This window comes from Streptomyces sp. NBC_00341, assembly GCF_041435055.1.
In the GTDB taxonomy this organism is placed as follows: Bacteria; Actinomycetota; Actinomycetes; order Streptomycetales; family Streptomycetaceae; genus Streptomyces.
The window spans coordinates 1,770,576-2,229,624 of record NZ_CP108002.1; the positions used below are offsets into that span (position 1 = coordinate 1,770,576).

The window sequence follows — 459,049 nt, forward strand, 5'->3', positions numbered from 1 at the left end:
CGGTCCGATGAGCGCCGCGGCGCCGAATCCGAGCGCGATCGTCATCAGGTAGAAGGCACCGATGATGCCGATGGCCCAGTTGACCGACTTACGGGCGGCCTTGGCGGTCGGCACCGTGTAGAAGCGGATCAGGATGTGCGGCAGGCCCGCGGTGCCCAGCACGAGGGCGATACCGAGGGAGAGGAAGTCCAGCTTCGAGGTGCCGGTGGCGCCGTACTTGAGTCCGGGCTCCAGGAACGACGCGCCGTGGCCGCTCTTCTCGGCGGCGGTGCCCAGCAGGTCCGAGACGTTGAAGTCGAACTTCCAGAGCACCATGAAGGTCATCAGGATGGCGCCCGCGATGAGCAGCACGGCCTTGACCATCTGCACCCAGGTGGTGCCCTTCATGCCGCCGATGGTGACGTAGACGATCATCAGTACGCCGACCAGCGCAACGATGAGGATCTTTCCGGCGTCGCTGGTGATGCCGAGGAGCAGGGAGACCAGCACACCGGCGCCGGCCATCTGCGCCAGCAGGTAGAAGATCGAGACGATGATGGTGGAGACGCCCGCCGCGGTGCGTACGGGGCGCTGCCGCATCCGGTAGGCGAGGACGTCGCCCATGGTGTAGCGGCCCGAGTTTCGCAGCGGTTCCGCCACCAGCAGCAGGGCGACCAGCCAGGCGACGAGGAAGCCGATCGAGTAGAGGAAGCCGTCGTATCCGAAGAGGGCGATGGCTCCGGCGATGCCGAGGAACGAGGCGGCGGACATGTAGTCGCCGGAGACCGCGAGTCCGTTCTGGAAGGCGGTGAACTGCCGTCCTCCGGCGTAGAAGTCGGAGGCGCTCTTGGTCTGCCGGCCGGCCCAGACGGTGATGCCGAGCGTCGCCGCGACGAAGACCGCGAAGAGCGTGATGATCAGCGGCCGGTGCTCGGTGGTGGAGGAGGCGGCGAGTACGGCGGTGTGGGAGTGGTACGCGGCGCTCATACGTCGGCCTCCATACGGGACTTGATGGCCTCGGCCTTCGGGTCCAGCTTCGCGTTGGCGTGCCGCGAGTAGAACCAGGCGATGAGGAAGGTGGTGAGGAACTGGGCGAGGCCGAAGACGAAGGCCACGTTGAAGTTGCTGTACACCTTGGTGCCCATGAAGTCGCCGGCGTAGTTGGACAGCAGTACGTACAGCAGGTACCAGAGGACGAAGGCGATGGTCAGCGGGAAGGCGAACGAGCGGTGCGAGCGGCGCAGTTCGCCGAATTCCGCGCTCTCCTGCTCCGCGACGAAGGCCTCGGTCGTGGGCTGGGCCGGCCCTTTCTCCGTACTGCCCTCGGGCGGCGGTGCATCGGTAGCCACGGAATCTCCTCGCGACGCGGGTGCGGTGGTGGTGGGGACGGTGGTTTTCACTGGGGACCTCGGTATCGGGGGGTGATGGTGCGCCTCCCCTGACAACGGCACGCGGCCCGCGGCGAACCGGTTCAACGCACATGCGCACTCTTCCGCCGGTCTCCAAGTCACCCCTTCGGACGCCGTGGTGGAGACGGGTTCTCCCGAACTCATTGATGAGCCGGGATGATCAGCGATAGCTTCACTGGTCATGTACGCGACTGGACACGCCCGTGTCCGGTCGACCGGCACGGATGATGTGGAGACCCCATGGCTCATCTGAGATCCGGGCGGACGCGCGCACTGGCGCTGCCCGTCGGACTGGCCCTCACCGTCTCGCTCGGCTTTCTGCCGACGGGTTCCGCGTCCGCTTCCGCGGTGGACGGCCGGACCGCTGCGGCGGTGCCGGCGGACGGACCGAAACTGTCGTACGTGGTGAACACGCGGGGCGGCCCCGGCACCGTCAAGCAGGTGCGCAAGGCGGTGGAGCGGGCTGGCGGCACGGTGGTGATCGCCTACGACCGGATCGGCGTCCTCGTCGTCCACTCGCAGAACCCGGACTTCGCGCAGTCCGTCCGCAGGGTCAGGGGCGTGGATTCGGCGGGCGCCACCCGCACCAACCCGATCGTCCCGCAGGCCACCAAGGACATCGGGGTCCAGCAGCCGCTCACCGCCGAGCAGGAGCGGACCGCCGCGGCGCGGGCGACGGCGGACCAGGATCCGATGGAGCCGCTGCAGTGGGACCTGCCGGCCATCAAGGCGGACAAGGCGCACCAGAAGTCACTGGGCAGCCGGAAGGTCACGGTCGCGGTCATCGACACGGGCGTCGACGACACGCATCCGGACCTCGCGCCCAACTTCGACCGGTCCGCCTCGGCGAACTGTGTGACCGGCGCACCGGACACCACCCCCGGCTCCTGGCGCCCGAACGCCGGTGAGAGCCCGCACGGCACCCATGTCGCGGGCACCATAGCCGCGGCGAAGAACGGCATCGGGGTGACGGGCGTCGCTCCGGGGGTGAAGGTCGCCGGTATCAAGGTGGCGAACCCGGACGGATACTTCTACACCGAGTCCGTCGTGTGCGGCTTCATGTGGGCGGCGGACCACGGTGTCGACGTCACCAACAACAGCTATTACACCGACCCGTGGATGTACAACTGCAAGGACGACCCGGACCAGGGCGCACTGGTCGACGCGGTCGCCCGTGCCACCCGGTACGCGGAGAGCAGGGGCACGGTCAACGTCGCCGCGTCGGGCAACTCCGCCGAGGACCTGGCGGCCGACACGATCGAGGACTCGGGCAGCCCGAACGACGGCGACACCACCACGCGGACCATCGACCCGAAGAAGTGCTTCGACATCCCGACCATGCTGCCGGGTGTCGTGACGGTCTCGGCGACGGGCGCGAAGGGCCTGAAGGCCTCGTACTCGAACTACGGGAACGGCGTCATCGACGTGGCGGCCCCGGGCGGCGACTCGACGGCCTACCAGCCGCCCGAGCTGCCCGCAACGAACGGTCTGATCCTGTCCACGCTGCCGGGCGGCGAGTACGGCTACATGGCCGGTACGTCGATGGCCTCCCCGCACGTGGCGGGCGTGGTGGCCCTGATCAAGTCGAGGCACCCGTACGCGTCCGCGTTCGCGGTGAAGGCGCTGCTGACGGCGGAGGCGGACGCCACGGCGTGCGGCGCCCCGTACGACATCGACGGTGACGGCACCGTCGACGCGGTCTGCGAGGGCGGCAAGAACCGCAACGGCTTCTACGGGGCCGGTGTGGTGGACGCCCTGGACGCGGTCCGCTGGTAGCGGGTCCGGGGCGGGGGCCGGTGATCGCACCGGCCCCCGCCCCGGCCTCAGAGGCTCACGGCTTGATGAGGACCTTCAGCGCCGTGCGCTCGTCCATCGCCTTGTAGCCGGCCGGTACGTCGTCGAGCCCGATAGCGAGGTCGAAGACGGGCGACGGGTCGATGGCACCGGACAGCACGTCGGGGAGCAGCTCCGGTATGTAGCTGCGCACGGGGGCGACCCCGCCGCGCAGCGCGATGTTCCGGTCGAACATGACGCCGAGGTCCAGTCCGGTGCCGCTGCCGTGCGGTACGCCGACGTAGCCGATCGAGCCGCCGTCGCGGGTGATCTCCACGGCCGTGCGCATCGACTGCTCGGTGCCGACGGCCTCGATGACCGCCTGGGCGCCCTCGCCGCCGAGCAGTTCGCGTACGGCGGCGACGGCGGCCTCGCCGCGCTCCGCGACGACGTCGGTGGCGCCGAAGATGCGGGCGATGTCGGTGCGGGCGGTGTGGCGGCCGAGCGCGATGATCCGCTCGGCGCCGAGCCGCTTGGCGGCCATGACCCCGCACAGGCCGACGGCTCCGTCGCCGACGACGGCGACCGTGGAGCCGGGCTTCACCCCGGCGCCAACCGCCGCGTGGTGGCCGGTGCCGAGGACGTCGGAGAGGGCCAGCAGCGCGGTGAGCAGGCGGTCGTCGGAGGCCGCGGCGGCGGGGAGCTTGACCAGGGTGCCGTCGGCGAACGGGACGCGGACGGCCTCGCCCTGCCCGCCGTCGGAGCCGACCGAACCCCAGAACCCGCCCTGCGGGCAGGAGGTGGTCAGGCCCTCCGCGCAGTAGGCGCAGGTGCCGTCGGACCAGACGAAGGGGGCGACGACCAGGTCGCCGACGGCGAAGCCGTTGACGCCGGAGCCGGCCTCCTCGACGATCCCGAGGAACTCGTGGCCGATGCGCTGGCCGGGCTTGCGGGCGGACTCGCCTCGGTAGGCCCACAGGTCGCTGCCGCAGATGCAGGCCCGCAGGACCCGCAGCACCACGTCGGTGGGCTGCTGGATCGCCGGGTCCGGGACCTCCTGCACGCGGATGTCGTGGGGGGCGTGGATGACGGTGGCGCGCATGCGTGGGGGTCCTTGGTGATCTCAGATGCTGGTACGCCGTTCACGGTACGCCTCGCGGGCCGTGGGAGCTCCGAGCGCCCCCACGGTCAGCAGGAGCTGCGCCGCGACGTAGGTGAGCATGACCCAGAAGTCGGGGGCGGGCAGCTGCGGCCGGTCCGCGATGCCGGTGGCGATCAGGGCGTCGGAGAGCAGGAAGAGCGCGCCGCCGGCCGCCGCGCACCGGCCGAGGACGCGGGACCGGTAGGCCATGGCCGTGAGCAGCAGGCTGTAGCCGGCCAGCGGCAACCGCAGACCGGCCGGCAGCCCGCCCCAGATCAGGGCGAGGAACGCGGCCAGGACGACCGCGTACGGGATCGCGGGCAGCAGCGCGCCGCGGGCCCGTCCGAAGAGCCTCAGGTAGCAGAGGTGTCCGGCCGCGAAGCCGCCCATCCCGATGAGGAAGGCGGCATCGGCGTCGGCCAGCAGGAACGTGTCGCCCACCCAGCCGCAGAGCAGTGCGGCGATCAGCGGCCGGGGCCCGCGCCGGGCGGCGGCGTACCCGGCCAGCAGCGGCATCAGCAGCGGCTTGGCGACGAGGTGCGCGAGGCCGCTGCCGGCGAGGACCGCGACGAGATCGACGGCGCAGACCACGAGGAAGGCGATGAGCAGGGGGCGGACGAACCGCTCACGCCGGTCCGGGAACGGCGCGTCGTTCGTCAGCGGCTCTGCGGGGCTCATCCGGTGCGCTCGCGCGCGGGAGCGGCGGCAGGGGTGGCGGGGATGACGGGGGTGGCAGTGGCAGGCCTGGCGGGGGCGGGTGTCCGGCCGGCGGGCTGCCAGCCGGGCCCTCGGAAGACCCGTCCGGCCCGCTCGCCCCAGCTGCCCGCGGCACGCACGTCGCGGGCGATGGCGGCGTACTCGTGGGTGGCGACCCGCAGCGGGTTGAACGTGTCGATGTTCTTGGTGAGCCCGAACACCGGCCGTTCCGTCTCCGCCGTGAAGGAGCCGAACCAGCGGTCCCACACGATCAGGATGCCGCCGAAGTTCCGGTCGAGGTAGCCGCCCTGGGAGGCGTGGTGCACGCGGTGGTGGGAGGGCGTGTTCAGCACGTACTCGAAGGGCCTGGGCAGCTTGTCGACACGTTCGGTGTGCACCCAGAACTGGTAGACGAGGTTGGCCGAGGAGCAGAAGGCGAGCGCCGCCGGGTGCACACCGCAGGCGATGAGCGGGAGGTAGAACGGCCAGACGGTCAGCGAGGTCCAGGGCTGGCGCAGCGCGGTGGAGAGGTTGAACTTCCGGCTGGAGTGGTGGACCACGTGGCAGGCCCAGAGGATCCGGATGACGTGGTGGCCCCGGTGCGACCAGTAGTAGAGGAAGTCCTGCCCGAGCAGCATCAGCGGGACGGTCCACCACAGGACGGGCACGCGCAGCGGCGTCAGCTCGTACACCGCCGTGTAGACGGCGACGATGGGCACCTTCCACAGCAGGTCGAAGACCAGGCTGCCCAGTCCCATGGTGATGCTGGTGGCGGCGTCCTTTGCCTCGTACCCGGCGGCCTCCTCGTCGGGGTGGAAGTGGTGGAGCGCCATTTCCAGGACGGTGAGCAGGACGAAGGCCGGTATGGACCAGAGCACTACATCGGGCAGGTTCGTCGGCATGTCAGCACCGTAGAGCCGCAGGTCGGCCCGCGAACAGACGTTGTTACCAACAAGTATGCGAGACATGGCGTCAGCAATCTTTGGTGACTTCTGACAGCACGGCCGTCGTACGATCCCTCCACCAGGGTCCGACAGGGGGAGGAACTGCGGTGGCGGGTATGGAAGTTGCGCTGGTCCGGCTGGCGACGACGGTGCTCGGCACGGTGGCCAAGTCACTGCTCGCGCCGAAGCCCGGCGCGGGACTGGTTCCGGACCCGGTGCGCCCGCTCCCCCGCCCGGCGAAGCCGGACCGGCTGGCGAAGGTGCTCGGCGGCCGGCTGGAGGCCTCGTACGCCGGCCTCCCGGAGCACGAGCGACTGGCGGCCGTCGAAGCGGTAAAGGACGCCTTCGCGGCGGCGGGCGCGCTGACGGCGGACCGGCTGTTCGCCGTGAACCTCGACCCCGAGCGGCTGGCGGCCGGGTTCCCGGCGCCCCCGGCGGGACTCTCGGAGCGCGCGGCCGGGCTGTACCGGGAGCTGCTTGAGCGGTGCTGCGCGCACGTCGTGGAGCAGCTGACCGCAGAGCCGTCGTTCACGGCGCGGGCGGAGGTGGAGCAGGTGCGCGAGGCCGGACGGACCCGCGCGCTGGTGGAGGACGTACGGGACCGGCTCGGCCCGCGCCCGGACGCGGCGGCACTGGACTTCGAGCGGCGGTACACGGAGTTCGTGGCCACGACGCACAGCCGGATGGGGCTGTTCGGGCTGACGCTGGGACGGTCAGCGGGCGAGTGGCCGCTGGAGACGGCCTACATCAGCCTGACGGTGAGCAGCGAGACCGTCCGGCAGGACGCGGTGGAGCACCCGGCCGCGGTGACGGTCTCCGTCGAGCAGGCGCTGTCCGGGACGAGACGACTACTGCTGCGCGGTCCGGCCGGCTCCGGCAAGAGCACCCTGGTGCAGTGGCTCGCGGTGAACACCGCCCGGCGGACGTTCGGCAGCGAGCTGGCGGACTGGAACCGCTGTGTGCCGTTCGTCCTTCGGCTGCGCGCGTTCACCTCGGACGAGCGGCTGCCGGGCCCGGAGGACTTCCTGCGCGCGGCGGGCGTTCCGCTGCACGGCGCGGCGCCCTCGGGCTGGGCGGACCGGCTGCTGTCGGAGGGGCGCGGCCTGGTGCTGGTGGACGGGGTCGACGAGGTCCCGATGCGGCTGCGCCGGCGTACCGAGAAGTGGCTGAAGGACCTGATCGCGGTCTACCCGAAATCCCGGTACGTGGTGACGACCCGGCCGTCCGCCGTCCCGGAGAGCTGGCTGTCCGGGTCCGGATTCGAGGCGCACTCCCTGCTGGCGATGGGGAAGAAGGACATCCGCGCCTTCATCGAGCACTGGCACTCGGCCGCGCACTCCGAGTGCGTCTCCGACGAGGAGCGCGAGCAGCTCGACGGGTACGAGGCCTCCCTGTGGCGCGCCGTGGGGACGCGGCGCGATCTGGGCCGGCTCGCGACGAACCCGCTGATGTGCGCACTCCTGTGCGCGCTGAACCGGGACCGGCGTACGCAACTGCCGCGCGCCCGGAAGGAGTTGTACGACGCGGCGCTGGACATGCTGCTCGTACGACGCGACACGGAACGCGACATCGTCGGGGTCGAGGGCGTCGACCTGACCCGGGACGAGCAGACGGCGCTGCTCCAACGGCTGGCGTACTGGCTGATCCGCAACGGGCAGGCGGAGGCCGACCGCGACGAGGCCCTGGCGATGGTGACCGAGTGGCTGACGGCGATGTCCCAGGTCCGGGGCAGCCCGGAGGACGTGTTCGCGCACCTCCTGATCAGGAGCGGGCTGCTGCGGGAACCCGCTCCGGGGGCGGTCGGGTTCGTGCACCGGACGTTCCAGGACTACCTGGGGGCCAAGGCGGCGGTGGAGGCCCGGGACTTCGGGGTGCTGGTCAAGCACGCGCACGACGACCAGTGGCACGACGTGGTGCAGATGGCGGTGGGCCACGCTCGCGCCGAGGAACGGGCCCGGTTGCTGCGGCAGTTGCTGAAGCGGGCGGCCCAGACCCGCAAGCACCACAACCGCCTGGTGCTGCTGGCGGCGGCGAGCCTGGAGCACGCCCCGGAGCTGGATCCCGCCGTCCGGGCCGAGGTCCAGCGGCAGACGGCGGACCTGCTGCCGCCGCGCAGCCGCGAGGAGGCGGAGGGGCTGGCCGCCCTCGGGGAAGTGGTCCTTGAGCTGCTGCCGGGGCCGGGGGAGGTGTCGCATGAGTGGGCTGTGGGCTATGTGGTACTGGCGGCGGCCCTGGTGGGCGGCGATGCGGCGTACGAGGTGGTGAAGGGGTACCGGGACGACGAGCGGATCTCGGTGGCCTCGCACCTGTGCGAGGCCTGGAGTTGTTTCGACACCGACACCTTCGCCCGGGAAGTACTCGCGGCGAGGGCCTGGGACACCGTTCACGTGTCGGTAGCGACTGCCGAGCAGCTGGCGGCACTGCGATACGTGCCCGAGGCCCGCGCGATCCGCTTGCTCGGCGCCCACGAGGACCTCTCCCCGCTGACCCTCCGCCGTGGGATGGAGAAGCTCTTCGTCTTCAACAACAAGGACCTGACCGACATCACCCCGATGGCCTCGATGCACTCACTCACCGAGGTGGGACTCAGCCTGTGCCGGAAGGTCCGTGATCTAAGCCCACTGGCCGGACTTCCACTGACCTCACTCACCCTGAACCGGCTGCATCCCGACGTGGCGGCCGAACAATTGGAGCCGTTCACGGGCGTACACACACTGACCCTCGGCCACCAATTCCGGGCCGTCAGCATCGGCGAACTGCCGCTGGGCCGCGGCATCAAGTCGCTGACCCTTCATGGGGAGGCCGAAAACCTGAGCCTGGAGGGCCTCGAACAGTGCGGTGAGCTGGAAGAGCTCTCCTTGCACAGCCTGAACCAACTTCAGGAACTCTCCCGGTCAGCAGATTTGCTCCGGCTCCACTGGCTCACCCTCGTCTGGCTGGACGATCTGGACCTGACGGTGCTCGCCGGGCTCTCCGCCCTGAGCAGGCTCACCCTCCGCCGCTGTCGACTGTCTCAGGGGCTGGCTCCGCTGCGGGAGCTGCCCGAGCTGACACAGCTCACCCTGTACGCCCAGCCCGAGTCGGACCCGTACGACCTGACCCCCCTGGCAGATCTCGACGCCCTCACGATCACCCTAGGCAGCGACACTCCGACCATCGGGGACGACCTCTTCCCGCCCGAGCGGATCATCCGCCTCCGCTAGAGGCTCACACCCCCGCCGCCCCCAGCAACTCCCCCGCCGCATAAGTCACCGCCATCGCCAGCGCGCCCCCACCCATGTTCCGCAGAACCGCAGGGCCCACCGACGCCTCGCCCAGCCGGGCGCTCCACCAGCCCGTCAGGGCCAGGGCCGCGAGCACCGACGCGACGGTCACCAGCAGCCGCAGCGAGGTCGGGGGCAGCACGATGGCCAGCAGCGGCAGCAGCGCGCCCACCGTGAAGGCCAGGAAGCTGGCGCCCGCCGCGTGCCAGGGGTTCGTGAGGTCGTCCGGGTCGATGCCCAGCTCCACCTCCGCGTGGGCGCGCAGCGCGTCGCGTTCGGTGAGCTGGACGGCGGCCTCGCGGGCGACCTCGCGGCTCAGGCCCTTGCCCTCCAGCAGTCCGGTGAGCTCGGCGAGTTCCGCCTCCGGCGTCTCCTGGAGCTCGCGCTTCTCCGTGGCGAGTGCGGCCTTCTCCGAGTCGCGCTGGGTGGAGACCGACACGTACTCGCCCGCGGCCATCGACATGGACCCGGCCAGCAGCCCCGCCAGGCCGGCGGTCAGCAGGGTGCTGCGGTCGTCGGTGGCCCCGGCGACGCCGACGACGAGACCGGCGGTGGAGACCACACCGTCGTTGGCCCCGAGCACGGCGGCGCGCAGCCAGTTCAGCCGCGCGCCCATACCCGTGCTGTGCGGTTCGTGGTGCGCCTGGGGATCGCTCATCCGGGGATGGTCTCACCTCATGGCGTCACCAGACGCGTACCGACCCACCCGGCGCGAACGCGGGGCTGGTCGCGCCTGCGGGAACCTCCTTCAGGGGTTCGGCGATCTCCTCGACCGTCGGGCCGACGGTGGCGGCGATCCGGTCCAGGGCGGGCAGGTCGAATCCGTAGACGCGGGCCGCGTTGCCGCCCGTCATCGCCGCGACCTCGGCGGGCGGCAGCCCGGCGTAGGCGATGCGCAGGCCCTCCCGCGAGTAGGGGGCGGTGCCCTCGTCGTGCGGGTAGTCGCTGCCCCACATGATCTTGTCGAGGCCGATCCGGTCGCGCAGCGGCACCTCGTGCGGGCGCATGAAGCTCGCGCCCACGTAGCAGTTCTCGCGCCATACCTCGCTGGGGCTCGCGCCCATCGAACCGGCCAGCCCCGCACCGAACTTGGACTCCGCGGTGGCCGCCCGGGAGGCCGACGCGACCAGTCGGCCGTGGTAGTAGTCGAGCATGTCCATGATGCCCGGGATCCAGCCCGAGCCCTGTTCGGTGAGGACGAGCCTCAGCCCGGGGTGACGGCGGAACGCCCCGCCGAAGATCAGGTGCCACAGCGCTCGGTGCGAGAACCAGGTGGTCTCCACCATGAAGACGGCGCGGGCCGCGGGTTCGTCGCCCAGCGGCGGCGAGGCCGAGCCGCCGTGGTGGTTGACCGGGACGTCCAGCTCCGCGCAGGCCGCCCAGAGCGGGTCGTACGCCGGGGAGTGCAGCTCCGGGACGCCGGAGCCCGGTGGGGCGCCGGGCAGCAGGATGCCGCCGGTGAGTCCGGCCTCCTTGGTGCGGCGGACCTCGCGGGCCGCCTCCTCCGGGTCGTTGAGGAGGATCTGCGCGACGCCCGCGCGCCGGCCGGGCGCGGCCGCGCAGAAGTCGGCGAGCCAGCGGTTGTGGGCGCGCAGCCCGGCCCAGCGCTGCTCGTACTCCGCCCGGGAGGGGGCGGGTGCCATCAGCGAGGCGGAGGGGAAGAAGGGCGGGATGGTGTTGGGGAAGACGACCTCGGCGACGATGCCGTCCGCCTCCAGGTCCGCGAGGCGGCGCTCCGAGTTCCAGTTGCGGTCGGCGGTGTCGGCCACCAGGTCCTCGTACGGGTTGACGTAGGTGGCGGCCCAGGCGTCGAAGTCGTCGTGGTACGCCGACTCCAGGTACGGCTTGTAGTCGAGGAGGTCGGCGCCGGCGTGGCAGTCGGCGGAGATGACGGTGTAGCGGTCCGTCATGACGCCCCCAGGACCGGGAAGTCGTGGTCGGTCAGCCAGTGCCGGCCGACCTCGCGCGAGCGGGCCCAGGATGCCTCCACCGCCGCCTGGTCGGTGCTCTGGCCCAGCTCCGCGGGGGTGGGGCCGATGCGCGCGGCCACGGGCGCCAGCCTGTCCGTGTCGAAGCCGAAGACCTCTGCGGCGGCCAGGCCGAGCATCCGGCGGGTCTCGGTGACGGGGATGTCGTGGAAGGTGTCGCGCAGCCAGTTCGCGGTGTTCGGCCAGGTGCCCTCGGGGTGCGGGAAGTCGCTCCCCCAGAGGATGTTGTCGACGCCGATCTCGTAGCGCTGGGCGAGCTCGCGGCGTTTGGTGTTGGTGGCGCAGATGAACACCTGGCGGTCGAGGTACTCGTGCGGCGGGCGCTTCAGCTCCGCGAACGGGGAGAGCTTCTTGCCGCCGTGGGCGCCGAGGTAGAGCCGGTCCATGAACCAGAGCAGGTTCGGCAGCCACCAGCAGCCGGACTCGGCCACGCCGAACTTCAGCCCGGGGTGGCGTTCGAAGGCGCCCGACCAGAGGAGGAACCAGAGCGGGCGCGAGGGCCACCAGGTGACCTCGGAGACGTAGATGCCGAGGTGGTCGCCGTACTCGTGGCGCGGGGCGGCGCCGGAGTGGGTGACGATCGGCATCCCGGTCTCTGCGGCGGCCGCCCAGACGGGGTCGTAGCGGCGGTCGTGGTACGGGGCCTTGTCCACCCACATGGAGGGGATCATCAGGGCGCCGAGGCCGGACTCCTTGGCCCGGTGGATCTCCGCGACGACCCGGCCGGTCTCGCCGGTGACGGGCAGCAGGGCGACCCCGCAGTGGCGTTCGGGGTGCTGGGAGACGAATTCCGCGAGCCAGCGGTTGTGGGCCTGTGCTCCGGCCATGCCCAGCTCGGGGTCCTGGTCGCCGGAGAGGCCGAGGCCGACGCCGAAGGGGGCGGCGGTGCGGCTGTCCACGGCGTCCGCGTCGGGGAAGACGACCTCGGCCGCCACCCCGTCGCCGTCCAGCTCCTTGAGCCGCTGCGTGGAGTCCCAGCCGCCCTTGAGCCCTTCCTCGTTGTCCTGGAACCACTTGTCGGCGAAGGCCTCGTTGCGGACCCCGAGGCGGGTCATCTCCTCGCGGCGGCGGTCGCGGCCGGCGAGGAACTCGTCGAACTCGCGGTGGAAGCGGCTGTCGAGGTAGGGGCGGTACTCCTCGGTGGGCAGTCCGGCGTGGCAGTCGGAGGAGATGATCAGGTACGGGTCGTCATCGGTCATGGCTCACTCCTCAGTCGAGTATGAAGTTCTCCAGGTACGACGGGTTGGACCGGTCGAGCATCGACTGCGACCTGGCCCGGATCTGACTGTCGCTGCGCTCGCTGTCGGGGAGCATCCAGAAGCGGTCGGCGCGGATGCCGTCCACGACGGTCGCCGCGACGTCCTCCACGGGGGTGAACTCCACCTCCTGGCCCGCCGCCTTCATCGCGCTCTCCCACTGGTCGAGGCTGCGGTACGGGGTGCGGCGCGGGCGCTCCTTGGCGTACCGCTCCGGGCGGTTGCGGTGCGACTCCCACAGTCCGGTGCGGAGCATGTGCGGGCCGGGGAAGAGTACGGAGGCGCCGACCGCCGCGCCCTCCGCCCGCAGGTGCGCGTACAGCGATTCGGTCATGGTGACGACGGCGGACTTGGTGACCGCGTACACGGAGGCGGTGGGCAGCGGGGCGATCCCGCCGTCGCCGGAGGAGGTGTTGACGACGTGGCCGGGGGCGCCGTCCGCGAGCATGCGCGGTACGAAGGCCTGGATGCCGTGGAAGACGCCCCAGACGTTGACCGCGAAGGCCCACTTCCAGTCGTTCGGCTCGTGGTCCCACATCCGGCCCTCCGCGCCGGAGCCGACCCCCGCGTTGTTGCACAGCACGTGCACGGCGCCGAAGGTGTCGTAGGCGGCCTCGGCCAGCGCCCGCACGGAGTCGCGTTCGCTGACGTCGACCGGCCGGGCCAGCACCCGTGCCCCGTCCTCGCGCAGTTCACCGGCGGCCTTGTCGAGCGCGCCCTCCTCCACGTCGGCGAGTACGACGTTCAGTCCCTCGGCCGCGAACCGGCGGGCCATGGCGAGACCGATACCGCTCGCGGCCCCGGTGACGACGGCCGTCTGGCCCTCCTCCAGCCTCATCGGACGCTCCCCTCCGGCGGTCCGTCGTGGATCTGCTGCGGATCGTCGTAGCGCTGGTGGACGTACGGCAGCAGCGCGTCGGCGCTGACCCGCTCCACGGCCCTGCCCTGCTGGTCGCTGGTCTTCTCCCCGATGGTGAGGTCGAGGAGCCTGCGGACGGGCAGGTCCGCGACCGGGTCGAACACCGACTCGCGCAGCACCACGTCGCCGGTGATCCGCTCCAGCTTGCGGACCTTCTCGTGCCGGGTGCAGTGGATGAGCACGGGTCCGGAGTCGAAGCCGTCGCCGTCCACGGCGGGCAGGAACTTGAAGTAGAAGTCGAGCTTGGTGCTCGGCTCCGGCAGCGGGAGCGGTCCTTCGACGGCGCCGCGGACCTCGACGAAGGCGATGCCGTGGCGGACGAGAGCGGCCCGGACGACGAGGCCCTCGCGCTCGACGCTCACCTCACCCAGCTTCTTCGGTTCGCCGAACACCTCGCGGCCACCGATCAGCGCCCGCTCGTGGGTCATCGGCATGACCAGCGGGTACCAGCCCTCGTGCCCGTCGTGCACGGCGGCGACGGCGACGGAGCCCGCGCCGAGCGGATAGCCGGGCAGGTCGACCTTGCTGATGCTGGCGCGGACCAGCGGGCGCCCGGCGGGTTTCAGGGGCGGCGGCAGGACGGCCGCCACCGCCTCTGCGTCGCTCTCCCAGACGGCGGTGACGCCGGTCGACCAGATGTCGGGGAGCTTGGAGCGGGCCTCGCGGGATGCCGCGATCTCGGCCTCGGTGCGCGCGCCGTACCGTACCCGTGCCATGCGGTGCCACCCTTCTGCGTCGTCCGTGTCCCGGCTCTCCGCCGGGCTCTGTAACACAGTTACACCGGAGACGATGAAGGGTAAATAGCCGTGCGTGTAACGGAGTTCTGTACCTGGAGGAGCTGTGGCGCGATCGGCGCTGACCCGCGAGGAGGTCCTCGTGGCCGCTGCCGGACTGGTGCGGCAGCACGGTCCGCAGACCCTCACCATGCGCAAGCTGGCCGCCGAGCTGGGGACCGCCGTCACCTCGATCTACTGGCACGTCGGCAACCGCGAGTCGCTGCTGGACGCCCTCGTCGAGCGCACCGTCCAGGAGATGGGCACCCTGCGTCCGACCGGCCGGGCCCCGGCCGCCCGGATCGTCTCGGTGGCCCGCGGACTGCGCCGCGAACTGCGTGCCCGGCCGCATCTGATCGCGATGGTCCACGAACGGGGACTGACGGAACGGATGTTCCTGCCGGCGCAGCGGGCGCTCGTCCACGAGGTGCACGCCGCCGGGCTGCGCGGTGCGCGCGCGGCGGACGCGGTCCGGGCGGTGCAGTTCCACACCGTCGGCTTCCTGCTGGTGGAGCGGAACCGGGAGCGGTCCCCCGTCCAGTCACCGGGCGAGGGCGATCTGTGGGGCGAGTCGACGGCCGGCGACGATCCGGCACTGGCCCGCTCGCTGGCCCGGCCGGCCGACCCGGACCGGCTGTTCACCACCTCGCTGCGAGCACTGGTGGACGGGCTGCTGGCGGGCTCCGGACCGTCGGAAGGAGGCCGGGGGTGACGGCCGAATAGGGGACTGTCGGTCGCGGCCCGTATTCTCTGTGACCATGCTCGACGACCGCCAGACCGCAGCACCGTGGCCGACCGCCTACCCGCAGGGGTACGCGGTCGTCGACGTGGAGACCACCGGCCTCGCACGGGACGACCGGATAATCTCCGCCGCCGTCTACCGCCTGGACGCGCAGGGCAACGTCGAGGACCACTGGTACACCCTGGTCAACCCGGAGCGGGACCCGGGCCCCGTCTGGATCCACGGCCTGACCAGTGACGTGCTCGAAGGCGCCCCGCTCTTCCCGGAGATCGCCGCCCAGCTCTCCGAACGGCTCACCGGCCGGGTCCTGGTCGCGCACAACGCCGCCTTCGACTGGTCGATGCTCGCCCGGGAGTACGCGCGTGCCTCGGTGATCGCCCCGGTCCAGCAGCGGCTGTGCACCATCGCGCTCTCCAAGGAGCTGCGGCTGCCGCTGCCCAACCACAAGCTGGAGTCGCTGGCCGCGCACTTCGGTGTCGTGCAGCAGCGCGCGCACCACGCGCTGGACGACGCCCGGGTGCTGGCCGAGGCGTTCCGCCCGAGTCTGCACGCGGCGGCGGGCGGCGGGCTCAGGCTGCCGCTGCTGGAGTGCCGGCCGCTGACCGAGTGGTCGGACTCCCCCGTCACCCCTCGGATCGGCCACCAGGCCCCGTACGGCGGCGGCCAGGCCAGCTGGCGCCCCGCGCGTAAGCGTCCGGCCTGCCCGTACCCCAACCCGGGACGTTACGAGAAGGACAAACCTCTCATGCAGGGCATGCGGGTGGCGTTCTCCGGGGACACCTCCATCGACCGCGAGCTGCTGGAGGACCGCGCGGTGGAGGCCGGGCTGCATGTGGCGACCAGCGTCTCCCGGCTGACCAGTCTGCTCGTCACCAATGATCCGGACGCGGCGACGTCGAAGACGGTGAAGGCCAAGTCGTTCGGCACCCCGATCCTGGAGGAGAGCGCGTTCACCCATCTCCTGCGGGACGTGGCCGAGGCGTCGAAGGGCCCGTCGGCCACGCCGTCATCGGAGTGAACCGGGGGCGACTCGCCCGCCCGCCGCTCGCCGCCGCCGCCCTGCCGTCCCACCCTGTGGCGCATGGCACGTTGCGAGGTATGCGGAAACGACTACGGGATGTCCTTCGAGGTGCACGCGCAGGGCGCGATTCATGTCTTCGACTGCTTCTCCTGCGCCATTCACCGGATGGCACCGATCTGTGAGCACTGCCGGGTCCAGGTCATCGGCCAGGGCGTGGAGGTCGACGGGCACTGGTTCTGCGGCGGTCACTGCGCCCGCGCGGAGGGGAAGGTGGGCATCATCGACAAAGTCTGAGCACCGGACAGCCGACCCCCTCCGCGATGCACCCCATGACGCAGTTGTACCGTCATGGGGTGTACCGCTTCCTGTTGACCCGGCAGTGGCTGATCCTCGCCCTCCTCGCCCTCGTCATGATCCCCACGATGATCGAGCTCGGCTTCTGGCAGCTGCACCGGCATGAGCACAAGGTCGCGCAGAACGCCCTGATCTCGCACAACCTCAAGGCGAAACCGGTTCCGGTCGCCGCGCTCACCTCGCCCGGCCACGTCGTTCCGCGCTCCGACTACTGGCGTGCGGTGAAGGCCACCGGGACGTACGACGAGAAGCACGAGGTCGTGGTGCGGCGCAGGACGTCCACCGACGGCAGCATCGGCTTCCACGTGCTCGTCCCGTTCGACCTCAAGGGCGGCGGCACGGTCATGATCAACCGGGGCTGGATCGCCACCGCCGACGACCAGCGCGCCTTCCCCGATGTACCGGCCGCGCCGAAGGGCGAGGTGACGGTCACCGGCCGGCTCAAGGCCGACGAGACGACGGGCAGCAGCGGCATCAAGGACCTCTCGGACCTGCCGGACCGCCAGGTGATGCTGATCAACAGCGCCCAGCAGGCCAAGCTGCTCTCCCGGCCGGTGCTCGGCGGCTACCTGGAACAGACCGGACCGGTGCCGTCCGGTGGCAAGCCCGAGCTGATCGAGGCCCCCGACGACAGCTCCATCGGCCCGCACATGGCGTACGCCGTGCAGTGGTGGCTGTTCGCCGCCGGGGTCCCGGTCGGCTACGTGGTGCTGGCCCGCCGGGAGAAGCGCGACCTGGTGACGGCCGCGGCCGAGGCCGCCGAGGCGCAGGACGACGCCCCGGCGGAGCCCGGGAAGCCCGAGCCCGCGAAGGCCTGACGGCGTGTCGGGGCCGTGCGGGGCCGGGCGGCGCCGTCGTCCGGCGGGGTGACTCCCACCTCAGGTCGGACAACGGCTGCTTAGCCGGGGCGATGTTCGGGAACACGCCAGAACGTGACACCACTCATCGAGGACTACGCCCTCATCGGCGATCTCCAGACAGCCGCCCTGGTCGGAAAAAACGGTTCTGTCGACTGGCTCTGCCTGCCCCGCTTCGACTCGGGCGCCTGCTTCGCCGCCCTGCTCGGTGACGAGGACAACGGCCACTGGCGCATCGCACCGCAGGGCGCGGACACCTGTACCCGGCGCACCTACGCCGGTGACTCCCTCGTCCTGGAGACCTTCTGGGAGACCCGTACCGGCACGGTCAAGGTCATCGACTTCATGCCGCAGCGCGACGCCACACCCGACGTGATGCGGATCATCGAGGGGGTCAGCGGCACCGTCGACATGACCTCCGTGCTCCGGCTGCGCTTCGACTTCGGCTCCGTCGTGCCCTGGGTGCGCCGCTCGCAGGGCCACCGGGTGGCGGTCGCCGGGCCGGACTCCGCCTGGCTGCGCAGCGAACCGCCGGTCAAGACCTGGGGTCAGCAGTTCTCCACCTGCTCCTCGTTCACCGTCTCCGCCGGGGAAAAAGTGGCCTTCGTGCTGACCTGGCACCCCTCGCACTCGCCCCGGCCCGAGCTGGTCGATCCCTTCGAGGCGCTGGAGAACACCCTGGCCGACTGGGCCGAGTGGTCCGCGCGCTGCAAGTACCAGGGGCCCTACCGGGAAGCCGTGATCCGCTCCCTGATCACCCTGAAGGCCCTCACCTTCGGCCCGACCGGCGGCATCGTGGCGGCCCCCACCACCTCGCTGCCGGAGGAGATCGGCGGCGTACGGAACTGGGACTACCGCTTCTGCTGGCTGCGGGACTCCACACTCACCCTCGGCGCCCTGATCTCGGCCGGCTATCTGGAGGAGGCCGGCGCCTGGCGGGACTGGCTGCTGCGCGCCGTCGCCGGGGACCCGGCCGATCTGCAGATCATGTACGGGCTCGCGGGCGAGCGCAGACTGCCCGAATCGGAACTGCCGTGGCTGAGCGGTTACGAGAACTCCGCCCCGGTCCGGATCGGCAACGCCGCGGTCCGCCAGCGTCAGCTCGATGTGTACGGGGAGGTCATCGACTCGCTCCGGCTGGCCCGCGACGCGGGTCTGGGCGACAAGCCGCACGCCTGGAACCTCCAGCTCAGCCTGCTCGGCTTCCTGGAGTCCACCTGGCGCGAGCCGGACGAGGGGCTGTGGGAGATCCGCGGCCAGCGCCGCCACTTCGTGCACTCCAAGGTGATGGCCTGGGTGGCGGCCGACCGGGCCGTGCGCAGTCTGGAGGAGGACCCGTCACTGACCGGCGACGCCGACCGCTGGCGGGCGATGCGGGACGCCGTGCACCGGGAGGTCTGCGAGAAGGGGTACGACCCGGTGCGCAACACCTTCACCCAGTCGTACGGATCACGGGACCTGGACGCCGCGACCCTGCTGATCGCCAGGACCGGCTTCCTGCCGCCCGACGACCCGCGGCTCATCGGGACGGTGGACGCGGTCCGCGCCGAGCTCGGCAGTGACGGGCTGGTGCGCCGCTACAGCACCGACGGCCCCTCGATCGACGGCCTGCCGGGCGGCGAGGGCGCCTTCCTGGCCTGCTCGTTCTGGCTGGCCGACGCACTGCGGATGACGGGGCGCACCGAGGAGGCCACCGAGCTGTTCGAGCGGCTGCTGGCCCTCCGCAACGACGTGGGGCTGCTGGCCGAGGAGTACGACACGGCCGGACAGCGTCAGCTGGGCAACTTCCCGCAGGCCTTCAGCCACGTCGGACTGGTGGGGACGGCCGTCGCGCTGGCCGAGGCACGGACCCCCGAGGAGACGGCGCTGTAGGTTCCCAGGACGCGCTGCGGTCGGTGAGGTCGTCGCCGTGTCCGACGCCGGTGCCGGAGCCGGCAGCGGACGGCGGACGGCGGACACGGCAAGGCCGACGCGTCGGGGTGATCAGTGATGTGAGGCGCGCGCCACCGCGACGGCCTTCTCCTTCAGGGCGCGGACCTCCGCCTCGCTCAGAACGGAAGACGAACCATGTGAGGCACGCGCCACCGCGACAGCCTTCTCCTTCAGGGCGCGGACCTCCGCCTCGCTCAGAACGGAAGACGAACCATGTGAGGCACGCGCCACCGCGACAGCCTTCTCCTTCTCGGCGCGGACGGAGTCGTTCTGCGCGGTGGAGTGGGAGGTCTCCGTGGCGGCGTGGGCCTGCGACTCCACCGTCAGGACCAGACTGCCGAGAGCGAAGGCGCTGACAGCGGTGGCCTTGATCGTTGTGCCGGCCCTGCCTGGCTTACGGCGTGCGGCGTGGCGCATGAGTGTTTCCTTTGCTGTTGTTCGAGACGGACGTGAGGGATACGTAGGAAGGAATCCCCGCCGCGACACCTGGATGGCGTGACACACATCACGTGCATGGGCTGTAGCGCGTAGAGGTCTCCCGCGCGTCATCCCTTCGCAGGGGACCCCATAGCCATTCTGTGGATCGATACGAATGGCGGGAAGCGTGGCAATGGGTTCGGTGGAAGAGGAGTTCGACGATTTCTACGCGACGGCGTATCCCAGGCTTGTCCGTCAGCTTTACGCGATGACCGGTGATCTGGCCGAGGCGCAGGACGTCGTCCAGGAGGCGTTCATCAAAGCCTGGGACCGGCGCGGAAGATTCTCGGGCGCCCCTTCCCAGGAGGCGTGGATCCGCACTACCGCCTGGCGGCTCGCCGTCTCGCGTTTCCGTCGTCTTCGGCGCGGGATGCAGCTCATGCAGCATCACCATGAACAGACGCACGTCGAAGAGCCGTCCCCGGAGCATGTCGTGATCGTGGACGCTCTTCGGAAACTCCCGAAGAACCACAGGAGTGTCGTCGCCCTCTACTACCTGTGCGATCTGAGTGTCGAGCAGATCAGTGCCGAGACAGGCTGGCCGGCCGGCAGCGTCAGAACCTGGCTGGCCCGCGGGCGGAGATCGCTCGCCGTGCAGCTGTCCGCGTCGGCTGAGGATGCGACGGAAGAATCGCAGAATTCGGCGGGCAGGGCGGGCAAGGAGGCGGACCATGTCGGATGAGGACGGGGTGAGGGAGTGGATCGACAGAAATACGCCCCAGTTCGACAGCATCCCGGTCGAACGGCGGATGTCCGGCCGGGCGGTCCGGCAGCGGGCCTCCCGCAGGAGCCGGCGCAGACGAACCTTCACCGCGGGATCGGCCGCGATTGCCGCTGCGGCGTTCGCCGCGGTTCTCCTGTGGAATTCGACGGACGCAGGGCAGCCGACGTCGGCTGCCGCTCAACCGGCGGAGACCCGCGGGCAGCAGAAGGCCCGAGAAAAACTGGGCGCGTACTATTCCGCACTGCCCGAAGCCCTCAGCGCCGGGGATTCGGCCACTCAACTGTCGAAACTCCTGGCCATGTACTTCACGGCCTCCGCGCTCAAAGAGGCACAAGTCCATGTAATCGCGCAGGACGATGGACGGGCAGCCATCTGCGGCTACGTCGGTCCCGATACGACGTTCTCCGTAGGCGTCCCACGCAGCGTGGACGTCGACACCGTCCGGGCGCGTGTCACCAGCAGTGCCGACTCGAAGCCCATCGATGTCGACGTCGACATCCGCACCATGAGAATCGCGCACTGGACCTGTCCGGATGGCGCCGCCTGATCCGAGTCGCCGACTCCGCTGCGACCGGGATCCAAAGGGTGCCACAGAAGGATTGATTCTGGGCATTTCTCCCGTATGGGTGGGGTGTTGAGGGCTGAACGGGTGCTGCTGGTGGCGGTGTACTACCGCACCATCAGCGAGTACGTCGACGGCCACGGCATGAGCCAGTACCGCTGGCGAAGCAGCGAACGACTGCCCGGAGGAAAATGACGCCAGCATGGGAAAACCGTGGCCAAGCCCTGGGGAGCAGATCTGAACCCGCAGGTCACGGCACAGCCAGTGGCCAACAGCCAAGGGAACTTACAGCCAGGGGAACCTACCGCGCCGGACAAGGCGGCAGGATAGAGCCATGGATCTTGGACTGAAGGACCGCGTGTACATCGTCACCGGGGCGACCCGGGGACTGGGCAACGCCACGGCGCAGGCGCTGGTGGACGACGGCGCGAAGGTGATCATCACCGGCCGGGACGAGAAGAGCGTCCGGGCCGCCGCCGACGACCTGGGCCCGGACGCCGTCGGGCTCGCCGCCGACAACGCCGACCCGTCCGTGGCGCAGCGGCTGGTGGACACCGCGTTGGAAGGGTGCGGCCGGCTCGACGGCATCCTCATCAGCGTCGGCGGTCCGGCGCCCGGTTCCGCCGCGGACAACACCGACGAGCAGTGGGAGTCGGCCTTCGAATCGGTCTTCCTGGGCGCGGTACGGCTCGCCCGGGTGGCCGCCGCAGCGCTCGGCGACGGCGGGGTCATCGGCTTCGTGCTCTCCGGCTCCGTCCACGAGCCGATCGGCGGACTGACCATCTCCAACGGTCTGCGCCCCGGACTGGCCGGGTTCGCCAAGTCGCTGGCCAATGAGCTGGGCCCGCGCGGCATCCGGGTGGTGGGCGTGCTGCCGGCCCGGATCGACACGGACCGGGTCCGTGAACTGGATGCGCTCTCGGGCGACGCGGAGGCCTCGCGCACGGCCAACGAGGCGCGCATCCCGCTGCGCCGCTACGGCACCCCGCAGGAGTTCGGCCGGACGGCGGCCTTCCTGCTCTCGCCCGCCGCCTCGTATCTGACCGGGATCATGGTCCCGGTCGACGGCGGCTCCCGGCACGGCTTCTGACCGGTCCGGCCCGACGGCTGGTACGGACGCGGCGGCTGGTACGGACGCGGCGGGCGGGCCGGATGATGACCCCTCCGGCCCGCCCGCCGTCGTGTCCCGTACCGCCCGTATCGCGCGTCGTCGTGTCCCGTACCGCCCGTCAGCTCACCCGCTCCGCGCGGTGCTTGACCGCCCTGAGCCGTACCTCGGCGGGCAGCCGGTCCAGCCCCGCGGAATCCCTGGCATGGGCCAGCGCCTCGTCGGTCAGCCGGCCCAGCGCCTCGTCCGGCGCCGCGTGCGGCTCCACCAGCAGCCGGATCCTGGCCCGCGGTGCGCTGCGCTTCCCGGTCAGTACGACCTGAGCCCGGGACACCCCGTCCAGGCCGCCCGCCTCCGCGGCGAGCGCGCCCTCCAGGGCCCGGCCGCGCAGCAGTGCGCCCTCACCGTCCCCGCTGTCCACCAGCACCTCGGAGAGCCGGGCCCGGCGCAGCTGGGCCAGCAGCCACCACAGGGCGAGCACGACGAGGACGGCGAGGACCGCGATCACCGTCGGCCACCACCAGCCGTCCGCACGCCAGCGGGTGCGGTCGGCCTCGCTGAGCAGTACGTCGTTCTTCCCCGACCACGGCCACCAGGACGGGACGGAGAGCCCGGTGGCGGCGGCCAGCACTCCACCGCCGACGCAGACCAGCACCAGCCCGGCGAGGCCCAGCAGTACCCGGTTGACGGTCCTGCGCACGCCGCTCACCCCTTCTTCGCCGGACGGCGGACATGGACGGACAGACCGGGCGGCCTCGACAGGCCGAGTTCCGCGATGCCCGTCGAGAGCGCGGTGTCCAGGTCTGCCCGTACGTCGTCGAGTTCACGGAAGTGCGAGACGGCCCGCACCTTCGCCTTGCTCCGGCGCATCCGGACCCGGACCGACTGCACGCCGGACACCTCGACAGCCCGGTCGCGCAGGACCATCGCCGCCGCTGTCCGGTCGAGCGCGGCCCGGACGTCCGGGCGGTCGCGGCGCATCGGCAGCAGATCGCGGAGTCCGGGCGTGAGCGCGAGGAGGATCAGCCAGAGGCCGATCGCCGCCGCGACCGCCGCGCCGGTCAGTACCCAGACGTCGTTCACGGGCCGCCGCGCCAGCTCGTCGGCCAGCGTGCGGCGCCACTGCATCGCCGGATGGCCGGCCCGGACCGCCGCCACGTCGTACAGCAGGAGTCCGGCGCCGCCGAGTACCACCAGCGCGAGGATGCCGGCCGGCACCCGGCGGGCGGACCAGAAGCGGCCGCCGCCGCCCTCGCCCCGGTCCTTGGCGGGCACCGGCTCGTAGGACGCGCCCGAGGCGGACTGGTCCAGTTCGAGCACGTCCCCGCGCTCCACCGGCTGGACCGTGGGCAGACGCTGCGTGCTGTGTTCCGGGTTCTGGGGCTCGGTCATCGGATCCTCCCCTGCACCGCGAGGCTCGCTCCTGAGGGGTGCAGGCGTTCGACCTGTACGGCCACTTCGGGCACCTCCATCCCCGCCAACGCCTTTACCCGCATCGCGACCCGCTGACGCACCGCGCCGCACTGGCGGCCGATGTCGCTGGGATATCCGAGCTCGAGGCTCACCCGTACCCGGGCGGTGTCACGGTGCACCGTGACCGTGGCGCGCGGCGACGCGCCCTCCTCGGCCGGCTCGTCGACGGCCTCCTTCGCCGCCTGGGCGGCGATCTTCGCGACCACCCGGTCGGCGATCCGGGTCTCCCCCCGCTCCGCGGCGGCGACCCGGTCGCCCGCCCCCGACACGGCCGTCACCGCCGTCGGTCGCCGCGATCGCGACTCCGGAAGAAGTCGCCGGGCTCCAGATCACCGTCGAGGAAGCGGCCGGCGATGAAGCCGACCGCCCCCAACGCGGCCACCAGCAGGAAGGCCCCGAACCCGCCGAAATATCCGGCGAATCCGAGCGCCATGCCCGCCACCATGCCGACCACAGCCATGCTCATCGTGCGCTCCTCAACTACCTCGGACCGGAGGACTACTGGAGACGTGGCTCGGGCTGATCGTCGTCGTCATCCTCGTCGGGCAGCTTCACATCGCTCACCGCGATGTTGACCTCGACGACTTCGAGACCCGTCATCCGCTCGACGGCCGCGACCACGTTCTCCCGTACGTCACGGGCGACATCGGCGATCGACACGCCGTAGTCGACGACGATCTCCAGATCGAGGGCCGTCTGCGACTCACCGACCTCGGCCTTCACGCCCCGGGTGACGGACTTGCCGCCGCCGGGCACCCGGTCGCGCACCGCGCCGAAGGTGCGGGAGAGGCCGCTGCCCATCGCGTGCACGCCGACCACATCGCGTGCCGCCATTCCGGCGATCTTCTCGACCACCCCGTCCGCGATCGTCGTACGGCCGCGGGTGCCGGGGTCTCCCCCACCACGCTTGGTCAGTGACGAGCTCGCGTCCTTGTCGGGGTTCTCGGGCCGGTTCCGCTGTGGGGTCTCGGTCATCGCCGCTCTTCCCTTCGGGGGCAGGAATGGACTTCATTGCCCACATTAGGTGCGCTTGCCCCGTCTCGCGCCGTGGATGCGGCAGGCTGAGGGAATGACGACGGCTGACAGCCCGAACAGGGCCGACGGATGGACGGCTGCGGTTCGGCAACGACTCGGCCTGGGCCGGCTGCTCCCGCTCGGCGGTCCGGCGGACGGGGCCTGGATCTCGGAACGGGCCGCGGTCGCGGTGCTGCGACGGGCGGTACGCGGCCGGGGGCCTGGGCCGGTGCTCGGTGAGCTGAGGATCGCGGTGGCCGATCCGGGCACGGCCCCCGGCGCTCGGGTGCCGGCTCCCCCGAGTGCGCTGCCGCCGGGCCCGCTGCGGATCGAGGCGACCATGGCGGCGACGGCCGACCAGCCGTTGCCGGCCGCCGCGGCGGCGCTGCGCTCCGCGCTGCTGGCGGCGGCCTCGCTCCGGCTCGGCCTGGAGGTCTGCGAGGTGGATCTCCAGGTGACGGAGCTGCTGGACACCGAGCCGGAGCGGCCGGCGCCGGAGCCGGACGGGGTGCGCGCGGCGCATCCCGAGGGCACGGCGGGCCTGGCGGCTGCCGGGGTGGCCGGTGTCTCGACGCTGACCCGGGTGCTGGGCCCGGCGGTACACACGGGCGCGGATCACGTACGGGTCGAGCTGGCCACGGACGACGGCCACCGCGCGCTCGACGTGGCACGCGCGGTGCGGGCGGCGGTGACGGAAGCGGTGGACGGGCATCCGCCGGTCGCGGTGCTGGTCACGGCGGTGACGGGGCCCACGGCCGGGCCGGGTACGCCGGGCGCTGCCCCGGGCACGTCGGAGGGCTGAGCCGGGCGCACCAGGGCTGGGGCCGGTGCGCCGAAAAGCCGGAGGCGGGATGCCCCCGGCCGGGTGACGGGTCAGTCGGAGGCGCCCGCCAGATCGCGCAGCCGACGGCCCTGCGCGGCCCGTTCAGCGGTGCGCTGCTCCTCGTACGTACGCGAGAGGGCGCCGCTCAGCAGGGCCTTGGTCTCGACGAGGGCGTCGCGCGGGGCGGCCAGCAGGGCGCCGGCCAGGTCGCGGGCGGCTCCGTCGAGCTCCGCCGCGGGCACCACGAGGTTGGCCAGTCCGGTGCGCTCGGCCTCCTCGGCGTGCACGAAGCGGCCGGTGGCGCAGATTTCGAGCGCGCGTGCGTACCCCACCAGGTGCACCAGGGGGTGCGTGCCGGTGAGGTCGGGCACCAGACCGAGGCTGGTCTCGCGCATGGCGAACTGCACGTCCTCGGCGACGATCCGCAGATCGCAGGCGAGGGCGAGCTGGAAGCCCGCACCGATGGCGTGCCCCTGGACGGCCGCGATCGACACGAGGTCGTTGCGGCGCCACCAGGTGAACGCGGACTGGTACTCGGCGATGACCGCGTCGAGCTCGGCCTCCGGGCCGCGCCCCATGTCGAGGAAGGACGGCTCGCCGTCGAAGCCCTCGGGGGTGAACGCCTGGCGGTCGAGGCCGGCGGAGAAGGACACACCTTCGCCGCGCAGCACGACGACCCGCACACTGCCGGGCAGGGCCCGTCCGGCCTCTGTCAACGCCCGCCACAGAGCGGGGGACTGAGCGTTGCGCTTGGCCGGATTGGTGAGGGTCACCGTGGCAACCGCGTCATCGACGGTGAGTCGTACGCCGTCCTTGTCGAGCACAGTGTCGAGCGAGGTCATGAAGCGCCTCCGGATCGGGTGCAGTCAGCACAGAGCTAAGTGACTGAACAGTAACCACCCGATCGACCATACGATCGACCGGGTGGCCACCACCGAACCGGTGGGCCACGGAGGGGATCGGACGATCCGCCCCGGCCCGCCGACGGCTGTCAGGCCGTCGCGGCCTTCTTTCCTCGTGTCGCGCCGCCGCGTCCTCGCAGCGTCACTCCGGACTCACTGAGCATCCGGTGGACGAATCCGTAGGAGCGGCCGGTTTCCTCGGCCAGCGCCCGGATGCTCGCACCGGAGTCGTACTTCTTCTTCAGGTCTGCCGCGAGCTTGTCGCGCGCGGCGCCGGTTACCCGGCTGCCCTTCTTCAGAGTCTCGGCCACCCGTGCCTCCTCGTGGGAAGTGCGCTCTGGACTCTCATGATCACCCCTCCGGCGCTTCCTGGCCACCCATTCGGCAAGGTCCGTGCAACCGGATTCACGCCCCGGGAGTGCGCCGGACTGATCGGAATTCCGCATTCCGCGGGGCCCCGGAGGGCCTCTGGGGAGCCCTTCGGGAAAAACGTCCAGGTCAGGGCCGCGCGGGTTTTGCACCCGGAAATGGGTGCGCCCGGCAGGTATCTGCCGGGCGCCGCGCCGAGGTACGAGACGTACTCACGCAGATGATGGATCACGCGTAGGCCGAATGATCCAGTGGGAGTGGATCAATGGACGGCCGTACCGGGTCAGGCCAGCGAGACCAGGTCCCGGTAGTCCGCACCCCACAGGTCCTCGACCCCGTCGGGCAGCAGGATGATGCGCTCGGGCTGGAGCGCCTCGACCGCGCCCTCGTCGTGCGTGACGAGGACGACGGCGCCCTTGTACGTGCGCAGCGCGCCGAGGATCTCCTCGCGGCTGGCCGGGTCGAGGTTGTTGGTGGGCTCGTCGAGCAGGAGCACGTTGGCGGAGGAGACCACCAGCGTCGCCAGGGCGAGCCGGGTCTTCTCGCCGCCGGAGAGCACGCCCGCCGGCTTGTCGACGTCGTCACCGGAGAAGAGGAACGAGCCGAGCGTCTTGCGGACCGCGACGAGGTCGAGGTCGGGCGCGGCGGAGCGCATGTTCTCCAGGACGGTGCGGTCCGGGTCGAGGGTCTCGTGCTCCTGGGCGTAGTAGCCGAGCTTGAGTCCGTGGCCCTCGATGATCTCGCCGGTGTCGGGCTTCTCCGCACCGCCGAGGAGCCGCAGCAGCGTGGTCTTGCCCGCGCCGTTGAGGCCGAGGATGACGACCCGGGAGCCCTTGTCGATGGCGAGGCCGACGTCGGTGAAGATCTCCAGCGATCCGTAGGACTTGGAGAGGCCCTCCGCCATCAGCGGGGTCTTGCCGCACGGGGAGGGGTCGGGGAAGCGCAGCTTGGCGACCTTGTCGGAGACCCGCACGGCCTCCAGGCCGGAGAGCAGCCGGTCGGCGCGCTTGGCCATGTTCTGCGCGGCCACGGTCTTGGTGGCCTTGGCGCGCATCTTGTCGGCCTGGGCGTTGAGGGTGGCGGCCTTCTTCTCGGCGTTCTGGCGCTCGCGCTTGCGGCGCTTCTCGTCGGCCTCGCGCTGCTGCTGGTAGAGCTTCCAGCCCATGTTGTAGACGTCGATCTGGGAGCGGTTGGCGTCGAGGTAGAAGACCTTGTTGACGACGGTCTGGACCAGGTCCTCGTCGTGGGAGATCACGACGAAGCCGCCTCGGTAGCTCCGGAGGTAGTCGCGCAGCCAGACGATGGAGTCGGCGTCGAGGTGGTTGGTGGGCTCGTCGAGGAGCAGGGTGTCGGCGTCCGAGAAGAGGATCCTGGCGAGCTCGACACGGCGGCGCTGACCGCCGGAGAGGGTGTGGAGCGGCTGGGCGAGCACCCGGTCGGGCAGGCTGAGGGCCGCGGCGATGGTGGCGGCCTCGGCCTCTGCGGCGTATCCGCCCTTGGTGAGGAACTCCGTCTCCAGGCGCTCGTACTTCTTCATCGCCTTCTCGCGGGTGGCGCCCTTGCCGTTCGCCATCCGCTCCTCGTTCTCGCGCATCCTGCGGAGGGTCTCGTCGAGGCCGCGGGCGGAGAGGACGCGGTCGCGGGCGAGCACGTCGAGGTCGCCGGTGCGCGGGTCCTGCGGGAGGTAGCCGACCTCGCCGGAGCGGGTGATGGTGCCGGCGGCGGGGGTGCCCTCGCCCGCGAGGCACTTGGTGAGGGTGGTCTTGCCCGCTCCGTTGCGGCCGACGAGGCCGATGCGGTCGCCCTTGGCGATGCGGAAGGAGGCGGATTCGATAAGCATGCGGGCGCCGGCGCGCAGCTCGATGCCGGAAGCGGTGATCACGGGAAAAACTCCAGGGCGGAATGGACGGCGGAGGAACGGCTAGCGATTCACGACTCGAACGCCGCTACTCACGCATACGCACAAGGAGAGTTGCCATGAGGACCAGTCTACTGGCGGTGTCCAATCGCTTTTCCGCCTGCTCCCGCTCCCCGGCGCCCGGCTCCACCCTCGGCCCGATAAGGGGCATGGCGGTATGAACTATCCGATACTCGGCGCAGGGCGGTGCGCGGCCGCGCGGAGCAGAGGGTGGTGCCATGCGGTTCGACGACGACGCCGGTCTGGACACGTCCGAGGTCCGGGATGTGCGCGGCAGTCGCGTCCCGGGCGGCAGGGCCACCGTGGGCGGCGGCATCGCGGCGGTCATCGCGCTGATCCTCGGGCTGCTCTTCGGAGTAGGCCCCGAGGAGCTCGGCCTCTCCTCCGGTGGCTCGGGCACGACCGCGACCGCGTCGTCGGCCGCCCAGGTCGAGCGGTCCTGCCGGACCGGCCGGGACGCGAACACCAAGGACGACTGCCGGACGGTCGCGGTGGTCAACAGCGTCCAGGACTACTGGAAGCAGGAATTCGCCCGGCGCGGAGCCACGTACGGGAACGCTCGCACGGTGCTGTTCACCGACCGGATCAGCACCGCCTGCGGCTCCGCGACCTCGGCCGTGGGGCCGTTCTACTGCCCCGGGGACCGGCAGGTCTATCTGGACCTGGGGTTCTTCGACGAGCTGCGGACCACGTTCGGGGCGAGCGGCGGACCGTTCGCCCAGGCGTACGTCGTGGCGCACGAGTACGGGCACCACGTGCAGAACCAGCTGGGGACTCTGGGCCGGGCGCAGGACGGGCGGACCGGCGAGAACAGCGACGCGGTGAAGGTGGAGCTCCAGGCGGACTGTTACGCCGGGGTCTGGGCGCACCACGCGACGACGACGCCCGACGGGGCGACGGGGCGGCCGTTGATCACCGAGCTGACCGGGGCGGACATCCGGGACGGCCTCGACGCGGCGGCGGCGGTCGGGGACGACCGGATCCAGGAGAGGTTCCAGGGCCGGGTCACCCCGGAGTCCTGGACGCACGGCTCGGCGGCGCAGCGGCAGCAGTGGTTCACCACGGGATTTCGCAGCGGCGATCCGGCCGGCTGCGACACACTCCGCTGACCTGCGGGAACCGCTTCCGCGCCGGTGCCCGGCAGGGCGTTGTCAGTGCCCGGTGGGAGACTGAGACGCAGATCACACACGAGTCGGGCGCGGGGTCCTGACGACGCGAGAAGGGGTGAGCGCGATGGCGGGCTCGACGGCAGGTGCGGCGTCGGTGTTTCCGACGCTTCTCTACGACGACGCGAAGGCCGCGATCAAGCTGTTGACGGAGGCCCTCGGTTTCACCGCGGAAGCGGTGTACGAGGGCGAGGACGGCACCGTGATGCACGCGGAGCTGTCCTGCGGGAACGGCAGGGTGATGCTGGGCTCCAAGGGCCGAGAGGGGATCTTCGCGAAGGCGATGCGGGGATCCGGGCCGGTCGGTGTCTACGTGGTGGTCGACGACACCGATGCGCACCACGCGCGGGCGGTGGAGCACGGGGTGGAGATCCTGATGCCGCCCACCGACCAGGACTACGGCTCGCGCGACTACATGGCGCGGGACGCGGAGGGCAACGTGTGGAGCTTCGGGACGTACGCCCCCGGGGCGGCGGGCTGACGGCGGCGCCGGGACCGGCGGGCCGGCGACGGGCTGACGGCGGTCCGGCCGGCGGTGGTCTCCCCCCGGCCGGCCGGACCGGCCGCTCAGGCTCCGCCGGTGTGCACCTGGAACGCCGCCTTGCGGACCGCTTTGGCGAGTGCGGGGTCGGGGTGCGCGGCGGCCAGCGCCACCAGGACCTGGACGGTGCGCGGATGGCCCACCGCCCTCACCTCGTCGAGGAGAGCCGGGACGCTGCCCTGCACGGCCGAGTCGAGGTGGCGGACCAGCAGCGCCGTCTCGCCGTGGTCGGCCACGGCCGCCGCGGTGTCGACCCAGAGCCAGGTGGCCTCCTCCCGGCTGAGGGCCTCCTGCGCGTCCTCGGGATCGGCCCCGTCGTACTCCGCGAGCCAGAGCAGCGCGTAGGGGCGCAGCGAAGGGTCGGTCACGACGGAGCGCACCTCGGGCTCCGCGGGTGCGCCGACCACCCGGAGCGCCTCGAAGGCGAGCCCGCGCAGCAGCGCGTCCTCGCCCCGTGCCACCCCGAGCAGTTCGGCGACGGCGCTGCCGACGGGGCGGGCGGCCAGCCAGGCGCGGTATTCGGCCCGGGCCGGTCCGGGGGTGAGCCGGGCGCAGCCGAGCAGCATGTCGGCGGCGGGCTGCTCGATGTTGCCGGCCGGGCTCTGGGCGGCGACGCAGATCTGCTCCAGCTTGACCCAGACCGCCCAGTTGCCGAGCGGGGTGAGGGTGGCGTGCCCGGAGCCGAGGGTGAGCGCGCCGACGGCGGCGAGCCCCTCCAGGGCCCAGTCCAGCAGGAGGGCGACCAGCGCCTCCGGGTGGGCGGTGGGAGCCGCCTCCGCGGGGACGGGCAGCGGCTGCGGCCCGTACGGCACCTCGCAGCGCTCCTCGTGGAGTTCCGCGACGCGCTGGCCCAGCAGGTCGAGCAGGGCGGGCACGGTGACCGGGCCCGCCGAGAGCTGGAGGAGGGAGAGCACCTGGGGCACGGCCTCGACGGCCTCCGCGACCGCGGTGGACTCGATGTCCTCGGGCGCGGGGTGGACGAGGGACCAGGCGTCGAAGAGCGCCACCCAGCCGCGGAGCACGGCGGAGTCGTCGCGGTCCCAGGCGCGCAGCCGCCAGCCGGGCCGTGCGGTGTCGCCGTGCAGTTCGACGAGCCCGGCCAGCCGGGCCCGGTCCCAGCCGGACCGCACCTGGCCCGGGGACAGCTCGAGTTCGGAGGAGGCCCGTTCGAGTGCCGTGGCGGCCAGCGGCGGGGTGCCTGGGCGGGAGCCGCCGGCCGCCCAGCGGGCGATCCGCACGGCGTCGGCGAGCGCGGCCCTGGCCTGCCGGGCCAGTTCCGCCCGGGGCGGGGTGCCCTCGGGCGGGCGGGGTGCCGGCCTGGTGCGCCGGGTGATCACGGCCTTGCGAGCGGTGGCGAGGGGTCGCGGGCGGACAAGTCGCAGCCTGGAGTCGCGCGGGGTACGGGACGTCACGGGGAGCAGTCTTGCCTCTGACAGCCCGAAAGCCCAAACGGAACCCGGATCACCGGTGTTCCGGGGCGTCCGCACCGTCCGGGACCAACCGGCAGAAGCGGCGCATCAGCTCACATCAGGGGCGTGAGGAAGCGGCGCAGCGTCTCCTCGTAGTACACCGGGTCGGCATTCCACATCGCCGCATGCGGAGCCTGCGCCACGGGGTGCAGGGCGACCAGGTCGGGGCGGTGGGCGGCGAGCGCGCGGGACGGCTGCCAGGGTGCCAGGGTGTCGTCGGGCCCGTGGAAGATCAGGGTGGGGACGTGCAGGGTCAGGGGCAGTGAGGTGTCCAGGAGCCGGGTGCCGCGCAGTCCGGTCTGTCCCTGGGCGGCGCGGACGGCGAGGGGCAGCAGGGCGGTCGGCACCCCGCGGGCGGCGGCCAGGGCGCGCAGGGTGGTGGCCCAGTCCAGCACCGGGGAGTCGAGGACGAGGCCGCAGATCCGGTCCCGGAGCGCGGAGTTGGCGGACGCGTGGAGCGCCATGGAGGCGCCGGTCGACCAGCCGTGCAGCACGACCTTCTCGGCGCCGTAGCGCACCGCGAAGCGGATGGCCGCGTCCAGGTCGCGCCATTCGGACTCCCCGAGGTGGCTGAGGCCGTCCGGCGAGCGCGGTGCTCCGGCGTCGCCCCGGTAGGCGATGTCGAGCACCGGCAGCTGCTGCCCGTTCAGGAAGCCGAGCAGGTTCAGGGGGTGTTCCCTGGTGGTGCCGATGCCGTGCGCGGTGATGACCCAGGTGTCCCGGGGGCCGGGCACGAACCAGGCGGGCAGGGCGCCGAGTTCGCCGGTGATCTCGACCTCGCGGTGTTCGAGGCCGAGGGCGGTGGTGGGGTCGCCGCTGTGCAGCTCGGGCGTGATGCGGACCTTGGCCCCGGGGCGCAGGGTGCCGCGGTTGACGCGCTCCAGCCGGCGCACGACGGTGTCGGCGGCCTGGTGGGCCTGGTCGATCACCGGGCCGACGACGGCGTGGACGTCGTCACCGACCAGCCCGTAGGTGCCGGGCCGCAGCGCGGCGAAGGAGCGGGTCAGGGTGACCTGCCCGGCCGCCGTCGCGTGCACGGTGACTCTGCGGTCGGCGGGGAACGGACGTCCGGACGGCGCCTTGAGGGCGACGTCGCCGGCGTACCGGCCGGCCGCGACCGCTGCCGCACCGGCGCCGAGGAGTGAGGTGACGACTGCTGCCGTCGCTTTTGCCGGGTGCACGGCTTCAGTCTCATGGGCGCTCGCGCACTCGGCCAGCGGGCGGGGGCCGTCCGGTGACGACCCCCGCCCCCGGCGGGCTCAGTCCGGCTGCCCGTACCCCTTCAGCGCCTCCCCGACGTCGCTCAGCTGGTCCGGGGTGAGCAGGGCCGGGGAGCGGCCGGGGACGGCGCTCGCGGCGAGCCAGAGGCGGCACAGCCATTCGAGCTGGGCGGTGCGGTCGTACGCCTCGTCGAGGGTGGCTCCGTAGGTGACGGTTCCGTGGTTGCCGAGCAGGCAGCCGGTGCGGTCCCGCAGGGCGGTCAGCATGTTCGCGGCCAGCTCGTCGGTGCCGTACCGGGCGTAGGCGGCGACCCGGACGGGGCCGCCCAGCAGCGCGGCCGCGTAGTGGATCGGCGGGACCTCGGCGACGAGCGTGGAGACGGCTGTGGCGTGCACCGCGTGGGTGTGCACGACGGCGGCCGCCGCCGTGTTCCGGTAGACCGCGAGATGGAGCGGAAGTTCGCTGGTCGGGGCCAGCTCACCGAGGACCTGGTTGCCCTCCAGATCGACGCCGACCGCGTCCTCTGGGCGGAGCCGGTCGTACGGCACACCGCTCGGGGTGACCAGGACGGTGCCGCCCACCCGCGCGGAGACGTTGCCCGAGGTGCCGACGACCAGTCCGTCGGCCGCCGTCCTGCGGGCGGTGGCGACGACCGCGCCCCAGGCCCGTTCGATGTCTCCGGCGTGGTCGGTGGCACCGGTGTGTTCGATGTGCCCGGCGTGTTCGACCGGATCCTGCCGCTGATCGCTCATACGAAGATCCTTTCAACTGATGAGCGGTCCATGATTCCGTCTCCCGCCGGAGACCGGCCGGCCCCGGATTCGGGGCCCACACCGCCCCCTGCCCGCCCCGACCTGTCGGACCACGGCCAAACAGAGCGACGCCCCTCCGATTGGGGTCACCGCAACGCCCTGTTCAGTTCATCTTCCGTTCACCCAGGTTGCCTACGTTCCTCGTGCCACTGACGTCGAACGATTGCCTGGGTAAATGGAACACATCACGCTGCTGCTCGCGATTGTGATCGTGACAGCTCTAGTGTTCGATTTCACGAACGGTTTCCACGACACCGCCAACGCGATGGCGACCACCATCTCGACCGGCGCACTCAAACCCAAGACAGCGGTGGCGATGTCCGCCGTTCTCAACCTCGTCGGCGCGTTCCTGTCGGTGGAGGTCGCCAAGACGATCTCCGGCGGGATCATCAATGAGAACGGCCTCAGAACCGAGGTCATCTTCGCGGCGCTCGTCGGCGCCATCCTGTGGAATCTGCTGACCTGGCTGGTCGGGCTCCCGTCCAGCTCCTCGCACGCCCTCTTCGGCGGTCTGATCGGCGCCGCGGTGATGTCCGCGGGCTGGTCGTCGGTCGACGGCGGCACCGTCGTCACCAAGGTGCTGCTCCCCGCGGTCGCCGCCCCGATCGTCGCCGGACTGGCCGCGCTGCTGGCCACCAAGCTGACCTACCGGATCGGCGGGAAGGTCCAGGGCGGCGCCCAGGAGAAGGCGACCGCCAAGGGCTACCGCGCCGGACAGATCGCCTCCGCCGGGCTGGTCTCCCTCGCCCACGGCACCAACGACGCACAGAAGACGATGGGCATCATCACCCTGGCCCTGGTCACCGGCGGAGTCCTGTCCCCCGGTTCGAACCCGCCGGTCTGGGTCATCGTCAGCGCCGGAATGGCCATCGCGCTCGGCACCTACCTCGGCGGCTGGCGCATCATCCGCACCATGGGCAGCGGCCTCACCGAGCTCAAGCCGCCGCAGGGCTTCGCCGCCCAGACCAGTGCGGCCACGGTCATCCTGGCCTCCTCGCACCTCGGCTTCTCCCTCTCCACCACCCAGTCCTGCTCCGGCGCCGTGATGGGCGCCGGACTCGGCCGCCGGGGCGGTGTGGTCCGCTGGTCCACCGCCACCCGGATGTTCATCGCGTGGGGTCTGACGCTGCCGGCCGCCGGTCTGGTCGGCGCGGGGGCGGAGTTCCTCACCAAGCAGGGCACCTGGGGTGTCGTACTCGTCGCCGTACTGCTGATCGCGGGCTCCGGAGCGATCTGGGTCCTGTCCCGCCGCAAGCCGGTCGGCCAGGACGATGTCGCACCCGGCGCCCAGGACGGCGCTCCGGTCACCGGGGACGCCGAACCCGCGGGCGTCATCACCACCGCCATCGCGGCCGTCAGCCCGCCGCCCACCGCGGCCGCCCAGGCCCACGACCTCACCGCCACCATCCCGGCCCCGTCCGTAGCCGACCCGGCACGACCCGCCACGGTGTAAGGAAGATCCTCCATGAACATCGACTGGGCAGCCCTCGGCACCGTCTTCGGCGTCTCTCTCGTCGCCACCGTCGCACTGGTGGGCCTCTTCACCCTGGGCATCGCCGGCCTCTCCAGGCAGCCGGAACCGGCCGAGCAGGGCGGGCAGTCCGGCGGGTCCCTGATGCTCGCCCGCGCGGGCGCGTACGTCTGCTTCGGACTGTGCGCGGCGGCGGTGGCCTACGGGATCTACCTGATCGTCGCCTGATCCACAGCCCCTGATCCGTCCGCCGCGTCGGGCCGGCCGCACCTCGGGTGCGGCCGGCCCGATGTGCGTCTCAGCACACTGCACCGTCGCAGGTCAACGGTAGGTTGACTGGCGTTCGCGGAGCGTGGTGGACTGCCGGAGCCATTACGGCGACAGCAGAGGAAGCCGGTGCGAATCCGGCGCGGTCCCGCCACTGTCACCGGGGAGCAGTCCCCCACCACCGGAAGTCACGGTCCACGCCGAGTGGGCTGGAAGACCGGGGGAACTGCGGATCCGGGAGCCAGGAGACTCTCGTCGCCGGTCACGTCGAACCAGGGCGCGGACCCTGAGTGAGGACATATCGCCATGCCCGGCCGCCGTGCGCCCGTCTCCGTGTCTCCCCTTCGACCAGCACCAGCCGCCCGCGCGAAGGCCCTTCGAGGCGCGACGGCCGGCTGAACCGTGCGTGCCGATCGCATTTTCGCGTACGGCGCCACGGCCGGTCTGATCGGTGATCTGCTGCTCGGTGATCCCCGCCGGGGACATCCGGTCGCCGCCTTCGGGCGCGCCGCGGCAGGCGTCGAACACCGTCTGTGGCGCGACCACCGCGGGTGGGGCGCCCTGCACACCCTGGTCTGCGCCGGAGGCGCCGCCGGCGGTGCCGCACTGGCCTCCCGAGCCCTGCGCCGCCGTCCCGCCGCCTCCGTCGCGCTGACCGCCGCCGCCACCTGGTCCGTCGTCGGCGGTACGTCGCTGGGGCGCGAGGCCCGGTCCATCGGCGGCGCGCTGGCCGCCGGGGACCTCGGCCTGGCGCGGGAGCGGCTGCCCCATCTGTGCGGCCGCGACCCGCAGTCCCTGGACGGACCGCAGATCGCCCGCGCGGTGGTGGAGTCCGTCGCGGAGAACACCTCCGACGCCGTGGTCGGCGCCCTGGTGTGGGGTGCGCTGGGCGGGGTCCCCGGACTCGTCGGCTTCCGGGCCGCCAACACCCTGGACGCGATGGTCGGCCACCGGTCGCCCCGCTACCTGCGCTACGGCTGGGCCTCCGCCCGCCTCGACGACCTCGTGGGCTGGCCGGGCGCCCGGCTCACGGCCCTGCTCGCCGTCGCCGCCGGCGGCCGGCCCCGGGGCGCGCTGCGGGCCTGGCAGGCGGATGCCGCCAAGCACCCGAGCCCCAACGCGGGCCCTGTGGAGGCCTCGTTCGCGGGCGCGCTCGGCGTACGGCTCGGCGGCACCCTCGCCTACGGCGGCCGGGTCGAGCACCGCCCCGTGCTCAACGGCGAGGCGGGCCGGGCCGTGGAGACCGAGGACATCGAACGCGCCGTACGGCTGTCGCGCCGGATCGGGGTGCTGGCCCTCGGCGTCAGCGTGGCGGCCCGGCTGGGCGTGGGCGCCGCCGCACGACGGATCACCTCGACGCGCGGCCCGGGGACTCCTGCCCCGGGTGCGCGCACCTCAGGACGGAGACCGACATGAGCGGCGGACTGCTGGTCGCCGGTACCACCTCCGACGCGGGCAAGAGCGTCGTCACGGCGGGCATCTGCCGCTGGCTGGTGCGCCGGGGGGTGAAGGTCGCGCCGTTCAAGGCGCAGAACATGTCCCTCAACTCCTTCGTCACCCGCGAGGGCGCCGAGATCGGCCGGGCCCAGGCCATGCAGGCCCAGGCCGCCCGGGTGGAGCCGACCGCGCTGATGAACCCGGTGCTGCTCAAGCCCGGCAGCGACCGCTCCAGCCAGGTCGTCCTGATGGGGCGCGCGATCGGCGAGATGAGCGCCCGCGGCTACCACGGCGGCAGGCAGGAGCAGTTGCTGTCCACCGTCGTGGACTGCCTGGAGCAGCTGCGGTCCACGTATGACGCGGTGATCTGCGAGGGCGCGGGCAGTCCGGCCGAGATCAACCTCCGGCGCACGGACATCGTGAACATGGGCATCGCACGGGCGGCGCGCTTCCCGGTGGTGGTCGTCGGGGACATCGACCGGGGCGGGGTCTTCGCGTCGTTCTTCGGTACGACGGCGCTGCTGGCCGCGGCGGACCAGGAGCTGATCGCCGGCTACCTGGTCAACAAGTTCCGCGGTGACGTGTCACTGCTGGAGCCGGGCCTGGACATGCTGCTCGGTCTCACCGGGCGTCCCACGTACGGGGTGCTGCCGTTCGCCCACGGCCTCGGCATCGACGAGGAGGACGGGCTGCGGGTCTCGCTGCGCGGCACCGTACGCGAGTCGGTCGTCGCACCGCCGCACGGCGAGGACATCCTGCGCGTCGCCGTGTGCGCCGTCCCGCTGATGTCCAACTTCACCGACGTGGACGCGCTCGCCGCGGAACCCGGCGTCGTCGTGCGGTTCGTGGACCGCCCGGAGGAGCTGACCGACGCCGACCTCGTCATCGTGCCCGGCACCCGGGGCACCGTGAAGGCGCTGGCCTGGCTGCGCGAGCGCGGGCTCGCCGACGCGCTGCGGCGGCGCGCCGCGGAGGGCCGCCCGGTGCTCGGCATCTGCGGCGGCTACCAGATCCTCGGCGAACACATCGAGGACGAGGTGGAGTCGCGCGCCGGGCAGGTCGACGCGCTCGGGCTGCTGCCCGTCCGCGTCCGGTTCGACCGCGAGAAGACGCTCGCCCGGCCGGTCGGTGAGGCGCTCGGCGCCCCCGTGGAGGGGTACGAGATCCACCACGGCGTCGCGGACGTACGCGGCGGCGAGCCGTTCCTCACCGACGGGCAGGGACAGCGGCTCGACGGCTGCCGGTCAGGCGCGGTGTGGGGCACCCACTGGCACGGCTCGCTGGAGAGCGACGCGTTCCGCCGCCGTTTCCTGACCGAGATCGCGCGGGCCGCGGGGCGCCGCTTCGTCCCCGCCCCCGACACCTGCTTCGCCGCACTGCGCGAGGAGCAGCTCGACCTCCTCGGCGACCTCATCGAGGAACACGCGGACACCGACGCGCTGTGGCGGCTCATCGAGTCGGGCGCGCCCGCGGGACTCCCTTTCATCCCGCCGGGGGCGCCCACGGTGCCCGCATGAACGTTCTGCGAGCGAGGCTCCGGATGGGCCCTTGGCGATCCCCGCTAGGGCGGGGATCAAAGCAGCAGTTCCACTAAGTGGTCGTGCAGGAGCGGAACATCCCCGTGCCGACGGGGAACAGGCCCAAATTCTAGGGGTGCGAAGGAGTCGCGCCTCTCCATGCGAACCTCAGCCACTCGAAGGAGTGATGTGGTATGACCAGGCCATACCCGTTCACCGCAGTCGTCGGGCAGGACAGTCTTCGACTCGCTCTGCTACTCAACGCGATTAGCCCAGCCGTGGGCGGGGTGCTCGTGCGCGGCGAAAAGGGGACAGCGAAGTCAACCGCCGTCCGAGCACTCACAGCCCTTCTGCCAGAGATCGACGTCGTCCCCGGCTGCCGCTTTTCGTGCGCTCCGGATAAGCCGGGCTCCGCCTGCCCTGACGGCCCGCATCAGGATGCCTCGTCGGCATCGCGTCCGGCACGTCTCATCGAGCTGCCCATCGGCGCGTCCGAAGACCGGCTCGTCGGGGCGCTCGACATCGAACGGGTGCTTTCGGAGGGCGTGAGAGCCTTCGAGCCGGGGCTCCTGGCCGCCGCGAATCGCGGCATTCTGTACGTAGACGAAGTCAACTTGCTGCAGGACCATCTGGTCGACGTCCTGCTCGACGCGGCGGCCATGGGCGCCTCCCATGTCGAACGCGAGGGCGTCTCCGTACGGCACGCGGCGCGGTTCCTGCTCGTCGGGACCATGAATCCCGAAGAGGGCGAGCTGCGCCCCCAACTGCTCGACCGGTTCGGGCTGACCGTCGAGGTCGCCGCCTCCCGGGACACGGACCAGCGGGTGGAGGTGGTGCGGCGGCGGCTCGCCTACGACGACGACCCGGCCGCCTTCGCCGCCCGATGGGCCGAGGAGGAGGTTGCGCTGCGGGACCGGATCGCGGCCGCGCGGGCACTGCTGCCCGAAGTAAGCCTCGGTGACGGGCCGCTGCGGCAGATCGCGGCGACCTGCGCGGCCTTCGAGGTCGACGGGATGCGGGCCGACATCGTGATGGCCAGGACCGCCACGGCGCTGGCCGCGTGGGACGGGCGTACCGACGTGCAGTCCGAGGACGTACGGCAGGCAGCGCTGCTCGCGCTCCCCCACAGGCGCCGGCGCAATCCGTTCGACGCGCCGGGGCTCGACGAGGACAAGCTCGACGACACGCTGGAGCAGAACAGCGCGGAGGACGACGATCCGGACCCGGACGGCCCCGGTGGCGGCGGCCCGCCGCCGCAGGGCGACGGGCCCGACACACCGCCGCGGCCCGAGGGCGGCGCCGACGACACGCCCGAGGGGTCCGGGCCGGAGCAGTCCGTGCCGGAGCAGGGCAAGGAGCGGGAACCGGGGCAGGGGCAGCCGGCCGGGGGCGGCGAACAGCAGCCCGTACGGGCCGGCGAGCCGTTCCGTACGAAGATGCTGAGCGTGCCCGGCCTGGGCGAGGGTGCGGCGGGGCGGCGCTCCCGGGCGCGCACCGAGCACGGGCGGACCACCGGCGCGCGGCGTCCGCAGGGCGCGCTCACCAAGCTGCACCTGGCCGCCACCGTGCAGGCCGCCGCCCCGCACCAGCGGGCGCGGGGCCGGTCCGGGCGGGGCCTGGTGGTGCGGCGGGACGATCTGCGGCAGGCCACGCGGGAGGGGCGCGAGGGGAACCTCGTGCTGTTCGTCGTGGACGCGTCCGGGTCGATGGCGGCCCGGCAGCGGATGACCGCCGTGAAGGGCGCGGTCCTCTCCCTGCTGATGGATGCCTATCAGCGGCGGGACAAGGTCGGGCTGATCACCTTCCGGGGCAAGGAGGCCGCCGTGGTGCTGCCGCCGACCTCCTCGGTGGACGCCGCCGCCGCGCGGCTGGAGACACTGCCCACCGGAGGCCGTACCCCGGTGGCCGCCGGGCTGCTGAAGGCCCATGACGTGCTGCGGGTGGAGCGGCTGCGCGATCCGTCGCGCCGGCCGCTGCTGGTCGTGGTGACCGACGGGCGGGCGACCGGCGGGCCGGAGCCGGTGGCCCTGGCCGCGCGGGCGGCCCGGCTGCACGAGGCCGAGGGCACCGCGTCCGTGGTCGTGGACTGCGAGTCGGGTCCGGTGCGGCTCGGCCTCGCGGCGAGTCTCGCGGCCGAGCTGGGCGGCACCGCCGTCACGCTCGACGAGCTGCGGGCCGACTCGATCGCCGGGCTGGTCAAGGACGTTCAGGGTGACAACAGGAGGGCTGCTTGATGCCGCAGGGACAGCCGGTCAGTGTGCCGGACGACGGACTCACCACCCGGCAGCGCCGCAACCGGCCGCTGCTGATGGTGCACACCGGTATCGGCAAGGGGAAGTCGACGGCGGCCTTCGGGCTGGCGTTGCGCGCCTGGAATCAGGGGTGGCCGGTCGGGGTCTTCCAGTTCGTGAAGTCCGCGAAGTGGAAGGTCGGCGAGGAGAACGCGCTGAAGGTCCTCGGCGCGAGCGGTGAGGGCGGGCCCGTCGTCTGGCACAAGATGGGCGAGGGCTGGTCCTGGGTCCAGCGCGACCAGCAGCTGGACAACGAGGCGGCGGCCCGCGAGGGCTGGGAGCAGGTCAAGCGCGACCTCGCCGCGGAGACGCACCGGCTCTACGTGCTCGACGAGTTCGCCTACCCGATGCACTGGGGCTGGGTCGACACCGAAGAGGTGGTCCAGGTGCTGCGCGACCGGCCCGGTTCGCAGCACGTGGTGATCACCGGGCGCAACGCACCCGCCGCGCTGCTGGACGCTGCGGACCTGGTGACCGACATGTCGAAGGTCAAGCACCCGATGGACGCCGGGCAGAAGGGCCAGAGGGGCATCGAGTGGTGACGATTCCGCGCCTGGTCATCGCCGCGCCGTCGTCCGGCAGTGGCAAGACCACCGTCGCGACGGGCCTGATGGCCGCCTTCGCCGGACGCGGACTCGCCGTGTCCGGGCACAAGGTGGGGCCCGACTACATCGACCCCGGCTACCACACCCTGGCCACGGGGCGCCCCGGGCGCAATCTCGACGCGTACATGTGCGGCCCCGAGCTGATCGCCCCGCTGTTCGCGCACGGGGCGCGCGGCTGTGACCTGGCGGTCGTCGAGGGCGTGATGGGGCTGTACGACGGGGCCTCCGGGCTCGGTGAGCTGGCGTCCACCGCGCATGTCGCGAAGCTGCTGCGGGCGCCGGTGGTACTGGTCGTGGACGCGTCGTCGCAGTCGCGCTCCGTGGCGGCGCTGGTGCACGGTTTCGCCTCGTGGGATCCGGAGGTGCGGATCGGCGGGGTGATCCTGAACAAGGTCGGCTCCGACCGGCACGAGGCGCTGCTCCGCGAGGCCCTGGAGGAGTCCGGGGTGCCGGTGCTGGGGGCGCTGCGGCGGGCCGGTCAGCTGGCGGTGCCGTCGCGGCATCTGGGCCTGGTGCCGGTGGCGGAGCGCCGGGGCGACGCGGTGGACGCGGTCGCGGCGATGGCCGGGCAGGTGCTGGCCGGGTGCGACCTGGAGGGGCTGCTGGCGCTGGCCCGGTCCGCGCCGCCGGTGACGGGTGAGGTGTGGGACGCGGTGGGGGCGGTCGGCGCGCCGACGGGGCTGGACGGGGCATCGGCGGGGGTGCGGATCGCTGTTGCCTCCGGAGCCGCGTTCACCTTCTCCTACGCCGAGCACAGCGAGCTGCTCACCGCCGCGGGGGCCGAGGTCGTGCCGTTCGATCCGTTGCGGGACGAGTCGTTGCCCGAAGGGACCCGGGGGCTGGTCATCGGGGGCGGGTTTCCCGAGGTGTACGGGCCCGAGCTGTCCGCCAACGAGCCGTTGCGCGAGGCCGTCGCGGAGCTGGCGGCGTCCGGGGCACCGCTGGCCGCCGAGTGCGCGGGGCTGCTCTATCTGGCGCGGTCGCTCGACGGGCTGCCGATGTGCGGGGTGCTGAACGCCGAGGGGCGGATGTCCCAGCGGCTGACGCTCGGCTACCGGGACGCCGTGGCGCTCTCCGACAGCGTCCTCGCGGCGGCCGGCACCCGGATGCGCGGGCACGAGTTCCACCGCACCGTGCTGGAGCCGGGCGCCGGGGACGAGCCGGCCTGGGGCATGCACCGGCCGGAGCGGCGCGTGGAGGGGTTCGTGCGGCGGGGCGTCCACGCGAGCTACCTGCACACCCACTGGGCCGCCGCGCCCGGCACCGCCCGCCGGTTCGTCGAGAAGTGCGCGGGATGAACCACGGGCAGGGCAGCGGGCGGCACACGGTGAGCCGGTCAGTCCGCGATGCCCACGACCAGCCAGATGAAGCCCACTCCGGCGATCGTGCAGAGCAGCGTGGAGCGTGCCGGGTGGTCGTGGTGCGCCTCGGGGAGGATCTCGGCGGCGGCGAGGTAGAGCAGCGCTCCGCCGAAGAAGCCGAGATAGCAGCCGAGGAGTTCCGCCGGAAGGGTGAACAGGAGCGTCGTCGCCGCGCCGACGACGGGCGCCGCCGCGTCCGCGTAGAGCATCGTGAGGGCCTTGCGGCGGGCGTTCCCGTACAGGCTGGTGATCGTGTACGTGTTGAAGCCGTCCGCGAAGTCGTGGGTGATGACGGCGAGGGCCACGGCCGCGCCCATGCCGCCGCCGACCTGGAAGGCCGCGCCGAGCGCCACGCCGTCCATCAGGCTGTGGCCGACCATCGCCGCCGCCGCCGTCAGCCCGACCTGGGGCACCCGTTCCTCGCCCGCCCCGTGCGCCGCCTGGCGTACCGCGAGCAGCCGCTCCACCAGGTGCGCGACCAGGAAGCCGCCGACGAACAGCAGCAGGGCCGCCGGTACGCCGAAGACCAGTCCGCCGGCGGCCTCGATCGCCTCCGGCAGCAGGTCCAGGCCGACCACGCCGAGCATCAGTCCGCCGGCGAAGCCGAGTACGAGGTGGCGGCGGTCGGTGACGCGCTGGGCGACCCAGCCGCCGGCCAGGGTCATCAGGAACGCGCCGAGCGCGACGAACACCGCCATGGGCTCTTGCTAGCCGATTGACCCCGGTGCGCGCATCTCAGGGCGTGCGCCGTCAGTGCAGTCAGTGCCGTCATCAGTCCGGAAGGAGTGCTCCATGGCCGAGAACGCCGACGTTCACCTGCCCGGCCGTCGGGAGGCCGGTCCGCCGGCCGCCTCGCTCACCGTCGGGGTCGGCGCGTCCAGGGGCGCGCCGCAGGACGAGGTGCTCGGGCTGATCCGGGACACCCTGGCCGGGGCCGGGCTCTCTCCGCTGGACGTCGCGGAGTTGGCGACCGTCGATGCCAGGTCCGGGGAGCCGGGGATCGTGGCCGCCGCCGCACGGCTCGGGGTGCCGCTGCTGACGTACCCGGCCGAGGTGCTGGCCCGCGTCGAGGTGCCGCATCCGTCCGGCGCGCCGCTCGCCGCCGTCGGCACGCCCTCGGTGGCGGAGGCCGCGGCGCTCGCCGGGGGCGGCGAACTCCTCGTACCGAAGCGGAAGTCGCACCCGGAGGGGCGCGCGGCGATGGTCACCTGCGCGGTCGTCCGCCGGGCCCCGCGCCGCGGCCTCCCCGTCGACGAGGCCGTGCCGGCGCACGTCGCACCGTCCGCGCCCTTCGCGTCGTCAGGTCCGGACCGTTGCGTGAAGCCCGTCGCGGGGCGCATAGTCGTATCGCCGCACTTCCACCCTCACGACGACGGCCATTCCCCCCACTCCCACCCCCACCATGGCGGTCATGCACACTCCCACTGAGAGCCCCGACGCCACCGGCGCGGGCGCCCACGACCTGCGGCATCACGGTGACGCGGAGGTACGGGGACGGGGCCGGGATCTGACCGATCTCGCCGTCAACGTACGGGCCGGTACCCCACCGGCCTGGCTGAAGGAGCGGATAGCCGCGTCGCTGGGCGCGCTCTCCGCCTATCCGGACGGGCGTCCGGCGCTCGCGGCGGTCGCCGCACGGCACGGGCTGCCGCCCGAGCGGGTCCTGCTGACCTCGGGTGCGGCGGAGGCGTTCGTGCTGATCGCCCGCGCGCTGCCGGCCCGGCGGCCGGTCGTGGTCCACCCCCAGTTCACCGAGCCGGAGGCCGCCCTGCGCGCGGCCGGGCACGAGGTGGGACGGGTGCTGCTGCGGGCCGAGGACGGCTTCCGGCTGGATCCGGCCGCCGTTCCGGCGGACGCGGATCTGGTGGTGGTCGGCAATCCGACCAACCCGACGTCCGTGCTGCACCCCTCGGCCGTCCTGGAGCGGCTGGCCCGTCCCGGGCGGACGCTCGTGGTCGACGAGGCGTTCATGGACGCGGTGCCCGGTGAGCGCGAGGCGCTGTGCGGGCGTACGGATGTCCCCGGACTGGTGGTCCTGCGCAGCCTCACCAAGACCTGGGGACTCGCCGGGCTGCGGATCGGCTACGTCACGGCGGCGCCGGAGACCGTGCGCCTGCTGGCGGAGGCGCAGCCGTTGTGGCCGGTGTCCTCGCCCGCGCTGGCGGCGGCCGAGGCGTGTATGGAGCCGAGGGCGCTGGCCGAGGCCGAGGCCGCCGCGGAGCGCATCGCGGTGGACCGGTGCCATCTGGTCGCGGGGCTGCGGGAGTTCACCGAGATCGAGGTGGTGGAGCCGGCCGAGGGATCGTTCGTCCTGATCCGGCTGGAGCGGGCCTCCGAGATACGGGAACGGCTGCGGATGCTGGGCTTCGCTGCCCGGCGCGGCGATACGTTTCCGGGGCTCGGCACCGACTGGCTGCGGCTGGCCGTGCGCGACCGTACGACGACCAACCGCTTTCTGCAGGTGCTCGACCAGGCGCTCCAGGCGCTGACCGCCGTGAGCCGTTGAGCATGCGACGGCCTTGCTCGGCCGGTGTCGCACCGGGGGCGGAGAGCGGTGCTCCGTAGCCGGAACACCGCTCCCCGCCCCCTTCCTTCTTTCCTACGGCCCCCCGGCCGCCCCCTCGGGCCCTGACTCACTCACCCCCGCGTCAGTTCTGCGCACGCCGCCTGGCCACGACCATCGCGCCCGCGCCCGCCGCCAGCAGCAGTGCCGCGCCGCCCGCGATGTACGGCGTGGTGGAGCTGGAGCCCGTCTCCGCGAGGTCGCCGTCGGTGGCGGCGGGTGCGCTGCCGGTGCCGGTCTGCGTCTTCACACCGCCGCCGGAGTCACCGGCGGTCGATCCCCCGTTGCCGGAGCCGCCGGAACCGCCCGAGCCGTTGGAGCCGTGGGTGCTGGAGCCGCCGTCGGTCGAGCCACCGTTGCCGGAACCACCGTCGGTCGAACCGCCGTTGCCGGAACCACCGTCACTGGAGCCGCCGTCGGACGAACCGCCGTCCGATGAACCGCCGTCCGACGAACCGCCGGTGGAGCCGCCCGGCTTGGGCGCCTTCGGGGTCTCGCAGGTGGCCTCCGCGAGCGTCACCTCGCCCTGCACATCGGCGACGTTCAGCTTGAGCGGGTTCACCGAGACCTTCAGCTGGAGCGCCGTGGCCGCCGCGGTGCGCGAGGTGGTGTGCGTCTTCGCCAGGTCGAGGGTCACGTCACCGACACCCGGCACATTGACCCGGGTGGTACCTCCGGTGGTGAGGGTGACGCGCTGGCCGAGGACCTTCACATGCCCCAGCACGTTCGCCTCCGCCACCGGCCGGTGGCCCACTTCGCAGACCGCCTTGGTGGTGATCTGCTCCACCTCGATCAGCGAGAGCAGCGGCAGACCGGGCAGGTGGAGCCGGGCCTTGGCGATGTTGGTGTAGCCCTCGGCGCGGTGCTTGTCGACGGTCGCGTTCGCCGTGGCGACATCGGCGCGCAGCACGTTGAAGGGCTGCCCCCGGTCCACGCCGTCGAGCCGCACGCTGAGCGCGGTCTCCTTCGCGGTGGCCGGCGCGTGCACCTCGTTGAGCGTGGTCCTGAGCGGCACATCGATCGTCTTGTTCAGGAGCGAGACGTCAAGTGCGGTACGGAGCACTACCGCGCCGGCCTTCCCCTCGCCGGTGGTCGTGGCGGTGGTCGCGGTGGCGGCCTGCGCCGGGACGGCGACCAGCAGTGCGACGGGAGCGGCGGCGATCGCCAGGGCGGCGAGGCGGAAGGTGTTGCTGTTCAAGATGGTGGAACCCCCACAAGAGACTTTGGAGCCACCGGCGCCGTCCAATGGGGGACATCGCGGGCACCGGTGGCCTCGACTCCGTGAATCTTTACGCACGGAGGGTGAACTGGCGGATACCTGACGTGAGTTCACCCCAAAGGGGGGTTTCCGTGCCTGTATTCGATTATTCCGGCACGTGCGTTCCCTCGGCATCACTGATTTCACCCGCTTCACCCGTTTCCCCGAACGCGAGCGACTCAAGGACGGCCGCGCCGGGGCGCACGCGGAAGTGGTTCAACGAGCGGCCCGCGCTCCGGTAACTGCCGGTCAACACGGCACACCGAGGGGCGGGCCTCCGGGGCCGGCCCGCCCCGGGGCCCGCCCGTCAGCCGATCACGTGTCCGTTCAGCACGACCCTGCGGGGCGCGGCCAGCACGCGCACGTCCGCCCTCGGGTCCTCGTCGTACACCACCAGGTCGGCCGGAGCCCCCTCGTCGAGCCCCGGCCTGCCGAGCCACGCGCGGGCGCCCCAGGCCGCCGCCGACAGCGCCTCCAGGGCCGGGATGCCCGCCTTCACCAGTTCCGCGACCTCCCCGGCCACCAGCCCGTGGGCCAGCACCCCGCCCGCGTCGGTGCCGACGAAGACGGGGACACCGGCGTCGTACGCGGCGCCCACCGTCTCGTAACGCCGCTCGTGCAGCCGGCGCATATGGGCCGACCAGCGCGGGTACTTGGCGTCTCCGCCGCGCGCCAGCGAGGGGAAGGTGGCGATGTTGACCAGCGTCGGGACGATCGCGACCCCGCGCTCCGCGAAGAGCGGGATCGTCTCCTCGGTCAGCCCGGTCGCGTGCTCGACGCAGTCGATGCCGGCCTCGACGAGATCGCGCAGCGAGTCCTCGGCGAAGCAGTGCGCGGTGACCCGGGCGCCCAGCCGGTGCGCCTCGGCGATGGCGGCCCCGACCGCCTCGCGCGGCCAGCAGGCGGTCAGATCGCCCACCTCCCGGTCGATCCAGTCCCCGACCAGCTTCACCCAGCCGTCACCGCGGCGCGCCTCCTGCGCCACGTACGCCACCAGCTCGTCCGGCTCGATCTCGTACGCGAAGTTCCTCTGGTAGCGCCGGGTCCTGGCGATGTGCCGGCCGGCCCTGATGATCTTCGGCAGGTCCTCGCGGTCGTCGATCCACCGGGTGTCGGCGGGCGAACCCGCGTCCCGCAGGAGCAGCGCACCGGCCTCCCGGTCCTGGACGGCCTGCTTCTCCGTGGTCGCCGTGTCGACGGCCCCGTGGTGGTCGAGCCCGACGTGGCAGTGGGCGTCGACCAGTCCCGGCAGCGCCCAGCCGGTGAGGACCGCCGCCCCGTCCGCACCGGCGGGCCGCTCGTACGTGACGCGCCCGTCGACCGCCCAGAGTTCGTCCCTGACCTCTTCGGGTCCGACGAGCACCCGCCCCTTCACGTGCAGCACCCGCGGCGCCTTGTGATCACTCATGGACAGCACTGTACGAGGGAGCCTCCGGCGGGTCGCGAGGTGCTGGGTACGCTCGGTGCGGGCCCGGTCCGCAGGCCCGCACACCGCCACGAACCCGAAGAGAGCACCAACCGTGACGCACCCCTTCCTCGACCTCACCCCGCTCACCGCAGAGCATTTCGCGGCGATCGAGCGGCGGGTGGCCCGTCTCCTCGCCACCGAGCAGGATGTCGTCATCACGCAGGGCGAGGCCCTGCTCCCGCTCGAAGGCTGCATCCGGGGCGGCGCCCGGCCCGGTTCGACCGCGCTGAACGTGGTGACGGGTCCGTACGGGCAGACCTTCGGCAACTGGCTGCGGGACTGCGGCGCCGAGGTCGTCGACCTCGCGGTGCCCTTCCACACGGCCGTCACCGCGGAGCAGGTCGCGCAGGCGCTGGCCGCGCACCCGGAGATCGACTTCGTCTCGCTGGTCCACGCCGAGGCGGCGACCGGCAACACCAACCCGGTCGCGGAGATCGGTGAGGTCGTACGCGCGCACGGGGCGCTGTTCATGCTGGACGCCGTCGCCTCCGTGGGTGCGGAGCCGCTGCTGCCGGACGCCTGGGGCGTCGACCTGTGCGTGATCGGCGCGCAGAAGGCGATGGGCGGTCCGGCCGGGGTGTCCGCGGTGTCGGTGAGCGCCCGCGCCTGGGAGCGGCTCGCCGCCAACCCGCAGGCCCCGCGCCGTTCCTACCTCTCCCTGCTGGACTGGAAGGAGCGCTGGATCGACGGTGGGCGCAAGGCCCTGCCGCACGCTCCGGCCCAGCTGGAGATGCTGGCCCTGGAGGCCTGCACGGAGCGGATCGAGGCGGAGGGCCTGGACGTCGTCATGACCCGTCACGCCGCGGCGGCCGCCGCGACCCGGGCCGGTGCGCTCGCACTGGGCGGCGGCCTGGCCCCGTATGTGCGCGAGGCGAAGGACGCGGCGCCGGTGGCGACCACGCTGCGTGCTCCGGAGGGCGTGGACGCCGCGGGCCTGGTGGCGCGGGCGCTCGCCGCCGACCCGTCGCTGCCGCTGATCGCGGGCGGTGGGGCGCTGTCGGGGGAGATGATCAGGGTGAATCACTACGGGGTGGATGCGACGCGGGGCGCGGTGCTCTCCTCGCTCGCGGCTCTGGGGGCGGCGCTGGCCGACGCCGGCCGGCAGGTCAATTTCGAAGCTGCCCGGAAGACGGTTTCGGAAACCTGGCTCAGCGAATAAATTGCGGCGCAATTCAACAATGCGGGGAGCCGGCTCATCGAGAGCAGCTCCCCGCATTCTTCTTCCCGCTCAACCGCAGACTAAACACCCCAGTTTCAGCGAGCCCTTGTCACCCATTTCGGTTGCGTCTCCATAGAGTTATCACGTTGTGACCGACTCCACACGGGAGGCGTTTTGTCCGATAAATCCGGGCCAATTCGGAAGGAATCGCCTCCGATTCGCGCTGGAGCGCGCACCCGCGTGATAGCACAGAAGGCGCCTTCACCCAACCCTTTTCCTCGATGCAATTTCGAAATTTGCTGGGTAAATTCAAATCCCATGACCGCCGCACCAGCAGATTTTGCACGTGCCCGAAGCGAATTCATCACCATCGACACCCCACGAGTGGAGGACGGAGCCGCGATCTGGCGCATAGCCCGCGACTCCAAGGTCCTGGACCTCAACTCCTCGTACAGCTACCTGCTGTGGTGCCGTGACTTCGCGGCGACCTCCGTGGTCGCCCGCGATGAGACCGGCAGCCCGGTCGCCTTCGTGACGGGGTACATCAGGCCAGACCGCCCCGAGACGCTCGTCGTCTGGCAGGTGGCCGTCGACCACGGCCACCGCGGCACCGGTCTGGCGGCGAAGCTGCTGGACGACCTGACCTCACGGGTCGCCGCGAACCAGGGCCTGGCCTCGGTCGAGACGACCATCACGCCGGACAACACCGCGTCGGACCGCCTGTTCACGTCCTACGCCCAGCGCCACGACGTGGCACTGGAGCGCGAGGTGCTCTTCGACGGCGGCCTGTTCCCGGAGGGCACTCATCTGCCGGAAGTGCTCTACCGCATAGGCCCGTTCCACGCCTGAGCGCGCACTTCCGCCGACGGGCCCCGGTGCCCGCCGCGATCCCCTTCACCGCCGCACGTCACACCCCCCTCACGCAGGAGACCCGCTGTGACCATCACCCCGCCCGCCCTCAGTGTCTTCGAGACCCTGGAGTCCGAGGTACGTAGCTACTGCCGCAGCTGGCCCGCCGTGTTCGACCGCGCGCAGGGCGCCCGGCTGACGGACGAGGACGGCCACTCGTACCTCGACTTCTTCGCCGGAGCCGGATCCCTCAACTACGGCCACAACAACCCGGTGCTGAAACGCGCGCTGATCGACTACATCGAGCGCGACGGCATCACGCACGGCCTCGACATGGCGACCACCGCCAAGCGGGCCTTCCTGGAGACCTTCCAGAACGTGATCCTGCGGCCGCGCGACCTGCCGTACAAGGTGATGTTCCCCGGCCCGACGGGCACCAACGCCGTCGAGTCGGCGCTGAAGCTCGCCCGCAAGGTCAAGGGCCGCGAGTCCGTGGTGTCGTTCACCAACGCCTTCCACGGCATGTCGCTCGGCTCGCTGGCCGTCACCGGCAACGCCTTCAAACGGGCCGGCGCCGGTATCCCGCTGGTGCACGGCACCCCGATGCCGTTCGACAACTACTTCGAAGGCACCGTCCCGGACTTCCTCTGGTTCGAGCGGCTGCTGGAGGACCAGGGCTCCGGGCTCAACAAGCCCGCCGCCGTGATCGTGGAGACGGTCCAGGGCGAGGGCGGCATCAACGTCGCCCGCGCCGAGTGGCTCCGTGCGCTCCAGGAGCTGTGCCACCGCCAGGACATGCTGCTGATCGTCGACGACATCCAGATGGGCTGCGGCCGCACCGGCGGCTTCTTCTCCTTCGAGGAGGCCGGCATCACGCCGGACATCGTGACGCTGTCGAAGTCCATCAGCGGCTACGGACTGCCCATGTCGCTCTGCCTGTTCAAGCCCGAGCTGGACATCTGGGAGCCGGGCGAGCACAACGGCACCTTCCGGGGCAACAACCCGGCGTTCGTCACCGCCGCCGCCGTGCTCGACGCCTACTGGGCGGACGGCCAGATGGAGAAGCAGACGCTGGCCCGCGGCGAGCAGGTCGAGCAGGCGCTCCTCGCCATCTGCGCCGAGCACGACAGCGCGCAGTTCCGCGGCCGCGGACTGGTGTGGGGCATGGAGTTCAACGACCCGGCGCGTGCGTCGGCCGTCTGTGCCCGCGCCTTCGAGCTGGGGCTGCTGCTGGAGACGTCCGGTCCGCAGAGCGAGGTCGTCAAGCTGCTGCCGCCGCTGACCATCACCGCCGAGGAGCTGGACGAGGGCCTGCGCACGCTGGCCCGCTGCGTCCGCGAGACCGCCTGACCCGGGGCCGCCCCGGGCGGGCCCGATGAGAAACACCGTAGAGAGAAAGGCACCGACCCACCGTGATCGTCCGATCGTTCAGTGACATCGAGAACACCGACCGGCATGTGAAGGCCGCCTCCGGCACCTGGGAGAGCAAGCGCATCCTGCTCGCGCAGGAGAAGGTGGGCTTCTCGCTCCACGAGACCACGATGTACGCCGGTACCGAGACGTCGATGTGGTACGCCAACCACATCGAGGCGGTCCTGTGCGTCGAGGGCGAGGCCGAGCTCACCAACGACGAGACCGGCGAGAAGCACTGGATCACTCCCGGCACGATGTACCTGCTCAACGGCCATGAGCACCACACCATGCGCCCGAAGACGGACTTCCGCTGCGTCTGTGTCTTCAACCCGCCCGTCACCGGACGGGAGGAGCATGACGAGAACGGTGTCTACCCGCTGCTGACCGAGGAGGTCTGAACCACCATGACCACTGATGCACGCGCCGACCTGTACCCATCGCGCGGCGCCGCCGAGATGACCACTCCCCGCCAGGACCCGGTCATCTGGTCCGCGCCCGGCGCACCGGGTCCGGTCGCCGCGAAGGACCTCCAGGGGTTCGAGCGCGACGGCTTCCTCACCGTCCCCCAGCTGATCGAGCCGGACGAGGTGTCCGTCTACCACGCAGAGCTGGAACGGCTGATCGCAGACCCGGCGGTACGCGCCGACGAGCGCTCGATCATCGAGCCGAAGTCGCAGGACGTCCGCTCCGTCTTCGAGGTCCACCGGCTCAGCGAGGTCTTCGCCCGGCTGGTCAGCGACGAGCGCGTGGTGGGCCGGGCCCGGCAGATCCTCGGCTCCGACGTCTACGTCCACCAGTCCCGGATCAACGTCAAGCCGGGCTTCGGCGCCTCCGGGTTCTACTGGCACTCGGACTTCGAGACCTGGCACGCCGAGGACGGCCTGCCGAACATGCGGGCGGTCTCCGTCTCGATCGCGCTGACCGAGAACTACGACACCAACGGCGGGCTGATGATCATGCCCGGCTCGCACAAGTCGTTCCTCGGGTGTGCCGGCGAGACGCCGAAGGACAACTACAAGAAGTCGCTCCAGATGCAGGACGCGGGCACCCCGTCGGACGAAGCGCTGACGAAGATGGCCGACCGGCACGGCATCAGGCTCTTCACGGGGCAGGCCGGTTCGGCCACCTGGTTCGACTGCAACGCCATGCACGGCTCCGGGGACAACATCACCCCGTACCCGCGCAGCAATGTCTTCATCGTGTTCAACAGCGTGGAGAACGAGGCGCAGGAGCCCTTCGCGGCTCCGATCCGCCGCCCGGAGTTCATCGGGGCGCGGGACTTCACCCCGGTGAAGTAGGACCGCTCGGCACGGCGGAGGGGGTGGGACGGTATACCGTCCCACCCCCTCCGCCGTCGCGCGCGTTCACTCCTTCGTCGCTCCCGCGAGCATCCCGGAGACCAGGGTGCGCTGGGAGAAGAGGAAGAGGACGAGAACCGGCAGGATCGCCACGACGATCGCGAGCGCCAGCTCGGGGATCGTGATGTTGAGGCCCGCGCCCGCGACGGGGTTGAAGCTCGGCGTCGAGGTGAGGAGCTGGTTGAGGCCCACCTGGACCGGGAACTGGTCGCTGTCAGGCAGCACCAGGTAGGGCAGGAAGAAGTTGTTCCAGTTGCCCACGAAGCTGAAGAAGGCGACGAGCCCGACGACCGGCTTGGCGAGCGGCAGCGCGATCTTGGTGAAGAGCTGCCACTCGTTGCAGCCGTCCATGCGCGCCGCCGAGAGCAGGTCGCGCGGCAGGCTGCTGCCGAAGTAGATGTACACCAGGTACACGCCGAAGGGGTAGAACGAGAACGGCAGGATCACCGACCAGACCGTGCCGATGAGGTGGAACTTGTTCAGCTCCAGGAAGAGGGGCAGGACCAGCGTCGCCTGCGGCATGATCATCGTCACGAGGGTGACGGTGAGCAGCGTCTTGCGGCCCTTGAACTTGGTGAGCGCGAGCGCGTAGCCGGCCGTGATGCTGACGGCGAGCGTCAGGATCAGTGAACCGCCGCTGTAGATCGCGGAGTTCAGCAGCCAGTGCGCCATGACGCCGTCCTGGAAGTCGAACAGGTGGTTCCAGGCGGTGCCGATCTGGCCGAGGGAGCCGAAGGAGAGCGGGTTGTCGTGCGTGATCTGCCCGGCGGTCTTGCTGGGCGCGAGCAGCAGCCAGATGACCGGCAGCACGAAGAAGACCAGCAGCACCGCGAGGAGTGCGCCGACCACCGCGAACGAGAGGAGTTTGGAGGGGCGTGCCAGCCGGCCGGTGCGGGCTGCGAGGGGGATGTCGGTCATTTGTCGTCCAGGGAGAACAGGTTGGAGCGAGCGACCAGCAGACCTGCGGCGACGAGGCCGAGACTCAGCAGGAAGACCGAGATGGCTGCCGCGCCGTTGAAGTCGCCCTGCTGGAAGGCGAAGACGAAGGCGAGCTGATTGGGCGACCAGGTGGGGCTCACCCGGCCGAGGCTCGCGGTCTGGAGCAGCTGGGGCTCGACGAAGAGCTGGGTGCCGGTGGCGAAGGCCATGATCGCCATGTAGACGATCCACTGGCGGATCATGGGGATCTGAATGTGCCAGACGGTGCGCCAGGGCCCGGCACCGTCCATCCGGGCGGCTTCCAGGACCTCGTCGGGGATGTTGTTGAGCGCCCCGTACATGACGACCATCCAGCCGCCCGCGCCGGTCCAGAAGGCGATGAGCATGAGGATGAGCGGCAGGTGTCCGGGCGCGAGCACGGCCGCGAAGGAGTGCAAGCCCATGGCTTCGAGGAGCCAGGAGACCGGGCTCACGTCCGGGTCGAGCATGAAGAGCCAGACGAGGACGCTCGCCACCCCGGCGAGGGCACCGGGGATGTAGTAGAGGAAGCGCAGCACGGCGGAGGTACCGGGTCGGATGCGGCCGCGCAGGACGACGGCGACGAGGACCACGAGCACGACCAGGACCACGAGCCACAGCACGAGGTAGACCAGCATGTGCTCGAAGGCGGGCAGGAACCGGTAGTCCTTGGCGACCTTCGTGAACTGGTTGAAGCCGGTGAACTGGCCCCGCTCGTTGGTGAAGGCGAGGTAGAAGGAGTAGGCGGTCGGGAAGACGCCGAAGGCGAGCAGGAGCACCGTGTATCCGGCGACGAAGAGGTAGCCCGCGTTGAGCCGGCGGCCCCGCGGCCGCGACGGCGCGGAGCCGTCGCGGCGCGGAGTACCGGTGGAGACGCGGGGGGTCTCCAGGACGGTCATTCGTTGGTCACCTGGTATCCGTCGGCCTTGGCCTCGTTGCTGATCTCCTTCTGCCAGTCGGGCAGCACCGAGGTGAGGCTCTTGCCCTCGGTCAGCTTGGGCAGCACCGCGCTGGACCAGGCGGTGGCGTCCGGGAACTTCGTGTTCGACCAGCCGGTCCACACCGCGTCGGCGGCGCTCTGGAAGACCTCGCTCACGTCACCGGCGAAGTAGGAGCTGTTCGCCGGGTTCTTCAGCCACGCCTGGGCGGCCTTGGTGTACGCGGGGTAGGTCGGCGCGGCTGTCTGGTTCTCGTCCGAGGTGGTGAGCCAGGTGGCGAGCTCGGTGGACGCCTTGAGGTTGTTGCTGTGCGAGGAGACCATCCACACGCCGCCGCCGACGTTCCCGGTGCTGGCGGTGGACTCGCCCGCCCACTTGAGCGGGGGCGCGACGGCCATCGTCTTCGCGGGGACCTTGAAGGCGGTCTTGAAGAGGTACTGGCCGTACCAGGACGGGCCGTAGGCCATCAGGACCTTGTCGCCGCTGTCCTTGGCGAAGCCCTGCGAGAAGAAGCCCTTGGTGGTGACGGCCTTCGCGTCGATCAGGTTGTCGAGGAGCTTCGCGGTGCGCGTGCAGTTCTTGTCGGAGAGGTTGCTGCGCAGCTTGTCGGGCTCGGTGAGCTGGTACGCGGGGCACTTCGTGGACCAGAAGTACGACTCGTGCGAGTTGGTGTCACCGACCGAGCCGACGAGGTAGCCGGGGTGCTCCTTGCCGATCTTCTTGCCGAGCGCCTCGTACTCCTCCCACGTCGTGGGGACCTGGTAGCCCCACTTGTCCATGAGCGGCTTGTTGTACCAGAGGACGACCTGGGCGATGTCGTTGCGCAGGCAGTACGTGTGGTCGTTGAACTCGCAGGGGCTCAGCGAGCCCTTGGCGAAGCCGTCCAGGGTCTCCTGGGGGACGAGCTTGTCGTCGAGCGGCGCGGCGAAGGGCTGCGCGCCCGGCTTCGTCGGCTGCGAGGCCCAGGTGACGTCGGTGGGGGAACCGAAGACGACGTCCGGCCAGCCCTTGCCGGTGCGGTCGAAGAGCTGCACCTTCGACTGGAGGTAGGTGGAGCCGTCGGCCCCGCCGTCGTAGGTGACGATCTTCATCTTCGTGTCCGGGTGCGCCTTCTGGTACGCCTGGACGGAGGGCAGCCGGGTGGAGTCGGCCCACACGGTGATCTGCGAGCCCTCCTTCTGCTCGGCCTGCTTGAAGTCCTTCGCGGCGGCCGGGGAGCCGCCGGAGTCGGAGTCCGGGTCCGCGCTGGCGCAGCCCGCGAGGAGGGCCGCGGTGGCCAGGGAGAGCACGGCGGCGGCGGTGCGGGTGGCACGGGCCCGGCCGGCTCCGGGAGATCGGAGAGACCTCATTGTCCTGCCTTTCGTTGTACGGGGAGTTCAGCGCGGGGTTTCGACGAAGGGTTCCAGCGTCTTTCCGTAACCCAGGCCGAGCGGGAGGGAGATGCCGGGTGCGGTGGGTGCGTGCACCAGGCCGTCGGCGTCCACGTGGCGCTCGCGCACGACGTGCGCGGAGGTCACGAGGGACTCGTAGTAGGTCGTGTTGGAGATGGCCATGCACAGGTGGTGGTTGGGCAGGTCGGAGCCGTGCACCTCGGCGCGGAGCTGGAAGGAGTCCGCGAGGTGCGCGATGCGCATGGCCCCGGTGACTCCGCCGCGCAGGTTGGTGCTGGCCCGTACCCCGAAGGTCGCTGCGCCTGCCTTGATGAAGTCGGCGGCGTTCATGTGGGCGCCGTCGGAGGTCTCGGCGACGAGCAGCGGGATGTCCACGCACTCCGCGAGCCGCCGGTAGGAGCTGATGCTGAACTCCCGCATCGGCTCCTCGTACCAGAGGTAGTCCGCCTCCGAGAGTGCCCGGCCCAGGTGGATGGCGTCCGGGAGGTCGAAGCCGGCCGAGCCGTCGTACATGAGCGGGACGTCGGGGCCGACGTGCTCGCGCAGCGCGAGGCACAGTGCCGCGTCGCGGCGGGCGTCTCCCCAGGCGTGGAGCTTGATGCCCCGGTAGCCGAGCGCCAGGCTCTGGTCCGCGACGTCGAGGAACTCCTCGGTGTTCGCGAAGGTCGAGGTAGAGGCGTAGGCGGGTATCGATTCGCGGTAGCCGCCGAGCAGTCGCCACACGGGCTCGTTGTAGTAACGGCCCGCGAGGTCCCACAGGGCGGTGTCGATGAGGCCCAGGGCGGGGAGCGGGAGTTCGTGGATGCGGTCCAGCTCCCAGACCCGGTGCCACAGCCACTCGCGCTGGAAGGGGTCCGCGCCGAGCAGTTCCTCGCGGAAGACCACGTCCACGAGGCTCGTCAGCATGGCGTGCGCGCCCGGCCGGGCGAACAGCGCGACGCCTTCCGCACCCTCGTCGGTCCCGAGGTGCAGGACCGCGCCGTCGCCCACCCGGGCGCTCCCGGCGAGCCCTTCCCGCCACAGGAAGGGTGGGTCGGCGGGCGGTACTTCGACCCGGTGCACTTCGACACTGGTGATCTTCATGAGTGGCTTTCGTCTCGTCTTTCCTTGTTGCGTCCGCGCTCGCGGCGGCTCCCCCGGAAGCCGCCGTGCACGCGGTTTTCCTAGCTGGTCGGCGCCTTGGTGCCGTAGACCTGGAGGTCGTAGATGCTGCCGCCGTTGCCGTTGGTGCCGGTCACGGTGAGCCGGACGTAGCGGCCGGTGGCGGGGGTGGTGGCGTGGGCGTAGTCGGTCGCCTCCGTGGTGTCGGCGCCGGTGCGGTCCACGAGCGGCTTCCAGTCCGTGCCGTCGGGTGAGACCTCGACGCGGTAGCGGTAGCCCTTGCTCTTCTCGAAGGTGGTGATGACGCCGTTGACGTCGTACGTGGCGCCGAGGTCGACCTGGATCCAGGACGGGTCGGGCAGGCCGAGGCCCTGGGCCCAGCGGGTGCCCGGGTCGCCGTCCACGGCCTTCGCGGGCACGTTGCCCTCGGAGTCGGAGGAGGCGGTGGCCGGGTGCTTCAACGCCAGGTCCTCGCCCCGCGGGGTGCGCACGACGGTGGTGGCGCTGTACGGGGACTCGTTGCCGGCCGCGTCACGGGCCCGGACCTGGAAGCGGTAGGTGGTGTCCGGCTTCAGGCCGGCGATGCGGACGCCGGTGGAGCCGGAGGCGCTGACGAGCTTGCCGTCACGGTAGACGGCGTAGCCGGTGACGCCCTTGTCGTCCGTGGAGGCGGCCCAGCTCAGCTCTGCGACGGTCGGGAAGTCCGCCGCGGCCTTCGGCGCGCCGGGCCTGGTGGGCGGGGTCCGGTGGGTGACGGCGGGGCCCGGGTCCAGGTGCTGGTAGGCGGGCTCCAGTCCGGCCTTCTTCACGATCGGGGCGGGCAGTTGGTCGCAGCCGCCGACCTTGACGTTGTTCTGGACGGTGTTGCCGTAGCTGCCGCCCTGGACCGAGTAGCCCTGGTTGTCGGTGAAGTTGCCGGAGGCGTTGTTCTCGATGCCGTGGTTCATCAGCATCCACTGGTACGCAACGCCGCAGAACGCGTTGTTCGTGTTCGTCCAGCCACGGCTCATCTCGTCGTGGTAGACGGCGCCGTAGGCGGGCTCGGGCACGCCGTGGATGTAGTTGTCGCTGACCCGGCCGCCGGGGTTGACGCCGAGCGTGTAGACCGCGCCGCCGTCCGCCTGGTGCTTCATGATGTCGCCGATCTCGTTGTACGAGATGACGGTGTTCCGGCTGGTGGTCGGCGTCGTGGCGACGGGGACCTTGCCGTTGTTGGCGTACGAGGGGTTGCCGCCCTGGTCGGTGAGGCCCCAGCCCCAGCCCGCCGAGATACCGCTGTAGGGCAGGTCGTACACCTTGTTGTGGGTGATCGTGGTGTGGTCGGTGTAGCCGGCGAGGATGCCGAGCGAGCCCCGGTACTGGTCGGCGGCCCTGGTCACGACGTTGTCGCTGACGGTCGTGTCCTCGACGACGTTGCGCTTGTCGGTCGGGTGGGCGTCGTCGTAGTAGTCGACGCCGCCGATCTGGACGCCGGTCGCGGATATCTGCCGGAAGACGTTTCCGATGATCTCGGTGGACCGGCTGCCGGTGTTGAGGTTGAGTCCGGCCGCGCCGAGGTGCGTGAAGGTGTTCCCGGTGAAGGAGACGTTACGGGTGAAGCCGGTGTTGACGGCGCCCGGCGTCTTCTTCCAGTCGAGCCTGGTGGAGTCGAAGTCGGGGTTGTCCGCGCCGACCATCCGGAATCCGGCCTGGCCCTCGATGTGGCCCTCGTCGGAGCTGGGCTCCAGCCACGTCGAGTACGAGAAGGTGAGGCCGTCGAAGGAGACGTCCCGGACGGGGGCGGAGGCGGTGCCGTCGAGGTCCACCAGGTCCTGCACGGTGGGCACGGTGACCTCGGCGCGGCTGAGGTCCTGGCCCTGCTCCGGGTAGTAGTAGACCTCCCCGGCCGCGTGGTCGATGTACCACTCACCGGGGGTGTCGATCAGCTCGCGGGCGTTCTCCAGCCAGGTCGGAGTGGTGATCTCCTGGCCTTCCTGGAGGTTCGCGTTGTTCCAGCACGGCTGACGCATGGTCATGGTGTGGCCGTTGACCGACTCCACCGGGCAGCGCATCAGCTTCCAGCCCCAGCTGCTCACGACCTCCAGGTCGGAGGGGTGCTTGAGGTGGGTGAGGCTGTCGTCCGTGAAGGTGTAGCCGGTCTTCGTCTTCTGCCAGCCGCCGGGCCACTCGTTCTCGGTGCGGGCGCGGGTCTGCGGTTCGCCGTCCACGTAGAGCTGGCGGGCCTGGAGGTCACCGATGGGGGCCTTGAAGACCTTGCCGTCGCCGTCGGCGGGCTGCCAGCCGGTGATCTGCCTGCCGCCGCTGATCACGGGGTGGGCGCCCCGGGCGGCGGCCCAGGTGACGGTGGAGCCGTTCGCGCCGGAGTCACGGGAGTCGAGGGCGAGCGTGCGGTCGAGGCGGTACGTGCCGTCGGCCAGCTCGATCCGGATGTCGCCGTGCACGCGCTTCTTGACCGAGCGCACGTAGTCACGGGCGTGTTCGAGCGTCTTGAAGGGGCGCGCGGCGGTGCCGCTCCCGGAGTCCTTGCCGTGCGGGGAGACGTGCACGGTCAGGGCCGGGCGCGGCGCCTTGGCGGGCGCCGCCGAGGCGGCGGGGGCGAGCGGCAGCACGAGGGCGGCCGGGGTGATCAGGGCGGCGGCGAGTGCGGCTCTGCGCAACCTGGTGGGCAGGGCGTTGTTCTCAGGGCGTGTGGACACGGGTATCCCATCGCGTAAGGACAAGCTGTCCGGACCCCGGAGCGGCTGACTCCGGGTCTGAGGGTCCTGAGCCGGCCGCTCCGGGGCCGCGGGGGCGGCGACGGGGGCGTGGGGGCTCGGGGAAGGTGGCCGGAGCGATGCTCCGGGCCGAGGGCCGGTGTCCTGTCCGTCCCGGAAGGGGACACCGGCGTGCGGGGAGGGGCTGTACGGCCGCCGGCGGCGCGGATCAGGTCACGCGCGGGACCGGGAGGGCCGGGGGCCCGGTTGCGGGCCGCCCCACGGGGGGTGCTGGTGGGCGGTGCGGAGCTGTGGCTTCGGTGCTGCCTTTCGTGGTGCGGTCTCCCGGGTCGGGAGGCGCGCGGGGTACGTGCCGTGCGGGGGCGCCCCGTCGAGTCGGGGTGCCCCGCGCGGCCCGCGGTGGCTCGTGCTGTCCCGCGGGTGGCCGGTGGGGTCCTCGCGGGTGGTCGTGGTGTCCCGCGGGTGGCCGGTGGGGCCCTCGCGGGTGGTCGTGGTGTCTCAGGAGGCCGAGGCGGCGGGCGGGTCGGCCTGCTGCCCGGGGGCTTCCTGGGGCTGCGTCCGTCCGTCCATGTGGAAGAGCCGGTCGCGGATCTTGCGTTCGAACTGCCGCCGGGTCGTGGCGATGTGCTCGGCCATGAGCACGGCGGCGCGTTCCGCCTCACCGGCGGCGACCGCCTCGGCGATGGCGAGGTGCTGCTCCGCCGCCACCTCCAGCGAACCCGGCGCGTCCCCGTGGAAGAGCAGGACGTCGGACTGGGAGGCCAGGCGGCGGATGTTGCCGATGCTCGACCGCAGGAAGAGGTTGTGCGCCGCCGTGCCGACCGCGTGGTGGAAGGCCGCGTCGGCCTCCGCGAAGCCGTAGTGGTCGGCGGCCTTCGCGGTGCTGGCCGAGGTGGTGGCGCTGTTCCTGATCTCCCGTACCTCCAGCGGGGTGGCGAGCGAGGCCGCGCGACGCGCGGTCTCGGTCTCGATCACCGTGCGGTAGTCGAGCAGCATCAGCACGTGGTCCATGCTGGTCGGCCGGAAGTGCAGGGTCTGGTCGTCGTCCACCAGCCCTCCCGCCGACTCGGCCACGAAGATGCCCGCGCCGCGCCGCACGCTCAGCCGCCCGATCCCCGCGAGGGTCTTGACTGCCTCGCGCGTCACGTTGCGGGAGGCGCCGAGGAGTTCGGCGAGCCGCTGCTCGGTCGGGAGCCGGTCCCCGGGGCTGAGCCGCTGCTCGGCGATGTGGTTGAGCAGCAGTTCCGCGACCCGTTCGTACCCGGGCCGGTAAGGGCCCGGGGCGTGATCCGGTTCGTGGCTCCCGTCCGGTGTCTGCCTCGGCACTCCCACGACGCTCCCCCTCCAGCGGTAACGGATTAATCAGGTTCATCGGCCGCCGCAACTATGACATCTGCGTTACGCGTTCGGAAGATGTGGCTGAAAGAAACTTCAAACCGCCTGAGCAAACCGGAACATAGACCCACCAAGAGGGCTTTTAATCGGCTGCATTGCGCCGAATGGATCTGACTCTTATGGTCCTGGCGTACCGAAGTACGCCGGATGACGCCGCTCGACGCCGCCCGGCCACGCCTGTTGGGCGCGTCTTTGGTCCACCCTCCGGCAACGCCTCCGGTCGCCTTCCCCGCCGACCGCGCGTCCCCCTCGTTCACCCCACTCGCTCCTCCCTGCGAAAGGACCGCGATGAAACTCGCACGCATCGGCGCCCCCGGCGCGGAACGGCCGGTCGTCTCCGGCACGGACGGCATCTGGCGCGAACTGGCGCCTCTGCTGGACGGCGCCGACCTCACCCCGGCGACGCTCGCCACCGCCCTCGCCGCCCGCGACCTCGGCTCGCTGCCCGAGGTGACCGGGGGCCCCGAGCGCTTCGGTCCGCCGCTCGCCGCCATCGGCAAGATCGTCTGCATCGGCCTCAACTACCGTCAGCACGCGGCCGAGACCGGCGCGGAGGTGCCGGCCGAGCCGATCGTCTTCCTCAAGACGCCGGACACCGTCGTCGGCCCCGACGACGAGGTGCTGATCCCGCGCGCCTCCGTCAAGACGGACTACGAGGTCGAACTCGCCGTCGTCATCGGCCGCGAGGCCCGCTACCTCCCTGACGCAGAGTCAGCCGCCGCCTGTGTCGCCGGATACGCCATCAGCAACGACGTCTCCGAGCGGGAGTTCCAGCTGGAGCGCGGCGGCCAGTGGGACAAGGGCAAGAACTGCGAGACCTTCAACCCGCTCGGCCCCTGGCTCCTGAGCGCCGACGAGGTCCCGGACCCGCACTCCCTCGGCCTGCGCCTCTGGGTCAACGGCGAACTCCGCCAGGACGGCGGCACGCACGACATGATCTTCGGCGTCCACGAAATCGTGCGCTACCTCAGCCACTTCATGACCCTGCGCCCCGGCGACATCATCAACACCGGTACCCCGGCCGGTGTCGCGCTCGGCCGCCCCGAGACGCCCTACCTGCGCCCCGGTGACGTCATGGAGGTCGAGATCGACGGCCTCGGCCGCCAGCGCCAGACCCTTGGGAAGGCATGAGATGACCACCACCCCCGCAACCACCGCCGTCCCAGTCCCCGGCCCCCTCGCCGGGCTGCGCGCCCTGGTCACCGGCGGCGCCTCCGGCCTCGGCCGCGCGACCGCCCAGCGGCTCACCGCGCAGGGCGCCCGCGTCGTCGTCCTCGACCGCGCGGGCGAGGCCCCGGAAGGCACGGCCGGGCTCGTCCGCGCCGACCTGGCCGACGACGCCTCGGTCCGCGCGGCCGTCACAGAGGCGCTCGACGTGCTCGGCGGCCTCGACATCCTCGTCAACAACGCGGGGATCGGCGCCCAGGGCTCCGTGGAGGACAACGACGACGCCGAGTGGCACCGCGTCCTGGACGTCAACGTCGTCGGGCTCGTCCGCGTCACCCGCGCCGCCCTGCCCGCGCTCCGCGCCTCCGCGCACGGCGCCGTCGTCAACATCGGCTCCATCGCCGCGACCGCCGGGCTCCCGCAGCGCGCCCTCTACACCGCGAGCAAGGGCGCGATCCTCTCGCTGACCCGCGCGATGGCCGCCGACCTGCTCCCCGAGGGCATCCGCGTCAACGCCGTCAACCCCGGTACGGCCGATACGCCGTGGGTCGGCCGGCTCCTCGCGAGCGCCGAGGACCCCGCCGCCGAACAGGCCGCCCTCGCCGCACGGCAGCCGCACGGCCGCCTCGTGAGCGGAGAAGAGGTCGCGGAGGCGGTCTCCTATCTCGTATCGCCCGCCGCCGCCTCCACGACCGGCACCACCCTCGCCGTAGACGGCGGCATGGACGGGCTTCGCCTGCGCGGGGAAGGATGAGCACCGTGCCGGAACAGCCCTCCTCCCCCGCTACCGGGGACGCGTCGCCCGGGGCGGACACCCCGCGTACCGTGCGCCGGTTCGCCTCCGTCATCCGGCTGCGCCCGGAGAAGGAGGCCGAGTACCGCGCCCTGCACGCCGACGCCTGGCCGCAGGTCCTCGCCACTCTCAAGCGGGCCCGGATCGGGAACTACTCGATCTTCCTGCGCGACGGACTCCTCTTCTCCTACCTGGAGTACGACGGCGAGGACTACGACGCCGACCAGGCGCTCATCGCCGCCGACCCCACCACGCGCCGCTGGTGGGAGCTGACCGACCCGTGCCAGCAGCCCGTGGAGAGCGCCGCCGCCGGCGAGAGCTGGGCGCCCGCGGAAGAGGTCTTCCACCTCGACTGAGGCGGGGGCCCACGATCCGGACCCCGGTCCTACGCTCCGGACCCCGGTCCCAGACCCCGGGGCCCGGCCCCGCACCCGGGGGCCCGGCCCCGCACCACCCCGCACACCCCCGTGCCGTACGCGCCCGCACCGCCGTACGGCACGGGCCGGCCCGAAGGATGACCGTGCGCATCGACGCCCACTTCCACCTCTGGGACCTGGACCGGCACGAACACGCCTGGACCCGGGAGAGCCCCGTACTGCACCGCAGTTACCGCCCCGCAGACCTGCGCCCCGCGCTCGCGGCGGCCGGTGTGGGGCGCGCGGTGCTCGTACAGACCGTGCCCGAGCCCTGGGAGACGCCCGAACTCCTCGCCCTCGCGGAGCAGGAGGAGTTCATCGGCGCCGTCGTCGGCTGGAGCGACCTCACGGACCCGGAGCTGCCCGACGCGCTCGACCGGCTGCGCGCCCTGCCCGGCGGCCGCTTCCTGACCGGGCTGCGCCACAACGTCCAGGACGAACCCGGCACCGCGTGGTTCGCCCGCCCCGAGGTACGGCACGGGCTGCGCGCGCTCGGCGCGGCGGGGCTCACGTACGACCTTCTCGTGCGCCCCGATCAGCTCACCGCCGCCGTCGCGCTCGTCCGGGGGCTGCCACAGGTGCGCTTCGTCCTCGATCACGCGGGCAACCCGGTCGTCGGGCCGCGCCCCGCCCCCGAGTGGACCGCCGCGATGACGGCGCTCGGCCAACTGTCCAACGTCGCCGTCAAGTTCTCCGGCCTCCTTACCCGCACCGGCGAGACCGACCCGGTCACCGCACTCGCCGCCTACGCGGCAACGCTGCTCGGGACGTTCGGCCCCCGCCGCGTCCTCTTCGGCTCGGACTGGCCGGTGTGCCGCCTCACCGCCGAGTACGAAGAGGTCCTCGCCGTCACGGAGACCCTGCTCGCCCCGCTCGCCCCCGCCGACCGCGCCGCCGTCCTCGGCACCAACGCGGCCGACTGGTACGCGGTACGCACCTGAACCCCGCCCCGGCACGAGTACGGAGTCCGCCATGACCAGCCCCAATCCAAGCCCGAGCCCCAGTCCAGGCCCCCGCCGCACCCTCGGGCGCAGCCAGGTCGCCGTCAGCCCGCTGGGCTTCGGCGCCGCCCCGCTCGGCAACCTCTACGCACCCCTGGACGAGGAGACCGCCCGCGCCGCCGTGGACGCCGCCTGGGACGCGGGCGTCCGCTACTTCGACACGGCACCGCACTACGGCCTCGGGCTCTCCGAACGCCGCCTCGGCGCGGCCCTGAAAGCGCGCCCGCGCGACGCGTTCACCGTCTCCACGAAGGTCGGCCGCCTCCTCGAACCGCACCCGTCACCGAGCGGCTCCGACCTCGCCGCCGGGGGCTTCGCCGTCCCCGACACGTTGCGCCGCCGCCCCGACTACAGCCGCGACGGCGTCCTGCGCAGCCTGGAGGCGAGCCTCGAACGCCTCGGCCTCGACCGCATCGACGTGGCGCTCGTCCACGACCCGGACGAGCACATGGACACCGCCCTCACCGAGGCGCTGCCCGCCCTCGCGGAGCTGCGCGCGCAGGGAGTCGTCGGCGCGATCGGAATCGGCATGAACACCGTGGACCCGCTGCGCCGCTTCGTCGCGGAGGGCGACCCGGACGTGGTGATGGTCGCCGGGCGCTGGACCCTCCTCGACCGCGCCGCCGCCCCGCTCCTCGCGGAGTGCGCCGCGCGCCACGTCTCCGTCATCGCGGCGGCCCCCTTCAACTCCGGCCTGCTGAGCACCGATCACCCAGAGGCGGGCGGGCGCTACGACTACGGCACGGTGCCCGCCACCGTCCTGGACCGGGCCCGCGCACTCGCCACCCGCTGCTCGGCGCACGGTGTCCCGCTCCCCCGCGCGGCCCTCTGCTTCCCGCTGCGCGAACCGGTCGTGTCGAGCGTCCTGGCCGGCTTCCGCACCCCGGCGGAGGTCACCTCGGCCGCCGCCCACCTCGCCCACGGGGTCCCGGAGCGGCTCTGGGCCGAACTGGACGCACCGGAGCAGATGAAGACGGCGTTCGCACCGTGAGGGAGGAGATCATGGCGCGGGGACGCCGCCGAGGTAGGCGCGGACAGCCCCTGAGGTCTCGTCGTACCGGCCGAGGACCAGCAGGTCAGGTCCCGGCGGCGCTCCGTGCAGGGGCCGGTAGGTGAGGCCCGGCAGGGCGATGCGCTCCGTGGCGGTGGGGACGAGGGCCACGCCGGTGCCGGCCAGGGCGAGAGCGAGGGCGCCCAGGGTGCTGCCGACCAGGCGGACCCGGGAGCGGTCCTCCTCTGTGGCGGGCCAGAGCCGGGAGAGGACGGTCTCGTCCTCCTCGCTGCTCGCGTAGACGATCAGGTCGTGGGCGCTCAGGGTGGCTGTGGTCACCGCGGACGCGCAAGCCAGTTCGTGGTCGGAGCTCAGGGCGACGGAGAGCGGCGTGGGCGCGCGGCGTGTGACGCGCAGGCCGTCGGTGTCGCCGAGCCCCAGGTCGGGGCAGTAGCCGAGGTCGAGCGCGCCGTCGCGTACCGCCTGGATCTGGGCGGCCGGCGGAAGCTCCGTCAGGGCGAGGCCGACCCGTGGGTGCGCCCGGCGGAAGTCGCGCAGGTCGTCGGAGAGGACGCCCTGGAGGACGGCGACGCCGGCGAAGCCGATCCGGACCGTTCCCGTCTCACCCTGCACCGACTCCCGGGCCACCTGCAGGGCGCGGTCGGCCTGTGCCAGGGCCCTGCGGGCCTCGGGCAGCAGCAGTTCACCGGCCTCGGTCAGCTCGACGCGTCGGCTGGTACGGGAGAACAGGCGACCGCCCACCTCCCGCTCCAGGGCCTGGACCTGGGCGCTGAGGGTGGACTGGGTGACGTGCAGCAGGGCGGAGGCCCGCCCGAAGTGCCGCTCGTCGGCGACGGCGACGAAATAGCGCAGGTGCCGCAGCTCCACCGTCCACCCCTGTCATCCATCGTTCCAGCCGATTGGTTGATCGTATCTTTCGGTTGGACCTATCGCTGCGCCGGACGCACGCTGGACGCATGAACGTGACATTGCAGGACCGACAGGACATCGCAGATCTCATGACCGGGTGGATCCACCGGGACCTCGGCGAGTGGGACCGGCTGAAGGGCCTCTTCCATCCCGACGGCCGGATCGAGATCACCTGGTTCGAGGGACGGGCGTACGAGTTCGTGGACGCCTCCGCCCGGATGGGGGCCTCCTCCTTCCGGACCAAGCACCTGATCACCGCGCCTGTGGTGACCTTCTCCGCCGACGGTGACCGCGCTGTCAGCGAGACCAATGCCGTCATCATCGGCGAGAACGTCGACCTGCGCCTCGGCTGCAACGGCCACAACCGGTTCATCGACCGTCTGGAGAAGCGGGACGGGGTGTGGCGCATCAGCGACCGCAAGAGCGTCTACGACTTCGGCACCTTCACCTTCCCCGCCGGGATCGTCGAAATCGACGCGGAGATCGTCGCCCGGTACCCGCGGGAGTACGCCGCCCTCGCCTACCTGCTGGAGGCCAGCGGATTCCCGGTGAGCCGGGTCTTCGCGACCAAGGGCAGCGACCTGGAGCGCGACATCAAGGAGTCCGCCTCCGCCTGGCTGGGCGAACAGGCGGACAAGTGACGGCCACCGCGGCGAACGAGAAGTACAGAGGACCACGATGAAACTGATCACGATCGAGGAACACACGCTGCACACCGGTGTGGCCAAGGCGTCCGCCGCCCGGACGGCCGAGGTCAGCCCTGGCTTCGGAGCGTCCTACGCCCCGGCAAGCGGTCTCCCCTACAGCCCGTCGGCCGAGGTGCTGGAAGACCTGGACGAGGGCCGGATCGCAGCCATGGACGCCGACGGCATCGACATGCAGGTGCTCTCCAACCTCACCACCCAGTACCTGCCCGCCGACGTGGCGCCGGAGCTGGTCCGCGACGTCAACGACCGCCTCGCCGCCGCCTGTGTACGCCACCCCGACCGGTTCGCCGCCTTCGCGTCACTGCCCACCACCGCACCCGGGCACGCCCCGGACGAGCTCCGACGCGCGGTGGAGGAACTGGGCTTCGTCGGCACCCTCATCCACGGCCGCACCGACGACGAGTTCCTCTCTGCCGAGCGGTTCGACCCGATCCTGCGCACCGCCGCCGAACTGGGCGTTCCCGTCTACCTCCACCCCGCACCGCCGACCCGCGTCACCGCTGCCGACAACTACGAGGCGGGCCTGAAAGAGGTCGTCGCCACCCGGTTCGCGACCGCGGCGTGGGGCTGGCACAACGAGTCCGGCGTCCACTTCATCCACCTGGTGCTCAGCGGCGTCTTCGACCGCTACCCCGAGCTGCAGTTCATCCTCGGCCACTGGGGCGAGGCCGTCCCCTGGTACCTGGACCGTCTCGACGAGGCCCTGCCACGCGAGGCCACCGGCCTGGACCGCACCATCGGCGAGTACGTCCGACAGAACACCTACTACACCCCGAGCGGCATGTTCACCGCCCCCCACCTGCGTTTCTGCACCGACCTCCTCGGCACCGACCGCATGATCCACTCGGTCGATTACCCCTTCGTCGGCAATGCCGGATCCCGCGCCTTCCTGACCGGCTCCGGACTCTCCGAGGACGCCCAGCACGACATCGCCCACCGCAACGCCGAACGCCTCCTGCGCCTCTGACCACCCCGCACGTCGAGTCGTCCTCGGGCGGGCGCGCGGTCCAGGCCCGTCACGCACCGCGTGGCGGGCCTACGCGTGTCCCGGCATATCTCGCTGGACCCGGCGGCGCCCACGGGCGACAGTGTGGCCCATGACTTCACACGTACACCACGTCACCGTCGACTGCGCCAACGCCTATGAACTCGCCACGTTCTGGGCCCAGGTGCTCGGCTCCCCCGTCTCCGACGACGATGCCCCCGGCGACCCCGAGGCCCTCGTCGAGACCCCCGGTACCGCGCTGCTGTTCATCACCGTGCCCGAACCGAAGAGCACCAAGAACCGCATCCACTTCGACGTCCAGCCGGACGACCGCACCCGGGACGAGGAGGTCGAGCGGCTGCTCGCCCTCGGTGCCACGCTGGTGGCGGATCACCGCAGGCCGAACGGGCGGGGGTGGGCGACCCTGGCCGATCCGGAGGGCAACGAGTTCTGCGTGGAGTGCGGTGCGCGGGAGCGGGCGCTGCTGACGGGGACGCGGCTGCCGGTCACCGCGGACGACGTGACCTCGGCGGTACGGCTCGCGGTCGCCGCGCTCAAGGAGTCCCCGGCGGAGGACTGGCACATCCCGGCGGGGACGCTCACCTGGGACTGCTGGGAGACCGTGGAGCACCTGAGCGACGACCTCTTCGCCTATGCCGCCCAACTGGGGCCGCAGTCAACTCCGTTGGACCGCGATGTGCCGTTCCACTGGACCAGGCGGCACGAGGGCGGACCGGCCAACGCGATCTTCACCGACCCGGCGGCCGGTACGGCAGGGCTGCTGCAGATCCTGGAGGCCGGCGGGGCGATGCTCGCGGCGATGGTCAGGACGACCTCGCCGGATGTCCGCGCGTACCACAGCTACGGGATCTCCGACGCGGAGGGATTCGCCGCGATGGGCATCGTGGAGACCCTGGTCCACACCCACGACCTGGCCGAGGGACTGGGCATCGGCTGGACTCCGCCCGCAGACCTCTGCGACCGGGTGCTGGCCCGGCTCTTCCCCGACGCCCCGGACGACAGCGACCGGTGGACCGTACTGCTGTGGTCCACCGGCCGCGCCGAACTGCCCGGCCGCGCAAGGGTGTCGTCATGGAAGTGGCAGGGCGCTCCGGCGGCGGACACCACGCAGGCGTAGCGAACGGGCTCAGCCGGTGAGCACGTCCAGCGCCCGGTCCACATCGGCCTCGGTGTTGTACAGGTGGAAGGCGGCCCGCAGGTTGCCGGCCCGGTTGGAGACCATCACCCCGGCCCGCCCCAGCTCCACCGCCCGCTCCCCGAGTCCGGGCACCGCGACCACGGCCGAATCCCCCGCCACCGCCTCGCGCCCGGCCCCGGCCAGCCCGTCCCTGAAGCGGGCCGCCAGGCCGGTGGCGTGGCCGTGGAGGGCGTCGATGCCGATCTCGTTCAGCAGGGCGAGGGAGTGCTCCGCGCCGTGGTACGAGAGGAACGCGGGCGGTTCGTCGTAGCGGCGGGCGTCCGGCGCGAACGCGGCGACCGGCCCGTAGGTACTGCCCCACCGGTCGGCGGCGCTGACCCACCCGGCGAAAACCGGCGGCAGCGACTCCTGCGCCTCCTCCGTGACGGTGAGGAACGACGCGCCGCGCGGGCAGAGCAGGAACTTGTACCCGCCCGCGACCGTGTAGTCGTACGCCCCGGCGTCGAGCGGCAGCCAGCCCGCGGACTGGGTGGCGTCCAGCAGCGTACGGGCCCCGTGGGCGGCGGCCGCGGCCCGTACCGCGTCCAGATCCGCGGTACGGCCGTCGGCGGACTGCACGGACGAGAAGGCGACGAGCGCGGTCTCCGGACGCACCGCGTCGGCCAGCCCCTCCAGCGGGACGTACCGCATCCGGAGGTCGCCGCGGGCCGCGAACGGAGTGACGACCGAGCTGAACTCCCCCTCCGGCGCGAGCACTTCGGCCCCGGCGGGCAGCGAGCAGGCGACCAGTCCGACATGGACGGAGACCGAGCTGCCGACCGCGACCCGGTCGGCCCCGACCCCGGCGAGCCGCGCGAAGCCCTCCCGCGCGCTGTCGGCGGCCTCGAAGTCACCGGCTCCGTCCCGGCGGCCGGTGGCGTTCTCCTCGGCGAGGACTTTCACCGCGTCCACGGTACGGCGGGGCAGCAGCCCGCAGGTGGAGGTGTTGAGGTAGGCGGTCTCCGGCGCGAACTCGGCGTCGACCGCACGGCTGAGCGAAGAGATCATCATGCGCCCAGCCTGGAGGCCCCTTAACCCATAGTCAATCACCAATAGTTAAGGGGTATCCCCAAGCAACGCTTATGCGTGCAGGTGGCTGGCGGCCGGCCGCACTCCATACGGGTACAGGAACCGGAGGCCGCAGGTCAGCCGATGCCGGCGCCCGAGGCCGGAACCTCGCACGCGCCGTCGGTGTCGCAGGCCGCGGCGTCCCCTCCGATGGCGGTCAGCGGCCGGTCCTGCCAGGCCTGCTCCAGGGCCTGGGCGAAGACCTCGGCGGGCTGGCCGCCGGAGATGCCGTACCGCCGGTCCAGCACGAAGAACGGCACCCCGTTGGCCCCCAGCTCGGACGCCTCCCGCTCATCGGCCCGCACCTCGGCCGCGTACGCCTCGGGGTCGGCGAGCACCGCACGCGCCTCGTCGGCGTCGAGCCCGGCCTCGACGGCGAGCTCGACCAGCACCTCACCGTCGAAGACGGACCGCTCCTCGGCGAAGTTCGCCCGGTAGGCGAGGTCCAGCAGCGCGTCCTGACGGCCGCGGGCCTTGGCCAGGTGCAACAGCCGGTGGATGTCGAAGGTGCTGCCGTGGTCCCGCCCCTCGCTGCGGTAGCCGAGCCCTTCGGCGTGCGCGTTGGCGGCGACACCCGCCTCCATGGACCGCGCCTCCTCCGGGCTGCGCCCGTACTTCCGCGCCAGCATGTCGAGCACCTGCACGGTGTCGCCCTTGGCCCGCCCCGGGTCGAGCTCGAAGGAGCGGTGCACCACCTCGACCTCGTCGCGGTGGGCGAACCCGGCCAGGCCCTTCTCGAAACGGGCCTTGCCGATGTAGCACCACGGGCAGGCGATGTCGCTCCAGATCTCGACGCGCATGACTCTTCTACTCTCCGGGCTCTCGGGGGCTGCTCACGCAGCACGGGGGAACTGAGAAACCCTCCGCCCTCCGGGAACGCGTGTCCGGGCCCGTGTCATTCCCGCCCGCCGTTCCCGCCCGTCGTTCCGGCCTTCCTCAGGCGCGTACCCCGGCCGGCACCGCCAGGCGCAGCATGAGGTGGCTGCCCGAGCGGGGGTGTTCCGGGTCGGGGGTCCAGCCGCGGGCCGTGTAGAAGGACTGGGCGCGGGTGTTGTGTACGAACACCTCCAGCCGGGCTTCGGCAACTCCGTCCAGCTGCCAGGCCGCCACGCACGCCTCGTGCAGTTCGGTGCCGATGCCCTCGCGCCAGCGGTCCGGTGCCACGTGGAGCTGGGTCAGGTGCATGCCGCCGTCGCGCACGGCGTGGGCCGCGATCCCGGCGAGGACGCCGTCCCGCTCGGCGCACAGGACGGTCGCGTCGGCGCGGTCGATGGCGCGGGCCCAGCCGCCCCGGCTGCGGCCTACCTCCTCCGCGCCCAGGTACTCCTCCTCCGGGAGGTGGCCGCGGTAGTAGGTGGCACGCGCTTCGGTGTGCAGGCGGACTATCTCGTCGAGATCGGCGGGCGTGGCTATTCGGATCATGTTGAAGGGGACGCTCCCGGACGACCACAGGTTGCGGCCGTCCGGGAGCGTCATGCGCCCTGGACCTGCGCCCAGGACCTGCGCCCTGGACCTGCGCCCAGGACCTGCGCCCTGGACCTGCGCTCTGGCCCTGCGGCCTAGAGGTGGCCGGCGCCCGCTCCGCCGGTCACGGAGGAGACGACGGACGAGGCCGGCTCGGCGGTGTACGAGTACGGCGCCTGGGTCAACGTGCCGACCTGGGAGATCTCGGTGGCCGCGCCGCCGAGGTCGTTGCCGCGTTCCACGACGTAGCCGTCCTCGTCGCTGTCGCGGATGGTGGTGATGGCGACACCGGTGCTGCGGAAGACGTTGTTCTCCACCAGCATCTGCGCGCCCATCCGCGAGTGCACCGCCGTCGAGGCGCCCACGACGTAGTTGTCGTAGAAGTGTCCTGTGCCGAACCTGAGGCTGGGGATGCGGGAGTTGACGTTGTCGAAGTAGTTGTGGTGGTAGGTCACGTGGAGGTGACCGGTGTCCTCGCTCGCGTTGCTGTCGCTGTGGCCGACCAGGCTGCCCTTGTAGTGGTCCTTGAAGGTGTTCCAGGAGACGGTGACCTGGTCGGAGGCGTGCGTGATGTCGAGCAGACCGTCGTAGTAGTCCTTGTCGTGGTCGCGGTCGGCGGAGAACGTGTTGTGGTCGATCCACACCTTGGTGGACTTCTGGACGGTGATCCCGTCGGCGGGGGCGACCGGCTTGCTGATGTTGAGGTTGCGGATCACGATGTTCGTCGAGTTCTTCAGCCGCAGCCCGCCGCCGGTGAATCCGGAGGACGAACCGACGCCGAGCACGGTGGTGTTGGACCCGATGTCGACCTGGCCGCTCAGCGAGATGATCCCGCTGACCTTGACGGTCTTGGCGGCGGTCCCGGTGACGGCCGTCTTGAACGCGGCGAGGCTGGTGACGGTCACGGCGGCGGAGCTGCCGCCACCGGTCGTGCCGGCCCCGTAGCCCACGGGAGAGGTTTCGGCGGCCCCGGCGGAGCCCGGAAGCAGGGCGACGGCGACGACGGCGACTGTCGCGGCGGCGAGGGCCGTGAGACTGCGGCTACGGGTGCGGAGGTGGGTGCGCATGATGTCCCTTCGGTACGACGACGTGCGGGGAGGGTGCTGTGCTCGGCGGCTCGTGCGCGGCGCGATGCGTCCGTATACGAGCCGCTGTCCCTCAGTTGTCGCCACCGGGGGGCGGGGGGTTGCCGGGTCGGACAGGTATTTTCCGTTCAGCGGACCGGAGTTGACGGCTCTGCCCCGCCCGAGGTCCCCCGCAGGTGCGCGTGGCAGGTCGCTCTGTGCACCGAACCTCGGCTGTTCGCCATTGAGGACTGATGTCCGTATGCAGGATCAGGATGTAGCCATGGAGAACGAAGTACCTCTGTCCGGAGGACGCATCACCTCGGGCGTGGTCAGGATCGGCAACACCGTTCGGAGGCCGGCCACCGGGTCGTCCCCGTTCGTCGCCGAGCTGCTCGGCTCTGGACTGACGGTCCCGAGCTCTGGCGATGTTCCGGGCTGCGCGGTACGGCCGGGCATACCGATGCGCCGCCCTCCGTGTCCGGAGGACGGCGCATCGCGGTGCGTGGGTGCCGCCGTTCGGTCAGCTCCCGTCGCGGAGGTCCACGAGGCCCGTCGGGCGGAACGCGATCCGGTCGAAGGCGGCCTCGCAGCCGTCACCCGTGGGCGACTGGACCAGGAAGCCGATGGACGCGGCGGCGGCCTGCTCCGGGGTGCCCAGGGCGAAGACTCGGACGAAGGTCCACTTCTCGCCGTCGGCGGAGGCGTGGCAGGCGAAGGCGCCGCCGGTACGGCTCAGCCGCAGCCAGTGGGTGTCGCCCTCCACGACGGCGGAGTTGACGTCGTCGGAGTGGCCACGGGTGACGACCGTGCAGACCGTGGGGCGGTCCGGGGACAGCTCCAGGCAGATCTTGGCCCACTCGCGGTCACCGACGTGGAGGTAGAGGACGCCCGCGTCGAAGGCGGCGGCGAAGCCGACCCGCACCCGGGCGATCAGCTGGAAGTCGCCCTCCGGGGCGGGACCCAGCAGCCGGGGCGCGTCGCTCGCCGGTTCGAGGGCGGCGCCGCCCGGCGGGACGAAGCGGTCCTGCCGGGCGCCCGCGCGGCCGGTCAGTACGCCGCCCTCGTAGGCCCATTCCGTCGTCGGGCCGAACGGTTCGAGGCCGAAGGGGAGTTCGGGAAGTCGCAGGGTCATGCGCGGCGTCCGTCCACCCGGCGCGGCAGCCCCTGCGGGTTGTCCTCGCGCAGCTCCGGCGGGAGCAGGGCCTCGGGGGTCGTCTGGTAGCTGACCGGGCGCAGCCAGCGCTCGATCGCGGTGGCGCCGACCGAGGTGGAGGTGGAGGTGGTGGCCGGGTAGGGGCCGCCGTGGTGCTGGGCGGGGGCGACGGCGACGCCGGTCGGCCAGCCGTTGACCAGGACGCGGCCGGCCAGCGGGGTGAGCGCCGCGAGGAGTGCGGCGGCGCTGTCGTCGGCCTGCTCCGTGGCGATCTGGAGGGTGGCGGTGAGGTTGCCGGGCAGCCGGGAGAGGACCGCGGCGACCTCGTCCTGCGAGGTGTAGCGGGCCACGACGGTGACCGGCCCGAAGCACTCCTCCAGGAGGGCGTCGTGCGGGCCCTCGGTGGTGAGGAGGTGCGCCGGTACGGTCAGGAAGCCGGCTGCGACGGTGTGCTCGCCGCCCGCGCCGGGGGTGACCGGGGCGTCCACCTCCGGGAGGGCGGCGCGCTCGCCGACTCCGGCGAGGAAGGCGTCACGCATCCGGTGGTCGAGCAGGACTCCGGCCTCGGAGTCGCTGACCGCCTCCGTGAGGGACTTCAGGAGGCGGTCGCCGGTCTCGCCCGCCGGGGCGAGGACGAATCCGGGCTTGGTGCAGAACTGGCCCGCGCCCATGGTCATCGAGCCCGCGAGCCCGGCGCCGATCTGCTCGGCGCGCTCTGCGGCGGCGGCCTCTGTGACGACGACGGGGTTGAGGGAGCCCAGCTCGCCGTGGAACGGGATGGGGGCGGGCCTGGCCGCCGCCGCGTCGAAGAGGGCGCGGCCACCGCGCACCGATCCGGTGAAGCCGGCGGCGCTGACGAGCGGGTGCTTGACCAGCTCGACGCCCGCCTCGAAGCCGTGGACGACGGTGATGACGTCCTCGGGGAGACCGTGCTGCGCGGCGGCCCTGCGCAGCACGGAGGCGCAGAGTTCGGAGGTCGCCGGGTGGTCGGGGTGCGCCTTGACGACGACCGGGCAGCCGGCCGCGAGGGCGCTGGCGGTGTCGCCGCCGGGGACGGAGAACGCGAGCGGGAAGTTGCTGGCCGCGTAGACGGCGACGACCCCGAGCGGGATCTTGTAGCGGCGCAGGTCGGGCCACGGCGGGGTGCGGGTGGCGTCCTCGTGGTCGATGTGGATGTCGAGGAACGCGCCCTCGTCCACGACCTCCGCGAAGGCTCGCAACTGCGCTGCGGTGCGGGCGAGTTCACCGGTGAGCCGGGCCGGGCCGAGTGCCGTCTCCGCGTCGGCGGCCTCGATGACGTGCTCACCGGCCTCGGCGAGCAGATCGGCCGCGGTGCGCAGGAAGGCGGCGCGCACGGTGCGGTCCGCGAGCGAGGCACGTGCGGCGTGGGCGGCCCGGACCGCCCGGTCGACCTCCTCCGCTGTAGCCTCCACCGCAACCTGCTCACGCGGGTTCCCGGTGCGGGGGTCGACGCTCCAGACTGGTGCTGCTGCCACCGTTTTTTCCTTCCGCTCCACTGCCACACATCAGAAGTTGTTCGGTATTCTGAACAAAGTTCCTGATCGTGAATATGAAGCGACTCTATTTCCGGGCGTTCGGTGTTGGCAAGAAGTCGCAGGTTTCGTAAGTGGGCTGGAAGGGGCGTAGGGCGATGTCGGTTGCCGAGTCTGGTGGGGCACAGGTCAAGTCCGCGGTACGGACGGTGGAGCTGCTGGAGTACTTCGCCGGGCGGCCCGGCATGCACTCGCTCGCCGCGGTGCAGGAGGCCGTCGGATACCCCAAGTCCAGCCTCTACATGCTGCTGCGCACCCTGGTCGAGCTGGGCTGGGTCGAGACGGACGCGACCGGGACGCGGTACGGGATCGGCGTACGGGCGCTGCTGGTCGGCACCTCGTACATCGACGGCGACGAGGTCGTCGCCGCCTCACGCCCCACCCTGGACCGGCTCTCCGACGACACCACGGAGACCATCCACCTGGCCCGTCTCGACGGGACGAACGTGGTGTACCTCGCCACCCGCCAGTCCCAGCACTATCTGCGCCCCTTCACCCGGGTCGGCCGCAGGCTGCCCGCGCACTCCACCTCGCTCGGCAAGGCGCTGCTGGCCACCCACAGCGACGAGCAGGTCCGCAAGATGCTGCCCGAGACGCTGCCCGCGCTGACCGAGCACACCCTGACCGACCGGGAGAAGCTCATCGAGGAGCTGCGCCTGATCCGCGAGCAGGGGTACGCGGTGGACCGCGAGGAGAACACCCTGGGGCTGCGCTGCTTCGGTGTCGCGATCCCGTACCGCACCCCGGCGCGCGACGCGATCAGCTGCTCGGTGCCGGTCGCCCGGCTCACGCCCGCGCACGAACAGACGGTCAAGGACGCACTGTTCGACGCGCGCGACCGGCTGACCCTCGCGACCCGGAGGCTCTGACCCGTGGAGCTCTCCCTGCGCCCGGTGCGGGACGGCGATCTGCCGCTGTTCTTCGACTGGATGTCCGACCCGGTGGCGGTCCATGCCGCCGCCTTCACCAGCGAGGACCCCACGGACCGGCACGCGTTCGACGCGCACTGGGCGCGCGTCCTGGCCGACCCTTCGGTCGTGATGCGCAGCGTTCTCGCCGACGGGGTGGTGGTCGGCAACGCCGGGGTCTACGGGCCGCCGGACGACCGCGAGGTCACCTACTGGATCGACCGGTCGCGCTGGGGCCGGGGCGTGGCGACCGCCGCACTGGCCGCCCTGCTCGTCGCCGTACCGGAGCGTCCGCTGTACGCGCGTGCCGCGGCCGACAACGCGGGGTCGCGGCGGGTGCTGGAGAAGTGCGGGTTCACCGTGACGGGCAAGGACCGCGGCTATGCGAACGCCCGCGGCGAGGAGACGGCCGAGCTGCTGTTCACCCTGACCGGATGAGGACACGGCCGAGCGGCTGTCCATCCTGACCGGATGAGGGCTGGGCGGCCTGCCTCCCCCGCGTGGGGGAGGCGGATCACCATCCGGTATGAGGTGCGCGTGCCGCCCGCGCGGGAGCGTGGACGGTATGACACAGACACCGCTCGCGTCGGCTCCCTCATCGACCCCCGCACCGGCTCCCGCCGCCCCGGTCACCACCCGGGCGCGCACCGCGCTGCGCGCCCTGGCGATCGTCGCCTGCCTGCCCTACATCGTGCTCAAGGCCGCCTGGGTCTCGGGCAGCCACCTCGGCATCCCCGACGGCAGCTCGCTGCTCGACCACCGCACCACGATGATCGTCGCCAACAGCGGTTCGGTCCTGATGGACGGCGCGGTCGTCGTCATCGCCCTGCTGCTCACCCAGGCCTGGGGCCGGCGCGTGCCCGCCTGGCTGCTCGTCCTGCCGATGTGGGTGGCGACCGGTCTGTTACTGCCGATCATGGCCGGCTATCCGCTCCAACTGCTGGTCCAGGTCCTCGGCGGCGAGATCACCAGCAGCGCCGACTCCACCCGGCCCTTCCTCGACCAGTGGGTCTTCGCCGTCGTCTACACCGGCTTCATCATCCAGGGCCTGGCCCTGGGCACCCTCTTCGCGCTGTACGCGAAGGACCGCTGGGGCCACCTCTGGCGAGGCGCCCTGCGTGATCTGCCCGCCAGTCCCACGGCTCCCGCCCTGCGCGCCTGCGCCGTCGCCGCCTCGCTGACCGCCCTGATCCCCGGCACCATGCATCTGCTCTGGGCCACCGGGTCGACCGCCGGGCTCAACGCGGCACTGATCGCGGAGAGCAACGGCGGCTCCCACGTCGTCGACGCCGTCGATGTCCTCTTCGCCGCCGCCGCGGTCGCCGGGGTACTGCTCCTCGCCTTCCGCCGGAACTCCGCGCTGCCGCTGCGGATACCGCTCGCGCTGGCCTGGGGCGGCTCCGGCGCGGTGGGCTGCTGGGGCGGCTGGATGGGCCTCGCCGCACTGAGCAGCGTCGACGACCTCGCCCATCGGCCCACCGCCGCAGTGGTGCTGACCTACGCTGTGCAGATGCTGGTCGGAACGCTGGTGTTGGCCCTGGGCGCGTACTTCCTGGCCGAGCGCGCGGCCGGTACGCGACCGCCGTCCGGCCTCCGGGCGTGACGCCGCTGCTCGGGCGGCGGGCCCGGCTGCGCTGGCTCCATCTGATCATCGGCGGGGCCCTGTTGATGCCGTACTTCCTGGTGGGCACGGTGATCGTCGGCTCGTTCCGGGCGGGCGCCAATGTGTTCAGCTCGCCGGTCGACCAGCTGATCGCGTTCGCCTTCGCCCTGCCGATGGCCTCGGTCACCGCGCTCTTCCCGCTCGCCCGGCCGCTGTCGGTGTCCGCCGCCCGCGCCCTGTGCGGTCTGCCGCCGGACCGGCCGCTGGCGGACGGGCCGGCCAGGACCCGGCAGGCCAGGTTCCGCGCGGCGCTCTGGTACACCCTGCACGTGGCGCTCGGCGGTGTCGTCAGCGGCATGACGCTGGCCCTGACCCCGTTCGCGGTGGGGGTGACGGTGCTGCCGTTCTTCGCCGCCGTGCGCGAGTCCCCGGTGCTCGATGTGCCGGAGGCGCTGGACGGTCGGTGGCTCCCGGTCCTGGCGCCGTTCGCCGGGATCGCGATGCTGGCGGCGATGGCCGGCTGCGCGGCGGCGGCCGGGGCGCTGCTGGCCAACCGGGCGCCGGTCCTGCTGGGCCCGACCCCCGACGACCGGCTGGCCGCCGCAGAACGCCGGGCGGCCGGCCTCGCGGTACGCAACCGGCTGGCCCGGGAACTGCACGACTCGGTCGGCCACGCGCTCAGCGCCGTCACCCTCCAGGCGGGCGCGGCCCGCAGGGTGCTGGACAGCGACCCGGAGTTCGTCCGCGAGGCGCTGACCGCGATCGAGGAGACGACCCGGCGCACGGTCGACGAGCTCGACTCTGTGCTCGGGCTGCTGCGGCGGACCGCCGACACCGCGGAGGGCGCCGAAGCGGCCGGGTACGCGCAGGACACGACCGGCCCCGGGCTCGACGCGCTGGACGGGCTGCTGGCGCGTTGCGGGGTGCCCGTCTCGTACACCGCCGAAGGCGACCGGGGCGCGGTGCCCGGCGCCGTGGCGCGCGAGGCCTACCGGATCGTGCAGGAGGGGCTGAGCAACGCGCTGCGGCACGGCGGGCACGGTGCGCCGGTGCGGCTGCGGATCACGGTGCGCGCGGAGGAACTGGAGATCGTCGTGGACAGCCCGCTGCCCGCGCGGCCGTCCCCGGTGCGCCCCGGCGGCGGCCGGGGGCTGCGCGGCGTCTCCGAGCGCGCCGTACTGCTCGGCGGCCGGGCCGGGGCCGGACCTCACGAGGGCGGGTGGCGGCTGACCGCCCGCCTCCCCCTGCGCCCCGGCGCGCGGGAGCGGCCATGAGTACCCCGGTCCGGATCGTCGTCGCCGACGACGAGCGCATGGTCCGTACCGCCCTGCGGGTCATCCTGGACGCCGAGCCCGGGCTGGAGGTCGTCGGCGAGGCCTCGACCGGCGCGGAGGCGGTCTCCGTGGTGCGCGAGCTGCGCCCCGACGTGGTGCTGATGGACGTGCGGATGCCGAAGACCGACGGCATCAGGGCAACCGAGCTGATCCTGGCCGTGCTCGACCCGGCGCCGCGCGTCATCGTCGTCACCACCTTCGAGCACGACTCCTACGTGTACGAGGCGCTGCGCGCCGGAGCCGCCGGATTCCTCCTCAAGCGGGCGGCGGCCGAGGAGCTGGTGCAGGCGGTGCGGCTGGTGGCCCGCAGCGACTCGCTGCTCTTCCCCGCCGCCGTACGGGGCCTGGCGGCCGAGTACGGGAGGCGGCGGCCGGCCGCCGCTCCCGCCGCCTGGGCGGCCCGGCTCACCGAGCGGGAGGCGGACGTCCTGCGGCTGATGGCGGCCGGGCTCAGCAACGCGGAGATCGCCGCCCGGCTGCGGGTGGGCGCGGCGACGGCGAAGACCCATGTGGCGGGCGTCCTGGCGAAGACCGGCGCCCGGGACCGTACCCAGGCGGTCATCGCCGCGTACGAGTCGGGGTTCATCGCACCGGGCCGGGCCGGCGGCGCCGGGTGACAGGACAATGAACAAGACGATGAGTAATGGGTGAGAAGCGGCACAACCGGGAACGGCGTACCGCGCCCCGCACGTCCCTTGTACGGGATGAACAAGACCATAAGGCGAGCCTCGGTCTTCTGCCTGCTGCTGGTCCTCGCCCTGCTGGGGCGGGCGACCTGGGTGCAGGCGTACCAGGCACGGGCGCTCGCAGACGACGACCACAACCGGCGGAACACCATCGCGCAGTACGCGCAGCCGCTCGGGGACATCATCGTGGCCGGCTCGCCGGTCACCGGATCGAAGAGGACGGAGGGCAGCGATCTCGCGTACAAGCGCACCTATGACAAGGGCGACCTCTACGCCGCCGTCACCGGATACAGCTCGCAGGCCTACGGCTCCACGCAGCTCGAAGGGATCTACAGCCATGTGCTGGACGGCACCGACGACCGGCTGAAGAACCCGCTGAACGTGGTGACCGGCGAGAAGACCGATCCGGGCAGTGTGCTGACCACGATCGACCCGGACGTGCAGAAGGCGGCGTACGACGCCCTCGGTGACGACAAGGGCGCGGCCGTGGCGATCGACCCGAAGAGCGGGCAGATCCTGGGGATGGTCTCCACGCCGTCCTACAACCCGTCCGACATCAGCGGGACGACCGACGGCGACACCTGGAAGAAGCTGCTCGCGGACCCGGACAAGCCGCTGGTCAACCGCGCGATACGGCAACCGCTCGCGCCCGGTTCGACGTTCAAGCTGGTGGTGGCCTCCGCCGCGCTGGAGAACGGGCTGTACAGCTCGGTCGACGAGGCCACGAAGAGCCCGCTGCCGTACACGCTGCCCGGCACCAGCACCCCCCTGAAGAACGAGAGCGCCTCCGCGCCCTGCGAGAACGCGACGCTGCGCGTGGCGCTCCAGTACTCGTGCAACAACGTCTTCGGCAAGGTCGCCGCCGACCTCGGCCAGGACAAGGTGCGGGCGATGGCCGAGAAGTTCGGCTTCAACACGGAGGACCTCGATGTGCCGGTCAGGGCGTACAAGAGCGTCTACCCGGAGAAGATGGACGACGCGCAGACGGCGCTGACGGGCATCGGCCAGTTCGAGGTCACCGCGACCCCGCTCCAGATGGCGATGGTCTCCGCCGCCCTCGCCAACGGCGGTGAGCTGGCCGCACCGCACATGGTCTCCAAGGTGACGGACTCCAAGGGCGGCACGCTGGAGGACTTCGCGGACGGCGACATGAAGCGCGTCGTCTCCGCGTCCACCGCCAAGCAGCTGCGCAGCGCGATGGTGACCGTCGTGGAGCAGGGCACCGGTACCAACGCCCGGATCGGCGGCGCGGAGGTGGGCGGCAAGACGGGCACGGCGGAGAACGGTGTGGGCAACAGCAACACCCCGTACGCCTGGTTCACCTCGTACGCGAAGGACAGGTCGAGCGGCCGGGAGGTCGCGGTCGCCGTGATCGTGGAGGACTCCGGTTCCTCGGCCTCCGAGGTCAGCGGCAACGGCCTCGCGGCCCCGATCGCGCAGAAGATGATGAAGGCCGCGCTCCAGCGCTGACCGCGCGAACGTGACGCCCCGGTAACCCGGTTCGGGTACTGGGGCGTTCGGCGCGTCCCGGCCCCTTCAGGTTTTCGCCTTGTTACGCCTTACTTGGTTACGCACCCGCGTCGAAGCGCTTCCGGGGTGCGCCGGTACGCTCGCCCTCGCGACGCGGGCACCGGCATCCGAGCGAAGGGACGGGGTAGCTGTGGGCACATCCATCGACGCCGACGGTGCCGCCGCCGAGTTCCACGAGTTCTTCGAGGCCCACTACGCCGAACTCGCCCGGCTCGCCCACCTGCTGACCGGTGAGGCCGATGCCGCCGACGATCTGGCCGCCGATGCCCTGCTGGCGCTCTGGCACCGCTGGGACCGGGTCCGGAGCGCCGACCACCCGGTGGCGTACGCGCGCGGGGTGGTCGCCAACCTGGCCAGGACCCGGATCCGCAGCGCGGTGCGCGAGCGCCGCCGGATCGCGCTGTTCTGGGCGCCGCGCGGCGGCGGGGACGGATACGCGGTCGAGGACCCGGACGTGTCGGCGATGGTCGACGTCCAGGGGGCGCTGCGCAGGCTGCCGTTCCGCAAGCGCGCCTGCGTGGTACTGCGGCACGCCTTCGATCTCTCGGAGCGGGACACCTCGCTGGTGCTCGGGATCTCGGTGGGTACGGTGAAGAGCCAGACCTCGCGCGCCGTCGCGGAACTGCAGCGGCTGCTCGGCCCCGATACGCCCGCCGCGCACGTGCACGTGGCCGTCGCGGCGCAGCGCACCGGAGGAGGCCAGTGATGGACGAGGAGTTGCCCCGGCGGCTGCGGGGTGCCGCCCAGGCGCACCGGCCGGACCGGGAGCGGATGCGGGCCCGGGTCGAGCGCGGTATGGCCGAGGGCCGCCCGTCGGCGCGGGTCGTGCGCCCGCCGCGTGGAGCGACGCCGTGGCTACGGGTCGCGGGGGCGACGGCGGCGGTCTGCGGGGTGCTGGCGGCCGGGGCGTTCGCCGTCACCTCCGCGGGCCGGGACGGGCCGTCCGGGGGGCGGGCGGCGGCCCCTCAGTCCGCCGTCACCACGCCGTCCGCGCCCGGTGGCGGTGCGCCGGGCGCCGAGGACGGCCCGCTGTGGACGGACGGCGCCGTCGACCCGCACAGCAACGCGTACTGGGCGCAGAGCAACGTGACGCTGCGGACGGCGGAACCGCTCTCCTCGCTCACCGTCGAACTGCGGATCGCGCTCACCGGCGGGGTGACCAGCACCGGCTCCTGGCGCTCGCTGCCCGATCGGGACTTCACCGTGTCCGCGACCGAGACCGGCGGTTTCCTCGTCTACCGGTGGGCCCTGAAGCCGGGGCGCACGGTCCCGGCCGGCACACACACGTTCGCCGGTCAGTACAACCACGCGGAGGGCGCCCGGGACGCCTCCGGCGACTACCTGACCGCGCACGCCGTCCGCGCCTCCGGTCAACGGGCCTCGGTGCGCGACTCCTTCGGCCGGGACCGCTGAGGTCGGGAGCGCTGAGACCGGGAGCGCTGAGACCGGGACCACCCACGCCGGAACCGCTCACGCCTGAACCACTCGGGCCGGAACCGCTCAGGCCGGGGCGTGAGCCCGGTGCGGACTCTCACCGGTACGGTCGCCAGTCGCCCAGCCAGGCGGCCGGGGTGTGCAGGCGGGCCTCCGCGGCGCTCAGCCGGGGGCGGTTGGCGGGTTCGGTGACGCGCGCGCCGGGGCCCGTGTTGCGGTACTCGGCGAAGCGCTGCTGCTGCCAGGGGAAGCCCGCGGACATGGTTCCGTAGGGCTCGTCCGCGTCGATCCCGGCGCCGAGCCGGCATTCGCGGACGGTCAGCATCGGGTGCGCGGTGAGGTCGGAGGAGGGCACCCAGGGGCGGGCCAGCTTGAAGTAGCCGTCGGGCGCGGTACCGGTGACGCGGGAGCGCAGCACCAGGTAGCCGTGCGGGTTGGCTCCGGCGGTGCTGGGCGCGAAGACGAAGCCGTAGGGCGGGGCCGCCAGGTCGGTGCGGGTCAGGGTGCGGAAGTGGCAGCGGTCCAGGACGGCGGTGGCGCGGCCGAAGACGAAGTCGACGTCTCCTTCGACGTAGCAGTCCCGGTAGTACTGGCGGGCGAAGTCGGTGAGGGCGGCGGAGTCGGCGTAGAGGGTGTCCTGGTGGCCCAGGAAGCGGCAGCCGTGGAACGCCGAACGGTCGCCCTGCACCTTGATGGCGACGGCCTGGGTGCCGGTGTACTCGGGGTGCTCTGCGCGCAGCCAGTCGTTGGCGAAGGTCAGGGCGTACGCGGTGAGTCCTGCGGGGCGGGCGGTGACGGTGGCGGAGCCGCTGGTGCCGTAGGTGCCCGAACCGTCGGGCAGGGGGGTCCCGTTGGCGTTGCCGTACACGATGACGGTGTCGTGCGGGTCGTCGCTCGCCCCGATGAGGGTGAGGCCCGTCCGGTCTGCCGGGATGTCGACCGTCTCGCGGTAGGTGCCCGGGGCGATCACCAGGGTGCGGCCGGGGCCGGTCGCGGCGTCCACGGCGGCCTGGAGGCCGGTGTGGTCACCCCGGCCGCGGGCGTCGACGTACAGCGTCCCGGCGTCGAGCCGGCGGGACGGTGAACCGTAGCGTCCGAAGGGGCGGGGTGCGTGGGCGTGCGCGGCCGGGGCCGCCCCCAGGGCGAGGGCGGCGCTGCCGCCCGCGAGCAGGGTCAGGGCGCTGCGTCTGCTGGTCATGGGCGGTCTTCCTTACTTCCTCGGGCGGAGGACTTCCTTGGGCGGAGGGCGCGACGGGTCCCCGCCGGTGCCGGAGGGGCACCGGCGGGGAGGACGCACGGTCAGGCGCCGGGGATCCGGCCGGCGCCCGCGCCGAGGCCGACGAGCAGCGGCACGAGCAGCGGGTGGTCGACCCGGTTGCGCAGGGCCGGGGTCCAGCCGGCGCCCGTGGTGAGCTGCTCCTCGGGGACGCCCGCGTTGTGGACGGCGACCAGGTCGGTGCGGCGGCCGTTGACGTAGTTGTCGGCGGCCGTGAGCGAGGACTCGGACCACTTCTTGAGGATCTTCGCCCGGTCGTACTCGCCGGCCAGGGTGAACGCGTTGTGCTCGGCGACGAGGTGCGACTCCGCGCCGATGCCGTACGAGTAGCCGTAGACGCTGCCCCTGGCGGCGACGAAGTGGTTGTTGTAGGAGTCGACCTGTCCGAAGCGGACCCGGGGCGCGCGCTCGTTCAGGTCCTTGAAGAGGTTGTGGTGCAGCGTGACCCGGAGCTTGCCGCGGTCGGTGGCCCCGGCACCGTCGCTGTTGCCGATGAGCATCGTCTTGTCGTGGTCCTTCAGGACGTTCCAGGAGGCGGTGACCAGGTCGGCGCCCTTGACGATGTCGAAGAGCCCGTCGTGCTGCTGGTACAGCTCGTCGAAGTAGCGGGGCTGGTCCGCGTCGGAGTGGTCCCCGTCGCTGAAGGTGTTGTGGTCGACCCAGACGTGGTCGGAGCCGTAGACGACGAGGTTGTCGTACTCGGAGTTCCAGTGCCCGGTCTCGCCGTCGGTGGGGTCCCACTGGGGGAAGCAGTCGTAGGTGTCCTCGAACGAGATATTGCGGACGATGACGTTCGAGACGTTCTGGATCTGGAGGCTGGCGCCGATGACCGTGGCGTCCTTGCCGACGCCGATCAGTGTGGTGTTGGAGGGGACGTAGACGTTCACCGCGGCCTTCTGGAGCTTGGCGGAGGCGAGCCGGGCGTCCTCCATGGGGCCGGACGGGACCTCCTCGCGGCCCCAGGTCGCCGGGTCGTAGGCGGCGAGGTACTTGTCCAGGGTGTAGCCGTCGCTCTCGTACTCCTCGCAGCCGATCGGGGTGCCCTCGGCGTCGGAGTTCCCGTGGACGGTGCCGTCGATCCTGACGATCTTCGGGGCGTCGCCCGCGTCCGCGAAGGCGGCGACGAGTTCGGCCCGGTTGCTCACGGTGTAGACGTGTTCGGGGGTGGCGGCGGCGCCTCCGGTGGTGGAGCCCTCCGCGGCGGCCCAGCCGTCACCTGCGGGAAGCACCGAGCGCTCGGCGCCGTTGGCACCGTGGTGCGCGGAGGCCTGGGCGGGCACGCTCAGGGCCAGGGCCAACGAGGCGCAGCCCATCGCGACGGCGATGGCGCGGGTGCGGGATCTGCGTGCGGGCATGACGAATCCTCAGCTCTCGTTCGAATGTGCGGGGAGAGGGGGCCGGCGGCGGTACGGACCTGCCGCCGGCCGCCGGGGCGCCGGTCTCGCGAGCGGCGGGATCAGCCGTTGCCGATCTCCTTCCACTCCGCCTGGGCCTTGTTCAGCTCTTCGGCGATCTTGTCCAGGAAGGCCTTGGCCGTGATCTTGCCGAGCAGCAGCTTCTGGAACTCCGGCTCGTTGTCCGCCTTGCTGATGTTGTTCCAGTCGGGCAGGTAATACGGCAGCTGCACGATCTTGGTGGAACCGTCGGTGAGGGCCTTCGCGGCCAGCTCGGTCGGCTCCGTGGCGCTGATCCAGGGGTCCTTGGCGGCCTCGGTGTTGGCCGGGATGGCGCCGGCGGACTCGTTCCACTTGCTGTTGGACGCGTGCGAGGCGGCGAACTCGATGAACTTCCAGGCGGCCGTCTTGTTCTTGCTCGACCGGAACAGGCCGAGGCCGTCGACGGGGTTGGAGACCTGGACCCGGGTGCCGCCGTCGCTGATGGGGTTCGGTATTCCGGCGAACTTCTCCTTGCCCAGCGCCTTCAGGTGGTCCTGGTAGGAGCCGAGGTTGTGGCTGAGCATCCCGATGGTGCCGGTGTCCCACTGGGCGACCATCTTGGTGAAGTCGTTGTTGACGTCGGCGGCGGGCGTCGACTTCTTGTAGAGCGCGGCGTACTTCTCCAGCGCGGCGACGTTCTTCGGGTCGTTGAGGGTGGTCTTGTCGCCCTTCCAGAACTCCGTGATGCCGGACTGGCCGTACGCGGCGTCCATGGCCTGGGCGATGGAGCCCGCGCCGCCTCGGATGGTGTAGCCGAACTTGTTCTTCTTGCCGTCGGTCAGCCTGTCGGCCGCCTTGTAGAAGTCGGCCCAGGTGGCGGGGGCCTTCAGGCCCGCGGACTTGAACAGGTCGGTGCGGTACCAGAGCGCGCCGTTGTTCGCGGAGGTCGGCACCGCGAACATGTCGTCGCCCCGGCCGCCCGCGTCCTTGACGCTCTCGACCATGCCCTCGACGAGCTTGCCCTGGAGGGCGGAGTCCTTGATCCGGTCTGTGAGCGGGTCAAGGGCCTCCTGCGAGACCATGTTGGCCAGGTAGGCGGTGCCGACGCCGCCCACGTCCGGCAGTCCGCCGCCCGCGATGGCCGTGTCGTACTTGGACTGCACGTCGGCGATCGGGATCGGCACGTACTTGACCTTGATGTCCGGGTTCGCCTTCTCGAAATCCTTGATGATCTCGGTCCAGACGGCGGTGCGCGGACCGCCGTTGTTGTCCCAGAAGGTGATCTCGCCCTTGCCGTTGCCCTCGGTTCCGCTGTCGCTGCCGTCGTCACCGCAGGCGGTGGCGGTCAGCGCGAGCACTGCCGCGACGGACACCGCAGCCGCGGCACGCCTCCGCTGCGTCTTCGAGATCTTCATGGTCGGCTCTTCTCTGTGGGTGATCCGTGTGAGGGTTGCTGCGTGGGGGGCTTCGTACGGTCAGGCGGTTCGTACGGTCAGGCGGTGGTGCGGAAGCCGGTGAAGCAGGCCGTCCCGGCCGGCCCCGTCCCGGTGGGTGCGGTGGCGAACAGTCCGAGCAGGGCGCCGACCCAGCGCCACGGCGTCGCGGCGAAGACCTGGCCGGAGGGCCGGAATCCCGCCCCGTCCCCGGTGTCGGCGTGGAAGCGGCAGCGGGCCCCCGGACCAACCTCGATCCGCAGCCGGGCCCGCCCTTCCGGGGCCGGCCTGCTGTGCTCGGCGTCCCGTTCGTGTACGGCGACGGTCTCCGCGTACCGGTGCACGAGCCGCACGCCTCCGTCCCCGCCCGCCGACCGCTCCAGGCCGATCCAGCTGAACGCGTCCCCCAGCACGGCGAGCCCCGCCTTGGCGCCCGGCGCCTCGCTGTCCAGGGAGACGTCCACCTCCGCGGTGAACGTGTCGGCGGGCAGCCGCTGGACCAGCACGTTGGGCAGGACCCGCAGGTCGTGCGCGTGCGCGGTCCGTACGCAGCTGAGCCGCAGCCCGTCCCCGCCGTGCTCGACGGTCCAGCCGGGGCGCGGGTTGGCGGTCCACTGCCACTGCCTGCCGTACCGGCCGCCGGGGAAGCCATCGCTGCTCGCCGGGGCCTCCGCGGGCTGCGGGGGCGCGACCGGCTTCGGGTGCACCGCCACGGGTTCGCCCGCGTCGCCGATGACCGGCCAGCCGCCGTCCTCGGCGTCCCAGCGCATCGGCTGGAGGTGGACCACCCGCCCGTACGCGCCGCGCTGCTGGAAGTGCAGGAACCAGTCCTCGCCCGCCGCCGTGCGGACCCAGCCGCCCTGGTGCGGTCCGTTGACCCCGGTACCGCCCTGGGCGAGGACGACTCGTTCCTCGTACGGTCCGAAGAAGTCGTGGGAGCGGAAGGCGCCCTGCCAGCCCGTCCCGACCCCGCCGGCCGGGGCGAGGATCCAGAACTCGCCGTTGTGCCGGTAGAGCTTGGGGCCCTCCAGGGTGAACCAGCCGGGGATCGTGTCGGCGTCGACCAGGGTCTTGCCCTCGTCGAGCAGCTCCCGGCCGTCCGCGCTCATCCGGTAGCCGGTGAGCCGGTTCTTGATGCCGGAACGGGACTTGGCCCAGGCGTGCACGAGATACGCCTCGCCGGTCCCCTCGTCCCACAGCGGGCAGGCGTCGATCAGCCCCTTGCCCGCCTTCAGCAGGTGGGGCGCGGTCCACGGACCCCGGATGTTCTCGGCGCTGACCTGCTGGATGCCGTGGTCGGGGTCGCCCCAGAAGATCCAGAACCGTCCGGCGTGATGCCGCAGCGACGGCGCCCACACCCCCCGGTCGTGGCGCGGCACGGCGAAGTCCGCCGCGGGTTCGAGGCGGTCCAGGGCGTGGCCGACGATCGACCAGTTGACCAGGTCGCGCGAGTGCAGCAGCGGCAGTCCGGGGACCCGCCCGAAGCTGGAGGCGGTGAGGTAGAAGTCCTCGCCCACCCGCACCACGTCGGGGTCGGACCAGTCGGCGTTGAGCACCGGGTTGCGGTAGGTGCCGTCCCCGGCGTCGGCGGTCCAGGGCCGGTCGTCCTGTACGGCGCTCACGCGGTCACCGCCCGGCGGACGTGGGCGGCGGCCGTGGCCCGGTCGAGCCGGCCGTCCGCGATGACGGTGACGACGCGGCGCACGACGGTGGCTCCGGCCGGGACGGACAGCCGGTGGGCGGCGGCGAGGGACGAGCCGACGCCCGGGTACTCGGTGCTCCGCACGAACCACGGGTCGCGGCGGGTCTCCTCCGTCGCCCCCGCGAACACCAGGGTCCAGCCGTCGCCGCTCATCGCGACCCAGTCGGCGACGCGTCCGTGCACCGCGTCCTCGCCGTCCCCGTGGCCGCTGAACACGGCGGGCGCCGAGGGTTCCTTGGGCGCGCGCCAGAAGAAGCCGCCGTATCCGGCGCCCGGTCTGCCATTGGTGGCGGGGCTGCCGATCGACAGGTCCGTGCCGCCCCGGTTGGTGAGCGAGAAGGAGAAGTCCAGCGCCCAGGCGGTGTCGGAGAGTTCGGCGGTGGCGACCGTGCGGTGCTCCCGCAGCAGCTCGGTGTCGTCGGCCTCCCAGCTGAGCTCCTCGACGAAGCCGTCCGGGTCGCGGAGCTTCCAGCCCAGGTGGCGCTGGACCCCGTGGTTGTCGAGCGCGGTGGGGCCCTGGTCGCGGACGAAGGTGCGGCCGCCCCAGAAGTTGTGCCCCGCGACATCGGGCACGGCGACGGAGGTGCCCAGGTGGTGGAGGTGGTCGGCCGGATGCTCCTCGGTGACCGGGATGCCGCCGAGGGTGGTGACGGGGTGCAGGTAGGGGCGGCCTCCGGGCGTCGGGAGGTAGGTGTAGCGGCCGACGGGGCGGCCGGCGCAGCTCAGGAGTGCGGTGGTCACGGTGAACTCACCTCTGTCGGGAGCGCCCAGGGGACGCCGAGTTCGGAGAAGAGCCTGAGGGTGTCGGCCGCCGCCGCGACGGCCGCGTCGATGCCGCGCACCACCCGGCGGGTGCCGTCGCCGGTGAGGGCGGGGGCGGTGTGCCAGGCGCCGGACGGCAGGGCGGCGGGTTCGGGGGCGTTCCGTACGGCTTCGACGACCCGCATGAACGCGCCGGTGCGGTGCGGCGGCGCCAGGAGCGCGGTGCCGTGCGTCAGGTGGGCGACGAGGTTCTCCAGGAGGTCGGTCCGGCCGTGCACCGTCTCCTCGGGTCCGTGTCCCGCGCGCTGGACGAGGACCCTGTCCTGCTTGTACCAGAAGGTGATCCGGCCCCGGTCGCCGTGGACGGTCACATAGGGTTCCCCGGCCTGCTCCGCGCAGAGGGTGACGGCGGCGGTGACCGGCAGTCCGGACGTCGTGGTGAGGCGTACGCAGGAGGTGTCGTCGGCCTCGATGTCGTGGGCGCGGAAGAGTTCGGTCTCGATCGACGCGATGTCGTGGGCCGCACCGCTGCCGGCGAGTTCGAGGGCGGTGGCGACGGCGTGGGCGAGCGGGTTGGTCAGTACCCCGTCCACCACGTCGGTGTCACCGATCCGCCGCCGCCCCGCCCAGGGCGCGCGCCGGTAGTAGGCGTCGTCCCTGACCCAGGCGCCCGCGGCCCCGTAGCCCCGCACGGTGCCGATGGCGCCGGTCCGGACGAGTGCGCGGACGGCGGGCACCGCGTGCGAACCGAAGGACTGGAAACCCACCTGGCAGGCGATTCCCGCGTCCCGTACCCCGGTCAGGATCCGTTCGAAGTCGGTGAGGGTCGCGGCGGGTGGCTTCTCCAGGAGGAGGTGGACGCCGCGGGCGGCGGCGGTGAGGGCCAGTTCGGCGTGGGTCTGGATGGGGGTGCAGATGACGGCGGCGCGGGCGCCGGTGGAGTCCAGTAGCGACCCGAAGTCGGCCGACTGCTCCGGGAGTTCGGCGGCGAAGGCAGCGAGTTCGGTCTCGTCGAGCGGATGGAGTTCGCAGACCCCGGCGAGCCGGACGACGCCCTGGTCCTGGAGGCGGCGGATATTGGCGAGGTGCCAGCTCCCGTGGCCCCGGGCGCCCGCGAGGACGACCGGCAGCGGGGTGGTGTGTGTGGTGTCCGTCGGGCCCATGCGCGTCAGCCCTTCACGGCGCCGGCGCTGAAGCCGGTGATCAGCCACTTCTGGATGAAGGCGAAGACGATCACCACGGGGACCGCGGCGATCACCCCGCCCGCTGCGAGCGCGCCCAGGTCGACGCTGTCCGCGCCGATGAGGGTGTTCAGGCCGACCGGGATCGTCTGCTTGTCCTGCTCGCTGAGGAACATCAGGGCGAACAGGAAGTGGTTCCAGCTGTGCACGAAGGCGAACGAGCCGACCGCGATCAGCCCCGGCCGCAGCAGCGGCAGCACCACCGCGCAGAAGGCGCGGAAGCGCGAACAGCCGTCCACCCAGGCGGCCTCCTCCAGCGAGACGGGCACGTTCTTGATGAATCCGCTGATCAGGATGATGGAGAGCGGCAGCTGGAAGACCGTCTCCGCGATGACCACACTGCCCAGCGAGTTGATCATCTGGAGGTTCTTGAAGATCTCGAAGAGCGGTACGAGCATCAGCGCGCCCGGGATGAACTGCGAGCAGAGCAAAGCCAGCATGAAGGCGTTCTTGATCCTGAAGTCGAACCGGGCGAGCGCGTAGCCGCCGGCCAGGGCGACGAGCGTGGTGGCGACCAGGGTGCAGACCCCGACGATCATGCTGTTCTGGAAGAAGAGGGCGAAGCTGCGCTCGTTCCAGACCTTGTCGAAGTGCTCCCCGGTCATCGGCCAGGGCACCAGCGAGGTGGACCCTGCGGGGCGCACGGCGAACAGCAGCATCCAGTAGAACGGGATGAGGGTGAAGACCAGGTAGATGCCGAGCGGTACGTAGATCTGCCAGCGCGGCACCTCGTCGAAGGCACGCTCGCGTCCGGGCCTGCGGCGCCGGTGCGCGGCGGGCGGGCGGGTGCTCTGCGCGGGCGGGTGTGCGGAGTGGGTGCCGTTCTTCTCGGCCAGTGCGGCAGTCACTTGTGGTCGCCTCCGAACTTGCTCAGGCGCAGATAGACGATCGAGCAGAAGAGGAGGATCACGAACGCGACGGTGGTGAGCGCGGAGGCGTAGCCGAAGTCATGGCCCTCGATGCCGGTGTTGGCGACGTAGAGCGGCAGTGTGGTGGTCTCGCCCGCCGGTCCGCCTCCGGTGAGGGTGTAGAGCAGGTCGACGTTGTTGAACTCCCAGACGCCACGCAGCAGGGTGGCGAGGATGATCGCGTCCCGCAGGTGCGGCAGGGTGATGTGGAAGAACTGGCGCAGCCGCCCCGCCCCGTCGACGGACGCCGCCTCGTACAGCTCCTTGGAGACGGACTGGAGGTCGGCGAGGATGAGGATGGCGAAGAAGGGGACCCCGCGCCAGAGTTCGGCGACGGTCGCGGCCCAGAAGACGGTGCCGGTGTCGGAGAGCACGGAGGTGCCGTAGTCCCCGATGCCGGCGTCCGCGAGGTAGCGGCTGAAGCCGGTCGAGGAGTTGTAGAGCAGGATCCAGATGGTGCTGGTCAGCACGCCGGAGACGGCCCAGGGCGAGAAGACCATGGCGCGGGAGATGCCCCGGCCGATGAAGCTCTGGTTGACGATCAGGGCGAGGGCGAGCCCGAGGGTGAGCTGGAGCGCGACCTGGGTGACCACCCACTGGGCGCTGAAGCCCAGCGTGGTCCAGAACTGGTCGTCCTCGGTGAAGATCCGGGTGAAGTTGTCGAGGCCCGCGAAGCCGTTCCGCCACGGCTTGGTGACGTTGTAGTTCTGCAGGCTGTAGTAGAAGACGCTGATCACCGGGTAGGCGATGAAGCCGAGCATCAGCAGCCCCGCGGGGGCGATCAGCAGGTACGGCAGTCGGCGGGGGCTCGCGGAGCGGCGCCTGGGCACCTTGGGCGGTGTGGCCACAGCGGCGGCTTGGGCCATGACACGTCTCCGTTCTCTCTGGAGGTACGGGGTGCGGCGTACGGGCGGTGCGTGTAGTGCGCAAGCGCTTGCCGCATGGTGTTCGACCTGTCGAACAGGGCGGTGCGCGGAATTCCGGTGGGGCCGTTCAGCCGGCGTACGGGTCGGGCACTTCTCCCGGCCGGGCCAGGAAGGCGAAGTCGCAGCCGGTGTCAGCCTGGGTGATCTGGTCCTGGTAGAGCGCCGCGTATCCGCGCTCGTAGCGGTTGACCGGCGGGGTCCACTGGGCCCTGCGCCGCGACAACTCCTCCTCGCTCACGTCGAGATGGAGGAGGCGGGCCTCGACGTCCAGGGTGATCAGGTCGCCGGTGCGGACAAGAGCGAGGGGGCCGCCGACATAGGACTCGGGCGCGATGTGCAGCACGCAGGCCCCGTAACTGGTGCCGCTCATCCGGGCGTCGGAGAGCCGCACCATGTCCCGTACGCCCTGCTTCAGCAGGTAGTCGGGGATCGGCAGCATGCCGTACTCGGGCATTCCGGGGCCGCCCTTGGGCCCTGCGTTGCGGAGCACCAGCACATGGTCGGGGGTGAGCGCCAGGGCCGGGTCGTTGATGGTGCGCTGCATCTCCTTGTAGTCGTCGAAGACGACCGCGGGACCGGTGTGGCGCAGCAGACGGGGCTCGGCGGCGATGGGCTTGATGACCGCGCCGTCCGGGCAGAGGTTGCCGCGCAGCACCGCGACGCCGCCCTCGTCCGCGAGCGGGTTGTCGCGCTCCCGGATGACATCGCTGTTGTGCACGAGCGCCCCGTCGAGCTGCGCGCGCAGGGTGTCGTGCGTGACCGTGGGCCGGTCCAGGTGGAGTACGTCGGTGAGCCGGGCCAGGAAGCCGGGCAGCCCGCCCGCGAAGTGGAAGTCCTCCATGAGGTACTTCCCGCCGGGCCGCAGATTGGCCAGCACCGGGACGGTACGGGCGACGCGGTCGAAGTCGTCCAGGGTGAGCTTGATGCCGGAGCGGCCCGCCATCGCGATGAGGTGGATGACGGCGTTGGTGGAGCCGCCGAGCGCGAGGACGGTGGCGACGGCGTCCTGGTACGCCTCCGCCGTCAGGATGTGGGACAACTTGCGCTGCTGCCAAACCAGTTCGACGATCGCGAGCCCCGACCGCGCGGCCATCCGGTCGTGGCCGGAGTCGACGGCCGGGATGGAGGAGGCGCCCGGGACGGTGACGCCGAGCGCCTCCGCGGCGGCGGTCAGGGTGGAGGCGGTGCCCATCGTCATGCAGTGCCCCGGCGAGCGGGCGAGCCCGTTCTCCAGTTCGGCCATCTCGCAGTCACCGATGAGCCCGGCCCGCTTGTCGTCCCAGTACTTCCACATGTCGGTGCCGGAGCCGAGGACTTCGTTGCGCCAGTGCCCCGGCAGCATCGGGCCGGCCGGTACGAACACAGTCGGTATGTCCACCGACGCGGCCCCCATCAGCAGCGCGGGCGTCGACTTGTCGCAGCCGCCCAGGAGCACCGCGCCGTCGACGGGGTAGGAGCGCAGCAGCTCCTCGGTCTCCATCGCCAGCATGTTGCGGTAGAGCATCGGGGTCGGCTTCTGGAACGTCTCCGAGAGGGTGGAGACCGGGAATTCGAGCGGGAAGCCGCCCGCCTGCCAGACGCCCCGCTTGACCGCCTGGGCGCGGTCGCGCAGATGGACGTGGCAGGGGTTGATGTCGGACCAGGTGTTGAGGATCGCGACGACCGGCTTGCCGAGGTGCTCTGCGGGGAGGTAGCCGAGCTGGCGGGTGCGGGCGCGGTGGCTGAAGGAGCGCAGCCCGTCGGTGCCGTACCACTGGTGGCTGCGCAGTTCCTCCGGGGCGATGCGGCCGGTCATATGGACCACCCGGCGACCTGGTCCGCGACCTCGGCGCGCTGCGCCTCGGGCAGCACCCGGCTGGGCGGGCGGACGTCGCGGCCGCAGAGCCCGAGCGAGGCCAGGGCCTCCTTGACGACCGTCACGTTGTTGGCGGACTGCTGGTCTGCGCGCAGTTCCTCGAAACGGCGGATCCGCTCCCAGACCTTCATGGCGGCCGGGTGGTCACCGGCCCGCAGCGCCTCCAGCATGGCCAGCGAGACACCGGGGGCGACGTTGACGAGCCCAGAGGTGAATCCGGTGGCGCCCGCGGAGAAGTACGAGGGGGCGTACAGCTCGGCGAGACCGGCGATCCAGACGAACCGTTCCAGGCCCGCGTCCCGGGCGAAGGCGGCGAAGCGGGCGGCGTCCGGGACGGCGTACTTGACGCCGATGACGTTGGGGCAGTGGTCCGCGAGCGTGGCGAGGCGCTCCCCGTCCAGCTGCGGATTGCGGATGTAGGGCACCACGCCGAGTCCGGGAACGGCCTCCGCGATGGCCCGGTGGTAGTCGATCCAGCCGTCCTGCGAGACGTACGGGTGGACGGGCTGGTGCACCATCACCATCTCGGCGCCGGCGTCCCTGGCGTGCTCGGCGGCGGCGACCGCGGTCGGCACGTCGTGGCCGACCCCGACCAGGATCGTGGCGCGGCCGCCCGCCTCCTCGATGGTCAGCTCGGTGACGGAGCGCCGCTCGTCGGGGGTGAGCGCGTAGAACTCGCCGGTGTTGCCGTTCGGGGTGAGGATGCGCACGCCGCCGTCGAGCAGCCTTCGCAGCAGGGCGCGGTGCGCCGCCGTGTCGATGGTGCCGTCCGCGGCGAACGGGGTCACCGGGATCGCCACGACATCGGCGAGGGCCGCCTTCAGCGGGGTGAGGTCCATGCGGACTGGCCTTTCTTCGGTGTGCCGGTGGTTCACGCCGCGCCGCCCCCGTCCGCGTCGTCGGGGAACGCGCGGCGGACGAACGACGCGATGTGGTCGTGCAGGGCGCCGGCCGCCGCGTCCGCGTCGTCGGCCAGCGCGAGCCGCAGGATCTCCCGGTGCTCGGCCGCCTCCCGCTCCCAGGACGGGATGGTCGCCCAGGCCACGGTCGAGACGAGGGCCGCCTGGTCGCGGACCTCGTCGAGCATCCGCGACAGCAGCGGGTTGCCGCAGGGCAGGTAGAGCGCCCGGTGGAAGTCCCTGTTGGCAAGCGACCTGTCCGCCTTGTCACCGGCCGAGTCGGCCCGCTCCAGGGCCTCCTGGGCCGCGTCGAGCGAGGCCTTGCGGGTGATCGAGCGGCGCAGCGCCTCCGGTTCGAGCAGCAGCCGCACGTCGTACACCTCCCTGGCCATGGTCGCGTCGACCAGGCGCACGGTCACGCCCTTGTACTGGCTCATGACGACGAGTCCGGTACCGGCCAGGGTCTTGAGCGCCTCACGGACAGGGGTCTTGGAGACCCCGAACTGCGCGGCCAGCTCGGTCTCCACGAGCGCCTGCCCTGGTCTCAGCTGCGCCGTGAGGATCGCGTGCTTGATCGCCTCCAGCACGTACTGGGTGCGGGACGGAATCGGGGTGGGCGCAAAGGTCATGGGTGAAGGGCTCTCGCATCTCGCGTATCGCGTCTCATATATGACGTACGAAGTACGACGCGATGAAGCTAGAGGCGCCAGGAATGTTTCGTCAACGCTTCCGACAGAAGAACTTCACCCGAGTACGACGTGTGCCCTACACCGATCCCGGCGGCGGGCCGCCCCGCCGGACGGCCTACGGCATCCTCCCGATGCCCCGTACCGGCCTCAGTCGCCAGTCTGAGCGCACAACACACGTGCAGGTCAGGGAGGTTCGGTGGGCACGATGGCGGGTTCCGCGGCTGGGCGGGTACTGGACGACCGGACGGCGGGGCTGTTCCTGGCCGCGGTCGTCGTCTCCGGATTCGGCAGCTCCGCGATGTCGCTCGCCGCCGGGATCTGGGTCAAGTCGCTGACGGGCTCGGACAGTCTGGCCGCGCTCGCCCTGTTCACCGTCTGGCTGCCGGTGCTCTTCGGCCCGGTCCTGGGCGCGGTGGCCGACCGGCTTCCCAGGAAGCCCCTGCTGGTCTGGTCGAACATCGTCATGGCCCTGCTCCTGACCACCCTGATCGCGGTGGACTCGGCGGGGCGGCTCTGGATCCTGTTCATGGCGCTCATGGCCTACGGAGCGAGCTCCGTGCTGATGGACTCGGCGGAGTCGGCACTCGTCGCGGAGGCCGTGGGCGCCCGGCTGCTGGGCGACTTCAACGGACTGCGGATGACGGCGAACGAGGGCATGAAGCTGGCGGCCCCGCTCACCGGCGCGGCGCTCTACACTCGGTTCGGCGGCGTCTCCGTGGCCCTGCTGGACGCGGCCTCCTTCGCGCTGGCCGCCGGACTCTACGGACTGCTGCCGGTGCGCGGAGCGAACCCTGCGGCGGCCGGGGACGACGCGGGCGGCTGGACCGCCGGGGTGCGGCAGGTGTGGGGTTCGCCGGTGCTGCGGCCGCTGGTGTTCGCCGGATCGGTCACCATGCTGTGCGCCGGGCTCAACGGGGCGACGCTGTACGCCGTCGTGGACCGGCTCGGCCACTCCCCCGCGTACGCGGGTGTGCTCTCCGCCGTACAGGGCGTCGGGTCCGTCGCGGTCGGGCTGCTGGCCGGACCGCTGCTGCGGCGGCTGCCGGAACGGGTGTTCAGCGCGGCGGGCATCGCCCTGTTCGGGATGGCGGTGGGGCTGCGCGCCGTGCCGTACGACGCGGTGGCGCTACTGGCGTGCGGGCTGATCGGGGCCGGGCTGCCCTGTGTGCTGATCGCCGCGATGACAGCGGTGCAGCGGGAGACGCCGGACGCGCTGCTGGGCCGCACGGCGGCGACCGCCGGCACGCTGATGTTCGCGCCCAACGCGGTGGCGCTGGCGCTGGGCGCGGGGCTGGTCGCGGTGGTGGACGTGCGGGTGCTGCTGCCGCTGGTGGGCGCGGTGGCGCTGGCGGCGGCGGTCCTGGTCACGGGCCGGCGGACACGACCTGGGCCCGCCGGCCCGCTCCCGTCATCGGCCGAGGCGTGAGAGCGCTCCGGCGACGGCCGCCAGGTCCGGGTCGGAGGCCAGCCCCGCGTGGTACAGCCGCAGTTGGTTCGCCCCGAGCGAGAGCGCGTGCCGCGCGTCGCGCTCCAGGGTGTCCGGGCTGCCGCCCATCCCCCGCACCACGGTGAGGTTGGCCGCGAGCACACCCGCACGCCCGCCGAACGGGCCGAGCACGGCCTCGCGCGCCTCGTCGGCCCCGGTGCACGGCAGCACCACGCCGTCCGCCACGGACAGGATGTGCTCCGGGTCCACGCCCACGTTCGCACCCGAGCGGTACGGCGCGGGGTCGGCGTGCAACAGCACCTGGAAGCCGGGTGCGGCCGCCGCCCGTACCGCGCCGACCACCGACTCCTGGAGCCCGCGGGCCACCTCGGTGCGCCACCGGAGGGTGGCCGCCGCGAGGTCGGCGCCGAGGAGCTTCTCGACGCCGGACAAGCCGGTTTCCGGCGAGCCTGCGCCGGACCAGGCCGGCTCCAGCGCCCTGCGCACCGCCCGGCCCAGCTCGTCGGCGTCCAGCCCGTGGTCCGCGTACCCGGTCCGGCAGTCGGGGCAGAAGCAGAGCGACATCAGGTACTGCGCCGCGTCACCGAGGCCGACGCCCGCGATCTTGTCGTGCGCGTGCAGATGCGCGAAGCCGTACCAGCCGCAGGACTCCAGCTCGACCCCTTGCGTACCGCCGCGCACCGCGGCCTCCGCCGCCAGCTCCACCAGGTAGTCGCGGACAGCGGGCTGTGCGATGCACGGGGCCCACGGGTAGCGGTCGCCGTAGGCGTTGACCACGCAGGTGTCCGGGTGCTCCGCGCCCAGCCGGGAGTTGTGCGCCAGCACCACCCAGCTGTGCACCTGGAGCCCCGCACCGGCCAGCGCCTCCGCGGCCTCGGCGTAGGGATCGTCGCAGGCCATCCAGGACTGTGCGTGGGGCCGAAGCCGGCGCCCCTCCCACCGTCCGGGGCCCGGCGGGTAGAGCACCGCCGCGTGCTCGGCCGTGACGATGCGGTGGCCGGGGTGACGCGGGGTCAGCGCCCGGGTGGAGTGGTAGGCGGCGGCGAGCGTCACCTGCTGGACACCGAGGTCCGCGACGCGGGCGGCCGCGTCCGGGTCCCCGACGACGTCCCAGGGGTACAGGAAGGCGGAGGTCCTCACCCGCGCTCCCCGGTCCCGCCGGCGGCGCTCCGCTCCAGCAGCGCGCGGCCGCTCGCGATGATCCCGGTCAGCTCCTCGACGTGCGCGGCCGACGGCTCGGTGAGCGGGCTGCGCACCTGCCCGACCTCCAGGCCCTGGAGCCGGACGGCGGCCTTGACCAGCGACACCGCGTAACCGCGGCCCTTGGACCGCAGTTCGACGAGCGGCCGGTAGAAGTGGTCGAGCAGCGCGTTGACGAGGTCGTCGTCGCCCGCTTCGAGGGCCCGGTAGAAGGCCAGCGCGATATCGGGCGCGAAGGCGAAGACGGCGGAGGAGTAGAGCGTGACGCCGATGCCCCGGTAGGCGAGACCGGTGAGCTCGGCGGTGGGCAGCCCGTTGAAGTACAGGAAGTCCTGACCGGGCAGTCCGGTGCGGACGGCGCTGACGATGCGCTGCATCAGGTCGAGGTCGCCGTAGCCGTCCTTGAGGCCGATGATGCCCGGTGTCTGCGCCAGGGCGAGAACGGTCTGCGGGGTGAAGACGGCGTTGTCGCGCTGGTAGACGATCGTCTCCAGGCCGGTGGCGGCGGCGAGCGCGGTGTAGTGGGCCAGCAGGCCCTCCTGGTCGGCCACGACCAGGTACGGCGGCATGGCGAGGAGCCCGTCCGCGCCCGCCTCCTCCGCGAGCTTCGCGAACTGGACCGCGAGCGCGGTGCCGTATCCGGCGCCCGCCACGACGGGCACCTGGCCGGCCGTCTCCTTGACGGCCGCGGCGACGACGAGGTGGAACTCCTCGGGCGTCAGGGCGTGGAACTCACCGGTCCCGCAGCAGGCGAAGACGGCGGCAGCACCGGCGTCGATCCCCTTGCGCACGTGTGCGCGGAACACATCGAGGTCTACGGAACCGTCGGGTCCGTAAGGGGTGACGGGGAAGAAGAGCGGCCCGGCGACGGCGGTGAGTCGGGCGGCAAGAGGGGCTGAGGTCACGGGCGCTCCCTGAGCAGGTTCAGGCGTGCACAATTCTGATCGGCGTCCATATTTATGAACGCCCCTACGCTAAGGCAGCGGCTCGGCGCCGGTCAAGATGAGTTGCCCGGGTCCGGGATGCGGGTGCGCCCTGCCCCGGTGGGTGGGGGGCGGTGCCCCTCCGGGGCGTCTCCTCAAAAATGGCGTGTCCACCCGGGACCGCAAGGGACCCGGGTCGTACGCCATTTCCTGCGGGGACTCCCCCGCACGTCCCCACCCCTGTCGCAGCCGCGCGACGGCCGGGTTCGGGGGCGTGCAGGGGAGTCCCCGCAGAACGACGAACACAGACCCGGGCACGCAATACGGACCCCCGCACGTTCGTCGTTCGAGGAGACGCCCCGGAGGGACCCCGAACCCCCACCCACCGGGAATGGCGCACCCGCACAGGCGGAGCACCCGCACAACCAAGCCCGTCCGGCGATTGAGGACGGAACCCCGCACCAAGGAACCCCGCACCAAGGACCCGGGCACCCCTTGACGCACCCCCACCCCGCTCCATAACTTGTCCACGGATGTGAACCCAGCTCAAGGACCCGGCGAGCGAAGCCGCCCCCGTACCGAGGAGATCCGCGTATGCCCGCTCCCCGCACCGTCCTGCTCACCGGCGCCGCAGGCGGACTCGGCACCCTGATGCGCGGACTGCTGCCCGCCCACGGCTACCGGCTCCGCCTGCTCGACATGGTCCCCATCGAGGGCGAGCCGGACGCCATCACCGCCGACCTGGGCGACACGGAGGCGCTGCGCGAGGCGGTGCGGGGCGTCGACGCGATCATCCACCTCGCGGGCATCTCGCTGGAAGCCTCGTTCGACAAGATTCTCCGGGCGAACATCGAAGGCACCTACAACCTCTACGAGGCCGCGCTCGCGGAGGGCGTGCGGCGGGTGGTCTTCGCCTCGTCCAACCACGCCGTCGGTTTCACCCCCCGCCCGCTGCCGGGCGACCCGCTGATCCCGATCGGGACCCCGCGCCGCCCGGACACGTTCTACGGACTCTCCAAGTCCTTCGGCGAGGACCTCGCCCAGCTCTACTGGGACCGGCACGGCCTGGAGACCGTCTCCGTGCGCATCGGCTCCTGCTTCCCGGAGCCGACCTCCGTACGGATGCTCTCGGTCTGGATGAGCCCCGGCGACGGGGCCCGGCTCTTCGACGCCGCGCTCACCGCGGAGAACGTCGGGCACACCGTCATCCACGGCTCGTCCGACAACACCCGGCTCTGGTGGGACCTCACCTCGGCGCGCTCGATCGGCTACGAGCCGAGGGACGACTCGGAGCCGTACGCGGCGAAGCTCATCGCGGAGCAGGGTGAACTCGACCCGGACAACCCGGACCACGCCCACCTCGGCGGCCACTTCTGCACCAACCCGCCGATCTGGCCGCACTGAGCGCGACCGGCACTGCCGCCGTACGGGCGAAGCCGCCCAAAGGTAAGGGAACGGCAAAGCCGGGTCATTCGTTACCTCGTGCATGACCGCTATGACACCCGGCTCGAACATCCCTCTCTCCGCCCCCCGCGTGGCGGTGGACGTCGCCGCTCCGGTGCGGCTCGACGTATCGGGCCTGCTGCTCACCGCCGACGGCAAGGTGCGCTCCGACGACGACTTCATCTTCTACAACCAGCCCGCGGGTCCCGGTGTGGCCTACCGCTCCGGCGGCGGCACCGCGCCCGACGCGATCGTGGTCGACACCGCTGCCGTGCCGTCCGGCATCGAGAAGATCGTCATCACCGCGAGCCCGGACGGGGCGGGCCAGACCTTCCAGGGCGTCGAGCCCACCGCCACCGTGCGCAACGCGGACGACGGCAGTGTGCTCGCCACCTTCACCCCGCCCCAGCTGGGTGCGGAGACCGCGCTCGTGGTCATCGAGGTCTACCGGCGGGGCGGCGCCTGGAAGGCCCGTGCGGTCGGTCAGGGCTATGCCGACGGGCTGGCCGGCATCGCCACCGACTTCGGCGTCTCCGTCGAGGACGAGCCCGCCACCGCGCCCGCGCCTGTGGCGGCCCCGGTGCCCGCCGCCGCCCCAGTGGACCCGCGGCTGGCCGCCCCGCCGGTGCCCGCCGCCCCGTCGGCCCCGCCCGCCGCTCCTCCGGCGCCCCCGGCCACCGGCCGGATCAACCTGGACAAGGGCCGGGTCAACCTGCAGAAGAACCAGACGGTGTCGCTGGTCAAGGGCGGCAAGCCGCTGCTCTCGCAGGTCAAGATGGGCCTCGGCTGGGAGCCCGCGTTCCGGGGCAAGGACATCGACCTGGACGCGTCGGTGATCGCCTACGGGCCGGACCGCAACCACCTGGACAGCTGCTACTTCGGCAAGCTCTCCATCCTGAACGGCGCCATCAAGCACTCGGGCGACAACCTCACGGGCGAGGGCGCCGGGGACGACGAGGTGATCGTCGTCGATCTGGGCCGGATCCCGGCGGAGGCGACCGGTCTTGTCTTCACGGTCAACTCGTTCACCGGCCAGAAGTTCACCGAGGTGGCCAAGGCCTACTGCCGGCTGATCGACGCGGCCACCGGCGACGAGCTGGTCCGCTTCGACCTGACGGGCGCGGAGCCGCAGACCGGCGTGATCATGGCCAAGCTGATCAAGCAGTTCTCCGGCGAGTGGGAGATGACCGCGGTGGGCGACTTCGTGAAGTCACGCACCGTCCGGGGCATGGTCAAGCCCGCCGCCCAGTCGCTCTGAGCGCGTCCGAGGGGGAACGGCTTCAGGGGCACCCGGCTGGTGCGGGTGCCCCTGAAGGCCGTCTGCGAGAGAAACGTGGAGGAGTACGGCGGACGCGGCGCGTGCTCGTCGCTTCTCTCAGAGCTTGGTCAGCTTGGAGTACGGGCTCAGGATCCTCCCCTGTCGCCCCGAGAAGTCGATGAGCACTGCGTCGTTGTCGCCCTCGACAGCAAGGACTCGGCCGAGTCCGAACTGGTCGTGCGACACCCTGTCGCCCACATCGAACAATTCGACCGGTGGGGCCGCCTGGGCCGGGCGGTTGAAGGGACTGGAAGGCAGGTGACGCCGGGATCCGGCTGACTGTTTCATTACCTTGAGTATGCGCCCTGGAAACGCCGGACGCCATGCCCGACCGCTCCTGGGGCCCCACTGATGCCGGATTCGTAATCAGCGATTCCGCGCCCGGCCGGCCTCCTGTCCCGCTCCCGGCAAGGGCACCGCGCCGAAGCACGCCCCCCGCGCAGCCTCCGGGGATGTGGCGCTTATCCCTTTCCGACATGGGGCGCCGGCGCCGGTGCACGGGCCGCGAGGCCCGCACGCACCCGGCGGCTTCGCCCGGCCGGTGCCACGCCGTGATGTCCCTCTCCCGGAGGACACCGGCACGGCCCGGCACGGACCACTCGTAAGGGTTACCGCTGCTCTCGCGGCTGACGCTTCCACGGGCCGGTGATGGCCACCATGATCCCGGGCGTCTGGATGTTGGCGAACAGCGTCTTCCCGTCGGGCGAGAACGTGACGCCGGTGAACTCGCTGTACTCCGGGTCCTCCTCGGTCCCGGCGTTCAGCTCGTTGCGCGCGATGGGGTAGGTCCGGCCGCTCTCGGTGGCCCCGAAGAGGTGCTGCACGCCCTCGCCGTCCTCGGCGATCACCAGACCGCCGTACGGCGAGACGGTGATGTTGTCCGGGCCGTCGAAGGCGCCGTCCTTCGAGGGGTCGGCGTTGACGCCGAGCAGCACCTTCAGCGTCAGCGTGCGGCGCTTCGGGTCGTAGAACCAGACCTGGCCGTCGTGCTGGACCGGGCTCTCGTCACGGGCGAACGAGGAGACGATGTAGGTGCCGCCGTCGCCCCACCACATGCCTTCGAGCTTGCGGGCGCGGGTGACGTCCTTGTCGCCGAACTGCTTGCGCACCGAGACGGTCTTCGCGTCGCGGTCGGGGACGTCGACCCAGTCCACGCCGTACACGGTGCCGATCTTCGTGGCGCGCGAGAGGTCGTCGACGAACCTGCCGCTGCGGTCGAAGCACTTGGTGGCCTGGAGGACCCCGGCGTCGGCAGCGAGCGTGCGCAGCTTGCCCCGGCCGTGCCGGAAGCCGTGCGGCGGGACCCAGCGGTAGAGCAGTCCGTTGGGGCCGGACGCGTCCTCGGTCAGGTAGGCGTGGCCCTGCTTGGGGTCGATGACGACGGCCTCGTGGGCGTACCGGCCGAACGCCTTGATGGGGCGGGGGTCGCGGTTGGCGCGCTTGTCGGACGGGTCGACCTCGAAGACGTAGCCGTGGTCCTTGAGCAGGCCGTTCTTCCCGGCCTTGTCCTCGGTCTCCTCGCAGGTGAGCCAGGTGCCCCACGGGGTGGCGCCACCGGCGCAGTTGGTGGAGGTGCCGGCGATGCCGACCCACTCGGCGGTGCGGCCGTCGCGGCGGGTCTCCACGACGGTGCAGCCGCCGCCCGCGACCGCGTCGTAGACGAGACCCTCGGTGAGCGGGACCGGGTGCTCCCAGTCGGTGCGGACGCCGGCCAGCTCGTGGTTGTTCACCAGCAGGGTGACGCCGCGCGCGCCTTCGAAGGCGGCCGTGCCGTCGTGGTTGGAGGGGGTGTACTCACCGGTCTCCAGCTTGGTGACGCCGCTGTGGGTGATGATCCTGTACGAGAATCCGGCGGGCAGCGCGAGTATGCCCTTCGGGTCGGGGACCAGCGCCCCGTAACCGGGCTCGTGGCCGTGGCCGTGGTCGTGCCCATGGCCGTGTCCGTCGTGGTCATGACCGTGGCCGTGGTCGTCGTGGCCGTGCTTCGAGTCCCCGGCGGCGAGGGCGCCGGGCGCGGTGGCCAGCGCGGCTACGGTGCCGGTGAGGGCGATGCCGGCACCGGTGAGGGCGGACTGTCTGGTGAATTCCCTGCGCGTGAAGGCCATCACGTACTCCTGGTGCAGCTGGGGCGGTAGTGGGCGGGTTCACCGTCCCGCGCTGTCGCCAACACCAGTTGAACTGCGGGCGGCTTCCAGGGATCGCGTTCCGTGAACTTCCCCGGTGGCGGGGCCGCCCGCCCCGCCACCCACCGTCTCCCGCTCAGTTGCCGGAGCCGCCCCGGGACCGGGCCTTGAAGGCGGCCTTGCGGGCGTCCTTCGCCAGCTTCTTGTCGCTGTGCAGCCGGCCCATCGCCTCCAGGACGTCCGCCGTGGCCGGGTGGTCCACCCGCCACACCTCGTCGAAGAATCCGCTGTGCTGGCCGGAGAGCCCCTCGACCAGGCCCTGGAGCTCGTCGAGATCGCCGTCTGCCTCCAGCTGCGCCGCGATCGTGTCGACGGCGAGCCAGAAGATCATCGGCTCCGGCGGCGCGGGCACGTCGGCGGCGCCCAGCTCCGCGAGCCAGACCCGGGCGAGGCCGCCCAGCTCCCCGTCGTCGAGCACGGCGCGCACGGCGGGCTCCGCCTCCGCGCCGACCAGCGCGAGCGCCTGCTGGCAGTGCAGCCGGCGCAGCGGTGCCTGCGGGTCCTCGCCGCGTGCGGCGTCCAGGAGCTCGGCGGCGGCCCCGCCCGCGCCGCGCCGGGCGAGCCAGAGCTGGACCTCGGCGCGGGCCGCGTCCTCCGGGTAGTACGCGATGCCGCCGAGGAGCGCGTCGGCGTCCTTGTCGACGAGATCCCCGATGGCCGGGGCCTCCACGCCCGCGTCCAGCATCCTGGCCCGGATGCCGTACAGGCCGAGCGGGGTCAGCTTCACCATCCCGTACCGGGTGACGTCGTCGTCGTCGGCGGGCGGGGTGGCGTCCTCGCCCTCCTCGGCCAGCAGCGCCTCGTCCACCGGCTGGTACTCGACGATGCCGATGGGCTCCAGCACCCGGAACTGGTCGTCGAGGCGCATCATCGCGTCCGAGACCTGCTCCAGGATGTCGTCGGTGGGCTCGCCCATGTCGTCGGGCACGATCATCGACGCGGCGAGCGCGGGCAGCGGTACCGGCTCGTCGCCCGCGGCGCTGTCGGAGACGGTGAGCAGGTAGAGGTTGCCGAGCACTCCGTCGAGGAATTCGGCCTCGGACTCCGGGTCCCAGTCCAGGGCGTCGAAGTCGATGGAGCCGTCCTCGCCGACGAGGTCCGCGAAGTCGTCGAAGAAGGGGGCGGTGGCATCGGCGTGCGCGGCCTCCAGGCCGTCGAGCCAGATCGCCAGGACGTCCTGCGGTGATCCGCCGGTCAGCAGCGCGAGGTTCTCGCCCGCGGTGACAGTGCCCTCCGCGTCGGAACCCTCCTCGTCGGAGCCGTCCTCCACCGCCTGGTCCGCACCGGGCTCCGTCTCCGGGTCCTCGACCTCGACGAGTCCGGTGTCGACCGCGAGGCGCCAGGCCTCGCTGGCCTCCGCCGCACCGTCCTCGTCCGCGCCGAGGCCGAGGTGCTCGGCCGCCGCGGGCAGCTGCGCGTCGACGAGCTCGCCGCCGGCGCCCACCCTGGTGCCGGGCCCGGCCCAGCGGGCGAGCCGGACGGCGCGGGCGAGCAGCGGCGCGGCAAGCGCGTCCCGTGCCAGCTCGGCCTCGGTGTGCAGCCGTACCGGCGGCAGGGTGGGGCGCTCTGCGGACATCAGGGGGTTCTCCTAGGAACGTTCGGGTCGCACGCGCCGCCGGGCGATGGCTCCGGTCGCGTACGGGGACAGGCGGCCCAAGCGTAGACGTATTTCGCCCCCCGCCGCCCGGTACCCGGGCAGGTCCGCCGCAGCCCGCCCGCGAAGCCCCCGCAACCGGCGTGCGCGCCCGCGCGGTTACCGCGCGGGGACCGTCGGCCGCAGACTGAGCGCGGGGGTGTAGCGGTGCACGCCGCCGCCGGTGACGCCGGGGTAGGACCGCACCCGCTCCCACTGCGGTGTCGGCGACCCGACCCCGTTCCCGGAGGCGGCCAGCGCGTCGATGTGGGCCTGTGCGCTCACCCATTCCGCGTAGTTGAGCACCCGGGTTCCGTCGGTGCTCACGTGGAAGTGCCCGGCGATACCGCCGGGCGCGGGCGCGGGGTCCGTCCCGAGCGCCTCGAACACACTGTCCACCCAGTCGCGTTGGCGGGCCCTGTCCGCCCCTTCGAACTCGACGTCGACGGTCACGACGCACCCCGGCTCCCGGGTGTCGGACCCGCCGAGTGACGAGGAGCGGTACAGCTCGTACGTGTGCGGCCCGAGCCGCTCGATGCCCGGCACGGCCGCGTCGATGTCGGCGTTGCGGTCGTCCCGGCCGGTCCGGACGAAGTCCTGGTAGCTCTGCTCGTCCGACCACTGCGAGTAGTGGAGGAGGGTCCTGCCGTCCTCCCCCGCGCCGACCGAGTAGGAGAGCAGCCCGGGATGCGGCCACTCCCGGCTCGCCCAGGCCTCCCGGATGGCCTCGACGGCCTGCCGCTGCCGCTCCGGTGTGCCGGCGTCCCAGGTGCTCACCTTGACGATCCCCGCGTCCGCTCGGGTGAAATCGGGCCGGGTCACGAATTCCCCGCTCATGGCTGCTCCCCTCGCGGGCGCTCCCCTGCGGCTCGCCCGTGACAGCCACCCTGTTACGTCAAGTCCGCTTGAGGTCAACTACGGCCCGCGTTGTCGTCGTTAGGCTGACGAATCGGACAGAACCGGACAACGAACGGAGTACCGCATGTCGCTGCGGGTCGAGAGCATCACGCGCGAACAGCATCTGGCGTTCGTCACGGGACGGGGTTCCGCGAGCCATATGCAGGTCCCGTCGTGGGGCGAGGTGAAGCCGGACTGGCGCGCGGAGAGCATCGGCTGGCTCGACGCCGGGGAGCTGGTCGGCGCCGGGCTGGTCCTGTACCGGCCGATCCCCCGGGTGAAGCGCTATCTGGCCTATCTGCCGGAGGGGCCGGTCATCCCGTGGCACGAGGGCGATCTGCGCCCCTGGCTGGATCCGCTGGTGGCGCACGTCAAGGCACGCGGCGCGTTCACCGTACGGATGGGCCCCCCGGTGGTCGCCCGGCGCTGGGAGGCGCAGACCGTCAAGGACGCCATCCCCGATCCGGCCGCGCGCAGGCTGCGTGACGTCGAGCCGGACGTGTGCGAGCCGGGCGCCGCCGAGCTGGTGGACCAGCTGCGCCGGCTGGGCTGGCAGCAGGGCGAGGACGGGGAGTCGGACGGCTTCAGCGCCGGGCAGCCCCGGTACGTCTTCCAGGTGCCGTTCGCCGGACGGTCGCTGGAGGAGGTTCGCGACGGGCTGAACCAGCAGTGGCGGCGCAACATCAAGAAGGCGGAGAAGGCGGGCGTCAAGGTGGTCGAGGGCGACCACGACGACCTTCCGGCCTTCTACGAGCTGTACCGCGAGACGGCCGAGCGCGACCGTTTCATCCCCCGCCCGCTCGACTACTTCCAGCGCATGTGGACCGCACTGCGCGCCGAGGACCCCGGGCGGATGCGGCTGTACCTCGCGCACCACGACGGGGAGGTCCTCTCCGCGGCGACGATGCTGACGGTCGGCACGCACGTCTGGTACTCCTACGGCGCCTCCACCGGCCGCCGGCGCGAGGTGCAGCCCAACAACGCGATCCAGTGGCGGATGATGAGCGACGCGCACGAGCGGGGCGCGGCCGTCTACGACCTGCGCGGCATCACCGACACCCTCGACGAGAGCAACCACCTGATGGGCCTGCTGCGCTTCAAGGCGGGCACCGGCGGCCGGGCGGCCGAGTACGTCGGTGAGTGGGACTACCCGGTCAACCGGCTGCTGCACAAGGCGTTCGGCCTGTACATGGCCAGGCGTTAGGCCGTGTCCCACAGGGGGGGGTGCGCGCGAGGGTGCCGGCGACCGTGTGACGGGCGCCCGGTACGGGGCAGGCTGTCGGGATGACCGTCTCCGTGGCCCACCTCAGCGATCCGCATCTCACCGCCGGCGCCCTCGCCGCCGAACCCGCGGCCGGCCTCGACCGTGCGCTGCGCCGGGTGCTCGCCCTCGACCCGCTGCCCGCCTGTGTGGTGATCACCGGCGACCTGACGGACCGGGGCACGCCAGAGGAGTACGCGCTGCTGCGCGAGGTGATCGGCCGCTTCCCGCTGCCGCTGCACCTGGTGACGGGCAATCACGACGATCCGGCGGCGCTGCTGGGTGCCTTCGGCGGGACGGCCTTCCTGGGCGGGGGCGAGGAGACGTACTACGCCGTGGAGCACCCGGGGGTCACGGTCGCCGTCCTGGACTCCAAGGTCGCCGGGTCCCCCGGAGGGCTGCTGGGGGACGAGCAGTTGGCGTGGCTGGACGGTGTGCTGTCCCGCAGGCCGGGTGTGCCGGCGTTCGTGTGCCTGCACCATCCGCCGGTGCCGGTGGGCATCCCGTTCCTGGACCGGATGCGGCTGGCGGACGGTGACGCGCTGGCCGAGGTGGTCGCCGCGCACCCCGGAGTCGTACGCGTGCTGGCCGGTCATGTCCACCGCCCGGTCACCGCCGCCTTCGCGGGCAGCGTGCTGGCCGTGGCGCCCAGCACCTACCGGCAGAGCGGGCTGGCCCTGCGCGACGCGGTCCCCGGATATCTGCCCGAGCCGACGTCGTTCCTGCTGCATCTGCTCGCCGGCGACGCGTGGGTGACCCACACCGTGCCGGTCAGTCATGCGGCCGGGGCGCTGTCCGGATACTGACGTTCCGGGCCGCCCCGGACCGGCGGGCGGCGGGCTCGGGCGGGAGCTGACGGAGCGGACCGTCGAGCGGGCCGGGCACCGAACGGCCCGCCGCGGCGGTCACTCGGGCGTCGAGGTGCGCCAGCCCGTCATGTTGAACTCGTCGAGCATCCGTACGTCGCCCTCCAGCGGGAAGGTGCGCGCCTCCAGACCCGGCGCCGGGGCGATCTCCAGCGCGTCGCCCTCGACCAGGTCGCCGCCGGTCGGGGTGGAGACCCAGGCCAGGAGCGACCGCATGGTCTTCCCGGGGGCCAGCACGACCTCTTCCGGTCCCTTGTCCTGGCCCATGTAGGACGAGCCCGGGTTCACCTTCACCGGCAGCGCGTCGCCGTTCTCGCCGAGGGCCTGGACCGAGGGGTAGCCGTCGACCCGGACGGGCTTGCCGCCGCAGTTGGTGAGGGTCAGTCCGACGGCCCGGTGCATCATCGCGGCCTCCACGGGGCCCATGTCCACGACGAGACCGGAGTCCGGGCAGCCGCCGGTGGCGGAGGGCGTGGGGCTCGGGCGGACGGACTGCCCGGGAAGCGCGGCGGGCGGGGACACGACGTCCAGGGGGGACGGCGGGCTCACGCGCACCCCCGCGGATGCCGTGCGCGACGGGCTCGGTCCCGCCTCGCCCTCCCCCGCCGGTACGAGGAATCCCGCGCACCCGGACAGGGCGAGTGTTCCGGCCATGATCAGTGCCGCGGCGGCAGCTCCGCGTATCCCTGTCCCCGTCAGTCCCCGCACGCCCGTGTCCCCGCCCCCAGGTCGGCCCGCCCCGTGTGCGGCCGATATGTGCGGCCGATCATGCCAGAGCGCCGGATCGTTGAGCGTTCCTTCAGCTTCACCCGGAGAAGAACTAAGTAGACCTTCACTGTCTGCTGGGCGGACACTTCGGACATGACGTCTCCCGCAGCATCCCGGCCGCGCCCTTTCGGCAGCGCCCTCTGCGCCATGATCACTCCGTTCACCGCCGACGGGGCCCTCGATCCGGACGCGGCTGCCCGGCACGCCTCGGCCCTCGTCGCGGACGGCTGCGACGGGCTGGTGCTCAGCGGCACCACCGGCGAGTCCCCGACCACCTCGGACGCCGAGAAGGTGACGCTGGTGCGCGCGGTGCGCGAGGCGGTCGGTCCGGGCGTGCCGGTGATCGCGGGCATCGGCACCTCTGACACCCGGCACACCGTGGAGCTGGCCCGGCAGGCGGAACGGGCGGGCGCCGACGGCCTGCTGGTCGTGACCCCGTACTACAGCCGGCCGCCGCAGGCCGCCGTCGAGGCGCATTTCAGGCGGGTCGCGGACGCGGCCGGCCTTCCGCTGATGCTGTACGACATCCCCGGCCGCACCGGCACCCGCATCGAACCGGAGACGGTGCTGCGGCTGGCGGAGCACCCGCGCGTCGTGGCGGTGAAGGACTGCTCGCAGGACCTGCTGGGCGCGACGAAGGTGATCGCGGCCACCTCGCTCGCGTACTACTCGGGCTGCGAGGAGCTGAATCTGCCGCTGTACGCGGTGGGCGGCGCGGGGTACGTCAGCACGGTGGCCAACGTGGCGCCACGGGCGCTGCGGGCCGTCCTGGACGCGTTCGACGCCGGGGACACGGCGGGGGCGGCCCGGCTGAACGGCCTGCTGGCCCCGCTCGTCGAGCTGATGATGGCGTCCGGGCTGCCCGGCACGGTGACCGCGAAGGCGCTGCTGGACGCGGGGCCGGTCCGGGAACCGCTGCAGCCCGCCGGGCGCGAGGCGTCCGACGGGCTGCGGAGGGCGTACGGGGAGCTCCTCGCCGTCGCTGCTTAGTCGTTGCTGTGCAGGACGTCGTTGAGGCCGTCCCAGACCGCGTTGTTCGGGCGGGCCTCCACGGTGCCGGTCACCGAGTTGCGGCGGAAGAGGATGTTCGAGGCGCCGGAGAGCTCGCGCGCCTTGACGACCTGGCCGTCCGGCAGCGTGACCCGGGTGCCGGCGGTGACGTACAGGCCGGCCTCGACGACGCACTCGTCGCCCAGCGCGATCCCGACCCCGGCCTCCGCGCCGACCAGGCAGCGCTCACCGATCACGATGCGCTCCTTGCCACCGCCGGAGAGCGTGCCCATCGTGGAGGCGCCGCCGCCGATGTCGGAGCCGTTGCCGACGACGACGCCCGCGGAGATCCGGCCCTCGACCATGGAGGTGCCGAGGGTGCCGGCGTTGAAGTTGACGAAGCCCTCGTGCATGACGGTGGTGCCGGAGGCGAGGTGCGCGCCGAGCCGCACCCGGTCGGCGTCGGCGATCCGGACGCCCTTGGGCGCGACGTAGTCCGTCATGCGCGGGAACTTGTCGACCGAGGTGACCTGGAGGTGCAGGCCCTCGGCGCGGGCGTTGAGCCGCACCTTCTCCAGGTCGTCGACGGCGACCGGGCCGAGCGAGGTCCAGGCCACGTTGGTGAGGAGGCCGAAGAGGCCGTCCAGGTTCTGGCCGTGCGGCTGGACGAGGCGGTGCGAGAGCAGGTGCAGGCGCAGGTACGCGTCGTGGGCGTCGAGCGGCTTGTCGTCGAGCGAGGCGATGACCGTACGCACGGCGACGACCTCGACCCCGCGGCGGGCGTCCACGCCGATGGCCTTGGCGGCACCCTCCCCGAGCAGGTTGACGGCGCGGTCGGGGGTGAGCCGCTCGGTTCCGGCCGGGCCGGGCTCCGCGGTGAGCTCGGGCGCGGGGAACCAGGTGTCGAGAACGGAACCGTCGCCGGCGATGGTGGCGAGGCCGGCGGCGACGGCGCCGGTGGTGCGGGTGGAAGTCGTGTCGGTCATGACCAGAACCTAACCGGCCGGGGCCCGCCCCGGCCAACCGGTCCCATCCTCCGGGCGTCGTACCGGCCGCCGTACGGGAGCACCCCTGTGGCCCCCGTACGGCGGTCGGGTCCTTGGGGGTTCACGCAGCCGCCGGGCCGCGAGCACGGCCACCCCCGCGCCGCAGGCCAGCACCGCGCAGGCGGGCCACAGGAGCGCGGGCGCGGTGGTGTAGAGCGCGCCGCCCAGCGGGGGTGCGAGCACCTGTCCGCTGATGGAGGCGCCCGCGTACAGGCTCTGGAACCGGCCCTGGGCGTGGGCGGGTGCCTGGTCCGCGACGTAGGCCGTGGCGGGGGTCTTGTAGAGGATCTCGCCCAGGGTCAGCGAGACCATCATCAGGACGGCGAACAGCGCCCCCGCGCCGGGGATCAGTACCGCGTAGCCGGTCCCGACCAGCAGCAGTCCGGTGCCCACGACGGCGAGCGGCGCCCGGTCGCGCAGCGCGTGGGCGGCGGGGAGTTCGAGGCAGAGGATGACGCCGCCGTTGACGGCGATGAGCCAGCCGTAGAACTGGGTGCCGTGGCCGTGGTCGGCGAGGAAGACGGGCAGGGTGGAGTACTGCTGGCGGTAGACCAGGTCGACGCAGACGATCGCGGCGAGGAGCACCGGTACCGCGGGCCTGGCCCGCAGTTCGCTCCACAGCCCGGGGGCGTCGGGGCGGTGCACGGGCCGGGAGTGCGCGGTGCCCCGGGCGGGCAGGATCCGTGCCGCGTAGGCGGCGTACAGCAGGGTGCCGATGCCGTCGATGACGAAGAGCCAGTCGTACGAGAAGCGGGCGGCGATCAGCGCACCGAGCGGCGGTCCGACGGCGAAGCCGCCGTTGCCGGCGAACCGGGTGAGTGCGAAGCTCTGGCGCCGGCGGCCTTCGGGGACGGAGACCGCGACGAGCGCGGCGTTCGCGGCGCGCACCACCCCGGTCGCGTACTCGGCGAGCGGGAGCACGCAGTACAGGGCGGGGAGCGGCAGCAGCGGGAGGCTAAGGAGCACGATCCCGCTCACGCAGGCGCCGGTCAGCAGCGCCCGGCGGTGCCCGTAGCGGTCGCCGAACCCGCCGCCGGTGAAGTTGCCCGCGACGATTCCGAGGCCGCCGATGCCGCTGAGCACTCCGGCCTGGGCGACGGAGAGTCCGCGCGGCCCGGTCAGGTAGACGAAGAGATAGACGAAGGTGAAGCTCACCACGCCGTTGAAGAACGAGCCGAGGGCCAGCAGCCGCACCGTGCGCGGCACCCCCCGCACCATCCCCGTTCCGGTACCCGTCCCCATGCCGATCCCCGCCCCGTCCCCGTCTCCGCAGGCACTCACCCTGTGAGTTCCTTTTGGGAACGGACTATGGCAGCATGCTTTCCGCAGGTCAATCCAGTTGAATGGCCGTCCGACGTGACGGAGGAACCCCATGCCCCAGCGAACCAGCCTGGCCGACGCCGACTGCGCGATCGCCCAGGCGCTCGACGTGGTCGGGGACTGGTGGACCCTGCTGATCGTGCGGGACGCGGCGCGCGGGGTGCACCGTTTCGACGCGCTCCAGCACGAGCTGGGTGTGTCCCGCAAGGTCCTGACGGAGCGGCTGCGGCTGCTGGTCGACGCGGACGTGCTGTCCCGGGAGCCGTACCAGGAGCGGCCCACCCGTTACGAGTACCGGCTGACCCCGCGTGGCCGCGCCCTGCTGCCGGTACTGATCGCGCTCCAGGACTGGGGCGACGCGTGGGTGACGGGAGACGGAACGACCATGGCCACCGCACAGGAGTCCTCGCACGAGGCGGCACGGGTGCACGCGCTGGTGGGCACCCGGGTGCCGGAGCTGAGCCTGCCGTTCCACACCGGGGGCGAGCACGACCCGGTCGCCTCGGCCACCCCGTACACCGTCCTGTACTTCTTCCCCGGCGCCTACGCCCGTCCGGAGTCCTATCCGCCGGGCTGGGCGGGCATCCCCGGCGCGCGGGGCTGCACCCTCGAATCGTGCACATACCGCGACCAGTTGGCCGAGTTCACGGAGGCGGGCGCGACGGTGCACGGCGTCTCCACCCAACGCCCCGACGAGCAGCGGGCGTTCGCGGAGGCGGAGGGGCTGCGCTTCCCGCTCCTGTCCGACGCGGAGCTGACGCTGACGGCGGCCCTGCGACTGCCCACCTTCCGGGCGGCGGGGATCAGCCGGCTGAAGCGGCTGACGCTGGTGGTGGACCGGGACCGCACGGTGCGCGAGGCGCTGTATCCGATCACCGACATCGAAGCGAGCGTGCGGGCGGCGCTGGCGGCGGTCCGCAGCGCGGGCTGAGCGCCGCACCGGCCCCTCGGCGCGGTACCGGCGACGCCTGACGCGAGGCGCACGCGCCCCACCCCCGCCCCGGCCGCGCCGGGTCAGCCCGCGATCCGCCCCAGCATCTCCCGGGCGTACGCCTCGTCGTAGTCGCCGCCGGTGAGCAGCACCTGGAGACAGATCCCGTCCATCAGCGCGACCAGTGCCCGTGCGGTGGCCGGGTCGGTGCGGGCGGCGAGGAGTCCGGCCGTGTCGTCGGTCCACTCGGCGGCGACCGGCCGCAGCGCGGGCCTGCGCAGGGCGGCGAGGTACAGCTCGTACTCCAGCTCCGCCCGGCCCCGGCCGCCGCCGAAGAACTCCCCGAGCAGCCGGGCGAGTTCGGCCGCGAGGTCGGCGGCCGGATCGGCGAGGGCGGCGCTGTCCCGCATGAGCCCGGCGAAGTTCTCGTTCGACCGGCGGAGCGCGGCGATCAGCAGTTCGTCCAGCGAGGCGAAGTGGTACGTCGTCGAGCCGAGCGGCACATCGGCCTCGGCCGCGACGGAGCGGTGGCTGAGCCCGGCGATGCCCTTGGCGCCGACCACCCGGATCGCCGCGTCGATGATCCGGGCGCGCCGCTCGGGGTCGTACCGCCGCACCATCAGTGCGCACCGCCCAGGTTGAGCACCACCACACCGGCGATGACCAGCGCTATGCCCGCCACCTTGACCGGATTGCCGGACTCCCCCATGAACAGGATTCCGATGACGGCGACGGCGGCGGTGCCGATGCCGGCCCAGATCGCGTACGCCGTGCCCATCGACAGGGTCTTGAGGGTCTGGGCGAGCAGCGAGAAGGCCAGCAGATAGCCGACGACGGTGATCAGCGAAGGCCACAGCCGGGTGAAACCCTCGCTGTACTTCATGGCGGTCGTCCCGGCCACCTCCGCCGCGATGGCCGCGGCCAGCAGTCCATATCCCATGTGTACGAGTGTACGCATCGACGGTCGCGAAATGCCCGGGGTTACCCGGACTCACTGGGCGCTACCGTGGTCCGTCCATGTACATGACCGAGGGACAGGCGGAGCGGCAGTGGCGCAGGACGCAGGGTGGGGCGGCGGGCCGCAGGGCACGCCGAACGGGGGCGCGCCGTACGGGGGGCCGCCCGGCTGGGGCGGCTGGGGCGGCGGCTGGATGCCGCCCAAACCCGGGGTGATACCCCTGGGGCCGCTGAGGCTCGGGGACATATTGAACGGCGCGTTCGCCACCGTGGGCCGCCACGGCAAGCAGCTCTACGGCGTCGGTGCGGCCGCCTACGGAGGGGCGCTGGCCGTGGTCGTGGCGACGATCGCGATCGCCTACTCCGCCACGGCGGGCCATCTGGACCGGCTGGTCTCGCTCAGCGCCGACGAGGACGCCAGAACCGGGGACTGGGTACCGGTCCTGGTCGCCTTCTGCGTGATCGCCCTGGTGTGCCTGATCGTGGGCGTCCTCTCCACGGCCCTGATGTACGCGGCCGTGCCCTCGGTCCTCCAGGAAGCGGTGCTGGGCCGGCGGACCACCTTCTCCGTCGTCTGGCGCCGGGCCTGGGCACGGGTCCCCGCCGTGATCGGAACCGTCTTCCTGACCTCGCTGATCGCGATGATCCCCATCCTGCTCGTCTGGGCCGGAGTCGTCGCCCTCATCGTCGGCCTGGCCGGCTCGGGCGGCGGCGGCGGTGCCTCGGTCGCGCTGATCATCATCGGCGTCCTCGGCGCACTGGCGACGGGGCCACTGGCGCTCTGGCTCTGGGTGAAGTTCAGCCTGGCGCCCTCGGCCGCGGTCTTCGAGAACCAGGGCCCCATCGCAGCGATGCGCCGCTCGTCCGTGCTGGTGCGCGGGGACTGGTGGCGGATCTTCGGCATCACCCTGCTGGCGGGCGCCATGGCGGGGGTCGCGAGCTATGTGATCCAGCTGCCGTTCACGTTCCTCGGCATGTTCTCGGGCATGCTCGGCTCGGCCAACCTCAGCGACGACCCGAACGCGGCGTCGATCGTCGTCGCCATGAGCGGCTACCTGCTGGCCGTGCTGGTCGGCCAGCTCGTCAGCCAGCTGATCGTGGCCACGTTCCCGCCGCTGGTGACGGGCCTGCTGTACGTGGACCGCCGCATCCGCACCGAGGACCTGGGCCCGGTCCTCGCCGAGGCCGCCGCCGTACCGCCGCAGTACACGGGCTGAGGCGGCCCGCGTGTTTGACCTTGACACGGTGACAAGGTCTTGACTGCCTGCCAAGGAGGTGGCCCCCATGGCGATCACAGGGCAGGGCACGAACACGGGCACGGGTACGGGCACGAGTACGGGTGGGGAGACGGACACGGCACGGGCGCTGCGGGGCTTGGCGGACGACCGTTCGTCGGTACGGCTGCGGGCGGCGCTCGCGGCCGGCACGGCTCCCGACCCGTGCTTCGTCGACGGGCTCATCGAGCGATGCGCGGTCGAGCCCGAGTTCCTCGTTCGCGACATGCTGACCTGGGCGCTCACCCGCCACCCGACGCCCCTGACGCTTCCCGGTCTGCTCCGCGAACTCCGCGCGGAGCGCGCGCAGGCACGGAGCCAGGCGCTGCACACGCTGTCCAAGATCGGGGACCCTCAGGCGTGGCCGGCCATCACCCGCACGCTCCTGTGCGACGCCGACGACGAAGTGGCGCGGACCGCCTGGCGGACGGCGGTCGCGCTCGTACCGGACGGCGAGGAATCCGCACTGGCCACGGTGCTGGCGACACAGCTCGGGCGCGGTGGGCGGGAGACGCAGCTGAGCCTGAGCCGGTCCCTGGTCGCACTGGGGGAAGCGGTCGCGCCCGCTCTGCTCGCCGCGACAACCGCCCCCGAGCCCGGTGTGCGTGCGCACGCGATCGCCACCCAGCGGCTGTTGCGCGATCCGGACGCCGGATTCGAGTACGCGATCGAGGAGGCGAAGCGCGTCGTGGCCCTGGGCGGGTCCGTCCAGGAGGGATGATGGGACGTGTTGATCGGTGAGGTCGCCCGGCGGTCCGGGGTCAGTGCCCGCATGCTCCGGCACTACGAGTCGCTCGGCCTGGTGAGCCCTTCGGGACGCACCGGCTCCGGCTACCGGGAGTACTCCGGGCAGGACATCCGGCGGATCTTCCACATCGAGAGCCTGCGGTCGCTGGGGCTGTCGCTGCGGGAGATCGGACGCGCACTCGACGACCCCGGCTTCACACCCTCACTGCTCGTCGACGACCTCGTCCGCCAGACGCGCGAACGCATCGCGGCGGAGACCGAACTGCTCACGGTGCTGCGCCGGGTCGATGCCACGGACCCGGCCGGCTGGGACGACGTCCTCCAGGTCGTGGCACTCCTGCGGGCGCTGGGCTCGAAGAGCGCCGACACCCGCCAGCGCGCGGCCCTGTCCTCGGGCGACGAGGTGCCGGTACCGGTGGAGGCCCTGGTGGAAGCGGCGCTGAGCGAGACAGAACCGAACGTCGCCGGAGCCATTCGCTGGGCGCTGGCACGCTCCGGCGACCGGGGCCCGGCACTCCTGGCGGCGGGCCTCGACTCCCCGGAGGCCGCCGTACGGGAACGCGCCGTTCAGTCCCTCGCGGAGCTGCCTGGCGGTGAGGCCGCCGCGCGACTGCGGGACGCCCTCGCGCACCCCGACACCGTGGTGCGCGGGCACGCGGCGCTGGCGCTCGGTGAACGTGGTGTGGCCGAGGCGGTTCCGACCCTCATCGGCATGGTCGTGGAGGGCCGGAACGACACCGGCGCGGCCGACGCGCTCGGCGTGCTCGCGGGCGACACCGCTGCGGCGGACCGGATCGCCGCCGCTCTCGTCGACCGCCTCGCCGAGGACACCACTCAGCCGCCCGCCCGCGGCCGGCTGACCCAGGCACTGGCGGGCGTCCCCGGGACGAGGGCCTCACGTGCCCTGGTGGAGCTGTCGCGGGACGGGGACCGAGCCGTGGCCCTGACCGCGACGTACCTGCTTCAGCTGCGCGGCGAAGGGTGACCGGTCGGCTGCTCGGGGCGACAGTTCTGACGTACGGCCCGGACGTACGGCAGGGTCCCGAAGGGAAATCGGCCTTCCCAGCCGACGGACGGCAGGCGACAATGCGTATCAGCGGCGAACCGAAACAGAGTTCCGGTTCCGCCGGACACACGGGGGGTCACATGATCGTTGTCGTTGCCATAGTGGTCGTGCTCGCTGCGGCTGTCGGCGGATGCCTGATCGCGCTTCGTCGCAGAGGCGGCTCGGGCGAACGCGGCGCGGTGGAGCGCGGGGCTGCGGACCAGGGACTCGCGAAGGGCCTGGGAACGGGGAACGCCCAGCGGCAGAACATGGGCCCCTTCTGAGTCGACTTCCCCACCGCCCGGAGGAGTGGGGCGCCCGTGCCCGGCGCGACGCGGGGGCCTTCGGCCCGGAGCGGACGCGGGACCGGCACCGGCGCCCGGGACGTGCGTGACTCGGCCCCGTACCCGGTGCGGGTACGGGGCCGAGAGGATGGTGCTCAGCGGGTGGTGCGTCAGCCGTCGGCCGTGGTGCGGCGGCGCTTCCACCAGACCAGGGCCGCGCCCGCTGCCGCGAGTGCGGCGGCGATACCCGCGATCAGCCCGACAGGTGTGTCGGAGCCCGTGTCGGCGAGGCCGCCGTCAGGGGAATGCGCGGGCGGGGTCTGGCCGCCGCTCCCGTTGCCGGTGCCCGGCGTCGACGGGCTCGGCGCCGGGGTCGACGGCGGGTGGGTCGGCGTGGGGTCGCCCGGGTCGGACGGGGTGGGCGTCGGCGTCGGGTCGGTACCGTCTGAGACCTTGCCGGTGTTGTTGCCGCCGAGGAAGGCCGTGTCGGTGTCGCCGTAGGCGGTGGTCGACTTCACGGCCGCCTTCACCGTGTCGGGCATCTCCGGGTTCTCCGCCTGGAAGCGGTCCTTCGAGATGTTCTTCTTGGGCTGCTTGGAGAAGTCCACGCCGCCCAGGAAGAACGAGAACTCCAGGACGGAGCCGTCCTGCGGGTACGTCCGCTTGAAGTGGAAGTCACCCTCGCGGAACGACTTCATGTAGTCCGCGTAGACCTTGTCGCGGTCCCACTTCGTGCGCGAGGGCCAGGCGGTCGCGTCGTCGGAGCCGATGATCTTGTGGAATTCACCGGGCTTCACCGCGTCACGCTGCTTGATCCACTCGGCGGCGATCCGGGAGGTGTAGACGCTGCGCAGCTCGGAGTACTGAGGTGCGCTGTTGACGAGCTTCTCGACCTCGGGGATCGCGATCTGCTGGATCTGCCGGAAGTTGTGCTCCTGGACGGCCTCCGGCTGCTCGCACTTGTTGCCCTCGCTGAAGTCGATCTTCGCGGCCTTGACGTCCATGGGCGCGTCGAGGATGTAGAGCTTGCCGTCCTCCTCGCGGACCTGGGCCGGAGCGGGCTCGATGTAGTACCGGTACGTCTTCCAGCAGGGTGCGCCGTTGACGTGCTGGAACGAGTCCCACAGCCGGTTGCCGACCGGGTTGTCCGGGACCATCACCCGGGCCAGGTCGTGCTTCATCGCCAGGTCGGCCTCCAGGAGGACGCGGCCTGCGTCGGTCTTCGCGAGCTTGTCGTCCGTGACCTGGTCCGGCTGGTCGGGGTTGAGGTTCACCCAGAACCGGTTGGGGTGCAGTGACAGCCAGGTGAACATCGCGTCGGACGAGAGGTCGATCTTCGCCCCGCCGCCCCATGAGGGGTTGGCGTCCTCGTCGTCGTTCATCCGGGCCTTGAAGCCGTAGTCCATGCCCTTGCCCTTGACGGGTTCGGTGACGTACCGCAGCTCCATGGTGGTGAAGTCGATGCCACCCGGGCCCCGCATCCGGTACGGCGCGCCGGGAGCCTGCCGGGTGACCGCCTGCCGGCGCTGGGCCTCTTCCTTCGTGCGGCCGGAGTTGCGGGCGAAGTCGTTGGCCGCGCCCCGGGAGCTGCCGCAGCCGGCCGCCTTGGCCGAGGCCAGGGTGGCGGCGGGAGGGCAGGCCCGGCCGCTGAAGGCCGGGTCCTGGCGGGTGTACCGGGGGTCCGGGGTGAACTTGGCGTCCGGCACGGCCCGGTGCTGGTACCAGGAGACGCCGTGCGCTCGCAGCCGCGCCTGGACTGCGTTGCTGGGCGGCTCGCCCAAGACGTACACGACCTTGTAGCCGCGCTTGGCCAGGGCTTTGTCCACGAGCAGCTGCTTGCTGTCGATCTGCTTGGTCCCGGACTTGAACTCGTAGATGATCTTGTCGCGACCGGTGGTCTTGATCGCGTCGAAGCGGCGGTCCTTCTTGACGTTGTCCTCGCCCAGCTCGTCGACGAGTTCCTGGAAGAGCTCCGGCATCTCCTCGGCCATCGAGTACTGGCAGTACCAGTTCTTGCCGCCGAGCTTGAAGTACTGGGCGACCTCCTGCTCGTAGGCGTTGCCGCCGCGGCTGTTGGCCTCGCCGTTGACGTAGTAGCTGTTCACGTACTCGTTGAAGGTGCCCGTGTACGGCTTGGCCCCGCTGCTCTGGTTCTGCTTCCAGTACGCCCAGGCGTGCTCCGGCGAGGCGTTGGGGTACTTCTTCGGGTCGGCCACGATCTTGTCCAGCACCTCGTCGCTGGGGAGTTCGAGGCCGGAGAGCGCCTTGCGGGGGTTGTCGTAGGAGTAGGTGCGCCTGGTGTCCCCCAGGGTGCGCCACTGGTACTTCCCGCCGGGCTTGAAGCCCGGCAGGCTTCCGAGGCGGGGTGCCTTGTTGGGTGTCTGGTACTTGCCGGTGCAGCTCTGGGGAGCGGCCTCGGCCTCCTGGACGTTGCCCAGGAGCGGCAGGCTGCCGGAGAGAATCCCGACGCTCAGCGCGAGGACGGCCGCGCGGCCGAACCAGCTGGAGAGCCGTGGTATGGCGGTGGTCAAGGTGATGGTCCCATGGTCAGGGGGCCACGGGTTCACGGTGCGGGTGTGCGAGTCAGGTCACGGCCCCCGTGGAAGTGACCTGTTGGGGTCCACGATAGGAGGAACACGCGAAGGGGATGGCGGGGACACGCCAAGTTGCCGGATCGTAACTCGCCTTCGCAGTAGGCCAGTTCGGGGCGAGAAGCTCACGCGTGTCTAGAGTGGCGGGCATGTCTGACAACACGAACGGCGCGGCGGACAACACCGTGGGCGAGCAGTTGGCCGCGTGGATCGACGATGTCCCGGCGCGGGTGATGCGGCTGAACACCTGGTACACCCCGGAGGAGTTCGAACCGGACATGTCGGCGGATTCGCTCGCGCTCCTGGAGGACGCCATCGTGTTCACCTACCGGCCCGAAGGGACGCCCGACTCCGAGGACTTCCTCCAAGGGGCGATGGCCTACCTCGGCGAGGCCCTGATGACCGTCGGCGGCGGCCGCTGGGCGTGGAGCACCACCGGGCGGCCGGTCGTGCTGTCCGACCCCGCACTGGGCCTCGCGCCGGTCGACCCCCTGGAGCTGATCATCGCCGCGCAGGAGCGCGCCGAGCCCGGCGCGTTCACCGAGGCCGCCGACCGGCTGCGCGCCGCGGTCGCCGTCCACCGCGAGCGGGAGCCCGGGTGGAAGCCCGCCAAGGAGCCGACACCCGGCCTCGACCCCGCGGCAGCCGCCGCTCCGCATCCCTGGCTGGCGGGCTGGCTCTCTGAGCGCCTGGACGGTTTCCCCGCCTGGGCGGCCGGGACCGGTGTCGCGGCGGAGGAGTGGGACTTCTCGCCCGGGTCGCTGGAGACGCTCGGACGGCTCACGGTAGAACGGTTCGGCACGAAGGAGGCGTACCGGGCAGCCGAGGACACGCCCTTCGTCCAGGGCGCCCTCTGGTACGTCGGCGAGGTCGCCGTCCGCCACTGCCACGGAGCCTGGACCTACCGCGAGGCCGCCGCCCGTATCCCACGGGAAGAGGTGGCGAAGAACATCTACCTGGAGCGGCCTTTCGTCAACCAGCCCACCGTCCGGGACGGAGTCGGCGAGGTGCCGTTCTACGCCCTTCTGGCCGCCGTCGGTGACAAGGACCCGGCCGTACTCCTGGAGCGCCTCGCCCGCTACCGGGACACCGACCCGGACGACGGGCCGGTGGTGTACCGGGGCGAAGAGGCGTAGGAGGACCCGGCTACCGCACCCCGCGCGGCCGGAACTGGACGCTGATACGCCCTCCGGCCGTCCGGGCGGACTTGGGGATGGCGTGCTCCCACGTCCGCTGGCACGAGCCGCCCATCACGATCAGGTCGCCGTGACCCAGCGGGTGGCGGACGGTCCGCCCACCGCCCACCGGGCGCAGCAGCAGGTCGCGAGGGGTGCCGACGGAGAGGATGGCGACCATCGTGTCCTCGCGGGCCCCCCGGCCGATGCGGTCGCCGTGCCAGGCCACACTGTCGCGCCCGTCGCGGTAGTGGCACAGCCCGGCGGTCGTGAACTCCTCGCCGAGTTCGTCGGAGTAGTACGTGCTCAGAGCCCGCCGCGCCTCGTCGAGAACGGGGTGCGGCAGCGGTTCGCCGACCCCGTAGAAAGCGAGCAGCCGGGGCACGTCCACGACCCTCTCGTACATCTCCCGGCGCTCCGCCTTCCACGGGACGTCCTCGGCCAGCCGCTCGAACAGCACCCCGGCACCACTGAGCCACCCGGGCAGCAGGTCGATCCAGGCCCCGTCCCCGAGGACCGTCCGACGGATCCCACCCAGCGGACCCAGGCGCACGTCCTCGCTCTGGTCGAAGAGCGATCCCTGAAGCTGGTGCGTTGCCATGCTTCCAGCGTACTCGAATCGAACTGATGAGCTAATCAATGATCCCGCCCGTCCGCCCGGAGTATCGCGCACCAGAGCGACCGTCTCGGCAAACGCAGAGGGTTGGCTGCCGGGAGCGTGCAGGGCGGCTCTCTCGCACAGGGCCGTCCGGACGGCCGCCCCCATCCCTTCGTCCTGCACATCCGTGCCGCTGGGGTCGACATCGCCCATCACGGCGACCTGCCTGCCGTCGGCGGTGACGCCGGACCTCGACACGATCCGCCAGCCGGGTCGCACCCGGCAGGCCGGCCCTGCGCAGCGGCCGGTACGCCCGCCATCGAGTCCCGCCGAAGGGCTCTCAGCGGCGGGCAGAACGGGCTAGGTTTTATGTGATCTTTCACCTGTTATGACTAGGGAGCCTGATGCCCGAGCACGCCCCAGACCCATCCATCACCCACTTCGGCCGAGGCGGCATGCGTCGGATCGCCCTACCCAGCTGGTACGGAGCAGGGCTGTCGGGCAGGACACGCGGCATGCTGCACGACGTAGGTGTCCCATTGCACGTGGCACCGTACTTCACGGCAGCCGGCGAGACGGACGGCCTGACTCTCGGTGTGTTCACCGCCCGTGGAGGCCCCGCCCTGCGGGATGAGCGCGCGGACTGGGTGCGCGTCGGCACCGACCGCTTGGCACACCTGTGTGTCCGGCCCGACGGAGGCGTGCAGGGCGTGTTTGTCACACAACCGGAGTCAGACGTCTTCGTGAGTACGGATCTCAGCACCTTCAACGCGTCGCTGGCCGCCCTCGACCGCCGCCTGCCGGTGATCGCGGCCTCCACAAGCCTCCCCGTGGCAGCGGCCGCGTTCCGGGAGCTGAACGCGGAATTGCGGCAGATCGACGCGGCTGCATTCGAGGACCATGAGGGCTGGTGGCCACGCGTGTTGGACGACGTCCGTCACACCCTCAACTTCCCGTTCTCGTCGGCCTTCGAGTATGTCGATGACACGGGGCAGAAACAGATCTCCACGGCCGAGGCAGAGCCCGGGAGGCCACACCCAGAAGAGCTCCTGTGGCAGCAGCTTTCCGCAGCCGGGGTCACCGCCGCACAGGTGCGCCGAGTGTATTGCGAGCTGGAACCCTGCATGATGCCGGGCCATTACTGCGCTGTCTGGATGCAAGCGCTCTTCCCTCAGGCGGAGTTCACTCACAGCTTCGACTACGGAGACACCGCGGGTTCCCGCGAAGAAGGCCTGAAGAGGCTGATGGCCCATGCCGCGCAACAGGAGAGGCAACAGTGAGCGAACAGATATGGGGCCGACCGGACTCGGGGCGTGAGCCTGCCGGAGCGGCGCTGCTGTCCTGGCTGGCAGACCCAGACGCTCCACGGCTCTGCCTCTTGACCGGGAAAGAAGGCTGTGGAAAGTCTGCCCTGCTGGCCTGGCTGGTTGCCCACGGTTCCGCGGCCGGAGCTCACCCACAACGCCGTGTGCACGGATTCGCCCCGCTCGCCGGCCAAACCGTGGCGACCGCCGCCTGGGCGCTGGCGCAGCAGTTGTCCTTACCCACACGCACTCCCGGGGAGTTCGTTCGCACGCTGAGCCTCGACACACGGCGCACGGTTCTCGTCCTGCCCGACTTACATGCGGCCGAAGACCCGAAAGCCATCGGCGAACTGGTGCTCCACCTCGCGCGGCACGACCACATACGGCTAGTGGTGGAAGTCCGTGCCGGTTCACCGGAGATCCCGTCCCTCATGGCGTTGGGCCCGGCCGTGATGGACCTGGACCACGAGCAGTGGACAGATGACGCGCGCAAGGCGGCAGGGAGTGAGACCGCATCCGGTACACCCGGAGTGAACAGCCGTGACACAACGCTGGAGGGCTGGGACGGCGACCTTGCCGACGCCGCCGCCGTGTGCGCGGCAGAACCGTGGCAGATATCCCGGCACTATGACCTGTCGGAGGAAGGCCATGGCGGTCTGCGTGCGGCCTGGCTACGCGCCGGGGGGTCGCTGACGCGTGACCAAAGCGCCTCCGACCGGGCATTGACGCTCCTCGCCGCACTGGGTGACGAGGCCGATCCCAGGCTGAGTGAGCAACTCGCCTCGCTTGCCTCCGGAGCGGCGTGGCGTCTGATCTGGCGCCGTGTCCGTAATGACATCAGTCCTCCGTGGCCGGGGCCGGTCCGAGCCATGGCAGCACGCCATTCAGCTCGCGTGAATTCCCTGGTAGCCGCTGATCACCAAGGAACCGTCCGCGTGCTTGATGTACGCGATGGTGCGCCGCAGTGCCGACTCCCCGCTCCGATCGACGGAGCGTGTTCCGTCAGCGCGCGCCCCGACGGAACGGTGCTTGTACTGGATGGGCACGGGCACCTACACGCACAGCACACACCGGGTGAGCCCAGACAGAACAGGATCAGGGCATTGTTCGACGATGCCCAGGGCCCTCTGGAGCGCCTCGTGGAGGCTGTGAACAAGCGTCGAAGCGGCAGCCGTAACACTGCGGTTGCTTCATCCGAGACCGTCCTGGCTGTGGCGGACGGCTTCGGCTCAGGGCACGCCTACGCGCTTGAGGACGAACGGGAGTGGCATCGCACCGTTCAGCTCCACAGCGGGGCCATAACCGCTCTGACCATACTGGAACCGCCCATCGGTCACAGCAACGAACGTGCCCCTCTCATCTACAGCGGTGGCATCGACGGGCGCGTCCGCGTCTGGCAGCCCGCGACAGCGCCACTCTCCACCCCTGTCGCCATGCGGCGATGCCCGGTGACGGCACTGGATGCCGCACACATCACGGACTTCGGCCCCGTACTGGCGATCGGCTGGGCAGACGGACTGGTCGAGTACGTGGTCCTGGACACGGAGACGGTCCATGCGTTCCGCCCCGGGCCCGCAGTCCGGGGCGTGGCACTCCTTCATGACGGCAAGTTGGCAGTCGGCACGGACGAGACACTCGTGTGTCTGCAGCCCCTGTGACACGGGCTCCCATGACCGGTTCTGACCACCCTTGGTTGACTTCTCGTCAATTCACTTTGACGCTAAGGGAGTTGTAGACGTACGGGGGAGGTGACGAACGTGGGTAAGAAACTGCCCGACGACCTTGTCGAGGTACTGGACCTGGTGGGGGTGAACTGGCCCAACATCGACGAGGACGAGGTTCGCGGCTCGGCCAAGGACTATCGCAGTCTCGCGGAGGGCCTTCGTGACGTAATCACCGAGGGCAACAGGGCGTGTTCCCACATCGTCGGCGGCAAGAGCAAGGGCAAGACAGTCCAGGCCATCGACCGTCGCTGGGGAAAGCTGACCACGAAGGACCTCACCACCTTCATCGGCGCCCTCGACGACCTGGCCGGCGCCCTCGACGACTGCGCCGGCCTCATTGAGGGATGCAAGATTGCTTGCATCGCTGAACTGAGCTCAACTGCGGCGGCCGCCACTGCCGGCGTCATCGGCATGTTCTTCACCGCAGGCCTCAGCGGCCTGCTCAGCGCAGCCGCTATCGGCCTCTGCCGCATCGCACTGCACGAGGCCATCGACTATGCGGTCGGCGAGATCACCTCGGTCGTCACGGACAAGATAGAGACGACGATCCTCGGGAAGATCGAAGACCTGTTCACCGATCAGCTCGACGCCCACGATGACGGCAACATCGACCAATACACCGCCGGATCGGGCGACATGGCCCAAGACCTGGTCATAGAGTTCGACGAATTCGACAAGGCATCCGGAGGCTACGACGAGACCAGGCGCAACTTCGACAAGAAGAAGAACGAGCACAAGACCGGCGGCACCAAGCGCCGCAGCTCCGTCAAGAAGGACAGCCGATTCCACAAGCTGGCCACGGTCATGGACAAGGCAGAGGACGCCGTAGAGAAAAAGGCCGACGAGACTGTTGACGTCCTGGAGAAGCACGGCGGCAAAATCGATGCCAGCAAGAAGGGGCACGAAGAGAACGAAAAGAAAACCAAGACGGATCTCGACGGCTGCGACACCGGAAATCCAATGTACATGGTCAATCTAGATGGCTCCGTCGTTCAGCTGAACGCAAACGGCACAACCTCGCCTGTGAGCAAAGCTGATTCATCGGGCATAAATATGCTGCTCACGGAGAACGGGGGCACCCGAACCTGGCGTCCCCGCGCCGGAGAAAACAACCCGTACAGCGTGGCGGGGGCGGACACCGACCGCGTCACGTCCAAACCCATCAAACCCGGCTCCACTGAGCTGGCACGGGCGACACAGACGGCCCGCTACGCACGTAAGGACTGGACCGGAAACAACTACGCTGCCGGTTCGTTCAACGACGGCAAAGGACACCAGTTCACACTGGTCGGCTACAGCAAGAGCGTCCACTCCGAACGCTCCGTCGGGTACCCCCTGTTAAAAGCAGATCAACAGGCTGGGCTCAAGAGTCTGTACACCGAGCGCGAGCCCTGCCAGAAGGCCCCCTCCTTCTGCGATCGCTGGACCGCCAAGTACTTCGGCAAAGACCTGCCCGTCAGCCACTCCCAGTCGTATGATCAATCTTTACCGCGGCAACCCGGCGAGACAGACTGGAAGTACGGCAGAAGAGTTGACGCAGAGCATATTCAATACCGCAAAGACCTCAAAGACTGGTACAAGACTCACACACCACTCACGCCATACCAGAGCTAAGCGGAACACGGCAGGACAGTTGAGATGATCTTCGAACTTTCTCGCGATGAGCTTATTCGTACCTTTGGCGAGGAGCGAGTCCATCAAGCACCTTCGAATACGGCACGGGCGGCCGGCTTCAGCGGTGATGCCCTAGAATTCCTCACGACCATCGGACTACCGGACAGCGAATTCATCTCTTTTCCCCGGCTTGACGCAGAGGGCTTCGGATTCCACCCCGTCCCGGTCGACGAACTCGGCAGTACGTGGAACCTACCCGCCGCCGCTGCCAACTGGGTCTTCCTCGGGAACTTCGAGATCAGTGCCGTCGTAGCCGACACGCGAACAGGTGAGCTACACCAACTGGCCGAAGGCATCATGCGCCCAATCCCGCTTCACCGCGACCTCTCCTCGCTGGCCCACACCATTACAGGGCTGACAAGAATCGTCGGAAGCCTCCCAGAGGACTACGAGGAGGACGAAGAGCTCATCGAAGCCTTGACGGAGTCCCTGGACACCTTCAGAAACGAGATCAAGAACAAGGATCCACGCCCCTTCGGTGACGAGCACTCCGAGTGGGTTGAAATCATCACCAGCATCGGAGCCGGCATCTGGGGGCCGGGACAATAGAGAATCTCACGGCATTGAGCACAGAATCCTCCTCCCCGGCCCATGCGCCATGCTCCCACTCCCATCTCGTCCAGGACACAGCGGACGCCGTGCGGCCGACGCCCACGCCCTCCGAAGAGCCACAGGGGCCAGCACGGAACGGGGCAACCGCCGAGCGGTCAGGCAGCGCCGAACTCTCCGGCCTCGACGCCCGCCACGAACGAGGTGAACGAACCGGCGGCGACGTTCAGTACAGGGCCGGCCGGGCTCTTGGAGTCACGGACGGGGACCACTCCGCGCGAGGCAATCAGGTTGGTGGCGACCTCGACGCACTGGCCACCGTTCTCGCTGTACGAGGACTAGAACCAGCAGGGGGATTCGATCGTCACGGAGTGCCCTCTCGTAACTGGTCAATCGTGCCCACGGACGCCGCCCGGGGCCGCGCCTCGGCCGGTAGTCGATGGTAGTCCGGCATCGTGACAGCGTCACCGGGACGGCGTTCATGTCAGCGACACCTATGACGGGCGCCCGCCGAAATGCCAGCTGTGCACCTCGATGGCCGCGTACCGGTCCGGGGTCAGGATGGCGCGCGCCGCGTCCGGGTCCGGCGCCCGGACAAGCGCTGCCGTGCCCAGCCAGACGGCCCCGTCGTCGGACAGCAGCGGGCCGTAGGCGATCAGCTCGTCCCGGTCGGGCGGCAGCGCGAGGTCTGCGGCCTGCCCCGTACCGAGGCCGAGGCCGAGGACCAGATACCGATCGTCGCCGGTCCGGCCGCCGGGGAAGTCCCACATGGTGCGTCCGAGCGCGTTGCGCCACCGCCGCAACAGCACGTCCCGGTAGGCGCCCGCCTGGTAGTTCGGCTCATCGAAGGCGAACGCGCGGGCAGCGGCGGGATCGGGCAGATCGAGGATGTGCACGCTTCCGGTGAGGGTTTCACCATCGTCGGAGAAGGTGGGACCCCGGGCGATCATCTCTTTCGCATACTGGTCCATGTAGGACCAATGCTCTTCCGACAGCTCTTCGCGCAGCGCCAGGGAGCCGGGCCGGTCGCGGTGGTAGCAGAGAAATTCCATACCTGAGGATCTCTTCAACGACGCGGTCAGGTCGAGCGGGTTTACCCGCCGAGGAGGAACCCGCCGTTACCGCCCCACCCGGCTCAGTTCCCCCTCGGCACCTCGATGTCGCAGACCAGACCAGACTCCGGGAGGTCAGACGGCGCCGAACTCGCCGGCCGTGACGCCTGCGACGAAGGAGGCGAACGAACCGGCGGCGACGTTCAGGACCGGACCGGCCGGGCTCTTGGAGTCACGGACGGGGACCACGCCGCGCGAGGCAACGAGGTTGGTGGCGACCTCGACGCACTGGCCGCCGTTGCCACTGTACGAGGACTTGAACCAACGGGGGGATTCGGTCGTCACAGGGTGCCCTTTCGTAACTGCTCGATCATGTCCACGGATGCTGCCTGGGATGGCGCTTCGGCCTGCAGTTGATGGTAGGCCGTCAGCATGGGCAGCACTAAGCCGGTTTCCCGTTCGAGGTGCCCGCGCTGAGCGGACTCGGCGTAGGACATGAGAGAGCGGTCCGGCATCGTGAGCACGGTGATGGGCAGGCTGAACGGCCGCCGTGCCCCCATGGAGAACGGCGCTACTTGCAGCACTGTGTTCGGCCGCTCGGCAAACCTCAACAGGTGTTCGAGCTGGGCATCCATGATCGCGGGATCACCCATCGGTCGACGAATACACCCCTCGTCGAGCACAACAAAGATCAAGGGTGAGGGGATACGGGCAAGCGCGGCCTGCCTCCGCAGCACCAACTCCACTCTTTCGTCAGCCTGTTCAGGAGTGATCGCCTCGCGCCTCACCGCATCGGCTTCCAGCGCTGCCGCGTACTCCCGCGTCTGGAGCAGACCAGGCACGACGCCCACTTCGTACAGCCGGATCTCCGCCGCTCGCGCCTCATGCGCGACATAGTCCGGAAACCCTTCAAGCAATGCCGTATACCTCGCCGCCCGACTCAAGCGTTCGAATCGCTCCCCAGTACCAAACACCCTGTCAGCATTCCTCGCAAACTGGGGAGTTGGAGGACGACGGCCAGTTTCAACGGCCGAAATGTGCGTGCCCGAGCACCCCATGCGCTCCGCCAGCTCGTCCTGCGTCCAGCCTCGCTCATCCCGCAGCCTGCGGAGAAGCTGACCGAAGCGCGCACTGGGCGACTTCTCCGGGTCCAACTCTTTGCGGTTCACCATCCGAAAATTCAACTCCCCACTCATTTGCTGCAAGTTGAATGCGCTCCGACCCTACGCCACGCTGAACGCCCTTGGTAGTGGAATGACTACAGAGAGGTGCGGCGATGCCTGAGCAGAAGCGCGTCCAACTCCCGCCCGCCGGGGCACTCCTGGTGGACCGGGGCCGTAACGACCGCGTCGGGGAGTTCCGAGGGGTCTCCGGCCCCTACTGGTCGCTGCGGCCGATCGGCGGGGGTCCCGAGTGGGAAGCCCTCCCCGAGTACGTCCGGCCCGCCACCCGCGACGAGCGGCTCCGCGCCCGTACCGCGTACGAGAACGCCAGGAGCCGGGGGGAAGTGGCATGAACTCCAGCAGTGACGCCGAGTGCCGTGAGTGCCAGGAGCTCGATGCGGCCGAGGCCGAGGCCCGGCGCGTGAGGGACGAGAGCCGGGCGACCGACTGCCGAGTGCTGCGCAAACGGCATCTCGCGGCCGAGCACGGGGAGCGGCCGTGAAGCCGCAGCCGGGCCGGGAGCGTGCCGCGTGACCGGTGCGGGATACGAGGTGGAAGTCACCGCGACGACCGGGCAGCGTGCCGTGTCGCTCGGCGGGGCCGTGGTGAGGAATCGCCGGCTCGCCCTGCGGTGGCTGCGGCGGCAGGCGCTCCGTCTCGGGGACGGGTGTGACGCCGTGTGGGGCTCCGCGTGGGCCGGCGGCGGAAGGGACGTACGGACCGCCATCCTCCAGAGCTCCGGTGTGCGCGACGCGCTCCGGGCCTGGGGCGACGACTTCGGCCAGCAGGATCACGCCATGGCTCGGCTGGAGTCCGGGTGCCCCGACGTGTTCACCGTGGTGGACCCTGTCCTCGGCCTGCTGGTGACGTTCGCCGGGCGGCGCGTGCGGCCGGGGCGCGACGATGAAGGCAGACGAGACGGCCGTGCTCGCCGGGCGGACCGGCGGGCACGGCCGTGCGGAGGACGGACCGTGGGGTTCGCCGCTCCGGGTCAGCCGTTGACGGTGAACCAGGTGGCGCGGGACTTCTTCCACTCGTCGTGGTCGAGGTCCTTGGCCTCCGTGCCGTCGCCGTACAGGTCGGCCGAGCCCGCGTCCGTGATCAGCTGGGCGCGTGCGCCGGGCGTGTTCAGGTCGGGGACGGCGACGACGGCCTCCCAGCCGCCCGGGTCGGCGGTCGGCAGGTCGAGGCGCTTGACCGGTGCGTGGCCCGCGATGCCGTCCCAGGAGTAGAGGGCGTACGGGTCGGAGTTGTCGTCCGCCGCCCAGGAACCGGCCACGATCAGGTACTGGTCGGCGGAGTTCTTGCGGATGTCGCGGATGCTGAGCCCGCCGAGATCCAGCTCGATCGGGGTACCGATCGTCGCCTTCGCTCCTGAGCCGGCCACCTTGTCGAAGTTGGTGACGGGCACGATCAGCGCCTTGCCGCCGCCCTTCGGCGGGACGAGCGGGGCGCGGAATCCGATGTAGGCGGTGGTCGTGGAGCCGGGGGCGAACTCCAGGCCCTCGACGTTGAACCCGTCGATCTGCTTGGGGACTTCGCCGTCCTCCGTACCCGCCGCGAAGCCGTAGCGGTTGCCGTTCGACTTGTCCCAGGCGACCAGGTCGTCGCGGAGCTTCTTGTACTTTCCGCCGACCGTCAGCTGGGTGGCGGCGCCGGAGCCGCTCACCGTGGTGGTGAAGACGGTGTTGCGGTCGGACTTGTACTCGCCGTCCTTGTTGTTGCCCAGCGAACCGGTCCAGTAGATCGTGTTCCCGACCCGGGCCGCGCCCTCGATGTCGACCTCCTTGGAGACGCCCAGCTTCGAGGCGACGTCCCAGGTGCGAACGGGCGCTCCGGATGCCGAACTGTCGTAGAGCCGAAGGGTGTTGGTCTCGTCGTCGGCCACCACCAGGTACCCACCGCCCACGTCGACGGCGGCCGAGGCGTCCGAGGAGCCGGTGAGGTAGCGGGTGTCGGCCGCGTTCTGGACGGCGGCGGACGCCGCGTAGTGCAGGGACTTGGTGGCGGTCTTGCCGCCGAGGCCGGTGACCTTGATCGTGAGGTCGGTGTAGCCGCGGGCGTGGGCGGCGACCCGGAGCTGCCGGGTGGCGCCCGTGCCGGTCACCGTCACATCGCCGGTAGCGGCGACGGACGACTTGGAGCTGGCGGACGCCGCCACACCGAGGGCGGACACATCGGCTCCGCTCTGCCCGACGGTGACCGTGACCACGGGGTCGGCGGTCGCGCCGACGGCCCCGGAGAGGTAGCCGGACGACAGCGTGATCGTCGGCGTCCCGTAGCTCGCGGCGTGCGCGGGTGCGCCGAGCCCCAGGGCGGCCAGCGCCAGCGCACCTCCCGCGGCGGCGACGGTCCGGCGGTGAGGGAGGACAAGCTGATGCAGCACGGTGTGCCTCTCGTCGGCGTGGTGTCGAGAAGTAGGTTCCGATCCCCCCGCCAACGCACGGTACACACCAGGGGTACAACGAGCGAACAACGCCGAACGGCCCCTGGCTCGTAGTGGCGCGTGTCGTGGCGCTGCGCGTCGTGGTCGTGGTCGTGCTGCGCCATGTCGCGCTCCTTCCAGGGGAGTTGGCGAGCGCAGATGAGCCCGTTCAAAGCGGACACGTGTTTGATTGCGCTCGCCGATCCGGGAATGATGACGCTCGTTGGGCCCTCGGGCAGCCCGAACGCGGGGACGGTCCCAAGGGGTAAGGGGATACGGGGACACGGGGAGGACGCAGTGACGACACGGGCGGAGTGGGAGCAGCTCAAGGCCGGCGGGACAACACCGCCGACGCACATGCAGTTGAACCATCTTCAGGACGGCGTCGGGGGCGGTACGCCCGGAGCCAATACGTCGGCGGACCTGAAGTCGGACAAGCGGGCATGGGCCCAGGCGGGCGACGGCACCAAGGGCCTCGCTGCGCCGATCGGGTCCGCGCTGACGAAACTTCAGGATGGGCAGGCGGGGCTGGGCGACGCGACCGGCTGCCTGAGTGCGGCGGCACAGAGGGAGCTGTACACGTCCTGGCACAAGTACGTAGCGGATGTGCGGAAGCGCTGCACGTCGCTGGGTGAGCTTCTCGCGTCTTCAGGCCGTGACCTGTCGAAGACCGACGAGTCGCTGAAGACCGAACTCGACGCGCTCAAGAGCAAGTACACGGACACCGCGGCCGTCGGCGGTCAGCCGAAGGGCAGGTGATCCGGGCGCATGGACTTTGCGACGCTGAAGGCGCTCAAGCCGTCGGAGTTCGAGGATGCCGCGGACGCGTACCGGGCGACGGACGAGATGGCCAACGCGGCCAAGGACACCGTCGACAACCAGATCTCCGCGGGGATACGTAACCAACTCGCGGGCGCGACGGCGAAGGCAGCCCTGCAAGAACTGGCCGGGCTGTCGAAGAACTTCCAGTACGTACAGACCGAGTGCGGGTTGGTGAGCACCGCGCTGAACGGCTTCGCGTTCGACATGGCTTCGGCCAAGCGGAAGCTGGAAGCGGCGATCGAGGACGCACAGGCTGACCACTGCACGGTGCACGCGGACGGTTCGGTCGGCTTTCCGGCAGGCAGGAAGCCGGGCGAGGAGAAGGACGCCGCGGGCGGCACCGTGACCGGTAGCGCGGGAGGCAATCCGACATCCGACGCCCTGGACCGCCAGGCAGCGAGCATTCACCCGAACCCGCACTACGGTGCGGCCATTGGCTATGCCGACCGGATAGCGGATGCCTTACAGGAGGCCACTGACGCGGACGCGAAGTGGGCACCGAAGCTCCGCTCCCTCCAGGCCGACGACGACCTGGTGGTCTCGAACCGGGACTGGACGGACGTGACGTCCGACCGGGGTGGGGTGCTCAAGGCCGCCGATCCTTACCTGGACAGCATCAAGGGCCCGCCGAAGGAGGCCACCCCCGAGGAGAACGCGGAGTGGTGGAAGAACCTCACCCCGGAGCAGCAGGCCGACTATCTGGCCGTCCATCCGAATGCCATCGGGTCGATGAACGGCCTCCCGTCCGACATTCGCGACGACGCGAACAGAATGGTTCTGGACGAGACGACGGCGAAATACCAGCTGGATCTGAACGCCATTCCGAAGGAGCCGGCCAAGTACACCCCCAATACCAGCGGAGGCTACCCCGCTGTCCTCATCAGCCCGGAATGGCAGCGCTGGCACGACAAGTACGGAGCCAAGAAGGCCAGGATGGAGGGCGTGCTGAAGGGATCGAAGGCCATCCAGGACCGCTTCGACCGCACAGGCGAAGGCGGGCTTCCCGAGGCATACCTGCTCGGCTTCGACCCCACCGGCCTCGGGGACGGAAAAGTCATCCTCGCCAACGGGAATCCGGACACAGCCGACCACGTGGGCGTCTGGGTCCCCGGTACGAAAGCGAGCCTGGAATCCGTCGAAGGGGACCTCGGTCGTGTCGAACGGCTCTGGGCCCAGAGTCACCGCCTCAATCCTGACCAGAACGTCTCCACCGTCTTGTGGCTCGACTACAACGTGCCGGACAACGTCTTTCCGCAGGCGACACGCGGGGAGTACGCGGCAGAGGGCGGCCCACGACTCCACGACTTCTTGCAGGGGAACGGCGTCGCGCAACAGGCTGACGACGGCAGTCGCGCGCACACCACTGTCGTCGGGCACAGCTACGGCAGCACGGTGGTCGGCGTCTCGGCGCAGTCGGGAAGCTGGGACGACCCCCAGGCCGCCGACGACTACGTCTTCGCGGGCAGTCCCGGTGTCCAGGCGGATCGCGCGGCGGACCTGGGTGCCGGAGCCGACCACGTGTGGGCCATGGGCGCCCCCTGGGACGATCAGATAGTCCGGCAGGGCGGCCGATTCATGGGACTCGGTGACAACGGGATCATTCCCACCGACGAATCCTTCGGCGGGAAGATCATGACAAGCGACGCCGGCGGGCACACCGGATTCTACGACGACAACTCCCTCAGCCTGCGTAATCAGGCAGCCGTCATCGCCGGTAAATATGACAAGGTGATACTTGAATAGGCGAATTTCGAAACTTGGATTCATTGTCACCATATGCGCCCTGGCGATGGCGTGTTCGAACGGAAAGGAGGCGGCGGTGAAGACGCGGGACAGCGATATCGTGAAGGCGGACACCGAGAGAACATCCAGCCGGATTCTTGAGATGCTCGACGTCAAGGGGAAGGTCACGGAGACGGGTGCGATGACGTCACCTTGCTCGGACTACGACTCCGCGGAAGAGGTCTACCGCGAAAGTCACCCCTGGAGCATTTACAAGGCCTCCTTTGCCGATATGCAAAAGGGCGTGGAACGTCTGCGGGCTGAGCTCCCGAAAGACGGCTGGAAGATCGTGAAGGACGGCAGGGACGGATCTCAGCTCAACAGTCCGCAGATCATCGCGGAGTCCAAGGGTCGGGAATTCGCAGTCGACGTACGACTGCACAAAGCGAGCAAAGTCGGCAACTCCCCGCCCCTGTTGGAGGTCACCGTCGAATCAGCTTGCTATCGGCCAAAATAGGTGACCGCCCAGGGCAGGCGAGGTGCGAAAGGCCCTGCTGGGCCGATCGGCTCCGCGCCATGGACAGCAAAGCCCCCTCGGCCTGCGCAGCCAGGCTGCCGTCATCGCTGGCGCATACGACAAGGTGAAACTTGAATAGGCGATTTGCCACACTGGGTTTCAGTATCGCGCTATGTGCACTGGCGGTGGCGTGTTCAGGAAAGGAGGCGGTAGTGGAAACACGGGACAGGGATACCGCGATGGCGGATGTCGAGCAGGCGTCCAGCCGGATTCTGGAGATGATCGACGTCAAGGGGACGGCCACGGAGCCGGGGGCGATGACGATGCCCTGCTCGGATGACGACCACCAGAAAGAGCCCTACTATGCATGGCACCCCTGGAGCCTCTACAAGGCGCCCTTCGCTGAGCTGCAAAAAGGCATGAACCGGCTGCGGGCCGAACTCCCGAAGGACGGCTGGACGATCACGAAGGACGGCAGAGACGGCACTATCGGCAACAGTCCGCAGATCGTCGCGGAGTCCAAGGGGCGTGGAGTCATGGTCGACGTAAGACTGCACAAAGAGGTCAAGTCCCAAAAGACCCCGGCCATGCTGGAGGTCACCGTCCAATCGCGTTGCTACCGATTGCCGGCCACCCGGACGGCAACACGGGACAACCCGCCGGCTTGGCCGTAACGCCGAACGGCCCCCGACAAATTCGCGCCGGGGGCCGTTCAGGTCGTACGGGTGGGACTCAGACGTTGAAGCCCAGCGCGCGCAGCTGCTCGCGGCCGTCGTCGGTGATCTTGTCCGGGCCCCACGGCGGCATCCAGACCCAGTTGATCCGGAGCTCGTTGACGATGCCGTCGGTGGCGGACTTCGCCTGGTCCTCGATGACGTCGGTCAGCGGGCAGGCCGCGGACGTCAGGGTCATGTCGAGGGTGGCGATGTTGGCGTCGTCCACGTGGATGCCGTAGATCAGGCCCAGGTTGACGACGTCGATGCCCAGCTCGGGGTCGACGACGTCGTACAGCGCCTCGCGGACCTCCTCCTCGGAGGCCGGCTTGGTGGTCAGGGTCTCGTTGTCGCTCATGCCGTCTTCCCTTCGGACAGCGCCTTCGCCGTCGCGTCTTTCCACGCCATCCAGCTCAGCAGCGCGCATTTGACCCGGGCCGGGTACTTGGAGACGCCGGCGAACGCGACCGCGTCCTCCAGCACCTCCTCCATCGCGTCGTCCGGCTCCAGCTGTCCCTTGGACTGCATCAGCTCCAGGAACGCGGCCTGGATCTTCTGGGCCTCGCCCAGTTCCTTGCCGACCAGCAACTCGTTCAGCACGGAGGCGCTGGCCTGGCTGATGGAGCAGCCCTGGCCCTCGTAACTCACATCGGCGATGGTCTCGCCGTCGTACCGCACGCGCAGCGTGATCTCGTCACCGCACGTCGGATTGACGTGATGCACCTCGGCGTCGCCGTCCCGCAGGCCGCGCCCGTGGGGGTGCTTGTAGTGGTCCAGGATCACTTCCTGGTACATGGAATCAAGCTTCACCAGTCAACCCTCGCCGCTGTCTAACCGAAAAAGTTCCGGACGTGTTCCAGGCCGTCCACCAGGGCGTCGACCTCGGCGGGCGTGGAGTACAGATAGAACGACGCTCGCGTCGTCGCAGGAATTCCGTACCGCAGGCAGACCGGCCGCGCGCAGTGGTGTCCGACCCGGACGGCGATGCCCTGCTCGTCGAGTACCTGGCCCACGTCGTGCGGGTGGATGTCACCCAGCGTGAAGGAGATCGTGGCCCCGCGGTCCTCCGCGGTGGCCGGACCGATGATCCTGAGGTCCGGGACCTCCAGGAGCCGCTTCACCGCGTACTCGGTGATCGCCTGCTCGTGGCGGTGGATGTTCTCCATGCCGATCGCCGAGAGGTAGTCCACGGCCGCGCCGAGGCCGACGGCCTGGGCGATCGGGGGCGTACCGGCCTCGAACTTGTGCGGCGCGGGGGCGTAGGTCGACGAGTGCATCGACACGGTCTCGATCATCTCGCCACCGCCCAGGAACGGCGGCAGGTCCTCCAGGAGCTCCTGCCGGCCCCAGAGCACGCCGATGCCGGTCGGGCCGACCATCTTGTGGCCGGTGAAGGCCACGAAGTCGGCCTGCAGCGCCTGCACGTCGAGCACCATGTGCGGGGCGGCCTGCGAGGCGTCGATGCAGACGAGCGCGCCGACTTCCTGGGCGCGCCGGACGATCTGCTCGACCGGGTTGATCGTGCCCATGATGTTCGAGACCAGCGTGAAGGAGACGATCTTCGTCTTCTCGGTGATGATCTCGTTGATGTTGGACAGGTCGAGCCGGCCGTCGTCGGTGATGCCGAACCACTTCAGCTTCGCGCCGGTGCGCTGCGAGAGCAGCTGCCACGGCACGATGTTGGAGTGGTGCTCCATCTCGGTGGTGACGATCTCGGTCTCGTGGTCGACCCGGTAGGGCTCGTCGGCCCAGCCGAGCATGTTCGCCACGAGGTTGAGCGACTCCGAGGCGTTCTTGGTGAAGATCACCTCGTTGCGGCTGGGCGCGTTGATGAACGCGGCGACCTTGTCACGGGCGCCTTCGTACAGCGCCGTGGCCTCTTCCGCGATCGTGTACACGCCGCGGTGCACATTGGCGTTGTGCCGCTCGTAGTACTCGTTGAGGGCATCGAGCACCTGGCGCGGCTTCTGCGAGGTCGCCGCGCTGTCCAGGTACACGATCTTCTTGCCGTCGTGGACCGTGCGGTCCAGGATCGGGAAGTCCTTGCGGATCGCCTCGGTGTCGAGGAGGCCGGAGAGCCCCTGTCGGGCGTCAGTCACGCGGAAGCGCCACCCTTCGTGTAGGCCTCGTAGCCCTCGTTCTCCAGCTTGTCGGCCAGCTCGGCGCCGCCGGACGCGGCGATGCGGCCGTTGGCGAAGACGTGCACGAAGTCGGGCTTGATGTACTTGAGGATGCGCGTGTAGTGCGTGATCAGCAGCGTGCCGACCTCACCGGACTCGCGGACCCGGTTGACGCCCTCGGAGACGGTCTTCAGCGCGTCGACGTCCAGACCGGAGTCCGTCTCGTCGAGGATCGCCATCTTCGGCTTGAGCAGCTCCAGCTGAAGGATCTCGTGGCGCTTCTTCTCGCCGCCGGAGAAGCCCTCGTTGACGTTGCGCTCGGCGAAGGCGGGGTCCATCTGGAGCTCGGACATCGCCTCCTTGACCTCCTTCACCCAGGTACGCAGCTTGGGCGCCTCGCCGCGGACGGCGGTGGCGGAGGTGCGCAGGAAGTTGGAGACCGAGACACCGGGGATCTCGACCGGGTACTGCATGGCGAGGAACAGACCGGCGCGGGCGCGCTCGTCGACGGTCATCGCCAGGACGTCCTCGCCGTCCAGGGTCACCGTGCCGCTGGTGACCGTGTACTTGGGGTGGCCTGCGAGGGAGTAGGCGAGGGTGGACTTGCCGGACCCGTTGGGGCCCATGATGGCGTGGGTCTCGCCCTGCTTCACGGTCAGGTCGACGCCCTTGAGGATCTCCTTCGTGGCGTTGTCGGCCTCGACGGTGACGTGCAGGTCGCGGATTTCAAGCGTTGCCATGGGTGACTCAGGTCTCCTGGGTGACGGAGACGAGCACATCGTCCCCTTGGATCTTGACGGGGTATACGGGGACGGGGCGCGTCGCGGGAAGGCCGGACGGCTTGCCGGTGCGCAGGTCGAAGCTCGATCCGTGCAGCCAGCACTCGATCATGCAGTCCTCGACCTCTCCCTCGGACAGGGATACGTTCGCGTGCGAGCAGATGTCGTTGATCGCGAACACCTCGCCCTCGGTGCGGACGACGGACACCGGCGTGCCGTCGAGCTCCACCCGCTTGGGGGTGTCGTCCTCCAGCTCGCTCAGCGCACAGGCTTTGACGAAGGCCATCAGACCGAAGCCTTCAGCTCGGTCTCGATCTTGTCGAGGAGACGGGCTTCGACGTCCGGCAGGCCGATCTGCTGCACCAGCTCCGCGAAGAAGCCGCGCACGACGAGGCGGCGGGCCTCCTCCGCGGGGATGCCGCGGGACTGCAGGTAGAAGAGCTGCTCGTCGTCGAAGCGGCCGGTCGCGGAGGCGTGGCCGGCGCCGACGATCTCGCCGGTCTCGATCTCCAGGTTCGGCACCGAGTCGACCCGGGCACCGTCGGTGAGAACCAGGTTGCGGTTCATCTCGTAGGTGTCGGTGCCCTCGGCGGCGGCCTGGATCAGGACGTCACCGATCCACACGGCGTGCGCGCCCTCGCCCTGCAGCGCGCCCTTGTAGGCCACGTTGGACTTGCAGTGCGGGGTGTTGTGGTCGACCAGGAGGCGGTGCTCCTGGTGCTGGCCCTTGTCGGTGAAGTACAGGCCGAAGAGCTCGGCCTCGCCGCCGGGGCCCGCGTAGGCGATCCGCGGGTGGATGCGGACGACGTCGCCGCCGAAGGTGACGACGATGGACTTGAAGGAGGCGTCCCGGCCGACCAGCGCGTTGTGCTGGCCGACGTGGACGGCGCTCGCGTCCCAGTCCTGGACGGAGACGACGGTCAGCTTCGAGCCGTCGCCCAGGACGTAGTCGACGTTGGCGGCGAGCACCGCGTCACCGGTGTGGTCGATGACGACGACGGCCTCGGCGAAGGCGCCCAGCTGGATGACCTGGTGTCCGTAGGCCACCCCGCCCTCGCCGTGCACCGAGATCCGGATCGGCTCGGTGAGCACGGCTTCCTTGTCGACGGTGACGACGGAGGCCTGCTCGAAGGAGGAGTAGGCCTGTGCGGCCACCCGGTCCACCGGCGTGCCGGCCTTGCCGAGGCGGGCGTCGTCGCGGCCGACGGTCTCGACCGTGACGCCCGCGGGGGCCTCGATGGCGACCTTCACAGCGCTGCCGGTGGCGACGGCCGTGCCGTCGTGCAGGCCGCGCAGCCGCTCCAGCGGCGTGAACCGCCATTCCTCCTCGCGGCCGTGCGGGACCGGGAAGTCCGCGACGTCGAAGGACGGGGGCGCGCTCATGCGCGTGGCGACGGTCGACTCGGCGGCCACCGCGATAGAGCCGGTGGTGGTGGAGCCCACCGGGATGTTCTGAGCCTCAGCCATGGCTGTCGTAGTGCTCGCTTTCTCAGGTCGGACAGATGTCGGGGGTTCGGTTGCCGGCGTACTAGCCGACCGAACCCTCCATCTGCAGCTCGATCAGCCGGTTGAGCTCAAGGGCGTACTCCATCGGGAGCTCCTTCGCGATCGGCTCCACGAAGCCGCGCACGATCATCGCCATTGCCTCGAACTCGGTCATGCCGCGGCTCATCAGGTAGAAGAGCTGGTCCTCGGAGACCTTGGAGACGGTCGCCTCGTGCCCCATCGACACGTCGTCCTCGCGGACGTCGACGTAGGGGTAGGTGTCGGAGCGGGAGATGGTGTCGACCAGCAGCGCGTCACAGAGGACGTTGGACTTCGCGCCCGGCGCGCCCTCACCGATCTCGATGAGACCTCGGTAGGAGGTGCGGCCGCCGCCTCGTGCCACCGACTTGGAGACGATGTTGGACGAGGTGTTCGGGGCCATGTGGACCATCTTGGCGCCGGCGTCCTGGTGCTGGCCCTCGCCCGCGAAGGCGATGGACAGGGTCTCGCCCTTGGCGTGCTCGCCCATCAGGTAGATGGCCGGGTACTTCATGGTGACCTTGGAGCCGATGTTGCCGTCGACCCACTCCATGGTCGCGCCCTCGTAGGCGACGGCGCGCTTGGTCACCAGGTTGTAGACGTTGTTCGACCAGTTCTGGATCGTCGTGTAGCGGCAGCGGCCGCCCTTCTTCACGATGATCTCGACGACCGCGGAGTGCAGCGAGTCCGAGGAGTAGATCGGCGCGGTGCAGCCCTCGACGTAATGGACGTAGGCGTCCTCGTCGACGATGATCAGCGTCCGCTCGAACTGGCCCATGTTCTCCGTGTTGATACGGAAGTAGGCCTGGAGCGGGATCTCGACGTGCACGCCCTTCGGCACGTAGATGAACGAGCCGCCGGACCACACGGCCGAGTTCAGCGAGGCGAACTTGTTGTCACCGACGGGGATGACGGTGCCGAAGTACTCCTTGAAGAGCTCCGGGTGCTCCTTCAGCGCGGTGTCGGTGTCCATGAAGATGACACCCTGCGCCTCCAGCTCCTCGTTGATCTGGTGGTAGACGACCTCGGACTCGTACTGAGCGGCGACACCGGCGACCAGGCGCTGCTTCTCCGCCTCCGGGATGCCGAGCTTGTCGTACGTGTTCTTGATGTCCTCGGGCAGGTCCTCCCAGGACTCCGCCTGCTTCTCCGTGGAACGCACGAAGTACTTGATGTTGTCGAAGTCGATGCCCGACAGGTCGGAGCCCCAGTTCGGCATGGGCTTCTTGCCGAAGAGCTTGAGGCCCTTGAGCCGCAGCTTCAGCATCCACTCGGGCTCGTTCTTCTTGTCCGAGATGTCGCGGACGACAGCCTCGGAGAGGCCGCGCTTGGCCGCCGCGCCTGCCGCGTCGGAGTCGGCCCAGCCGAATTCGTACGTGCCCAGGCCATCGAGCTCAGGGTGGGCAGTCTCCGTAGGGAGCGTCATGCGGGGTTCCTCCCGGACTTGCTGGTGGATGCTGAATCAGTTGCTGAATCAGTGGTTTGCGTCGTGGGGTGACCGCTGCGCGGGATGTAGGTCGTACACACCCCGTCGCCGTGGGCGATCGTGGCGAGACGCTGTACATGGGTCCCCAGGAGACTGGAGAAGATCTCCGTCTCCGCCTCGCACAGCTGCGGGTACTGCTCGGCGACGTGTGCGACCGGGCAGTGGTGCTGGCACAACTGCTCACCCTGCTGGGGGTCCGGCGCGCTGCGCGCCGTAGCAGCGTACCCGTCGGCGGACAAGGCCTTGGCCAGCGCATCCGTACGGGTGCCGGGCTCCGCGGCCTCGATCGCCGCGCGGTAGGCCGCGGACTGGCCGGCCACCCTGGCACGGGCGAACGCCATGACCGCTTCCTCGCCCGCGCTCTCGGCGATCCAGCGCAGGGCGTCCGCGGCCAGCTCGTCGTAGGACTGGTCGAAGGCGTCCCGGCCGCAGTCGGTCAGGGCGAACACCTTGGCCGGGCGGCCACGGGTCCGCGTGCCGTACACCCGCTGCTCGCGCGCCTCGACGACATTGTCGGAGACGAGGGCGTCGAGCTGACGGCGGACGGCGGCCTGGGTGAGCCCCAGGCGCTTCGCGAGATCGGCGGCGGTGGACGGGCCGTGGTCCAGGACGGAGCGCGCGATCCGGTTGCGCGTCGAGCGCTCACCGGTCGCGAGTTCCTCCTGCGGAGCCTCGCCAACGTATTTCACAACGCCATTGTTGCGTAATTCATCCGGCCCTGACAACCACGGTCCGGAACGATCTACCGTGGAATCGATCACTTAGGGTTACCTAATCAAGCCCCGTTCGAGCCGCCGGGACGGCCTGCGGGACGGTTGGCCATCGCCCCGGGCACCGCCAATGACCTGCGCATATGTCGGTGGGCCCGCCCCCGGCCGGATGCCGGGTGGGCGGGCCCGCGAGGGGCGTGGCGGCGGTTTCAGATCAGATCGGGCCGTTGCGTCACCCGGATGGAATTGATCAGGGTGTCGCCCCTGATCGCGGACAGTCCCACCTCCAGCCCGCCGTCGGTGACCTTGACCGTGAAGGTCTTGGCCAGCGCCGTGCGGACGCCCCCGGACTCCAGCCGGACGTCGATGTCGGAGACCTTCTCGGCGCCCTCCGCCGTCACGTCGAAGACCCGCTGTCCGGGCTTCATCGCGGCGGGCTCCGCGAAGCCCAGCTCTACCTCGTAGGTGCCGTTCGGAACGGCGTCGAAGCGGTACTCCGTCACGCCCTGGCGGCCCGAGCGCAGCAGCTGCTGCTGCCGGGAGCCGGCGGCGCCCGCGATGTCCTTGCGGGTGTACGTCGGCGTGGTGGCCCTGCCGACGTAGCCGTAGGAGCCGTCCGCGTACCCGAGGTCCGGCGACCAGGTGTCACCGGCCCCGTCCACGGAGGCGGTGTCCGCCCCGACGTCGATCCCCGTCCGGTAGGCGGGCACGACAACCTCGATCGGCAGCGAGAGGGACGGCGCGCGGCCGCTCTCCGAGGCGATCACGAGAGTGCCGGTGAGCACCGTGCCGGGCGTGGCGGCGGTGGTGTCGAAGGTGAGCGTGACCGCCTTGCCGGCGCCGGTGGCGAGGCTGCCGGAGGCCGGGGACACCTTCAGCCAGGCCGCGCCGTTCTTCTCCGCGACCGTGTAGGCGGCCGGGGCTCCGCTGTTCGTGAGGGTGAGCGTGCGGGTGCGCCGCTCCCCCGCGGTCATGATCAGCTGCTGGTCCGCGTCGGTCTCGTACGACACCGCTCCGGTGCGCAGGGCCGTCGCGGTGCCCACCGCGGAGAGGCTCTGGAGCGTGAAGGTGCTGTTCCCGGTCATGTAGTGCGGCGCCGTGACGGAGATCCGGTGGCTCACCGCCGTGGTCGCCGGGATCTGCGTCAGGTAGCTGCCGTCGGCGCGCGTGCTGACGGTGTCGACCGCCGTGCCGCTCCGGGTGACCGCGACGGTGGCGCCGGACACCGGCTTGCCGTCGTTGGCGTCGGTGACCGTGCCGGAGACGACGGCGTGGCCCTCGGGCCGGAAGCGGATCGCCGTGCCGTCGCGCAGCGAGCGCTCGTTGAGGGAGTACAGGAACGCGTCGGTGCCGTCGTGGTTCTCTGCGCCGATCGTGGCGCCGCCGCCGTGCTCGAAGGCGCCGTCCCCGATGTCCTTGTAGTGGAAGGTGTACGTGCCGTCCTCGCTGATCGTGGCGGCGAAGCCGATGCGCTGCGAGGGGTCCCGGGCGAGCAGCATGTCGCGCCACTCCACGACGTACTCGCGGTGCGGCGCGGAGCCCCGCACGGACGTGTAGACGCCGGAGGAGGCGTCCGTGGCGAGCTGGTCCCAGAACGGGGAGAGCGCGCCGTTGGCCCCCGAGGTGCTGGGCAGGCCGCCGTTGTCACCCATGTACAGCGAGCCGAAGACCAGCTGCCCGTCGCGGGTCACCCAGCCCTTGTCGTAGGTGTGCCCGTACAGGGCGACCGGGAAGGGGAGGGTGACGGGGGCGTAGGAGCCGGTCGGCGGGTTGAGGGTGAGCCGCGTGTCCCCGGCCGGGTACGCCTCCGTGGTCTGCCGGCAGGTGGTGCCGAAGACGTCTGCTCGGGAGGCGAGCGCGACGTTCCTGCTGTTGGCGCCCTTGGCCACGGCGACAGCGACGCCGACGGCGGCCGCGCAGTGGTTGAGCGGGGTCACGCCGAACCGGTAGCTGCCGACGGGCACGGTGAGTGTGTACCTGCCGTCGGCGCCGGTCTCGACGCGTACGGGCGTGCCCTGCACCTTGACCGTCACCTCGGCCTCGGGGCCGGACGCGCTGGTCACGGTGCCCGTCACCGTACCGGTGGGAGCGGTGGTGAGCGCCGCGTCGTGGGTGACGGTCGTGTCCTCCGCTACGGTGACGTCGGCCGTCACGGTGACGTAGCCGAACTTGCTCACGGTCACCCGGTAGTCGCCGGCCACCAGGCGCGGGAGCGAGTACGTCCCGTCCGTCTTCGTGTGCACGCTCGCGTGCATCGGCCCGTCGACGTCGACCTGGATCTCGGCGGCCGGTTCGCCATCGGCGGTGACGGTGCCGGTGAGGGCGCCGACGTTCGTGCGCGGGGCGGCGGAGACCGCGGCGTACGCGTCGAGGCGGCCGTGACCGTAGATGTTGTTGAACTCCGCGGTGCCGCCGCAGGACGTCGCGTCCACATCGGTCGCCGCGTCGTTCAGGAGCGCCTCTGTCGCCGCGACGTCGCCGCGCAGCGAGGGCGCCGCCGACCAGATCAGGGCCACCGTGGCGGCGGTGTGCGGCGAGGCCATCGACGTACCGGACTTCGCGACGTAGCCGCCGCCGGGCGCCGCCGAGCGGATGTTGACCCCGGGTGCGGCGATGTCCGGCTTGACCCTGCCGTCGACGCCGGGGCCGCGGGCGGAGAAGTCCGCGATCCTGTCGCTGCTGTCGAGGGCGCCGGAGGAGTAGGTGTTGTTGTACGCGCCCGGGGAGCCCGCGGTGTCGCAGGAGGGGCCGGAGTTGCCGTTGGAGAACGCGGGGAAGATGCCCGCGTCGCGCCAGCCCTGGACCATGGCCTGGTACCAGGTGTCGAGGGAGTCGGCGCCCCAGGAGTTGTTGATCACGTCGGGGGCGAGGTCCGGGCGCGGGTTCTCGCCGTCGGCGTCGGTGGGCGCGAGCATCCACTGACCGGCCGCGAGCAGCGCCGACTGGGGGCAGCTCTCGGTTCCGCAGCCCTTGGCGGCGATCCAGCTCGCGCCGGGTGCGACGCCGATGGCGTTGCCGTTGCCGTCGTCGCCGACCATGCTGCCCACCGTGTGGGTGCCGTGGCCGTAGTCGTCGCAGGGCGCGTCTCCGGCGCAGGTGCCGACGGCGTCGAACCAGTTGTAGGAGTGGTCGTAGGAGCCGTCGGCCTTCAGTCCCCGGTAGCTCGCCGCGAGCGCGGGGTGCCGGTAGTCGACGCCGGTGTCGATGCTGCCGATGACGACGCCCTCGCCGCGTACCCCGAACTCGTTCCAGACCTTGGGCGCGTTGATCCGGTCGATGTTCCACTCGACGCCGTTGACCTTGGGCTCCGTCGTGGCGTTGAGGGGCACGGGGAGCTTGACGGCCTCGTCGGCGCGGATCGAGGCGACCTCGGGGCGGGCGGCGATCTTCTCGGCGAGCGCCTTGTCGCCGGTGACCTCGATCGTGTTGCTGATCCAGTACGGCGTGTAGTGCGCGCCCGCGTTCTTCAGCAGCGCGCGCAGCGCCTTCTGGCTCCTGTCCGCGTGGGCGGTCTTCGCCTCGATGACGGCGCGGTCCTTGTCGGCCTTCTTCTTCGCCTTGCGGGCCGCCGAGGTGTCGGCCTGCGAGTCGAGCTGGACCCAGAACGAGACGCGGTCCTTGCTGCCGAGGGCCTTGAGCACCTGCCCGTCGGCCTTCCGGAGCAGCGCGGCGGGCTTCGGTCCGGGGTCGGCCGCCGCCGCGGGCAGCGCGCCCAGGAAGGGCGCCCCCACGGCGGTGGCCAGTGCGGCGGCGAACAGTCCTTGCCACCGGGGTCTGCGTCGGTTCACGTCGGGTTCCTCCTCTGGCCGGGCGGCGGCGGGTGAGCCCGACGCCGCCCGGATACGCACGTGGGCAGGGGTGGTGGCGGGTGTCAGCCGGCCGGGGTGAGGTCGGGCCGCTGGGTGATCCGTACGGCGTTGACGAGGGTCTCCTCGTCGGCGACGGCCACCAGGCGCAGGTTCAGCTGCCCGTCGGTGACCTTGACCGTGAGGGCCTTGGTGAGCGCGCGGTAGCTGCCGCCGGTCTCCTTGGCGATGTCCAGGTCGGGCACCTGGAGGACGCCCTCGGCCAGCACGTCCGTGACGCGGCTGCCCGCACCGGCCCTGCCGAGTTCGGCGAAGTCCAGGTCGATCCGGTAGACGCCGTCGGGCACCTGGTCGAAGCGGTATTCGAGGGCGCCCTCACGGGCGGTGCGCAGCAGCTTCTGGTCGGCGGTGTCCTCGATGGCGTTGGTGGTGCTCACCTTCGTGGAGGCGCCGACGAAGCCGTAGGAGCCGGCCGTGTACTTCCGGTCCGGTCCCCAGGTGTCCCCGTCGTGGTCGGTGAACGCCTGGCCGGCGCCGGCGTCGAGCGCGGCCTGGTAGGCGGGCACGACCAGGGTCACCGGCACCCTGGTCTCGGGTGCGCGGCCGCTGTCGGAGGCGATGACGACGGCGCCCTTCAGGACGGTGCCGGGTGTGAGACCGGTGGTGTCGAAGGTCAGCACGGCCTTCCGCTGCTCGCCCTTGCCGAGGCGTCCGGCGGCCGGGGCGGCGCTGAACCAGCCCGCGCCGCCGGCCTCCTTCACCGTGTAGTCGGCGGCGGAGGCGGAGTTGGCCAGGGTGAGGGTGCGCTGCCGTGACTCTCCGACGGGCACGACCAGGGTCATCGCCGCCTTCGGGGTGACGGTGACCAGGCCCGTGTCCAGCGCGGTGGCGGCGCGTTCGGTGCTGTGGGCGGCGAGGGAGACGGTGCGGGTGCCGGTCGTGTAGTGGGCGGCGGACACGGTGACCGTGTAGTCGGCCTTGTCGGTCGCCGGGACCTGTACAAGGTAGGCGCCGTCGCTCGCGGTGGTGCCGGCGGCGACCTGCTTGCCGTCGCGGGAGACGGTGACGGCGGCGCCGGAGACCGCCTTGCCGTCGTTGGCGTCGGTCACGGTGCCGGAGAGCGCCGCACTGCGGTCGGGCCGGAAGTCGATGGCCAGTCCGTCGGTGACGGCGTCCTCGTCGTACGCGTAGAGCAGGGAGTCGGTTCCGTCCGCGTTCTCGGCACCGATGGTGGCTCCGGTGCCCCGCGCGGCCGCGCCGCCGGAGGGGTCCTTGTAGTGGAAGGAGTACGTGCCGTCCTCACCGATCACCACGGAGAAGCTGAGCTTCTGCGTGCGGTCGCTGCTCGGCACCATGTTCCGCCACTCGACGACGACCTCGCGGTGCGGGGCCGCCCCCCGGGTCGCCCAGTACAGACCGCCGTTGTCACTGGCGATCTGCAGGTTGTCCCAGAAGGGGTAGAGCGAGCCGTTCGGCAGACCGGCGGTGGGCAGCGTCCCGTTCGTCGAGAGGTTGACGGACTGCTCGAAGGACAGGAAGCCCTCGACGTTCGCGGAGGCGCTGCGGTACGTCTTGCCGTACAGGGCGACCGGGAAGGGAAGCGCGATGCCGGCCGAACCGTCGTACTCGCTGCTGGTGTTCAGCTTCGTGGTGCCCGACGGGAAGGCCGCGTCCTGGGTGACCTGGCAGGTGGTGCCGAAGTTGTCGGTGCGGCTGGGCAGCGTGAGGTCCTTGGTGTTGGCACCCTCCGCGGCCTCGACGGCGAACGTGCCGACGGCGGCGCAGCGAGAGGTCGGAGTGACCTTCAACTGGTAGCTGCCCGACGGGAGTTCGAGCGTGTAGCGGCCATCGTCCGCGGTGGTGGCGGTGACCGGGGCCCCGGTCACCTCGATCGTCGCCCCGGCCTCCGGGCCGCCCTGGGTGCGGACGGCGCCGGTGAGGGTGGCACGCGGTGCGACACGGAGATCGGCGTCGCGGGTCGTGGTGGCGCCCTCGGTGACGGTGGCGGTGGAGGTGGCGGTCACGTACCCGAACTTGGAGACCTTGACGGCGTAGTCGCCCACCATCACCTTCGGCAGTGCGTATGTGCCGTCCTCGCCGGTTGTCGCGGTCGCGTACATCGGTCCGTCGAGTTCGACGGTGGCGCCGGCCAGCGGCGAGCCGTCGGTGGTGACCGTGCCGCTCACCGCGCCGAGGGGACCGCGCGGTGTGGCGTTGACCGCGGCGTACGCGTCGAGGCGGCCCTCCCCGTAGACGTTGTTTTCGGCCGCGGTGCCGCCACAGGTGGTGTCGTCGGCGTCGGTCGCGGTCTGGTCGAGGAGGCGTTCGGTGGCCGCGATGTCGCCTCGGATCGCCGGGGACACCGACCACATCAGGGCGACCGTGGCCGCGGTGTGCGGGGAGGCCATCGACGTACCGGACTCGACGGCGTAGCCGCCGCCGGGCGCGGCGGAGCGGACGTCCACGCCGGGGGCGGCGATGTCCGGCTTGATCGCGCCGCCCTCGCCGGAGCCGCGCGAGGAGAACCCGGCGATCTTCCCGTCGCTGCCGAAGGCGCCGGAGGCGTAGGTGTTGGTGTACGCGCCGGGTGCTCCGGCAGTCGCGCAGTCCGGGCCCGCGTTGCCGTTGGAGAACGCCGGGAAGATCCCCGCGTCCACCCATGCCTGGACCATCGCCTTGTACCAGGTGTCGACGACGTCGCCGCCCCACGAGTTGTTCACCACGTCGGGGGCGAGGTCCGGGCGCGGGTGCTGCCCGATCGCGTCGGTGGGCGCGAGGATCCACTGGCCGGCCGAGAGCAGCGCGTCCTGCGGACAGCCCGTCGTGGTGCACCCCTTGGCGGCGATCCACTGGGCGCCCGGCGCGACGCCGATGGCGTTGCCGTCGCCGTCGCCGTCGTCACCGACCATGGTGCCCATGGTGTGGGTGCCGTGGCCGTAGTCGTCGCAGGGCGCGTTGCCCGGACAACTGGCCGTCGCGTCGAACCAGTTGTAGGCGTGGTCGTAGGAACCGTCTGTCTTCAGACCTCGGTAGCCGCCCTGGAGGGTGGGGTGCTGGTAGTCGACGCCGGTGTCGATGCCGGCGATGACGACCCCCTCCCCGCGCGTCCCCACCTCGTCCCACACCTTGGGCGCCTTGATGGCGTCGATGTTCCACTCGACGCCGTCGACCCCGGGCTCCGCCTTGCCCTTCATGGTGTCGGGCAGCCGCAGCACGGTGTCGGCCTCGATCGAGGCCACCTCGGGCCGGGCGGCGATTTTCTCGGCCAGGGCCTTGTCGCCGGTGACCTCGACGGTGTTGGTGATCCAGTACGAGGTGTAGTGCGCGCCCGCCTTCTTCAGGAGGGCCCGCAGCGCCTTCTGGCTCTGGTCCGCGTGCGCGGTCTTGGCCTCGATGACCGCGCGGTCCTTGTCCGTCTTCTTCTTCGTCCTGCGGGCCGCCGAGGTGTCCGCCTCCGAGTCGAGCCGCACCCAGAAGGTCGTGGTGTCCTGTTTGTCGAGTTGCCGGACGACCTTGCTCTGCGCCTTGTCGTGGAGCACGCCCGCCGCCGACGGCGTGGGGTCGGCGGCGGCGGTGACCGCGCCGAGCAGCGAGGCTCCCATCGCTGCGGTGAGCGCGAACGCGGGCGCCAGGAGCGGGAACCGTCTGGATCCGGGCATGCGGAACTCCTTGTCACAACCGGGGAAGCGCGAAGAGATGCCCGGATCCTGACGTACGTCAGCGCACCGCAACAAGGAGTACCGCTGGCGAGTGTGCGACACCCGTCACGTTGTCGTGGACTTGCCACACGCCGGACCAATCGCCCGAACGGCGTCCGGGCCCGTCAGTACAGGGCCGTACGGCCGTGGCGGCCGAACCCCGGGTCGTCGGATCCACCGCGCCCCGGCCGGGCCGGCCCCGACGGCGTCCGCCCTGCCGGACGGGCAGCTCCGGACGGTCCCTAGACTTGCCCACCATGACAAGCGAGCCCGTCGTCCACATCACCTCCCTGGTGAAGCGGTACGGAAACAAGACCGCGGTCGCCGGCCTCGACCTCTGCATGGGCGCCGGCGCGGTCACCGCGGTCCTCGGCCCCAACGGCGCCGGCAAGACCACCACCATCGAGACCTGCGAGGGGTACCGCCGTCCGGACGGGGGGACGGTACGGGTCCTCGGACTCGACCCCGTCACCGACTCGGCGCGCCTGCGCCCCCGGATCGGCGTGATGCTCCAGTCCGGCGGCGTCTACTCCGGCGCCCGCGCCGACGAGATGCTCCGCCACATGGCGAAACTCCACGCCCACCCGCTCGACGTGGACGCCCTGATCGAGCGCCTGGGGCTCGGCGGCTGCGGCCGCACCACCTACCGCCGGCTCTCCGGCGGCCAGCAGCAGCGGCTCGCCCTCGCGATGGCCGTCGTCGGCCGCCCCGAACTGGTCTTCCTCGACGAGCCGACCGCCGGCCTCGACCCGCAGGCCCGCCGCTCCACCTGGGACCTCGTCCGGGAACTGCGCACCGACGGCGTGTCCACCGTGCTCACCACCCACTTCATGGACGAGGCGGAGGAGCTCGCCGACGACGTCGCGATCATCGACGCGGGCCGGATCGTCGCCCAGGGCAGCCCGGAGACGCTCTGCCGCGGCGGCGCCGAGAACACCCTGCGCTTCACCGGCCGCCCCGGCCTCGACCTCGGCTCCCTGCTGAAGGCGCTGCCCGACGGCTCGGAGGCGGCCGAGCTCAGCACGGGCACGTACCGCATCACCGGCGACGTCGATCCTCAGCTGCTCGCCACCGTCACCTCCTGGTGCGCGCAGAACGGCGTGATGCCCTCCGGCATCTCCGTCGAGCGCCACACCCTGGAGGACGTCTTCCTGGAACTGACCGGCAAGGAGCTGCGCGCATGAGCGCCGGTACGTACACCCCCCGGCCGGGCGCCGCCCCGCTGCCCCGGATGATCGCCGCGCAGACCGCGCTGGAGACCCGGATGCTGCTGCGCAACGGCGAGCAGCTGCTGCTGACGGTGGTCATCCCGACCCTGCTGCTCGTGCTGTTCAGCGCGGTCGACATCGTGGACACCGGCTCGGGCGAACCGGTCGACTTCCTGACCCCCGGCATCCTCGCGCTCGCCGTGATGTCCACCGCCTTCACCGGCCAGGCCATCGCCACCGGCTTCGAGCGGCGGTACGGGGTACTGAAGCGGCTCGGCGCGTCCCCGCTCCCCCGCTGGGCGCTGATGACCGCCAAGACGCTGGCGGTACTGGTCACGGAGGTGCTCCAAGTGGTGCTGCTGACGGTGATCGCCTTCGCGCTGGGCTGGTCGCCGCACGGCAACCCGTTCGCCGTGCTGCTGCTGCTCGTGCTCGGCACCGCCGCGTTCTCCGGTCTCGGGCTGCTGATGGCCGGGACGCTGAAGGCGGAGGCGACCCTCGCCGCGGCCAACCTGGTCTTCCTGCTGCTGCTGGTCGGCGGCGGGGTCATCGTGCCGCTCGACAAGTTCCCGGACGCGGTCCAGTCGGTGCTGGGGCTGCTGCCGATCGCGGCCCTGTCGGACGGGCTGCGCGACGTGCTCCAGCACGGTGCGGCGATGCCGTGGGGCGACCTCGGGATCCTGGCCGTCTGGGCGGTGCTGGGCCTGGGCGCGGCGGCGCGGTTCTTCCGCTGGGAGTGACCCGGGACCGCCGGAGTGGCCCCGGACCGCCGGGAGTGACGCCGGACACTCGCGGGCACGATTCGTCCCCCTCGTGAAAGCTTGCACAAGCGGCCGCCTACGATGGTGCGCGTGCCCAAGCTGACCCGAGCCGAAGTCGCTCAAGCCGTGCGGAACCCGCTTCAGTACATCGCCGAACGCTGGACGCCGTCCCCCCGGACCGTCAGGCGCGCCGCCATGACGTCCGTCGTGCTGGCCGTGGTGATCATCGTGGCCGGCGGCGCGGTCCGGCTGACCGGTTCCGGCCTCGGCTGCCCGACCTGGCCCAAGTGCTCCGACGATTCGCTGACAGCGACGAGCGAGATGGGCCTGCACGGCGCCATCGAGTTCGGCAACCGCATGCTCACCTACGTCCTGTGCGCCGTGGTCGGCTGGGCGATCATCGCCGCCCGCTCCGCGAAGCCCTGGCGCCGCAGCGTCACCCGGCTCGGCTGGGCGCAGTTCTGGGTGGTGATGGGCAACGCCGTCCTCGGTGGCGTCGTCGTGCTGGTCGGCCTGAACCCGTACACCGTCGCGGCGCACTTCCTGCTGGCCACGGCCCTGCTCACGATCGCCCTGCTGACCTGGCAGCGGATCCGGGAGGGCGACACCGCGCCACGCCCGCTGGTCGGCAAGGCCGTCTCGCAGCTGACCTGGCTGCTGGTCGTCGCGGCCGGGCTGCTGATCGCCGTCGGCACCGTCGTCACCGGGGCCGGCCGGCACGCCGGGGACTCCAGCGACGTCCACCGCATCCCGATCGACTGGAAGACGATCGCGCAGCTGCACGCCGATCTCGCCTGGGTCGTGGTGGCGCTGACCGTCGCGCTCTGGTTCGTCCTGAAGGCCGTCGACGCGCCCGTCGGGCCGCTGCACCGGGCCCGGGACCTCTTCCTGATCCTGATGGCGCAGGGCGTGATCGGGTACGTCCAGTACTTCACCGACACCCCGGAGATCCTGGTCGGGCTGCACATGTTCGGCTCGTGCCTGGTCTGGATCGGCGTGGTGCGCGTCCTGCTGTCGCAGCGCGAGCGGCCGGTGGACACCCCGCAGGTGCCCGGTCCTGCGGCCGAGCAGCCGGAGCCCGCCACGGCCTGAGGCCCGCCGCACGGAACAACGCGAACGGCCCGGTCCGCACCCCCGCTCGGGGTGCGGACCGGGCCGTTCTCCGGTCCCGCCGTCGGCGCCGGCCGGCCCGGGTGGGGCCGGCGGCTGCCGGACGACGAAGCTGATTTACGGCGATCCGCGGGTGGGACGGGGGCCTGAGGGACCGTCCGGTTCCAGCTGCGCCGTGTGGCCTGTCATTTCGCCCGCGGCCCACGCCTCCTCCCCCGCGTCCAGCAGCGCGGCCAGCCGGTCGGGGTCCGGCAGCGGCCCGTGGTCGCCGGTGACCCGCAGCGCGGCGCCTGCGGTGAGGTGCCCGAGCCGCAGCGCCCGTACGGTGCCCTCGCCGCGCAGCAGCCCCGCGAGGAACCCGGCGGCGAAGGCGTCGCCCGCGCCCACCGGTTCGACGACCGCGACCCTGGGCGCCGGGACGGTGTGCGCCCGGTCGCCGTCGAAGGCGGTGGCGGCCCGTCCGCCGTCCTTGACCACCAGGACGCGCGGCTGGGGCAGCAGTGCGCGCACGGCGGCCGCGTCGGTCAGCCCGGCGCCCCACAGGGCCTGCGCCTCGTCCAGGCCGACGAAGGTGATGTCCGCCTGCCGGGCGAAGCCGAGCAGCACCTCGGCCGCCCTGCCCTCCGGCCACAGGGCGGGCCGGTGGTTGACGTCGAAGCTGACCGGGCGGGGCCGTTCCGCGGCGGGGACCCCCAGCAGGGCCGCGACCAGGTCGTGGCAGTCCGCGGAGAGCGCCGGGGTGATGCCGCTGAGGTGGACCAGCCCGGCGGTGCGTACCGCGTCCTCCTCCAGCACGTCCGCGGTCAGGGCGGAGGCCGCCGAGCCGCGGCGGTAGTAGTGGACCCGGGTGGACTCGGTGCCGGGGTCCTTGACCAGCAGCCCGGTCGGGCGGTGCGGGTCGGTGCGCACCCCGGTGACGTCGACCCCGGCGGCGGCCACCTCGCCGAGGATCCGGCGGCCGAAGGGGTCGTCGCCCAGGGCGGAGACCCAGCGGGCGGGCACCCCGTGGTCCGCGAGGTACACGGCCACGTTGGACTCGGCCCCCGCGATCCGGACGCCGAGCCGCGCCGCATCCTCCAGCGGGGCGACGGGGTCCGGGACCAGCGCGGCCATCGTCTCCCCGACGCAGGCCACCGGGGGGCGTGCGGGCTCTTTGGCCCGGGCGGCGGACGCGGCGGTCACGCGGGGCTCTCCTGCCGGTAGGCGGCGGTGGGCAGACCGGGGACGTCGACGCGCACGGAGAACACCGCACCGTCCAGCGGACCGGGCGCGGCGAGCCCGTGCCGGGCGCTGGTGACATACAGGGTGTCGCCGTCCAGGCAGAGCCCGGCGGGCTGGGCGGCGGGGAGCCGGATCTGCCGGTCCGGGGCGCCGTCGGGGCGGAGGCGGTGGACGGTTCCGGTGCCCCAGACAGCGGTCCACAGGCCGCCCTCCGCGTCGACCGCCATGCCGTCCGGGCTGCCCCCGTCGAACACGGCGAAGGTCTCCGGCGCACGCGGCAGCCCGCTGTCCGGGTCCACCGGGTAGCGGCGGATGACACCCTTCGCGCTGTCCGCGAGGTACATCGCGGAGCCGTCCGCCGTGAACGCCGGGCCGTTGGGCACGGTCAGCCCGTCCAGCACCCGGTCCACGGTGCCGTCGTGGCCGACCCGGTAGAGGGAGCCGGCGCCCTCCACCGCGTCGTACGCCATGCTCCCCGCCCAGAACCGGCCACTCGGATCGGCGGCGGCGTCGTTCATCCGCGTCGGGTGCGCCGCCCCCTCCTCGGGACGGGCCAGCCACTCGGCGGCGCCGTCCGGGGCGATCAGGCAGATGCCGGTGCCGGCGGCGGCGATCCAGTGCCCCGGGCGCCCGTGGACGGGGGCGACCGCGCCCAGCGGTTCGTCGAGCCGGGCCAGCTGGGTCAGCGGTGCGGTGCGGTCCGCGGGGCCGGTCAGCAGCCGGCCGGTCAGGATGTCGACGAGGACGATGCGGCCGTCGACCGCCCGGATGCCCTCACCGAGCCCGAGCCGGTCGGCCCACTGGACAGCCGGTGCGCCGGCGCTCATCGCCCGGCGTCCGGGGAAGTGCGGACGGCGTCCGACGGGAGGCGTACCGCGTCCAGGAAGGCGCGGGTGCGTTCGCGCAGCGCGTCGGTGCTGCCGCCGTCGGCCGCGTCGCCGATCAGCGGGGAGCCGACGCCCACGGCGGTGGCGCCCCGGGCCAGGTATTCGCGGGCCGCTTCGGCGTCCACGCCGCCGACCGGGACGAACGGCAGGCCGGGGAACGGTCCGCGCAGCGCCTTCAGGTAGCCGGGGCCGCCGGCCTGCGCGGCGGGGAAGAGCTTGTAGGCGTCGGCGCCGAGCCGCTGGGCGGCGACGACGTCGCTCGGGGTCATGACTCCGGTCAGCACCGGCAGTCCGAGGCGCTTGGCCTCGGTGACGCCCTCGCAGACGGCCGGGGTGACGACGAAGTCGGCCCCCGCGTCACGGACCGCCTGCGCGTCCTGGGCGGTCAGGACGGTGCCGGCGCCGAGCGGTGCCTCGGGGCCGAGGGCGGCGCGGGCCCGGCGGATGACGCCGAGCGCGTCCTGTCCGCTGAGGGAGACCTCGATGAGCGGGAGTCCCTCCTCTGCCAGGGCGATGACGGTCCTGAGTGCGGCATCCGCGTCGGCGCCGCGCACGATGGCGACGATCCGGTGGGTGCGCAGCGCGGTCAGCAGCTCCACGTGCGGGTTCCCTTCTGGTTGCTCTGTACGTCTGGGCTGTACGTCTTAGTTCTGTACGACGCTGTCCTCTACAACTACAACGTCTTGCTGTACGTCCGGCGTCGTGTGCGCCGTCACGGTGAGGCGCCAGCGGGCCTCGCCAGAGGCCGGGACGACGGCGGCGTCGCCCTCCCCCGCGGCGGCCAGCCCGAAGACCCGGCCGAGCATCGGTTCGACGCCGACCGAGCGGTACGGGTCCTGCTCGGGGAACCCGCCGAGGTTGCGCCACAGCGCGACGGACACCGGCTGGCCCGCCGCCTCGACGGCCAGCCGCAGCACGGCCGTCCCGTCGTGGACGGACACCTGCCCGGTGTCGACGACCGCGCCGGTGGCCGTCCCGTCGTCCGGGCCGATCCGGTCCAGGCCCGAGGGCCAGGCGCCCGGGACGTACCCGTCGCCGCCGTCCGGGTAGTGGCGGACCGGGGTGCCGTCCGCGATCCCGATGCGGGCGCCCGGCGCCAGGTCGAGCAGGGCGTGGGCGGCCCACAGGAAACGGTAACCGGGCTCGGCGGTGAGCCGGTACTCGGCCACCGCCCGGTCCCCGTCGGCGCGGATCAGCCGGCTGATCCGGAAGTCGGTGCAGTCGGCGGACTCGGTGCCGTCGGCCGCGCGGTGCCAGGGCCGGGCCCAGGCGTCGCCGTGGTCGGGGGTGCCGCGTACCGTCGGCACACACTCCTCAAGGCCGCCGGCGTCGGCGAAGGCGTCGCCGGGCCGGGCTCCGGGGCGGCGCGGTTCCGGCCGGTGCCAGAGCCATTCGCGGCCGGCTGCCCGCAGCGAGGTCCACCGGCCGCCGTGCGCCGGGTCCGTCTCGATCCGCACCGGGACCGGGGCGCTCACCACTCCGCGAACGATCCGTCGTCGTGCCGCCACACCGGGTTGCGCCAGGCGTGGCCGGAACGGTCGGCCGCGCGGACCGCGCTCTCGTCGACGGTGACGCCGAGCCCCGGCAGGGCGGTGCGCCGGGCGTGGCCGGCGTCGAAGCGGAACGGCTCGGTGTCCACGACGTAACTCAGCAGGTCGGCGTCCTTGTTGTAGTGGATGCCCCGGCTCTGCTCCTGGATGAGGAAGTTCGGGGTGGCGAAGGCGATCTGCAGGCTGGCCGCCAGCGCGATGGGGCCGAGCGGGCAGTGCGGGGCGAGCTGCACGCCGAAGGTCTCGGCGAGGGAGCCGATGCGGTGGACCTCCGAGATGCCCCCGGCGTGCGAGAGGTCCGGCTGGGCGACCGCGATCCCGGCCGTCAGTACGGGCAGGAAGTCGGCCCGCCCGTAGAGCCGTTCGCCGGTGGCGATGGGGATGCAGGTGGCGGCGGTGAGGGCGGGCAGCAGATGCCCCTGCTCGGGCAGCAGGGGTTCCTCCACGAACAGCGGGTGCAGCGGTTCGATGGCGTGCAGCACCCGGCGGGCGCCGGCCGGTCCGAACCGGCCGTGCATGTCGATGGCGACGTCGCGGCCGGGGCCGAGCACGTCGCGGACGGCGGCGACCCGTTCCACCACGGCGGCGGTCTCGGCGGGGCTGGCCAGCGGTGAGGTGCGTCCGGCCGCGTTCATCTTGACGGCGGTGAAGCCGGCCTCGACCTGGGCGGTGACCTCCTCCGCGAGGCGGGCGGGTTCGTCGCCGCCGACCCAGGCGTAGACCCGGACCCGGTCGCGCACGGGGCCGCCGAGCAGGGCATGGACGGGGGCGCCGTACGCCTTCCCCGCGATGTCCCACAGGGCCTGGTCGATTCCGGCGACGGCACTGGAGAGCACCGGGCCGCCCCGGTAGAAGCCGCCCTTGCTGAGCACCTGCCAGTGGTCCTGGACGCGCAACGGGTCCTGGCCGATCAGGTATTCGGCCAGGACGTCGACGGCGGACCGGACGACCTCGGCGCGGCCCTCGACGACGGGTTCGCCCCAGCCGACGACGCCCTCGTCGGTCTCGATCCGGCAGAAGAGCCAGCGCGGCGGTACGAGGAAGGTCTCGATACGGGTGATCTTCATCGGTTCACGGTCCCCTCGCCGGTGCCGGGCGCGTCCTCTGTGCCCGGGACGGTGCCGTGCACCCGGTCGAGGTCGCGGACGGCCTGGTCCAGCAGTGCGCGCATGGCGTGTTCCGCGGCGGCCGGGTCCCGGTCGCGGACGGCGTCCAGGACGGCCCGGTGGCTCGGGACCGGGTCCTCGCCGGCTTGCGAGCTGTGCACGATCTCGTCCCGGTGGGCGAGGCCGGACTCGATGACCATCTCCAGGCGTTCCAGCAGTTCGTTGTGGGTGGCCGCGAGGAGGGCGCGGTGGAAGGCGAGGTCCGCCTCGACCGCGTGGGCGGGCCCGCCCTCCTGCTCACCCATCGCGGTGATCGCGGCTTCGAGGGTGGCCAGGTCCGCCTCGGTGCGGCGCTCCGCGGCCAGCCGGACGGCGGCCGGTTCGATGATGCCGCGGACCTCCCCGAGGTTGCGCAGGAGTGCCAGGTCGGCGCCCGATTCGGTGCCGTCGGCGAACTGCCAGCGCAGCACGTCCGCGTCGAGCAGATTCCAGTCCGCGCGGGCTCTGACGAAGGTGCCGCGCTTCTGGCGGGCATCGACGATCCCCTTGGCCGCGAGGACCTTGAGGGATTCGCGCAGGGCGGTCAGGCTGACGTCAAGCTCGCCCTGGAGCGCCACGAGGTCGAGTGTCGCCCCTTCGGGGATCTCGCCGCTCAGGACCCGGCGCGCGAGAGTCTCCACGGTCTGGCCGTGCACTCCGCGGCGCGCGTATGGCGTCATGTCTGTGTGCCTTTCTGCTGTGCTGTGCGACGGGGGCGGGCGAGGGTCAGGCCGAGGCCTTGACGACGGACCAGCCGCCGTCCACGAGCAGGCTCGATCCGGTGATGTAGGACGCTTCGTCGGCGGCGAGGAACGCGATGGCGGCGGCCGCCTCCCCGGGGGTGCCGAACCGGCCCGCGGCGGTCTCCGCGACGCTCTTGCGGCGGTCCTCCTCGCCCACCCGGTCCCAGGCCCCGGTGAGGATGGGTCCCGGCAGTACGGCGTTGACCCGCACCTCGGGCCCGTACTCCACCGCGAGCTGTCCGCACAGCGACAGCAGCGCGCCCTTGGACGCGGCGTAGGCGGGGTGTCCGGGGATGCCCTTGTGGGCGTGGACCGAGGAGGTGAGCACCACGGCGCCGCGCTGGGCGCGCAGGTCGGGCAGGACCGCCCGGAAGCCGAGGAAGGCTCCGGTGAGGTTGACCGACAGTTGGCGCTCCCAGGAGGCGACGGTCATCTCGTGGGCGGGGGTGACGTCGACCGTGTAGGCGTTGCTCACCAGGACGCCGACGGGTCCGAAGGTGTGCGCGGCGTCCACGGCGCGCTGCCAGTCGCCCTCGTCGGAGACGTCCGTGCGCACGAAGCGGGCCCGGCCGCCGGCGGCGCGGATGGATGCGGCGACGCTCTCGCCGGGGCCTTCCGAGATGTCCGCGAGGATCACCGCGGCGCCCTCCGCGGCCAGCCTCTCCGCGGTGGCCGCGCCGATGCCGGAGGCGGCTCCGGTGACCACGGCCACCTTGTCTGCGAAGCGGGGGATTCCGTTCATGGTGCGGGTCGACTCCTCGGGTTCAGCGGTGCTGTCGTGACGGTGGGTCGAGCGCCGAGGCCGGGTTCGGCTGCTACAGAGTGACGGTACGAGTGATCCACCGTCAAGATTAATTACTAATTAAGTGAAAATCGGTTCAGCGGTGGCCGGGCACGGAAACGGCGGAGGCCGGTCGGACAGGTGTCCGACCGGCCTCCGCCGCTCTGTCGTTCCGGCCGCCTCAGGCCTTGTTGGCCGGGCCGCCGATCTGCATGCCGGCCATCCGCGTCCACTCGTACGGACCGGTGCGCACCTTCGCGGCGAACTCGCCGTCGAAGGACTCGTGCATGGTGATCCCGGACTTCTGCGCCGCGCTCTCCGCGACCGCGTACGACGGGGCGACCAGATCGCCCCAGCCGCCGTCCTCGCCGACCAGGACGATGCGGGTGCCCATCTGCCCGATGTAGGCGAGCTGCCCCTCGGCGCCGCCGTGGGCCTTCGCGAACGCGCCGATCTGCTTGGCCAGCCGCGCCGCCCTGCGCTCCGCGCGCGCCGCCTGCCTGCCGTCCACCTGCTTGCCGTCCACCTGCTGGGTCTGCGCCGTCTCTGCCATGGACAGGATGCTACCGACGGGTAAACCAACTGGCGACGGGCGGGGCGCGTGGCGTGGGCCACGTACCCCGCCCGTCGGCGGAAGTCGAGGGGCGGACTACCTCAGGAAGGGGTCCACCGCGACGGCGACGAACAGCAGCGACACATAGGTGATCGACCAGTGGAACAGCCGCATCTCCTTGAGCTTGGCTCCCGCCGCCCCGGCCTTGGCACGGTTCTGCAGTCCGTGCGCCTCCCAGAGCCAGAAGCCACCGGTGAGCAGGGCCACCGCCGTGTAGAACCAGCCGGTGTAACCCAGCGGGGTCAGCAGCAGCGAGACGACGACCATGACCCAGCTGTAGAGCACGATCTGGCGGGCGACCACCCGGTTGGTCGCGACGACCGGAAGCATCGGGACACCGACCCGCGCGTAGTCGTCCTTCACCTTCATGGAGAGCGGCCAGTAGTGCGGCGGCGTCCAGAAGAAGATGACGGCGAACAGGATCACCGCGGCCCAGGACATCGAGTTCGTCACGGCCGACCAGCCGATGAGGACCGGCATGCAGCCCGCGATGCCGCCCCAGACGATGTTCTGCGAGGTGCGGCGCTTCAGCAGCATCGTGTACACGACGACGTAGAAGAGCAGGGCCCCGAGCGACAGCGCCGCCGAGAGCCAGTTCACCAGCAGCCCGAACCAGACCGTCGAGATCACCGCGAGGGCGATACCGAAGGCCAGGCACTCGCGCGGGCTCACCATGCCGGTGACCAGCGGTCGCTGCGACGTACGGTCCATCAACGCGTCGATATCGCGGTCGATGTACATGTTCAGTGCATTGGCACCGCCGGCGGACAGGTACCCGCCGATGGTGGTAGTGAGCACGAGCCACAGGTCGGGTACACCCTGAGCGGCCAGGAACATCACCGGAACAGTGGTGATCAGCAACAGCTCGATGATCCGAGGCTTGGTCAGTGCCACGAATGCCTTGACACGGGCCCCGAATGGGCGATGGCCCCCTGGGCTCGGAGTCAAGGCGACCCCTGCGGGTCGGGACTCGACGGCCGTCACGCACACCCCTGACAGAGAAATCCCAGCAAGCTCCGGGCGTGAGGGCCCGGTGAAGACTTGCGCGAACCAGTCCACTGTAGACGTTGGGGACATGCCGTTCTTCGCGGGGGTGGGGTCGTGTTGATGTGGCGCGGGGAGCCGTTGCGGCGGCTACCCGAAGGGGCTCGCTCATCCGGGTGACGCGCCGGGTTTTCCGGCCGCTCCCCGCACTCGCTCAGGGGTGTTCCGGCACGCTCTTCGGAGTGCCTCAGGAGTGGGTCCCCGCGCTCATCGGAGAGGCGCATCGGTGAGCCCGCGCGCTCATACGGGAGGCGAATCCGGCGGGCCGCCCGCACCCTGGGATTAGCCGGAAACAGCGGGTGGCGACGGGGGTAGGCTCGACAACGCCCGGTGCGGTCACAGCCACCGGTTTACAACAGTGGAGAGGAGCCCTGACTCAGGGTGAGCACCAAGCCGACCACCACAGACCTCCAGTGGACCGAATTGGACCAGCGGGCCGTGGACACCGTCCGCGTCCTCGCCGCGGACGCCGTACAGAAGGTCGGAAACGGCCACCCGGGTACGGCCATGAGCCTGGCTCCCGCCGCGTACACCCTCTTCCAGAAGGTGATGCGGCACGACCCCGCCGACGCGGAGTGGACCGGCCGCGACCGGTTCGTGCTCTCGGTGGGCCACAGCAGCCTGACCCTCTACATCCAGCTCTACCTGGCCGGCTACGGCCTGGAGCTGGAGGATCTCGAAGCCTTCCGCACCTGGGGCTCGAAGACCCCGGGGCACCCGGAGTACGGCCACACCACCGGCGTCGAGACGACCACCGGCCCGCTGGGACAGGGTGTCGCCAACGCCGTGGGCATGGCCATGGCCGCCCGCTACGAGCGCGGACTGTTCGACCCGGACGCGGCCCCCGGCACCTCGCCGTTCGACCACATGATCTGGGCCGTCGCCGGTGACGGCTGCCTCCAGGAGGGCATCTCCGCGGAGGCGTCCTCGCTGGCCGGGCACCAGAAGCTGGGCAACCTGGTCCTCCTGTGGGACGACAACCACATCTCCATCGAGGGCGACACGGAGACCGCGGTCTCCGAGGACACCCTCAAGCGCTACGAGGCGTACGGCTGGCACGTCCAGCGTGTCGCGCAGCTGCCCAGCGGCGACCTGGACCCCGCGGGTCTGTACAAGGCGCTCCAGGCCGCCAAGGCCGAGACCACGCGCCCGTCGTTCATCGCGGCCCGCTCGATCATCGCCTGGCCCGCCCCGAACGCCCAGAACACCGAGGCCGCGCACGGCTCGGCGCTCGGCGCCGACGAGGTCGCCGCGACCAAGACGGTCCTCGGATTCGACCCGGAGAAGTCCTTCCAGGTCGCCGCCGAGGTCATCGCGCACACCCGTGAGGCGCTGGACCGCGGCCGTGAGACCAGGACCGCGTGGGAGAAGACCTTCGCCGCGTGGCGCACCGCCAACCCGGAGCGCGCCGCCGAGTTCGACCGCATCCGCGCGGGCGAGCTGCCCAAGGGCTGGGAGGACAAGCTCCCGGTCTTCGAGCCCGGCAACGGCGTCGCCACCCGCGCGGCCTCCGGCAAGGTGCTCCAGGCGCTCGGCGAGATCGTGCCCGAGCTGTGGGGCGGCTCCGCCGACCTCGCGGGCTCGAACAACACCACGATCGACAAGACGTCGTCGTTCCTCCCGGCGGGCAACCCGCTGCCGGGCGCGGACCCGTACGGCCGCACGGTCCACTTCGGCATCCGCGAGCACGCCATGGCGGCCGCCATGAACGGCATCGCGCTGCACGGCAACACCCGCATCTACGGCGGCACCTTCCTGGTGTTCTCCGACTACATGCGCAACGCCGTACGGCTCTCCGCGCTGATGCACGCGCCGGTGACCTACGTGTGGACGCACGACTCGATCGGTCTCGGCGAGGACGGCCCGACCCACCAGCCGGTGGAGCACCTGGCCTCCCTGCGCGCGATCCCGGGCCTGAACGTCGTCCGCCCGGCGGACGCCAACGAGACCTCCATCGCCTGGCGCGAGGTCCTGCGCCGCTACACCAAGGTGTTCGGCAAGGGCGCACCGCACGGTCTGGCGCTGACCCGCCAGGGCGTGCCGACGTACGAGGCGAACGAGAACGCGGCCAAGGGCGGCTACGTCCTGTTCGAGGCCGAGGGAGGCGACGCGGAGGTCCTCCTCATCGGCACCGGTTCCGAGGTCCAGCTCGCCGTCGGGGCGCGCGAGGAGCTGCAGGCGGCCGGCATTCCGACCCGGGTGGTCTCGATGCCGTGTGTCGAGTGGTTCGAGGAGCAGGACCAGGCGTACAAGGACAGCGTCCTGCCGCCGTCCGTGAAGGCGCGTGTCGCCGTCGAGGCGGGCATCGCACTGACCTGGTACCGGTACGTCGGGGACGCGGGCCGGATCGTCTCGCTGGAGCACTTCGGTGCCTCGGCCGACGCGAAGGTCCTGTTCCGCGAGTTCGGCTTCACCGCCGAGCACGTCGCCGCCGCCGCCCGGGAATCTCTCGCGGCCGCCGCGCGCTGACGCCGTTATACGACTAGTAGGAGATGCAATTCTCATGACAGACGCACTCAAGCGCCTCTCCGACGAGGGCGTGGCGATCTGGCTCGACGACCTCTCGCGCAAGCGGATCACCTCGGGCAACCTGGCCGAGCTGATCGACCAGAGCCACGTCGTGGGTGTCACGACCAACCCGTCGATCTTCCAGAAGGCGATCTCCTCGGGCGACGGTTACGAGCAGCAGCTCACCGACCTCGCGGCCCGCAAGGTGACCGTCGAGGAAGCCCTCCGCATGATCACGACGGCCGACGTCCGCGACGCCGCCGACATCCTGCGCCCGGTCTTCGACGCGACGGGCGGCCAGGACGGCCGGGTCTCCATCGAGGTCGACCCGCGACTGGCGCACAACACCCTGGCGACGGTCGCGGAGGCCAAGCAGCTCGCCTGGCTGGTGGACCGGCCGAACACGCTCATCAAGATCCCGGCGACCAAGGCCGGTCTGCCCGCGATCACCGAGACCATCGGCCGCGGCATCAGCGTCAACGTCACGCTGATCTTCTCGCTGGAGCGCTACCGCGAGGTCATGGACGCCTACCTGGCGGGCCTGGAGAAGGCGAAGGCCGCGGGCCTGGACCTCTCCAAGATCCACTCGGTGGCCTCCTTCTTCGTGTCCCGGGTGGACACCGAGATCGACAAGCGGCTCGACGCGATCGGCGGCGACGCGGCGAAGGCCGCCAAGGGCAAGTCCGCCCTGGCCAACGCGCGCCTGGCCTACGAGGCGTACGAGGAGGTCTTCGGCGGCGAGCGCTGGGCCGCCCTCGACAAGGCGCAGGCCAATAAGCAGCGTCCGCTGTGGGCCTCCACCGGCGTCAAGGACCCGTCCCTCAAGGACACCCTGTACGTCGACGACCTCGTCGCGCCGAACACCGTCAACACCATGCCGGAGGCGACTCTGGACGCGGTGGCCGATCATGGCGAGATCACCGGCGACACCGTCTCCGGTGGCTACGGCCAGGCCCGTGCCGACCTCGACGCGATCAAGGAGCTCGGGGTCAGCTACGACGACGTCGTCCAGGTCCTTGAGGACGAGGGCGTCGACAAGTTCGAGACGGCCTGGAACGACCTGCTCAACTCGACAGAGGCGGAACTCAAGCGCCTCGCCCCTTCGGAGGGCTGACCACTTTGTCTGGTGTTCCCGGAGCCAACCCGCTCCGTGACGCCCAGGACCGACGGCTCCCGCGCATCGCGGGGCCGTCGGGCCTGGTCATCTTTGGCGTCACGGGCGATTTGTCCCGTAAAAAGCTGATGCCCGCCATCTACGACCTGGCCAACCGCGGCCTGCTGCCACCGGGCTTCTCGCTCATCGGTTTCGCGCGCCGCGACTGGGAGGACGAGGACTTCGCCCAGGTCGTCCACGACGCAGTCAAGGAGCATTCCCGCACGCCCTTCCGCGAAGAGGTCTGGCAGCAGCTCAGCCAGGGCATGCGCTTCGTCCAGGGCAACTTCGACGACGACGTCGCCTTCGAGACCCTCAGGGCCACGATCGAGGAGCTCGACAAGGCACAGGGAACGGGCGGCAACTTCGCCTTCTACCTGTCCGTGCCGCCGAAGTTCTTCCCCAAGGTCGTCCAGCAGCTCAAGAAGCACGGGCTCGCCGACCAGAGCGAGGGTTCCTGGCGCCGGGCCGTCATCGAGAAGCCCTTCGGCCACGACCTGAAGAGCGCGCAGGAGCTCAACCAGCTCGTGCACGACGTCTTCCCGCCGAACGAGGTCTTCCGGATCGACCACTACCTCGGCAAGGAGACGGTCCAGAACATCCTGGCGCTGCGCTTCGCCAACACCATGTGGGAGCCGATCTGGAACAGGTCGTACGTCGACCACGTCCAGATCACGATGGCCGAGGACATCGGCATCGGCGGCCGGGCCGGCTACTACGACGGCATCGGCGCCGCCCGTGACGTCATCCAGAACCACCTGCTCCAGCTGCTGGCCCTGACCGCGATGGAGGAGCCCGGCTCCTTCCACCCCAAGGCCCTGGTCGCGGAGAAGCTCAAGGTGCTCACGGCGGTGGAGCTGCCGGAGGACCTCGGCAAGCACACGGTGCGCGGCCAGTACACGCACGCGTGGCAGGGCGGCCAGGAGGTGCCCGGCTACCTGGAGGAAGAGGGAATCGACCCCAAGTCGAAGACCGACACCTTCGCCGCGGTGAAGCTGACGATCAACAACCGCCGCTGGGCGGGCGTGCCGTTCTATCTCCGTACCGGAAAGCGGCTCGGCCGCCGCGTCACGGAGATCGCGATCGTCTTCAAGCGCGCCCCGTACCTGCCCTTCGAGTCCGGGGCCACCGAGGAGCTGGGCAGCAACGCCCTGGTCATCCGGGTGCAGCCGGACGAGGGCGTCACCGTGCGGTTCGGCTCCAAGGTGCCCGGCACCTCGATGGAGGTACGGGACGTCACGATGGACTTCGCCTACGGCGAGTCCTTCACAGAGTCCAGCCCGGAGGCGTACGAGCGGCTCATCCTCGATGTCCTGCTCGGCGACGCCAACCTCTTCCCGCGCCACCAGGAGGTCGAGCTCTCCTGGAACATCCTGGATCCGATCGAGGAGTACTGGGACAAGCACGGCAAGCCGGCGCAGTACCCGGCCGGAACCTGGGGCCCGTCCGAGGCGGACGACATGCTCGCACGAGACGGACGGAGCTGGCGGCGGCCATGAAGATCGATCTCACGGAAACCACGTCCAGCAAGATCAATCAGGCCCTGGTGTCGGCTCGCCGCGCGGTCGGCGCCCCGGCCATCGGGATGGTGCTCACCCTCGTCATCGTCACCGACGAGGAGAACGCCTACGACGCGCTGAAGGCGGCGAGCGACTCCTCGCGGGAGCACCCCTCGCGGATCATCGCCGTGATCAAGCGGGTCAGCCGTTCGCCGCGCGCCCGCCGTGACGCGCGGCTCGACGCCGAGGTCCGGGTCGGTTCCGACTCGGGCTCCGGCGAGACCGTCGTGCTGCGTCTGCACGGTGAGCTGGCCAACCACGCCCAGTCGGTCGTCCTGCCGCTGCTGCTGCCGGACGCCCCGGTGGTGCTGTGGTGGCCCCAGGACGCCCCCGCGGACCCGGCCAAGGACGCGCTGGGCGCCCTCGCCCAGCGGCGTATCACCGACACCTACTCGGCCGAGCACCCGATCGACGGGCTGGCGGTGCGCGCGGCGACGTATCAGCCCGGTGACACGGACCTGGCCTGGACCCGCATCACGCCTTGGCGCTCGATGCTGGCGGCGGCGCTCGACCAGCAGCCGGCGGAGGTCATCTCCGCCACGGTCGAGGGCGAGTCCGACAACCCGAGCTGTGAACTGCTGGCCATGTGGCTGGCGGACCGGCTCGGGGTGCCGGTGCAGCGCACCACGTCCGACGGCCCCGGCCTGACGGCCGTCCGGATGACGACGAAGAGCGGCGACATCGTCCTGGACCGGGCCGACGGCTCGCTCGCCACGCTCTGCATGGTGGGCCAGCCCGACCGCGCGGTGGCGCTGAAGCGCCGGGAGACGGCGGAACTCCTCGCGGAGGAGCTGCGGCGCCTGGACCCGGACAACATCTACGAGTCCACGGTGAAGTTCGGCGTGGAGCGTCTCGAAAAGGTGGCGGAGTCGGTGACGGCGAAGAAGGCCGCCCCGTCCGAGGCACCCGCCGCCGCGAAGAAGGCCGCACCGGCGAAGAAGGCGGCGGCCAAGTGACCGTCGTCCCCCAGCTCGTCGTGCACCGCGACAAGGAGCTGATGGCACAGGCCGCGGCGGCCCGGCTGATCACGAAGATCGTGGACGCCCAGGCCGCACGCGGTCACGCCTCCGTGGTGCTCACCGGCGGGCGCAACGGCAACGGCCTGCTGGCCGCGCTCGCCGGGGCGCCCGCCCGGGACGCGGTCGACTGGTCGCGGCTCGACCTGTGGTGGGGCGACGAGCGGTTCCTGCCGGAGGGCGATCCGGAGCGCAATGTCACGCAGGCCCGCGAGGCCCTGCTGGACTCGGTGGAGCTGGACCCGTCCCGGGTGCACGCGATGCCCGCGTCCGACGGTCCGCACGGCGGGGACGTCGAGGCCGCGGCGGCGGCGTACGCCGCCGAGCTGGCGGCGGCGGCCGGTCCGGAGGACCACGGTCCGGTGCCGGTGTTCGACGTGCTGATGCTGGGCGTCGGCCCGGACACGCACGTCGCCTCGCTGTTCCCGGAGCTGCCCGCGGTACGGGAGACCGAGCGCACCGTCGTCGGTGTGCACGGGGCGCCCAAGCCGCCGCCCGTGCGGGTCACGCTCACGCTGCCCGCCATCCGGGCGGCCCGCGAGGTGTGGCTGCTCGCGGCGGGCGAGGACAAGGCGGAGGCCGCGGCCATCGCCCTGTCCGGCGCCGGTGAGATCCAGGCCCCGGCGGCGGGCGCCTACGGGCGCGGCCGCACCCTGTGGCTGCTGGACGCGGCGGCGGCATCCCAGCTGCCGCGCGCCCTCTACCCGCCGGCCTCCGCCTGACCGGTGACTCCTGGCATGACGCACAGGCCCGGCCCGCTCCTCGGAGCGGGCCGGGCCTGTGTCGTGCGGGGCCGTGATCGCGCCGCCGGGCTCACTCCCCCGCCGGGACCCGCTCCAGGAAGGGCTCCAGCAGTCCCTGGACCGCCTGGGACGCGAACTCCAGGCCCTCGGCCCCGTCCGCGTCGTACACCGTGTACGCGCCCGCTCCGGCGGCCGTCGTGGCGGTGATGTTCAGCAGCCGGGACCGCCGCTGGAAGTAGGACTGGCGCACCGTCCAGCCGATCACCCCGGTCCGTTCCAGCGCCGCGGTGGAGCGGCGCAGGGCGCCGGAGCGGGTGACCAGGTACCCGCCGCTGAGCGCGTGCCCCAGACTCCGGTAGGCGTCCCGGGCCAGCAGCACCCCGACGGGCAGTCCGACGGCCGCGCAGCCGAGCGCGGTCCAGAGCAGGACGGGTGTCAGCAGGACGCCGAGGAGCGCGAGGAGGAGGACCGGGGCCAGGACCGCCCACAGCGCCCGGCGCAGCCGCCGGCCGCGGGCGGCGGCGGGGTGCGCGATCAGCGCGGCCCCGGTGGGGGACGTGGTCTCGCGGAGCACGGCGGCGGCGACGAGGTCCGCGACCGGGCGGGGCGCGGGGGGCAGCAGCGTACTGAGGTCGCCCTGCTCCTCCTCGTCGTCCGTGGCCAGTCCGGTGGTGATGGCGTCGACCCGGGCGGCGCCCATCAGCCGGACGCCGAGCGGCTCGACGAGGTCGATGCCCCGCAGCCTGCGCTCCTCGATGGAGACGGACCGGGTGGTGAGGAGTCCGCGCCGGACGCGCAGGGTGCCGCCCGGTTCGCGCTCCAGGCTGTAGTTCCACCACATCTTGACCCAGCGGCCCAGCGCGCCGACGCCCCCGACGAGTACCCCGGCGACGACGAGCAGCACGATCACCGAGAGCAGGGAGCTGTCCCGGTAGCGGTCGCCGACCCAGTCGATCACCCGGCCCTGCTCCCCGAACCAGTCGCTGACCTGCAACACGGCCCCGGCCGCCGCGCAGCCGAGCGCGGGTGCGACGAAGGAGACCGGTGCGTAACGGATCCAGCGCGGGTCGAGGGAGACCAGCTCGCCCTCGCGGTGGGCGCCCGGGGTGGCGGTGAGGCCCCGTTCCAGCAGTGCGCGGCGCAGCCGTTCGCCCTCGGCGCGCGGGACCGGGTCGAGCTCCAGGGTGGATTCCCCGCCGGTGTGCTCGCCGGTGCCGATCCGGACGGTGACGAGCCCGAGGAGGCGCTGGAGGAGATGGGCGCTGAGGTCGACGCTCCGGATGCGTGTCCGGGCCAGGGAGCGCTTCTTGACCAGCAGCAGGCCGGTGTGGAGTTCGACTCGGTCGGCGCCGACGCGGTACCGGGTGCGGCGCCACCTGATGTAGTCGGTGCCCGCGCCGAAGGCGGTCAGGAGGGCGACGCCCGTCAACACCCAGGCGATGGCGGGGCCGGCCCCGAGGCGCCCGGAGAGCCCGAGGGCGGTCGGCACGGCGGCACCGGCCGCCACGCCCGCGGTGACGAGAGCGGCGAGCAGGACCGTACGCCGGTCGAGCCGCCGCCACTCGGCGGGCGCGGGGCCTGTCTCTGCTCTGTCCGCCGTGCCTGCCGTGTCCGCCGTGTCCGCCGTGTCCGCCGTGGTCATGTGGCGTCCCCGGGGGTGTCCTGGGTGATCCGGGTCAGCCGTTCCGCGAGTTCGGCGGCCAGCTCGTGGTCGAGGCCCTCGATCCGGAGCGCGCCCTTGGCGGAGGCGGTGGTGACGGTGACCGTGGCGAGCCGGTAGAGCTGTTCGAGCGGCCCGCGCACCGTGTCCACGGTCTGGATCCGGGACATCGGCGCGATCCGCCACTCCTGCCACAGCGCCCCCGTACGGACGTACACCGCCTCGTCGGTGACCTCCCAGCGGTGGGTGCGGAACCACCAGAGGGGGAGCAGGACGGCGCAGCCGGCGCCGAGGACCGCCAGGACCGCGGCGCAGAGCAGCAGCCAGAACCGGGCGGACGTCAGGAACACGCCCAGCACGGCCAGGACCACCACCGGACCGGCGGTCAGCAGCAGCCACCGGGTCCGCCACCAGCCCACCACCCTCGGGTCCAGCGTGTTGACCGGCGGCCTCAGCCGTACCGTCCCCTCCCCCCTGGGCACGGGCTCAGCGCCCCCTGCGCTCGCGGTAGGCGGCGACGAGCGCGGCGGTCGAGCTGTCCAGCTGCTCGGCGTCCTCGCCCCCGGCCGCCTTGTCACGGGTGAGCACCGGCTCGATCTTCTTGGCGAGGACCTTGCCGAGCTCGACGCCCCACTGGTCGAAGGAGTCGATGTTCCAGACGGCGCCCTGGACGAAGACCTTGTGCTCGTACAGCGCGATCAGCTGGCCGAGCACCGACGGCGTCAGCCGGTCGGCGAGGATCGTCGTCGTCGGGTGGTTGCCCCGGAACGTCTTGTGCGGCACCAGCTCCTCGGGGACTCCCTCGGCGCGCACCTCGTCCGGTGTCTTGCCGAAGGCCAGCGCCTGGGTCTGGGCGAAGAAGTTGGCCATCAGCAGGTCGTGCTGGGCCACCAGTCCCGGCAGCAGTCCGTCGACCGGTTCGGCGAAGCCGATGAAGTCGGCCGGGATGACCTTGGTGCCCTGGTGGATCAGCTGGTAGTAGGCGTGCTGACCGTTGGTGCCGGGGGTGCCCCAGACGACCGGTCCGGTCTGCCAGTCCACCGGATTGCCGTCCCGGTCCACCGACTTGCCGTTGGACTCCATGTCGAGCTGCTGGAGGTACGCGGTGAACTTGGACAGGTAGTGGCTGTAGGGCAGGACCGCGTGCGACTGGGCGTCGAAGAACGCGCCGTACCAGACGCCGAGCAGGCCCAGCAGCAGCGGGGCGTTCTCCTCGGCCGGGGCGGTGCGGAAGTGCTCGTCGACGAGGTGGAAACCGTCGAGCATCTCGCGGAACCGGTCCGGGCCGATGGCGATCATCAGCGAGAGGCCGATGGCGGAGTCGTACGAGTAGCGGCCGCCGACCCAGTCCCAGAACTCGAACATGTTCGCGGTGTCGATACCGAAGTCCGCGACCTTCTCGCCGTTGGTCGACAGCGCCACGAAGTGCTTGGCCACCGCGTCCTGACCGGCCCTCAGGCCGGTCAGCAGCCAGTCGCGGGCGGAGGTGGCGTTGGTGATCGTCTCGATCGTGGTGAAGGTCTTCGACGCGATGACGAACAGCGTCTCGGCCGGGTCCAGGCCGTGCACGGCCTCGTGCAGGTCGGCGCCGTCGACGTTGGAGACGAAGCGGAAGGTGAGCGAGCGGTCCGTGAAGGAGCGCAGCGCCTCGTACGCCATCGCGGGACCGAGGTCGGAGCCGCCGATGCCGATGTTGACGATGTTCTTGATCGGCTTGCCGGTGTGACCGGTCCACTCGCCCGACCTGACGCGCTCCGAGAAGGCGGCCATCTTGTCGAGCACCGCGTGTACCGCGGGCACCACGTTCTCGCCGTCGACCTCGATCACGGCGTCGCGCGGGGCGCGCAGCGCGGTGTGCAGGACGGCGCGGTCCTCGGTGGTGTTGATCTTGTCGCCGCGGAACATGGCGTCCCGCAGGGCGGCCACCCCGGTGGCTCCGGCGAGCTCGCGCAGCAGCCGGAGCGTCTCGTCGGTGACGAGCTGCTTCGAGTAGTCGATGTACAGGTCACCGACGCGCAGGGTGCATCCGGTGCCGCGCTCCGGATCGTCCGCGAACAGTTCGCGCAGGTGGGTCGCCCCGAGCTGCTCACGGTGCTTTCCCAGCGCGGTCCATTCCGGCGTCTGGTTGAGCCTGGTTCGACTTTGTGCGTTCATCCCGGACATCAGCCCATCTCTCCTCGTCACCGCAGTTCCCCGCTGCCCCTCCAACCTAATTGATCAGCGGGGAGGACGGGACGGCGGCGGGCTGCGGCACGACGGAAGCATTCCGGCCGGACACCCGTGGGGTGTCCGGCCGGTGAACCATCAGATCTCGCCGCGGAGTTTCGCGAGGGCCTCGGCGAGAATCGCCTCGCCGTCCTCGTCGCTGCGCCGCTCGCGCACGTACGCGAGGTGCGTCTTGTACGGCTCGGTGCGCGGCGGGTCCGGCGGGCTGTCACGGTCCTGGCCGGCCGGGAAACCGCAGCGCGGGCAGTCCCAGGTGTCCGGTACCTGCGCGTCATGGGCGAAGCTCGGCTGCGTCTCGTGCCCGTTGGAGCACCAGAAGGAGATGCGGGCCCGTGGCGCGGACTCGCCGCGCTCGGCCTCCCCCATCGGCCCCGCTCCGACCCGGCTTCCCCGGATCGCGTTGCCACTTGCCACGGTCGTAACTCCCTGCGTGATGGTGCTCGAAGATGCCCCAGTCTACGTAAGGCCCAACGCGCGTCCAGTGAAAGGAGTTACACCCTCACAGGAATCACGTACGACGGGTCAGCTGTCCAGCTTGATGAGCAGACCAAGCACCACAATGCATGCGAACCAGCCGAGACCGACCACGACGGTGATCCGGTCGAGGTTGCGCTCGGCGACCGAGGAGCCACCGACGGACGACTGCATGCCGCCACCGAACATGTCGGAGAGGCCGCCGCCCTTTCCCTTGTGCATCAGCACCAGCAGCATCATCAGCAGGCTGAAGACGATCAGGGCGATCTCGAACGCCAAAATCACGGCTGGTCCCTACTTTCCGGAAATTCCTGGACTGCTATACGAACAACGGGGGCCGGGAGGCTCAGCCTCCTCGGCCCCCGCAAGGGTACGACGGATCCGCGCTACCGCATACTCACTGATCGCGGAAGCGGACGATCTTGACGAACTCGTCGGCGTCCAGTGCGGCGCCGCCGATCAGCGCGCCGTCCACATCGGGCTGCGCCATGATCGCGGCGACGTTGCCGGACTTGACCGAGCCGCCGTACTGGATGCGGACCGCGTCGGCCAGCTCCTGCGAGTACAGCTCGGCGAGGCGGCCGCGGATCGCACCGCAGACCTCCTGCGCATCGTCCGGGGTGGCGACCTCGCCGGTGCCGATGGCCCAGACCGGCTCGTAGGCGATCACGATGGACTCGGCCTGCTCGGCCGGGACGTCCTTCAGGGCGCCGTCCAGCTGGGCGAGCGTGTAGGAGACCTGCTCGCCGGCCTTCCGGATGTCCAGGCCCTCGCCGACGCAGAGGATCGGGGTCAGGCCGTGCTTGTACGCGGCCTTCACCTTGGCGTTGCAGACCTCGTCGGTCTCGTCGTGGTACTGGCGGCGCTCGCTGTGGCCGACGGCGACGTAGGTGCACTTCAGCTTGGCGAGCATGGGACCGGAGATCTCACCGGTGTACGCGCCGGAGTCGTGCGCCGAGATGTCCTGGGCGCCGTACTTGATCTTCAGCTTGTCGCCGTCGACCAGCGTCTGCACGGAGCGCAGGTCGGTGAAGGGCGGCAGGACGGCGACCTCGACGGCGTCGTAGTCCTTGTCGGCCAGGGCGAAGGAGAGCTTCTGGACGTGCGCGATGGCCTCGAGGTGGTTGAGGTTCATCTTCCAGTTGCCCGCCATCAGCGGGGTCCGGCCTTGGGCGGTAACAGTCATGAAAGGTCAGTCCTCCAGTGCGGCGAGGCCGGGAAGCGTCTTGCCCTCGAGGTATTCGAGGCTGGCGCCGCCACCGGTCGAGATGTGTCCGAACGCGTTCTCGTCGAAGCCCAGGATGCGGACCGCGGCGGCGGAGTCGCCACCGCCGACCACGCTGAAGCCGGACGAGTCGACGAGGGCCTGGGCGACCGCCCGGGTGCCCTCGGCGAAGTCGGGGTGCTCGAAGACGCCCATGGGGCCGTTCCAGAAGACGGTGGCCGCGTCGGCGAGCTTCGATGCGTAGAGCTTGTTGGTCTCCGGACCGTTGTCCAGACCCATCTGACCGGCCGGCATGGCGTCGGCGGCGACGGTGGTGGGGTTGGCCGGGGCCTTGGTCTTGAGGTCGGGGAACGCCGGGGCGACCACGACGTCGACGGGGAGCACGAACTCCACGCCCTTCTCCTCGGCGCGCTTGAGGTACTCCAGCACCACCGGGATCTGGTCCTCCTGCAGCAGCGAGCTGCCGACCTCGTGGCCCTGGGCCTTGAGGAAGGTGTACGCCATGCCGCCGCCGATGAGGATGCGGTCGGCGCGCTCCAGCAGGTGGTCGATGACGCCGAGCTTGTCGGAGACCTTGGCGCCGCCGAGGACGACCGCGTAGGGCCGCTTCACATCGGTGGTGAGCTTCTTCAGGACGCCGACCTCGGTGGCGATCAGGTCGCCCGCCGCGTGCGGCAGCCGGGCCGGGAGGTCGAAGACCGAGGCGTGCTTGCGGTGCACGGCGCCGAAGCCGTCACCCACGTACACGTCGGCGAGCTCGGCCAGCTGGTCGGCGAACGCGCCGCGCTCGGCGTCGTCCTTCGACGTCTCGCCGGGGTTGAAGCGGAGGTTCTCGATGACGGCGACCTTGCCGTCGGTGAGGGCGGCGACCGTGGCGCGGGCGGACTCCCCGACCGTGTCGGTCGCGAACGCCACGTCGGTGCCGAGCAGCTCACCGAGCCGGGTGGCCGCGGGCGCCAGCGAGAACGCCGGGTCCGGGGCGCCCTTGGGGCGGCCCAGGTGCGAGGCGACGACGACCCGGGCACCGGCCGCGGCCAGCTTCTCCACGGTCGGCTGGACGGCGCGGATGCGGCCGTCGTCGGTGATGGTGGTGCCGCTGAGCGGCACGTTGAGGTCGGCGCGGACGAATACGCGCTTGCCGGTGACCCCTTCGGCGAGAAGTTCGTCGATCGTCTTCATCTTCTGCACTCCTTGGAAGGACGAGAGAGCATGCAACGGGGCTCGAACGGCGCTTCGTTGCGCTGTTCGAGCCCCGTGCTCACATCGAGGTGCCTGCCGATTCGAGGGTCAGAGCTGGCTGCCGACGAAGACGGTCAGGTCGACGAGGCGGTTGGAGTAGCCCCACTCGTTGTCGTACCAGCCGAGGATCTTCACCGTGCTGCCTTCCTGGACCATGGTCAGGGAGGAGTCGAAGGTGCAGGACGACGGGTCGCCGACGATGTCGGAGGACACGATCGGGTCCTCGGTGTACGTCAGGAAGCCCTTGAGGTCGCCGTCGTCGGACGCCTTCTTGAACGCGGCGTTGACCTCGTCCTTGGTGACCTCGCGCTGCAGGGTCACGACGAGGTCGGTGGCGGAACCGGTCGGGACCGGGACACGCATCGCGATGCCGTCGAGCTTGCCCTTGAGCTGCGGGAGGACCAGAGCGGTCGCCTTGGCGGCGCCGGTCGTGGTGGGGATGATGTTCTCGGCGGCGGCGCGGGCGCGACGCAGGTCCGAGTGCGGGAAGTCCAGGATCCGCTGGTCGTTCGTGTACGCGTGGACCGTCGTCATCAGGCCCTTGACGATGCCGAAGTTCTCGTCGAGAACCTTGGCCATCGGCGCCACACAGTTGGTGGTGCAGGAGGCGTTGGAGATGACGTGGTGGTTGGCCGCCTCGTACTTGTCCTGGTTGACGCCCATCACGATGGTGATGTCCTCGTCCTTGGCCGGAGCCGAGATGAGGACCTTCTTCGCGCCGCCCGCGATGTGCTTGGCGGCGTCGGCCTTCTTGGTGAAGATGCCGGTCGACTCGATGACGATGTCGACGCCCAGCTCACCCCAGGGGATGTCCGCCGGGTTGCGCTCCGAGAGCACCTTGATGGTGTGACCGTCGACGGTGATGGTGTCGGCGGTGTGGCTGACCTCTGCCTTGAGACGACCCAGAATGGTGTCGTACTTCAGCAGGTGAGCCGTGGTCGCAGTGTCACCCAGGTCGTTGACAGCCACGATCTCGATGTCCGCACCCTGCTCCAGCAGCGCGCGGAAGTAGTTACGACCGATGCGGCCAAAGCCGTTGATGCCTACGCGGATCGTCACGAACCGATCTCCTCGTTAGGGACGCCGGTTTTAGACGCCGGCGAGTTTGTATGGGATGTCCCCGACCGCCTACGACCCTACCTCTCCGAGGCGGCCGGGGTGACATCGAGCAGGGCCGGAAGAACGACGGAGGCCCGTACTCCTCGGTAGGAGTACGGGCCTCCGGTTGTCCGGCCCCGTCCGCCGCCACGATTACGCAGCGTCAACGCCCCCGGGGCCGTGGCGCGTTCCCGCGCCGCCCGACGGCAGGAGTGCGAATCAGCCGACCAGGCCGTCGGCCAGCTCTTCGCTGAGGGTGGACTCCGTGCTCGGGATACCCAGGTCCTGGGCCCGCTTGTCGGCCATCGCGAGGAGCCGGCGGATACGGCCCGCGACGGCGTCCTTGGTCAGCGGCGGATCGGCCAGGGCGCCCAGCTCCTCCAGGGAGGCCTGCTTGTGCTCCATGCGCAGCCGCCCGGCCGCCGCGAGGTGCTCGGGCACCTCCTCGCCCAGGATCTCCAGCGCGCGCCCCACCCGGGCACCCGCGGCCACGGCGGCCCTGGCGGACCGGCGCAGGTTCGCGTCGTCGAAGTTGGCGAGGCGGTTGGCGGTGGCACGGACCTCGCGCCGCATCCGCCGCTCCTCCCAGGCCAGCACCGACTCATGGGCGCCGAGCCGGGTGAGCAGGGCGCCGATCGCGTCGCCGTCGCGGACGACGACCCGGTCCACGCCGCGCACCTCGCGGGCCTTGGCCGCGATGGAGAGCCGACGGGCGGCGCCGACCAGCGCGAGGGCCGCCTCCGGTCCCGGGCAGGTCACCTCCAGCGAGGAGGAGCGGCCGGGCTCGGTGAGCGAGCCGTGTGCCAGGAACGCCCCGCGCCAGGCGGCCTCCGCATCGCAGGTGGCCCCCGAGACCACCTGCGGGGGAAGCCCGCGGATGGGACGGCCGCGGCCGTCCACCAGACCCGTCTGACGGGCCAGCTGGTCGCCGCCCGCCACCACTCGTACGACGTAGCGGGAGCCGCGCCGCAGCCCGCCGGGGGCCATCACGATCAGCTCCGAGCTGTGCCCGAAGATCTCGAGGATGTCCCGCTTCAGCCGGCGCGCCGCCATCGCGGTGTCCAGCTCCGCCTCGATCACAATCCGGCCGCTCACCAGGTGCAGCCCACCCGCGAACCGAAGAATCGCCGAGACTTCTGCCTTCCTGCAGCAGGTCCGGGTTACGGGAAGCCGAGAGATTTCGTCCTTCACCGCTGGCGTCATCGCCATGGGCCGATCCTTCCATGCATCCGAAAAATACGGTCGTACGCGGCGGCCAACAGCTCCGGATCATGAATCGGAACGCCGTCGGGTGAGGCCACGGGCGCCAGCTCGACCGCGGCACCGAGCCGTTTTGCGGCATCGGCGAGGGACTCGCGGTCGGGCACGGCGGCCTCGTCGGCCAGCACCACGTCCAAGGCGAGTTTAGGGGCGTGTCGTCCCAAAACCTCCAAATGACGCTGCGGAGAGAAGCCATCTGTTTCACCGGGTTGCGGCGCGAGGTTCAGCGAGAGGACCTTCCGGGCCTTCGTTTCGATCAGCGCGTCCAGCAGATCGGGGACGAGCAGATGGGGGATGACCGAGGAGAACCAGGACCCGGGACCGAGCACCACCCAGTCCGCGTCCAGGACCGCCGCGACCGCTTCCGGGACGGCCGGCGGGTCGGCCGGGACGACGTGCACGGACTGCACCTCGCCCGGGGTGAGCGCCACGGTGGCCTGGCCCCGGACCGTGTCCACCTCGTCCGGGCGCTCCGGGTCGTGCCCGCGTACGAGCGCCTGGAGCTCCAGCGGCACGGCGGACATCGGGAGCACCCGGCCGTGCGCCCCGAGGAGCTTGCCGACCAGGTCCAGGGCCTGGACGTGGTCACCGAGCTGCTCCCACAGGGCGACGATCAGCAGATTGCCGACGGCGTGCTCGTGCAGATCGCCCTTGGACTGGAAGCGGTGCTGGATGACCTGGGCCCAGGTCTGGCCCCAGTCGTCGTCGCCGCACAGGGCGGCCAGCGCCTTGCGCAGGTCGCCGGGCGGCAGGACGCCCAGCTCCTCGCGGAGCCGTCCGCTGGAGCCGCCGTCGTCCGCGACGGTTACCACGGCGGTCAGATCACCGGTGATCCGCCGCAGCGCGGCCAGCGAGGCGGACAGCCCCATGCCGCCGCCGAGCGCGACGACCTTGGGCTGCGCGCCCCGCTTGCGGCCGGACAGTGCGGAGGTGGCCCTGCTCAGCCGGCGCAGACGCAGATTGCGACTGGTCACTCGCGCCCCATGTCCCGGTGTACGAGCACGGTCTCGATCCCCTCGGTGGCGAGCCGGGCCGCCAGCTTCTCCGACATGGCCACCGAGCGGTGCTTGCCGCCCGTGCAGCCCACGGCGATGGTCACGTACCGCTTGCCCTCGCGGCGGTATCCCGCGGCGATGAGCTGGAGCAGCTCCGTGTACTGGTTGAGGAACTCCTTGGCGCCCGGCTGGTCGAAGACATACGCGGAGACCTCCTCGTTGAGCCCGGTGAAGGGGCGCAGCTCGGGGACCCAGTGCGGGTTGGGCAGGAACCGGCAGTCCACCACGAGGTCGGCGTCGACCGGGAGCCCGTACTTGTAGCCGAAGGACATCACCGTGGCCCGGAGCTCCGGCTCCTCGTCACCGGCGAACTGGGCGTCCATCTTGGCGCGCAGCTCGTGCACGTTGAGGCTGGAGGTGTCGATCACCAGGTCGGCGTCGCCGCGCAGCTCGCGCAGCAGGTCGCGCTCGGCGGCGATGCCGTCGACGATGCGGCCGTCGCCCTGGAGGGGGTGCGGGCGGCGGACCGACTCGAAGCGGCGGACCAGGGCGTCGTCGGAGGACTCCAGGAAGACGATCCGCCGGGTGACGCCCTTGGCCTCCAGGTCCGCGAGGGACTCCCGGAGGTTGTCGAAGAAGCGGCGGCCTCGTACGTCCACGACCACGGCGATCCGGGCGACGTTGCCCTGGGACCTGGCGCCGAGCTCCACCATGGTGGGGATCAGCGCGGGCGGCAGGTTGTCCACGACGAACCAGCCGAGGTCCTCCAGGCACTTGGCCGCGGTGCTGCGGCCGGCGCCCGACATGCCGGAGATGATCACCAGCTCGGGGATGGCGGCGGCGCTGTCGGCCGTCTCGGCCGGGGTGCCGGTACTCACGTGTGCTGCTCCGTCTGTTCCGTCTGCTCGGTCTGTGCGGTCGTGCCCTTGTTCATGTTCGCGCTCAGTCATGTCGTACTGCCCCCGTCGTCCTCTTCAATGATCTCTCCTGTGGCCGTGTTCACGGCGGGCGCGGCCGGGGTGGTCGAGGCGAGCGCGACGGCCACTGATTCCGCCGTTCTGCGGCCTATCCCCGGGACCTCGCAGATCTCGTCGATTGTCGCCTGCCGCAGCTTCTTCACGGAGCCGAAATGCTTGATCAGCGCCTGCTTCCGGGTATCGCCGAGACCGGCCACGTCGTCCAGGGGGCTGGAGCGGACCCGCTTGGCCCGTTTGGCGCGCTGGTAGGTGATGGCGAAGCGGTGCGCCTCGTCGCGGATGCGCTGGAGGAGGTAGAGGCCCTCGCTGGAGCGGGGCAGGACCACCGGGTCGTCGTCATCGGGCAGCCAGACCTCTTCGAGGCGCTTGGCCAGGCCGCAGACCGCGATGTCGTCGATGCCCAGCTCGTCGAGCGCCCGCTTGGCCGCGGCGACCTGGGGCTGGCCGCCGTCGACCACGAGGAGCTGCGGCGGGTAGGCGAACCGCTTGGGCCGGCCGTCGTCCTCGCGGGGCTCGGCCGCCGAATCCGGGGCGGGGCCGGTGGGCGCGGGGACCGGGCCGGTGGGCGCGGGGCCGGTGGGAACGGGGCCGGTGGGAACGGGGGCGGGCCCGGCGGTCTGCTCAGGCGTCTGCGAGGTCTGTTCAGGCGTCTGCGCGGGGTTCTCCTCCCACTCCCCCGTGTGCTCCTTCTCGTGCAGGTAGCGGCGGAAGCGGCGGCCGATCACCTCGTGCATCGAGCGGACGTCGTCCTGTCCCTCGAAGGTCTTGATCTGGAAGCGGCGGTACTCCCCCTTGCGGGCCAGCCCGTCCTCGAAGACCACCATCGACGCCACCACGTCGTCGCCCTGGAGGTGGGAGATGTCGAAGCACTCGATGCGCAGCGGGGCCGTGTCCAGGCCGAGGGCCTCGGAGATCTCCTCCAGGGCCCGGGAGCGGGTGGTCAGGTCGGAGGCGCGTTTGGTCTTGTGCAGCCCCAGGGCCTGCTGGGCGTTGCGCTGGACCGTGGCCATCAGGTCCTTCTTGTCACCGCGCTGCGGGATGCGCAGGCTGACCTGGGAGCCCCGGCGCTCCGCCAGCCACTGGGAGACCGCGTCCGGGTCCTCGGGGAGGGCCGGGACGAGGACCTCCTTGGGGACCGCGTCCCCGGCCTCCTCGCCGTACAGCTGCTGGAGCGCGTGCTCGACGAGCCCGGAGGTGTCGACGTTCTCCACCTTGTCGGTGACCCAGCCGCGCTGGCCGCGCACCCGGCCGCCCCGGACGTGGAAGATCTGGACGGCGGCCTCCAGCTCGTCCTCCGCGACCGCGATGAGGTCGGCGTCGGTGGCGTCGGCGAGCACGACGGCGCTCTTCTCCATCGCGCGCTTGAGCGCCTCCGCGTCGTCCCGGAGGCGGGCCGCCCGCTCGTACTCCATCTCCTCGGCCGCCGCCGTCATGTCCTTCTCCAGGCGGCGGATGTAGGCGCCGGTGCGGCCGGCCATGAAGTCGCAGAAGTCGTCGGCCAGTTCGCGGTGCTCCTCGGGGGTGACCCGGCCCACGCAGGGGGCCGAGCACTTGCCGATGTAGCCGAGGAGGCAGGGGCGGCCGGTCCTGGCCGCGTTCTTGAAGACACCGGCGGAGCAGGTGCGGACGGGGAAGACCCGCAGCATCAGGTCGACCGTCTCGCGGATCGCCCAGGCGTGGCCGTACGGACCGAAGTAGCGCACGCCCTTCTTCTTCGCCCCGCGCATCACCTGCACGCGCGGGAACTCCTCGTTGAGCGTGACGGCGAGGTACGGATAGCTCTTGTCGTCCCGGTACTTGACGTTGAACCTGGGGTCGTACTCCTTGATCCAGGAGTACTCCAGCTGGAGCGCCTCCACCTCCGTGGAGACGACGGTCCACTCCACGGACGCGGCGGTGGTCACCATCGTGCGCGTACGCGGATGGAGGCCCGCCAGGTCCTGGAAGTAGTTGGCCAGGCGCTGGCGCAGGTTCTTCGCCTTCCCGACGTAGATCACCCGGCGGTGTTCGTCGCGGAATTTGTAGACCCCCGGGGAGTCGGGGATCTGTCCCGGCTTGGGGCGGTAGCTGGAGGGGTCTGCCATGTCTCCCACCCTACTTGCGGGCGGTGACAGCGCGGGGTGCGCACGGGTGGCGCCGGGCCCCGGGACACGGATTGGGGGCACGTGTCCCGGAGCCCGGGGTCTTCGGGGGCGGGCGGGATCCGCCGTCACCCCCGACCGCGGCGGCGTCCGCGGTTGCGCAGGGCGGCGACCGCGAACAGGGCGAGTACGGCGGCGCCCGCGGCCGCCGCCCCCGAGGTGGCGGTCAGGGCGGTGGCCTGGCCGGTGTCGGCCGCGATGGCGGGTCCGGAGCGCACCGCCGGGGCCTTCTCTGCGGACGGCCCGTAGCCGCCGGCCCGGCCCGAGCGGGCGTACCCGGAGCCGGGGAGCTTGTCCGCGTACGCGGACCGTACCCGGGTGCGGTAGGCGGCCAGGGTGGTGCCGTCCTTGCCGACCGCGCCCACCGCGTCCCGGTCCAGCGGGAGCACCCGGCTGCCCTTCTGGACGTACCAGGCGTCGATCTGCGGCTCCCGGAAGACGATGCCGCCGGGCAGCTCGCGGGCGCCCGCGGCGGCGTAGCGGGTCTCGTCGTCGCCGGTGGCGATGTTCACCACCTGCCAGCTCCCGTCCTTGCCCGGCTCGGGCAGCGTCCACAGGGACGCCTTCTGGCCGTCGGAGGAGACGGCGGTGCTGGCCAGGTAGTCGAGCGCGGCGACGGGCGCCCCCGGTTCACCGGCGACGAAACCGGCGGACAGGGTGCGGACCGGCACGGCCGCGCCCTCGATCCGTGGGGCGGCGGCCGCCCTGGTGACGGCGCCCTCCCGGGCGAAGAACCGGGACAGGGTGTCCAGGGTGGCGGCGTCGGTGGCCGCCTCATGGGCCGCCGCCAGGGATGCCGGGGTGGCCGAGGGGCCGGTGTCGGCCGCGGCCTGCGGGGCGACGGTGAGCAGGGCGGCGCCCGCCAGCACCCCGCTCGCGGCGAGGGCGGCGGCGAAGGGACGCGCACCGCGTGCGGTACGGGTGGAGGTCATGCCGTCACGCCCCGATCCGGTAGAGCGAGTGGGTCCAGGAGAACTCGCTGTTGTTCACGTACCAGGCGTGCGAGGCCCAGTTGTAGCGGTTGTTGGAGGGCCAGGGATCGCCCCAGTAGACCCAGCTGTTCGCGTCGTCGTAGCCGTACAGGACGTGCATGTGGCCGCCGCCGGAGGACCACTGGATGCGGGTCTCCACCGGCCGCCCGGCGCTGATCTCGGCCTGCACGGTGGGGTAGCGCAGCCAGCCGGTGACGTACGAGCCGGGGTTGATGCCCGCCCAGTACAGACCGTCCTGGACGTTGCCGAGCGAGGCCTGCGAGTTGGGGCACTCGTAGCCCTGGGCCCGGCCGAACGCGGCGTTGCAGAACTCGTTCTGGGTGTGGTTGCGGCCGAACCACGCGGCGACGGTGTTGCCTGCGGCGGCCCAGCACCAGTTGGTCTTCTGCTGGGCCTGCATGGTGATGTTCAGCCGCTGGGCGGCGGCGAGGGTGGCGGTGGGTGCGGAGCGGCTCTGATCCGACGCGGTGGCGGTCGCCGCGGGTACGGCGAGCAGGACAGCGGCGAGCAGGGCTGTGACCGACAGCCTTCTGGGCCTGACTCTTCGGTTGCGCATGGTGGTCCTCCCGGGGCGGGGGGTGGGGTTCCAAGGAGCGCGTCCGGACGCTGTCGAGGAGCATCAACCGTTGTCGGGAACGGGTCAACACGCTTCAATGCGGGGGAACATCGCGGTGTGAACGCCAGGGGCGGCTGCGTGAACGCCTCCCCCCGGCCACCTGCGGACCGGCATCCACCGGCGCGGCCCCGCCCCCGCGCGACGTGAACGTTCACCTGGAGGACCCATGCAGCACACCGAGGCCGAACTGGCGCAGGTGCTGCACACCGGCCCGTTCCATCTGGCTCTGCGCACCGCGCTCTCGGTGCGCGGGCTGCCGCTCCAGCGGGTGCAGCACCATCTGGCGCACCGCGGGGTGAAGGTCGGCGTGACCAGCCTGAGTTACTGGCAGCAGGGCGCCAGACGTCCGCAGCGCCCGGAGTCCCTGCGGGCCGTGAAGGCGCTGGAGGAGGTGCTGGAGCTGCCGGGGAACTCGCTGCTCGGGCTGCTGGGGCCCGGGGAGTCCCGCCAGGAGGCCGACCGCCCGCAGGGCCGCTCGTACCGCTCCCTGGTGGACGCGTCCGGCGCGGTCGAGCGGCTGCTCACCGCGATGGAGTCACCCGCGGACGGCGGGCTGCACACGGTGGGGCACCAGGAGCGGGTACGGATCGGGCCCGGCCGCCGGATGCAGCGGCGCAGCTCCCAGCACGTGGTGCGCGCCCACCGCGACGGCATCGACCGCTATCTCGCCGTGTACCGCGGCGATCCGGGCTGCGATCCGGCCCGGGTCGGGGTGAGCGCGCGGGAGAACTGCCGGACGGGGCGGGTCCGCTGGGACGCGGCGGCGGGGGTGCTGGTCGCGGAGCTGCTCTTCGACACCCGGCTGCGGGCGGGCGACACGTACCTCTTCGGTTACGGCTTCGAGGACGGTACGGGCGGGCCCTGCGGCGAGTACGTGCGCGGTTTCAGCTTCGGCGGCGGGCAGTACGTGCTCCAGGTCCGGTTCGACGAGGAGGCGCTGCCGGTCCGGTGCCGGCGCTTCGTCCAGGTGTCCGCGGGGGCGCCGCGCGGCGCCCGGACGGACCTCACACTCACCGGCCGCCACCGGACGGTCCACCTGGTGGAGCAGGGGGTGCGGCCCGGCCTGGTCGGCATCGACTGGGACTGGGAGTGAGCGGGGGCACGGCCTGAGCCGGCCGGGGCGGCTTCAGACCTCGGGCCGGTTCAGGCGTCGGGGCCCGCGACCAGCCGGCCGCCCTCGACCCTGACCGGGACGGAGGGCAGCGGCACGGTCGCCGGACCGTGCACGGCCTTGCCGGTGGTGGTGTCGAAGCGGCTGCCGTGACAGGGGCAGTGCCCCTCGTTCTCCTCGACCTTGTCCAGCAGGCAGCCCGCGTGGGTGCACTGGGCGCTGAACGCCTTGTACTGGCCCTTGGCCGGGCAGCTGACGATGACGCGCTGCTCGCGGAAGAGCTTGGACTCGCCCACCGCCACCTCGTCCGGGGCGCCGAGCTCGACGGGTGCGGTGGGGGTCGGCGTCTGGGCGTGCCCGAGCTTCGAGTCGGTCGAGCAGGCGGCCGTTCCCAGCCCGGCGACGCCCACGAGAGCGGCGCCCTTCAGCACGGTACGGCGGGCGGCGGGCTGGCCGGGCATGCGGTCTCCACTGGTTCTGAGGGATTCGGTGCGGTGCCAGAGGTGCCTGGGACAGCAGCGGCAGCGGAGGCATCGGTGACGTAACCGACGATACCGGCGGAGACGGATGCCCCGGCGCCCGGGGCCGGTGCGGCAAGGCAGGTCGCGCGGGACGGCTGCGGTACAGCACGGTGCGGTGCGGTGCGGCACTGCGGCTGCGGAACATGCCGCGAGGCGGCGGCTCCCGGACCGGGAACCGCCGCCTCGCCCGATGTCAGGCCCTGCGCGCAAGGCCTGAGGTCAGGCCTTGCGCGCGCGGGCCGCCTTCTTGGCGGCGGGCTTCTTCGCCGCGGGCTTCTTGGCCGCTGCCGTGCCGGTGGCCTTCGCCGTCGCCGTCTTCCTGGCGGGGGCGGACTTCGCGGCGACCGCCTTCTTCGCGGCCGTCTTCCGGACCGGCTTACGGGCTGCGGGAACCGCCGCCTCGCTGACCCGGTCCGCGTCCAGGATGCCCTGGAGGAACTTGCCGGTGTGGCTGGCGGGGACTCCGGCCACGTACTCCGGGGTGCCCTCTGCGATGACCAGACCGCCGCCGTTGCCCCCCTCGGGGCCCATGTCGATGACCCAGTCGGCGGTCTTGACGACATCGAGGTTGTGCTCGATGACGATCACCGTGTTGCCCTTGTCGACCAGGCCGGAGAGCACCTTGATGAGCTTGGAGATGTCCTCGAAGTGCAGACCGGTGGTCGGCTCGTCCAGCACGTAGACCGTGCGGCCGGTCGAGCGCTTCTGCAGCTCGCTGGCCAGCTTCACGCGCTGCGCCTCACCGCCGGAGAGCGTCGGCGCGGACTGGCCGAGCCTGACGTATCCGAGACCGACCTCGTTGAGCGTGCGCAGGTGGCGCGCGATGGTCGGCACGGCCTCGAAGAACTCCAGGCCCTCCTCGATGGGCATGTCCAGCACCTCTGCGATGGACTTGCCCTTGTAGTGGACCTCCAGCGTCTCCCGGTTGTAGCGCGCTCCGTGGCAGACCTCGCACGGGACGTACACGTCCGGAAGGAAGTTCATCTCGATCTTGATGGTGCCGTCGCCGGAGCAGTTCTCGCAGCGGCCGCCCTTGACGTTGAAGGAGAACCGGCCCGGCAGGTAGCCGCGGACCTTGGCCTCCATCGTCTCCGCGAACAGCCTGCGGACGTGGTCGAAGACGCCGGTGTAGGTCGCCGGGTTGGAACGGGGTGTACGGCCGATGGGCGACTGGTCGACGTGCACGACCTTGTCGACGAGATCGTCCCCGTCGACCCGGGTGTGCCGGCCGGGCACCGACTTGGCGCCGTTCAGCTCGCGCGCCAGGTGGGTGTAGAGGATGTCGTTGACCAGGGTCGACTTGCCCGAGCCGGAGACACCGGTCACGGCGGTCAGCACACCGAGCGGGAAGGAGACGTCGATGTCCTGGAGGTTGTTCTCCCGGGCGCCGTGCACCGTGAGCAGCCGCGAGGGGTCGACGGGACGCCGGACGTCGGGCATCGCGATCGACCTCTTGCCGGTCAGGTACTGACCGGTGATCGACTTCTCGTTGGCCAGCAGCTCCTTGAGCGAACCGGAGTGGACCACCTTGCCGCCGTGCTCACCGGCGCCGGGGCCGATGTCGACGACCCAGTCCGCGACCTTGATGGTGTCCTCGTCGTGCTCGACGACGATGAGGGTGTTGCCCATGTCGCGGAGCCGGACCAGGGTCTCGATCAGCCGGTGGTTGTCACGCTGGTGCAGGCCGATGGAGGGCTCGTCCAGCACGTAGAGCACGCCGACCAGGCCGGAGCCGATCTGGGTGGCGAGCCGGATGCGCTGGGCCTCGCCGCCGGACAGGGTGCCGGCCGCGCGGTTCAGCGAGAGGTAGTCCAGGCCCACGTCGACCAGGAACTTCAGCCGCTCGTTGACCTCCTTGAGCACCCGCTCCGCGATCTTCTTGTCACGGGCGTTCAGCTTCATCCGGCCGAGGAACTCGGCGCACTCGCTGATCGACATCGCGGAGACCTCGGCGATGGACTTCTCCATCACCGTCACCGCCAGGACGATCGGCTTGAGGCGGGTGCCCTCGCAGGTCGGGCAGGGCACCTCGCGCATGTAGCCCTCGAAGCGCTCCCGGCTGGAGTCGCTCTCCGCCTCGGAGTGCCGCCTCTTGACGAACTGGACGGCGCCTTCGAAGGAGGGCGTGGTGTAGGCGCGCTCGCGCCCGTAACGGTTGCGGTAGCGGACCTCGGTCTGGATCTTGTGGCCGTGCAGCAGGGCCTTCTTGGCGCGCTGCGGCAGCCCGGCCCAGGGGATGTCCGTACGGAAGCCGAGGGCTTCGGCCAGCGCGTTGATCTGGCGGCCGAAGTACTCCTTGGTGTGGCCGTGCGACCAGGGGTGGATCGCGCCCTCTTCGAGGGACTTCTCCTCGTCGGGGACGATCAGCTCCGGGTCGACCTCCATGCGGGTCCCGATGCCCGTGCAGTCGGGGCAGGCGCCGAAGGGCGAGTTGAAGGAGAAGGAGCGCGGCTCCAGCTCCTCGAAGGAGAGGTCGTCGTACGGGCAGTAGAGGTGCTCGGAGTACATCCGCTCGCGCTCGGGGTCGTCCTCGGGGAGGTCGACGAAGTCGAGCACGACCATGCCGCCGGAGAGGCCCAGCGCGGTCTCGACCGAGTCGGTCAGCCGGCGCTTGGCGCTGTCCTTGACGGTGAGGCGGTCGATGACCACCTCGATGGTGTGCTTCTCCTGCTTCTTGAGCGTGGGCGGCTCGGAGAGCTGGATGGTCTCGCCGTCGACCCTGGCCCTGCTGTAGCCCTTGGTCTGGAGGTCGGCGAAGAGGTCGACGAACTCGCCCTTGCGCTCGCGCACCAGCGGCGAGAGGACCTGGAAACGGCTGCCCTCCGGCAGGCCGAGCACCTTGTCCACGATGGCCTGCGGCGACTGGCGCGAGATGGGCCGGTGGCACTCGGGACAGTGCGGCTTGCCGATCCTGGCGAAGAGCAGCCGGAGGTAGTCGTAGACCTCGGTGATGGTGCCGACCGTCGAGCGCGGGTTGCGCGAGGTCGACTTCTGGTCGATGGAGACGGCGGGCGACAGGCCCTCGATGAAGTCGACGTCCGGCTTGTCCATCTGGCCGAGGAACTGCCGGGCGTACGAGGAGAGCGACTCCACGTAACGGCGCTGCCCCTCGGCGAAGATCGTGTCGAACGCGAGCGACGACTTGCCCGACCCGGAGAGCCCGGTGAAGACGATGAGGGAGTCGCGGGGAAGGTCGAGCGAGACGTTCTTGAGGTTGTGCTCGCGAGCGCCACGGACGATGAGACGGTCGGCCACGCCGGTCCGCACCTTTCTAGAGAGAAGCGGGGGAACTGAGCCCCTGCCCCAGGGTATGGGGGGTGCCACAGCGATGTACGGAGCTTTCGACTCCGAGCGTATAGCACGCGCATTCGATTTACGGACGGCTGATGACTCCTTCACCCGATCGAGTGGCGGGACTACTCTCGGCCCCATGACTGAACACGTGCATGACCTGGACGCACTGCGGGAAGCGACCGCCCGGCTGCTCAGCGCCACGGCGAAATTGGACGACTCCGAGCTCGCCCGGCCGTCGCGGCTGCCCGGCTGGAGCCGGGGCCATGTCGTCGCGCACCTTTCACGTAACGCCGACGCGCTGGTAAATGTTCTCCAGGGTCGGCCGATGTACGCAGACAGCGAAACCCGCGACCTCGAAATCGAGCGCGACGCCCCCCGGCCGCAGGCCGAACAGCTGGCCGACCTGGCGGAGAGCGCGGCCCGTTTCGTGGCGGCGGCCGCCGCCCCGGCCGACTGGTCACGCACGGTCGCGATGCGCAACGGTGTGACGGACTCGGCCTCCCGGATCCCCTTCCGCCGCCGCAACGAGGTCGAGCTGCACCACGTCGACCTGGGGGTCGGGTACGAGCTGGAGGATCTGCCGGACGAGTTCACCGCCCGGGTGATCGGCTTCCTGGCCGAGCGGTTCACCGGTCACCCGGAGGTCGTGTCCACGAGCGTGGCCGACGACACGGGCCGCACCTGGACGACGGGGGGCGGGAAGGAAGGCGGCCCGGTAGCGGTCCGCGGGACGGCGCCCGAGCTGCTCGGCTGGCTCAGCGGGCGCCGCGACGGGTCCGCGCTGACCGTCGAGGGCGGGCACTCCCTGCCCGCACTGCCCCCGCTATAGGCTGAGACGCATGACGTACAGCGGAGTGGTCAAGGTCGGCGGGCGGGCGGACGTACACGAGCTGACGGACCTGATGATCTCCAAGGTCGCCGTCGGCCCGATGAACAACAACGCCTATCTGCTGCGCTGCCGGGCCACCGGCGAGCAGCTCCTGATCGACGCGGCGAACGAGGCCGGGACCCTGCTGCGGCTGATCGGTGACGACTCGATCGCCTCGGTCGTCACGACCCACCGGCACGGCGACCACTGGCAGGCGCTGGGCGAGGTCGTGGCGGCCACCGGCGCCCGTACGTACGCCGGGCGCTACGACGCCGAGGGGATCGAGGTCCCCACCGATGTGCTCGTCGAGGACGACGACACGATCCGGGTCGGCCAGGTCGCCCTGACCGCCCGCCACCTGACCGGGCACACACCGGGGTCGATCGCGCTCCTCTACGACGACCCGCACGGCGCCCCGCACCTGTTCACCGGGGACTGCCTCTTCCCGGGCGGGGTCGGCAACACCTTCGGGGACGCCGAGGCGTTCGTGAGCCTGCTGGACGATGTGGAGACCAAGCTCTTCGCCCCGCTGCCGGACGAGACCTGGGTCTACCCGGGCCACGGCGACGACACCACCCTGGGCGACGAGCGCCCGCGACTGCCCGAGTGGCGGGCCCGAGGCTGGTGAAACGGCCCCGGTGCCCCCCGTACAGCGGGAGGGCACCGGGGCCGCGCCGCGGGCGTCACCGCCTCGCGGGCCCGGTCAGGCGTCGATTCCGGCGCCCTTGTCCGCACCGTCGTCCGCACCGTCCTCGGCCTTCGCGCTCTCCGCGGCGGCCTGCTTCCTGGTGGCCAGGAGGCTGGTGATCGTGGTGATCACCAGCACGCCGCAGATGACGCCGAGCGAGACCGGGATCGAGATCTCCGGAACGTGCACCCCGGACTCGTGCAGGGCGTGCAGCACCAGCTTGACGCCGATGAAGCCGAGGATCACCGAGAGCCCGTAGCTGAGGTGGACCAGCTTCTTCAGCAGACCGCCGATCAGGAAGTACAGCTGCCGCAGGCCCATCAGGGCGAAGGCGTTGGCGGTGAAGACGATGTACGGGTCCTGGGTCAGCCCGAAGATCGCCGGGATCGAGTCCAGCGCGAACAGCACATCGGTGGTGCCGATGGCGAGCATGACGACCATCAGGGGCGTCAGGACGCGCTTGCCGTTGTTCCGGATGAAGAGCTTCGTGCCGTGATACCTGTCGGCGACACCGAAGCGGCGCTCGATCGTCTTCAGGAGGCGGTTCTCCTCGAACTCCTCTTCCTCCTCGTCGGCCCGCGCCTCCTGGATGAGCTTCCAGGCGGTGAAGATCAGGAACGCGCCGAAGATGTAGAAGACCCACGAGAAGTTGGCGATGACCGCGGCGCCCGCGGCGATGAAGATCGCCCGCAGCACCAGCGCTATCAGCACACCGAAGAGCAGCACCCGCTGCTGGAGGTGCGAGGGCACCGAGAACTTCGCCATGATCAGCACGAAGACGAAGAGATTGTCGACGCTCAGCGACTTCTCGGTGATGAAACCGGCGAAGAACTCGCCGGAGGCCTGGGTCTCACCGAAGACGAGCAGTCCGAGCCCGAAGAGGGCGGCCAGGGCGATCCAGACGACCGTCCAGATTCCGGCTTCCTTGGTCGACACGTCATGGGGCTTGCGCCCGATGAAGAAGTCGACGGCGATGAGGGCGCTGAGACCAAGGATGGTCAGCGCCCAGAGGGTCCATGAAACGTCCACTGCGCCTCCGGCAGTTCGCTACGGCTACTGATCAGCGTCGTCGCTGCCGGAGGTCTCTTCCACCTGGGCGCGCGGGCTGCGCGCCTGGCCGGCGCCCCGGGACCGGTCACAGTCCGTACTGACGGGAACGCCGCGATCGGGAGTACTCCCCTCCGCCCAAAGAACAGTACAGGAATTACCAAGGAAAGGTAAAGAGAAAGCTAAAGGGGAACCAAAGGCCCAGGTCAGGGGGGTAGTGAGTGGGCGGCGGCGGAGCAGGTCAGCGGGGTCCGCCGCGGCGGGCGGCCGCCACCCGGTCGAGCACCAGCTCAAGCACGCGGCTGCCCGGAGGCGTCGCCAGCGGCTCGTACGTCCAGGCGTGGCCGACCCAGGGGTCGGCCAGATGGTCGTCGGCAACCGGAGTGATCCGGAGCAGCGACCGCCACAGCGGATCGAGTACCGGCCCGAACGCGGAGGCGTCCTCCCGGTCCGCGACCATCAGCAGGTGCACGCCGACGGACGGCCCCTCGTCGGCGAGGTAGCGCAGCTGGTTGACGGCCCGGTCGTCGAAGCCGTGCGGGAAGTCGTTGACGATCAGCAGCTGCTCGGCCGGGTCCAGGTCGGGCGGCAGTGAGTCCGCGGCGCCGGCCCGGATCGCCATCTGCACCAGGTCCACCCGCCGGGTGAGCTGGGCGAGGACCGAGGACACTCCCCCGGCACCGGACGCGGGCGGACCCGCGAGCACCCCGGAGCGGACCAGCGGGGCGAGCGCGGCCGAGGCGGATCCGGCCGGGTCGATGACGTGGACCGAGAACTCGCCCGCCGGGTAGACGGCGAGCAGCCGGGCGGCGTGCAGCACCGCGCTCTCCATGGCCAGCCGGTGCAACTGGTCGCTGTCCGTCAGGGCGGCGGCCTCCGAGGCCGTGCGCCCGCTGTCGATCCAGATCCCGCGCTCCAGCGGCAGCCGTACGAGCAGCGGGATGCGCAGGGCGGCGCTCTCCGGCAGGTGCAGGTCACCGATGCGCAGCGCCATCGGGATCTCCATCGGCACCCGGTAGGCGTGCCAGACGGGGTTGTCCCAGCCCGCGTAAGGGGCGGGCAGCGCGGGTTCCACCACGGCGGACTCCGCGGCCAGCTGGGCGAGGTCGCGGTCCAGCGCCTCGCGGGCCCGGCCGGTCAGCTCGTCGCGTTTGGCGCGGGCCTGCTCACGGGCGAGGTCGCCCGCACCGCCGATCCGGCTGCGCGGGTCGGACAGGGTCCGCTCCAGCTCCTGGTCCATCCGGGACTCCGCGAAGTCGACCGCGCTGCGGTAGGCGGCGGTGGCCCTGGCCAGGTCCTCGAACATCCCCCAGATCTGGTTGTAGAGGCGCTCGTCCATGGACCAGCCGGTCGCGTCCCCGGCGACGGGCTGCGCCGGCTGTCCGGGCCCGGCGGGCGGCGCGGCGGGCGGGGGCGGCGGAGGCGCGGCGGACTGGCGGCGCGGGTGCGCGTAGTCGATGGGGCCGGACGGGACGGCGGCCGGTGGCTCGGGTTGCCGGGCGGCCGGCGGCCCGACGGTGGGCTGCCCGGCTCGGGGGTGTCCCCCTGCTGGGGGCTGTCCGGCTGGGGGCTGTCCGGCCGGAGGCTGTCCGCCGCCCTGGGCGGGTGCCGGTCGCGCCGGGTGCCGGACCCGGTCGCCCTCCGGGGTGCGGGGCGGCGGCGGTGACACCGAGCGGGCCAGGCCGCGGGCGACGGCCTCCTGGATCGAACCGGCCAGTTCGACGGCCCGGTCCACGCCCTGGTCGGCGAGCATCGCGGCGAGACCGCCCGCATAGCCCTGGCCGACCGCGCGGACCTTCCAGGCGCCGTGCCTGCGGTAGAGCTCCAGGGCGGCGACCGCGGACTCACTGTCCAGGCCGGTCAGGGTGAAGGTGGCGATCTCGGTGCCTTCGAGTCCGGTGACGGCGACGAAGGGCGCGGCCACGGCTCCGAACCGGGCCGGACCGCCCGCCTCCAGCGGCAGGGCGAGCAGCACGGTGACCCGGTGCACGCCTTCGGGCAGGGCGTCGAGGTCGACGGCTAGCCGGTGCTCCGCCGCCGCCTGCCTGGAGACCTCGAGCCCCGGCAGCTGCGGTGAGCCGGGGTGGGCTATCCGCTCCACGCCGTGCACGGTGCCGTGCTCGTCCCCGAGCGTGGCTCCGGCGACGACCGGCGCGCCTGCCGAAATCCGGATCTCCAGACGGGTCTGGGGCAAGGTGTGGTTCTGCCCCCGGACCAGCTCGGCCGTCATTGCCCTGTCCCCTCGACGAGTCTGCTGCCGCGCGGCGCCGTGCCGCGGTGGTGATGCGGTGGTGGTGATGCGGTGGTGGTGATGCGGTGCAGCTCCCGGCGGCCGATGCCTCCGGGAGCTGCGCGTTACCGATACGGACCGGCTGGCCCGGCTCCGCCTACAGGTGCGGCAGGATCGCCGGCATGAGGTCCTGGAAGGTGCGGCCGTTGGCCGGGTTGCCGATGGCGGTCATCTGCCAGCCGTTGCCCGAGCGGTGCACCTTCGCCATGATCTGGGCGGTGTACTGCCCGCCGCCGTCCAGGGTGTAGCGGGCGAGCTCCTGGCCGTTGGTCTCGTCGACGATGCGGCAGAAGGCGTTCTGCACCTCCTGGAACGTCTGTCCGGTGAAGGAGTTCACCGTGAAGACGATCTGGTCGATGTGGACCGGCACCCGCTGGAGGTCGACCAGGATCGCCTCGTCGTCGCCGCCGGAACCGGCGCCGCCGACCAGGTTGTCCCCGGTGTGCTTGACCGAGCCGTCGTCGCTGACGAGGTGCCGGAAGAAGACGACGTCGACCGGCTGCTTGTCGGCGAACAGGACCGCCGAGGCGTCCAGGTCGATCTCCCGGGTGCGCGAACCGAACAGGCCGCGGCGCGGCGCCGCCTGCCAGCCGAGCCCCATCCGTACCGCGGTCAGGGTCCCCCCGTCGCTCTTCTGCAGGCTGATGGCCTGGCCCTTGGTCATATTGACCGTCACGCGCTGTCCCCTCTCCGCTTCCCCGCAAACCGTCCTTGCGCGGTTTCCAGCACCCTACGCATTCGCTCCACCAGCGCATCGGGTCCGGGCCGTTTTGTGTCGTTCCTGCAACACACCCCGCAGCGCGGGGTCAGGCCAGGCCCGCCTCCCGCATCTGGCGCAACTCCTTCTTCAACTCCCCCACCTCGTCGCGCAGTCGGGCGGCCACCTCGAACTGCAGGTCCGCGGCGGCCGCGCGCATCCGGTCGGTCATCTCCTCGATGATCCCGGCGAGCTCGGTGGCCGGGCGGTCGGTGACCACCGCCCCGTCCCCCTTGGTCTTCGCGGAACCGGCCTTGATGCCCAGCGTGGGCACGGGCGCCTTGGCACCCTTCGCCTGGCGGTAGCCGGTGCCGAGCAGCTGCTCGGTGTCGACCTCCTCGCGGGCGATGGACGCCACGATGTCGTTGATCTTCTTGCGCAGCGGCTGCGGGTCGACTCCCCGCTCGGTGTTGTAGGCGATCTGCTTCTCGCGGCGCCGGTTGGTCTCGTCGATCGCCTGCGCCATCGCCGGGGTGATCTTGTCCGCGTACATATGGACCTGCCCGGACACGTTACGAGCGGCACGGCCGATGGTCTGGATCAGTGAAGTACCCGACCGCAGGAAGCCCTGTTTGTCGGCGTCGAGGATCGCCACGAGCGACACCTCGGGCAGGTCGAGGCCCTCACGCAGGAGGTTGATGCCGACCAGGACGTCGTACTCGCCCGAGCGCAGTTCGCGCAGCAGCTCGATGCGGCGCAGGGTGTCGACGTCGCTGTGCAGGTAGCGGACCTGGATACCCAGCTCCAGGAAGTAGTCGGTGAGGTCCTCCGACATCTTCTTGGTGAGGGTGGTGACCAGGACCCGCTCGTCCTTCTCGGTGCGCTTGCGGATCTCGTGCACCAGGTCGTCGATCTGGCCCTCGGTGGGCTTGACGACGATCTCCGGGTCGACGAGACCGGTGGGCCGGATGATCTGCTCCACGAAGCCGTCGCCCCGGGAGAGCTCGTACTTGCCGGGGGTGGCGGAGAGGTAGACCGTCTGGTTGATCCGTCCGAGGAACTCCTCCCACTTCAGCGGGCGGTTGTCCAGCGCGGACGGCAGCCGGAAGCCGTGGTCGACGAGGGTCCGCTTGCGGGAGGCGTCGCCCTCGTACATCGCGCCGATCTGCGGCACGGTGACGTGCGATTCGTCGAGGACGAGCAGGAAGTCCTCGGGGAAGTAGTCCAGGAGGGTGTTGGGCGCGCTGCCGGGGGTGCGGCCGTCGAAGTGCATCGAGTAGTTCTCGACACCCGAACAGGTGCCGATCTGGCGGAGCATCTCGATGTCGTACGTGGTGCGCATCCGCAGCCGCTGGGCCTCCAGCATCTTGCCCTGCTTCTCCAGCTCGGCAAGCCGCTGCTCCAGCTCCTGTTCGATGCCGCCGACGGCCTTCTCCAGGCGCTCAGGACCCGCCACGTAGTGGCTGGCGGGGAAGACGTGGAGGGACTCGTCCTCGCTGATGACCTCGCCGGTGAGCGGGTGGAGGGTGGAGAGCGCCTCGATCTCGTCACCGAACATCTCGATGCGGACGGCGAGCTCCTCGTAGACCGGGAAGATCTCGATGGTGTCGCCCCGCACCCGGAAACTGCCCCGGGTGAACGCCAGGTCGTTGCGGCTGTACTGGATCTCGACGAAGCGGCGCAGCAGCTGGTCGCGGTCGATCTCGTCGCCCACCTTGAGCTGGACCATGCGGTCCACGTACTCCTGCGGTGTGCCGAGGCCGTAGATGCAGGAGACGGAGGCGACCACGACGACGTCACGCCGGGTGAGCAGGGAGTTCGTCGCGGAGTGGCGCAGCCGCTCGACCTCCTCGTTGATCGAGGAGTCCTTCTCGATGTAGGTGTCCGACTGCGGGACGTACGCCTCGGGCTGGTAGTAGTCGTAGTACGAGACGAAGTACTCGACGGCGTTGTTGGGCAGGAGCTCGCGGAACTCGTTGGCGAGCTGGGCGGCGAGGGTCTTGTTCGGCGCCATCACCAGGGTGGGGCGCTGCAGCTTCTCGATCATCCAGGCGGTGGTCGCCGACTTTCCGGTGCCGGTCGCGCCGAGCAGCACGACATCCTTCTCACCTGCCCTGACACGCCGCTCCAGCTCGGCGATGGCCGTCGGCTGGTCGCCGCTGGGCTGGTAGGGACTGACGACCTCGAAAGGCGCCACCGAACGTTCGATCTTCGAAACGGGCCGCATGCAACCACCGTACGACCCCCCACTGACAACGGGGCGGGTCAGCGGTCGTGGTGCTCCACGGGGTTGCGCCGCTGCGAGTGGAAGGAAGCCGGGTCGGCGTGCGTGCCGAACCGGGGAACCTGGCGCTGGGCGGGGATGCCGAGGGCCCGTCCGGCAGCGGCGTCCTCCCAGTCCGGGGTGCCCATGACCACCAGTGGGTCGAACATCACGACGACCCCGGCGACCAGCAGGAAGCAGGCCGGGCCGATCAGCATGGGCACGAGGAGGCCGGTCGGGGTGTCACCCCCGGTGGTGCCGGTGGAGGCGGCCGCGTGCAGGTGGACCCGGAGCGCCGCCATGCCCGTGTAGTGCATTCCGCTGACCGCGACGCCCATGACGACGGCGGCGCCGAGGCTGGGCAGGAAGCCGTGGATCGAGACGGCGGCCCAGAGCGCGGCGGTCGAGGCCGACACGGCGATGACCACCGAGAGCGTCACGGTGATCGTGTCGTACTCGAACTGCCCATCAAGTCGCATCCCGGCCATGCCGAGGTAATGCATGGTGGCCACGCCGAGTCCGGTGATCGTGCCGCCCGTCACCAGCGCCATCGGGGTGGCGCCCCGGTACCCGACCAGGAAGATCCCGACACCGACCACGACGATCGCGACGGCGAGGCTGGCGAAGGTGATCGCCTTGTCGTAGCCGATCGGCGCCTCCTCGACGGAGAAACCCATCATCGCTATGAAGTGCATCGTCCAGATCCCGGAGCCTATGGAAGTCGCGCCGAGAGCCAGCCAGCCGGCCTTGAAGGAACGTTCCGTGCGCAGAGACCGGGTGGTGCAGCGCAGGCCGAGTGCCGCGCCGAGGCAGGCCATGAGGAACGCCGCGACGGGGGTCACCGCCCCATAACTGAAACCGTCGATTGTGCCCTGCATACACACGTCCTTCGCAGAAGCCCGGGTGCGGACGACCCTAGGGCCTGTCCTGAGGCGCGAGGCCCGGCAAACAAACAGAAGAACTGCACTTTATCGACAGGGGCACCGGTCCATGACGCGGTCCCCGGCGGCCGTTCACATGGTGGCCACCCTTCGCCTCTCCCCCGTTCGGCGGCGGCTGCGACGCTCAGGCCGTCCGCAACTCCGACGCTCCGCACCCCACGCAAGGAGTCCACGTGCACGCAGGCACCGCTACCGCTACCGCCTCCGTCGCTGCCGCCGCCCTGCTGGCCGCCGGCACGTTCCTGCTGTCGAACACCGACGTACCCGTCCCGGACACCTCCACCGCTGCCGCCGGACCCGCCGTGCCGGTGACCCGCGCCACCGCCGCTCCGAGCGGCGCCCCGCTCGTCATCGCCCACCGGGGCGCGTCGGCCTACGCCCCCGAGAACACCCTCGCGGCCGTGGACAGGGCCCACGCGCTCGGCTTCGACTGGGTGGAGAACGACATCCAGTTCACCAAGGACGGCGTTCTCGTCGTCATCCACGACACCGATCTGAAGCGGACCACCGACGCCGAGGAGGTCTTCCCGGACCGCGCGCCGTGGGCGGTCAAGGACTTCACGGCCGCCGAGATCGCCAGGCTGGACGCGGGGAGCTGGTTCGGTGTGCGGTACGCCGGTACCCGGGTGCCCACGCTCCGGCAGTACCTGGAACGCATCGAGCACAACCACCAGAGCCTGCTCATGGAGATCAAGAGCCCCGAGACCTACCCCGGGATCGAGCGGGCGGCCCTTCAGGTGCTGGACCAGGAGGGGTGGCTGGACGCCGGTCACGTCCGGGACCGCCTCGTGATCCAGAGCTTCGGCGCGGACAGCGTGCGCACGGTGCACAAGCAGCGTCCGGACGTCATCACGGGCTTCCTGGGCACCCCGGCCGTCGCCGAGCTGCCCGCGTACGCCGAGTTCACCGACCGGATCAACCCGACGTACACCTCGGTCTCCGGCGAGTACGTCGCGGCGGTGCACGCGCTGAAGGGACCGCACCACAAGAAGCTCCAGGTCGACACCTGGACGGTCAACGACGCGGCGCACGCGCTCCGGGTGACCGGCTACGGCGTGGACGGCATCATCACCAACGCACCGGACGTGGTCCGCGCGGCCACCGGGGCGCGTGTGACCGCCGGGGGTGCGTGAGGCCTTGCGTCACAAGGCCGCCGGGGGCGCGTGAGGTGGTGCGCGAGGCGGTCGGCTGACCGGTCCGGGGCCGTTGGCCCGTACGGCCGGCCACCGACCGTTGTCAGTGGCCGGCCGTACGGTGGGTGGCATGAACAACAACGGGGTTGTCGAGTGGACCGTCGTGGAGAGCGATATCGGTCCGCTGCTGCTGGCCGCGACCGGTGCCGGGCTGGTGAGCGTGGTCTTCCACGCGCGTCCGGCGGTACGGGACAGGGCGCTGGACCAGTTGCGGAGCCGGCTCGGCGCGGAGCCGGTCGAAGCACCGGACTCCGCCCGGCTGGCCGAGCCGATACGCCAGTTCGCGGCGTATTTCGCGGGCACCCTGCGGGATTTCTCGCTCGATCTCGACTGGTCGCTGACGGGCGGTTTCAACCGCCAGGTGCTCCGTGAGCTGGCGGCCGGCGTGCCCTACGGCGCCGTGGCCGGTTACGGGGAGCTGGCAGACCGGGTCGGACAGCCCGGGGCGGCCCAGGCGGTCGGGGCGGCCATGGGGTCCAATCCCCTGCCGGTCGTGGTGCCCTGCCACCGGGTGGTGGAGCGCGACGGCGGGATCGGCGGCTTCGGCGGTGGTCTCGAGACGAAGCGGCAACTGCTGGCGCTGGAGGGCGTGCTGCCGCAGCCGTTGTTCTGAAGCCGCTGTTCCGAGCCACCGCGGCGACCGGTCCCCCCTTCTCGTTTTCGTACGTACGTTCGGGCTGGCACACTGCCTCGGTGACCAACACCCCCGACGCATCCGACACCCCCGGCGGACCCGCTCCCACCGGAGGTGTCACCGCGGCCGACCTGCCGGGGCTCCGGCGCCGGACGACCGCCGTCCTGATCGCAGGCCAGATACTCGGCGGCCTCGGCGTGCCCGTCGGCATCGCCCTGGCCCCCGTGCTGGCGACGCAGGTCAGCGGCTCGGAGGCGCTGTCGGGCCTCGCGCCCACCGCGTCGGTGACCGGCACGGCCCTGCTGTCGCTGCCACTCGCCGCGCTGATGACCTCGCGCGGCCGCCGCCCCGGTCTCGTACTCGCGTATCTGATCGGGGCGCTCGGAGCCGGCCTGGTGGTGCTGGCCACCCTGGTGGAGAGCTTCCCGCTGCTGCTCCTCGGCATGGCCGCGTTCGGCGCGGGCTCCTCCGCCAATCTGCAGGCGCGGTTCGCCGCGGCGGATCTGGCCGAGCCCGAGCGGCGCGGCCGGGCGATCTCGACCGTCATCTGGGCCACCACCATCGGCTCGGTCGCGGGGCCCAACATCGCGGCTCCGGCCGGCCGGGTCTTCCGCGGCACCGCCGTGTCCGAGACGGCCGGGCCCTTCGTCTGGGCGGCCGGCATCTTGCTCCTCGCCGCCCTCGTGATCGCGGTTCTGCTGCGGCCCGACCCGCTGCTCACGGCACGCGCGCTGGACCCCCAGGAGAGCAAGTCGGCCGGGAACCGTTCGCTGCGTGCGGGCGTCGCGGCCGTGCGGGCCTCACCGATGGCCCGGCTGGCCCTGGTGACCGTCGCCGTCACGCACACCGCGATGGTGTCGATCATGGTGATGACCCCGGTCGACCTCGGCCACCACGGCGCGGACCTCCAGCTGGTCGGCCTGGTGATCAGCGGCCACATCGCGGGGATGTACGCGTTCTCGCCGGTGATGGGCTGGCTGTCGGACCGCTTCGGCCGGCTCGCCGTCATCGGCCTGGCCGTCGGACTGCTCTCGCTGGCCTCGCTGCTGGCGGGCACCGCGGGCGCCGCTCACGGCAGGACCGCGGCCGGTCTCTTCGTGCTCGGACTCGGCTGGTCCGCAGGGCTGGTCGCCGGTTCCGCGCTGCTCACCGACTCCGTACCGCAGCCCGCCCGCGCCGCCGTGCAGGGCCTGTCGGACCTGACCATGAACGCCTCCGCGGGCATCGGCGGCGCGGTCGCCGGGGTCATCGTCTCCCGGGCGAGCTACGGGTGGCTGAACCTCACCGGCGCCTGCCTGCTGCTGCCGATGGCCGCGCTGGCCCTGCGCCGTTCCCTCACCCGCCCCGCCGAGGCCACCAAGGCCCCCGAGGCCTCCGAGGCCTGACCCCACCGCCCGAACGCGCGAGATCCTCAGGGCCTCAGAGCCTCAGAGGGTGATGTGGTAGGCCTTGCGCAGCGTCTCGTGCACGGTCCACGTCGTACGGTCGCCCTCGCGCAGCACGCAGGCGTCGCCCGGTCCGAGCTCCAGGGTCGCGCCGCCCTCGACCGCCACGGTCGCGCGCCCGCTGACCACCACGAACAGCTCGTTGGCCTCGGTGTCCGTGACCACGCCGGGGGTGATCTGCCAGATCCCGCGCAGCTGCTTGCCGTCGGCCGACTCCCACAGCACCTTGCCGGTGACCTGCGGATCGCCGGACACGATCTGCGCGGGATCGAGCGGTTCCGGTTCGAGCACGGCGTCCGGAATGTGCACGGCAAAAGAGGCGGGAGCTTGATCAATTGTGGTCATGGGCGGTCACTCTAGCGACCGCCCATGAGCGTCCCGTGCGACCCCCTACCCCTGCGGACCGGCGGCGGGGTCGACCACGTCCAGCCATGCGTCGGCGATCAGCCGGTGCCCGAGCGGGGTCGGGTGGACGCCGTCCCTGGCCAGCTCCGCCGGCTTCCGGTCCCGTACCGCGCGGGCCATGACGTGGTCGGCGCGGACCACCTGGGCCCCGTTGTTGGCGGCTGCCCGCAGGACGGCCTCGGTGCGCGGAGCCAGGTCCTCGAACCAGCTCTCCTGCTCCGGCCCGACCGGGAGCAGGAACGGGGTGATGACGACCAGCCGCGCGGGCAGCCCGCGCGCGGTGTCCGCGAGCAGTCCGTCGAGGCAGGCCTCGAACACGTCGACCGGGCTGGCCAGTCCGCTGTCGTAGTGCCGCCAGGTGTCGTTGATGCCGATCTTGACGGTGACCACGGTGGGCCGGTGATCGATGACGTCGGTGGTCCAGCGGGTTTCGAGGTCGTAGACGCGATTGCCGTTGATCCCCCGGTTGATGACACGGGGTCCGGGTCCCTCGGCCGCCCGGTCGCGCAGGGTCCGCGCGATCTCGTGGACATAGCCCGCACCGAGCGATGCGGCGTCCGCGCGGTCGCGGCCCGCGTCGGTGATGGAGTCTCCGATGAACAGGAGCGTGTCGTCGTGTCTGATGCGCATGTCTGCCATTCTGACGTCGGGGGCGCCTGAACGCCCCTCGCGGCCTTCGGGGTTCAGCCGACCATGATCGGCTATGTCCGGCCGTACGCGGTCCGGCCCGCGCATCCCCTCAGTGTCGCGGCCTCCCGCGCGAGCACCTCGGGATCGTCGCCGGGCACGAACTCCAGGAGCGCCTGGACGTCCCGGCCGTCCAGCAGGCCGAGTACTTCGGCCCACAGCCGCGTACGGTCCGCCAGCGGCAGCCGGTTGTTGCCCGGCCACCACGAGAAGGCGTGCACGGCGCAGACCCGGTCCGCCAGCTCCGCGAGCCCCGCCAGCGCCTCCTCGTCCGAGGCGTCGAGCGGCGGCTGCCAGTACGTGCGGACGTTGTCCGCGCCCACCTCGTCCAGCAGCCGGGCGGTCGAGGCGACGGTGTCGGTGAGCGTTCCCCCGTGGAACTCGGGCGCGAGCAGCAGTCCGTGGTCCGCGGCGATCCGCGCCGCCTCCCGCAGACAGCGCACCGTCTCCTGCCGCTCACCGGGCAGCGCGGACCGCGATCCGGCCGCGCCCGCCCACACCCGTATCCGGGGTGCCCCGAGAAGCACCGCCGCGCGGGCGACGGCGGGGAATCCCGACAGTTCGTCCAGGGTGGCGCGGAAGTACGAGCCGTACGAGCAACAGGCCATCCCGTACCGCTCGGTGGCCTCGCGGACCGCGCGGACGGTGTCGGGCCGTGCCGCCGGAGCGTGTACGTCGGCGCCCCACTCGATCACCTCCAGGCCCGCCTCCGCCGCGCGGCGCGCGACCTCGGCGGCGGGCAGCCGGCGGAAGGTGACAGAACACAGCCCGAGCCCGACTCCCCCCGCCGCCTTCCGGCTGCTCTCGTCGGTCATGTCACTGCCTCCCGCGATGCGTGTGCTCTTCGTGCGGTCCGCCCGGACGGGGCGGACCGCACGAACTGGACTGGGCCGGGCTGGGCGGTTCCCGTCACCGCTTTCGTTCAGGCGGCGTTCGGGCCCACGTCGGCGGCCGTGAGCGGGTGCCGGAGCGCGGGCGCCGTCGCGTACTCGTCGGCGCCGATGTCCCGTACGCTGCCGCGCTGGTCCCCGTCGATGTCGTCGGCGACGGCGGCCCCCGCCAGTGTGGCGGCGCCGATCGCCGGGCTGCCCGACGACAGCCGCAGGACGCCGTCCGCGCCCTGGCTGAGCAGCGGGTCGGCCCGGGTGAACCCCCCGGCGGGGATGTTGCCGTCTCCGGCCGCGCCCCACAGCAGGTTGCTCTGCCAGGTGAAGCCGGTGGTGGCCCCCATCGCGACGAGACTGCCCACGTCGCCGACCAGCAGGTTGTCGGCCACGGTCACGTCCTGCGGCTCGTACGCCCGGGTCTCGCCGGAGAGCGAGCCGGTGTTGTTGATCAGGGAGTTGTGCACGATCACCGCACGGTCGCAGGCGTCGTTCCCCGTCCGCTCGTCCGGTGTCTCGCCGGAGTTGTGGTCGCGGGTGGTGCCGCTGCCGACCACCAGGGCCCGGCCGGACAGCCCGCTCAGGTAGTTGTTGACGATCCGGTGGTCGTTGCCGTAGATCCGTACCCCGTCGATGCCGTCGATCAGGTGGTTGCCCTCCACCACGGAACGGTTGCCGTGGCGCAGCACGATGCCGCCGCGGCTGTCGCGGATGGTGTTGTACCTGATGGTGTTCTTCGACGACTTCACCGAGATGGCCTCGGGGTCGCCGTCGCAGCGCTCGAACAGGTTGTACTCCACGATCGCGTTGGCGTCGGACAGCGCCCGGCCGCTGACGCCGAGGCGGATCGGCTCGCCGCCGTTGGCGCCGGTGAAGCTGTGGTCGGAGAAGTGGTTGCGGAAGATGTGCAGGTTCTGGGCCATGGCGGTCTTGCCCGTGCCGTCCACGACGATGAAGATGCCCGCGGTGGTCTTGTTGTGGAAGTGGTTCCGGTCGATCTTCGAGTCGTCCGCCCGCACGACGAGCCAGTACGGATCGCCGGCGTCCGCGAGCTGGAAGTCGTTGCGGGTCAGCCGGATCGCCGAGCAGTCCGCCGGGATCTCCATCGTGGTGCTCTGCCGGAAGGCGAAGCCGCTGATGGTGATGTTGCTCGAATCGCTGAGCACGAAGCCGCGTTCGCCGCGCAGCACGGCGCCGCCGCGGGTCTTCGAGACGATGGTGATCTGTGCAACGGCGGTGCCGTTCTTGCCGGTGATGTTGATCGCGCTGCCCGACGGGACCGTGTAGGTGCCGTCGGCGACGACGATCCGGTCCCCGGGTGCGGCGCTGTTGATGGCGCTCTGGAGCTGGGCGAGGGTGGCGACGGGGACGTCGGCGGCCGACGCGCTGCCCGACAGTGAGGTGGTCAGCGGTACGGCGGCGAGGGCTGCCACGGCGGTGCTTCTGAGGAATGTGCGGCGTTGCATGGTGCCTCCTGTGTCGATGCGGACGGGTTCGCTCAGCCGGCGTGCGGGCCGACGTCGGCCGGGGTCAGGGGGGCGCGCCCGGAGGCCCGCCGGGAGTATTCGTCGGCGCCCACGTCGCGGGTCCGGCCGCGCGGCTGCCCGTCGATGTCGTGGGTGACGGGCGGCCATCGGAGCGTGCCCGCGCCGATCGCCGGGCTGTCGGCGGCCGGCCGCGCGATGCCGTACGGGTCGGGCACCAGGCGGGGGTCGACGCGGGTGCCGCCACCGGCCGGGATGTTGCCGTCGGCGGCGGCGCCCCACAGGAGGTTGCCCGACCAGGTGAAGCGCACGGTGTTCGCCATCTCGACGAGGCTGCCGGTGTCACCGACCAGCAGGTTGTCCGCGACAGTGACGTCCCTCGGCTCGTGCGGGCGCTGGCTCTCGCCGGAGAGCGTGCCGTGGTTGCCGACCAGGGTGTTGTACGCGATGAGGACCCGGTCCGGGGCGTCGTTGCCGGTGCGCGATTCGGGCGGCTCGCCGGGCAGGTGGTCGCGCTCGGAACCGCTGCCGATCACCAGGGCGCGCCCGGACAGGCCGGCCAGGTAGTTGTTGACGATCACGTGGTCGTTGCCGTAGATCCGTACCCCTTCCTGGCCGTCGACGAGGTGGTTGGCCTCCACCCGGTTGCGGTTGCCGTGCCGCAGGACGATGCCGCCCAGGCTGTCGCGGATGGTGTTGTACCGGATGGTGTTGTCGGAGCTCTTCACCGAGATCGCCTCGGGGTCCCCGTTCGCCCGCTCGAACAGGTTGTACTCCACGACCGCGTGGGCGCCGGACAGGGCGCGGGGGCTGACGCCGAGCCGGATGGGTTCGCCGCCGTTGGAGCCGGCGAAGGTGTGGTCGGAGAAGTAGTTGCGGTACACGTGGACGCGCTGGGCCATCTCGTCCGTGCCGGCGCCCTCGATGCCGAGGTAGATGCCGAGCGTGCTCTTGCCGTGGAAGTGGTTGTGGTCGACGGTGCTGTCGTCCGCGCGCACCATCACCCAGTGCAGGCCCTCGATGTCGGCCAGTTGGAGGTCGTTGCGGGTGAGCCTGATGTGCGAGCAGTCCGGGGGGACGTCCAGGGTGCTGCTCTGGCGGAACGAGAAGCCGCTGAGGGTGATGTGGTGGGACGCCTGGAAGACGAAGCTGTGCTCGCCCTCCAGGATGACGCCGCCCCGGCTCTGCGCGGCGATGGTCACGGGCGCGCGGCCGGTGCCCCGCTTGTCGCGGATGGTGAGGGGGCTGTCCGGCGGGACGGTGTAGGTGCCGTCGGCCACGACGATCCGGGCGCCGGGCCGGGCCCGGTCGATCGCGGACTGGAGCTCGCCCAGGGTGCGGACGGTCGCCGGGGCCGGAGCCGCGCTCGCGGTCAGCGCTCCGCCGACGGGGGCGGCGGCCAGGGCCACCCCCGCCGCGGTGCTCATGAGGAACGTGCGGCGTTGCATGGTGCCTCCGTGAGTGAGTGGTGGATCGGGGCCCGGGTCTCGGCCTCGGGGCCTCTCGTTCGGATCAGGCCGGGGTGTCCAGGAACAGTTCGATGACGGGGACGGGGGTGTCGGGGCGGCGCACCGGGATCTGGAGCGTGAGCGTTCCGGCGGGCTGTCCGCCCATCTCGGTGTTGACGGCGGGCCGGTCGGGGTCGATGTGGACCGGGACGATCTCGGACGCGTCGTTCAGCAGCTGGGCGTACCGCACCCGGCCCGCGAGGCCCGGCAGGTGCAGGTGGCGCGGCGGCCAGGCGAACAGGTGGACGTAGAGCCGGTCGCCGCGCTGGGTGTAGCGGCATTCGGCGGGGGCGGTGTACGGGGACGGGCCGCAGCCGCGGACCGAGCGCTCGTGCAGCTCCGTCCAGCGGCCGATCTCGCCGAGGATCGCCGCGTCGCGCGGGTCGAGTTCGCCGCGGCCGTTCGGCCCCACGTTGAGCAGCAGGTTGCCGCCCTTGGACACCCCGTCGACGAGCATCCGGATCAGCAGGTCGGCGCTCTTGTGGTCGAGGTTGTCGCGGTCGTAGCCCCAGCTCCCGTTGAGGGTCTGGCAGGCCTCCCAGAGCACCGGGCGCCCGTCCTGCGTCATCGGCCCCGAGGGCTGGTACTGCTCGGGGGTCACGAAGTCCCCGGGCAGTCCGGTCCGGTCGTTGACCAGGACGTGCGGCTGGAGTTCCCGGATCGTCTCCAGGAGCTTCGGGGAGTCCCAGTCGTCGGGCCCCTTGCCGCCCCACCAGGTGCGCCCGGCGTAGGAGAAGTCGAAGAAGAGGTAGTCGACGCGGCCGAACGACGTCAGCAGTTCACGGACCTGGCCGTGCAGGTAGCGCTGGTAGTCGCGGATGTCCCGGTCGGCGTGGGCGGCCTTGAACTCCTCGTCGTCGCGCTGCGGGTGGGTGCCGTCCACCGGGAAGGACGGGTGGTGCCAGTCGATCAGCGAGTGGTAGAGGCCGACCTTGAGCCCTTCGTCGCGGCACGCCCGGACGAACGGGCCGACGAGGTCGCGGCCGTGCGGGGTGTTGGTGACCTTGTACTCGGTGAGGGCGCTGTCCCAGAGGCAGAAGCCGTCGTGGTGCTTGGTGGTCAGGACGACGTAGCGCATGCCGGCCGCCTTGGCGGCCCTGGCCCACTGGACCGGGTCGTAGCGGTCGGGGTCGAAGTGGTCGAAGTAGACCTGGTACTGCTCGTCGGTCAGCTTCTCCCGGTTCTTGACCCACTCGTGCCGCGCGGCCAGGGAGTACAGGCCCCAGTGGACGAACATGCCGAACCGGGCTTCGGTGAACCAGGTCGTCTCCGGGGCTCCTGCGGGAGCCGGGGTCACGGACGGGGTCATGGCGGTGTGCTCCTTGCGGGGACGGGGGTGGGGCGGCGGGGGCCGGGCGGAGGAGGGCGGCGGGGGTCAGCCCTTCAGCGCGCCGGAGGACAGACCGCTGACGAAGGACCGCTGGAAGAACAGGAAGACGATCACGGAGGGCAGCAGGGCCAGCAGCGAGGCGGCCATCACCACTCCGGGGGTGACCGACGGGTCGATCCGCAGGGTCCGCAGCGCCAGCGGGAGCGTGTAGGAGGAGGAGTCGGTGGAGACCAGGAGGGGCAGCAGGTACTGGTCCCAGATCATGGTGAAGCCGAAGACCCCGATGACGCCGAGCGCGGGCTTGCACATCGGCAGGATGATCTGGGCGAAGATCCGCAGGTCTCCGGCCCCGTCGATGCGGGCGGCCTCTTCGAGTTCGCGCGGCACGTCCTTCATGAACTCCGTCATCACCAGGATGGAGAACCCCCAGGCACCGAGCGGGACGATCATTCCGGCCAGGGTGCCGATGAGGTTGAAGTGGACGACCGGCAGGTCGGAGAGGATCAGGGACAGCGGGAGGGCCAGGATCTCCTCGGGCAGCATCAGCGTCGCCAGGACGGCGACGAGCACCAGCGTCATCCCGGGGAAGACCTTCCTGGCCAGCGCGTACCCGGCCAGCACGGAGACGGCGACCTGGAGCAGCAGCCCGCCGCCGACCACGAAGAACGAGTTCAGCAGGTACGTGAGCACCCCCTGGTCGAAGGCGATCCGGAAGTTGTCCAGGGTGACGCCGGAGGGGATGACGCTCAGCTGCGTCGGGTCCTTGACGTGTCCGAAGGCGCTGACGAGCAGGGCGAGCAGGGGCCCCGCGAAGACGATCAGGACCAGCAGGTGGACGACGTTCCGCAGGATCCGGCCGCCGACGCTCCGGCTCTCGGTCAGGCCGAGCGCGGTCTCGGTGTGCTCACTCACTTGCTTTCCCTCCGCCGCAGCAGTTGGACGACGACGGTCAGGATCAGCGTCGCGACGAACAGCAGGACCGCTCCCGCCGCTCCGACACCGAGCCGGTTCTGTTCGAGGCCGAGCTTGTAGATGAGGGTCATGACGACCTCGGTGGAACCGTCGGGCCCGCCGTTGGTCAGCAGGAACACCTCGGTGAACACCCGCAGTCCGCGGATCGCGGCGAGGATGAACAGGATCGAGAACACCGACCGCAGTCCGGGCACGGCCACGTGCCACACCCGCTGCCACCTGGACGCGCCGTCGACCTTCGCGGCCTCGTACAGGCCGCGGTCCACGCTCGTCAGACCGGCGAGGATGATCATCATGTCGTAGGGGGCGCCCCGCCAGATGCCGGTGAGCATGATGGAGGCCATCGACGTGTCGGGGTCGTTGATGAACCCGGAGGGCCCCACCCCCACCATCCCGAGCAGCGAGTTGAGCATGCCGTCGCCGGTCGGGTGGTACATGATCCGCCACAGTTCGGCGACGACCGCGAGCGGCACCACCACCGGGAGGAACGCCGCGGAGCGCACGATCTTCAGCCGGCGGCTCTGCCCCTCCATCAGCAGGGCGAGGGCGAGACCGAGTGCCATGGAGCCGGCGGTCTGCCCGGCGGCGAGTACGACGGTGTGCCACGCGGCCTCGCGGAATCCGTGGGACTGGAGCACCGTGGCGTAGTTGTCGGTGCCGACCCACTTGTTCCCCAGGTAGGGCTGAACCTCCTGGAAGGACATGGTCAGCGCGTTGGCCATGGGGATGAACTTGAAGTACAGGAAGAGAATCAGCGCGGGCGCGAGGAACAGCCAGGGCGTCCACCACCGGCCCGATCTGCGGCTGCGCCCCAGGAGGCCGGTGGCCCCGCCGTCCCGGCGGCCCGGTTTCCGCGGGGAGGGGCCGGCCGCCGGAGGGGCGGCCGGTTCCGCCTGGTCGAGGCTCATGACGCGGCGATCCCCTGCTCCTTGAGGATCTCGGCGAGCTGCTTGTCGAGCTCACGGAGCTTGGCCCCGGTGTCGAGGCCGCAGTCCGCCATGAGCGCGTTCACGGTGTCCGCCGTCGCCTGCCGGACCGGGGTCCAGTTCGGGATGGACGGCGCGTACCGGCCGGAGTCCTGGTACGCCTGGGCGTAGGTCTTCCAGCGGGGGTCGGGCCGCACCTGGGTGATGTCCACCGTCTTGTTGACGGGGAGCTGCACGGTGTAGCCGGTCTCGCCCTCCATGCCGGTCTTCTGGCCCTCGGCGGAGACGGCGAAGCCGGCGAAGGCGTCCTGGCCGGCCTGGTTGGCGGAGCCGGCCATCAGATAGACGGAGCCGCCCTCCGCGAGAACGGTGGCGTCCTTCGGGCCCTTGGGCATCGGCACGACCTCGTACTTGTCCTTGCCGAGGGTCTCGTCGAAGCGCGGCAGCAGGTACGGGCCGACGACGAACATGCCGGTCCGGCCCGCCTCGAACGTCTCGTTCGTCGGCGGGGTGTCCATGGTCACGGCGCCGGGCTGGATGGCCTTGGCCTTGCAGCCCAGGTCGCGGAACCACTGCATGGCCTCGACCGATGCCTTCGTGGTCGAGGCCGGCTTGTACGTGCCCGAGCCCTTGCCGGTCTCGGTGATGAAGTCGCCGCCCGCGGCCCACAGGAAGTTGGAGAAGTACCAGGAGGCGTAGCCGCGTTTGGTGGACAGCGGGGCGGCGAGCCCGGCGGTGTTGTTCTTGCCGTCGCCGTCCGGGTCCCGGGTGGTGAAGGCCTTGGCCATCGCGGCGAAGTCGTCCCAGTTCCGCGGGGTGTCGAGCTTCAGCTTCTGCCGCCAGTCCTTGCGGATGAGCAGCGCGGACGCCTGCGCCGAGTACGGCAGTCCGTACTGCTTGCCGTCCACGGCCTTTCCGGAGTCCAGCCCCTGGCCGATGATCTGCCCGCTGTTCTTGATCTTGTCCAGGTCGATCTCCCGGAGCAGGCCCTGGCTGTGCATGGCCCCGAGCTGGGTCACGTCGTTCATGACGATGTCGGGGAGGTTCTTCTGGGCGGCCCGCTGCTGGAGCTTGGTCTCGAAGTCGTCGAAGATCGCGGTGACCTTGACCTTGTAGCCCGTCTTCTTCTCGAAGGCGGTGGCGAGCTTGAGCGCGCCCTGCTCCCCCGGTCCGCCCGGTGTCGTCCTGGTCCAGAGCTCCAGCGGCGCCTTGGGGTCCTGCTTGGCATCCACTCCCGCAGGCCCGGACGAACAGCTGGTGAGGACCAGTGTCGAGGCGAGGACACCCGCACCGATCCATCGCGATCTCTGCATCACAACTCCTGTTTTCGCCGCATCACAGTTGGCCTGGAAAGCGCTTTCTGGGACGTTAACGGGGTGAGATTCAGCGGTCAATACTCCGATGAATACAAAAAGTTTCCACGGACCAACACAGCCTCCGCCGGTCGGCCCCCTGGGCGCACTTCCGGCAATCCGGAACGCGCGAGGGGGATATCACCTTCCGAAACCGCCCGATAACCGACCAGTTCAGCGATCCAAGCGAACGACTGTCCCGATCCGGGGCAAGCACAGGCCGCGACAACAACTGCCGGACAACAGGGTCTGGACATCCGACCTGTACGCGAGGACATTCCAGTGATCCGATGTATCGTCCCTGCGAGCCATCCGACCTGAGAACCAAACACGCCACACCAACGCACGACATCCAGTCAGACGTTCACCCACAGATCCGAGCAGGGGCAGGCGGCCGCCTGCCCGGCACCGGACAGGCCGAGGAGCCAGACCCGACATGAACGAACCGGCCACCGCACCGACAGCCCTGTTGGTCATGGAGGAAGAACGCCGGGCGGACGTCTACCCGCCCGAGGTGCTGGCCGGGATCGGCCGGCTCGCGCACTGGCAGGGACCGCCCCGCACCCGGCAGCAGCTCGACGCGGACCCCGAGGCCCTCAGGGACGTCGACATCCTGCTCACGGGCTGGGGCGCGCCCGTCCTCGATACCGCCTTCCTGTCCCGGGCCCCCCGGCTGCGGGCCGTTCTCGTCGCGGCGGGGTCCGTCCGGCACCTGACCACGCCCGCCTTCTGGGAGCGCGGCATCCCGATCGTCTCCGCCGCCTCGGCCAACGCGGTCCCGGTCGCGGAGTTCACCCTCGCCCAGGTCCTCCTCGGCCTGAAGCAGGCACACCGCATCGCGCGGGAGGTCGCGAGCAGCCGCCGCTTCCCGCACAACCCCGATGTCCCGGGCGCCTACCGGTCACGGGTGGGCCTGCTGGGGCTCGGTCACATCGGCCGGCTCGTCGCCGCCCACCTCAGCCGTTTCGACGTCGAGGTCCTGGCCACCGACCCCGTCGCCTCCCCGGAAGCCGCCCGGCAGGCGGGCGTGCGACTGGTCCCCGTCGAGGAACTCTTCGCCACCTGCCACGTCGTCAGCCTCCACGCACCGCTCCTGCCCGAGACCCGAGGCACGATCGGGGCGCGGCTGCTGGACTCGATGAGGCCCGGCGCGACGCTGATCAACACCGCACGGGGCGCGCTGATCGACGAGCCGGCCGCCGCTCGGACCCTGCTGGCCAGGCCCGATCTCACCGCCGTGCTCGACGTAACGCATCCCGAGCCCCCGGCTCCTGACTCGCCACTCTTCACCCTTCCCAACGTCGTCCTGACACCGCACCTCGGCGGCGCCCTGGGTGCCGAACGCCGGCGCCTCGGACAGCTCGTGCTCGACGAGCTCCACCGGTTCACACAGGACCGGCCGCTCCGCCATGCCATCGATCCCGCGCACGCCGCTTCACTGGCCTGACGGCCGGTACCGAACAGCCGGACGCGAGGCGGCCATGCTGTACCGAATTCCCGGGACCGGGCAAGCCCGGCCGGCACCCGATTCCGTGAATCCGCAGCCCAGGGGCGTCACGTCAGCGAAAGGTTAGTGAGACGTTAGTGAGACGTAAGCGGCAGGAGCGATAGTTCAGGGCAGGCAGAAGTGCCGGCCCCGGACTGTCGCGCCGCCTATTCGTCAGGGCCGAATTCCTCGCGGATATCGGCACCTTCATGCGCGGCCGGATACTCATACCCGGATCCCCGTACGGATCTTCGTGCCCGCACGGAATCGGCACGGCGAATTACGGGCATTCGCTTTTCGCTCCCGCCGGAACCGCCCCCGCCGAAAGACGTTGCCCGGCGGGCACGTCCGGCCCGGCGTTCCCATTGCCGTTCTCGTTCCCCGTGGGCAATGGCGAGTAATCGCGCGCGGCCGGGCCCGGAACCCGTACGGCCGCCGCCGGGGAACGTTTGAGCCCATCCCTGCCGCGACAGGGATGTGGACATGTCACAGACTGCGCCGACCGGCGCCGCTCCCCAGCCGCCCGCTCCGCACGCGCCCGTCCTCTCCGCCGAGGTGCGGGCCGCCCTGGCCGCGCACCGGCCCGTCGTCGCGCTGGAGTCGACGATCATCGCCCACGGCCTGCCCCGCCCCCGCAATCTGCGGGTGGCCGAGGAGCTGGAGGGGCTCGTACGGTCCGGCGGCGCCGTGCCCGCCACCATCGCCGTACTGGACGGGAGGGCCCGGATCGGCCTGGACAAGGACCAGTTGGAGCGGGTCGCCCAGGACCCGGCGATGCGCAAGTTCGGCCACCGGGACCTCGCCCCGGCGCTGGCGGCGGGCGCGAGCGGGGCGACGACGGTCTCCGCGACCGCGTTCCTGGCCGCACGCGCGGGCCTGCGCGTCTTCGCGACCGGTGGGCTCGGCGGGGTGCACCGGGGCTGGACCGAGACCCAGGACGAGTCGGCGGACCTGCGGCTGCTGGCGGGGACCGGGATCACCGTGGTCTGCGCGGGCGTGAAGTCGATCCTGGACGTGCCCGCCACGCTCCAGCGGCTGGAGACGCTCGGCGTCGGGGTGCTCGGTTACGGCACCGACCGGTTCCCCGGGTTCTACCTCAGCAGTTCGGGCGAGCCGGTCGACTGGACCGTGCACAGCCCGGAGGACGTCGCCGGGGTGATGCGGGCCCAGGACGCGCTCGGCGGCCCCGGGGCGGCGCTGATCGTCGCCAATCCCGTACCGCCGCAGGAGCAGTTGGATCCCGCCCTGCACGACCGGGTGCTGGCCGAGGCGCTGGACGCGTGCCGGGAGCTCGGCATCGTGGGGCAGGCCGTCACGCCGTATCTGCTCGACCAGCTGACGCGGCGGACCGGCGGTGCCTCGCTGGAGGCCAACCTCGCGGCGGTCCGCGGCAATGTGGCGCTGGCCGCCCGGATCGCCACGGCCTGGACCGCCCGGTGACCGGTGGTCTCCTCGTTGTCGGGGACGTGGTCACGGACGTGGTGGCCCGGCACGCGACGGCGCTGGTCCACGGTACGGACACGAAGGCCGGCATCCGGACCCTGCCGGGCGGGGCCGGTGCCAACGTGGCCTGCTGGGCGGTGCGTTCCGGCTGCCCAGAGGTGCGGCTGCTGGCCCGGGTCGGCGCCGACTCCGCCGGCTGGCACCGGGACCGGCTGCGCCGGGCGGGCGTCCGCGATCTGCTGGCCGTGGACGACGGGGCGCCGACCGCGACGGTCGTCGCCCTGGTCGACTCCGCCGCCGAACGCACCTTCCTCACGGACAGCGGCGCGGCCCTGCGCCTCGCGCCGGAGGACTGGTCGCCGTCGATGCTCGACGGAATCGGCCGGCTCCACCTCTCCGGCTACCTGCTCTTCGCCGAGAGGAGCCGCGCGACGGCTCTGCTCGCGCTGCGGGAGGCCGGGCGGCGGAACATCCCGGTGAGCGTCGACCCGGCCTCCGCGGGGTTCCTGGCCGAGCTGGGCGTCGACCGCTTCCTGGAACTCGTCGGAGAGGTGGATCTGCTGCTGCCCAACGCGGACGAGGCGCGGCTGCTCACCGCCCTCCCCGGACCGGCCGACGCCGCGGCCGAGCTGAGCCTGCTGGTCCGCCAGGTGGTCGTCACCCTGGGCCGGGACGGCGCCCTGCTCGCCACCGGGGGCGCGGTGACCGGCCGGGTCCCGGCCGACCCGGTGCGGGACCCGGTGGACTCCACGGGGGCGGGCGACGCCTTCACCGGCGGCTTCCTCGCGGCGCTGCTGGCGGGCGAGGACCCCGCGACGGCCGCCGCGGCGGGATGCCTCGCGGGAGCACGGGCCGTCATGGCGGTGGGCGGACGGCCGCCGCTGCCGGAGGAGCGGTAGGGCCGCTACCCGTCCGCGTCCCGCCGCAGGCCCGTCCAGGCGGGATGGCGCGGATCGTCGGCCCGGACGACCGCGTCCGCGCTCCCGGCGGGCGCCACCTCGTCCTCGTACCGTTCGAAGGCGGGCAGCGTCCACTGCTCGGCCTCCTCCGTGCGCCGCCGCAGCGCGCCCGGCGAGAGCCGCAGGTGGACGCTCAGGTCGAACGGGAACCAGTGCCCCAGCAGCAACGGGCCGTGCACCACGAGCACCCCGCCCTCCGGCAGGAGCCGGTAGGGGCTCCGGGTGGCCCGGTCCGTCGCCGGGTCCCAGAGATCGGGCAGCACCCGCCCGTTGCCGCCCGCCTCCAACGGCCCGAACACCTCACGCCACAGCGCTCCGGTGTCGAACCAGCTGCCGTAGTACGAGTCGGGGTCCCGTTTGCCGTACTCGTACCGCAGACTGGCGGGCCGCAGGAACCCCGCCGTGGACACGGGAAGCACGGCCCGGCCGCGCAGCCGCAGCGCCTGTCCGAGCGACTCGGCCAGCTCGCCGGTCCGGGCGGCCGGGGCCCCGTCGACGGCGACCTTGAGCCAGGGCCCGCCGTCGGACGGCTCCAGGGCGTCGGCGTGCGCGGCGAGGGCGTCCGCCAGTCGTTCCCAGGTGATCGCTTCGAATCGCACGTCACCATCATGGCCCCGGCCGGCCGAGGTCCGGCCGGTGGTCCGCCGCCAGCCGCACGACGCGTTCGGCGAGCGGGCCACGGGCGGGCTCGATCGCGGCGGCGGCAGCGGCGAGGCGGGTGATGTCGGTGAACCAGTCGCCGGAGAGCGTCTCCGCCACCCTGATACGGGCGAAGCCGCGCTCCAGCAGGCCCCTGGCGGTCTCCGGCCGGCCGCGCAGCAGCGCCTTCACGGCGGCGACGGCGTTGGCGAGCGCGCTGGCCGGCCTCGACCAGTCGTCGCTGCGCGCCGCCGGGTTGTCCTGGTCGTAGCCGGGCCGGTCCGCGACGGACAGCGCCACGATCTCCAGATCCAGCCGCCAGAAGAGGGGCAGCCCGTCGAAGTCAACGAAGAGCAGCCGCCTGCCTCGGGAGTTCCCCAGCTCGGGGTCGACCCGCAGGGAGGCGACGTGCCTGACCGCGCCGAGCAGCTCCGGGACGGCAGCGACGCAGTCCGCGAACCGGCCGTCGGGCACGGTCCAGCGGAGGTCGATATCGCTGTACGCGTCGGCGGTCCCCCGCGCGAGCGACCCCCTCGGTTCCGCCTTCGATCCGGCGCAGTGGGAGCGGAGCGCGCCCAGGAGCCGCTGCGCCAGCGCGGCCCGGCGCGCCGGGTCGAGGTCCCCGGGGCCCACTTCACTCACTGCCCGCCCCCTTTCGCCGCCGCCTCGTACGATCTCCCCCATGGACCTCGAATTCGCCCGCACGTTCGCCTCGCGGTGGCAGGACGACTGGAACTCCCATGACCTGGAACGCATCCTGACGCACTATCACCAGGACGTGACGTTCAGCTCTCCCATGATCGCCCGGTTCACCGGCGACCCCTCCGGCACCGTGCGCGGCAAGGACCAGCTGCGTGCGTACTGGGCGCGCGGTCTTGAGCTCATCCCCGACCTGGAGTTCGAGGTGATGGACGTCCGGGTGAGCGTCGACACCCTGGTGATCGACTACCGCAACCAGATCGGCGGCCGGGTGTACGAGGTGCTGACGTTCCGGGACGGGCTGGTGACCGGCGGCCTCGGCGCGTACGGGGAGACGCTCGCCCGCTGACGGCGGGGCGAGCCTCAGCCCCGCCTCACTTCTTCCCGCCGGTCTCCCCCTCGCCCTTTCCGCCGCAGTCCACGGCGTCGGCGTCGTCGGAGAGTTCGCTGCCCTCGGGCAGCAGGTAGGTCACCCAGAGGACGACGGGCTCGGTCCCCAGGTTGCGCCCGATGTGGCGGTGCTTGGCCCCGGACGGCTCGATGAAGGACGTTCCGGCGGGCGTCACCTCGACCGAGCAGTCGTCCAGGGTGCGGGTCAGCGTCCCCTTCTTGACGACCGCGATCAGCTGACCGCGGTGGGTGTGCCAGCCGGTGGAACCGCCGGGCTCGACGGTGATCTTCCGGAAGGTGACGTCGGTACGGCCCTTCGGCGTCTTCACCTTCAGCTTGCCCGGCGATGTGCCCTCCGCGACGACGGTGCCGCTCACACCGCTGCCCGGAGTGGCGACGGCCGCCGACGGCACGAAGCAGAGCGCTGCCACACAGCCCCCGATGACAAGCGCCTTGACCGGCCGCCCCTGCTGTCCGCCACGTCTCATGGGCCACTCCTCCGCGTCAGTGCCCCGGGCATCACCTGGTGCCCCTGGCATCCCAAATGCCCCGACGCTACCCAGGAGTCGGCCGGGCGAACCGTCCCGCCACCGCCGTCATCAGTCCTTCGTCATTCGCCCCGCAGCCCTGCGGCCAGCGGCCCTTCGCCGGACACCTCGATCCGCCCGTCCCCGACCGCCTCTGCGAAGGTCGCCTCGCCGCGCCCGAGCGCGAGGCAGAGCTCTGCGTCGAGCACGATGCGCGCGTCGGCCCGGTCCGCAGGACCGTCCCCGTAGACCGCGCTGCCGGGCTCCCGTACCCCCGTACGGATGTGGAACTCGCCCTCGTCCAGCTGTACGTCGAGCACGCCGTCACCGGCCGGTCCGCCGGGCCCGTCCAGTGCGCGCAGCAGCGGCAGCGCGAACCAGTGCGCCCGGACCGCGTCCGTGGGCCGGCGCTCGGCGAGGGCGGGCGCTCCCCATTCGGCGAGTGCGGCGAGGACGGGCAGCAGGCCGTGGCCGCGTTCGGTGAGTTCGTACACCGCGGCGGCGGCGGGTGGCGGCAGCCGGCGGCGGGTGGCCAGTCCACCCTGCTCCATGTCCTTGAGCCGGGAGGCCAGGACGTCCGTGCTGACGCCGGGCAGGTCGGCGTGCAGATCGGTGTACCGGCGCGGGCCGGCCAGCAGTTCACGGACGATCAGCAGGGTCCACCGGTCACCGACGGCGTCCAGGGCGCGTGCGCCGGCGCAGAACTGGTCGTAACTCCGGCGGCGGGCCGGGCGGGCTGCGGGCTGTTGCTCACGTGGCATGCGACGCAGTCTAGACATGTTGTTGGACTTTCCAAGCTCAAGCTTGGTAAAACCAAGTATCACAGTCGGGTCGGGGAGGCACCGCATGGAATTCCGCCAGTCCAGCAAGCTCAACGAGGTCTGCTACGAGATCCGGGGCCCGGTCATCGAACAGGCCAACGCCCTGGAGGAGGCGGGCCACAGCGTGCTCCGGCTCAACACGGGCAACCCGGCGCAGTTCGGTTTCGAGGCGCCGGAGGAGATCGTCCAGGACATGATCCGGATGCTCCCGCAGGCCCACGGCTACACCGATTCGCGCGGCATCCTCTCGGCCCGCCGGGCCGTCGCGCAGCGCTACCAGGCGATGGGGCTCACCGAGGTCGGCGTGGACGACATCTTCCTCGGCAACGGGGTCTCGGAGCTGATCTCGATGGCCGTGCAGGGCCTGTTGGAGGACGGTGACGAGGTGCTGATCCCGTCACCGGACTACCCGCTGTGGACCGCGGTGACGACGCTGGCCGGCGGCAGGGCCGTGCACTACATGTGCGACGAGGCCTCGGACTGGAACCCCGACCTGGCCGACATGGCATCGAAGATCACCGACCGGACCCGGGCCGTCGTGATCATCAACCCGAACAATCCGACCGGCGCCGTGTACCCGCGCGAGGTCCTCGAAGCCATCCTCGATCTGGCCCGCAGGCACGGCCTCATGGTGTTCGCCGACGAGATCTACGACCAGATCCTGTACGACGACGCCGAGCACCACAGCGTGGCGGTCCTCGCCCCCGACCTGGTCTGCCTCACCTTCAGCGGACTGTCCAAGACGTACCGGGTGGCCGGCTTCCGTTCGGGCTGGATGGTGGTGTCCGGTCCCAAGCAGCACGCGCGCAGCTATCTGGAGGGGCTGACCATGCTCGCCTCCATGCGGCTGTGCCCCAACGCCCCGGCGCAGTACGCCATCCAGGCCGCGCTCGGCGGCCGGCAGTCGATCCGGGAGCTGGTGGTGCCGGGCGGCAGGCTGTACGAGCAGCGCAACCGTGCCTGGGAGAAGCTGAACGAGATCCCCGGGGTGTCGTGCGTGAAGCCGAAGGGCGCGCTGTACGCCTTCCCGCGCATCGACCCGAAGGTGCACCCCCTCGTCGACGACGAGAAGTTCGTCCTGGACCTGCTGCTGAGGGAGAAGATCCAGGTCGTGCAGGGCACCGGCTTCAACTGGCCGCGGCCCGACCACTTCCGGATCCTGACCCTCCCGTACGCTGACGATCTCGACGCGGCCATCAGCCGGATCGGCCGCTTCCTGACCGGATACCGGCAGTGACACTGGCCGGATACCGGCAGTGACCCTGACCGGACACGGCAGTGACACTGGCCGGATACGGCGGTGACCGGGCGCCGGAAGTGACCGGACCGGACGCCGGAGATGAACGGATACCGATCGTGAGCCGCTCCACCTGCGCCGCCTGCCGGGTCCCCGTGCACACCCAGTTCGCCTCGTTCGAGCTGGTCGGGCCGATCGTCGAGGGCGGGCTGGACCCGGCCTCCGACCCCGCGTGGGCGGAGTCGGGTGCGAAGTCGCCCGCGGAGTACGCGCGCTGGGCGGGGCACCTGTGCGGCATGACCTGTCTGCGGATGGCACTCGGCGCCGACGCCCCGCCCCTCTTCGCGCTGCGCGACGGAGCGCTCGGGTACGGCGCGTACACCGAGGACCCGGACGGCGCGATCCACGGCCTGGTCTACGCCCCCTTCGCCGACTACGTACGCGAGAGCCACGGCCTCGACGCCACCGTCCACCGGCACCTCTCGCCGGAGGAGATCCCGGCCCTGCTGGACGCGGGCCGGTCCGTCATGGCGTCGGTGCACTACGCGATCCGTCATCCCGGGCGGCCCGCGCCGGGGCGCGGCGGCCATCTGGTGCTCCTGACCTCGCGTACGGCCGACGGCAGGGGCGTGCACTTCCACAATCCGTCGGGCACCAGCGCGGACACCCGGGCGGTGGAGCTTCCGCTGGCCGAGTTCGCGCGGTTCTTCGCCGGGCGCGGAGTGTCGCTGGCCGCGCGGGCGTGACGCGCCGGGCCCGGAACAGGAGCGGGCCCGGGGGTGTAGCCGACCCCCGAGCCCTGTGATGCCGCCTGTGTTGCACGCCGACACGTTTAAGGTCCCGTATCAGTTTTATGTCGTCGCGTCCTGCCTTTAGACAACCGCGGACCGAAGCTCCGCGGGCCGGAGTCGAACCGGCATCTCGACGCACACGGGCACGGGCCCGGTCGATCCGGCGATAGGCGGCGCATGCTGAGTCTGGAGCAAGAGTCTGAGATTGATCGCGGTCTGCCTCTGCCAGTTGGGCCACCCCGGCCCGCATCCGCAGGAGCTGCGGAAGTGCCGGGGGGAGGACTCGAACCTCCACCGTAACCGCGTCGTCACGACAAACTTCAGTTTCAGCTTTGCGCTCCTCGCGCACCCCAGCGGCTTCGACCGCCGCCGGGGATTCCTTGGTCGGTCACCCGAAGAGGTAACCGAATACCGCATCACCCACCCGCTGGTCCGTGACGTCCACGCCGTTGGCCTCCTCGCGGGCGAACTTGACGGCCTGCTGGAGCTTCTCGATCCGGTCGGTCAGCTCGTTGATCCGCCGCGCGGGCAGCGCCCCGGAGAACTTCACGGTCGTCCAGTAGCCGACCGGGACGTCCTCGTAGTACACCTCGACCTGCGCCGGGTGCTTCTCGGTGGCCTCCGCCTTCACATGGTTGCGGGGCACCTTCTTGGTCCGCAGGGTCCGCACCGGCTCGGTCTTCCAGGAGTCGGTGGACGGGTCCTGGGCCCAGGCCTCCGAGGCTTCGAGCACCGGCAGCTTGCGGATGAAGGTGGTGATGTCGGTGAGCTGCTTCTCCAGGAAGAGCAGATACGAGACCGGCACACCGGGCACCAGCACCCGGCCGTCGACCGAGATGTCGGCGCGGGCGGCGCAGTTCGCCCAGTCCTTGGTGGCGGTCACGTCGAACAGCCGGGTGAGGGTCGTCGCCGTCTGGCGCAGCACGTCCTCGGCCTTGATCTGCACCGGCGTCGACTCGGGCGGCAGTTGCTCGCCCTCCTCGTCCTTCGGCTGGTACGTCCGGGAGATCCCGGCCAGCAGACCGGCCTTCTGGAGGCCGTGATGCGCCGCCGTCAGGTCCTGGTGAGCCTTGGACTTGACGCCCTTCTCCACTGCGATGATCTGATTGAGTTTCGCCACACCCAGGAAGCTAGCAACATCAACACCCGCCACACCAACGCTTTTTGGGCAGGGCACCGGATACCGATCTCAGCAGGGGGCAGGCCGCATGGGCGCCGCGATACGTCATTTCACCGCCACGACCGGGCAGGGGCAGGTCTTCACGGTCAACATCGAGCGGGACTTCCGGTACGACCCGTACCGCGACTTCCTGGTGTGCGCCCACTGCGACTGGCGTCCGTCGCTCCTGACCACGGAGCGGATCATCGACATGGCCGGGGAGCACCTGGCCACCGCGCACGGCGCGGACCGCGGACTGGCGCAGCAGGAGGACGAGTCGTTCCGCAAGGCGCGGATGGTCGTGCTGCCGGTCGTCGCCCTGGTGCTGATCGGTCTGCTGTTCCTCCTGAAGGGCTGATGTTCCTCCTGACGTGCTGATGCTCCTGCTGACGTGCTGATGCTCCTCCTGACGGGGCTGAGCGGTCAGCCGCCGCTGAGCTCCAGGAGCGCGCCCACCGGGTCGGTGTCCGGTGCGGCGCGCGGCCACCACTCGTCCTGTCCCGGGTCCGACTCGTAGCCGTACCAGCGGCCGTCGTGGCCGAAGCGGAGCTGGAGCGTGCCGCCGGGGTGGGTGAGGTGGTTGCGCCAGGGCTGGAAGCGCGGGAAACCGGCGGCGGCGAGAGCCGGGCGGGCCCGGTCGAACGGGCCCGCCGGGGGGTCCCACTGCGATTCCAGGACGTCCAGCCCCTCGGCCCCGCCCTGGCGCCAGGCGGCGACGGCGCGGGCCAGGTCGGTGATGTTGCGGCCGGTCGCGGAGGCCAGCTCGCGGTAGAGGGCCCGGGTGGTGGCGGTCAGCCCCGCGGTGGGGCGGGCGGCGGCCAGCCGGACGGCGTCCTGCCAGGGGGTGAGCCCGGCGAGCGGGTCGCGGCCGGTGGTGAGCAGGGCGTGGGCGCGGGCGGCCGCGTCCGTGGCGAGCTGGTCGAGGGCGAGCGGGTCCCGGCTGCCCGGCAGGCTCGGGTACGAGGGCGGCTGCCCGGGGTGCGGCGCCACCGGGAACGGGGCGGGCAGCGGCGGCAGGAAGCGGTCCGCCAGCGCGTCCTTCGCCGGTACGGAGGGCATGGCGGGGGCCTCGGGGCGCTCCCGTGCGGAGTGCGCGGCGTTGCGGTGGCCCAGGTCCTCCAGGAGTTCGCGCTCGCCCCGGCCTCGCAGCAGCAGGAGGACGAACGGGTCGGCGTCCAGCAGCCGGGCCATCTGGTAGCAGAGCGCGGAGACGTGTTTGCAGGGCCAGCCGTGGTCGGGGCAGGAGCAGCTGGGATCCAGGTCGTTCGCCGCGGGGAGCAGCGCGACCCCGGAAGCGGCCGCCGTGTCCACCAGGGAGTGCGGCATCTCCTTGGTAAGGAGCGCGGCCAGGTGGTCCGGGCGGGCGGCGACCGCGTCGAGGAAGGTGTCCCAGTCGGCGTCGGTGAAGGTGCGCAGCCGCAGTTCGGCACGGTAGGGCCGGGGCCGGCTGCCGTGCACGTAGGCGACGACACGGCCGGGGGTGACGGTGACCGCGGCGACATGCCCGCCGTCCGCGTACGCACGGCCCCTGGCGAGTCTCGCCGCGTCCATCGACAGGGCTTCGAGCGCCGCCACCCAGGCCCGGCCCCACCAGCTGTCCGCGAACGGCTCGTCGTCTCCGGACGTCCGCGCGGGTACCGCTTCGAAGGTCCGCCGCAGGTCGTCGGGGCCCGGCCGGGACCGGGCGCCGGGCCTCGCCCCGCGGGCCGGCGGAAGGGAGCCGGGGCGGGGGCTCATGACGGCCTCCGGAGGGAGACGAGGTCGGCGAGATCGCGGTCGCTGAGCTCGGTCAGCGCGGTCTCCCCGGCGCCGAGCACGGCGTCGGCCAGGGCCCGCTTGGCCAGCAGCATCTCACCGATCCGGTCCTCGACCGTGCCCTCCGCGATCAGCCGGTGCACCTGGACCGGCTGGGTCTGCCCGATGCGGTAGGCGCGGTCCGTGGCCTGCTCCTCGACGGCCGGGTTCCACCAGCGGTCGTAGTGGATGACGTGGGCGGCCCTGGTGAGGTTCAGCCCGGTGCCGGCCGCCTTCAGCGAGAGCAGGAACACCGGCACCTCGCCGGACTGGAAGCGGTCCACCATCCGTTCCCGCTCGGCCACCGGGGTGCCGCCGTGCAGGAGTTGGGAGGGGATCGCCCGCGAGGTGAGGTGTGCGGAGAGCAGCCGGGCCATCGTCACGTACTGGGTGAAGACGAGGACGGAGCCGTCCTCCGCGAGGATCGTGTCGAGGAGCTCGTCGAGCAGGGCGAGCTTTCCGGAGCGGCCGGTGAGCCGGGTCGGCTCCTCCTTCAGATACTGCGCGGGGTGGTTGCAGATCTGCTTGAGCGAGGCCAGCAGCTTCATGATGAGGCCGCGCCGGGCGATGCCCTCCGACGCCTCGATGTACGCCATGGTCTCGCGCACCGTCGCCTCGTAGAGCGTGGCCTGTTCGCGGGTGAGGAAGACGGGGTGGTCGGTCTCCGTCTTGGGCGGCAGCTCGGGCGCGATGCCCGGGTCCGACTTCTTGCGGCGCAGCAGGAACGGGCGGACCAGCCGGGAGAGCCGCTCGACCGCCTCGTCGTTGCCGATCCCGGCGGCCGTGCCGGTGTTCTCCACGATCCGGGCGTGCCGGGCCCGGAACGCCTTGAGGGGGCCCAGCAGTCCGGGCGTCGTCCAGTCGAGCAGCGCCCACAGCTCGGAGAGGTTGTTCTCGACGGGGGTGCCGGTCAGGGCGACCCGGGCCGGGGACGGGATGGTGCGCAGCGCCTTCGCCGTGGAGGAGTGCGGGTTCTTCACGTGCTGCGCCTCGTCGGCCACGACCAGTCCCCAGCTGTGCGCGGCCAGTTCGGCGGCGCTGGAGCGCATCGTGCCGTACGTGGTGAGGACGAAGCCGCCGTCGGGGTCGGCGAGGCTGCGGTCCGTGCCGTGGAACCGGCGCACGGGCACGCCGGGGGCGAAGCGGTTGATCTCCCGGTGCCAGTTGCCCAGCAGCGAGGCGGGGCAGACCACCAGGGTGGGCGCGGGGTGGGCGCGGTGCAGGTGGAGGGCGATGAGGGTGATCGTCTTGCCGAGGCCCATGTCGTCGGCCAGGCAGCCACCGAGGCCCAGCGCGGTCATCCGGTCGAGCCAGGCGAGACCGCGCAGCTGGTAGTCGCGGAGCGTCGCGTCGAGGCCGGGCGGCGGTGCGATCGTGGTGTCGTCGTCGACGATGCGGCTGCGGAGCGCTGCGAGCGCGCCGACCGGCACGGCGTCGACCTGCTCGCCGTCCACCTCGGCGCTACCGGTCAGGGCGACGGCGAGGGCGTCCACCGGGTCGAGCAGGCCGAGCTCCCGCTTGCGCGCCTTGCGCACGAGCGCGGGGTCGACGACGACCCATTGGTCGCGCAGCCGCACGACGGGCCGGTGTGCCTCTGCCAGCACATCCATCTCGGCCTCGGTGAGCTGCTGGTCGCCCAGCGAGAGCTGCCAGTTGAAGGCGAAGAGCTGTTCGGCGTCGAAGAACGCCGTGCCGTCGGTGGCGGTGCCCGGCGCGGGGCGCACCACGGCGGCCGCGGTGAGCGAGCGGGCCAGCTCCCGGGGCCAGTGCACGCTCACCCCGGCGGCCGAGAGCCGGGCCCCGGCGTCGCTCAGCAGCTCGTACAGCTCGTCCTCCGTGAGGGCCAGTACGTCGGGGACGGGCTGGTCGAGGAGCCGTTCCAGCGGGGCCCAGACGCGGGCGGCGCGGCGCAGCGCGAGCACGGCGTCGATCCGGGCGCGCGGGCCGAAGGGCTCGCCCGCCCCGCCGTTCCAGAGGGCGGCGGCGTCGACGACGTAGGTCGGGTCCGCGAGGCTGTGCACCTGGGTGACGGCCGCGGCGGCATGCCGTGCGGCGGTGTCGGGGCGGCCGGGACCGGCCGTGCCGTCGGCCGCATCCGGCGGGCCGTCGAACTCCGCCACACCGTCGGAGTTCGTCACACCGTCGGCATCCGGGGCGCCGTCGGAGTCCGGGGCGCCGTCGGAGTAGGTCGTGTCGAAGAGTTCGTACGCGGAGAGGTCCAGGCGCAGCGACACCCGTACGCCCGCGTCGAGCCCGGCCGCGACCGCCACCGCCCATTCCCGGGCGCCGGGCAGGTGCTGGGCCTCCGTGGCGGCAAAGGGCGCCCCCATGGCGAACGCCGCCGCCGGGGTGCGGGGCAGGGTGTCGGCCACCGCGTCGAGGAAGGAGGCGATGAGCGGCTCGGGCTCGGGGACCTGGAGGGGCGTGCGGTCGGGGAACGGCACCGCGTACCCCTCGGGCGGCATGGCCGCGGCGACCGCGCGCAGATGTGCGACGTCCTCTGCGGCGCGCGGTCCGGCCCGCCAGGCGTCGTGGTCGTCGGGCGTCAGCCCGGGGAGCATCCGGCCGCCGGCCACCAGATGGAGCGCGTGCAGCGCGGCGGCGCCCCAGCACCGGGTGGCGGGGTGGGCGGACTGCTGGTGCCGGGCACGGGCCAGCAGGGGTACGGCGTCGGCCAGGGGCAGCACGAGGGCCGGCACGGTCTGCCGGCGGACGGCACCCTGATCGCCGTGCCGTCGCACGACGGTGAGCTCGGAGACCCGGTCGTCCGCGCCGGAGCCGAGGCCCGCGCCCGAGGCGGTGACCAGGCCGGGGAGCGGGGCCCCCTCCGGGTCCCAGAACGCGACGCGTCCCTCCCTCGGCAGCGGTGCGGGAAGGAAGACGGCCGCGCAGCGCAGCAGACGGCCGACAGCCGCGTCCTGCGGCGGCGATACGACGGACACCGGCCCCTCCCCTCACGTCCGAGCCCCTGGTCAGGGCTTCGTCTCCCGGTCCCCGGCGCCCTCCGGCACCGGATCCCTCTGACTCGCGAGTCTAGGCGGGGGGTCTGACAGCGGACCACGGCCCCGCCGCCGCCCCCGCTGTCCGGGCGGGGTACGGCGGCGGGCCGGTGGGCGGTGTCGTCAGTGCCTGGCGAACGGCTTCGAGCCCTTGGGCGCGGGCTTCGAACCATTGGGTGCGGGCTTCGAGCCGGTGGGTGCGGGCTTCGAGCCGGTGGGTGCGGGCTTCGAGCCGGTGGGTGCGGGCTTCGAGCCGGTGGGTGCGGGACGGGGCCGGGGCCGGGGGCTCGCGGCGGCCGGGGCCTGCTTCGGCGCGGGGGCCGTCCGCGCCGGGCCGGGCGCCGGAGACGGAGGCGCGGGCGAGGGTGTGGCCGGAGCCGAGGACGAAGGCACTGCCTCCGCCGACTCCACGGCCTCCGCGACCTCCGCCGACTCCACAGGCTCCACGGCCTCCGCGACCTCCGCCGACTCCACAGGCTCCACGGGCTTCACGGGCTCCGCCGACTCCACCGGCGGCGCCGTGCCGGCCGGGGCCTTCGGCACCTGCGGCGGGGAGCCCACGGCCTCCGGCGCTGTCGGCTGCTGGGCCCGTTCCAGGAAGCGGAGCAGCTCCACCGGGAACGGCAGCACCAGGGTGGAGTTCTTCTCCGCGGCCACCGCCACCACGGTCTGGAGCAGCCTCAGCTGCAGCGCCGCGGGCTGGGAGGACATCTCGGCTGCCGCCTGGGACAGCTTCTTCGACGCCTGGAGCTCCGCATCGGCGTTGATGACCCGGGCGCGCCTCTCACGGTCCGCCTCCGCCTGACGCGCCATGGAGCGTTTCATCGTCTCCGGAAGCGAGACGTCCTTGATTTCCACCCGGTCGATCTGTACGCCCCAGCCGACCGCGGGGCTGTCGATCATCAGCTCCAGGCCCTGGTTCAGCTTCTCCCGGTTGGACAGCAGATCGTCCAGATCGCTCTTGCCGATGATCGAACGCAGGGACGTCTGCGCCATCTGCGAGACGGCGAACCGGTAGTCCTCCACCTCGACGACCGCGCTCGACGCGTCGACCACCTTGAAGTAGATGACCGCGTCCACCCGCACGGTGACGTTGTCCCGGGTGATCCCGTCCTGGGCCGGCACGGGCATCGTCACGATCTGCATGTTGACCTTGCGCAGCCGGTCCACGCCGGGGAGCACCATGGTGAACCCGGGGCCTCGTACGTCGTTGCGGAGCCGGCCGAATCTGAGCACCACACCCCGCTCGTACTGCTTGACGACCCGGGCGGCGGCCACCGTGTAGGCGACACCCGCCAGGACCACCACAACCAAAGCGGTCAAGAGCACCTGGACCATGACGGCCCCCTGCCAGCCGGAAACACCGAACACTCACTCCGCGCCAATTAAGACGCTAATACCACGGTATGCCCTGATTCGACAGCAGGCGAACCTCCGCCCCGCCGTTCTCGTGCAGCGCGTTCCGCGCGCCGGTAGCCCGCTCGGCGGTCTCCCGGATGCCGGGCGGGCGGCGAGCGGGCAAGGTGACCAGCGTGAGCACGTACCCCCGTGGCGTACGGGGGCACGTGACGGAGCGCGTACGGATGAGCCGGACGAGACAGACGAGGACCTGCCATGCCCGTGATCGACAACCGACGACGCCGCCTCGGCGCCGCAGCCGGGACCGCCCTCCTGACCCTCGCCGTCGCGGGCTGTTCGGGCCTCGGCCGGACCGCGGTCGGTCCGGTCACCTACACGACCGAGCGGCAGGCCGTGATCCAGGTGAACAGCCCCTCGGTACGGGGCTGCCACCTGCTGGCCCCCGCAGGCGCCAGGGAAGTGCAGAACGGCACCCTGATCGACATCATCCTGTACCGCACCCGCGACTGCACCGGGCCCGGTACGACCTATCTGCCCACCACGTTCACCGACCAGAAGGCGCCCGACTCGCTGCCCTGGCGCAGCTTCAGCACGGTGCACTGACCCGGTCTCCCGCACCGGTCCCCGGATCCGGTGCGGGCCCGCGGTCCGTGGTCCGCAGTCCCGGCTGCGGTCCGTGGTCCCCGCTACTCGGGCAGGGCCCGCACCCATGCCCCGTCGTCGGTGAGGTAGCGGTCCACGCGCAGACCGGCCGCGGCCAGATATCCCTCGAACCGCTCCTTCGACAGTGGCCGCGACAGGAACGTCTGCGTCCAGCGCGCGTCGTCGAAGTCGTACTGGGCGTGCACCGAATGCACCCCGTCGCCGACCGGCTCCGAGGAGACGATGCGGACCGTGTACCCGGCCGGGTCGACCCGCTCATGAGGCAGGTCGGTGTGGCGGCCCTCCCCTTCGCGCTGAATGAGCACCACCCCGCCGTCGCGCACATACCTCCGGCAGGTCCGCAGCATCCCGTCCCGCACCTGGTGGTCACCCGAGTGCACCAGGAACGAGGCCAGCATCACCACGTCGAACGTCTCGTCACCCAGGTCCAGGGACTCGATGGGGCTCCGCACCGTACGCGCGCCCCGCACCTGCTCCAGCATCTGCGCCGACTCGTCCACCGCGGTGACCGCGAAGCCGCGCCGGAGCAGCGGGTGCGTCACCCGGCCCGCCCCGCAGCCCAGTTCCAGAATGCTCGATCCGGCGGGGACCGCCCCGGCGATCACGTCGGGTTCGCCACCGACCGACAGCCGGGTGTACAGCTCGACCGCACAGCCGTCCGGGGTGATATCGCCGGGTCCCGTCCCTGAATATCCCTCACGTACCAGTCGTCCACTCATATCTCCCCGAACGAACTGTCCGCATCCCCGGTTCCCCTCATACCGACCGGCGCGCGACCAGCGCGGCGCTGAGGTACTGGAGGTCGGCGGGGCGGGCCGGGGAGAGACCGGTCAGCCGGTCGATGCGGCGGATGCGGTAGTCGACGGTGTTGGGGTGGACGTGCAGCGCCGCCGCGGCGGCCCGGCGGTCCAGGCCGTGTCCGAGGTAGGTCTCCAGCGTGCGCAGCAGCTCCGGCTTGGCCTCCAGCGGGCCCAGCAGCCGGGCGAGTTCGTGCAGCGCCTCGCTGGGTCTGCTCAGCTGGTACTCCAGCAGCACGTCGGCCAGCCGGTACAGCCCGGCGGGCCGGCCGGTGCGGGCGACCAGGTCGACGATCTCGGCGTTACGGGCCACGGCGGCCGGGACCGCCGCCGGTTCGGCGGTCTCGGCCGCAGCCGTGACGGGCACCCCGGCCGCCGAAGTCGCCTCGGCGATCAGCTCGCGCAGCCCGCCGGGCCCGTCCCACGGCGGCGGCTCCGCGACGGGCAGCAGGACGGTGCCGCCGGAGGCGTCGAGCGCGGTCAGCGCGGGCGTGCCGGCGAACCGGTCCAGGGCCGTGCGGATGCGGCGGATCTTGCGGCGGGCGGCGACTCCGGTGCCGGGTCCGGGCGCCTGGCCCACCTCGTCGGGGTGCGGGGCGAGCGCGAGCGTCATCGTCAGATAGCCGGCCGCCGGACGCAGCCCGGTGCGCTGAGTGAGGAGCTCCAGGGACTCACCGGTCAGCAGGGCGGCCATCAGGGCGTGCCGGCCGCCGTGTTCCTGGCTGTCCAGGATCTGCCGGGCCTCCAGATAGGCGCCGCTGACCGCCGAGGTCAGCTGCTGCTGGAGGACCATGATGCGGTCCATGATCTCCAGCACGGCCGGCAGGTCGGCGGGGCCCGCGTCCCGGGCGGTCTCCTGCCAGCACATCGCGATGCCGACCTGGTACGCGGTGAGGATGGCGTCGAGCGGTACGCCCTCCTCCGCGCGCTGGGCCGCCGAGTCGCGCTGCTGGGCCAGTTCGGCGTCGGTGGCGGGGCGGCGGTGCTCGACGACGTCGGCGAAGAGGCGCAGGTTGTGCTGGACGATGTCCGCGATGTCGCCCGCGATCTCCTCGTGGGGCAGTTCCGCGTAGACCGGCAGATCGCTGAGCAGCCGGTCGACGACGCGGCTGGTCAGGGCGGGTGCGCGGGCGCGCAGCTGGGCGGCGACCGGCCGTCCGGCGATGCACAGCGGCGGCGGCCCGCAGTCCCGCGGTCCCGCGCTCGCGCCCCTCACGACGGTCCGCTCTTTGTCACGCGTCACAAAAGCCCCCGCGGAAGTCTGCGTTACCCACCAGTTAAACGACGGCGTTCGAGTCTGCATGATGACCGGCGACACCCGCCATGCCCCCACCATCGGAGGTCGCCGTGAACTCGTCCCGGAACAAGGCATTCTGCCGGACCGTCAGATCAACGCTCTGCGCACTCGCGCTGGCCGGACTGGCCGTCGGCACCGGCGCGTCCGGCGCCTGGGCGGCCGCCGACGACACCACTTCGTACGTCGCACTCGGGGACTCGATGGCCTCCGGACCGCTCATCCCGGACATCACGGGCCCCTTGGCCTGCGGACGCTCCACGCACAACTACCCGCACGAGCTGGCGGCGAGCCTCGGCGCCTCACTGACCGACGTCACCTGCAGCGGCGCCGCGTCCAAGCACATGACGGAGAAGCAGTCGCTCTCCCTGCTCGACGTCCCCATGGGCTCGGCGCCGCCCCAGTTCGACGCGCTGCGCGCGGACACCGATCTGGTGACCCTGACCATCGGCGGCAACGACACCGGCCTGGTCGGCATCGCGCAGGACTGCACCAACCTCGACCCGTCCGCCACCCCCTGCAAGGACAAGTACAACGAGGGCGGGGTGGACCAGGTGGGGCAGCGGATCGCGGAGTTCGTCCCCCGGATGGCCGCCGTACTGGACGGGATCCACCAGCGTTCGCCGCAGGCCAGGGTGATCGTCACGGGCTACGGGCTGTACATCAGGCCCGGCGGCTGCTGGCCGCTCCAGCCCGTGCTGCCGGTGGACGCCGACTTCCTCCAGGGCAGCGTCGACCGGATGAACACGGTGATCGCGGAGCAGAGCGCCGCGCACGGCGCCGAGTACATCGACCTCGCCACGCCCAGCAAGGGCCACGACTCCTGCCAGGCCCCCTCAGAGAAGTGGGTCGAGGGGTACGTGCCGACGGCCGCCGCCGCGCCCCTGCACCCCAACCGGCAGGGCGAGTCGAACTACGCCCGCATCATCGGCGCCCACCTCCAGGGGAGCTGACGCGTGCGGCAGCGGCTGCTCAACGGCCTGCTCGCGGCGGCGCTCGGCGCCGCCGCCCTGCTCGCCCCGCCCGCCCACGCGGCTGGGGCGGGCCACGCCCCGGGAGGAGGCTGCGACCCGCTGGCACCCGCCGAATGCCTGCTGCCGTTCCCCAACGACTGGTACACCCGGCCGGACCCGGGCAGCGGCACGGGCCGCCGGGTGGCCTTCGACACCGCGGTGCTCCCCCGCCCCGCGTCCGGCCTCCCGGTCGACCCGTCCGCCTGGAACCGGTCCGACGGCTTCTCCCCCGGCTCCGCCCTGATCGCCCAGATACCGGGGCTCGACCTGGCCGCGACCGGCGCGGCCCCGCTCACCGACATCGGCCGCTCCCTCGACCGGGACGCCCCCGTGGTCCTCCTGGACACCACGACGGGTGAGCGGTGGCCGTACTGGGCAGAGCTCGACGCCAACGCCACAGAGCCCGACCGGCAGGCGCTGCTGATCCACCCCGCCCGCAACTTCCACGACGGCCACCACTACGCCGTGGCCCTGCGCCGCCTCAAGGAGGCCACGGGCCGTACGATCCCGGCGGCCGCCCCGTTCGCCGCCGTCGCCGGCCGACGGCTTCCCGCCCACGATCCGCTGCGCGCCCGCCAGGACCGGCTCCGCCCCGCGCTCACGGCCCTGCGCAGGGCCGGGGTCGCGGCCGAAGGGCTCAATCTGGCCTGGGACTTCACCGTCGCGTCCACCCGTAGTCTCAGCGGCGACCTCTTCACCATCCGCGACGACGCGTTCCGCCGGCTCGGTGACCGCTCGCCCGGCTTCGCCGTCACCGGGGTCACCGACCTCACCCCCGCCCAGGACGCCCGGATCGCCCGCGAGGTCACCGGGCGGATCACCGTACCCAGCTATCTGAACCTGCCGGGCGGACCACCCGGTTCCGTGCTGAACCGGGGCCGGGACGGCACCCCGCGCGCCCTGCCCGGCAACACGCAGACCGCGGAGTTCCGCTGCGAGATCCCGCGCGCGGCCTTCCGTGCCCCGTCCCGCCCGTCCCTCTACGGGCACGGGCTGCTGGGCCGCCGCTCGGAGGTGGGCGCGGGCAACGTCAAGGACATGGCGGCCGAGCACGACTTCACGTTCTGCGCGACGGACTGGATCGGGATGGCGGAGGAGGACATCCCCACCGTGCTGGGCGGACTCGCGGACCCGAGCCTCTTCCCGGCCGTCCCGGAACGCAGCGAACAGGGCATGCTGAACGCCCTGTTCCTCGGCCGCGCACTGATCCACGCCAAGGGGCTGACCAGCGACCCCGCCTTCCGCACGGCCGGCGGCCGCCCGCTGCTCGACACCCGGCACGGCCTCGCGTACGACGGGAACAGCCAGGGCGGCATCCTCGGCGGCGCACTAGTCGCCGCCTCGCCCGACATCCGGCGCGGGGTACTGGGCGTCACCGCCATGAACTACGGACTGCTCCTGAACCGGAGCGCCGACTTCGCACCGTTCCAGCAGGTACTGGACGCGTCCTACCCGGACAAGCTGCACCAGCAGCTCGTCCTCCAGCTGTTCCAGATGGTGTGGGACCGGGGCGAGACGAACGGGTACGCGAACCACCTCACCGACCACCACGAGGTACTGCTGCACATCGCCTACGGCGACCACCAGGTCGCGAACGCGGCGGCCGAGGTGGAGGCGCGCACGATCGGCGCCCGCGTCCTGTCCCCCGCGCTCGCCGCGGGACGGAGCCCGGACACCGTCCCGTACTGGGGCATCCGCCGGATCGGACCGGGCCACCTGCCCTACCGGGGAACGGCGATGACCGTGTGGGACAGCGGCACACCGACGCCGCCGCTCACCAACACCCCGCCCGCCGGGCCCGAGTACGGCCACGACCCGCACGAGGATCCCCGCAACTCGCCCGCCGCACGTCAGCAGAAGGCCACCTTCCTGACCACCGGCCGTGTCATCAATGTCTGCGGCACCACCCCGTGCACCGCCACCCCCACCTCCTGACACCTCCCCCGCACCGGCGGGCCAGGACGCCCGCCGGGCACAGACAAGGAGCACCCATGCGCACGCACCGCATAGCCGGAGCCGCCGTCGCGGCCGCCCTCCTCGCCGGTACGGCACTGGCCCCGTCCGCGCTCGCGGCCCCACCCGCCACGACGGCTACGGCTACGGCTACGGCTACGGCTACGGCTACGGCTACGGCGCAGTCCGCCGTACCGTTCACCTCCGCCACCGCCGCACGCACGGCCGACGGCGGCCACACCCTCTCCTGGGCCTCCCCCGCCATGTCGGTGACCGTCACCGCCGTCACGTCCCCCGACGCCACCACCGGCATCCCCGTCGGGACGGCCCCGGGCACCGGCTCGCTGACCGTGCCCGCCGGGACGCTCCCGGAGTCCGGGCGCTGGTACTTCCGGCTGGTCCCGGACGGCGGAAGCCCGCTGGTCGTCGCGGACCGGTCCCTCGGCCTGGAGTCCGCCCGCAACTTCCGTGACATCGGCGGCTACCGGACCACCGACGGGCGGTGGGTCCGCTCCGGCCTGGTCTACCGCTCCGGGAAGCTGAACAGCCTCACCGCCGCCGAGCAGCAGCGGCTGGTCTCCCAGCACCTCACGCTCGACGTGGACCTGCGCAACGCCATGGAGCGCCACGACGACCCGGACCGGCTGCCGGCCGGTGTCGCCTACCAGGTCGCGGACGTCGTCTCGCTCAGCCACGGCGTCCGCTTCCACGACTCGGCTCTGATGACCCTGGCCCAGGCCGTCGCCGCCGGGCTCTTCTCCGGCTCGTCCGACCTGGGCCAGTCCATCGGCTACCCGTTCATGGTCAACTTCGTGGGCGGCGACTACGCGTTCCACGACCTGGTCACGGCCGTCGCCACGAACACCTCGGGTGCCACGGTGTTCCACTGCAGCGCCGGCAAGGACCGGACCGGCTGGGGCACCGCCGTCCTGCTCACCCTCCTCGGCGTCCCGCGCGCCACGGTCGAGGCGGACTTCCTCGCCAGCAACCAGTACACCGGCAACCCGGAGGCCGTCGAACTGAGCTGGCTGCGCGCCGCGTTCGACGAGGCGGACCACCTGTACGGCGACTTCGACACCTACGTGCGCGAGGGGCTGAAGCTCGACGCGGCGACCGTGGAGGCCCTGCGCGCCAAGCTGCTGACCGGCTGACGCGCGGCCGGCGTCACATCAGCACCCGGGGTAGCGGCCGGACGGCCACTCGACCGCGTGCTCGAACTCCAGGGACAGGTCGTCGGCCACCTCTGCGATCACCGCCCGCCCCTCGGTGCGCACCAGCCAGGACGGCGGAAGGTGTACGTCGCCGTGGTGGGCGCCGAGCAGGTTGCCGCAGACGGCGCCGGTGGAGTCGCTGTCGCCCGAGTGGTTGACCGAGAGCAGCAGGGCCTCGCCCACCTGGTCCGCGCGCGGCAGGACCAGCGCGCAGTACACGGCGATGGCGAGCGCCTCCTCCGCCACCCAGCCCGCGCCGAGCGACTCCACCTTCTCCGCGCTCGGCGCTCCCCGGCCGGCCAGCTCGAAGGCCGCCCGGAGCGCGGCGGACGTCTCCTGGTGGCCGGGGTGGCGGGCCAGCAGCTCCATGGCCCGCAGCACGGCGCCGGGCAGCGAGTCGCCCTCCATGAGGTGGGCGACGACCGCCGCGAGCGCACCGGCCGCGTAGGCGCCGGTGAGGTGGCCGTGGGTGATCTGCGCGCACCGGGCGGCCAGCCCGAAGCTCTCGTCCACGGGCCCGCCGGTCAGCCCGAAGGGGGCGGAGCGCATCACCGTGCCGCAGCCCTTGGAGTCGGTGTTGACCGGCCCTGGACTGCCGAGCGGGGCCCTCGGGTCCGGGGTGTGACCGGCCGTGAGCCCGGTCAGGCACGCGTTGCCGGGGGCCCGCCGCGCGTACAGCCAGGGCTGCTCCCTGAGCCAGCCGGTACGGACCAGGTCGTCGCCGCCGCGGGCGGGGGGTGCGGGGTGGTTCTGGGTGTCGAGCCAGCGCAGGTAGGCGTGCCTGATGACCGCGGTCTCGGCGCCGCCGATGCCCTTGGCCATGGCCCGGGAGTGGGCCCTGATCAGGCCCTCCGCGGTGAAGAGCGTCATCTGGGTGTCGTCCGTGACGCGCCCGGTGACCCCGTCCTCGTCGGCCGTCAGTCCGCGTACGCCCTGCTCGCCGTGGGCCCGCCGGATCCCCGCGAGCGACAGGAACTCCACCGGATTGCCCAGCGCGTCGCCTATCGCCCCGCCCAGCAGACATCCCCGGACCCGGGCCCTTCGGACGGAACCGTTCCCCCACGCCGCACCGCTCATCGCCGGCACCCCACACTCTCTCGTCGGTTCGCCGCGTTCCGCCGTCGCGGGTCCATGCTGGTAGGAGAGGCGATGCCATGCGTACCGGTAGTGAACCGACGACCGCGCGCAGTTCGCTGCGACTGCGGCTCCGGCTGAGTCTATGGGGCCTGGTCTGGACCGTTTCCGGCCCGGCGACGGCCTGACGGCATTCACGCGTCAGCCGTCGAAGCGAGCGGCCCTCAGATACTCCGGGTTGGGGTCGAGAGCCGCCGCGAGCCTGAAGTGGCGGGTGGCCCGTTCCGGATGGCCGGCCCGCTCGAAGGTGCGCGCCAGTGCGAAGTGCGCGAAGGCGTTGTCCGGCTCGCGTTCCAGGACGAGTTCGAATTCGAGCTCGGCGGGGCGCAGTTGGGCCGCCGCGAAGAAGGCGCGGGCGCGCAGCAGCCGGGCCGCCGTGTTCTCCGGGTGCGAGGCGATCACCGAGTCGAGCAGCTTCACGGCACCCCGGGGATCGCGCGCTGCCAGCAGCTGCTCGGCCGCGCGGAAGTCTATGACGTGGGTTTCCGGGTTCCTCTCGGGCACAGTCGCATCCTTCCCTCGGCCACCTCGGTGTGAACGTCGCTCCGGGGCCGGGTATTCCGGTCCGTCAGCCCGCCTCGGCCCGCCGCACCAGCTCCGACCAGACCTCGCGGACCTGCGGGGCCAGTGCCTCGACCGGTCCGTCGTTGTCGATGACCAGGTCCGCGACGGCGAGCCGCTCCTCGCGGGTGGCCTGCGCGGCCATCCGGGCCCGCGCGTCCGCCTCCGTCATCCCGCGCAGCCGCACGAGCCGGTCGAGCTGGGTCGCGGGAGCTGCGTCCACGACAATGACCAGGTCGTACAGGGGTGCGAGGCCGTTCTCCGTGAGGAGGGGCACGTCGTGGACGACCACGGAGCCGGTGCCCGCGGCCCGCTCCAGCTCTGCGGAGCGGGCGCCGACCAGCGGGTGGACGATCGCGTTGAGGGCGGCCAGCCGTGCGGTGTCGGAGAAGACGATCGAGCCGAGCTTCGGCCGGTCCAGGGTGCCGTCCGGGGCGAGGATCCCGGTGCCGAACTCCTCGACGAGAGCGGCGAGCCCGGGGGTGCCGGGTTCGACGACCTCGCGGGCGATCCGGTCGGCGTCGACGAGGACGGCTCCGTGGCCGACGAGCAGCGCGGACACTTCGCTCTTGCCGGCGCCGATTCCACCGGTCAGGCCCACTTTCAGCATGGCGGCAGCCTAAGGCCTGGCGTCAGACCGCCGTCTGCCGGGCCCGCGGGGACGGAGCGGCCGTCCCGCGTCGCCGCGGTGGAGCGGCGGCCGGACGCGGGACGGCCGTGGGACCGGTGGTCAGCTGTCGCCCTCCCGCTCGGCCAGGAAGCGTTCGAATTCGAGGCCGATCTCGTCGGCGGACGGCAGGTCCACCGGTTCCGCGACCAGATTGCCCCGGGTCTCGGCACCCGCCACCGCGTCGTACTGGTGCTCCAGGCCCTCGACCAGCGAGACGAGTTCTTCGTCGCCCTGCCCGATCTGGCGGTCGATCTCCGTCTGGGTGCGGTGCGCCTCTGTGCGCAGTGCGTGGGCGATGGCCGGCAGGACCAGTCCGGTCGCGGCGGTGATCGACTCCAGCGCGGTGAGCGCGGCGTCGGGGTAGGCGGAGCGGGCGACGTAGTGCGGCACGTGGGTGGCGACACCCAGCACGTCGTGTCCGGCCTCCATCAGCCGGTACTCGACCAGGGCCTCCGCGGAACCGGGCACCTGCGCCTCGTCGAACGGGCTGCGGTGGCCGGGCATGAGGTCGGTGCGGTTGCCGTGCGGGGTGATGCCGACGGGGCGGGTGTGCGGGACGCCCATCGGGATGCCGTGGAAGTTGACCGCGAGGCGGACACCGAGCCGTTCGACGATCTGCTCGACGGCGGCGGCGAACCTCTCCCACTCCACGTCGGGCTCCGGCCCGGACAGCAGCAGGAACGGCGCCCCGGTGGCGTCCTGGACCACCCGGACGTCCAGCGTCGGGGTCTCGTACGACGTCCAGCGGTCGCGCCGGAAGGTCAGCAGGGGACGCCGTGCGCGGTAGTCGACGAGGCGGTCGTGGTCGAATCGGGCCACCACCTGGTGCGGCAGCGATTCGAGCAGGCCGTCGACGATCTGCTCACCGGTCTCACCCGCGTCGATGTACCCCTCGAGGTGGTAGAGCATGACCAGGCCGGCCGACTCCTGGGCCAGCGCCATGTCGACGACGGCCAGGCCCTTCGGGTCCCATTCGTACAAACTCTGCGGATCAGCCACGGTTACCGCTCCTCCTTGTGTTCCTGAAGAAGAACGCCCCGAGGGGCACGGGCATTCCCTCCCGTGCCCCTTCACATGGTGTTTACCCAAGTACCCGCGCGTGCAGTGCGGTGACCGCCTTCCGTGCGGAGGTGAACGCCCCGTGCTGCCAGGCGTCCGCGTAGCTCAGGTAGTCACCGGCGAAGTAGACCCGCCCGGCCGCCCGGTTGAGCGGTGCGAAGACCGGGGCGTCGGGGCCGCCCGCCAGTGAGTGCCAGGACGCCTCCAGGTGCGGGGTCTGCCGCCAGTGGTGGGAGAACGAGGTGGCGAGTTCGGTCCGGTACTTGTCGCCGTGGATCTTCACGCCCTGGGCCACGGCCCGCGCCTCCCGCCGGGCCGGGGTGAGGGCGGCGTACGCGTCGGCGTCGGCGCCGGTGTTGTAGTACCCGATGATGGTGCCGCGCCTGCCCTGGTGGCCGTAGGAGGGGTACCAGATGTGGGCGAGGTCCATGTCCGTCTCGGTGATGCCGCCGTAGATCCGGTGGTCGCTCTCCCACCAGCGGCTGCGGTACTCGAGACCGATCTTCCCGGCCGAGGACGGCTTGCAGGCCTCCAGCGCGCTCTGGACGGCCGGGCCCAGGTTGTGGGCGGTCCCGGCCAGGATGTTGGGCGGCAGCGCGGCGACGCAGTAGTCCGCCTCGATGCTGCGGGTGCGCCCCGCCCGGTTGTAGGTGACGGTGACGCCGTGCGGGGTGTCGGTGATCTTCGTGACGGCCGCGCCGGTACGGATCCTGCGCTCCCCTATCGCCCGGGTGAGCGCGGCGGGTATCCGGTCCATGCCGCCGACCGGCTGGAACATCAGCATCGCCTGGTCGTACTCGAACTCGAAGGCGAAGTAACGCCCGACGCCACTGGCGAAGACCTCGGACGCGGAGGGTACGGACCCCAGCTCCTCGCCCGGGGTCCCGGCGGCGGCGGGGTCGACGCGGTAGCCGCGCCGGGGGCTTCCGGTGTAGTCGAGCGTGTCTCCGATGTCGCCGAAGTCCTTCAGGAACTCCATGAGCCGTTCCTGGTCGTCGGCGGTGATCTGCCGGTCGAGCGCTCCCTTGTCGGTGGCCTTGGAGAGGAGTTCGGCGACATAGCCGTACACGTCGGCCTTGGCGGTGCGGTAGCGCACCGGGGCCTTCATGCCTGCCTTCTCGTTGTAGATATAGGCGTTGGCGTTCACGTTGGTGAACATCTCGATGGGTACGCCGAGTTCGCGACAGTAGTCGAGGGTGACCATCCACTGCGGGATCCGGCCGGGCCCGCAGTTCATGTACTGGCCGTCGCTGAACCGGGCCGTCTGCCGGACGCCGTGGATGTCGGTGGTGGAATCCCCGCCGCGCACGGTGAAGTTCCGGCCGCCCGTGCGATCGCGGGCCTCCAGGACCGTCACGTCGTAGCCCGCCTTGCCCAGCTCGTAGGCGGTGGCGAGACCGGCGATACCGCCGCCCACGACGACCACCTTGGCCGCGGCCCTGCCGGTCAGCGAGAAGTCCCCCTGGCTGGGGGCCCGGAAGGCGGGTTCACGGCCTGCGGCCTGGGCGGTGGGGGCGAGGCCGAGGGCCCCCATGGTGGCGAACATGGCGCCCGCACCGCCGGTGATGCCGACATTGCGCAGAAAGGTGCGGCGGCTGTCGCCGGGCGTCACCGAGGAGTGGTGCGAAGTCTGGTTCATGGGGCGGCTCCTGTCCGGATCCTGAGGTTGCCGGGATCCTGGCAAGGGCGTGTTACGTGCCGTCAGTTACTCGTGTATCCCGCACGTTTCTCTCTGTTCACCCCGCTCACGCCTCCCGCGGCCCCCACACCTCCGCGCCGCAATGGTCCAGACCTTGACACGGCATCACCCCGTCCCTACCGTCACTGGGCAGCACGTTCAGAAACTCGCCCCACATTCATGTACGAGAACCCTGAACCCCTGACGGGAAGGCACCCCCATGCGCACCCGCACCTTGCTCCCCGCCCTGCTCTCCACCGTCCTGGCCACCGGCGGCCTGATCCTCGCCTCGGCCGCCACCGCCGGAGCGGCGACGGTCATCCAGGTGAGCACCGCGGCCCAGCTCAAGTCGGCCCTCACCGCGGCGGGCCCCGGCGACACGATCCAGCTCGCGGACGGCACGTACACCGGCAACTTCAAGGCGACCGTCCCCGGCACCGCCGCCGCACGGATCACCCTGACCGGCTCCGCCGGGGCCGTCCTCACGGCGGGCGGCGGCTACGGGCTGCACCTCAACGGCGCCTCGTACTGGACCGTGAAGGGCATAACCGTCTCCGGCGGCCAGAAGGGCATCATGGCCGACAGCGCCGACGGCGTCGTCATCGACTCGGTCACCGTGCACGACCTCGACATGGAGGGCGTCCACTTCCGCAAGTCCAGCAGCGACGGCGTCATCAAGAACTCACGGATCTACGACACCGGGCACGACGGACGCGGCATGGGCGAGGGCGTCTACGTGGGCACGGCGGGCGACCTCTCCGACAACAGCGACCGGGTGCAGATCCTGGACAACACGATCGGCCCGGATGTCGGCGGCGAGAACATCGACATCAAGGAGGGCACCACGGGCACCCGGATCACCGGCAACACCTTCGACGGAAGCGGGCTGACCGGCGCCAACTACGACGACTCCTGGGTCGACGTGAAGGGCAACGACGTGCTGGTCGAGGGCAACCGGGGCTCCCGCACGACCAACAACGGCTACGAGACGCACACCCAGCAGAGCGGCTGGGGCTGCGGAACCGTTTTCCGGGACAACACCTCGGACCTGTCCGGTTCGACGGGCGACAAGCGGATCGCGTTCAACGTGACCAACTACAGCGCGAGTTGCCCGACGAAGGTCTACGCGAGCAACACCGTGACGGGCGGCAACGGCCTGACCAACATCGCCGTCACCCCGTAGAAAACCGACTGCTGGAACGACGAATGAGGCCCGCCCCCCGAAGGGGACGGGCCTCACCGTCATCTACTGCAGCCGATGACCGGCCGGAAGGTCAGAGCGTCAGCTCTGGCCGCCCGCCAGCTTCTCGCGCAGGGCAGCCAGGGCCTCGTCCGACGCCAGGGCGCCGGAGTTGTCCGCGGACTCCGAGGAGTACGAACCGCCACCGCCGCCACCGCTGCCGCCGGAGGCAGCCGGAGCCGCGCCGGCCGGGGCGGCAGCGCCCTCGGCAGCAGCGGCCTCGTCGGCCTCGCGGGACTTGATGACCTGGGCCTGGTGCTGCTCGAAGCGCGTCTGCGCCTCGGCGTACTGGGTCTCCCAGACCTCGCGCTGAGCCTCGAAGCCCTCGAGCCAGTCGTTGGTCTCGGGGTCGAAGCCCTCGGGGTAGATGTAGTTGCCCTGGTCGTCGTACGACGCGGCCATGCCGTACAGCGTCGGGTCGAACTCGACCGAGGCCGGGTCGCCACCGAAGGACTCGTTGGCCTGCTTCAGCGAGAGGCTGATCCGACGACGCTCAAGGTCGATGTCGATGACCTTGACGAAGATCTCGTCGTTGACCTGGACGACCTGCTCCGGGATCTCCACGTGGCGCTCGGCCAGCTCGGAGATGTGGACCAGGCCCTCGATGCCCTCGTCGACGCGCACGAACGCACCGAACGGAACGAGCTTGGTGACCTTGCCGGGCACGACCTGCCCGATCTGGTGCGTCCGGGCGAACTGCTGCCACGGGTCTTCCTGCGTCGCCTTGAGCGACAGGGAGACACGCTCGCGGTCCATGTCCACGTCGAGAACCTCGACGGTGACCTCCTGGCCGACCTCGACAACCTCGGAGGGGTGGTCGATGTGCTTCCAGGACAGCTCGGAGACGTGCACGAGACCGTCGACGCCACCCAGGTCCACGAAGGCACCGAAGTTGACGATCGAGGAGACGACGCCGGAGCGGACCTGACCCTTCTGCAGGGTCGTGAGGAACGTCTGGCGAACCTCGGACTGGGTCTGCTCGAGCCAGGCACGGCGGGACAGGACCACGTTGTTGCGGTTCTTGTCCAGCTCGATGATCTTGGCTTCGAGCTCCTTGCCCACGTACGGCTGGAGGTCGCGGACGCGGCGCATCTCGACCAGCGACGCCGGCAGGAAGCCCCGGAGGCCGATGTCGAGGATGAGACCACCCTTGACGACCTCGATGACGGTACCGGTGACGATGCCGTCTTCTTCCTTGATCTTCTCGATGGTGCCCCAGGCACGCTCGTACTGAGCGCGCTTCTTCGAGAGGATCAGGCGGCCTTCCTTGTCCTCCTTCTGGAGAACCAGGGCCTCGATCTCGTCGCCGACCTTGACGACCTCATTGGGGTCGACGTCGTGCTTGATCGAGAGCTCGCGGCTCGGGATGACACCTTCGGTCTTGTAACCGATGTCGAGGAGAACCTCGTCGCGGTCAACCTTGACGATGACACCATCAACGATGTCGCCGTCGTTGAAGTACTTGATCGTCTCGTCGATGGCCGCGAGGAACGCGTCCGCGTCGCCGATGTCGTTGACCGCAACCTGCGGAGTGGTGGCGGTGGTCTCGGTGCTGCTCGTCATGTGGGAAAGGGCTCCGGTACGGACAGTGAGTCGAAGTTACTGCTACGCCGTGAGCCCGTATCGCCTCTGCGGAAGCCGGACAGCCCAGGAGGCGCCGAATCCCGCGAGCGGGAGGCGCCTCGTGAACCGAGGGGACATACAGCAGATGCGAGCGCGGCCTGCTAGGTCTGAGGCGCGCAGGCTCGCAGCGCAACTTGTAGCATACGGGGGCAGCAGGGCAGGGTCAATGCGCGAAGGCGCACACCAGGGGCGGAACGCCCCATACCCGGCACAACTCGTGTTCACCGAGGCCACATCGGTCCCGATGACGTCCCGGACACACGGGTTGCCCACCCACAAATGCCCCCTTGGTACGTACCGCGTACGACGGGGTGAAGGCAAACTACAGCGACGGGCACGATGAGCCAAGAGATTCCCCCTGCCGAACCCTCCGCACGCTCCCGGACCCCGGAGCTGCCCGAACTCTCCGAGCCCGAGGTGACCCGCCGCGGCGCGGATGTGGCCGAGAGCAGCCGGGCCAGCCGGGGCTGGTGGGACCGCAACGCCGACGAGTACCAGAACGAGCACGGGACCTTCCTCGGCGACGACAGGTTCGTCTGGGGCCCGGAGGGCCTCGACGAGACGGAGGCCGGGCTGCTCGGCCCCCTGGACGACCTGGCGGGCCTGGACATCCTGGAGATCGGGGCGGGCGCGGCGCAGTGCTCCCGCTGGCTGGCCGCCCAGGGCGCCCGCCCGGTCGCGCTCGACCTCTCGCACCGCCAGCTCCAGCACGGGCTGCGGATCGGCGGCGTCCCGCTGGTCCAGGCCGACGCCGGGGTGCTGCCCTTCCGCGACGGCAGCTTCGACCTGGCCTGCTCCGCCTACGGCGCCGTGCCGTTCGTCGCCGACCCGGTCCAGGTGTTCCGCGAGGTGCGCCGGGTGCTGCGCCCCGGCGGCCGCTGGGTCTTCTCCGTCACGCACCCGGTCCGCTGGGCCTTCCCGGACGAGCCGGGGCCAGAGGGGCTGTCCGTCGCCGCCTCGTACTTCGACCGCACCCCCTACGTCGAGCAGGACGAGAACGGCGACGCGGTGTACGTGGAACACCACCGCACGCTCGGTGACCGGGTACGGGACGTGATCGCGGGCGGATTCCGCCTGGTCGACCTCGTGGAACCGGAGTGGCCGGAGTGGAACAGCCAGGAGTGGGGCGGCTGGTCGCCGCTGCGCGGCAACCTGATCCCCGGAACCGCCATCTTCGTCTGCGAGCGCGACTGAGACACCGGCCGGTGCGGGGCACGGCGGCGCAGCGTACGAGACTGGGGCCGTGATCCGCACCGACGCCCTGGACCAGCTGCCCGTCCGCACCGCCGTGCCCGCGCTGCGGCGGGCCCTCGACGACCGGGGTGTCGCCGTCCTGTGCGCGCCCCCCGGCACCGGCAAGACCACCCTCGTCCCGCTGGTCCTGGCCGGGCTGACCGGCGACGGACCGCCGCGCCGGGTCGTGGTCGCAGAGCCCCGGCGGATCGCGGCCCGCGCGGCGGCCCGGCGGATGGCCTGGCTGCTGGGCGAGCAGACCGGCGAGCGCGTCGGGTTCACCGTGCGCGGGGAGCGGGTGGTGGGCGCCGACACCGTGGTGGAGGTGGTCACCACCGGGGTGCTGCTCCAGCGCCTCCAACGCGACCAGGAGCTGTCCGGCGTCGACGCGGTGATCATCGACGAGTGCCACGAGCGCCATCTGGACGCGGACACGGTGGCCGCGTTCCTCCTGGACGTACGGGCGGCGATCCGGCCCGATCTGCGGCTGGTCGCCGCGTCCGCGACGACGGACGCGCAGGGCTGGGCCCGACTGCTCGGGGACGCCCCGGTGGTCGAGGCGCAGGGCATCTCCCACCCGGTGGAGGTGGTGTGGGCACCGCCGGTCCGGCCGGTGCGGCCGCCGCACGGGATGCGGGTCGATCCCGCGCTGCTGACCCATGTCGCCGCCGTGGTGCGGCGGGCACTGGCCGAGCGGGACGGCGACGTCCTGTGCTTCCTGCCCGGGGTCGGCGAGATCGGCCGGGTGGCGGGACAGCTGTCCGGGGTCGCGGCCCAGGTGCTCCAGGTGCACGGGCGGGCCCCGGCGGCGGTGCAGGACGCGGTGCTGGCCGGTTCGTCCGAGGGCCGCCGGGTGGTGCTGGCGACCTCGGTGGCGGAGTCCTCGCTGACCGTGCCGGGGGTGCGGACCGTCGTCGACTCGGGGCTGGCCAGGGAGCCGCGCACCGATCACGCCCGGGGCCTGAGCGCGCTGACGACGGTACGGGCCTCGCAGGCGGCGGGCCGTCAGCGCGCGGGCCGGGCCGGCCGCGAGGCGCCCGGGGCGGTCTACCGCTGCTGGGAGCAGGCGGAGGACGGGCGGCTCGCCCGGTTCCCCTCCCCCGAGATCAAGGTGGCCGACCTCGCGGCGTTCGCCCTCCAGGCCGCCTGCTGGGGCGATCCGGAGGCGACCGGGCTCGCGCTGCTCGACGCGCCTCCGGCCGGTGCGATGGGCGCCGCCCACGAGGTCCTGACGGCGGTCGGCGCGATCGGCCCGGACGGGCGGGTGACCGAGCGAGGCGTACGGATGTCCCGGCTGGGGCTGCACCCGCGGCTGGCCAGAGCCCTGCTGGACGGGGCGGCCTCGGTCGGCGGACGCCGGGCGGCGGAGGTGGTGGCGCTGCTGAGCGAGGAACCGCCGAGGGAGTACGGGGACGACCTGGCGGCCGCGTTGCGCACCGCGCGCCAGGGCAAGGACGCCTACGCGGCCCGCTGGCGCCAGGAGGTGCGGCGGCTGTCCTCGTCGTCCAAGGGCTCCGGTGGCGGCGGTTCCGGTCCGGACGACGCAGCGGTGGGCCTGGTGGCGGCCCTGGCCTTCCCGGAGCGGGTGGCGCGGGCCCGGGGCGAGGGGACGTTCCTGATGGCGTCCGGCACGGGCGCGGAGCTGCGGGACGGCTCACGGCTGCGCAGCGCGGGGTGGCTCGCGGTCGCGGTCGCGGACCGTCCGGCGCACGCCGCGTCCGCACGGGTCCGGCTCGCCGCCGTCATCGACGAGGACACGGCACGCCTGGCGGCCGGACACCTGCGGTTCGCGGGCGAGGAGGTCCGCTGGGACGGCCACGACGTGGTGGCCCGCCGGGTGGAACGCCTCGGCGCCGTCGAACTCTCCGCGCGCCCCCTGAAACAGCCCGACCCCGCCCTCGTCCGCGAGGCCCTGGTGGAGGGGCTGCGGCGGGAGGGGCTCGGCCTGCTGCGCTGGACCCGGGACACCGGACAGCTTCGGGAGCGGCTGGCCTTCCTGCACCGGGAGCTGGGCGAGCCCTGGCCGGACGTGTCGGACGAGGCGCTGCTGAGCCGTACCGAGGAGTGGCTGGAGCCCGAGCTGTCGCGGGCCCGGCGCCGCTCGGCGCTGGCCGGGATCGACGCCGGGCAGGCGCTGCGCCGGCTGCTGCCCTGGGCGACCGGCGAGGGGGCCCGGCTGGACGAGCTGGCCCCGGAGCGGATCGAGGTGCCGAGCGGCTCGCGGATCAGAGTGGAGTACGGCGGGCCGCAGCCGGTGCTCGCGGTGAAGCTCCAGGAGCTGTTCGGGCTCCAGGAGACCCCGAGGGTGGCCGGCGTACCGGTGCTGGTGCACCTGCTCTCCCCGGCCGGCCGGCCCGCCGCGGTGACGGCGGACCTGGCGTCGTTCTGGCGGGAGGGCTACAGGGCGGTGCGCGCGGAGCTGCGCGGCCGTTACCCGAAGCACCCGTGGCCGGAGGACCCGACGACGGTGGAGGCGACCCGGTTCACGAAGGCCCGGCTCAAGCGGGAGTAGGTTCCGGGTCCGGGACGGGTTCGGGCACGGCGTGCGGCCTCGGTGTGCCGGGCCGCCGCGAGCGGGCCTCCAGCCAGAGCGACAGGGCCAGGAGCGCGGCGCCGAGGAAGAGGAAGCCCCAGGGCAGGTACGAGGTCAGCAGCAGGACCAGCACCCGCTGGGACTTGACCTGGTCGACGATCGAGGCGATGTAGTCCTCGCGCATCTTCACGTCCCCGGCGAACACGGTGACGGTGTCCTTGGGCATGCCCATCGCCTTCGCGTTCCGCATCTCCTCCTTGTGGATCTCCTCGCCGTTGACCGGCGCCCCGGTGACGGGATCGACCCAGAACATCCGCTTGGTGGTGTACCAGCGGGTCATCCCGGTCTTGGCGATCTGCGCCGGGGTGATCCCCTTGATGGGCATCGTCTTCGGCATCGGGACCTTGGTCCACGGGACGGTCTGCTCGAAGTAGTAGACCTTCAGGCCGCGGAAGGTCTGGGTGCCCTTGTAGTGGATGGGCGAGCTGGTGCGGGTCTGGGCGTCGAAGTACTCGTAGTCCCGCTTCTCGGTGAGGAAGGGCCACTTGTACTCGATGCCCTCGCGGCTGACCTGGTCGCCGTCGACCATTTCACCCGTGGCGTGGACCGGGGCCTGGCTGTGCGCGTCGAAGATGTAGCGCTCGGGGATCTTGGAGACCATCTTGCCGTCCGGGCCCTGGACATAGGAGAGGGCGTCCCAGACGACGACGTCGCGGCCGGCGCTGCGCTCGATCTTCTCCGACTCCTCCACGTTGCCCTTGAGGGTCTGCACGATGGTGAGCTTGTCGACCTTCTTGGCCGTGAGGGTGCTGTAGTCGAGCAGGGTCGCGGGCTTCGCCTCCAGCACCGTCTCCTGGTACTGGTTCGGCGGGATCTTCGCCAGCCGCGGGAAGGCGTACCAGCGCAGCAGCGGCGACATGGCTGCGAAGAAGACGGCGAAGGCCAGGAGTACGAGGCTGGCTCGGCGGCGCATGGGGTGTCCTCCCTCTGCATTCCGTGGTGCGAACAGGCTCTGTGCGGTGCGGACGGCTAGTTCTTGGGGCCCGGGACGGTGGTCAGCAGGGGTTTGGGCGAGGTCTCGCCGGGTGGTGCGCCCACCGCGCTGATGGTGAGCACGAGGGCGAGGGCGGCGGCCAGTCCGATGGCGGCGGCGACTAGGGCACGCATGCTCGGCCTCCCGGGGCGCGGAAACTGATGGGGCGTCAGGGCTGGGGCACCGTAGCAACCGGGGCGCGAGATGAGAACACCTGGTGTGCTCCGCGCCCATGTTCGCCGTCGCGGCGGCCCGCCGCCGGGCGGTCCCGGCCGGGCTGCTGAGCACCTGACCCGGCACCACAGCGAACAGCCCCTCCGCCGGATTCCGGCGGAGGGGCTGCTGTGGTCGTGGAACGTCCGGGTCAGGCGCCCGCTTCGGTCCCGGCCTCGGTTCCGGCGTCGGTACCGGTCCCTGTTCCGGTCTCCGATCCGGCTTCCGCCGCCGCTTCGACCGTCAGCTCGATGTCGACGGTGGCGCCGCCCGCGGTGGTGAGGCGCAGCTTGTACGTGCCCGCGGTGTCACCGGCGTGGATCTTCGAGAGGACGAGCTTGCCGTCGGCGTCGGTGCTCAGGTCCGTCAGGGTGCGGACCTGCTTGCCGTCCTTCTCCTCGAAGTACGGGCCCTTGTCGTTCTCGACCGGCTTCTCGTCGTCGGTGATCATGGTGGCGGTGACGGCGACGCCGTGGGCGGCCGCCTTCTTGTACATCGCCTTGAACGCGATGTCGTCGAAGGTGGCGCCGGCCTCTGCGGTCAGCTTCTCGGTGCCGGTCCTGGCGATCGTGTCGGCCTGCCGGGCGGTGACCTTCGCGGAGTAGCTCACGGCGGGCAGCGAGGTGCCGGTGGCCGTCGCGCGCACGGCGAAGTCGCCTGTCTTCTCGCCCGCCTTGAGCACCGGTGCGGTGACCGTGCCGTCGGCGCCGGTGGTGAGGATGACGGTGCGCTTCCCGCCGGTGAACGCGGCGTCCGTGTCACCGGTGATCGCGAAGGTCACGGAGACCTTGGCGAGCGGGCCGCCGAGGCCGTTCCGCGCCCGCACCTTGATCCGCTCGGTGAAGGCGTCGCCCGCCATGGCGGTCAGCGGGCCGGTGCCCGCGTTCTTCACCCCGGCGAGGGTCTGGGACGGCGTGGGGTCCGGCGTCGGCGGCGGGTTGGACGGCTTGTCGGCCGGGCCGCCCGGGTCGGACGGGCTGGGGCTCGGCTTCGACGGAGGCTTCGGAGTCGCCGAGCCGTGCGGCGACGGTGACGGCGTGGGTGACGTCGAGGCACCGGGGTGCCTGGAGGACGGGTTCCGGTCCGTGCCGCTGCCGAGGCCGGAGGGCAGGACGCCGCTGCCGTCCGGTACCTCGTGGGTGCCGCGCTTGTAGTACTCGAACCAGGAGCGGACGGTACGCAGGTACTCGTCCGAGTGGTTGTAACTCAGGACCGCCTGGTCCAGGTTGGTCGCGAGCGACAGATCGCGGGAGCCGGCGCAGAGGTAGCGCCCGGCGGCGAGGGCCGCGTCGTAGATGTTGTTGGGGTCCTTGCGGCCGTCGCCGTTGCCGTCCTGGCCCCAGGTCTCCCAGGTCGACGGGATGAACTGCATCGGGCCGACCGCGCGGTCGTGCGTCGAGTCCCCGTCGTAGGCACCGTTGTCGGTGTCCTTGATCAGGGCGAAGCCCTGGCCGTTGAGGGCCGGGCCGAGGATCGGGGAGAGCGTGGTGCCCTGCGCGTCGACGCGGCCGCCGCGGGCCTGGCCGGACTCGACCTTGCCGATCGCGGCGAGGAGCTGCCACGGCAGCCGGCAGGCGGCGTCCGTGCCCGCGACGGTCTGCTGGGTCTTCTTGTACGCCGCCAGGATCGACGCCGGTATGCCCGATTCCGCACTGCCCGTCACCGGCAGGTCGACGGAAGTGCCGGGCTTGTCCGGGGTGTTCAGCGGCGGCAGGTCCGTGAAGTAGGGCGAGTTGCCGGAGGCCGCGCTGTCGTCCGACGGAGTCGCGCCGGCTGCGGGCTGGTCGTCCTCGGACGCCACCAGGGGCGAACCGGGGCCCTGCGAGGCGGAAAGTGCGGCGACGGCGGCGGCGGCCACAGCAGTGGTGGTCGCCCCTCTGCGCAGTCGGCGACCGAATTGCACTGCCATAACGTGTGGGCCCTCCCCGTCGTCGGCGTCCGCGCTCCCCTGCGCCTGGACTCAGGCGACCCTACGGCAACTTGTGCCGCCCGAACACAGTGGCCTTACCGCTTCTCACCGGTTTCTCACGTTCCGGATCACAAGGTGTACAGGGGGCGGCGCTCCGGTGACGGCGGCTCACCCATACTTCCACCATGCCGTTCACCCTCAGCCATGCCGCAGCCGTCCTGCCGGGACTCCGCCGCGACGGAACGGGGCGCGGGCCACTCGTCGCCTCCGCCCTCGTCGCCGGTTCGTTCGCCCCCGACATCACGTACTACGCGGACACCGCCGTTCCCGGCGCCATGGAGTTCGGGGAAGTCACCCACGCGGTGTGGGGGGTGTTCACGGTGGACGTCCTGATCACCGCGGCGACCGTCGCACTGTGGCTGCTGCTGCGCGAACCACTGGTCGCGCTGCTGCCGAAGAGGCATCAGGGCCGGGTGTACGCACTGGTACGGGGAGCCCAGCGGGGGCCCGGACAGGGGCCGTGGGGGGTCCGGGACGGTGCTTGGTTCGTCGCGTCGGCGGTCATCGGCGCCGCTACGCATGTGGTCTGGGACGCGTTCACCCACCACGACCGGTGGGGGGTGCGGCTGGTGCCGGTGCTCAGCCGGGACGCGGGCGGATACCCGGTGTTCCAGCTGGTGCAGTACGGCACTTCGGCAGTGGCGCTGACCGTGCTCGCCCGGTTCACGGTCGCCGCGCTGCGGCGCAACGGCGGACAGCCCGCGCCCGCGTCCGTACCGGTGCTGGGCCGCCGGGCGCGGTGGTACGCGGCCGGCTTCATCGGCCTGTGCGTGGTGCTGGGCACCGTTCACCGGTGCGCGCGCTGGTACGCGTACTTCGGGCACATCGACACCCCGCTCGACATCATCCCGACCGCGTGCTTCGGCGCCGGCGCCGGACTCGCGGTGGGGCTGGTGCTCTACGGGGTGTGGATGCGGCTCCCGGGGCGCGGCGGCCCCGGCGCCCCGACGCTCCCCGCCACCGGACGGGCCCGCAGAAGGAGCCCGTCCGACAGCTGAGGGCGTTGCCCGCCGGGGCCCCCGGAGCCGTCCGGGCCCCCGGAGCCGTCTGGCCCCACCCGGTCCGGGCCCCGGGAGCCCTCCGCGGACCGGGAGCCCCTCGCGGCGGCCCCGGCCGTCAGTGCGCCGCGGACTCCCAGTCCGTGCCGACACCGACCGACACATCGAGCGGCGCCCGCAGCTGCACCGCGGTCGACATCTCGTGGCGCAGGATGCCCTCCACCTGTTCCCGCTCACCCGCGGCGATCTCCAGCACGATTTCGTCATGCACCTGGAGGAGCATCCGGGAGGTCAGCTCCGCCTCGGTGAGCGCCCGGTCGACCTGGAGCATCGCGACCTTGACGATGTCCGCCGCCGTGCCCTGGATCGGGGCGTTGAGCGCCATCCGCTCGGCCGTCTCCCTGCGCTGGCGGTTGTCGCTGTTCAGGTCCGGCAGGTAGCGGCGGCGGCCGAAGACCGTCTCCGTGTAACCGGTGGCGCGGGCCTCCTCCACCACCCGGCGCAGATAGTCGCGGACCCCGCCGAACCGCTCGAAGTAGGTGTCCATCAGGCCCCGGGCCTCGCCCGCCTCGATGTTCAGCTGCTGGGAGAGGCCGAACGCGGAGAGGCCGTAGGCCAGCCCGTAGCTCATGGCCTTGATCTTGCGCCGCATCTCCGGATCGACCGCGGTCTTCTCGACCCCGAAGACCTGCGAGGCGACCGTGGTGTGCAGGTCCTCACCAGAGGTGAACGCCTCGATCAGGCCCGCGTCCTCGGAGAGGTGGGCCATCACCCGCAGTTCGATCTGGCTGTAGTCCGCCGTCATCAGCGTCTCGAAGCCCTCGCCGACGACGAAGCCGCGACGGATGGCCCGGCCCTCGTCCGTACGGACGGGGATGTTCTGCAGATTCGGGTCGGTCGAGGACAGCCGGCCGGTCGCCGCCACCGTCTGGTTGAACGTGGTGTGGATCCGGCCGTCCGCCCCGATCGTCTTGACCAGGCCCTCGACCGTCACCCGGAGCTTCGCCTGCTCGCGGTGGCGCAGCATGATGACGGGCAGCTCGTGCTCCGTCTGCGCGGCCAGCCACGCCAGCGCGTCGGCGTCCGTGGTGAAACCGGTCTTCGTCTTCTTCGTCTTCGGCAGGCCCAGCTCACCGAACAGCACTTCCTGGAGCTGCTTGGGCGAGCCGAGGTTGAACTCCCGGCCCACCGCCGCGTGCGCCTCCTTCACCGCCTGCTGCACGGCGCCCGCGAACTGCTGCTCCATGCCCTCCAGATGGGCCCGGTCGGCCGCGATGCCGTGCCGCTCCAGGCGGGCCAGCAGGATGGACGTCGGCAGCTCCATGTCGTGGAGCAGCTCGGCCGCGCCCACCTCCCCCAGCCGGGTGGTGAACGCGTCCCCGAGATCCAGGACCGCACGGGCCTGCGCCATCAGCGCGTCGGCCTCCGCCCGGTCGTCCGCGCCGAAGGCCAGCTGACCGTCGGAGGCGGCCGCCGGGGCCAGCTCCCGCCCCAGGTACTCCACCGCGAGGGCGTCCAGCGCGAAGGACCGCCGGCCGGGCTTGACCAGGTAGGCGGCGAGCGCGGTGTCCATCGACACGCCCTCGATCCGCCAGCCGTGCTCCGGGAAGACCCGCATGGCGCTCTTCGCGTTGTGCATGACCTTCGGCCGGCCGGCGTCCGCGATCCAGGCCGCGAACGCCTGCTCGTCGGCCTCGTCCAGCTGCGTGGGGTCGAACCAGGCGGCGGCCCCGCCCGCCGCGGCGAGCGCGATCTCGGTGACCGTGCCGCTGCCGAGCGCCCAGGTGTCGACCGTCGCGACGCCGAGCGGCTGCCCGCCGTGCTCGGCCAGCCACGGGGCGACCTCGCCCGCGCCCAGCACCGCGCCGTCCAGCTCGACGCCCGCGGCGGGCGCCGGCGCCTCGTCCTCCGTCTTGCCCGGGTCCACCGCGAGCAGCCGCTCACGCAGGCTCGGATTGCGGATCTCCAGCACATCCAGCACCCCGGTGACCGCGGTGCGGTCGTAGGGGGCGCGCTCCAGGTCACCGGGGGTCTTCGGCAGCGCGACGTCCCGGACCATCTCGGTCAGCCGCCGGTTCAGCCGCACCGCGTCCAGATGGTCGCGGAAATTCTGCCCGGCCTTGCCCTTGACCTCCTCGGCCCGCTCCACCAGCTCGTCGAACGAACCGAACTGGTTGATCCACTTCGCGGCCGTCTTCTCACCGACCCCGGGAATGCCCGGAAGGTTGTCCGACGGGTCACCGCGCAGCGCCGCGAAATCCGGGTACTGCCGCGGGGTGAGCCCGTACTTCTCCTCGACCTTCGCCGGGGTGAAGCGGGTCAGCTCCGAGACGCCCTTCGTCGGGTACAGCACCGTGACGTTGTCCGTGATCAGCTGGAACGAATCCCGGTCACCGGTGACGATCAGCACTTCGAAACCGGCCGCCTCCGCCTGGGTGGCCAGCGTCGCGATCACATCGTCCGCCTCGAAGCCGTCGACCGCGAAACGGTCGGCGTGCATCGCGTCGAGCAGCTCCCCGATCAGCTCGACCTGCCCCTTGAACTCGTCCGGCGTCTTCGACCGGTTCGCCTTGTACTCGGGGAACTCCTGCGCGCGCCACGTCTTGCGGGACACGTCGAACGCCACCGCGAAATGCGTCGGCGCCTCGTCACGCAACGTGTTCGCCAGCATCGACGCGAAGCCGTACACCGCGTTCGTCGGCTGTCCCGCCCCGGTCGTGAAATTCTCCGCAGGCAGCGCAAAGAACGCCCGGTACGCCAGGGAGTGCCCGTCCATCAGGAGCAGGCGCGGTCGGTTGTCTGCCGTCTTCTTCGATGCCGTCTCAGCCACACCCCGATCCTGCCACGTACCACTGACAATCCGGACCGGCGACCGCCCCGGGCCGTCCGCGAGGCCGCTCGCAGGTCCGCCCGCCGGGCCGCTCACCGGGCCGCTCACCGGGCCGCCCTACCGTGCCGCGTGCCAGGATCGGTGGAGAAGGAAACACGCACAGCGGACCCCACCCGGTCCGCAGCCGGCTCAAAGGGGAAAGACGATGGCCACCAAGCCGCCCGCAGGTGATCCGGTCCAGGACGCGCCACAGGTCGAACCGGCCAAACACGCCGCCGCCGGGCTGCCCGCCGTCGCCCACAGCCTGCGCATCGCCCAGCAGCAGATGGGGGTCCGCCGCACCGCGCAGACCCTCCTCAAGGTCAACCAGAAGGACGGCTTCGACTGCCCCGGCTGCGCCTGGCCGGAGGGCGACAAACGGCACACCGCCGAATTCTGCGAGAACGGCGCCAAGGCCGTCGCGGAGGAGGCGACGCTGCGCCGCGTCACCCCGGACTTCTTCGCCGCCCACTCCGTCCCGGACCTCGCCACCCGCAGCGGCTACTGGCTCGGCCAGCAGGGACGCATCACCCAGCCCGTCTACCTGCCGGAAGGCGCCGACCACTACCAGGCCGTGACCTGGGAGCGCGCCTTCGCCATCATCGCCGAGGAACTCACCGCCCTCGACTCCCCCGACGAAGCCCTCTTCTACACCTCCGGACGCACCAGCAACGAGGCCGCGTTCCTCCTCCAGCTGTTCGCCCGCGAATTCGGCACCAACAACCTGCCCGACTGCTCCAACATGTGCCACGAGTCGTCCGGCTCCGCGCTCACGGAGACCATCGGCGTCGGCAAGGGCTCCGTCTCCCTGGAGGACCTGCACCACGCCGACCTGATCATCGTCGCCGGACAGAACCCAGGCACCAACCACCCCCGGATGCTCTCCGCCCTGGAGAAGGCCAAATCCGCCGGCGCGAAGATCATCTCGGTGAACCCGCTGCCCGAGGCCGGCCTCGAACGGTTCAAGAACCCCCAGACCCCCCTCGGCATGGTCAAGGGCGCCGCCCTCAACGACCTCTTCCTCCAGATCCGCATCGGCGGCGACCAGGCCCTCTTCCGACTGCTCAACAAACTGATCCTGCAGACGGAGGGCGCCGTCGACGAGACCTTCGTCGCGGAACACACCCACGGCTACCAGGCGTTCGCCGAAGCCGCCGCAGAAGCCGACTGGGACGAGACCCTCACCGCCACCGGCCTCGACCGCGCCGCCATCGAAGAGGCCCTCGCGATGGTCCTCGCCTCCAAACGCACCATCGTGTGCTGGGCCATGGGACTCACCCAGCACAAGCACTCCGTGCCGACCATCCGCGAAGTCGTCAACTTCCTTCTCCTGCGCGGCAACATCGGCCGCACCGGCGCCGGAGTCTGCCCCGTGCGCGGCCACTCCAACGTCCAGGGCGACCGCACCATGGGCATCTTCGAACGGCCCGCCCCCGCCTTCCTCGACGCCCTCGACAAGGAATTCGGCATCACCTCACCACGCCACCACGGCTACGACGTGGTCCGCTCCATCCAGGCCCTGCGCGACGGCGACGCCAAGGTCTTCTTCGCCATGGGCGGCAACTTCGTCGCCGCCACCCCCGACACCCACGTCACAGAGGCCGCCATGCGCAGCGCCCGCCTCACCGTGCACGTCTCCACCAAGGTCAACCGCTCCCACGCCGTCACCGGCACCCGCGCCCTGATCCTGCCCACCCTGGGCCGCACCGACAAGGACGTCCAGGCCGGCGGCAAGCAGTTCGTCACCGTCGAGGACTCCATGAGCATGGTGCACGCCTCCCGCGGCAACCTCACCCCCGCCAGCCCCCACCTGCTCTCCGAACCCGCCATCGTCGCCCGCCTCGCCCGCGCCGTCCTCGGACCCGCCTCCACCACCCCCTGGGAGGAGTTCGAGAAGGACTACGCCACGATCCGCGACCGCATCTCCCGCGTCGTCCCCGGCTTCGAGAACTTCAACGCACGCGTCGCCCACCCCGGCGGATTCACCCTCCCGCACGGCCCCCGCGACTCCCGCCGCTTCCCCACCGCCACCGGCAGGGCCAACTTCACCGCCGCCCCCGTCGAGTTCCCCGAACTCCCCGAAGGACGACTGCTGTTGCAGACCCTGCGCTCCCACGACCAGTACAACACCACCATCTACGGCCTCGACGACCGCTACCGAGGCATCAAGGGCGGCCGACGCGTCGTCCTCGTCAACCCCTACGACGCCACCGCCCTCGGCCTCACCGACGGCGCCTACGCCGACCTCGTCAGCGAGTGGAAGGACGGAACCGAACGGCGCGCCCCCGGCTTCCGCGTCGTCCACTACCCCACCGCCCGGGGCTGCGCCGCCGCCTACTACCCCGAGACCAACGTCCTGGTCCCCCTCGGCTCCACCGCCGACACCAGCAACACCCCCGCCAGCAAATCCGTCGTGATCCGCTTCGAGAACGTCCACTGACACCCCGGGCCCGCCCTCACCGCACAGGCACAGGCACAGGCACAGGCGCACTAAGCGTCCGCTCAGCCGTCTGATAAGAACAACGGACACCACACGCAGCAGCGCACCACCGCAGAGAGACGGAGCCGGACCCATGGGCGAGCACACCACACCCAAGTTCCCCCAGGAGATCATCGACGAGTACGCCGCCCTCGGCGTCGACCTCCCCGCCCTGTTCTCCGCCGGACACCTCGGCGAACGCATGGGCGTCCGGATCGTCGAGGCCGCCGCGGACCGCGTCGTCGGCACCATGCCCGTCGAGGGCAACACCCAGCCCTACGGACTCCTACACGGCGGCGCCTCCGCCGTCCTCGCCGAGACCCTCGGCTCCGTCGGCGCCATGCTCCACGGCGGCGCCACCAAACTCGCCGTCGGCGTCGACCTGAACTGCACCCACCACCGAGGGGCCCGCAGCGGCCTCGTCACCGGCGTCGCCACCCCCGTACACCGCGGCCGCACCACCGCCACGTACGAGATCGTCATCACCGACGAGCACGACAAGCGCGTCTGCACCGCCCGACTCACCTGCCTCCTGCGTGACGCACCGAAGAACGCACCGGAGGTCACACCCAAGGGCGAAACCGCCTGACCGCCCCACACCCCCACCCCCGCACCCCGCTGCCCGGCCGGACCACAAACCGGCCGGGCAGCGCCATATCCCCCCACAACCACCGCCCCACGCACCGCAATTGACCGCCCACACCGACCAACACCCTTGACCGCACACCCCGTTCTGTGGCCCACTCAGCAGCCACGCCCGCCCGCGCACCCGCCACCCCGCGTCGACCACACCACCCCCGACGTAACACTGCGTAACATCCGCGCAATGTTCACCCGCCCCGACGCAGCCCGAAGAACCCGGCCCCGCAGGCACCGGGCACTTTCGCGCGCACCGACGCGCCCTCCCGCACCCCCACCACGCGACAGCAGCAAGATCGGTTCAAGCCCCTTAGCAGAGCTGCGCGTTCTCAGAATGCGGTCACTTCACGGTCCAGTAAAAAGCCGTACATGTCAGCACAGCCACCTCAAGCCTTCCTCAAAGGCATAACAAGACAGTCACATCATTCGGCTGACCCATCCCCGACCCCCGCCCCTGCCCTTAGAGTCACCGCCAGTCACCGCGCCGCCGGGCGCGTCTACGGCACGGCCCTGTACCAACCAGTACGGCCCGGCGAACGACACGGCACCTCAAGCAGAGGAGGCCGCGCCAGGGAAAGGACTTTTCGTGCGACACCGTTCTTTGCTCATCCTCACCACAGTGCTCACCACAGGAGCACTGACACTCACCGCCTGCGGGTCGCGCGACGACGACAAGAAGAGCAGCGACAGCGGCGGCACCCAGACCGTCGTCATCGGCGTCGACGCACCCATCACCGGTGACCTCTCCGCGCTCGGCCTCGGCATCAAGAACTCCGCCGACCTCGCCGCCAAAACGGCGAACAAGGCCAAGACCGTCCCCGGCATCAACTTCGTCGTCAAGCCCCTCGACGACCAGGCCCAGCCCTCCGTCGGCCAGCAGAACGCCCAGAAGTTCATCGACGACGACACCGTCCTCGGCGTCGTCGGCCCCCTGAACTCCGGCGTCTCCCAGTCGATGCAGAAGCCGCTCAACGACGCCAGCCTCACCCAGGTCTCCCCCGCCAACACGGGCACCGAACTGACCCAGGGCGAGAACTGGAAGACCGGCGACAAGAAGCGCCCCTTCAAGACCTTCTTCCGTACCGCCACCACGGACCAGATCCAGGGCGCCTTCGCGGCGAAGTACCTCTACAACAACGCGAAGATCAAGCAGGTCTACCTCATCGACGACCAGAAGCCCTACGGCGCCGGTCTCGCAGCCTCCTTCAAGGCGACCTTCACCAAGCTCGGCGGCAAGATCTCCGGCGCGGACCACATCAACCCCGACGACCGCGACTTCAACGCCGTCGTCACCAAGGTCAAGAAGTCCGGCGCCAAGGCCGTCTACTACGGCGGCGAGTACCCCGCCGGCGCACCCCTGAGCCAGCAGCTCAAGGACAGCGTCAAGATCCCCCTCATGGGCGGCGACGGCATGTACAGCGCCGACTTCATCAAGCTCAACAAGAAGGCCCAGGGCGACATCGCCACCTCCGTCGGCAAGCCCGTCGAGGAACTCGACTCCGCCAAGGACTTCATCGCGAACTACAAGACGGCCGGATACAAGGACGCCTACGAGGCCTACGGCGGCGGCACCTACGACGCCACCTGGTCCATCATCGAGGCCGTCAAGATCGCCGTCGCCGACAACGACGGCAAGCTCCCCGACGACGCCCGCGAAAAGGTCCTCGCCGCCATGGACAAGGTCAAGTTCGACGGCGTCACCGGCCCCGTCTCCTTCGACGAGTTCGGCGACACCACCAACACCATGATGACCGCCTACCAGGTCGACGGCGGAAAGTGGGCCTCCAAGCTCAGCGAGGTCTACAAGCCGTAACCAGCTCCCCGGTCACCACTGACTGACACCAGACCGCGCGGGAGCGCCAAGAGCGCTCCCGCGCGGTGCCATATCCGAACCACTCCACGGAGGCCCTGCGGTGCACGAACTGCCGCAACAGCTGGCCAATGGACTCATCCTCGGCGCGATGTACGGTCTCATCGCGATCGGTTACACGATGGTCTACGGAATCATCCAGCTCATCAACTTCGCCCACGGCGAGATCTTCATGATCGGAGGCTTCGGAGCCCTCACCGTCTACCTCTGGATGCCGGCCGGCGCCAACCTCCTCGCAATCATCCCCCTCATGATCATCGGCGGCGTCATCTGCTCCGTCGCCATCAGCGCAGCCGCCGAACGCTTCGCCTACCGGCCCCTGCGCAACGCACCACGACTCGCCCCCCTCATCACCGCCATCGGCCTCTCCCTCGCCCTCCAGCAAGCCATCTGGAAGTGGTACCCGGACGCCAAGAAGGACCGCTCCTTCCCCCAGTTCAAGGGCGACGCCCTCGACATCTTCGGCGCCCACATCCAGCGCGGCGACCTCTTCGTCCTCATCAGCGCACCCATCTGCATGATCGCCCTCGGCCTCTTCGTCTCCAAGACCCGCGCCGGCCGCGGCATGCAGGCCACCAGCCAGGACCCCGACACCGCCAAGCTCATGGGCATCAACACCGACCGCATCATCGTCATGGCCTTCGCCATCGGTGCCGCGTTCGCAGCCGTCGCCGCCGTCGCCTACGGGCTCAAAAACGGCCAGATCGGCTTCAAAATGGGCTTCATCATGGGCCTCAAAGCCTTCACCGCAGCCGTACTCGGCGGAATCGGCAACATCTACGGCGCCATGCTCGGCGGCGTCGTACTCGGCATCGCCGAATCACTCGCCACCGGCTACATGAGCGACGTTCCCGGCATGGAACTCTTCGGCGGCGGCGCCTGGAAGGACGTATGGGCCTTCGTCCTCCTCATCATCGTCCTGCTGCTCCGCCCCCAGGGCCTGCTCGGCGAACGCGTCGCGGATCGGGCGTGATACGGATGACCACCAACACCACCACCGAGATCACGCCCGTACTCCCCGTGCCCACGTCGGCCGCCCGTGCGGCCACCACAGCCGGATCCGCGCTGACCCTCGCCTCGACGTTCCTCGCCTGGACCTGGACCGACGCATTCCCCGGAGACCTCACCGTCACCGGCTACCCCGGCGGCCTCCAGGTCCTCACCCTCATCAGCGCCGCACTCACCCTGCTCCTCGCACTCTCCGGGTACGGCATCCGAGGCCTCGGCTGGCTCAACCCCTCCGGCAGCAACAACGCCGTCCTCTTCCTGGCCCTCGGCACCTTCGCCACCACCTGGTTCGCCGTCATCGCCATCACGGTCGACCTCGGTGGCCTCGCCAACCTCGAACCCGGCGCATACGCCGCCGCGATAGCCAGCCTCATCGCCCTCCTCGCCACCCTCGGGCTCCCGCTGGACCGCAAAACCCAGGCGTCCCTCCCCAAGCTCCAGATGAAGCTGCCCCTGCGCATCTTCCTCATCCTGGTGCTCGGCGTGGGCACCGTCGCGCTCCTCTTCCGGATCTACCGCGTCATCCGGATCGGCAAGATCGACCGCAACCTCCCCCGCGTAAAGCCCCTGCCCGCCTGGGCCGAAATCCTCACCATCGTCATAGCCTTCGGCGTCGGCCTCTTCATCTTCGCCTACGGCATCGACACCGACTACACCGAACTCTTCATCGGCTTCCTCATCACCGCCGCCTTCGCCTTCACCGCACTGAACCGCGCCGGACTCATCTCCCGCATCACCGCGCTGACCTCGAAGCACCGCAACATCACCCTCACCGCCGCCCTCGTCGCAGCAGTCTGCTTCCCCTTCACGCAGCAGAAAGAGGAATACGCGCTCATCGGCGCCAACATCCTCATCTTCGCGACCGTGGCACTCGGCCTGAACGTCGTCGTCGGCCTCGCCGGCCTCCTCGACCTCGGCTACGTCGCCTTCCTCGGCGTCGGCGCCTACGCCGCCGCCCTGGTCTCCGGCTCCACCATGTCGGCCATCGGCGTCGAATTCCCCTTCTGGGCAGCCATCCTCACCGGCGCCGGAGCCTCACTCATCTTCGGCGTCCTCATCGGCGCCCCCACCCTGCGACTACGCGGCGACTACCTCGCCATCGTCACGCTCGGCTTCGGTGAAATCTTCCGCCTCACCGTGAACAACCTCAACGGCAACAGCGGACCCGACCTCACCAACGGCTCCCAGGGCATCCCGAGCATCCCCGACCTCAACCTCTTCGGGATCGACTTCGGACTCAAGCACGACATCGGCGGCTTCACCCTCGGCAGGTCCGCCAACTACTACCTGCTCATGCTCGTCTTCACCGCCGTCGTCGTCCTCGTCTTCCGCCGCTCCGGAGAATCCCGCATCGGCCGCGCCTGGGTCGCCATCCGCGAGGACGAGACCGCCGCCACCGCCATGGGCATCAACGCCTTCCGGCTCAAGCTCCTCGCCTTCGCCCTCGGCGCCACCCTCGCCGGACTCGCCGGAACCGTGCAGTCACACGTCAACTACACGGTGACACCCGAGCAGTACCAGTTCGCCGGCCCCGTACCCCCGAACTCCGCGTTCCTCCTCGCCGCCGTCATCCTCGGCGGCATGGGAACCCTCAGCGGACCCCTCGTCGGCGCCGCACTGCTCTACCTCATCCCGGCCAAGCTCCAGTTCATGCAGGACTACCAGCTCTTCCTCTTCGGCATCGCACTCATCCTCCTGATGCGCCTGCGCCCCGAAGGACTGGTCGCCGACCGCAGGAAGCAGCTCGAATTCCACGAGACCGACCAGCTCGACGTACCGGAACCGCGGAAGTCCGACGACGTCGACGCCGGCATCGCCAAGGCGGGGGCGTGACCACCATGACCACCACCACGAAAACCGGCACCCCCGTGCTCGACGCCAGCGGCGTCACCATGCGGTTCGGCGGCCTCACCGCCGTCCACAACGTCGACCTCACCGTCAACGCAGGTGAGATCGTCGGCCTCATCGGCCCCAACGGCGCCGGAAAGACCACCTTCTTCAACTGCCTCACCGGCCTCTACGTCCCCACCGAGGGCAAGGTCCGCTACAAGGGCACCGTCCTGCCGCCCAAGCCCCACCTCGTCACCCAGGCAGGCATCGCCCGCACCTTCCAGAACATCCGGCTCTTCGCCAACATGACCGTCCTGGAGAACGTCCTCGTCGGACGCCACACCAGGACCAAGGAAGGCCTCTGGTCCGCCCTCCTGCGCCTCCCCGGCTTCACCAAGGCCGAGAACGCCAGCCGGGAACGCGCCATGGAACTCCTGGAGTTCATCGGCCTCCAGGACAAGGCCGACCACCTCGCGCGCAACCTCCCCTACGGAGACCAGCGCAAGCTGGAAATCGCCCGCGCACTCGCCAGCGACCCCGGCCTCCTCCTCCTGGACGAGCCCACCGCCGGCATGAACCCGCAGGAAACCCGGGTCACGGAAGAGCTCATCTTCGCCATCCGCGACCAGGGCATCGCCGTACTCGTCATCGAGCACGACATGCGCTTCATCTTCAACCTCTGCGACCGCGTCACCGTGCTCGTCCAGGGCGAGAAGCTCGTCGAAGGCACCTCCGACGTCGTCCAGAGCGACGAACGCGTCGTCGCCGCCTACCTCGGCACCCCCTTCGAAGGCGCCCCCGGCGCCGAGGAGATCGCCGAGGTCGAAGCCGCCGAGGCCGTCGCCACCAAGAGCACCACAACCACCACCGACACCACCAGCACCGAGGAGGAGGACACCCGATGACCGCACTGCTAGAGGTCGAGGACCTCCGCGTCGCCTACGGCAAGATCGAAGCCGTCAAGGGCATCTCCTTCAGCGTCGAGGCCGGCCAGGTCGTCACCCTGATCGGCACCAACGGTGCGGGCAAGACCACCACCCTGCGCACCCTCTCCGGACTGCTCAAGCCCCTCGACGGCCGCGTCCTGTTCGAGGGCAAGCCGCTGACCGGCATCCCCGCCCACAAGATCGTCGCTCTGGGCCTCGCCCACTCCCCCGAGGGCCGGCACATCTTCCCCCGGCTGACGATCACCGAGAACCTCCAGCTCGGCGCCTACCTCCGCAACGACAGAGCAGGCATCGAGAAGGACATCCAGCGCGCCTACGACCTCTTCCCCATCCTCGGGGAACGCCGAAAGCAGGCCGCCGGCACCCTCTCGGGCGGCGAACAGCAGATGCTCGCCATGGGCAGGGCCCTGATGTGCCAGCCCAAGCTCCTGATGCTCGACGAACCCTCCATGGGCCTCTCCCCGATCATGATGCAGAAGATCATGGAGACCATCGTCGAGCTCAAGTCCCAGGGCACCACGATCCTGCTCGTCGAGCAGAACGCCCAGGCCGCGCTCTCCCTGGCCGACCAGGGCCACGTCATGGAGGTCGGCAAGATCGTCCTCTCCGGCACCGGCGCGGACCTCCTCCACGACGAATCAGTCCGCAAGGCCTACCTCGGCGAGGACTGAACCCGTACGCGCATGGAGAAGGCCCGCCCCCTGGACTGCATCCGGGGCGCGGGCCTTCGCCATGTCCTGGTCCTACGGAACTACTCCGCGGCCTTCTTCTTCTCCTCGGCGTCCTCGATCAACGCCTCGGCCAGCTGCTGCATCGACAGCCGCCGGTCCATCGACGTCTTCTGGATCCAGCGGAACGCCGCGGGCTCGGAGAGCCCGTAGTCCGTCTGCAGGATGCTCTTCGCCCGGTCCACCAGCTTCCGGGTCTCCAGCCGCTGCGACAGGTCCGCGACCTCGCCCTCCAGCGCCTTCAGCTCCGCGAACCGCGACACCGCCATCTCGATGGCCGGCACCACGTCGCTCTTGCTGAACGGCTTCACCAGGTACGCCATCGCCCCGGCGTCCCGGGCCCGCTCCACGAGGTCGCGCTGCGAGAACGCGGTGAGCATCAGGACCGGCGCGATGGACTCCTCGGCGATCTTCTCGGCGGCGGAGATCCCGTCGAGGACCGGCATCTTCACATCGAGGATGACCAGGTCCGGCTTGTGCTCCCGGGCCAGCTCGACAGCCTGCTGCCCGTCCCCGGCCTCACCGACGACCGAGTACCCCTCTTCCTCCAGCATCTCTTTGAGGTCGAGGCGGATGAGTGCCTCGTCCTCAGCGATGACGACGCGGGTCGTCAGCGGCGGGACGTGCGACTTGTCGTCGTCGGACGCGTCTACGGGCTGGGGCGACTCGGGGGTGGTCACGGGGCTCCTTGGCTCAGGGCAGGTACTGCTCCCTTGAGCCTACCTAGCTGCGGTATGGTGGTCGCGCAGCGGGTCGGAGGAAACCTTCGATTCCACTAGCCCCGGTAGCCCAATTTGGCAGCAGGCAATGGATTCAAAACCCATACAGTGTCGGTTCGAGTCCGACTCGGGGCACTTTTCCTTAGATTCCAAGGTCGCAGGGAAACGCCACAGATTCACATGATCGTGTGACTGCAATGCCGTTTCTCCCTCAGAGCGTCCCGCCCCGAGCAAGCTCGGCCGGGTGTACGACCTTCAAACACGCAAGCACGCGCTGGCCCTCCTCGATCAGGGCTTCAGCCAGAACTCCGTAAGCAAGCAAACCGGTATTTCACGAGCGGCCATCCGTTCCTGGATCGTGCGAATCGAGCCCCTCGAATACGCGCGCGGCCGCGAATGCCCTCGATGCGATGACACGCCCGGACACCCCGACGACCCGGCCGCGTACGCGTATCTCCTCGGCCTCTACCTCGGCGACGGCTGTGTCAGCGCGAGCAGGCGAGGTGTCTACTCCCTCCGCATCGCCTGTGCCGACGCCTGGCCGGGCCTCATTTCCGCCTGCGTCGAGGCCATACAGATCACGCGACCGGCCAACAAGGTGTGCCTGGTGCAAAGTCCGGGCTGCCAGTACGTCACATGTTTCAGCAAACACTGGCCCTGCCTCTTTCCCCAGCACGGCCCCGGCAAGAAGCACGAACGCGAAATCTCTCTCGTTGCCTGGCAGCAGGACATCGTCGCCGCCCACCCGTGGGAGTTCATCCGAGGCCTGATCCACTCCGACGGCTGCCGGATCACCAATTGGACAAGTCGACTCGTCAGGGGTCAGACAAAACGCTACGAATACCCCCGCTACTTCTTCACCAACCTGTCGGCCGACATCCTGAGTCTCTTCACGAGCACGCTGGACCAGGTGGGAGTGGAGTGGAAGCAGCCGAACAGCAAGAACATCTCCGTCGCCCGACGGGCATCCGTGGCGCTCATGGATGCACACGTCGGGCCGAAATACTGAGCTGCCCTACTTCGGGCTGTCGTCCTCGCCGATGTGGTGCACCCGCACCAGGTTCGTCGAGCCCGCGACTCCGGGCGGGGAGCCGGCCGTGATGACCACGACGTCGCCCTTTTGGCAGCGGCCGATCTTCAGCAGTTCCTCGTCGACCTGGGCGACCATCGCGTCCGTCGAGTCCACGTGCGGGCCCAGGAACGTCTCCACGCCCCAGGTGAGGTTCAGCTGGGAGCGGGTGGCCGGGTCCGGGGTGAAGGCCAGGAGCGGGATGGGCGAGCGGTAGCGGGAGAGGCGCTTGACCGTGTCGCCGCTCTGGGTGAAGGCGACCAGGAACTTCGCGCCGAGGAAGTCGCCCATCTCCGCCGCCGCGCGGGCGACCGCGCCGCCCTGGGTGCGGGGCTTGTTGCGGTCGGTGAGCGGCGGGAGGCCCTTGGCGAGGATGTCCTCCTCGGCGGCCTCGACGATGCGGGACATCGTGCGGACCGTCTCGATGGGGTATTTGCCGACGCTGGTCTCGCCGGAGAGCATGACCGCGTCCGTGCCGTCGATGACGGCGTTGGCGACGTCGGAGGCCTCGGCGCGGGTGGGGCGGGAGTTGTCGATCATCGAGTCGAGCATCTGGGTGGCGACGATGACCGGCTTGGCGTTGCGCTTGGCGAGCTTGATGGCGCGCTTCTGGACGATCGGCACCTGCTCCAGGGGCATTTCGACGCCGAGGTCGCCGCGGGCGACCATGATGCCGTCGAAGGCGGCGACGATGTCGTCGATGTTCTCGACGGCCTGGGGCTTCTCGATCTTGGCGATGACGGGGAGGCGGCGGCCTTCCTCGTCCATGACGCGGTGGACGGGTTCGATGTCGCGTCCGCTGCGTACGAAGGAGAGGGCGATGATGTCCGCGCCGGTGCGCAGGGCCCAGCGGAGGTCGTCGATGTCCTTCTCGGAGAGGGCGGGGACGGAGACCGCGACGCCGGGGAGGTTGAGTCCCTTGTGGTCGGAGACCATGCCGCCCTCGATGACGGTGGTGTGGACGCGGGGTCCGTCGACTTCGGTGACTTCGAGGGTGACGCGGCCGTCGTCGATGAGGATGCGTTCGCCGGGGGTGACGTCGGCGTTGAGGCCTTCGTAGGTGGTGCCGCAGGCGTGGCGGTCACCTTCCATGGGTTCGACGGTGATGGTGAAGTCGTCGCCGCGTTCAAGGAGTACGGGTCCTTCGCGGAAGCGTCCGAGGCGGATCTTCGGGCCTTGAAGGTCTGCGAGGATTCCGACGCTGCGTCCGGCTTCGTCGGATGCTTTGCGTACTCGGTGGTAGCGCTCTTCGTGTTCGGCGTAGGTGCCGTGGCTGAGGTTGAGGCGGGCGATGTCCATACCCGCCTCGACCAGGGCCTTGATCTGGTCATATGTGTCGGTGGCGGGTCCTAGGGTGCAAACGATTTTTGCTCGGCGCATGGTTTGAGCCTAAACCTTACCTACGGGTAGCGAATTGGCTCCGGATGACTCCTCAACATCCTTTGGGTGAAGGCTTTTTGACAAGTGTTGAATTGTGCGGCGGGGTGCTCGGATGAGCATTCCGTTCATAGGCTCGGTGGGGTCATGATGAAGCGGGCGTTCACCTGGGCGCGGACCGTTTGGCGTTGTGGTTCGAGGTCGAGTGCGGGGGCGGCTTCGGCCGGCGCGCCGGCGAATCCGCGGGTGGCGCCGTAGCCGCCGGGGGCCGGGGGCATGGCGGGGGCGGTGTTCTCGGCGCCGAGGTCGGCCAGTTCGACGAGGGCGGCCAACTGGGCGCCGACGGCGTCGGCGTATTCGCGGGCGCGCTGGACTGCTTCGCGTACGGCTTGGCGGCGGGCTTCGCCGTGGGCGGGCGAGTTGGGGCGCAGGGCCCACCAGGGGCCGTCGATGCGGGTCATGTCGAGGTCCGCGACGCGGGTGGTGAATTCACCGAGTGCGGTGAAGTCGCCGAGTACGGCGGTGATGTGGACGCGTCCGTGGTAGGCGCGGATCTTCTCGTCGCGGCCGCGTTGGGTGAGTTCTGGGGTGATGGAGAAGGCGCCGGTTTCGAGTTTCTCGACGGCTTCTCCGTAGGTGCGGGCGAGTTCGAGGACGGTGGTGTTGCGTCGGGTGAGGTCTTCGAGGGCGGCGCGGCGGTCTTTGCCCCGGGCGCTGACGGTGATGCCGACGCGGGCGATCTCGGGGTCGATCTCCAGGTGGGCTTCGCCGCGGACGGCGAGGCGGGGGTGGTCGGGGGTGCCGTAGGGGTACGGGGTGTCGGTCATGGGTCCACTGTGGCATTCGGTTGCGACAGCCGGTGGTCATCGAAACGAAACCTGCTGGGGGTGTTGCCGGGTGTGGTGCGTGGGTGATTATCTACGCGCGTTGTTCACGCGTGTGCGAGGTCTACGCGCGTTGTGCGGCGAGAGCACTGGGTACGGACGAGAACTGAGATGTGGGAGACGAGATGCCGCTGAACCGAAGGACGTTCCTGGGCACATCGGCCGCGGCGGGTGCCGGTGTCGCGATCGTGGGCGGTGGAGCGGTTCCTGCCGAGGCGCACGGTCACGGGCATGGGCACGGACACGGTCATGGGCGTCCGCAGAAGCGGTACTCGTTCACCGTGATGGGTACGACGGATCTGCACGGCAACGTCTTCAACTGGGACTACTTCACGGACAAGGAGTTCGACGACAAGGATCACAACGACGTCGGCCTGGCGAAGATCTCGACGCTGGTGGAGCAGGTGCGGCGGGAGAAGGGCCGTCACAACACCCTGATGATCGATGCGGGTGACACGATCCAGGGCACGCAGTTGTCGTACTACTACGCGAAGATCGATCCGATCACCGCGAAGCGTGGTCCGGTGCATCCGATGGCGCAGGCGATGAACGTGATCGGTTATGACGCGGCGGCGCTGGGCAACCACGAGTTCAACTACGGCATTCCGGTGCTGCGCAAGTTCGAGGAGCAGTGTGACTTCCCGCTGCTGGGTGCGAACGCGCTGGACGCGAAGACGCTGAAGCCGGCGTTCGCGCCGTATGTGATCAAGAAGTTGCGTACGCCGCACGGCCGGGATGTGAAGGTGGCGATCCTGGGGCTGACGAATCCGGGTATCGCCATCTGGGACAAGGTGAACGTCGGCGGGAAGATGGTGTTCCCGGGCCTTGAGGAGCAGGCGGCGAAGTTCGTGCCCCGGCTGCGTTCCATGGGTGCGGATGTGGTGATCGTGTCGGCGCATTCGGGGAACAGCGGGACGTCGTCGTACGGGGATCAGATTCCGTACGTGGAGAATGCCGCGGGTCTGGTGGCGGAGCAGGTGCCGGGGATCGACGCGATTCTGGTGGGTCACGCGCATCTGGAGATCCCCGAGTACTTCGTGGAGAACAAGGAGACCGGTAAGAAGGTCGTGCTCTCCGAGCCGTTGAAGTGGGGGCAGCGGCTGACGCTGTTCGACTTCGATCTGGTGTGGGAGAAGGGCCGCTGGGTGGTCGAGAAGGCCGGTTCGCAGGTGCTGAACTCCAACACGGCGGCTGAGGACAAGCGGATCACGCGGCTGCTGGCGGACGAGCACAAGAAGGTCGTGGCGTACGTCAACCAGGTGATCGGTACGTCGACGGCGGCGATGACGACGGCCGAGGCGGCGTGGAAGGACGAACCGATCATCGACCTGATCAACGTGGTTCAGGCGGAGACGGTGAAGGAGGCGCTGGCGGGTGGTGAGTACGCGTCGCTTCCGGTGCTGTCGCAGGCGTCCTGCTTCTCGCGGACGGCGCAGATTCCGGCCGGTGATGTGACGATCAAGGATGCGGCGGGTCTGTATCCGTTCGAGAACACTCTTGAGGCCCGGTTGGTGACGGGGGCGCAGGTCAAGGATTATCTGGAGTTCTCTGCGCGGTATTACGTGCAGACGGCGGCCGGTGCTCCGGTGGATACGGCGAAGCTGACGAACGCGGACAACACGCCGGATTACAACTATGACGCGGTGTCGGGTCTGACGTATGAGATCGACATCGCGAAGCCGAACGGTTCGCGGATTGTCGGTCTCTCCTTCGAGGGCAAGGCGATTGATCCGGCGGCGCAGTTCGTGCTGGCGGTGAACAACTACCGGGCGAGTGGTGGGGGCAACTTCCCGCATGTGCCGGGTGCGAAGCAGTTGTGGGCGAATTCGGAGGAGATCCGGAACACCATTATCGCCTGGGTGCAGGCGAAGGGTTCGGTGGACGGATCGCAGTTCGCTTCGGTGGACTGGCGGCTGACGCGGGACGGTACGCCGGTGTTCTAGGGCTCGGGCCTCTTCGGGTCTGCAGTTCTTCTGGGTCTGCGGTTCTTCTGGGCTTCGGTTCTTCTGGGCTTGCGGTTCTTCTGGTTCTGCGGTGGGCGGCCGTCTCCTTTCCTTGTGGGGGGAGCGGCCGCTTTTGTGTGTGCCGGGGTGGGGCGGGGGTGTCAGTTGCTCTGGACGAGAGGGGTGAGGGTGGGGGTCTGGGTGGGGATGTTCGGGGTGTGGGGGGTGAGGCCGAAGGTGGTGAAGGCGGTGCGTTGCGGCAGGTGGTAGGCGGTGGTGCCGGTGAGGTTGTTGAGGATGGTGGCGCTGCGCCAGGCGGCGAGGCCGAGGTCGGGGGCGCCGACGCCGTGGGTGTGGCGTTCGGCGTTCTGTACGTAGATGTTGCCGGTGATGGCGGGGTCGAGGTCGAGGCGGAACTGCTCGTCGATGCGGGGGCGGCCGGAGCTGTCGCGGCGCAGGCGGGTGCGGAGTCCGTCGAGCATCTGGTCGAGGGGGCGTTCGCGGTAGCCGGTGGCGAGGACGACGGCGTCGGTGGTGAGGCGGGAGCGGGTGCCCTGCTGGGTGTGTTCGAGGTGGAGTTCGACGCGGGTGGTGGCGACGCGGCCCGCGGTGCGTACGCAGACGCCGGGGGTGAGGGTGGCGTCGGGCCAGCCGCCGTGGAGGGTGCGGCGGTAGAGCTCTTCGTGGATGGCGGTGATGGTGTCGTGGTCGATGCCCTTGTGGAGTTGCCATTGGTCGGGGACGAGTTCGTCGCGTACGGGTTCGGGGAGGGCGTGGAAGTAGCGGGTGTAGTCGGGGGTGAAGTGTTCGAGGCCGAGTTTGGAGTACTCCATGGGTGCGAAGGCGGGGGTGCGGGCGAGCCAGTGGAGTTTTTCGTGTCCGGCGGGGCGGGCGCGCAGTAGGTCGAGGAAGATTTCGGCGCCGGACTGGCCGGAGCCGATGACGGTGATGTGTTCGGCGTTGAGGAGTTGTTCGCGGTGGTGGAGGTAGTCGGCGGAGTGGATGACGGGGACTGATCCGGCTTCGGCGAGGGGTTTGAGGGGTTCGGGGATGTGGGGTTCGGTGCCGACGCCGAGGGCGATGTGGCGGGTGTGGGCGCGGCCGAGGGCTTCGGCTTCGCCGTGGTCGTCGAGTTGGGTGAAGTCGACTTCGAAGAGGGCGCGTTCGGCGTTCCAGCGGATGGCGTCGACCTGGTGGCCGAAGTGGAGGCCGGGGAGTTGTTCGGTGACCCAGCGGCAGTAGGCGTCGTATTCGGCGCGTTGGATGTGGAAGCGCTCGGCGAAGTAGAAGGGGAAGAGCCGGTCGCGGGTGCGTAGGTAGTTGAGGAAGGTCCAGGGGCTGGTGGGGTCGGCGAGGGTGACGAGGTCTGCGAGGAAGGGGACTTGGAGGCTGGCGCCGTCGATGAGGAGGCCGGGGTGCCAGTGGAAGGCGGGGCGTTGTTCGTAGAAGGTGGCGGCGAGGGGGTGGGGGGTGCCGGGGATGCCGTGGGCGAGGGCGGCGAGGGAGAGGTTGAAGGGGCCGATGCCGATGCCGACGAGGTCGTGGGGCTGGTCGGTCTCGGGCGCGGGCCGGTCGGGCCGGGGTGGCCGGGCTGTCATCGGGGGGTGCTGCCTTCCGTGATCTCTGTGGCGAGGTGGGTGACGAGGTCGAGCAGTTTGCTGAGGTCGTGGGGGGTGGTGTGGGGGTTGAGGAGGGTGGCTTTGAGCCAGAGGCGACCGTGGGCGTGGGTGCGGCCGAGTACGGCGTGGCCGCGGGTGAGGAGGGTGCGGCGGATGGTGGCGACGGTGTGGTCGGTGGCGTCGGTGGGGCGGAAGAGGACGGTGGAGATGGTGGGGTGGTCGTAGAGGTCGAGGGTGGGGGTTTTGGTGATGAGGTCGGCGAGGTCGTGGGCGGCGGCGCAGGTGCGGTCGATGAGGTCGGCCAGTCCGGTGCGGCCGAGTGCCTGGAGGGTGACGGCGATCTTGAGTGCGTCGGGGCGGCGGGTGGTGCGCAGGGAGCGGCCGAGGAGGTCGGGGAGGCCGGCTTCGGTGTCGTCGTCGGCGTTGAGGTAGGGGGCGTGGTGGTGGAGGGCGTCGAGGTGGTGGTGGTCGGGGACGGCGAGGATGCCTGCGGAGGCGGGTTGCCAGCCGAGTTTGTGCAGGTCGAGGGTGACGCTGTGGGCGCGGTCGAGGCCGTGGACCTTGTTGCGGTGGGTGGGGCTGAAGAGGAGGGGGCCGCCGTAGGCGGCGTCGATGTGGAGTTCGGCGCCGTGGGTGGTGCAGAGGTCCGCGATTTCGGCGAGGGGGTCGATCTGGCCGGTGTCGGTGGTGCCTGCGGTGGCGGTGACGAGGATGGGGTTGCCGGGCTGCTGGTGGAGGCGGGTGAGGGTGTCGTCGAGGGCGGTGAGGTCGATGACGCCGGTGGGGGCGGGGATGGTGAGGGGTGCGGGGAGGCCGAGGAGCCAGGCGGCGCGGGTGATGCTGTGGTGGGCGTTGGCGCCGCTGATGGTCTGGACGGTGCCGTGGCGTTCGCGGGCGAGGAGGAGCGCGAGTTGGTTGGCTTCGGTGCCGCCGGTGGTGACGAGGGCGTCGGGTGCGGTGCGGTGGGGGTAGACCTCAGCGGCGAGTGCGGTGGTGAGGTCGGCTTCGAGGGCGGAGGCGGCGGGGGCCTGGTCCCAGGAGTCCATGGAGGGGTTGAGGGCCGAGGCGGCGAGGTCGGCTGCTGCGGCGAGGGCGAGGGGCGGGGTGTGGAGGTGTGCCGCGCAGAGTGGGTCTGCGGGGTCCGCCGCGCCTTCGGTGAGTGCGGTGATGAGGGTGGCGAGTGCGTGGTGGGCGCCGGTGCCCTGGTCGGGGATGACGGGGTGCAGGGCGGTGCGCAGTTGGGGGGTGACGGTGTCGGGGCCGCCTGCGGGGAGGGGGCCGTCGCGTCGGCGGGCGCCGTCGTGGAGTGCGGTGAGCACGGTGTCGATGAGGGGGCGCAGGGCGGCGGGGCCGGTGGTGCCTCCGGCGAGGGGCGGGGTGGGCATGGAGGTGGTGGCCCTTCGGAGCGCATGGGTGGACATCCCAGCTTGTCCGGTTTTTGGGTGGCGTGGCCGGTGAGTGCGGTGATCTGAACTCGAAAGGGGGATGGGTGTGCGAGGGGGGCGGGGTGGTGGTGGTTGGGGTGGTATGGGTGCGTGCGTGCGGCTGTGGGTCCGGCTGTTCGTGGGGTGCTGGAGGCGGTCCGGCGAAGGCGGCCGGAGTTGGTGGCCGGGGTTGGTGGCCTCGGTTAGCGGCCTCGGTTAGCGGCCTCGGTTGGGTGCGTGGGCCGGAACGCCGACGATCGGGCGCCCGGTGGCGTTCGCCGGGGCCCGATCGTGTCTGCGGGGCGGGTGTGTTCCGCCGGTTGGGTCAGCCGTACATCGCCAGGCGGGAGAAGGCAGCGAGTGCGGCGTCGATGGGGTGGGGCTGCGGTTTGCCGGAGGGGTCGAGGGTGTTCCATCGCTGGAGGTTGACCGCGACGGACATCTGCCGGTTGCCGTCGGCGCGGGTCATGGTGAGGGCTCCGGCGCCCCAGGCCGAGCCGCCGTGGCCCCAGAAGGTGGCCTGTCCCGGGGCTTCCGTGGGGTACAGGCCGAGGCCGTATTCGATGGTCTTTCCGTCCTGGGAGACGACCGGGACGGTGCGTCGCATCTGGGCCAGTGACGCCGGGCTGACGATCTCGCCGGCCAGCAGCAGGCCGTAGAAGCGGTTGAGGTCGGTGACGGTCGATATCAGCCCGGCAGCCGGTCCCACCCATGACATGTCGAAGACGCTGTAGTCGCGCGGCGGGTCGATCATGCCGAACCACGCCTCGTAGAGCTGTGAGTGCGGTCCCTCGACGTGCGGTCCGGTGGGGAGTTCGGTGTTGCGGAGTCCGGCGCGTTCGATGACGTTCCGGGTGATGCACTGCTGCGCCGTGGTGCCGGTGATGTGTTCCAGGAGTTCGCCGAGGAGCAGGTAGTTGGTGTTGGAGTAGATGCCCGGGGTGCTGCCGGGGGCGCCGGTGGCGGGTGCGCCGACTCCCATCGTGATGAGTTCGGCGGCGTGGAACCGGGTGAACCTGTTGTCGTCGAGGCTCTCCGGCCGGGTGTCCGCGGCGTTGGGGAACCCCTTGAGGGAGGGGTAGGCGTAGGGGAGGTACTCGGCGAGGCCGCTGGTGTGGTTGATCAGCATGCGGACGGTGATCGTTTCGCCGCGTTCGCCGGGAACCAGTGCCGGGAGGTACTGGCCGATCGGTGTGTCGAGGCCGATCCGGCCGCTGTCGACCTGTTGCAGCACGGCGGCGGCGGTGAAGGTCTTGGTGATGCTGCCGACGCGGTGGCGCATGTCGGCGGTGACGGGGCGGCCGGTGGTGGTGTCGGCGACCCCGGCGGCGCCGCGCCAGACCTGGTCGCCGTCGCGTACTTCGGCGAACAGGCCCGGGATTCCCGCGCGGTGGACGTCTCCGATGGCGGTTTCCAGCTGTGCGGGATCCAGTGCGTTCCTCACGGCTTGCGTCCTTTCGTAGTCCCGGGGTGACCGTCCGCATCGGTCGTCCGGCCCGGGTAACGGGGCACGAGGGCAGGCCACCGGTCCGCTTGCCGACGGCCCGGCATGCCCATGTACCCATTATGCACGCGGTGCGTGCAACACCAAGTGCGTACGTTAGGCTGGGAGCCGACGAGAGGAACGGGATGGCAGGGAGAAGGCGCTGGTCGACCGAGGAGATCCTGGACGCGGCGGCGGAGTTGCTGCGCACGGGCGATGCCGAGTCGTTCAGCGTGCGCAAGCTGGCCGCGGTCCTCGGGACCGATTCCTCCAGCCTCTACCGGCATTTCCGCAGCAAGACCGAACTGCTGCGCGCGGTCGCCGACCGGATCCTGCTGGCCGCCATGGACGGCTACCGCCCCGAGGGTGACTGGAAGCAGCGCATCACCGCCCTGGGTCTGCGGCTGCGGGAGGCCTTCGGCCGGCAGCCCCAGCTCGCCGCGGTCTGGGGGCGCTACGCGTCGAGCGGCGCCGGTTCCCGGCTGGTGATGGAAGCGGTGCTTCAGGACCTGCGGGCGTCGGGCCTGCCCGACGAGGAGATCCCGGCGCACTACCACCGGATCGCGGTCCTCATCTCCGCACTGGTCGCCTCGGAGGCGGGGGTCAGCACGATCACCCCTCAGGAGTACGACCAGGGCATGGAGCTGTTCCGTGTCGCGGTGCTCGGCGCGGACCCCGAGCGCTTCCCCGCCCTGGCGCACTTCGCCCGTGACGTCCGCCCCCTCGGGGTGGACCGCCGCGAAGCGTTCGTGGAGCTGCTGGCCGCCCAGCTCGCCCAGGTGGAGGCCTCGGCGGCCCGTACCCGCTGAAGGGCCGTCCCGCAGGGCGCACGGGACGGCCGTGACCGGGCTGTGCGGCCTCAGTCCAGGTAGGCGTCGTACTGCTCGACGTCACCGGGTTCGAGGCGCATCTTCGGGTCGGTCCTGATGCTGGAGAGCTCGGTGCCCAGGATGCGGCCGGTGTGCTCGTCGAGGATGACCGTCCAGCGCACCGTCCCCTTGAAGTCCGCGGCGTATGCCTGGCCCTGGCGTCCGGCACGGTCCCTGACCGGGCCGATGGCACGCAGGCCGGGCTGCTCGGCGAGCAGTCCGTCGATCGCGGCCGTCTGGGCGGGGCCCGGCGTCCACTCACGCAGCAGCGCCTCCAGGGAGTCCACCGTCCAGTACGCGCTGCCCCGGGTGTCGGGGTTCTCCTTCGCCAGGTAGTCGGCGAGGCCGTCGACGGTGGTCGGGGGGGTGTTCACGTAGGAGGCGGACTCCTCCCACGAACCTGCCGGCAGGTGCGTGCGGTGGACGACCCGGCCGTCCTCGATGTCCTCTGCCTCCCCGCTGCCGTCGGCGTTGTAGCGGTCACGGGATTCGGTCACCGGCACCTGTTCCGGCTCGTGCTTCCCGTCGTCCCACAGCCCCATGGCCCACTCCCGGCGGTGGGTCCCCCGGCGCGCGGCGCCGTCGGAGCCGGCGAGGGCGGTGGCCCGCTTGGCGACGGTGGCGAGCGGCACGGTGGCCCGGGAGCTCTCCACCTTGAGCGGGGCGGGCGCGGCGACGGCCGTCTGACCGCTGCTGCCGGTGACGGCGAACCCCGCCACGGTCGCCGCGACGACGGCGGCGGCCACCCCGAGGGACATCGACCGGCCGGTCGTCAGCCGGCCGAAGCCCGACGGGCGGCCAGCGGCGGAACGGGACTTGAGGGGCTTCACGGTGTCGGACGTGGTGGCCGTGTCGTCGACCGCGTTCATCAGACGCGCTTCGAGCCGCGCGTGGCGGGTGGGCGAGAGCCGGGGGGCGCCGGGGGGCGGGACCATCTCACGCAGTGCGTCGAGCTCGGCGCGGTCCTCGGCCGCCGGACGGGAGGACGGGGTGGCGGTGCCGGAACGGTGCCGGAACAGGGCGTTCATGCGGGGTTCTCCTGGGTGGTTCGGGCCAGAATGCTGTCTACGCGCTGTACTTGTCCGCTGCCTCCGGGGAGTTCCCGGCCGGATGTACTCCGGGTGCCGTCGGGCCGGGTGGCCGGGTGCCCCACGGAGTCGCGCAGCTTGGCGCGGGCGCGGGACAGCCGGGAGCGCACGGTGCCGACGGGTATGCCCAGGGCCTCTGCGGCGGACGCGTAGTCCAGCCCGCCCCAGACGCACAGGGTGAAGACCTCGCGCTCGGCGCGCCGCAGCCCTTCCAGCGCCGCCTTGGCCGCTGCCAGCTGTTCGGCGTCCGCCAGCCGCCCGGTCACCTCCTCCGCGAAGTCCGGGACGGTGTCGGAGCGCTCCGTCCGGGCCAGGGCTCTGCGGTGGCGTCGGGCCGAACGGGCCGTGTTGCGAGCCACGTTGGTGGCGATGCCCAGCAGCCACGGGCGCAGGCTGTCGGTCTCCTCGGGGCGCAGCCGCTCGCGTGAGCGCCACGCTTCCAGGTAGGTGAGGGAGACGACGTCCTCGGCCGTGGACCAGTTGCCGGTGGACCACAGGGCATGGCGGTACACGGCGTCCGCGTGTTCCCGGAACGCCTCGGCGAGCGCGGCCGGGTCACCTTCTCGGAGTCGGGCAGGGGTTGAGTGAGTCACGTGGATTAATGTCCGACCGGTCCGGCGGGTTCCTGTGACGTGTGTCACCGGGTGGGGTTTCGCGGGCACGGTCCGGGGGCCAGCCCGGCGCACCACGGGCTGTGCCCGGCCCGTCCGGCGCACCACGGGCGGTGCCCGGCCCGCCCTCGGGGTGAGGGCGGGCCGGGCACGGGTGGTGCGGGTTCGTCGGTCCGGTCAGTGGGCGTCGCGGACGGCGAGGGCGCGGCGCAGGTCGTCGATCTGGTCGGCGAGCTTGCGGCGCAGTGCGGGGATCAGGGCCTGGTCGGTGAGTGCTTGTTCGCCGAGGTGGAGGCTGTGGGCGTCGACGGCGTACGCGGGGAAGGCGTAGCGTCCGGCGGCTTCCGCGATGGCGGGTCCGCGGCGGACGGCGAGCTGGGTCGCCTCGGGGTAGTAGCGGGGTACGTAGGCGCTGACGAGGTCGGTCTGTTCGGGCTGCCAGAAGCCCTGGGCGATGGCGGTGAAGAGGTAGTTGGAGAGGCTGTCGTCGGTGAACATGGCCTGCCAGGCCGCGGCCTTGGCCTCGGGGGTGGGCAGGGCGGCGCGGCAGCGGGCGGCGCCTTCCTGGCCGGTGGCGCTGGGGTCCTGGTCGAGTTCGGCGGCGATGGCGGTCTCGTCGACGGCGCCGAGGACGGCGAGGCGGGTGAGGGTGCGCCAGCGCAGTTCGGCGTCGAGTTCGGGTCCGCCGGGGACGGTGCCTTCGGTGAGCCAGCCCTGGATGGCGTCGGGCTGGGTGGCGGCGTCGATGAGGTGGCGGACGGCGATGAGGCGGAGGCCGGGGTTGCTGCCGTCCTCGGTGCGGCGGATGAGGTCGCGGCACAGGGCGGTGAGGGTGGTGAGGGCGGCGGGGCGGTCGTCGGGGCTGAGGTAGCGTCCGGCGATCTGGGTGGTGGCGAAGGTGAGGACGCCCTGCTGGAGTGCGAGGTCGGTTTCGTGCGGGAGGTGGGTGCGGGCGGCCTCGATGTAGGTGGTGGGGGCGAGTTCGCCGTCGCGGACCATGTCGCGGGCGGTGTTCCAGATGACGGCTCTGGTGAGGGCGTCGGGGATGCCGGAGAGGCTGCGCAGGGCGGTGTTCCAGGAGTCCGGGTCGAGGCGGACCTTGGCGTAGGTGAGGTCGCCGTCGTTGAGGACGACGAGGGCGGGGCGGCGGCCGGGCCGGGTGGTGGGGGCGTCGTCCTGCGGGATGCCGATGTCGAAGCGGTCGCGCGGGACGAGCCGGTCGGGCCCGGACTGGGTGTCGATGGCGTGGTCGTAGGTGCCGACGGTGATGCGGTGGGGGCGGGTGCCCCGGTGGTCGACGGTGAGGGACCAGGTGGTGTCGGCCTCTTTGATGTGCGGGGTGAGGGTGTCGACTCCGGTGGTGCGCAGCCACTGGTCGGCCCAGGCGTGGACGTCGCGGTCGGTGGCGGATGCCAGGTTGTCGATGAAGTCGGCCAGGGTGGCGTTGGCGAACTTGTGGCGGGCGAAGTGGGTGTTGATGCCGGCCAGGAAGTCCTTCTCGCCGAGCCAGGCGACGAGCTGGCGCAGGGCGGAGGCGCCCTTGGCGTAGGAGATGCCGTCGAAGTTGAGCATCGCGGAGGCGGTGTCGGGGACGGCGGCGGGGTCGGGGGCGACGGGGTGGGTGGAGGGGCGCTGGTCGGCGTCGTAGCCCCAGCCCTTGCGGGCGACTCCGAAGTCGACCCAGGTGTCGGTGAAGCGGGTGGCTTCGGCGAGGGTCTGGTAGCCCATGTACTCGGCGAAGGACTCGTTGAGCCAGATGTCGTCCCACCAGGCGAGGGTGACGAGGTCTCCGAACCACATGTGGGCCATCTCGTGGGCGATGACCATGCCGCGGGTCTGGCGCTCGGTGTCGGTGACGGCGGAGCGGTAGATGAACTCGTCGCGGAAGGTGACGAGGCCGGGGTTCTCCATGGCGCCCGCGTTGAACTCGGGGACGAAGGCCTGGTCGTAGGAGTCGAACGGGTAGGGCTCGTCGAACTTCTCCTGGAACCGGTCGAAGCAGGCCCGGGTGATGTCGAGGATCTCGTCGGCGTCGGTGTCGAGGTGGGGGGCGAGGGAGGCGCGGCAGTGGATGCCGAAGGGCAGTCCGGCGTGTTCGGTGGTCACGGAGTGCCAGGGGCCCGCGGCGACGGCGACGAGGTAGGTGGAGATCGGCGGCGTGGGGGCGAGGGTCCAGCGGCCGTCGCCGGTGTGTTCGGTGATGCCGTTGCCGAGGACGGTCCAGCCTTCGGGGGCGGTGACGGTGAGCTCGAAGACGGACTTGAGGTCGGGCTGGTCGAACGCGGCGAAGACGCGCTGGACGTCCTCCATGAAGAGCTGGGTGTAGACGTAGGTCTCGTTGTCGGTGGGGTCGGTGAAGCGGTGCATGCCTTCGCCGGTGCGGGAGTAGCGCATGGCGGCGTCGACGCGGAGTTCGTGTTCGCCGCTGGTCAGGGCGGTGAGGGGGAAGCGGTTGCCGTCGAGGTCTGCGGGGTCGAGCGGCTGCCCGTCGAGGCTGATCGAGCGCAGGGTGGCGGGCTTGATCTCGACGAAGGTGTCGCCGTCCGTGCGGGCGGTGAACCGGATGAGGGTACGGGAGTCGAAGGTCTCGTCCCCCGCGGTCAGATCGAGGTCGATCGTGTACCGCTGTACGTCGAGGAACTGGGCTCGGGTCTGCGCTTCGTCGCGCATCAGTACGGACATGGCCCCATGCTGCCGTATGCGCTGTGCGGGATGCAGGCGGGTTCGCGGCGGGCTGAGCGGGGGCGGGGGCAGGGCGAGGGGGCGACGGGGCGCCGGGGCGACGGAGCCCCGGCGGCGCGCTCAGGTCCTGACGTCGGTGTCCGTGCCGTGCGCCGATTCCTCCGCGATGCGTTCGTGGTGGCGGATGACCTCGGCCACGATGAAGTTCAGGAGCTTCTCGGCGAACGCCGGGTCCAGGTGCGCGCTCTCCGCCAGCTGCCGCAGCCGGGCGATCTGGCGGGACTCTCTGGCCGGATCGGCGGGGGGAAGCTGGTGGGCGGCCTTGAGGTGACCAACCTGCTGGGTGCATTTGAAGCGCTCGGCCAGCATGTGGACGACAGCCGCGTCGATGTTGTCGATGCTCTCTCGCAGCCGGTTCAGCTCGGCGCCTACGGAATCGTCGATGTTGCTCGTGGTCATGGTCATCGAGCTTAGAGCCTGTCCGGCGGGCGGACTACGGGTGGACTACGGAGTGATCGTCGGCGGGTGGTCCGGGTCCGGCACCCGGTCGCTCCAGCCGCCCGGCACGCTGCGGCCCTGCTGCTCGCGGAAGCGGACCGGCGCGGTGCCGACGCGGCGGGCGAACAGCCGGGAGAAGTAGGCCGGATCGTCGTATCCGACGCGGCGGGCGACGGCCGCGACCGGCAGGTCGCTGGTGGCGAGGAGTTCCTTGGCGCGGCCGAGCCGGATGCCGAGGAGGTAGTCCTTCGGGCTGCACCCCGCGCCGCGCCGGACGGCCGTGCGCAGTTCGGCGGCGGTCATCCCGTGCCGTGCGGCGTGCTCGGCGACGGTGAGCGGCTGGAAGGCGTCCCGGGCCATGGCCTGGAGTACCGGGTCCCCGTCGGGGCTGACGTCGGCGCGGGCCCGGCGCAGGGCGACGAGCAGTTCGTGGACGGCGGCGCCGGTCTCCACTTCGAGCAGCGGGTTGCCGCGCCGGGCCGCCCGGACCATGCGGCCGATGGCGGCGCGGGGTGCCGCCGTGTCGGAGAGCGGGACGAGGGGGCGGTCGGGCTCGATGTAGCCGAGTTCGGTGTACGTGGTGGTGGCGGGTCCGGTGAAGTCGACGAAGCTCTCGTCCCAGCCGGTGGCGGGGTCGGCGCCGTAGTGGTGCGGGGTGCCGGGGGTGAGCCAGATCAGGCTGGGTCCGGTGACCGGTGTCCGCCGCCCGTCGGGCCCGGCGAACCATCCGGTGCCGGAGTTGATGACGACGGCGACGTGGTGGTCCAGGGTGCGGGGGCCGACGGTGGGCAGTGTGCCGTGCTGGAGGCCCACGCCGAGGCAGACGAGGCCGAGGCGGTGGTGAAGTGGGCTCGGGGTGAAGAAGCGCATCCAGGTGTGGTACATCGGCCTTCGCTCCCCCGTTCTCGCATCCTGGTTCTCGCGTCCCGCGGCGCCGGTGAGGTGCCGCTTGCGGACGGCGTCGCTCCGGGCGGCGCTGCGTCCAAACAGCAATGATCTTTGTCCATGGACCGGCCGCACGCCAGGGGGTGAGGCTGGGGCGTGTCGTCAAACTGCCGTCGTTGCCCGGAGGGCGGCCGGGCGGCGTCAGGTGCGTGCTCTCGGCGTGCCGGCCCCAGACCCCTGTACTGGATGTACCGGGGTCTGGGGCCGGTGCGGCGAGAGTGCGTGCATGGCGTCGCCCGGCAGACGGCAGTTTGACGACACGCCCCAGGTCGCGACATTCCTCCCGGGTTCGCCCGCTCCGTCACACGTGCCGCGTTCCGGTGGCCCGTACCCGGTCGCGGAGCACGGCGTTCCGGGACCGCCCGCACAGGAGAGAACGAGCACGATGGCTGACTTCACGGTGGGCGACGACGACCACTTCCGGTTCGACGGGCGGCCCGTACGGCTGCTGTCGGGTGCACTGCACTACTTCCGGGTGCACGAGGCGCAGTGGGATCACCGGTTGTCGATGCTGCGGGCGATGGGTCTGAACTGCGTCGAGACGTATGTGCCGTGGAATCTGCACGAGCCGCGACCCGGCCGGTTCCGGGACGTGGGGGCGCTGGGCCGGTTCCTGGACGCGGCCCGGCGGGCCGGTCTCCGGGCGATCGTCCGCCCGGGTCCGTACATCTGCGCGGAGTGGGAGAACGGCGGTCTGCCGGTGTGGGTGACGGGGCGGTACGGCCGGCGGGTGCGGACCCGTGACGCGGGTTATCTGGAGGCGGTACGGCGGTGGTTCGCCGAACTCCTGCCCCAGGTCGTGGAGCGGCAGATCGACCGCGGCGGTCCGGTGATCATGGTCCAGGCGGAGAACGAGTACGGGAGTTACGGCACCGATCAGGACTATCTGCGGCAGGTGGCCGCGATGCTCGTCGAGTACGGCGTGAGCGTGCCGCTGTTCACCTCCGACGGGCCGGAGGACCACATGCTCACGGGCGGTTCGGTGCCCGGTCTGCTGGCGACGGCGAACTTCGGCTCCGGGGCGCGTGAGGCGTTCCGGGTGCTCCGGAGCCATCAGGACAAGGGTCCGCTGATGTGCATGGAGTTCTGGTGCGGCTGGTTCGAGCACTGGGGCGCCCCCGCTGTCGTCCGCGATCCGGAGCGGGCCGCGGAGGCGTTGCGGGAGATCCTGGAGTGCGGGGCGTCGGTCAACATCTACATGGCGCACGGCGGGACGAACTTCGGCGGCTGGGCGGGCGCCAACCGCGCGGGCCCGCTCCAGGACCAGGAGCTCCAGCCGACGGTGACGTCGTACGACTACGACGCGCCGGTCGACGAGTACGGGCGGCCCACGGAGAAGTTCTGGCTGTTCCGGGAGGTCCTCGCCCAGTACGCGGAGGGGCCGCTGCCGGAGCTGCCGCCGGAGCCCGCCGGGCTTGCCGAACCGTTGCGGGCCGAGCTGACCGGCTGGGCGCCGCTGCGGGACGTGCTGGAGGCGCTCGGGGACGAGGAGCAGCCGGAGTCCGGTGTTCCGCCCACGTTCGAGGAGCTGGGTGTGGACCGCGGCCTGGTGCGCTACCGGGTCTGTGTGCCGGGTCCCCGACGGCCGTACGCCCTGGGGGTGTCGGGCCTCCGGGACCGGGCGGTGGTGTACGTGGACGGTGTCCGCCGGGGCGTTCTGAGCGAGGAGGACGGCACGCTCGATGAGCCGGTGGCCGGTCCCGCCGAGGTCGAACTGTGGGTCGAGTCGCTGGGCCGGGTCAATTACGGACCGCGCCTCGGTGAGGCCAAGGGGATCACCGGAGGTGTGCTGCACGAACGGCAGTTCCTGCACGGCGTACGGGCGCGGGCGCTGCGGCTGGACGCGTTCGAGGACGCGGCGGCGGTGGCCGGTGTCCCGTTCGTCCCGCTCGACGGTTCGGGGCGCGGCGGCCTGTACCGGGGCTCCTTCGAGCTCGCGGACGCGGCCGGCACCGGGCACGCGGGCCTCGAACTGCCTGGCTGGACGCGCGGGTTCGTCTGGGTGAACGGGTTCTGCCTGGGTCGGTACTGGTCGGCGGGCCCGCAGCACACGCTGTACGTACCGGGCCCGGTACTCCGGGAAGGGCGCAACGAGGTGTGGGTGCTGGAGGTGGAGGCCGCGGGCGCGCCGTACGCGGAGCTGGGCCCGGGGCTGCCGTCCCGGAGTGCGGCGGACACGCCCCGGGGTGTTTCCTGAAAGGCCCGCTACTGTGGGCGGGAGCCGAGTGGTACGGACGGGGGTGAGGGTGTGAGCGACAGCCCCCACGGCAGCCCGGTGGTGCACGGCTTCCCGCACCTGGACACCGTGCACTCCGCGATCACCGCGCTGTACCGGCGGCTCTCGTACGACGGTGTGCACCGTTTCGCGCCGAGCCTGCTGCCCGTGGACGCCGCCTTCGCGGACGCGGACGATCTGCATCTCGGCGCGCAGCGCGTGGCGCGGGCGATGGTGCGGCACCTGCGGCTGCCGGACGCCCGGATGGTCGTGGCGTTCCGTGCGATGGAGCATGCGGGGAGTGTCGAACTCGCGGCCGGTCCGGAGTACTTCATCGAGCTGAACGACCGGTTCCGCACCCACCGCAGGGACATCGGGGCCGCGCTGTCGCACGAGGTCACGCACGTGCTGCTGCACCGGCTCGGCCTGGAGTTCCCGGGGACCCGTGACAACGAGATCCTCACCGACACCGCGGCCGCCTATCTGGGGGCGGGCTGGCTGCTGCTGGACGCGTTCCGGGAGGACGCCACTTCCAGTCAGAAGCTCGGCTACCTCACCCCGGAGGAGTTCGGGTACGTACTGGCCAAGCGGGCTCTCGCCTTCGACGAGGACCCCTCGCCCTGGTTCACCAGTCCGCAGGCCTACACCGCGTACACGAAGGGCCGGGCCCGCGCCCTTCGCGAGAGCCTGCTGCCGCCGCTGACGGCGGCCGGCTGGGCGGGCCGGCGCCGGTACGCCAAGGACCGGCGGTACGCCCAGGACCATCCCGGTGCGGCCTCGGCTCCGGGTCCCGAGCCCCCGTACGCCTTCGAGACGGGCCGGGACGGGCTGCGGGTCGCCTTCGCGTGCCCGACCTGCCATCAGCGCAACCGGGTGCCGGTGCGCGGCCGGGTGCGGGCCAGGTGTGCGCTGTGCCGCACGGTGCTGGACTGCACGACCTGAGCCGCCGCCGCCCGCAACGGGCCTTGGCGCGAAAGGTATTACAGTCGAAATGTGACGGAAGATCCGATGACGCGGGCGTATCCGGCGGTGGACGGGCAGAGCCTGTTCGACGCCGTGTACGAGGGCGAGGACGCCGTCGTGCGGCTGCTCCGCGCCGGGGTGCCCGTGGAGTCGTCCGACGAGGACGGGGCGAGCCCGCTGTACCTGGCCGCGGTCTCGGACCGGCCGGGCGTGGTGCGGCTGCTCCTCGCCGCGGGCGCCGATCCGGACCGGGCCTGTGGTCCGGAAGCGGGCGACCTGCCGGTCTGCGGGGCGGCGTGCGGCGGTCACACCGAGGTGGTCGAGGCGCTGCTGTCTGCGGGCGCCCGGCCGGATCTGCGCGAGCAGTTCGGGTTCACGGCGCTGCGCTGGGCGGTGGGGCTCGGCCACGCGGGGACCGCGCGTACCCTGCTGGCCCACGGCGCCGACCCGTGTCTGCCGGGGCCGGAGGGCGAGGCGCCGCTCTTCCTGGCCGCCCGCAGGGGCTCCCTGGAGACGGTGAGGGCGCTGCTGCACCACGGTGCGGGGGCACCGGAGGGGGCGTTGGAGGAGGCGCTGGACGAGGCACGCCGGATGCTGGACGTGGACCTGGAGCAGGATCTGCGCGGCGGACTGCTGGAGGCGTACGGGGACACGGACGCGCACCACGTATCGGTGCGCCGTGCCGTCGTCGACGGCGGGGAGACGCTGACGGTCGAGCTGGTGCGCGGGAACGGGGAGCCGTTCGCGGGCCAGGACCAGCAGACGGGGCACGGCGCGATCGCCACGCTCCTGGAGAACGAGCTGGGGCTGTCGGCCCCGTTCGAGGAACTGGCCCGGCGGGCGCTGCGCTCCGGTGGCCCGGAGCTGGACAACTGGCACGCCGCCGCGGAGGCGCTGCGCGAGCGCGGCGACGAGGAGACCCGGCAGGCGGCGGCCGCGTGGTGCGCGGCGGGCGATCCGCTGCGCCGGGCGTTCGGCGCGGATGTCCTGGCACGGCTGGGGGCACAGACAAGCCCGTCCGGCGATTGAGGACGAAGCGTCACCCGGGTGCTCCCGGGCCCCGCTTACGTCCTCAACGCCGGACGGGCTGAATTTCGCTACGCCGCGCGACGCCCGCGCGCGGGCGCACCGCTGCGGCCGGAGCCGCCGGAGCGACCCGCACCCCCGGTACCGCCGGCGCCTGCGGCGCCACCGGCTCCACGACGGCCACGCCCGCGCGTGCCCGAGCGGAAACCGCCGCCGGTACCGGACCCGGTGGAAGCGGACCGGGTGCGCGGCTTCGGCTGGGTGGGCTGCGGGATCTCGACCACGATGGCGATGCCGGAGGGCTCACGCGCGCCGGTGATCCGGGCGAGCTCCTCGTCGGTGGACTTGATCCGGGTGGTGTGCGGCGCGATGCCCGCGTCCTGCATCAGCCGGGTCATCTCCCGCTTCTCCTCGGGCAGCACCAGCGTGACGACGCTGCCGGACTCCCCGGCGCGCGCCGTGCGCCCGCCGCGGTGGAGGTAGTCCTTGTGGTCGGTGGGCGGGTCGACGTTGACGACCAGGTCGAGGTCGTCGACGTGGATGCCGCGCGCTGCCACGTTCGTCGCGACGAGCGCGGTGACCTGGCCGTTCTTGAACTGGTCCAGGGTGCGGTTGCGCTGCGGCTGCGAGCGGCCGCCGTGCAGGGCCGCGGCCCGGACACCGCTGGCGAGCAGCCGCTTGGCGAAGCGGTCGGCGGCGCGCTTGGTGTCGACGAACATGATCACCCGGCCTTCGCGGGCGGCGATCTTCGTGGCGACTGCCTTCTTGTCGGTCTCGTCGAGCACGTGGAGCACGTGGTGCTCCATGGTGGTGACGGCACCGGCGGACGGGTCGACCGAGTGCACGACGGGGTCGGTCAGGAACATCTTGACCAGCCGGTCGATGTTCTTGTCCAGGGTCGCGGAGAAGAGCATCCGCTGCCCGTCCGGCTCGACCTGCTTGAGCAGGGCGACGACCTGCGGCATGAAGCCCATGTCGGCCATCTGGTCGGCCTCGTCGAGGACGGTGATGGCGACCTGGTCGAGGCGGCAGTCGCCGCGTTCGATGAGGTCCTTGAGCCGGCCCGGCGTGGCGACGAGCACCTCGGCGCCCCGGCGCAGGGTGCCGGACTGCTTGCTGATCGACATCCCGCCGACGACGGTGGCCATCCGCAGGTTGACCGAGGTGGCGTAGGGCGTCAGCGCGTCGGTGACCTGCTGGGCGAGCTCGCGGGTCGGGACGAGGACGAGGACGAGCGGCGCCTTCGGCTCGGAGCGCCGTCCGGCGGTGCGGGCCAGCAGCGCGAGGCCGAAGGCGAGGGTCTTGCCGGAGCCGGTGCGGCCCCGGCCGAGGATGTCCCGGCCGGCCAGCGAGTTCGGCAGGGTGGCGCCCTGGATCGGGAAGGGGTCGGTGACGCCCTGCGCGGCAAGGGTTTTCAGCAGGGCGGCGGGCATGTCCAGCTCGGCGAACGCCTCGACGGCGGGCAGTGCGGGGGTCATGGTTTCGGGCAGGGCGAACTCACCCTGCGGCGGCGTGGCCTTGCGACGCGGCGACGCCTTGCCGGATCCCTTGCCGGAACCCTGTGCGGTTGCCTTTGCCTGGGCCGTGCCACGCCCCCTCGACGGGCGATTGCGGGCGGGACGGTCCTGACGTTCGGAGCGGGTCATACGGAATTGCCCTCCTGGGGATTCCTGGGAACTACGTGGGACTGCTGGGACTTTTTCCAGGGCCCGCGCGGAATGCGGACTGCTGCACGCGGCGCGCGGGGGCCCGGGACACCCGGGGTGCTTCGTCGCACCCGGTGCGGGGCGCCCGTGGGCGCCCGGAACGTACGTATTCCCAGGGACAGCACAAGCCGGGACCCGCACCTTCACGGTGCGGGCCCCGGCTGCGAGGTACGCGTCCGGCAATTAGGCCGGGACGATGTTCTCCGCCTGCGGGCCCTTCTGGCCCTGCGTGACGTCGAAGGAGACCTTCTGGCCCTCCTGGAGCTCACGGAAGCCCTGGGTGGCGATGTTGGAGTAGTGGGCGAAGACGTCAGCGCCGCCGCCGTCCTGCTCGATGAAGCCGAAGCCCTTTTCCGAGTTGAACCACTTCACGGTTCCAGTAGCCATGTCATTCTCCTAAAACAGGTGCAGTGCCGGAAATCCGCACTTTACGAATTCCAAGTCGCCGCATTGAGCCCCACCCGGAGAAAGCCGGAAAACAATAAAGCGCCTGAGGAAGCATTCCCGTCAGGCGCACATAAAGTTCATGGGTACCAAAACTGCAACCGGACCACCGTAGCACGATCTGCCGACCAGCGGTGGGACACGCCACGCCGCCGGCCGGCTGTTTTCCGGGTGAACCCATGGGGCGCAAGGGCCGGAGCCGTTCGAAGATCGTCGAAGAGAAGACCGTCGAGGCCTCCGGACCGCCTCAGCCGCGCAGCGCGATCCCGTCCAGGACCATCGACAGGTACTGGCGGGCGATCTCCTCCGGGCTGTGCTGTCCGCCCGGCCGGTACCAGGAGGCGGCGACCCAGACGGTGTCGCGGACGAACCGGTAGGTGAGGCGGATGTCGAGATCGGCACGGAAGACCCGGTCCGCGACGCCGCGCTCCAGGGTGCCGAGCCAGGCCTTCTCGAACTTCTGCTGGGAGTCGACGAGGTACTGGAACCTCGGCTGGGCCGCCAGGTGCTGGGACTCCTTCTGGTAGATGGCGACGGCGGCACGGTGCCGGTCGATCTCGCGGAAGGACTCGGTGACGAGCGCCTCGATGGTCTCCCTGGGGCCGAGCCCGGCGGCGAGCACCGCGTCGTACCCCTCCCACAGCTCGTTCAGGAAGGTGGAGAGGATTTCGTCGACCATCGATTCCTTGGAATCGAAGTGGTAGTAGAGGCTGCCCGCGAGCATTCCGGCCGCGTCCGCGATCCGGCGGACGGTCGTGGCGTTGTATCCCTGCGCGGCGAACACCTCCGCGGCGGTGGCGAGCAGCTCGCCGCGCCGCTCGGGGGAAGGCGTCGCCTGTGGCTTCTTCTTGGTAGGCACCCGTCCATTCTCCGCCCGGGGAACGGTGCCACGGCCACCGCGTCACCCTTCCCCCGGCCGGTCAGGGCGCTGTCGTCGTCGATCCGTCGTCGTTGCCCCTGCGGATCGTGCGTACCGGGCGGCCGGGGCGCCAGGACTGGATGACCATGGTGTCGCCGCCCTCGAGTCCTACGCGTACCACCTCGGTGAGCTCCACCCGGAAGAGGTGGAAGGGCTCCGGCGGCGTCACCTCGTCGATGAACCGGGCCAGCACCTCGGGGTCTGTCACCTCCACGGCCCGGCCGGAGATCCGGGCGTCCCCGTCGGCCATCTCGGCGCCGGGGCCCGGATTGGCGTGCACCGCGAAGCGGGGGTCGCGGCGCAGGTCCAGCGCCTTGCGGGAGTTCGGCATCATGCCGAGGAACGGCTCGCCCAGCCGGAACTCCACTTCGAGGCCGGTCACCCGGGGTGAACCGTCCTCTCGTAGGGTCGCCAGGACGTGGTGCTTGTACTGCTCGAAGCGTCGGCGCACGGTGTCGGCGAAGTCCGGCTCCGCGGTCCGGAAGTCTGCCCAGGAGTTCGATGTCATGAGTTCATCGAACTCCGTAATCCCGACAGCTCCTGTCCGGATTCCTCCGGCGGTTGTCCCGGACCACCCGTTCGGATGCCGTCAGGTGCCGTCCCCGGCTGTCCGCCGGCCGCCGGGCCCGTGTCCCGACAGCGTGATCAGCGCCGCGTACCCGTACGTCCGCAGTACGCACGACGCGCGGCCGTGCAGCGACACCGCGTCGTAGCGGCCGAGTCCGGTGTCCGTACCGTCGATGTCGGCGCCGTCCTCCAGCGCCACGGCCAGCACCGCCCCGCCCTCGGGCGCCGCGAGCCGCAGGGTGCCGCGTACGACCGCCACCTCGGCCCGTACGCGGTCCCTGCGGTGCATCACGTTGAGGTTGACGACCGGGCCCGCCAGCAGCCGTCCGCCGGTCTCCACGTCGCCCGGGAAGCCGTGGGGCCAGTACGGCTCGTCGACGATGTGGTGCTCCCCGTCCACCATGAGGTCCATCCCGGCGCCCTCCACCACGGTCAGGGTGCGGTCCACGCCGGGGAACGCGGAGAACGGCCCGTCCTCGGTGACGTCCGCGAGGCTGACCCGCCAGTCGAAGCCGTCGCCCGCCGGACCGGGCGCCGCGGCGATCTCGCGGGTGACTCCCCCGCCGTTCTTCCAGGGGGCCGGCACCCGGCCGGCCGCGCGCAGGATCCGGAACGCCTCGGAGGTCATGGGGGTGCTCCGGTCTCTACGGGGGCAGGGACACCGAGCCTAAGGGTTGTCCCGCAGCCACCTGCTGGTCCGCGGTCCCCCGGGGGTTCGCTATCTTGATCGCCGCCGCCCCCCACCGGCCGCTCTCGCCCGTTCACCGATGAAGGAGCCGGCCATGGAGGCCGCCATCACCACGTGCTACCGCCACCCCTCGTACGAGACGTACGTGAGCTGTACCCGCTGCGAGCGCTTCATCTGTCCGGACTGCATGCGTGAGGCCTCGGTCGGCCACCACTGCGTGGAGTGCGTGAAGGAGGGGCGGCGTTCGGTCCGGCAGGCGCGGACGGTCTTCGGCGGGACGGTGGCCAGGAGCACGGTTCCGCTCGTCACCTATGTGCTGATGGGCCTGAACATCCTGGTGTACCTGGCCGAGCTGGTGCGCCCGGGGATCGTGGACCGGTTCGGGATGACGGGTGCGGAGCTGACCGGTCCGGACGGCGTCAGGTACGTCTACGAGAGCGGCGGCATCCCCGGCTTCGACGTGACCGGGGTGCTGGGCGGTGAGTGGTACCGGCTGCTGACCGGCGCATTCCTGCACCTGCCGCCCGACGGGTCCGCCCTCGGCTCTGTGCCGTTCGGGGTGCTGCACATCGTCTTCAACATGTACGCGCTGTGGAACCTGGGCCGGGTCGTCGAGGAGCAGCTGGGCCGGGTCCGCTTCCTCGCGCTGTACCTGCTGTCCGCGCTGGGCGGTTCGGTTCTGGTGTACCTGGTCGCGCCGCAGGAGACCTCGGTGGGCGCCTCCGGCGCGGTCTTCGGGCTCGCGGCGGCCTTCTACGTGATCAGCCGGCGGCTGGGCCGGGACATGCACGCGGTGAACAGGTTCCTGGCCGGGTTCCTGGTGTGGATGGTGGTCTCGGCCGGGTTCACGTCGTGGCAGGGCCATCTGGGCGGGCTGCTGACCGGTGCGCTGGTGACGGTGGTCTACGCGTACGCCCCGGCGGAGCGGCGTACCTCGGTCCAGGCGGCCGGGTGTGTGGTGCTGTCCGCGGTGCTGGTGCTGCTGGTGGTCCTCAAGACGTCGGCGCTGACGGGCTGAGCGTGACCGGCCCGGGATGCGCCACGGCGCCTGCCGAATCGTCCGGTCGGGGACGGGCAGGCGCCGCGTTCAGTTCCGTACGCCGTTGTACGGGACGTCTGTGTGCCGTGATCAGACCATCATGGAACGGTCCGTCGGGCGGATCGGGGCCGGCAGTGCGCTGGCCCCGGTGAGGAAGCGGTCCACGCCGCGTGCCGCGGAGCGGCCCTCGGCGATGGCCCACACGATGAGGGACTGGCCTCGGCCGGCGTCACCGGCGACGAACACGCCGTCGACATTCGTAGCGTACTGGTCGTCGCGGGCGACGTTGCCACGGGCATCGAGTTCCAGGCCGAACTGCTGGACGAGGCCGTTGGCCTGGTCGGTGCCGGTGAAGCCCATGGCGAGGGTGACCAGCTGCGCCGGGATGACCCGCTCGGTGCCGGTCTTCTGCTCCAGCTTGCCGTCCTTGAACTCCACCTCGATGAGGTGGAGGGACTGGACGTCGCCGTTCTCGTCGCCCTCGAAGTGGGTGGTGGAGACGGAGTAGATCCGCTCGCCGCCCTCCTCGTGCGCGGAGGTGACCTTGTAGAGCATCGGGAAGGTCGGCCAGGGCTGGTTGGCGTTCCGGTCCTCGCCCGGCCGGGGCATGATCTCCAGCTGGGTGACGGAGAGCGCGCCCTGCCGGTGGGCGGTGCCGACGCAGTCGGCGCCGGTGTCGCCGCCGCCGATGACGACGACGTGCTTGCCCTCCGCGGTGATCGGGGAGACCGTCAGGTCGCCCTCCTGCACCTTGTTGGCGAGCGGCAGGTACTCCATCGCGAAGTGCACGCCGTTCAGCTCGCGGCCCGGTACGGGCAGATCGCGGGAGACGGTGGCACCCGCGGCGATGACGACGGCGTCGTAGCGGCGGCGCAGCTTGGCGGCGTCGACGTCCGTGCCGACCTCGACCTCGGTGCGGAACTTGGTGCCCTCCGCGCGCATCTGCTCGATGCGGCGGTTGATGTGCGACTTCTCCATCTTGAACTCGGGGATGCCGTACCGCAGGAGGCCCCCGATGCGGTCCGCGCGCTCGTAGACGGCGACCGTGTGGCCGGCCCGGGTCAGCTGCTGGGCGGCGGCGAGCCCGGCCGGTCCGGAGCCGATGACGGCCACGGTCTTGCCGGAGAGGCGCTCGGGCGGCTGCGGGGTGACGTCGCCGCGGTCCCACGCCTGGTCGATGATGGAGACTTCGACGTTCTTGATGGTGACGGCCGGCTGGTTGATGCCGAGCACGCACGCCGACTCGCACGGGGCGGGGCAGAGCCGCCCGGTGAACTCCGGGAAGTTGTTCGTGGCGTGCAGGCGCTCGGACGCGGCGGTCCAGTCCTCGCGGTAGGCGTAGTCGTTCCACTCGGGGATGAGGTTTCCGAGCGGGCAGCCCTGGTGGCAGAACGGGATGCCGCAGTCCATGCAACGGCCGGCCTGCTTGCTGATGATCGGGAGCAGCGAGCCCGGAACGTAGACCTCGTTCCAGTCCTTGACGCGCTCATCCACGGGGCGGGTCTGGGCGACCTCGCGGCCGGTGGTCAGGAAGCCCTTGGGGTCAGCCATTGGTCGCCGCCTCCATCATCTTCTCGGTGGTCTCCTGCTCGGAGAGACCGGCGAGCTCAGCGGCGTCCTTGGCGGCGAGCACTGCCTTGTAGGTGGACGGGATGATCTTGCTGAAGCGGGTCACGGCGGTTTCCCACTCGGCGAGGAGCTTCTCGGCGACCGTGGATCCGGTCTCCTCCTGGTGGCGGCGCACGACGTCGTGCAGCCACTGCCTGTCGGTGTCGGAGAGCTCCTCGACCGCGCCGAGGTTCCCGACGTTGACGTGGTCGCGCTGGAGGTCGATGACGTAGGCGACGCCGCCCGACATGCCGGCCGCGAAGTTGCGTCCGGTCTCGCCGAGGACGACGGCGTGTCCGCCGGTCATGTACTCGCAGCCGTGGTCGCCCACGCCCTCGGAGACGACCGTGGCGCCGGAGTTGCGGACGCAGAAGCGCTCGCCGGTGCGGCCGCGCAGGAACAGTTCGCCGCCGGTGGCGCCGTAGGCGATGGTGTTGCCCGCGATGGTGGAGTACTCGGCGAGGTGGTCCGCGCCCCGGTCCGGGCGGACGATGACGCGGCCGCCGGAGAGGCCCTTGCCGACGTAGTCGTTGGCGTCGCCCTCCAGGCGCAGGGTCACACCGCCGGGGAGGAAGGCGCCGAAGGACTGGCCCGCGGAGCCGGTGAAGGTGATGTCGATGGTGTCCTCCGGCAGGCCCGCGCCGCCGAACTTCTTCGTGACCTCGTGGCCGAGCATGGTGCCGACGGTCCGGTTGATGTTGCGGATCGCGATCTGCGCGCGGACCGGCTGGGCGGCCTCTGCGCTGTCGGCCTTCAGGGCGTCGGCGGCGAGCTTGATCAGCTCGTTGTCCAGTGCCTTGTCCAGTCCGTGGTCCTGCTCCGCGATCTGGTGGCGGACGGCGCCGTCGGCCAGCTCGGGGACGTGGAACAGCGGGGCGAGGTCGAGGCCCTGGGCCTTCCAGTGCGTGATCGCCCGGTCGGTGTCGAGCAGCTCGGCGTGGCCGACGGCCTCCTCGATCGAACGGAAGCCGAGCTCGGCGAGGATCTCGCGGACTTCCTGGGCGATGAACTCGAAGAAGTTGACGATGTACTCGGCCTTGCCGGAGAAGCGGTCCCGCAGGACCGGGTTCTGGGTGGCGATGCCGACGGGGCAGGTGTCCAGGTGGCAGACGCGCATCATGACGCAGCCGGAGACGACGAGCGGCGCGGTCGCGAAACCGAACTCCTCGGCGCCCAGCAGTGCGGCGATGACGACGTCGCGGCCGGTCTTGAGCTGGCCGTCGGTCTGCACGACGATGCGGTCGCGCAGGCCGTTGAGCAGCAGCGTCTGCTGGGTCTCGGCGAGGCCGAGCTCCCAGGGGCCGCCCGCGTGCTTCAGCGAGGTCAGCGGGGAGGCGCCCGTTCCGCCGTCGTGGCCGGAGATGAGGACGACGTCCGCGTGGGCCTTGGACACACCGGCGGCGACCGTGCCGACGCCGACCTCGGAGACCAGCTTCACGTGGATGCGGGCCGCCGGGTTGGCGTTCTTGAGGTCGTGGATCAGCTGGGCCAGGTCCTCGATGGAGTAGATGTCGTGGTGCGGCGGCGGGGAGATCAGGCCGACACCGGGGGTGGAGTGCCGGGTCTTGGCGACCCACGGGTAGACCTTGTGGCCGGGCAGCTGGCCGCCCTCGCCGGGCTTGGCGCCCTGGGCCATCTTGATCTGGATGTCGTCCGCGTTGACCAGGTACTCGCTGGTGACGCCGAAGCGGCCGGAGGCGACCTGCTTGATGGAGGAGCGGCGCGCCGGGTCGTAGAGCCGGTCGGCGTCCTCGCCGCCCTCGCCGGTGTTGGACTTGCCGCCCAGCTGGTTCATGGCGATGGCGAGGGTCTCGTGCGCCTCGCGGGAGATCGAGCCGTAGGACATGGCGCCGGTGGAGAAGCGCTTGACGAGTTCCGAGACGGACTCGACCTCTTCGATGTCGATGGCCTCGCGGTCCGAGGTGAAGCCGAACAGGCCGCGGAGCGTCATCAGCCGCTCGGACTGCTCGTTCACCCGCTCCGTGTACTGCTTGAAGATGTCGTAGCGGCGGTTGCGGGTGGCGTGCTGGAGGCGGAAGACCGTGTCCGGGTCGAACAGGTGCGGTTCGCCCTCGCGGCGCCACTGGTACTCGCCGCCGATCTCCAGCGCGCGGTGCGAGGCGGAGATGCCGGTGGCCGGGTAGCCCTTGGCGTGCCGGGCGGCGACCTCCTTGGCGACGACGTCGAGTCCGGCGCCGCCGATCTTGGTGGCGGTGCCGTTGAAGTACCGGTCGACGAAGGACTGGTCGAGGCCGACGGCCTCGAAGACCTGGGCGCCGCGGTAGGAGGCGACGGTGGAGATGCCCATCTTGGACATCACCTTCAGGACGCCCTTGCCCAGTGCGTAGATCAGGTTGCGGATGGCCTGCTCGGCCTCGATGCCCTCGATGAAGGTGCCGGCCCGGACCAGGTCCTCGACGGACTCCATGGCCAGGTACGGGTTGACCGCGGCGGCGCCGAAGCCGATCAGCAGCGCGACGTGGTGGACCTCGCGGACGTCACCGGCCTCGACCAGCAGGCCCACCTGGGTGCGCTGCTTGGTGCGGATGAGGTGGTGGTGGACGGACGAGGTGAGCAGCAGCGAGGGGATCGGTGCGTGCTCGGCGTCGGAGTGCCGGTCGGACAGGACGATCAGGCGGGCGCCGTCCTCGATGGCGGCGTCTACCTCGGTACAGATCTCCTCGATCCGTGCGGCCAGCGCCTCGCCGCCGCCGCCGACCCGGTAGAGGCCGGAGAGCGTGGCGGCCTTCATGCCCGGCATGTCGCCGTCGGCGTTGATGTGTATGAGCTTGGCCAGCTCGTCGTTGTCGATCACCGGGAACGGGAGCGTGACGCTGCGGCAGGCCGCGGCGGTCGGCTCCAGGATGTTGCCGGCCGGGCCGAGCGTGGAGCGCAGCGAGGTGACGAGCTCCTCGCGGATGGCGTCCAGCGGCGGGTTGGTGACCTGGGCGAACAGCTGGGTGAAGTAGTCGAAGAGCAGCCGGGGCCGGGCGGACAGCGCGGCGATCGGGGAGTCCGTGCCCATGGAGCCGAGCGGTTCGCCGGCGGTGCGGGCCATCGGGGCGAGGATGACGCGGAGCTCTTCCTCGGTGTAGCCGAAGGTCTGCTGGCGGCGGGTGACGGAGGCGTGCGTGTGGACGATGTGCTCCCGCTCGGGGAGGTCCTCCAGCTCGATCTCGCCGGTTTCCAGCCACTCCTGGTAGGGCTGCTCGGCGGCGAGGGACGCCTTGATCTCGTCGTCCTCGATGATGCGGTGCTCGGCGGTGTCGACGAGGAACATCTTGCCGGGCTGCAGGCGGCCCTTGCGGACGACCTTGGCGGGGTCGATGTCCAGGACGCCGACCTCGGAGGAGAGCACGACGAGTCCGTCGTCGGTGACCCAGTAGCGGCCGGGGCGCAGTCCGTTGCGGTCGAGGACCGCGCCGACCTGGACGCCGTCGGTGAAGGTGACGCAGGCCGGGCCGTCCCAGGGCTCCATCATCGTGGAGTGGTACTGGTAGAAGGCGCGCCTGGCCGGGTCCATGGAGGCGTGGTTCTCCCATGCCTCGGGGACCATCATCAGCACCGAGTGCGGCAGCGAGCGGCCGCCGAGGTGGAGGAGCTCCAGGACCTCGTCGAAGGAGGCCGAGTCGGAGGCGTCCGGGGTGCAGACGGGGAAGATCCGGTCCAGCTGCTCCGTGCCGAAGAGGCTGGAGGCGAGCTGGGACTCGCGGGCCTTCATCCAGTTGCGGTTGCCCTTGACCGTGTTGATCTCGCCGTTGTGCGCGACGAAGCGGTACGGGTGGGCGAGCGGCCAGCTCGGGAAGGTGTTCGTGGAGAAGCGCGAGTGGACCAGCGCGACCGTGGTGGCGAAGCGGGCGTCGGAGAGGTCCGGGAAGAACGGCTCCAGCTGCCCGGTGGTGAGCATTCCCTTGTAGACGATCGTGCGGGCGGAGAGCGACGGGAAGTAGACCCCGGTCTCACGCTCGGCGCGCTTGCGCAGCACGAAGGCCTTGCGGTCCAGGACGATCCCGGTGCTCTCGCCGTCCGCGACGAAGAGCTGCCGGAACTCGGGCATGGTGGCGCGGGCGCCCTTGCCGAGGATGTCGGGGGTGACCGGGACGTCGCGCCAGCCGAGGACCTTCAGGCCCTCTTCGGCGGCGATCTTCTCAAGGCCCCGGACGGCCGCTGTGGAGTCGTCCGCGGGCAGGAATGCGATGCCGACGGCGTAGGCACCGGCCTCGGGGAGGTCGAAGGGGACCTCTGCGCGCAGGAAGGCGTCCGGTACCTGGAGCAGGATTCCGGCTCCGTCACCGGAGTCGGGCTCGGATCCGGTGGCGCCGCGGTGTTCGAGATTGCGCAGTACGGTCAGCGCCTGCTCTACCAGCTCGTGGCCGGCCACACCGGTCAGAGTGGCCACGAACCCGACGCCACAGGCGTCGTGCTCGTTGCGGGGGTCGTACATCCCCTGCTGGGCGGGGCGACCGTCCATGGGCGACCAGGCGTCGGTGCGCATCGGCTCTCCCGTCGTCGTCGTGGCATATGAACAGCCGAGGGACGACTCTGGCCCTCTGCGAAATTTCGTGCAGATTACATGATGGGACGCTTCTCAAGAAGCGGATAGCTCGTTCCAACATACGGACACCGCTGATGGCGGTGGAGGGGGTCGCAGTCGGAGGATCGGCGCCCGGGAGACCGCAGAGAGCAGGCGTCGTTGCCTGCGGTGTCTACGGCTCATGCCCGGCGGAAGCGGAAACGAAACCGCCGGGTAACGACTACTTATGTGTAGCCCTGCATAGAGTCTCATTTTACGTCGCGTGAACACGTTCCGCCCAGTGGCGCTGATCAGGACGTACGTCACACGGATGACGCACACGTTACGGGCCGGGACCGTGGTTCCGGTCCCGGCCCGCACCAGCGGCAGCAGCGGCTCAGCCGCCGACGGCGACGCCGAACAGCATGCCCAGGCCGTAGGTGAGCGCCGCCGCCGCGCCGCCGAGCACCAGCTGCCGCAGTCCGCTGAACCACCAGCTGCGGGCCGTGACCCGGGCGACCACCGCGCCGCAACCGAAGAGCCCGACAAGGGCCAGCAGCACCGCCGGCCACAGCGCGTCCGCGCCGAGCAGGTACGGCAGCAGGGGCAGCAGGGCGCCCAGCGCGAAGGCTCCGAAGGAGGAGACGGCGGCGACGAGCGGCGAGGGCAGGTCGCCCGGGTCGATGCCGAGCTCCTCGCGGGCGTGGATCTCCAGGGCCTGCTCCGGGTCGCGCGACAGCTGCCGGGCGACCTCGCGGGCGAGAGCGGAGTCGACACCCCGGGACTCGTAGAGCTCCGCGAGCTCCCGCTCCTCGTCCAGCGGATGCTTGCGCAACTCCCGCCGCTCGACGTCGAGTTCGGCCTCCACCAGCTCACGTTGCGAGGCGACGGAGGTGTACTCGCCGGCCGCCATCGAGAAGGCCCCGGCGGCCAGTCCGGCAAGACCGGTGATCACGATCGTGCGGTGCGAGACATCACCGCCCGCGACGCCGGTCATCAGGGCGAGGTTCGAGACGAGACCGTCCATGGCGCCGAAGACCGCCGGCCGCAGCCAGCCACCGTTCACATCGCGGTGGGTGTGGTTGTCCCGGTGCGCCTCGTGCAGTACGGCGTCGGTCTCGATGATGGACACAGCTCTCCCCTTCTCCCGGAGCGGTGTTCACCGCTCCGGCCCCGTTCGACACCATCGAAAGTACGCACGAAAAACGGCCCCCGCCAGCAAGGCAGGCCGTACTTACCACTGTCTGTGACCAGGTAGGTACGGCTTGCCTTGCTGTCCGAAGGCCGTCATCCGAGTGGCCCTTTTGTGGTGATTACCGGCCTCTGTCCCGGCTCCGCGTGGCACAGATCCCACAGGTACGAGAACTGGCTCGGTACGAGCGAAGGGTCGACGCGATGGAGCTGATGGCGGGAAATCCGGCAGCGCCGCGGACGGGCGGCACACGGACGGACGGCGCGCGGGCCGCGGTACGAGGAGCGCCGGCCCCCGGCGAACCGGGCCCCGGCGAAACCGTCCGGGGCGCAACGGTCCACGGCGACACCGCCCGGGGCGCTCCGGCCGACCGGGCCAGGGGGTCGCTGCTGGGCCTCGCGGTCGGCGACGCGCTGGGCGCCCCGGCGGAGAACATGCGGCCCTCCGAGATCCGCCGCCGCTGGGGCCGGATCGAGGGCTTCGTGAGCGACGATCCGGCGGGCACCGACGACACGGAGTACGCGATCTTCTCCGGGCTGCTGCTGGCCCGGCACGGTTCGGCGCTGACCGTGACCCATGTCGAACGGGCCTGGCGGCTGTGGATCGCGGACCTGGACGAGGGGCCGTTCCGCGGTGCCGGTTTCAGCGAGCGCGGCACGCTGGAGAACCTGCGCCGGGGGCTCGCCGCCCCGATCTCCGCCCAGCACCGGCACGCCTGGAGCGACGGTCTGGCGATGCGGGCGGCACCGTTCGGCGTCTTCGCGGCGGGCAGGCCCGCGGAGGCGGCCCGGCTGGTCGCGGTGGACGGCCGGGTCAGCCATGAGGGCGAGGGCATCTACGGCGGCCAGGCGGTGGCGGCCGGGGTGGCGGCCGCCATGACCGGGTCCGGGGTCACCTCCGTGATCGCCGCCGCGCTCTCCGTCGTACCGATGGACTCCTGGACGGCGCGTTCGCTGCGCCGCGCGGTGACCGCCGCCCAGCGCCCGTACCCGGACCGGCTCACGATGGAGCGCGCGGTGCGCTCGGCCGTGGTCGTCGGCGGCTACCCGTGGACGGACCTGGCGCCGGAGGCGGTCGGGCTGGCCTTCGGGGCGTTCGCCGCGGCGCGCGGCGACTTCCGTACGGCGGTGCTGACCGCGGTCAACATGGGCCGCGACGCCGACACCACGGCCGCGGTGGCGGGCGCGCTGGCCGGGGCGCTGCACGGGGCCCGGGCCATTCCGGCGCACTGGGCGGCGGCGATCGGCCCGGTCCGGGGCAGCTGCCTGCCCTCGATGCGCGGCTACCACGTCCTGGACATCGCGGAACTCCTCACCCCGGCAGACGCCGAGGCGGACGAACGGGTCGGGCAACGGCCCCAGGACCCCGGACCCGGCGGCGGGGCGCCCCCTCCCGGTGAAGGCACCGGGAGGGGCCTCCGCGACATCCTCGACGACGCACCGGCGGTGCGCCCGTGACCGGCACCGACCGCCGCGCCCGGATCGAGGGGCTGCTCCTCGGGCTGGCCGCCGGGGACGCCGCCGGCTGGCCGGCCGCGCGGCACCGGGCGGCCCGGATGCCGGAGTGGACCCGGCGCCTCACCCGCGAGCTGGACACCTTCGCCGAGCAGAACGCGACCACCACGCTGCCCGTCCCCATCGCCCTCAACCAGCCGCCTGAGCCGCTGCGGCTCGGTCCCTCCGACGACGCCGAATGGGCGGCGTTCGCGGCCGGGACCGTGCTGACCTCGGCGGCGGGCCCGCTGCACGGCCTCTCCCCCGGCCGCCGGATGCGGGCGGCGGTGGACGTCGCCTGGAACGCGCTGGCCGCCGAGGTCGCCGCGGCCGCCGCACGGGCGCCGGAGGTCGAGTCGGCGGTCCTGCCGTTGCGGGCCCGGATCTCGGTACGGGCCGGGCTCGGCAACCTCGCCGCCGGGCTGCGTCCGCCCGCCACCGGCCACGACAACCCGCACTACTTCGACGACGCGGCGTGTGTGCGGGCCGCCGTGCTGGCCGTCGTCCACCCCGGCGATCCGGCGGCGGCGGCCGATCTCGCGGAGTTCGACGCGCGCTACACCCAGGACGGCGACGGGGTGCACGGCGCGCGGGCGATGGCCGCCGCGATCGCGCAGGCGCTCGACGGGGCGGACGTGGACACGGCGGTGAACGCCGCGCTGGCCCAGCTCCCGGAAGGCACCGAGATCGCCCGCAACGCCGCCCACGCGGTCCGGATCGCCCGCGACTTCGCCGGAGAGGCGGCCGGCGCCTTCGCCCTCGTCCCGGTGCTGGAGCACCAGATCGTGGACCACGTCTACAGCTACGGGATCGCCGCGGCCGAGACCGTCCCGGTCGCCCTCGCCCTGGCCACCGCCGCCCGGGGCGAGATCGCGCAGGCCGTACCGTCCGCCGCCTGCCTGTCCCGGGTCGCCGATTCGGCACCGGCCCTGGCCGGCGCGCTGACGGGCGCGCTCGGCGGTATCGCCACCGTGCCGGACGGCTGGCGCGAGGCCTGCCGCACCCTCGCGGGGTGCGCGCTGCCCCGTTTCGCGGGCACGGATCTGCTGGAACTCGCCGGGCTGCTGGCAGACACGGAACCGGCGCTCCCGGGTGGACAATTCGGACATGACATCCACCGCGCCCCCGGCGCCCACGAGGTCCGCACCGCCCACGACACCCACGGCGCTCACGCTCGATGAACGGATCGCGGGCGCGCTCGTCGGCGCCGCCGTCGGTGACGCGCTCGGCGGCCCGGTCGAGGGACGGCCCCCCGAGCAGATCGTGGCCCGGCACGGCGGGCGGATCACCGGCGTCGTCGGCCCCTGGGACGGCGACGACTGGCGGACCGCCCGCCCCATCGCCCCGTACCACAAGGGCGACGGGCACGTCACCGACGACACCTTGATGACCCATGCGCTGGTCCGGGTGTACGGCAAGGTGCGCGGCCATCTCGACGCGTACTCGGTCGCGGAGCACCTGGTACCGGAGCTGATCTCGAACCCCCGCTGGATTCCGGAGCTGGAGGCGGAGGCGCTGCCGCTCCAGCGGGTCTTCCTCGCCGAGAAGTGGATCGTCGCCCGGCTGCACTACGGCCACGTCGACCCGCGCGAGGCGGGCTCCGGGAACATCGTCAACTGCGGTGCCGCGATGTACATGGCGCCGGTCGGCCTGGTGAACGCCGCCCATCCGCAGGCCGCCTACGCCGAGGCGCTGGATGTCGCGGGCGCCCACCAGTCCTCGTACGGGAGGGAGGCGGCCGGAGTGTTCGCGGCCGCCGTCGCCGCGGCCTGCGTCCCGGGGGCGACGCCCACGAGCGTCATCGAGACGTGTCTGTCGCTCGCCAAGGACGGCACCCGGGCGGCGATCGACGCGGTCTGCGAAACGGCCGTCGGGTACCGGGACTTCGAATCCGCCCTCGCCCCGCTGCGGGAAGCCGTCGCCCCCTTCGACACCGTGGGGCCCGACTACCGCGCCCCCTCGCTCGGTGCCCGCCGCCCCTCCCGGCTGCACGCCATCGAGGAACTCCCCGTCGCACTCGGCATGCTGCTCGTCGGGGACGGGGACTACCGGCGTACGGTCCTGGGCTCCGTCAACTACGGGCGGGACTGCGACTCGATCGCCACCATGAGCGGTGCCGTCGCGGGCGCCCTGCACGGCGAGGGCTCGATCCCCGCCGACTGGGTGAGCACGGTCGCCGGAGCCAGCCGCCTCGATCTGCACGCCCCGGCCCGGACCCTGGCCGAGGTCGCCCGCGAGGTCTTCGCACACGACACGGCCCGCCGCCGCGCCCATGAGAACGCCTTCGCCGCGCTGGCCGGCACGCCATGACCACCACCGTGCGGGCCACCTGGGTGCAGCCGGAGGACCTGGTCGGACACGAACTGCGGCAGGCCGCGCAGGACGGGCGGGACGCCCGGGACATCGAGCGCCGGTGGTACGAGGCCGGCGGATCGCCCGCCCCGGAGCGGGCGGGCGCCTCCGAGTACCCCGCGCCACCCGGACTGCGCGCGGTCGCCGGCCGGCTGCTGGACGAACTCGCCCTGCTGGAATCGCCGTCGGCCGACGACGAGCCGACCGGCCTGGACGCGATCCGGGCCGCCTGCCCGCGCTGGCCGCTCCCCCGCACGGGCCCGTCCGGCGTGGACCGCGAACGGCTGCACGCGGCCTGGCTCGGACGGGCGGCGGGCTGCCTGCTCGGGAAACCGGTCGAGAAGCTGCCGTTGGAGGGCATCCGCGCACTGGCCCGCGCCACCGGGAACTGGCCGCTGGCCACCTGGTTCACCGCCAGGGGGCTGCCCCCTGAACTGGCCGCCACCTATCCCTGGAACCGGCGCTCCGCGGCCACCTCGCTCGCGGAGAACATCGACGGGATGCCGGAGGACGACGACCTCAACCACCCCCTTCTCGCACTGGTGCTGCTCCGGCGCCACGGCCGCTCGTTCACCACCGCAGACCTCGCCCGGCTCTGGCTGGACGAGCTTCCGGCGGGCCGGACGTTCACCGCGGAGCGGGTCGCGTACCGCAATCTGCTGGACGGAATCGAGCCGCCGGACACCGCCTCTTACCGCAATCCGTTCCGGGAGTGGATCGGTGCGCAGATCCGGGCCGACGTGCACGGCTGGACGCACCCCGGCGACCCGGCCGCCGCGGCGGAGCAGGCCCACCGGGACGCGGTCCTCACGCACACCGGGAACGGGGTGTACGGCGCCATGTTCACCGCCGCCGCCCTGGCGGAGGCGGCCGGCGGCGAGGCCGACGTGCACGGCTGCCTGGCTACCGGGCTCAGGGTCGTACCACCGAGATCGCGGTTCGCACGGGCGGTACGGGACGGAGTCGCGGCGGCCCATGGCGCCGCCGACTTCGACAGCGTCGTCGACCGCCTCCACTCCTTGTACGGCCACTACCACTGGGTGCACGTGCTGCCCAACGCGGCGCTGCTCGCCGCCGCGCTCACGCACGCCGACGGCGACTTCTCCGGCTCCATCTGCCGTGCGGTGTCCGGCGGCTGGGACACCGACTCCAACGGGGCGACCGCCGGTTCGCTCGCCGGACTGCTGGCCGGGCGGCCAGAAGCACTGCCCGACCGGTGGACCACACCGCTGAAGAACCGTCTCGCCACGTCCGTACCCGGTTTCGACTCGGTCGGCTTCGACACCCTCGCGGAGCTGACCCACCGGCTCACCCACCAGGAGGTACTCCGCCCATGACCAGAGTCGCGGTGCTCGGCAGCACCAATATGGACCTCGTGGCCTACACAGAGCGGGCCCCGGAGCGCGGACAGACCGTCACCGGACGGGAGTTCCGCACCGTGCCCGGCGGCAAGGGGGCCAACCAGGCGGTCGCCGCCGCCCGCGCCGGCGGTGACGTGATGATGATCGGCGCCGTCGGAAACGACGAGTACGGCCTCCGGCTGCGGGAGAACCTGGAGCACTCGGGCGTCGACACCGATCTGCTGCACACCGCCGAGGGACCCAGCGGTACCGCGCACATCGTGGTGGACGCCAAGGGTTCCAACGCCATCGTCGTCATCCCCGGCGCCAACGGCGCCGTCACCGCGCTCGGTCCGGGCGAGATCGCCGCCGTCGCCGAAGCCGATCTGCTGCTGCTCCAGCTGGAGCTGCCGCTGTCCGCCGTGATCGAGGGGGCGCGGGCCGGTCACGCCCAGGGGGTCCGCGTGCTCCTCACCCCGTCGCCCGTACAGGAGCTGCCCGACGAACTCCTGGACTGCGTCGACCTGCTGATCCCCAATGAGCACGAGGCGGCCGAGCTGTCCGGACACACAGAACCGCACGCGGCGGCGGAGGTCCTGCTCAGCCATGTGCCGGCGGTCCTCATCACGCTCGGCTCGAAGGGCTGCCTGTACGCGGCCCGGGGCAGCACCGCCGTCCACTTCCCCGCCCCCGACGTCAGCGCCGTCGACACCACGGGCGCCGGCGACACCTTCGTCGGCGCGCTCGCGGTGGCCATCGGTGAGGGCCGGCCGGTGCCGCAGGCCGTCGCCTGGGCCTCTTCGGCCGCCGCGCTCTGCGTGCAGAAGCCCGGCGCCTCGACGTCCATGCCGTACCGCAGCGAAATCGACGCCGCATGACCGGGCCCGCGGCAGCGCCGCTGACCGGGCTGCGGGTCATCGACCTGGCCACGCTCTTCGCCGGGCCGCTGTGCGCCACGATGCTCGGTGACTACGGCGCCGAGGTGATCAAGGTCGAGCATCCGGGCCGCCCCGACCCGTCCCGGGGCCACGGCCCCACTAAGGACGGCATCGGGCTGTGGTGGAAACTGCTCGGCCGCAACAAGCGCACCATGACCCTCGATCTGTCCGGGGCCGGTGGGCGCGACATCCTGCTGCGGCTCGCCGCGGACACCGATGTGATCATCGAGAACTTCCGGCCGGGCACGCTGGAGCGGTGGGGGCTCGGCTGGGAGGAGCTGCACGCCGTCAACCCCCGGCTGGTGCTGGCCAGGGTCACCGGCTTCGGACAGTTCGGCCCGTACGCGCACCGGCCCGGTTTCGGGACGCTCGCGGAGGCGATGAGCGGATTCGCGGCGATCACCGGGGAGCCGGACGGGCCGCCGACGCTGCCTCCGTTCGGGCTGGCCGACTCGATCGCGGCGATCGCCACGGCGTTCGCGGTGACGACCGCGCTGGCCGCGCGGGAACGCACCGGTGAGGGGCAGGTCGTCGACCTGGCGATCATCGAACCGATCCTGACTGTGCTCGGCCCGCAGCCCCTCTGGTACGACCAGCTCGGCTACGTCCAGCCGCGCACCGGCAACCGTTCGCGCAACAACGCCCCGCGCAACACCTACCGCACCTCGGACGATCAGTGGGTGGCCGTCTCCACCTCCGCGCAGTCCATCGCGGAGCGGGTGATGCGCCTGGTGGGACGGGCGGAGCTGATCGACGAGCCGTGGTTCGGCTCGGGCACCACCCGCGCCGAGCACTGCGAGGAGCTCGACGAGGCGGTCGGCAACTGGATCGCCCGGCACACCAGGGACGACGCGATCTCCGCGTTCGAGAAGGCGGAGGCCGCCATCGCGCCCATCCACGACATCCGCGACGTGATGGAGGACCCGCAGTACCGGGCACTGGACTCCGTCACCGAGGTCGACGACCCCGAGCTGGGACCGCTGCGGATGCAGAACGTCCTGTTCCGGCTCTCCGCGACCCCGGGGGCGATCCGCTGGGCGGGACGGCCGCACGGCGCGGACACCGAGGAGATCCTCACCGGGCTCGGGCTGAGCGGCGCGGAGATCTCGGCGCTGCGGGCGGAGCGTGTCCTGTGACCGCGACGATCCCCCTCACCTGGCTGTACGTCCCCGGGGACCGGCCGGACGTGGTGCGCAAGGCCCGTGCGTCGGGGGCGGACGTGGTCATCGTGGACCTGGAGGACGCGGTCGCCCCGGACCGCAAGGAGTACGCGCGGGCGGCCACCGCGGAGCTCCTCTCCGAACCCGCGGACGCCGGCGCGGCGCCGCTCCACGTCCGGGTCCACACCGAGGCCGACGTCACGGCCCTGGCCGGGCTGCCGGGCCTCGCGGAACTGCGGCTACCGAAGATCACGCACGCGGCCTCCGTCCATCACCTCGCGGCGCTGGCCCCCGGGGTCGCGCTCTGCCCGCTGCTGGAGTCGGCGCTCGGCATCGAGCACGCGTACTCGGTGGCCGCCGCCCATCCCCAGGTCCGGTCCATCGCGCTGGGCGAGGCGGACCTCCGGGCCGACCTCGGGGTGCACGACGACACGGGGCTCGACTGGTCGCGCAGCCGGGCGGTGGTCGCGTGCCGGGCGGCCGGGCTGGCCCCGCCGACCCAGTCGGTGTTCCCGGACGTCCGGGACCTGGACGGACTGTGGGCTTCCTGCGCGCACGGCCGGGCGCTGGGGTTCCTGGGCCGGGCGGCGATCCATCCCCGGCAGCTCCCGGTGATCGAGCGGGCGTTCCGGCCGACACCGCAGGAGATCGAGGCGGCGCAGGAGATCGTCGAGGCGGCCCGCGTGGAGGCGGGTGCGCTGGCCCTGCCGGACGGCCGTTTCGTGGACGCGGCGGTGGTGGCCTCGGCCCACCGCACGCTGGCCCTGGCCGGGCGCACGGTGGTATCCGGCCCACGCTGACCCCGGGCCCGTTTTTGTCCTCAATCGCCGGACGGGCTTGATTTCCACCCCGGTCCGGGGCCCGCAGAAACACAGCCACAGACGGCAAATCCAAGCCCGTCCGGCGATTGAGGACACCACGGCCCGCGGAGAACCGGTCACAGACGGCAAAACCAAGCCCGTCCGGCGATTGAGGACACCCGGCGACGGGGAACCGGTCACGGGACGGCAAATCCAAGCCCGTCCGGCGATTGAGGACACCACGGCCCGCGGAGAACCGGTCACAGACGGCAACCAAGCCCGTCCGGCGATTGAGGACACCCGGCGACGGGGGTCGTGGCGCACACGCACGAGGGGCCGCCGGGTTGTCCGGCGGCCCCTCGGTGTCGTTGTGGCGGCGTCAGCCCTTGGCCGTCTCCGCCGCATCCTCCGTCTTCGACGCGTCGGACTCCACCGCGGCGTCGGACTCGACCGCCGCGCCCTCGGACTTCGCGTCCTCGGACTTCGCGTCACCGGCCTCCGCGTCGTCGGACTTCGCTTCCTCGGCCTCCACCGCGTCAGGAGCCTTCGGCTCCCCCGGCTCCCCCGGCTCCCCCGGCTCGACGATCTCCTCGCGGCCCGGCCGTACCTTCGCCGAGATCACCATGTAGACGACGGCCAGCACGAACACGATCAGCGCGGTCCACACGTTCAGGCGCAGGCCCAGGATGTGGTGGGCCTCGTCGACGCGCATGTACTCGATCCACGCGCGACCGGCGCAGTAGGACGCGACGTACAGCGCGAACGCCCGCCCGTGTCCGAGCTTGAACCGGCGGTCCGCCCAGATCACCAGGAGGGCCACGCCGATGCACCACAGCGACTCGTACAGGAACGTCGGGTGGTACGTGCCCGCCACTCGGTTGGGGCCCTCGCTGATCTTCAGCGCCCACGGGACGTCGGTCTCGCGGCCGTACAGCTCCTGGTTGAACCAGTTGCCCCAGCGGCCGCAGGCCTGGGCCACGGCGATACCGGGAGCGAGCGCGTCGGCCCAGGCGGGCAGCGGGATCCCCCGGCGGCGGCAGCCGATCCAGGCACCCACAGCGCCGAGCGCGATCGCACCCCAGATCCCGAGGCCGCCCTGCCAGATCTTGAAGGCGTCGACCCAGTCCTCACCGTCGCTGAAGTACAGCTGGTAGTCGGTGATGACGTGGTAGAGCCTCCCGCCGACGAGGCCGAAGGGCACCGCCCAGACGGCGATGTCGGCAACCGTGCCGGCTCTGCCCCCTCGGGCGATCCAGCGCTTGTTGCCGAGCCAGACGGCGACAAACACACCGATGATGATGCAGAACGCGTAGCCGCGAAGCGGGATCGGGCCGAGATCGATCACGCCGGTCGACGGGCTGGGAATGTAGGCAAGGTCCATGACAGGGTCGACGCTACCTTGCCGGGCGGGAGGTGCGGCAACCCGCCCGACAACTTCTGGGTAACGAGCCGGTCATCGATTCCCCAGGAATCCGCCGATCAGGATCCCGACGGGGCGGGGGTGGCCGTGCCTTTCCCCTTGCCCTTGTTGGCCTCGGCGACCCACTTCTTCAGGTTGGCGACGGTGATCGGCTCGTTCCCCTTCTTGGGGAAGATCGACTGACCGTTGAGCAGCGCCGTCGGCGTGCCCTGGAAGCCGCCGTCGCGGAAGGCCTTGTCGGACTTCTGGACCCAGCTGTCGTGCGTGCCGTCGTCGACACAGCTGCGGAAGGCGGGCGTGTCGAGCCCGTCGACCTTCTTGGACAGGTCGATCAGCTTGCTGTTGTCGCCGAAGGCGTCGTCGGCCTCCTGCGGCTGATTGCGGTACAGGATGTCGTGGTACGCGGAGAACTTGCCCACGTCCTGGGCGCAGGCCGCCGCGTTGGCCGCCTTGAGGGAGCCGCTGCCGCCGAGGTTTCCGTCGATCAGGGTGGCGAGGTGGTATTCGACCTTGAGCTGCTTGCTCTGCTCCAGCTGGTGGATCGTGTCCCGGAACGCGTTCTCGAACTGGGCGCAGACGGGGCAGCGGAAGTCCTCCCAGATCGTGAGCGTGGACGGGGCTTCGTCCGCTCCCACCTGGATGGCGAGGCTGTCCTTGCCGGTCGCGCCCGACGGTGCGACGGCGGGACCCGACGCCTTGTCCTTGCTGCCCTTTCCGCCGCTGTTGGCGGCGATCACGCCGACGACGGCGGCCAGGGCGAGGACACCCACCACGGCGGTCGAGACGATCAGCGTGCGGCGACGGCGCTCTCGCGCCTTCAGCTGCTCACGCTGCTGGATCAGCCGGTCTCGCGCGGCCCTTTTTCCCTCTTGGTTCTTCTCGCTCACACCGCAGCAACGAACCGGGGAGGCACTCGCGTGCCTCCCCGGTCCCAGGTCCACCCGTTCGGGTGACGCCCGGTATCAGCGCTTTCGAACACCTTCGGCCAGATCGGCCGCCAGTGAGCGGACGGCCGCGAGGCCGGCCGCCTCGTCGGGCGCGTCCAGCATGCACTTGACGAAGGCGGTACCGACGATGACCCCGTCCGCGAACCCGGCGACCTCCGCGGCCTGCTCCGCGTTGGAGACGCCGAGGCCGACGCAGACCGGGACGGAGGTGGTGGCGCGGGTGCGCCGCACCAGGTCCTCGGCCTGTTCCCCGACCGAGACGCGGGTGCCGGTGACCCCCATCAGCGAAGCGGCGTAGACGAAGCCGGAACCGGCCGCCGTGATGGTGGCGAGGCGCTCGTCCTTGCTGCTGGGCGCGACGACGAAGACGGTCGCGAGACCGTGCTTCGCCGCGTGCTCGCGCCACAGGGCGGATTCCTGGACCGGCAGGTCGGGCAGGATGCACCCGGCGCCGCCCGCCTCCGCCAGCTCGGCGGTGAAGCGCTCGACGCCGTACCGGTCGATCGGGTTCCAGTACGTCATGACCAGGATCGGGATCCCGGTGGCCTCGTACGACTCGCGGACCGTGCGCATCACGTCGGCGATCTTCACGCCGCCGCGCAGCGCGATGTCGTCGGCGGTCTGGATGACCGGGCCGTCGAGCACCGGGTCGCTGTGCGGCAGGCCCACCTCGATGACGTCGGCGCCGCCTGCGGCCGCCGCCTCGATGGCCGCGATACCGCCGTCGACGGTCGGGAACCCGGCGGGCAGGTACGCGATCAGCGCCGCCCGGTCCTCGGCCTTGGCCGCAGCGAGGGTGGTGTTCAGCAGTTCGATGTTGCCGCTCACTTGGCGTCCCCCTCGATCTCGGCGCCGTGGCCGGACGCGTCCGCCTCGACGGCCGCGTCGGTCTCGTACAGCCCGAAGTACCGGGCCGCCGTGTCCATGTCCTTGTCGCCCCGGCCGGACAGGTTGACCAGGATCAGGCCGTCCTTGCCGAGCTCCTTGCCGACCTCCAGGGCACCGGCCAGCGCGTGCGCGCTCTCGATGGCCGGGATGATCCCCTCGGTGCGGGAGAGCAGCCGCAGCGCCTGCATGGCCGCGTCGTCGGTGACCGCGCGGTACTCGCCGCGGCCGATGTCCTTCAGGTAGGCGTGCTCCGGGCCGATGCCCGGGTAGTCCAGACCGGCCGAGATGGAGTACGGCTCGGTGATCTGGCCCTCCTCGTCCTGGAGGACGTAGCTGCGCGAACCGTGCAGGATGCCGGGCTCGCCCTCGGTGAGGGTCGCCGCGTGCTCGCCGGTCTCCACGCCGTGTCCGGCCGGCTCGCAGCCGATGAGGCGGACGTCCGCGTCCGGGATGAGGGCGTGGAAGAGGCCGATGGCGTTGGAGCCGCCGCCGACGCAGGCGACCGCGGCGTCCGGCAGCCGGCCGGCCCGCTCCAGGATCTGCCGCCTGGCCTCGACGCCGATGACGCGGTGGAAGTCGCGGACCATGGCGGGGAAGGGGTGCGGGCCCGCGACCGTGCCGAAGAGGTAGTGCGTGCGGTCCACGTTGGCGACCCAGTCGCGGAACGCCTCGTTGATGGCGTCCTTGAGGGTGCGGGAGCCGGACTTCACGGCGATGACCTCGGCGCCGAGCATCCGCATCCGCGCCACGTTCAGCGCCTGGCGCTCGGTGTCGATCTCGCCCATGTAGATGGTGCATTCGAGGCCGAAGAGCGCGCAGGCGGTCGCGGTGGCGACGCCGTGCTGACCGGCCCCGGTCTCGGCGATGACCCGGGTCTTGCCCATGCGCCGGGTGAGGAGCGCCTGGCCCAGCACGTTGTTGATCTTGTGCGAGCCGGTGTGGTTGAGGTCCTCGCGCTTGAGGAAGATCCGGGCGCCGCCGGCGTGTTCCGCGAAGCGCCGCACCTCGGTCAGCGCGCTGGGGCGGCCGGTGTAGTTGACCATGAGCTCGTTGAGCTCGGCGGCGAACGCCGGGTCGGCCTTCGCCTTGTCGTACTCGACGGCGACCTCGTCCACGGCGGCGACGAGCGCCTCCGGGATGAACTTTCCGCCGTACGCGCCGAAGTACCCCTCGGCGCTGGGGATCAGACCCTCCGGGTCCGGAATGAAGAAGTCGGACGACATCTCGACGTGCTCCTCGGCATGGCATGGGGTGGATGCGTGGATTCACCGTATTGCGCCGTGAGCGAGGCGCCGCCTCGGCCGGGGGCCGGGCGGTGCGGGTCGTGCGGTTCCACCGCAGGGCGGTGGGGGTGCGACGGCCGGGGCTCGCTCTACTGCGCGGACCCCGTGCGCCATCGCATGCCGTTGACCTGGCCGGGTTCGTCACCGATCACGTACCGCACCCGCCGGCCGTGCACGCGGCGCGCGGGGGCGCGACAGCCGCGGGGGCGGCAGCCGCGCGCCAGCGGCGCGTGCGGGTCCCGGCCGGTGGCCGCGGCGGGGCGCAGGCCCGGCCGGACACGGGGCGCGGAACGCTCTGCGGACACGGGTGGGGTCAGCCCCGTCCGTGCCGGAGGGCCGGGTGGGCGCCGGCGGCGACCAGGTCGGCCACGGCGACCCGCGGGTCGCGGCCGGTGACCAGGGACTCGCCGACCAGTACGGCGTCCGCGCCGGCGTTGGCGTAGGCGATGAGGTCGTGCGGGCCCCGGACACCGGACTCCGCGATCTTGACGATGCGGTCGGGGATCTCGGGGGCGACCCGCTCGAAGGTGGAGCGGTCGACCTTGAGGTCCTTCAGGTTGCGGGCGTTGACGCCGATGATCCGGGCGCCGGCGTCGACCGCGCGCTCCGCCTCCTCCTCGTCGTGCACCTCGACCAGCGGCGTCAGGCCGATGGACTCGGCGCGCTCGATCAGGGAGACCAGCGCCTCCTGGTCGAGGGCGGCGACGATCAGCAGGGCGAGGTCGGCGCCGTACGCCCGCGCCTCCCACAGCTGGTAGGAGGTGACGATGAAGTCCTTGCGCAGGACCGGGATGTCGACCTTGGCGCGGACGGCCTCCAGGTCGGCGAGCGAACCGCCGAAGCGGCGCTCCTCGGTGAGGACCGAGATGACGGAGGCGCCGCCCGCCTCGTAGTCCGCGGCCAGTGCGGCCGGGTCGGCGATGGCGGCGAGGGCCCCCTTGGAGGGGCTGGAGCGCTTTACCTCGCAGATGACGGTCACGCCCTCGCCGCGCAGGGCGGCGACTCCGTCCTTCGCCTCGGGAGCGCGCGCCGCGCGTTCCTTCAGCTCGTCGAGGCTGACGCGCGCCTGCCGCTCTGCGAGGTCGGCGCGTACGCCTTCGATGATCTCGTCGAGCACACTCACGCGATCGGCCCCCTTCCGGGACGGTGACAAGAGAACAGGATCAGCCATGCCGATGGTATCCGCAGGAGGCCGATGGGCCCGCATCCGGCCGCCGAATGTCCCACTACCTGGGCATTCACGTGGCCCACTGTCCGGGTGTTCACGGCGCCAGCGCCGATCCGAACGGCAGGTTCCGGACGACGGTGAAGATCAGCAGGACGGCTCCGATCGCCCACCAGTGGACGGGCCGCAGCGCGAACCGCACGGGCTTCCCGGCGGCAGCGCGGACCATCCAGAGGACCCAGACCACGGCGAAGATCCCGTAGCCGATGACGGCGGGGGCGTTGGAGCCGAACGCCGTCCCGAGGTCGCCGTGGGCGACCGCGTAGGCGCTGCGCAGCCCGCCGCAGCCGGGGCAGTAGATGCCGGTGAGGCGGAGCAGCGGGCAGACCGGGTAGTGGCCCGGCTCGTTGGGGTCGACGGAGCCGACGAGGGCGAAGGCCCCGAGGACGCCCGCCATGACACCGGCCGGGGCGGCGATCCGCCGCAGCCGCGAGGCGGGGACGGGCGCCGGCTGGAAGACCGGCGGGAACGGTCCCGGCTGCCCGGCGGGCGGACCGGGCGCGGGCAGGTGGCCGCCGGGCACCGGAGGCGGGCCGGACGGCGGCTGGGAGCCGTCCGGCGCGGGCCGGTGGCCGGGGGCCGCGGAGGTGCCGGGCGCGGGGCCGTGGCCCGGCGTCGACGGGGCGGCGGCTGGAGATGGCGAAGCGTCCACCCGGTGATTGTCGCCGCTGACGCGGAAAGGCGCAGCCCGGTCCGGGCTGCGCCTCGCGTGCGTACGTCCTGCGGAGGGGGTCAGGAGGTCTGCGCCTGCCCGGCACGGGCCCTGGCCCGGGCCAGCTCCGCCGACTCCTTCGGCATGCCGAGACCGGCGGCCTTCATCGCGAGCCCGACGATCCCGCCGATGACGGTGACGGCGATACCGGCCCAGAAGCCGAGCGGGTTGGCCGCGACCATGAAGACGCCTGCGATGCAGAAGCCGATGAACGAGATGATGACACCGGTCCAGGCGGCCGGGGTGTGTCCGTGGCTGCTGCCCGCCATGAGTTGCTCCTCGTTGGTGTTGCGCTGTTGGTATCGCTCGGTGTCGCTGTGCGCAGAGCCGGTGCCGCTGTGGGTGCCGCTGTGCTGTGAGCTCGGCCCATTGTCCCGTACGTGCGGACTGGACGTGAGCTGGGGGGTCATGCCTCGCGCGTCGGGTCCTCGCCGCGGTCCAGGGCCTTCCACAGGTCCTCGGGCCGGTCGGGGTCCAGGGCCTTGGGGGCGGTCCTGCGGGGGCGCGGGGTGCCGTCGCGCTCGTACCGCCCGGACATGGTGGGCCAGCGCCTGCCGTAGCGCAGGGCGAGCAGCCCGGCGAGCAGGATCAGCAGCCCGCCGGCCGCGGTCACATAGGGCCAGGCGGTGTGGCTGAGGGCGCCGATGGTGGCGGCGCTGTCGCCGGTGCTCCGAGCCGCCTGCTCGTCGAGCGCGGCGCCGTCGGAGGCGCCGAGGAAGGCGCTCAGCGCGGCGCCGAACCCGCTGAGGGCCAGCAGTCCCGCGACGAGCAGCCGGCCGCCGCTGCGGACGGCGAAGACGGCGACGAGGGCGGCCAGGCCGACGATGGCGAGGGCGGCCGGGACACCGGTGACGTCCTGTCCGTCGGCGCTCAGCGGCAGGGCGCCGCCGCCGACCGAGGCCCGGCCCCGGGCCCAGGTCTGCCCGGACGCGAGGAGGACGACGGTGGCCCCGGCTGCCCCGAGGAGCAGGCCGGCGGCCAGGCTTCTGCGGCTCCCCGCGCTGTCGGGCGCGGAGGCGGCTTCGGCACGGGGCTGGGGTACGGGGACAGCGCTCACGTACCCCACTATCCCCTACCGCCCCGGAGTTACGGGCACAAGGGGGGTGTGAGATGGAGCCCCCGCCCGCGCGTTCCCGGTAGGCCCCAAGGCCCTCACGCGCCGCCGAGGCGGTTGGCCGTGTGGACGGCGCGCAGCACCGCCGCGGCCTTGTTGCGGCACTCGGTGTCCTCCGCGACCGGGTCGGAGTCCGCGACGACCCCCGCCCCGGCCTGGACGTACGCCGTTCCGTCACGCAGCAGGGCGGTCCGGATGGCGATGGCCGTGTCGGAGTCCCCGGCGAAGTCGAGGTAGCCCACGCAGCCGCCGTACAGCCCGCGGCGGGTGGGTTCGAGCTCCTCGATGATCTGCATGGCGCGCGGTTTCGGGGCTCCGGAGAGGGTGCCCGCGGGGAAGCAGGAGGTGAGGACGTCGAAGGCGGTGTGGCCCTCGGCGACGCGGCCGGTGACGGTGGACACGATGTGCATCACGTGCGAGTACCGCTCGACCGACATGAAGTCGACGACCTCGACGCTGCCGGGCTCGCAGACCCGTCCCAGGTCGTTGCGGCCGAGGTCGACGAGCATCAGGTGCTCGGCGCGCTCCTTCGGGTCGGCCAGCAGCTCCTCCGCGAGGGCCTGGTCCTCCTGCGGGGTGGCGCCCCTGTGCCGGGTCCCGGCGATCGGGTGGACCATCGCGCGGCCGTCCTCGACCTTGACGAGCGCCTCGGGGCTGGAGCCGGCGACGTCGAAGCCGTCGAACCGGAAGAGGTACATGTACGGCGAGGGGTTGGTGGCGCGCAGCACCCGGTAGACGTCCAAGGCGCTTGCCGTGCACGGCGTTTCGAAGCGCTGGGAGGGGACGACCTGGAAGGCCTCGCCGGCCCTGATCCGCTCCTTCACGTCCTCGACGGCGTCCTGGTAGGCCTTGCCGCCCCACAGCGCGGTGTACGGCGGGAGCTCGGAGGGCGGCAGGGCGGCGGGGGCGTTCTCGACGGGGCGGCGCAGGTCGCGCTCCATGGCGTCGAGCCGGGCCACCGCGTCGGTGTACGCCTCGTCGACTCCGGTGGCCAGGTCGTTGTGGTTGATCGCGTTGGCGATGAGCAGGACGCTGCCGTCCCAGTGGTCGAGGACGGCGAGGTCGGAGGTGAGCAGCATGGTCAGCTCGGGGAGCTCGAGGTCGTCGTCCCCGCTCTCACCGATCTTCTCCAGGCGGCGCACGACGTCGTAGCCGAGGTAGCCGACCATGCCGCCGGTGAAGGGCGGCAGTCCGGACTCCTGCTCGTGCGGGGTGTGCAGGGTCTCGATGGTGGCGCGCAGGGCCTGGAGCGGGTCGCCGTCGACGGGGACGCCGACCGGCGGGGTGCCCAGCCAGTGGGCCTCGCCGTCGCGGGCGGTGAGCGTGGCGGCGCTGCGGACCCCGATGAAGGAGTAGCGCGACCAGGTGCGGCCGTTCTCCGCGGATTCCAGGAGGAAGGTGCCGGTGCGTTCGCCCGCGAGCTTGCGGTAGAGGCCGACCGGCGTGTCACCGTCGGCGAGGAGCCGGCGGGTGACGGGGATGACGCGCCGGTCGATGGCCAGCTTCCGGAAGGTGTCGAAGTCCATGGCGGCTGACCCTACTGTCCGAGCGGGAGGACGTCGGCGTCGAAACAGGTGCGGTCGCCGGTGTGGCAGGCGGCACCCGTCTGGTCGACCCGGACGAGGACGGTGTCGGCGTCACAGTCCAGCGCGACGGACTTGACCTGCTGGATGTGGCCGGAGGTGTCGCCCTTGACCCAGTACTCCTGGCGGCTGCGCGACCAGTAGGTGCAGCGGCCGGTGGTCAGGGTGCGGTGCAGTGCCTCGTCGTCCATCCAGCCGAGCATCAGCACCTCGCCGGTGTCGTACTGCTGGGCGATGGCCGGGACGAGTCCGTCGGCGCCGCGCTTGAGGCGGGCGGCGATGGCGGGGTCGAGGCCGCTGGCGGGGGGCGGGGTGCCGGGCGTGGGCGAGCTGGTCATGTCCCCATTGTGCCGTGGCCGGGAGGGCCGTCCGGGCGTGCGTCCACTGGGCGGACGCTGGACACCGGTCGTACGCTGGCGGACATGTCGACCCATGCGAAGCGCGAACGACTTCTGCTTGCCGACCTGTTGGAGGGGGCGGGCCCGGAGGCCCCGACCCTCTGCCACGGCTGGACGGCCCGGGATCTGGCGGCCCATGTGGTGGTGCGGGAGCGCAGGCCCGACGCGGCGGCCGGGCTGGTGATCGGCCCGCTGAAGAGCCGGAGCGAGCGGATCAGGGACGAGTTCACCTCAAAGCCGTACGAGGAGCTGATCCAGCTCATCCGTACGGGGCCGCCGCGGATGTCCCCGTTCGGCGTGAAGCAGCTGGACGAGGCCGCGAACACCGTGGAGTTCTACGTCCATACGGAGGACGTGCGCCGGGCCCAGCCCGACTGGACCCCGCGGGAGCTGGACCCGGTCTTCGCCGATGTCCTGTGGTCGCGTACCGAGAAGGCGGCGCGGGTGCTGGGGCGCAAGGCGCCGGTGGGCTTGGTGCTGCGCCGCCCCAACGGTCAGACCGCGGTCGCGCACAAGGGCACCCCGGTGGTGACGGTGACCGGTGAGCCGGGCGAGCTGCTGCTGTTCGCGTTCGGGCGGCAGGACGCGGCGCGGGTGGAGCTGGAGGGCGACCAGGACGCGATCGCCCGGGTGACGACGGCGAAGCTCGGGATGTAGCGGCGTCCCCCGCGATCAGCGCGGGAGCTCCGCGCGGCGCAGCGCGCGGGGCAGCAGGCCCATCAGCGCCCCCGCCGCGCACAGCGAGGCGCTGGCGACGAAGACCGGGCCGGTGCCCCAGAGGGCGACGGCCGCGCCGGTGACCGGGTAGCTGAGCGGCGAGAGCGCGTGGGTGAAGAGCGTCGAGACCGAGGTGACGCGGCCCAGGTAGGCGGGGTCGGCGGAGATCTGGATGAGGGCTCCGCACAGCGCGCCGCCCAGGCCCACGAAGAGCCCGACGAGGAGCGCGACACCGGCCGCGAGGGGTACGGAGGGTGCGTACGCCAGGGCGGCGATGGCGACCGCGCCGGTCAGTACGGTGAGGCACATGGTGAGCCCCGCCCTGGGGACCCGGCCGCGCACGGCGAGCACCAGGGCGGACGCGCCCGCGCCGATGCCGAAGGCCGCGACGATCCAGCCCATGCCGGAGGCCCCCCAGCCGCGCTCCTCGCTGAGCAGGATCAGGCCCAGGTTGAGCGGTCCGACGAAGCCCAGTTCACTGACGGCGATGACGAGCATGAGCGGCCCGAGCACCGGGTGGCGGCGGATGTGGCGCACCCCGTCGACGAGTTCACGCCAGGCGGTGCCGGTGGGTACGGCTTCGGCCGCGTCCGCCACCGGCAGCGGGCGCATCCGTACGGCGAGCAGCAGCGGCAGCGAGAGGGCGAAGAGCACACCGGCCGCGGCGAAGGCGAGGACCGGGCCGCCGAGGGCGACGGCGATACCGCCGAGCGGGGCGCCGACGACGGTCGCGGTCCGGGTGGCGAGGCCGCGCATCCCCTGGACCCGGGCGAGCTGTCCGGCCGCGGTGATCCGGGGCGGCAGCGCGCCGACTGCGGGCAGGAAGAGCGCGTCGGCCGCGCCGAAGACCAGGGCGACGGCGATCAGCATCCACACCGTGGGCGAGGTGAGGAGCAGCGCCCCGGCCAGCCCGAGGATGACGAGACAGCGGGCGGTGTCGCTGACGACCACGACGCGGCGCGGCCCGAACCGGTCCGCGAGCACTCCCCCGCCGAGCAGCAGCAGGGCCCTGGGTATGGAGCCGACGGCCAGCACCAGGCCGGTCTGGGAGGCGGTTCCGGTGCGGGCGGCGGCCCAGGCGAGGGCCATGTAGTAGACGCTGTCCCCGATCGTGGACGCGGTGTAGGCGCCGAGCCAGCGCAGCACGTTTCCGTCGCGGTGGGCGGGGCGTTCCGGGGCCTCTGGGGGCGTGAGCGTGGCGGTCACGGGGCGTCCTCTCGGGTGGCCGGGTCAGGTCCGGAACGGGAAGCCGTACAGGTGCAGCGCGACGTTCTCGCGGTTCTCCGTGTCACCGGCCTCGTCGCGGGCGCGGCCCTGCTCCTCGTACCGGTTGATGACCTCGTGCAGCTCGCGTTCGAGCGAGGCGAGCTCCTCGGGGTTCAGCCGGGCCAGGTACTCGGAGGTGAAGGAGCTTTTGCGCCACGGGGGTGTCCAGCTCCGGTAGGCGTCCAGGAAGCGGCGGTACAGCTCGATGTGCTGGTCGAACGAGAGCCGGCTGACGGCGGTGTGGGTGGCGGCCTTCTCCGGCGCGTCGCTGAAGTCCTCGTCGTGGAAGCGGAGCCCCTTGGAGGCGGGCTGCCACCAGCGCTCGCGGCCGTCCCTGCCCGGTCCGTCGGCCGCTTCGATCAGGCCGTGGTCAGCGAGCTTGCGCAGGTGGTAGCTGACCAGTGAGACCTGTTCGTCGACCTGCTCCGCGAGCTGGGAGGCGGTGGCCTGCCGGGCGATGTAGAGCGCCCGGTAGAGCTTCATCCGCAGCGGGTGCCCGAACGCCTTGAGGGCCCCGAGGTCGGACACCCTGCGTGATTCGTTGCTTGCCATGCCTCCACGGTAGACAGGAAAGAAAACTTGCGCAATATCTGTTGCGCAATAAATGTTGCGGAACTTGGGCTCGTCATGGGAGCGCACATGAAGACGCCACCGGCCTTCACGGCCGGTGGCGTCTGACGGGGCTCTGTGGGGGTTCAGCGGACCGGGTGGCCGGCCTCCCGGAGGGCGCCCTTGACCTCGGAGATCCGCAGATCACCGAAGTGGAAGACGGACGCGGCCAGGACCGCGTCGGCTCCCGCGCCGACGGCCGGCGCGAAGTCCGCGAGCCGGCCCGCGCCGCCGGAGGCGATGACGGGGACGCTCACGTGCTCGCGTACGGCCGCGATCATCTCGGTGTCGTAGCCGTCCTTGGTGCCGTCGGCGTCCATCGAGTTGAGCAGGATCTCGCCCGCGCCCAGCTCGGCGGCCCGGTGCGCCCACTCGACGGCGTCGATGCCGGTGCCCTTGCGGCCGCCGTGCGTGGTGACCTCGAAGGTGCCGGCGGGGGTGCGCCTGGCGTCCACGGAGAGCACCAGGACCTGCCGGCCGAAGCGCTCCGCGATCTCCCGGATCAGCTCCGGCCTGGCGATGGCCGCGGTGTTGACGCCGACCTTGTCCGCGCCGGCCCGCAGCAGCTTGTCGACGTCCTCCGTGGTGCGGACGCCGCCGCCGACGGTGAGCGGGATGAAGACCTGCTCGGCGGTGCGGCGCACCACGTCGTAGGTCGTCTCGCGGTCGCCGCTGGAGGCGGTGATGTCCAGGAAGGTCAGCTCGTCGGCGCCCTCCGCGTCGTACAGCTTGGCCATCTCCACGGGGTCACCGGCGTCGCGCAGGTTCTGGAAGTTGACGCCCTTGACGACGCGGCCGTTGTCCACGTCGAGGCAGGGGATGACACGTACCGCGAGCGTCATCGCGCACCTGCCCGGTAGGCCTCGACCTCGACCTCGACGACCAGGCTCGGGTCGATGAAGCCGGACACGATGATCATGGAGGCGACGGGCCGCACGTCGTCGAACAGCTCCTTGTGCGCACGGCCGATCTCCTCCACGTCCCGGGCGTGGGTGATGTACATGCGGGTACGGACGACGTCCTCGCGGCCCAGGCCCAGCTCCTTCAGCGCCTCGAAGGCGACCTCGAAGGAGGTGACGGCCTGCTCGTAGGGGCCGCCGGCGGAGATCTGGCCGCCGACCACGGAGGTGCACCCGGCCACCAGGACCAGTCCGTTGGGCAGCTCGACGGCGCGGGAGTAGCCGATCTTCTCCTCCCAGGGGCCGCCGGAGGAGACGCGCTTGACGGAGTCGGTCATGCGGCGACCGCCTTCAGGGCCTCTTCCAGCGTGAACGCCTCCGCGTACAGCGCCTTGCCGACGATCGCGCCCTCGACGCCTTCGGGGACGAGCAGGGAGATCGCCCGCAGGTCGTCGAGGGAGGAGACTCCGCCCGAGGCGACGACGGGGCGCTCCGTGGCCGCGCAGACGTCCCTCAGCAGACCCAGGTTGGGGCCCTGGAGCGTGCCGTCCTTGGCGATGTCGGTGACGACGTAGCGGGCGCAGCCCTCGGCGTCGAGGCGGGCCAGCGTCTCGTAGAGGTCGCCGCCGTCGCGGGTCCAGCCGCGGCCGCGCAGTGTGGTGCCGCGCACGTCGAGGCCGACGGCGATCTTGTCGCCGTGCTCGGCGATGACCTTGGCGACCCACTCGGGGGTCTCCAGGGCGGCGGTGCCGAGGTTGACCCGGCGGCAGCCGGTGGCGAGGGCGGCGGCGAGCGTGGCGTCGTCGCGGATGCCGCCGGACAGCTCGACCTTGATGTCCATGGCGCCGGCCACCTCTGCGATGAGGGCGCGGTTGTCGCCGGTGCCGAAGGCGGCGTCCAGGTCGACGAGGTGCAGCCACTCGGCGCCGGAGCGCTGCCAGGCGAGCGCGGCCTCCAGCGGGGAGCCGTACGAGGTCTCCGAGCCGGACTCGCCGTGCACCAGGCGGACCGCCTGGCCGTCGCGTACGTCTACGGCGGGGAGCAGTTCAAGCTTCGGCATTACAGCGTCTCGATCCAGTTGGTCAGCAGCTGGGCGCCGGCGTCGCCGGACTTCTCGGGGTGGAACTGGGTGGCCCACAGCGCGCCGTTCTCCACGGCCGCCACGAACCGTTCGCCGTGCGTGGCCCAGGTGACCCTGGGGGCGCGGATGTTGGCGTTGGTGACTTCGAGGGACCAGTCGTGCGCGGCGTACGAGTGCACGAAGTAGTACCGGGCCTCGGGGTCGAGTCCGGCGAACAGCCGGGAGTCCTCGGGGGACTCGACGGTGTTCCAGCCCATGTGCGGGACGACGTCGGCCTTGAGCGGGCCCACGGTGCCCGGCCACTCGTCGAGCCCCTCGGTCTCCACGCCGTGCTCGATGCCGCGCTCGAAGAGGATCTGCATGCCGACGCAGATGCCCATGACGGGGCGCCCGCCGGCCAGCCTGCGGCCGATGATCCATTCGCCGCGGGCCTTCTTCAGCCCCTCCATGCAGGCGGAGAACGCGCCGACGCCGGGCACCAGCAGCCCGTCGGCGTTCATCGCCGTGTCGAAGTCACGGGTGATCTCGACCTCGGCGCCGACCCGGGCGAGGGCGCGCTCGGCGGAGCGGATGTTGCCGAAGCCGTAGTCGAAGACGACGACCTTCTTCTTGGTGTCCACGGCTCCCCTAGTCCCAGAGTCCCTGGATCCGCATGACGCCCGCGACCAGGCACATCAGCGATCCGATGGAGAGCAGCACGATGACGCCCTTGGGCATGCCCTGCTTCGAGAAGGAGTAGACCCCGCCGGCCAGGAAGAGGCCGACCAGGATCAGGATGGTGTTGAGGCCGGTCACAGCGCGCCCTTCGTGGAGGGGAGGATTCCGGCCGCACGCGTGTCGTGCTCGCTGGCGTAACGCAGGGCGCGGGCGAGCGCCTTGAACTGGCACTCCACGATGTGGTGGGCGTTGCGCCCGTACGGGACGTGGACGTGCAGGGCGATCTGCGCCTGGGCGACGAACGACTCCAGGATGTGCCGGGTCATCGTCGTGTCGTACTCGCCGATCATCGGCGCCATGTTCTCGGGCTCGGTGTGCACCAGGTAGGGGCGGCCGGAGAGGTCGACGGTGACCTGGGCGAGCGACTCGTCCAGCGGGACGGTGCAGTTGCCGAAGCGGTAGATGCCGACCTTGTCGCCGAGGGCCTGCCGGAAGGCGGCGCCGAGCGCGAGGGCGGTGTCCTCGATGGTGTGGTGCGAGTCGATGTGCAGGTCGCCGTCGGTCTTGACCGTGAGGTCGAACAGTCCGTGGCGGCCGAGCTGGTCGAGCATGTGGTCGTAGAAGCCGACCCCGGTCGCGACATCGACCTTGCCGGTGCCGTCGAGGTTGATCTCGACGAGCACGGAGGTTTCCTTGGTGGTCCGCTCCACTCTTCCTACGCGGGCCTCGCGAGTCATGCGTCGTGCTCCTTCTTCAGTTCGCGTACCGCATCGAGGAACGCGTCGTTCTCTGCCGGGGTCCCTGCGGAGACCCGCAGCCATCCCGGTACGCCGTTGTCCCGGACCAGGACGCCCCGGTCGAGGATGTGCTGCCAGGCGGTGTGGCTGTCGGCGAAGCGGCCGAACTGGACGAAGTTGGCGTCCGAGTCGGTGACGTCGAAGCCCTGGGCGCGCAGCCCGGTGACGATCCGGTCGCGTTCGCTCTTGAGCCGGTCCACGTACCCGAGGAGCGTATCGGTGTGCTCCAGGGCGGCGAGCGCGGTCGCCTGGGTGATGGAGGACAGGTGGTACGGGAGCCGGACCAGCTGGACCGCGTCCACGACGGCGGGGTCGGCGGCGAGGTAGCCGAGCCGCAGTCCGGCGGCGCCGAACGCCTTGGACATGGTGCGCGAGAGCACCAGGTGGGGGCGGCCCTCGATCAGCGGGAGCAGCGAGGCGTGGTGGCTGAACTCGCCGTACGCCTCGTCGACCACGACCATCGACGGCTTCGCGGACTGCGCGGCGTCGTACAGCGCGAGGACGGTCGCGGCGTCGACGGCGGTGCCGGTGGGGTTGTTGGGCGAGGTGATGAAGACGACGTCGGGACGCTCCCGGGCGATGACGGCGCGGGCCGCGTCCACGTCGATGGTGAAGTCCTCGTTGCGCGGCCCGGAGATCCAGCCGGTTCCGGTGCCCCGGGCGATGAGGGCGTGCATGGAGTACGAGGGCTCGAAGCCGATCGCGGTGCGGCCGGGGCCGCCGAAGGTCTGGAGCAGCTGCTGGAGCACCTCGTTGGAGCCGTTGGCCGCCCAGACGTTGGCGCGGCCGACCTGGTGCCCGGCGGTGCGGCTGAGGTAGCGGGCCAGCTCGGTGCGGAGCTCGACGGCTTCCCGGTCGGGGTAGCGGTTGAGGTCACGGGCGGCCTCGCGGACCCGCTCCGCGATCCGGTCGACCAGCGCCTCGGGGAGCGGGTACGGATTCTCGTTGGTGTTCAGCCGGACCGGTACGTCGAGCTGGGGGGCGCCGTACGGGGACTGGCCGCGCAGTTCGTCCCGGATGGGGAGGTCGTCCCAGGCGTTGCGCGTGGGGCTGTCGTTCGTCACTGCTGCGGAACCTTCCAGCCGAACCGGGCCTTCAGCGCGGCGCCGTGGGCGGGGAGGTCCTCCGCCTCCGCGAGCGTCACGACGTGGTGGGTGACCTCGGCCAGGGCGTCACGGGTGTAGTCGACGATGTGGATGCCGCGCAGGAAGGACTGCACGGACAGGCCGGAGGAGTGGCAGGCGCAGCCGCCGGTGGGCAGCACGTGGTTGGAGCCGGCGCAGTAGTCGCCGAGCGAGACCGGGGACCAGGGGCCGACGAAGACCGCTCCGGCGTTGCGGACCCGGTCCGCGACGGCGGCGGCGTCGGCGGTCTGGATCTCCAGGTGCTCCGCGGCGTACGCGTCGACGACCTTGAGGCCGTCCTCCAGGTCGTTGACCAGGACGATCGCGGACTGGCGGCCGGCCAGCGCGGGTTCGATCCGGTCCGTGACGTGCTTGCTCGCGGCGACCTGCGGCTTCAGCTCCGCCTCCGTGGCGGCGGCGAGCTCCTCCGAGTCGGTCACCAGCACGGCGGCGGCCATCGGGTCGTGCTCGGCCTGGCTGATCAGGTCGGCGGCGACGTGCACCGGGTCGGCGGTGGAGTCCGCGAGGATCGCGATCTCGGTGGGGCCGGCCTCGGCGTCGATGCCGATGCGGCCCTTGAGGAGGCGCTTGGCGGCGGCGACGTAGATGTTGCCGGGGCCCGTGACGAGGTCGACCGGCAGGCAGTCCTCGGTGCCGTAGGCGAACATCGCGACGGCCTGGGCGCCGCCGGCCGCGTACACCTCGTCCACACCGAGCAGCGCGCAGGCGGCCAGGATCGTGGGGTGCGGCAGTCCGCCGAACTCCTTCTGCGGCGGGGACGCGACGGCGATGCCCTCGACGCCCGCCTCCTGGGCGGGGACCACGTTCATCACGACGGAGGACGGGTAGACCGAGCGGCCGCCCGGCACGTACAGCCCGACGCGCTCGACCGGCACCCACTTCTCGGTGACGGTGCCGCCGGGGACGACCTGGGTGGTGTGCGTGGTGCGGCGCTGCTCGCGGTGGACGAGGCGGGCGCGGCGGATCGACTCCTCGAGGGCGGCGCGCACGGCGGGGTCGAGCTGCTCCAGCGCCTCACCGATCGCCCCGGCCGGGACCCGGATCGCGCCGATCCGCACCCCGTCGAATTTCGCCCCCCAGTCGATCACTGCCGCGGAGCCACGATGGCGTACGTCCTCGCAGATGGGCCGCACCGTTTCCAGAGCGGCTTCCACGTCGAACTCGGCACGGGGCAGCAGGTCGCGCAGGGCGCCACCCTCGGGGAGGGCATCGCCGCGCAGATCGATTCGAGAGATCACCCCCCAATTCTCTCAGACCGCTCCGGAGGCCCGGACGCCCGTATCACTGGCTGATACATGCCCTCGCTGTCACGGCTGACTATTAGCGTTCATTCGGTCACTCAGAGGGAATAACGGGACTACGGACCGACCCCCGATGTGCTGGTCGGCCCAAAGCTCCGAGTGAAAGGGGCGTCGGTGACCGAACCGCATGACGGGGATTTTCCGGACGACCTCAGCGCTGCCGAGCTGGGCATGTGGCAGTCGTTCAGGAACGGGACCACCTACGATCTGCGCGCCCGTGACGCGGCCCTCAACGATCCGTTCGCCCCGCTCGCCTGGGGCCTGGAGCGCAGTGTGGACGCCCGGGTCGTCGCCCGGCTGCTGCTGAGCGGCCCCAAGGCCAGGCCCGGCCGGGTGGCCGCGCTGAAGCTACGGGGCGTACGGATCACCGGGAAGCTGGATCTCGCGGGCGGCCGGGTGGAGCCGTACGTGGAGCTGACCGACTGCCGATTCGAGCAGGAAGTGGTGCTCCCCGAGTGCCACTTCACGACCCTGCGGATGGTCGGGTGCGCGATCCCCCGGCTGGACGCGGCCCGGCTGCACACCGAGGGCGACCTCCATCTGCCGCGCTGCCGGGTCGAGCGCGGCATCCGGCTCACGGACGCGCAGATCGGCACGGATCTGCTGATCAACCAGATCGACATCGGCCCCGACCGGCAGGGCCGGGCGTTCATCGGTGACGGGCTCACCGTCGCCCAGGACCTCCAGGCCGAGATGATCGAGACGCTCGGCGAGCTGAGCCTGCGCGGGGCGAAGGTGGGCGGTTCGCTGAGTCTGCGCGGCAGCCGGCTCCGGGCCACGCAAGGGCTCCGCGCGCTGAACGCCCCGCAGCTCAGCGTGGAGCGGACGCTGTACATGAGCGAGGCCTGGGTCAGCGTCGACACCGGGAACCAGGGCAACACTCCCCCGTACGGCATCACCCTGTCCCCGACGCCCGCGCACGGCACCCGTGCGCAGGTCTTCCGGTGCCGCGGCGGGGTGCGGCTGGACGACGGGCGGTTCGGGGACGCCGTCGACCTGCACAAGGCCGTCTTCGTCCTGGTGGGCCACGAGGAGCTGTCGCTGCGCCGGATAGTCGCTCCGGAGCTGAGGTTCAACCCGGAGCGCCCGTCCCAGGGCCGGGTGGTGCTCAACGGGGCGAAGATCGTCACGCTGATCGACGTGTCGACCAGCTGGCCCGGTCCGGGCGGCCTGGCGATGGGCGGGTTCGTGTACGAGAACCTCGTCCCGTACGGGCACTTCCCGCTCTCCCGGCGTCTGGAGTGGGTGGCGGCGGCGACCCCCGAGTACGTGCCGGAGCCGTACGAGCGGCTGGCCGCGGTGCTCCGCAACAGCGGCGAGGACGCGGACGCCCGCGAGGTGCTGCTCGCCAAGCAGCGGCGGCGCCGGGAGACCCTGCCGCCCGCCGCGAAGCTCTGGGGCTACCTCCAGGACTGGACGGTGGCGTACGGCTACCGGCCGGGGCGGGCCGCGGTGTGGATGGCGGTGCTGTGGGCGGCGGGAGCGGTGGCCTTCTCGCGCTACCACCCGGCGTCGCTCAAGGGGAGCGAGCATCCGGAGTGGAACCCGGCCCTGTACGCGCTGGACCTGCTGGTGCCGGTGATCAATCTCGGCCAGGACGGCTACTGGCTGATGGAGGGCGGCTGGCAGTGGGTGGCGGCCGCGCTGATCCTGCTGGGTTGGATACTGGCCACCACCGTCGCGGCCGGGGCCTCCCGGCTGCTGAGCAGAAACTGACCGGGGAGCGGCTCCGCCGCCCCCGCCCACCTGCCCCTCCACCCGCACCACGAGCGGGTGGAGGGCCACCGGAACGCACCCACGCGACCGCGCCCGCACCGGGCGGCCGCTCCTCCCGGAGCGACAAGAACAGGCCAGATTCCGCACTTTCCTTTACTCTTTCTTGGCCATCTGCCGGGCAACCCTTTCACTCGCCACCAAAGTTTCACAGCACCCCTCTGGCGCCGCTCCCACCAGCGCTTTTCAATGGTCTGCACCATGCCTTTCCTCCGCGCTCTGCTCCGTACCGCGCGCATGATCCGGCACACCCCGGAACTGTCGACCGGGTTGCCCGCGGACCATGCGGTGATGCTCGACGCCCCCGACGACCGGCTGTCGCCCGCGCTGGTCGCCGCCGCGCTCGGGGAGTACGAGCCGGCCGCGAAGCTGCTCGCCACCACCAGGGACTCGGGCGAGTGGGAGAGCCGGGACCGCTATCTGAAGCGGCTCGTGGCGTTCGCCCGCAACCGGGACGGCTGGCTGGGCGACTGGCTGTCCGCCGCCCCGCACGACCCCGACGCGCTGCTCGTCAAGGCCCAGCTCGCCCTGTTGCGCGCCTGGGAGTCGCCCGCCCGCGCGGAACAGCTGCGTGAGGTGGGGCCGATGATCACGGCCGCCGCGGAGTGCGACCCGCGCGATCCGGTGCCCTGGCGCCTCGCGCTCGACCACGCCCGCGGCACCCGTGCCACGCACACCACGTTCGAGGCGCTGTGGGAGCAGGCCATACAGCGCTCCACGCACCACTACGGCTGCCATGTCGCCGCCCTCCAGTACCTCTCCGCCGCCTGGTACGGCTCGCACCGCGAGTGCTTCGACTTCGCGGAGCGGGCCGCGGAGGACTCGCTGTCCAGCTCGCTGGTGCAGGCGCTGCCGCTGCGGGCGGCATTCGCCGTGCTGACCGAGGGGCCGGACGTGCGGACCACCTCGGTGCAGGTGGAGCGGATCGACCGGGCGGCGGATCTGGCGATCTCGCTCTCCGCCGCGTTCGCTCCGGGTGATCCCTGGCCGGCCGAGGTCCGCAACCTGCTCGCGTACGTACTGGTCGCACGGGGGCGGTGGGACGAGGCGCTGGAACAGTTCCGGCAGATCGGACCCCACGCGGCGTCGTTCCCGTGGTCCTCCGTGTCCGACGATCCGCTCGGCCGGTTCCTCGACGCACGCGACGGCGCCAGGCTCCAGGTGGCCTCTGTGACGCCCTTGCGACACCGGGCCGACCGAGGACGGGCCCGCGGCCATTACGCTTGACCGTTGTGACCACCGCTCGCCTGCCTCTGTTCCCGCTGAACGCGGTGCTGTTCCCCGGCCTCGTGCTGCCGCTGAACGTCTTCGAGGAGCGTTATCGCGCCATGATGCGCGAACTCCTGAAGGCCGATGAGGACGAACCGCGCCGCTTCGCCGTGGTCGCCATCCGCGACGGCCGCGAGACCGCTCCGACGGCCACCGGAATGCCCGATCCCGGCCGCGTTCCGGTCGAGCGCGGCCCGGCGGACGGCTTCGGCCCCGATCCCGTCCAGACGTTCCACCGGGTGGGCTGTATCGCCGACGCGGCGAAGATCCGGGAGCGCTCCGACGGCAGCTTCGAGGTCCTGGCGACCGGCACCACCCGGGTCCGGCTGCTCTCGGTGGACAGCAGCGGCCCGTATCTGACGGCCGGGCTCGAAGAGCTGGAGGAGGATCCGGGCGAGGACGCGGGCGCGCTCGCCGAGGGCGTCCTGCGGGCCTTCCGGAGCTACCAGAAGCGGCTGGCGGGCGCGAGCGAACGCTCCCTGACCACCGGTGCGGACCTGCCCGACGACCCGTCCGTCATCTCGTACCTGGTCGCCGCGGCGGCCGTACTGGACATCCCCGCCAAGCAGCGCCTGCTCCAGGCCCCGGACACCGCGACCCGGCTCCGCGAGGAGCTGACGCTGCTGCGTTCGGAGACCGCCGTCATCCGGCACCTGCCGTCGCTGCCCGCGGTGGAGCTGACCCGGGCCCCGACCCACCCCAACTGAGCGACCGGAGGGCCACTCCCCCGTGGCGAAGAAGCCGAAGAAGCAGCCCCAGTCCGGCTCCACCCCGGCCACGGTCGCGCTGACCGCGGCCGGCACGGCGTTCACGGTGCACGCCTACGGGCACGACCCGGCGGCCGCCTCCTACGGCGAGGAGGCGGCAGAGGCGCTGGGCGTCTCCCCCGACCGGGTGTTCAAGACCCTGGTGGCCGACGTGGACGGCCGGCTGACCGTCGCGGTCGTCCCGGTCGCCGGTTCCCTGGACCTGAAGGCCCTGGCGACGGCCGTCGGCGGCAAGCGGGCCGCCATGGCGGACCCGGCGGCGGCGGAACGGACCACGGGTTACGTCCTGGGCGGCATCTCCCCGCTGGGCCAGCGCAAGCGGCTGCCCACGGTGCTGGACGCCTCGGCACGGGCCCACGGCACGGTCTGCGTCTCGGCGGGGCGCCGCGGCCTGGAGGTCGAACTGTCCCCGGCGGACCTGGCATCCCTGACGGACGCGGTGTTCGCACCGATCGGCCGGGGCGCGTAGGGACTCGCAGGGGCGCGGCCCCCCGCACGATCCGGTTCCGTCCTCAAACGCAGGACGGGCTGGAATTCGCCGGGCCCGCCCCGTCTCATTCGGCCAGATCGAGCCGATCCAACCAGTCCGGCAAGTCCGGCCGAATCAAGCCCGTCCGGCGATTGAGGGCCGGGGGTCCGGGGGCGGAGCCCCCGCCCCGCTACGAACCCGAAGGCGGCGCAGGCGGCTCCGGCGACGACGGCCCGGCCTCGGGCCCAGCCGTGGGCCCGGCCCCCGACGACGGCGCGGGCTTGTAGACCGGCGCGCCTCCCGGCCCGTGGTAGACCCCCCACTCCGGCTCCGGGTCCCGCGGCCCGAACATCGCCGTCAACCCCAGGTGCACGGCCATCGCCGCCAGCGACCACGCCAGCAGCGCCCCCTTGGCGTGCAGCTCCAGCGGCGCGTCGAAGATCACGCCCTTGCCGACCTCGCGGGCGTGGGCGACCACGTCGTCGGTAGGCCCGAGCCGGGTCCCCAGCTGCCACGCCAGCACCGAGCCGAGCACGCCGCCCACCGCGAGGCCCACGACGAGCACGACCCCGCCCCGCCGGTGGAAGAGGAAGGCCAGCCCCGCGGAGACAGCGCCGAACGCCAGCGCGAGCAGCGCGAACGTTCCGTCGGCCCCGATCGCCTCCTCGCCCTCGCTGTCGCTCAGGAAGACGGCGGTGTTGTCGGAGATCAGCGGCACCCGGGGCGCCAGCCACAGCCACAGCAGCCCGAGCGCGACCCCGGCGACCGTCACGGCCGCGCAGACGATCCCGGCCCGGCGCAGATCCGTACGGAGATCCCGTTCCTCCGGCGACTCCAGCAGGTTCCTGGGATGGGAACCGCCGGGGCCGCCCCCTTTCTGCGGCGTCTGCCACGGCTCGTGGGGCGAGGGCTGGTGCGGCGGCGTCAGAGGTGCTGTCACCGTGCCATCGTGCCAGGCGTCCCTGTGCCGCGCCTCACCGGACCGCCGCCCTGCGGTACGCCCAGGCCGCCAAGGCCAGCGAGCACACGCCCACGACGGCGCAGACGGCCAGGTCGAGGGTGACGACGGCCCAGTCGGGGTGGGCGTCGAAGGAGCGGGCGAGCGCCTCGACCCCGTAGGTGGACGGCAGCAGATCGCGCGCCCAGCCGATCGGCTCCGGCAGCCGGTTCGCCGGGAGCACGCCCAGCAGCAGGGCCGCGGACATGCCCAGCTGCCCCAGCAGCGTGGCCAGCTCCTGCCGGGGCGCGAGCAGCCCGAGCGCGGCGCCGAGCCCGGAGAGGGCCGCACCGGAGAGCGGGATGACGGCGACGAGCACCCACAGGTGGGTCATGGGCAGCCCGAAGAGCACGCTGCCGGCCACCGCCGTGACGATGGTGCCGGGCACGGTGAAGGAGGCGTACGCCCCGGCCGCCCCGAGCACCACGGCGGCGGGCGGCACGGGGAGCGTCGCGTAGTGGTCGAGCCCCCCGCCGGCCCGGAGCTGCCCGAAGTACTGGGCGAGCAGGTTCAGCGCGACGAAGGCGACCACCAGGACGGTGGACCCGGCCACGACGGCCCGCGCCTCGGAGCCGCCGTCGACGACCCCGCGCATCAGGACCATGATCCCGACGGACTGGAAGGTGGCCACGAAGAGCAGCGGGATACGGGCGACCCTGGCCCGGGAGAGCTGGGCCCGGTAGACCGCCGCGAGCGAGGGGAAGAGCCTGGCCCTCGGCGCGAGCTCCGCGGCCTGCGTGCTCCGGCCGTCGGCGAAAGCGTCCCGGGCGGCCCTGCCCGACGGTTCGGAGTGGGCCGGCTGCCCGGACTGCCCGGACACCGCCTCCGCACGAACAATGCTCGTCACCTGGCGCTGCTCCTGTTCGGTCCCTGCCCGGCCGCACGCCCGCACCGGTCCGTTCCGGCCGCGCCGCTCGTCGCACGCATCACGGTCATGACTTCACCAGCCCCTTGGTCGCGCCGCCGCCGAGCGCCAGATAGACATCCTCCAGGCTGGGCGTCGCCAGGGTGAAGTCGTCGAGCGCGGCGAAGGCCGCCCCGCCGGTCACCGCGGCGACCGCCGCCCGTGCCTCGTCGGGCCCGAGCCGCAGCACCCAGCGGCGTCCGGACTCCTGCGCGGACGCCCGCAGCGCGGCGACCTCCGGCACGTCCAGCGGGGCCCGTTCGCGCCACACCAGCTCCACCCTGACCTCACCGGCGACCTGCTCCTTGAGCCCGGCCGGGGTGTCGCAGGCGATGACCTTGCCGCGGTCGATGACGGCGACCCGGTCCAGGACGGTCTCGGCCTCGATGACATTGTGGGTGACCAGCAGCACCGTCGCGCCGCGCTCGGCCCGCCGCCGGTCGACGGCCGCCCAGACCGCGCGCCGGGCGACGGGGTCCATGCCGGTCGTCGGCTCGTCGAGGATGAGCACCGGCCGCTCCCCGACCAGCGCGGCCGCGACGCACGCGAGCCGCCGCTGCCCGCCGGAGAGCTTCTTCAGGGGCCGGCCCGCGAGTTCGGTGAGGCCGAGTTCGTCGAGTACGGCGTCGCGCTCGGCGCGGGCGTCCCGTACCGGAAGTCCGCGCAGCCGTCCGGTGGTCTCGGCGGCGAGCGCCACCGTCAGCTCGTCCAGCGCGGTCGACTCCTGGCCGAGGTAGCCGATCAGCCGGGAGGCCCGCTCGGGATGGCGCACGAGGTCGTGGCCGAGCATGTCGACACTGCCGGAGTCGGGCCGCATCAGCCCGGTGAGCTGCCGTACGAGGGTGGACTTTCCGGCGCCGTTGGGCCCGAGCAGTCCGAAGATCTCACCGCGCCTCACGTCCAGGCTGATGCCGTCGGTGGCGCGTACCTCGGGGGTGGCGGGCCTGCCGCGCCGGCCCCGGGACGCCGGGTAGGTCTTGACCAGGTCCCGCACCGCGCACACGGTGCCGCTCGCCGTCTGCGCCTGTGCTGTGCCCGTACTCACGAGGTACGAGAGTACGGGGTCCGGGCGCCCCCATGACGCCCGGGGCCGCGCCGACGGGACATCAACGCGGCAATCCGCGGAAGGGTTGAGCGCCCCGGCCCCCGATGTGGCCTCAGTCCCCGGCCGGCGCCGCTTTCTCCGTGCGGGCCACCGGCGGAGCGTGCTTCTCGGGCGGTGGTGGCACGTGCTCCGCGCCTGCCCGTACGTCGATCTCGCGCCAGAACCCGGCCCGGATCGCGTACCGGTCGTGCTCGTCGATCTGGTCGTCCTTGTGCGCGAGCAGCCCGAACCGGGCGGCGTACCGGAGCAGTTCGCCGTCGATGCGGTGCGGGACGCGGGGGTACATGGTGGACAGCTTCTGGAGGTGGAGGGTCTCCGGCAGCCGTTCCATCCAGCGCCGGGCGAAGACCTGCCCCACCTCGAAGGGGTCGCCGCCGACCGTGGTGATGTCCTCCTCGCGGTCCGCCCAGCGCTGCTCCGCGCTGGTGATCTGGGCCAGCGTCGGGAGGGACGCGGTCTCCGGGGGCTCACCGAGGGGGCCGCCGCGCTCCACCCAGCCCCGGTCGGAGGACCAGCGCAGGGTGGCGTTGGCGGGCGGCGGGACGGGCTGCTGGGCGGGCTGGGCGCCGGGGCCGCGCAGGGTGCCGGCGAAGTCCTTCGGGGTGGGGACGCCGCGGCCCGGGTGGCTGTGCGGGGCGTGCGGGGCGGCATCCTCCGACGGCTCCGGCGCACCGGCGCGGGCGGCCTCCTCCTGGGCCTCCGAGGCCCGCTCCGCGGAGGCCGCGAGGGCGGATTCGGGCAGCGGGGCGGAGAGGATCGCGGCGATCTCGGAGTTCCGCGCGGCGGGCGGCGGCGCGCACGGGCCGCCGGTCTCCTTGGCGCGTACGGCGCGGGTGATCCAGGCCCGGTCGAGCACGCGCCGCTCGTCGGCCTCCGCGACGAGGTCCTCGGACTGGTTGTAGTCGCCGTCGGCGGCCTGGACCGCCCAGAGGTGGACGGCGACGCCGTGTTCCTTGGCGGACATCAGTCCGGGCAGCAGATCGCCGTCGCCGGTCACCAGGACCACGTCGGAGCAGGCGCGGTTGCGCGCGAGTTCGGTGAGCTCCGCGTGCATCGCCGCGTCGACGCCCTTCTGCGCCCAGCGCCCGTCACTGCGGGTGAGAGCTCCCAGGCGCACCGTCACCCTCGGCATGACGCGCAGCCTGCGGTGCTCGGGCTGCGGTACGCGGTCGGGGGCCCCGTCGAACCAGTAGATCCGCAGCAGCGGCTGTTCCGTATCGGCCTCCGCCCGCTCCCTCAGCCCCTGGATCAGGGCGGCGTGGTCGACGGTGATGCGGGAACGGGCGGGCTCTCCGGCCAGCAGGCTGGCGGCCGCGCCCAGCAGGTAACCGGCGTCCACCAGGACGACGCAACGGTCCACGCGTTCCACCCTCTTCCAGGAATTCGGGAACGGGTCCACTCAGGTCAGGGGTTTCCTTCGAGTCTGCCCGACCACACGGGGGTTAACGGGTGGAACTCGATCATCGGCGTGGCGGATCCGGAAAACGGCGCATCATACCCCCTCACTACGCACGGTAATGATCCAACATGCGGTGTTTATCCGATTATGTGAATCTGACAGCGGTCCTGGCCCCGAGAGAGTCCCCCCAAGGAGGAACACCATGGCCAAGAACAAGAACCGCAAGCAGGGCAGCCAGCAGGACCGCGCCAGCGAGTCGGAGCGCGGTACGCAGGAGGCACGGTCCACGGCCTTCGAGTCGCAGAACCAGCCTCAGGCCCAGTCCCAGGGCAGCCCTGCCGATGTTGCGCGTAAGCATCAGCGGCGCTTCGGCCACAACTGACCGGACTTCTCCGGTACGGCCACAGGCCGGTAGCCGAGAGGGGCGCTCCCGCTTTCGCGGGGCGCCCCTCTCGTGCGTGTGTGACGGGTCCGGCGGCTCAGCCGGCCAGGCAGGACGGGCCGAGCAGCACCTTCAGGTCCCCGAAGAGCGCCGGGTCGGCCTTCACCCGGTGCCGGTCGAGCCGGAGCACCGTGGTCTTGCGGGGGCCCTGGAGCCTGATCCGCACCTCCGTGTCGCCGCGGTGGCTGTTGAGCACCTCGCCGAGCCGGCTGACCATGGGCGGGGTGATCTTGACCGTGGGGATGGTCAGGATCACGGGGGCGTTGGTGCCCGCGTTGGAGATGTCGGGGACCTGCATCTCCATGGCGACGAGCCGGGGCACGTCCTCCCGCTTGTCGAGCCGTCCCTTGACGAAGACGACGGTGTCCTCGACGAGCTGGGTGGAGACCAGCTGGTAGGTGGCGGGGAAGAACATGCACTCGATGGAGCCGGCCAGGTCCTCGACGGTGGCGATGGCCCAGGCGTTGCCCTGCTTGGTCATCTTGCGCTGGAGGCCGGAGATGATGCCGCCGATGGTGACGATCGCGCCGTCGCTGTGCTCTCCGCCGGTGAGCTGCGAGATCGCGGCGTCGGACTTGTCGCTCAGTACGTGCTCGATGCCGAAGAGCGGGTGGTCGGAGACGTACAGCCCGAGCATCTCGCGCTCCTGGGCCAGCAGGTAGGACTTCTCCCACTCGATGTCGGAGAACTCCACGTCGAGCCCGAAGCCGGGCTCGTCGCTGTCCTCCTCGCCGCCGCCGAAGAGGTCGAACTGCCCCTCGGCCTCCTTGCGCTTGACCTGCACCACGTTGTCGATCATGGGTTCGTGGTGGGCGACGAGCCCCTTGCGGGTGTGCCCCATCTCGTCGAAGGCGCCGGCCTTGATGAGGGACTCCACGGTCCGCTTGTTGCAGACGACCGCCTCGACCTTGTCGAGGAAGTCGGGGAAGCTGCTGTACTTCCCCTTCGTCTTGCGGCACCGGATGATCGAGTCGACGACGTTCTGGCCGACGTTGCGGATGGCTGTCAGCCCGAACAGGATGACGTCGTCACCCTGGGCGGCGAAGTTCGACTCCGACTCGTTGACGTTCGGCGGGAGCACCTTGATGCCCATGCGGCGGCACTCGTTGAGGTAGACCGCCGACTTGTCCTTGTCGTCCTTGACCGAGGTCAGCAGTGCCGCCATGTACTCGGCGGGGTAGTTGGCCTTCAGATAGCCGGTCCAGTAGGTGACCAGTCCGTACGCGGAGGAGTGCGCCTTGTTGAAGGCGTATCCGGCGAACGGGACCAGTACGTCCCACAGCGCCTTGATCGCGGCGTCGGAGAAGCCGTTCTTCTTGGCACCGGCCTCGAACAGGACGAAGTTCTTCGCCAGCTCGTCGGCCTTCTTCTTGCCCATCACGCGGCGCAGGATGTCGGCCTCGCCGAGCGAGTACCCGGCGACGATCTGGGCGGCCTTCTGGACCTGCTCCTGGTAGACGATCAGGCCGTAGGTGAGGCCCAGGACCTCCTTGAGCGGCTCCTCCAGCTCCGGGTGGATCGGAGTGATCTCCTGGCGGGCGTTCTTGCGCTCGGCGTAGTTCGTGTGCGAGTTCATGCCCATCGGGCCCGGCCGGTACAGGGCCGAGACAGCGGAGATGTCCTCGAAGTTGTCGGGCTGCATCTGGCGCAGCAGCGAACGCATCGGCCCGCCGTCGAACTGGAACACCCCGAGCGTGTCGCCGCGGCAGAGCAGCTCGTACGTCTTCGGGTCGTCCAGCGGGAGGGCCAGCATCTCCAGGTCGATGCCCTTGTTGGACTTCACCATCTTGATGGCGTCGTCCATGATCGTCAGGTTGCGCAGCCCCAGGAAGTCCATCTTGAGCAGGCCGAGCGACTCGCACTGCGGGTAGTCCCACTGCGTGATGGTGACGCCGTCGGAGTGCCGCGTCCAGAGCGGGGCGTGGTCGACGATCGGCTCGCTGGACATGATGACGCCCGCGGCGTGCACGCCCATCTGCCGGACCAGGCCCTCGACGCCCTTGGCGGTGTCGATGACCTTCTGGACGTCCGGCTCGTTCTCGTACATCCCCCGGATCTCGCCCGCCTCGCTGTAGCGCGGGTGCTTGGGGTCGGTGATTCCGTTGAGGTCGATGCCCTTGCCGAGGACGTCGGCGGGCATGGCCTTGGTGAGGCGGTCGCCCATCGCGTACGGGTAGCCGAGGACGCGGGCGGAGTCCTTGATCGCGTTCTTGGCCTTGATCTTGCCGTAGGTGCCGATCATGGCGACCTTGTCGGCGCCGTACTTCTCGGTCACGTACCTGATCACCTCGACGCGCCTGCGCTCGTCGAAGTCGATGTCGACGTCGGGCATGGAGACGCGCTCGGGGTTGAGGAACCGCTCGAAGATCAGCCCGTGCTCGATCGGGTCGAGGTCGGTGATGCCCATCGCGTACGAGACGATCGATCCGGCGGCGGAACCACGGCCGGGGCCGACCGCGATGCCGTTGTTCTTCGCCCACATGATGAAGTCCGCGACGACCAGGAAGTACCCCGGGAACCCCATCTGGATGATGATGTCCATCTCGTACTCGACCTGCTTCTGCCGGTCCTCCGGGACACCGGCGGGGAAGCGCCGGTTCATCCCGACCCGGACCTCCTCCTGGAACCAGGTGATCTCCGTGAAGCCCTCGGGGATGTCGAACTTCGGCATCAGGTCGCGCTTCTCGAACATCCCGGTGGTGTCGATCTGCTGCGCGACCAGCAGGGTGTTGGCACAGCCCTGCTGCCAGGCGTCCGAGGAGTCGACGGCGTACATCTCGTCCGTCGTCTTCAGGTAGTAGCCGGTGCCGTCGAAGCGGAAGCGGTCCGGGTCGGAGAGGTTCTTTCCGGTCTGGATGCACAGCAGCGCGTCGTGCGCGGTCGCCTCGTTGGCGTAGGTGTAGTGCGAGTCGTTCGTGACGAGGGGCGGGATGTCGAGCTTGCGGCCGATTTCGAGGAGCCCGTCACGGACCCGGCGCTCGATCTCGATGCCGTGGTCCATCAGCTCCAGGAAGTACTTGTCCGCGCCGAAGATGTCCTTGTAGTCGGAGGCCGCCCGCACCGCCTCGTCGAACTGTCCGAGCCGGAGCCGGGTCTGCACCTCGCCGGAGGGGCAGCCGGTGGAGGCGATCAGGCCCTCCGACCACTGGGAGATCGTCTCCTTGTCCATCCGCGGCCACTTCTGCAGCCAGCCCTCGGCGTAGGCGTCGGAGGACAGCTTGAAGAGGTTGTGCAGGCCCTTGGCGTTGGACGCCCAGATCGTCTTGTGGGTGTAACCACCGGAGCCGGAGACGTCGTCGCGCTTCTGGTGCGGCTGGCCCCACTGGATCTTCCGCTTGTGCTTGCGCGACTCCGGGGCGACGTACGCCTCGATCCCGATGATCGGTGTCACATTCGCCTTGGCGGCCGAATGGAAGAAGTCGTAGGCGCCGTGCAGGTTGCCGTGGTCGGTCATCGCGATATGGGACATGCCCATCTCGTTGCACGCGTCGAACATGTCCTTGAGCCGCGCGGCACCGTCCAGCAGCGAGTACTGGGTGTGGACGTGAAGGTGCGTGAAAGGCGGCTTGGTCACGGCGCTGTGCCTCCGGGGAAACTGCGGATGTCGGCGGGACGCCCCCGAGGGGGGACAGCGTGGAAGTCTACGTCTCCCGGGTCACGAGTGACGGGCACTCCGGGATACGGTCGCGCGTTGGAAGAGCTGGGACGCCCGTCCCATTTGTCATGTACGTCGTCACGCACGCCAGGTACCAGGAGGCACTCAGAGATGTCGGAAACGCAGACCGGCGCAGCGCAGCGCGGGGAGCAGATCCTTGAGGTTTTCGACACCGCCTTCGGTGAGCTGCTGGCCGCCGATCCGGCCGCCTTCCAGGTCAAGTTCCGCAAGATGGCGGGCTCGGCCTTCGCCTTCTACCGGGGCACGGCGTGCCTGTTCTACGGCGACCTGGAGCGGGAGCGGCACGGCGGCCCGTATCTCGACGAGCGCACCGGCCGGGTGTGGATCCACGGCGATCTGCACGCGGAGAATTTCGGCACGTACATGGATGCCAACGGCCGGCTGGTCTTCAACGTCAACGACTTCGACGAGGCCTACGTGGGCCCGTTCACCTGGGACCTCAAGCGCTTCGCCGCCTCCGTCGCCCTGATCGGCTACGCGAAGGCGCTGAGCGACGAGCAGATCACCGAGCTCGTCCAGGTCTACGCCGCGGCCTACCGCGAGCGGATCCACGCGCTGGCGACGGGCGCGAAGAACGACGAGGTGCCGCCGTTCACGCTGGACACCGCGGAGGGCCCGCTGCTGGGCGCCCTGCGTGACGCCCGCGCGCGGACCCGGTTCTCGCTGCTGGACTCGATGACCGAGATCCGTGACTTCGAGCGCCGCTTCGCGGACGGCGGCGGCGCGATCGACCTGGACGCGGCGACGCGCTACAAGGTGCTCGCGGCGTTCGACGGCTATCTGGAGACGCTGCCGGAGTCGAGTCTGACCCGGCCCGACTCCTACCGGGTGAAGGACGTCGTCGGCAGACGCGGGATCGGCATCGGATCGGCCGGGCTGCCCTCGTACAACATCCTTCTGGAGGGCAACAGCGACGCCCTGGAGAACGATGTGGTGATCTACCTCAAGCAGGCACAGACCCCCGCGGTCTCCCGGCACATCACGGACGCCGCCGTGCGCGACTACTTCCAGCACGAGGGGCACCGCACGGTGATCTCGCAGCGTGCCCTCCAGGCGCACGCCGACCCGTGGCTGGGCTGGACCGAGCTGGACGGCTCGGGACAGCTGGTCGCCGAGGTGTCGCCGTACGCGGTCGATCTGGACTGGTCCGACATCGACGAGCCCGACGAGATCGCGGCGGTGGTGGCCGACCTCGGCCGGGCGACGGCGACGATGCACTCCGCGGCGGACGACGAGAGCGGCCACTCGCTGGTGCCCTTCTCCACCGAGCGGGCGATCGACGCGGCGATCGCGGCGGACGAGGAGGGCTTCGGCGACCTGCTGGTGGACTTCGCCCACAGCTACGGCGCACGGGCGCGCGCCGACCACCAGATCTTCGTGGACCTGTTCCGCAACGGCCGGATCCCGGGGTTGTGAGGAGAGGAGGGCTGCGGCTTTAGGGCTCGCTTACAGGTTGGCATGCGACACTCCTCGACGATGGACATATCCGGGACGCAGCTCAGGCTCGTGCGCGCGGCGCTCTTCACGGCGCTCGTCGTGACGCTGTCCGCTGCGTCCCATGTGCTGCTCTCCCAGGTCCCGCTGCCGCTGCCGCTGCTGGCGGTGCTGGCCGGCGGGGTCTTCGCCGTCGCGTACGCGCTGGCCGGCCGGGAGCGCGGCTTCGGGGCGATCGCCGGGCTGCTGGTGCCGCTGGAGCTGGCCGCCGACACCGTCTTCACCACCGGTCAGCACCTCTGTTACGGCGCCGCGGGCGGCCCGATCACCGGTCCGCTGCGTTCGGTGGGCGTCGATGTGTTCTGCGGCGGCGGTGACGTCGGCGCGGGCGCGACGTCGTTCGCCGGGGTCGGCGGGGTGGGCACCCCGCTCACCTCCGTGACCGGTTCCGGGCACGGCGCCGCCGCGCTGCTCGCCTCCCCCGGCCCCCTGGTGCCGTGGCTGCTGCTGGCCGCCCATGTCACCGTCGGGCTGCTCGCGGCGGCCTGGCTGCACCGCGGTGAGCTGGCGCTCGCCGGACTGCTGGGCGCCTTCGCGCTGCTGGCGTTCCGGCCGCTGCTGGTCGCGGTCGCCGTGGCGGGCACGGCCCGTCACCGGGTACGCCGCCCGGTCCGGCCCGCGCCGCGTGGCCCGCACGCGCACGCACCGGCCCGCCTCCTCGTGCACTCCGTGGGACGGAGGGGACCGCCGCGCTCGGCCTGCGCCACCGCCTGAGCACGAGTCCCCGACCACGCACGACCACGCATCCCACGGAGAACAGACCATGAGCAACCGCAACAGCCAGGCCAACAAGTCCGCCGCCCGCGAGCGGCTGCGCGCCGAGCGCGAGCGCCAGGCCAAGAAGGACAAGACCCGCCGGCAGGTCGTCGTAGGCGTCTCGATCGTCGCCGTCCTCGCAATCGCCGCGGGCGTCAGCTACGGCGTGATGCAGCTGAACAAGCCGGACCACTGGGACGACGTGGCCGACGCGAAGAACGTCACCGTGCCGAAGAACACCTCGGGCAAGGACGGCACGACCGTCGTCGTCGGCAAGTCGACCGCCAAGAAGACCCTGGAGCTGTACGAGGACTCCCGCTGCCCGATCTGCGCCACGTTCGAGCAGACGGTCGGTGAGACCGTCCACAAGGACGTCGACGCCGGTAAGTACAAGATCAAGTACGTCGGTGCCACGTTCATCGACAACAGCGACAACGGCGAGGGCTCGAAGAACGCGCTGAGCGCGCTGGGCGCGGCCCTCGACGTGAGCCCCGAGGCCTTCCTCGACTACAAGTACGCGCTCTACTCGGCGAAGTACCACCCCTCGGAGACCGAGGACAAGTTCAAGGACGACTCGTACCTGCTCAAGGTCGCCAGCACGGTGGACGCGCTGAAGGGCAACAGCGGGTTCGAGAAGAGCGTCAAGGACGGCAAGTTCGACACCTGGGCGATGAAGATGTCCGCGGCCTTCGACAAGAGCGGCGTGCAGGGCACCCCGACGCTCAAGATGGACGGCAAGACGCTGACCGGCGCGGACAAGAAGAACGCGCCGATGAGCGTGGCGGACTTCAACACCGCGATCACCGCGGCGCTGAAGGGCTGACCCACCCCACGATCCACAACGCGATCCGCACCGCAGAAGGGCCCCGCGCAGTGTTTTGACGCTGACTCTGTCGGGGATCTTGAGGATCCCCGGCGGGGCAGCATGATCAACGGGCATGCTCGACTCTGTCCAAGGACCAATGCAGTTGTCGAGGTGCCCGTTGTCGCTCCACGCCCGTTCTGGTGAGCAAGTCCCTTCTCTGACCGTGCAGATGGCGCGGGCGAGCAATCCGGGTGGTACGACGGCGATGTGGGTGAGAGACCGCCTGGGCGGGCTGTGGCGTGACGAGGACTTCGCGGACTGGTATCCGCGTGACGGCCGCCCCGGGCTCTCGCCCGCTCAGCTGGCCACCGTGTGTGTGCTGCAGTTCCTGCTCGGTCTGTCGGACCGGCAGGCCGCCGAGGCGGTTCGCTGCCGCATCGATTTCAAGTACGCGCTGGCCATGGAGCTGAACGATCCCGGATTCCACCACAGCGTGCTGGGCGACTTCCGCGAGCGTCTCACCGAGGACGACCGCGCCGACCGTCTCCTTGACCTCACGCTTGCGCGCCTGAAGGAGGCCGGTCTCGTGCGCGAGCGCACCACTCAGCGCACGGACTCCACCCACGTCCTGGCCGCGGTGCGCGACCTGACCCGGCTGGAACTGGTCACCGAGGCCGTCCGCGCCGCCCTGGAAGAGCTGGCCGGCACCGCTCCGCACCTGCTGGCCGACCTGGTAGACGAGGAGTGGGGGCGTCGTTACGGCCGCCCGGTCCGCCTGGGCAAGAACCCCACCCGCCCCAAGACCAGGATCCTCGCCACCGGTGGTGACGCCGTCCGGCTGCTGGAGCACGTCGCAGAGCATGCGGCGGATCGCCTGTCCGGGCCCCGGGCCCAGGCCCTGCGGCAGATCATGGTGCAGAACTACTACCGCGACGGGGCCGGCCGTCTGCGCTGGCGCACCGCCGATGACGGCGGGCTGCCGCCCTCAGCGGTCGCGGTCGTCTCGCCCTACGACCCGACGGCCCGTTACGCGCGCCGCGGACACGTCACCCGTTGGAAAGGGTTCGTCGCGCATCTCACCGAGACCTGTGATCCTGAAGGCGTCAACGTGATCACGGATGTGGCCACCACCGACGCCACCGGCTACGACGCGAAGGCTCTGCCCGGTATCCACACCCGGCTGGGGCGTCGCGGGCTGCTGCCCGCCGAGCATCTGGTCGACGGCGGCTACACCTCCCTGGTCCATCTCGAACAGGCGGCCCGGGAACACCAGGTCACGGTCACCGGACCACTGCCGGTCAACACCACCCGCCAGAACCGCAGGAACAACGGCTTCGGCCGCGACGACTTCCACATCGACTTCGACCGCCGACAGGTCACCTGCCCGCAGGGCGAGACCAGCGCGGGATGGCACGGCCCCTACCCGACCTCCTCACCCACCGCAGCACCTCTGATCGTGGCACGGTTCACCAAGAGCCAGTGCCGTCCCTGCCCGGTCCGCACCCGCTGCACGACCACCGCCGACAGCGCCCGGAGCGTGGGCTTTCCCCCGCGAGAACTCCGTGACCTGCAACTCCGAGTCCGCGCCGAGCAGCAGACACCCGAATGGCAGGCCCGCTACGCGGTCCGCTCCGGAGTGGAAGGCACCATCAACGAGCTCGCCCACGGACACGGCATGCGCCGCTGTCGCTACCGGGGACAGCACAAAGCCCACTTACAGCACGTGTTCACAGCCATCGCCGCAAACATCGAGCGCCTCAGCCGGCGGCCGCCGACCGGAGAACCACCTCCGTCCCGGCCGCCGACCGCATTCCAGAACTACCTGGACCAGCACGGAATCACCCGGCCGAGGTCTTGGCGGTCCGCCAGAGACTGAGCAGACCGCCAAGATCCCCGACAGAGTCAGCGTCAGTGTTTTGCGCGGGGCCCTTCGGTGTGTTCACAGCCTGCCCGTCACAGCGTCGCGAGGAAGCCGATCCCGACCTTCCAGGCCAGCTCGGCGGAGGCCTGGTCGAAGTCCGGCAGCTCGGCGTCGGTGAACAGGTGGCCCGCGCCGGGGTAGCGGTAGATCTCGACGTCGGCGCCGGTCCGCCGCATCTGGAGGTACCAGGAGTTCAGCCAGTCGTGCGTCTCGTACGGGTCCGGGTCCGCGACGTGCAGCTGTACCGGCAGCTCGTCCACAGAGGCGCTCTCGGCGATGTCCGACGTACCGTGGAACATCAGCAGCCCGCGTGCCTTCGCGTCCCCGAGGGCCAGCGTCTGGGCGACGGACGCGCCGAACGAGAAGCCGGCGTAGACCAGCCCGGAGTCGGAGTAGGGCGCGGCGGCCAGCACAGCCCGCTTGAGCAGCTCCTCCTTGCCCGTCTCCTGCTGGAAGGCCAGTCCTTCCTCGACGGTTTCGAAGGTGTGCCCCGCGAAGATATCGGGAACGCGCACCTCGTGCCCGGCTGCACGCAGCCGGTCGGCGGCCGCGTGCACCGCGGGGCGCAGACCGTACGTCGAGTGGAAAAGCATGATGTTCATGAGGCCCATGGTGCCATTTACCGTCGAGAGCTTGGAGAGCGACAGGATGGAGAACCTCCTGCGTCCGCTGATCACCATCGGCGGTTCGGTAGCGATCGCGCTGCTGGTCGGCTGGCTGGTGGACCTGCTGCTCAGACGGGCCGACGGGCGCCATCACGAGACCCCGTTGTGGGGTCTGCTGCGGCGCTGCGGCATACCGTTCCAGCTCACGTTGTGCACCGCGCTGCTGCGGGCCGGCTACGCCCATACCGGGCTCGACCTGATCACCGACCACCGCAAGGGCATCGGCCAGGCGCTGACGCTGGTGATGATCGGCGCATCGGCCTGGCTGGTGCTGCGCATCGCCATCGCGGTGGTGGACTCGGTGTACGCGCGCTACGCGGCGAACACCCAGGACCCGGCGCGGGTGCGGCGGGTCCGGACGCAGGTGACGCTGATCCAGCGGGTGGTCACCGCGATCGTGACGACGATCGCGGTCGCCGCGATGCTGCTGACGTTCCCGGCCATGCGCACGGTCGGAACCTCGATGCTGGCCTCTGCCGGTGTGCTCGGCATCGTCGCCGGTGTCGCCGCCCAGTCCACGCTCGGCAACCTCTTCGCGGGCCTGCAGATCGCCTTCGGCGACATGGTGCGGATCGGGGACACGGTGGTGGTGGACGAGGAGTGGGGCACGATCGAGGAGATCACGCTGACCTTCCTCGCGGTACGGACCTGGGACGAGCGGCGGATCACGATGCCGGTCTCGTACTTCACCAGCCAGCCCTTCGAGAACTGGTCGCGCGGCGGGGCCCAGATGACCGGTTCGGTCTTCTTCCACCTGGACCACTCGGCGCCGGTCGCCGCGATGCGTGAGCAGCTGCGGGACATCCTGGGCGAGTGCGCCGCGTGGGACGGCCGGAACTGGTCGCTGGCCGTCACCGACACCACCCCGTCGACCGTCGTGGTGCGCGCGGTGGTCACGGCCAAGGACGCGGACGACATCTGGACGGTGCGCTGCGCGGTCCGGGAGCAGCTGATCGGCTGGCTGCGCGATCACCATCCGTACGCCCTGCCGCGCATCGCGACGGCGCCCGCGGCGCTGCCGCCGGAGGACGGGTGGCCGGTCAGGACCCACCCGAACGGGAAGCCCGCGGCCCGGGACAGGGCGCCGCGCACCGGGCGCGGCTGACCGCGGCCCGCCCCGCGCGCGGGGTCAGCGGCCCAGGCCCAGGGCGCGGGGTCAGCGCAGGCTGCGTACGTCCAGCTGCCGCAGCACCCGGTCGACGATCTCGGGGTCGGCCCCGGCCTCACTGCGCGCGGCGAGCACCGCGTGGCGGGCGGCCGACATCATCTCGCGCTGGATGCGGCTGACCGCCTTGAACCGCTCGGCGCGTTTCGCGTACGCCTCGCGGCGCTCGTCGTCGACCATGTCGGGGCTGATCCGGGCCCCCACGTCGTAGGCCAGGCGCTGGAGCCGTTCCACGACGTCCTCGGGGAACTCCTCCACCTCCTGGATCTCCTTGAGCCGCTGTTTGGCGGCCCTGGCGGCCCGGATCGCGAGGTCCTTCTCCAGTGCCTCCTCTGCGTCGGTGTCCGCCTTGACCCGCAGCTTGCGCACGAGCCACGGCAGGGTCAGGCCCTGGAAGACCAGGGTGACCATGATCACGGCGAAGGCGATGAAGACGATCTCGTCGCGGCCCGGGAACGGTTTTCCGTCGTCCGTCTTCAGCGGGATCGCGAGGGCCAGCGCGACCGACGCCACCCCGCGCATACCGGCCCACCACATGACGACGGTCTCGCGCCAGCCGGTGGGGATCTCCTCGCTGACGTCGCGGCGGGTGTGCAGCCGCTTGGCCAGCCAGGTCGCCGGCAGCAGATAGAGCAGCCGGACACCGACGACGACCGCGACGACGGCCAGCGCCCAGCCGGCCATCTGCAGTTCACGCCCGTCGGCCGTGCCGAAGACGTTGTGCAGTTCGAGGCCGATGAGTCCGAAGGCGACGCCGGTGACGAGAGTGTCGACGATCTCCCAGAAGGTGCGGCCGGTGAGCCGCCCGAGCACGTCGTCGGCGTCGGCGGTGTGCTCGGCGAGGAAGAGCGCGGTGGTGAGGACGGCGAGGACGCCCGAGCCCATCAGCTCCTCTGCGAGCACGTAGCTGACGAACGGCACCAGCAGGGTGAGTCCGACCTGGAGTGTCGCATCGCCGAGCAGGCCCATGAGTTTGATGGTGAGCCAGCCCAGCGCGAGGCCCACGGCGACGGCGACGACGGCGGAGAGGATCAGCAGCCCGAACGCCTCCGGCAGCGAGAAGGTGCCGCTCACGGCCGCCGCGATCGCCACGTGGTAGAGCACGATCGCGGTCACGTCGTTGAACAGCCCCTCGCCCTCCAGGATGGAGACGAGCCTGCGGGGCAGCCCGACCGAACCGGCGACGGCGGTCGCCGCGACCGGGTCGGGCGGTGCGACGAGCGCGCCGAGTGCGACGGCGGCGGCGATGGGCAGCCCTGGGACGATCGCGTTGGCGACCGCGGCCACAGCCGCCGTCGTCAGGAAGACCAGCGCCACGGCCAGCAGAAAGATCGGTCGTTTATTGGCGGTGAACTGCCGCCAGGAGGTGCGCTGCACGGAGGCGTACAACAGCGGCGGAAGCAGCGCGGGAAGAATGACCTCGGGCGGGATGTCCACATTCGGCACGAAGCTGAGGAAGGCCATCCCGACGCCCGCGAGCGTCATCAGCACCGGCGCGGGCAGCCCCAGCTTGTCCCCCAGCGGCACAGTGACCACCGCGCCGAGCAACAGCAGGAGCAACAGGGCCATTTGGTCCACGAGGTGCCTTCCGAGCGCGGCGAACCGGCCTCGGTGATCGGCCGATACGGGGTTCCAGCCTGCCATGCAAGGCACGCAATCCCGACAACACCCCCTCCGCACAGCCCTCCTGACCCATCATTCCTCCGATGTTTCTGCCGTCAACCCCCTTCCGCCGCCCTCTGCGGGCGGGCAGTATGCGGCGTGCGTATTCAGGGACGAGAACTCTCACCACATACATGACTGGCAGGAGAGACCACGTGACCGCGTTCTCCCGAAGGCATTTCGTCGGCACGGCCGCAGCCGGCACCTCCGCGTTCTGGCTCGCCGGCTCCCCCACCGGATGGGCGGCGCCCGCCTCCGCGTCCGCCGGCCGGCCGGGCCCCGGCGCCCACGAGGAAACCGTCCACGAGAAGACCGCCCGGGGCGCCGCCATGACCTGGCGCACCCTCCCCACCGGCTGGCAGGAGGCCCCGTTCCTCGCCAACGGCTACCTCGGCGCCCAGCTCTACGCGGGCGAGTCCGCCAACGCCCTGAAGCTGATGCTCGGCCACAGCCAGGTGCAGGACCAGCGCGGCCAGTGGCGCGGCGGCATCGGCTTCTCCCGGCTGCCCATCGGGTACTTCACGCTGACCCTGGCCGGGGAGATCACCGGCGTCGACTGGACCCTGGACCCGTACGACGCCGAGCTGCGCGGCACCGTCACCACCACCCGGGGCTCCCTGGCCTTCTCCGCCCTCGTCCAGAACGACACGAGCGCCCTGCTGGTCTCCACCCGGCCCAGCCCCGGCGAGGAGTCCTCGGCCTGGTCCTTCCAGTGGCTGCGGGCCGCCACCACCCGCAGCAGCGGGAAGCCGGAGGACTACACGCCCAACCCGGACCCCCGGACCGGTGACGGCTTCGTCGAACAGCCGCTGCTGGCCGGCGGCGGCTGGACCACCGCCTGGCGCGAGCGGCGCGAGGGCACCGGCCGGCTGCTCGCCGCCCACCTGGTGTACCGCTTCCCGGGCCAGGTGTCACAGGCGACGAAGGACGCGCTGCGGGCCGTGGACCGCACCCTGGCCACGGACCCGGACCGGCTGGTGGACCGTCACCGCCGCTGGTGGCACGCCTACTACCGGCGCAGCTTCCTCTCCGTACCGGACAAGCGGCTGCAGAGCTTCTACGTCCTCCAGCTCTACAAGCTCGCCGCCTCGACCAGGGCCGGGGGGCCGACGATCTCCGAGTGGGGCCCCTGGTTCCCCGAGGTCGGCAACAACTGGACGGCCGTCTGGTGGAATCTCAACGTCCAGATCGGCATGGCCCCGGTCCACGGTTCCAACCACCCCGAACTCGACTCGGTGACCAGCACCTTCCGCCGCTTCGAGCACAACCTCCCGGCCTCCGTCCCGGCCGCGTACCGCGACGGCGAGAGCTACGCGCTGGGCCACCCCTCCGACTGGCAGCTGCGCGCGGGCGACACGTACGACGTCGGCGCCCCCGGCTCCGACCACGTCTCCGACAACTTCGGCAACCTCATCTGGGCGCTGCACAACGTCTGGCAGTCCTACCGGCACTCGATGGACCTGTCCGTCCTGCGTGACGTCGTGCACCCGGTCCTCGCCAAGGCCGTCAACTTCTACGCGCACTTCCTGCACGAGGGCCCGGACGGCAGGCTGCACCTGCTGGAGACCCGCTCCCCCGAGTACGCCAACGCCGAGGACTGCACCTACGACCTCTCGCTCGTCCGCTGGGGCGTGCGCACCCTCATCGCGTCCTCGAAGCTGCTGCGGAACAACGACCCCCGGCTCGCACGCTGGCAGGACATCGAGCGCCGCCTCACCCCGTACGCCGAGGACCCAGCGGCCGGTGTCATGATCGGCAAGGACGTCCCGCTGGCCGATTCACACCGCCACCACTCGCACCTGCTCTGGCTGTACCCGCTGCGCGAACGGAGCTGGGACCGGGCCGGGGACCGCGACGTCATGCGGCGCTCCATGGACCACTGGGTCTCCATGCGGGAGCTGTGGCACGGCTACAGCTACGCGACCGCCTCTTCGATGTACTCGGTGATGGACGAGCCGGAGAAGGCGCTCGACTTCCTGACCTTCTTCACCGACCTGAAGGTGGTGGCGGACTGTCAGATGACGGTCAACACGATGTACCGGGAGGGCAGGAACCTGGCCCTGGAGAGCCCGCTGTCCGCCGCGCAGTCGATGCTCGACATGGTGGTGCAGGGACACGAGGGCGTGGTGAAGGTCTTCCCGTCCGTCTCGGACCGCTGGGCCGACGCGTCGTTCGCGTCCCTGCGCACCCAGGGCGCCTTCCTCGTGGACGCCGACCGTTCGGGCGGTGCCACGCGCTGGGTGCGGGTCCACAGCGAGGCGGGCGCCCCGCTGACCCTGGACCACTCCGTCGAGGGTCCGGTCGAGGTACGGGACAGCCGCGGCCGCCCGCTGCGCTGGCGGGAGAGCGGGCCGGGCCGGATCACGGTCGCCCTGCCGCGCGGCTCCACCGCGCTGATCACCCCGAAGGGCGCCCGCCGGGACGCGACGGGCCCGCGCGACGTGCCGTCGAACGGGGCGTGGACGGGGTGGGGCCTGCCGGGCTGACCGCGGCCGGTGGCGGGCGGCCTCAGCCGGGCCTCGGCCAATGGCGGGCGGCCGGCGGTCTCTAAGGCCTTTCGTCGTTCAGCGTGCGGCGCATCGCTCGGTGCGCGATGCCCGCGTCCGGGAACTCGGGGCCGTACGCGACGTAGCCGAGCCGCTCGTAGAAGCCGAGCGCGTGGGTCTGGGCGTGCAGGTCGACGGCGGCCAGGCCCAGCTCACGGCCGGCGTCCTCGATGGCCCGCACCAGCGCCGCGCCGACCCCGAGGCCGCGCGCCCCGCTGGTCACCGCGAGCCGGCCGAGCGAGCCGACCGTGAGGTCACCGCCGGTCTTCGCCTCCGTGCCGGGGCCGTGCAGCAGCCGCCCGGTACCGAGCGCCGTGCCGTCCGCCGCGACGGCGATGACGTGCACCGCGTCCGCGTCGTAGGCGTCGTACTCGATCTCCTCCGGCACGTTCTGCTCACCGACGAAGACGTCCTTGCGCACCTGGAAGCAGGCGGCGCGGTCCTGCTCGCCGATGACGGTCCGGGTGGTGTAGGAGATCATTCGCTCTCCGCCGCGATCCGGTCCAGGGCCTGCTGGAGGTCGTCCGGGTAGGTGCTGGAGAACTCCACCCAGCGGCCGTCGGAGGGGTGCTCGAAGCCGAGCCGGACGGCGTGCAGCCACTGCCGGGTCAGGCCGAGGCGCTTGGCCATCGTCGGGTCGGCGCCATAGGTCAGGTCACCGACGCAGGGGTGGCGGTGGGCGGACATGTGCACCCGGATCTGGTGCGTACGGCCGGTCTCCAGCTTGATGTCCAGGAGGCTGGCGGCGCGGTACGCCTCGATCAGGTCGTAGTGCGTGACCGACGGCTTGCCCTCCGCGACGACCGCCCACTTGTAGTCGTGGGTGGGGTGGCGCCCGATGGGGGCGTCGATGGTGCCGCTCATCGGGTCCGGGTGCCCCTGCACCAGCGCGTGGTACTTCTTCTCGACGACCCGGTCGCGGAACTGGGCCTTCAGCAGCGTGTAGGCCCGCTCGGACTTGGCGACGACCATCAGCCCCGAGGTGCCGACGTCGAGCCGGTGCACGATGCCCTGGCGCTCGGCGGCGCCCGAGGTGGAGATCCGGTACCCGGCGGCGGCGAGGCCGCCGATGACGGTGGTGCCGGTCCAGCCGGGGCTCGGGTGCGCGGCGACCCCGACCGGCTTCATGATCACGACGATGTCGTCGTCGTCGTGGACGATCTCCATGCCCTCGACGGGCTCGGCGACGATCTGGACCGGTGCGGGAGCCTGCGGCATCTCCACTTCCAGCCAGGCGCCGCCGTGCACCCGCTCGGACTTCCCGGCCACCGAACCGTCCACCTGTACCTTCCCGGCGGCGGCCAGCTCTGCGGCCTTGGTGCGGGAGAAACCGAACATGCGGGAAATGGCGGCGTCGACACGCTCGCCTTCCAGGCCATCGGGTACGGGCAGGGTTCGGATCTCGGGATGCGTACTCACCTGTCGAGTATGCCTTGCATGGCTCAGTCCTTGTGCACCGTGCCGTCGGGGTCCAGGCCCTTGAAGGAAAGGATCACGATCAGGATGCCGCCGCAGACGATCGAGGAGTCGGCCAGGTTGAAGACGGCGAAGTGGGCGGGGGCGATGAAGTCCACCACCGCACCCTGGAAGGTGCCCGGCGCGCGGAAGATGCGGTCGGTCAGATTGCCCAGCGCACCGCCGAGCAGCAGCCCGAGCGCGATGGCCCACGGCAGGCTGTAGAGCTTGCGCGCCAGCCGCGCGATCACCACGATGACGGTCGCCGCGATGATCGTGAAGATGATCGTGAAGGCCTCACCGATACCGAACGCGGCGCCCGCGTTGCGGATCGCGTCGAGCCTGAGCCAGCTGCCGAAGATCTCCACCGGCTCCTGGTGCTCCAGCTTCGCCACCACGAGCATCTTGCTGCCCAGGTCGAGCAGGTACGCCAGGACGGCGACGCAGAAGAGCAGGATGATCCGGCGCCGCCGGGTGGCCGCAGAGCGGTCGACCACCGCCTCGCCGTCCCCGTCCTCCACCGCGGTGGGGTCCACCGACTGCCCGTCCGCGGGCCCGGCCCCCTCGCCCCGCTCCGGCTCGGCTCCTTCGTGTCCCTCGGACTCAGGGATGTCCGGCCTACCGATGATGCTCTCCGCCTCTGCCACGTGAGTCCCTCAACCTAGTTCCCGACTGAGGACGAGGGTACGACACAGCGGCGGGGAGCAGGGCCCGTCCCCCGGCGGATCGCGGCGGGGCCGCGGCACCGGCACCGGCACCGGCCACGATCCGCCGGGAGCACGCGCTAGCCGCGCCGCTCCTGCTTCTGTTTGTCCTCGACACACAGGGTGGCCCGGGGGAACGCCTGCATCCGCGCCTTGCCGATCGGGTTGCCGCAGATCTCACAGAGCCCGTACGTCCCGGCGTCGAGCCGCGCCAGCGCCCGCTCCGTCTGCTCCAGCGTCTCCTGGGCGTGGGCGGCCAGCGACATCTCGTGCTCGCGGGTGATGTTCTTGGTACCGGTGTCCGCCTCGTCGTCACCCGCCCCGTCGCCGGAGTCCCGCATCAGCCCGGCCAGCGCCGCGCCCGAGGTCTCCAGCTCGCTGCGGAGCCGGGCGATCTCGCCGGTCAGCTCGGACCTGGCGGCCGAGACCTCCTCCGGCGTCCAGGGGTCCTCGCCCGGCCGTACGGCCAGCTCCCCCGGCGTCGTCGCGGCGGCGCGGGCCGGGGGCACGGGCGCCGCGCTCCGGCCGGCGGTCCGGGTCCTGGCCGCGCTCTTCTTGGCTACCACCGTGTGGGCTCCCGTCTGCTCGGCGGCCTCGGCCGCCCCCGTGGCCGCAGCGGCGGCCTTCTTCGAAGCCTTCTCGGCCACGGTCCTCGCGGCCGCGGCCTTCTTCGGAGCGGCCTTCTTCGCCGCCGCCTTCTTGGTCGCCGATTTCCTGGGCGCCGCCTTCTTGGCGGCCTTCTTCGTCGCCTTCTCCTCGGCTGCCGCGCCCGTGGATTCCGCTGACGCCGTCTTCTTTGCGGCGGTCTTCTTCGCCACCATGGCCGCGGCCCCTTCACACATTGTGATCTTGCTCGCGAGTCGTGCTGGGACGATAAGTCGACCCCAGCCCCGCGGCAACGGGGCACGCCGCCGATTCGCCCCTCCCCGTGTCCGGATCACAGCCCGCCTGAGTCCGTTGTGCCCAGCTCCCCGCCGGGTAATCCGCCCTCGTCCCTCTCGCCGGGCGGCGCCGGGACTCCGTACGCCGCGTCTGGCCATTCGGGTCAGGCCGGGTCCGGCCGTTAAACCGGTCGGCCCCGCACCCCGGGCCCCGTACACTGGCGGCAGCGAGAGGCGTGGATGGGACGAGTAGCGTCGTACGCAGCCAGGAGCGACCCGGGGACGGTGGAAGCCCGGGGGCGAGCGCGTCGTGAAGATCACCCGGAGCCGTCGGAGGAAAGCTCTGGACCGTGGGCCCCGCCCACGTGCACAGGGCGAGTAGAACCGGCTTCGCACCCCTAATGAGGGGGCCACGGGCAGCCGCCCGGGGCCAAGGAGGGTGGTACCGCGGGAACCCGACCGGTTCTCGTCCCTCCGACGGAAGTGGAATACGTCCGCCGGAGGAAGCCCGCACATGACATCGCCGCAGTACCGCCAGGTACCCGCCCAGGTAGACCTGCCCGCGCTGGAGCACGCCGTGCTCGACTTCTGGCGCGAGAACAAGGTCTTCACCAAGAGCCTCGACCAGTCCGAGGGCCGCCCCGAGTGGGTCTTCTACGAGGGCCCGCCGACCGCCAACGGCATGCCCGGCGCCCACCACATCGAGGCCCGCGTCTTCAAGGACGTCTTCCCGCGCTTCCGCACCATGCAGGGCTACCACGTCGGCCGCAAGGCCGGCTGGGACTGCCACGGCCTGCCGGTCGAGCTCGCGGTCGAGAAGGAGCTGGGCTTCAACGGCAAGAAGGACATCGAGGCGTACGGCATCGCCGAGTTCAACGCCAAGTGCCGTGAATCCGTGACCCGGCACACCGACGCCTTCACCGAGCTGACGACCCGGATGGGCTACTGGGTCGACCTCGACGACGCCTACCGCACGATGGACCCCGAGTACGTCGAGTCCGTGTGGTGGTCGCTGAAGGAGATCTTCAACAAGGACCTGCTGGTCCAGGACCACCGCGTCGCCCCCTGGTGCCCGCGCTGCGGCACCGGCCTCTCCGACCACGAGCTGGCCCAGGGCTACGAGACGGTCGTCGACCCCTCGGTCTTCGTCCGCTTCCCGCTCACCTCCGGCCCGCTGGCCGGCGAGGCGGCCCTCCTGGTCTGGACGACGACCCCCTGGACCCTGGTCTCCAACACGGCCGTCGCCGCACACCCCGAGGTCGAGTACGTCGTCGCGACGAACGGCGAGGAGAAGCTCGTCGTCGCCCGGCCGCTCGTCGAGAAGGCGCTCGGCGAGGGCTGGGAGCTGACCGGCCCGTCGTTCACCGGTCGCGAGATGGAGCGCTGGACGTACGAGCGCCCGTTCGCCCTGATCGACTTCCCGGCCCCCGCGCACTACGTCGTCAACGCCGAGTACGTGACGACGGAGGACGGTACGGGTCTGGTCCACCAGTCCCCCGCCTTCGGCGCCGAGGACCTCCTGGTCTGCAAGGCGTACGGCCTGCCGGTGGTCAACCCGGTGCGCCCCGACGGCACCTTCGAGGAGGACGTGCCGCTGGTCGGCGGCGTCTTCTTCAAGAAGGCCGACGAGGCGCTCACCGAGGACCTCGCCGACCGCGGCCTGCTCTTCCGGCACGTCCCGTACGAGCACAGCTACCCGCACTGCTGGCGCTGCCACACCGCGCTGCTCTACTACGCGCAGCCGTCCTGGTACATCCGCACGACGGCCGTCAAGGACCGCCTCCTGGAGGAGAACCAGAAGACCAACTGGTTCCCGGAGTCGGTCAAGAACGGCCGCTACGGCGACTGGCTGAACAACAACATCGACTGGGCGCTGTCCCGCAACCGCTACTGGGGCACCCCGCTGCCGATCTGGCGCTGCGAGGACGACCACCTCACCGTCATCGGCTCGCGCGCCGAGCTGAGCGAGCTGACCGGCACCGACCTCTCCGGCCTCGACCCGCACCGGCCGTTCATCGACGAGATCACGTTCACCTGCTCGCACGAGAGCTGCCAGCTGGAGGCGTACCGCGTCCCCGAGGTCATCGACGCCTGGTACGACTCGGGCTCGATGCCGTTCGCGCAGTGGGGCTACCCGCACAAGAACAAGGAGATCTTCGAGAGCCGCTACCCGGCGCAGTTCATCTCGGAGGCCATCGACCAGACGCGCGGCTGGTTCTACACGCTGATGGCGATCGGCACCCTGGTCTTCGACAAGTCGAGTTACGAGAACGTGGTGTGCCTCGGCCACATCCTCGCCGAGGACGGCCGCAAGATGTCCAAGCACCTGGGCAACACCCTGGAACCGGTCCCGCTGATGGACCAGCACGGCGCCGACGCCGTGCGCTGGTTCATGGCGGCCGGCGGCTCCCCGTGGGCGGCGCGGCGCGTCGGTCACGGCACGATCCAGGAGGTCGTCCGCAAGACGCTCCTCACGTACTGGAACACGGTCGCCTTCCAGGCGCTGTACGCCCGCACGTCGAACTGGGCGCCGTCCGAGGCCGATCCGGCACCGGCCGACCGCACGGTCCTGGACCGCTGGCTGCTGAGCGAGCTGAACGCCCTGGTGGACCAGGTCACCCAGGCGCTGGAGGGCTACGACACCCAGCGGGCCGGCAAGCTGCTCTCCGGGTTCGTCGACGATCTGTCCAACTGGTACGTACGCCGCTCCCGCCGCCGCTTCTGGCAGGGCGACAAGGCGGCGCTGCGCACCCTGCACGAGGTCATCGAGACGGTCACCCGGCTGATGGCCCCGCTGACCCCGTTCATCACCGAGCGGGTCTGGCAGGACCTGATCGTGCCGGTCGCCCCGGACGCCCCGGAGTCGGTCCACCTCTCCGACTGGCCGAAGGCGGAGCTGACGGCGATCGACCCCGAGCTCTCGACGCAGATGGCGCTGGTGCGCCGACTGGTCGAGCTGGGCCGGGCGACGCGTGCCGAGTCGGGCGTCAAGACCCGCCAGCCGCTGTCCCGGGCCCTGGTCGCGGCCTCGGGCTTCGAGAGCCTCTCCCCCGCGCTGCGGGCCCAGATCACCGAGGAGCTGAACGTCTCCTCCGTGGCCACTCTGTCCGAGGTCGGGGGTTCGCTGGTCGACACGACGGCGAAGGCCAACTTCCGGGCGCTGGGCAAGCGGTTCGGCAAGGGCGTCCAGGCGGTGGCCAAGGCCGTCGCGAACGCCGACGCCGCCGCGCTGTCGCTGGCCCTGCGCGAGGGCACCGCCTCGGTCGAGGTCGACGGCGAGACGGTGTCGCTGGCCCCGGACGAGGTCATCATCACCGAGACCCCGCGCGAGGGCTGGTCGGTCGCGTCCGACTCGGGCGCCACGGTCGCCCTCGACCTGGAGATCACCCCGGAGCTGCGCCGTGCGGGCCTGGCCCGTGACGCGATCCGACTCATCCAGGAGGCCCGCAAGAACAGCGGCCTGGACGTGGCGGACCGCATCGCCGTCCGCTGGACGTCCACGTCGCCTGCGACGGCCGAGGCGCTGAGCGAGCACGCGTCCCTGATCGCGGACGAGGTCCTGGCCCTGGACTACGCCGAGGGCGAGGCGGACGCGGCGTACGGCGAGCCGTTCGAGGACGAGGGCCTGTCCCTGACGTTCCGCCTCCGCAAGACGGAGCGGTAGCCACGCAGCACGCGAGGGCCCGGCCGGACACGTTCGACGCTGACTCTGTCGGGGATCTTGGCGGTCTGCTCAGTCTCTGGCGGACCGCCAAGACCTCGGCCGGGTGATTCCGTGCTGGTCCAGGTAGTTCTGGAATGCGGTCGGCGGCCGGGACGGAGGTGGTTCTCCGGTCGGCGGCCGCCGGCTGAGGCGCTCGATGTTTGCGGCGATGGCTGTGAACACGTGCTGTAAGTGGGCTTTGTGCTGTCCCCGGTAGCGACAGCGGCGCATGCCGTGTCCGTGGGCGAGCTCGTTGATGGTGCCTTCCACTCCGGAGCGGACCGCGTAGCGGGCCTGCCATTCGGGTGTCTGCTGCTCGGCGCGGACTCGGAGTTGCAGGTCACGGAGTTCTCGCGGGGGAAAGCCCACGCTCCGGGCGCTGTCGGCGGTGGTCGTGCAGCGGGTGCGGACCGGGCAGGGACGGCACTGGCTCTTGGTGAACCGTGCCACGATCAGAGGTGCTGCGGTGGGTGAGGAGGTCGGGTAGGGGCCGTGCCATCCCGCGCTGGTCTCGCCCTGCGGGCAGGTGACCTGTCGGCGGTCGAAGTCGATGTGGAAGTCGTCGCGGCCGAAGCCGTTGTTCCTGCGGTTCTGGCGGGTGGTGTTGACCGGCAGTGGTCCGGTGACCGTGACCTGGTGTTCCCGGGCCGCCTGTTCGAGATGGACCAGGGAGGTGTAGCCGCCGTCGACCAGATGCTCGGCGGGCAGCAGCCCGCGACGCCCCAGCCGGGTGTGGATACCGGGCAGAGCCTTCGCGTCGTAGCCGGTGGCGTCGGTGGTGGCCACATCCGTGATCACGTTGACGCCTTCAGGATCACAGGTCTCGGTGAGATGCGCGACGAACCCTTTCCAACGGGTGACGTGTCCGCGGCGCGCGTAACGGGCCGTCGGGTCGTAGGGCGAGACGACCGCGACCGCTGAGGGCGGCAGCCCGCCGTCATCGGCGGTGCGCCAGCGCAGACGGCCGGCCCCGTCGCGGTAGTAGTTCTGCACCATGATCTGCCGCAGGGCCTGGGCCCGGGGCCCGGACAGGCGATCCGCCGCATGCTCTGCGACGTGCTCCAGCAGCCGGACGGCGTCACCACCGGTGGCGAGGATCCTGGTCTTGGGGCGGGTGGGGTTCTTGCCCAGGCGGACCGGGCGGCCGTAACGACGCCCCCACTCCTCGTCTACCAGGTCGGCCAGCAGGTGCGGAGCGGTGCCGGCCAGCTCTTCCAGGGCGGCGCGGACGGCCTCGGTGACCAGTTCCAGCCGGGTCAGGTCGCGCACCGCGGCCAGGACGTGGGTGGAGTCCGTGCGCTGAGTGGTGCGCTCGCGCACGAGACCGGCCTCCTTCAGGCGCGCAAGCGTGAGGTCAAGGAGACGGTCGGCGCGGTCGTCCTCGGTGAGACGCTCGCGGAAGTCGCCCAGCACGCTGTGGTGGAATCCGGGATCGTTCAGCTCCATGGCCAGCGCGTACTTGAAATCGATGCGGCAGCGAACCGCCTCGGCGGCCTGCCGGTCCGACAGACCGAGCAGGAACTGCAGCACACACACGGTGGCCAGCTGAGCGGGCGAGAGCCCGGGGCGGCCGTCACGCGGATACCAGTCCGCGAAGTCCTCGTCACGCCACAGCCCGCCCAGGCGGTCTCTCACCCACATCGCCGTCGTACCACCCGGATTGCTCGCCCGCGCCATCTGCACGGTCAGAGAAGGGACTTGCTCACCAGAACGGGCGTGGAGCGACAACGGGCACCTCGACAACTGCATTGGTCCTTGGACAGAGTCGAGCATGCCCGTTGATCATGCTGCCCCGCCGGGGATCCTCAAGATCCCCGACAGAGTCAGCGTCGACACGTTCCGGCCGGGCCCTTTGTCGTTCCCCCACCCACCCCTTCCCGAACCTGGGGCTCCGCCCCAGACCCCGCGCCTCAAACGCCGGCGAGGCTGAGATTCCCGCTCAGCCAGCGAAATCAAGCCCCTCCGGCGATTGAGGAGCGGGGGTCCGGGGGCAGAGCCCCCGGGAGTAGGGGACGCCCCGCGCACGGCAAAGGGCCGGGCCCCGGGGAAAACCCCGGGGCCCGGCCCTCAGCCTGCCGACGGCTACGCGCTCAGCGAGCGCGAACCGCTCAGTTGTCGTCCTCGTCGATCAGGAATCCGCGCATCGGCGAAGGCGCCTGCTGCATCGGCTGCGGCGCCTGCGGCCGCACCGGTGCCATCGGCTGGGTCATCGCCGGCGACATCTGCTGCTGGCCACCGTACGAGGGCGCACTGCCCATGGACGGGCTGCCGCCCATCTGCGGGCCGCCGTGACCACCGTGGTTGCCGCCCATGGTGTGGCCCATGGCACCCGCACCGGCCGGAGCCAGCGAGGGCGACGGCGGCAGCGAAGCGGTCGCCGGGGTCCGCGGCGGAGCCAGCGAGTCGTCCGCCTGGGTCTCCAGCTGACGCAGCTGGCTCTCCAGGTAGGACTTCAGACGCGTCCGGTACTCGCGCTCGAAGCCACGCAGGTCCTCGACCTTGCGCTCAAGCGTCGCGCGGGCCGACTCCAGGGAGCCCATCGCCACGCGGTGCTTCTCCTGCGCGTCCCGCTCCAGGGCGTCCGCCTTGGCACGGGCGTCGCGCTCCAGGCCCTCGGCACGGCTGCGCGCCTCGCCGACGATCTTGTTGGCCTCGGAACGGGCCTCCGCGATCGCCTGGTCGGCGGTCTGCTGCGCCAGGGAGAGGACACGGGCGGCGCTGTCGCCGCCGGGGCCCTGCTGCTGCTGCATCTGCGGCGGCTGCTGCTGCTGCATCTGCTGCATCTGCTGCTGCTGGGGGTTGTGACCACCCATGGGGCCGCCCATCGGGCCACCCATGGGACCGCCCTGCATCGGGCCGGGGCCGTGCGGGCCCTGCGGACCGGGGCCGTGCGGACCCTGGGGTCCGTGGCCACTGGGACCGGCGGGCAGCTGCGGAGCGCCACCGGGCAGCTGGGGCGGACCCATCTGCGGAGGCTGCTGCTGCTGGACCGGCGGACCAGATATGGCGGCCGGCACCGGTGCGCCGGGCCGTTCCTGCTGCTCCGGCTTGCGCATGCCTTGCTGCTGCTGGTTCTGCGCGGCGGCACGCGTGGCGGCGGCCAGCTTGGCGCGCAGGTCCTCGTTCTCACGGAGCAGGCGGGTCAGCTCCGATTCGACCTCGTCGAGGAAGGCATCAACCTCGTCCTCGTCATAGCCTTCTCGGAGGCGGACCGTCGTGAACTGCTTGTTCCGCACGTCCTCGGGGGTCAGCGGCATCTCTTCTTCACCTCTACGTAGTCGTCGGCAGTCGGCAAGACCGTATCGCTCACAACCTGATCACGACGCTGATCAGGATGGAAACGATGATCATCAGAACGAAGAAGGACAGGTCGAGTGCCACGCCCCCGAGACGCAGCGGCGGAATGAACCGCCGCAGGAGCTTGAGCGGTGGATCGGTGACCGTGTAAGTGGCCTCAAGAACGACCACCATCGGCTTGCCCGGCTGCCATGAACGTGCGAACTGGAAGACGTAGTCCATGACCAGCCGGAAGATCAGCACGATGAGGAAACACATCAACGCGATGTAGACAACACTTTGAGCGACGCCCATCCTCGCGCTTCCCTCTCCCCTGGCTCTCGTAGCTCCGGCCTCTCGGCCGGGTTGTTCCCGGTGTCGTGTTCTCAGCTCTGGTTGAAGAATCCGCCCTCTGCGATGCGGGCCTTGTCCTCCGCCGTGACATCGACGTTAGCAGGCGACAACAGAAAGACCTTCTGCGTCACGCGCTCAATGCTGCCATGGAGACCGAAGACAAGTCCCGCGGCAAAGTCGACAAGTCGCTTCGCGTCCGTGTCGTCCATCTCCGTGAGATTCATGATCACCGGAGTGCCCTCACGGAAGTGTTCCCCGATGGTACGGGCCTCGTTGTAGGTCCTGGGGTGCAGCGTGGTGATGCGGTAGGGCTCCCGCTCGGACACAACCTTGGGCATGATCACCGGTGCGTTCTTCTCCAAGTTCGAGCGTTCAGGTGTGATGGATGCCACGGGGGCGATTCGGGCGGGTCGCTCTCGCTCGGCCGGGATCTGAACCGGCTCCCGTTGCGCGGGAGGCTGTACCGCTCGTACCGGTTCGTCCCGTTCCCGCTCCACCTGATGCGCGGGCTGGTGCCGGCGCCGGTCCCGCTCGGGCTCCGGCTCGGGTTCGAATTCGTCGTCGGGGTCGAACCCCGGACCGTCGTACCCATCGTCCTCCACGAGGCCGAGGTAGACCGCCATCTTGCGCATCGCGCCGGCCATGCTCTGAGTCCTCCGCTCTGTGGTGGATCGGCATCTGTCACCAAGTGCCCGCGATCCACTGTGGCCTGTCCGCCGTGGGCGGTAATGACCATATTTTCTGCTGTGGTCCGACTTGCTTGGCGACGTTACCCGAGCCCGGGTCGGACTCCGAGTACCGCAGTACCGACGCGCACATGTGTCGCTCCGGCCGCAACCGCGTCCTCGAGGTCCGCACTCATCCCTGCAGAGACCATGTTCGCAGCCGGATGGTTCCCGCGCAGCCGGGATGAGATTTCCATCAGCCGGTCGAACGCGGCCCGTTGCCTTCCGGCGAACGGTCCGGCGAGCGGCGCGACGGTCATCAGACCGGCCGGCCGCAGCCCCGGGGCGGATTCGAGCGCGGCGGCCAACTCCTCGACCCCGTCCGGGGCGACACCGCCCCGCTCTCCCCGCTCACCGCTCTCCGCGTCGAGCGCGACCTGGATGAGACACCCGAGTTCCCGCCCGTCGCGCTCGTCGCGCCCGACCGCGGCGGAGAGTGCCGTCACCAGCTTGGTGCGATCCACCGACTGCACGATATCGGCATAACTCACCACAGAGCGAACCTTGTTCGTCTGCAATTGACCGACAAAGTGCCATGTGAGGGACAGATCCGCACATGCGGTGGCCTTGGGCGCCGCGTCCTGGTCGCGGTTCTCCGCGACCTGGCGCACGCCGAGTTCGTGCAGGATCCGCACATCGGTCGCCGGGTAGGTCTTGGTGACCACGATGAGGGTCACCTCCTCCCGCTTCCGGCCGGCGGCGGCGCAGGCGGATGCGATGCGTTCCTCCACCTGTGCGAGATTCGCTGCGAGTTGAGCCTTACGGTCCGTCATGCCCTATCCGTCCAGCCAGACATATCCGGCGAGCCGCCCGGTGGTGCGGTCGCGTCGGTACGAGAAGTGGTCACCCGATTCGAGAGTGCAAACGGGCGACATGTGCCGGTCGGTGATTCCGAGGGCGTCGAGCTGGGCATGGACCCCGGCGGTGACATCCACGGCGGGGGTTCCCCAGCTGGTCTCCGACCAGGAGGCGGGGACGCTCTTCGCGACCTCGTCCCGCATCGCGGCCGGGACCTCGTAGCACCGTCCGCAGACGGCCGGCCCGGTGCGGGCGATGATCCGCGAGGGGTCCGCGCCGAGCCGGACCATGGCCCCGACCGCGGCGGGCACCACTCCGGCGACGAGACCTGGACGGCCCGCGTGTGCCGCCGCGACGATCCCGGCGACCGGGTCGGCGAGGAGTACGGGGGTGCAGTCCGCGGTGAGAACGGCGAGCGGGAGTCCGCGCCGCGCGGTCACCACCGCGTCCACGGCGGGAATCTCGGAGGCGTCGCCCCACGGTCCGTCGACCACGGCGACGTCCCGGCCGTGGACCTGGTTCATCCAGACGACCCGCGCCGGGTCGAGCCCGCGCCCGCGGGCGGCGCGCTCCCGGTTGGCGAGAACGGCGGCGGGGTCGTCACCGACCGCGCCGCCGAGGTTGAGCTCCGCATACGGGGCGGCGCTCACCCCTCCCCACCTGTCGGTGAAGGAGAAGTGGGCGCCGCCCCCCGAAGAGACAGAATTCTCTTCGCTCACTGCGTGATGCGGATCTATCACTTCAAGAAATCCGGAACATCCAGCTCTTCGGCCTGGGAGTCCTGGTAGGGACGGGCCGGCGGGACGTGCGGCGGAGCGACCGGCGGGAGGTGGCTCTCGTTGGCCGCCGGCACCGGCTCTGCCTGGACCGGGGTCTCCTCGCGCGGGGGCACGGAGCCCAGTCCGCTCGACTGGCGCACGGGCTCAGCGGCCCGGACCGGCGGGGCGGACTCCTCACGCTTGGTGGAGTTCGCGCCCAGGACGTTCTCGCGACGGGCCGGCGGCTGTCCGCCGTCGAAGCCCGCGGCGATCACGGTGACCCGCACCTCGTCGCCCAGCGCGTCGTCGATGACCGCGCCGAAGATGATGTTCGCCTCCGGGTGCGCCGCCTCACTCACCAGCTGGGCGGCCTCGTTGATCTCGAAGAGACCGAGGTCGCTGCCGCCGGAGATGGAGAGCAGGACACCGCGGGCGCCGTCGATGGACGCCTCCAGGAGCGGCGAGGAGATCGCCATCTCTGCCGCCGCCACCGCGCGGTCGTCGCCGCGTGCGGAGCCGATGCCCATGAGCGCCGATCCGGCCTCGGACATGACCGACTTGACGTCGGCGAAGTCGAGGTTGATCAGACCCGGGGTGGTGATGAGGTCGGTGATGCCCTGGACACCCGAGAGCAGCACCTGGTCGGCCGACTTGAACGCGTCGAGCACGCTGACCTGGCGGTCCGAGATGGACAGCAGTCGGTCGTTGGGGATGACGATGAGGGTGTCGACCTCTTCGCGGAGTTCGGCGATGCCGTCCTCCGCCTGGTTTGCGCGACGCCGGCCCTCGAAGGTGAACGGGCGGGTGACCACACCGATCGTCAGGGCGCCGAGCGAACGCGCGATGTTGGCGACGACGGGTGCGCCACCGGTTCCGGTGCCACCGCCTTCGCCTGCGGTGACGAAGACCATGTCGGCCCCCTTGAGGACCTCCTCGATCTCTTCACGGTGGTCCTCTGCCGCCTTGCGACCGACGGCCGGGTTCGCCCCGGCGCCGAGGCCACGGGTGAGTTCACGGCCGACGTCGAGCTTGACGTCGGCGTCGCTCATCAACAGGGCTTGCGCATCAGTGTTGATCGCGATGAACTCGACGCCCTTGAGACCGACCTCGATCATTCGGTTGATGGCATTGACACCACCGCCGCCGACACCGATGACCTTGATGACTGCGAGGTAGTTCTGCGGTGCTGCCACGTCGAAGGCCTCTCGCCTCGAGTTACGTGTCGTCGCTTGGCGGTAGTCCCGCCGCGACGACGGATGCCGATTGGGACGGTCCGAACGCCGACCCAAACCCTAACGTTGAAGTTTAGGGTTACCAGTGTGTCTGCTTCATGGACTCTTCCGAACAGGACACTAAGTCGACAAGTGGCGCACGTTCAACGAACACGCCGAACCTCCCGTTTTTCTTTTCACCCTATGTGATCACCCGTAGCGCTGACCAACCAGGGTGCTGGCCAGGCCGAATGTGCGTCAACTACCCGACACCGCAGGAGCGGTGGGTGCACTCACGTCGAAGTGTCCTGCTTTGGGAGCGGCTTTCATGAGCGCGGTGAGGACTTTCGCCTTCACAGCACCTTCTTCACCACTCCCCCAGATCACCTCACGGTCCCGAGTGAGCTCCAGGGAGACCGAATCGTACGAGGTGACCCGCACGACCTTGGTGTCCCCGGCAATGCCGCCCGGAAGGTCGCCCGCGACCCGGACCGCCTCCCGCACCAGCCGGTCGCTGCCGAAACGGCGCAGGCTCGCCGACCGACCAGGGGTCAGTTCCAGCAGGGGTACGCGCCCGGGTGCCTTGTCCACCGTGGCGAAGCGCACGCCTTTGGCGTCCACTTCAATGAACTTTGCGCCCTTTTTCACCAACAGGACCGGCTTTCGTTCGGTCACCTTAAGTCCGATGCCGTGCGGCCATGACCGTACGACATCCACCGAGTCGATACGAGGCAACTTCTGGCGCAATCTGTCCGCGATGGCATCCGTGTCCACGGAAACGAGCGGAGACCCCATCGGCACCGCCGCGGCGGACTCCACCTCGGCCGGTGACAGTACGTCGACACCGGTGATCCGGACCTGTTCGGTGCGGAGCCAGGAGGAGCCGTAGAGCGCCCAGACGGCGCCTGAGCCGAGCAGCAGTACGGCCGCGGCGATCACGATCAGCAGGGTCCGCCGGGACATCCGGCGTCCTTCGGTCCCCGGGCGCGGCGGCCGGTCCGGGGTGTCCTCCTGCTGCCCTGCACCGCGCTGGGCGGTCGTCGGTCCGGCCACGCTCGCTCCTTATGCCGGGTCCGGGGGCGCCGCCCCCGGACCCGTCCGCCTCACGCGCCTCGGCGTGCGGCAATCGCCTCGTACACCATGCCGACCAGCAGGTCGTCGGCGTCCCGGCGGCCGAACTCGGCGGCAGCGCGGGACATCTCGTACAGCCGGTGCGGATCCGCCAGCACCGGAAGGACGTTGCCCTGCACCCACTCCGGGGTGAGCGCGGCGTCATCCACCAGCAGACCGCCGCCGGCGTTGATCAGCGGCTGGGCGTTGAGCCGCTGTTCGCCGTTGCCGATCGGCAACGGGACGTAGGCGGCGGGCAGCCCGACGGCGGAAAGTTCCGCCACGGTCATCGCGCCCGCGCGGCAGAGCATCATGTCGGCCGCGGCGTACGCGAGGTCCATCCGGTCCACATACGGTACCGGGATATAGGGCGGCATACCGGGCATGTTGTCCACGCGCGGCATTTCGTTCTTCGGGCCGACCACGTGCAGGATCTGGATTCCAGAGCGCTGCAGCAGCGGGGCGACCCGCTGGACCACCTCGTTGAGGTGGCGGGCGCCCTGCGAGCCGCCGGAGACCAGCAGCGTCGGCAGGTTGGGGTCGAGCCCGAAGGCGGCACGCGCCTCCGGACGGACCCGGGCCCGGTCCAGGGTGGCGATGGTGCGGCGAAGCGGAATGCCGATGTAGCGGGCACCGCGGAGCTTGCTGTCGGGGGTGGAGACGGCGACCCCGTGCGCGTACCGCGAACCGATCTTGTTGGCCAGGCCCGGCCGGGCGTTGGCCTCGTGCACCACGATCGGCACCCCGGCGCGCTTGGCGGCGAGGTAGCCGGGCAGCGCGACGTAACCGCCGAAGCCGACCACGCAGTCCGCCTTGGTCCGCTCCAGGATCTGCTCGGCGGCCTTGATGGTGCCGCGCAGCCTGCCCGGGACGGTGATGAGTTCGGGGGTGGGCTTGCGCGGCAGCGGTACGGCCGGGATCAGGGCGAGTTCGTACCCCCGCTCGGGTACGAGTCTTGTCTCGAGTCCGCGCTCCGTGCCGAGAGCGGTGATTCCCACGCTCGGGTCCTGCCTGCGCAGGGCGTCCGCGAGGGCGAGCGCGGGCTCGATGTGGCCGGCGGTCCCCCCACCGGCGAGTACGACATGCACCGAAATTCACCGCTCTCCGGACGAACGCTTCTTGATGCGCCGTCTCATCGTCTTCCATCTCACCCCGGGCCTCCGCATGGCCAGGGCCGCCTTCGCGGCGGGATCCTCTCGCGCGAACGCGATCAGCAGCCCGACAGCGAACATGGTCGGAAGCAGGGCGGACCCTCCGTAGGAGAACAGCGGGAGCGGGACGCCGGCGATCGGAAGCAGACCGAGCACCGCACCGATATTGATCACGGCCTGAGCCGTGATCCAGGTGGTCACACCTCCCGCGGCATACCTCACGAAGGGGTCCTCCGTGCGTCCGGCCACGCGGATACCCGCATAGCCTAGAGCCGCGAAGAGGGCGAGTACCGACAGCGTCCCCGCCAACCCCAGTTCCTCCCCCGTGATGGCGAAGATGAAGTCGGTGTGGGGTTCGGGGAGTTGACCCCATTTCTCCACACTCGCACCGAGCCCGGATCCGAACCAGCCGCCGGACGCCAGAGCGTAGATACCGTGCACGGCCTGCCAGCACGAGCCGCCGGGTCCCGGCTCGCTCGCACCCATGCAGTCGAGCCTGGCCATCCGGTTCGGACTGGTCTTGATCAGCACGAAGCCGATCAGTCCGGCGGTGGCGAGCACCCCGGCGAACAGCCGGGTGGGGGCCCCGGCCAGCCAGAGGAGCCCGAACAGGATCGCCGTGAGAATGATCGCAGTGCCCATGTCACCGCCGAGCATGATCAGCCCGAGCAGCATGAAGGCGACCGGCACCAGCGGCACGAGCATGTGCTTCCACTGGTTCAGCAGCCGCTTGTCCTGTTTGCGGGCGAGCAGGTCGGCCCCCCACAGGACGAGGGCCAGCTTGCCGAACTCGCTGGGCTGGAGCTGGAAGGGGCCGCCCAGGTAGAGCCAGTTGCGGTTGCCGTTGACCGACATCCCTATCCCCGGCACCTGGACCAGCACCATCAGGAAGACGGCGCCCATCAGCAGCGGGTAGGACAGGGCGCGGTGCAGCTTCACCGGCATCCGGGCGGCGATCGCCATCAGCCCGGCCCCTATGACGGCGGCCAGGAACTGCTTGCGGAAGAAGTAGGTGCCGGGCTTGTCGAGCTCCAGCGCCTTGATCATCGAGGCGGAGTAGACCATCACGAGCCCTAGCACGGTGATGAGCAGCCCGGCACCCAGGATGAGGTAGTACGCCGTCAGCGGCCGGTCCCAGGCCCGGCGTGCCTGCTCGTAGAGCCGCCGCACACCGCCGCCGCGCGGGGTGCGGGGACCGCCCGTGCTCCTGGAGCGGGCGGCGGGAGGCCGCCGGGAGCCGGGCGCGGAGCGGACGCGGAGCGCGAGTCCGTCCGGCAGCGGGGCGCCCGCGGTCGCCAGGAGGGGCGGATGGAGCGCCCGGCTGATCGCCGCGGTCGCCCGTGAGCGGTCCCCGCCGCGTACGGCAGGGCTCTCTTCGGCCGGCATGGTCCTGTCCCCTCCACTGCTCGTGCCCGGGGCTTCGGTGCCGAGGGCCCGCGCCCACGGCACTGCCGTACGCACCCGGTTGTCCCGGGACGGTACGGCGTGGAGGCCGGGCCCGTCAGGCGCTCTCGGCGGCGAGTGCGCGGACCGCGTCCGCGAAGGCCTCGCCCCGCTTGTTGTAGTTGGTGAACATGTCCATCGAGGCGCAGGCCGGGGCCATCAGTACGGTGTCTCCCGGCCGGGCGAGCCGTGCCGCCTCGCGGACCGCCTCCGACATCGCACCAGTGTCGGTCCGGTCGAGGTCGGTCACCGGGACCTCGGGCGCGTGTCGCGCGAGGGCTTCGCGGATCAGGGCGCGGTCGGCGCCCATCAGTACGACGCCCCGCAGGCGGCCCGCGCACCCGGTCACCAGCTCGTCGAAGGTGGCGCCCTTGGCCAGTCCGCCGGCGATCCAGACGATGGGCTCGTACGAGGCCAGCGAGGCTTCGGCGGCGTGGGTGTTGGTGGCCTTGGAGTCGTCGATGTACGTGACCCCGGCGACGTCCGCGACGTGCTCGATGCGGTGCGGGTCGGGGCGGAAGTTCCGCAGCCCGTCGCGCACGGCGGCCGGGGCGACGCCGAAGGCGCGGGCCAGCGCCGCGGCCGCCAGCGCGTTGGCGATGTTGTGCGGGGCGGGCGGGTTCACGTCCGCGACCTCGGCGAGCTCCTGGGCCTGCTTCTGCCGGTTCGTCACGAAGGCGCGGTCGACGAGGATTCCGTCGACGACCCCGAGCTGGGAGGGCCCGGGGGTACCGAGAGTGAAGCCGATCGCCCGGCAGCCCTCCTCGACGTCCGCCTCGCGCACCAGTTCCTCGGTGACCGCGTCCGCGACGTTGTAGACGCAGGCCACGGTGTTGCCCTCGTAGATCCGGCCCTTGTCCGCGACGTACGCCGCCATGGAGCCGTGCCAGTCGAGGTGGTCGGGGGCCAGGTTGAGTACGGCCGCGGAGTGGGCGCGCAGCGAGGGCGACCAGTGCAGCTGGTAGCTGGACAGCTCGACGGCGAGTACGTCGTACTTCTCGTCCCCGAGCACCGTGTCCAGGAGCGAGACGCCGATGTTGCCGACGGCGGCGGTGCGCAGACCGGCCGCCTCCAGGATCGAGGCGAGCATCCGGACGGTCGTGGTCTTGCCGTTGGTGCCGGTGACCGCGAGCCAGGGTGCCGGCTCGCGGCCGTCCTGTCCGCGCAGCCGCCAGGCGAGTTCGACGTCGCCCCAGACGGGGACGCCCGCCTCGGCGGCCGCGGCGAACAGCGGCTTGTCGGGCTTCCAGCCCGGGGTGGTGACGATGAGCTCGGTGGACCCGGGCAGGGTGGCCCCGTCGCCGAGGCGCACGGTGATGCCCTGCGCCTCCAGCTCCGCGGCCTGGGCGCGCGAGCGGTCGTCGTCCCCGTCGTTGACGACGGTGACGACGGCGCCGAGACCGTTCAGCACCCGGGCCGCCGGGATCCCGGAGACCCCGAGTCCGGCGACCGTGACGTGCTTGCCCCGCCAGTCCGTGTTGCTCACTTCTTGGCTGCCCATCCTGCGTAGAAGAGGCCGAGAGCGACGATCACGCACATGCCCTGGATGATCCAGAAGCGGACCACGACAAGGACTTCGGACCACCCCTTTAGTTCGAAGTGGTGCTGGAGCGGCGCCATCCGGAACACCCGCTTGCGGGTCATCTTGAACGAGCCGACCTGGATGACGACGGACATCGTGATCATCACGAAGAGGCCGCCGAGCACCGCCATCAGGAACTCCGTGCGGGAGCAGATCGCCAGACCGGCGAGCGCGCCGCCGAGGGCGAGCGAACCGGTGTCCCCCATGAAGATCTTGGCGGGCGAGGTGTTCCACCACAGGAATCCGAAGCAGGAGCCCATCAGGGCGGAGGCCACGACCGCGAGGTCGAGTGGATCTCGTACTTCGAAACAGGCGCTCGGGTTGGTGAGGGTGGCCGCGTTGGCGCAGGACTCCTGGAACTGCCAGAGCCCGATGAAGGTGTAGGCGCCGAAGACCATCACCGACGCACCGGTGGCGAGGCCGTCCAGACCGTCCGTCAGGTTCACGCCGTTGGACATGGCGAGAATCATGAACAGCGCCCAGACCACGAACAGCACCGGGCCGATCGACCAGCCGAAGTCCTCGACGAACGAGAGCTTGGTGGAGGCGGGGGTGTTGCCGCGGGCGTCGGCGAACTGGAGCGAGAGCACCGCGAAGGCGATGCCGACGATCAGCTGGCCGGCCATCTTCGCCCTGGCGCGCAGGCCGAGCGAGCGCTGCTTGACGATCTTGATGTAGTCGTCGAGGAAGCCGACGAGCCCCATCCCCGCCATCAGGAAGAGGACCAGCACGCCGGAGAAGCGCATGTCCTCGCCGGTGATCAGCTTCGAGGCGACGTACGCGATGATCGTCGCCAGGATGAAGGCGATGCCGCCCATGGTGGGCGTGCCCTTCTTCGATCCGTGGCTGCGCGGGCCGTCGTCCCGGATGAACTGCCCGTATCCCTTGCGGGCCAGCAGCTTGATCAGCAGCGGGGTACCGACCAGGGTCAGGAAGAGCCCGATGGCCCCCGCGAAGAGGATCTGCCTCATCGGCCGGCGACCTCGCCCTCGGTCGCGTTCTCCAGCAGTGCCGTAACGACCTGCTCCAGGCCGACCGACCGGGACGCCTTCACCAGCACGACGTCTCCCGGGCGCAGTTCACTGCGCAACAGGTCGACGGCAGCCTGCGCGTCGGACACATGCACCGACTCCTCACCCCACGAACCCTCGTTGTATGCGCCCAGTTGCAGCCAGGAGGCCTCTCTGCCCCCGACCGCGACGAGCTTGCTGACGTTGAGCCGGACGGCAAGCCGTCCGACCGCGTCGTGCTCGGTGAGCGAGGCGTCGCCGAGCTCGGCCATCTGGCCGAGCACCGCCCACGTACGACGCCCCTTCCCCATGGCGGCCAGCGCGCGCAGCGCGGCTCTCATGGATTCGGGGTTGGCGTTGTAGGCGTCATTGACGAACGTCACGCCGTCCGGACGCTCGGTGACCTCCATGCGCCAGCGGGAGAGGGTGCCCGCCTCGGAGAGCCCTTCGGCGATCTCGTCTGCGGACAGGCCCAACTCATGGGCGACGGCGGCCGCGGCGAGCGCGTTCGACACGTGGTGCTCACCGTACAGGCGCATGGTCACATCGCTGCACCCGGTGGGTGTGTGGAGGCGGAACGCGGGGCGTCCGTCGTCGGTGAGCCGCACGTTCTCTCCCCGTACGTCCGCTTCCGCGGCTTCGCCGAAGAGCAGAATCCGTGCCTTGGTGCGGGAGGTCATGGCGCGGACGAGCGGGTCGTCGGCGTTGAGTACGGCGAGACCCTCAGCGGGGAGGGACTCGACCATCTCGCCCTTGGCCTGGGCGATCTGCTCTCGGCCGCCGAACTCACCGATGTGCGCGGTGCCGACGTTCAGGACGAGGCCGATCCGGGGCGGGACGAGACCGGTGAGGTAGCAGATGTCACCGATGTAGCGCGCACCCATTTCGAGGACCAGGTGCCGGGTCTCCTCGGTGGCGCGCAGCGCGGTGAGCGGCAGACCGATCTCGTTGTTGAGGTTGCCCTCCGGGTAGACGGTGGGGCCCTTGCGCTCCAGGAGCTGGGCGATCAGGTCCTTGGTGGAGGTCTTGCCTGCGGATCCGGTGAGGGCGACCACGGTGGTGCCCAGGCGGCCGACGACGGCGCGGGAGAGCGCGCCGAGCGCCGCCACCACGTCGTCCACGACGATCGCGGGAACGCCGACGGGGCGGGCGGCCAGCACGACTGCCGCGCCCGCCTCGACGGCGCGCTGCGCGTAGTCGTGGCCGTCGACCCGTTCACCGGCGAAGGCGACGAAGAGGCTGCCTTGCTTCACCGCCCGGGAGTCGATGACGACTGGCCCGCTGACGGTTGCTGCCGGATCCGGTATGTCGTACGACTGCCCGCCGACGATTTCGGCGATCTCGGCGAGGGAAAGGGCGATCACTTGGTCATCCCTGACTGTTGTTCTCGTGGGTGGGGGCGCGGTGGGCGGCGCTCTCGTGTCCCATGGACCGCTCGATGGCCTCGCGCAGGACCACCCGGTCGTCGAAGGGGCGCACGACGCCGTGGATGTCCTGGCCCTGCTCGTGGCCCTTGCCCGCGACGATCACGGTGTCGCCCGGCCCGGCCCGACCGACCGCGGCGGCGATGGCGGCGGCCCGGTCGGCGTCGACCAGGACGTCGCCGCGTTCGTGCACCGGCACTTCCGCGGCGCCCGCGAGCATGGCGGCCAGGATGCCGAGGGGGTCCTCCGAGCGGGGGTTGTCGGAGGTCAGCACGGCGGTGTCGGAGAGCCGGGCGGCGGCCGCTCCCATCGGGCCGCGCTTGGTGGTGTCGCGGTCGCCGCCGCAGCCGAGGACGATGTGCAGCTTGCCCTCCGTGACCCGCTGGAGGGAGCGGAGCACCGATTCGACGGCGTCGGTCTTGTGCGCGTAGTCGACGAGCGCGAGATACGGCTGTCCGACGTCGATCCGCTCCAGCCGGCCGGGCACCCCGGGCACGACGGCGACGCCGTCGGCCGCGATCTGCGGGTCGATGCCCGCGACGGCGAGGGTGACGATCGCGGCCAGGGTGTTGGCGACGTTGAACGGTCCGGGCAGCGGGGCCCTGGCGGTGGCCCGTTCGTCCTTGGGGCTGACGACCGTGAAGGTGGAGCCGAGCCGGCCGACCTCGACGTCCTCGGCCCGCCAGTCGGCGTCCGGGTGGCCCTCCGCGGAGAAGGTGGTGATCGGGACCGACGCCTCGGTGATCAGCCTGCGGCCGTACTCGTCGTCGAAGTTGACGACGCCCTGCCTGCTGCGCTGCGGGGTGAACAGCCGCGCCTTGGCCTGGAAGTAGTCCTCCATGCCGGAGTGGAACTCCATGTGCTCCGGGCTGAGGTTGTTGAAGACGGCGACGTCGAAGACGCAGCCGTCGACCCGGCCGAGCACCAGGGCGTGGCTGGAGACCTCCATGGTCACCGCGTCGGCGCCGCGCTCGCGCATGACGGCGAGCAGGGCCTGCAGGTCGGTGGCCTCGGGCGTGGTCCGCTCGGACTTGATGCGCTCGTCGCCGATCCGCATCTCCACGGTGCCGATCAGGCCCGTGCTGCGCCCTGCGCCGCGGAAACCGCCCTCGATGAGGTAGGCGGTGGTGGTCTTGCCGGAGGTCCCGGTGATGCCGATCTGGAGCAGGTCCGTGCCGGGGTGCCCGTAGATCTCGGCGGCGAGTTCGCCCATCCGGCCGCGCGGGTCCTCGATGACCAGCACCGGGAGTCCGGTGGCGGCGGCGCGTTCGGCGCCCGCCGGGTCGGTGAGGATGGCGGCGGCGCCGAGGCCGGCCGCCTGGGCGGTGAAGTCGGCGCCGTGCAGGCGGGCGCCGGGCAGGGCCGCGTACACGTCTCCGGGGCGTACGGCCCGGGAGTCGTGGGTGATGCCGGTGACTTCGCCGGTACCCGGCGGTTCGACTCCCAGCCGGGCGGCCAGATCGGCGATGGAGGTCGGCCGCAGCCGATCCGGGCGGGGCGCTCCCGGGTAGTTCACAGGGGCGTCCTTCTGGGTGGTTCGGGACTGTTCAGCGTGGGACACGGCGGTGAGCGTACCGGGAGCACCCGGCCTCTCGCGAAGTGAGGGGCCGGGGCCGTGGTGGTTCCCGTTCCGGTTCCCTGGATCAGGGGTGATGGTTGTCACTGGAGGGTCTCCCCGAGTTCACTCGCCGGGTTTGAAGGACACCGGCAGCCTGGCCGGCTCGCTGCCGGAGGGTGCGGTCTGAAGCGTCTTGAGCGCGAATTCCATGACCTGCTTGTAGATGGGCCCGCAGATCTGGCCGCCGAAGTAGCCGCCCTTGGTGGGGTTCTGGATCGCACAGTAGACGGTGATCTGGGGGTTGTCGGCGGGGGCGAAACCGGCGAAGGAGGCGGTGTAGCCGTGGTAGCCGCCGCGTACCGGATCGACCCGGTTGGCCGTACCGGTCTTGCCCGCGACCCGGTAGCCGGGGATCTTGGCCTGGGTTCCGGTGCCCTCCTGGTCGCCGACCACCGACTCCAGCATCTTCGCGAGTGTCTTCGCCGTCTTCTCGCTGACCACCCGGGACTGCTCGGGGGCGTCCGCGGTGGTGAAGCGGCCGTCGGCCCCCTTGGTGCCGCGCACCAGGGTGGGTGCGATCCGGACCCCGCCGTTGGCGATCGTGGAGTAGATCGAGGCGGCCTGCATGGCGTTGAGCGAGAGCCCCTGGCCGAACGGGATCGTGTACTGCTGCGAGGTCGACCAGTCCTGCGGTTTGGCGAGGATGCCGGGGGTCTCACCCGGGTAGCCGAGTCCGGTCGGTGAGCCGATGCCGAACTTGCGCAGGTAGGAGTAGAGCGTCTTGTTGGCCTGGGCCTGCGTCTTGCCGAGCTGTCCGGCGGCCAGGATGGTGCCGATGTTGCTGGACTTGGCGAGTACGCCGTTGAGCGTCAGGGACCAGGTGGGGTGGTCGATGTCGTCCTTGAAGAGCCGGTCGCCGCGGTGCAGCCGGTTGGGGACGGTGACGTGGGTGCCGGGGGTGGCGGCCCCCTCCTCCAGCACTGCGGCCATGGACATGACCTTGCTGGTGGAGCCGGGCTCGTACACGTCCTGGAGCGCGGCGTTGCCCAGGGACGCGGCGTCGGCCTGCGAGAGGTCGTTGGGATCGAATCCGGGGGCGTTGGCCATGGCGAGCACCTCGCCGGTCCGGGTGTTCTGGACGACGACGTAGCCTCGGTCGGCCTTGGACTTCTCCACCTGTTCGGAGATGGCCTTCTGGGCCGCCCACTGGATGTCGCGGTCAATGGTGAGCTCGATGTCGGAGCCCGCGACGGCCGGGACCTCCTTGGTGCCCGCGGTGGGCACCCGGCGGCCTCCGGACTGGGCGTACTTGATCGTGCCGTCCTCGCCCGCCAGCTCCTTGTCCAGCTGCGATTCGAGGCCGCCCGCGCCCTTGCCCTCCGCGTTGACGTAGCCCAGTATCCCGGCGGCGAGCCCGCCGTTGGGGTAGACCCGCTTGGTGGTCGCCTCCTGGAAGACACCGGCGAGCACGTTGGCGCCGGGGCCGCCGGCCGCCTTGTCCTTGGCCGCCTTCTCCGCGAAGACCGACTTGAGGTCCTTGATCTGCTTCCAGACCTGCGGGGTCTGCCGGCGGGCGAGCACGGCGTACCGGCTCTTGGGCTTCGCGAGCTTCTTGGTCAGCTCTGCGGCGTCGGCGCCGAGGATGGGCGCGAGCAGGGCGGCCGCCTGCTGGGGGGCGTCCGGGGCCTTGCTGTCGGCCGGGGTGAACATCTTGGGGTCGGCGGTGATGTCGTACGCGTCGACGCTGGTGGCCAGCGCGATGCCGCTGCGGTCGGTGATCTCGCCGCGCTCGGCGGCGACGGTGTAGCTGAGGTAGCGGTTCTTGTCCGCCTTGGCGGCGTACGCGTTGGCGTCGACGGCCTGGACCTGGAGGAGCCGGACGACGAACGCGATCATGACGAGCGTCAGGGCGAGGCTGACCAGCCGGAGCCGGGGGCGCGGGCTGCCGAGCCGCAGCGGGCGGCCGGAGCGGGCGCGCGGGGCCGGCCGGCGCGCGGCCGGCGCGGACCGCCGTCGCGCGTCGGGGCGGGGCCGTCCGGAGCGGGGCGCCGCGCCGCGGGGGCGCGCCGGGCCGGGGACCCGGCGGCGCGGGGGTTCCTTGGAGGGCACTGCGTCACCTGCCGGGGCTCGAGGAGGTCTGGTCTGCCGGGGTACGCGGGGCCGCCGGGGTGCTCGGCGCGGCCGGGCCGGGGCCGGCGGCGGAGGTGCTCGGTCCGGTGGCCGCGCTGCCCGACGGGGTGGGGGCGCCGGACGCGGGCGAACCGGAGGGGGTCGCCGCGCTCGCGGGGGGCTGCGGCGGCGCGATGGTCTTCTGCGGGGGCGCGGGGGCCGGTTCCGAGGTGGCGGCGGAGGGCACGCCGCGGACCTTGCCGTCGGGGCCGAGGAAGACGGGGCTGCCGCCGGGGACCATGCCCAGTTCCCGGGCCCGCCGGGCGAGCGCGTCGGGTTCTGCGGAGCTGTCCACGTCGTGCTGGAGCGCCTGCTGCTCGTCGGTCAGGTCGGTGGTGCGCTTCTTCAGCTCGCTCAGCCGGAACGATCCTTCGTTGAGCGCGGAGTTGAGCACGAGCAGGGTGATCAGGCCGCCGCCCAGGAGCAGGACGACCAGCAGGACGAAGGGGGTCCGGGCGGCGTTGCTCGGCCCGGCCGGCATCAGCCGGGTGAGCCGTGCGGCACGCCCTTTCAACTGCCCGGCCGCTTTGCTCACCGCACCGCCCCGTCCCTCGGCCCTGTCAGCCCGCCGGGGTCCCGGGGGCTCATCGCTCCTCCGCCCTGATCCGCTGGGCGCCTCGCAGCCGGGCGGGGGCGGCGCGCCGGTTCTCGGCGACCTCCTCCTCCGTGGGCAGCTCCGCGCCCCGGGTCAGCAGCTTCAGCCGGGGCTGGTAGCGCTCGGGGACGACGGGCAGCCCGGCCGGAGCGGTGTTGGCGGCGCCCGCCGCGAGCACCTGCTTGACCAGCCGGTCCTCCAGCGAGTGGTACGAGAGGACGGCGATGCGCCCGCCCACGGCGAGGCTCCGTACCGCGGCCGGGATCGCCCGTTCCAGCACGGTCAGTTCGCCGTTGACCTCGATGCGCAGGGCCTGGAAGGTGCGTTTGGCGGGGTTGCCGCCGGTGCGCTTGGCGGCCTGCGGCAGTGAGTCGCGGATCAGCTCGACGAGCCGGGCGCTGTTGCTGAAGGGTTCCTTCTCGCGCTCGCGGACGACGGCGGAGACGATCCGCTTGGCCTGCTTCTCCTCGCCGTACGCCCGCAGGATCCGGACCAGTTCGCCGGGCGGATAGGTGTTGAGGACCTCGGCGGCGCCCATGCCGGTCGTCTGGTCCATGCGCATGTCGAGCGGGGCGTCCTGGGCGTACGCGAACCCGCGCTCCGCCTCGTCCAGCTGCATGGAGGAGACGCCGAGGTCGAACAGGACCCCCTGGACCTCGGGGACGCCGAGCCGGTCGAGCACCTCGGGCAGTTCGTCGTAGACGGCGTGCACCAGGGTGGCGCGGTCGCCGTAGGGGGCGAGCCGCTCACCCGAGAGGCGCAGCGCCTCCTTGTCCCGGTCCAGCGCGATCAGCCGCGCGGTGGGGAAGGCCGAGAGCAGCGCCTCGCTGTGTCCGCCGAGGCCCAGCGTGCAGTCGACGACCACGGGCTGCTGCGGTCCCGGTGCCTCCAGAGCCGGGGCCAACAGGTCCAGGCACCGCTGGAGCATCACCGGGACGTGTCGGGTCTGGCTCATGCGCCCTCTCAGGCTCAGGTCCCGGGTGGCGGCACGTACGGCCTGGTCCCCGCCCGCTCGCGAAGGGGAGGTCCGCCGGCGCCGGGGAAGGGGCGTCAGCCGACCGGCGAGCGGGAGAGGGCCGGGCCGTACGTACGCCGCGCACACGGGGAAACTTCGGAATGTGCAGGGTGTCGGTAACTTCCCGTCACTTTAGACCGACCGGCAGTCGGTCCTGCTCCACCCTGCCATTCGATCGATTCCCGATCAATCAACCCGGCAGCGCGTCGGCCCTCCCTTTGTTCACCCGGCCGGGTGACCGGGAGTGAGGCTTGTGGGTTACCTCACAACAAACCCCGTTGACGTTCTTTGTCCGCTTCCACGCCACGCCGGAGCGGTCGGGCCGGGCTAACGTCTTGTCCATGTCGATTTCCGCGCATTCCCCCGCCGAGCCGTCCGCCCCCGCCGCAGGCCGGGCCAACTCCGGCGGTACGGTCACCGACCGCCTCGTCGATGCGAACGGCGAGTACGCCGCCGAGTTCAGCGATCCCGGCATGGACGCGAAGCCGGTGCTGCGCGTCGCCGTCGTCGCCTGCATGGACGCCCGGCTCGACCTGCACAAGGCGCTCGGCCTGGCGCTCGGTGACTGTCACACCATCCGCAACGCGGGCGGCGTGGTCACCGATGACGTGATCCGCTCGCTGACCATCAGCCAGCGGGCCCTCGGCACCCGCAGCGTGATACTGATCCACCACACGAACTGCGGCATGGAGTCGATCACCGAGGAGTTCCGCCAGGAGCTCGAGGGCGAGGTCGGCCAGCGCCCGGTCTGGGCCGTGGAGGCCTACACCGACGCGGACCAGGATGTCCGGCAGTCGATCCAGCGGGTGCGCACCTCCCCGTTCCTGCTGCACAAGGACGACGTCCGAGGGTTTGTGTTCGACGTGACCACCGGTCTGCTGCGCGAGATCCTTCCGGCTTCCTGACCTCAGGAAAGACCCTTTCGGGCATCGAAAAACCCGCCCAACCCGACATATCGGCCCCAGTTGTCCACAGGCGAGTGACACGAAGCGGTAACGGCAACAAGAATGCGGGTGTGACACCCCGGTCGGACACCGTCCGCCGAGGTGTCCGTATTTCGGGGTGGGCCGGGCCGTACAGGAGCACCGGACCGTGACTGGGGAATCCCGTGCTCCTGGTGAGCGTGGGGCAGGGCCGAGGAGGGCCGGGTGACGACCTATGACGATCGAGCGAGCCTCACAGATCTGACCACCACAGCGGAGCGGGTGCGCAGGTCGGTGGAGAGTGTGATCGAGGGCAAGCCTGAGGTCGTACGGCTTTCGCTGACCGTGCTGCTCGCGGAGGGGCATCTGCTGATCGAGGATGTCCCCGGCGTCGGCAAGACCATGCTGGCCAAGGCGCTGGCGCGGTCCATCGACTGCTCGGTGCGGCGTATCCAGTTCACACCGGACCTGCTGCCCTCGGACATCACCGGGGTCTCCATCTTCGACCAGCAGCGCCGCGAGTTCGAGTTCAAACCGGGTGCGATCTTCGCCCAGATCGTGATCGGCGACGAGATCAACCGCGCCTCGCCCAAGACCCAGTCCGCGCTGCTGGAGTCGATGGAGGAGCGCCAGGTCACGATCGACGGGCACTCCTACGAGCTGCCCGATCCCTTCATGGTCGTGGCCACCCAGAACCCGGTGGAGATGGAGGGCACGTATCCGCTGCCCGAGGCCCAGCGCGACCGGTTCATGGCCAGGGTGTCGATCGGCTACCCCAGCCCGGAGGCCGAGCTGCAGATGCTCGATGTGCACGGCGGCGTCTCGCCCCTGGACGACCTCCAGCCGGTGGCACACGCACACGACATCGCGAAGCTGATCGAGGCCGTGCGCACGGTCCATGTCGCGGACGCGGTCCGCCGGTACGCGGTGCAGCTCGTCGGGGCGACCCGCAGCCATGCCGATCTCAGACTCGGCGCCTCGCCGCGCGCCACCCTGCACCTGCTGCGCGCGGCCAAGGCCACCGCGGCGCTGAGCGGGCGGGACTACTGCCTGCCGGACGACGTACAGGCACTGGCGGTCGCGGTGCTCGCACACCGGCTGCTGCCCACGGCCCAGGCCCAGCTGAACCGCCGTACCGCGGAGCAGGTCGTGCAGGAGATCCTCCAGCAGACCCCGGTGCCGACCGCCGCGGGCGGTGCGTCCGTCCCGGCCCCGCCGCATCAACCGGGCACCGCGTACGACACCCGGCAGCCCGGCGTACGGCGGCTCTGATGAGCGCCGGGGGGCCCACCGCGATGGACGACGGCGACGACAAGGGGGGCCTGCGGGCCGCTCTGAGCGGGCTGACCACCCGGGGCCGGTCCTTCCTCGCCGCCGGTATCGCCGCCGCGGTCTGCGCGTATGTGCTGGGCCAGGGGGATCTGCTGCGGGTCGGACTGCTGCTCGCCGTGCTGCCGCTGGTCTGTGTGGCGGTGCTCTTCCGGACCCGGTACCGGGTCGCGGGGACCAGGCGGCTCTCGCCGTCCCGGGTGTCCGCGGGCACGGAGGCGCGGGTCCACCTGCGGATGGACAACGTCTCGCGGCTGCCCACCGGCCTGCTGATGCTTCAGGACCGGGTGCCGTACGTGCTCGGTCCCCGGCCCCGCTTCGTCCTGGACCGGGTGGAGGCGGGCGGCCGGCGCGAGGTGTCCTACCGGGTGCGGTCCGATCTGCGGGGACGCTATCCGCTCGGCCCGTTGCAGCTGCGGCTGAGCGATCCGTTCGGGATGTGCGAGCTGACGCGTTCGTTCACCGCGTACGACTCCCTCGTCGTCATACCCCGGACCGAACCGCTGCCGCCGGTGCGGCTGGCGGGCGAGTCCTCCGGGTACGGCGAGGGGCGGCAGCGGTCCCTGGCGCTGGCCGGCGAGGACGACGTGATCCCGCGCGGCTACCGGCACGGCGACGATCTGCGCCGCGTCCACTGGCGCTCGACCGCGCGCTACGGCGAGCTGATGGTGCGCCGTGAGGAGCAGCCGCAGCGGGCCAGATGCACGGTGCTGCTGGACACCCGGCAGATCGCCTACCAGGGGACGGGGCCCGACTCGGCGTTCGAGTGGGCGGTGTCCGGGGCAGCCTCCGCGCTGATGCACATGCTGGAACGGGGCTTCTCCGTCCGGCTCCTGACGGACGAGGGCAACGCGCTCCCGGTCGAGGGGGCGAGCGGATTCTCCGGCTCCGGCCAGGACCCGGCGGCCGCGGCCGGGCTGATGATGGACACCCTCGCCGAGGTGGACAACTCCGACGGGGGCGGTCTCTCCCGGGCGTACGACGTGCTGCGCGGCGGCAACGAGGGTCTGCTGATCGCCTTCCTGGGCGAACTGGACGAGGAGCAGGCGGCGGTGGCCGCCCGGATGCGGCAGCGCAGCGGTGGTGCCGTCGCCTTCGTACTGGACAGCGCCGCCTGGGTGCACGGTGAGTCGCCCGCCGCGGAGGAGGCGTCCGAACAGCGGCTGCGGCTGCTGCGCGAGTCGGGGTGGACGGCGGTCGCGGTGAAGCCCGGCACCGGACTCGCCGGGCTGTGGCAGCAGGCGAGCCATCTCGGTTCGCTCACCCAGTCCGCGGCCGTGGGCGGCTCGACGGGCGGTACGACAGGTTTCTCCGGTGGTTGGTCATGAGGGGACGGGCATGAGCGGTCGTGGTCGGCTGGCGCTGTGCGCCTATGCGGCGACGCTGATGGCGGCGTGTTCGATGCTGCCGCTGGTCGATCCGGTCAGCTGGCTGGTGCAGGCCGCGTTCCTGCTGGCCATCCAGTACGGGGTGGGTGCGCTCGGCCGCCGGGTGCCGCTGCCGCGGCTGCTGACCGTCGCCGTGCAGCTGCTGGTCACGCTGATGCTGCTCACCGTGGCGTTCGCCCGGGAGCAGGCGCTGGCGGGGTTCCTGCCGGGGCCGCAGACCGTGATGCTGCTCGCGGATCTGCTGTCGGAGGGTGCCGATGACGTCAGCCGGTACGCGATTCCGGCTCCGGCCACGGCGGGCATCCGGCTGATGCTGGTGGGCGGTGTGCTGCTGGTCGGTCTGGCGGTGGACGTGCTGGCGGTGACGTTCCGCAGTGCCGCGCCGGCCGGGCTCCCCCTGCTGGCCCTGTACTCCGTCGCGGCAGGGCTGTCGGACGGCGGCGCGGACTGGCTGTGGTTCCTCCTCGCCGCCTGCGGCTACCTGCTTCTGCTGCTGGCCGAGGGGCGCGACCGGCTCTCGCAGTGGGGACGGGTCTTCGCCGGTGCGGCCGGGCCCGCCAGAGGTCCGGTCGGTGGCGGCCTGTCGGGCGGCGGAGCGCTCGCGCCGGTGCGCACGGGGCGGCGGATCGGCGCGCTGGCCCTGGGAATCGCGCTGGTCGTGCCCGCGGCGCTGCCCGCTCTCGACAGCGGTCTGCTGTCCGGTTCGGGGGCCGGCAACGGGAAGGGGGGCGGTGGCGGCACCATCTCCGCGGTGAACCCGCTCGTCTCCCTGCAGAACAACCTCAACCAGCCGGAGAACCGGCAGGTGATGTCCTACCGCACCAACTCGAACAGCCCACAGGACTTCTATCTGCGGATCCTGGCGCTGGACCAGTTCAACGGCAACGAATGGCGGGCGTCGACCCGTCGGCTGAAGGACGTGCCGAAGCGGCTGCCGAGCCCCGGGGGGCTGTCCCCGGAGGTCGCGGTCACGGAGATCAGCTCGAACATCTCCGCGTCCAGTTCGTACCGGCAGACGTATCTGCCGCTGCCCTATCCGGCGACCGAGGTCCGGGTCGGCGGGCACTGGCGGTACGAGTCCGAGGGGCGCACCCTCGTCGGTGACGGCGGGGAGACGACCCAGGGGGCGCAGTACCAGGTGTCCAGCCTGGTCGTGCAACCGACGTCGGACCAGCTGGCCGACGCGGGACCGGCCCCGGCCGCCATCCAGCGCGAGTACACCCGGGTGCCCGACTCGCTGCCGAAGGTGGTCAGGGAGACGGCGGACAAGGTGACGCGGGGCGCCGGAAACGCCTACGAGCAGGCGGTGAAGCTGCAGGACTACTTCGCCTCCGAGGGCGGGTTCACCTACAACACCTCGGTGAACTCCGGCACCGGCAGCGCGGCGATCGGCCGCTTCCTGAAGGACAAGGAGGGCTTCTGCGTCCACTTCTCCTTCACGATGGCCGCGATGGCCCGGACGCTCGGGATTCCCGCCAGGGTCGCCATCGGCTTCACTCCGGGGACCACGCAGTCGGACGGTTCTACGTCGGTCGGGCTGCGCGATGCGCACGCCTGGCCGGAGCTGTATTTCGAGGGCGTGGGCTGGACCCGGTTCGAGCCGACGCCGACGCGTGGCACCGCCCCGTCGTACACCCTGCCGGACGCCCCCTCGGGCGATCCGGCCGGTCCGGACCGGCCGGAGACGGGCGCGTCGGCCGCCACGCCGGTCGCCCCGTCCGCCTCGGAGAGCTGCCCGGCGCAGTCGCGCAAGCAGGGCGAGTGCGGCAACACGGTGGCGCCGGGAGCGGTGGGCCCGACGGATTCGGGGACGCCGACCGGCACGGTGGTCGGCGTGATCCTGCTGGTGGTGCTCGTCCTGCTGCTGCCGATGCTGCCGATGCTCTGGCGGATCCGGGCACGGGCCCGCAGGCTGGGCTTCTCCGCCGGGCGTACGCCGGGTGACGTCACCGCCAGAACGCTGGCCGCCTGGCGGGAGATCACCGATACGGCGTGGGACCACGGCATCGTCCCGGACGAGTCCCTGACCCCGCGCAAGGCCGCGGAGCGCCTCGTGCGGCTGGGACGGCTCGACACCAACGGGGCCGAGGCGGTGCACCGGGTGGCGGGCGCGGTGGAGCAGGTCCTCTACGCGCCGGAGCCGCGGCCCGAGGCGGGGCTCTCCGAGGACGTGCAGACCGTACGGGCCGCACTGCGGGCCTCCGTCGGCGGGCTGCTCCGGCTCCGCGCGATCGTGGCACCGCGCTCGGCCGTACGGGTGGTGTGGGCGGCCTCTGACCGCCGGGCAGCGCTGACCGCCCGGTGGCACCTGCCCCGGCGACCGGCCTGGCTGCGGCGACCGGCCTGGTCGCGGCGCCCGTCCGGCCAGGAGGGCTGACACCGCCTGACACCGCCCCGGTGTCCGGGTGGGCTGCCGGGCCCGCCCGGACGCCGGGCTCACACCCGCCGGGCTCACACCGTCCGACCGGTGTCCCCCTGGCGTTCTCCCGGGGCGGACACACCTGTGCGGACACACGTGTGAGGGGCGGCCGCAGAAATGCGACCGCCCCTCACCCATAAGTGTTCGAAGCGCTTACTGGCCCTGCTCATCGCGGCGGCGCTGCCACCGCTGCTCGATCCGGTTCATCACGGTCCGGCGCTGTTTGGGCTGTCGACGCTCGCCCCCGCCTCCGGTCCCTGCTGTCTGTTGCTCGCCGGGCTTGGGCGCTTTGCGCCAGCCCGTGACCGCGAGCACCGCGCAGCCCAGCATGACGAGGAACCCCACCACGCTGATCCAGATCTGCTGGGCGACCATTCCGGCCATGAGGAGCGCGATACCCACCAGGAAGCCAGCAACTGCCTGGTAGACCCGTCGCCGGGTGTACGTACGCAGCCCGCTTCCCTCAAGCGCTGTCGCGAACTTGGGATCTTCGGCGTACAGCGCTCGCTCCATTTGCTCGAGCATTCGCTGCTCGTGCTCCGAGAGCGGCACGGAGTCCTCCTCGTCGTCGGCCGCGGGGGGCGGCCGGTATGCGGCCCTTCCAGGATAGGCAGGGAATCGTCCCCGTGAAACCCGCCCTCATTGCCAATCAGCCAGTCCGGGCCGCCACGACGGCTCAGCTGCTGAGGCGTTGATTCCCCAACCTCCGATCCATCATGCCGGATGGTGTCCTCCGATCATACGGGGCTCAGGCGCTGATCGGGGCTGCTGGGCCGTACTCCGTCTGCGGCTGCGTTGCTGATCAGCCGCGCTAGCGGCGTGATACGGCCGGTGGCTCAGGCCTGCCTGGCACCCAGAACGTGCAGCTGGGTCGCCACCGAATGGAAAGCCGGCAGTTCCGCGGCCGCCGTCTCCAGCTTGAGCAGGGCTTCCATCGCGCCGGGCTCGGTGTCCACCAGCACGCCCGGAACGAGGTCCGCGAAGACGCGTACGCCGTGCACCGCGCCGACCTCGGCACCGGCCGCGGAGACCAGCTCGGTGAGCTGCTCGGCCGTGTAGCGCCGGGGCATCGGGTCGCCGTCGCCCCAGCGGCCCGCCGGGTCGCTGAGCGCCTGCCTGGCCTCGGTGAAGTGGCCGGCGAGCGCACGGGCCAGGACCGCGCCGCCCAGCCCGGCGGCGAGCAGGCTGAGGGCGCCTCCCGGCCGGAGCGCGTCCACCGCGTTGCGCACGCCCTGTGCGGGGTCGTCCACGTACTCCAGGACTCCGTGGCAGAGCGCCGCGTCGTAGCCACCGCGCCCGACCACGTCGAACAGGCCGAGGATGTCGCCCTGGACACCGTGGACCCGGTCTGCCACCCCGGCCTCCGCGGCGCGGCGCTCCAGCGCGAAGAGCGCGTTGGGGCTGGGGTCGACGACGGTGACCCGGTGGCCGAGGCGGGCCACCGGCACGGCGAAGTTGCCCGTGCCGCCGCCGGTGTCCACTACGTCCAGGGCATCCCTGCCGGTCGCCTTGACCTGACGGTCGAGGGCGTCCTTGAGGACCTCCCAGACCACGGCGGTACGGAGGGAGGCGCGGGGGCGCAGCTGGTCCGACACGGCAGTTGACTCCTCGGCACGGGCCGCCGCTGGGGGCGGAGCGTGAACAGCGCAGGTGATAGGTCCCGACCACCCTATTGCCTCGCGCCGCCCGCACCGCCCTCACTCGTCGGAGCGCTCCCCGCGGGGCTGCGGGAGCACCGGCTGGAGGACCAGCAGCCGCTCCACCAGGCGCAGGAACATCGCCGCGTCACGCAGCAGATCGTCCGCGTCACGCCGGCCCGCCGCACCGGGTATGCCCGCCTCCGCACGGGCCCGGCGCCGGGCACCGGAGGCGAACAGCGCGCTCCACTCGGTCAGCTCGGGGGCGAGCTCGGGGAGGACCTCCCAGGCGCTGCGGATCTTCTCGCGCCGCCGCCGGGAGGGCTCGGGGCGCCCCCGGACGGCGAGCACGGCGGCGGCGGTGCGCAGCGCGGCGAGGTGGGCGGTGGCATACCGCTCGTTGGGCACGTCGAGAACAGCTGCCTCTTCGAGGCCGGCGCGGGCCTGGGCGAGGAGATCGAGAGCGGCGGGCGGCGCCGTGGCGCGCCGGAGAACGGGGTGGACGTCGTGCGCCGGACCGGTCGGTGAGGGGGCAGGGCCGTCTGCGCGGCGTCGCGGGGCGGCTGCTGCGGACGAGTGGGCCATGACAGAACCTCCTGTCTCGTAACGGCTCGGTGGCCGTCTGTATCCATCGTGACGGCCCCCACTGACAATCGGCCCCGATCGCCTCCTGACCTGGGATTTTGCTTCGATCGCAAGTTCGGGCTACCTTTTTGTACTGACCAGTCAGTTCAAATGGATGGGGAGAGCTTGTGGACAGCCCGCACGGGGCCGCCGTCACCGCCGGGAATCTCGGGCTCAAGGGGCCGCGCGGCTGGGCCTTCCGGGATGTGACCTTCAGCGCCGGGCCCGGCTCCCTGGTCGCGGTCGAGGGCCCCTCCGGCTCCGGCCGCACCTGCCTGCTGCTCACCCTCACCGGCCGGATGCGCCCGTCGGAGGGCCGCGCGGAGACCGGCGGGCTGCGCCTGCCGCGCCGGGCCGCCGCCGTACGGCGCATCGCCGCACTGGGACCCGTGCCGGGGGTCAGCGAGCTGGACCCGGCCCTCACGGTCGCCGAGCACCTGCGCGAACGCGCCCTGCTCCAGCGCCGCTACGACGGGTCCCTGCGCGCCCTGCTGCGCCCGCGCCGCGAGCGCGCCGCCGCGGCCGGGGCCCGGATCGACGCGGCACTGGACGCGGCCGGGCTCGCCCCCGCCACCCTGCCCAAGGCCGAACGGACCTGCGTACGGGATCTGGAGCGGCTGGAGGCACTGCGGCTCTCCGTCGCCCTCGCCCTGATCGGGCGGCCGGCGCTGATCGCGGTGGACGACGCCGACCTGAAACTCTCCGACGCCGAACGCGCCGAGGCCTGGGAACTGCTGCGCGCCCTCGCCGCCGACGGTACGACCGTGCTGGCCGTGTGCAGCGGCCCGGCCCCGAAGGACGCGGTGACCGTACGCACGGGAGCCGGCACCACAGAGAGCACCGCCGACACCGGCACCACCAGCACCACCAGCACCACCAAGAACAGCACCGACACGGACGACGAAGGGACCGCCGATGCGTTCGCCGCGACTGGCCGCTCTTGAGCTGCGACGCTTCGGCCGGGGCAGGCTGCCGAGGGCCGCCCTCGCCGCCCTCCTGCTGCTGCCACTGCTCTACGGCGCCCTGTACCTGTGGTCGTTCTGGGACCCGTACGGCCGCCTGGACCGCATCCCGGTCGCCCTGGTCAACGACGACAAGGGCGCCGCCGCCGAGGGCGAGCGCATCGAGGCCGGGGACGAGATCACTGGAAAGCTGCTCGACTCCAAGGTCTTCGACTGGCACGAGGTCAGCGCGAAGGAGGCCGACAAGGGCGTCGAGGACGGCACGTACTACCTCTCGCTGCGCATGCCGTCGGACTTCAGCGAGCGCATCGCCTCCAGCTCCGGGGACTCCCCCGAGACCGGCGCGCTCCAGGTGCGCACCAACGACGCGAACAACTACATCGTCGGCCAGATCTCCCGGACGGTCTTCTCCGAGGTCCGCACCGCCGCCTCTGCCAACGCCTCGCGCGGCTTCCTGGACCGGATCTTCATCAACTTCTCCGATCTCCACGACGCGACGGCGAAGGCCGCCAAGGGCGCCGACGATCTCCGGGGCGGCATCGGCAAGGCGAAGAAGGGCTCCAAGGACCTCGCGGACGGGCTGAAGGACGCGAAGGCGGGCAGCAGCCGGCTGGCCGGCGGCATCGTCAAGCTGAACACCGGCGCGGGCGACCTGAAGACCGGCTCGCACCAGGTCGCGGACGGCACGCAGTTGCTCGCCGACAAGGTGAACGCGGTGGCGGCCGACATCCGCCCGTTCCTGAAGGACAACGGAAAGTCGATCGGGGACACCGCCCGGCTGGTGGCCGATTCCTCGCAGACCGTACGGGACAACCTCGACGTGCTGGTCGAGGCCGCGCCCGCCGCCGCCACCGCGGCGCACACGGCATCCGACGATCTCGCCGCCGTCCACCGCACCCGGTGCGAGGAGCAGCCGCTCCCCGACGCCACCGTCTGCGCACCGCTCAAGCGGGCCGTGACGGCCGCCGCCGATGTGGCGGCCGTGGCCGACGACGTGAACGTCCTGGTGACGAACCAGCACGGGGACCTCAAGACGCTCCGGGGCCAACTGGCCACCCTGCAGAAGCAGGCCGACGCCCTCGCCGAGCGCTCACCGCACCTGGACGAGGACCTGAGCGGCGCGGTCAAGAAGATCAACGCGCTCAACACCGGCGCCCACAAGGTCGCCAAGGGCGCCGCCCAGCTGCACACCGGGCTGGCCACGGCCCAGACGGGTTCGGCCGAGCTGAACACCGGCGTGGGCGATCTGAAGAAGGGCGCGACGAGCCTGGACGGCGGGATGGTCCGGCTCAAGGACGGTTCGGCCACCCTCGCCCAGGGACTCAACGAGGGGGCCGGCAAGATCCCCGACTACGACAAGAAGGACCGTGACGCCCGTACCGGGGTGATGGCCGACCCGGTGCAGCTCGCATCCCAGTCGCTGCACGCCGCCCCGAACTACGGCACCGGCTTCGCGCCGTACTTCATCCCGCTCTCCCTCTGGGTCGGCGCGATGGTGGCGTACATGCTGATCCAGCCGCTGAACCGGCGCGCGCTTGCCGCCGGGGCCCCGGCCTGGCGGATCGCCCTCGCGGGCTGGCTGCCGGTGGCGGCGATCGGGCTGCTCCAGGTGGCCGCCCTGATGTCCGTACTGCACTGGGGCCTCGGACTGCAGATGGTCCGGGCAGCCGGGACGGTCGGCTTCCTGGCGCTGGTGACCTGCTGTTTCGCCGCGATCGTGCAGTGGCTGAACGCCCGCTTCGGGGCGGCGGGGCGCATCCTCGTCCTCGCGGTGCTGATGCTCCAGCTGACCTCGGCCGGGGGCACTTACCCCGTCCAGACCAGTCCGGGCTTCTTCAACGCGATCCATCCCTATCTGCCGATGAGCTACGTCGTCGAGGGGCTGCGCCGGCTGATCACGGGCGGCGGGCTCGGCCCTGTCTGGCAGGGCTGCGCGGTGCTGACGGCCTTCACCGCGGGCGCTCTCGCGCTGACCGCCGTCTCGGCGCGCCGCAAGCAGATGTGGACCGTGGACCGGCTGCACCCGGAGCTGAGCCTGTGAGCAGCCCGGGACCTGTGAGAATCAGGAGCATGGAAAGCAGTAGCACCACGCGCCGCCAGGCCACCCGGCAGAAGCTCTACGAGGCGGCCGTGACCCTCATCGCCGAGAAGGGCTTCTCGGCCACCACGGTGGACGAGATCGCCGAGCGCGCCGGGGTCGCCAAGGGCACGGTCTACTACAACTTCAAGAGCAAGACCGAGCTGTTCGAGGAGTTGCTGCGGCACGGCGTCGGACTGCTCACCGCCTCGCTGCGTGCGGCGGAGGAGGAGACCGACGCCCGGGGCGGCAGCCGGGTCGAGGCACTGGACGCCATGATCCGGGCGGGTCTGGCCTTCATCGACCGCTATCCCGCCTTCACCCAGCTGTACGTGGCGGAGCTCTGGCGCACGAACCGGGCCTGGCAGGCGACCCTACTGGTGGTGCGTCAGGAGGCCGTCGCCGTGGTCGAGGGAGTGCTCAGGGCGGGAGTCGCGGGCGGCGAGCTCAGCGAGGAGATCGACATCCCGCTGACGGCGGCCGCGCTCGTCGGCATGGTGCTGGTGGCGGCGCTGGACTGGCAGGCGTTCCAGCCGGAGCGGTCGATCGACGACGTGCACTCGGCGCTGTCCCTGCTGCTGCACGGCCGCGTCAGCGGGCGCTGACCCGGCCGTGCCGCGAGCCCACAGGCTCCGGCGGTCCGGACGCACGACGACGCCGGTCCGACCGGGCCCGATCCCCCCGGGCCTCGCCTGACCGGCGTCATCCGTACTGCCGGAGAGCCTCCCCCGTGACCCCGTTCGTTCCCCCGTGGTCCCGGGCCCTCCGTCGCTGCCCCCGTTCGGACGGGGCGCCGCGGCTGTTCCGCCGCCCCGTGCCGGCGGTACCGTCGCGGCGCCCCTCCCGTGGTCACCACTCTGCCGTCCGCGCAGGTCGCGGCCCATCCGCGTCCCTACTCATCTCGCGTACTAGGTACGGATACTCAGACCTGCGCACCGAAGCCCTCCCGCGCCCGTACGCCGACTGGTTACGATCGCGTCCGTGTCCGTACTCCCCCTGGTGTTCACGAGCGGCTGGGCGAGCGGGATCAACGCCTACGCGGTGGTCCTCCTCCTCGGCATATTCGGCGCGACCGGTGTGAGCGACGAGGTGCCCGCCTCGCTCCAGCGCACCGATGTGCTCGTCGTGGCCGGTGTGCTCTTCCTGTGCGAGCTGGTGGCCGACAAGATCCCCTACGTGGACTCGGTCTGGGACACCGCCCACACCGTCATCAGGCCGGTCTCCGGAGCGGTCGTCGCGGCGCTGCTGGCGGGCGGGGACGGTTCGCTGCCGGAGCTGGCGGCCGGGGCCGTCGGCGGTTCCACCGCGCTGGTGAGCCATCTGGTGAAGGCGGGCACCAGGATGGCGGTCAACACCTCGCCGGAGCCGTTCAGCAACATCGCCATGAGCACGGTCGAGGACCTGGGCGTGGCCGGGGTCGTCACGTTCGCCATATTCCATCCCTGGATCGCGGCCACCATCGCCGGGACGCTGCTGGTGCTCGGTCTGGTGATACTGGCCTTCCTGGCCTCCCGCATCCGCCGGTTCCTGCGCCGCAGGGCGCAGCGGCGGGAGGAGAAGCGGCCGACCGCCGTCCCTTCCCGGTGGCCTGACGGCTGAGCCGTCGGTGGCGGCCGTTAAGGTCGCTGCCATGGCACGTATTGCGGTGATCGGCGCCGGGATGGGCGCGATGTCGGCGGCGGCCCGGCTGGCCGTGGCAGGCCACCGGGTGACGGTGTACGAGCGGTCCGAGACCTTCGGCGGCTCGCTCGGCCGCCATGCCCAGGGCGGCTTCGCTTTCGACACCGGGCCCTCCCTGCTGCATCTGCCCGCGGTCTACCGCGACCTGTTCGTGAAGACGGGCAAGGAGCCGCTGGAGCGGTGCGTCACGCTGTCCCAGGTCGATCCGGCGAGCCGTCATGTCTTCGCGGACGGCACCTCGGTGTCGCTGCCGAACGCCTCGCGGTCCGGAGTCGTCACGGCGCTGGACGCCGCGCTCGGGGACGGTGCGGGTGAGCGCTGGGGCGCGTTCCTGGACCGGGCCGGGGATGCCTGGGACCGGTCCAGGCGGCCCTTGCTGGAGGAGCCGCTGCGCCCCGACTGGCAGGTGCTGGCCCGCGATCCTTATCCGGCCCCGGTGCGGCGGCGGCTGCTGCGCCCGGCGTTGCGGGCCGGCACGGTGGCGGAGGTCGGTTCCTGGGAGCTGGCGGACCCCCGGCTGGCCGCCCTGTTCGACGGGTACGCGCTGTCCTACGGCCTGGATCCGCAGCACGCCCCGGCGAGCGCGGCCCTGCTGCCGTACATGGAGGAGACGTTCGGCAGCTGGTACGTCTCCGGCGGCATGCGGGCGCTGGCGCAGGCGGTGTACGAGCGGTGCCTTGCCCGCAAAGTGGAGTTCGTCTTCGGCGCCGAGGTGGCCCGGGTGGTGGAGAAGGACGGCCGGGCGGCCGGTGTGGAGCTGGCCGACGGGACGGTCCGCGAAGCCGCCCATGTGGTGCTGGGTGCCCAGCCGCGCCCGGCGCTGATGCCCGGTCAGGAGATCTGGCGGGACGGCGATGTGACGGTTCAGCCCCGGCCGGGCGGCGCCGGGGCGACGGGCCGGTTCCTGGTGCTGCTGTCACTGCGCGGCGCCCGTCCCTCGGATGCCGCGCACCGGACGCTGGTTCATCCGGCGGACGGGGCGGCCGAGCGCGCGGCGGTGTTCGGCGGCCGGCTCGCCGCGCGCCCCACGGTGACGGTGCTGCGCCCCGACGACCCCTCGACCCGTCCCGACGCGGCCCACGAGGCGGTGACCCTGATGGCGACGGTCGCCCCGCACGGCGCGGTGGACTGGACGGACGCCGCGCTGCGCAAGCGGTACGCGGACACCCTGATCGACGCGGCGGAGGCGGCCGTGCCCGGTCTGCGCGAACGCGTGCTCCACGCGGAGGTGCGGACGCCCGCGGAGACGGAGGCGGAGACCGGCGCGGCGGGCGGCGCGGTTCCGCCGCCCGCGCTGGCCGGGGCCGGGGGCGGGTATCTGCACGCGGGCAACAGCACCCGGGTGCCCGGCCTGCTGCTGGCGGGCGGCTGGTCTCATCCGGGCGGCGGGCCGGCGCACGCGGGGATGTCGGGGACGCTGGTCGCGGGGCTGATCGTCGAGGGGGACGGCTTCCGCGGATCGCAGTGAGGCGGGCGAGCGGCGCCGGGCGCGTCCGGGTGACCGGCTCCCGGGCTCAGTAGCGGTACTGGTCGTTGTGGCCGGTGTCGTAGCCGTTCGGGTACGGGGCCGGCTGGGGGGCGGGCTGCTCCGGGGGCATCGGGGCGTAGTGCTCGCCCTCGCGCTGCTGCGGCACCCAGACCCCGCCGGGAGGCGTCTCGGGGGCGTACTGCTCGGACGGGGCGTACGGGTCGGTGTACTGCGGCCGGCCGCCGTTGCTGTCGTGGTTCCCGTAGCTGTCGTACGTGCCGTACTGCGGGGCGCCCGCGGTCGTGCCGGTGCCGATGTACGGGTCGGAGTACGCGGCGTACTGCTGCTCGGAGGTGCCGTAGTCGTACTGCCCGGCTCCCGCGTAGCCGTCCTGGCCCGCGTAGGTCTCCTGGCCGGGGTAGCCGCCCTGGCCGCCGTAGGGGTCCTGGCCGCCGTAGGCGTCCTGGCCCTGCGCCGGGTACGCGGAGTAGTCGGTGTAGGGGTCGTAGCCGGCGTACTGCGGCTGGCCCTGGGGCTGCTCGGGGCCCTGGTGCTGCTGTTCCTGCTGGGGCCGGGAGTCGGCGTAGACGCCGTACTGGCCGGTGTCGTCCGGCAGGGGCTCCGGCTCGTAGACCGCCGCCGGGTTCTGCGGGGCGTGGGACGGCTCCGGCGGCGTGGGGCCGGGCTCGTACTCCGTCTCCAGGTCCGACACCTGCAGCCGGGGTTCGCGGTCGGTGTTCCCACGGCGGCGGCGGCTCTCGCCGGGGCTGCCGCCTATGGCCCAGCCGGTCGAGAAACCGCGCCGGAACGAGAGCGTGACGTACGTCTGGCCCGTCGCGAAGGCGATCGCGCCGATCACGATGACGGGCACGGACGGCATCAGGACACCGATGACCACACCGACGAAGCCGGTGAAGGCGAGCAGACGCCAGCGGAGCCGCGCCTTGTACTGGAGCAGCACCTCTCCGAGCAGCCACAGCGCAACGATGCCGAACGCGATGTAGAGGACCGTCCAGCCCATGCCCGCCCCCTTCTACGGCCACCGCCGGGGGTCTCGGCGGGTACGGCCGGTCACGACTGCTTGTGCAGTCCGAGATTCTCGTAGATTTCGAGCGTCGCCGTCGAGTTGTTCAGCGTGATGAAGTGCAGCCCGGGGACACCCTCGGAGAGCAGCTTCGCGCAGAACCGCGTTGCGAAGTCGATGCCAATGGAGCGTACAGCGGCGGGATCGTCCTTGACGGCGAGGATGCGTTCTTTCAGGGACGCCGGCAGCGTCGCGTTGCTGAGCTGGGCGAGTCTTTCCAGTTGGCGGACGCTCGTGAGGGGCATCACCTCAGGAATGACGGGGGTGTCGCAACCCGCAGCGACCACCCGGTCACGCATCCGCAGATAATCCTCGGGGTCGAAGAACATCTGCGTGATCGCATAGTCCGCACCGGCGCGGCACTTGTCCACGAAATGCCGGATGTCGGTGTCCCAGTCCTCGGAGCGCGGGTGCATCGCGGGAAATGCCGCGACGCCGACGCAGAAGTCCCCGGACTCCTTGATCAGCCGGACGAGATCCGCCGCGTACCGCACGCCCTGCGGGTGCTCGACCCACGGGCCCATCGGATCGCCGGGCGGGTCACCGCGCACGGCGAGGATGTTCCGGATCCCGGCGTCCGCGTACTGGCCGATCATGTTGCGCAGTTCGGCGATGGAGTGGTTGACCGCCGTGAGGTGCGCGACCGGGGTGAGGGTGGATTCGGCGGCGATGTCCTGGGTCGCCTTCACCGTCCCAGCCCGGGTGGACCCACCGGCTCCGTACGTCACCGAGACGAAGCTCGGCCCCACCGCCTCGATCCGGCGCAGCGCGTTCCAGAGGTTCCGTTCACCCTTCTCGGTCTTGGGCGCCCAGAACTCGAACGAGTGCAGGGTCTTGCCGGTCGCGAGCATCTCGCGCACGGTGCGCGCGCGATCCGTCCTGGTGGAGGGTGTACCGAAGGCCATAACGGCAGGTTAACCAGGGCGCGACGGCCACCCAACCGAACTGGGGAGATTTACCCGAATTGACCGGTTCTTGTCCACGCTTCGGACACCGATGTCCCAAACACGTCCCCCAGGAAGGCCCCGGCGGGCCCGCCGGATCACACGTCGGCGCGCGCCCGGATCCTCTTGGCCAGCTCCGCGGCGGCGGCGGCCGGATCCGTCGCCTCGGTGAGGGCCCGTACGACGACGACGCGGCGCGCTCCGGCGTCGAGCACCTCGTCGAGGTTGCCGGCGTCGATCCCGCCGATGGCGAACCAGGGGCGGGCCGGGGCGAGCGAGGCGGCGTAGCGGACGAGGTCCAGACCGGGTGCGTGGCGGCCGGGCTTGGTCGGGGTGGGCCAGCAGGGGCCGGTGCAGAAGTAGTCCACGCCGGGCTCGGCGACGGCGGCGTCGACCTCGGCCTCCGCGTGCGTGGAGCGGCCGATGACGACGTCCTGGCCGATGATCGCGCGGGCGGCGGGCACCGGCAGGTCGCCCTGGCCCAGGTGCAGCACGTCGGAGCCGATGGCGTGGGCCACGTCGGCCCGGTCGTTGACCGCGAGGAGCTTGCCGTGCCGCCTGCACGCGTCGGCGAGGACCGCGAGGTGTTCGAGCTCCTCGGCCGCCTCCATCCCCTTGTCGCGGAGCTGGACGATGTCCACTCCGCCGGAGAGCACCGCGTCGAGGAACTCGGGGAGGTCTCCCTGGCGCCCGCGGGCGTCCGTGCACAGGTAGAGCCGGGCGTCGGACAGCGGTGCGCGAGGCGTGGACATGGCTGGATTCCCCCGGGAGAGCGATGGCGTCGGTCAGGCGGTGCGGAGGGATGCGGACCGCGCGGCGCGGTCCGCATCCCCGGTACGGCGGAAGGTCAGACGGCGAGCGCCTGGGCGCGGCGCTTCACCTCCGTGCCGCGATTCTCACTCAGCGCCTGCGCGGGCGTGCCCGGCAGGCTCGGGTCGGGGGTGAAGAGCCATTCCAGCATCTCCTCGTCGGAGTAGCCGTCATCCCTCAGGAGCGTCAGGGTCCCGGAAAGGCCCTTGACCACCTTGTCGCCGTCGATGAAGGCGGCAGGCACCTGGAGTGCGCGGTTCTCACCACGTCGTACGGCGATGAGCTGGCCATCCTTGACCAGCTGCCGTACACGCGTCACCTGAATATCGAACATTTCTGCGATATCGGGCAGGTGGAGCCAGGCAGGGACGAGAGCATCGATCTTTGCGTCAATCTCGGTCACGGGACAAGCCTGCCATCCCGGACTGACAGCCGAAACCCGGACTCCGCCCTTCAGGGCCCCGCGCACCCCGTCGGCGGCGCGCGGCTACTGGCGTACGGCCGACTTCAGCGGCACCGAGGCGTCACCGGCAAGGCCCTCGTCGAGCGGTTTGCCCGCCTCGATGAGCTTGCGTCCCTGGATCAGGTCGCGCGGCCGGCCGACGGAGAGCACCGCGGCCAGCACGCCGTCCCGCAGCCAGCACACCGACCAGGCGGGACCGGCCGGATCGCCGCGCCACAGCAGGGTGTCCGCGCCCTCGTGGTGGCCCGCGTACTGCACGAACCTGCCGAACTGCTCGGACCAGAAGTAGGGCACGGGGTCGTAGGCGGGCGGCTCCGCACCGTCCGGCGACGCCCCGACGATGTGGGCGGCCGCGGTCCGCGGCCCCTGGAGGGCGTTGTCCCAGTGGTGGACCAGCAGCCGCGCCCCGTAGCGCGCGGAGGGGAACGAGGCGCAGTCGCCCACGGCGTACACGTCGGGCAGCGAGGTGCGCAGCGCCGCGTCGGCGGTCACGGAGCCGTCGGGCCCGAGCGCGACGCCGGAGCCGGCCAGCCAGCCGGTGGCGGGCCGTGCGCCGATCCCGACGACGACGGCGTCGGCCGGCAGGCTGCGGCCGTCCGCCAGGAGCACCCGGCCCGGCTCGACCCCGGCCACCCGCGCCCCGGTCAGCAGCGTGGCGCCGCTCTCCGCGTACCAGGCGGCCATCGGGGCGGCGACCTCGGTGGGCAGGGCGCCCGCGAGGGGGTGTTCCGCGGCCTCGACGACGGTGACCTCGCAGCCCGCCGAGCGGGCCGCGGTGGCGAACTCGGCGCCGATCCAGCCCGCGCCGACGACCACGACGGTGTGCCGTGCGTCCAGGACGGGCCGCAGCCGCGCCGCGTCGTCCAGGGTGCGCAGCAGATGGACGCCCTGCACCCCCTCGGAGCCGGGCAGCACAACGGGTTCGGCTCCGGTGGCGATGACCAGGACGTCGTAGGGGACGGGCCCCTTCGAGGTGTCCAGTTCGTGGTCCGCGGCGCGCAGTCCCGTGACCTCGCGGCCCAGCCGCAACTCGATGCCGAGTGTCTCGAAGTCGATGTCGAAGGCGGATTCCTCGGCCTTGCCCAGCAGCACCGCCTTGGACAGCGGTGGACGGTCGTAGGGCTGATGGGGTTCGGCGCCGATGAGGGTGAGGGCGCCGGCGAAGCCCTGTTCCCGCAGGGCCACCGCCGTCTGCACACCCGCCATGCCCGCGCCGACGACGACCACCCGCCGCCCGGCCCGCTCCGACTGCCGCTCCGGCCGCTCTGCCCGCTGCTGCTCGTTCACCCGACCACCTTAATCAACTGACGGTCCGTCAGGAAAGGGGTTCCTCACCGTCCTCGTACCGCCGGCCTCCTGCTTTACCCGTCCGGAGGGGCTGGGTCTAGGGTGGCCCACGTAAAAGACTCGCGGGAGCCCGGACGTACCGGGCTGAGAGGGAGGCTGGGCGGCCTCCGACCGTACGAACCTGATCCGGGTCATGCCGGCGAAGGGAGGGGCTGGATGCCCATGCCTGTCCACCGCACGAGCGGGTCCGAGGTCCTCGTCATCGGGGGCGGCATCATCGGCCTGGTCACCGCCTGGCGGGCCGCGCAGCGCGGTCTGGCCATCGCGGTCGTCGATCCCGACCCGGGCGGCGGGGCCGCCCGGGTCGCGGCCGGAATGCTGGCCGCCGTCACCGAGCTGCACTACGGCGAGGAAATGCTGCTGGGGCTCAACCTCGCCTCCGCCGCGCGCTATCCGGCGTTCGCGGCCGAGCTGGAGGCGGCGAGCGGGCAGGACATCGGCTTCCGCGCCTGCGGCACCCTGGCCGTCGCGCTGGACACCGACGACCGCGCCCACCTGCGGGAGCTGCACGAGCTGCAGCGCCGCTCCGGGCTGGAGTCGCAGTGGCTCACCGGCCGGGAGTGCCGGCGCCTGGAACCGATGCTCGCGCCGGGCGTGCGCGGCGGACTGCGGGTCGACGGCGACCACCAGGTCGACCCGCGCCGGCTGTCCGCCGCGCTGCTGACGGCGTGCGAGCGGGCCGGGGTCGTCTTCCACCGGCAGCGGGCCGAGCGGCTCTCCGTGGTGCGCGACCGGGCCACCGGGGCGGTACTGGCCGACGGTTCGGAGCTGTCGGCCGACCAGGTCGTGCTCGCCGCCGGCAGCCTCAGCGGCCGGCTCGCGGGGGTGCCGGAGCACATCCGGCCGCCCGTCCGCCCGGTCAAGGGCCAGGTGCTGCGGCTGACCGTACCCCCCGCGTACGCCCCCTTCCTCAGCCGCACCGTGCGGGCCGTGGTCCGGGGCAGCCACCTCTACCTCGTGCCGCGCGAGAACGGCGAGCTGGTGGTCGGCGCCACCAGCGAGGAGATGGGCTGGGACACCACCGTCACGGCGGGCGGGGTGTACGAGCTGCTGCGCGACGCCCACGAGCTGGTGCCCGGCATCACCGAGCTGCCGCTCACCGAGACCCGCGCCGGTCTGCGCCCCGCCTCCCCCGACAACGCGCCGCTGCTCGGCCGCACCGCGCTGCCCGGCCTCCACCTCGCCACCGGCCACCACCGCAACGGGGTGCTCCTCACCCCGGTCACCGGTGACGCCATGGCCCAGCTGCTGGCCGACGGCGAGCTGCCCGAGGTGGCCCGCCCCTTCTCCCCCGGCCGCTTCCCGGCCGCCGCCCCCGTACGACAGGAGCAGCCCGCATGACCGCGCCCACTCCCGCCTCCGTGCCCGTCCTCTCCGTGTCCGTGAACGGCGAGGCCGTCACCGTCGCCGCGGGCACCACCCTGGACTCCCTCGTCGCGACCCTGACCGAAGCGCCCTCCGGGGTCGCGGCGGCGCTGAACGAGACCGTCGTGCCGCGCGGCCAGTGGTCCGCCGCGGCGCTCTCGGACGGCGACCGGGTCGAGGTCCTGACCGCGGTTCAGGGAGGCTGACCGTGTCCGACGACCTCTTCACCCTCGGGGACACCGTCTTCGGCTCCCGGCTGATCATGGGGACGGGCGGGGCGCCCAGCCTCGATGTGCTGGAGCGCGCGCTGACCGCCTCCGGCACCGAGCTGACCACCGTCGCGATGCGCCGCCTCGACCCGACCGTGCGGGGCTCCGTGCTCTCCGTCCTGGAGAAGCTCTCCATCCGGGTGCTGCCGAACACGGCGGGCTGCTTCACCGCGGGCGAGGCCGTGCTCACCGCCCGGCTGGCCCGCGAGGCACTCGGCACCGACTGGGTCAAGCTGGAGGTGGTGGCCGACGAGCGCACCCTGCTGCCCGACCCGGTCGAGCTGCTGGACGCCGCGGAGATCCTGGTGGACGACGGGTTCACCGTGCTGCCCTACACCAACGACGACCCGGTGCTCGCCCGGAAACTGGAGGACGTGGGGTGCGCGGCGGTCATGCCGCTCGGCTCCCCCATCGGTTCGGGCCTGGGCATCCGCAATCCGCACAACTTCCAGCTGATCACCGAGCGGGCCGGGGTCCCGGTGATCCTGGACGCGGGCGCCGGGACGGCCTCGGACGCGGCGTTCGCCATGGAGCTGGGGTGCGCGGCTGTGATGCTCGCCTCGGCGGTGACCCGGGCCCAGGAGCCCGAGCTGATGGCCGCCGCGATGCGGCACGCGGTGGAGGGCGGGCGCCTCGCGTACCGGGCGGGCCGGATCCCGCGCCGCCACTTCGCCGAGGCATCGTCGCCGGTGGCGGGGCGTGCGGCGCTGGATCCGGAGCGCCCGGCGTTCTGACCCTCGGCGGACCGGAGCGTTCCGGCGGTGAATCGCGTGTCCCTGTCACGGCTCGGCTGCAGTACGGCTCCGGGATCGCCCCGGGCAGTCGGTGGTGTCCGTGGCGGCTCGTAGACTCGCTGCGTGGATACGACCCTCCAGGACCCTCTCGTCGGGCAGCTGCTCGACGGCCGCTACCGCGTCGATGCCCGCATCGCCGTGGGCGGCATGGCCACGGTCTACCGGGCCATGGACACCCGCCTCGACCGGGTGCTCGCCCTCAAGGTGATGCACCCGGCGCTCGCGACCGACGCCTCGTTCGTCGAGCGCTTCATCCGCGAGGCCAAGTCGGTGGCGGGGCTCGCCCACCCCAACGTGGTCGGGGTCTTCGACCAGGGGGCCCAGGAGCAGTACGTCTACCTGGCCATGGAGTACGTCGCGGGCTGCACGCTGCGCGATGTGCTGCGCGAACGCGGCGCGCTGCAGCCGCGGGCCGCACTGGACATCCTGGAGCCGGTGCTCGCCGCGCTCGGCGCCGCGCACCGGGCCGGGTTCGTACACCGGGACATGAAGCCGGAGAACGTGCTCATAGGCGACGACGGCAGGGTCAAGGTCGCGGACTTCGGCCTGGTACGGGCCGTGGGCACGGTGACCAACACCACCGGGTCGATCCTGGGCACCGTCTCCTATCTCGCCCCCGAGCAGATCGAGCACGGCACCGCGGACACCCGCGCCGATGTGTACGCGTGCGGCGTGGTGCTGTACGAAATGCTCACCGGCGCCAAGCCGCACACCGGGGAGTCCCCCGCCCAGGTCATCTACCAGCATCTGAACGAGGACGTCCCGGCCCCCTCCGCCCTCGCCCCCGGGCTCGCGCCCGAGCTCGACAGGCTGGTCGCGAGCGCCACCGCGCGTGACCCCGAGGTGCGGCCGTTCGACGCGGTGGCGCTGCTCGCCGAGTCCCGCGATGCCCGCGCCGGCCTCACCGAGGCCCAGCTGGACGCCGTACCGCCGCAGGCCCTGGCAGAGGTGCGCGACGCCGCGGAGGACCGCACGAGCGTGATCCCGCGGGTGCTGCCGCCCGGTCAGGGCACCGCCCACCACACCAGCCGGCTGGAGATGCCCCCGCCGCTGCCGCCGGAGCGGCCCGCCCGCCGGGCCGGATTCCTCGGCGGACCCCGGCGCGGCATCGTCGCCGCGGTCGTCGCGGTGCTGCTGGTCCTGGGCATCGGCGGCGGCGTCTGGTACATCAACTCCGGACAGTTCACCCACGTCCCCCGGGTGCTCGGCCAGAGCGAGAAGGCGGCCAAGGGGCGGCTGTCGGACGCCGGTCTGGAGCTGAAGGGCGTCGAGCGCGCCTACAGCGACACCGTCGAGCGCGGCAAGGTGATCGACAGCGACCCGAAGTCGGCCGCCCGGATCCGGGGCAACGGCTCGGTGAAGCTCGTCGTCTCGCGGGGGCCCGAGATCGTGAAGGTGCCCGATGTCGGGGGCGTCGCGCTGGCCGAGGCCAAGCGGCAGCTGACGAAGGCGGGCCTGGTGCCCGGCATGACCACCAAGGAGTTCAGCGAGGACGCGGCGGCCGGTGAGGTGGTGCGCACGGACCCCGAGGCGGGCGCCGAGCGCCACCCGGACACCGCGGTCGCGCTCGTGGTCTCCAAGGGCAGCCCGGTCGACGTCCCCGACGTCACCGGCCTCTCCGTCGAGGACGCCACCGACGCGCTGGACGAGGAGGGGCTGAAGGCCAAGGTGCTGCCGGACCGGGTGAACAGCCCCGAGGACGCGGGCGACGTCGCCGAGCAGTCACCGGCCGAGGGCCGGGAGGCCGCGGAGGGCGACACCGTAACGCTGACCGTCTCCAAGGGCCCGCGGATGATCGACGTGCCGGACGTCACTGGCAAGGACAAGGACGACGCCCGGAGCGAGCTGGAGGACGCGGGCTTCGAGGTCAAGGTCGACACCCCGTTCCTCTCCTTTAGCGACACGATAGCGAGCCAGTCCGTCGAGGGCGGCGATCAGGCGCCGGAGGGCAGCACCATCACCATCAAGACCAAGGGGCTCTAGATCCGTATGCGCAACCCTGTCGGCGGTCACATCCCGGTGGCCGGCGGCCTCGCCAAGGTCGGACTGCCCTACGCCCGGGAGATGGGCGCGGAGGCCGTCCAGGTCTTCGTCGCCAATCCGCGCGGCTGGGCGACGCCCGCGGGGAATCCGGCGCAGGACGAGCGGTTCCGGGCCGAGTGCGCCGCCGCGTCCATGCCCGCGTACGTGCACGCCCCCTACCTGATCAACTTCGGCTCGCACACCGCGGCGACCGTGGAGAAGTCCGTGGACTCGCTGCGCCACTCCCTGCGCCGTGCCCGCGAGATCGGCGCCCTGGGCGTCGTGGTGCACACCGGCTCTGCGACCAACGGCAGGCCGCGCGAGGAGGCGCTGGCCCAGGTACGCACACACCTGCGCCCGCTGCTGGACGAGCTGACGCACGACGACGACCCGTTCCTGCTGCTGGAGTCGACCGCGGGCCAGGGCTTCTCGCTCTGCTCGCGGACCTGGGACTTCGGCCCGTACTTCGAAGCGCTCGACGCCCATCCGAAGCTCGGCGTCTGCCTCGACACCTGCCACATCTTCGCGGCGGGACACGATCTGGCCGGCCCCGGCGGGATGAAGGAGACGCTGGACCTGCTGGTGGAGACGGTGGGCGCGGGCCGACTGAAGCTGATCCACGCCAATGACTCCAAGGACGTGGCCGGTGCCCACAAGGACCGGCACGAGAACATCGGCGCCGGTCACATCGGTGAGGAGCCGTTCCGGGAGCTGTTCTCCCATCCGGCGACCGAGGGCGTGCCGCTGATCATCGAGACCCCGGGCGGCAAGGAGGGCCACGCGGCGGACGTGGCCCGACTGAAGGGACTGCGCGACCCGGCCTGACCCGATCCCGTCTCCACCCGACGGAATACCCCCAGGGGGTATCTGGTTCCTGTAGTCGACAGGAACCACAATCCGGCATTGGGGGATCGACATGCAGGACCACACGGGGCACACGGAGCACGCACAGCACACGGGGCACGTCGGATGGGCGCGCGAACGCGCTGTTCTGGGGGACGCTCGCGCTCTCACTGGCCGTCGCCTTCGTCGTCACCACACCGGTCAACAAGTGGATGATCGGGCACGGCAAGGGGCACGCCGTGGTGCACCGGTACCACCACTGAGGCGGCCCGGGGAGGTCAGAGCTCGGGGCCGTCCCCGGGCTCCTCCTGGTAGGAGTAGCGCTGCTCCTTCCACGGATCGCCGACGTTGTGATAGCCGCGCTCCTCCCAGAAGCCGCGGCGGTCGGCGGTCATGTACTCGATGCCCCGGACCCACTTGGGGCCCTTCCAGGCGTAGAGCTGCGGAACCACGAGCCGGAGCGGGAAACCGTGCTCCGCGGTGAGCAGTTCGCCGTCCTTGTGGGTGGCGAACAGGGCCCGCTCCGCCGTGAAGTCGTCGATCCTGAGGTTCGAGCTGAATCCGTATTCGGCCCAGACCATCACATGGGTGACATGGGGCGCGGGCGGTGCGAGTGCGACGACATCGCGGACGAGCACCCCGCCCCACTCGGCGCCGAGCATGCTGAATTTCGTCACGCAGTGCAGATCCGCGACGACCGAGGAGAACGGCAGTTCCGAGAATTCCTGATGGTTCCAGCAGTGCTTGTCGCCATCGGCGGTGGCCCCGAAAACGCGGAATTCCCAGCGCTCGGGTTTGAACTTCGGCACCGGTCCGTAATGGGTGACCGGCCAGCCGCGCTGAAGTCGCTGCCCCGGCGGAAGCTCGGACTGTTCTGCTGCGCGGTTTTCCCGGCTTTCCGGCTGACCCATGACTCCATGGTGACAGACAGGCAGGGGTGGTCATGACCAGCGCAGAGACGATTCGGGCATGCCTTACTAAGCATGTACTTACTGGACGGCCACCGGGTGCGATGCGAAGATGCGGCCAACTTGCCCAGTTCACCGGTTGGAAGGAGCCTCTGCGATGCAGGGCGACCCCGAGGTCCTTGAGTTCCTGAACGAGCAGCTGACCGCCGAATTGACTGCCATCAATCAGTATTTCCTGCACGCGAAGATGCAGGACAACTTCGGCTGGACGAAGCTCGCGAAGTACACCCGCTCCGAGTCGTTCGACGAGATGAAGCACGCCGAGATCCTGACCGACCGGATTCTGTTCCTCGACGGACTGCCGAACTACCAGCGGCTCTTCCACGTCCGGGTGGGCCAGACGGTGACCGAGATGTTCCAGGCGGACCGCCAGGTCGAGGTGGAGGCGATCGACCGCCTCAAGCGGGGCATCGAGCTGATGCGCGCCAAGGGCGACATCACGTCCGCGAACATCTTCGAGTCGATCCTGGCCGACGAGGAGCACCACATCGACTATCTCGACACCCAGCTGGAACTGGTCGAGAAGCTCGGCGAGCCGCTCTACATCGCGCAGCTGATCGAGCAGCCGGAGAGCTGACCCGGCTCAGGCTGCTTCGGGGAACCCGGCCGCCGGTGCGGGAGCGGTGCCCGCGTCGAGACGCTCGACGTTTCCGGCGGGCTGCTTCTGGTCGACCAGCTCACGGCGCGGACAGGCGCCGCGGCCGAGCATCGCCTGGATGGTGCGCACACAGCCGCCGCAGTCGGTACCCGCCTTGCAGGCGGAGGCTATCTGGCGGGGCGTGCAGGCGCCGGCTTCCGCATGCTTCTTGACCTGCTGCTCCGTAACGCCGAAGCACGAGCAGACGTACATGCGGTTTCACCTCCCGGCGGGACGAGGTCGTGGCGGCCGCCCCGATAATCGGTGAGGCTAACCTAACCTTACCCGCCACTCAAGGGCGGTAAAAGCCCCGGAACGCCCTGTGGGGCACGGATCACATCGATCCGTGCCCCACAGTCGCGCGTGTGCTACCTGCCGTGATGCCTACTGATCCCGGTACATCTCGGCGACCAGGAACGCGAGGTCCAGCGACTGGCTGCGGTTGAGCCGCGGGTCGCAGGCCGTCTCGTAACGCTGGTGCAGATCGTCCACGAAGATCTCGTGGCCGCCGCCGACGCACTCGGTGACGTCGTCGCCGGTGAGCTCGACGTGGATGCCGCCCGGGTGGGCGCCCAGGCCCTTGTGCACCTCGAAGAAGCCCTTGACCTCGTCCAGGACGTCGTCGAAGCGGCGGGTCTTGTGACCGGAGGCGGCCTCGAAGGTGTTGCCGTGCATCGGGTCGGTGACCCAGGCGACGGTGGCACCGGAGGCGGTGACCTTCTCGACCAGCTGGGGCAGCTTGTCGCGGACCTTGTCGGCGCCCATCCGGACGATGAAGGTCAGCCGGCCGGGCTCGCGCTCGGGGTCGAGGCGGTCGATGTAGCCGAGCGCCTCGTCGACGGTGGTCGTCGGTCCGAGCTTGATGCCGATGGGGTTGCGGATCTTCGAGGCGAACTCGATGTGCGCGCCGTCCATCTGGCGGGTGCGCTCACCGATCCACACCATGTGGCCCGAGGTGTCGTACAGCTCGCCGGTGCGCGAGTCGATGCGGGTCAGCGCCGACTCGTAGTCCAGCAGCAGGCCCTCGTGCGAGGCGTAGAACTCGACGGCCTTGAACTCGGCCGGGTCCGTGCCGCACGCCTTCATGAAGTTCAGCGCGTTGTCGATCTCGCGGGCCAGGGCCTCGTAACGCTGCCCGGACGGGGACGACTTCACGAAGTCCTGGTTCCAGGCGTGCACCTGGCGCAGGTCGGCGTAACCGCCGGTGGTGAAGGCGCGCACGAGGTTCAGCGTGGAGGCGGACGCGTGGTACATCTGCTTCAGCCGGTCCGGGTCCGGAACGCGCTCGGCCTCGGTGAAGGCGAAGCCGTTGACGGAGTCGCCGCGGTAGGTCGGCAGGGTCACGCCGTCGCGGGTCTCGGTCGACTTGGAACGGGGCTTGGAGTACTGGCCGGCGATCCGGCCCACCTTGACGACGGGCACGGAGGCCGCGTAGGTGAGGACGGCGCTCATCTGGAGCAGCGTCTTCAGCTTGGCGCGGATGTGCTCGGCCGACACGGCGTCGAAGGCCTCGGCGCAGTCACCGCCCTGGAGCAGGAACGCCTCGCCCTTGGCGACGGCTCCCATGCGGGCACGCAGCTGGTCGCACTCGCCCGCGAAGACGAGCGGCGGATACGACGCGAGGTCCGCGAGTACATCGCGCAGCGCCTCGGAGTCGGGGTACTCGGGCTGCTGCGCCGCGGGAAGGTCTTGCCAGGTGTTGCCACCGGCGACGGAGGTATTGGCGTTCACGGTCACGGGTCCCACATTACGGGGTCGTGTCGAGTGCTTTTTCTGGTGCTCAGTGACTGAGACGGCCGAGGTGGCGCGCCAGTGACCGGGGACACAGCCGGGTGCTGCTAGCGTCTCGACTTCGGATTTGACGGATTCGACTGTTTTGGCAACAGGGGTGGGGATTTGAAGCGAAACCATCGCAAAGATCTCGGGAAGGGGCGCCTGCTCTACGGGGTGGGGGCAGCGGTCGTGGCGACCGCCACGATCACGACCGTCGCCATGGCGTCCCAGGGCACCGTGCCCGGCGACGGCAAGCCGGTCGCGGCGTCGGCCGCCTCGCTGCAGACCCGCTTCGCGGACGCGGCGCGCGAGTTCGGCGTCCCGCAGAACGTGCTGATGGCGGTCTCGTACCGCCAGACGCTGTGGGAGAGCCACGACGGCGAGCCGAGCACCAGCGGCGCGTACAACGTGATGGGGCTCACCCGGGTCACCGAGGACGACATCGAGCAGCCGACGGACGCGGAGCGGCTCGCGCACCTCAACCTGAGCGGCGACCCGGCCGTGACGAAGCACTTCGACGCCGGTCGCGCGCTGCGCACCCTGCCGAAGCGGGTGGACACCGGCGCGGCCGGGCTGCACACGCTGGACGAGGCCGCGAAGCTCATCGGCAGGCCGGCCGGCTCGGTGCGGGAGGACTCCGCGCAGTCCGTCCGCGCCGGCGCGGCGCTGCTCGCGAAGTACCAGCGCGAGGCCACCGGCTCGCTGCCCGAGGACGCCGGCCGGCGGTACCCGGCCGTCGCGCGCTACAGCCAGGCACCGGACACCAAGGGCGCCACGCTGTTCGCGAACCGGGTCTTCGAGTCGGTCAGGAGCGGCGAGAGCCGTCTGACGGCGGACGGCCAGCGGCTGTCGCTGCCCGCGGACCCGTCGGTGAGCCCGGTCAGGCCCGCCAGGATGCGGCTCGCCGCGACGGACGCGAGCACCACCGCCGCCCCCGCGCCGGAGTGCCCCTCCGGGCTGAACTGCGACTTCGAGCCCGCCGCGTACAAGCAGAACAGCTCCACCCCGGACGACTTCGGCAACTACAACGCCGCCGACCGGCCGGCGAGCGGCGAGGACATCCGCTACATCGTCGTCCACGACACGGAGGGCGGTTACGCGGGTTCGCTGGCGACCTTCCAGAACCCGGCGTCCTACGCGAGCGCGCACTATCTGATCCGGGCCAAGGACGGACTGGTCACCCAGCTGGTCAAAACCAAGGACGAGGCCTGGCACGCGGCCAACAAGACCGTGAACATGCACTCGATCGGGATCGAGCACGAGGGCTACGCGATCAAGTCGGGCAGCTGGTACACCGAGCCGCAGTACGAGTCGTCCGCCACGCTCGTGAAGTACCTCGCCGACAGGTTCGGCATCCCGCTCGACCGTGAGCACATCATCGGCCACGACGAGGTGCCGGGCGTCCTGGACGCCAATGTCGCGAGCCAGCACTGGGACCCGGGCCCCTTCTGGGACTGGAACCACTACATGTCGCTGATCGGCGCCCCGACCGGCGCCGGTGGCGCGGGCGGGCCGGTCAGGGCCGGCGAGGTCGTCAGGGTGGTGCCGCCGTTCACCACGGCGAACCAGCCGACGCTGACGTACGGCGGCGCCACGGTGGCCAGGCAGCCGGCGAACTTCGGCTACCTCTACACCTCGGCCGCCACCACGTCGGCGATGATCACCGACCCGTACATGCCGAACGTGAAGGCCACCGACGGCCCGAACTGGGGCAACAAGGTCGTCGCGGGCGGCACGTACGTCGTCGCGGAGGCCAAGGGCGACTGGACGGCCATCTGGCACGGCGGCCGGAAGGCCTGGTTCCAGAATCCGGGCGGCCAGTTCACCGAGGCCGTCTCCAGGACCGCCCGGCCGGTGCTGAAGCCCAGGGCGGGCGCGAGCTCCATCCCGGTGTACGGGCGCGCCTACCCGGAGGACGCCGCTTACACGGGCACCGGCGTCCCGGTGCAGGAGAAGAACGGCGCGTCGCTGTCGAAGTACACCGTCCCGGCCGGCCAGGCCTACCCCCAGGCCGGTCCGGCGCAGGCCGGTGACTACTGGTTCGCGGGTACGTTCGCCGGCACGGCCGACAACGACCGCACCCTGGTGAAGGGCAGCACGAACCTCTTCTACCCGATCCGGTACAACCACCGCATCGGCTGGGTGAGGGCGAGCGACGTCCAGCAGGCGAGCAGCACGGTCCCGGATGCCGGAACGGACCGTTACAACATGATCGGCCGGGACAGTGCGGGCGACGTCTGGCAGTACCAGGGCACCGGCAGCGCCGCGTCCCCGTACTACAAGCGCTACCGGATGGGCTACGGCTGGCAGAACTACACCGCCGTCACCGCCATGACGGCGATGCGCGCCGACGGTACGGGCGACATCGCGGCCCGCGACAAGGACGGCGTGCTCTGGTACTACCGGGGCAGCGGCAACCCGGACAAGCCGTACCGGGCGCGGCTGAAGGTGGGCAGCGGCTGGAACCAGTACAACGGCATCTGGGGCATGCGCGATCTGGACGGCGACGGCAAGGCGGACCTGATCGCCCGCGACGCCTCCGGGGTGATCCATCTCTACAAGGGCACGGGCGACCCGGCGAAGCCCTTCGCCCCCAAGGCGAAGATCGGCACCGGCTGGCAGATCTACGACGCCGTCGTCTCCACCGGCGATCTGAACCGGGACGGCAGGGCCGACTTCGTGGCGCGGGACAAGGCCGGGGTGCTCTGGATCTACACCGGTACCGGCAGCGCCGCCGCACCGTACGCCAAGCGGGTGCGGGTGGGTTCCGGCTGGGGCTCGTACAAGCTGATGCTGGGTCCGAGCGACCTGAACCGGGACGGCGTCGGGGACCTGGTCGGCGTGAACGGCTCGGGGGAGCTCCGGTACTTCAGGGGCACCGGCAGCGCGGACAGGCCCTTCTCCGCCGGGGCCGGGATCGGCACCGGCTGGCAGATCTACAACTCCCTGTTCTGAAACGCTCTGTTCCGGGACCGGCCGGAGGCCCGTTCCCCCCATCGGGTGGAGCGGGCCTCCTCGCGCCCGATCGTGGGTTATGGTTCAGCCATGTTCGCGCACTCGACCCGTAATTGGTGGTGGACCGCTCATCCGGCGGCCCACTGACTGCGCGTACACAGAACGCAGAGGCCGCCCGAGGGGCGGCCTTTTTCCGTTTTCACGGGCCGTTCCTCCCAGCTGAACCCACTGGAAGGAACCCGGCATGACGCCGCACATGACCCCGCACCCGGCACCGCACACGCTCGTCCAGCGACTCCTCGGTGCCGACTGCCCACCGTTCGCCCTGCTCCGCAGGCGTACCCCCGGCCATGACCACGACACCGTCGAGGTGCTGATCGGTGAGGTGCGGGAGGTGGACCGGCTGGCGGACCTCCCGGTCGGTGAGCGGCCCTCGCTCGCCCTGGTCCCGTTCCGGCAGATCGCCGAGCGCGGCTTCGACGTGCGGGACGACGGGACGCCGCTGTCCGTACTGGTCGCGGACGAGACGTACACACTGCCGCTCGACGAGACGCTGGAGCTGCTCCCCACGCACGAGGTGCGGGTCGGTAACGGTGCCTTCGACGTTCCGGACGAGGAGTACGCGGGGACCGTCCGGCGGGTCATCGAGGACGAGATCGGCCGGGGCGAGGGCGCGAACTTCGTCATCCGGCGGACCTTCCGGGGCGAGATCGCCGGTTTCGGGCGGTCGGACGCGCTGGCGCTGTTCCGGCGGCTGCTGGCGGGCGAGCGGGGCGCGTACTGGACGTTCGTCGTGCACACCGGGGCCAGGACGCTGGTCGGTGCCAGCCCGGAGGTGCACGTGCGGATGTCGGGCGGGACGGTCGTGATGAATCCGATCAGCGGCACCTACCGCTACCCCGCGGAAGGGCCGACCGCCGAGAACCTGCTCAAGTTCCTCGGCGACCGCAAGGAGACGGAGGAGCTCTCCATGGTGGTCGACGAGGAACTCAAGATGATGTGCACCGTCGGTGACATGGGCGGGGTGGTGATCGGCCCCCGGCTCAAGGAGATGGCCCATCTCGCCCACACCGAGTACGAGTTGCGCGGACGCTCCTCGCTGGATGTGCGCGAGGTGCTGAAGGAGACCATGTTCGCGGCGACGGTCACCGGCTCCCCCGTGCAGAACGCCTGCCGGGTCATCGAGCGGTACGAGTCCGGCGGGCGCGGCTACTACGCGGGCGCGCTGGCGCTCCTGCGGCAGGGCCCTGACGGGGCGCAGACACTGGACTCACCGATCCTGATCCGGACCGCCGACATCTCGCCCGACGGTGAGCTGCGGGTTCCGGTGGGCGCGACGCTGGTGCGTCACTCGGACCCGGAGAGCGAGGTGGCGGAGACCCACGCCAAGGCGGCCGGCGTGCTGACGGCGCTGGGGGTGCGGCCGGGGCGCCCGCGCGCGGAGGAGGCCCGGCCGCTGCTGGCCGCCGACCCCCGGGTGCGGGCGGCGCTGGACGCCAGGCGGGACGGGCTCGCGCCGTTCTGGCTGCGGATGCAGGAGCGCACCGACGAGCTGTCCGGCCATGCGCTGGTCATCGACGGCGAGGACACGTTCACCGCGATGCTGGGGCATCTGCTGCGCGCCTCCGGGCTCGACGTGTCGGTGCGCCGCTACGACGAGCCGGGGCTGCGCGAGGCCGTACGGGCGCACGAGGGGCCCGTGGTGCTGGGCCCCGGGCCGGGGAATCCGGGCGATCAGGACGATCCGAAGATGCGGCTGCTGCGGGCGCTCGCGGCGGAGCTGGTCCGGGACCACCGGCACGGGCTGCTGGGGGTGTGCCTGGGCCATGAGCTGATCGCGGCGGAGCTGGGTCTCGACATCGTCCGCAAGGCGGTGCCGTACCAGGGTGCGCAGACCCGGATCGAGCTGTTCGGCCGCCCGGAGACCGTCGGCTTCTACAACAGCTTCACCGCGCGCTGCGACGAGGCCTCGGTCACCGAACTGGCGGCGCACGGCATCGAGGCGAGCGTGGACGGGGCGACCGGGGAGCTGCACGCGCTGCGCGGGGACGGCTTCGCCTCGGTGCAGTTCCATCCGGAGTCGGTGCTGACGCTGCGCGGCGCGGCGATCGTGGGCGAGCTGCTGGCGGGGCTGCCGGTGCGCGGCTGAGGAGGCGGGGTCAGGGGGCGGGGGCCGCCGGGACCAGGACGTTCTCGCTGCTGCGGCGGGCCAGGTAGTCGTCGATGTTGCGGACGGTGGCCTCGATGATCTGGCTCACCGCGTCCTGCGTGTAGTACGCCTGGTGCGAGGTGACGATGACGTTGGGGAAGGTGACGAGCCGGGCGAGCGTGTCGTCGTCGACGCCCTCCAGGGACTTGTCGAGGAAGAAGAGCCCGGCCTCTGCCTCGTACACGTCGAGTCCGACGCCGAGGAACCGGCCGGCCCGCAACTCCCCGACCAGGGCCGTGGTGTCGACGAGTCCGCCCCGGCTGGAGTTGATCAGGATCGCGTCGTCCTTCATCCGGGCCAGGGCCTGCCTGTCGATGATGTGGTGCGTCGAGGGGAGCAGCGGTACGTGCAGGCTGATCAGGTCGGACTCGGCCAGGAGCTGCTCCTTCTCCACGTAGCGCATGCCCAGCTCGACGCAGGCCGGGTTCTCCACGACGTCCCAGCCCAGCAGATTCATGCCGAAGCCATGGGCGATCCGGGTGAAGGCCTCACCGATCTTGCCGGTGCCGATGATGCCCGCCGTGCGGCCGTGCATGTCGCGGCCGAGGAGCCCGTCGAGGCGGAAGTCGAAGTCGCGGGTGCGGCTCGCGGCCCGGATGACGCGGCGGTTGACCGCCATGGCGAGGGTCCAGGCGAACTCGGCGACGGAGTACGGGGAGTAGTAGGAGACCCGGGCCACGCGCATGGCGAGGCGCTCGGCGACGTCCAGGTCGATGTTGTTGAAGCCGGTGGAGCGCTGGGCGATCATCTGGGTGCCGCCGGCCGCGAGGGTCTGCAGGACGCCGCTGCCCAGGTCGGCGTTGACGCTGGTGGAGATGGCCTCGTAACCGGCCGCGATGGGTGCGGTGTCCCGGTTCAGGAAGACGTCCAGGCAGCGGACCTCGTGCTTCCCGGCGAAGGCTTTCTCGATCAGCGGCTTCTCGTCGGACTGCACACCGAAGGCCAGGATTTCCACGACGTCTCCCGTGACTGATGCGGGCGGGGTGCCGGGTCCGGGCCCGCACCGGGGTGCGGGTCCGGATCCGGTCCGGTCATCGAGAATATATGGCCGGGGCGCCCGGCACGCCGCCCGGCCCTCAGCCGAAGAAGACCTCCGCCTCCGCGTAGAGCGCCGGGTCGACCGTCTTGAGCCGGGCGGTCGCCTCCGCGATCGGCACCCGCACGATGTCCGTGCCGTTCAGGGCGACCATCTTCCCGAAGTCGCCGTCGTGCACGGCGTCGATGGCGTGCAGGCCGAACCGGGTGGCCAGCCAGCGGTCGAAGGCGCTGGGGGTGCCGCCGCGCTGGATGTGGCCGAGGACGGTGGTCCTGGCCTCCTTGCCGGTGCGGCGCTCGATCTCCTTGGCCAGCCATTCACCGACCCCGGAGAGCCGGACGTGGCCGAAGGAGTCCTGCGAGCCGTCCTTGAGGACCATCTCGCCCTGCGCGGGCACGGCCCCCTCCGCGACCACCACGATCGGGGCGTAGCTCGCCCGGAACCGGGAGGTCACCCAGGCGCAGACCTGGCCGACGTCGAAGCGCCGTTCCGGGATGAGGATGACGTTGGCGCCGCCGGCCAGTCCCGAGTGGAGCGCGATCCAGCCGGCGTGGCGGCCCATCACCTCGACGACGAGGACGCGCATATGGGACTCGGCCGTGGTGTGCAGCCGGTCGATGGCCTCGGTGGCGATGTTGACGGCGGTGTCGAAACCGAAGGTGTAGTCGGTGGCGGACAGGTCGTTGTCGATGGTCTTGGGTACGCCGACGCAGTGGATGCCGTACTCCTCGGAAAGGGTCGCGGCCACGCCGAGGGTGTCCTCGCCGCCGATCGTGACGAGTGCGTCGACCTCGTGCCTGTCGAGGTTGTCGCGGATGCGGCGGACGCCGTGATCCGCCTTGAGGGGGTTGGTGCGCGAGGAGCCGAGGATGGTGCCGCCGCGCGGCAGGATGCCGCGCACCGCCGGGATGGAGAGCGGGACGGTCACCCCCTCCAGGGGGCCCCGCCAGCCGTCCCGGAACCCGATGAAGTCGTAGTCGTACTCCTGCACGCCTTTGCGGACGACGGCACGGATGACCGCGTTGAGCCCGGGGCAGTCGCCGCCCCCGGTCAGTACTCCGACCCGCATGGAAGCATCCCTTCGCCGAAGTGAGCCCACTCCACTCCAAGCTAAGGTGATCCAGGTCACAACGGCATGGGTCGTACGGTCAATTCCCGTGCAATGTGCAGGCGTTGATCTCAGACGTCGTCGAGGCCGCGCTCGATGGCGTACCGCACCAGCTCCACCCTGTTGTGCAACTGGAGCTTGCCCAGGGTGTTCTGGACGTGGTTCTGGACGGTGCGGTGCGAGATGACCAGCCGCTCCGCGATCTGCTTGTACGAGAGCCCCTTGGCGACCAGCCGCAGCACCTCGGTCTCCCGGTCCGTGAGCTCCGGGGCCTTCGGCTCGTCGGAGGCCGCCGGGGCCGGCTCGGAGGCCAGCCTGCGGTACTCGCCGAGTACGAGACCGGCGAGGCCGGGGGTGAAGACCGGATCGCCGGCCGCGGTGGAGCGGACCGCCTCGGTCAGCTCCTGGGTGCTCGCGGACTTGAGCAGGTAGCCGGTGGCGCCCGACTTGACCGCCTCCAGCACATCGGCGTGCTCGCCGCTCGCGGAGAGCACCAGGACCCGCAGCCCGGGGTGCGCGCCGACGAGCTCCTTGCAGACCTGGACGCCCGGCATCCCGGGCAGGTTGAGGTCGAGGACCAGGACGTCGGGGGTGACGGCACCGGCCCGGCGGACCGCCTGGGGGCCGTCGCCCGCGGTCGCCACCACGTCGAACCCGGACTCCGCGAGGTCGCGGGCGACCGCGTCGCGCCACATCGGGTGGTCGTCGACCACCATCACCCTGATCGCCCGCTGCGGGGCACCTGCTTCATGTGCTGCGTTCATCGGACCGAACCCGCCTTCCCCCGTGAAACCTTCGGAACCTTCAACTCGACCTCGGTGCCCTGGCCGGGCACCGAGATCAGCTCTGCCGTACCGCCGAGCTCCCGCAGTCTGCCGCGTATCGACAGGGCCACCCCGAGCCGCCCCTCGCCCTCGGCCTGGGCGAGCCGCCCGTCCGGGATGCCCGGCCCGTCGTCCCGGACCGTGACGATCACCTCGTCCGGCCAGTCCTCGACCAGGATCCAGGCCTGGGCGCCCTCCCCCGCGTGCACCCGGACGTTGTCCAGGGCGGCGCTGACCGCGGCCGCCAGCTCCATCGCCGCCGGGGGCGGGAGCAGCACCGGGGCGCCGGGCTCCGCGAAGCTGATCCTGGATCCGGCGTGCGGGGCGAGCAGGGCGCGCAGATCGGTCTCGCCGGGTGCGCCGGGCTCTTCGTCGTCCGCCTCGACGGTACGCACCACGGCGCCCTCGGCCGCGTCCTCCGACACCCGGGTGGGCGGCACCAGGCCGCTGGAGACCAGGGTGCGCAGGGCGACCTCCTGTTCCCCGGCCATCCGGCCCAGCTCCGCGGCCTCGCCGCCGAGCGCCGTACCCCGTCGCTGCACCATCGCCAGGACCTGGAGGACGCTGTCGTGGATGTCGCGGGCCAGGCGTTCCCGCTCCCGGGTGGCGGCCTCGATCTCCAGGGCGCGGGCGAGGGTGCGCTCACTGGCGCGGGCCACCTCGACGACGTAACCGATCGCGATGGAGGCGACCCAGACCAGCAGAACGTTGTGCAGGGTGTCGCGGCTGGGTTCGGCGCGCTCGACGAGGTTGGCGGCGGCGACGAAGGTGGAGGCGAAGGCCGCCCACCGCCAGCCGCCCTTGATCGCGAAGGCCAGCACGGAGCCCGCGGTCCAGATGGACGGCAGGGTCGGGCCGTCCATGTGCTGGGCCTGGAAGTCGGCGAGCGGGGTCAGCAGGATGCCGGCGAGGGCGAGCGCGAGATCGGTACCGAGGAAGCGCTTGGTGCAGGCCACCGCACCGGAGACCTTCGGCAGGGTGGCGAGCGTCCAGACGGCCATGACCGTCAGGAAGGCGACGGCCACCCAGGGCCGTTCGTACTTGTCGCGTCCGAAGACGGCGAGCAGGATCGCGTAGAGCATCGTCAGAATGCGGTAGGCGGTCAGGGCACGCCACAGCGGCTGCTCGACCGACATCCGCACGACCCGCACGCGCTTGGCCATCTTCTTCTCCCCCGCCCCCGACCGACCGGTGCCCGATCAGGCGCCGCCGCGGTCCTCTTCCGTACCCGGGCCGGAACCGGACGCGGTCCGCTTGGCGGCCTCCGCCTGCCGCTTCGCCTCGTCCGCGAGCTGCCGCTTGGCGGCGGTCGCGTAGATGTCCACGTACTCCTGCCCGGAGAGCCTCATGATCTCGTACATCACCTCGTCGGTGACCGAGCGCAGGATGAAGCGGTCGCCCTCCATGCCGTGATAGCGGCTGAAGTCGAGCGGCTTGCCGATCCTGATCCCCGGACGCATCAGCTTGGGCATCACCTGGCCGGGCGGCTGGATCTTCTCCGTGTCGATCATCGCGACGGGGATGACCGGCGCCCCGGTCGCGAGCGCCACCCGGGCGAGCCCGCCGGGCTTGCCCCGGTAGAGGCGGCCGTCGGGCGAGCGGGTGCCCTCCGGGTAGATACCGAAGAGGCCGCCGCTCTCGATCACCTCGATGCCGGCCTTGATCGCCGCCTCGCCGGCGCCCCGGGCGCCGGAGCGGTCCACCGGGAGCTGGCCGACGCCCTTGAAGAAGGCGGCCGTCAGCTTGCCCTTGACGCCCGGCGCGGTGAAGTACTCCGCCTTGGCGATGAAGGTGACCTTCCGGTCCAGGACGGCGGGCAGGAAGAAGGAGTCGGAGAACGACAGATGGTTGCTCGCGAGGATCGCCGGTCCCTGCGCGGGGATGTTCTCCAGGCCCTCCACCCACGGCCTGAAGGCGAGCTTCAGAGACCCGCCGATGGAGAACTTCATAGCGCCGTAGATCAACTCGGGTGCCTCCTGTGTGCTGTCCGACAGACCCTAACCCGTCGGGCCTCCCCTGCTCCTGCCCGGCATGGCACGGGGTACCCGGCCCGTGCCGGTGACGGCCCTGGTCGGTGTCGGTCCGGTCGCGTACGGTGAAGTAATCCTCTGCACTCCCCCCTTTCGCTCCCCTCCGAGCCTCACGAACAGGAGACCCCGGTGCCGGTCCTCCCTGGAGCCGAGCCGTTCCGCCACGAGGGCGGAGAGGTCGGCGTCCTCCTCTGTCACGGATTCACCGGTTCCCCGCAGTCGCTGCGCCCCTGGGCCGAGTACCTGGCGGAACGCGGGCTGACGGTCTCGCTGCCGCTGCTCCCCGGACACGGCACCCGCTGGCAGGACATGCAGGTGACCGGCTGGCAGGACTGGTACGCGGAGGTGGACCGGGAGCTGCGGTCACTGCTGGAGCGGTGCTCCCGGGTCTTCGTCTTCGGGCTCTCCATGGGCGGCGCCCTCGCGCTGCGGCTCGCGGCGAAGCACGGCGACGCGGTCCGGGGTCTGGTGCTCGTCAACCCGGGCAACAAGGTGCACGGTCTCGCGGCGCACGCGCTGCCGGTCGTCCGCCATCTGGTGCCGACGACGAAGGGACTGGTCAACGACATCGCCCTGGGGAGCTCCGAGGAGATCGGCTACAACCGGGTGCCGCTGCACGCGGCCCACTCGCTGCGGAAGTTCTTCCGGCTGGTCGACGCGGAGCTGCCCCAGGTGACCCAGCCGCTGCTGCTCCTGCACAGCCCGCAGGACCACGTGGTGCCGCCCGCCGACTCGGCCCGGATCCTGAGCCGGGTCTCTTCGAGGGACGTCGAGGAGATCCTCCTGGAACAGAGCTACCACGTGGCGACGTTGGACCACGATGCGGAGCGGATCTTCGACGAGAGCTACTCGTTCATCGGCCGCCTCGCTCCGAGCGTCGGGAAGAAGGGGAGCACGTCCGGTGGCTGAGCACAACGCGGATCGCGCGGGCGGCGAGGAGGAGCGCGAGCCGCTCCCCGCCGAGGGAGCGGCCGTCCCCGATGACGGCGGCGCACCACCGCCGGAGGCCCCGGGCGCGGACCGGGGCGGCGACGGGGAGCGCCCGGTGGACGAGGACGCGGTCTGGGAGGCGATCGTCGCGGGGTACGGCGACGAGCCGCCGGACCCGCCGGGCGCCAGGCCGTTCCGGTCCATCGAGGACGTGGCGCTGCTGGAGGACGGTCCGCTGACCGCCCTGGACCCGGACAAGGGCATCGGCAAGCGCCCGCCCAAACCGCCGGAGAAGCCGCTCGGCAGCTCGGTGGTGTTCGCCCCCGGTGTCGGCGCGGGCCCGCGCGACTACGAGCCGGCGGAGCCTGCCGCGGGTGACACGGACGACGACGACAGCGGCGAGGGGCACTTCGTACCGCCGGAGCCGCCGCCGCTGCCGGAGGCCGATGTCACGGCGAAGTTCGCCTGGCTGGCTGTCATCGGCGGTCCGGTCCTGCTGCTGCTCGCGGTGCTGCTGCGCTGGGAGATGACCTGGTGGCTGACGACGGTCTGCGTCGGCGGTTTCCTGGGCGGCTTCGTGACGCTGGTGGCGCGGATGGAGCACGACGACGAGGACGGCGACGACCCCGGCCGCGGCGCGGTGGTCTGAGCGGGTCCCCTGCGGGGTGCGGCGCCCGCTCGGAGTGGTTGCCCCTTTCCGGGGCGCGGGGTTCCGTCCTCAATCGCCGGACGGGCTTGGGTGGCGCGGGTGCTCCGCGTGCGGGGCCGCCTGCCCCGGTGGTGGGGGTCCGGGGTCCCTCCGGGGCGTCTCCTCAAACGACGAACGTTCGGCGGGTACGCAAACGAACCCGGGTATCCGTTCGTCGTTCTGCGGGGACTCCCCTGCACGCCCCCGAACCCGCCCGTCGCGCGTCTGCGACAGTCGTATCGCCGGTGTGCAGACGCGAGTGATGCAGGGGTGGGGACGTGCAGGGGAGTCCCCGCAGGAAATGGCGTACGACCCGGGTCCCTCTCGTACCCGGGTGAACACGCCATTTCTGAGGAGACGCCCCGGAGGGGCACCACCCCCCACCCACCGGACCAGGCGCACCCCGCACGCGGAGCACCCGCACTCAAGCCCGTCCGGCGATTGAGGACGGAACCCCGCACCACAGCAACCCGCACCACAGCAACCCCGCACCTCAGGCGCGTCGCACCGTCGGCACCCTCAGCGCTGCCAGCACCGGCAGATGGTCGGTCGCGGCCAGCAGGTCGGCCCCGGAGATCCCGGGCAGTCCCGTCGGGACCCCGCAGCCGAGCACCTCGATGCCGCCGGTCGTGAAGAGCGCGTCGATCCGCCGGCCCGGCCCGTGCGACGGGAAGGTGTGCTCGCCGCCCCGGGGCCGTACCGCCCAGCAGTCCTGGAGCCGGCCGGCCAGCCGCCGGAACGCCGGCCCGCCCGGTGCCTCGTTGAGGTCGCCGCCCACCACGGCGTGCTCCACGCCCATCGCGTCCAGCCGGCCCAGCAGCGCCTCCGCCTGGGCGAGGCGTTCCGTGCGGTCGAGGCTCAGATGGCAGCTCAGCACCCCGATCCTGGCGCCGGCGATCCTGACCACCGCGGTGGCGAAGCCCCTGCGGTGCAGGCCCGGGGTGAGCGGCAGCAGGATGTCCTCGGTGCGTTCCACCGCGACGCGCATCGAGCAGAGCAGCAGCGGTCCGGCCGCGGTGGCTCCGCCGCCGAGGACCACCAGATCACTGGCGCGCGCGAGCCGGGCGGCGGCCTTACGCCAGCGGAAGAAGCGCGGCGCCTCCTGGATGAGGACCAGATCGGGCGCGCAGGCGCGGATGACGCGGACCAGGGCCTCGAAGTCGTCGCGCATCGACCGGATGTTGTAGCTGAGCACTCTGATGACGGCCGAGCCGTCCTGCTCGGTACGGGATTCTGGCAGCGACGTCATGACCATGCCGGTCACGATACGACGGACGCCCGCCGCGCCCCGAGAGGGGCGCGACGGGCGTCCGGTGTGTCCGTGTCCGGTCGGATCAGCCCTGCCGGGCCAGGTCCGCCGCGCCCACCAGACCGGCCTTGCCGCCCAGTTGGGCCGCGAGGACCTGGGCGTGCGGACGCCACTCGCCGCCGATCAGCCAGCGCCGGAACGACTTGCGGATCGGGTCGAGGACGAGCTCGCCCTCGTCCGAGACGCCACCGCCGACGATGAACGCGGACGGGTCGAACAGCGAGGCGAGGTCGGCCAGTCCGGCTCCGGCCCAGCGGGCCAGCTCGCGGAACGAGTCGACGGCCACCGGGCAGCCCTGCCGGGCGGCCTCGCTGATGTGCTTGCCCTCGATGCCCTCGACCGTGCCGTCGCCGAGCGCCAGCAGGATCGTGGCGTTCTCGGGGGTGGCGTTGGCCCGCTGCTTCGCGTACCTGACGAGCGCCCGCCCGGAGGCGTACTGCTCCCAGCAGCCCTGGCTGCCGCAGCCGCAGAGCAGACCGTCCGGGACGACCCGGATGTGGCCGAACTCGGCGGCCACGCCGAAGCGTCCGCGGCGCAGCTTGTTGCCGATGATGATGCCGCCGCCGAGGCCGGTGCCGAGCGTGATGCAGATGACGTCGTCGTGGCCCTGGCCGGCGCCGAAGCGGTATTCGCCCCAGGCCGCCGCGTTGGCGTCGTTCTCCACGACCACCGGGAGGCCGACGCGCTGCTCGACCTTGTCCTTCAACGGCTCGTGCCGCCAGTTGATGTTCGGTGCGAACAGCACCGTGGCACGCTTGTCGTCGACATATCCTGCCGCGCCGATGCCGACCGCCTCGACCGGGTGCCCCTCGCTCGCGCCGGACACCGCCGCCGCGATCGCGTCCACGATGCCTTCGGCCGTCGGCGGGGTCGGCACCTTGAAGGTCGAGAGGATGTGGCCCTCTTCGTCGACCACTCCAGCTGCGATCTTCGTGCCGCCGATATCGACGCCGATGGTGAGTCCCATGAATCCCTCAGTTTCGGTCGAGCCCCGCTGGGGCAACCGTACCCGAGGCCGGGCCCCGTCCTGTCGGCGCCGGTCAGTCCAGGTCGATCTGTTCGCCGGTGTCCGGCCCCTCGTCCCGGGGGTCTGTGGCGTCGTCCGCCTTCTTTTCTGTGCCCGCCGGGTCCCCCGCGCCCTGGGTCCAACGGCGTTCCTGACCCTCGACGGCCGAGCGGTAGGCGGCGAGCAGTTCACCGCCGGCCGCGGCGATGTGGTCGAAAACGTCCGGATTGCGCTCGATGACGGGCTCGACCGCGGACTTCGCCTGCCGGATGACCTGCTGGACCGCGCCCTGGGCCGCCACGCCGAACAGCGGCGACTGGAGGGAGGAGACCTTGTCGGCCACCGCGTCCACCAGCTTGCGCAGCTCCTCTGCGGCGGAGCCGGGCGGCGGACCGTACTCGGCACGGCGGCGGGCCTTCTCGGCGGCGAGGTCCTCGGCGCAGGCCTGGGCCCACGCGTCGTCGTCGGCGGGACGATCGGTGGCTTCGCTCATGGCGGACTCCTGCGACGTGGGTGGCCGGCGGCCCGGCACACGGGACCCGTACCTACGACGTTACCCGAACGGCCGGGAGCCGTTCAGCCCGTCCTGGGCCACAGGTCCGGGTCGGGCGTGAACCGGACCCGCAGCACCCCGTCGGTGAGCGCGGCACCCGAGACGGTGCAGCGACGCAGCGCGGACTCCAGGGGCACGATGCGGTGGAACGGGCCGACGGTGAGCAGGAGTTCGCTGCCGCGGCGGACCAGCTGGAGGTCCTTCTTGACCGCTCCGGGCAGCCGCAGGCACCACACCAGTATCCCGTCCGGGCCGTCCGGCGCCTCGGACTCCTCGATCCACCAGGGATCCTCGGCACGGCCGGCCCCCCGGTCGTCCACGGCCACGGCCGGCGCCGCGTCCCCGCCGGTCAGGGCGACCAGGGCGGTGAAGTCGTCCGGGTCCTGCGGGTCCCGGCCCAGGTGCGGCAGCTCCCGCGGCGGGGCTTCGGCGGCCCACTCCTCGCGCCAGTGGTCGAGGCACTTCTCCTGCTGCGCCGCGAGCGCGGCGAACCAGGGGTCACTGGAGTGCCGGGGCAGTACCCGGTTGGCCACCAGGGCGTCGACGCGCAGCCCCTGCAGGGCGAGTCCGGTACGGGCGGCGCGCAGCGCGTCCTCCGCGGCCGGACCGGGTTCCGCGACCAGCCGGAGGGTGGTGGCACGGTCCTCGATGAGGGCCTGGACCTCCGCGAGTTCGGCGTCGCGCCGGGCGGCGGCCTCGTACAGCCACTGGGCGGGCATGGGCACGCCGGCCAGCTGGGCGAGCATCGGGCGCAGGGCGCGTGCGGCCTGGCGTTCCTGGGGCAGCAGCCGGCGCAGGTAGCGGCGCAGCTGTTCGGGCAGGGCCAGTACGGCGAGGGCCTCGCGCAGCGGCGGCAGGTCGACGACGAGGAGGTCGTAGCCGTCGCGGGACCAGTCGCCACGGGCGGCGCGGCGCAGGCTCTGCAGGAGGGCGAGCTGGCCGCTGCCGGGGAGTTCGGTGAGTTCCTCACCGTCCAGCCGGTTGCCGCCGAGCAGGCCGAGCACTCCGGACAGCTGGTCCTGGAGGGCGAGGAGTTCGGCGCGGAAGTGCTCCGCGGAGTCGGTCCGTACGGACCACAGGGTGTCGGTGACCTGTGCGGGCTCGGTGGCCACGGGGAAGCCGGGTATGTCGTCCGGGGAGATCAGCAGGGTGCGGGCGCCCCGGCGGGAGCCGGCCAGCGCGGTCGCCGCCGCGACGGTGGTACGGCCGGCGCCGCCGGGGCCGGTGACCAGGACCGTACGCACCGGGTCAGGCCTTCGGGACGGACTCGACGCGCTTCTTCAGTCCGGCCAGGGCGCGGTCGATGATGACCTTCTCGGCCTTCCGCTTGATCATGCCGAGCATCGGGATCTTGACGTCGACGGTCAGCCGGTAGGTGACCTCCGTGCGGTCGCCCTCGCCCAGCGGGGCCAGTGCGTAGGAGCCGTCGATGGCGCGCAGCATCTGGGACTTGACCAGGGTCCAGCTGACCTCGTAGTCACCGATCCAGGTGTACGCGAGGGTGTGGTCGTCCTTGATCGCTCCGGCGTCCAGGACGAGGCGGACCTTCTCGGCGCGGCCGCGGTCGTCGGAGGCGAGCACCTCGGCCTCCTTGACCTCGCCGGTCCATTCCGGATAGCGGTCGAAGTCGGCGATCACACCCATGACGTCGGCCGGTGCCGCCTCGATCGTGATCGTCGAGCTGGTGTGTTCAGCCATCGCTGTGGCCCTCCAGTGCGGTGTACCGGTCGGTCGGCAGAGGCCTGCCGCCAGAAGGCTATCGCGTGTGCGCCGCGCCCCGGCCCAGGGCCTGCCGCGATGCCCGGCCGGGTCCGGTCACCATTCCAGCGCCCAGGGCGTGCCGGTCGAGGCGAAGTGGCCGACGTTCACGCACTCGGTGGTGCCGATCCGCATCCGGCGGACCAGGGGCTGGTGGACGTGGCCGAACACGGAGTACCGGGGCCGGGTGCGGCGGATGGCGTCGAGCAGGGCGCGGCTGCCGCGTTCGAACCGGCGCGCCACGGTGTCGTAGGTCAGCTCGGGGACGTCGGGCGGGATGTGGGTGCAGAGCACGTCGACCTCGCCCACCGCCTCGATCTTGGCGGCGTACTCCTCGTCGCTGATCTCGTACGGGGTGCGCATCGGGGTCCGCAGGCCGCCGCCGACGAAGCCGAAGACGCGGCCGCCGATCTCGACGCGCTCGCCGTCCAGGACGGTGGTTCCGGGGCGGGCGTACTCGGGCCACAGGGTGGGGATGTCGACGTTGCCGTAGGTGGCGTACGTCGGGGTGGGCAGCGCGGCGAACATCTCGGCGTACTGCTTGCGCACCGCGGAGACGATCGCGGCGTTGCGGTCCACGCCCGCCCAGAGCTCCCGGCCGAAGTCCCGGGCCTCCTCGAAGCGGCGCTCGGTGCGCAGGGCGACGAGGCGGTCGGCGTTCTCCACGCCGAAGAGTTCCGGGAAGATGCCGCGCGCGTGGTCGGCGTAGTCGAGGAAGAGCACCAGGTCGCCGAGGCAGACGAGGGCGTCGGCGCCGTCCCCCGCACGGGCCAGCGCCTCGGTGTTCCCGTGCACGTCACTGACCACGTGGACGCGGGTGCGCCGCTCGGCGGCGGCCTCCCGGCTGTTCGGTGCTGCTCGCATGATGATCACCCTAGAACCCTCGCCTCCACCTGGGTAGAGGGCACCGGACCTGCGGTTACTTCCAGGGGCCTGTACGGGTGCACTACTGTGCGCGAAAGCCCGACCGATATGTGTGACGCGTAAGACATCTGGCCGGGACCCCCTATCCGGAACCGAGTACTGGTGGGTAACGTCCGGGCAGTCCAGTCGTGCTCACCCCACTGAGCACCCGCCATCTTGGACCGCATCCGGTGCGTCACACAGAGCCGTGGCACCGGAGCCCGATGAGGAGCAGCAGTCTTGCGCGAGTTCAGCCTTCCGGCCCTGTACGAGGTCCCCTCGGACGGCAACCTGACGGATCTCATCCGCCGCAATGCCGCTCAGCATCCCGATGTCGCGGTGATGAGCCGCAAAGTGGCGGGCGTCTGGACGGACGTCACCGCCACCGAGTTCCTGGCCGAGGTCAGAGCCGTCGCCAAGGGGCTGATCGCGGCGGGTGTCGAGCCCGGCGACCGGGTGGCCCTGCTCTCCCGCACCCGTTACGAGTGGGTGCTGGTCGACTTCGCGATCTGGAGCGCGGGCGCGGTCACCGTGCCGGTGTACGAGACCAGTTCCGTCGAGCAGATCCAGTGGATCCTGGGCGACTCCGGCGCCACCCTGTGCGTCGTGGAGTCCGAGGCCCACCAGGCGTCCGTCGTCTCGGTCCAGGAGGGGCTGCCCGGACTGAAGGGCATCTGGCGCATCGACGACGACACGATCCGTCAGATGTCGGCGCTCGGCGAGGCGGAGGTCTCCGACGAGGTCCTCGATCTGCGGATGACGAGCGCCAAGGCCGACGACCCGGCCACCATCGTCTACACCTCCGGCACCACCGGCCGCCCCAAGGGCTGCGTGCTGACCCACCGCAGCTTCTTCGCGGAGTGCGGAAACGTGGTGGAGCGGCTCAAGCCCCTCTTCCGTACCGGCGAGTGTTCGGTGCTCCTCTTCCTGCCCGCGGCGCATGTGTTCGGACGGCTGGTCGAGGTCGCCTCAGTGATGGCCCCGATCAAGCTCGGCTGCGTACCGGACATCAAGAACCTCACCGATGAGCTGGCCGCGTTCCGGCCGACCCTGATCCTCGGGGTGCCGCGGGTCTTCGAGAAGGTCTACAACTCGGCGCGCGCCAAGGCCCAGGCGGACGGCAAGGGCAAGATCTTCGACAAGGCCGCGAACACGGCGATCGCCTACAGCCGGGCGCTGGGCACCCCGCAGGGCCCGCCCATGGGCCTGAAGTTCAAGCACAAGGTGTTCGACCGGCTGGTCTACAGCAAGCTGCGGGCCGTGCTCGGCGGACGCGGCGAGTACGCGATCTCCGGTGGCGCCCCGCTCGGTGAGCGGCTCGGGCACTTCTACCGGGGCATCGGCTTCACCGTCCTGGAGGGCTACGGCCTGACCGAGACGTGCGCGGCCACCGCCTTCAACCCGTGGGACCGCCAGAAGATCGGCACGGTCGGCCAGCCGCTGCCCGGCTCCGTCGTGCGGATCGCGGACGACGGCGAGGTGCTGCTCCACGGCGAGCACCTGTTCTCCGGCTACTGGAACAACGAGACGGCGACGGCGGAGGCGCTGGCCGACGGCTGGTTCCACACCGGCGACATCGGCACCCTCGACGAGGACGGCTACCTCGCGATCACCGGCCGCAAGAAGGAGATCATCGTCACGGCCGGCGGCAAGAACGTCGCGCCCGCCGTCATCGAGGACCGCATCCGTGGGCACGCCCTGGTGGCGGAGTGCATGGTGGTCGGCGACGGGCGCCCGTTCGTGGGCGCGCTGGTGACGCTGGACGAGGAGTTCCTCGGGCACTGGGCGGAGGAGCACGGCAAGCCCGTCGGCTCCACCGCGCTCTCGCTGCGCGAGGACCCGGAGCTGCTGGCCGAGGTGCAGCGCGCGATCGACGACGGCAACGCCGCGGTGTCCAAGGCCGAGTCCGTACGCAAGTTCCGCATCCTGGCCGCCCAGTTCACCGAGGAGGCGGGCCACATCACGCCGTCGCTGAAGCTGAAGCGCAATGTGGTGGCGAAGGACTTCGCGGACGAGGTCGAGTCGATCTACCGCAGCTGATCCGGACGTACGGGGGAGGGGCTCCGGCTCACCGGGGCCCCTCCCCCGTTCACAGCAGCGTCCTGAGCTTCTGGGCCAGCAGGTCCCAGCGCCACTTCTCCTCGACCCAGGCCCGGCCCCGCTCCCCCATCCGCCGGCGCAGCTCCGCGTCACCGAGCAGCGCGACGATCCGCTCCGCCGACTCCTCGGCGGAGCCGCCGCGCACCACCCACCCCGTCTCGCCGTCGAGCACCGCGTCGGGGGCGCCGCCCGAGTCGCCCGCCACCACCGGCAGCCCGGTCGCGGACGCCTCCAGGTAGACGATGCCGAGGCCCTCCACGTCCAGGCCGCCGCGCCGGGTGCGGCACGGCATCGCGAAGACGTCACCGGCCCCGTAGTGCGCGGGCAGCTCCGCCCAGGGCACGGGGCCGGTGAACCGCACCGAATCCTGCACCCCGGTCTCCGCGGCCAGCTTCTTCAGCTCGTCCGCGTACGGTCCGCCGCCGACGATCAGCAGCACGGCGTCGGGCACCTCGGCCAGGATCGCGGGCATCGCGAGGATCAGGGTGTCCTGGCCCTTGCGGGGCACCAGCCGGGACACGCAGACGACGACCGGCCGGTCCGTGAGCCCGAGCCGGGCCCGGACCAGATCGCCGCCCGAGTCCGGGTGGAAGGTCTTCTCGTCCACGCCGGGCGGCAGCTGGACCATGCGCTCCGCGGCCGCCGGGGTCAGCGCGGCGGCGATCCGGGAGCGGGTGTACTCGCCGAGGTAGGTGATCGTGTCCGTACCCTCGCCGATCCGCCGCAGCAGCTGCCGGGAGGCGGGCAGCTGGGCCCAGCCGGCCTCGTGCCCGTGCGTGGTGGCGACCAGCCGGCGGGCACCGGCCCGGCGCAGCGCGGGTGCCATCAGCCCGAGCGGGGCGGCGGCGCCGAACCAGACGGACGAGCAGCCGTGGGTGCGCAGCAGCTGGACGGCGCGGCGGGTCACCCTCGGGGTCGGCAGCAGCATCGTCGTACGGTCGCGGACCACGGTGAAGGGCTGCTCCGCGTCGAAGGCGGCGGTGGCCTCGGCACCCTCGGGGCCGCGCTTCCAGGTGGAGGCGTAGACGACGATCCGGTCCGGGTCCAGCCGGAGCGCCATGTTGTGCAGGAACGCCTGGATGCCACCGGGGCGGGGCGGGAAGTCGTTGGTCACGATCAGGGTCTTGTCCATCGCCGCCGACAGTACCGGGCGGCCCCGCCTCGTGGCTCTCGCACGGACGGGGCGGGCATCATGTCCTGTCGTACGACCGACGGACGGACGAGGGCGGGACATGACGGGTTCGAGCAGCGCACGACCGGCCTTCGTGGTGTGGGCCCTCAGCAGGGCCCTGCTGCTGCTGTGCGTCATCAAGGTGATCACGCTGCCGGGTCCCGACGTGACGAGCGACGTGTCTGTGATCTACCACGGCTGGTACGACGTGCTGAGCTCGGGCAGCTACCCGCAGTCCGACGTCACGTGGCAGTACCCGCCCCTCGCGGCGCTCGCGATCCTCTCCCCCGCCCTGCTGCCGTTCCTGGACTACGCCTCGGCCTTCTTCGTGCTGGCGTTCCTCTGCGACGCGCTGGTGCTCGGTCTGCTGCTGTACGCGGGCCGGGGCGCGGCCCGGCGGACGGCCGGGGCGTGGGTGTGGGTGGCGGGCGTGCCGCTGCTGGGGACGACGGCGTACGCCCGGTACGACGTGATGGTGACGGCCGTCGCGGTGGCGGCGCTGCTGGCGGGGGTGCGGCATCCGAAGGTGCTGGGGGCGCTGGCGGCGTTCGGGGCGCTGCTGAAGGTGTGGCCTGCGCTGGTGCTGGCCGGTACGGCCCGGGGGCGGCAGACGCGGCTGGCGTGGGCGACGGCGGCCGGGGTGGCGGTGGTGCTGCTGGTGGTGTGCGCGGTGGCGGCGCCCGGCGCGCTGGCCTTCCTCGGCTTCCAGCGCGACCGGGGCACAGAGGTCGAGTCGCTGGGTGCGCTGGTCTTCCACGTGGCGCGGCAGTTCGGCTGGCAGGGCCGGGTGGAGCTGCACTACGGCTCACTGGAGTTCCTGGGCCCGCACGTGCCGCTGGTGAGTACGCTCGCGCTGGGGCTGAGCGTGCTGGCGTTCGGCTGGCTGCTGGTGTGGCGGCTGAAGGCGCGCACGTTCGGTGTGAGTACGCCGGCGGACGCGGCGTTCACCGCGGTGCTGCTGTTCACCACCACGAGCCGGGTGATCAGCCCGCAGTACATGCTGTGGCTGGTCGGTCTGGCGGCGGTCTGCCTGGTCTTCCGGGAGAGCCGGATGGCGCTGCCCGCCTGTCTGGTGCTGGTGGCGACGGGCGTCACCCAGCTGGAGTTCCCGCTCGGGTTCGTCCATGTGGTCACGAGCGACGCGACGGGCGTGCTCCTGATGTTCGTACGCAACGGGCTGCTGGTCGCCGCGACGCTGATCGCGGGCGGGCGGCTCTGGCGGGACACGGTGACGCGGCCGGCCCCCGAGGTCAGCCCAGCCGGTCGCGCACGTACTCCCGCCAGCGCGCCGTGAAGTCCTGCGGAGTGGTCCCGAGCACCTCGTGCAGGGCCTGCTCCACCGCCCCGTCCCGCCCTGAGTGCCCCCCGACGGCCCGGTAGAAGGCGAACAGCTTCTCCTCGCCCCAGCGCTCCGCGATGAGCTCGCAGGCCAGCCAGCCGCCCTCGTACGCCCTCGCCAGCCGGTCCGGGTCCTCGGTGAAGCCGAAGTCGCCGTCGGTGGGCAGGGCGGCGGGCGGCTCACCGCTCCGGACGGCGTCCGCCAGCTCGGGCGCGACCTCGGCGGCGGTGCGCTCCCCGTCCCGGTAGGCGGCCCAGTCCGCGAAGCCCTCGGAGAGCCAGGTGGGGGTGGCGGACGAGGTGCGGGTGCGGGTGGCGACGTGGGTGGTCTCGTGGGTGAGGACGACGCGCTGCCCGAAGCCGCCGAGCAGCGCGTACGCCTGCGGGTTGACGATGACCCGGTCGGCGGGCGCGGTGCCGGAGCCGCCGGTCTCTCCGGTGGTGACGGCCGCTATGCCCCGGTAGTTCGCGGCGGGCGAGCCGAGCAGCTCGCCCATGTCCTGCACGGTGTCCGGGACCAGCACCACCACTCGCCCGGCCCACTTCTCCGGCCAGGCCCCGGAGACGGCGGGCACCGCCCGGTCCGCGGTGTCCGCGATCCCGGTCAGCTCCTCGCGGGGGCGGCCGACGCCCAGCACCAGGCTGTGCTCGCCGCGCACCACCTCGACGTCGCCCTGCTGCCAGAGCTGCCGCCCGCCGCCCCGCGCCGGGCGGTCCGCGGTGAGGTACCAGCGGCCGTCCGCCTCGTCCCGTTCGAGGTCGAGGACCCGGTCCACGGAGACCGGCGCACTGTCGTAGCCCTTGATCCGGTAGCCGAGCCGGACGTCGGCGGTGGCCCGGTCCGCGCCGTGCGGCGAGATGTCCGTCAGCCGGTACGTCCAGGAGCCGATCGGCATGTCCGCGAGGTGGTCGAGCTCCTTGCGCTGCGCGGCCCGCAGGTCGGTGGCGTCCCGGGCGACGACCGAGACGTAGGCGTCCGCGTCGTGGTGCATGACCGCGGCGGCCCGGCGGTCAAGGGTGGCGCGGATATCGGCGGCCGCGGTGTCCGGGAGGTCTGCGGCCGGGGCCGAGCAGGCGGCGGCGCACAGCAGCGCGGCGAGCACGGCGCCCGCCGCGCGCCGTCGTCCGCCGCGCACCCGTTCCGCGGTACGCCCCTGATCAGCCACATGACCGAGAGTACGGTCAGACCCGGGTCACTGAGGAGACGGGCATCATGCCGACCGGGTCGTAGCGGACCGGGGCGCCGGGGTACGGGGCGTGGATGACCTGGCCGTTTCCCACGTACATCCCGATATGGCTCGCGTCCGCGCGGTAGGCGACCAGGTCACCGGGGCGGGCTTCGGAGAGCGGCACCTGATGGCCGGCGTACCGCTGGGCCTGCGAGGTGCGGGGCAGGCTGACCCCGGCCTGCGCGTACGCCCACTGCATCAGACCGGAGCAGTCGAATCCGGAGGGACCGCTCGCGCCCCAGACGTACGGGCGGCCCAGCGCCCGTTGGACGGCCGTGACGGCGGCCGCCGCCCGCGCGGAGCCCGCCGGGAGTCCGGCCACCGTCCCGTCCGCGGTGTCCCGGCCGGTGCGCGAGGACCGGTCGAAGGCTGCCCGTTCGGCACCGCGCAGCGTTCCGAGCAGCCGCCTGGCCTCGGCGAGCTTGCGGACGACGGTCCGCTTGTGGCGGCTGAGGGCGGCGCGGTCGCGCTCCAGGCCCGCGAGGGAACGGGCGGCCTCCGCCCGGGTCTGGGCCAGCGACCGCTGGGCCCTGCGGAGTTCGGCCAGGGCGAGCGCCCGGCTGTCGTTGACCATGCCCAGCGCGGCGGCCCGCTCCAGGTAGTTGTCCGGGTCAGAGGAGAGCAGCAGGGCGAGCGAGGGGTCGATGCCGCCGGAGCGGTACTGGGCGCGGGCGGCGGAACCGAGCCCCCTGCGCATCCCGTTGACCCGTTCCTGCCCTCGGGCCGCCCGGTCCTGCGCCCGGCTCACCTCACCGCGCAGCCGCCGGACGTCCTCACCGGCCTTGTTGTACTGCTCGGTGGCCTGCTCGGCCTCGGCGTAGAGGCGGTCGGCCCGGGACCCGGCGGTCTGCGGGGTGTCCCGCGGTTCGGCGTTCGCGGTGGCCGCGCCGAGCGTCGCGGCGGCGGTCGCCGCCGCGGCCGACAGGACAGTGACCCGGGCGCTCCGGCTCTGGCCGGGCTGTGTGGAACGGCGATGGGACACCACAGGACGCCGCACTCCCTTCCGCTGTACGCAGATGTGCGCAGCCCCTGCCGCCCGGCTGGGCGGACCGACACCTGGAGCTGCGCGGCAGCCAGAGAGTAGTCGGACGATCACGGAGCGGACAAAGACCACGCCGGGCGGGCCGGGGCCGCGAACAGCGGCGCCCCGCCGGTGACCTGTGGTCTCCGGCGGGGCGGGCAGTCAGTACGGGGCGCGGGAATTCGCCCGTTCGGGCGTGATCAGATGCGTACGGCGGTCTGGTAGGCGCCGACGGTGTTCATCGACTCGTAGCGGACCACGGCGCCCGGCTTCGGGGCGTGCAGCACGGTGTTGTTGCCCGCGTAGAGGGCCACGTGCGAGGTGTTGCTGAAGAAGACCAGGTCGCCCGGCTTCAGCTGGCTGCGGCCGATCTGCGTGCCCTGGTTGATCTGGGTGTACGTGGTGCGGGTGATCTCGGCACCGGCCTGGTGGTAGGCCCACTGGGTCAGACCCGAGCAGTCGAACGAGCTGGGGCCGGTGCCGCCGGAGACGTACGGCTTGCCCACCTGGGTGGAGGCGGCCTGGAGGGCCGCGCCGCCAAGGGCGGAGGCGGGGACCTCGCTGCCCAGGTCGACCCGGTCACCGGCGGAGCGGCTGGCGCGCAGGTCGTCCTCGCGGATCTTCGCGCGCTCGGCGGCGGTCAGGGTGTTGAGCACCTGCCGGGCCTCGGCGAGCTTGCCCTGCTGCTGCTTCTTCTTCTCACCGAGCGTCTTGCGGACGTCGGCCAGGTCACCGAGCTTGTCCTGGGCCTCCTTGCGCTCCTGCGCGAGGGACCGCTGCTTCTCCTGGATGTTCGTCAGCGCTTCGGTCTGCTTGGCCGTCAACTGGTCCAGCGAGGAGGCCTGGTCCAGGAAGCTGTCCGGGTCGGAGGCGAGGAAGAGCTGCACCGAGGGGTCGATGCCGCCAGAGCGGTACTGCGCGGCAGCGAGCGAACCGAGTCCGCCGCGGAGCGTGTTGAGCTCCTCCTGACCGCGGGCGACCTTGTCCTGAAGCGCGCCGACCTGCTTCTCGAGCTTCTCCTGCTTCTCCTTGGCCCCGCTGTACTGCTCGGTGGCGGCCTCCGCCTCGTGGTAGAGCTTGTCGACCTTCGCCTTGACCTCGCTCTTGGTCGGCTTGGGGTCGGCGTGAGCGGCCTGGGAGGTGAGGGCCACGGCCGCGGCGGCGGTCGCGGTGAGCACGGTCACACGGGCGCGGCTCGGGTTCTTGGGACGGCGGTGGGACGCCACGAAGGCGAGCTCCTTCTTCCGTGAGCCGCCTACCGGGCTGTGGGGGACGTCATCCCCGGCTCCGCAAGGATCACGGACTCGGCGGTTCCTTCACTGCCACCCCGGATGGGTGATCAACCGCGCGAAGGTTCGAGGCCCGACCATAGTGACCATCCTGTGATCAGTTCAAATCCTCGCAGGAAAAATCTCGTCACACTGGGTACTTCTTTACCCACACCGCACTGCGTGTAGCGGTGAATTGACGGCCCGTTCCGTAATTTACGGCAACCATCAACAAGCCGGGCAAGATTCGTCAAACGCGCGAAAGCCGCTTCAGGAGCAAGACGGACGCGACGGGTCTGGCTCCCGCCTTCGCCACTCCGTCGGCCACTTCGCGGTCGGTGGAGACCACCACGACGGGCCGCCCGGACGGTTCGGCACGCGCGAGCTGACGGATCAGCTCGTCCGCGGTGACACCGGCCTTGCTGAACAGCACCCGCACTCCGCGGGGCGGTGCGAGCAGCACCGGAGCGGCCAGCTCCGCCCCGTCGAAGACGCAGGTCATCTCGGCGCCCGTCTGGGCCGCGAGCATCGACAGACCGCCCAGCAGCCGCAGTCGCTGCTTCTCCAGCGGCAGCTGCGGGTAGCCGGTCTTGGTGACGTTGTAGCCGTCCACGATGAGGTGCGCCTGCGGCAGCGCCAGCAGTTGGTCCAGCAGCGCCGGATCGGTGTCGGAAAGGGCTCTGGCGGCAACGTCCTTGGGCGACATCCGGCCGGGCTCGACCGCGTCCACCGTGTCCGCGGGGCGCATCGAGGAGGGCGGCAGCGCCAGTTCGCGCCGCAGTCCGCCGGCCGCTTCGAGCACCGTGTCCAGCAGCAGCCGCAGCCGCATGTCCTCGACCGAGCGCCCCTCACGGGCGGCCCTGCGCCCCGCCTCGACGGACGCCTCCGCCTCACCGAGCCGGGCCCGCAGCCTGCGGGTCTCGCTCTCCGCGGCGGACACCTGGACGGCCGCCTCCGCACGTACGGCGTCGCTCTCGGCCCGGCCCCGGCGCAGGGCCGCCTCCGCGCGCTTCACCTCGTTGGCCGCGCTGCGCAGTTTGCGCTGGAGCGACTCGGCCTCCTTGCGGGCCGCGTCGAGGTCGCCGCGGAGCCGTTCGGTCTCGCTCTTCGTCTGGGCGCGGGCCTGGGCCAGCTCCTCGCGGAGCCGTTCCAGTTCGCGCCGGCTCTCCTCGTCGGCCCGCTCGGCGTCGGCCCGCTGGGCCTCCTCGCCCGCGGCGGCGAGGAGCTTCACCCAGCCGTCCGGGCGCAGCACGTAGGCCGCGGCGGCGACATCCACGGGATCGGCGGCGGCGGGCGGCGAGCCGGCCTCCAGGGCGGCGCTCAGCTCCGGCTGGGTCTCCCGCAGCCGTTCACCGATGCGCCGGCGGAAGGTGGCGTCGCCCGCCAGGGCGGCCGCCATCGCGTTCCCGGCGAACTTGGCACGCCTCGTCGGCGTGAAACGGGCGTACTGTCGGAGCTGAGCGGGGAGTTCGGTGACCGTGAGGCCGCCGAACGCGTCCGAGACCAGCGCGACGACCCGACGCCGTACGCCTTCGGGCAGCGGGCGGTCGAGCATCTCCACGGCATCGTCGGCCGCATCGGCCGACGCGGCGCCGCCAGGGGGCTGCTCCACCATCCGTCACCTCAAACTGTATGTCCGCACGGCCCCGTCAGGAGTCGGCACCCGGCCTGTCGACTAGCTCGATCTGGTCCACCGCGTTGCACCAACGGCAGCGCACCGACTCGATGGTCTCACTGACCACCTCGCGTTCTTCGACGCTCGACTCCCCGGCCAGGTCGAGATGGACGTATTCGACGACCTTGGACGAGCGCGTCACGTCGAATCGCGTGAGGTTTCCGCAGAGCGTGCAGCGCCAGCGGGTCGCCTCGGTCGGCTGGGGAACCGTCGTCATCGTTGCGTCCTCTTTCGTCGGGCCTCGTGCTGCCACATGTCGGGCCTCGTGCTGCCACATAAGGATCTTCGCGGTGCGCCGTCGAACTGCGGATGTCCTGCCGCAACCCTACGGCCTCACCGCATACCACCGGCACGGCGAGGCGCTCTGTCCCGTTCCCTCCGCTTGCGTCATGCTCTGTTCATGATCGATCGGCGGGCTGCGGCCGGCAGACTCCTGCGGGCGGCCACCTCGGGCGGGCCGCCGGTCACCTACGCCCTCATCGCCCTGTGCTGCGTGGTCTTCGCGATCAGCCCGCTCTCCGGGCTCGCCCCGGTGTACGGCAGCGCGGACGCCCTGCTGTCGGCCCAGGCCGGGTACTTCGAGCACTGGGGCGTGATCCCGAGCGAGCTGTGGGACGGCTCCGCACACGCCCTGATCACTCCGCTCACCGCGCTCTTCGTGCACGGCAGCTGGCTGCACCTGCTCGGCAACATACTGTTCCTGTACGTGTTCGGAGCGATGGCCGAGGAGCGCATGGGCCACACCGAGTTCGCGTTCTTCTACCTCGGCTGCGGCTACCTCGCGCTGCTCGCCTACGCGGCCGCGCACGCCACCTCGGACCAGACGCTCGTCGGCGCCTCGGGGGCGATCTCGGCGGTGCTGGGCGCCTTCCTCTATCTCTTCCCCCGGGCCAGGGTCACCAGCGTGTTCCCGTTCCTGCTCTTCCTCCCGCTGCGTTTCCCCGCCTGGATCGTGCTGATCTTCTGGTTCGTGCTCCAGTGGCTGGCCGCGGAGGGCGCGGGCAGCGGCCCCGGCGTGGCCTATCTCGCCCATGTGGTCGGCTTCGCGGTCGGCTTCCTCTACGCCTGGGGGCGCTACCGGGGTAACGCTAGAGTGAGATCTCCAGCCACGGCCACCGAGGGAGAAAGCCAGCCGTGATCACCGCGATCGTGCTCATCAAAACCAGCGTGGACCGGATTCCCGAGATCGCCGAGGCCGTCGCGGCACTGGACAGCGTCAGCGAGGTCTTCTCGGTCACCGGTACGTACGACCTGATCGCCATGGTCCGGGTGGCCAAGCACGACGATCTCGCCGACGTCATCCCCGGCCGGATCAGCAAGATCCCCGGCGTCGAGGCGACCGACACCCACGTGGCGTTCCGTACGTACTCGCAGCACGACCTGGAGGCGGCCTTCGCCATCGGCCTGGACGGCTGACCACGCACATACGTTCGGCCGGGTACGGAAGGCATTCCGTACCCGGCCGAACGCGTTGAGGCTCAGTGCTGGGCGGTGCCCCGGTCCGGGACGCAGCGGCCGTCCTCGGTGCGGTACTTCCACTGGGCGCCCTCGCTCACCAGCTCCTTGACCGCCCGTACGAAGCGCTCGACGTGCTCGTCCGGCGTACCGGCGCCGAAGCTGACCCGGATCGCGTTGAGCGACTTCTCGCCCGGCTCCGCCTCCGGCGCGCCGCACTCGCCGACGTCCTGCGGGTCGCTGCCGAGCAGGGTGCGCACCAGCGGGTGGGCGCAGAACAGACCGTCGCGCACCCCGATGCCGTACTCGGCGGAGAGCGCCGCGGCGAAGTGCGAGCTGTTCCAGCCCTCCACCACGAAGGAGATGACGCCGACGCGGGGGGCGTCGTCACCGAACAGCGAGAGCACCTTGACCTCGGGGACCTCCGCCAGTCCGGCCCGGACCTCGGAGACGAGCTGCTGCTCGCGGGCGACCAGGCTGTCGAACCCGGCCTCGGTGAGCGCCTTGCAGGCGGAGGCGATGGAGTAGACGCCGATGACGTTGGGCGAACCGGCCTCGTGGCGGGCGGCGGTGGTGTGCCACTCGACGTCCACCCCGCCGCCGGTGCGCCGGGCGACCTTGCGGGAGGCACCGCCGCCGGCCAGGTAGGGCTCGGCGTCGCGCAGCCAGTCGGAGCGGCCGGCCAGCACGCCGGAGCCGAAGGGCGCGTACAGCTTGTGGCCGGAGAAGGCGACCCAGTCGACGTCCAGTTCGGCGATGTCGACGGGGTGGTGCGGGGCGAGCTGGGCGGCGTCGAGCACGATGCGGGCGCCGTGGGCGTGCGCGGCGGCGGCGAGCTCCTTGACCGGCCACAGCTCACCGGTGACGTTGGAGGCACCGGTGACGCAGACCAGCGCGGGGCCAATGGGGCCTCCCCTGCTCGAACGAAGCTGAGAGCTTGGGGAAGGATCGCGGTCGGCCAGCGCACGCTCCAGGGTGGCGACGGCCTGGGCGGGGGTGCGCGGGGCGTTCAGGTAGGTCACCCGGGCGTCGCGCCAGGGCAGCAGGGACGCGTGGTGCTCGGTCTCGAAGACGAACACCTGGCAGTCGGCGGGCACCGCGGCGGCCAGCAGGTTGAGCGAGTCGGTGGTCGAACGGGTGAAGATCACCTGATCGTCCTCGCGGCAGCCGAGGAACTCCGCGACGGTCACCCGGCTGGACTCGAAGAGGTCCGTGGAGAGCTGCGAGAGGTAGCCGGCACCGCGGTGGACGCTGCCGTAGTACGGCGCGTACGCGGCGACGTCGTCCCACACCCGCTGCAGGGCCGGGGCGCTGGCGGCGTAGTCGAGCGCGGCGTACGTGACCTCACCGCCGGTCACCAGCGGAACCGTCACATCCTTGCCCAGAACGGGCAGCGGGGCACAAATGGACTGGTCGGCGGCAGCGGTGAAGACAGACATGACGAACTCCCGTAACAGGCAGGCGAATTCCGCGTGCCTGCGGATACGCGGCAGCACGGAGGAAGAAAAAAGGGTGTGCGGAGGAGGGCCGAAAAGCCCTATCGCATTCGCTTGCTCACAGAGGCTCCCTGAGGACCAGGACCCCACGGGTGGACATCTCACGACGTCGAGGGGTCCGCGCTTGCCGCAGACCTCGCTGCCTACGGCCTGGTCTTCACCCGGGGCACCCCGCCACGGACGGAGGGTTGCCGGACAGCGGGCCGGGGCCGTAGTCGCTGTCACTCATGACCTGCCCAGCATCTTGCCATACGTGCGGGAACGCGCAAGGCGCAGTCCATGATCTGGACTGCGCCCCGCTCGGCTATTTCGTGCGTTCAGGCGTTGCTGGCCTTGACCCATCTCTCCAGGGCGCGCCCGGCGGACCCGGAGTCGATGGACTCGGCGGCCCTCGCCATACCGGCGGCGAGCTGCTCCTCAAGGGTGCCCTCCCCCGGCTCCAGCGCGACCAGCGCCGCCGCCGCGTTGAGCAGGACGGCGTCCCGTACGGGCCCCGTCTCCCCGGCCAGCAGCCGGCGGGCCACATCGGCGTTGTACGAGGCGTCGGCGCCGCGCAGCGCCTCGACCGGTACCAGGTCCAGGCCGACGTCGCGCGGGTCGAAGGCCTGCTCGCGCACGACGCCGTCGCGGGCCACCCAGACCCGGGAGGTCGCGGTGGTGGTCAGCTCGTCCAGGCCGTCGTCGCCGCGGAAGACCAGCGCGGAGTTGCCGCGCTCCGCGAGGACGCCCGCGACGATGGGCGCCATCCGCAGGTCGGCGACGCCGATGGCCTGGGAGCGCACCTGGGCCGGGTTGGTGAGCGGACCCAGGATGTTGAAGGTGGTCGGCGCGCCGAGCTCCGCCCGCGCCTTCGCCGCGTACCGCAGGGCGGGGTGGAACTTCACCGCGAAGCAGAAGGTGATGCCCGCCTCCTCCGCCACCTCGACGACGCGCTGCGGGGGCAGATCCAGGTTGACGCCGAGCTTGCCCAGTACGTCGGAGGAGCCGCTGGCCGAGGAGGAGGCGCGGTTGCCGTGCTTGACGACCTTGGCGCCCGCACCGGCCAGGACGATCGCGGACATGGTGGAGATGTTGACCGTCTTGGCCATGTCGCCGCCGGTGCCGACGATGTCGACCGTGCGGCCCGGCACGTGGATCGTGGTGGCGTGCTCGTACATCGCACGGACCAGACCGGTGACCTCCATGACCGTCTCGCCCTTGGCGCGCAGGGCCACCGCGAAGCCGGCGATCTGCACGTCGGTCGCCTCGCCGCTCATGATGCGGTCCATCGCCCACGCGGTGTCGTCCGCGCTCAGGTCCTGGCCGCGCATCAGCGGGGTCAGCACGCCGGGCCAGGTACGAGCCGCCACGCTGTCGCCGCCGACCGGGGTCACAACGTTCATGGTCCGCTCCTGGGGTCCACAGCCGATAAAGGGATGCGTCCACCCTATCGAGCGCCGGGGACAGCGAAGAGCCCCGTCCATCGTATGGATGGGCGGGGCTCCTGCTGTGGCGATCAGTTCAGGTGATCAGTGGTGGCCGTGGCCCTCCGTGATCTCCTTGTACTCCTCGGGGGACGCCTTGGCGATCTGGCTGTTCTCGCCGTAGAAGCTCTTGCTGAGCTTGGCCCGCGTCTTCTCGATCGGCGACACCTTGCGCTTGACGCCGTTCTCGTCGACCAGCGGGCCGAGTTCGACCGGCGCGTACTGCTCGTGCGCGGTGAGGGTGTGCAGCTGACCCTGCGACAGCGGCTCGTGGACCTCGACGAACTCACCGTGCGGCAGGCGCTTGATGAGCCCGGACTCGCGCCCGTGCAGCACCTTCTCCTTGTCCCGGCGCTGAAGGCCGAGACAGATCCGCTTGGTGGCGATGAACGCGAGGACCGGTCCGACGAAGAAGAAGATCCGGACGAACCACGAGATGGAGTTCAGCGACAGGTGGAAGTGCGTCGCCCAGAGGTCGTTACCGCCGCCCACCAGGCCGATGAAGTACACCGTGATCCACGCGACGCCGAAGGCCGTACGGGTCGGGGCGTTGCGCGGGCGGTCCAGGATGTGGTGCTCGCGCTTGTCCCCGGTGACCCAGGACTCGATGAACGGGTACATCGCGATCGCGCCCAGGATGAGCCCGAAGAGCACCAGTGGGATGAGCACGCCCAGGACGAGCGTATGACCCCAGAGGTTGATCTCCCAGCCAGGCATCACTCGGACCAGACCCTCGGCGAAGCCCATGTACCAGTCGGGCTGGGCGCCGGTGGACACCTGGTCCGGGCGGTACGGGCCGATGGCCCAGATCGGGTTGATCGAGGCGATGCCCGCGATGACGGCGATGACACCGAAGACCAGGAAGAAGAAGCCTCCGGCCTTGGCCATGTACACCGGCAGCAGCGGCATGCCCACGACGTTCTTGTTGGTCCGGCCGGGACCCGCGAACTGCGTGTGCTTGTGGTAGAAGACCAGGATGAGGTGGGCCACCAGAAGCCCGAGCATGATGCCCGGCAGCAGCAGGATGTGCACCGAGTAGAACCGCGCGACGAAGTCGCCGCCCGGGAACTCCCCGCCGAACAGGAACATCGAGATGTAGGTGCCGACGATCGGCATCGACAGGATCGCGCCCTGGGTGAAGCGGACACCCGTACCCGAGAGCAGGTCGTCCGGGAGCGAGTAGCCGGTGAATCCGGTGAACATGCCGAGCACGAACAGCAGGAAGCCGAACAGCCAGTTGATCTCGCGCGGCTTGCGGAACGCGCCCGTGAAGAACACGCGCATCATGTGCACGAACATGCCGGCCAGGAAGATCAGCGCGGCCCAGTGGTGGATCTGCCGGACCAGCAGACCACCGCGGACGTCGAAGCTGATGTTCAGCGTCGAGGCGTAGGCCTCCGACATCCGGATGCCCTGCATGGGCTCGTACGGGCCGTGGTAGACGGTCTCGGCCATGCTCGGGTGGAAGAACAGCGTCAGATACACACCCGTGAGGATGATGATGATGAAGCTGTAGAGGCAGATCTCACCGAGCATGAAGGACCAGTGGTCCGGGAAGATCTTGCGCATGTTGGCCTTGGCCAGGGAGTAGATCCCGAGCCGGCCGTCCGCCCAGTCGGCCATCTTCTCACCGGCGGGCGCCTTGCGCTTCGTATCGGTCGCAGTACTCATCCGCGCTCCCAGAATGCAGGACCGACGGGCTCTTCGAAGTCACCGAGCGCCTCGAGGTTGCCCTCGCTGTTCACGCCGATCCGCAGCTGCGGAAGGGCGTGACCGGCCGGACCGAAGATGACGCGGGCGCCGTCGGAGAGGTCGAAGGTTGACTGGTGGCACGGGCAGAGCACGTGGTGCGTCTGCTGCTCGTACAGGCTGATCGGGCAGCCGACGTGGGTGCAGATCTTCGAGAAGGCCACGATGCCCTCGTGGGCCCACTCGCGCTCGCGCTTGTCCTTGATGTTGGACGGCTCGATGCGAATGATCATCAGCGCAGCCTTGGCGATCTGCGTCTGGAAGTCGTGTGCGTCCTCCTCCAGGCCCTCGGGCATGGCGAAGGTGAGCGAACCCACCGCGACGTCCTCGGGACGGAGCGGCTGGTTCGTGTTCATGTTGACGAGCTGCTTGCCCTTGGCCCACAGCGTCGAGCGGAGCTTCTTCTCCGGCAGCGGACCGAGGTCGCGCAGCAGCACCACACCGGCGAGCGGCACCAGGGCCAGCGCACCGAACATGGTGTTCCGGATCAGCTTGCGCCGGCCGAGCACGGACTCCTCGGCACCGGCCGCGAAGTCCGCCAGGACCTTCGCCCTGACCTCGGGCTCGGCCGCGATCGGGTGCCGCTCTGCCGGGACCTCCACGTCCGACATCAGGGTGCGCGCCCAGTGGACGGCTCCCGCGCCGATCGCGAAGAGCGCCACGCCCAGGGTCAGACCCAGGGAGAAGTTGAGCGCGCTCACATGACCGAACGGGAAGATGTAGACGATCTGGTCGACCGGGAAGATGACGTAGGAGGCGATGAAGCCGACCGTCGCCAGCATGGACAGCGTGAACAAGAACGCGACCACGCGCTCGGACCGGTCTGCGGCCCGTTCGTCGATGTCCTGGATGCGCGGCTGGTGGGCCGGCAGCCCCGGGTCCGCGAACGGATCGTCCGCGCCCTCTACCGCGCCGTGCGCGGGGACCTGCTCTGCGGGCAGGTTCTCTTCTGGAATCTCTTGGCTACTCATGACTTCTTGGCCTTAGCGGTGTGGGCCGCGACCCAGATGGCAACTGCGATCAGTGCGCCGAGCCCGAAGATCCAGCCGAACAGACCCTCGCTGACCGGACCGAGGCCGCCCAGCTTGAGGCCACCGGGGCTCTCGGCCTGCGCGCTGTTCACGGTCTGGACGTACGCGATGATGTCCTTCTTCTGCTGATTGGGCATCGTCGTGTCCGGGAAGGACGGCATGCTCTGAGGACCGGTCTGCATGGCCTCGTACATGTGCTTCGGGTCCACGCCCTCAAGGCTGGGAGCGGACTTGCCCTTCGTCAGGGCACCGCCCTCGCCGGTGAAGTTGTGGCACTGAGCGCAGTTGGTACGGAACAGGTCGCCGCCCTTGGCCACGTCCGCGCCCTCAGGGCTGACCTGGCTCTTGGTCGGGACGATCGGGCCGGCGCCGAGCGACGCGACGTACGCCGCGAGCTGGTCGATCTCGGCCTGGTTGTAGATGACCTTCTTCTTCGGTACCTGGGCACCCGGCTGCTGCGCGGGCATACGGCCGGTACCGACCTGGAAGTCCACGGCGGCGGAGCCCACGCCGACAAGCTGGGGCCCGTCGGTGGTTCCTTCACCGCCGGTTCCGTGGCAGCTGGCGCAACCGACGGAGTACAGCTTCTTGCCCTCGTCGATGGCGAGGGACTGGGCGGTTTCGTCGGCCTGCGCCTTACTCGCGGGCGCAAACGCGGCGTACAGCCCCCCGGTAGCCGCCAGCGCGAGGAGTAGTACGACGACCGCCGCCAACGGATGGCGTCGTCGTGCGGAGAGCTTTTTCACGGATTACCCCGGTGTCAGGATCTTCTGCGTCGATGCTGGATGTGGTTCGGGCTCTGGCCCGGTTACTTGATCAAGTAGATCGTGGCAAAGAGGCCGATCCACACAACATCGACGAAGTGCCAGTAATAGGACACGACGATGGCAGCGGTCGCCTGTTCATGGGTGAACCTCTTGGCTGCGTATGTCCTGCCCAGAACGAACAGGAAGGCGATGAGACCGCCTGTCACATGCAGACCATGGAAGCCAGTGGTCAGGTAGAACACCGAGCCGTACGGATCCGAGGACAGCGAGAGGCCGTCCTTCTTCACCAGCTCGGTGTACTCGAAGATCTGGCCTCCGATGAAGATCGCACCCATCACGAACGTGATCACGAACCAGGCGCGGAGCTTCTTCACATCGCCCCGCTCCGCGGCGAAGACGCCGAGCTGGCAGGTGAGTGATGAGAGCACCAGGATGGTGGTGTTCGTCGCCGAGAACGGAACGTTCAGGGACGACGCCATTTCCTTCCAGTGAACTGGTCCGGTCACCGATCGCAGGGTGAAGTACATCGCGAAGAGGGCCGCGAAGAACATCAGCTCGGAACTCAACCAGATGATGGTTCCGACGCTGGTGAGGTTCGGCCGATTGACCGACGGGTGCGCGTGCCCGGTTTCTACTGTCGTTGCTGTCGCCACGACCGACATTATGTCGGTCGCTTATCCCGCCCTCACTCCGGGGGGTGCCGTTCGGTGTGTCAGAGGGGTGTGTCCTCCCCGAACGGCCCATGGATCCGCTGCCCGGGGCAGTGCTGACAGGCCGTCGGGCGGAGTACGATCCGCGCATCGGACAGCCCTCACGCACCGAGGGCCCCGACGGCCCCGAAGACACGGATGTCACGGAGGAACAATGCAGCCGACCGCCACGGTCCTGGTCTACAGCGACAACGCACACACCCGTGAGCAGGTGAGGCTCGCGGCAGGGCGCAGGCCCGCGGCGGACGTCCCGCCGGTGGAGTTCCTGGAGTGCGCCACCCTGCCCGCCGTCCTGGACGCTCTGGACCAGGGAGGCGTCGACGTCTGCGTGTTGGACGGTGAGACCGCCCCGGCCGGCGGCATGGGCGTCTGCCGGCAGATCAAGGACGAGGTCTTCCGCTGCCCGCCGGTACTGCTGCTGATCGGGCGCCCGCAGGACGCCTGGCTGGCCACCTGGAGCCGCGCGGACGCCGCGGTGACCCTGCCGGTCGAGCCGGTCGGGTTCGCGGACGCCCTGGCCGCCCTGCTGCGCAGCAGGCTCTCCGTGGGCGCCTGAGGGCCCGCCTGACGCCCGTTGTCCCGCAGAGGGGCAGCGCACTCCCCGCTCAGACCTCGGGGCGCAGGCGTGCCGCCTGAACCGGGTCGACCCGGTCGGGCGTGTCGTTCTGCAGTGCGCTGCCCTTCTGCCATTTCGCCCAGGACAGGTTCCAGTCGCCGTAGCCGTTGTCGAACGGCGTCATGGTCTCGCCCTCGCTGCCGACGACCTTGACGATGTCGCCCTCGCGCACGGTGTTGTAGAACCACTCCGCCTCGCTGGTGCTCATCCCGGTGCAGCCGTGGCTGACGTTCGCGACGCCCTGCGAGCCGGTGGACCAGGGGGCCGCGTGCACGTACTCGCCGCTCCAGGTGACCCGGGTCGCGTAGTAGACCGGCAGATCGTACGAGTCACTCGAACCCTCGGCGATGCCGATGGTCTCCCCGCGCATACGTACGTAGTACTCCTTGCCCAGCACGACCTTGACGCCGTTGCGGGTGGAGAAGCCGGGCTTTCCCGTGGTCACCGGGATGGTGTTGATCACTTCTCCGTTGCGCTTGACCGTCATGGAGTGCTCCGAGGCGTCGGTGATGGCCTCGATCCGGTCGCCGGTAGTGATCTTCAACGCTTTCGTGGGCGCCCCGTACAGCGCGTTGGCCACCTTGATGCCGGTCAGATCGCTGCTGACCTCGATGGAGGCCTTGGCCGGCCAGTAGTCCTCGGGCCGGTAGTGCAGCGTCTTGTCGTCGACCCAGTACCAGGAGCCGGTCACGGCGGGCGTGGAGCGCACCCTCAGCGCGCGTTCGACGGTGGCACGGGCGGCCTTGTCGGCGACCGGGGCGCTGAGTTGCGCCGTAACGGGCTGTCCGACGCCGTAGGTGCCCGTCTGAGGGCCGAAGGTGACCTTCAGGAACCTCTTGGCGGCGGCGGTGCCGAAAGACAGCGTGCGGCTGCCTGGGGCGCCTTCGTCGTTCTCCATGCTGACCTTGACGGTGTACCGCGTGCCCGCGGCGAGCGGGGCGGTGGAGTGCCAGCGGTGTCCGTCGGCGTCGAGTTCGCCCGCCAGATGGCGTCCCTCGCCGTCCACGGCCGTCACATCGGTGATCCGGCCGTCGTCGCCGTCCACGCTGACTTCCAGGGGCTTGTCCGGGTCGACCTTCTCACCGCCGTCGGGCGTGTTGGAGGAGATCTCGTCGGCGGCGTCGTACGGCTTGGCCGCCAGCGGATGGCTGTCGGACTCCCCACAGGCGGTCATCCCTGCGACCAGGGTCACGACCAGCAGAGTGCAGCTCACTACGGGACGGATGCGCGGCGTGTGGTTCATGAACCCACGCTAAGAAGATTCATCCGTTTCAGCGCGCGGGGTGACTGCAAACGGGGGGCCCGCACTTCTCGTGGAAGTGCGGGCCCCCCGTCAGGTGGAGCGGTGTCACGGGTGGAGCGGTGTCACTGGGTGCGGTTCTCGCCGCGGTAGTACTCGAAGACCCAGCCGAACAGACCGACCATGATCACCGGGAGCGAGAAGTAGAGCAGCCACCAGCCGAAGATGACTCCCATGAAGGCGAGTGCGCCGCCGACCGCCAGCGAGAGCGGCTGCCAGCTGTGCGGGGAGAAGAACCCCACGTCGCCGGCCTCGTCCGCCACGTCGGCTTCCTTGTCGTCCTGCGCGAGCGCGTCGACCCGCCGGGCCGTGAAGGCCAGGTAGAAGCCGATCATGACGCTCAGGCCGAAGGCCAGGACGAGCGCGGTGGTTCCGGCCGGCTCCTTGGACCACACGCCGTACGTGATGGCCATGGCGAGGATGAAGACCGCCAGCCAGATGAACAGCTTGCCCTGGATCTTCACTTGCCAGCCTCCTTGCCGCCGGCGAGGGCCTTGTCACCCTCGGAGTGGTGCTCAAGCTGTTCGAGCGCCGTGATTTCCGGGTGGTGCAGGTCGAACGCCGGGGATTCGGAACGGATCCGCGGAAGGGTGATGAAGTTGTGCCGGGGCGGCGGGCAGGAGGTCGCCCACTCCAGCGAGCGGCCGTAACCCCACGGGTCGTCGACCTCGATCTTCTTGCCGTACTTGGCCGTCTTCCAGACGTTGTAGAAGAACGGCAGGATCGACAGTCCGAGCAGGAACGAGCAGATCGTGGAGATCGTGTTCAGCGCGGTGAAGCCGTCCGCCGCGAGGTAGTCCGCGTAACGACGCGGCATACCCTCGGCGCCCAGCCAGTGCTGCACCAGGAACGTGCCGTGGAAGCCCACGAACAGCGTCCAGAAGGTGATCTTGCCGAGCCGCTCGTCCAGCATCTTTCCGGTGAACTTCGGCCACCAGAAGTGGAATCCGGAGAACATCGCGAAGACCACGGTGCCGAAGACCACGTAGTGGAAGTGCGCCACCACGAAGTACGAGTCCGAGACGTGGAAGTCCATCGGGGGCGACGCGAGGATGACGCCGGTCAGACCACCGAAGGCGAAGGTGATCAGGAAGCCGACGGCCCAGAGCATCGGTGTCTCGAAGGACAACGAGCCCTTCCACATCGTGCCGATCCAGTTGAAGAACTTCACCCCGGTCGGTACCGCGATGAGGAACGTCATGAACGAGAAGAACGGCAACAGCACACCGCCGGTGACGTACATGTGGTGGGCCCACACGGTCACGGACAGACCCGCGATGGCGATCGTCGCACCGATCAGGCCGATGTATCCGAACATCGGCTTTCGACTGAACACTGGGATCACTTCGGAGACGATCCCGAAGAAGGGCAAAGCGATGATGTACACCTCTGGATGCCCGAAGAACCAGAATAGGTGTTGCCATAGCAGTGCGCCGCCATTGGCCGCGTCGAATACATGCGCCCCGAATTTTCGGTCCGCCTCCAGCGCGAAGAGCGCCGCGGCGAGGACCGGGAAGGCCAGCAGGACCAGGACACCGGTCAGCAGGACGTTCCAGACGAAGATCGGCATGCGGAACATCGTCATGCCGGGTGCGCGCATGCAGATGATCGTGGTGATGAAGTTGACCGAGCCGAGGATCGTGCCGAATCCGGAGAAGGCCAGACCCATGATCCACATATCGGCGCCGACGCCCGGCGAGCGGACCGCGTCCGAGAGCGGGGAGTAGGCGAACCAGCCGAAGTCGGCCGCACCCTGCGGGGTGAGGAAGCCGGCCACCGCGATGATCGAACCGAAGAGGTAGAGCCAGTACGCGAACATGTTCAGCCGCGGGAACGCCACGTCGGGCGCACCGATCTGCAGCGGCATGATCCAGTTCGCGAACCCGGCGAACAGCGGCGTCGCGAACATCAGCAGCATGATCGTGCCGTGCATCGTGAACGCCTGGTTGAACTGCTCGTTCGACATGATCTGCGTACCCGGACGGGCCAGCTCGGCGCGCATGAAGAGCGCGAGCAGACCGCCGATGCAGAAGAAGGCGAACGATGTGACCAGGTACATCGTGCCGATCGTCTTGTGGTCAGTGGTGGTCATCCACTTGATGACGACGTTTCCCGGCTGCTTGCGCCGGACCGGCAGCTCGTCCTCGTACGAGTCGTCTGCTGCCGCGGCACCCTGAGGTTCGTTGAGGATGCTCACAGTTTGTTCGTCTCCGCATTCCTGGCCGGGTCAGTCTGCTCGATGCCGGCCGGCACGTAGCCCGTGTTGCCCTTCTTCGCCAGCTCCTTGAGGTGCGCCTGGTAGCGCTCCGGGGAGACGACCTTGACGTTGAAGAGCATGCGGGAGTGGTCGGCGCCACAGAGCTCGGCGCACTTGCCCATGAAGGTGCCCTCCTGGTTGGGAGTCACCTCGAAGGAGTTGGTGTGGCCCGGAATGACGTCCTGCTTCATGAGGAACGGCACCACCCAGAAGGAGTGGATGACGTCACGCGAAGTCAGGATGAAGCGGACCTTCTCCCCCTTGGCCAGCCACAGGGTCGGACCGGGGTTGCCGTTCTGCGGGTTCCGGGTCCCCGGGACGCCGACGTCGTAGACGCCGTCAGCACCCTTGGGGAAGTCCTTGCGGAACCGGTCCGGGATGGCGTCGAGCTCCTTGGGGACCTTGTTGCCCGTGGCGGCAGAGCCGTCCACGTTCTCGATGTAGTTGAAGCCCCAGCTCCACTGGTAGCCGACCACGTTGACCGTGTGGGCGGGCTTCGGGGAGAGTTCGAGGATCTTCGATTCGTCGCGCGCGGTGAAGTAGAACAACACCGAGACGATGATCAGAGGGACCACGGTGTACAACGCCTCGATCGGCATGTTGTACCGGGTCTGCGGAGGAACCTCCACCTTGGTGCGGCTGCGCCGGTGGAAGATGACGCTCCACAGGATCAGGCCCCAGACGAGGACACCCGTGGCGAGCGCTGCCGCCCACGAGCCCTGCCAGAGGGAAAGGATCCGTGGGGCCTCTTCCGTCACCGGAGTAGGCATACCGAGGCGGGGGAAATCCTTGTATGTGCAACCGGTTGCGGTCGCCAGGATCAGGCCCGCAGTCAGCACCTGCGGCAGCTTCCGCCGCATCGGGCGCCGCGACGAGCGGTCGGAGCCGTTGGGACTCACGTAGCGCCTTCCCGAGAGTCTCGCCCGCACGGTCGGCGCGCCCGTCTCGTTTGTCGGTCGCCGCCCCTGACGCGGGCAGGGGTTTGGATGTTTATGCGGACCAAACCCTACTGGACGCTATTTGGGGTCGCGCGGGGAGGGTGCCCAACGCGCCGCCCGACTCCCCGAAGGGGTGGAATCCGCGCCTCCGGCCGCCATCTGACGCCCCCTCTCCTGACCCCGCGGGCGGCCGGGTCCCGGGCCCCGCTCCGGACCCGGCTAGCGTGGCCGGGTGCCCTACTTCGACGCCGCGTCCGCCGCCCCCCTCCACCCCGTCGCCCGCCAGGCGCTGCTTGCCGCACTGGACGAGGGCTGGGCCGATCCGGCCCGGCTCCACCGGGAGGGGCGGCGGGCCCGGCTGCTGCTGGACGCGGCCAGGGAGGCCGCCGCGGAGGCCGTCGGCTGCCGCCCCGACGAGCTCAGTTTCACCTCGTCCGGCACCCGGGCGGTGCACTCAGGAATTTCCGGGGCTCTCGCCGGGCGTCGGCGTGTCGGCCGCCATCTGGCCGTCTCCGCGGTCGAACACTCGTCCGTGCTCCATTCGGCGGCCGACCACGAGAGCCGGGGCGGGACGGTCACCGAGGTGCCGGTGGACCGGTCGGGGGCGGTGGAGCCGGCGGCGTACGGAGCGGCGCTGCGCGAGGACACCGCGCTGGCCTGCCTCCAGTCCGCCAACCACGAGGTCGGCACGGTGCAGCCGGTGGCCGAGGTCGCCGCGCTCTGCCGGGAGGCAGGGGTGCCGTTGCTGGTGGACGCCGCCCAGTCGCTGGGCCTGGAACCGGTGCCCGGCGGCTGGTCGCTGCTGGCGGCGAGCGCCCACAAGTGGGGCGGTCCGGCCGGCGTCGGGCTGCTGGCGGTGCGCAAGGGCGTCCGGTTCGCCGTCCAAGGTCCGGCCGACGAGCGGGAGTCGGGGCGCGCCGCCGGCTTCGAGGACATTCCGGCGATCGTGGCCGCGGCGGCGTCCCTGCGGGCGGTGCGGGCGGAGGCGGCGGCCGAGTCGGTGCGGCTGAGCGCGCTGGTGGACCGGATCCGCAGCCGGGTGCCTGTACTGGTGCCCGATGTGGAGGTCGTCGGTGACCCGGTGCGGCGGCTGCCGCATCTGGTCACGTTCTCCTGTCTCTATGTCGACGGAGAGACCCTGCTCCACGAGCTGGACCGGGCGGGTTTCTCCGTATCGTCCGGTTCGTCCTGCACGAGCAGCACCCTGACCCCGAGCCATGTGCTGAAGGCGATGGGGGTGCTGTCGGAGGGCAACGTCCGCGTGTCGCTGCCGATGGGCACTACGGAGGAGGACGTAGACCGCTTCCTCGACGTGCTGCCCGGGGCGGTGGCGGGGGTACGGGAGAAGCTGGGCGCGCCCGCCCCGGCAGCGCCCGCCGCCGCCCCGGCGGCCTCGCTGGTCGTCGACGCGCTCGGCAGGCGCTGCCCGATCCCGGTGATCGAGCTCGCAAAGGTGATCGGAGAGGTACCGGTGGGCGGCACGGTGACGGTCCTGTCCGACGACGAGGCGGCCCGGCTCGACATTCCGGCCTGGTGCGCGATGCGCGAACAGGAGTACGTGGGTGAGGAGCCGGCGGACCGGGGCTCGGCCTATGTGGTCCGCCGACTGTCCTGACCTGTCTCTGCGCGAGCTCTACGCGAGGTGCGTGCGGACCTCGGCGGCGGCCTCGTGACCGTACGCCTTGGTGAAGCGGTCCATGAAGTGGGTGCGGTGCAGGGTGTACTCCTGGGTGCCGACCGTCTCGATGACCAGCGTGGCGAGCATGCAGCCGACCTGGGCGGCCCGCTCCAGGCCGACGCCCCAGGCGAGGCCGGAGAGGAATCCGGCGCGGAAGGCGTCGCCGACGCCGGTCGGGTCGGTCTTGCTCTTCTCCTCCGCGCAGCCGACCTCGATCGGCTCCTCGCCGACGCGCTCGATCCGCACGCCCTGGGCGCCGAGGGTGGTGACGCGGTGGCCGACCTTGGACAGGATCTCCGCGTCGGTCCAGCCGGTCTTGGACTCGATGAGCCCCTTCTCGTACTCGTTGGAGAAGAGGTAGGTGGCGCCGTCGAGCAGGATGCGGATCTCGTCGCCGTCCATCCGGGCGATCTGCTGCGAGAAGTCCGCGGCGAACGGGATGCCTCGGGTGCGGCACTCCTCCGTGTGGCGGAGCATGCCCTCGGGGTCGTCGGCGCCGATGGAGACCAGGTCGAGACCGCCCACCCGGTCGGCCACGGCCTTGAGCTCGATCAGCCGGGCCTCACTCATGGCGCCGGTGTAGAAGGAGCCGATCTGGTTGTGGTCGGCGTCCGTCGTGCAGACGAAGCGGGCGGTGTGCAGGACCTCGGAGATCCGCACGGAGCCGGTGTCGACGCCGTGCCGGTCGAGCCAGGCCCGGTACTCGTCGAAGTCGGAGCCCGCCGCGCCGACCAGGATCGGGGCGGTGCCCAGCAGCCCCATGCCGAAGCAGATGTTGGCGGCGACACCTCCGCGGCGCACGTCCAGGTTGTCGACCAGGAAGGAGAGCGAGACCGTGTGCAGCTGGTCCGCGACCAGCTGGTCCGCGAAGCGGCCGGGGAAGGTCATGAGGTGGTCGGTGGCGATGGAGCCGGTGACTGCGATACGCACGGGAGACTGCTCCTGCGGAGGTCGAGGGGGAACGGTGTCCGCGTCCCCGGGGCGGCATGACAGGGGCCCGGAAATCGAGGGCCCCTTAACGCTACCGGTTCCCGGGGCGGTCCGAATGGGAAAAACTACCCGATAGTAGGGCTTTCCCCCTGAGCTCCGAGGTGCTTACGGTGCGGATATGTCGAACCACATCGCTTCGTTCGAGTCCGAGACCGGCCTGGCCGAGCTGCGCGGAGACTGCGCCCGGATGGCTCCGCACTGGGTGGTACCCGCGAAGGCCGCCGCGATCCCGGTGGCGCCGTCCCTGATTCACGGGGTGAGCGTGCCCCCGGCCTCGGCGAAGCTGATCGACGCGACGGCGGAGTACGGCGACTGACCGCTCCGGATTACGGCGCCCGGCAGACCGTGCTACGACCCCTCCGGGACCCCGCTCCTGCCGCAACTGCCGCCCCACGGGGGAACCGTGCGCTCCCGCGCCCCGTCCCATCGGTGTCCGCACCCAAGGGGCGGGCCATATGCCGGCCAGGCGTATGACGCCAATGCAGGCGAAGGAGCGATCCGGTGAGCACCGAGCGATCCGACAACGACGAGACCGGCCCCCGGCGGCGTTCGCCGCTCGCCGTGGCCTCGGTGGCGGCAGCCGTGCTGCTGGCCGGTGGCGGCGGCGCGTACTGGGCGGCGACCGCGGCGGACAGCGGCAACGTCGAGGAGAACGGGGGCCTCGGCGCAGGCAAGCCCCCGCCGCTCTCCCTGGACGAGCGGACGGGCGGACCGGCCACCACACCCTCCTCCCCCACCTCATCGGCCCCACCGCGAGGCATCGCGCCCGGTGAGCCCGACCCGCACGGCGGACGGCTCGTCTACCGCGCGGCGGGCGCGCTGCCGGACGGCCCGGCGAAGGCCGCGGTCCAGCGCACCAGCGGGACCGTCTCCGCCGCCGAGGTGACCCGGCTGGCGAAGGCGCTCGACCTGAAGGGCACCCCGCAGGCCGAGGGCACCTCCTGGAAGGTGGGCTCGGACGGTGACGGCTCGGGCCCGGTGCTGCGGGTCGGCAAGCAGGCGCCCGGCACCTGGACCTTCGCCCGTCACGGCTCCGGCGGCACGGACAACTGCGGCCAGAAGGCGACCTGTTCGGGCGAGCACGTGGCGCCCGGCGGCTCGGGATCACCGGTGAGCGAGAAGGCCGCCATGGCGGCGGCGGCGCCCGTACTGAAGGCGACCGGCCAGGACGCCGCCTCCCTCGACGCCCGCCAGCTGATGGGCTCGGCCCGCGTGGTGAACGCGGACCCGGTGGTGGACGGACTGCCGACGTACGGCTGGGCGACCGGCGTCCAGGTCGGCACCGACGGCGAAGTGATCGGCGGCGGCGGGCAGTTGAAGGGCCTGGAGAAGGGCGCCGAGTACCCGGTGATCGGGGCGGCCGACGCGCTGAAGCAGCTGAACGCTGCGCAGCCCTCGGATGGCCGCAAGAACATCGGCGGATGCGCCACCGTGGCGCCGCTCAGCGGCGACAAGAAGCCGTCCGGGAAGTCCTGCGGCACACGGACAGGGGCGGAGCCGCCGACGACGACGGTGACGGTCGACAAGGCCGTCTTCGGTCTGGCGGCGCAGTACGTGGACGGGAAGCAGCTGCTCGTGCCGTCCTGGATCTTCACGGTCCGGCCCGTTGCGGGCGGTACGGGCAACACGGTCAGCCAGGTCGCCGTGGACCCGGCGTACCTGACGAAGAACGCCCCGTCGGAGAAGACGCCGGACGGTGGCGGCACGACGCCGGCCGGTGGCACGGTCCAGTCGTACAGCGCCGACGGACGGACGCTCTCCGTGACGTTCTGGGGTGGCGTGTGCAGCAAGTACTCGGCGAGCGCGAAGGAGGACGGCGACACCGTGCGGGTGACCGTGACGGAGTCGAAGCCGGACCCGGAGAAGATGTGCGTCAAGATCGCCAAGAAGCTGACCCGTACGGTCACCCTGGACCAGCCGCTGGGCGACCGGAAGGTGGTCGACGCGGAGTCCGGCGCCGGGGTGCCGCAGAAGTGACGTGACGCCCCCGTACAGGGCACACGCAGCGATACGGCGGCGACAGCGATACGGCGGCGGCCCCCAGGATCGAATCCTGGGGGCCGCCGCCGTATCGCTGTCGCGCAGGCGCCCTAGCTGAAGGAGTCGCCGCAGGCGCAGGAACCCGTGGCGTTCGGGTTGTCGATCGTGAAGCCCTGCTTCTCGATGGTGTCGACGAAGTCGACGGAGGCGCCGCCCAGGTACGGGGCGCTCATCCGGTCGGTGACGACCTTGACGCCGCCGAAGTCCTTCACGACATCGCCGTCGAGCGAGCGCTCGTCGAAGAAGAGCTGGTACCGCAGGCCCGAGCAGCCGCCGGGCTGGACGGCGACGCGCAGCGCCAGATCGTCACGGCCTTCCTGCTCCAGCAGGCCCTTGACCTTGGCTGCGGCGGCGTCGGACAGGAGGATGCCGTCGCTCACGGTGGTGGTCTCGTCCGATACGGACATCTGCTTCTCTCCCGGGTTGTACGGAGTCTGCTTGCCGACGTTGCAACCGCCGGAGCCGCGGATTCATTCCGGGCCGCGCGCTTGCCTGTTCCATTCATGCTCGCACACCTGACCCGCGGGCGGGTGCGTCACATTGACGCTATCGCCATCGTCAAAGTGACGTGAAGCGGCTATGATAGATAGCGTCAATTCGACGAAAAGGCTCCTCGTAGAGAAGCTCCTCGCAGAGAAGAAAGGGTGCGTGACGTGACCACGGCCCACCCCGTCCAGGAACTCGACGTCCAGCCGTCGCCCCTCGCCCTGCTCCTGCTGGGCCGCGACGCCGACCCAAGGAGCGAGCGCGGCGTCGAATGCCCCGGCGACCTGCCCTCCCCGTCCGACCCGGACCTGGTGGAACGCGCCCGCGCGGCCAAGGAGAAGCTGGGCGAGAAGGTCTTCGTCCTCGGCCACCACTACCAGCGCGACGAGGTCATCCAGTTCGCGGACGTCACCGGTGACTCCTTCAAGCTGGCGCGCGACGCGGCGGCGCGTCCGGAGGCCGAGTACATCGTCTTCTGCGGTGTGCACTTCATGGCCGAGTCCGCGGACATCCTGACCACCGACGACCAGAAGGTCGTGCTGCCGGACCTGGCGGCAGGCTGCTCGATGGCCGACATGGCCACCGCCGAACAGGTCGCCGAGTGCTGGGACGTGCTGACGGAGGCCGGGGTCGCCGAGCAGGTCGTGCCCGTCTCGTACATGAACTCCTCCGCCGACATCAAGGCCTTCACCGGCCGCCACGGCGGCACGATCTGCACCTCCTCGAACGCGAAGCGCGCCCTGGAGTGGGCCTTCGAGCAGGGCGAGAAGGTGTTGTTCCTCCCCGATCAGCACCTGGGCCGGAACACCGCCGTCCGGGACATGCGGATGACCCTGGAGGACTGCGTCCTCTACAACCCGCACAAGCCCAACGGCGGCCTCACCGCCCAGCAGCTGCGCGACGCGAAGATGATCCTGTGGCGCGGGCACTGCTCGGTGCACGGGCGCTTCTCCGTGGAGTCCGTCAACGACGTGCGCGCCCGGATACCCGGCGTCAACGTGCTGGTGCACCCGGAGTGCAAGCACGAGGTCGTGGCGGCGGCGGACTACGTCGGCTCGACGGAGTACATCATCAAGGCCCTGGAGGCGGCCCCGGCCGGTTCCAAGTGGGCGATCGGCACCGAGCTGAACCTGGTACGCCGCCTGGCGAACCGTTTCGCTGCCGAGGACAAGGAGATCGTCTTCCTCGACAAGACGGTCTGCTTCTGCTCGACGATGAACCGGATCGACCTGCCGCACCTGGTGTGGACGCTGGAGTCGCTGGCCGAGGGCAATCTCGTCAACCGGATCGAGGTCGACCCGGAGACCGAGAAGTACGCGAAGCTCGCACTGGAGCGGATGCTGGCGCTGCCGTAGCCACCAGTGACGCGAAGGGCCCCGGGCCGCCTTGTGGCGGTTGCCCGGGGCCCTTCGCGTTGCTGGTGGCGGTAGGCGGGGCCTTTCGCGTTGCTGGTGGCGGTAGGCCGGTTTCCGCCGTACGGCACTCATGATGCCGGTTCCGTAATTACTCTGCTACTCACCGCAGCGGGCGCCGCCTAGGACGGACCGGTGCGGACGGGAAGCGCGGGGCACGTCGTGATGACCGCGTTGGTTGTGTGACGGAGAGCGGGACGGGCAAATGGTGCGTGAGTCGGGTCTGACGGGCGACGAGGGACGCGAGCCGGTGGAGGGGGCGGCCGGGCGGCCGGAAGGCTCGTTCTTCACGGGCCGCAAGGAGGTGCTGGGCCGGATCGCCGCGTGGCTGGAGGCGGGCAGGGCCGGGCTCTTCCTGGTGACCGGCCCGGCGGGCTGCGGCAAGTCGGCCGTGCTGGACCGGATCGCGACGCTCAGCGGCCCGGTGGGGCGCGAGGAGACCGAGGCGCACGAGGACGACGCCCCGGTCCCGCGCCTCCCCCGCCCCCTCGCCTCCGTGCTCCTGCGGGACCTGAGCCCGCTCCGGGCCGCCTCGGAACTGGCCCGGCAGCTCGGCCTGCCGGAGCCCCGCAACGCCGACGACTTCCGGGCCGGGCTGCGCGAGTCGTCCCCGCAGCCGGTGCTGGTGCTGGACGGCCTGGACGAAGTGCCCGCAGAGCACCTCCGCGCCATGATCGAGGAGCTGGTCCTCCCGCTCGGCCGGACGGCCCAGGTACTGCTCGGCTCCCGCGAGAGCGCGTTCCACAGCCGTATCGCGGAGGGCGGGTACCGGGGCGAGACCCTGCCGGACGCCCTCGCCCGGCTGACCGGCGCGGAGGTCACCGTCGCGGACCTGGGGAGGGAGCAGCACACCCGGGCGGACATCGGTGCGTACGTGTTCAACCGGTGCGTGGCGGCCGGGGTTCCGGAGGACCGGGCGCGGAAGGCGGGCGAGGCGGTCGCCGCGCGTCCTACGGCGGTGGAGGACGGGTTCCTGTTCGCGCGGCTGGTGGCGGGCTCGGCCGGTGCCGACGGGGACCGGCTGCCCGACTCCGTCGAGGCCGCGTTCGAGGAGGACCTGCGGGCGGGGCCGGTACGGCTACGGGCCGACGGCACCGAATTGCCGTCCGCCGCCCGGGACCTGCTGACGGCCCTCGCCTGGACGGCCGGACGCGGGATGCCCGCCGGGGGCTTGTGGGCGGAGGTCGCCGGGGCACTGGGCGGTGACGTGTCGTACGACGAGAGCGACGTGGACTGGCTGCTGTCCGCCTACGGCCGCTACGTCGTCGAGGACTCGGAGGGCGGGCAGACGGTGTACCGGCTGTTCCACCACGCGTTCGTGCCGCTCCTCGCGGACCGGGCGGGGCCCGGGGGCTCCGGGGCCGGAGAGGTGGTGTTGGCCGCGCTGGTCGAGCACGTCGAGCGGCGAGCGGTGGGCGACGACTGGGCGGCGGTCGATCCGTACGTGGTGCGGGGGCTGGCGCCGCACGCGGCGCGGGCAGGCGCACCGGGGATCGCGATGCTGCGGGGTCTGGCGGAGCGGGGCGGGGCGGGCGCGGCGCCGGTTCTTGCCCAGGACGGCGCGGAGCCCGTTCTGGCCCAGGTCGGCGCGGAGCCCGTTCTGGCCCAGGCCTTGTCCCGCTTCTCCGCCCGGCTCGGGGCGGAAGGGGACCTACAAGGCGCGCTGGACGCGGCGCGGGAGGCGGCCGGCCTGTACCGGGAACTGGAACACGGCGTTCCCGGGGCGTTCGGAACGGCGCTGGTACGCGCCCTCATCGACCTTGCCCACGCGCACGCGGCCACCGGCGACCGTGAAGGGGCCCTGCCTAAGGCGCGCGAAGTGGTCGAGCTCCGACGGAGCCTGGCCGAAGCGGGCAACAGCGCGTCCCACCCCGACCTGGCTCCCGCCCTGAGCGGTCTCGGCCGGCGGGTCAGCGACATCGGTGACCGTGAGGGAGCGGTCGCCCTGACGCTGGAGGCGGTCGGCGTCTGCCGACAGCACGTGGAGCGGACCCCGGCGGCGATCCGCCCCCGTCTTGCCGCCGCGCTGACCGACCTCGCGGCGCGTCTGGCAGCCGTGAGGCAGCCCCGGACGGCTGTGGCCGCCGCGCAGGAGGCCGTGGACATCTACCGGGAACTCGCCGCCTCGTACCCCGATGAGTTCCTGGCCCCGCTCGCCGCAGCCCTGTCCCAGCTGTCCGCGCACCGGGAGGACGACGGCGATCTCGCCGGGTGCGTGGCGCCCGCGCGGGAGGCGGTGGAGCTCTGCCGGGAACTCGCCGCGCTCCGTCCGGCCGCCTTCCAGCCGCAGTTGGCGGGCGCCCTCCAGAACCTGGCGGACCGGCTCTCCGCCACCGGTGACCACGCGAACGCCCTCACTACCGTCCGGGACGGCGCACTCCTGTACGCCGAGGTCGCCACGCGGCACCACGACGTCTTCCAGCCGGATTTCGCCCGCTCCATGTCCTCCCTGGCCAACAAGACGGCCGCCGCCGGAGACCTGTCATCAGCGATCATCCTCGCGAGCGAGGCCGTACGCCTCCAGCGCGAGCTGACCTTGGACCGGCCGACAGCGGCCCTCCCCGGACTGGCCACGATGCTCAACCATCTCGCCACGCACCTCGCCGCCACGGGTGACCCCGCGGCGGCTCTGCCCAACGCCGAGGAAGCGACCGCCCTTTGGGGGCGTCTGGCCGCCGAGGACCCGGACGCCTTCCTGCCGCGGTACGCGACCGCTCTCAGCGACCTCGGCAACCGTCGCGCGAACCTGGGCGATGTTTCGGGGGCGCTCGCGGCGGCGCGGGAATCGGTGGGCATCCGCCGCCCACTCGCCGCCCAGCAGCCCGCCGTCTTCCGGCAGGACCTGGCCACGGCACTCACCCGTCTCGCCGCCCACCTGCACCGGGCCGAAGACCCGGCGGCCGGGCTCAGCGCCTCGGAGGAAGCGGTCGCACTCTTCCGTGAACTCGCCGGACATGAGCCCGCTCTCCGCTCCGCGCTCGCGGGCTCGCTCGGCACCCTGGCGCAGAATCTCGGCGCCACCGGCAACCGGAAGGAAGCCCTGAAGACGGCCGGGGAGGGCGTCCGCATCCTGCGCGGGCTCGTCGCTGACACCGGCACGGTCCACCTCCCCGACCTGGCTCACGCCCTCCAGAACCTCAGCAAGCACCTGGAGGCGCACCACGACGCCGAAGGAGCGGTGAGCGCGGCGGAGGAAGCGGCCACCGCCTACCGGACACTGGCGCTGGAGAATCCCGACGCCTTCGAGAAGGACCTGGTCTCCGCTCTCCTCAACCTGGCGCAGACCCTCGCCCGCACCGGCGACCACACCTCTGCCGTCCGGCATTTCGACGAGACCGTGGCTGAGTTCGCCTCCGCCCACCCCGCGACCGGCCACCGTCTCGGTGCCGAGCGGAGCATCTTCCTGCTGGCCTGTCCCGCGCCCCACGCCTCGGCCGGGGTACGCGAGCTCGTGGCCCTTCTCGACGGGGAGTCCAAACCGGACGCCGGAGCGAACGCCGTGACCGTACGGGCCCGCCGGGCGCTGCGCGCGTACGGCGACACCCAGGCCGTCCGCACGGCGTGGGAGGCGGAGACCGGTTCCCCCGTACCGGTCTGGCTCGACCTGTCGCCGGAGACGCTGAACCTGGTCAGTTCCTGGATGTTCGCACCCAACTGGCCCGCGTCACGCGACTTCTGGTCCCGCAACGCCGAGGCACTCAGCAGCCGGGAGACCGCGGCCGCCCTCGAAGAAGCGGCCCTCCTCGACCCCGGCACCGCGCAGCGGCATGCCGCACTCCGCGAGATCGTCATGGCCCACGGCGTGACCGCCGCCTACGATCCGCTGATCCTCAGGGAGCAGCTGACGGAGTGGGTGGACTGCGCGGACTGGGCGGAGTCGCGGGCCTTCCTCCAGGACCACCCCCGCATCCTCCAGATCCAGCCGCCCGAGGCCACCCCGCTCACGCACGTCGCCCTCCTTGATGTCGCCCGCATCGAAGGACTGGACGCCGCGTACCGCCTGGTCGAGGACCGCGTGGCCCTCCAGGCTTACGTGGAACGCGCGTTGGACACCGGGGACGGCACCGCGCTGATGCACGCGGCGGCCGTGGAGGGGCAGGTCTTCAACGACAAGCTGTCCTCCCTCACGCACGCCCAGGCGAGCATGGTGCTCGCCGGGGCGGTCGACGCCGTGGAGCCGGACGACCTGGCCACGCTCCTGCCCCGGGCCCGGGAGGAGATCCGGGTCCGGCTGCTGAGGGAGATCTGCGCCCTCAGCGTCCAGCACGCCCAGCCGCACGGCGACACGTGGCTCCGGATCGTCCAGGCCCTGAGCGGTCCCGCCTGAGACCCACCGTCCCGTCAGCCGGGGCCCTCACCGTTCGCCAACCGCCCGCCCCGGCTCACCGCGATCCGCAGGGTGTCCCCCAGCGACTCGGCGAGCTGGACGCCCACGCACCGCAGCTCCTGCTCCCCCACCACCGCCTCCGCCAGCACCTCACGGGCCTCATCCAAGACGTACTCGGCGGAGGCGATCAGGTCGGCCTCAAGCTCGTCGGCCATCCGGGAGACGGGGCCGCCGGGGCTCGCCGTGCTGAGCCAGCACGGACCGCCGCGCTCGTTGGTCCACGGGAGCAGTCGCAGGGCCTGGCCCTTCGAATCAAACATCATGTCGATCGCCACCTTCGGAGAAGGCCCTCTGGTGCGCCGCACGAGAGGACGGTTACGGTGTGTGCCGCAATCGTCGCCCTGGGGAACCTCGCCCCAACAGGGCGCCACTGTCCCGGCCTTGGGAACGGGACACACGAAAGGCACGCACCGTGACGTTCAGGCCCCAGGCCCTCACCCCCTATCTGTCCGCCCGCCACTACTTCGGTTCCGAGCAGCGCCGCCACCGCGAGCGGGCGGGCCTGTCGCTCGTACAGCTCGCGGAGATCGTGAACTCCAGCAAGAGCACGCTGGCCCGGATCGAGACGGCCGACCTGATGCCGCCACCGGACATCCCCAGCCGGCTGGACATCGCTTTCGGGACGGACGACCGCTTCCACGGGCTGTACGAGCTCGCCCGGCGCGAGATCCATCCCGACCAGTACAAGCGGTATATGGACTTCGAGTCCCGTGCCGAAGTGATAGAGCAGTACGGGGCGCAGGCGCTGCCGGGTCTGTTCCAGACCGAGGAGTACGCGCGGACGTTTCTCCGTTGCCAGGAGGACCTGAGCGCCGAACAGGTCGAGGAACGCGTCACCGCGCGCATGTCCCGTCAGGAACGGCAGCATTCGGAGAACGCACCGTTCCGCTGGGCGATCATCGACGAGGCCGTGCTGCGGCGGCAGATGGGCACCGCGGCTTGCATGCACGAGCAACTGGCTTCGCTGCTGGAGCAGGTGGACACTCCGAACAGTAAGGTTCAGGTCATGCCGTTCAGTGCGGGGCTCCACTCGCTCCTGGGTGGCGCGCTGACTCTGCTGACCCTCCCCGACGGCACTTCGGTGGCGTACGAGGAGGGCATCCAGGCCGGGAATCTCTACGAGGATCCGGCCGCGGTGAAGAAGTGGCGGCGGCAGTACGAGGTACTGCGCGCCAACTCCTCCTCACTGGCCGAGTCTGCGGAACTGATCCGGACCGCGATGGAGGACTACCGCCCATGACCCACTCCCCCGAGCTGAGCACCGCCCACTGGCGCAGCAGCAGCTACAGCAATTCCAACGGGGGCGAATGCGTCGAGGTCACCGACGACTTCCCCGGCATCGTCCCCGTGCGCGACAGCAAGAACCCCACCGGACCCGCGCTCGTCGTCAAGGCTGCGGCCTGGGGCGCGTTCGTCTCCTCGCTCAAGTAGCAAGAGGAAGCAAGCGGAAGCCGAAGAAATACCGAGAGGGCCCCGTCCCACGCACTCGCGTGGGACGGGGCCCTCTCCGTCGTATCGGGCTCCGACTCGGTCAGGCCTGCGCGGGCTCGGTCTCCCGGGCCTCTTCGGATTCGGCCTGGGCCGGGACGCCCGTCTTCGCGGCGCGCTTGTCGGCCTTCTTCTTCGCGCGGCGCTCCTTGCGGAGCTCCACCATCGCGTACAGCGTCGGCACCAGGAGCAGCGTCAGCAGCGTCGAGGTGACCAGACCGCCGATGACCACGACGGCCAGCGGCTGCGAGATGAAGCCGCCCTCGCCGGTGACGCCGAGCGCCATCGGGAGGAGGGCGAAGATGGTCGCCAGTGCCGTCATCAGGATCGGGCGCAGACGGTGGCGGCCGCCCTCGACGACCGCCTCGACGACGCCCATGCCCTGTCGGCGGTACTGGTTGATCAGGTCGATCAGCACGATCGCGTTGGTCACCACGATGCCGATCAGCATCAGCATGCCGATCATCGCCGCGACGCCCATCGGGGTGCCGGTGATGAGGAGCAGGCCGATCGCGCCGGTGGCGGCGAACGGGATGGAGACCAGCAGGATCAGCGGCTGGATGAGCGACCGGAAGGTGGCGACCAGCAGCATGAAGACGATCGCGACGGCCGCCAGCATGGCCAGGGCCAGCTTGACGAAGGCGTCGTTCTGGTCCTCGGAGACGCCGCCGATGGTCGCGGTGGCGCCGTCCGGGAGGTTCAGGGAATCGATCTTCTTCTGGAGTGCCGTGCTGACGCTGCCGGTGTCGTCACCGACGGGCTTGGCGGTGATCGTCGCGGCGCGCTGGCCGTCGATCCGGGTCATGGAGACCGGTCCGGGGACCAGCTTCACGTCGGCGATCGTGCCGAGCTTGACCGGGCCGAGCGGCAGGTTCTTCAGCTCGGCCATGGTGGCGGCCGGGTGGGCGGACTTGATGACGACGTCGCGCTCGGTGTCGTCCATGATCGCCTTGCCGGAAGGGGTGCCCTTCACGGCGCCGGCGACGGCCGCGCCCAGCGTGGCCTGGCTGAATCCGTGGTCGGCGGCCTTGGGGTTTGCCGTGACCGAGATGCGCGGGATGCTCTCCGACAGGTCGCTCTGGACGTCGGAGACGTCCTTGAGGCCGGAGACCGCCTTGCGCACCTGCTCGGAGGACTTGGCGAGGACGTCCGCGTCGGCGGCCTTGACCACGACGCTCAGGTCCTGGCTGCCGAAGCCGCCCGACTCCGCGATGGTCGTGTCACCGATGCCGTCGAGCTTGCCGAGCGCCTCGTCGAGGCGCTTCTGGGTGGCGTCGTACTCGGCCGGGTCCTTCAGCGTGACCTGGTAGGTGGCCTGGTTGGCTCCGGTGCCGCCGCCGAAGGCGGCCATGAAGCCGGACGAGCCGACGGTGACCTGGTACTCCTTGACGCTCTTGTCGGCGGCGAGGAGCTTCTCGACCTTCTTGGACGCCCCGTCGGCGGCCGCCAGGCTGGTGCCGGGCGCCAGCTCCTGGTTGATGGTGAGGACTTCCTGCTCGCCCTGGTCGAAGAGGGTGGTCTTCAGCAGCGGGGCCATGCCGAAGGTGCCGATCAGCACGACGACGGCGATGACCACGCTGACGATGCGGCGACGGGTGGCGAAGCCCAGCACCTTGACGTACAGCTGCTGGAGCTTGCTGCGGGCTTCCTTCTCCTCGGCCTTACGGCGGGCCGCCTCCGGGTCCTCGGCGCTGCCCTTGGGTGCGCGCAGGAACCAGAACGAAAGCACTGGGACGACCGTCAGCGAGACCAGCAGGGAGGCCAGCAGGGCCGCGGTGATGGTCAGCGAGAACGAGCCGAACAGTTCGCCGACCATGCCGCCGACCAGACCGATCGGCAGGAAGACGGCGACCGTGGTGAGGGTCGAGGCGGTGACCGCGCCGGCCACTTCCTTCACCGCGGCGAGGATCGCGGACTGGCGCTCCTCCCCGTAGCTGAGGTGGCGCTTGATGTTCTCCAGGACGACGATCGAGTCGTCGACGACCCGGCCGATCGCGATGGTCAGCGCGCCCAGGGTGAGCATGTTGAGCGAGAGGTCACGGGTCCAGAGCACGATCAGTGCGAGGACCACGGAGAGCGGGATGGAGACCGCGGTGACCAGGGTCGAGCGGAGCGAGGCCAGGAAGATCAGGATGACGATGATCGCGAAGACCAGGCCGAGCGCGCCCTCCGTGGTCAGACCCGAGATCGCCTTGGAGACCGCGGGGCCCTGGTCGGACACGACGGTCAGGTCCGCGCCGGCGCCGAGGTCCTTGCGCAGGTCGGGGAGCTTGTCCTTGACCGCGTCCGAGATGGCGACGGCACTGCCGTCCTTGTCCATCGTGGCCATGACGGCGAGGCTCGGCTTGCCGTTGGTGCGGGTGATGGAGTCCGCGGTGGCGGGCTCCTGCTTCACCGTCGCGATGTCACCGACCCGGACCGGCTCGCCGGGCTTGCCCGTCGGGTCCTGACCGTTGACCCGGAGGTCCTCGATCTGCTTCAGCGAGGTGAAGGCGCCGCCGACCTGGACGGTGCGGCTCTTGCCCGACTCGGAGAAGGAACCGGCCGGGACGGTCGCGCCGCCGGACTGGAGCGCCTGGGAGAGCGAGGCCGCGTTCAGACCGGCTGCCGCGAGCTTCTTGTCGTCCGGGGTGACGGAGATCTGGAGGTCCCGCACACCGTCGACGGACACCTGGCCGACGCCGTCGATGTCCTCAAGGGCGGGGACGACGGTGCGGTCCAGCTGGTCCGCGAGGGCCTGCTGGTCCTTGTCGGAGGTGACGGCGAGGACGACGGTCGGGATGTCGTCGGTCGAACCGGCGACGACCTGCGGGTCGACGCTGTCGGGCAGCTGGACGCGGGCGCGGTTCACGGCCTGCTGGATGTCCGCGACGAGCTGCTTCGTGCCCTCGTCGCCGAAGTCGAAGGACGCCATGATGACGGCGTTGCCCTCGCTGGCGGTGGAGGTGATTCCGGTGACGCCGTCGACGGACTTGATCGAGTTCTCTAGCGGTTCGACGACCTGCTTCTCGACCACATCGGGGGACGCACCCTGATAGGGGGCGAGCACCGACACCATCGGGAGTTCGATGGTGGGCAGCAGCTGCTGCTTGAGCTGCGGGATCGCGATCGCTCCGAACACGAGCGCAACGATCGAGATCAGCCCGATCAGGGCCCTTTGCGCGAGGCTGAATCTGGACAGCCAGGACATGGGTTGGTCTCTCTTCTGTGGCTTACGCGGCAGGTGGGCGGGTAACTCGGGGACAGACCCGGCCCACTTATACGATCGCTCACGTCTGGGACCCAAAGCGTCAATCCCAGGTCGCTTTCTTATCCGCCGCATACCGCAGCTGGAGTACGCCGCGGCTGCACCCTCACTCCACCCTGGGGCGCACCAGGCCCGATTCGTAGGCGATTACCACCAATTGCGCACGGTCGCGGGCGCCCAGCTTCGCCATCGCCCGGTTCACATGGGTCTTTACGGTGAGCGGGCTGACCACCAGGCGCTCCGCGATCTCGTCGTTGGAGAGCCCGGCCGCGACCAGGACCAGCACCTCGCGCTCCCGGGTGGTGAGGGCCGCGAGGCGCGCGGAGTACTCCGCGGCGCCCGGTCCCCCGTCGTCCGAACCGCCGCCCTGCGCCAGGAACGTGGCGATCAGCCCCTTGGTCGCGGCCGGTGAGAGCAGCGCCTCGCCGCCCGCGGCGATCCGGATGGCGTTGAGGAGCTCGTCAGGTTCCGCGCCCTTGCCCAGGAAGCCGGAGGCACCGGCCCGCAGCGACTGGACCACGTACTCGTCCACCTCGAAGGTGGTGAGCATGACGACGCGTACGCCCGCGAGTTCGGGGTCGGCGCTGATCATCCGGGTCGCGGCGAGTCCGTCCGTGCCCGGCATCCTGATGTCCATCAGCACCACGTCGGCGCCGGTCGAGCGGGCCAGCTCGACCGCCGCCGCGCCGTCGGCCGCCTCACCGACCACCCGCATGTCGGGCTCCGAGTCGACGAGCACCCGGAACGCGCTGCGCAGCAGCGCCTGGTCGTCGGCGAGCAGGACCTTGATGGCCGGTGTCATGCGTTCTCCCCCGTCCGGCCCGCCATGTCCGGTTGATCGGGCTGCTGCGGGAGGGCCTTGACGGGCAGGATCGCATGGACGCGGAAGCCGCCGCCGTAACGGGGTCCGGCGTTGAGGGTGCCGCCCAGGGCCGTGACCCGTTCCCGCATGCCGAGCAGTCCGTGGCCGCCCCCGTCGGCCGTGCCGCCCTGGTTCCCCCGGCCGTTGTCGAGCACCATGACCTCTGCGGTGGCCCCGACCCGTACGACGCTCACCTCGGCCTTGGCGCCGGGGCCCGCGTGCTTGCGGACGTTGGTCAGCGCCTCCTGGATCACCCGGTAGGCGGCCAGGTCCACGGCGGCGGGCAGCGGCGGGTTCTCGCCGGCCGCGCAGGCCACCTCGACGGGCAGCCCGGCCCGGCGCACGGTCTTCACCAGCTCGTCCAGGACGGCGAGCCCTGGGGCGGGTTCGGTCGGCGCCTCCGGGTCGCCGGACTGGCGCAGCAGCCCGACGGTGGCCCGCAGTTCGTCGAGCGCGGAGCGGCTGGCCTCGCGGACGTGGGCGAGGGCCTGTTTGGCCTGGTCGGGGCGCTTGTCCATGACGTGGGCGGCGACCCCGGCCTGCACGTTGACCAGGGCGATGTGGTGGGCGACGACGTCGTGCAGGTCGCGGGCGATCCGCAGCCGTTCCTCCGCCACCCGTCGCCCGGCCTCCTCCTCGCGGGTCCGTTCGGCGCGTTCGGCGCGTTCCCGGATCGCGTCGACGAAGGCGCGCCGGGAGCGCACCGCGTCCCCGGCGGCGCTCGCCATCCCGGTCCAGGCGAAGACGCCGAAGTTCTCCTGGCTGTACCAGGGCGCGGAGCCGAAGAGCATCGCGGCGGCGGTGAGCGCGGCCATCGTGAGCAGCCCGACCCGCCAGGTGGTGGGCCGGTCGGTGCGGGCGGCGATGGTGTAGAG

General features: G+C 71.2%; 406 protein-coding genes, 2 tRNA genes, 4 pseudogenes and 3 riboswitches (2 of these 415 only partly in view). Of the genes and pseudogenes, 163 read left to right on the forward strand and 249 right to left on the reverse strand.

Annotation, left to right across the window (positions count from 1 at the left end):
- Both OG892_RS07855 and OG892_RS07860 read right to left on the reverse strand, forming a co-directional pair.
- Positions 1–966, reverse strand: partial view of a cation acetate symporter gene (locus OG892_RS07855; RefSeq protein WP_371628765.1) — the 5' portion only. 672 nt of this gene lie to the left of the window's left edge; 966 of the gene's 1,638 nt are visible here — the first part of the coding sequence; its start codon is at positions 964–966; its stop codon lies off the left edge, out of view.
- A complete protein-coding gene (locus OG892_RS07860) occupies positions 963–1,328 on the reverse strand; it encodes a DUF485 domain-containing protein (protein WP_371628766.1) in 366 nt (121 codons plus the stop codon). Before OG892_RS07860 ends, OG892_RS07855 begins: the two co-directional genes overlap by 4 nt.
- 300 nt (positions 1,329–1,628) lie before the next feature.
- On the opposite strand from OG892_RS07860, the gene OG892_RS07865 reads away from it, so the two are divergent.
- Positions 1,629–3,164, forward strand: coding sequence for a S8 family serine peptidase (locus OG892_RS07865; RefSeq protein WP_371628767.1), 1,536 nt, complete (start codon positions 1,629–1,631; stop codon positions 3,162–3,164).
- 55 nt (positions 3,165–3,219) lie between these two features.
- Here the strand turns inward: OG892_RS07865 and OG892_RS07870 are convergent, their stop codons facing one another.
- From OG892_RS07870 to OG892_RS07880, 3 genes are read right to left on the reverse strand one after another with little or no spacing between them, the layout of a single operon-like run.
- Complete coding sequence (locus OG892_RS07870; RefSeq protein ID WP_371628768.1) at positions 3,220–4,263, reverse strand: zinc-dependent alcohol dehydrogenase family protein; 1,044 nt, start codon at positions 4,261–4,263, stop codon at positions 3,220–3,222.
- A 21-nt stretch (positions 4,264–4,284) separates the two neighbouring features.
- Complete coding sequence (locus OG892_RS07875; RefSeq protein ID WP_371628769.1) at positions 4,285–4,980, reverse strand: lysoplasmalogenase; 696 nt, start codon at positions 4,978–4,980, stop codon at positions 4,285–4,287.
- Positions 4,977–5,900 carry a sterol desaturase family protein gene (locus OG892_RS07880; RefSeq protein WP_328867541.1) on the reverse strand — a complete coding sequence of 308 codons (924 nt, stop codon included), beginning with the start codon at positions 5,898–5,900 and terminating at the stop codon, positions 4,977–4,979. The genes OG892_RS07875 and OG892_RS07880 overlap by 4 nt, the downstream gene beginning before the upstream one ends.
- Positions 5,901–6,058: 158 nt before the next feature.
- Between OG892_RS07880 and OG892_RS07885 the strand changes: the two genes are divergently transcribed.
- Positions 6,059–9,145 (forward strand): NACHT domain-containing NTPase, encoded by a 3,087-nt coding sequence (locus tag OG892_RS07885; protein ID WP_371628770.1) that lies wholly within the window; start codon positions 6,059–6,061, stop codon positions 9,143–9,145.
- Between the two features lie 4 nt (positions 9,146–9,149).
- Here the strand turns inward: OG892_RS07885 and OG892_RS07890 are convergent, their stop codons facing one another.
- The 5 genes from OG892_RS07890 to OG892_RS07910 are packed head-to-tail and all read right to left on the reverse strand — an operon-like array spanning position 9,150 to position 14,084.
- Complete coding sequence (locus OG892_RS07890; RefSeq protein WP_073735256.1) at positions 9,150–9,863, reverse strand: VIT family protein; 714 nt, start codon at positions 9,861–9,863, stop codon at positions 9,150–9,152.
- A gap of 25 nt (positions 9,864–9,888) precedes the next feature.
- The gene (locus OG892_RS07895) at positions 9,889–11,115 is read right to left on the reverse strand and encodes an amidohydrolase family protein (RefSeq protein ID WP_371628771.1); all 1,227 of its coding nucleotides are present in this window, start codon (positions 11,113–11,115) and stop codon (positions 9,889–9,891) included.
- Positions 11,112–12,392, reverse strand: coding sequence for an amidohydrolase family protein (locus OG892_RS07900; RefSeq protein WP_371628772.1), 1,281 nt, complete (start codon positions 12,390–12,392; stop codon positions 11,112–11,114). The genes OG892_RS07895 and OG892_RS07900 overlap by 4 nt, the downstream gene beginning before the upstream one ends.
- Before the next feature lie 10 nt (positions 12,393–12,402).
- On the reverse strand, positions 12,403–13,287 hold the full coding sequence (locus OG892_RS07905; RefSeq protein WP_073735259.1) for an SDR family NAD(P)-dependent oxidoreductase: 885 nt from the start codon (positions 13,285–13,287) through the stop codon (positions 12,403–12,405).
- Entirely contained in the window at positions 13,284–14,084 is an 801-nt protein-coding gene (locus OG892_RS07910) for an acetoacetate decarboxylase family protein (RefSeq protein ID WP_371628773.1), read from the reverse strand. The genes OG892_RS07905 and OG892_RS07910 overlap by 4 nt, the downstream gene beginning before the upstream one ends.
- A 124-nt stretch (positions 14,085–14,208) precedes the next feature.
- Between OG892_RS07910 and OG892_RS07915 the strand changes: the two genes are divergently transcribed.
- The 5 genes from OG892_RS07915 to OG892_RS07935 all read left to right on the forward strand — a co-directional run bounded on the left by OG892_RS07915 (position 14,209) and on the right by OG892_RS07935 (position 18,987).
- The gene (locus tag OG892_RS07915) at positions 14,209–14,853 is read left to right on the forward strand and encodes a TetR/AcrR family transcriptional regulator (RefSeq protein ID WP_371628774.1); all 645 of its coding nucleotides are present in this window, start codon (positions 14,209–14,211) and stop codon (positions 14,851–14,853) included.
- Positions 14,854–14,893: 40 nt separating this feature from the next.
- Positions 14,894–15,901: a DEDDh family exonuclease gene (locus OG892_RS07920; RefSeq protein ID WP_073735262.1), complete on the forward strand. Its 1,008-nt coding sequence runs from the start codon at positions 14,894–14,896 to the stop codon at positions 15,899–15,901.
- A 63-nt stretch (positions 15,902–15,964) separates the two neighbouring features.
- Positions 15,965–16,198 carry a hypothetical protein gene (locus OG892_RS07925; protein WP_073735263.1) on the forward strand — a complete coding sequence of 78 codons (234 nt, stop codon included), beginning with the start codon at positions 15,965–15,967 and terminating at the stop codon, positions 16,196–16,198.
- 59 nt (positions 16,199–16,257) lie between these two features.
- Positions 16,258–17,076, forward strand: a complete 819-nt coding sequence (locus tag OG892_RS07930) for an SURF1 family protein (RefSeq protein WP_371631594.1) — start codon at positions 16,258–16,260, stop codon at positions 17,074–17,076.
- Positions 17,077–17,190: 114 nt separating this feature from the next.
- A complete protein-coding gene (locus OG892_RS07935; RefSeq protein WP_073735265.1) occupies positions 17,191–18,987 on the forward strand; it encodes a glycoside hydrolase family 15 protein in 1,797 nt (598 codons plus the stop codon).
- A gap of 111 nt (positions 18,988–19,098) precedes the next feature.
- Here the strand turns inward: OG892_RS07935 and OG892_RS07940 are convergent, their stop codons facing one another.
- Complete coding sequence (locus OG892_RS07940) at positions 19,099–19,464, reverse strand: hypothetical protein (protein WP_073735266.1); 366 nt, start codon at positions 19,462–19,464, stop codon at positions 19,099–19,101.
- Between the two features lie 175 nt (positions 19,465–19,639).
- Between OG892_RS07940 and OG892_RS07945 the strand changes: the two genes are divergently transcribed.
- From OG892_RS07945 to OG892_RS07960, 4 genes are all read left to right on the forward strand, one after another.
- The gene (locus tag OG892_RS07945; RefSeq protein ID WP_079193388.1) at positions 19,640–20,206 is read left to right on the forward strand and encodes a SigE family RNA polymerase sigma factor; all 567 of its coding nucleotides are present in this window, start codon (positions 19,640–19,642) and stop codon (positions 20,204–20,206) included.
- Positions 20,196–20,795, forward strand: coding sequence for a hypothetical protein (locus OG892_RS07950; protein ID WP_328867534.1), 600 nt, complete (start codon positions 20,196–20,198; stop codon positions 20,793–20,795). Before OG892_RS07945 ends, OG892_RS07950 begins: the two co-directional genes overlap by 11 nt.
- Positions 20,796–20,882: 87 nt before the next feature.
- Complete coding sequence (locus tag OG892_RS07955) at positions 20,883–21,005, forward strand: hypothetical protein (protein ID WP_371628775.1); 123 nt, start codon at positions 20,883–20,885, stop codon at positions 21,003–21,005.
- A 139-nt stretch (positions 21,006–21,144) separates the two neighbouring features.
- Positions 21,145–21,900 carry an SDR family oxidoreductase gene (locus OG892_RS07960; RefSeq protein ID WP_073735269.1) on the forward strand — a complete coding sequence of 252 codons (756 nt, stop codon included), beginning with the start codon at positions 21,145–21,147 and terminating at the stop codon, positions 21,898–21,900.
- A 139-nt stretch (positions 21,901–22,039) separates the two neighbouring features.
- Here the strand turns inward: OG892_RS07960 and amaP are convergent, their stop codons facing one another.
- From amaP to OG892_RS07985, 5 genes are read right to left on the reverse strand one after another with little or no spacing between them, the layout of a single operon-like run.
- The gene (gene amaP, locus OG892_RS07965; protein ID WP_073735270.1) at positions 22,040–22,627 is read right to left on the reverse strand and encodes an alkaline shock response membrane anchor protein AmaP; all 588 of its coding nucleotides are present in this window, start codon (positions 22,625–22,627) and stop codon (positions 22,040–22,042) included.
- Positions 22,624–23,310: a DUF6286 domain-containing protein gene (locus tag OG892_RS07970; protein ID WP_327336259.1), complete on the reverse strand. Its 687-nt coding sequence runs from the start codon at positions 23,308–23,310 to the stop codon at positions 22,624–22,626. Before OG892_RS07970 ends, amaP begins: the two co-directional genes overlap by 4 nt.
- Entirely contained in the window at positions 23,307–23,669 is a 363-nt protein-coding gene (locus OG892_RS07975) for an Asp23/Gls24 family envelope stress response protein (RefSeq protein ID WP_073735272.1), read from the reverse strand. Before OG892_RS07975 ends, OG892_RS07970 begins: the two co-directional genes overlap by 4 nt.
- Complete coding sequence (locus tag OG892_RS07980; protein ID WP_073735273.1) at positions 23,666–23,857, reverse strand: hypothetical protein; 192 nt, start codon at positions 23,855–23,857, stop codon at positions 23,666–23,668. Before OG892_RS07980 ends, OG892_RS07975 begins: the two co-directional genes overlap by 4 nt.
- A gap of 32 nt (positions 23,858–23,889) precedes the next feature.
- Positions 23,890–24,366 (reverse strand): Asp23/Gls24 family envelope stress response protein, encoded by a 477-nt coding sequence (locus OG892_RS07985; RefSeq protein WP_073735274.1) that lies wholly within the window; start codon positions 24,364–24,366, stop codon positions 23,890–23,892.
- A gap of 94 nt (positions 24,367–24,460) precedes the next feature.
- On the opposite strand from OG892_RS07985, the gene OG892_RS07990 reads away from it, so the two are divergent.
- A complete protein-coding gene (locus OG892_RS07990; RefSeq protein WP_371628776.1) occupies positions 24,461–25,207 on the forward strand; it encodes a hypothetical protein in 747 nt (248 codons plus the stop codon).
- Between the two features lie 71 nt (positions 25,208–25,278).
- Here OG892_RS07990 and OG892_RS07995 read toward each other — a convergent pair whose 3' ends face one another.
- The 3 genes from OG892_RS07995 to OG892_RS08005 all read right to left on the reverse strand — a co-directional run bounded on the left by OG892_RS07995 (position 25,279) and on the right by OG892_RS08005 (position 28,381).
- Positions 25,279–26,070 (reverse strand): enoyl-CoA hydratase/isomerase family protein, encoded by a 792-nt coding sequence (locus OG892_RS07995; protein WP_328867531.1) that lies wholly within the window; start codon positions 26,068–26,070, stop codon positions 25,279–25,281.
- Positions 26,071–26,219: 149 nt separating this feature from the next.
- On the reverse strand, positions 26,220–26,441 hold the full coding sequence (locus OG892_RS08000; RefSeq protein ID WP_018518904.1) for a helix-turn-helix domain-containing protein: 222 nt from the start codon (positions 26,439–26,441) through the stop codon (positions 26,220–26,222).
- Between the two features lie 341 nt (positions 26,442–26,782).
- Positions 26,783–28,381: an ABC-F family ATP-binding cassette domain-containing protein gene (locus tag OG892_RS08005; RefSeq protein ID WP_073735278.1), complete on the reverse strand. Its 1,599-nt coding sequence runs from the start codon at positions 28,379–28,381 to the stop codon at positions 26,783–26,785.
- Between the two features lie 254 nt (positions 28,382–28,635).
- Between OG892_RS08005 and OG892_RS08010 the strand changes: the two genes are divergently transcribed.
- Together OG892_RS08010 and OG892_RS08015 are read left to right on the forward strand one after the other, a co-directional pair.
- The gene (locus tag OG892_RS08010; RefSeq protein ID WP_371628777.1) at positions 28,636–29,526 is read left to right on the forward strand and encodes a neutral zinc metallopeptidase; all 891 of its coding nucleotides are present in this window, start codon (positions 28,636–28,638) and stop codon (positions 29,524–29,526) included.
- A 124-nt stretch (positions 29,527–29,650) separates the two neighbouring features.
- The gene (locus OG892_RS08015; protein ID WP_371628778.1) at positions 29,651–30,064 is read left to right on the forward strand and encodes a VOC family protein; all 414 of its coding nucleotides are present in this window, start codon (positions 29,651–29,653) and stop codon (positions 30,062–30,064) included.
- 86 nt (positions 30,065–30,150) lie between these two features.
- Here the strand turns inward: OG892_RS08015 and OG892_RS08020 are convergent, their stop codons facing one another.
- The 3 genes from OG892_RS08020 to OG892_RS08030 form a co-directional block, all read right to left on the reverse strand.
- A complete protein-coding gene (locus tag OG892_RS08020) occupies positions 30,151–31,461 on the reverse strand; it encodes a hypothetical protein (RefSeq protein ID WP_327340528.1) in 1,311 nt (436 codons plus the stop codon).
- A gap of 185 nt (positions 31,462–31,646) precedes the next feature.
- Complete coding sequence (locus OG892_RS08025; RefSeq protein ID WP_073735282.1) at positions 31,647–32,774, reverse strand: alpha/beta hydrolase; 1,128 nt, start codon at positions 32,772–32,774, stop codon at positions 31,647–31,649.
- Between the two features lie 78 nt (positions 32,775–32,852).
- Positions 32,853–33,566, reverse strand: coding sequence for a class II aldolase/adducin family protein (locus tag OG892_RS08030; RefSeq protein ID WP_328867528.1), 714 nt, complete (start codon positions 33,564–33,566; stop codon positions 32,853–32,855).
- Between the two features lie 235 nt (positions 33,567–33,801).
- Between OG892_RS08030 and OG892_RS08035 the strand changes: the two genes are divergently transcribed.
- From OG892_RS08035 to OG892_RS08065, 7 genes are all read left to right on the forward strand, one after another.
- The gene (locus OG892_RS08035; RefSeq protein ID WP_073735284.1) at positions 33,802–35,079 is read left to right on the forward strand and encodes an inorganic phosphate transporter; all 1,278 of its coding nucleotides are present in this window, start codon (positions 33,802–33,804) and stop codon (positions 35,077–35,079) included.
- Between the two features lie 12 nt (positions 35,080–35,091).
- Positions 35,092–35,325, forward strand: a complete 234-nt coding sequence (locus tag OG892_RS08040; protein ID WP_073735285.1) for a hypothetical protein — start codon at positions 35,092–35,094, stop codon at positions 35,323–35,325.
- Between the two features lie 157 nt (positions 35,326–35,482).
- Positions 35,483–35,616: riboswitch (cobalamin riboswitch) on the forward strand.
- A 150-nt stretch (positions 35,617–35,766) separates the two neighbouring features.
- Positions 35,767–36,780: a cobalamin biosynthesis protein gene (locus OG892_RS08045; RefSeq protein WP_371628779.1), complete on the forward strand. Its 1,014-nt coding sequence runs from the start codon at positions 35,767–35,769 to the stop codon at positions 36,778–36,780.
- Positions 36,777–38,318: a cobyric acid synthase gene (locus tag OG892_RS08050; protein ID WP_371628780.1), complete on the forward strand. Its 1,542-nt coding sequence runs from the start codon at positions 36,777–36,779 to the stop codon at positions 38,316–38,318. The genes OG892_RS08045 and OG892_RS08050 overlap by 4 nt, the downstream gene beginning before the upstream one ends.
- Positions 38,319–38,512: 194 nt before the next feature.
- Positions 38,513–40,552 (forward strand): putative cobaltochelatase, encoded by a 2,040-nt coding sequence (locus OG892_RS08055; RefSeq protein ID WP_371628781.1) that lies wholly within the window; start codon positions 38,513–38,515, stop codon positions 40,550–40,552.
- Positions 40,552–41,151, forward strand: a complete 600-nt coding sequence (gene cobO, locus OG892_RS08060; RefSeq protein WP_024494042.1) for a cob(I)yrinic acid a,c-diamide adenosyltransferase — start codon at positions 40,552–40,554, stop codon at positions 41,149–41,151. Before OG892_RS08055 ends, cobO begins: the two co-directional genes overlap by 1 nt.
- Positions 41,145–42,512: a cobyrinate a,c-diamide synthase gene (locus tag OG892_RS08065; protein ID WP_371628782.1), complete on the forward strand. Its 1,368-nt coding sequence runs from the start codon at positions 41,145–41,147 to the stop codon at positions 42,510–42,512. Before cobO ends, OG892_RS08065 begins: the two co-directional genes overlap by 7 nt.
- Before the next feature lie 38 nt (positions 42,513–42,550).
- Here OG892_RS08065 and OG892_RS08070 read toward each other — a convergent pair whose 3' ends face one another.
- The gene (locus tag OG892_RS08070) at positions 42,551–43,273 is read right to left on the reverse strand and encodes a ZIP family metal transporter (RefSeq protein ID WP_073735291.1); all 723 of its coding nucleotides are present in this window, start codon (positions 43,271–43,273) and stop codon (positions 42,551–42,553) included.
- 94 nt (positions 43,274–43,367) lie between these two features.
- Here OG892_RS08070 and cobC point away from each other — a divergent pair.
- Positions 43,368–45,081: pseudogene (gene cobC / locus OG892_RS08075) on the forward strand (Rv2231c family pyridoxal phosphate-dependent protein CobC).
- Positions 45,082–45,223: 142 nt separating this feature from the next.
- On the opposite strand, the gene OG892_RS08080 reads toward cobC, so the two are convergent.
- Both OG892_RS08080 and OG892_RS08085 read right to left on the reverse strand, forming a co-directional pair.
- Positions 45,224–46,336, reverse strand: coding sequence for an SCO1860 family LAETG-anchored protein (locus tag OG892_RS08080; RefSeq protein ID WP_371628783.1), 1,113 nt, complete (start codon positions 46,334–46,336; stop codon positions 45,224–45,226).
- Positions 46,337–46,703: 367 nt separating this feature from the next.
- Positions 46,704–47,804 (reverse strand): amidohydrolase family protein, encoded by a 1,101-nt coding sequence (locus OG892_RS08085; RefSeq protein ID WP_328867523.1) that lies wholly within the window; start codon positions 47,802–47,804, stop codon positions 46,704–46,706.
- Between the two features lie 112 nt (positions 47,805–47,916).
- Here OG892_RS08085 and OG892_RS08090 point away from each other — a divergent pair, with 112 nt between their 5' ends.
- From OG892_RS08090 to thpD, 5 genes are all read left to right on the forward strand, one after another.
- A complete protein-coding gene (locus OG892_RS08090; protein WP_371628784.1) occupies positions 47,917–49,023 on the forward strand; it encodes an alanine--glyoxylate aminotransferase family protein in 1,107 nt (368 codons plus the stop codon).
- 318 nt (positions 49,024–49,341) lie between these two features.
- Positions 49,342–49,872, forward strand: coding sequence for a diaminobutyrate acetyltransferase (gene ectA, locus OG892_RS08095; protein ID WP_274535146.1), 531 nt, complete (start codon positions 49,342–49,344; stop codon positions 49,870–49,872).
- An 87-nt stretch (positions 49,873–49,959) separates the two neighbouring features.
- On the forward strand, positions 49,960–51,222 hold the full coding sequence (ectB, locus tag OG892_RS08100; RefSeq protein ID WP_371628785.1) for a diaminobutyrate--2-oxoglutarate transaminase: 1,263 nt from the start codon (positions 49,960–49,962) through the stop codon (positions 51,220–51,222).
- A 62-nt stretch (positions 51,223–51,284) separates the two neighbouring features.
- On the forward strand, positions 51,285–51,683 hold the full coding sequence (locus tag OG892_RS08105; RefSeq protein ID WP_024494051.1) for an ectoine synthase: 399 nt from the start codon (positions 51,285–51,287) through the stop codon (positions 51,681–51,683).
- 6 nt (positions 51,684–51,689) lie between these two features.
- Positions 51,690–52,583, forward strand: a complete 894-nt coding sequence (thpD, locus tag OG892_RS08110; protein WP_073735296.1) for an ectoine hydroxylase — start codon at positions 51,690–51,692, stop codon at positions 52,581–52,583.
- A 66-nt stretch (positions 52,584–52,649) separates the two neighbouring features.
- Here the strand turns inward: thpD and OG892_RS08115 are convergent, their stop codons facing one another.
- The 6 genes from OG892_RS08115 to OG892_RS08140 all read right to left on the reverse strand — a co-directional run bounded on the left by OG892_RS08115 (position 52,650) and on the right by OG892_RS08140 (position 61,076).
- On the reverse strand, positions 52,650–53,561 hold the full coding sequence (locus OG892_RS08115) for a carbohydrate ABC transporter permease (RefSeq protein ID WP_073735297.1): 912 nt from the start codon (positions 53,559–53,561) through the stop codon (positions 52,650–52,652).
- Positions 53,558–54,499 carry a carbohydrate ABC transporter permease gene (locus OG892_RS08120; RefSeq protein WP_371628786.1) on the reverse strand — a complete coding sequence of 314 codons (942 nt, stop codon included), beginning with the start codon at positions 54,497–54,499 and terminating at the stop codon, positions 53,558–53,560. The genes OG892_RS08115 and OG892_RS08120 overlap by 4 nt, the downstream gene beginning before the upstream one ends.
- Complete coding sequence (locus tag OG892_RS08125) at positions 54,496–55,887, reverse strand: extracellular solute-binding protein (RefSeq protein WP_073735299.1); 1,392 nt, start codon at positions 55,885–55,887, stop codon at positions 54,496–54,498. The genes OG892_RS08120 and OG892_RS08125 overlap by 4 nt, the downstream gene beginning before the upstream one ends.
- Before the next feature lie 27 nt (positions 55,888–55,914).
- Positions 55,915–57,012, reverse strand: coding sequence for an enolase C-terminal domain-like protein (locus tag OG892_RS08130; RefSeq protein WP_073735300.1), 1,098 nt, complete (start codon positions 57,010–57,012; stop codon positions 55,915–55,917).
- 80 nt (positions 57,013–57,092) lie between these two features.
- On the reverse strand, positions 57,093–59,726 hold the full coding sequence (locus OG892_RS08135; protein ID WP_371628787.1) for a discoidin domain-containing protein: 2,634 nt from the start codon (positions 59,724–59,726) through the stop codon (positions 57,093–57,095).
- A 516-nt stretch (positions 59,727–60,242) separates the two neighbouring features.
- A complete protein-coding gene (locus OG892_RS08140) occupies positions 60,243–61,076 on the reverse strand; it encodes an FCD domain-containing protein (protein ID WP_328867519.1) in 834 nt (277 codons plus the stop codon).
- A 351-nt stretch (positions 61,077–61,427) separates the two neighbouring features.
- On the opposite strand from OG892_RS08140, the gene OG892_RS08145 reads away from it, so the two are divergent.
- The 5 genes from OG892_RS08145 to OG892_RS08165 all read left to right on the forward strand — a co-directional run bounded on the left by OG892_RS08145 (position 61,428) and on the right by OG892_RS08165 (position 65,507).
- Positions 61,428–62,270, forward strand: a complete 843-nt coding sequence (locus OG892_RS08145) for a fumarylacetoacetate hydrolase family protein (RefSeq protein ID WP_371628788.1) — start codon at positions 61,428–61,430, stop codon at positions 62,268–62,270.
- A gap of 1 nt (position 62,271) precedes the next feature.
- Positions 62,272–63,060, forward strand: coding sequence for an SDR family NAD(P)-dependent oxidoreductase (locus OG892_RS08150; RefSeq protein ID WP_371628789.1), 789 nt, complete (start codon positions 62,272–62,274; stop codon positions 63,058–63,060).
- Positions 63,057–63,455 carry an L-rhamnose mutarotase gene (locus OG892_RS08155; protein WP_328867516.1) on the forward strand — a complete coding sequence of 133 codons (399 nt, stop codon included), beginning with the start codon at positions 63,057–63,059 and terminating at the stop codon, positions 63,453–63,455. The genes OG892_RS08150 and OG892_RS08155 overlap by 4 nt, the downstream gene beginning before the upstream one ends.
- Positions 63,456–63,619: 164 nt before the next feature.
- A complete protein-coding gene (locus tag OG892_RS08160) occupies positions 63,620–64,456 on the forward strand; it encodes an amidohydrolase (RefSeq protein ID WP_371628790.1) in 837 nt (278 codons plus the stop codon).
- Between the two features lie 31 nt (positions 64,457–64,487).
- Entirely contained in the window at positions 64,488–65,507 is a 1,020-nt protein-coding gene (locus OG892_RS08165; protein ID WP_371628791.1) for an aldo/keto reductase, read from the forward strand.
- 9 nt (positions 65,508–65,516) lie between these two features.
- Here OG892_RS08165 and OG892_RS08170 read toward each other — a convergent pair whose 3' ends face one another.
- Positions 65,517–66,395 carry a LysR substrate-binding domain-containing protein gene (locus tag OG892_RS08170; RefSeq protein ID WP_371628792.1) on the reverse strand — a complete coding sequence of 293 codons (879 nt, stop codon included), beginning with the start codon at positions 66,393–66,395 and terminating at the stop codon, positions 65,517–65,519.
- A gap of 89 nt (positions 66,396–66,484) precedes the next feature.
- Here OG892_RS08170 and OG892_RS08175 point away from each other — a divergent pair, with 89 nt between their 5' ends.
- The 3 genes from OG892_RS08175 to OG892_RS08185 all read left to right on the forward strand — a co-directional run bounded on the left by OG892_RS08175 (position 66,485) and on the right by OG892_RS08185 (position 69,267).
- Positions 66,485–67,078, forward strand: coding sequence for a nuclear transport factor 2 family protein (locus tag OG892_RS08175; RefSeq protein ID WP_371628793.1), 594 nt, complete (start codon positions 66,485–66,487; stop codon positions 67,076–67,078).
- A 37-nt stretch (positions 67,079–67,115) separates the two neighbouring features.
- Complete coding sequence (locus OG892_RS08180; protein ID WP_073735309.1) at positions 67,116–68,111, forward strand: amidohydrolase family protein; 996 nt, start codon at positions 67,116–67,118, stop codon at positions 68,109–68,111.
- Positions 68,112–68,241: 130 nt separating this feature from the next.
- Positions 68,242–69,267 (forward strand): VOC family protein, encoded by a 1,026-nt coding sequence (locus tag OG892_RS08185; protein ID WP_371628794.1) that lies wholly within the window; start codon positions 68,242–68,244, stop codon positions 69,265–69,267.
- Positions 69,268–69,276: 9 nt separating this feature from the next.
- Here OG892_RS08185 and OG892_RS08190 read toward each other — a convergent pair whose 3' ends face one another.
- From OG892_RS08190 to OG892_RS08215, 6 genes are all read right to left on the reverse strand, one after another.
- Entirely contained in the window at positions 69,277–70,338 is a 1,062-nt protein-coding gene (locus OG892_RS08190) for an aminotransferase class V-fold PLP-dependent enzyme (RefSeq protein WP_371628795.1), read from the reverse strand.
- Positions 70,339–70,472: 134 nt separating this feature from the next.
- The gene (locus tag OG892_RS08195; protein WP_371628796.1) at positions 70,473–71,195 is read right to left on the reverse strand and encodes a DsbA family oxidoreductase; all 723 of its coding nucleotides are present in this window, start codon (positions 71,193–71,195) and stop codon (positions 70,473–70,475) included.
- Positions 71,196–71,331: 136 nt separating this feature from the next.
- Positions 71,332–71,817 (reverse strand): GNAT family N-acetyltransferase, encoded by a 486-nt coding sequence (locus OG892_RS08200; protein WP_073735624.1) that lies wholly within the window; start codon positions 71,815–71,817, stop codon positions 71,332–71,334.
- 137 nt (positions 71,818–71,954) lie between these two features.
- The gene (locus OG892_RS08205; protein ID WP_073735322.1) at positions 71,955–72,926 is read right to left on the reverse strand and encodes a polysaccharide lyase family 1 protein; all 972 of its coding nucleotides are present in this window, start codon (positions 72,924–72,926) and stop codon (positions 71,955–71,957) included.
- A 520-nt stretch (positions 72,927–73,446) separates the two neighbouring features.
- Entirely contained in the window at positions 73,447–74,058 is a 612-nt protein-coding gene (locus OG892_RS08210; protein ID WP_073735323.1) for a DUF1349 domain-containing protein, read from the reverse strand.
- On the reverse strand, positions 74,055–75,575 hold the full coding sequence (locus tag OG892_RS08215) for an aldehyde dehydrogenase (NADP(+)) (RefSeq protein ID WP_073735324.1): 1,521 nt from the start codon (positions 75,573–75,575) through the stop codon (positions 74,055–74,057). Before OG892_RS08215 ends, OG892_RS08210 begins: the two co-directional genes overlap by 4 nt.
- 155 nt (positions 75,576–75,730) lie before the next feature.
- On the opposite strand from OG892_RS08215, the gene OG892_RS08220 reads away from it, so the two are divergent.
- The 8 genes from OG892_RS08220 to OG892_RS08255 all read left to right on the forward strand — a co-directional run bounded on the left by OG892_RS08220 (position 75,731) and on the right by OG892_RS08255 (position 83,106).
- Positions 75,731–76,501, forward strand: a complete 771-nt coding sequence (locus OG892_RS08220) for an IclR family transcriptional regulator (RefSeq protein WP_024492240.1) — start codon at positions 75,731–75,733, stop codon at positions 76,499–76,501.
- 3 nt (positions 76,502–76,504) lie between these two features.
- The gene (locus OG892_RS08225; protein ID WP_328867504.1) at positions 76,505–76,978 is read left to right on the forward strand and encodes a GNAT family N-acetyltransferase; all 474 of its coding nucleotides are present in this window, start codon (positions 76,505–76,507) and stop codon (positions 76,976–76,978) included.
- 127 nt (positions 76,979–77,105) lie between these two features.
- On the forward strand, positions 77,106–78,143 hold the full coding sequence (locus OG892_RS08230) for a hypothetical protein (RefSeq protein WP_371628797.1): 1,038 nt from the start codon (positions 77,106–77,108) through the stop codon (positions 78,141–78,143).
- Positions 78,140–79,417, forward strand: coding sequence for a sensor histidine kinase (locus OG892_RS08235; protein ID WP_371628798.1), 1,278 nt, complete (start codon positions 78,140–78,142; stop codon positions 79,415–79,417). The genes OG892_RS08230 and OG892_RS08235 overlap by 4 nt, the downstream gene beginning before the upstream one ends.
- Positions 79,414–80,094: a response regulator gene (locus tag OG892_RS08240; RefSeq protein WP_371628799.1), complete on the forward strand. Its 681-nt coding sequence runs from the start codon at positions 79,414–79,416 to the stop codon at positions 80,092–80,094. Before OG892_RS08235 ends, OG892_RS08240 begins: the two co-directional genes overlap by 4 nt.
- A gap of 87 nt (positions 80,095–80,181) precedes the next feature.
- Positions 80,182–81,633, forward strand: a complete 1,452-nt coding sequence (locus OG892_RS08245; RefSeq protein WP_073735329.1) for a penicillin-binding protein 2 — start codon at positions 80,182–80,184, stop codon at positions 81,631–81,633.
- Positions 81,634–81,823: 190 nt separating this feature from the next.
- Positions 81,824–82,399, forward strand: a complete 576-nt coding sequence (locus OG892_RS08250; RefSeq protein ID WP_073735330.1) for a SigE family RNA polymerase sigma factor — start codon at positions 81,824–81,826, stop codon at positions 82,397–82,399.
- Entirely contained in the window at positions 82,399–83,106 is a 708-nt protein-coding gene (locus OG892_RS08255) for a hypothetical protein (RefSeq protein WP_371628800.1), read from the forward strand. Before OG892_RS08250 ends, OG892_RS08255 begins: the two co-directional genes overlap by 1 nt.
- Before the next feature lie 118 nt (positions 83,107–83,224).
- Here OG892_RS08255 and OG892_RS08260 read toward each other — a convergent pair whose 3' ends face one another.
- The 11 genes from OG892_RS08260 to OG892_RS08310 all read right to left on the reverse strand — a co-directional run bounded on the left by OG892_RS08260 (position 83,225) and on the right by OG892_RS08310 (position 96,134).
- Entirely contained in the window at positions 83,225–84,325 is a 1,101-nt protein-coding gene (locus OG892_RS08260) for a pectinesterase family protein (RefSeq protein ID WP_371628801.1), read from the reverse strand.
- A 101-nt stretch (positions 84,326–84,426) separates the two neighbouring features.
- Positions 84,427–85,758 carry a polysaccharide lyase family 1 protein gene (locus OG892_RS08265; protein WP_371628802.1) on the reverse strand — a complete coding sequence of 444 codons (1,332 nt, stop codon included), beginning with the start codon at positions 85,756–85,758 and terminating at the stop codon, positions 84,427–84,429.
- Between the two features lie 101 nt (positions 85,759–85,859).
- Entirely contained in the window at positions 85,860–87,194 is a 1,335-nt protein-coding gene (locus OG892_RS08270) for a sugar ABC transporter substrate-binding protein (RefSeq protein WP_371628803.1), read from the reverse strand.
- Positions 87,195–87,271: 77 nt separating this feature from the next.
- Complete coding sequence (locus OG892_RS08275) at positions 87,272–88,834, reverse strand: glycoside hydrolase 43 family protein (protein WP_371628804.1); 1,563 nt, start codon at positions 88,832–88,834, stop codon at positions 87,272–87,274.
- A complete protein-coding gene (locus OG892_RS08280; RefSeq protein ID WP_328867495.1) occupies positions 88,831–89,655 on the reverse strand; it encodes a PmoA family protein in 825 nt (274 codons plus the stop codon). The genes OG892_RS08275 and OG892_RS08280 overlap by 4 nt, the downstream gene beginning before the upstream one ends.
- Positions 89,652–90,839, reverse strand: coding sequence for a Gfo/Idh/MocA family protein (locus OG892_RS08285; protein WP_371628805.1), 1,188 nt, complete (start codon positions 90,837–90,839; stop codon positions 89,652–89,654). The genes OG892_RS08280 and OG892_RS08285 overlap by 4 nt, the downstream gene beginning before the upstream one ends.
- 5 nt (positions 90,840–90,844) lie before the next feature.
- Complete coding sequence (locus OG892_RS08290) at positions 90,845–91,765, reverse strand: carbohydrate ABC transporter permease (RefSeq protein ID WP_371628806.1); 921 nt, start codon at positions 91,763–91,765, stop codon at positions 90,845–90,847.
- Complete coding sequence (locus tag OG892_RS08295) at positions 91,762–92,691, reverse strand: carbohydrate ABC transporter permease (protein WP_073735339.1); 930 nt, start codon at positions 92,689–92,691, stop codon at positions 91,762–91,764. Before OG892_RS08295 ends, OG892_RS08290 begins: the two co-directional genes overlap by 4 nt.
- Before the next feature lie 127 nt (positions 92,692–92,818).
- The gene (araD, locus tag OG892_RS08300) at positions 92,819–94,546 is read right to left on the reverse strand and encodes an L-arabinonate dehydratase (RefSeq protein WP_371628807.1); all 1,728 of its coding nucleotides are present in this window, start codon (positions 94,544–94,546) and stop codon (positions 92,819–92,821) included.
- Positions 94,543–95,445 (reverse strand): dihydrodipicolinate synthase family protein, encoded by a 903-nt coding sequence (locus tag OG892_RS08305; RefSeq protein ID WP_327336296.1) that lies wholly within the window; start codon positions 95,443–95,445, stop codon positions 94,543–94,545. Before OG892_RS08305 ends, araD begins: the two co-directional genes overlap by 4 nt.
- A gap of 32 nt (positions 95,446–95,477) precedes the next feature.
- Positions 95,478–96,134, reverse strand: a complete 657-nt coding sequence (locus tag OG892_RS08310) for a GntR family transcriptional regulator (RefSeq protein WP_073735342.1) — start codon at positions 96,132–96,134, stop codon at positions 95,478–95,480.
- A 265-nt stretch (positions 96,135–96,399) separates the two neighbouring features.
- Here OG892_RS08310 and OG892_RS08315 point away from each other — a divergent pair, with 265 nt between their 5' ends.
- On the forward strand, positions 96,400–97,620 hold the full coding sequence (locus OG892_RS08315) for an MFS transporter (RefSeq protein WP_371631595.1): 1,221 nt from the start codon (positions 96,400–96,402) through the stop codon (positions 97,618–97,620).
- On the opposite strand, the gene OG892_RS08320 is transcribed toward OG892_RS08315, so the two are convergent.
- Both OG892_RS08320 and OG892_RS08325 read right to left on the reverse strand, forming a co-directional pair.
- On the reverse strand, positions 97,603–98,781 hold the full coding sequence (locus tag OG892_RS08320) for a hypothetical protein (protein WP_371628808.1): 1,179 nt from the start codon (positions 98,779–98,781) through the stop codon (positions 97,603–97,605). The genes OG892_RS08315 and OG892_RS08320 overlap by 18 nt on opposite strands.
- Positions 98,778–99,746, reverse strand: coding sequence for a 5-dehydro-4-deoxyglucarate dehydratase (locus OG892_RS08325; protein WP_073735344.1), 969 nt, complete (start codon positions 99,744–99,746; stop codon positions 98,778–98,780). Before OG892_RS08325 ends, OG892_RS08320 begins: the two co-directional genes overlap by 4 nt.
- A 612-nt stretch (positions 99,747–100,358) precedes the next feature.
- Here OG892_RS08325 and OG892_RS08330 point away from each other — a divergent pair.
- Complete coding sequence (locus OG892_RS08330; RefSeq protein WP_073735345.1) at positions 100,359–101,168, forward strand: NAD(P)-dependent oxidoreductase; 810 nt, start codon at positions 100,359–100,361, stop codon at positions 101,166–101,168.
- Positions 101,169–101,250: 82 nt separating this feature from the next.
- Positions 101,251–102,465, forward strand: coding sequence for a TerD family protein (locus tag OG892_RS08335; protein ID WP_371628809.1), 1,215 nt, complete (start codon positions 101,251–101,253; stop codon positions 102,463–102,465).
- Between the two features lie 117 nt (positions 102,466–102,582).
- On the opposite strand, the gene OG892_RS08340 is transcribed toward OG892_RS08335, so the two are convergent.
- The 4 genes from OG892_RS08340 to OG892_RS08355 form a co-directional block, all read right to left on the reverse strand.
- The gene (locus OG892_RS08340; protein WP_037711258.1) at positions 102,583–102,813 is read right to left on the reverse strand and encodes a hypothetical protein; all 231 of its coding nucleotides are present in this window, start codon (positions 102,811–102,813) and stop codon (positions 102,583–102,585) included.
- Between the two features lie 320 nt (positions 102,814–103,133).
- The gene (locus OG892_RS08345) at positions 103,134–104,630 is read right to left on the reverse strand and encodes an alkaline phosphatase PhoX (protein WP_371628810.1); all 1,497 of its coding nucleotides are present in this window, start codon (positions 104,628–104,630) and stop codon (positions 103,134–103,136) included.
- Positions 104,631–104,784: 154 nt separating this feature from the next.
- Positions 104,785–106,284: a hypothetical protein gene (locus tag OG892_RS08350; RefSeq protein ID WP_073735348.1), complete on the reverse strand. Its 1,500-nt coding sequence runs from the start codon at positions 106,282–106,284 to the stop codon at positions 104,785–104,787.
- A gap of 177 nt (positions 106,285–106,461) precedes the next feature.
- Entirely contained in the window at positions 106,462–107,178 is a 717-nt protein-coding gene (locus tag OG892_RS08355) for an antibiotic biosynthesis monooxygenase (protein WP_073735349.1), read from the reverse strand.
- 145 nt (positions 107,179–107,323) lie between these two features.
- On the opposite strand from OG892_RS08355, the gene OG892_RS08360 reads away from it, so the two are divergent.
- Together OG892_RS08360 and OG892_RS08365 are read left to right on the forward strand one after the other, a co-directional pair.
- Positions 107,324–108,442: a lipid II:glycine glycyltransferase FemX gene (locus OG892_RS08360; protein WP_371628811.1), complete on the forward strand. Its 1,119-nt coding sequence runs from the start codon at positions 107,324–107,326 to the stop codon at positions 108,440–108,442.
- An 80-nt stretch (positions 108,443–108,522) separates the two neighbouring features.
- On the forward strand, positions 108,523–109,305 hold the full coding sequence (locus OG892_RS08365) for a phosphodiesterase (RefSeq protein WP_371628812.1): 783 nt from the start codon (positions 108,523–108,525) through the stop codon (positions 109,303–109,305).
- A gap of 99 nt (positions 109,306–109,404) precedes the next feature.
- Here OG892_RS08365 and OG892_RS08370 read toward each other — a convergent pair whose 3' ends face one another.
- The gene (locus OG892_RS08370) at positions 109,405–110,019 is read right to left on the reverse strand and encodes a DUF4232 domain-containing protein (RefSeq protein WP_371628813.1); all 615 of its coding nucleotides are present in this window, start codon (positions 110,017–110,019) and stop codon (positions 109,405–109,407) included.
- Positions 110,020–110,226: 207 nt separating this feature from the next.
- Here OG892_RS08370 and dapA point away from each other — a divergent pair, with 207 nt between their 5' ends.
- Positions 110,227–111,123, forward strand: a complete 897-nt coding sequence (dapA, locus tag OG892_RS08375) for a 4-hydroxy-tetrahydrodipicolinate synthase (RefSeq protein ID WP_328867482.1) — start codon at positions 110,227–110,229, stop codon at positions 111,121–111,123.
- On the opposite strand, the gene dapD is transcribed toward dapA, so the two are convergent.
- Together dapD and OG892_RS08385 are read right to left on the reverse strand one after the other, a co-directional pair.
- The gene (gene dapD, locus OG892_RS08380; protein ID WP_073735354.1) at positions 111,120–112,109 is read right to left on the reverse strand and encodes a 2,3,4,5-tetrahydropyridine-2,6-dicarboxylate N-succinyltransferase; all 990 of its coding nucleotides are present in this window, start codon (positions 112,107–112,109) and stop codon (positions 111,120–111,122) included. The genes dapA and dapD overlap by 4 nt on opposite strands.
- Before the next feature lie 9 nt (positions 112,110–112,118).
- Positions 112,119–113,411, reverse strand: coding sequence for an MFS transporter (locus tag OG892_RS08385; RefSeq protein ID WP_371631596.1), 1,293 nt, complete (start codon positions 113,409–113,411; stop codon positions 112,119–112,121).
- A 130-nt stretch (positions 113,412–113,541) separates the two neighbouring features.
- Between OG892_RS08385 and OG892_RS08390 the strand changes: the two genes are divergently transcribed.
- Entirely contained in the window at positions 113,542–114,420 is an 879-nt protein-coding gene (locus OG892_RS08390; protein WP_371628814.1) for a winged helix-turn-helix transcriptional regulator, read from the forward strand.
- An 83-nt stretch (positions 114,421–114,503) separates the two neighbouring features.
- Here the strand turns inward: OG892_RS08390 and OG892_RS08395 are convergent, their stop codons facing one another.
- Positions 114,504–115,040 carry a TetR family transcriptional regulator gene (locus OG892_RS08395; RefSeq protein WP_328867480.1) on the reverse strand — a complete coding sequence of 179 codons (537 nt, stop codon included), beginning with the start codon at positions 115,038–115,040 and terminating at the stop codon, positions 114,504–114,506.
- Positions 115,040–115,360 (reverse strand): multidrug efflux SMR transporter, encoded by a 321-nt coding sequence (locus OG892_RS08400; RefSeq protein ID WP_073735627.1) that lies wholly within the window; start codon positions 115,358–115,360, stop codon positions 115,040–115,042. The genes OG892_RS08395 and OG892_RS08400 overlap by 1 nt, the downstream gene beginning before the upstream one ends.
- 211 nt (positions 115,361–115,571) lie before the next feature.
- Between OG892_RS08400 and OG892_RS08405 the strand changes: the two genes are divergently transcribed.
- The 4 genes from OG892_RS08405 (at position 115,572) to OG892_RS08420 (ending at position 118,727) form a co-directional block, all read left to right on the forward strand.
- Positions 115,572–116,594, forward strand: coding sequence for a hypothetical protein (locus OG892_RS08405; RefSeq protein WP_371631597.1), 1,023 nt, complete (start codon positions 115,572–115,574; stop codon positions 116,592–116,594).
- A 67-nt stretch (positions 116,595–116,661) separates the two neighbouring features.
- Complete coding sequence (locus tag OG892_RS08410; RefSeq protein ID WP_371628815.1) at positions 116,662–117,372, forward strand: HEAT repeat domain-containing protein; 711 nt, start codon at positions 116,662–116,664, stop codon at positions 117,370–117,372.
- Positions 117,373–117,378: 6 nt separating this feature from the next.
- Positions 117,379–118,383, forward strand: a complete 1,005-nt coding sequence (locus OG892_RS08415) for a MerR family transcriptional regulator (RefSeq protein WP_371628816.1) — start codon at positions 117,379–117,381, stop codon at positions 118,381–118,383.
- Between the two features lie 161 nt (positions 118,384–118,544).
- Positions 118,545–118,727, forward strand: a complete 183-nt coding sequence (locus OG892_RS08420; protein ID WP_327336313.1) for a hypothetical protein — start codon at positions 118,545–118,547, stop codon at positions 118,725–118,727.
- 170 nt (positions 118,728–118,897) lie between these two features.
- On the opposite strand, the gene OG892_RS08425 is transcribed toward OG892_RS08420, so the two are convergent.
- Positions 118,898–121,258 (reverse strand): LPXTG cell wall anchor domain-containing protein, encoded by a 2,361-nt coding sequence (locus OG892_RS08425; protein ID WP_371628817.1) that lies wholly within the window; start codon positions 121,256–121,258, stop codon positions 118,898–118,900.
- Between the two features lie 209 nt (positions 121,259–121,467).
- Between OG892_RS08425 and OG892_RS08430 the strand changes: the two genes are divergently transcribed.
- Positions 121,468–122,454: a hypothetical protein gene (locus OG892_RS08430; RefSeq protein WP_371628818.1), complete on the forward strand. Its 987-nt coding sequence runs from the start codon at positions 121,468–121,470 to the stop codon at positions 122,452–122,454.
- A gap of 10 nt (positions 122,455–122,464) precedes the next feature.
- On the opposite strand, the gene OG892_RS08435 is transcribed toward OG892_RS08430, so the two are convergent.
- On the reverse strand, positions 122,465–123,094 hold the full coding sequence (locus tag OG892_RS08435) for an alpha-ketoglutarate-dependent dioxygenase AlkB (protein ID WP_371628819.1): 630 nt from the start codon (positions 123,092–123,094) through the stop codon (positions 122,465–122,467).
- A 401-nt stretch (positions 123,095–123,495) separates the two neighbouring features.
- Here OG892_RS08435 and OG892_RS08440 point away from each other — a divergent pair, with 401 nt between their 5' ends.
- The 4 genes from OG892_RS08440 to OG892_RS08455 all read left to right on the forward strand — a co-directional run bounded on the left by OG892_RS08440 (position 123,496) and on the right by OG892_RS08455 (position 128,342).
- Positions 123,496–124,371, forward strand: coding sequence for a nucleic acid/nucleotide deaminase domain-containing protein (locus OG892_RS08440; RefSeq protein ID WP_371628820.1), 876 nt, complete (start codon positions 123,496–123,498; stop codon positions 124,369–124,371).
- Positions 124,368–126,053, forward strand: a complete 1,686-nt coding sequence (locus OG892_RS08445) for a WD40 repeat domain-containing protein (protein ID WP_371628821.1) — start codon at positions 124,368–124,370, stop codon at positions 126,051–126,053. Before OG892_RS08440 ends, OG892_RS08445 begins: the two co-directional genes overlap by 4 nt.
- Positions 126,054–126,152: 99 nt before the next feature.
- Positions 126,153–127,733 carry a hypothetical protein gene (locus OG892_RS08450; protein ID WP_371628822.1) on the forward strand — a complete coding sequence of 527 codons (1,581 nt, stop codon included), beginning with the start codon at positions 126,153–126,155 and terminating at the stop codon, positions 127,731–127,733.
- A 24-nt stretch (positions 127,734–127,757) separates the two neighbouring features.
- Positions 127,758–128,342, forward strand: a complete 585-nt coding sequence (locus tag OG892_RS08455) for an SUKH-4 family immunity protein (protein WP_371628823.1) — start codon at positions 127,758–127,760, stop codon at positions 128,340–128,342.
- Between the two features lie 158 nt (positions 128,343–128,500).
- Here the strand turns inward: OG892_RS08455 and OG892_RS08460 are convergent.
- The 4 genes and pseudogenes from OG892_RS08460 to OG892_RS08475 all read right to left on the reverse strand — a co-directional run bounded on the left by OG892_RS08460 (position 128,501) and on the right by OG892_RS08475 (position 130,566).
- A pseudogene (locus OG892_RS08460) lies at positions 128,501–128,710 on the reverse strand (DUF397 domain-containing protein).
- Positions 128,711–128,836: 126 nt separating this feature from the next.
- A complete protein-coding gene (locus tag OG892_RS08465; RefSeq protein WP_371628824.1) occupies positions 128,837–129,394 on the reverse strand; it encodes a YciI family protein in 558 nt (185 codons plus the stop codon).
- Positions 129,395–129,529: 135 nt separating this feature from the next.
- Positions 129,530–129,739, reverse strand: coding sequence for a DUF397 domain-containing protein (locus OG892_RS08470; protein WP_371628825.1), 210 nt, complete (start codon positions 129,737–129,739; stop codon positions 129,530–129,532).
- On the reverse strand, positions 129,736–130,566 hold the full coding sequence (locus OG892_RS08475) for a Scr1 family TA system antitoxin-like transcriptional regulator (RefSeq protein ID WP_371628826.1): 831 nt from the start codon (positions 130,564–130,566) through the stop codon (positions 129,736–129,738). Before OG892_RS08475 ends, OG892_RS08470 begins: the two co-directional genes overlap by 4 nt.
- Before the next feature lie 104 nt (positions 130,567–130,670).
- On the opposite strand from OG892_RS08475, the gene OG892_RS08480 reads away from it, so the two are divergent.
- Together OG892_RS08480 and OG892_RS08485 are read left to right on the forward strand one after the other, a co-directional pair.
- Positions 130,671–130,910 (forward strand): hypothetical protein, encoded by a 240-nt coding sequence (locus OG892_RS08480; protein ID WP_073735367.1) that lies wholly within the window; start codon positions 130,671–130,673, stop codon positions 130,908–130,910.
- Positions 130,907–131,059 carry a hypothetical protein gene (locus OG892_RS08485; protein ID WP_328867467.1) on the forward strand — a complete coding sequence of 51 codons (153 nt, stop codon included), beginning with the start codon at positions 130,907–130,909 and terminating at the stop codon, positions 131,057–131,059. The genes OG892_RS08480 and OG892_RS08485 overlap by 4 nt, the downstream gene beginning before the upstream one ends.
- A 489-nt stretch (positions 131,060–131,548) precedes the next feature.
- On the opposite strand, the gene OG892_RS08490 is transcribed toward OG892_RS08485, so the two are convergent.
- Positions 131,549–132,943, reverse strand: a complete 1,395-nt coding sequence (locus tag OG892_RS08490; RefSeq protein ID WP_371628827.1) for a DUF3616 domain-containing protein — start codon at positions 132,941–132,943, stop codon at positions 131,549–131,551.
- A 336-nt stretch (positions 132,944–133,279) separates the two neighbouring features.
- Between OG892_RS08490 and OG892_RS08495 the strand changes: the two genes are divergently transcribed.
- The 4 genes from OG892_RS08495 (at position 133,280) to OG892_RS08510 (ending at position 136,717) form a co-directional block, all read left to right on the forward strand.
- The gene (locus OG892_RS08495) at positions 133,280–133,741 is read left to right on the forward strand and encodes a hypothetical protein (protein WP_242436673.1); all 462 of its coding nucleotides are present in this window, start codon (positions 133,280–133,282) and stop codon (positions 133,739–133,741) included.
- Between the two features lie 9 nt (positions 133,742–133,750).
- Positions 133,751–135,547: an alpha/beta hydrolase gene (locus tag OG892_RS08500; RefSeq protein ID WP_371628828.1), complete on the forward strand. Its 1,797-nt coding sequence runs from the start codon at positions 133,751–133,753 to the stop codon at positions 135,545–135,547.
- Between the two features lie 76 nt (positions 135,548–135,623).
- A complete protein-coding gene (locus OG892_RS08505) occupies positions 135,624–136,043 on the forward strand; it encodes a hypothetical protein (RefSeq protein WP_371628829.1) in 420 nt (139 codons plus the stop codon).
- A 239-nt stretch (positions 136,044–136,282) separates the two neighbouring features.
- Complete coding sequence (locus OG892_RS08510) at positions 136,283–136,717, forward strand: hypothetical protein (protein WP_371628830.1); 435 nt, start codon at positions 136,283–136,285, stop codon at positions 136,715–136,717.
- 58 nt (positions 136,718–136,775) lie between these two features.
- Here OG892_RS08510 and OG892_RS08515 read toward each other — a convergent pair whose 3' ends face one another.
- The 10 genes from OG892_RS08515 to OG892_RS08560 all read right to left on the reverse strand — a co-directional run bounded on the left by OG892_RS08515 (position 136,776) and on the right by OG892_RS08560 (position 150,840).
- Positions 136,776–137,114: a metal-sulfur cluster assembly factor gene (locus OG892_RS08515; protein ID WP_056783575.1), complete on the reverse strand. Its 339-nt coding sequence runs from the start codon at positions 137,112–137,114 to the stop codon at positions 136,776–136,778.
- Positions 137,111–137,566, reverse strand: a complete 456-nt coding sequence (gene sufU / locus OG892_RS08520) for a Fe-S cluster assembly sulfur transfer protein SufU (protein WP_024492621.1) — start codon at positions 137,564–137,566, stop codon at positions 137,111–137,113. Before sufU ends, OG892_RS08515 begins: the two co-directional genes overlap by 4 nt.
- Before the next feature lie 20 nt (positions 137,567–137,586).
- Entirely contained in the window at positions 137,587–138,855 is a 1,269-nt protein-coding gene (locus OG892_RS08525) for a cysteine desulfurase (protein WP_073735372.1), read from the reverse strand.
- A complete protein-coding gene (gene sufC / locus OG892_RS08530) occupies positions 138,852–139,616 on the reverse strand; it encodes a Fe-S cluster assembly ATPase SufC (RefSeq protein ID WP_073735373.1) in 765 nt (254 codons plus the stop codon). The genes OG892_RS08525 and sufC overlap by 4 nt, the downstream gene beginning before the upstream one ends.
- A gap of 7 nt (positions 139,617–139,623) precedes the next feature.
- Entirely contained in the window at positions 139,624–139,941 is a 318-nt protein-coding gene (locus tag OG892_RS08535; RefSeq protein ID WP_024492618.1) for a bifunctional 3-phenylpropionate/cinnamic acid dioxygenase ferredoxin subunit, read from the reverse strand.
- A complete protein-coding gene (gene sufD / locus OG892_RS08540; protein WP_073735374.1) occupies positions 139,941–141,122 on the reverse strand; it encodes a Fe-S cluster assembly protein SufD in 1,182 nt (393 codons plus the stop codon). Before sufD ends, OG892_RS08535 begins: the two co-directional genes overlap by 1 nt.
- A gap of 61 nt (positions 141,123–141,183) precedes the next feature.
- Positions 141,184–142,605 carry a Fe-S cluster assembly protein SufB gene (gene sufB, locus OG892_RS08545; RefSeq protein WP_073735375.1) on the reverse strand — a complete coding sequence of 474 codons (1,422 nt, stop codon included), beginning with the start codon at positions 142,603–142,605 and terminating at the stop codon, positions 141,184–141,186.
- A complete protein-coding gene (locus OG892_RS08550) occupies positions 142,602–143,354 on the reverse strand; it encodes a metalloregulator ArsR/SmtB family transcription factor (protein WP_073735376.1) in 753 nt (250 codons plus the stop codon). Before OG892_RS08550 ends, sufB begins: the two co-directional genes overlap by 4 nt.
- A gap of 230 nt (positions 143,355–143,584) precedes the next feature.
- Positions 143,585–147,163, reverse strand: coding sequence for a S8 family serine peptidase (locus OG892_RS08555; RefSeq protein WP_371628831.1), 3,579 nt, complete (start codon positions 147,161–147,163; stop codon positions 143,585–143,587).
- A gap of 83 nt (positions 147,164–147,246) precedes the next feature.
- Complete coding sequence (locus OG892_RS08560; RefSeq protein ID WP_371628832.1) at positions 147,247–150,840, reverse strand: S8 family serine peptidase; 3,594 nt, start codon at positions 150,838–150,840, stop codon at positions 147,247–147,249.
- A 296-nt stretch (positions 150,841–151,136) separates the two neighbouring features.
- Between OG892_RS08560 and OG892_RS08565 the strand changes: the two genes are divergently transcribed.
- The 3 genes from OG892_RS08565 (at position 151,137) to OG892_RS08575 (ending at position 153,940) form a co-directional block, all read left to right on the forward strand.
- Positions 151,137–152,063, forward strand: coding sequence for an ABC transporter ATP-binding protein (locus OG892_RS08565; RefSeq protein ID WP_073735378.1), 927 nt, complete (start codon positions 151,137–151,139; stop codon positions 152,061–152,063).
- Positions 152,060–152,827 (forward strand): ABC transporter permease, encoded by a 768-nt coding sequence (locus tag OG892_RS08570; protein WP_073735379.1) that lies wholly within the window; start codon positions 152,060–152,062, stop codon positions 152,825–152,827. Before OG892_RS08565 ends, OG892_RS08570 begins: the two co-directional genes overlap by 4 nt.
- A 102-nt stretch (positions 152,828–152,929) precedes the next feature.
- On the forward strand, positions 152,930–153,940 hold the full coding sequence (locus OG892_RS08575; protein WP_073735380.1) for a heme A synthase: 1,011 nt from the start codon (positions 152,930–152,932) through the stop codon (positions 153,938–153,940).
- A 135-nt stretch (positions 153,941–154,075) separates the two neighbouring features.
- On the opposite strand, the gene OG892_RS08580 is transcribed toward OG892_RS08575, so the two are convergent.
- From OG892_RS08580 to OG892_RS08620, 9 genes are all read right to left on the reverse strand, one after another.
- On the reverse strand, positions 154,076–155,071 hold the full coding sequence (locus tag OG892_RS08580) for a sugar kinase (RefSeq protein ID WP_371631598.1): 996 nt from the start codon (positions 155,069–155,071) through the stop codon (positions 154,076–154,078).
- Positions 155,072–155,136: 65 nt separating this feature from the next.
- Positions 155,137–156,006 carry an SMP-30/gluconolactonase/LRE family protein gene (locus OG892_RS08585; RefSeq protein WP_371628833.1) on the reverse strand — a complete coding sequence of 290 codons (870 nt, stop codon included), beginning with the start codon at positions 156,004–156,006 and terminating at the stop codon, positions 155,137–155,139.
- A complete protein-coding gene (locus OG892_RS08590; protein ID WP_073735382.1) occupies positions 156,003–156,665 on the reverse strand; it encodes a bifunctional 4-hydroxy-2-oxoglutarate aldolase/2-dehydro-3-deoxy-phosphogluconate aldolase in 663 nt (220 codons plus the stop codon). Before OG892_RS08590 ends, OG892_RS08585 begins: the two co-directional genes overlap by 4 nt.
- A gap of 45 nt (positions 156,666–156,710) precedes the next feature.
- On the reverse strand, positions 156,711–157,541 hold the full coding sequence (locus OG892_RS08595) for a hypothetical protein (protein ID WP_371631599.1): 831 nt from the start codon (positions 157,539–157,541) through the stop codon (positions 156,711–156,713).
- The gene (gene dgoD, locus OG892_RS08600) at positions 157,538–158,683 is read right to left on the reverse strand and encodes a galactonate dehydratase (RefSeq protein WP_073735384.1); all 1,146 of its coding nucleotides are present in this window, start codon (positions 158,681–158,683) and stop codon (positions 157,538–157,540) included. The genes OG892_RS08595 and dgoD overlap by 4 nt, the downstream gene beginning before the upstream one ends.
- The gene (locus OG892_RS08605) at positions 158,680–159,441 is read right to left on the reverse strand and encodes a FadR/GntR family transcriptional regulator (protein ID WP_371628834.1); all 762 of its coding nucleotides are present in this window, start codon (positions 159,439–159,441) and stop codon (positions 158,680–158,682) included. Before OG892_RS08605 ends, dgoD begins: the two co-directional genes overlap by 4 nt.
- Before the next feature lie 46 nt (positions 159,442–159,487).
- Entirely contained in the window at positions 159,488–160,246 is a 759-nt protein-coding gene (locus tag OG892_RS08610) for an SDR family NAD(P)-dependent oxidoreductase (RefSeq protein WP_073735386.1), read from the reverse strand.
- 220 nt (positions 160,247–160,466) lie between these two features.
- Positions 160,467–160,838 (reverse strand): hypothetical protein, encoded by a 372-nt coding sequence (locus tag OG892_RS08615; protein ID WP_073735387.1) that lies wholly within the window; start codon positions 160,836–160,838, stop codon positions 160,467–160,469.
- A gap of 96 nt (positions 160,839–160,934) precedes the next feature.
- The gene (locus tag OG892_RS08620; RefSeq protein ID WP_371628835.1) at positions 160,935–161,888 is read right to left on the reverse strand and encodes a heme o synthase; all 954 of its coding nucleotides are present in this window, start codon (positions 161,886–161,888) and stop codon (positions 160,935–160,937) included.
- Between the two features lie 435 nt (positions 161,889–162,323).
- Here OG892_RS08620 and tkt point away from each other — a divergent pair, with 435 nt between their 5' ends.
- Genes tkt through pgl form a run of 5 tightly spaced genes read left to right on the forward strand, consistent with a single transcriptional unit; the run spans position 162,324 to position 168,900 of the window.
- Positions 162,324–164,411 carry a transketolase gene (gene tkt / locus OG892_RS08625; RefSeq protein ID WP_371628836.1) on the forward strand — a complete coding sequence of 696 codons (2,088 nt, stop codon included), beginning with the start codon at positions 162,324–162,326 and terminating at the stop codon, positions 164,409–164,411.
- 34 nt (positions 164,412–164,445) lie between these two features.
- Positions 164,446–165,564 (forward strand): transaldolase, encoded by a 1,119-nt coding sequence (tal, locus tag OG892_RS08630; protein WP_073735390.1) that lies wholly within the window; start codon positions 164,446–164,448, stop codon positions 165,562–165,564.
- A gap of 5 nt (positions 165,565–165,569) precedes the next feature.
- The gene (zwf, locus tag OG892_RS08635; RefSeq protein ID WP_073735391.1) at positions 165,570–167,102 is read left to right on the forward strand and encodes a glucose-6-phosphate dehydrogenase; all 1,533 of its coding nucleotides are present in this window, start codon (positions 165,570–165,572) and stop codon (positions 167,100–167,102) included.
- Positions 167,099–168,118 (forward strand): glucose-6-phosphate dehydrogenase assembly protein OpcA, encoded by a 1,020-nt coding sequence (opcA, locus tag OG892_RS08640; RefSeq protein WP_073735392.1) that lies wholly within the window; start codon positions 167,099–167,101, stop codon positions 168,116–168,118. Before zwf ends, opcA begins: the two co-directional genes overlap by 4 nt.
- Positions 168,115–168,900 (forward strand): 6-phosphogluconolactonase, encoded by a 786-nt coding sequence (gene pgl, locus OG892_RS08645; RefSeq protein ID WP_371628837.1) that lies wholly within the window; start codon positions 168,115–168,117, stop codon positions 168,898–168,900. The genes opcA and pgl overlap by 4 nt, the downstream gene beginning before the upstream one ends.
- Positions 168,901–168,991: 91 nt before the next feature.
- Here pgl and OG892_RS08650 read toward each other — a convergent pair whose 3' ends face one another.
- The 14 genes from OG892_RS08650 to OG892_RS08715 all read right to left on the reverse strand — a co-directional run bounded on the left by OG892_RS08650 (position 168,992) and on the right by OG892_RS08715 (position 183,764).
- A complete protein-coding gene (locus tag OG892_RS08650; RefSeq protein ID WP_371628838.1) occupies positions 168,992–170,563 on the reverse strand; it encodes a PH domain-containing protein in 1,572 nt (523 codons plus the stop codon).
- Complete coding sequence (locus OG892_RS08655) at positions 170,560–171,063, reverse strand: PH domain-containing protein (RefSeq protein ID WP_328867452.1); 504 nt, start codon at positions 171,061–171,063, stop codon at positions 170,560–170,562. Before OG892_RS08655 ends, OG892_RS08650 begins: the two co-directional genes overlap by 4 nt.
- A 4-nt stretch (positions 171,064–171,067) precedes the next feature.
- Positions 171,068–172,735, reverse strand: coding sequence for a glucose-6-phosphate isomerase (gene pgi / locus OG892_RS08660; RefSeq protein WP_371631600.1), 1,668 nt, complete (start codon positions 172,733–172,735; stop codon positions 171,068–171,070).
- Between the two features lie 150 nt (positions 172,736–172,885).
- A complete protein-coding gene (locus OG892_RS08665) occupies positions 172,886–173,221 on the reverse strand; it encodes an RNA polymerase-binding protein RbpA (RefSeq protein WP_073735395.1) in 336 nt (111 codons plus the stop codon).
- A 108-nt stretch (positions 173,222–173,329) separates the two neighbouring features.
- Complete coding sequence (gene secG / locus OG892_RS08670) at positions 173,330–173,566, reverse strand: preprotein translocase subunit SecG (RefSeq protein WP_024494239.1); 237 nt, start codon at positions 173,564–173,566, stop codon at positions 173,330–173,332.
- 112 nt (positions 173,567–173,678) lie between these two features.
- Complete coding sequence (tpiA, locus tag OG892_RS08675) at positions 173,679–174,467, reverse strand: triose-phosphate isomerase (protein ID WP_073735396.1); 789 nt, start codon at positions 174,465–174,467, stop codon at positions 173,679–173,681.
- Positions 174,468–174,473: 6 nt separating this feature from the next.
- The gene (gene pgk, locus OG892_RS08680) at positions 174,474–175,685 is read right to left on the reverse strand and encodes a phosphoglycerate kinase (RefSeq protein ID WP_073735397.1); all 1,212 of its coding nucleotides are present in this window, start codon (positions 175,683–175,685) and stop codon (positions 174,474–174,476) included.
- Between the two features lie 108 nt (positions 175,686–175,793).
- A complete protein-coding gene (gene gap, locus OG892_RS08685) occupies positions 175,794–176,804 on the reverse strand; it encodes a type I glyceraldehyde-3-phosphate dehydrogenase (protein ID WP_371628839.1) in 1,011 nt (336 codons plus the stop codon).
- 258 nt (positions 176,805–177,062) lie between these two features.
- Positions 177,063–178,052, reverse strand: coding sequence for a DNA-binding protein WhiA (gene whiA, locus OG892_RS08690; protein ID WP_024494235.1), 990 nt, complete (start codon positions 178,050–178,052; stop codon positions 177,063–177,065).
- On the reverse strand, positions 178,043–179,077 hold the full coding sequence (yvcK, locus tag OG892_RS08695; protein ID WP_073735399.1) for a uridine diphosphate-N-acetylglucosamine-binding protein YvcK: 1,035 nt from the start codon (positions 179,075–179,077) through the stop codon (positions 178,043–178,045). The genes whiA and yvcK overlap by 10 nt, the downstream gene beginning before the upstream one ends.
- Positions 179,074–180,048: an RNase adapter RapZ gene (gene rapZ / locus OG892_RS08700; protein WP_073735400.1), complete on the reverse strand. Its 975-nt coding sequence runs from the start codon at positions 180,046–180,048 to the stop codon at positions 179,074–179,076. Before rapZ ends, yvcK begins: the two co-directional genes overlap by 4 nt.
- A complete protein-coding gene (uvrC, locus tag OG892_RS08705; protein WP_371628840.1) occupies positions 180,045–182,159 on the reverse strand; it encodes an excinuclease ABC subunit UvrC in 2,115 nt (704 codons plus the stop codon). The genes rapZ and uvrC overlap by 4 nt, the downstream gene beginning before the upstream one ends.
- A gap of 125 nt (positions 182,160–182,284) precedes the next feature.
- On the reverse strand, positions 182,285–183,148 hold the full coding sequence (locus OG892_RS08710; RefSeq protein ID WP_371628841.1) for a hypothetical protein: 864 nt from the start codon (positions 183,146–183,148) through the stop codon (positions 182,285–182,287).
- Between the two features lie 4 nt (positions 183,149–183,152).
- A complete protein-coding gene (locus tag OG892_RS08715; protein ID WP_371628842.1) occupies positions 183,153–183,764 on the reverse strand; it encodes a papain-like cysteine protease family protein in 612 nt (203 codons plus the stop codon).
- Between the two features lie 226 nt (positions 183,765–183,990).
- On the opposite strand from OG892_RS08715, the gene OG892_RS08720 reads away from it, so the two are divergent.
- The gene (locus OG892_RS08720) at positions 183,991–184,917 is read left to right on the forward strand and encodes a hypothetical protein (protein WP_327336353.1); all 927 of its coding nucleotides are present in this window, start codon (positions 183,991–183,993) and stop codon (positions 184,915–184,917) included.
- Positions 184,918–184,967: 50 nt separating this feature from the next.
- Here the strand turns inward: OG892_RS08720 and OG892_RS08725 are convergent, their stop codons facing one another.
- Both OG892_RS08725 and uvrA read right to left on the reverse strand, forming a co-directional pair.
- Positions 184,968–185,396 (reverse strand): Rieske 2Fe-2S domain-containing protein, encoded by a 429-nt coding sequence (locus tag OG892_RS08725; protein ID WP_327336354.1) that lies wholly within the window; start codon positions 185,394–185,396, stop codon positions 184,968–184,970.
- Between the two features lie 279 nt (positions 185,397–185,675).
- Entirely contained in the window at positions 185,676–188,711 is a 3,036-nt protein-coding gene (gene uvrA / locus OG892_RS08730) for an excinuclease ABC subunit UvrA (protein ID WP_327336355.1), read from the reverse strand.
- Positions 188,712–188,886: 175 nt separating this feature from the next.
- On the opposite strand from uvrA, the gene OG892_RS08735 reads away from it, so the two are divergent.
- Together OG892_RS08735 and OG892_RS08740 are read left to right on the forward strand one after the other, a co-directional pair.
- Positions 188,887–189,579: a maleylpyruvate isomerase family mycothiol-dependent enzyme gene (locus OG892_RS08735; protein WP_371628843.1), complete on the forward strand. Its 693-nt coding sequence runs from the start codon at positions 188,887–188,889 to the stop codon at positions 189,577–189,579.
- 10 nt (positions 189,580–189,589) lie between these two features.
- The gene (locus OG892_RS08740; RefSeq protein ID WP_328697197.1) at positions 189,590–190,246 is read left to right on the forward strand and encodes an MBL fold metallo-hydrolase; all 657 of its coding nucleotides are present in this window, start codon (positions 189,590–189,592) and stop codon (positions 190,244–190,246) included.
- Positions 190,247–190,321: 75 nt separating this feature from the next.
- Here the strand turns inward: OG892_RS08740 and OG892_RS08745 are convergent, their stop codons facing one another.
- The 5 genes from OG892_RS08745 to OG892_RS08765 all read right to left on the reverse strand — a co-directional run bounded on the left by OG892_RS08745 (position 190,322) and on the right by OG892_RS08765 (position 197,481).
- Complete coding sequence (locus OG892_RS08745) at positions 190,322–191,335, reverse strand: TerC family protein (protein ID WP_371628844.1); 1,014 nt, start codon at positions 191,333–191,335, stop codon at positions 190,322–190,324.
- 259 nt (positions 191,336–191,594) lie between these two features.
- On the reverse strand, positions 191,595–193,583 hold the full coding sequence (locus OG892_RS08750) for a TerD family protein (RefSeq protein WP_371628845.1): 1,989 nt from the start codon (positions 193,581–193,583) through the stop codon (positions 191,595–191,597).
- 157 nt (positions 193,584–193,740) lie between these two features.
- On the reverse strand, positions 193,741–194,319 hold the full coding sequence (locus OG892_RS08755; RefSeq protein WP_073735411.1) for a TerD family protein: 579 nt from the start codon (positions 194,317–194,319) through the stop codon (positions 193,741–193,743).
- Between the two features lie 130 nt (positions 194,320–194,449).
- A complete protein-coding gene (gene uvrB / locus OG892_RS08760) occupies positions 194,450–196,567 on the reverse strand; it encodes an excinuclease ABC subunit UvrB (RefSeq protein WP_073735636.1) in 2,118 nt (705 codons plus the stop codon).
- Between the two features lie 38 nt (positions 196,568–196,605).
- A complete protein-coding gene (locus tag OG892_RS08765; protein ID WP_371628846.1) occupies positions 196,606–197,481 on the reverse strand; it encodes an MHYT domain-containing protein in 876 nt (291 codons plus the stop codon).
- Positions 197,482–197,717: 236 nt separating this feature from the next.
- Here OG892_RS08765 and OG892_RS08770 point away from each other — a divergent pair, with 236 nt between their 5' ends.
- The 3 genes from OG892_RS08770 (at position 197,718) to OG892_RS08780 (ending at position 200,756) form a co-directional block, all read left to right on the forward strand.
- Entirely contained in the window at positions 197,718–198,677 is a 960-nt protein-coding gene (locus OG892_RS08770) for a glycerophosphodiester phosphodiesterase family protein (protein WP_073735412.1), read from the forward strand.
- Between the two features lie 130 nt (positions 198,678–198,807).
- Positions 198,808–199,350 (forward strand): methylated-DNA--[protein]-cysteine S-methyltransferase, encoded by a 543-nt coding sequence (locus OG892_RS08775; protein ID WP_073735413.1) that lies wholly within the window; start codon positions 198,808–198,810, stop codon positions 199,348–199,350.
- 80 nt (positions 199,351–199,430) lie between these two features.
- Positions 199,431–200,756 carry an MFS transporter gene (locus OG892_RS08780; protein ID WP_371628847.1) on the forward strand — a complete coding sequence of 442 codons (1,326 nt, stop codon included), beginning with the start codon at positions 199,431–199,433 and terminating at the stop codon, positions 200,754–200,756.
- Between the two features lie 42 nt (positions 200,757–200,798).
- Here the strand turns inward: OG892_RS08780 and OG892_RS08785 are convergent, their stop codons facing one another.
- The 9 genes from OG892_RS08785 to OG892_RS08825 all read right to left on the reverse strand — a co-directional run bounded on the left by OG892_RS08785 (position 200,799) and on the right by OG892_RS08825 (position 210,325).
- A complete protein-coding gene (locus OG892_RS08785) occupies positions 200,799–201,161 on the reverse strand; it encodes a cupin domain-containing protein (RefSeq protein ID WP_371628848.1) in 363 nt (120 codons plus the stop codon).
- Positions 201,162–201,206: 45 nt separating this feature from the next.
- Positions 201,207–201,851 carry an SGNH/GDSL hydrolase family protein gene (locus OG892_RS08790; protein ID WP_371628849.1) on the reverse strand — a complete coding sequence of 215 codons (645 nt, stop codon included), beginning with the start codon at positions 201,849–201,851 and terminating at the stop codon, positions 201,207–201,209.
- A gap of 71 nt (positions 201,852–201,922) precedes the next feature.
- Positions 201,923–202,723, reverse strand: a complete 801-nt coding sequence (locus tag OG892_RS08795) for a sugar phosphate isomerase/epimerase family protein (protein ID WP_371628850.1) — start codon at positions 202,721–202,723, stop codon at positions 201,923–201,925.
- A gap of 107 nt (positions 202,724–202,830) precedes the next feature.
- A complete protein-coding gene (locus OG892_RS08800; protein ID WP_371628851.1) occupies positions 202,831–204,258 on the reverse strand; it encodes a polysaccharide lyase 6 family protein in 1,428 nt (475 codons plus the stop codon).
- Between the two features lie 32 nt (positions 204,259–204,290).
- Entirely contained in the window at positions 204,291–205,724 is a 1,434-nt protein-coding gene (locus OG892_RS08805; RefSeq protein WP_073735419.1) for a polysaccharide lyase 6 family protein, read from the reverse strand.
- A gap of 64 nt (positions 205,725–205,788) precedes the next feature.
- Positions 205,789–207,093, reverse strand: a complete 1,305-nt coding sequence (locus OG892_RS08810; RefSeq protein WP_371628852.1) for an alpha-L-fucosidase — start codon at positions 207,091–207,093, stop codon at positions 205,789–205,791.
- A gap of 66 nt (positions 207,094–207,159) precedes the next feature.
- A complete protein-coding gene (locus OG892_RS08815; protein WP_073735421.1) occupies positions 207,160–208,026 on the reverse strand; it encodes a carbohydrate ABC transporter permease in 867 nt (288 codons plus the stop codon).
- On the reverse strand, positions 208,023–208,994 hold the full coding sequence (locus OG892_RS08820; RefSeq protein ID WP_371628853.1) for a carbohydrate ABC transporter permease: 972 nt from the start codon (positions 208,992–208,994) through the stop codon (positions 208,023–208,025). The genes OG892_RS08815 and OG892_RS08820 overlap by 4 nt, the downstream gene beginning before the upstream one ends.
- On the reverse strand, positions 208,991–210,325 hold the full coding sequence (locus OG892_RS08825) for a sugar ABC transporter substrate-binding protein (RefSeq protein WP_073735423.1): 1,335 nt from the start codon (positions 210,323–210,325) through the stop codon (positions 208,991–208,993). The genes OG892_RS08820 and OG892_RS08825 overlap by 4 nt, the downstream gene beginning before the upstream one ends.
- A 475-nt stretch (positions 210,326–210,800) precedes the next feature.
- Here OG892_RS08825 and OG892_RS08830 point away from each other — a divergent pair, with 475 nt between their 5' ends.
- The 3 genes from OG892_RS08830 to OG892_RS08840 all read left to right on the forward strand — a co-directional run bounded on the left by OG892_RS08830 (position 210,801) and on the right by OG892_RS08840 (position 214,192).
- Positions 210,801–211,811 carry a hydroxyacid dehydrogenase gene (locus tag OG892_RS08830; RefSeq protein ID WP_073735424.1) on the forward strand — a complete coding sequence of 337 codons (1,011 nt, stop codon included), beginning with the start codon at positions 210,801–210,803 and terminating at the stop codon, positions 211,809–211,811.
- Positions 211,812–212,333: 522 nt separating this feature from the next.
- Positions 212,334–213,290: a pseudouridine-5'-phosphate glycosidase gene (locus OG892_RS08835; protein WP_371628854.1), complete on the forward strand. Its 957-nt coding sequence runs from the start codon at positions 212,334–212,336 to the stop codon at positions 213,288–213,290.
- Positions 213,287–214,192 (forward strand): carbohydrate kinase family protein, encoded by a 906-nt coding sequence (locus OG892_RS08840; RefSeq protein ID WP_073735426.1) that lies wholly within the window; start codon positions 213,287–213,289, stop codon positions 214,190–214,192. Before OG892_RS08835 ends, OG892_RS08840 begins: the two co-directional genes overlap by 4 nt.
- A gap of 5 nt (positions 214,193–214,197) precedes the next feature.
- Here the strand turns inward: OG892_RS08840 and OG892_RS08845 are convergent, their stop codons facing one another.
- Together OG892_RS08845 and OG892_RS08850 are read right to left on the reverse strand one after the other, a co-directional pair.
- Positions 214,198–214,851: a uridine kinase gene (locus OG892_RS08845; RefSeq protein ID WP_371628855.1), complete on the reverse strand. Its 654-nt coding sequence runs from the start codon at positions 214,849–214,851 to the stop codon at positions 214,198–214,200.
- A 7-nt stretch (positions 214,852–214,858) separates the two neighbouring features.
- Positions 214,859–215,533, reverse strand: coding sequence for a hypothetical protein (locus OG892_RS08850; protein WP_371628856.1), 675 nt, complete (start codon positions 215,531–215,533; stop codon positions 214,859–214,861).
- Between the two features lie 40 nt (positions 215,534–215,573).
- Between OG892_RS08850 and OG892_RS08855 the strand changes: the two genes are divergently transcribed.
- Entirely contained in the window at positions 215,574–215,939 is a 366-nt protein-coding gene (locus OG892_RS08855; protein WP_371628857.1) for a nuclear transport factor 2 family protein, read from the forward strand.
- A gap of 25 nt (positions 215,940–215,964) precedes the next feature.
- Here the strand turns inward: OG892_RS08855 and OG892_RS08860 are convergent, their stop codons facing one another.
- Together OG892_RS08860 and OG892_RS08865 are read right to left on the reverse strand one after the other, a co-directional pair.
- Positions 215,965–216,468, reverse strand: a complete 504-nt coding sequence (locus tag OG892_RS08860) for a cupin domain-containing protein (RefSeq protein WP_327336378.1) — start codon at positions 216,466–216,468, stop codon at positions 215,965–215,967.
- 122 nt (positions 216,469–216,590) lie between these two features.
- Positions 216,591–217,268, reverse strand: coding sequence for a winged helix-turn-helix transcriptional regulator (locus OG892_RS08865; protein ID WP_371628858.1), 678 nt, complete (start codon positions 217,266–217,268; stop codon positions 216,591–216,593).
- An 85-nt stretch (positions 217,269–217,353) separates the two neighbouring features.
- On the opposite strand from OG892_RS08865, the gene OG892_RS08870 reads away from it, so the two are divergent.
- Together OG892_RS08870 and OG892_RS08875 are read left to right on the forward strand one after the other, a co-directional pair.
- On the forward strand, positions 217,354–218,565 hold the full coding sequence (locus OG892_RS08870) for a pyridoxal phosphate-dependent aminotransferase (RefSeq protein ID WP_327336380.1): 1,212 nt from the start codon (positions 217,354–217,356) through the stop codon (positions 218,563–218,565).
- A 119-nt stretch (positions 218,566–218,684) separates the two neighbouring features.
- Positions 218,685–219,311: a peptidase gene (locus tag OG892_RS08875; protein ID WP_371628859.1), complete on the forward strand. Its 627-nt coding sequence runs from the start codon at positions 218,685–218,687 to the stop codon at positions 219,309–219,311.
- A gap of 313 nt (positions 219,312–219,624) precedes the next feature.
- Here the strand turns inward: OG892_RS08875 and OG892_RS08880 are convergent.
- Positions 219,625–219,711, reverse strand: a tRNA-OTHER gene (locus OG892_RS08880).
- 33 nt (positions 219,712–219,744) lie between these two features.
- Entirely contained in the window at positions 219,745–220,476 is a 732-nt protein-coding gene (locus OG892_RS08885; RefSeq protein ID WP_073735432.1) for a hypothetical protein, read from the reverse strand.
- An 88-nt stretch (positions 220,477–220,564) separates the two neighbouring features.
- Here OG892_RS08885 and OG892_RS08890 point away from each other — a divergent pair, with 88 nt between their 5' ends.
- The gene (locus OG892_RS08890) at positions 220,565–220,873 is read left to right on the forward strand and encodes a hypothetical protein (protein ID WP_073735433.1); all 309 of its coding nucleotides are present in this window, start codon (positions 220,565–220,567) and stop codon (positions 220,871–220,873) included.
- A 65-nt stretch (positions 220,874–220,938) separates the two neighbouring features.
- Here the strand turns inward: OG892_RS08890 and OG892_RS08895 are convergent, their stop codons facing one another.
- The 3 genes from OG892_RS08895 to OG892_RS08905 form a co-directional block, all read right to left on the reverse strand.
- Positions 220,939–222,252: an SWIM zinc finger family protein gene (locus tag OG892_RS08895; protein WP_371628860.1), complete on the reverse strand. Its 1,314-nt coding sequence runs from the start codon at positions 222,250–222,252 to the stop codon at positions 220,939–220,941.
- Positions 222,249–225,251: an SNF2-related protein gene (locus OG892_RS08900; protein WP_371628861.1), complete on the reverse strand. Its 3,003-nt coding sequence runs from the start codon at positions 225,249–225,251 to the stop codon at positions 222,249–222,251. Before OG892_RS08900 ends, OG892_RS08895 begins: the two co-directional genes overlap by 4 nt.
- Before the next feature lie 180 nt (positions 225,252–225,431).
- On the reverse strand, positions 225,432–226,646 hold the full coding sequence (locus tag OG892_RS08905; RefSeq protein WP_371628862.1) for an SPFH domain-containing protein: 1,215 nt from the start codon (positions 226,644–226,646) through the stop codon (positions 225,432–225,434).
- Positions 226,647–226,922: 276 nt separating this feature from the next.
- Here OG892_RS08905 and OG892_RS08910 point away from each other — a divergent pair, with 276 nt between their 5' ends.
- A complete protein-coding gene (locus OG892_RS08910; RefSeq protein ID WP_073735436.1) occupies positions 226,923–227,270 on the forward strand; it encodes a hypothetical protein in 348 nt (115 codons plus the stop codon).
- Positions 227,271–227,353: 83 nt separating this feature from the next.
- Here OG892_RS08910 and OG892_RS08915 read toward each other — a convergent pair whose 3' ends face one another.
- Both OG892_RS08915 and OG892_RS08920 read right to left on the reverse strand, forming a co-directional pair.
- Positions 227,354–228,049: a class I SAM-dependent methyltransferase gene (locus tag OG892_RS08915; protein ID WP_371628863.1), complete on the reverse strand. Its 696-nt coding sequence runs from the start codon at positions 228,047–228,049 to the stop codon at positions 227,354–227,356.
- Positions 228,050–228,086: 37 nt separating this feature from the next.
- Positions 228,087–229,298: a helix-turn-helix domain-containing protein gene (locus OG892_RS08920; protein ID WP_073735641.1), complete on the reverse strand. Its 1,212-nt coding sequence runs from the start codon at positions 229,296–229,298 to the stop codon at positions 228,087–228,089.
- 176 nt (positions 229,299–229,474) lie between these two features.
- Between OG892_RS08920 and OG892_RS08925 the strand changes: the two genes are divergently transcribed.
- The 3 genes from OG892_RS08925 to OG892_RS08935 are packed head-to-tail and all read left to right on the forward strand — an operon-like array spanning position 229,475 to position 233,538.
- Complete coding sequence (locus OG892_RS08925) at positions 229,475–230,374, forward strand: SGNH/GDSL hydrolase family protein (RefSeq protein WP_328867425.1); 900 nt, start codon at positions 229,475–229,477, stop codon at positions 230,372–230,374.
- 3 nt (positions 230,375–230,377) lie between these two features.
- A complete protein-coding gene (locus OG892_RS08930) occupies positions 230,378–232,369 on the forward strand; it encodes a hypothetical protein (RefSeq protein WP_371628864.1) in 1,992 nt (663 codons plus the stop codon).
- Positions 232,370–232,425: 56 nt separating this feature from the next.
- Positions 232,426–233,538, forward strand: a complete 1,113-nt coding sequence (locus tag OG892_RS08935) for a tyrosine-protein phosphatase (protein ID WP_371628865.1) — start codon at positions 232,426–232,428, stop codon at positions 233,536–233,538.
- Positions 233,539–233,556: 18 nt separating this feature from the next.
- Here OG892_RS08935 and OG892_RS08940 read toward each other — a convergent pair whose 3' ends face one another.
- On the reverse strand, positions 233,557–234,675 hold the full coding sequence (locus tag OG892_RS08940; RefSeq protein ID WP_371628866.1) for an ADP-ribosylglycohydrolase family protein: 1,119 nt from the start codon (positions 234,673–234,675) through the stop codon (positions 233,557–233,559).
- A 77-nt stretch (positions 234,676–234,752) separates the two neighbouring features.
- On the opposite strand from OG892_RS08940, the pseudogene OG892_RS08945 reads away from it, so the two are divergent.
- Positions 234,753–234,851, forward strand: a pseudogene (locus tag OG892_RS08945) (DUF6343 family protein); the annotation flags it as partial.
- Positions 234,852–234,873: 22 nt separating this feature from the next.
- Here the strand turns inward: OG892_RS08945 and OG892_RS08950 are convergent.
- The 4 genes from OG892_RS08950 to OG892_RS08965 all read right to left on the reverse strand — a co-directional run bounded on the left by OG892_RS08950 (position 234,874) and on the right by OG892_RS08965 (position 238,568).
- Positions 234,874–235,236, reverse strand: a complete 363-nt coding sequence (locus OG892_RS08950; protein WP_024492382.1) for a tetratricopeptide repeat protein — start codon at positions 235,234–235,236, stop codon at positions 234,874–234,876.
- Between the two features lie 64 nt (positions 235,237–235,300).
- A complete protein-coding gene (gene coaE, locus OG892_RS08955; protein WP_371628867.1) occupies positions 235,301–235,903 on the reverse strand; it encodes a dephospho-CoA kinase in 603 nt (200 codons plus the stop codon).
- Between the two features lie 120 nt (positions 235,904–236,023).
- Positions 236,024–236,962 (reverse strand): PAC2 family protein, encoded by a 939-nt coding sequence (locus tag OG892_RS08960; protein ID WP_199884394.1) that lies wholly within the window; start codon positions 236,960–236,962, stop codon positions 236,024–236,026.
- 82 nt (positions 236,963–237,044) lie between these two features.
- Complete coding sequence (locus tag OG892_RS08965; protein ID WP_371631601.1) at positions 237,045–238,568, reverse strand: flavin monoamine oxidase family protein; 1,524 nt, start codon at positions 238,566–238,568, stop codon at positions 237,045–237,047.
- Positions 238,569–238,920: 352 nt separating this feature from the next.
- Here OG892_RS08965 and OG892_RS08970 point away from each other — a divergent pair, with 352 nt between their 5' ends.
- Positions 238,921–239,883, forward strand: a complete 963-nt coding sequence (locus tag OG892_RS08970) for a right-handed parallel beta-helix repeat-containing protein (RefSeq protein ID WP_073735444.1) — start codon at positions 238,921–238,923, stop codon at positions 239,881–239,883.
- Positions 239,884–239,982: 99 nt separating this feature from the next.
- Here the strand turns inward: OG892_RS08970 and rpsA are convergent, their stop codons facing one another.
- Positions 239,983–241,503, reverse strand: a complete 1,521-nt coding sequence (rpsA, locus tag OG892_RS08975) for a 30S ribosomal protein S1 (RefSeq protein ID WP_024493912.1) — start codon at positions 241,501–241,503, stop codon at positions 239,983–239,985.
- Positions 241,504–241,902: 399 nt separating this feature from the next.
- On the opposite strand from rpsA, the gene OG892_RS08980 reads away from it, so the two are divergent.
- The gene (locus tag OG892_RS08980) at positions 241,903–242,757 is read left to right on the forward strand and encodes a class I SAM-dependent methyltransferase (RefSeq protein ID WP_073735446.1); all 855 of its coding nucleotides are present in this window, start codon (positions 241,903–241,905) and stop codon (positions 242,755–242,757) included.
- A 49-nt stretch (positions 242,758–242,806) separates the two neighbouring features.
- A complete protein-coding gene (gene hrpB, locus OG892_RS08985; RefSeq protein ID WP_371628868.1) occupies positions 242,807–245,308 on the forward strand; it encodes an ATP-dependent helicase HrpB in 2,502 nt (833 codons plus the stop codon).
- Here hrpB and OG892_RS08990 read toward each other — a convergent pair.
- From OG892_RS08990 to OG892_RS09000, 3 genes are all read right to left on the reverse strand, one after another.
- Positions 245,295–246,302, reverse strand: coding sequence for a DUF3068 domain-containing protein (locus tag OG892_RS08990; RefSeq protein ID WP_073735448.1), 1,008 nt, complete (start codon positions 246,300–246,302; stop codon positions 245,295–245,297). The two genes, hrpB and OG892_RS08990, sit on opposite strands and share 14 nt — an antisense overlap.
- A 56-nt stretch (positions 246,303–246,358) precedes the next feature.
- On the reverse strand, positions 246,359–246,496 hold the full coding sequence (locus tag OG892_RS08995; RefSeq protein WP_123469382.1) for an SPW_0924 family protein: 138 nt from the start codon (positions 246,494–246,496) through the stop codon (positions 246,359–246,361).
- Between the two features lie 230 nt (positions 246,497–246,726).
- Positions 246,727–248,484, reverse strand: a complete 1,758-nt coding sequence (locus OG892_RS09000; protein ID WP_073735449.1) for a lytic transglycosylase domain-containing protein — start codon at positions 248,482–248,484, stop codon at positions 246,727–246,729.
- Between the two features lie 185 nt (positions 248,485–248,669).
- Between OG892_RS09000 and OG892_RS09005 the strand changes: the two genes are divergently transcribed.
- The gene (locus tag OG892_RS09005; protein ID WP_371628869.1) at positions 248,670–249,542 is read left to right on the forward strand and encodes a DUF4184 family protein; all 873 of its coding nucleotides are present in this window, start codon (positions 248,670–248,672) and stop codon (positions 249,540–249,542) included.
- Positions 249,543–249,660: 118 nt separating this feature from the next.
- Here the strand turns inward: OG892_RS09005 and polA are convergent, their stop codons facing one another.
- Positions 249,661–252,372: a DNA polymerase I gene (gene polA, locus OG892_RS09010; RefSeq protein WP_073735450.1), complete on the reverse strand. Its 2,712-nt coding sequence runs from the start codon at positions 252,370–252,372 to the stop codon at positions 249,661–249,663.
- A 205-nt stretch (positions 252,373–252,577) separates the two neighbouring features.
- Between polA and OG892_RS09015 the strand changes: the two genes are divergently transcribed.
- The 7 genes from OG892_RS09015 to OG892_RS09045 all read left to right on the forward strand — a co-directional run bounded on the left by OG892_RS09015 (position 252,578) and on the right by OG892_RS09045 (position 261,855).
- Positions 252,578–254,851 (forward strand): FdhF/YdeP family oxidoreductase, encoded by a 2,274-nt coding sequence (locus tag OG892_RS09015; protein WP_371628870.1) that lies wholly within the window; start codon positions 252,578–252,580, stop codon positions 254,849–254,851.
- 133 nt (positions 254,852–254,984) lie between these two features.
- Positions 254,985–255,479 carry a PaaI family thioesterase gene (locus OG892_RS09020; RefSeq protein WP_371628871.1) on the forward strand — a complete coding sequence of 165 codons (495 nt, stop codon included), beginning with the start codon at positions 254,985–254,987 and terminating at the stop codon, positions 255,477–255,479.
- Between the two features lie 651 nt (positions 255,480–256,130).
- Positions 256,131–257,342 (forward strand): branched-chain amino acid ABC transporter substrate-binding protein, encoded by a 1,212-nt coding sequence (locus tag OG892_RS09025; protein WP_073735453.1) that lies wholly within the window; start codon positions 256,131–256,133, stop codon positions 257,340–257,342.
- Between the two features lie 100 nt (positions 257,343–257,442).
- Complete coding sequence (locus OG892_RS09030; protein WP_371628872.1) at positions 257,443–258,372, forward strand: branched-chain amino acid ABC transporter permease; 930 nt, start codon at positions 257,443–257,445, stop codon at positions 258,370–258,372.
- A 5-nt stretch (positions 258,373–258,377) separates the two neighbouring features.
- Complete coding sequence (locus OG892_RS09035; RefSeq protein ID WP_371628873.1) at positions 258,378–260,240, forward strand: branched-chain amino acid ABC transporter permease; 1,863 nt, start codon at positions 258,378–258,380, stop codon at positions 260,238–260,240.
- Positions 260,241–260,245: 5 nt separating this feature from the next.
- Positions 260,246–261,142: an ABC transporter ATP-binding protein gene (locus OG892_RS09040; protein ID WP_328698239.1), complete on the forward strand. Its 897-nt coding sequence runs from the start codon at positions 260,246–260,248 to the stop codon at positions 261,140–261,142.
- Positions 261,139–261,855, forward strand: a complete 717-nt coding sequence (locus OG892_RS09045) for an ABC transporter ATP-binding protein (RefSeq protein WP_073735455.1) — start codon at positions 261,139–261,141, stop codon at positions 261,853–261,855. The genes OG892_RS09040 and OG892_RS09045 overlap by 4 nt, the downstream gene beginning before the upstream one ends.
- Before the next feature lie 80 nt (positions 261,856–261,935).
- Here the strand turns inward: OG892_RS09045 and OG892_RS09050 are convergent, their stop codons facing one another.
- A complete protein-coding gene (locus tag OG892_RS09050) occupies positions 261,936–262,592 on the reverse strand; it encodes an ANTAR domain-containing response regulator (RefSeq protein ID WP_024492786.1) in 657 nt (218 codons plus the stop codon).
- Positions 262,593–262,690: 98 nt separating this feature from the next.
- On the opposite strand from OG892_RS09050, the gene OG892_RS09055 reads away from it, so the two are divergent.
- Together OG892_RS09055 and OG892_RS09060 are read left to right on the forward strand one after the other, a co-directional pair.
- Positions 262,691–262,766 (forward strand) — tRNA-Leu (locus OG892_RS09055).
- A 109-nt stretch (positions 262,767–262,875) separates the two neighbouring features.
- A complete protein-coding gene (locus OG892_RS09060; RefSeq protein WP_371628874.1) occupies positions 262,876–263,640 on the forward strand; it encodes a transcriptional regulator in 765 nt (254 codons plus the stop codon).
- Between the two features lie 6 nt (positions 263,641–263,646).
- Here OG892_RS09060 and pyk read toward each other — a convergent pair whose 3' ends face one another.
- Positions 263,647–265,080 carry a pyruvate kinase gene (gene pyk, locus OG892_RS09065; RefSeq protein WP_371628875.1) on the reverse strand — a complete coding sequence of 478 codons (1,434 nt, stop codon included), beginning with the start codon at positions 265,078–265,080 and terminating at the stop codon, positions 263,647–263,649.
- A 125-nt stretch (positions 265,081–265,205) separates the two neighbouring features.
- Positions 265,206–265,904, reverse strand: a complete 699-nt coding sequence (locus tag OG892_RS09070) for an SIMPL domain-containing protein (protein WP_363222062.1) — start codon at positions 265,902–265,904, stop codon at positions 265,206–265,208.
- Positions 265,905–266,086: 182 nt separating this feature from the next.
- On the opposite strand from OG892_RS09070, the gene OG892_RS09075 reads away from it, so the two are divergent.
- Positions 266,087–267,904: a 5'-nucleotidase C-terminal domain-containing protein gene (locus OG892_RS09075; RefSeq protein WP_328697160.1), complete on the forward strand. Its 1,818-nt coding sequence runs from the start codon at positions 266,087–266,089 to the stop codon at positions 267,902–267,904.
- Positions 267,905–268,065: 161 nt separating this feature from the next.
- Here the strand turns inward: OG892_RS09075 and OG892_RS09080 are convergent, their stop codons facing one another.
- From OG892_RS09080 to OG892_RS09090, 3 genes are all read right to left on the reverse strand, one after another.
- A complete protein-coding gene (locus tag OG892_RS09080; RefSeq protein WP_371628876.1) occupies positions 268,066–269,502 on the reverse strand; it encodes a lysine N(6)-hydroxylase/L-ornithine N(5)-oxygenase family protein in 1,437 nt (478 codons plus the stop codon).
- Entirely contained in the window at positions 269,499–270,908 is a 1,410-nt protein-coding gene (locus OG892_RS09085; RefSeq protein ID WP_371628877.1) for an aspartate aminotransferase family protein, read from the reverse strand. The genes OG892_RS09080 and OG892_RS09085 overlap by 4 nt, the downstream gene beginning before the upstream one ends.
- A gap of 364 nt (positions 270,909–271,272) precedes the next feature.
- The gene (locus OG892_RS09090; protein WP_371628878.1) at positions 271,273–272,391 is read right to left on the reverse strand and encodes a serine hydrolase domain-containing protein; all 1,119 of its coding nucleotides are present in this window, start codon (positions 272,389–272,391) and stop codon (positions 271,273–271,275) included.
- 185 nt (positions 272,392–272,576) lie between these two features.
- Here OG892_RS09090 and OG892_RS09095 point away from each other — a divergent pair, with 185 nt between their 5' ends.
- A complete protein-coding gene (locus tag OG892_RS09095; protein ID WP_328867405.1) occupies positions 272,577–273,239 on the forward strand; it encodes a TetR/AcrR family transcriptional regulator in 663 nt (220 codons plus the stop codon).
- Between the two features lie 50 nt (positions 273,240–273,289).
- Here OG892_RS09095 and OG892_RS09100 read toward each other — a convergent pair whose 3' ends face one another.
- The 5 genes from OG892_RS09100 to OG892_RS09120 form a co-directional block, all read right to left on the reverse strand.
- The gene (locus OG892_RS09100) at positions 273,290–274,327 is read right to left on the reverse strand and encodes a CU044_5270 family protein (RefSeq protein WP_371628879.1); all 1,038 of its coding nucleotides are present in this window, start codon (positions 274,325–274,327) and stop codon (positions 273,290–273,292) included.
- Complete coding sequence (locus tag OG892_RS09105) at positions 274,324–274,980, reverse strand: RNA polymerase sigma factor (RefSeq protein ID WP_371628880.1); 657 nt, start codon at positions 274,978–274,980, stop codon at positions 274,324–274,326. The genes OG892_RS09100 and OG892_RS09105 overlap by 4 nt, the downstream gene beginning before the upstream one ends.
- A 195-nt stretch (positions 274,981–275,175) precedes the next feature.
- Positions 275,176–277,680: an aminopeptidase N gene (gene pepN, locus OG892_RS09110; protein ID WP_371628881.1), complete on the reverse strand. Its 2,505-nt coding sequence runs from the start codon at positions 277,678–277,680 to the stop codon at positions 275,176–275,178.
- Between the two features lie 120 nt (positions 277,681–277,800).
- The gene (locus tag OG892_RS09115; RefSeq protein WP_371628882.1) at positions 277,801–278,139 is read right to left on the reverse strand and encodes a chorismate mutase; all 339 of its coding nucleotides are present in this window, start codon (positions 278,137–278,139) and stop codon (positions 277,801–277,803) included.
- A gap of 45 nt (positions 278,140–278,184) precedes the next feature.
- Complete coding sequence (locus OG892_RS09120; protein WP_073735465.1) at positions 278,185–279,063, reverse strand: AraC family transcriptional regulator; 879 nt, start codon at positions 279,061–279,063, stop codon at positions 278,185–278,187.
- A 445-nt stretch (positions 279,064–279,508) separates the two neighbouring features.
- Between OG892_RS09120 and OG892_RS09125 the strand changes: the two genes are divergently transcribed.
- From OG892_RS09125 to OG892_RS09135, 3 genes are read left to right on the forward strand one after another with little or no spacing between them, the layout of a single operon-like run.
- Positions 279,509–281,320 carry a beta-galactosidase gene (locus OG892_RS09125; RefSeq protein WP_371628883.1) on the forward strand — a complete coding sequence of 604 codons (1,812 nt, stop codon included), beginning with the start codon at positions 279,509–279,511 and terminating at the stop codon, positions 281,318–281,320.
- Positions 281,321–281,371: 51 nt separating this feature from the next.
- Positions 281,372–282,280: a hypothetical protein gene (locus OG892_RS09130; protein WP_371628884.1), complete on the forward strand. Its 909-nt coding sequence runs from the start codon at positions 281,372–281,374 to the stop codon at positions 282,278–282,280.
- Positions 282,281–282,331: 51 nt separating this feature from the next.
- On the forward strand, positions 282,332–283,330 hold the full coding sequence (locus OG892_RS09135; protein WP_371628885.1) for an ankyrin repeat domain-containing protein: 999 nt from the start codon (positions 282,332–282,334) through the stop codon (positions 283,328–283,330).
- Positions 283,331–283,398: 68 nt separating this feature from the next.
- Here OG892_RS09135 and OG892_RS09140 read toward each other — a convergent pair whose 3' ends face one another.
- The 5 genes from OG892_RS09140 to OG892_RS09160 all read right to left on the reverse strand — a co-directional run bounded on the left by OG892_RS09140 (position 283,399) and on the right by OG892_RS09160 (position 287,591).
- Positions 283,399–284,973, reverse strand: a complete 1,575-nt coding sequence (locus OG892_RS09140) for a DEAD/DEAH box helicase (protein WP_328867398.1) — start codon at positions 284,971–284,973, stop codon at positions 283,399–283,401.
- A 243-nt stretch (positions 284,974–285,216) separates the two neighbouring features.
- Entirely contained in the window at positions 285,217–285,420 is a 204-nt protein-coding gene (locus tag OG892_RS09145; protein ID WP_015607926.1) for a cold-shock protein, read from the reverse strand.
- Between the two features lie 304 nt (positions 285,421–285,724).
- A complete protein-coding gene (locus OG892_RS09150; RefSeq protein WP_073735469.1) occupies positions 285,725–286,336 on the reverse strand; it encodes a TetR/AcrR family transcriptional regulator in 612 nt (203 codons plus the stop codon).
- 61 nt (positions 286,337–286,397) lie between these two features.
- On the reverse strand, positions 286,398–286,904 hold the full coding sequence (locus OG892_RS09155) for a pyridoxamine 5'-phosphate oxidase family protein (RefSeq protein ID WP_328867397.1): 507 nt from the start codon (positions 286,902–286,904) through the stop codon (positions 286,398–286,400).
- 81 nt (positions 286,905–286,985) lie between these two features.
- Positions 286,986–287,591, reverse strand: a complete 606-nt coding sequence (locus OG892_RS09160) for a HutD family protein (RefSeq protein ID WP_371628886.1) — start codon at positions 287,589–287,591, stop codon at positions 286,986–286,988.
- Between the two features lie 154 nt (positions 287,592–287,745).
- On the opposite strand from OG892_RS09160, the gene OG892_RS09165 reads away from it, so the two are divergent.
- Complete coding sequence (locus OG892_RS09165) at positions 287,746–288,669, forward strand: rhomboid family intramembrane serine protease (protein ID WP_371628887.1); 924 nt, start codon at positions 287,746–287,748, stop codon at positions 288,667–288,669.
- Positions 288,670–288,780: 111 nt separating this feature from the next.
- Here OG892_RS09165 and OG892_RS09170 read toward each other — a convergent pair whose 3' ends face one another.
- From OG892_RS09170 to OG892_RS09180, 3 genes are all read right to left on the reverse strand, one after another.
- Positions 288,781–290,241 (reverse strand): glutamate synthase subunit beta, encoded by a 1,461-nt coding sequence (locus OG892_RS09170; RefSeq protein ID WP_328867394.1) that lies wholly within the window; start codon positions 290,239–290,241, stop codon positions 288,781–288,783.
- Positions 290,234–294,793: a glutamate synthase large subunit gene (gene gltB / locus OG892_RS09175; RefSeq protein ID WP_371628888.1), complete on the reverse strand. Its 4,560-nt coding sequence runs from the start codon at positions 294,791–294,793 to the stop codon at positions 290,234–290,236. The genes OG892_RS09170 and gltB overlap by 8 nt, the downstream gene beginning before the upstream one ends.
- 415 nt (positions 294,794–295,208) lie before the next feature.
- Positions 295,209–295,943: a VIT1/CCC1 transporter family protein gene (locus OG892_RS09180; protein ID WP_073735475.1), complete on the reverse strand. Its 735-nt coding sequence runs from the start codon at positions 295,941–295,943 to the stop codon at positions 295,209–295,211.
- A gap of 263 nt (positions 295,944–296,206) precedes the next feature.
- Between OG892_RS09180 and OG892_RS09185 the strand changes: the two genes are divergently transcribed.
- From OG892_RS09185 to OG892_RS09215, 7 genes are read left to right on the forward strand one after another with little or no spacing between them, the layout of a single operon-like run.
- Positions 296,207–297,460 carry an ADP-ribosylglycohydrolase family protein gene (locus OG892_RS09185; RefSeq protein ID WP_371631602.1) on the forward strand — a complete coding sequence of 418 codons (1,254 nt, stop codon included), beginning with the start codon at positions 296,207–296,209 and terminating at the stop codon, positions 297,458–297,460.
- Positions 297,457–298,677: an ADP-ribosylglycohydrolase family protein gene (locus OG892_RS09190; protein ID WP_073735476.1), complete on the forward strand. Its 1,221-nt coding sequence runs from the start codon at positions 297,457–297,459 to the stop codon at positions 298,675–298,677. Before OG892_RS09185 ends, OG892_RS09190 begins: the two co-directional genes overlap by 4 nt.
- Positions 298,604–299,806 (forward strand): ADP-ribosylglycohydrolase family protein, encoded by a 1,203-nt coding sequence (locus tag OG892_RS09195; RefSeq protein ID WP_073735477.1) that lies wholly within the window; start codon positions 298,604–298,606, stop codon positions 299,804–299,806. Before OG892_RS09190 ends, OG892_RS09195 begins: the two co-directional genes overlap by 74 nt.
- Entirely contained in the window at positions 299,803–301,185 is a 1,383-nt protein-coding gene (locus OG892_RS09200; RefSeq protein WP_371628889.1) for an ADP-ribosylglycohydrolase family protein, read from the forward strand. Before OG892_RS09195 ends, OG892_RS09200 begins: the two co-directional genes overlap by 4 nt.
- On the forward strand, positions 301,182–302,066 hold the full coding sequence (rbsK, locus tag OG892_RS09205; protein WP_371628890.1) for a ribokinase: 885 nt from the start codon (positions 301,182–301,184) through the stop codon (positions 302,064–302,066). Before OG892_RS09200 ends, rbsK begins: the two co-directional genes overlap by 4 nt.
- On the forward strand, positions 302,063–303,262 hold the full coding sequence (locus OG892_RS09210; RefSeq protein WP_327336427.1) for a CoA transferase: 1,200 nt from the start codon (positions 302,063–302,065) through the stop codon (positions 303,260–303,262). Before rbsK ends, OG892_RS09210 begins: the two co-directional genes overlap by 4 nt.
- Entirely contained in the window at positions 303,259–304,086 is an 828-nt protein-coding gene (locus OG892_RS09215) for a CoA ester lyase (RefSeq protein ID WP_371628891.1), read from the forward strand. Before OG892_RS09210 ends, OG892_RS09215 begins: the two co-directional genes overlap by 4 nt.
- 379 nt (positions 304,087–304,465) lie before the next feature.
- On the opposite strand, the gene lgt is transcribed toward OG892_RS09215, so the two are convergent.
- From lgt to hisI, 11 genes are all read right to left on the reverse strand, one after another.
- A complete protein-coding gene (gene lgt, locus OG892_RS09220; protein ID WP_371628892.1) occupies positions 304,466–305,467 on the reverse strand; it encodes a prolipoprotein diacylglyceryl transferase in 1,002 nt (333 codons plus the stop codon).
- A 98-nt stretch (positions 305,468–305,565) separates the two neighbouring features.
- Positions 305,566–306,393: a thioredoxin domain-containing protein gene (locus tag OG892_RS09225; protein WP_371628893.1), complete on the reverse strand. Its 828-nt coding sequence runs from the start codon at positions 306,391–306,393 to the stop codon at positions 305,566–305,568.
- A gap of 75 nt (positions 306,394–306,468) precedes the next feature.
- Positions 306,469–307,281 carry a tryptophan synthase subunit alpha gene (gene trpA / locus OG892_RS09230; protein ID WP_073735484.1) on the reverse strand — a complete coding sequence of 271 codons (813 nt, stop codon included), beginning with the start codon at positions 307,279–307,281 and terminating at the stop codon, positions 306,469–306,471.
- Complete coding sequence (trpB, locus tag OG892_RS09235; protein ID WP_073735485.1) at positions 307,278–308,564, reverse strand: tryptophan synthase subunit beta; 1,287 nt, start codon at positions 308,562–308,564, stop codon at positions 307,278–307,280. Before trpB ends, trpA begins: the two co-directional genes overlap by 4 nt.
- Positions 308,565–308,713: 149 nt before the next feature.
- Positions 308,714–308,929 carry a tryptophan biosynthesis modulator TrpM gene (gene trpM / locus OG892_RS09240; protein ID WP_073735486.1) on the reverse strand — a complete coding sequence of 72 codons (216 nt, stop codon included), beginning with the start codon at positions 308,927–308,929 and terminating at the stop codon, positions 308,714–308,716.
- 8 nt (positions 308,930–308,937) lie between these two features.
- Positions 308,938–309,747, reverse strand: a complete 810-nt coding sequence (gene trpC / locus OG892_RS09245) for an indole-3-glycerol phosphate synthase TrpC (protein WP_073735487.1) — start codon at positions 309,745–309,747, stop codon at positions 308,938–308,940.
- A 139-nt stretch (positions 309,748–309,886) separates the two neighbouring features.
- A complete protein-coding gene (locus OG892_RS09250; protein WP_371628894.1) occupies positions 309,887–310,501 on the reverse strand; it encodes a DUF2752 domain-containing protein in 615 nt (204 codons plus the stop codon).
- Positions 310,502–310,581: 80 nt separating this feature from the next.
- Complete coding sequence (locus OG892_RS09255; RefSeq protein WP_073735648.1) at positions 310,582–310,830, reverse strand: HGxxPAAW family protein; 249 nt, start codon at positions 310,828–310,830, stop codon at positions 310,582–310,584.
- A 137-nt stretch (positions 310,831–310,967) separates the two neighbouring features.
- Positions 310,968–311,627: a TIGR02234 family membrane protein gene (locus OG892_RS09260; RefSeq protein ID WP_073735489.1), complete on the reverse strand. Its 660-nt coding sequence runs from the start codon at positions 311,625–311,627 to the stop codon at positions 310,968–310,970.
- An 86-nt stretch (positions 311,628–311,713) separates the two neighbouring features.
- Positions 311,714–313,201, reverse strand: coding sequence for an anthranilate synthase component I (locus OG892_RS09265; protein WP_327336433.1), 1,488 nt, complete (start codon positions 313,199–313,201; stop codon positions 311,714–311,716).
- Positions 313,202–313,212: 11 nt separating this feature from the next.
- Complete coding sequence (hisI, locus tag OG892_RS09270; RefSeq protein ID WP_327336434.1) at positions 313,213–313,596, reverse strand: phosphoribosyl-AMP cyclohydrolase; 384 nt, start codon at positions 313,594–313,596, stop codon at positions 313,213–313,215.
- An 84-nt stretch (positions 313,597–313,680) separates the two neighbouring features.
- On the opposite strand from hisI, the gene OG892_RS09275 reads away from it, so the two are divergent.
- Positions 313,681–314,313, forward strand: a complete 633-nt coding sequence (locus tag OG892_RS09275; RefSeq protein ID WP_073735492.1) for a TIGR03085 family metal-binding protein — start codon at positions 313,681–313,683, stop codon at positions 314,311–314,313.
- A 15-nt stretch (positions 314,314–314,328) separates the two neighbouring features.
- Here OG892_RS09275 and OG892_RS09280 read toward each other — a convergent pair whose 3' ends face one another.
- The 10 genes from OG892_RS09280 to hisD all read right to left on the reverse strand — a co-directional run bounded on the left by OG892_RS09280 (position 314,329) and on the right by hisD (position 322,065).
- Positions 314,329–315,579 carry an MFS transporter gene (locus tag OG892_RS09280; protein ID WP_371628895.1) on the reverse strand — a complete coding sequence of 417 codons (1,251 nt, stop codon included), beginning with the start codon at positions 315,577–315,579 and terminating at the stop codon, positions 314,329–314,331.
- Between the two features lie 24 nt (positions 315,580–315,603).
- A complete protein-coding gene (locus OG892_RS09285) occupies positions 315,604–316,191 on the reverse strand; it encodes an ArsR/SmtB family transcription factor (RefSeq protein ID WP_371628896.1) in 588 nt (195 codons plus the stop codon).
- Positions 316,192–316,334: 143 nt separating this feature from the next.
- Complete coding sequence (gene hisF / locus OG892_RS09290) at positions 316,335–317,090, reverse strand: imidazole glycerol phosphate synthase subunit HisF (protein ID WP_073735495.1); 756 nt, start codon at positions 317,088–317,090, stop codon at positions 316,335–316,337.
- Positions 317,087–317,485, reverse strand: a complete 399-nt coding sequence (locus OG892_RS09295) for a RidA family protein (protein ID WP_328867381.1) — start codon at positions 317,483–317,485, stop codon at positions 317,087–317,089. The genes hisF and OG892_RS09295 overlap by 4 nt, the downstream gene beginning before the upstream one ends.
- Entirely contained in the window at positions 317,482–318,207 is a 726-nt protein-coding gene (gene priA / locus OG892_RS09300) for a bifunctional 1-(5-phosphoribosyl)-5-((5-phosphoribosylamino)methylideneamino)imidazole-4-carboxamide isomerase/phosphoribosylanthranilate isomerase PriA (protein ID WP_311306229.1), read from the reverse strand. The genes OG892_RS09295 and priA overlap by 4 nt, the downstream gene beginning before the upstream one ends.
- Positions 318,207–318,848: an imidazole glycerol phosphate synthase subunit HisH gene (hisH, locus tag OG892_RS09305; protein ID WP_024492678.1), complete on the reverse strand. Its 642-nt coding sequence runs from the start codon at positions 318,846–318,848 to the stop codon at positions 318,207–318,209. The genes priA and hisH overlap by 1 nt, the downstream gene beginning before the upstream one ends.
- 7 nt (positions 318,849–318,855) lie before the next feature.
- The gene (locus OG892_RS09310) at positions 318,856–319,023 is read right to left on the reverse strand and encodes a hypothetical protein (protein ID WP_199884395.1); all 168 of its coding nucleotides are present in this window, start codon (positions 319,021–319,023) and stop codon (positions 318,856–318,858) included.
- Positions 319,020–319,622, reverse strand: coding sequence for an imidazoleglycerol-phosphate dehydratase HisB (hisB, locus tag OG892_RS09315; protein WP_073735498.1), 603 nt, complete (start codon positions 319,620–319,622; stop codon positions 319,020–319,022). The genes OG892_RS09310 and hisB overlap by 4 nt, the downstream gene beginning before the upstream one ends.
- Complete coding sequence (locus OG892_RS09320) at positions 319,619–320,746, reverse strand: histidinol-phosphate transaminase (RefSeq protein WP_328867380.1); 1,128 nt, start codon at positions 320,744–320,746, stop codon at positions 319,619–319,621. Before OG892_RS09320 ends, hisB begins: the two co-directional genes overlap by 4 nt.
- On the reverse strand, positions 320,743–322,065 hold the full coding sequence (hisD, locus tag OG892_RS09325; RefSeq protein WP_328697144.1) for a histidinol dehydrogenase: 1,323 nt from the start codon (positions 322,063–322,065) through the stop codon (positions 320,743–320,745). The genes OG892_RS09320 and hisD overlap by 4 nt, the downstream gene beginning before the upstream one ends.
- Before the next feature lie 177 nt (positions 322,066–322,242).
- Here hisD and OG892_RS09330 point away from each other — a divergent pair, with 177 nt between their 5' ends.
- The 4 genes from OG892_RS09330 (at position 322,243) to ybaK (ending at position 326,406) form a co-directional block, all read left to right on the forward strand.
- Positions 322,243–323,844, forward strand: coding sequence for an oxidoreductase (locus OG892_RS09330; RefSeq protein ID WP_073735501.1), 1,602 nt, complete (start codon positions 322,243–322,245; stop codon positions 323,842–323,844).
- A gap of 246 nt (positions 323,845–324,090) precedes the next feature.
- Positions 324,091–325,128, forward strand: a complete 1,038-nt coding sequence (locus tag OG892_RS09335; RefSeq protein ID WP_328867379.1) for a hypothetical protein — start codon at positions 324,091–324,093, stop codon at positions 325,126–325,128.
- Between the two features lie 5 nt (positions 325,129–325,133).
- Positions 325,134–325,877: an LON peptidase substrate-binding domain-containing protein gene (locus OG892_RS09340; protein WP_073735503.1), complete on the forward strand. Its 744-nt coding sequence runs from the start codon at positions 325,134–325,136 to the stop codon at positions 325,875–325,877.
- Between the two features lie 22 nt (positions 325,878–325,899).
- Positions 325,900–326,406: a Cys-tRNA(Pro) deacylase gene (gene ybaK / locus OG892_RS09345; RefSeq protein ID WP_371628897.1), complete on the forward strand. Its 507-nt coding sequence runs from the start codon at positions 325,900–325,902 to the stop codon at positions 326,404–326,406.
- A 190-nt stretch (positions 326,407–326,596) separates the two neighbouring features.
- Here ybaK and OG892_RS09350 read toward each other — a convergent pair whose 3' ends face one another.
- The 4 genes from OG892_RS09350 to OG892_RS09365 all read right to left on the reverse strand — a co-directional run bounded on the left by OG892_RS09350 (position 326,597) and on the right by OG892_RS09365 (position 330,781).
- Positions 326,597–327,346 (reverse strand): ABC transporter permease, encoded by a 750-nt coding sequence (locus tag OG892_RS09350; protein ID WP_073735505.1) that lies wholly within the window; start codon positions 327,344–327,346, stop codon positions 326,597–326,599.
- Between the two features lie 34 nt (positions 327,347–327,380).
- Positions 327,381–328,250: an ABC transporter permease gene (locus OG892_RS09355; RefSeq protein WP_371628898.1), complete on the reverse strand. Its 870-nt coding sequence runs from the start codon at positions 328,248–328,250 to the stop codon at positions 327,381–327,383.
- A gap of 85 nt (positions 328,251–328,335) precedes the next feature.
- On the reverse strand, positions 328,336–329,310 hold the full coding sequence (locus OG892_RS09360) for an ABC transporter ATP-binding protein (protein WP_073735507.1): 975 nt from the start codon (positions 329,308–329,310) through the stop codon (positions 328,336–328,338).
- Positions 329,311–329,464: 154 nt separating this feature from the next.
- Positions 329,465–330,781 (reverse strand): NYN domain-containing protein, encoded by a 1,317-nt coding sequence (locus OG892_RS09365; RefSeq protein WP_371631603.1) that lies wholly within the window; start codon positions 330,779–330,781, stop codon positions 329,465–329,467.
- A 232-nt stretch (positions 330,782–331,013) separates the two neighbouring features.
- Here OG892_RS09365 and OG892_RS09370 point away from each other — a divergent pair, with 232 nt between their 5' ends.
- Positions 331,014–331,193, forward strand: coding sequence for a hypothetical protein (locus OG892_RS09370; protein ID WP_073735508.1), 180 nt, complete (start codon positions 331,014–331,016; stop codon positions 331,191–331,193).
- Positions 331,194–331,290: 97 nt separating this feature from the next.
- On the opposite strand, the gene dnaE is transcribed toward OG892_RS09370, so the two are convergent.
- Entirely contained in the window at positions 331,291–334,827 is a 3,537-nt protein-coding gene (dnaE, locus tag OG892_RS09375; RefSeq protein ID WP_073735509.1) for a DNA polymerase III subunit alpha, read from the reverse strand.
- Between the two features lie 192 nt (positions 334,828–335,019).
- Between dnaE and OG892_RS09380 the strand changes: the two genes are divergently transcribed.
- The 4 genes from OG892_RS09380 (at position 335,020) to OG892_RS09395 (ending at position 339,860) form a co-directional block, all read left to right on the forward strand.
- Complete coding sequence (locus OG892_RS09380; RefSeq protein WP_073735510.1) at positions 335,020–336,345, forward strand: DUF2252 domain-containing protein; 1,326 nt, start codon at positions 335,020–335,022, stop codon at positions 336,343–336,345.
- A 60-nt stretch (positions 336,346–336,405) separates the two neighbouring features.
- Positions 336,406–337,137, forward strand: coding sequence for a hypothetical protein (locus OG892_RS09385; protein ID WP_371628899.1), 732 nt, complete (start codon positions 336,406–336,408; stop codon positions 337,135–337,137).
- Positions 337,138–337,186: 49 nt separating this feature from the next.
- Positions 337,187–338,002: a DsbA family protein gene (locus tag OG892_RS09390; RefSeq protein ID WP_371628900.1), complete on the forward strand. Its 816-nt coding sequence runs from the start codon at positions 337,187–337,189 to the stop codon at positions 338,000–338,002.
- A 247-nt stretch (positions 338,003–338,249) separates the two neighbouring features.
- A complete protein-coding gene (locus OG892_RS09395) occupies positions 338,250–339,860 on the forward strand; it encodes an IS1182 family transposase (RefSeq protein WP_371628901.1) in 1,611 nt (536 codons plus the stop codon).
- A gap of 77 nt (positions 339,861–339,937) precedes the next feature.
- Here OG892_RS09395 and OG892_RS09400 read toward each other — a convergent pair whose 3' ends face one another.
- Positions 339,938–340,516: a dienelactone hydrolase family protein gene (locus tag OG892_RS09400; RefSeq protein WP_073735512.1), complete on the reverse strand. Its 579-nt coding sequence runs from the start codon at positions 340,514–340,516 to the stop codon at positions 339,938–339,940.
- A 37-nt stretch (positions 340,517–340,553) separates the two neighbouring features.
- Here OG892_RS09400 and OG892_RS09405 point away from each other — a divergent pair, with 37 nt between their 5' ends.
- On the forward strand, positions 340,554–341,675 hold the full coding sequence (locus tag OG892_RS09405; RefSeq protein WP_328868493.1) for a mechanosensitive ion channel domain-containing protein: 1,122 nt from the start codon (positions 340,554–340,556) through the stop codon (positions 341,673–341,675).
- A 51-nt stretch (positions 341,676–341,726) separates the two neighbouring features.
- On the opposite strand, the gene OG892_RS09410 is transcribed toward OG892_RS09405, so the two are convergent.
- Positions 341,727–343,313, reverse strand: a complete 1,587-nt coding sequence (locus tag OG892_RS09410) for a Na+/H+ antiporter (protein ID WP_371628902.1) — start codon at positions 343,311–343,313, stop codon at positions 341,727–341,729.
- 239 nt (positions 343,314–343,552) lie between these two features.
- Here OG892_RS09410 and OG892_RS09415 point away from each other — a divergent pair, with 239 nt between their 5' ends.
- Positions 343,553–345,883: a hypothetical protein gene (locus OG892_RS09415; protein ID WP_371628903.1), complete on the forward strand. Its 2,331-nt coding sequence runs from the start codon at positions 343,553–343,555 to the stop codon at positions 345,881–345,883.
- A 61-nt stretch (positions 345,884–345,944) separates the two neighbouring features.
- Here OG892_RS09415 and OG892_RS09420 read toward each other — a convergent pair whose 3' ends face one another.
- From OG892_RS09420 to OG892_RS09435, 4 genes are all read right to left on the reverse strand, one after another.
- Complete coding sequence (locus tag OG892_RS09420) at positions 345,945–346,424, reverse strand: GNAT family N-acetyltransferase (protein ID WP_073735515.1); 480 nt, start codon at positions 346,422–346,424, stop codon at positions 345,945–345,947.
- A complete protein-coding gene (locus OG892_RS09425) occupies positions 346,421–347,362 on the reverse strand; it encodes an RluA family pseudouridine synthase (RefSeq protein ID WP_073735516.1) in 942 nt (313 codons plus the stop codon). Before OG892_RS09425 ends, OG892_RS09420 begins: the two co-directional genes overlap by 4 nt.
- A gap of 23 nt (positions 347,363–347,385) precedes the next feature.
- Entirely contained in the window at positions 347,386–348,045 is a 660-nt protein-coding gene (lspA, locus tag OG892_RS09430; RefSeq protein ID WP_371628904.1) for a signal peptidase II, read from the reverse strand.
- A gap of 137 nt (positions 348,046–348,182) precedes the next feature.
- Complete coding sequence (locus OG892_RS09435; RefSeq protein WP_073735518.1) at positions 348,183–348,923, reverse strand: TraR/DksA C4-type zinc finger protein; 741 nt, start codon at positions 348,921–348,923, stop codon at positions 348,183–348,185.
- Between the two features lie 574 nt (positions 348,924–349,497).
- On the opposite strand from OG892_RS09435, the gene ileS reads away from it, so the two are divergent.
- Entirely contained in the window at positions 349,498–352,647 is a 3,150-nt protein-coding gene (gene ileS, locus OG892_RS09440; protein ID WP_073735519.1) for an isoleucine--tRNA ligase, read from the forward strand.
- 69 nt (positions 352,648–352,716) lie between these two features.
- Here ileS and OG892_RS09445 read toward each other — a convergent pair whose 3' ends face one another.
- The 17 genes from OG892_RS09445 to rsmH form a co-directional block, all read right to left on the reverse strand.
- Positions 352,717–354,327 (reverse strand): IS1182 family transposase, encoded by a 1,611-nt coding sequence (locus OG892_RS09445; RefSeq protein WP_371628901.1) that lies wholly within the window; start codon positions 354,325–354,327, stop codon positions 352,717–352,719.
- A 467-nt stretch (positions 354,328–354,794) separates the two neighbouring features.
- The gene (locus OG892_RS09450) at positions 354,795–355,943 is read right to left on the reverse strand and encodes a DivIVA domain-containing protein (protein WP_327336461.1); all 1,149 of its coding nucleotides are present in this window, start codon (positions 355,941–355,943) and stop codon (positions 354,795–354,797) included.
- 49 nt (positions 355,944–355,992) lie between these two features.
- On the reverse strand, positions 355,993–356,277 hold the full coding sequence (locus tag OG892_RS09455; protein WP_073735521.1) for a YggT family protein: 285 nt from the start codon (positions 356,275–356,277) through the stop codon (positions 355,993–355,995).
- Positions 356,278–356,348: 71 nt separating this feature from the next.
- Positions 356,349–356,960 (reverse strand): cell division protein SepF, encoded by a 612-nt coding sequence (locus OG892_RS09460; protein WP_073735522.1) that lies wholly within the window; start codon positions 356,958–356,960, stop codon positions 356,349–356,351.
- A gap of 125 nt (positions 356,961–357,085) precedes the next feature.
- Complete coding sequence (locus tag OG892_RS09465) at positions 357,086–357,814, reverse strand: YggS family pyridoxal phosphate-dependent enzyme (RefSeq protein ID WP_327336462.1); 729 nt, start codon at positions 357,812–357,814, stop codon at positions 357,086–357,088.
- A gap of 3 nt (positions 357,815–357,817) precedes the next feature.
- Positions 357,818–358,558: a peptidoglycan editing factor PgeF gene (pgeF, locus tag OG892_RS09470; protein ID WP_328867371.1), complete on the reverse strand. Its 741-nt coding sequence runs from the start codon at positions 358,556–358,558 to the stop codon at positions 357,818–357,820.
- A 17-nt stretch (positions 358,559–358,575) separates the two neighbouring features.
- The gene (gene ftsZ / locus OG892_RS09475) at positions 358,576–359,790 is read right to left on the reverse strand and encodes a cell division protein FtsZ (RefSeq protein ID WP_073735525.1); all 1,215 of its coding nucleotides are present in this window, start codon (positions 359,788–359,790) and stop codon (positions 358,576–358,578) included.
- A 276-nt stretch (positions 359,791–360,066) separates the two neighbouring features.
- Positions 360,067–360,861 (reverse strand): cell division protein FtsQ/DivIB, encoded by a 795-nt coding sequence (locus OG892_RS09480; protein WP_073735527.1) that lies wholly within the window; start codon positions 360,859–360,861, stop codon positions 360,067–360,069.
- 50 nt (positions 360,862–360,911) lie between these two features.
- Positions 360,912–362,006 carry an undecaprenyldiphospho-muramoylpentapeptide beta-N-acetylglucosaminyltransferase gene (murG, locus tag OG892_RS09485; RefSeq protein WP_073735528.1) on the reverse strand — a complete coding sequence of 365 codons (1,095 nt, stop codon included), beginning with the start codon at positions 362,004–362,006 and terminating at the stop codon, positions 360,912–360,914.
- A 6-nt stretch (positions 362,007–362,012) separates the two neighbouring features.
- Positions 362,013–363,455: a putative lipid II flippase FtsW gene (ftsW, locus tag OG892_RS09490; protein WP_199884396.1), complete on the reverse strand. Its 1,443-nt coding sequence runs from the start codon at positions 363,453–363,455 to the stop codon at positions 362,013–362,015.
- A 115-nt stretch (positions 363,456–363,570) separates the two neighbouring features.
- Positions 363,571–365,013, reverse strand: coding sequence for a UDP-N-acetylmuramoyl-L-alanine--D-glutamate ligase (gene murD, locus OG892_RS09495; RefSeq protein ID WP_371628905.1), 1,443 nt, complete (start codon positions 365,011–365,013; stop codon positions 363,571–363,573).
- The gene (mraY, locus tag OG892_RS09500) at positions 364,995–366,065 is read right to left on the reverse strand and encodes a phospho-N-acetylmuramoyl-pentapeptide-transferase (RefSeq protein WP_073735530.1); all 1,071 of its coding nucleotides are present in this window, start codon (positions 366,063–366,065) and stop codon (positions 364,995–364,997) included. The genes murD and mraY overlap by 19 nt, the downstream gene beginning before the upstream one ends.
- Positions 366,062–367,468: a UDP-N-acetylmuramoyl-tripeptide--D-alanyl-D-alanine ligase gene (murF, locus tag OG892_RS09505; RefSeq protein ID WP_073735531.1), complete on the reverse strand. Its 1,407-nt coding sequence runs from the start codon at positions 367,466–367,468 to the stop codon at positions 366,062–366,064. The genes mraY and murF overlap by 4 nt, the downstream gene beginning before the upstream one ends.
- Before the next feature lie 4 nt (positions 367,469–367,472).
- On the reverse strand, positions 367,473–369,191 hold the full coding sequence (locus tag OG892_RS09510; protein ID WP_371628906.1) for a UDP-N-acetylmuramoyl-L-alanyl-D-glutamate--2,6-diaminopimelate ligase: 1,719 nt from the start codon (positions 369,189–369,191) through the stop codon (positions 367,473–367,475).
- An 18-nt stretch (positions 369,192–369,209) separates the two neighbouring features.
- Positions 369,210–371,195, reverse strand: coding sequence for a penicillin-binding protein 2 (locus OG892_RS09515; RefSeq protein ID WP_073735533.1), 1,986 nt, complete (start codon positions 371,193–371,195; stop codon positions 369,210–369,212).
- 4 nt (positions 371,196–371,199) lie between these two features.
- Positions 371,200–371,736 (reverse strand): cell division protein FtsL, encoded by a 537-nt coding sequence (locus tag OG892_RS09520; RefSeq protein WP_073735534.1) that lies wholly within the window; start codon positions 371,734–371,736, stop codon positions 371,200–371,202.
- 103 nt (positions 371,737–371,839) lie between these two features.
- Entirely contained in the window at positions 371,840–372,805 is a 966-nt protein-coding gene (rsmH, locus tag OG892_RS09525; protein ID WP_073735535.1) for a 16S rRNA (cytosine(1402)-N(4))-methyltransferase RsmH, read from the reverse strand.
- Between the two features lie 401 nt (positions 372,806–373,206).
- Between rsmH and OG892_RS09530 the strand changes: the two genes are divergently transcribed.
- The 4 genes from OG892_RS09530 to OG892_RS09545 all read left to right on the forward strand — a co-directional run bounded on the left by OG892_RS09530 (position 373,207) and on the right by OG892_RS09545 (position 378,882).
- Positions 373,207–373,770 carry a carbonic anhydrase gene (locus OG892_RS09530; RefSeq protein ID WP_073735536.1) on the forward strand — a complete coding sequence of 188 codons (564 nt, stop codon included), beginning with the start codon at positions 373,207–373,209 and terminating at the stop codon, positions 373,768–373,770.
- 243 nt (positions 373,771–374,013) lie between these two features.
- Entirely contained in the window at positions 374,014–375,060 is a 1,047-nt protein-coding gene (locus OG892_RS09535; protein ID WP_073735537.1) for a MoxR family ATPase, read from the forward strand.
- Entirely contained in the window at positions 375,060–376,445 is a 1,386-nt protein-coding gene (locus OG892_RS09540) for a DUF58 domain-containing protein (RefSeq protein WP_371628907.1), read from the forward strand. Before OG892_RS09535 ends, OG892_RS09540 begins: the two co-directional genes overlap by 1 nt.
- Before the next feature lie 10 nt (positions 376,446–376,455).
- Positions 376,456–378,882 (forward strand): DUF3488 and transglutaminase-like domain-containing protein, encoded by a 2,427-nt coding sequence (locus OG892_RS09545; protein ID WP_073735539.1) that lies wholly within the window; start codon positions 376,456–376,458, stop codon positions 378,880–378,882.
- 195 nt (positions 378,883–379,077) lie between these two features.
- Here the strand turns inward: OG892_RS09545 and OG892_RS09550 are convergent, their stop codons facing one another.
- The 3 genes from OG892_RS09550 to OG892_RS09560 all read right to left on the reverse strand — a co-directional run bounded on the left by OG892_RS09550 (position 379,078) and on the right by OG892_RS09560 (position 381,146).
- A complete protein-coding gene (locus OG892_RS09550; RefSeq protein WP_024493487.1) occupies positions 379,078–379,476 on the reverse strand; it encodes a DUF3040 domain-containing protein in 399 nt (132 codons plus the stop codon).
- Between the two features lie 284 nt (positions 379,477–379,760).
- Complete coding sequence (locus OG892_RS09555; protein WP_371628908.1) at positions 379,761–380,519, reverse strand: methyltransferase; 759 nt, start codon at positions 380,517–380,519, stop codon at positions 379,761–379,763.
- Positions 380,520–380,621: 102 nt separating this feature from the next.
- Positions 380,622–381,146: an SAV_6107 family HEPN domain-containing protein gene (locus OG892_RS09560; protein ID WP_073735541.1), complete on the reverse strand. Its 525-nt coding sequence runs from the start codon at positions 381,144–381,146 to the stop codon at positions 380,622–380,624.
- 167 nt (positions 381,147–381,313) lie between these two features.
- Between OG892_RS09560 and OG892_RS09565 the strand changes: the two genes are divergently transcribed.
- The 5 genes from OG892_RS09565 (at position 381,314) to OG892_RS09585 (ending at position 387,372) form a co-directional block, all read left to right on the forward strand.
- A complete protein-coding gene (locus OG892_RS09565; RefSeq protein ID WP_371628909.1) occupies positions 381,314–382,129 on the forward strand; it encodes an ATP-binding cassette domain-containing protein in 816 nt (271 codons plus the stop codon).
- Positions 382,101–384,188: a YhgE/Pip family protein gene (locus OG892_RS09570; protein WP_371628910.1), complete on the forward strand. Its 2,088-nt coding sequence runs from the start codon at positions 382,101–382,103 to the stop codon at positions 384,186–384,188. The genes OG892_RS09565 and OG892_RS09570 overlap by 29 nt, the downstream gene beginning before the upstream one ends.
- Before the next feature lie 29 nt (positions 384,189–384,217).
- The gene (locus OG892_RS09575) at positions 384,218–384,829 is read left to right on the forward strand and encodes a TetR/AcrR family transcriptional regulator (protein ID WP_073735544.1); all 612 of its coding nucleotides are present in this window, start codon (positions 384,218–384,220) and stop codon (positions 384,827–384,829) included.
- A gap of 376 nt (positions 384,830–385,205) precedes the next feature.
- A complete protein-coding gene (locus OG892_RS09580; protein WP_371628911.1) occupies positions 385,206–385,823 on the forward strand; it encodes a DUF4126 domain-containing protein in 618 nt (205 codons plus the stop codon).
- A gap of 31 nt (positions 385,824–385,854) precedes the next feature.
- On the forward strand, positions 385,855–387,372 hold the full coding sequence (locus OG892_RS09585; protein ID WP_371628912.1) for a phytoene desaturase family protein: 1,518 nt from the start codon (positions 385,855–385,857) through the stop codon (positions 387,370–387,372).
- Positions 387,373–387,418: 46 nt separating this feature from the next.
- On the opposite strand, the gene OG892_RS09590 is transcribed toward OG892_RS09585, so the two are convergent.
- From OG892_RS09590 to OG892_RS09610, 5 genes are all read right to left on the reverse strand, one after another.
- Positions 387,419–388,393, reverse strand: a complete 975-nt coding sequence (locus OG892_RS09590) for a hypothetical protein (protein WP_371628913.1) — start codon at positions 388,391–388,393, stop codon at positions 387,419–387,421.
- A gap of 50 nt (positions 388,394–388,443) precedes the next feature.
- Positions 388,444–389,361 (reverse strand): methylenetetrahydrofolate reductase [NAD(P)H], encoded by a 918-nt coding sequence (gene metF / locus OG892_RS09595; RefSeq protein WP_371628914.1) that lies wholly within the window; start codon positions 389,359–389,361, stop codon positions 388,444–388,446.
- A gap of 137 nt (positions 389,362–389,498) precedes the next feature.
- Positions 389,499–390,152 (reverse strand): thiamine phosphate synthase, encoded by a 654-nt coding sequence (gene thiE / locus OG892_RS09600; protein ID WP_363222915.1) that lies wholly within the window; start codon positions 390,150–390,152, stop codon positions 389,499–389,501.
- A 95-nt stretch (positions 390,153–390,247) separates the two neighbouring features.
- Positions 390,248–390,613: an Rv2175c family DNA-binding protein gene (locus tag OG892_RS09605; RefSeq protein ID WP_073735550.1), complete on the reverse strand. Its 366-nt coding sequence runs from the start codon at positions 390,611–390,613 to the stop codon at positions 390,248–390,250.
- Between the two features lie 84 nt (positions 390,614–390,697).
- A complete protein-coding gene (locus OG892_RS09610) occupies positions 390,698–391,879 on the reverse strand; it encodes an NAD(P)/FAD-dependent oxidoreductase (protein WP_371631604.1) in 1,182 nt (393 codons plus the stop codon).
- A 193-nt stretch (positions 391,880–392,072) separates the two neighbouring features.
- Positions 392,073–392,185, forward strand: a riboswitch (TPP riboswitch).
- Here OG892_RS09610 and thiO point away from each other — a divergent pair.
- The 6 genes and pseudogenes from thiO to OG892_RS09640 all read left to right on the forward strand — a co-directional run.
- Positions 392,183–393,361 carry a glycine oxidase ThiO gene (gene thiO / locus OG892_RS09615; RefSeq protein ID WP_073735653.1) on the forward strand — a complete coding sequence of 393 codons (1,179 nt, stop codon included), beginning with the start codon at positions 392,183–392,185 and terminating at the stop codon, positions 393,359–393,361. It overlaps the preceding riboswitch by 3 nt.
- Positions 393,358–393,591: a sulfur carrier protein ThiS gene (thiS, locus tag OG892_RS09620; protein WP_073735552.1), complete on the forward strand. Its 234-nt coding sequence runs from the start codon at positions 393,358–393,360 to the stop codon at positions 393,589–393,591. Before thiO ends, thiS begins: the two co-directional genes overlap by 4 nt.
- Positions 393,592–393,593: 2 nt before the next feature.
- Complete coding sequence (locus tag OG892_RS09625) at positions 393,594–394,388, forward strand: thiazole synthase (protein WP_073735553.1); 795 nt, start codon at positions 393,594–393,596, stop codon at positions 394,386–394,388.
- 123 nt (positions 394,389–394,511) lie between these two features.
- Positions 394,512–396,431, forward strand: a complete 1,920-nt coding sequence (pknB, locus tag OG892_RS09630; protein WP_371628915.1) for a Stk1 family PASTA domain-containing Ser/Thr kinase — start codon at positions 394,512–394,514, stop codon at positions 396,429–396,431.
- 6 nt (positions 396,432–396,437) lie between these two features.
- Positions 396,438–397,295: a deoxyribonuclease IV gene (locus OG892_RS09635; protein WP_328867356.1), complete on the forward strand. Its 858-nt coding sequence runs from the start codon at positions 396,438–396,440 to the stop codon at positions 397,293–397,295.
- A 155-nt stretch (positions 397,296–397,450) separates the two neighbouring features.
- Positions 397,451–397,576: pseudogene (locus tag OG892_RS09640) on the forward strand (DUF4396 domain-containing protein); the annotation flags it as partial.
- 15 nt (positions 397,577–397,591) lie between these two features.
- On the opposite strand, the gene OG892_RS09645 reads toward OG892_RS09640, so the two are convergent.
- A complete protein-coding gene (locus OG892_RS09645; RefSeq protein WP_073735556.1) occupies positions 397,592–398,224 on the reverse strand; it encodes a sulfite oxidase-like oxidoreductase in 633 nt (210 codons plus the stop codon).
- A gap of 154 nt (positions 398,225–398,378) precedes the next feature.
- On the opposite strand from OG892_RS09645, the gene bfr reads away from it, so the two are divergent.
- Positions 398,379–398,858 (forward strand): bacterioferritin, encoded by a 480-nt coding sequence (gene bfr / locus OG892_RS09650; RefSeq protein WP_073735557.1) that lies wholly within the window; start codon positions 398,379–398,381, stop codon positions 398,856–398,858.
- 6 nt (positions 398,859–398,864) lie between these two features.
- On the opposite strand, the gene OG892_RS09655 is transcribed toward bfr, so the two are convergent.
- Positions 398,865–399,131: a bacterioferritin-associated ferredoxin gene (locus OG892_RS09655; RefSeq protein ID WP_073735558.1), complete on the reverse strand. Its 267-nt coding sequence runs from the start codon at positions 399,129–399,131 to the stop codon at positions 398,865–398,867.
- Positions 399,132–399,302: 171 nt separating this feature from the next.
- Positions 399,303–400,649, reverse strand: a complete 1,347-nt coding sequence (locus OG892_RS09660; protein ID WP_371631605.1) for a class II 3-deoxy-7-phosphoheptulonate synthase — start codon at positions 400,647–400,649, stop codon at positions 399,303–399,305.
- Positions 400,650–400,814: 165 nt separating this feature from the next.
- Between OG892_RS09660 and OG892_RS09665 the strand changes: the two genes are divergently transcribed.
- The 3 genes from OG892_RS09665 to OG892_RS09675 all read left to right on the forward strand — a co-directional run bounded on the left by OG892_RS09665 (position 400,815) and on the right by OG892_RS09675 (position 405,795).
- A complete protein-coding gene (locus OG892_RS09665) occupies positions 400,815–403,646 on the forward strand; it encodes an N-acetylmuramoyl-L-alanine amidase (RefSeq protein ID WP_371628916.1) in 2,832 nt (943 codons plus the stop codon).
- A 90-nt stretch (positions 403,647–403,736) separates the two neighbouring features.
- Positions 403,737–403,793 carry a trp operon leader peptide gene (locus OG892_RS09670; RefSeq protein WP_073735655.1) on the forward strand — a complete coding sequence of 19 codons (57 nt, stop codon included), beginning with the start codon at positions 403,737–403,739 and terminating at the stop codon, positions 403,791–403,793.
- Positions 403,794–403,890: 97 nt separating this feature from the next.
- A complete protein-coding gene (locus tag OG892_RS09675) occupies positions 403,891–405,795 on the forward strand; it encodes an anthranilate synthase family protein (protein WP_371628917.1) in 1,905 nt (634 codons plus the stop codon).
- Positions 405,796–405,805: 10 nt separating this feature from the next.
- Here the strand turns inward: OG892_RS09675 and OG892_RS09680 are convergent, their stop codons facing one another.
- From OG892_RS09680 to OG892_RS09700, 5 genes are all read right to left on the reverse strand, one after another.
- Complete coding sequence (locus OG892_RS09680) at positions 405,806–406,810, reverse strand: 2-hydroxyacid dehydrogenase (RefSeq protein WP_371628918.1); 1,005 nt, start codon at positions 406,808–406,810, stop codon at positions 405,806–405,808.
- Between the two features lie 121 nt (positions 406,811–406,931).
- Positions 406,932–407,960: a 6-phosphofructokinase gene (locus tag OG892_RS09685; RefSeq protein ID WP_327336488.1), complete on the reverse strand. Its 1,029-nt coding sequence runs from the start codon at positions 407,958–407,960 to the stop codon at positions 406,932–406,934.
- A 110-nt stretch (positions 407,961–408,070) separates the two neighbouring features.
- Complete coding sequence (locus OG892_RS09690; protein ID WP_073735562.1) at positions 408,071–408,763, reverse strand: response regulator transcription factor; 693 nt, start codon at positions 408,761–408,763, stop codon at positions 408,071–408,073.
- Positions 408,760–409,986, reverse strand: coding sequence for a MacS family sensor histidine kinase (gene macS / locus OG892_RS09695; RefSeq protein WP_371628919.1), 1,227 nt, complete (start codon positions 409,984–409,986; stop codon positions 408,760–408,762). The genes OG892_RS09690 and macS overlap by 4 nt, the downstream gene beginning before the upstream one ends.
- Positions 409,987–410,022: 36 nt before the next feature.
- Positions 410,023–410,787, reverse strand: coding sequence for a 1-acyl-sn-glycerol-3-phosphate acyltransferase (locus OG892_RS09700; protein WP_199884397.1), 765 nt, complete (start codon positions 410,785–410,787; stop codon positions 410,023–410,025).
- A gap of 195 nt (positions 410,788–410,982) precedes the next feature.
- Here OG892_RS09700 and OG892_RS09705 point away from each other — a divergent pair, with 195 nt between their 5' ends.
- Both OG892_RS09705 and OG892_RS09710 read left to right on the forward strand, forming a co-directional pair.
- Complete coding sequence (locus OG892_RS09705; protein ID WP_073735565.1) at positions 410,983–411,762, forward strand: carboxylesterase; 780 nt, start codon at positions 410,983–410,985, stop codon at positions 411,760–411,762.
- Entirely contained in the window at positions 411,755–412,432 is a 678-nt protein-coding gene (locus OG892_RS09710; RefSeq protein ID WP_073735566.1) for a hypothetical protein, read from the forward strand. The genes OG892_RS09705 and OG892_RS09710 overlap by 8 nt, the downstream gene beginning before the upstream one ends.
- A gap of 532 nt (positions 412,433–412,964) precedes the next feature.
- On the opposite strand, the gene OG892_RS09715 is transcribed toward OG892_RS09710, so the two are convergent.
- The 6 genes from OG892_RS09715 to OG892_RS09740 form a co-directional block, all read right to left on the reverse strand.
- A complete protein-coding gene (locus tag OG892_RS09715; protein WP_371628920.1) occupies positions 412,965–413,726 on the reverse strand; it encodes an endonuclease/exonuclease/phosphatase family protein in 762 nt (253 codons plus the stop codon).
- Between the two features lie 79 nt (positions 413,727–413,805).
- Positions 413,806–414,747, reverse strand: coding sequence for an ROK family glucokinase (locus OG892_RS09720; protein WP_073735568.1), 942 nt, complete (start codon positions 414,745–414,747; stop codon positions 413,806–413,808).
- A gap of 73 nt (positions 414,748–414,820) precedes the next feature.
- Positions 414,821–415,279 carry a DUF5304 domain-containing protein gene (locus OG892_RS09725; protein ID WP_327336495.1) on the reverse strand — a complete coding sequence of 153 codons (459 nt, stop codon included), beginning with the start codon at positions 415,277–415,279 and terminating at the stop codon, positions 414,821–414,823.
- Positions 415,280–415,362: 83 nt separating this feature from the next.
- Positions 415,363–416,583 (reverse strand): ArsA family ATPase, encoded by a 1,221-nt coding sequence (locus OG892_RS09730; RefSeq protein ID WP_371628921.1) that lies wholly within the window; start codon positions 416,581–416,583, stop codon positions 415,363–415,365.
- A gap of 4 nt (positions 416,584–416,587) precedes the next feature.
- Positions 416,588–417,037, reverse strand: coding sequence for an SRPBCC family protein (locus OG892_RS09735; RefSeq protein ID WP_073735571.1), 450 nt, complete (start codon positions 417,035–417,037; stop codon positions 416,588–416,590).
- A gap of 117 nt (positions 417,038–417,154) precedes the next feature.
- Entirely contained in the window at positions 417,155–417,961 is an 807-nt protein-coding gene (locus OG892_RS09740; RefSeq protein ID WP_073735657.1) for a metallophosphoesterase, read from the reverse strand.
- Positions 417,962–418,240: 279 nt separating this feature from the next.
- Here OG892_RS09740 and OG892_RS09745 point away from each other — a divergent pair, with 279 nt between their 5' ends.
- A complete protein-coding gene (locus OG892_RS09745) occupies positions 418,241–420,040 on the forward strand; it encodes an AMP-dependent synthetase/ligase (RefSeq protein WP_328867345.1) in 1,800 nt (599 codons plus the stop codon).
- Between the two features lie 49 nt (positions 420,041–420,089).
- On the opposite strand, the gene OG892_RS09750 is transcribed toward OG892_RS09745, so the two are convergent.
- Positions 420,090–421,232, reverse strand: coding sequence for a glycosyltransferase family 4 protein (locus OG892_RS09750; protein WP_371628922.1), 1,143 nt, complete (start codon positions 421,230–421,232; stop codon positions 420,090–420,092).
- A 100-nt stretch (positions 421,233–421,332) separates the two neighbouring features.
- Between OG892_RS09750 and OG892_RS09755 the strand changes: the two genes are divergently transcribed.
- Positions 421,333–422,565, forward strand: coding sequence for a glycosyltransferase family 87 protein (locus OG892_RS09755; protein ID WP_328867343.1), 1,233 nt, complete (start codon positions 421,333–421,335; stop codon positions 422,563–422,565).
- Here OG892_RS09755 and OG892_RS09760 read toward each other — a convergent pair.
- From OG892_RS09760 to OG892_RS09780, 5 genes are all read right to left on the reverse strand, one after another.
- Positions 422,522–423,775 (reverse strand): hypothetical protein, encoded by a 1,254-nt coding sequence (locus tag OG892_RS09760; protein ID WP_371628923.1) that lies wholly within the window; start codon positions 423,773–423,775, stop codon positions 422,522–422,524. The two genes, OG892_RS09755 and OG892_RS09760, sit on opposite strands and share 44 nt — an antisense overlap.
- A gap of 16 nt (positions 423,776–423,791) precedes the next feature.
- Positions 423,792–424,823, reverse strand: coding sequence for an NlpC/P60 family protein (locus OG892_RS09765; RefSeq protein WP_371628924.1), 1,032 nt, complete (start codon positions 424,821–424,823; stop codon positions 423,792–423,794).
- 236 nt (positions 424,824–425,059) lie between these two features.
- Positions 425,060–426,085, reverse strand: a complete 1,026-nt coding sequence (locus OG892_RS09770; protein WP_073735577.1) for a C40 family peptidase — start codon at positions 426,083–426,085, stop codon at positions 425,060–425,062.
- Between the two features lie 292 nt (positions 426,086–426,377).
- On the reverse strand, positions 426,378–427,739 hold the full coding sequence (locus OG892_RS09775) for an NYN domain-containing protein (RefSeq protein ID WP_371631606.1): 1,362 nt from the start codon (positions 427,737–427,739) through the stop codon (positions 426,378–426,380).
- Positions 427,740–427,776: 37 nt separating this feature from the next.
- Positions 427,777–428,019 carry a hypothetical protein gene (locus tag OG892_RS09780; protein ID WP_024494175.1) on the reverse strand — a complete coding sequence of 81 codons (243 nt, stop codon included), beginning with the start codon at positions 428,017–428,019 and terminating at the stop codon, positions 427,777–427,779.
- Positions 428,020–428,202: 183 nt separating this feature from the next.
- Between OG892_RS09780 and OG892_RS09785 the strand changes: the two genes are divergently transcribed.
- Together OG892_RS09785 and OG892_RS09790 are read left to right on the forward strand one after the other, a co-directional pair.
- The gene (locus tag OG892_RS09785; RefSeq protein ID WP_073735579.1) at positions 428,203–428,940 is read left to right on the forward strand and encodes a rhomboid family intramembrane serine protease; all 738 of its coding nucleotides are present in this window, start codon (positions 428,203–428,205) and stop codon (positions 428,938–428,940) included.
- Positions 428,937–429,218, forward strand: a complete 282-nt coding sequence (locus OG892_RS09790; RefSeq protein ID WP_073735580.1) for an Lrp/AsnC family transcriptional regulator — start codon at positions 428,937–428,939, stop codon at positions 429,216–429,218. The genes OG892_RS09785 and OG892_RS09790 overlap by 4 nt, the downstream gene beginning before the upstream one ends.
- 62 nt (positions 429,219–429,280) lie before the next feature.
- Here OG892_RS09790 and OG892_RS09795 read toward each other — a convergent pair whose 3' ends face one another.
- From OG892_RS09795 to OG892_RS09820, 6 genes are all read right to left on the reverse strand, one after another.
- Positions 429,281–430,696 (reverse strand): aminotransferase class V-fold PLP-dependent enzyme, encoded by a 1,416-nt coding sequence (locus OG892_RS09795; protein ID WP_073735581.1) that lies wholly within the window; start codon positions 430,694–430,696, stop codon positions 429,281–429,283.
- Between the two features lie 172 nt (positions 430,697–430,868).
- Positions 430,869–430,986: riboswitch (SAM riboswitch) on the reverse strand.
- An 84-nt stretch (positions 430,987–431,070) separates the two neighbouring features.
- Positions 431,071–432,135: an anthranilate phosphoribosyltransferase gene (trpD, locus tag OG892_RS09800; protein WP_073735582.1), complete on the reverse strand. Its 1,065-nt coding sequence runs from the start codon at positions 432,133–432,135 to the stop codon at positions 431,071–431,073.
- Between the two features lie 126 nt (positions 432,136–432,261).
- Positions 432,262–433,887 carry a ubiquinol-cytochrome c reductase cytochrome b subunit gene (locus OG892_RS09805; RefSeq protein ID WP_073735583.1) on the reverse strand — a complete coding sequence of 542 codons (1,626 nt, stop codon included), beginning with the start codon at positions 433,885–433,887 and terminating at the stop codon, positions 432,262–432,264.
- Positions 433,884–434,936, reverse strand: a complete 1,053-nt coding sequence (locus OG892_RS09810; RefSeq protein ID WP_073735584.1) for a ubiquinol-cytochrome c reductase iron-sulfur subunit — start codon at positions 434,934–434,936, stop codon at positions 433,884–433,886. Before OG892_RS09810 ends, OG892_RS09805 begins: the two co-directional genes overlap by 4 nt.
- Positions 434,933–435,742, reverse strand: a complete 810-nt coding sequence (locus tag OG892_RS09815; protein WP_073735585.1) for a c-type cytochrome — start codon at positions 435,740–435,742, stop codon at positions 434,933–434,935. The genes OG892_RS09810 and OG892_RS09815 overlap by 4 nt, the downstream gene beginning before the upstream one ends.
- Positions 435,743–435,804: 62 nt before the next feature.
- Positions 435,805–436,425, reverse strand: coding sequence for a heme-copper oxidase subunit III (locus tag OG892_RS09820; RefSeq protein ID WP_073735586.1), 621 nt, complete (start codon positions 436,423–436,425; stop codon positions 435,805–435,807).
- Positions 436,426–436,627: 202 nt separating this feature from the next.
- Here OG892_RS09820 and OG892_RS09825 point away from each other — a divergent pair, with 202 nt between their 5' ends.
- Entirely contained in the window at positions 436,628–437,029 is a 402-nt protein-coding gene (locus tag OG892_RS09825) for a hypothetical protein (protein WP_073735587.1), read from the forward strand.
- Between the two features lie 49 nt (positions 437,030–437,078).
- Here the strand turns inward: OG892_RS09825 and OG892_RS09830 are convergent, their stop codons facing one another.
- From OG892_RS09830 to coxB, 4 genes are all read right to left on the reverse strand, one after another.
- Entirely contained in the window at positions 437,079–438,332 is a 1,254-nt protein-coding gene (locus tag OG892_RS09830) for an Ig-like domain-containing protein (RefSeq protein ID WP_073735588.1), read from the reverse strand.
- 122 nt (positions 438,333–438,454) lie between these two features.
- Complete coding sequence (locus OG892_RS09835) at positions 438,455–438,853, reverse strand: cytochrome c oxidase subunit 4 (RefSeq protein ID WP_073735589.1); 399 nt, start codon at positions 438,851–438,853, stop codon at positions 438,455–438,457.
- Positions 438,850–440,586 (reverse strand): cytochrome c oxidase subunit I, encoded by a 1,737-nt coding sequence (ctaD, locus tag OG892_RS09840; RefSeq protein ID WP_073735590.1) that lies wholly within the window; start codon positions 440,584–440,586, stop codon positions 438,850–438,852. Before ctaD ends, OG892_RS09835 begins: the two co-directional genes overlap by 4 nt.
- Positions 440,583–441,545 (reverse strand): cytochrome c oxidase subunit II, encoded by a 963-nt coding sequence (gene coxB, locus OG892_RS09845; protein ID WP_073735591.1) that lies wholly within the window; start codon positions 441,543–441,545, stop codon positions 440,583–440,585. Before coxB ends, ctaD begins: the two co-directional genes overlap by 4 nt.
- Before the next feature lie 271 nt (positions 441,546–441,816).
- Between coxB and OG892_RS09850 the strand changes: the two genes are divergently transcribed.
- Complete coding sequence (locus OG892_RS09850) at positions 441,817–443,199, forward strand: cysteine desulfurase/sulfurtransferase TusA family protein (RefSeq protein WP_371628925.1); 1,383 nt, start codon at positions 441,817–441,819, stop codon at positions 443,197–443,199.
- Positions 443,200–443,217: 18 nt separating this feature from the next.
- Here OG892_RS09850 and OG892_RS09855 read toward each other — a convergent pair whose 3' ends face one another.
- The gene (locus tag OG892_RS09855; RefSeq protein WP_073735593.1) at positions 443,218–444,192 is read right to left on the reverse strand and encodes a carbohydrate kinase family protein; all 975 of its coding nucleotides are present in this window, start codon (positions 444,190–444,192) and stop codon (positions 443,218–443,220) included.
- Between the two features lie 178 nt (positions 444,193–444,370).
- On the opposite strand from OG892_RS09855, the gene OG892_RS09860 reads away from it, so the two are divergent.
- Together OG892_RS09860 and OG892_RS09865 are read left to right on the forward strand one after the other, a co-directional pair.
- Complete coding sequence (locus OG892_RS09860) at positions 444,371–444,568, forward strand: hypothetical protein (RefSeq protein ID WP_328867338.1); 198 nt, start codon at positions 444,371–444,373, stop codon at positions 444,566–444,568.
- A gap of 185 nt (positions 444,569–444,753) precedes the next feature.
- The gene (locus OG892_RS09865) at positions 444,754–446,229 is read left to right on the forward strand and encodes a hypothetical protein (protein ID WP_371628926.1); all 1,476 of its coding nucleotides are present in this window, start codon (positions 444,754–444,756) and stop codon (positions 446,227–446,229) included.
- A 113-nt stretch (positions 446,230–446,342) separates the two neighbouring features.
- Here the strand turns inward: OG892_RS09865 and OG892_RS09870 are convergent, their stop codons facing one another.
- Complete coding sequence (locus OG892_RS09870; protein ID WP_024488899.1) at positions 446,343–446,699, reverse strand: iron-sulfur cluster assembly accessory protein; 357 nt, start codon at positions 446,697–446,699, stop codon at positions 446,343–446,345.
- Between the two features lie 237 nt (positions 446,700–446,936).
- On the opposite strand from OG892_RS09870, the gene nadA reads away from it, so the two are divergent.
- Both nadA and OG892_RS09880 read left to right on the forward strand, forming a co-directional pair.
- Positions 446,937–448,133 (forward strand): quinolinate synthase NadA, encoded by a 1,197-nt coding sequence (nadA, locus tag OG892_RS09875; RefSeq protein ID WP_371628927.1) that lies wholly within the window; start codon positions 446,937–446,939, stop codon positions 448,131–448,133.
- Positions 448,134–448,395: 262 nt separating this feature from the next.
- Positions 448,396–452,517 (forward strand): tetratricopeptide repeat protein, encoded by a 4,122-nt coding sequence (locus OG892_RS09880; RefSeq protein ID WP_371628928.1) that lies wholly within the window; start codon positions 448,396–448,398, stop codon positions 452,515–452,517.
- Between the two features lie 14 nt (positions 452,518–452,531).
- Here the strand turns inward: OG892_RS09880 and OG892_RS09885 are convergent, their stop codons facing one another.
- Positions 452,532–452,840, reverse strand: coding sequence for a hypothetical protein (locus OG892_RS09885; protein ID WP_073735598.1), 309 nt, complete (start codon positions 452,838–452,840; stop codon positions 452,532–452,534).
- Between the two features lie 149 nt (positions 452,841–452,989).
- Between OG892_RS09885 and OG892_RS09890 the strand changes: the two genes are divergently transcribed.
- Together OG892_RS09890 and OG892_RS09895 are read left to right on the forward strand one after the other, a co-directional pair.
- Positions 452,990–453,817 carry a Scr1 family TA system antitoxin-like transcriptional regulator gene (locus tag OG892_RS09890; protein WP_371628929.1) on the forward strand — a complete coding sequence of 276 codons (828 nt, stop codon included), beginning with the start codon at positions 452,990–452,992 and terminating at the stop codon, positions 453,815–453,817.
- The gene (locus OG892_RS09895) at positions 453,814–454,008 is read left to right on the forward strand and encodes a DUF397 domain-containing protein (RefSeq protein WP_328867334.1); all 195 of its coding nucleotides are present in this window, start codon (positions 453,814–453,816) and stop codon (positions 454,006–454,008) included. The genes OG892_RS09890 and OG892_RS09895 overlap by 4 nt, the downstream gene beginning before the upstream one ends.
- A 100-nt stretch (positions 454,009–454,108) precedes the next feature.
- On the opposite strand, the gene OG892_RS09900 is transcribed toward OG892_RS09895, so the two are convergent.
- From OG892_RS09900 to OG892_RS09910, 3 genes are all read right to left on the reverse strand, one after another.
- Positions 454,109–457,255, reverse strand: coding sequence for an efflux RND transporter permease subunit (locus OG892_RS09900; protein WP_371628930.1), 3,147 nt, complete (start codon positions 457,253–457,255; stop codon positions 454,109–454,111).
- 163 nt (positions 457,256–457,418) lie between these two features.
- Positions 457,419–458,114, reverse strand: coding sequence for a response regulator transcription factor (locus tag OG892_RS09905; protein ID WP_073735603.1), 696 nt, complete (start codon positions 458,112–458,114; stop codon positions 457,419–457,421).
- A protein-coding gene (locus OG892_RS09910) for a sensor histidine kinase (protein WP_328867332.1) crosses the window boundary here: on the reverse strand, positions 458,111–459,049 show its 3' portion. 324 nt of this gene lie beyond the right edge of the window; the window shows 939 of its 1,263 coding nt (coding positions 325–1,263); the start codon falls outside the window, past its right edge — the gene reads right to left on this strand; it ends in the stop codon at positions 458,111–458,113. Before OG892_RS09910 ends, OG892_RS09905 begins: the two co-directional genes overlap by 4 nt.

Bases quoted from the DNA above. Each gene is read 5' to 3' on its own strand.
- OG892_RS08010 (WP_371628777.1), top strand. From the start codon at position 28,636: ATGCGGTTCGACGACGACGCCGGTCTGGACACGTCCGAGGTCCGGGAT.
- murD (WP_371628905.1), bottom strand. From the start codon at position 365,013: ATGGGCAGCCAAGAAGTGAGCAACACGGACTGGCGGGGCAAGCACGTC.
- priA (WP_311306229.1), bottom strand. From the start codon at position 318,207: ATGCCGAAGCTTGAACTGCTCCCCGCCGTAGACGTACGCGACGGCCAG.
- OG892_RS09795 (WP_073735581.1), bottom strand. From the start codon at position 430,696: ATGTCTGTCTTCACCGCTGCCGCCGACCAGTCCATTTGTGCCCCGCTG.
- ileS (WP_073735519.1), top strand. From the start codon at position 349,498: ATGACATCGCCGCAGTACCGCCAGGTACCCGCCCAGGTAGACCTGCCC.
- tal (WP_073735390.1), top strand. From the start codon at position 164,446: ATGACAGACGCACTCAAGCGCCTCTCCGACGAGGGCGTGGCGATCTGG.
- OG892_RS09085 (WP_371628877.1), bottom strand. From the start codon at position 270,908: ATGCCCACCCCGCCCCTCGCCGGAGGCACCACCGGCCCCGCCGCCCTG.
- OG892_RS08750 (WP_371628845.1), bottom strand. From the start codon at position 193,583: ATGACGGCCGAGCTGGTCCGGGGGCAGAACCACACCTTGCCCCAGACC.
- OG892_RS08515 (WP_056783575.1), bottom strand. From the start codon at position 137,114: ATGAGCGACAACGAGACCCTGACCACCAAGCCGGCCTCCGAGGAGGAG.
- OG892_RS08260 (WP_371628801.1), bottom strand. From the start codon at position 84,325: ATGACCAGCAGACGCAGCGCCCTGACCCTGCTCGCGGGCGGCAGCGCC.
- OG892_RS08255 (WP_371628800.1), top strand. From the start codon at position 82,399: ATGGACGAGGAGTTGCCCCGGCGGCTGCGGGGTGCCGCCCAGGCGCAC.
- OG892_RS09165 (WP_371628887.1), top strand. From the start codon at position 287,746: ATGGAGGCCGCCATCACCACGTGCTACCGCCACCCCTCGTACGAGACG.
- OG892_RS08200 (WP_073735624.1), bottom strand. From the start codon at position 71,817: ATGATCCGAATAGCCACGCCCGCCGATCTCGACGAGATAGTCCGCCTG.
- OG892_RS08190 (WP_371628795.1), bottom strand. From the start codon at position 70,338: ATGATGATCTCTTCGCTCAGCCGTGCGGTCGACGCCGAGTTCGCGCCG.
- OG892_RS09445 (WP_371628901.1), bottom strand. From the start codon at position 354,327: ATGTGGGTGAGAGACCGCCTGGGCGGGCTGTGGCGTGACGAGGACTTC.
- hisF (WP_073735495.1), bottom strand. From the start codon at position 317,090: ATGACGCTCGCGGTACGTGTCATCCCCTGCCTCGACGTGGACAACGGC.
- OG892_RS08565 (WP_073735378.1), top strand. From the start codon at position 151,137: ATGACAAGCGAGCCCGTCGTCCACATCACCTCCCTGGTGAAGCGGTAC.
- OG892_RS09115 (WP_371628882.1), bottom strand. From the start codon at position 278,139: ATGACCACGAGCAACATCGACGATTCCGTAGGCGCCGAGCTGAACCGG.
- OG892_RS09080 (WP_371628876.1), bottom strand. From the start codon at position 269,502: ATGACAGCCCGGCCACCCCGGCCCGACCGGCCCGCGCCCGAGACCGAC.
- OG892_RS07895 (WP_371628771.1), bottom strand. From the start codon at position 11,115: ATGACGGACCGCTACACCGTCATCTCCGCCGACTGCCACGCCGGCGCC.
- OG892_RS08740 (WP_328697197.1), top strand. From the start codon at position 189,590: ATGACGTACAGCGGAGTGGTCAAGGTCGGCGGGCGGGCGGACGTACAC.
- OG892_RS08370 (WP_371628813.1), bottom strand. From the start codon at position 110,019: ATGGCCGGAACACTCGCCCTGTCCGGGTGCGCGGGATTCCTCGTACCG.
- OG892_RS08535 (WP_024492618.1), bottom strand. From the start codon at position 139,941: ATGGCCTTCGTCAAAGCCTGTGCGCTGAGCGAGCTGGAGGACGACACC.
- OG892_RS08365 (WP_371628812.1), top strand. From the start codon at position 108,523: ATGACCGTCTCCGTGGCCCACCTCAGCGATCCGCATCTCACCGCCGGC.
- pepN (WP_371628881.1), bottom strand. From the start codon at position 277,680: ATGTCCGTACTGATGCGCGACGAAGCGCAGACCCGAGCCCAGTTCCTC.
- OG892_RS09780 (WP_024494175.1), bottom strand. From the start codon at position 428,019: ATGACGACGGTTCCCCAGCCGACCGAGGCGACCCGCTGGCGCTGCACG.
- OG892_RS08575 (WP_073735380.1), top strand. From the start codon at position 152,930: ATGGTGCGCGTGCCCAAGCTGACCCGAGCCGAAGTCGCTCAAGCCGTG.
- OG892_RS08720 (WP_327336353.1), top strand. From the start codon at position 183,991: ATGCAGCACACCGAGGCCGAACTGGCGCAGGTGCTGCACACCGGCCCG.
- thiE (WP_363222915.1), bottom strand. From the start codon at position 390,152: ATGTCCACGCCTCGCGCACCGCTGTCCGACGCCCGGCTCTACCTGTGC.
- OG892_RS09820 (WP_073735586.1), bottom strand. From the start codon at position 436,425: ATGTCGGTCGTGGCGACAGCAACGACAGTAGAAACCGGGCACGCGCAC.
- OG892_RS08310 (WP_073735342.1), bottom strand. From the start codon at position 96,134: ATGACCTTTGCGCCCACCCCGATTCCGTCCCGCACCCAGTACGTGCTG.
- OG892_RS09070 (WP_363222062.1), bottom strand. From the start codon at position 265,904: ATGACCGACACCCCGTACCCCTACGGCACCCCCGACCACCCCCGCCTC.
- OG892_RS08305 (WP_327336296.1), bottom strand. From the start codon at position 95,445: ATGGACCTCACCCCGCTGAAGGCGGCCCTCGCCGATGTCGTGGCGATC.
- OG892_RS08710 (WP_371628841.1), bottom strand. From the start codon at position 183,148: ATGACCTCCACCCGTACCGCACGCGGTGCGCGTCCCTTCGCCGCCGCC.
- opcA (WP_073735392.1), top strand. From the start codon at position 167,099: ATGAAGATCGATCTCACGGAAACCACGTCCAGCAAGATCAATCAGGCC.
- hisI (WP_327336434.1), bottom strand. From the start codon at position 313,596: ATGACCAGCTCGCCCACGCCCGGCACCCCGCCCCCCGCCAGCGGCCTC.
- OG892_RS08165 (WP_371628791.1), top strand. From the start codon at position 64,488: ATGACCAGCCCCAATCCAAGCCCGAGCCCCAGTCCAGGCCCCCGCCGC.
- OG892_RS09155 (WP_328867397.1), bottom strand. From the start codon at position 286,904: ATGACATCGAACTCCTGGGCAGACTTCCGGACCGCGGAGCCGGACTTC.
- OG892_RS08835 (WP_371628854.1), top strand. From the start codon at position 212,334: ATGTCACAGACTGCGCCGACCGGCGCCGCTCCCCAGCCGCCCGCTCCG.
- OG892_RS08245 (WP_073735329.1), top strand. From the start codon at position 80,182: ATGAACAAGACCATAAGGCGAGCCTCGGTCTTCTGCCTGCTGCTGGTC.
- OG892_RS09450 (WP_327336461.1), bottom strand. From the start codon at position 355,943: ATGCCGCTGACCCCCGAGGACGTGCGGAACAAGCAGTTCACGACGGTC.
- OG892_RS08855 (WP_371628857.1), top strand. From the start codon at position 215,574: ATGGACCTCGAATTCGCCCGCACGTTCGCCTCGCGGTGGCAGGACGAC.
- OG892_RS09045 (WP_073735455.1), top strand. From the start codon at position 261,139: ATGACCGCACTGCTAGAGGTCGAGGACCTCCGCGTCGCCTACGGCAAG.
- OG892_RS09810 (WP_073735584.1), bottom strand. From the start codon at position 434,936: ATGAGTAGCCAAGAGATTCCAGAAGAGAACCTGCCCGCAGAGCAGGTC.
- OG892_RS09035 (WP_371628873.1), top strand. From the start codon at position 258,378: ATGACCACCAACACCACCACCGAGATCACGCCCGTACTCCCCGTGCCC.
- lgt (WP_371628892.1), bottom strand. From the start codon at position 305,467: ATGGACCTTGCCTACATTCCCAGCCCGTCGACCGGCGTGATCGATCTC.
- OG892_RS09805 (WP_073735583.1), bottom strand. From the start codon at position 433,887: ATGAGTACTGCGACCGATACGAAGCGCAAGGCGCCCGCCGGTGAGAAG.
- OG892_RS08560 (WP_371628832.1), bottom strand. From the start codon at position 150,840: ATGCCCGGATCCAGACGGTTCCCGCTCCTGGCGCCCGCGTTCGCGCTC.
- OG892_RS09785 (WP_073735579.1), top strand. From the start codon at position 428,203: ATGATCGATCGGCGGGCTGCGGCCGGCAGACTCCTGCGGGCGGCCACC.
- OG892_RS07870 (WP_371628768.1), bottom strand. From the start codon at position 4,263: ATGCGCGCCACCGTCATCCACGCCCCCCACGACATCCGCGTGCAGGAG.
- OG892_RS08220 (WP_024492240.1), top strand. From the start codon at position 75,731: ATGTCGGTTGCCGAGTCTGGTGGGGCACAGGTCAAGTCCGCGGTACGG.
- OG892_RS08990 (WP_073735448.1), bottom strand. From the start codon at position 246,302: ATGCGCCGCCGAGCCAGCCTCGTACTCCTGGCCTTCGCCGTCTTCTTC.
- thiO (WP_073735653.1), top strand. From the start codon at position 392,183: ATGCCTGTCCACCGCACGAGCGGGTCCGAGGTCCTCGTCATCGGGGGC.
- OG892_RS09385 (WP_371628899.1), top strand. From the start codon at position 336,406: ATGGACATATCCGGGACGCAGCTCAGGCTCGTGCGCGCGGCGCTCTTC.
- OG892_RS08500 (WP_371628828.1), top strand. From the start codon at position 133,751: ATGGACTTTGCGACGCTGAAGGCGCTCAAGCCGTCGGAGTTCGAGGAT.
- OG892_RS07910 (WP_371628773.1), bottom strand. From the start codon at position 14,084: ATGGCACGGGTACGGTACGGCGCGCGCACCGAGGCCGAGATCGCGGCA.
- OG892_RS08995 (WP_123469382.1), bottom strand. From the start codon at position 246,496: ATGCGTGCCCTAGTCGCCGCCGCCATCGGACTGGCCGCCGCCCTCGCC.
- OG892_RS09335 (WP_328867379.1), top strand. From the start codon at position 324,091: ATGGTCTGCACCATGCCTTTCCTCCGCGCTCTGCTCCGTACCGCGCGC.
- OG892_RS09645 (WP_073735556.1), bottom strand. From the start codon at position 398,224: ATGGGTCAGCCGGAAAGCCGGGAAAACCGCGCAGCAGAACAGTCCGAG.
- OG892_RS09830 (WP_073735588.1), bottom strand. From the start codon at position 438,332: ATGAACCACACGCCGCGCATCCGTCCCGTAGTGAGCTGCACTCTGCTG.
- OG892_RS08870 (WP_327336380.1), top strand. From the start codon at position 217,354: ATGGAATTCCGCCAGTCCAGCAAGCTCAACGAGGTCTGCTACGAGATC.
- OG892_RS08890 (WP_073735433.1), top strand. From the start codon at position 220,565: ATGGGCGCCGCGATACGTCATTTCACCGCCACGACCGGGCAGGGGCAG.
- OG892_RS08150 (WP_371628789.1), top strand. From the start codon at position 62,272: ATGACCACCACCCCCGCAACCACCGCCGTCCCAGTCCCCGGCCCCCTC.
- OG892_RS09395 (WP_371628901.1), top strand. From the start codon at position 338,250: ATGTGGGTGAGAGACCGCCTGGGCGGGCTGTGGCGTGACGAGGACTTC.
- OG892_RS09040 (WP_328698239.1), top strand. From the start codon at position 260,246: ATGACCACCACCACGAAAACCGGCACCCCCGTGCTCGACGCCAGCGGC.
- rpsA (WP_024493912.1), bottom strand. From the start codon at position 241,503: ATGACGAGCAGCACCGAGACCACCGCCACCACTCCGCAGGTTGCGGTC.
- OG892_RS08360 (WP_371628811.1), top strand. From the start codon at position 107,324: ATGTCGCTGCGGGTCGAGAGCATCACGCGCGAACAGCATCTGGCGTTC.
- tpiA (WP_073735396.1), bottom strand. From the start codon at position 174,467: ATGACTGTTACCGCCCAAGGCCGGACCCCGCTGATGGCGGGCAACTGG.
- OG892_RS09655 (WP_073735558.1), bottom strand. From the start codon at position 399,131: ATGTACGTCTGCTCGTGCTTCGGCGTTACGGAGCAGCAGGTCAAGAAG.
- OG892_RS07970 (WP_327336259.1), bottom strand. From the start codon at position 23,310: ATGACCGAGCCCCAGAACCCGGAACACAGCACGCAGCGTCTGCCCACG.
- OG892_RS09370 (WP_073735508.1), top strand. From the start codon at position 331,014: ATGGCCAAGAACAAGAACCGCAAGCAGGGCAGCCAGCAGGACCGCGCC.
- OG892_RS08765 (WP_371628846.1), bottom strand. From the start codon at position 197,481: ATGCAGGGCACAATCGACGGTTTCAGTTATGGGGCGGTGACCCCCGTC.
- OG892_RS08395 (WP_328867480.1), bottom strand. From the start codon at position 115,040: ATGGTGCGGCGGTACGACCCCGAGCGGCGCGCCCGGATCATCGACGCG.
- OG892_RS09575 (WP_073735544.1), top strand. From the start codon at position 384,218: ATGGAAAGCAGTAGCACCACGCGCCGCCAGGCCACCCGGCAGAAGCTC.
- OG892_RS08775 (WP_073735413.1), top strand. From the start codon at position 198,808: ATGAACAACAACGGGGTTGTCGAGTGGACCGTCGTGGAGAGCGATATC.
- OG892_RS07890 (WP_073735256.1), bottom strand. From the start codon at position 9,863: ATGAGCGATCCCCAGGCGCACCACGAACCGCACAGCACGGGTATGGGC.
- OG892_RS09905 (WP_073735603.1), bottom strand. From the start codon at position 458,114: ATGACACCGGCCATCAAGGTCCTGCTCGCCGACGACCAGGCGCTGCTG.
- OG892_RS08865 (WP_371628858.1), bottom strand. From the start codon at position 217,268: ATGCCACGTGAGCAACAGCCCGCAGCCCGCCCGGCCCGCCGCCGGAGT.
- OG892_RS09005 (WP_371628869.1), top strand. From the start codon at position 248,670: ATGCCGTTCACCCTCAGCCATGCCGCAGCCGTCCTGCCGGGACTCCGC.
- OG892_RS09400 (WP_073735512.1), bottom strand. From the start codon at position 340,516: ATGGGCCTCATGAACATCATGCTTTTCCACTCGACGTACGGTCTGCGC.
- OG892_RS09570 (WP_371628910.1), top strand. From the start codon at position 382,101: ATGCGTTCGCCGCGACTGGCCGCTCTTGAGCTGCGACGCTTCGGCCGG.
- OG892_RS08070 (WP_073735291.1), bottom strand. From the start codon at position 43,273: ATGGCGGTGTTCGTCGCGCTCGGCGCGTTCCTGATGACCCTGGCCGGC.
- OG892_RS09125 (WP_371628883.1), top strand. From the start codon at position 279,509: ATGGCTGACTTCACGGTGGGCGACGACGACCACTTCCGGTTCGACGGG.
- OG892_RS09825 (WP_073735587.1), top strand. From the start codon at position 436,628: ATGCAGCCGACCGCCACGGTCCTGGTCTACAGCGACAACGCACACACC.
- rapZ (WP_073735400.1), bottom strand. From the start codon at position 180,048: ATGACTGAGCGCGAACATGAACAAGGGCACGACCGCACAGACCGAGCA.
- OG892_RS08330 (WP_073735345.1), top strand. From the start codon at position 100,359: ATGCCCGCTCCCCGCACCGTCCTGCTCACCGGCGCCGCAGGCGGACTC.
- OG892_RS09255 (WP_073735648.1), bottom strand. From the start codon at position 310,830: ATGGCGGGCAGCAGCCACGGACACACCCCGGCCGCCTGGACCGGTGTC.
- OG892_RS09690 (WP_073735562.1), bottom strand. From the start codon at position 408,763: ATGAACGCAGCACATGAAGCAGGTGCCCCGCAGCGGGCGATCAGGGTG.
- OG892_RS09675 (WP_371628917.1), top strand. From the start codon at position 403,891: ATGACGCCGCACATGACCCCGCACCCGGCACCGCACACGCTCGTCCAG.
- OG892_RS08810 (WP_371628852.1), bottom strand. From the start codon at position 207,093: ATGACCCCGTCCGTGACCCCGGCTCCCGCAGGAGCCCCGGAGACGACC.
- OG892_RS08980 (WP_073735446.1), top strand. From the start codon at position 241,903: ATGAGCCAAGAGATTCCCCCTGCCGAACCCTCCGCACGCTCCCGGACC.
- OG892_RS09170 (WP_328867394.1), bottom strand. From the start codon at position 290,241: ATGGCTGACCCCAAGGGCTTCCTGACCACCGGCCGCGAGGTCGCCCAG.
- OG892_RS09685 (WP_327336488.1), bottom strand. From the start codon at position 407,960: ATGCGGGTCGGAGTACTGACCGGGGGCGGCGACTGCCCCGGGCTCAAC.
- OG892_RS07885 (WP_371628770.1), top strand. From the start codon at position 6,059: ATGGAAGTTGCGCTGGTCCGGCTGGCGACGACGGTGCTCGGCACGGTG.
- trpB (WP_073735485.1), bottom strand. From the start codon at position 308,564: ATGTCGTCCGACTTCTTCATTCCGGACCCGGAGGGTCTGATCCCCAGC.
- OG892_RS08315 (WP_371631595.1), top strand. From the start codon at position 96,400: ATGGCGGGTTCCGCGGCTGGGCGGGTACTGGACGACCGGACGGCGGGG.
- OG892_RS09585 (WP_371628912.1), top strand. From the start codon at position 385,855: ATGGCACGTATTGCGGTGATCGGCGCCGGGATGGGCGCGATGTCGGCG.
- OG892_RS08270 (WP_371628803.1), bottom strand. From the start codon at position 87,194: ATGAAGATCTCGAAGACGCAGCGGAGGCGTGCCGCGGCTGCGGTGTCC.
- OG892_RS08580 (WP_371631598.1), bottom strand. From the start codon at position 155,071: ATGGCCGCGCTGGTCCCGGACCCCGTCGCCCCGCTGGAGGATGCGGCG.
- OG892_RS08965 (WP_371631601.1), bottom strand. From the start codon at position 238,568: ATGTTCGCCACCATGGGGGCCCTCGGCCTCGCCCCCACCGCCCAGGCC.
- pyk (WP_371628875.1), bottom strand. From the start codon at position 265,080: ATGCGCCGAGCAAAAATCGTTTGCACCCTAGGACCCGCCACCGACACA.
- OG892_RS07865 (WP_371628767.1), top strand. From the start codon at position 1,629: ATGGCTCATCTGAGATCCGGGCGGACGCGCGCACTGGCGCTGCCCGTC.
- dapA (WP_328867482.1), top strand. From the start codon at position 110,227: ATGACGTCTCCCGCAGCATCCCGGCCGCGCCCTTTCGGCAGCGCCCTC.
- OG892_RS09725 (WP_327336495.1), bottom strand. From the start codon at position 415,279: ATGAGCGAAGCCACCGATCGTCCCGCCGACGACGACGCGTGGGCCCAG.
- OG892_RS08295 (WP_073735339.1), bottom strand. From the start codon at position 92,691: ATGGCCCAAGCCGCCGCTGTGGCCACACCGCCCAAGGTGCCCAGGCGC.
- OG892_RS09735 (WP_073735571.1), bottom strand. From the start codon at position 417,037: ATGGCTGAACACACCAGCTCGACGATCACGATCGAGGCGGCACCGGCC.
- OG892_RS07900 (WP_371628772.1), bottom strand. From the start codon at position 12,392: ATGACCGATGACGACCCGTACCTGATCATCTCCTCCGACTGCCACGCC.
- OG892_RS09120 (WP_073735465.1), bottom strand. From the start codon at position 279,063: ATGTACCACACCTGGATGCGCTTCTTCACCCCGAGCCCACTTCACCAC.
- OG892_RS09435 (WP_073735518.1), bottom strand. From the start codon at position 348,923: ATGGTGGCGAAGAAGACCGCCGCAAAGAAGACGGCGTCAGCGGAATCC.
- OG892_RS09265 (WP_327336433.1), bottom strand. From the start codon at position 313,201: ATGGACTTCGACACCTTCCGGAAGCTGGCCATCGACCGGCGCGTCATC.
- OG892_RS08230 (WP_371628797.1), top strand. From the start codon at position 77,106: ATGACACAGACACCGCTCGCGTCGGCTCCCTCATCGACCCCCGCACCG.
- OG892_RS08650 (WP_371628838.1), bottom strand. From the start codon at position 170,563: ATGACCACGGCGGACACGGCGGACACGGCGGACACGGCAGGCACGGCG.
- OG892_RS08030 (WP_328867528.1), bottom strand. From the start codon at position 33,566: ATGAGCGATCAGCGGCAGGATCCGGTCGAACACGCCGGGCACATCGAA.
- OG892_RS09380 (WP_073735510.1), top strand. From the start codon at position 335,020: ATGTCGGAAACGCAGACCGGCGCAGCGCAGCGCGGGGAGCAGATCCTT.
- gltB (WP_371628888.1), bottom strand. From the start codon at position 294,793: ATGCGCACCGACGCCTGGTCGCCCATGGACGGTCGCCCCGCCCAGCAG.
- trpD (WP_073735582.1), bottom strand. From the start codon at position 432,135: ATGAACGTTGTGACCCCGGTCGGCGGCGACAGCGTGGCGGCTCGTACC.
- dapD (WP_073735354.1), bottom strand. From the start codon at position 112,109: ATGACCGACACGACTTCCACCCGCACCACCGGCGCCGTCGCCGCCGGC.
- OG892_RS09520 (WP_073735534.1), bottom strand. From the start codon at position 371,736: ATGCCGGCCGGGCCGAGCAACGCCGCCCGGACCCCCTTCGTCCTGCTG.
- metF (WP_371628914.1), bottom strand. From the start codon at position 389,361: ATGGCCTTCGGTACACCCTCCACCAGGACGGATCGCGCGCGCACCGTG.
- OG892_RS08615 (WP_073735387.1), bottom strand. From the start codon at position 160,838: ATGGCAGAGACGGCGCAGACCCAGCAGGTGGACGGCAAGCAGGTGGAC.
- OG892_RS07905 (WP_073735259.1), bottom strand. From the start codon at position 13,287: ATGAGGCTGGAGGAGGGCCAGACGGCCGTCGTCACCGGGGCCGCGAGC.
- araD (WP_371628807.1), bottom strand. From the start codon at position 94,546: ATGACCGGCCGCATCGCCCCGGAGGAACTGCGCAGCCACCAGTGGTAC.
- OG892_RS08940 (WP_371628866.1), bottom strand. From the start codon at position 234,675: ATGAGCGGTGCGGCGTGGGGGAACGGTTCCGTCCGAAGGGCCCGGGTC.
- OG892_RS08115 (WP_073735297.1), bottom strand. From the start codon at position 53,561: ATGACCGACATCCCCCTCGCAGCCCGCACCGGCCGGCTGGCACGCCCC.
- dgoD (WP_073735384.1), bottom strand. From the start codon at position 158,683: ATGAAGATCACCCGTATCGAGACCTTCCTCGTACCGCCGCGCTGGCTC.
- OG892_RS07990 (WP_371628776.1), top strand. From the start codon at position 24,461: ATGACGACGGCTGACAGCCCGAACAGGGCCGACGGATGGACGGCTGCG.
- OG892_RS08175 (WP_371628793.1), top strand. From the start codon at position 66,485: ATGAACGTGACATTGCAGGACCGACAGGACATCGCAGATCTCATGACC.
- OG892_RS08610 (WP_073735386.1), bottom strand. From the start codon at position 160,246: ATGAACGGAATCCCCCGCTTCGCAGACAAGGTGGCCGTGGTCACCGGA.
- coaE (WP_371628867.1), bottom strand. From the start codon at position 235,903: ATGCTGAAAGTGGGCCTGACCGGTGGAATCGGCGCCGGCAAGAGCGAA.
- OG892_RS09560 (WP_073735541.1), bottom strand. From the start codon at position 381,146: ATGGCCCACTCGTCCGCAGCAGCCGCCCCGCGACGCCGCGCAGACGGC.
- OG892_RS09545 (WP_073735539.1), top strand. From the start codon at position 376,456: ATGAGCGGTCGTGGTCGGCTGGCGCTGTGCGCCTATGCGGCGACGCTG.
- OG892_RS09860 (WP_328867338.1), top strand. From the start codon at position 444,371: ATGTCGAACCACATCGCTTCGTTCGAGTCCGAGACCGGCCTGGCCGAG.
- thiS (WP_073735552.1), top strand. From the start codon at position 393,358: ATGACCGCGCCCACTCCCGCCTCCGTGCCCGTCCTCTCCGTGTCCGTG.
- OG892_RS09590 (WP_371628913.1), bottom strand. From the start codon at position 388,393: ATGGGCTGGACGGTCCTCTACATCGCGTTCGGCATCGTTGCGCTGTGG.
- OG892_RS09460 (WP_073735522.1), bottom strand. From the start codon at position 356,960: ATGGCCGGCGCGATGCGCAAGATGGCGGTCTACCTCGGCCTCGTGGAG.
- OG892_RS08970 (WP_073735444.1), top strand. From the start codon at position 238,921: ATGCGCACCCGCACCTTGCTCCCCGCCCTGCTCTCCACCGTCCTGGCC.
- mraY (WP_073735530.1), bottom strand. From the start codon at position 366,065: ATGAGGCAGATCCTCTTCGCGGGGGCCATCGGGCTCTTCCTGACCCTG.
- OG892_RS08510 (WP_371628830.1), top strand. From the start codon at position 136,283: ATGGCGGATGTCGAGCAGGCGTCCAGCCGGATTCTGGAGATGATCGAC.
- OG892_RS08825 (WP_073735423.1), bottom strand. From the start codon at position 210,325: ATGCAGAGATCGCGATGGATCGGTGCGGGTGTCCTCGCCTCGACACTG.
- OG892_RS09200 (WP_371628889.1), top strand. From the start codon at position 299,803: ATGACCACCACCGTGCGGGCCACCTGGGTGCAGCCGGAGGACCTGGTC.
- OG892_RS08480 (WP_073735367.1), top strand. From the start codon at position 130,671: ATGCCTGAGCAGAAGCGCGTCCAACTCCCGCCCGCCGGGGCACTCCTG.
- OG892_RS08145 (WP_371628788.1), top strand. From the start codon at position 61,428: ATGAAACTCGCACGCATCGGCGCCCCCGGCGCGGAACGGCCGGTCGTC.
- OG892_RS09720 (WP_073735568.1), bottom strand. From the start codon at position 414,747: ATGGGACTCACCATCGGCGTCGATATCGGCGGCACGAAGATCGCAGCT.
- OG892_RS09195 (WP_073735477.1), top strand. From the start codon at position 298,604: ATGACATCCACCGCGCCCCCGGCGCCCACGAGGTCCGCACCGCCCACG.
- OG892_RS08210 (WP_073735323.1), bottom strand. From the start codon at position 74,058: ATGACCCTGCGACTTCCCGAACTCCCCTTCGGCCTCGAACCGTTCGGC.
- OG892_RS09145 (WP_015607926.1), bottom strand. From the start codon at position 285,420: ATGGCTACTGGAACCGTGAAGTGGTTCAACTCGGAAAAGGGCTTCGGC.
- OG892_RS08910 (WP_073735436.1), top strand. From the start codon at position 226,923: ATGCCCGTGATCGACAACCGACGACGCCGCCTCGGCGCCGCAGCCGGG.
- OG892_RS08040 (WP_073735285.1), top strand. From the start codon at position 35,092: ATGAACATCGACTGGGCAGCCCTCGGCACCGTCTTCGGCGTCTCTCTC.
- OG892_RS09185 (WP_371631602.1), top strand. From the start codon at position 296,207: ATGGAGCTGATGGCGGGAAATCCGGCAGCGCCGCGGACGGGCGGCACA.
- OG892_RS07995 (WP_328867531.1), bottom strand. From the start codon at position 26,070: ATGACCTCGCTCGACACTGTGCTCGACAAGGACGGCGTACGACTCACC.
- ectA (WP_274535146.1), top strand. From the start codon at position 49,342: ATGACCGCCGCACCAGCAGATTTTGCACGTGCCCGAAGCGAATTCATC.
- OG892_RS08800 (WP_371628851.1), bottom strand. From the start codon at position 204,258: ATGCAACGCCGCACATTCCTCAGAAGCACCGCCGTGGCAGCCCTCGCC.
- OG892_RS09755 (WP_328867343.1), top strand. From the start codon at position 421,333: ATGACGGGTTCGAGCAGCGCACGACCGGCCTTCGTGGTGTGGGCCCTC.
- OG892_RS09295 (WP_328867381.1), bottom strand. From the start codon at position 317,485: ATGACCGACTCCGTCAAGCGCGTCTCCTCCGGCGGCCCCTGGGAGGAG.
- OG892_RS09210 (WP_327336427.1), top strand. From the start codon at position 302,063: ATGACCGGGCCCGCGGCAGCGCCGCTGACCGGGCTGCGGGTCATCGAC.
- OG892_RS08265 (WP_371628802.1), bottom strand. From the start codon at position 85,758: ATGCCCGCACGCAGATCCCGCACCCGCGCCATCGCCGTCGCGATGGGC.
- OG892_RS09420 (WP_073735515.1), bottom strand. From the start codon at position 346,424: ATGATCTCCTACACCACCCGGACCGTCATCGGCGAGCAGGACCGCGCC.
- OG892_RS08185 (WP_371628794.1), top strand. From the start codon at position 68,242: ATGACTTCACACGTACACCACGTCACCGTCGACTGCGCCAACGCCTAT.
- OG892_RS09750 (WP_371628922.1), bottom strand. From the start codon at position 421,232: ATGGACAAGACCCTGATCGTGACCAACGACTTCCCGCCCCGCCCCGGT.
- OG892_RS08155 (WP_328867516.1), top strand. From the start codon at position 63,057: ATGAGCACCGTGCCGGAACAGCCCTCCTCCCCCGCTACCGGGGACGCG.
- OG892_RS08385 (WP_371631596.1), bottom strand. From the start codon at position 113,411: ATGGGGACGGGTACCGGAACGGGGATGGTGCGGGGGGTGCCGCGCACG.
- cobO (WP_024494042.1), top strand. From the start codon at position 40,552: ATGCCGCAGGGACAGCCGGTCAGTGTGCCGGACGACGGACTCACCACC.
- OG892_RS09610 (WP_371631604.1), bottom strand. From the start codon at position 391,879: ATGGCGGGTGTGCAGACGGCGGTGGCCCTGCGGGAACAGGGCTTCGCC.
- thpD (WP_073735296.1), top strand. From the start codon at position 51,690: ATGACCACTGATGCACGCGCCGACCTGTACCCATCGCGCGGCGCCGCC.
- bfr (WP_073735557.1), top strand. From the start codon at position 398,379: ATGCAGGGCGACCCCGAGGTCCTTGAGTTCCTGAACGAGCAGCTGACC.
- OG892_RS08860 (WP_327336378.1), bottom strand. From the start codon at position 216,468: ATGAGACGTGGCGGACAGCAGGGGCGGCCGGTCAAGGCGCTTGTCATC.
- OG892_RS09895 (WP_328867334.1), top strand. From the start codon at position 453,814: ATGACCCACTCCCCCGAGCTGAGCACCGCCCACTGGCGCAGCAGCAGC.
- OG892_RS08905 (WP_371628862.1), bottom strand. From the start codon at position 226,646: ATGGTCCAGGTGCTCTTGACCGCTTTGGTTGTGGTGGTCCTGGCGGGT.
- OG892_RS09095 (WP_328867405.1), top strand. From the start codon at position 272,577: ATGGCAGGGAGAAGGCGCTGGTCGACCGAGGAGATCCTGGACGCGGCG.
- OG892_RS08785 (WP_371628848.1), bottom strand. From the start codon at position 201,161: ATGACCACAATTGATCAAGCTCCCGCCTCTTTTGCCGTGCACATTCCG.
- OG892_RS09455 (WP_073735521.1), bottom strand. From the start codon at position 356,277: ATGGGCGTCGCTCAAAGTGTTGTCTACATCGCGTTGATGTGTTTCCTC.
- OG892_RS09390 (WP_371628900.1), top strand. From the start codon at position 337,187: ATGAGCAACCGCAACAGCCAGGCCAACAAGTCCGCCGCCCGCGAGCGG.
- OG892_RS08035 (WP_073735284.1), top strand. From the start codon at position 33,802: ATGGAACACATCACGCTGCTGCTCGCGATTGTGATCGTGACAGCTCTA.
- OG892_RS08120 (WP_371628786.1), bottom strand. From the start codon at position 54,499: ATGACCGTCCTGGAGACCCCCCGCGTCTCCACCGGTACTCCGCGCCGC.
- sufD (WP_073735374.1), bottom strand. From the start codon at position 141,122: ATGGCTGAGGCTCAGAACATCCCGGTGGGCTCCACCACCACCGGCTCT.
- OG892_RS07925 (WP_073735263.1), top strand. From the start codon at position 15,965: ATGGCACGTTGCGAGGTATGCGGAAACGACTACGGGATGTCCTTCGAG.
- OG892_RS08390 (WP_371628814.1), top strand. From the start codon at position 113,542: ATGCCCCAGCGAACCAGCCTGGCCGACGCCGACTGCGCGATCGCCCAG.
- OG892_RS08485 (WP_328867467.1), top strand. From the start codon at position 130,907: ATGAACTCCAGCAGTGACGCCGAGTGCCGTGAGTGCCAGGAGCTCGAT.
- OG892_RS09635 (WP_328867356.1), top strand. From the start codon at position 396,438: ATGCGCAACCCTGTCGGCGGTCACATCCCGGTGGCCGGCGGCCTCGCC.
- rsmH (WP_073735535.1), bottom strand. From the start codon at position 372,805: ATGAGCCAGACCCGACACGTCCCGGTGATGCTCCAGCGGTGCCTGGAC.
- OG892_RS08440 (WP_371628820.1), top strand. From the start codon at position 123,496: ATGCCCGAGCACGCCCCAGACCCATCCATCACCCACTTCGGCCGAGGC.
- OG892_RS08205 (WP_073735322.1), bottom strand. From the start codon at position 72,926: ATGCGCACCCACCTCCGCACCCGTAGCCGCAGTCTCACGGCCCTCGCC.
- OG892_RS09140 (WP_328867398.1), bottom strand. From the start codon at position 284,973: ATGACCCGCTCCGAACGTCAGGACCGTCCCGCCCGCAATCGCCCGTCG.
- OG892_RS08285 (WP_371628805.1), bottom strand. From the start codon at position 90,839: ATGGGCCCGACGGACACCACACACACCACCCCGCTGCCGGTCGTCCTC.
- rbsK (WP_371628890.1), top strand. From the start codon at position 301,182: ATGACCAGAGTCGCGGTGCTCGGCAGCACCAATATGGACCTCGTGGCC.
- OG892_RS09405 (WP_328868493.1), top strand. From the start codon at position 340,554: ATGGAGAACCTCCTGCGTCCGCTGATCACCATCGGCGGTTCGGTAGCG.
- OG892_RS09715 (WP_371628920.1), bottom strand. From the start codon at position 413,726: ATGGTCATGACGTCGCTGCCAGAATCCCGTACCGAGCAGGACGGCTCG.
- OG892_RS08050 (WP_371628780.1), top strand. From the start codon at position 36,777: ATGAGCGGCGGACTGCTGGTCGCCGGTACCACCTCCGACGCGGGCAAG.
- OG892_RS08790 (WP_371628849.1), bottom strand. From the start codon at position 201,851: ATGCGCATCAGACACGACGACACGCTCCTGTTCATCGGAGACTCCATC.
- OG892_RS08400 (WP_073735627.1), bottom strand. From the start codon at position 115,360: ATGGGATATGGACTGCTGGCCGCGGCCATCGCGGCGGAGGTGGCCGGG.
- uvrC (WP_371628840.1), bottom strand. From the start codon at position 182,159: ATGGCAGACCCCTCCAGCTACCGCCCCAAGCCGGGACAGATCCCCGAC.
- OG892_RS09530 (WP_073735536.1), top strand. From the start codon at position 373,207: ATGTCGATTTCCGCGCATTCCCCCGCCGAGCCGTCCGCCCCCGCCGCA.
- OG892_RS08830 (WP_073735424.1), top strand. From the start codon at position 210,801: ATGAACGAACCGGCCACCGCACCGACAGCCCTGTTGGTCATGGAGGAA.
- OG892_RS08430 (WP_371628818.1), top strand. From the start codon at position 121,468: ATGTCTGACAACACGAACGGCGCGGCGGACAACACCGTGGGCGAGCAG.
- OG892_RS08605 (WP_371628834.1), bottom strand. From the start codon at position 159,441: ATGACGCCATACGCGCGCCGCGGAGTGCACGGCCAGACCGTGGAGACT.
- uvrB (WP_073735636.1), bottom strand. From the start codon at position 196,567: ATGCGGCCCGTTTCGAAGATCGAACGTTCGGTGGCGCCTTTCGAGGTC.
- OG892_RS08180 (WP_073735309.1), top strand. From the start codon at position 67,116: ATGAAACTGATCACGATCGAGGAACACACGCTGCACACCGGTGTGGCC.
- OG892_RS08420 (WP_327336313.1), top strand. From the start codon at position 118,545: ATGATCGTTGTCGTTGCCATAGTGGTCGTGCTCGCTGCGGCTGTCGGC.
- OG892_RS08015 (WP_371628778.1), top strand. From the start codon at position 29,651: ATGGCGGGCTCGACGGCAGGTGCGGCGTCGGTGTTTCCGACGCTTCTC.
- OG892_RS08455 (WP_371628823.1), top strand. From the start codon at position 127,758: ATGATCTTCGAACTTTCTCGCGATGAGCTTATTCGTACCTTTGGCGAG.
- OG892_RS07880 (WP_328867541.1), bottom strand. From the start codon at position 5,900: ATGCCGACGAACCTGCCCGATGTAGTGCTCTGGTCCATACCGGCCTTC.
- OG892_RS08820 (WP_371628853.1), bottom strand. From the start codon at position 208,994: ATGAGCCTCGACCAGGCGGAACCGGCCGCCCCTCCGGCGGCCGGCCCC.
- OG892_RS08130 (WP_073735300.1), bottom strand. From the start codon at position 57,012: ATGAAGATCACCAGTGTCGAAGTGCACCGGGTCGAAGTACCGCCCGCC.
- OG892_RS09075 (WP_328697160.1), top strand. From the start codon at position 266,087: ATGCCGCTGAACCGAAGGACGTTCCTGGGCACATCGGCCGCGGCGGGT.
- OG892_RS08405 (WP_371631597.1), top strand. From the start codon at position 115,572: ATGCCGCCCAAACCCGGGGTGATACCCCTGGGGCCGCTGAGGCTCGGG.
- OG892_RS08915 (WP_371628863.1), bottom strand. From the start codon at position 228,049: ATGAGTGGACGACTGGTACGTGAGGGATATTCAGGGACGGGACCCGGC.
- OG892_RS09540 (WP_371628907.1), top strand. From the start codon at position 375,060: ATGAGCGCCGGGGGGCCCACCGCGATGGACGACGGCGACGACAAGGGG.
- OG892_RS07940 (WP_073735266.1), bottom strand. From the start codon at position 19,464: ATGCGCCACGCCGCACGCCGTAAGCCAGGCAGGGCCGGCACAACGATC.
- OG892_RS07960 (WP_073735269.1), top strand. From the start codon at position 21,145: ATGGATCTTGGACTGAAGGACCGCGTGTACATCGTCACCGGGGCGACC.
- pgk (WP_073735397.1), bottom strand. From the start codon at position 175,685: ATGAAGACGATCGACGAACTTCTCGCCGAAGGGGTCACCGGCAAGCGC.
- OG892_RS09870 (WP_024488899.1), bottom strand. From the start codon at position 446,699: ATGTCCGTATCGGACGAGACCACCACCGTGAGCGACGGCATCCTCCTG.
- whiA (WP_024494235.1), bottom strand. From the start codon at position 178,052: ATGGCGATGACGCCAGCGGTGAAGGACGAAATCTCTCGGCTTCCCGTA.
- OG892_RS08735 (WP_371628843.1), top strand. From the start codon at position 188,887: ATGACTGAACACGTGCATGACCTGGACGCACTGCGGGAAGCGACCGCC.
- OG892_RS07950 (WP_328867534.1), top strand. From the start codon at position 20,196: ATGTCGGATGAGGACGGGGTGAGGGAGTGGATCGACAGAAATACGCCC.
- OG892_RS08935 (WP_371628865.1), top strand. From the start codon at position 232,426: ATGCGCACGCACCGCATAGCCGGAGCCGCCGTCGCGGCCGCCCTCCTC.
- OG892_RS09020 (WP_371628871.1), top strand. From the start codon at position 254,985: ATGGGCGAGCACACCACACCCAAGTTCCCCCAGGAGATCATCGACGAG.
- OG892_RS08085 (WP_328867523.1), bottom strand. From the start codon at position 47,804: ATGAGTGATCACAAGGCGCCGCGGGTGCTGCACGTGAAGGGGCGGGTG.
- OG892_RS09885 (WP_073735598.1), bottom strand. From the start codon at position 452,840: ATGATGTTTGATTCGAAGGGCCAGGCCCTGCGACTGCTCCCGTGGACC.
- OG892_RS08340 (WP_037711258.1), bottom strand. From the start codon at position 102,813: ATGAAACAGTCAGCCGGATCCCGGCGTCACCTGCCTTCCAGTCCCTTC.
- OG892_RS08570 (WP_073735379.1), top strand. From the start codon at position 152,060: ATGAGCGCCGGTACGTACACCCCCCGGCCGGGCGCCGCCCCGCTGCCC.
- OG892_RS09100 (WP_371628879.1), bottom strand. From the start codon at position 274,327: ATGAACGCCCTGTTCCGGCACCGTTCCGGCACCGCCACCCCGTCCTCC.
- OG892_RS09900 (WP_371628930.1), bottom strand. From the start codon at position 457,255: ATGTCCTGGCTGTCCAGATTCAGCCTCGCGCAAAGGGCCCTGATCGGG.
- OG892_RS09740 (WP_073735657.1), bottom strand. From the start codon at position 417,961: ATGCGAGCAGCACCGAACAGCCGGGAGGCCGCCGCCGAGCGGCGCACC.
- OG892_RS08240 (WP_371628799.1), top strand. From the start codon at position 79,414: ATGAGTACCCCGGTCCGGATCGTCGTCGCCGACGACGAGCGCATGGTC.
- ftsW (WP_199884396.1), bottom strand. From the start codon at position 363,455: ATGCCGGCCGAAGAGAGCCCTGCCGTACGCGGCGGGGACCGCTCACGG.
- OG892_RS08435 (WP_371628819.1), bottom strand. From the start codon at position 123,094: ATGGCAACGCACCAGCTTCAGGGATCGCTCTTCGACCAGAGCGAGGAC.
- OG892_RS09285 (WP_371628896.1), bottom strand. From the start codon at position 316,191: ATGGCAAGCAACGAATCACGCAGGGTGTCCGACCTCGGGGCCCTCAAG.
- hisB (WP_073735498.1), bottom strand. From the start codon at position 319,622: ATGACTCGCGAGGCCCGCGTAGGAAGAGTGGAGCGGACCACCAAGGAA.
- OG892_RS08410 (WP_371628815.1), top strand. From the start codon at position 116,662: ATGGCGATCACAGGGCAGGGCACGAACACGGGCACGGGTACGGGCACG.
- OG892_RS07980 (WP_073735273.1), bottom strand. From the start codon at position 23,857: ATGAGCATGGCTGTGGTCGGCATGGTGGCGGGCATGGCGCTCGGATTC.
- OG892_RS08125 (WP_073735299.1), bottom strand. From the start codon at position 55,887: ATGAGGTCTCTCCGATCTCCCGGAGCCGGCCGGGCCCGTGCCACCCGC.
- OG892_RS09465 (WP_327336462.1), bottom strand. From the start codon at position 357,814: ATGACGGACCGTAAGGCTCAACTCGCAGCGAATCTCGCACAGGTGGAG.
- sufB (WP_073735375.1), bottom strand. From the start codon at position 142,605: ATGACGCTCCCTACGGAGACTGCCCACCCTGAGCTCGATGGCCTGGGC.
- OG892_RS09015 (WP_371628870.1), top strand. From the start codon at position 252,578: ATGGCCACCAAGCCGCCCGCAGGTGATCCGGTCCAGGACGCGCCACAG.
- OG892_RS09160 (WP_371628886.1), bottom strand. From the start codon at position 287,591: ATGACCTCCGAGGCGTTCCGGATCCTGCGCGCGGCCGGCCGGGTGCCG.
- OG892_RS08055 (WP_371628781.1), top strand. From the start codon at position 38,513: ATGACCAGGCCATACCCGTTCACCGCAGTCGTCGGGCAGGACAGTCTT.
- OG892_RS07985 (WP_073735274.1), bottom strand. From the start codon at position 24,366: ATGACCGAGACCCCACAGCGGAACCGGCCCGAGAACCCCGACAAGGAC.
- OG892_RS09275 (WP_073735492.1), top strand. From the start codon at position 313,681: ATGTCGACCCATGCGAAGCGCGAACGACTTCTGCTTGCCGACCTGTTG.
- OG892_RS08345 (WP_371628810.1), bottom strand. From the start codon at position 104,630: ATGGCCTTCACGCGCAGGGAATTCACCAGACAGTCCGCCCTCACCGGT.
- OG892_RS08335 (WP_371628809.1), top strand. From the start codon at position 101,251: ATGACCGCTATGACACCCGGCTCGAACATCCCTCTCTCCGCCCCCCGC.
- sufC (WP_073735373.1), bottom strand. From the start codon at position 139,616: ATGGCAACGCTTGAAATCCGCGACCTGCACGTCACCGTCGAGGCCGAC.
- OG892_RS09880 (WP_371628928.1), top strand. From the start codon at position 448,396: ATGGTGCGTGAGTCGGGTCTGACGGGCGACGAGGGACGCGAGCCGGTG.
- OG892_RS08355 (WP_073735349.1), bottom strand. From the start codon at position 107,178: ATGAGCGGGGAATTCGTGACCCGGCCCGATTTCACCCGAGCGGACGCG.
- OG892_RS07945 (WP_079193388.1), top strand. From the start codon at position 19,640: ATGGCGGGAAGCGTGGCAATGGGTTCGGTGGAAGAGGAGTTCGACGAT.
- OG892_RS08805 (WP_073735419.1), bottom strand. From the start codon at position 205,724: ATGCAACGCCGCACGTTCCTCATGAGCACCGCGGCGGGGGTGGCCCTG.
- OG892_RS08195 (WP_371628796.1), bottom strand. From the start codon at position 71,195: ATGCGCGTCGAGATCTGGAGCGACATCGCCTGCCCGTGGTGCTACATC.
- OG892_RS08895 (WP_371628860.1), bottom strand. From the start codon at position 222,252: ATGAGCCCCCGCCCCGGCTCCCTTCCGCCGGCCCGCGGGGCGAGGCCC.
- OG892_RS09000 (WP_073735449.1), bottom strand. From the start codon at position 248,484: ATGGCAGTGCAATTCGGTCGCCGACTGCGCAGAGGGGCGACCACCACT.
- OG892_RS08475 (WP_371628826.1), bottom strand. From the start codon at position 130,566: ATGGTGAACCGCAAAGAGTTGGACCCGGAGAAGTCGCCCAGTGCGCGC.
- pgi (WP_371631600.1), bottom strand. From the start codon at position 172,735: ATGAACGCACAAAGTCGAACCAGGCTCAACCAGACGCCGGAATGGACC.
- OG892_RS08585 (WP_371628833.1), bottom strand. From the start codon at position 156,006: ATGAGCGCCGGCGCACCGGCTGTCCAGTGGGCCGACCGGCTCGGGCTC.
- OG892_RS08465 (WP_371628824.1), bottom strand. From the start codon at position 129,394: ATGGAATTTCTCTGCTACCACCGCGACCGGCCCGGCTCCCTGGCGCTG.
- OG892_RS08350 (WP_073735348.1), bottom strand. From the start codon at position 106,284: ATGTCCGCAGAGCGCCCCACCCTGCCGCCGGTACGGCTGCACACCGAG.
- OG892_RS08725 (WP_327336354.1), bottom strand. From the start codon at position 185,396: ATGCCCGGCCAGCCCGCCGCCCGCCGTACCGTGCTGAAGGGCGCCGCT.
- OG892_RS08715 (WP_371628842.1), bottom strand. From the start codon at position 183,764: ATGCGCAACCGAAGAGTCAGGCCCAGAAGGCTGTCGGTCACAGCCCTG.
- macS (WP_371628919.1), bottom strand. From the start codon at position 409,986: ATGGCCAAGCGCGTGCGGGTCGTGCGGATGTCGGTCGAGCAGCCGCTG.
- OG892_RS08795 (WP_371628850.1), bottom strand. From the start codon at position 202,723: ATGACCGACGAGAGCAGCCGGAAGGCGGCGGGGGGAGTCGGGCTCGGG.
- OG892_RS07875 (WP_371628769.1), bottom strand. From the start codon at position 4,980: ATGAGCCCCGCAGAGCCGCTGACGAACGACGCGCCGTTCCCGGACCGG.